This window comes from Dictyobacter aurantiacus (assembly GCF_003967515.1).
Lineage (GTDB): Bacteria > Chloroflexota > Ktedonobacteria > Ktedonobacterales > Ktedonobacteraceae > Dictyobacter > Dictyobacter aurantiacus.
The window spans coordinates 980,418-1,441,790 of record NZ_BIFQ01000001.1; the positions used below are offsets into that span (position 1 = coordinate 980,418).

General features: G+C 52.8%; 365 protein-coding genes, 9 tRNA genes, 1 other RNA gene, 5 pseudogenes and 1 riboswitch (2 of these 381 running past the window's edge). Of the genes and pseudogenes, 178 read left to right on the top strand and 202 right to left on the bottom strand.

The genetic code is table 11. From position 1 onward, the window contains the following. The 5 genes from KTT_RS03940 to KTT_RS03960 form a co-directional block, all read right to left on the bottom strand. On the bottom strand, window positions 1-373 hold the 5' portion of the coding sequence (locus tag KTT_RS03940; RefSeq protein WP_126594743.1) for a VirB4 family type IV secretion system protein. It extends 2,369 nt beyond the left edge of the window; the window shows 373 of its 2,742 coding nt (coding positions 1-373); its start codon is at window positions 371-373; its stop codon lies off the left edge, out of view. A gap of 17 nt (window positions 374-390) precedes the next feature. Further along, entirely contained in the window at window positions 391-798 is a 408-nt protein-coding gene (locus tag KTT_RS03945; protein ID WP_126594744.1) for a PrgI family mobile element protein, read from the bottom strand. A 131-nt stretch (window positions 799-929) separates the two neighbouring features. Further along, on the bottom strand, window positions 930-1,325 hold the full coding sequence (locus KTT_RS03950; RefSeq protein WP_126594745.1) for a hypothetical protein: 396 nt from the start codon (window positions 1,323-1,325) through the stop codon (window positions 930-932). A 109-nt stretch (window positions 1,326-1,434) separates the two neighbouring features. Next, window positions 1,435-2,727, bottom strand: a complete 1,293-nt coding sequence (locus tag KTT_RS03955) for a CHAP domain-containing protein (RefSeq protein WP_126594746.1) — start codon at window positions 2,725-2,727, stop codon at window positions 1,435-1,437. An 8-nt stretch (window positions 2,728-2,735) separates the two neighbouring features. After that, window positions 2,736-4,112, bottom strand: a complete 1,377-nt coding sequence (locus tag KTT_RS03960; RefSeq protein WP_126594747.1) for a hypothetical protein — start codon at window positions 4,110-4,112, stop codon at window positions 2,736-2,738. A gap of 769 nt (window positions 4,113-4,881) precedes the next feature. Here KTT_RS03960 and KTT_RS03965 point away from each other — a divergent pair. The 13 genes from KTT_RS03965 to KTT_RS04030 all read left to right on the top strand — a co-directional run bounded on the left by KTT_RS03965 (window position 4,882) and on the right by KTT_RS04030 (window position 28,951). Then, entirely contained in the window at window positions 4,882-5,583 is a 702-nt protein-coding gene (locus KTT_RS03965) for a hypothetical protein (protein ID WP_126594748.1), read from the top strand. Between the two features lie 256 nt (window positions 5,584-5,839). Beyond that, window positions 5,840-9,262, top strand: coding sequence for an ATP-binding protein (locus KTT_RS36410; RefSeq protein WP_126594749.1), 3,423 nt, complete (start codon window positions 5,840-5,842; stop codon window positions 9,260-9,262). 256 nt (window positions 9,263-9,518) lie between these two features. Next, on the top strand, window positions 9,519-12,260 hold the full coding sequence (locus KTT_RS03975) for a coiled-coil domain-containing protein (protein WP_126594750.1): 2,742 nt from the start codon (window positions 9,519-9,521) through the stop codon (window positions 12,258-12,260). A gap of 35 nt (window positions 12,261-12,295) precedes the next feature. After that, the gene (locus tag KTT_RS36025) at window positions 12,296-13,252 is read left to right on the top strand and encodes a hypothetical protein (protein WP_160145621.1); all 957 of its coding nucleotides are present in this window, start codon (window positions 12,296-12,298) and stop codon (window positions 13,250-13,252) included. A gap of 317 nt (window positions 13,253-13,569) precedes the next feature. Next, window positions 13,570-15,960: a serine/threonine protein kinase gene (locus KTT_RS03990; protein WP_126594753.1), complete on the top strand. Its 2,391-nt coding sequence runs from the start codon at window positions 13,570-13,572 to the stop codon at window positions 15,958-15,960. A 197-nt stretch (window positions 15,961-16,157) separates the two neighbouring features. Next, window positions 16,158-17,906, top strand: a complete 1,749-nt coding sequence (locus tag KTT_RS03995; protein WP_126594754.1) for an Hsp70 family protein — start codon at window positions 16,158-16,160, stop codon at window positions 17,904-17,906. Further along, entirely contained in the window at window positions 17,903-19,495 is a 1,593-nt protein-coding gene (locus tag KTT_RS04000) for a hypothetical protein (protein ID WP_126594755.1), read from the top strand. The genes KTT_RS03995 and KTT_RS04000 overlap by 4 nt, the downstream gene beginning before the upstream one ends. 344 nt (window positions 19,496-19,839) lie before the next feature. Then, window positions 19,840-22,680 carry a tetratricopeptide repeat protein gene (locus KTT_RS04005; protein WP_126594756.1) on the top strand — a complete coding sequence of 947 codons (2,841 nt, stop codon included), beginning with the start codon at window positions 19,840-19,842 and terminating at the stop codon, window positions 22,678-22,680. Between the two features lie 39 nt (window positions 22,681-22,719). Continuing rightward, a complete protein-coding gene (locus KTT_RS04010) occupies window positions 22,720-24,216 on the top strand; it encodes a helix-turn-helix domain-containing protein (RefSeq protein ID WP_126594757.1) in 1,497 nt (498 codons plus the stop codon). 425 nt (window positions 24,217-24,641) lie between these two features. After that, a complete protein-coding gene (locus KTT_RS04015) occupies window positions 24,642-24,980 on the top strand; it encodes a helix-turn-helix domain-containing protein (RefSeq protein WP_126594758.1) in 339 nt (112 codons plus the stop codon). Between the two features lie 119 nt (window positions 24,981-25,099). Next, window positions 25,100-26,173 (top strand): serine/threonine protein kinase, encoded by a 1,074-nt coding sequence (locus tag KTT_RS04020; protein WP_160145622.1) that lies wholly within the window; start codon window positions 25,100-25,102, stop codon window positions 26,171-26,173. 18 nt (window positions 26,174-26,191) lie between these two features. After that, the gene (locus KTT_RS04025; protein WP_126594760.1) at window positions 26,192-27,163 is read left to right on the top strand and encodes a hypothetical protein; all 972 of its coding nucleotides are present in this window, start codon (window positions 26,192-26,194) and stop codon (window positions 27,161-27,163) included. Between the two features lie 60 nt (window positions 27,164-27,223). Continuing rightward, complete coding sequence (locus KTT_RS04030) at window positions 27,224-28,951, top strand: serine/threonine protein kinase (RefSeq protein WP_126594761.1); 1,728 nt, start codon at window positions 27,224-27,226, stop codon at window positions 28,949-28,951. Between the two features lie 173 nt (window positions 28,952-29,124). Here the strand turns inward: KTT_RS04030 and KTT_RS04035 are convergent, their stop codons facing one another. Next, window positions 29,125-32,064: a DUF8128 domain-containing protein gene (locus KTT_RS04035; protein ID WP_126594762.1), complete on the bottom strand. Its 2,940-nt coding sequence runs from the start codon at window positions 32,062-32,064 to the stop codon at window positions 29,125-29,127. 345 nt (window positions 32,065-32,409) lie between these two features. Next, entirely contained in the window at window positions 32,410-33,072 is a 663-nt protein-coding gene (locus tag KTT_RS04040) for a hypothetical protein (RefSeq protein ID WP_126594763.1), read from the bottom strand. 804 nt (window positions 33,073-33,876) lie between these two features. Here KTT_RS04040 and KTT_RS04045 point away from each other — a divergent pair. Beyond that, a complete protein-coding gene (locus KTT_RS04045) occupies window positions 33,877-34,617 on the top strand; it encodes a hypothetical protein (protein ID WP_126594764.1) in 741 nt (246 codons plus the stop codon). Between the two features lie 62 nt (window positions 34,618-34,679). Then, entirely contained in the window at window positions 34,680-36,215 is a 1,536-nt protein-coding gene (locus KTT_RS04050; RefSeq protein ID WP_126594765.1) for a cache domain-containing protein, read from the top strand. A 127-nt stretch (window positions 36,216-36,342) separates the two neighbouring features. Here KTT_RS04050 and KTT_RS04055 read toward each other — a convergent pair whose 3' ends face one another. From KTT_RS04055 to KTT_RS04070, 3 genes are all read right to left on the bottom strand, one after another. Continuing rightward, a complete protein-coding gene (locus tag KTT_RS04055) occupies window positions 36,343-37,329 on the bottom strand; it encodes a hypothetical protein (RefSeq protein WP_126594766.1) in 987 nt (328 codons plus the stop codon). Window positions 37,330-37,715: 386 nt separating this feature from the next. Next, on the bottom strand, window positions 37,716-38,492 hold the full coding sequence (locus KTT_RS36030) for a hypothetical protein (protein WP_160145623.1): 777 nt from the start codon (window positions 38,490-38,492) through the stop codon (window positions 37,716-37,718). Between the two features lie 13 nt (window positions 38,493-38,505). After that, a complete protein-coding gene (locus KTT_RS04070; RefSeq protein ID WP_126594769.1) occupies window positions 38,506-39,162 on the bottom strand; it encodes a hypothetical protein in 657 nt (218 codons plus the stop codon). 603 nt (window positions 39,163-39,765) lie between these two features. On the opposite strand from KTT_RS04070, the gene KTT_RS04075 reads away from it, so the two are divergent. Next, window positions 39,766-40,428: a helix-turn-helix domain-containing protein gene (locus KTT_RS04075; RefSeq protein WP_126594770.1), complete on the top strand. Its 663-nt coding sequence runs from the start codon at window positions 39,766-39,768 to the stop codon at window positions 40,426-40,428. Window positions 40,429-40,496: 68 nt separating this feature from the next. Here the strand turns inward: KTT_RS04075 and KTT_RS04080 are convergent, their stop codons facing one another. Further along, window positions 40,497-41,186, bottom strand: coding sequence for a hypothetical protein (locus KTT_RS04080; RefSeq protein ID WP_126594771.1), 690 nt, complete (start codon window positions 41,184-41,186; stop codon window positions 40,497-40,499). 572 nt (window positions 41,187-41,758) lie between these two features. On the opposite strand from KTT_RS04080, the gene KTT_RS04085 reads away from it, so the two are divergent. From KTT_RS04085 to KTT_RS04095, 3 genes are read left to right on the top strand one after another with little or no spacing between them, the layout of a single operon-like run. Continuing rightward, a complete protein-coding gene (locus KTT_RS04085; RefSeq protein ID WP_160145624.1) occupies window positions 41,759-42,538 on the top strand; it encodes a hypothetical protein in 780 nt (259 codons plus the stop codon). Between the two features lie 45 nt (window positions 42,539-42,583). Continuing rightward, window positions 42,584-43,612, top strand: coding sequence for a hypothetical protein (locus KTT_RS04090; protein ID WP_126594773.1), 1,029 nt, complete (start codon window positions 42,584-42,586; stop codon window positions 43,610-43,612). A gap of 54 nt (window positions 43,613-43,666) precedes the next feature. Further along, the gene (locus KTT_RS04095; protein ID WP_126594774.1) at window positions 43,667-44,260 is read left to right on the top strand and encodes a DUF2721 domain-containing protein; all 594 of its coding nucleotides are present in this window, start codon (window positions 43,667-43,669) and stop codon (window positions 44,258-44,260) included. Window positions 44,261-44,675: 415 nt separating this feature from the next. Here KTT_RS04095 and KTT_RS37625 read toward each other — a convergent pair whose 3' ends face one another. After that, complete coding sequence (locus KTT_RS37625) at window positions 44,676-44,801, bottom strand: transposase (RefSeq protein ID WP_371864837.1); 126 nt, start codon at window positions 44,799-44,801, stop codon at window positions 44,676-44,678. Between KTT_RS37625 and KTT_RS04110 the strand changes: the two genes are divergently transcribed. Together KTT_RS04110 and KTT_RS04115 are read left to right on the top strand one after the other, a co-directional pair. Continuing rightward, window positions 44,748-45,137 carry a hypothetical protein gene (locus KTT_RS04110; protein WP_126594775.1) on the top strand — a complete coding sequence of 130 codons (390 nt, stop codon included), beginning with the start codon at window positions 44,748-44,750 and terminating at the stop codon, window positions 45,135-45,137. The two genes, KTT_RS37625 and KTT_RS04110, sit on opposite strands and share 54 nt — an antisense overlap. Window positions 45,138-45,552: 415 nt before the next feature. Next, entirely contained in the window at window positions 45,553-46,074 is a 522-nt protein-coding gene (locus KTT_RS04115; RefSeq protein WP_126594776.1) for a hypothetical protein, read from the top strand. Between the two features lie 1,188 nt (window positions 46,075-47,262). Here KTT_RS04115 and KTT_RS04120 read toward each other — a convergent pair. Continuing rightward, entirely contained in the window at window positions 47,263-48,156 is an 894-nt protein-coding gene (locus tag KTT_RS04120) for an ISL3 family transposase (protein WP_235845827.1), read from the bottom strand. 159 nt (window positions 48,157-48,315) lie between these two features. Here KTT_RS04120 and KTT_RS36035 point away from each other — a divergent pair, with 159 nt between their 5' ends. The 4 genes from KTT_RS36035 (at window position 48,316) to KTT_RS04135 (ending at window position 50,956) form a co-directional block, all read left to right on the top strand. Next, on the top strand, window positions 48,316-48,462 hold the full coding sequence (locus KTT_RS36035) for a hypothetical protein (RefSeq protein ID WP_160145625.1): 147 nt from the start codon (window positions 48,316-48,318) through the stop codon (window positions 48,460-48,462). A gap of 157 nt (window positions 48,463-48,619) precedes the next feature. Beyond that, on the top strand, window positions 48,620-48,862 hold the full coding sequence (locus KTT_RS04125) for a hypothetical protein (protein ID WP_126594778.1): 243 nt from the start codon (window positions 48,620-48,622) through the stop codon (window positions 48,860-48,862). Beyond that, complete coding sequence (locus KTT_RS04130) at window positions 48,834-50,054, top strand: hypothetical protein (RefSeq protein ID WP_126594779.1); 1,221 nt, start codon at window positions 48,834-48,836, stop codon at window positions 50,052-50,054. The genes KTT_RS04125 and KTT_RS04130 overlap by 29 nt, the downstream gene beginning before the upstream one ends. Before the next feature lie 407 nt (window positions 50,055-50,461). Further along, window positions 50,462-50,956, top strand: coding sequence for a hypothetical protein (locus KTT_RS04135; protein ID WP_162511800.1), 495 nt, complete (start codon window positions 50,462-50,464; stop codon window positions 50,954-50,956). 615 nt (window positions 50,957-51,571) lie between these two features. Here KTT_RS04135 and KTT_RS04140 read toward each other — a convergent pair. Both KTT_RS04140 and KTT_RS04150 read right to left on the bottom strand, forming a co-directional pair. Continuing rightward, window positions 51,572-52,162 carry a hypothetical protein gene (locus KTT_RS04140; RefSeq protein ID WP_126594780.1) on the bottom strand — a complete coding sequence of 197 codons (591 nt, stop codon included), beginning with the start codon at window positions 52,160-52,162 and terminating at the stop codon, window positions 51,572-51,574. 938 nt (window positions 52,163-53,100) lie between these two features. Then, window positions 53,101-54,042: a hypothetical protein gene (locus tag KTT_RS04150; RefSeq protein ID WP_126594782.1), complete on the bottom strand. Its 942-nt coding sequence runs from the start codon at window positions 54,040-54,042 to the stop codon at window positions 53,101-53,103. Between the two features lie 396 nt (window positions 54,043-54,438). Between KTT_RS04150 and KTT_RS04155 the strand changes: the two genes are divergently transcribed. Further along, the gene (locus KTT_RS04155) at window positions 54,439-55,020 is read left to right on the top strand and encodes a hypothetical protein (RefSeq protein ID WP_126594783.1); all 582 of its coding nucleotides are present in this window, start codon (window positions 54,439-54,441) and stop codon (window positions 55,018-55,020) included. 332 nt (window positions 55,021-55,352) lie between these two features. Here KTT_RS04155 and KTT_RS04160 read toward each other — a convergent pair whose 3' ends face one another. Together KTT_RS04160 and KTT_RS04165 are read right to left on the bottom strand one after the other, a co-directional pair. Then, window positions 55,353-56,564, bottom strand: coding sequence for an IS256 family transposase (locus tag KTT_RS04160; RefSeq protein WP_126599403.1), 1,212 nt, complete (start codon window positions 56,562-56,564; stop codon window positions 55,353-55,355). Window positions 56,565-56,922: 358 nt separating this feature from the next. Further along, window positions 56,923-57,804: a tyrosine-type recombinase/integrase gene (locus KTT_RS04165; protein WP_126594784.1), complete on the bottom strand. Its 882-nt coding sequence runs from the start codon at window positions 57,802-57,804 to the stop codon at window positions 56,923-56,925. Window positions 57,805-59,305: 1,501 nt separating this feature from the next. Here KTT_RS04165 and KTT_RS04170 point away from each other — a divergent pair. From KTT_RS04170 to KTT_RS04190, 5 genes are all read left to right on the top strand, one after another. Further along, window positions 59,306-60,151 carry an alpha/beta fold hydrolase gene (locus KTT_RS04170; RefSeq protein WP_126594785.1) on the top strand — a complete coding sequence of 282 codons (846 nt, stop codon included), beginning with the start codon at window positions 59,306-59,308 and terminating at the stop codon, window positions 60,149-60,151. Between the two features lie 306 nt (window positions 60,152-60,457). Next, entirely contained in the window at window positions 60,458-61,822 is a 1,365-nt protein-coding gene (locus tag KTT_RS04175; RefSeq protein ID WP_126594786.1) for an IS701 family transposase, read from the top strand. Window positions 61,823-61,982: 160 nt separating this feature from the next. Next, a complete protein-coding gene (locus KTT_RS04180; RefSeq protein ID WP_126594787.1) occupies window positions 61,983-62,768 on the top strand; it encodes a hypothetical protein in 786 nt (261 codons plus the stop codon). 230 nt (window positions 62,769-62,998) lie between these two features. After that, window positions 62,999-63,205: a helix-turn-helix transcriptional regulator gene (locus KTT_RS04185; RefSeq protein WP_174844776.1), complete on the top strand. Its 207-nt coding sequence runs from the start codon at window positions 62,999-63,001 to the stop codon at window positions 63,203-63,205. Between the two features lie 275 nt (window positions 63,206-63,480). Further along, on the top strand, window positions 63,481-64,620 hold the full coding sequence (locus KTT_RS04190; RefSeq protein WP_160145626.1) for a tyrosine-type recombinase/integrase: 1,140 nt from the start codon (window positions 63,481-63,483) through the stop codon (window positions 64,618-64,620). A 25-nt stretch (window positions 64,621-64,645) separates the two neighbouring features. Here the strand turns inward: KTT_RS04190 and KTT_RS04195 are convergent, their stop codons facing one another. Then, a complete protein-coding gene (locus KTT_RS04195) occupies window positions 64,646-64,849 on the bottom strand; it encodes a DUF302 domain-containing protein (RefSeq protein WP_126594789.1) in 204 nt (67 codons plus the stop codon). A gap of 30 nt (window positions 64,850-64,879) precedes the next feature. Then, complete coding sequence (locus KTT_RS04200; protein WP_126594790.1) at window positions 64,880-65,167, bottom strand: SHOCT domain-containing protein; 288 nt, start codon at window positions 65,165-65,167, stop codon at window positions 64,880-64,882. 302 nt (window positions 65,168-65,469) lie between these two features. On the opposite strand from KTT_RS04200, the gene KTT_RS04205 reads away from it, so the two are divergent. Together KTT_RS04205 and KTT_RS04210 are read left to right on the top strand one after the other, a co-directional pair. Beyond that, on the top strand, window positions 65,470-68,157 hold the full coding sequence (locus tag KTT_RS04205; protein WP_126594791.1) for a heavy metal translocating P-type ATPase: 2,688 nt from the start codon (window positions 65,470-65,472) through the stop codon (window positions 68,155-68,157). Beyond that, window positions 68,154-68,552 (top strand): cupredoxin domain-containing protein, encoded by a 399-nt coding sequence (locus KTT_RS04210; RefSeq protein ID WP_218030830.1) that lies wholly within the window; start codon window positions 68,154-68,156, stop codon window positions 68,550-68,552. Before KTT_RS04205 ends, KTT_RS04210 begins: the two co-directional genes overlap by 4 nt. A 103-nt stretch (window positions 68,553-68,655) precedes the next feature. On the opposite strand, the gene KTT_RS37965 is transcribed toward KTT_RS04210, so the two are convergent. Beyond that, window positions 68,656-69,054: a hypothetical protein gene (locus tag KTT_RS37965; protein ID WP_503826470.1), complete on the bottom strand. Its 399-nt coding sequence runs from the start codon at window positions 69,052-69,054 to the stop codon at window positions 68,656-68,658. Between KTT_RS37965 and KTT_RS04220 the strand changes: the two genes are divergently transcribed. Then, window positions 68,968-69,159, top strand: coding sequence for a hypothetical protein (locus tag KTT_RS04220; RefSeq protein WP_126594792.1), 192 nt, complete (start codon window positions 68,968-68,970; stop codon window positions 69,157-69,159). The genes KTT_RS37965 and KTT_RS04220 overlap by 87 nt on opposite strands. 197 nt (window positions 69,160-69,356) lie before the next feature. Here the strand turns inward: KTT_RS04220 and KTT_RS04225 are convergent, their stop codons facing one another. After that, window positions 69,357-69,764 (bottom strand): hypothetical protein, encoded by a 408-nt coding sequence (locus KTT_RS04225; protein ID WP_160145627.1) that lies wholly within the window; start codon window positions 69,762-69,764, stop codon window positions 69,357-69,359. Window positions 69,765-69,904: 140 nt separating this feature from the next. Here KTT_RS04225 and KTT_RS36965 point away from each other — a divergent pair. Both KTT_RS36965 and KTT_RS36970 read left to right on the top strand, forming a co-directional pair. Then, window positions 69,905-70,030 (top strand): annotated as a pseudogene (locus tag KTT_RS36965) (inositol monophosphatase family protein); the annotation flags it as partial. Window positions 70,031-70,082: 52 nt separating this feature from the next. Continuing rightward, window positions 70,083-70,283: pseudogene (locus tag KTT_RS36970) on the top strand (ribonucleotide-diphosphate reductase subunit beta); the annotation flags it as partial. A gap of 268 nt (window positions 70,284-70,551) precedes the next feature. On the opposite strand, the gene tenA reads toward KTT_RS36970, so the two are convergent. The 5 genes from tenA to KTT_RS04260 form a co-directional block, all read right to left on the bottom strand. Then, window positions 70,552-71,250 carry a thiaminase II gene (gene tenA / locus KTT_RS04240; protein WP_126594794.1) on the bottom strand — a complete coding sequence of 233 codons (699 nt, stop codon included), beginning with the start codon at window positions 71,248-71,250 and terminating at the stop codon, window positions 70,552-70,554. Between the two features lie 554 nt (window positions 71,251-71,804). Then, entirely contained in the window at window positions 71,805-72,440 is a 636-nt protein-coding gene (thiE, locus tag KTT_RS04245) for a thiamine phosphate synthase (protein ID WP_126594795.1), read from the bottom strand. Continuing rightward, the gene (thiM, locus tag KTT_RS04250; protein WP_126594796.1) at window positions 72,437-73,246 is read right to left on the bottom strand and encodes a hydroxyethylthiazole kinase; all 810 of its coding nucleotides are present in this window, start codon (window positions 73,244-73,246) and stop codon (window positions 72,437-72,439) included. The genes thiE and thiM overlap by 4 nt, the downstream gene beginning before the upstream one ends. Window positions 73,247-73,313: 67 nt before the next feature. Then, on the bottom strand, window positions 73,314-74,168 hold the full coding sequence (gene thiD, locus KTT_RS04255; RefSeq protein ID WP_235845599.1) for a bifunctional hydroxymethylpyrimidine kinase/phosphomethylpyrimidine kinase: 855 nt from the start codon (window positions 74,166-74,168) through the stop codon (window positions 73,314-73,316). An 88-nt stretch (window positions 74,169-74,256) separates the two neighbouring features. Beyond that, window positions 74,257-74,652, bottom strand: a complete 396-nt coding sequence (locus KTT_RS04260) for a cytosine permease (protein ID WP_126594797.1) — start codon at window positions 74,650-74,652, stop codon at window positions 74,257-74,259. Window positions 74,653-74,747: 95 nt separating this feature from the next. Continuing rightward, window positions 74,748-74,862, bottom strand: a riboswitch (TPP riboswitch). Between the two features lie 453 nt (window positions 74,863-75,315). Here KTT_RS04260 and KTT_RS04265 point away from each other — a divergent pair. From KTT_RS04265 to KTT_RS35980, 4 genes are all read left to right on the top strand, one after another. Continuing rightward, window positions 75,316-75,804, top strand: coding sequence for a MarR family winged helix-turn-helix transcriptional regulator (locus tag KTT_RS04265; RefSeq protein WP_126594798.1), 489 nt, complete (start codon window positions 75,316-75,318; stop codon window positions 75,802-75,804). Continuing rightward, entirely contained in the window at window positions 75,789-76,286 is a 498-nt protein-coding gene (locus KTT_RS04270; RefSeq protein WP_126594799.1) for an arsinothricin resistance N-acetyltransferase ArsN1 family A, read from the top strand. The genes KTT_RS04265 and KTT_RS04270 overlap by 16 nt, the downstream gene beginning before the upstream one ends. A 96-nt stretch (window positions 76,287-76,382) precedes the next feature. Next, window positions 76,383-76,721 (top strand): NAD(P)-binding domain-containing protein, encoded by a 339-nt coding sequence (locus KTT_RS04275; RefSeq protein WP_126594800.1) that lies wholly within the window; start codon window positions 76,383-76,385, stop codon window positions 76,719-76,721. A 101-nt stretch (window positions 76,722-76,822) separates the two neighbouring features. Then, window positions 76,823-77,029, top strand: coding sequence for a hypothetical protein (locus tag KTT_RS35980; RefSeq protein WP_137296019.1), 207 nt, complete (start codon window positions 76,823-76,825; stop codon window positions 77,027-77,029). 26 nt (window positions 77,030-77,055) lie between these two features. On the opposite strand, the gene KTT_RS04280 is transcribed toward KTT_RS35980, so the two are convergent. Beyond that, entirely contained in the window at window positions 77,056-77,553 is a 498-nt protein-coding gene (locus tag KTT_RS04280) for a MarR family winged helix-turn-helix transcriptional regulator (RefSeq protein ID WP_126594801.1), read from the bottom strand. A gap of 137 nt (window positions 77,554-77,690) precedes the next feature. Between KTT_RS04280 and KTT_RS04285 the strand changes: the two genes are divergently transcribed. After that, on the top strand, window positions 77,691-78,125 hold the full coding sequence (locus tag KTT_RS04285; RefSeq protein WP_126594802.1) for a GlcG/HbpS family heme-binding protein: 435 nt from the start codon (window positions 77,691-77,693) through the stop codon (window positions 78,123-78,125). A 25-nt stretch (window positions 78,126-78,150) separates the two neighbouring features. Beyond that, window positions 78,151-79,593, top strand: a complete 1,443-nt coding sequence (locus KTT_RS04290) for an MDR family MFS transporter (RefSeq protein WP_160145628.1) — start codon at window positions 78,151-78,153, stop codon at window positions 79,591-79,593. 265 nt (window positions 79,594-79,858) lie between these two features. Here KTT_RS04290 and KTT_RS04300 read toward each other — a convergent pair whose 3' ends face one another. The 5 genes from KTT_RS04300 to KTT_RS04320 all read right to left on the bottom strand — a co-directional run bounded on the left by KTT_RS04300 (window position 79,859) and on the right by KTT_RS04320 (window position 81,779). Then, window positions 79,859-80,443, bottom strand: a complete 585-nt coding sequence (locus KTT_RS04300; protein WP_126594805.1) for an IS3 family transposase — start codon at window positions 80,441-80,443, stop codon at window positions 79,859-79,861. Window positions 80,444-80,590: 147 nt separating this feature from the next. Next, window positions 80,591-80,663 (bottom strand) — tRNA-Gly (locus KTT_RS04305). 4 nt (window positions 80,664-80,667) lie between these two features. Beyond that, window positions 80,668-80,740, bottom strand: a tRNA-Pro gene (locus tag KTT_RS04310). 94 nt (window positions 80,741-80,834) lie between these two features. Beyond that, window positions 80,835-81,284: a hypothetical protein gene (locus KTT_RS04315; RefSeq protein ID WP_126594806.1), complete on the bottom strand. Its 450-nt coding sequence runs from the start codon at window positions 81,282-81,284 to the stop codon at window positions 80,835-80,837. Window positions 81,285-81,395: 111 nt separating this feature from the next. Then, a complete protein-coding gene (locus tag KTT_RS04320; RefSeq protein ID WP_126594807.1) occupies window positions 81,396-81,779 on the bottom strand; it encodes a response regulator transcription factor in 384 nt (127 codons plus the stop codon). Between the two features lie 222 nt (window positions 81,780-82,001). On the opposite strand from KTT_RS04320, the gene KTT_RS04325 reads away from it, so the two are divergent. Beyond that, on the top strand, window positions 82,002-83,003 hold the full coding sequence (locus KTT_RS04325) for a GAF domain-containing protein (protein WP_126594808.1): 1,002 nt from the start codon (window positions 82,002-82,004) through the stop codon (window positions 83,001-83,003). A 6-nt stretch (window positions 83,004-83,009) separates the two neighbouring features. On the opposite strand, the gene KTT_RS04330 is transcribed toward KTT_RS04325, so the two are convergent. After that, the gene (locus KTT_RS04330) at window positions 83,010-84,404 is read right to left on the bottom strand and encodes a sigma-54-dependent transcriptional regulator (RefSeq protein ID WP_126594809.1); all 1,395 of its coding nucleotides are present in this window, start codon (window positions 84,402-84,404) and stop codon (window positions 83,010-83,012) included. Between the two features lie 36 nt (window positions 84,405-84,440). Then, window positions 84,441-86,864: an ATP-binding protein gene (locus KTT_RS04335; protein ID WP_235845828.1), complete on the bottom strand. Its 2,424-nt coding sequence runs from the start codon at window positions 86,862-86,864 to the stop codon at window positions 84,441-84,443. Between the two features lie 274 nt (window positions 86,865-87,138). On the opposite strand from KTT_RS04335, the gene KTT_RS04340 reads away from it, so the two are divergent. Next, on the top strand, window positions 87,139-87,822 hold the full coding sequence (locus KTT_RS04340) for a DUF1345 domain-containing protein (protein WP_126594811.1): 684 nt from the start codon (window positions 87,139-87,141) through the stop codon (window positions 87,820-87,822). Between the two features lie 29 nt (window positions 87,823-87,851). Here the strand turns inward: KTT_RS04340 and codA are convergent, their stop codons facing one another. Next, a complete protein-coding gene (gene codA / locus KTT_RS04345; protein ID WP_126594812.1) occupies window positions 87,852-89,156 on the bottom strand; it encodes a cytosine deaminase in 1,305 nt (434 codons plus the stop codon). Between the two features lie 152 nt (window positions 89,157-89,308). After that, a complete protein-coding gene (locus KTT_RS04350; protein ID WP_126594813.1) occupies window positions 89,309-90,694 on the bottom strand; it encodes a cytosine permease in 1,386 nt (461 codons plus the stop codon). Window positions 90,695-91,333: 639 nt separating this feature from the next. Between KTT_RS04350 and KTT_RS04355 the strand changes: the two genes are divergently transcribed. Then, entirely contained in the window at window positions 91,334-93,439 is a 2,106-nt protein-coding gene (locus KTT_RS04355; RefSeq protein ID WP_160145630.1) for a GAF domain-containing protein, read from the top strand. Between the two features lie 95 nt (window positions 93,440-93,534). Here the strand turns inward: KTT_RS04355 and KTT_RS04360 are convergent, their stop codons facing one another. Genes KTT_RS04360 through KTT_RS04370 form a run of 3 tightly spaced genes read right to left on the bottom strand, consistent with a single transcriptional unit; the run spans window position 93,535 to window position 95,659 of the window. Further along, entirely contained in the window at window positions 93,535-94,164 is a 630-nt protein-coding gene (locus KTT_RS04360; protein ID WP_126594815.1) for a TetR/AcrR family transcriptional regulator, read from the bottom strand. 38 nt (window positions 94,165-94,202) lie between these two features. Then, entirely contained in the window at window positions 94,203-95,216 is a 1,014-nt protein-coding gene (locus KTT_RS04365; protein WP_126594816.1) for a cation diffusion facilitator family transporter, read from the bottom strand. Then, window positions 95,216-95,659, bottom strand: a complete 444-nt coding sequence (locus KTT_RS04370) for an ArsR/SmtB family transcription factor (protein WP_160145631.1) — start codon at window positions 95,657-95,659, stop codon at window positions 95,216-95,218. Before KTT_RS04370 ends, KTT_RS04365 begins: the two co-directional genes overlap by 1 nt. Before the next feature lie 154 nt (window positions 95,660-95,813). Here KTT_RS04370 and KTT_RS04375 point away from each other — a divergent pair, with 154 nt between their 5' ends. Continuing rightward, entirely contained in the window at window positions 95,814-97,832 is a 2,019-nt protein-coding gene (locus KTT_RS04375; protein WP_126594818.1) for a sensor histidine kinase, read from the top strand. 43 nt (window positions 97,833-97,875) lie between these two features. Here KTT_RS04375 and KTT_RS04380 read toward each other — a convergent pair whose 3' ends face one another. Continuing rightward, a complete protein-coding gene (locus tag KTT_RS04380) occupies window positions 97,876-98,646 on the bottom strand; it encodes a transcriptional regulator (protein WP_126594819.1) in 771 nt (256 codons plus the stop codon). Window positions 98,647-98,699: 53 nt separating this feature from the next. Continuing rightward, entirely contained in the window at window positions 98,700-99,665 is a 966-nt protein-coding gene (locus tag KTT_RS04385) for an ROK family protein (RefSeq protein WP_126594820.1), read from the bottom strand. A 379-nt stretch (window positions 99,666-100,044) separates the two neighbouring features. Between KTT_RS04385 and KTT_RS04390 the strand changes: the two genes are divergently transcribed. Then, window positions 100,045-100,566, top strand: a complete 522-nt coding sequence (locus KTT_RS04390; protein WP_126594821.1) for a hypothetical protein — start codon at window positions 100,045-100,047, stop codon at window positions 100,564-100,566. Between the two features lie 14 nt (window positions 100,567-100,580). Next, entirely contained in the window at window positions 100,581-100,991 is a 411-nt protein-coding gene (locus KTT_RS04395; RefSeq protein ID WP_126594822.1) for a PleD family two-component system response regulator, read from the top strand. 113 nt (window positions 100,992-101,104) lie between these two features. Here the strand turns inward: KTT_RS04395 and erpA are convergent, their stop codons facing one another. Further along, a complete protein-coding gene (gene erpA / locus KTT_RS04400; protein WP_126594823.1) occupies window positions 101,105-101,506 on the bottom strand; it encodes an iron-sulfur cluster insertion protein ErpA in 402 nt (133 codons plus the stop codon). Window positions 101,507-101,829: 323 nt separating this feature from the next. Further along, window positions 101,830-103,464 (bottom strand): S8/S53 family peptidase, encoded by a 1,635-nt coding sequence (locus KTT_RS04405; protein WP_126594824.1) that lies wholly within the window; start codon window positions 103,462-103,464, stop codon window positions 101,830-101,832. 342 nt (window positions 103,465-103,806) lie between these two features. On the opposite strand from KTT_RS04405, the gene KTT_RS04410 reads away from it, so the two are divergent. Next, on the top strand, window positions 103,807-104,919 hold the full coding sequence (locus tag KTT_RS04410) for a M20/M25/M40 family metallo-hydrolase (protein WP_160145632.1): 1,113 nt from the start codon (window positions 103,807-103,809) through the stop codon (window positions 104,917-104,919). Between the two features lie 243 nt (window positions 104,920-105,162). Then, the gene (gene trxB, locus KTT_RS04415) at window positions 105,163-106,113 is read left to right on the top strand and encodes a thioredoxin-disulfide reductase (RefSeq protein WP_126594826.1); all 951 of its coding nucleotides are present in this window, start codon (window positions 105,163-105,165) and stop codon (window positions 106,111-106,113) included. Window positions 106,114-106,155: 42 nt separating this feature from the next. On the opposite strand, the gene KTT_RS04420 is transcribed toward trxB, so the two are convergent. After that, window positions 106,156-106,677 (bottom strand): hypothetical protein, encoded by a 522-nt coding sequence (locus KTT_RS04420; protein WP_126594827.1) that lies wholly within the window; start codon window positions 106,675-106,677, stop codon window positions 106,156-106,158. Between the two features lie 165 nt (window positions 106,678-106,842). Continuing rightward, entirely contained in the window at window positions 106,843-107,766 is a 924-nt protein-coding gene (locus KTT_RS04425) for a class I fructose-bisphosphate aldolase (protein WP_126594828.1), read from the bottom strand. A gap of 793 nt (window positions 107,767-108,559) precedes the next feature. On the opposite strand from KTT_RS04425, the gene KTT_RS04430 reads away from it, so the two are divergent. Then, complete coding sequence (locus KTT_RS04430; RefSeq protein WP_126594829.1) at window positions 108,560-109,078, top strand: hypothetical protein; 519 nt, start codon at window positions 108,560-108,562, stop codon at window positions 109,076-109,078. An 87-nt stretch (window positions 109,079-109,165) separates the two neighbouring features. On the opposite strand, the gene KTT_RS04435 is transcribed toward KTT_RS04430, so the two are convergent. Further along, on the bottom strand, window positions 109,166-109,867 hold the full coding sequence (locus KTT_RS04435) for a DUF4397 domain-containing protein (protein WP_126594830.1): 702 nt from the start codon (window positions 109,865-109,867) through the stop codon (window positions 109,166-109,168). A gap of 560 nt (window positions 109,868-110,427) precedes the next feature. Here KTT_RS04435 and KTT_RS04440 point away from each other — a divergent pair. Both KTT_RS04440 and KTT_RS04445 read left to right on the top strand, forming a co-directional pair. Next, window positions 110,428-111,123, top strand: a complete 696-nt coding sequence (locus KTT_RS04440) for an RNA polymerase sigma factor (protein WP_126594831.1) — start codon at window positions 110,428-110,430, stop codon at window positions 111,121-111,123. Continuing rightward, the gene (locus KTT_RS04445) at window positions 111,120-112,379 is read left to right on the top strand and encodes an LpqB family beta-propeller domain-containing protein (RefSeq protein ID WP_126594832.1); all 1,260 of its coding nucleotides are present in this window, start codon (window positions 111,120-111,122) and stop codon (window positions 112,377-112,379) included. The genes KTT_RS04440 and KTT_RS04445 overlap by 4 nt, the downstream gene beginning before the upstream one ends. Window positions 112,380-112,447: 68 nt before the next feature. On the opposite strand, the gene KTT_RS04450 is transcribed toward KTT_RS04445, so the two are convergent. Continuing rightward, window positions 112,448-113,674 (bottom strand): zinc ribbon domain-containing protein, encoded by a 1,227-nt coding sequence (locus KTT_RS04450; RefSeq protein ID WP_126594833.1) that lies wholly within the window; start codon window positions 113,672-113,674, stop codon window positions 112,448-112,450. Between the two features lie 134 nt (window positions 113,675-113,808). Continuing rightward, on the bottom strand, window positions 113,809-115,557 hold the full coding sequence (locus KTT_RS04455) for a S53 family peptidase (RefSeq protein ID WP_160145633.1): 1,749 nt from the start codon (window positions 115,555-115,557) through the stop codon (window positions 113,809-113,811). 244 nt (window positions 115,558-115,801) lie between these two features. Here KTT_RS04455 and uvrB point away from each other — a divergent pair, with 244 nt between their 5' ends. From uvrB to KTT_RS04495, 8 genes are all read left to right on the top strand, one after another. Then, window positions 115,802-117,793 carry an excinuclease ABC subunit UvrB gene (gene uvrB, locus KTT_RS04460; RefSeq protein WP_126594835.1) on the top strand — a complete coding sequence of 664 codons (1,992 nt, stop codon included), beginning with the start codon at window positions 115,802-115,804 and terminating at the stop codon, window positions 117,791-117,793. A 447-nt stretch (window positions 117,794-118,240) separates the two neighbouring features. Further along, complete coding sequence (locus KTT_RS04465; protein WP_126594836.1) at window positions 118,241-119,347, top strand: homospermidine biosynthesis protein; 1,107 nt, start codon at window positions 118,241-118,243, stop codon at window positions 119,345-119,347. 286 nt (window positions 119,348-119,633) lie between these two features. After that, the gene (locus KTT_RS04470; RefSeq protein ID WP_160145634.1) at window positions 119,634-120,068 is read left to right on the top strand and encodes an S-adenosylmethionine decarboxylase family protein; all 435 of its coding nucleotides are present in this window, start codon (window positions 119,634-119,636) and stop codon (window positions 120,066-120,068) included. 220 nt (window positions 120,069-120,288) lie between these two features. After that, entirely contained in the window at window positions 120,289-121,164 is an 876-nt protein-coding gene (gene speB, locus KTT_RS04475) for an agmatinase (protein ID WP_126594838.1), read from the top strand. Between the two features lie 734 nt (window positions 121,165-121,898). After that, window positions 121,899-123,089 (top strand): hypothetical protein, encoded by a 1,191-nt coding sequence (locus KTT_RS04480; RefSeq protein ID WP_126594839.1) that lies wholly within the window; start codon window positions 121,899-121,901, stop codon window positions 123,087-123,089. A gap of 134 nt (window positions 123,090-123,223) precedes the next feature. Beyond that, a complete protein-coding gene (locus KTT_RS04485) occupies window positions 123,224-124,168 on the top strand; it encodes a radical SAM protein (RefSeq protein WP_126594840.1) in 945 nt (314 codons plus the stop codon). Window positions 124,169-124,373: 205 nt separating this feature from the next. Beyond that, on the top strand, window positions 124,374-125,363 hold the full coding sequence (locus tag KTT_RS04490) for a polyprenyl synthetase family protein (RefSeq protein ID WP_126594841.1): 990 nt from the start codon (window positions 124,374-124,376) through the stop codon (window positions 125,361-125,363). A 14-nt stretch (window positions 125,364-125,377) separates the two neighbouring features. After that, complete coding sequence (locus KTT_RS04495; protein WP_126594842.1) at window positions 125,378-126,127, top strand: ubiquinone/menaquinone biosynthesis methyltransferase; 750 nt, start codon at window positions 125,378-125,380, stop codon at window positions 126,125-126,127. Window positions 126,128-126,226: 99 nt separating this feature from the next. On the opposite strand, the gene KTT_RS04500 is transcribed toward KTT_RS04495, so the two are convergent. The 4 genes from KTT_RS04500 to KTT_RS04515 all read right to left on the bottom strand — a co-directional run bounded on the left by KTT_RS04500 (window position 126,227) and on the right by KTT_RS04515 (window position 129,281). Beyond that, window positions 126,227-126,622, bottom strand: coding sequence for a hypothetical protein (locus KTT_RS04500; RefSeq protein ID WP_126594843.1), 396 nt, complete (start codon window positions 126,620-126,622; stop codon window positions 126,227-126,229). A gap of 451 nt (window positions 126,623-127,073) precedes the next feature. Further along, window positions 127,074-127,538 (bottom strand): NUDIX domain-containing protein, encoded by a 465-nt coding sequence (locus KTT_RS04505; protein WP_126594844.1) that lies wholly within the window; start codon window positions 127,536-127,538, stop codon window positions 127,074-127,076. Next, a complete protein-coding gene (locus KTT_RS04510; RefSeq protein ID WP_126594845.1) occupies window positions 127,522-128,427 on the bottom strand; it encodes a P-loop NTPase in 906 nt (301 codons plus the stop codon). Before KTT_RS04510 ends, KTT_RS04505 begins: the two co-directional genes overlap by 17 nt. 275 nt (window positions 128,428-128,702) lie before the next feature. Continuing rightward, window positions 128,703-129,281, bottom strand: a complete 579-nt coding sequence (locus KTT_RS04515) for a YceI family protein (protein ID WP_160145635.1) — start codon at window positions 129,279-129,281, stop codon at window positions 128,703-128,705. Between the two features lie 506 nt (window positions 129,282-129,787). On the opposite strand from KTT_RS04515, the gene KTT_RS04520 reads away from it, so the two are divergent. After that, complete coding sequence (locus tag KTT_RS04520) at window positions 129,788-130,288, top strand: redoxin domain-containing protein (RefSeq protein WP_126594847.1); 501 nt, start codon at window positions 129,788-129,790, stop codon at window positions 130,286-130,288. A 130-nt stretch (window positions 130,289-130,418) separates the two neighbouring features. After that, window positions 130,419-131,654: a trans-sulfuration enzyme family protein gene (locus KTT_RS04525; RefSeq protein WP_160145636.1), complete on the top strand. Its 1,236-nt coding sequence runs from the start codon at window positions 130,419-130,421 to the stop codon at window positions 131,652-131,654. A 171-nt stretch (window positions 131,655-131,825) separates the two neighbouring features. On the opposite strand, the gene KTT_RS36535 is transcribed toward KTT_RS04525, so the two are convergent. The 8 genes from KTT_RS36535 to KTT_RS04565 form a co-directional block, all read right to left on the bottom strand. Next, window positions 131,826-132,824: a BON domain-containing protein gene (locus KTT_RS36535; RefSeq protein WP_174844777.1), complete on the bottom strand. Its 999-nt coding sequence runs from the start codon at window positions 132,822-132,824 to the stop codon at window positions 131,826-131,828. A gap of 199 nt (window positions 132,825-133,023) precedes the next feature. Next, complete coding sequence (locus KTT_RS04535) at window positions 133,024-134,406, bottom strand: glycoside hydrolase family 1 protein (RefSeq protein WP_126594849.1); 1,383 nt, start codon at window positions 134,404-134,406, stop codon at window positions 133,024-133,026. Window positions 134,407-134,562: 156 nt separating this feature from the next. Next, complete coding sequence (locus KTT_RS04540; protein ID WP_126594850.1) at window positions 134,563-136,971, bottom strand: FAD-dependent oxidoreductase; 2,409 nt, start codon at window positions 136,969-136,971, stop codon at window positions 134,563-134,565. A 218-nt stretch (window positions 136,972-137,189) separates the two neighbouring features. Continuing rightward, a complete protein-coding gene (locus KTT_RS04545; RefSeq protein ID WP_126594851.1) occupies window positions 137,190-139,598 on the bottom strand; it encodes an FAD-dependent oxidoreductase in 2,409 nt (802 codons plus the stop codon). A gap of 218 nt (window positions 139,599-139,816) precedes the next feature. Then, window positions 139,817-142,225, bottom strand: a complete 2,409-nt coding sequence (locus KTT_RS04550; protein ID WP_126594852.1) for an FAD-dependent oxidoreductase — start codon at window positions 142,223-142,225, stop codon at window positions 139,817-139,819. A gap of 34 nt (window positions 142,226-142,259) precedes the next feature. Continuing rightward, window positions 142,260-143,588: a complex I 51 kDa subunit family protein gene (locus tag KTT_RS04555; RefSeq protein ID WP_126594853.1), complete on the bottom strand. Its 1,329-nt coding sequence runs from the start codon at window positions 143,586-143,588 to the stop codon at window positions 142,260-142,262. After that, entirely contained in the window at window positions 143,581-144,321 is a 741-nt protein-coding gene (locus tag KTT_RS04560; protein ID WP_126594854.1) for a hypothetical protein, read from the bottom strand. The genes KTT_RS04555 and KTT_RS04560 overlap by 8 nt, the downstream gene beginning before the upstream one ends. Window positions 144,322-144,324: 3 nt before the next feature. Then, window positions 144,325-144,858, bottom strand: a complete 534-nt coding sequence (locus KTT_RS04565) for an NADH-quinone oxidoreductase subunit B (RefSeq protein ID WP_126599420.1) — start codon at window positions 144,856-144,858, stop codon at window positions 144,325-144,327. A 456-nt stretch (window positions 144,859-145,314) separates the two neighbouring features. On the opposite strand from KTT_RS04565, the gene KTT_RS04570 reads away from it, so the two are divergent. Further along, window positions 145,315-146,388, top strand: coding sequence for a Gfo/Idh/MocA family protein (locus KTT_RS04570; RefSeq protein ID WP_126594855.1), 1,074 nt, complete (start codon window positions 145,315-145,317; stop codon window positions 146,386-146,388). 104 nt (window positions 146,389-146,492) lie between these two features. Continuing rightward, window positions 146,493-147,611 carry a 3-isopropylmalate dehydrogenase gene (gene leuB / locus KTT_RS04575; protein WP_126594856.1) on the top strand — a complete coding sequence of 373 codons (1,119 nt, stop codon included), beginning with the start codon at window positions 146,493-146,495 and terminating at the stop codon, window positions 147,609-147,611. 29 nt (window positions 147,612-147,640) lie between these two features. Here the strand turns inward: leuB and KTT_RS04580 are convergent, their stop codons facing one another. The 9 genes from KTT_RS04580 to KTT_RS04620 all read right to left on the bottom strand — a co-directional run bounded on the left by KTT_RS04580 (window position 147,641) and on the right by KTT_RS04620 (window position 162,004). Continuing rightward, window positions 147,641-147,883 carry a hypothetical protein gene (locus KTT_RS04580; RefSeq protein ID WP_126594857.1) on the bottom strand — a complete coding sequence of 81 codons (243 nt, stop codon included), beginning with the start codon at window positions 147,881-147,883 and terminating at the stop codon, window positions 147,641-147,643. Between the two features lie 21 nt (window positions 147,884-147,904). Next, window positions 147,905-152,488, bottom strand: coding sequence for a hybrid sensor histidine kinase/response regulator (locus KTT_RS04585; protein ID WP_126594858.1), 4,584 nt, complete (start codon window positions 152,486-152,488; stop codon window positions 147,905-147,907). A gap of 154 nt (window positions 152,489-152,642) precedes the next feature. Beyond that, a complete protein-coding gene (locus tag KTT_RS04590; protein WP_160145637.1) occupies window positions 152,643-154,643 on the bottom strand; it encodes a methyl-accepting chemotaxis protein in 2,001 nt (666 codons plus the stop codon). 75 nt (window positions 154,644-154,718) lie between these two features. Beyond that, window positions 154,719-155,324: a chemotaxis protein CheW gene (locus KTT_RS04595; protein ID WP_126594860.1), complete on the bottom strand. Its 606-nt coding sequence runs from the start codon at window positions 155,322-155,324 to the stop codon at window positions 154,719-154,721. A 117-nt stretch (window positions 155,325-155,441) separates the two neighbouring features. Further along, window positions 155,442-155,807, bottom strand: a complete 366-nt coding sequence (locus KTT_RS04600) for a response regulator transcription factor (RefSeq protein ID WP_126594861.1) — start codon at window positions 155,805-155,807, stop codon at window positions 155,442-155,444. A gap of 108 nt (window positions 155,808-155,915) precedes the next feature. Continuing rightward, on the bottom strand, window positions 155,916-156,347 hold the full coding sequence (locus KTT_RS04605) for a response regulator (RefSeq protein WP_126594862.1): 432 nt from the start codon (window positions 156,345-156,347) through the stop codon (window positions 155,916-155,918). After that, on the bottom strand, window positions 156,347-157,750 hold the full coding sequence (locus KTT_RS04610; protein WP_126594863.1) for a DUF4388 domain-containing protein: 1,404 nt from the start codon (window positions 157,748-157,750) through the stop codon (window positions 156,347-156,349). Before KTT_RS04610 ends, KTT_RS04605 begins: the two co-directional genes overlap by 1 nt. A gap of 722 nt (window positions 157,751-158,472) precedes the next feature. Next, window positions 158,473-159,195, bottom strand: a complete 723-nt coding sequence (locus KTT_RS04615) for a response regulator transcription factor (RefSeq protein WP_126594864.1) — start codon at window positions 159,193-159,195, stop codon at window positions 158,473-158,475. A gap of 115 nt (window positions 159,196-159,310) precedes the next feature. Beyond that, entirely contained in the window at window positions 159,311-162,004 is a 2,694-nt protein-coding gene (locus KTT_RS04620) for an ATP-binding protein (protein ID WP_126594865.1), read from the bottom strand. Window positions 162,005-163,384: 1,380 nt separating this feature from the next. On the opposite strand from KTT_RS04620, the gene KTT_RS04625 reads away from it, so the two are divergent. Further along, window positions 163,385-165,058 carry an alkaline phosphatase D family protein gene (locus KTT_RS04625; protein ID WP_126594866.1) on the top strand — a complete coding sequence of 558 codons (1,674 nt, stop codon included), beginning with the start codon at window positions 163,385-163,387 and terminating at the stop codon, window positions 165,056-165,058. 187 nt (window positions 165,059-165,245) lie between these two features. Here KTT_RS04625 and KTT_RS04630 read toward each other — a convergent pair whose 3' ends face one another. Continuing rightward, a complete protein-coding gene (locus KTT_RS04630; protein WP_126594867.1) occupies window positions 165,246-166,367 on the bottom strand; it encodes a lipocalin-like domain-containing protein in 1,122 nt (373 codons plus the stop codon). Beyond that, a complete protein-coding gene (locus tag KTT_RS04635; RefSeq protein ID WP_160145638.1) occupies window positions 166,364-168,694 on the bottom strand; it encodes an MMPL family transporter in 2,331 nt (776 codons plus the stop codon). The genes KTT_RS04630 and KTT_RS04635 overlap by 4 nt, the downstream gene beginning before the upstream one ends. 325 nt (window positions 168,695-169,019) lie before the next feature. Between KTT_RS04635 and smpB the strand changes: the two genes are divergently transcribed. Next, on the top strand, window positions 169,020-169,517 hold the full coding sequence (smpB, locus tag KTT_RS04640; RefSeq protein ID WP_126594869.1) for an SsrA-binding protein SmpB: 498 nt from the start codon (window positions 169,020-169,022) through the stop codon (window positions 169,515-169,517). Window positions 169,518-169,523: 6 nt separating this feature from the next. Beyond that, window positions 169,524-169,892, top strand: coding sequence for a VOC family protein (locus KTT_RS04645; protein ID WP_126594870.1), 369 nt, complete (start codon window positions 169,524-169,526; stop codon window positions 169,890-169,892). Here KTT_RS04645 and KTT_RS04650 read toward each other — a convergent pair. The 10 genes from KTT_RS04650 to KTT_RS04695 form a co-directional block, all read right to left on the bottom strand. After that, window positions 169,877-171,175 (bottom strand): MFS transporter, encoded by a 1,299-nt coding sequence (locus KTT_RS04650; protein ID WP_126594871.1) that lies wholly within the window; start codon window positions 171,173-171,175, stop codon window positions 169,877-169,879. The two genes, KTT_RS04645 and KTT_RS04650, sit on opposite strands and share 16 nt — an antisense overlap. A gap of 399 nt (window positions 171,176-171,574) precedes the next feature. Next, window positions 171,575-172,258, bottom strand: coding sequence for a GNAT family N-acetyltransferase (locus tag KTT_RS04655; protein WP_126594872.1), 684 nt, complete (start codon window positions 172,256-172,258; stop codon window positions 171,575-171,577). A 73-nt stretch (window positions 172,259-172,331) separates the two neighbouring features. Beyond that, window positions 172,332-173,312, bottom strand: coding sequence for a GNAT family N-acetyltransferase (locus tag KTT_RS04660; RefSeq protein WP_126594873.1), 981 nt, complete (start codon window positions 173,310-173,312; stop codon window positions 172,332-172,334). 88 nt (window positions 173,313-173,400) lie between these two features. Continuing rightward, window positions 173,401-174,225, bottom strand: a complete 825-nt coding sequence (locus KTT_RS04665) for an ABC transporter permease (protein ID WP_126594874.1) — start codon at window positions 174,223-174,225, stop codon at window positions 173,401-173,403. Between the two features lie 15 nt (window positions 174,226-174,240). Next, window positions 174,241-175,179: an ABC transporter ATP-binding protein gene (locus KTT_RS04670; protein WP_126599422.1), complete on the bottom strand. Its 939-nt coding sequence runs from the start codon at window positions 175,177-175,179 to the stop codon at window positions 174,241-174,243. A 318-nt stretch (window positions 175,180-175,497) separates the two neighbouring features. Further along, entirely contained in the window at window positions 175,498-175,695 is a 198-nt protein-coding gene (locus KTT_RS04675; RefSeq protein WP_126594875.1) for a hypothetical protein, read from the bottom strand. A 179-nt stretch (window positions 175,696-175,874) separates the two neighbouring features. Next, a complete protein-coding gene (locus KTT_RS04680) occupies window positions 175,875-176,234 on the bottom strand; it encodes a hypothetical protein (RefSeq protein ID WP_126594876.1) in 360 nt (119 codons plus the stop codon). 112 nt (window positions 176,235-176,346) lie between these two features. After that, complete coding sequence (locus tag KTT_RS04685; RefSeq protein ID WP_126594877.1) at window positions 176,347-178,824, bottom strand: DUF4129 domain-containing transglutaminase family protein; 2,478 nt, start codon at window positions 178,822-178,824, stop codon at window positions 176,347-176,349. A gap of 5 nt (window positions 178,825-178,829) precedes the next feature. Further along, the gene (locus tag KTT_RS04690) at window positions 178,830-180,041 is read right to left on the bottom strand and encodes a DUF58 domain-containing protein (RefSeq protein ID WP_126594878.1); all 1,212 of its coding nucleotides are present in this window, start codon (window positions 180,039-180,041) and stop codon (window positions 178,830-178,832) included. A 2-nt stretch (window positions 180,042-180,043) separates the two neighbouring features. Next, complete coding sequence (locus KTT_RS04695; RefSeq protein WP_126594879.1) at window positions 180,044-181,015, bottom strand: AAA family ATPase; 972 nt, start codon at window positions 181,013-181,015, stop codon at window positions 180,044-180,046. Window positions 181,016-181,321: 306 nt separating this feature from the next. On the opposite strand from KTT_RS04695, the gene KTT_RS04700 reads away from it, so the two are divergent. The 4 genes from KTT_RS04700 to KTT_RS04715 all read left to right on the top strand — a co-directional run bounded on the left by KTT_RS04700 (window position 181,322) and on the right by KTT_RS04715 (window position 184,478). Beyond that, window positions 181,322-181,630 carry an acylphosphatase gene (locus KTT_RS04700; protein WP_235845601.1) on the top strand — a complete coding sequence of 103 codons (309 nt, stop codon included), beginning with the start codon at window positions 181,322-181,324 and terminating at the stop codon, window positions 181,628-181,630. Window positions 181,631-181,658: 28 nt separating this feature from the next. Further along, window positions 181,659-181,949, top strand: a complete 291-nt coding sequence (gene gatC / locus KTT_RS04705; RefSeq protein WP_126594880.1) for an Asp-tRNA(Asn)/Glu-tRNA(Gln) amidotransferase subunit GatC — start codon at window positions 181,659-181,661, stop codon at window positions 181,947-181,949. 5 nt (window positions 181,950-181,954) lie between these two features. Continuing rightward, on the top strand, window positions 181,955-183,412 hold the full coding sequence (gene gatA, locus KTT_RS04710) for an Asp-tRNA(Asn)/Glu-tRNA(Gln) amidotransferase subunit GatA (RefSeq protein ID WP_126594881.1): 1,458 nt from the start codon (window positions 181,955-181,957) through the stop codon (window positions 183,410-183,412). A 91-nt stretch (window positions 183,413-183,503) separates the two neighbouring features. Then, complete coding sequence (locus KTT_RS04715) at window positions 183,504-184,478, top strand: D-alanyl-D-alanine carboxypeptidase family protein (protein WP_126594882.1); 975 nt, start codon at window positions 183,504-183,506, stop codon at window positions 184,476-184,478. 55 nt (window positions 184,479-184,533) lie between these two features. Here the strand turns inward: KTT_RS04715 and KTT_RS04720 are convergent, their stop codons facing one another. After that, complete coding sequence (locus KTT_RS04720) at window positions 184,534-185,532, bottom strand: sugar phosphate isomerase/epimerase family protein (protein WP_126594883.1); 999 nt, start codon at window positions 185,530-185,532, stop codon at window positions 184,534-184,536. A gap of 274 nt (window positions 185,533-185,806) precedes the next feature. On the opposite strand from KTT_RS04720, the gene KTT_RS04725 reads away from it, so the two are divergent. From KTT_RS04725 to mfd, 4 genes and pseudogenes are all read left to right on the top strand, one after another. Further along, on the top strand, window positions 185,807-187,063 hold the full coding sequence (locus KTT_RS04725) for a metallophosphoesterase family protein (protein ID WP_126594884.1): 1,257 nt from the start codon (window positions 185,807-185,809) through the stop codon (window positions 187,061-187,063). Window positions 187,064-187,075: 12 nt separating this feature from the next. Beyond that, window positions 187,076-187,630: pseudogene (gene pth / locus KTT_RS04730) on the top strand (aminoacyl-tRNA hydrolase); the annotation flags it as partial. 415 nt (window positions 187,631-188,045) lie between these two features. Then, on the top strand, window positions 188,046-189,017 hold the full coding sequence (locus KTT_RS04735; RefSeq protein WP_126594886.1) for a helix-turn-helix transcriptional regulator: 972 nt from the start codon (window positions 188,046-188,048) through the stop codon (window positions 189,015-189,017). A gap of 522 nt (window positions 189,018-189,539) precedes the next feature. Continuing rightward, the gene (gene mfd / locus KTT_RS04740; RefSeq protein WP_160145639.1) at window positions 189,540-193,079 is read left to right on the top strand and encodes a transcription-repair coupling factor; all 3,540 of its coding nucleotides are present in this window, start codon (window positions 189,540-189,542) and stop codon (window positions 193,077-193,079) included. A gap of 168 nt (window positions 193,080-193,247) precedes the next feature. Here mfd and KTT_RS04745 read toward each other — a convergent pair whose 3' ends face one another. From KTT_RS04745 to KTT_RS04760, 4 genes are all read right to left on the bottom strand, one after another. Continuing rightward, entirely contained in the window at window positions 193,248-194,774 is a 1,527-nt protein-coding gene (locus KTT_RS04745) for a hypothetical protein (RefSeq protein WP_126594888.1), read from the bottom strand. A 65-nt stretch (window positions 194,775-194,839) separates the two neighbouring features. Further along, a complete protein-coding gene (locus tag KTT_RS04750) occupies window positions 194,840-197,101 on the bottom strand; it encodes a DUF2079 domain-containing protein (RefSeq protein WP_126594889.1) in 2,262 nt (753 codons plus the stop codon). 204 nt (window positions 197,102-197,305) lie between these two features. Then, on the bottom strand, window positions 197,306-198,319 hold the full coding sequence (locus tag KTT_RS04755; protein ID WP_126594890.1) for a glycosyltransferase family 2 protein: 1,014 nt from the start codon (window positions 198,317-198,319) through the stop codon (window positions 197,306-197,308). Between the two features lie 211 nt (window positions 198,320-198,530). Then, window positions 198,531-199,304 (bottom strand): glycerophosphodiester phosphodiesterase, encoded by a 774-nt coding sequence (locus KTT_RS04760; RefSeq protein WP_126594891.1) that lies wholly within the window; start codon window positions 199,302-199,304, stop codon window positions 198,531-198,533. 263 nt (window positions 199,305-199,567) lie between these two features. Between KTT_RS04760 and ssrA the strand changes: the two genes are divergently transcribed. Beyond that, window positions 199,568-199,938: a transfer-messenger RNA gene (gene ssrA, locus KTT_RS04765) on the top strand. Between the two features lie 163 nt (window positions 199,939-200,101). On the opposite strand, the gene KTT_RS04770 is transcribed toward ssrA, so the two are convergent. The 7 genes from KTT_RS04770 to KTT_RS04800 form a co-directional block, all read right to left on the bottom strand. Further along, window positions 200,102-200,749 carry a hypothetical protein gene (locus KTT_RS04770; protein ID WP_126594892.1) on the bottom strand — a complete coding sequence of 216 codons (648 nt, stop codon included), beginning with the start codon at window positions 200,747-200,749 and terminating at the stop codon, window positions 200,102-200,104. 192 nt (window positions 200,750-200,941) lie between these two features. Continuing rightward, window positions 200,942-201,811: a site-specific integrase gene (locus KTT_RS04775; RefSeq protein ID WP_126594893.1), complete on the bottom strand. Its 870-nt coding sequence runs from the start codon at window positions 201,809-201,811 to the stop codon at window positions 200,942-200,944. Then, complete coding sequence (locus KTT_RS04780) at window positions 201,801-202,085, bottom strand: hypothetical protein (RefSeq protein WP_126594894.1); 285 nt, start codon at window positions 202,083-202,085, stop codon at window positions 201,801-201,803. Before KTT_RS04780 ends, KTT_RS04775 begins: the two co-directional genes overlap by 11 nt. A gap of 69 nt (window positions 202,086-202,154) precedes the next feature. Further along, the gene (locus tag KTT_RS37630; RefSeq protein WP_371864840.1) at window positions 202,155-202,325 is read right to left on the bottom strand and encodes a helix-turn-helix domain-containing protein; all 171 of its coding nucleotides are present in this window, start codon (window positions 202,323-202,325) and stop codon (window positions 202,155-202,157) included. 47 nt (window positions 202,326-202,372) lie between these two features. Continuing rightward, complete coding sequence (locus KTT_RS04790; protein WP_126594896.1) at window positions 202,373-202,672, bottom strand: hypothetical protein; 300 nt, start codon at window positions 202,670-202,672, stop codon at window positions 202,373-202,375. Continuing rightward, window positions 202,653-203,861: a hypothetical protein gene (locus tag KTT_RS04795; protein ID WP_126594897.1), complete on the bottom strand. Its 1,209-nt coding sequence runs from the start codon at window positions 203,859-203,861 to the stop codon at window positions 202,653-202,655. The genes KTT_RS04790 and KTT_RS04795 overlap by 20 nt, the downstream gene beginning before the upstream one ends. Window positions 203,862-204,321: 460 nt before the next feature. Next, window positions 204,322-204,648 carry a hypothetical protein gene (locus KTT_RS04800; RefSeq protein WP_126594898.1) on the bottom strand — a complete coding sequence of 109 codons (327 nt, stop codon included), beginning with the start codon at window positions 204,646-204,648 and terminating at the stop codon, window positions 204,322-204,324. Window positions 204,649-205,438: 790 nt separating this feature from the next. On the opposite strand from KTT_RS04800, the gene KTT_RS04805 reads away from it, so the two are divergent. Further along, window positions 205,439-206,326 carry a beta-propeller fold lactonase family protein gene (locus tag KTT_RS04805; RefSeq protein ID WP_160145640.1) on the top strand — a complete coding sequence of 296 codons (888 nt, stop codon included), beginning with the start codon at window positions 205,439-205,441 and terminating at the stop codon, window positions 206,324-206,326. A gap of 273 nt (window positions 206,327-206,599) precedes the next feature. Here the strand turns inward: KTT_RS04805 and KTT_RS04810 are convergent, their stop codons facing one another. From KTT_RS04810 to KTT_RS04825, 4 genes are all read right to left on the bottom strand, one after another. Then, window positions 206,600-206,803, bottom strand: coding sequence for a hypothetical protein (locus KTT_RS04810; RefSeq protein WP_126594900.1), 204 nt, complete (start codon window positions 206,801-206,803; stop codon window positions 206,600-206,602). A gap of 11 nt (window positions 206,804-206,814) precedes the next feature. After that, on the bottom strand, window positions 206,815-207,780 hold the full coding sequence (locus KTT_RS04815) for a TOTE conflict system archaeo-eukaryotic primase domain-containing protein (RefSeq protein ID WP_126594901.1): 966 nt from the start codon (window positions 207,778-207,780) through the stop codon (window positions 206,815-206,817). 73 nt (window positions 207,781-207,853) lie between these two features. Then, complete coding sequence (locus KTT_RS04820) at window positions 207,854-208,126, bottom strand: hypothetical protein (protein ID WP_126594902.1); 273 nt, start codon at window positions 208,124-208,126, stop codon at window positions 207,854-207,856. An 11-nt stretch (window positions 208,127-208,137) separates the two neighbouring features. Next, on the bottom strand, window positions 208,138-208,401 hold the full coding sequence (locus KTT_RS04825; RefSeq protein ID WP_126594903.1) for a hypothetical protein: 264 nt from the start codon (window positions 208,399-208,401) through the stop codon (window positions 208,138-208,140). Between the two features lie 116 nt (window positions 208,402-208,517). Between KTT_RS04825 and KTT_RS04830 the strand changes: the two genes are divergently transcribed. The 7 genes from KTT_RS04830 to KTT_RS04860 all read left to right on the top strand — a co-directional run bounded on the left by KTT_RS04830 (window position 208,518) and on the right by KTT_RS04860 (window position 216,085). Further along, window positions 208,518-208,721 carry a hypothetical protein gene (locus KTT_RS04830; protein WP_126594904.1) on the top strand — a complete coding sequence of 68 codons (204 nt, stop codon included), beginning with the start codon at window positions 208,518-208,520 and terminating at the stop codon, window positions 208,719-208,721. Between the two features lie 934 nt (window positions 208,722-209,655). Beyond that, entirely contained in the window at window positions 209,656-210,144 is a 489-nt protein-coding gene (locus tag KTT_RS04835) for a hypothetical protein (protein WP_126594905.1), read from the top strand. Between the two features lie 341 nt (window positions 210,145-210,485). Then, window positions 210,486-211,406, top strand: a complete 921-nt coding sequence (locus KTT_RS04840; RefSeq protein ID WP_126594906.1) for a Vgb family protein — start codon at window positions 210,486-210,488, stop codon at window positions 211,404-211,406. 175 nt (window positions 211,407-211,581) lie between these two features. Then, on the top strand, window positions 211,582-213,153 hold the full coding sequence (locus KTT_RS04845; protein ID WP_126594907.1) for an MFS transporter: 1,572 nt from the start codon (window positions 211,582-211,584) through the stop codon (window positions 213,151-213,153). 684 nt (window positions 213,154-213,837) lie between these two features. Continuing rightward, window positions 213,838-214,041, top strand: coding sequence for a hypothetical protein (locus KTT_RS04850; protein WP_126594908.1), 204 nt, complete (start codon window positions 213,838-213,840; stop codon window positions 214,039-214,041). Window positions 214,042-214,312: 271 nt separating this feature from the next. Beyond that, on the top strand, window positions 214,313-215,476 hold the full coding sequence (locus KTT_RS04855; RefSeq protein ID WP_126594909.1) for an AI-2E family transporter: 1,164 nt from the start codon (window positions 214,313-214,315) through the stop codon (window positions 215,474-215,476). A 162-nt stretch (window positions 215,477-215,638) separates the two neighbouring features. Beyond that, the gene (locus tag KTT_RS04860; protein WP_126594910.1) at window positions 215,639-216,085 is read left to right on the top strand and encodes a hypothetical protein; all 447 of its coding nucleotides are present in this window, start codon (window positions 215,639-215,641) and stop codon (window positions 216,083-216,085) included. Window positions 216,086-216,373: 288 nt separating this feature from the next. Here KTT_RS04860 and KTT_RS04865 read toward each other — a convergent pair whose 3' ends face one another. The 3 genes from KTT_RS04865 to lexA all read right to left on the bottom strand — a co-directional run bounded on the left by KTT_RS04865 (window position 216,374) and on the right by lexA (window position 219,387). Beyond that, window positions 216,374-217,228, bottom strand: coding sequence for a DedA family protein (locus tag KTT_RS04865; RefSeq protein WP_235845602.1), 855 nt, complete (start codon window positions 217,226-217,228; stop codon window positions 216,374-216,376). Between the two features lie 98 nt (window positions 217,229-217,326). Continuing rightward, window positions 217,327-218,409, bottom strand: a complete 1,083-nt coding sequence (locus KTT_RS04870) for a hypothetical protein (RefSeq protein ID WP_126594911.1) — start codon at window positions 218,407-218,409, stop codon at window positions 217,327-217,329. Between the two features lie 336 nt (window positions 218,410-218,745). Further along, window positions 218,746-219,387: a transcriptional repressor LexA gene (lexA, locus tag KTT_RS04875; RefSeq protein WP_126594912.1), complete on the bottom strand. Its 642-nt coding sequence runs from the start codon at window positions 219,385-219,387 to the stop codon at window positions 218,746-218,748. A gap of 322 nt (window positions 219,388-219,709) precedes the next feature. Between lexA and KTT_RS04880 the strand changes: the two genes are divergently transcribed. Further along, on the top strand, window positions 219,710-220,246 hold the full coding sequence (locus tag KTT_RS04880; protein WP_126594913.1) for a bifunctional nuclease family protein: 537 nt from the start codon (window positions 219,710-219,712) through the stop codon (window positions 220,244-220,246). 738 nt (window positions 220,247-220,984) lie between these two features. On the opposite strand, the gene lysA is transcribed toward KTT_RS04880, so the two are convergent. Further along, window positions 220,985-222,313: a diaminopimelate decarboxylase gene (gene lysA / locus KTT_RS04885; RefSeq protein WP_126594914.1), complete on the bottom strand. Its 1,329-nt coding sequence runs from the start codon at window positions 222,311-222,313 to the stop codon at window positions 220,985-220,987. A gap of 140 nt (window positions 222,314-222,453) precedes the next feature. Between lysA and gltX the strand changes: the two genes are divergently transcribed. From gltX to KTT_RS04930, 9 genes are all read left to right on the top strand, one after another. Then, on the top strand, window positions 222,454-223,986 hold the full coding sequence (gene gltX / locus KTT_RS04890; RefSeq protein ID WP_218030833.1) for a glutamate--tRNA ligase: 1,533 nt from the start codon (window positions 222,454-222,456) through the stop codon (window positions 223,984-223,986). Window positions 223,987-224,289: 303 nt separating this feature from the next. Further along, complete coding sequence (locus KTT_RS04895; protein WP_126594915.1) at window positions 224,290-224,943, top strand: DUF6483 family protein; 654 nt, start codon at window positions 224,290-224,292, stop codon at window positions 224,941-224,943. A 172-nt stretch (window positions 224,944-225,115) separates the two neighbouring features. Then, a complete protein-coding gene (locus KTT_RS04900; protein WP_160145641.1) occupies window positions 225,116-225,751 on the top strand; it encodes a CPBP family intramembrane glutamic endopeptidase in 636 nt (211 codons plus the stop codon). A 357-nt stretch (window positions 225,752-226,108) separates the two neighbouring features. Next, window positions 226,109-227,059 (top strand): UDP-glucuronic acid decarboxylase family protein, encoded by a 951-nt coding sequence (locus tag KTT_RS04905; protein ID WP_126594917.1) that lies wholly within the window; start codon window positions 226,109-226,111, stop codon window positions 227,057-227,059. A gap of 501 nt (window positions 227,060-227,560) precedes the next feature. Beyond that, window positions 227,561-228,736, top strand: a complete 1,176-nt coding sequence (locus KTT_RS04910) for a lysylphosphatidylglycerol synthase transmembrane domain-containing protein (protein ID WP_126594918.1) — start codon at window positions 227,561-227,563, stop codon at window positions 228,734-228,736. 129 nt (window positions 228,737-228,865) lie between these two features. Further along, window positions 228,866-229,048 (top strand): 30S ribosomal protein S21, encoded by a 183-nt coding sequence (rpsU, locus tag KTT_RS04915; RefSeq protein ID WP_126594919.1) that lies wholly within the window; start codon window positions 228,866-228,868, stop codon window positions 229,046-229,048. Window positions 229,049-229,244: 196 nt separating this feature from the next. Next, entirely contained in the window at window positions 229,245-229,817 is a 573-nt protein-coding gene (ybeY, locus tag KTT_RS04920; RefSeq protein ID WP_126594920.1) for an rRNA maturation RNase YbeY, read from the top strand. Further along, window positions 229,814-230,242: a diacylglycerol kinase family protein gene (locus KTT_RS04925; RefSeq protein WP_126594921.1), complete on the top strand. Its 429-nt coding sequence runs from the start codon at window positions 229,814-229,816 to the stop codon at window positions 230,240-230,242. The genes ybeY and KTT_RS04925 overlap by 4 nt, the downstream gene beginning before the upstream one ends. 79 nt (window positions 230,243-230,321) lie before the next feature. Next, window positions 230,322-230,552 (top strand): hypothetical protein, encoded by a 231-nt coding sequence (locus tag KTT_RS04930; protein WP_126594922.1) that lies wholly within the window; start codon window positions 230,322-230,324, stop codon window positions 230,550-230,552. Between the two features lie 127 nt (window positions 230,553-230,679). Here the strand turns inward: KTT_RS04930 and efp (KTT_RS04935) are convergent, their stop codons facing one another. The 3 genes from efp (KTT_RS04935) to KTT_RS04945 form a co-directional block, all read right to left on the bottom strand. Then, complete coding sequence (efp, locus tag KTT_RS04935) at window positions 230,680-231,246, bottom strand: elongation factor P (RefSeq protein ID WP_126594923.1); 567 nt, start codon at window positions 231,244-231,246, stop codon at window positions 230,680-230,682. A gap of 98 nt (window positions 231,247-231,344) precedes the next feature. Then, window positions 231,345-232,397: a THUMP domain-containing class I SAM-dependent methyltransferase gene (locus KTT_RS04940; RefSeq protein WP_160145642.1), complete on the bottom strand. Its 1,053-nt coding sequence runs from the start codon at window positions 232,395-232,397 to the stop codon at window positions 231,345-231,347. Window positions 232,398-232,580: 183 nt separating this feature from the next. Beyond that, window positions 232,581-233,378, bottom strand: coding sequence for a hypothetical protein (locus tag KTT_RS04945; protein WP_126594925.1), 798 nt, complete (start codon window positions 233,376-233,378; stop codon window positions 232,581-232,583). A 424-nt stretch (window positions 233,379-233,802) separates the two neighbouring features. Between KTT_RS04945 and KTT_RS04950 the strand changes: the two genes are divergently transcribed. From KTT_RS04950 to KTT_RS04960, 3 genes are all read left to right on the top strand, one after another. Next, complete coding sequence (locus tag KTT_RS04950) at window positions 233,803-234,282, top strand: MerR family transcriptional regulator (protein WP_126594926.1); 480 nt, start codon at window positions 233,803-233,805, stop codon at window positions 234,280-234,282. Window positions 234,283-234,371: 89 nt separating this feature from the next. Beyond that, window positions 234,372-235,157, top strand: a complete 786-nt coding sequence (locus KTT_RS04955; RefSeq protein ID WP_126594927.1) for a lipoyl protein ligase domain-containing protein — start codon at window positions 234,372-234,374, stop codon at window positions 235,155-235,157. Window positions 235,158-235,181: 24 nt separating this feature from the next. Continuing rightward, window positions 235,182-236,024: a PIG-L deacetylase family protein gene (locus KTT_RS04960; RefSeq protein ID WP_126594928.1), complete on the top strand. Its 843-nt coding sequence runs from the start codon at window positions 235,182-235,184 to the stop codon at window positions 236,022-236,024. Window positions 236,025-236,103: 79 nt separating this feature from the next. On the opposite strand, the gene KTT_RS04965 is transcribed toward KTT_RS04960, so the two are convergent. Further along, entirely contained in the window at window positions 236,104-237,039 is a 936-nt protein-coding gene (locus KTT_RS04965) for a C39 family peptidase (RefSeq protein ID WP_160145643.1), read from the bottom strand. An 823-nt stretch (window positions 237,040-237,862) separates the two neighbouring features. Between KTT_RS04965 and KTT_RS04970 the strand changes: the two genes are divergently transcribed. Together KTT_RS04970 and KTT_RS04975 are read left to right on the top strand one after the other, a co-directional pair. Further along, the gene (locus tag KTT_RS04970; protein ID WP_126594930.1) at window positions 237,863-238,135 is read left to right on the top strand and encodes a hypothetical protein; all 273 of its coding nucleotides are present in this window, start codon (window positions 237,863-237,865) and stop codon (window positions 238,133-238,135) included. A 15-nt stretch (window positions 238,136-238,150) separates the two neighbouring features. Continuing rightward, window positions 238,151-239,749, top strand: a complete 1,599-nt coding sequence (locus tag KTT_RS04975) for an asparagine synthetase B family protein (protein WP_126594931.1) — start codon at window positions 238,151-238,153, stop codon at window positions 239,747-239,749. 64 nt (window positions 239,750-239,813) lie between these two features. Here KTT_RS04975 and KTT_RS04980 read toward each other — a convergent pair whose 3' ends face one another. Together KTT_RS04980 and folP are read right to left on the bottom strand one after the other, a co-directional pair. After that, on the bottom strand, window positions 239,814-241,232 hold the full coding sequence (locus KTT_RS04980; RefSeq protein WP_160145644.1) for a bifunctional folylpolyglutamate synthase/dihydrofolate synthase: 1,419 nt from the start codon (window positions 241,230-241,232) through the stop codon (window positions 239,814-239,816). Between the two features lie 16 nt (window positions 241,233-241,248). Then, window positions 241,249-242,127: a dihydropteroate synthase gene (gene folP / locus KTT_RS04985; RefSeq protein ID WP_174844778.1), complete on the bottom strand. Its 879-nt coding sequence runs from the start codon at window positions 242,125-242,127 to the stop codon at window positions 241,249-241,251. A 299-nt stretch (window positions 242,128-242,426) separates the two neighbouring features. Between folP and KTT_RS04990 the strand changes: the two genes are divergently transcribed. After that, a complete protein-coding gene (locus KTT_RS04990) occupies window positions 242,427-242,921 on the top strand; it encodes a hypothetical protein (RefSeq protein WP_126594933.1) in 495 nt (164 codons plus the stop codon). A 119-nt stretch (window positions 242,922-243,040) separates the two neighbouring features. After that, a complete protein-coding gene (locus KTT_RS04995) occupies window positions 243,041-244,132 on the top strand; it encodes a polyprenyl synthetase family protein (RefSeq protein WP_160145645.1) in 1,092 nt (363 codons plus the stop codon). Window positions 244,133-244,197: 65 nt separating this feature from the next. On the opposite strand, the gene KTT_RS05000 is transcribed toward KTT_RS04995, so the two are convergent. Beyond that, window positions 244,198-245,733 carry a WD40 domain-containing protein gene (locus KTT_RS05000; RefSeq protein ID WP_126594935.1) on the bottom strand — a complete coding sequence of 512 codons (1,536 nt, stop codon included), beginning with the start codon at window positions 245,731-245,733 and terminating at the stop codon, window positions 244,198-244,200. 214 nt (window positions 245,734-245,947) lie between these two features. On the opposite strand from KTT_RS05000, the gene KTT_RS05005 reads away from it, so the two are divergent. The 7 genes and pseudogenes from KTT_RS05005 (at window position 245,948) to ligA (ending at window position 256,641) form a co-directional block, all read left to right on the top strand. Further along, entirely contained in the window at window positions 245,948-247,759 is a 1,812-nt protein-coding gene (locus KTT_RS05005; protein WP_160145646.1) for a M28 family peptidase, read from the top strand. Between the two features lie 132 nt (window positions 247,760-247,891). Then, window positions 247,892-249,544 carry a putative manganese-dependent inorganic diphosphatase gene (locus KTT_RS05010; RefSeq protein WP_126594937.1) on the top strand — a complete coding sequence of 551 codons (1,653 nt, stop codon included), beginning with the start codon at window positions 247,892-247,894 and terminating at the stop codon, window positions 249,542-249,544. 250 nt (window positions 249,545-249,794) lie between these two features. Further along, a complete protein-coding gene (locus KTT_RS05015) occupies window positions 249,795-252,053 on the top strand; it encodes a sodium-translocating pyrophosphatase (protein WP_126594938.1) in 2,259 nt (752 codons plus the stop codon). Between the two features lie 152 nt (window positions 252,054-252,205). Continuing rightward, window positions 252,206-253,291, top strand: a complete 1,086-nt coding sequence (locus tag KTT_RS05020; protein ID WP_126594939.1) for a phospholipase D-like domain-containing protein — start codon at window positions 252,206-252,208, stop codon at window positions 253,289-253,291. 210 nt (window positions 253,292-253,501) lie between these two features. After that, window positions 253,502-254,175, top strand: a pseudogene (locus tag KTT_RS05025) (RNA-guided endonuclease InsQ/TnpB family protein); the annotation flags it as partial. 35 nt (window positions 254,176-254,210) lie between these two features. After that, on the top strand, window positions 254,211-254,498 hold the full coding sequence (locus tag KTT_RS05030; RefSeq protein WP_126594940.1) for a putative quinol monooxygenase: 288 nt from the start codon (window positions 254,211-254,213) through the stop codon (window positions 254,496-254,498). Window positions 254,499-254,553: 55 nt separating this feature from the next. Continuing rightward, window positions 254,554-256,641 carry an NAD-dependent DNA ligase LigA gene (gene ligA / locus KTT_RS05035; protein ID WP_160145647.1) on the top strand — a complete coding sequence of 696 codons (2,088 nt, stop codon included), beginning with the start codon at window positions 254,554-254,556 and terminating at the stop codon, window positions 256,639-256,641. A gap of 67 nt (window positions 256,642-256,708) precedes the next feature. Here the strand turns inward: ligA and KTT_RS05040 are convergent, their stop codons facing one another. Further along, complete coding sequence (locus KTT_RS05040) at window positions 256,709-258,535, bottom strand: serine/threonine-protein kinase (RefSeq protein ID WP_126594942.1); 1,827 nt, start codon at window positions 258,533-258,535, stop codon at window positions 256,709-256,711. Window positions 258,536-258,876: 341 nt separating this feature from the next. Further along, window positions 258,877-260,172 (bottom strand): serine hydroxymethyltransferase, encoded by a 1,296-nt coding sequence (glyA, locus tag KTT_RS05045; protein ID WP_126594943.1) that lies wholly within the window; start codon window positions 260,170-260,172, stop codon window positions 258,877-258,879. A 476-nt stretch (window positions 260,173-260,648) separates the two neighbouring features. Here glyA and fusA point away from each other — a divergent pair, with 476 nt between their 5' ends. Then, window positions 260,649-262,709 carry an elongation factor G gene (fusA, locus tag KTT_RS05050; protein WP_126594944.1) on the top strand — a complete coding sequence of 687 codons (2,061 nt, stop codon included), beginning with the start codon at window positions 260,649-260,651 and terminating at the stop codon, window positions 262,707-262,709. A gap of 72 nt (window positions 262,710-262,781) precedes the next feature. Here fusA and KTT_RS05055 read toward each other — a convergent pair whose 3' ends face one another. After that, the gene (locus KTT_RS05055; protein WP_235845603.1) at window positions 262,782-264,029 is read right to left on the bottom strand and encodes an MFS transporter; all 1,248 of its coding nucleotides are present in this window, start codon (window positions 264,027-264,029) and stop codon (window positions 262,782-262,784) included. A gap of 250 nt (window positions 264,030-264,279) precedes the next feature. Between KTT_RS05055 and KTT_RS05060 the strand changes: the two genes are divergently transcribed. Then, window positions 264,280-265,686: a hypothetical protein gene (locus KTT_RS05060; RefSeq protein ID WP_126594945.1), complete on the top strand. Its 1,407-nt coding sequence runs from the start codon at window positions 264,280-264,282 to the stop codon at window positions 265,684-265,686. Between the two features lie 380 nt (window positions 265,687-266,066). Here the strand turns inward: KTT_RS05060 and KTT_RS05065 are convergent, their stop codons facing one another. The 6 genes from KTT_RS05065 to KTT_RS05090 form a co-directional block, all read right to left on the bottom strand. Further along, the gene (locus tag KTT_RS05065; protein WP_126594946.1) at window positions 266,067-268,061 is read right to left on the bottom strand and encodes an aldo/keto reductase; all 1,995 of its coding nucleotides are present in this window, start codon (window positions 268,059-268,061) and stop codon (window positions 266,067-266,069) included. Between the two features lie 284 nt (window positions 268,062-268,345). Then, complete coding sequence (locus KTT_RS05070) at window positions 268,346-268,711, bottom strand: hypothetical protein (protein WP_126594947.1); 366 nt, start codon at window positions 268,709-268,711, stop codon at window positions 268,346-268,348. A gap of 100 nt (window positions 268,712-268,811) precedes the next feature. After that, a complete protein-coding gene (locus KTT_RS05075; RefSeq protein ID WP_126594948.1) occupies window positions 268,812-269,465 on the bottom strand; it encodes an LON peptidase substrate-binding domain-containing protein in 654 nt (217 codons plus the stop codon). A gap of 419 nt (window positions 269,466-269,884) precedes the next feature. After that, window positions 269,885-270,364 carry a GatB/YqeY domain-containing protein gene (locus KTT_RS05080; RefSeq protein WP_126594949.1) on the bottom strand — a complete coding sequence of 160 codons (480 nt, stop codon included), beginning with the start codon at window positions 270,362-270,364 and terminating at the stop codon, window positions 269,885-269,887. A gap of 163 nt (window positions 270,365-270,527) precedes the next feature. Then, a complete protein-coding gene (locus KTT_RS05085) occupies window positions 270,528-270,812 on the bottom strand; it encodes a hypothetical protein (RefSeq protein ID WP_126594950.1) in 285 nt (94 codons plus the stop codon). 22 nt (window positions 270,813-270,834) lie between these two features. Then, entirely contained in the window at window positions 270,835-272,487 is a 1,653-nt protein-coding gene (locus KTT_RS05090) for a sodium:solute symporter family protein (RefSeq protein WP_126594951.1), read from the bottom strand. A gap of 459 nt (window positions 272,488-272,946) precedes the next feature. Between KTT_RS05090 and KTT_RS05095 the strand changes: the two genes are divergently transcribed. The 3 genes from KTT_RS05095 to KTT_RS05105 all read left to right on the top strand — a co-directional run bounded on the left by KTT_RS05095 (window position 272,947) and on the right by KTT_RS05105 (window position 277,146). Next, complete coding sequence (locus KTT_RS05095; protein WP_126594952.1) at window positions 272,947-274,452, top strand: thioredoxin-like domain-containing protein; 1,506 nt, start codon at window positions 272,947-272,949, stop codon at window positions 274,450-274,452. A gap of 164 nt (window positions 274,453-274,616) precedes the next feature. After that, window positions 274,617-276,194 (top strand): L-glutamate gamma-semialdehyde dehydrogenase, encoded by a 1,578-nt coding sequence (gene pruA, locus KTT_RS05100; protein ID WP_126594953.1) that lies wholly within the window; start codon window positions 274,617-274,619, stop codon window positions 276,192-276,194. A 16-nt stretch (window positions 276,195-276,210) separates the two neighbouring features. Beyond that, window positions 276,211-277,146, top strand: coding sequence for an MBL fold metallo-hydrolase (locus tag KTT_RS05105; RefSeq protein ID WP_160145648.1), 936 nt, complete (start codon window positions 276,211-276,213; stop codon window positions 277,144-277,146). A 107-nt stretch (window positions 277,147-277,253) separates the two neighbouring features. Here KTT_RS05105 and KTT_RS37365 read toward each other — a convergent pair whose 3' ends face one another. The 9 genes from KTT_RS37365 to KTT_RS05150 form a co-directional block, all read right to left on the bottom strand. After that, window positions 277,254-277,850 carry an acyltransferase gene (locus KTT_RS37365; protein ID WP_126594955.1) on the bottom strand — a complete coding sequence of 199 codons (597 nt, stop codon included), beginning with the start codon at window positions 277,848-277,850 and terminating at the stop codon, window positions 277,254-277,256. Then, window positions 277,850-278,911 carry a polysaccharide deacetylase family protein gene (locus KTT_RS05115; protein ID WP_126594956.1) on the bottom strand — a complete coding sequence of 354 codons (1,062 nt, stop codon included), beginning with the start codon at window positions 278,909-278,911 and terminating at the stop codon, window positions 277,850-277,852. Before KTT_RS05115 ends, KTT_RS37365 begins: the two co-directional genes overlap by 1 nt. A 96-nt stretch (window positions 278,912-279,007) precedes the next feature. Then, window positions 279,008-280,234, bottom strand: coding sequence for an NAD(P)-binding domain-containing protein (locus KTT_RS05120; protein ID WP_126594957.1), 1,227 nt, complete (start codon window positions 280,232-280,234; stop codon window positions 279,008-279,010). 19 nt (window positions 280,235-280,253) lie between these two features. Further along, on the bottom strand, window positions 280,254-281,552 hold the full coding sequence (locus KTT_RS05125) for a carboxylate--amine ligase (RefSeq protein WP_126594958.1): 1,299 nt from the start codon (window positions 281,550-281,552) through the stop codon (window positions 280,254-280,256). Continuing rightward, window positions 281,530-282,582, bottom strand: a complete 1,053-nt coding sequence (locus KTT_RS05130) for a polysaccharide deacetylase family protein (RefSeq protein ID WP_126594959.1) — start codon at window positions 282,580-282,582, stop codon at window positions 281,530-281,532. Before KTT_RS05130 ends, KTT_RS05125 begins: the two co-directional genes overlap by 23 nt. Before the next feature lie 57 nt (window positions 282,583-282,639). Next, the gene (locus KTT_RS05135; RefSeq protein ID WP_126594960.1) at window positions 282,640-283,878 is read right to left on the bottom strand and encodes an NAD(P)-binding domain-containing protein; all 1,239 of its coding nucleotides are present in this window, start codon (window positions 283,876-283,878) and stop codon (window positions 282,640-282,642) included. After that, the gene (locus KTT_RS05140; protein WP_126594961.1) at window positions 283,875-285,191 is read right to left on the bottom strand and encodes a carboxylate--amine ligase; all 1,317 of its coding nucleotides are present in this window, start codon (window positions 285,189-285,191) and stop codon (window positions 283,875-283,877) included. Before KTT_RS05140 ends, KTT_RS05135 begins: the two co-directional genes overlap by 4 nt. Before the next feature lie 37 nt (window positions 285,192-285,228). Continuing rightward, complete coding sequence (locus KTT_RS05145) at window positions 285,229-286,272, bottom strand: polysaccharide deacetylase family protein (RefSeq protein ID WP_126594962.1); 1,044 nt, start codon at window positions 286,270-286,272, stop codon at window positions 285,229-285,231. Between the two features lie 105 nt (window positions 286,273-286,377). Continuing rightward, entirely contained in the window at window positions 286,378-288,039 is a 1,662-nt protein-coding gene (locus tag KTT_RS05150) for a N,N-dimethylformamidase beta subunit family domain-containing protein (protein ID WP_126594963.1), read from the bottom strand. 742 nt (window positions 288,040-288,781) lie between these two features. Between KTT_RS05150 and KTT_RS05155 the strand changes: the two genes are divergently transcribed. The 10 genes from KTT_RS05155 (at window position 288,782) to KTT_RS05200 (ending at window position 305,021) form a co-directional block, all read left to right on the top strand. Continuing rightward, complete coding sequence (locus tag KTT_RS05155) at window positions 288,782-290,218, top strand: tyrosine-protein kinase domain-containing protein (RefSeq protein WP_126594964.1); 1,437 nt, start codon at window positions 288,782-288,784, stop codon at window positions 290,216-290,218. Window positions 290,219-290,415: 197 nt separating this feature from the next. Beyond that, the gene (locus KTT_RS05160) at window positions 290,416-291,717 is read left to right on the top strand and encodes a nucleotide sugar dehydrogenase (protein ID WP_126594965.1); all 1,302 of its coding nucleotides are present in this window, start codon (window positions 290,416-290,418) and stop codon (window positions 291,715-291,717) included. A 35-nt stretch (window positions 291,718-291,752) separates the two neighbouring features. Continuing rightward, window positions 291,753-294,689 carry a lipid II flippase MurJ gene (locus tag KTT_RS05165; protein WP_126594966.1) on the top strand — a complete coding sequence of 979 codons (2,937 nt, stop codon included), beginning with the start codon at window positions 291,753-291,755 and terminating at the stop codon, window positions 294,687-294,689. A gap of 47 nt (window positions 294,690-294,736) precedes the next feature. After that, window positions 294,737-296,080 carry a glycosyltransferase family 4 protein gene (locus KTT_RS05170; protein WP_126594967.1) on the top strand — a complete coding sequence of 448 codons (1,344 nt, stop codon included), beginning with the start codon at window positions 294,737-294,739 and terminating at the stop codon, window positions 296,078-296,080. Window positions 296,081-296,082: 2 nt separating this feature from the next. Next, window positions 296,083-297,408, top strand: coding sequence for a glycosyltransferase family 4 protein (locus KTT_RS05175; protein ID WP_126594968.1), 1,326 nt, complete (start codon window positions 296,083-296,085; stop codon window positions 297,406-297,408). Between the two features lie 24 nt (window positions 297,409-297,432). After that, window positions 297,433-299,376, top strand: coding sequence for an asparagine synthase (glutamine-hydrolyzing) (asnB, locus tag KTT_RS05180; protein ID WP_126594969.1), 1,944 nt, complete (start codon window positions 297,433-297,435; stop codon window positions 299,374-299,376). A 26-nt stretch (window positions 299,377-299,402) separates the two neighbouring features. Beyond that, a complete protein-coding gene (asnB, locus tag KTT_RS05185) occupies window positions 299,403-301,343 on the top strand; it encodes an asparagine synthase (glutamine-hydrolyzing) (RefSeq protein ID WP_126594970.1) in 1,941 nt (646 codons plus the stop codon). A gap of 41 nt (window positions 301,344-301,384) precedes the next feature. Beyond that, window positions 301,385-302,464 (top strand): glycosyltransferase, encoded by a 1,080-nt coding sequence (locus KTT_RS05190; RefSeq protein ID WP_160145650.1) that lies wholly within the window; start codon window positions 301,385-301,387, stop codon window positions 302,462-302,464. Beyond that, a complete protein-coding gene (locus tag KTT_RS05195) occupies window positions 302,451-303,758 on the top strand; it encodes a glycosyltransferase family 4 protein (RefSeq protein WP_126594972.1) in 1,308 nt (435 codons plus the stop codon). The genes KTT_RS05190 and KTT_RS05195 overlap by 14 nt, the downstream gene beginning before the upstream one ends. Window positions 303,759-304,064: 306 nt before the next feature. Beyond that, a complete protein-coding gene (locus KTT_RS05200) occupies window positions 304,065-305,021 on the top strand; it encodes an SDR family oxidoreductase (protein WP_126594973.1) in 957 nt (318 codons plus the stop codon). 82 nt (window positions 305,022-305,103) lie between these two features. On the opposite strand, the gene KTT_RS05205 is transcribed toward KTT_RS05200, so the two are convergent. Beyond that, entirely contained in the window at window positions 305,104-306,111 is a 1,008-nt protein-coding gene (locus KTT_RS05205) for a Gfo/Idh/MocA family protein (protein WP_126594974.1), read from the bottom strand. Between the two features lie 151 nt (window positions 306,112-306,262). After that, the gene (locus tag KTT_RS05210) at window positions 306,263-307,393 is read right to left on the bottom strand and encodes a DegT/DnrJ/EryC1/StrS family aminotransferase (protein ID WP_235845606.1); all 1,131 of its coding nucleotides are present in this window, start codon (window positions 307,391-307,393) and stop codon (window positions 306,263-306,265) included. A 478-nt stretch (window positions 307,394-307,871) separates the two neighbouring features. Between KTT_RS05210 and KTT_RS05215 the strand changes: the two genes are divergently transcribed. Then, window positions 307,872-308,546 carry a sugar transferase gene (locus KTT_RS05215; protein WP_126594976.1) on the top strand — a complete coding sequence of 225 codons (675 nt, stop codon included), beginning with the start codon at window positions 307,872-307,874 and terminating at the stop codon, window positions 308,544-308,546. A gap of 474 nt (window positions 308,547-309,020) precedes the next feature. Here the strand turns inward: KTT_RS05215 and KTT_RS05220 are convergent, their stop codons facing one another. From KTT_RS05220 to KTT_RS37370, 10 genes are all read right to left on the bottom strand, one after another. Further along, the gene (locus KTT_RS05220; protein ID WP_126594977.1) at window positions 309,021-309,749 is read right to left on the bottom strand and encodes a response regulator transcription factor; all 729 of its coding nucleotides are present in this window, start codon (window positions 309,747-309,749) and stop codon (window positions 309,021-309,023) included. 709 nt (window positions 309,750-310,458) lie between these two features. Further along, window positions 310,459-310,908, bottom strand: coding sequence for a divergent PAP2 family protein (locus tag KTT_RS05225; RefSeq protein WP_126594978.1), 450 nt, complete (start codon window positions 310,906-310,908; stop codon window positions 310,459-310,461). Between the two features lie 20 nt (window positions 310,909-310,928). After that, window positions 310,929-311,153, bottom strand: coding sequence for an exodeoxyribonuclease VII small subunit (gene xseB / locus KTT_RS05230; protein WP_126594979.1), 225 nt, complete (start codon window positions 311,151-311,153; stop codon window positions 310,929-310,931). A gap of 11 nt (window positions 311,154-311,164) precedes the next feature. Further along, entirely contained in the window at window positions 311,165-312,400 is a 1,236-nt protein-coding gene (xseA, locus tag KTT_RS05235; RefSeq protein ID WP_126594980.1) for an exodeoxyribonuclease VII large subunit, read from the bottom strand. Between the two features lie 5 nt (window positions 312,401-312,405). Beyond that, the gene (locus KTT_RS05240; protein WP_126594981.1) at window positions 312,406-312,921 is read right to left on the bottom strand and encodes an acetyl-CoA carboxylase biotin carboxyl carrier protein; all 516 of its coding nucleotides are present in this window, start codon (window positions 312,919-312,921) and stop codon (window positions 312,406-312,408) included. Window positions 312,922-313,024: 103 nt separating this feature from the next. After that, window positions 313,025-313,582: an elongation factor P gene (efp, locus tag KTT_RS05245; RefSeq protein ID WP_126594982.1), complete on the bottom strand. Its 558-nt coding sequence runs from the start codon at window positions 313,580-313,582 to the stop codon at window positions 313,025-313,027. Between the two features lie 15 nt (window positions 313,583-313,597). After that, window positions 313,598-314,698 carry a M24 family metallopeptidase gene (locus KTT_RS05250; protein ID WP_160145651.1) on the bottom strand — a complete coding sequence of 367 codons (1,101 nt, stop codon included), beginning with the start codon at window positions 314,696-314,698 and terminating at the stop codon, window positions 313,598-313,600. A 15-nt stretch (window positions 314,699-314,713) separates the two neighbouring features. Then, a complete protein-coding gene (gene aroQ / locus KTT_RS05255) occupies window positions 314,714-315,151 on the bottom strand; it encodes a type II 3-dehydroquinate dehydratase (RefSeq protein WP_126594984.1) in 438 nt (145 codons plus the stop codon). Between the two features lie 6 nt (window positions 315,152-315,157). Then, window positions 315,158-316,822: a 3-dehydroquinate synthase gene (gene aroB, locus KTT_RS05260; protein ID WP_126594985.1), complete on the bottom strand. Its 1,665-nt coding sequence runs from the start codon at window positions 316,820-316,822 to the stop codon at window positions 315,158-315,160. A 29-nt stretch (window positions 316,823-316,851) separates the two neighbouring features. Further along, on the bottom strand, window positions 316,852-319,353 hold the full coding sequence (locus KTT_RS37370; protein ID WP_160145652.1) for a CHAP domain-containing protein: 2,502 nt from the start codon (window positions 319,351-319,353) through the stop codon (window positions 316,852-316,854). A gap of 617 nt (window positions 319,354-319,970) precedes the next feature. Between KTT_RS37370 and KTT_RS05270 the strand changes: the two genes are divergently transcribed. Next, window positions 319,971-320,044 (top strand) — tRNA-Val (locus tag KTT_RS05270). A 40-nt stretch (window positions 320,045-320,084) separates the two neighbouring features. Continuing rightward, window positions 320,085-320,161: transfer RNA gene (locus tag KTT_RS05275), tRNA-Val, on the top strand. Window positions 320,162-320,273: 112 nt separating this feature from the next. Here KTT_RS05275 and KTT_RS05280 read toward each other — a convergent pair. From KTT_RS05280 to rpsB, 10 genes and pseudogenes are all read right to left on the bottom strand, one after another. Further along, on the bottom strand, window positions 320,274-321,686 hold the full coding sequence (locus tag KTT_RS05280) for a S53 family peptidase (RefSeq protein ID WP_126594987.1): 1,413 nt from the start codon (window positions 321,684-321,686) through the stop codon (window positions 320,274-320,276). Window positions 321,687-322,346: 660 nt separating this feature from the next. Further along, window positions 322,347-323,585 (bottom strand): flavodoxin-dependent (E)-4-hydroxy-3-methylbut-2-enyl-diphosphate synthase, encoded by a 1,239-nt coding sequence (gene ispG, locus KTT_RS05285; protein ID WP_126594988.1) that lies wholly within the window; start codon window positions 323,583-323,585, stop codon window positions 322,347-322,349. A 19-nt stretch (window positions 323,586-323,604) separates the two neighbouring features. Beyond that, window positions 323,605-324,804 carry a M50 family metallopeptidase gene (locus KTT_RS05290; protein WP_126594989.1) on the bottom strand — a complete coding sequence of 400 codons (1,200 nt, stop codon included), beginning with the start codon at window positions 324,802-324,804 and terminating at the stop codon, window positions 323,605-323,607. Window positions 324,805-324,886: 82 nt separating this feature from the next. Next, the gene (locus KTT_RS05295) at window positions 324,887-326,074 is read right to left on the bottom strand and encodes a 1-deoxy-D-xylulose-5-phosphate reductoisomerase (RefSeq protein WP_126594990.1); all 1,188 of its coding nucleotides are present in this window, start codon (window positions 326,072-326,074) and stop codon (window positions 324,887-324,889) included. Between the two features lie 448 nt (window positions 326,075-326,522). Then, complete coding sequence (locus KTT_RS05300) at window positions 326,523-327,428, bottom strand: phosphatidate cytidylyltransferase (protein ID WP_126594991.1); 906 nt, start codon at window positions 327,426-327,428, stop codon at window positions 326,523-326,525. A gap of 243 nt (window positions 327,429-327,671) precedes the next feature. Then, window positions 327,672-328,460: a polyprenyl diphosphate synthase gene (uppS, locus tag KTT_RS05305; protein WP_126594992.1), complete on the bottom strand. Its 789-nt coding sequence runs from the start codon at window positions 328,458-328,460 to the stop codon at window positions 327,672-327,674. A 2-nt stretch (window positions 328,461-328,462) separates the two neighbouring features. Further along, window positions 328,463-329,020: a ribosome recycling factor gene (gene frr, locus KTT_RS05310; protein WP_126594993.1), complete on the bottom strand. Its 558-nt coding sequence runs from the start codon at window positions 329,018-329,020 to the stop codon at window positions 328,463-328,465. Window positions 329,021-329,137: 117 nt separating this feature from the next. Then, window positions 329,138-329,872 carry a UMP kinase gene (gene pyrH / locus KTT_RS05315; RefSeq protein ID WP_126594994.1) on the bottom strand — a complete coding sequence of 245 codons (735 nt, stop codon included), beginning with the start codon at window positions 329,870-329,872 and terminating at the stop codon, window positions 329,138-329,140. Window positions 329,873-330,020: 148 nt separating this feature from the next. Beyond that, complete coding sequence (tsf, locus tag KTT_RS05320) at window positions 330,021-330,617, bottom strand: elongation factor Ts (protein ID WP_126594995.1); 597 nt, start codon at window positions 330,615-330,617, stop codon at window positions 330,021-330,023. Between the two features lie 394 nt (window positions 330,618-331,011). Then, a pseudogene (gene rpsB / locus KTT_RS05325) lies at window positions 331,012-331,713 on the bottom strand (30S ribosomal protein S2); the annotation flags it as partial. A 646-nt stretch (window positions 331,714-332,359) separates the two neighbouring features. Here rpsB and KTT_RS05330 point away from each other — a divergent pair. From KTT_RS05330 to KTT_RS05340, 3 genes are all read left to right on the top strand, one after another. Further along, a complete protein-coding gene (locus KTT_RS05330) occupies window positions 332,360-333,091 on the top strand; it encodes a response regulator (RefSeq protein WP_126594996.1) in 732 nt (243 codons plus the stop codon). 81 nt (window positions 333,092-333,172) lie between these two features. Beyond that, window positions 333,173-333,940, top strand: coding sequence for a Crp/Fnr family transcriptional regulator (locus KTT_RS05335; protein ID WP_160145653.1), 768 nt, complete (start codon window positions 333,173-333,175; stop codon window positions 333,938-333,940). Further along, a complete protein-coding gene (locus KTT_RS05340; RefSeq protein ID WP_126594998.1) occupies window positions 333,940-334,605 on the top strand; it encodes an ABC transporter ATP-binding protein in 666 nt (221 codons plus the stop codon). The genes KTT_RS05335 and KTT_RS05340 overlap by 1 nt, the downstream gene beginning before the upstream one ends. Before the next feature lie 67 nt (window positions 334,606-334,672). On the opposite strand, the gene dxs is transcribed toward KTT_RS05340, so the two are convergent. Then, window positions 334,673-336,610 (bottom strand): 1-deoxy-D-xylulose-5-phosphate synthase, encoded by a 1,938-nt coding sequence (gene dxs, locus KTT_RS05345; RefSeq protein ID WP_126594999.1) that lies wholly within the window; start codon window positions 336,608-336,610, stop codon window positions 334,673-334,675. Window positions 336,611-337,035: 425 nt separating this feature from the next. Here dxs and KTT_RS36040 point away from each other — a divergent pair, with 425 nt between their 5' ends. Then, the gene (locus KTT_RS36040) at window positions 337,036-337,539 is read left to right on the top strand and encodes a hypothetical protein (RefSeq protein ID WP_160145654.1); all 504 of its coding nucleotides are present in this window, start codon (window positions 337,036-337,038) and stop codon (window positions 337,537-337,539) included. Between the two features lie 86 nt (window positions 337,540-337,625). On the opposite strand, the gene KTT_RS05350 is transcribed toward KTT_RS36040, so the two are convergent. Both KTT_RS05350 and gatB read right to left on the bottom strand, forming a co-directional pair. Further along, complete coding sequence (locus KTT_RS05350) at window positions 337,626-338,873, bottom strand: Glu/Leu/Phe/Val family dehydrogenase (protein WP_126595000.1); 1,248 nt, start codon at window positions 338,871-338,873, stop codon at window positions 337,626-337,628. 81 nt (window positions 338,874-338,954) lie between these two features. Continuing rightward, on the bottom strand, window positions 338,955-340,442 hold the full coding sequence (gene gatB / locus KTT_RS05355) for an Asp-tRNA(Asn)/Glu-tRNA(Gln) amidotransferase subunit GatB (RefSeq protein WP_174844779.1): 1,488 nt from the start codon (window positions 340,440-340,442) through the stop codon (window positions 338,955-338,957). Window positions 340,443-340,987: 545 nt separating this feature from the next. On the opposite strand from gatB, the gene KTT_RS05360 reads away from it, so the two are divergent. Both KTT_RS05360 and KTT_RS05365 read left to right on the top strand, forming a co-directional pair. Continuing rightward, window positions 340,988-341,572, top strand: a complete 585-nt coding sequence (locus KTT_RS05360) for a GTP-binding protein (RefSeq protein WP_126595001.1) — start codon at window positions 340,988-340,990, stop codon at window positions 341,570-341,572. 597 nt (window positions 341,573-342,169) lie between these two features. Next, window positions 342,170-342,859: a LuxR C-terminal-related transcriptional regulator gene (locus KTT_RS05365; protein ID WP_126595002.1), complete on the top strand. Its 690-nt coding sequence runs from the start codon at window positions 342,170-342,172 to the stop codon at window positions 342,857-342,859. Window positions 342,860-343,008: 149 nt separating this feature from the next. Here KTT_RS05365 and KTT_RS05370 read toward each other — a convergent pair whose 3' ends face one another. Continuing rightward, a complete protein-coding gene (locus KTT_RS05370; RefSeq protein WP_126595003.1) occupies window positions 343,009-343,530 on the bottom strand; it encodes a hypothetical protein in 522 nt (173 codons plus the stop codon). A 224-nt stretch (window positions 343,531-343,754) separates the two neighbouring features. Between KTT_RS05370 and glgP the strand changes: the two genes are divergently transcribed. After that, entirely contained in the window at window positions 343,755-346,274 is a 2,520-nt protein-coding gene (glgP, locus tag KTT_RS05375; RefSeq protein ID WP_162511801.1) for an alpha-glucan family phosphorylase, read from the top strand. A gap of 343 nt (window positions 346,275-346,617) precedes the next feature. Here glgP and KTT_RS05380 read toward each other — a convergent pair whose 3' ends face one another. The 3 genes from KTT_RS05380 to KTT_RS05390 form a co-directional block, all read right to left on the bottom strand. After that, window positions 346,618-347,832, bottom strand: coding sequence for an IS110 family RNA-guided transposase (locus KTT_RS05380; protein ID WP_126594464.1), 1,215 nt, complete (start codon window positions 347,830-347,832; stop codon window positions 346,618-346,620). Window positions 347,833-348,146: 314 nt separating this feature from the next. Then, entirely contained in the window at window positions 348,147-348,812 is a 666-nt protein-coding gene (locus KTT_RS05385; RefSeq protein WP_160145655.1) for a GtrA family protein, read from the bottom strand. An 863-nt stretch (window positions 348,813-349,675) separates the two neighbouring features. Continuing rightward, window positions 349,676-350,131 carry a VOC family protein gene (locus tag KTT_RS05390; RefSeq protein ID WP_160145656.1) on the bottom strand — a complete coding sequence of 152 codons (456 nt, stop codon included), beginning with the start codon at window positions 350,129-350,131 and terminating at the stop codon, window positions 349,676-349,678. A gap of 389 nt (window positions 350,132-350,520) precedes the next feature. Between KTT_RS05390 and KTT_RS05395 the strand changes: the two genes are divergently transcribed. The 5 genes from KTT_RS05395 (at window position 350,521) to KTT_RS05410 (ending at window position 355,009) form a co-directional block, all read left to right on the top strand. Further along, window positions 350,521-351,180 carry an HAD family hydrolase gene (locus KTT_RS05395; RefSeq protein ID WP_160145657.1) on the top strand — a complete coding sequence of 220 codons (660 nt, stop codon included), beginning with the start codon at window positions 350,521-350,523 and terminating at the stop codon, window positions 351,178-351,180. 186 nt (window positions 351,181-351,366) lie between these two features. Beyond that, on the top strand, window positions 351,367-352,311 hold the full coding sequence (locus tag KTT_RS05400; RefSeq protein ID WP_126595008.1) for a quinone oxidoreductase family protein: 945 nt from the start codon (window positions 351,367-351,369) through the stop codon (window positions 352,309-352,311). A 120-nt stretch (window positions 352,312-352,431) separates the two neighbouring features. After that, entirely contained in the window at window positions 352,432-353,544 is a 1,113-nt protein-coding gene (locus KTT_RS05405; protein ID WP_126595009.1) for an aminotransferase-like domain-containing protein, read from the top strand. A gap of 150 nt (window positions 353,545-353,694) precedes the next feature. Then, a complete protein-coding gene (locus KTT_RS37375; protein WP_268904495.1) occupies window positions 353,695-353,829 on the top strand; it encodes a hypothetical protein in 135 nt (44 codons plus the stop codon). Between the two features lie 121 nt (window positions 353,830-353,950). Next, window positions 353,951-355,009, top strand: a complete 1,059-nt coding sequence (locus tag KTT_RS05410) for a phosphotransferase family protein (RefSeq protein WP_160145658.1) — start codon at window positions 353,951-353,953, stop codon at window positions 355,007-355,009. Window positions 355,010-355,080: 71 nt separating this feature from the next. Here the strand turns inward: KTT_RS05410 and KTT_RS05415 are convergent, their stop codons facing one another. The 3 genes from KTT_RS05415 to KTT_RS05425 all read right to left on the bottom strand — a co-directional run bounded on the left by KTT_RS05415 (window position 355,081) and on the right by KTT_RS05425 (window position 362,093). After that, complete coding sequence (locus KTT_RS05415) at window positions 355,081-357,606, bottom strand: flippase activity-associated protein Agl23 (protein ID WP_160145659.1); 2,526 nt, start codon at window positions 357,604-357,606, stop codon at window positions 355,081-355,083. Between the two features lie 13 nt (window positions 357,607-357,619). Continuing rightward, entirely contained in the window at window positions 357,620-359,863 is a 2,244-nt protein-coding gene (locus tag KTT_RS05420; protein ID WP_126595012.1) for a flippase activity-associated protein Agl23, read from the bottom strand. Between the two features lie 427 nt (window positions 359,864-360,290). Further along, window positions 360,291-362,093: a glycosyltransferase family 39 protein gene (locus KTT_RS05425; RefSeq protein ID WP_160145660.1), complete on the bottom strand. Its 1,803-nt coding sequence runs from the start codon at window positions 362,091-362,093 to the stop codon at window positions 360,291-360,293. Between the two features lie 270 nt (window positions 362,094-362,363). On the opposite strand from KTT_RS05425, the gene KTT_RS05430 reads away from it, so the two are divergent. Continuing rightward, entirely contained in the window at window positions 362,364-362,849 is a 486-nt protein-coding gene (locus KTT_RS05430) for a BsuBI/PstI family type II restriction endonuclease (RefSeq protein WP_126595014.1), read from the top strand. Window positions 362,850-362,887: 38 nt separating this feature from the next. On the opposite strand, the gene KTT_RS05435 is transcribed toward KTT_RS05430, so the two are convergent. The 6 genes from KTT_RS05435 to KTT_RS05460 all read right to left on the bottom strand — a co-directional run bounded on the left by KTT_RS05435 (window position 362,888) and on the right by KTT_RS05460 (window position 371,672). Beyond that, on the bottom strand, window positions 362,888-365,389 hold the full coding sequence (locus KTT_RS05435; protein ID WP_126595015.1) for an ATP-dependent Clp protease ATP-binding subunit: 2,502 nt from the start codon (window positions 365,387-365,389) through the stop codon (window positions 362,888-362,890). 220 nt (window positions 365,390-365,609) lie between these two features. Beyond that, window positions 365,610-365,685: transfer RNA gene (locus KTT_RS05440), tRNA-Arg, on the bottom strand. Window positions 365,686-365,814: 129 nt separating this feature from the next. Continuing rightward, window positions 365,815-365,890 (bottom strand) — tRNA-Arg (locus KTT_RS05445). 496 nt (window positions 365,891-366,386) lie between these two features. Continuing rightward, the gene (locus KTT_RS05450) at window positions 366,387-366,806 is read right to left on the bottom strand and encodes an ArsR/SmtB family transcription factor (RefSeq protein ID WP_218030836.1); all 420 of its coding nucleotides are present in this window, start codon (window positions 366,804-366,806) and stop codon (window positions 366,387-366,389) included. Window positions 366,807-367,242: 436 nt separating this feature from the next. Then, on the bottom strand, window positions 367,243-369,033 hold the full coding sequence (gene aspS, locus KTT_RS05455) for an aspartate--tRNA ligase (RefSeq protein WP_126595016.1): 1,791 nt from the start codon (window positions 369,031-369,033) through the stop codon (window positions 367,243-367,245). A gap of 206 nt (window positions 369,034-369,239) precedes the next feature. Next, window positions 369,240-371,672: a Stp1/IreP family PP2C-type Ser/Thr phosphatase gene (locus tag KTT_RS05460; RefSeq protein ID WP_126595017.1), complete on the bottom strand. Its 2,433-nt coding sequence runs from the start codon at window positions 371,670-371,672 to the stop codon at window positions 369,240-369,242. Window positions 371,673-371,924: 252 nt separating this feature from the next. Between KTT_RS05460 and KTT_RS05465 the strand changes: the two genes are divergently transcribed. The 5 genes from KTT_RS05465 to KTT_RS05485 all read left to right on the top strand — a co-directional run bounded on the left by KTT_RS05465 (window position 371,925) and on the right by KTT_RS05485 (window position 378,685). Beyond that, window positions 371,925-373,235 carry a zinc-binding metallopeptidase family protein gene (locus KTT_RS05465; protein WP_126595018.1) on the top strand — a complete coding sequence of 437 codons (1,311 nt, stop codon included), beginning with the start codon at window positions 371,925-371,927 and terminating at the stop codon, window positions 373,233-373,235. A 373-nt stretch (window positions 373,236-373,608) separates the two neighbouring features. Further along, window positions 373,609-374,787, top strand: a complete 1,179-nt coding sequence (locus KTT_RS05470; RefSeq protein WP_126595019.1) for a glycosyltransferase family 4 protein — start codon at window positions 373,609-373,611, stop codon at window positions 374,785-374,787. Window positions 374,788-374,876: 89 nt separating this feature from the next. Next, window positions 374,877-376,424, top strand: a complete 1,548-nt coding sequence (locus KTT_RS05475; protein WP_160145661.1) for a sugar transferase — start codon at window positions 374,877-374,879, stop codon at window positions 376,422-376,424. A gap of 1 nt (window position 376,425) precedes the next feature. Beyond that, window positions 376,426-377,553: a glycosyltransferase gene (locus KTT_RS05480; protein ID WP_126595021.1), complete on the top strand. Its 1,128-nt coding sequence runs from the start codon at window positions 376,426-376,428 to the stop codon at window positions 377,551-377,553. Window positions 377,554-377,944: 391 nt separating this feature from the next. Beyond that, window positions 377,945-378,685: a hypothetical protein gene (locus KTT_RS05485; protein WP_126595022.1), complete on the top strand. Its 741-nt coding sequence runs from the start codon at window positions 377,945-377,947 to the stop codon at window positions 378,683-378,685. Between the two features lie 176 nt (window positions 378,686-378,861). On the opposite strand, the gene KTT_RS05490 is transcribed toward KTT_RS05485, so the two are convergent. Further along, window positions 378,862-380,073 carry an acyl-CoA dehydrogenase family protein gene (locus KTT_RS05490; RefSeq protein WP_126595023.1) on the bottom strand — a complete coding sequence of 404 codons (1,212 nt, stop codon included), beginning with the start codon at window positions 380,071-380,073 and terminating at the stop codon, window positions 378,862-378,864. A gap of 521 nt (window positions 380,074-380,594) precedes the next feature. On the opposite strand from KTT_RS05490, the gene KTT_RS05495 reads away from it, so the two are divergent. Further along, on the top strand, window positions 380,595-381,242 hold the full coding sequence (locus KTT_RS05495) for a glucosaminidase domain-containing protein (RefSeq protein WP_126595024.1): 648 nt from the start codon (window positions 380,595-380,597) through the stop codon (window positions 381,240-381,242). A 77-nt stretch (window positions 381,243-381,319) separates the two neighbouring features. Here KTT_RS05495 and KTT_RS05500 read toward each other — a convergent pair whose 3' ends face one another. Continuing rightward, a complete protein-coding gene (locus KTT_RS05500; RefSeq protein ID WP_126595025.1) occupies window positions 381,320-382,195 on the bottom strand; it encodes a CHRD domain-containing protein in 876 nt (291 codons plus the stop codon). A gap of 223 nt (window positions 382,196-382,418) precedes the next feature. On the opposite strand from KTT_RS05500, the gene KTT_RS05505 reads away from it, so the two are divergent. Continuing rightward, window positions 382,419-383,630 (top strand): tRNA dihydrouridine synthase, encoded by a 1,212-nt coding sequence (locus KTT_RS05505; RefSeq protein ID WP_126595026.1) that lies wholly within the window; start codon window positions 382,419-382,421, stop codon window positions 383,628-383,630. Window positions 383,631-384,065: 435 nt separating this feature from the next. Here the strand turns inward: KTT_RS05505 and KTT_RS05510 are convergent, their stop codons facing one another. Next, window positions 384,066-384,266 (bottom strand): hypothetical protein, encoded by a 201-nt coding sequence (locus KTT_RS05510; protein ID WP_126549160.1) that lies wholly within the window; start codon window positions 384,264-384,266, stop codon window positions 384,066-384,068. Window positions 384,267-384,990: 724 nt separating this feature from the next. Between KTT_RS05510 and KTT_RS05515 the strand changes: the two genes are divergently transcribed. Beyond that, complete coding sequence (locus tag KTT_RS05515) at window positions 384,991-385,707, top strand: SRPBCC family protein (RefSeq protein ID WP_126595027.1); 717 nt, start codon at window positions 384,991-384,993, stop codon at window positions 385,705-385,707. A 169-nt stretch (window positions 385,708-385,876) separates the two neighbouring features. Next, the gene (locus KTT_RS05520; RefSeq protein ID WP_126595028.1) at window positions 385,877-386,479 is read left to right on the top strand and encodes a DUF1003 domain-containing protein; all 603 of its coding nucleotides are present in this window, start codon (window positions 385,877-385,879) and stop codon (window positions 386,477-386,479) included. A 603-nt stretch (window positions 386,480-387,082) separates the two neighbouring features. Here KTT_RS05520 and lepA read toward each other — a convergent pair. Both lepA and mnmA read right to left on the bottom strand, forming a co-directional pair. Further along, on the bottom strand, window positions 387,083-388,891 hold the full coding sequence (gene lepA, locus KTT_RS05525; protein WP_126595029.1) for a translation elongation factor 4: 1,809 nt from the start codon (window positions 388,889-388,891) through the stop codon (window positions 387,083-387,085). Next, window positions 388,888-390,069: a tRNA 2-thiouridine(34) synthase MnmA gene (gene mnmA / locus KTT_RS05530; RefSeq protein WP_126595030.1), complete on the bottom strand. Its 1,182-nt coding sequence runs from the start codon at window positions 390,067-390,069 to the stop codon at window positions 388,888-388,890. Before mnmA ends, lepA begins: the two co-directional genes overlap by 4 nt. A gap of 584 nt (window positions 390,070-390,653) precedes the next feature. On the opposite strand from mnmA, the gene KTT_RS05535 reads away from it, so the two are divergent. Then, on the top strand, window positions 390,654-391,070 hold the full coding sequence (locus KTT_RS05535; protein WP_126595031.1) for a hypothetical protein: 417 nt from the start codon (window positions 390,654-390,656) through the stop codon (window positions 391,068-391,070). 156 nt (window positions 391,071-391,226) lie between these two features. Here KTT_RS05535 and KTT_RS05540 read toward each other — a convergent pair whose 3' ends face one another. The 5 genes from KTT_RS05540 to KTT_RS05560 all read right to left on the bottom strand — a co-directional run bounded on the left by KTT_RS05540 (window position 391,227) and on the right by KTT_RS05560 (window position 397,788). Then, complete coding sequence (locus tag KTT_RS05540; RefSeq protein WP_126595032.1) at window positions 391,227-391,508, bottom strand: hypothetical protein; 282 nt, start codon at window positions 391,506-391,508, stop codon at window positions 391,227-391,229. Window positions 391,509-392,617: 1,109 nt separating this feature from the next. Then, the gene (locus KTT_RS05545) at window positions 392,618-393,841 is read right to left on the bottom strand and encodes a glycosyltransferase (RefSeq protein ID WP_126595033.1); all 1,224 of its coding nucleotides are present in this window, start codon (window positions 393,839-393,841) and stop codon (window positions 392,618-392,620) included. Between the two features lie 178 nt (window positions 393,842-394,019). After that, entirely contained in the window at window positions 394,020-394,856 is an 837-nt protein-coding gene (locus tag KTT_RS05550) for a hypothetical protein (protein ID WP_126595034.1), read from the bottom strand. 86 nt (window positions 394,857-394,942) lie between these two features. After that, the gene (locus KTT_RS05555) at window positions 394,943-395,788 is read right to left on the bottom strand and encodes a histidine phosphatase family protein (protein WP_160145662.1); all 846 of its coding nucleotides are present in this window, start codon (window positions 395,786-395,788) and stop codon (window positions 394,943-394,945) included. 962 nt (window positions 395,789-396,750) lie between these two features. Beyond that, complete coding sequence (locus KTT_RS05560) at window positions 396,751-397,788, bottom strand: DUF929 family protein (protein ID WP_126595036.1); 1,038 nt, start codon at window positions 397,786-397,788, stop codon at window positions 396,751-396,753. Between the two features lie 286 nt (window positions 397,789-398,074). On the opposite strand from KTT_RS05560, the gene KTT_RS05565 reads away from it, so the two are divergent. From KTT_RS05565 to KTT_RS05575, 3 genes are all read left to right on the top strand, one after another. Then, window positions 398,075-398,491: a VOC family protein gene (locus KTT_RS05565; protein WP_218030837.1), complete on the top strand. Its 417-nt coding sequence runs from the start codon at window positions 398,075-398,077 to the stop codon at window positions 398,489-398,491. Between the two features lie 181 nt (window positions 398,492-398,672). Then, window positions 398,673-398,746, top strand: a tRNA-Glu gene (locus KTT_RS05570). A 113-nt stretch (window positions 398,747-398,859) separates the two neighbouring features. Then, window positions 398,860-400,086: a molybdopterin molybdotransferase MoeA gene (locus KTT_RS05575; protein ID WP_126595037.1), complete on the top strand. Its 1,227-nt coding sequence runs from the start codon at window positions 398,860-398,862 to the stop codon at window positions 400,084-400,086. Here KTT_RS05575 and KTT_RS05580 read toward each other — a convergent pair. The 4 genes from KTT_RS05580 to serS all read right to left on the bottom strand — a co-directional run bounded on the left by KTT_RS05580 (window position 400,083) and on the right by serS (window position 405,008). After that, window positions 400,083-401,147 (bottom strand): sigma-54 interaction domain-containing protein, encoded by a 1,065-nt coding sequence (locus KTT_RS05580; RefSeq protein ID WP_126595038.1) that lies wholly within the window; start codon window positions 401,145-401,147, stop codon window positions 400,083-400,085. The genes KTT_RS05575 and KTT_RS05580 overlap by 4 nt on opposite strands. Before the next feature lie 50 nt (window positions 401,148-401,197). Beyond that, window positions 401,198-402,757, bottom strand: coding sequence for a DUF4388 domain-containing protein (locus KTT_RS05585; protein ID WP_218030838.1), 1,560 nt, complete (start codon window positions 402,755-402,757; stop codon window positions 401,198-401,200). A gap of 301 nt (window positions 402,758-403,058) precedes the next feature. After that, a tRNA-Ser gene (locus KTT_RS05590) sits at window positions 403,059-403,141 on the bottom strand. A gap of 526 nt (window positions 403,142-403,667) precedes the next feature. Then, window positions 403,668-405,008 carry a serine--tRNA ligase gene (gene serS, locus KTT_RS05595; protein WP_235845608.1) on the bottom strand — a complete coding sequence of 447 codons (1,341 nt, stop codon included), beginning with the start codon at window positions 405,006-405,008 and terminating at the stop codon, window positions 403,668-403,670. Window positions 405,009-405,119: 111 nt separating this feature from the next. Here serS and KTT_RS05600 point away from each other — a divergent pair, with 111 nt between their 5' ends. The 8 genes from KTT_RS05600 to KTT_RS05635 all read left to right on the top strand — a co-directional run bounded on the left by KTT_RS05600 (window position 405,120) and on the right by KTT_RS05635 (window position 414,351). Then, window positions 405,120-405,944: a sugar phosphate isomerase/epimerase family protein gene (locus KTT_RS05600; protein WP_160145664.1), complete on the top strand. Its 825-nt coding sequence runs from the start codon at window positions 405,120-405,122 to the stop codon at window positions 405,942-405,944. Window positions 405,945-406,601: 657 nt separating this feature from the next. After that, window positions 406,602-408,245 (top strand): ribosomal protection-like ABC-F family protein, encoded by a 1,644-nt coding sequence (gene abc-f, locus KTT_RS05605; RefSeq protein WP_126595041.1) that lies wholly within the window; start codon window positions 406,602-406,604, stop codon window positions 408,243-408,245. Window positions 408,246-408,670: 425 nt separating this feature from the next. Then, on the top strand, window positions 408,671-409,366 hold the full coding sequence (locus KTT_RS05610; RefSeq protein ID WP_126595042.1) for a hypothetical protein: 696 nt from the start codon (window positions 408,671-408,673) through the stop codon (window positions 409,364-409,366). A gap of 127 nt (window positions 409,367-409,493) precedes the next feature. Beyond that, window positions 409,494-409,982 carry a ribonuclease FAU-1 family protein gene (locus KTT_RS05615; RefSeq protein WP_126595043.1) on the top strand — a complete coding sequence of 163 codons (489 nt, stop codon included), beginning with the start codon at window positions 409,494-409,496 and terminating at the stop codon, window positions 409,980-409,982. A gap of 59 nt (window positions 409,983-410,041) precedes the next feature. Beyond that, window positions 410,042-410,479, top strand: a complete 438-nt coding sequence (locus KTT_RS05620) for a HEAT repeat domain-containing protein (protein WP_126595044.1) — start codon at window positions 410,042-410,044, stop codon at window positions 410,477-410,479. A 169-nt stretch (window positions 410,480-410,648) separates the two neighbouring features. Beyond that, complete coding sequence (locus KTT_RS05625) at window positions 410,649-410,996, top strand: GlsB/YeaQ/YmgE family stress response membrane protein (RefSeq protein ID WP_126595045.1); 348 nt, start codon at window positions 410,649-410,651, stop codon at window positions 410,994-410,996. A 240-nt stretch (window positions 410,997-411,236) separates the two neighbouring features. Beyond that, window positions 411,237-411,701 (top strand): HAD family hydrolase, encoded by a 465-nt coding sequence (locus KTT_RS05630; RefSeq protein ID WP_126595046.1) that lies wholly within the window; start codon window positions 411,237-411,239, stop codon window positions 411,699-411,701. Between the two features lie 172 nt (window positions 411,702-411,873). Continuing rightward, a complete protein-coding gene (locus KTT_RS05635; RefSeq protein WP_126595047.1) occupies window positions 411,874-414,351 on the top strand; it encodes an AMP-binding protein in 2,478 nt (825 codons plus the stop codon). A gap of 57 nt (window positions 414,352-414,408) precedes the next feature. Here the strand turns inward: KTT_RS05635 and KTT_RS05640 are convergent, their stop codons facing one another. The 4 genes from KTT_RS05640 to KTT_RS05655 all read right to left on the bottom strand — a co-directional run bounded on the left by KTT_RS05640 (window position 414,409) and on the right by KTT_RS05655 (window position 416,868). Beyond that, window positions 414,409-415,281: a DUF429 domain-containing protein gene (locus KTT_RS05640; RefSeq protein WP_126595048.1), complete on the bottom strand. Its 873-nt coding sequence runs from the start codon at window positions 415,279-415,281 to the stop codon at window positions 414,409-414,411. A gap of 74 nt (window positions 415,282-415,355) precedes the next feature. Next, complete coding sequence (locus tag KTT_RS05645; RefSeq protein WP_126595049.1) at window positions 415,356-415,931, bottom strand: GTP-binding protein; 576 nt, start codon at window positions 415,929-415,931, stop codon at window positions 415,356-415,358. A gap of 15 nt (window positions 415,932-415,946) precedes the next feature. Beyond that, a complete protein-coding gene (locus tag KTT_RS05650; protein ID WP_126595050.1) occupies window positions 415,947-416,441 on the bottom strand; it encodes a roadblock/LC7 domain-containing protein in 495 nt (164 codons plus the stop codon). Window positions 416,442-416,502: 61 nt separating this feature from the next. Continuing rightward, window positions 416,503-416,868 carry a roadblock/LC7 domain-containing protein gene (locus KTT_RS05655; RefSeq protein ID WP_126595051.1) on the bottom strand — a complete coding sequence of 122 codons (366 nt, stop codon included), beginning with the start codon at window positions 416,866-416,868 and terminating at the stop codon, window positions 416,503-416,505. Window positions 416,869-417,311: 443 nt separating this feature from the next. Here KTT_RS05655 and KTT_RS05660 point away from each other — a divergent pair, with 443 nt between their 5' ends. Beyond that, on the top strand, window positions 417,312-417,836 hold the full coding sequence (locus KTT_RS05660) for an N-acetylmuramoyl-L-alanine amidase (protein ID WP_126595052.1): 525 nt from the start codon (window positions 417,312-417,314) through the stop codon (window positions 417,834-417,836). Between the two features lie 191 nt (window positions 417,837-418,027). On the opposite strand, the gene guaB is transcribed toward KTT_RS05660, so the two are convergent. Together guaB and KTT_RS05670 are read right to left on the bottom strand one after the other, a co-directional pair. Further along, the gene (gene guaB, locus KTT_RS05665) at window positions 418,028-419,530 is read right to left on the bottom strand and encodes an IMP dehydrogenase (RefSeq protein WP_126595053.1); all 1,503 of its coding nucleotides are present in this window, start codon (window positions 419,528-419,530) and stop codon (window positions 418,028-418,030) included. Between the two features lie 313 nt (window positions 419,531-419,843). Continuing rightward, on the bottom strand, window positions 419,844-420,011 hold the full coding sequence (locus KTT_RS05670) for a lmo0937 family membrane protein (protein WP_126595054.1): 168 nt from the start codon (window positions 420,009-420,011) through the stop codon (window positions 419,844-419,846). Between the two features lie 413 nt (window positions 420,012-420,424). On the opposite strand from KTT_RS05670, the gene KTT_RS05675 reads away from it, so the two are divergent. Both KTT_RS05675 and KTT_RS05680 read left to right on the top strand, forming a co-directional pair. After that, window positions 420,425-421,393, top strand: coding sequence for an ABC transporter ATP-binding protein (locus tag KTT_RS05675; protein ID WP_126595055.1), 969 nt, complete (start codon window positions 420,425-420,427; stop codon window positions 421,391-421,393). Window positions 421,394-421,397: 4 nt separating this feature from the next. After that, the gene (locus KTT_RS05680; RefSeq protein WP_126595056.1) at window positions 421,398-422,195 is read left to right on the top strand and encodes an ABC transporter permease; all 798 of its coding nucleotides are present in this window, start codon (window positions 421,398-421,400) and stop codon (window positions 422,193-422,195) included. A gap of 42 nt (window positions 422,196-422,237) precedes the next feature. Here the strand turns inward: KTT_RS05680 and KTT_RS05685 are convergent, their stop codons facing one another. From KTT_RS05685 to KTT_RS05705, 5 genes are all read right to left on the bottom strand, one after another. Beyond that, the gene (locus tag KTT_RS05685) at window positions 422,238-422,753 is read right to left on the bottom strand and encodes a vitamin K epoxide reductase family protein (RefSeq protein WP_160145665.1); all 516 of its coding nucleotides are present in this window, start codon (window positions 422,751-422,753) and stop codon (window positions 422,238-422,240) included. A 175-nt stretch (window positions 422,754-422,928) separates the two neighbouring features. Further along, window positions 422,929-423,966: an ABC transporter ATP-binding protein gene (locus tag KTT_RS05690; protein WP_126595058.1), complete on the bottom strand. Its 1,038-nt coding sequence runs from the start codon at window positions 423,964-423,966 to the stop codon at window positions 422,929-422,931. A 33-nt stretch (window positions 423,967-423,999) separates the two neighbouring features. After that, window positions 424,000-425,076, bottom strand: coding sequence for an ABC transporter ATP-binding protein (locus KTT_RS05695; RefSeq protein ID WP_307720637.1), 1,077 nt, complete (start codon window positions 425,074-425,076; stop codon window positions 424,000-424,002). 123 nt (window positions 425,077-425,199) lie between these two features. Next, entirely contained in the window at window positions 425,200-426,837 is a 1,638-nt protein-coding gene (locus tag KTT_RS05700; protein WP_126595060.1) for a RecQ family ATP-dependent DNA helicase, read from the bottom strand. 404 nt (window positions 426,838-427,241) lie between these two features. Then, a complete protein-coding gene (locus tag KTT_RS05705) occupies window positions 427,242-428,699 on the bottom strand; it encodes a response regulator (RefSeq protein ID WP_126595061.1) in 1,458 nt (485 codons plus the stop codon). Window positions 428,700-429,021: 322 nt separating this feature from the next. On the opposite strand from KTT_RS05705, the gene KTT_RS05710 reads away from it, so the two are divergent. Beyond that, entirely contained in the window at window positions 429,022-430,152 is a 1,131-nt protein-coding gene (locus KTT_RS05710; RefSeq protein WP_126595062.1) for an ABC transporter ATP-binding protein, read from the top strand. 28 nt (window positions 430,153-430,180) lie between these two features. On the opposite strand, the gene KTT_RS36045 is transcribed toward KTT_RS05710, so the two are convergent. Continuing rightward, window positions 430,181-430,348 (bottom strand): hypothetical protein, encoded by a 168-nt coding sequence (locus KTT_RS36045; protein WP_160145666.1) that lies wholly within the window; start codon window positions 430,346-430,348, stop codon window positions 430,181-430,183. 199 nt (window positions 430,349-430,547) lie between these two features. Here KTT_RS36045 and KTT_RS05715 point away from each other — a divergent pair, with 199 nt between their 5' ends. Beyond that, a complete protein-coding gene (locus tag KTT_RS05715) occupies window positions 430,548-430,898 on the top strand; it encodes a hypothetical protein (RefSeq protein ID WP_126595063.1) in 351 nt (116 codons plus the stop codon). A 124-nt stretch (window positions 430,899-431,022) separates the two neighbouring features. On the opposite strand, the gene KTT_RS05720 is transcribed toward KTT_RS05715, so the two are convergent. The 3 genes from KTT_RS05720 to KTT_RS05730 all read right to left on the bottom strand — a co-directional run bounded on the left by KTT_RS05720 (window position 431,023) and on the right by KTT_RS05730 (window position 435,233). Next, window positions 431,023-432,003 (bottom strand): HNH endonuclease, encoded by a 981-nt coding sequence (locus KTT_RS05720; protein ID WP_126595064.1) that lies wholly within the window; start codon window positions 432,001-432,003, stop codon window positions 431,023-431,025. Between the two features lie 49 nt (window positions 432,004-432,052). Beyond that, window positions 432,053-433,273 (bottom strand): restriction endonuclease, encoded by a 1,221-nt coding sequence (locus KTT_RS05725; RefSeq protein ID WP_126595065.1) that lies wholly within the window; start codon window positions 433,271-433,273, stop codon window positions 432,053-432,055. 427 nt (window positions 433,274-433,700) lie between these two features. Next, entirely contained in the window at window positions 433,701-435,233 is a 1,533-nt protein-coding gene (locus tag KTT_RS05730; protein WP_235845610.1) for a cellulose-binding protein, read from the bottom strand. A 303-nt stretch (window positions 435,234-435,536) separates the two neighbouring features. On the opposite strand from KTT_RS05730, the gene KTT_RS05735 reads away from it, so the two are divergent. The 6 genes from KTT_RS05735 (at window position 435,537) to KTT_RS05760 (ending at window position 441,760) form a co-directional block, all read left to right on the top strand. Further along, entirely contained in the window at window positions 435,537-436,124 is a 588-nt protein-coding gene (locus KTT_RS05735) for a TetR/AcrR family transcriptional regulator (protein ID WP_126595066.1), read from the top strand. Window positions 436,125-436,216: 92 nt separating this feature from the next. Beyond that, a complete protein-coding gene (locus KTT_RS05740) occupies window positions 436,217-437,254 on the top strand; it encodes an NAD(P)-dependent alcohol dehydrogenase (RefSeq protein ID WP_160145667.1) in 1,038 nt (345 codons plus the stop codon). 106 nt (window positions 437,255-437,360) lie between these two features. After that, complete coding sequence (locus tag KTT_RS05745) at window positions 437,361-437,828, top strand: helix-turn-helix domain-containing protein (RefSeq protein ID WP_160145668.1); 468 nt, start codon at window positions 437,361-437,363, stop codon at window positions 437,826-437,828. 802 nt (window positions 437,829-438,630) lie between these two features. Further along, the gene (locus KTT_RS05750; protein WP_126595069.1) at window positions 438,631-438,867 is read left to right on the top strand and encodes a hypothetical protein; all 237 of its coding nucleotides are present in this window, start codon (window positions 438,631-438,633) and stop codon (window positions 438,865-438,867) included. 8 nt (window positions 438,868-438,875) lie between these two features. Further along, window positions 438,876-440,780 (top strand): hypothetical protein, encoded by a 1,905-nt coding sequence (locus tag KTT_RS05755; RefSeq protein ID WP_126595070.1) that lies wholly within the window; start codon window positions 438,876-438,878, stop codon window positions 440,778-440,780. 11 nt (window positions 440,781-440,791) lie between these two features. After that, on the top strand, window positions 440,792-441,760 hold the full coding sequence (locus KTT_RS05760) for a tyrosine-type recombinase/integrase (protein WP_126595071.1): 969 nt from the start codon (window positions 440,792-440,794) through the stop codon (window positions 441,758-441,760). Window positions 441,761-441,897: 137 nt separating this feature from the next. Here KTT_RS05760 and KTT_RS05765 read toward each other — a convergent pair. The 3 genes from KTT_RS05765 to KTT_RS05775 form a co-directional block, all read right to left on the bottom strand. Then, window positions 441,898-441,969, bottom strand: a tRNA-Arg gene (locus tag KTT_RS05765). Between the two features lie 221 nt (window positions 441,970-442,190). Next, window positions 442,191-443,018 (bottom strand): MOSC domain-containing protein, encoded by an 828-nt coding sequence (locus KTT_RS05770; RefSeq protein WP_160145669.1) that lies wholly within the window; start codon window positions 443,016-443,018, stop codon window positions 442,191-442,193. A 103-nt stretch (window positions 443,019-443,121) separates the two neighbouring features. Further along, window positions 443,122-443,961, bottom strand: a complete 840-nt coding sequence (locus tag KTT_RS05775) for an inositol monophosphatase family protein (protein ID WP_126595073.1) — start codon at window positions 443,959-443,961, stop codon at window positions 443,122-443,124. 319 nt (window positions 443,962-444,280) lie between these two features. On the opposite strand from KTT_RS05775, the gene KTT_RS05780 reads away from it, so the two are divergent. From KTT_RS05780 to KTT_RS05795, 4 genes are all read left to right on the top strand, one after another. Next, window positions 444,281-445,066: a ComEA family DNA-binding protein gene (locus tag KTT_RS05780; RefSeq protein ID WP_126595074.1), complete on the top strand. Its 786-nt coding sequence runs from the start codon at window positions 444,281-444,283 to the stop codon at window positions 445,064-445,066. Next, complete coding sequence (locus KTT_RS05785; RefSeq protein WP_126595075.1) at window positions 445,063-445,338, top strand: hypothetical protein; 276 nt, start codon at window positions 445,063-445,065, stop codon at window positions 445,336-445,338. Before KTT_RS05780 ends, KTT_RS05785 begins: the two co-directional genes overlap by 4 nt. Before the next feature lie 85 nt (window positions 445,339-445,423). Next, a complete protein-coding gene (locus KTT_RS05790) occupies window positions 445,424-447,925 on the top strand; it encodes a ComEC/Rec2 family competence protein (protein ID WP_126595076.1) in 2,502 nt (833 codons plus the stop codon). 168 nt (window positions 447,926-448,093) lie between these two features. Continuing rightward, entirely contained in the window at window positions 448,094-448,741 is a 648-nt protein-coding gene (locus KTT_RS05795) for a zinc ribbon domain-containing protein (RefSeq protein WP_126595077.1), read from the top strand. Between the two features lie 163 nt (window positions 448,742-448,904). Here KTT_RS05795 and KTT_RS05800 read toward each other — a convergent pair whose 3' ends face one another. Beyond that, window positions 448,905-449,915, bottom strand: coding sequence for a tyrosine-type recombinase/integrase (locus tag KTT_RS05800; protein WP_126595078.1), 1,011 nt, complete (start codon window positions 449,913-449,915; stop codon window positions 448,905-448,907). Between the two features lie 327 nt (window positions 449,916-450,242). Beyond that, window positions 450,243-450,668 (bottom strand): hypothetical protein, encoded by a 426-nt coding sequence (locus KTT_RS05805; RefSeq protein ID WP_126595079.1) that lies wholly within the window; start codon window positions 450,666-450,668, stop codon window positions 450,243-450,245. Window positions 450,669-451,235: 567 nt separating this feature from the next. Here KTT_RS05805 and KTT_RS05810 point away from each other — a divergent pair. Together KTT_RS05810 and KTT_RS05815 are read left to right on the top strand one after the other, a co-directional pair. Beyond that, a complete protein-coding gene (locus tag KTT_RS05810) occupies window positions 451,236-453,179 on the top strand; it encodes a sensor histidine kinase (RefSeq protein ID WP_126595080.1) in 1,944 nt (647 codons plus the stop codon). 19 nt (window positions 453,180-453,198) lie between these two features. Further along, window positions 453,199-453,855, top strand: a complete 657-nt coding sequence (locus tag KTT_RS05815; RefSeq protein WP_160145670.1) for a response regulator — start codon at window positions 453,199-453,201, stop codon at window positions 453,853-453,855. Window positions 453,856-453,952: 97 nt separating this feature from the next. Here KTT_RS05815 and KTT_RS05820 read toward each other — a convergent pair whose 3' ends face one another. The 4 genes from KTT_RS05820 to KTT_RS05835 form a co-directional block, all read right to left on the bottom strand. After that, window positions 453,953-455,926 carry a serine/threonine protein kinase gene (locus KTT_RS05820; RefSeq protein ID WP_126595081.1) on the bottom strand — a complete coding sequence of 658 codons (1,974 nt, stop codon included), beginning with the start codon at window positions 455,924-455,926 and terminating at the stop codon, window positions 453,953-453,955. A 397-nt stretch (window positions 455,927-456,323) separates the two neighbouring features. Next, window positions 456,324-457,247 (bottom strand): hypothetical protein, encoded by a 924-nt coding sequence (locus KTT_RS05825; RefSeq protein ID WP_126595082.1) that lies wholly within the window; start codon window positions 457,245-457,247, stop codon window positions 456,324-456,326. A gap of 574 nt (window positions 457,248-457,821) precedes the next feature. After that, window positions 457,822-460,785 (bottom strand): molybdopterin-dependent oxidoreductase, encoded by a 2,964-nt coding sequence (locus KTT_RS05830; protein ID WP_126595083.1) that lies wholly within the window; start codon window positions 460,783-460,785, stop codon window positions 457,822-457,824. Further along, on the bottom strand, window positions 460,786-461,373 hold the 3' portion of the coding sequence (locus KTT_RS05835; RefSeq protein ID WP_160145671.1) for an FAD binding domain-containing protein. Its footprint extends 381 nt past the window's final position; 588 of the gene's 969 nt are visible here — the last part of the coding sequence; its start codon lies beyond the right edge, outside the window; it ends in the stop codon at window positions 460,786-460,788. It lies immediately after the preceding gene.

Here is a 461,373-nt window from a genome sequence, read left to right on the forward strand (position 1 = left end):
CGCGGCGCGAACCCAGCACACGCACAAAGTTGGCGTGGTCGCGCATAATAGGGGCCATGGTTCCTTTAACCGAATCCAGCATGTTGAGGTAATTGTCCAGATTGTGCGGACGATTGCGAATCAAGATCTGGATGGGATACGAGAGGCCATTTAAGAAGCCTTTAAAGCCTTCAATGATGGCTTCCTGCTCTTCTTCCGACATCAAGGAAAAATTAATAGAATTTATTTGAAGGATGCCTCGATACTCCATGGTCTTCTGACCGAAACCCAGACAGGCAACATCACCTTGCACATCCCATAATCTGATGAAGGTGTTTACAATATTCATGGGGCTGCTCAACATCATGCTGGGGGGTCGTGGTGCGATTGACATAGAAATTGACTCCTGCTCTATTCATCATCATCATCATCATCATCATCGTTGCTCATCCGAACTTTTTCTCGTTCTTTCCCTTCACCCTGTGTTTCGGGCAATATGCTGCTCTCTTCCGCTGGCATATAAATGAAGACTTTGGGGATGATCGAGTAGAATATCCAGGCGAGCGCCCATTCTTCCAGAGGCCGGGTCGCGATCTTGATAAAGGCGACAACGGCCGCCGCTGCAACAAGGATGGCAGCGATGATAATTTTTATGGCATCGGTAAGAATCTGGCTACCGGTAAGGGAAGGGCTGATATCCAGCCACGATAGATATCCTAGCGCCAGGCCAATCGCGAGGATCAGCAGTTCGCGACCGGTGCGGCCAAAGATGATCGCGGGTTTCTGGTTGAGAAATGTTGGGAATTCTTCTTTCTTCATCACATTCCTTGTTTTTCGTCATCATCACTTCATAGGCTTTTCCTTGTAGCAAGGAGGAAGCCCACGAAGTGACAACAGCACGATAGTGTTTCCGTCCTATCTGCCATCAGCTTTACCCGGTCAGACGTTCTCTAGCGAAACATGCCTTGGATGGCCAGGACTGCAGTATTGGCGATTAATACGATTGCCAGACCGACGATAGCACAGGCAATTGCCTGGTTCGAGATCGCGACCTTGCGTTCATTGCCAAAGGCGGTAGCTCGCATGAGTCCACCGATGATGACACCGATCACCGCAATGGTAGCGCCAATGCCAGTCAAAAGATTTTTCACGCTCGACAGAAAGCCGGTCAGCTCGGTTTGTATAGGGTCTAGACCTCCACCACCTCCTCCTAGAGGACCACCTGCTCCTAGAGGGTTTGCAGCTCCTCCCAAAGAAGGCTGAGGCAACGGAGGCAACGCCAAAAACGGAAACATGTTGGTAAAGTGATGAATGTGAATATGCAGGATTGTTCCAAGTATGAGCATTTTTTAGTTCCTTTCCTTTTTTCCGCAATCAGCAAGCGATTGCGTCAGCATGACTACACGGTAACGTAACGGGGCAGGTGTCGCAGAGACGTTTGTTCTGCTCCCAGATTCAAGCCTTCACGCCCAGGACTGCGCGAACGTAATCTCGGGTGTGATGGTCCGCCTGCTGCTGGTCAAGACAAGCCAGCCAGCCAGCGATTTTACAGGTACGTACGGCGCTGTCAACGGCTGACGGCCCCGCGTTATATGCTGCCAGCGCCATAGTATAGGCGGTGAGCGTATCTTGTCCTTGGGCAGCCTGCACGAGCGGGTTCTGGTGATAGTGTTCATACAGCATTGACATGGTATAGGCGGCAGCCGGTAAGGCTTGCGCCGGTACCGTCGGGTCGATCCCAACGCCAGCAGGCAGGCTACCGACCCGCTGATCGCAATTCTGAGCGTTTTGTATAAAATTGGTGACACAGCGCGGGATGCTCCGCGCGACACTCGCAGGCAATTGCGCGATGCCGATCCCTCCGCTGGGGCTGATCAGCGCATGCCCATGCGCGTCGCTAGCCTGAAATCCACTCTGGCAGATTTGTCGCAGAAAGTACTTCTCCGGGGTGCCATAGTGGACCGCAACCTCCATTGCCAGCGTTGCCCATTGTTGCTGTGTTGGTGTTGCCTGTTGGCGCAGGCAAGGCGCAATCTCCTGCTGGCGTATAAGTCCCTGGAAGTGATAGCCCGGCCAGACATCGATCTGTCCGTTGGCATGCCAGATCAACTGCTCAAACGCAGAAGGGGCATTGGCCTCGGCGATGGTGATCGAGCCATCGTGGCCCATTGTCGGCGCTTTCATATCCACGATGATGGCGAGATGGCCGACGCTGCCTCCGCTGGATACCAGGAGATCGCCGAGCGCCGGCGCGGTCGTCCGTATCGCGCTCGCGGCAATCTCCTGCCAGCCGTCTTTGCTCTGGTAGAGATTCCAGAAGCGATTCGCGTCACCGATATAAGGTAGTTCATCATCGATGGATGCGAACACGCCTGTCAGAAAGGTAACGCATTGCAGGTCACCGCTTTTGGCTGCCGGGCATAATGAGCCATCGGTATTTCGGCAGGTGCGTTGCCAGTAGGCGTAAGCGGCCTTCATGGTGGCCGCGTCGGCGTAGTACTCGTTGGCCTGATTGCCATAGAGATCGCGTGCCATGATGATTGCTTCCGCTGCGATATATTGGCCCTGAGAGCGAAATCCCTGCTTTTTTTGCGTATCGACCCAGGTTGGTGATGAGACCGCCTGTGGCGCTACGTTTGGTGTCGTCGTGGCCCGTTTCGCCGCTGTGGACCGGCCAGCCGCCAGGAAGAGGATGAGGGCCAGACCCACCAGCGCCAGCAATACAAGTGCTTCTTTCCGCTTCATCATAGCGCGTCCTAGCTTCCTATTCCCGGCGCGAATGGCGCTTTCTCGCGCATTATTGCCGTGCCCAGAGTCGGACCAACCTCTTTGATGATGGCGGTCGAGTTCGCGCTAAACAATGTTGGTACACGTAACAGTACAAGGAGGGTTCCGTATCTTATGAAAAGCCCACCTATGTCCCCCCCAGAGGAGGAGAAGAGCTGATTGTATGCATCCAGTATCGCCATGCCAACGAACAATGTAACAACCTGTGCGACCTGTGCGGCCAGCAAGGACAGAAAGCCCATAATCCATTGCCGTGTGAAGTTCTGACCTACCTGTCCCGGCAGGCCAGCGGCAATCACTGCCAGCGGGCTCAGAATAATGTACACATTGATGAGCAGAATCCGTGCGATGATTATCCCGGTGAGCGCCATGGAAAAGCCCAGGATGCAAAATCCAGGTGCATTTGTTACCAGAGAGACGACAGCTTGCACTACCAGGGCAGCAGCTGCTGCTGCGCCAAGATTGGTACCAAAGATTGCGAATGGCGCGGCCGCCATCGCGAGCGGGAAGGACAAGCCACAGTCCGTTAATAGTTCCAGATATCTTCCCCAGTGACCCATCGGCATGATGATATCAGTAACTTTTGTATTGAGGCCTCCCTGGCCAAGGGAGTTCGGGAAGAGCGAGCTCACCCCATTCGAAAACGTAATGAGTTCACCGGCCAGTGTCAGGCAGAGAGCAACAGCGACAACCGAGAATATCAAACGTGGTAAGGCCTCCAGCAGTTCCCCAAAATTCCAGCCTCCTGCACCACCCATCATGATCCTGATCCCAAGTATCATGATCACCAGTACGAGCATTGACTCAGCCAGTGCCTGCAATACGCCCACCAGGCTCTGTATCGTTACATTATCTGTTGTCAGGTTCAAAGGGATAGCATACAGCCAGCCTCCATCCCCTGTCAGGAGATCGTTTTGAACGTTATCACTACAGGAAACGTTGTGTGGCAGATCGCTGTTGCCTAAAAAGATGCTGACTACAGTTAAGATGGCGTTTAACACGCTGTATATAGGGCCAATATCGGGACAACCTGTAATATCACTATTAGACCCTGACGATCCTGCCGATCCATGCCATCCTGGCTGGTCTGATGGTATTGACGGTCCTTTTCCTGGACTCCCATCTGAGCACAAGCCGCGCGCAACAATTTCGGGTGAACAGCCAGGGCCACCTCCAGCAGTGTCGGGCGGTCTTCCCCCGTTGCCGTAGTCGCGCATGTAGGATTGATTTCCCGTTTTTGTATCAATTGTTGCCGAGCTAAGCCCACCTGATCTGTCATCAGGATACGCGGTCAGACCGGAGTTAACGCTGCTTTGTAGAGCTGACAGGTGAGCGGCCTGGTTCATAATCGTAGTGTATCCATGCAATGCTGGTATGCCCGTAGCGGAATTGGAGCGTGCTGTCGACCCAATCCGCAATCCTACGGCCGAGAACCCCAGCATTAGCAGGACAAGAACGCTCAGCGCAGTGCGCATGAGAGAAAACAGGCGTTTGCGCCAGGGAGCTTTGCTCGTTTTGCGCTCTCTGGTCTGCTTTTTCCTCTTGCTTAGATATGACCTGTAGCGCTTTGTAGCCTTCCGGGTATAACCCAAAAGATTGGGGTTCATCTTTGTGTCTCCTTCAAATAAACAAAAAATATCAGATTATTGTGTGCCCTCAACATGCTGCCCATCGGGCTGAACCCACTCACTACCCATCGGGCTGATCCGCCGCCGCTTCTAATTGGTCCCATCACGTTTAACTGCTTTTATAATAGAGAACAAAGATTCACGGCAGTAGAGGGACAGAGGGACAGTCTGTCACATACCCGAATTTTTAGTTCTCCCACCCAAGATCTCGCCGCCTGAAAAGAGCGAGGGTTCCAGTTCAGTTCCCCCTCAATCGCTCTCGCCTGCGGGATCATCGCGTTCCAGATCAGGCCATGCCAGCTGGCCTTCCATGGTTCGAACGGCTCTGGCGCTCATGGTACCTTTGGGCGTCCGGATTGTCCCTCCATCACCCGGTTTTTCACCATGCCATACCGTATCTTCTTTTTGAAGCGCGCTGATACACCCGCGCTTCAGCTACAGGATTTGATGGCTGAAGCACTCAGACCAAAAGGAAAGGAGGTATACTATGGTTGCTCTCATAGCAAGAGCAGGCAGGAAAAGGCTGCATTTTGAAGGGCCGCATTCTCATTATTCTGATGTGGGTGGCCCTAGCAAAAGGGAGATCGGACCCAGTTCTTTTGATGTAATGAAGAAGATGCATGATGATTACGAAAGTAAAACAATGGGAGGTAAGAACCAGATGATAAAGCAAGGGGATAAGCTTCATCAAAAGAGAAGGGAAGGGGACCATCCAGGGAGAGCTAACGATTTTAGTGGAGGAAATAGTTTCGACGTATCAAGAGATACGTTTAAAAATGGAGACAGCCCTAATAATGGCGCAAGGAATACACTCACTGACACACGCAAGCGCATGGTAGAGCAATCGCAAGAAACTGACAGCAACAGCACAGCTGGCGAATCTCCGGCAAAGAAGCGGCGCGTCCTTGGTGAAATATCGGGCAATAAAGGCGGCAAATCGACCGAGAGAAAAAGACCCTCAGCGAGCGATTACCGGGACCGATTAGAGATGAATGAGGGCACGCTTACAAAGGACCGAGAGAGTGCGGAAAAGAACGACGAAAATCGGCACAAGTGGCGAGATAGGTTATTGCTAAGAGATCCCAATTACAAAGAGAATCAAGGACAATTTCCGTTCCTGATTGAAAACGCTGTACAACAGATTGGGAGCACCCTGGAAAATGGCGTTGAGACCACTGCCAGAACCTAAGACCGGATCGCCAAAATAAATAGAACGACCCATCTGATCTCTTCCTTCCTCCGCCCCCGATGGATGGTAGGGATATTTGCATGCCATCAAACAGGCCCTTTTCCCTTCCGTCACCTCACGGTACTCGTGACCGCCGCAGGCAAGCGCATGAGTACAACAAAATTGTCCTTCCATCCGACTAGGAGCATCCTCTCATTCGGGTTAAGCTTACTATGTACCATTAAATTATGTGTGCTCAGCACGAGAGGTGACATGCATGGTTGCTCCTGGTTTCGAAGTTGAGTCTCTAAATGTACTGGGGAAATTGATCAGCAGGTTGGAGCGTTTTCAACTGGAAGACGTAGTACCACAGCCATTTTATCCTGCCGATCTGCTCGATGATAGCGAACAGACGTTTTTTCATATTCAGGGATTGGCAAATTTCTGGCGGCGTAATATGCAGGGGACGGACTTCAGTCAGTATATGACCGACCTGGTGATCGCCAGCCACAACCAGTTGCAGGCCGATCTTACGATGATCATCATCGGTCAATCGCAGCGTATCCAGGTCTATATCTCGCTCGGCGAGGAGCATATGACGCGTATGCTCCTCGAAGGAATCTTTCCCGGCATCGTCTTAGTCCCTGTTGAGATCAGCACGCTCACGAAGATGCTGCCGCCGCATTTCAGTGCCAGCGGCGTGATTACCGGCATTCCCAGTCACAAGGCCTTTGGTCCCGACAGGGGTGGTGGTGATATGGACCCGACGAATGTGCCACAGTCCGGTTCAGCTTCCATCGTGCAGAACCAGGGGACACAGAATCAGGCCCCACTCGAACGAGTGATTCGCGGCATGTATGGTGCGCAATGGGCCTATATGGTCCAGGCTCATCCGCGTCCGCGCGTCAAAGTGGTCGAAGAGCGCATGAAAACCATTGATCTGCTGACCCAGATTACCAACCGTTCAAAAGTCCAGCGCTCGTCCTCCAAACAGTCAAATCTCCAGAAGACCTTCGTCGATTCTGGTGGCATGAGCGAGTCCTATACTGCCGACATGATCAGCTATCGTGCGCAATATCTGATCCGCCAGCTGGAAAAGCAGCTTGAGCGGTTAGATCAGGGGATGGCTGCCGGGCAGTGGCTGGTGCGCACCTACTTTGGCGCGGGAAACAGAAATGATGCTCAGCGCCTGGGTTCACTGTTGCTCGGTGCACTCTCGGGCAGCGATTCGCGTCCGGAGCCGCTACGCACGACACTGGCCGAGCCCCACGGGATCTCCCTGGAATCTTTTTATACCTTTTTGACTTCTGCCGAAGTCGGCTCCCTGCTGCAGTTTCCCCGCGAAGAAGTGCCCGGCTACGCCATTCACGATTATGTCTACTTCGACACTGATTTTCGCCACTCCGATGAGGAGCAGCTCCCCCTGGGAAAAATTCTGCACAACGGCAAGGAGACCGACGAGCACTACAACATCGCCCTGGACGCACTTACCAAACACGCAGTTGTCATTGGTGTCACCGGTAGCGGCAAAACAACGACTGTGATGAATCTCCTGGACAAAGTGGTTGATGCGCAGAAACCCTTTCTGGTGATTGAGCCAGCTAAAACAGAGTATCGCGCGCTGCACAGCGCCTTCGCTGGGCGAGCAAAGATCCGCGTCTACACGCTGGGCAACGAGACGGTTGCGCCCTTCCGTCTCAATCCCTTTGAGTTTGAGACCGACGATGAGCCTGGCAGTGCCTCCCTGCTGAGCCATATTGATTTCTTGAAGGCCGTCTTCAATGCCGCCTTCCCGCTCTACGCACCGATGCCCCAGGTGCTGGAGACCGCGCTGCATGAGATCTACGAGGATCGCGGCTGGGATCTTACCAATGGTATCAACACGCGCCTGTCAGACTGGTCGCAGCGCCACTTGTACCCAATTTTCCCAACGCTGACGGATCTCTACTACAAAGTGGAGGAAGTGACAGTGCGGCTGAAGTATGACCATGAAGTGGAGAGCAACGTCAAAGCGGCACTCAAATCACGCATTGGCTCGCTGCGTATCGGCTCTAAAGGCTTGATGCTCGATACAGTACGTGGCATTCCCTTGCAGACGTTGCTCTCGGAACCGACGATTCTGGAACTGGAAAATATCGGCAACGATGATGAGAAGACCTTTCTGATGGGCCTGTTCCTGGCACGACTCTATGAGTATCGCCGGCTCCAGGCTGCGACGGGCCATATTCAGCCTGGTCTGCAACATCTGATCGTCTTCGAGGAGGCCCACCGCCTGCTGAAAAACACCTCGACACAGGTCGATAGTGAATCGGCCAATCCGCGCGCGCAGGCTATCGAGGTCTTTACCAATATGCTCTCGGAAGTGCGTGCTTATGGGCAGGGTGTGCTGGTGGCAGAGCAGATCCCCAGCAAGCTCGCGCCCGACGTACTCAAAAATACCAACATGAAAATTGTCCATCGTCTGATCGCTCAGGATGATCGCCAGAGTATCGGGCAGACGATGAATTTGAATATGGAGCAGTTGACGCATCTGGGTGTGCTTCTGCCGGGCATGGCGGCAATCTTTGCCGAAGGTGCCGATCATGCTTACCTGGTGCGCATGCAGAATTACAAACGCAACATCTCGCCGCTGACCGATAAAGCGCTCAAGAAAATGAGCCGGCAGTATATATCGCTCGCCCCCTTTCAATCGATCATCGATATCAACGAATACGGCATTCCCGGCACCGACAACGGTGGACCCGATCCGGTTATCTATCAGGCGGCGAGCAAGGTGCTGGACGGTGGGAAGAGCAAATGGATCTGGTCGAATATTCTGCTACGCCTGATCGCAAATCCTGTACTGGTTCTTGATAGCCTGCTGCATTTCTCGGAGGAAATCGAGATCGATATGGCCTATCTACCGCCCGACAAGCATGCCGCGGTGCTGATTATGGCTCTGATTCGTGGCTGTGCCGAGGTACTCCACCAGCGCGGTGCCCAGTTTGGCTGGAGCTATGCCCAGGTCGAGGAGATGCGCGCTCTTCTCACGCGAGGCCTGATCGCCTATGGTCGTGCCTCTCTCAAGATCACACCGGAGAAGGACCTCGACCTTGAGGCACGCGAGAAAGAGATGAAGATTGTAGAAGACTCTTTTTTTAATTTCTTCGAACGCTATAGTCAGGTGATGGAACGACGCCAGGGACCTTTCGCCGGTTGCAAGTATTGTCCCGCCTGCTGCCTCTACCGCACGGATACCAGAAATCTGCTGACCGAAAAAAATGCTAAATGGATACATGAGGAATTGACCGGCTCGCACGAGAGCTTGCAGCAGCGCTATCAGGCCACAGCTGACGCGGCCATCAGTATCGCACGGGTCTGGCTGGGCGATGAACCAGGCACGCGACCAACGATCTACGTACTCGGCGTGGCCTACTGTGCTTACCTGCAAACCATCACCCGCTATGACTTTAGTGAGTACGAGCAGATCCTTTTAGCCGACAATGTGAAGGACTACTTTTTTCATCCCTTGAATGACGATGATGATCCAGACGATGATGATGATGATCCAGACGATGACGATGATGATCCAGACGATGATGATGATGATCCAGACGATGATGATGATGATCCAGACGATGACGATGATGATCCAGACGATGATGATGATGATCCAGACGATGATGATGATGATCCAGATGACGAGGAGGATCGTGGTTAATCATCCTTTGCTCATCGTCGATTGTTGTCGGAAGCCCTGGAAAGAGATGGAGCGCGCACGGGAAAATCTTCCCTCTATCCCCCTAAAATAGGGGCGCGCGATATTCTATACTCTGAGAACAGAGAATGTTGTGACACACAGTCCCACACGAAGAAAAAGCACGTAGGAACCAAGCAGCTTGAGATGTCAATGGGGATATATGGCAAGAGAGTTGTCTATACATGCTTGCCCTAACGATCAAGGATGAGAAAAGCATATGCTCCGTAACACTCTTAAAAGAATAGAAACAACGGTCCGCGGAATAGAAAAAATGAGCATTAGCGGCGATGGGAACGAATACAAATACAAAAGTGATATATCCAGCAACCTGCGTAGGTTGAAAGACCTTCCTCCCTTTGCAAAAAAGGAGATTAAGCAACAACTCACCTCTATTCATAAGAATTATGGGAAGGAGTGCCAGGCCATTTATGCTCGTTTTGACAAAGATCTGGCGAAGCTACACGAATCTGGCAAATCGAGTTCCGACACATCTACGGAAGCCCAAGAATTGGTAACAAAGCGCGATAGGGAACTGGAAGAAGCTACGACAGAGTGGAAGCGTTCATATCATGAGCTTAACGCTTTAGTGCTCGGTGGGACTCAAGAGATACTAGCAGGGCTTTCATTCAAGATAGCTGACCGTCGCACTAACGATTTCCTTCGCCATAAAGTTGAAAACGCTGAGCAGAAAAATAAGCAGCTTGAGAATACGTACAAATCATCTCGCGCAGTGTTAGAGGAGAAAGATAGAAGGGCCTGGGAACTCTTTCAAAAAGTGATACTAACATTGCGAGATAATGAATCTTTGCATTCAGCATCTCAAGGGGACCATCGAGGGTCCATTGACAGAGACGATGATGGTGGCCATGAAATGGCCCACCGGAAAATAGCCTTCGGTCTCTACGCGAAAACCCTCTCCTCCGCTCGTGACAGCCGCCCGACGCAGGAGCAAGCCAAACGGGTTGGCAAGGAAACGAGCCGCGAAATCCGCGTAACGGAAGACTTCCAGCAAACGCTGCGGGATCTCAACGATCACAAACTGTCGCCTGAGGAGCGGAAGGATAGCGTAAACAGATTCATCGAAAAACACCTGCCATACCATCCGCGCCTCTCCTCTGCCGATGCATCCGCTTCTGAGCCCTCGATCATCGACAAACCCCAGGCTTTATTCGATTTGGCCCGCGAACAGCCCGGGAAACATACTGCGCAACAGGAAACGGCGCAGGGAACAACCGACCGACCGGGAAATTCAGATCACCCTATGCCGTACAGTGAAGAGGAGCGGCAAGCTCGTGAAGAGGCGTTCAAGAAGCTTGTGAAAGACTACACCAAAGACTACGCCTCGGAAAAGCATATCCATGCCACCGCCGCGCGTAATTTTAGCGAACAGGTAGCAGCCACTCTCACGAGATTGGAGGCACTGGAGAACGACCATATACAGAGACCTGATAAGCAGCGTGAGATTGCACAGGCACGCCAGGGCATATATCACGCGCTGGCTGCTATCCGTCACCTCTCGCCAGAAGTCGGCGCAGAAATTAAAGATATTTATACAAAATTCAAGATTGAGGAGTCTTCACCATCCACTCCTAACCAGCCCGTCGACGTCGACCAGCGCTTCGAGCAGGCGTATCAGGCGTTTCAAGAGGGCCGGAAAGAAGCGCCGGTCGCGCAGCTTGATCTTTCGCACATTGATCTGCCGAACATTGAAAAGCACATTAACGATAAACTCGAGGAAAAGAACCTCAAGTTCAATGATCTTGCCAACCATCCAGAAATCATTGAGGAGGTACTGGAAAAACTCGCCCCGCTCGGTGAGATAAAGGAGGGCAGTGAGCAACACGAGGAGAACAGCCAGGAGTACCAGCGCCTCGTCGCGCTTATCGAAAAAAAGTACGCTTCACAGCTCCGGGCTGATGAGAACGCCTATAAGCAGGCCAGTGGGGCATTACCCACTGACGGCACCTCGCGCAGCAGCTATATGAGCAAACTGTTTGGAGGAACGCAACCTACCAACCACAAAGATAATACCGATGGTCTGAATAAAAATGCGCCGGTCGCCGAAGGCTCCATAATAGACAGAGAGAGCCTTATGGGCGAGGCAAAAGAAAAATGGGAGCAAACGCTCGCGCAGCGAGAGGCCGAAATCGCCACCATTGACCATTTCTATAAACCCATGACGCTCGGCCGGGTAAGCACGCAACTAAAGGAGCAGCTTGACCAGCTAAAAGCCGCGGTGCAAGAAAGAGATAAAATTCTGACAAAAATGGGCGGTATTCAGGCCGAGATGTCAAAATATGAAGCATTTGCAAAGAAATACGGCACGGATCCAAGCGCAACGATCGCGGAACTGGAACAAAAACTAGAGGGGCCCAATGCCAAACTCCAGAAAGTGAATGCTAGACTCGACACCGCAAAGCTTAAACAAGCGGAAATAGAAAAAGAGAGGAACAGGTACAGAGAGCTGACCAATCACATCGAGAAAGAAGTGGATTTGCTCGGCAAGAATATCAGTATTAAACGCCATGAAGGTGCGCCGAAGGAAGAGATAGATTCCATTGAGATGGAATACAATCGTCAATATGACCTGATGCGCGTGAATCAGAACAACTTACGTATCATACAAGATGAGCATAATAAGGCGATATCTGCTGTTTTGGATGTGGAGGGTGAGAAAAATGCCATACAGGCAGAAGTGGATGCCATAGAAAAGGACCTCACCGTAGCCAGAAAGTTCGCGGATGAGATCGATCACGTCCATGATAATTTTCAATCGGATGCCAGAAAATACATAGGCAACGAACATGCTCGTTACCTTCACTTCATAGGAATGCGGGACCGAACCCGGCAGCTTGCCTTGATGGCTTTCGCTGTATCCTTTGGCGGTGGTGCGAATGATATATTACAGCAAATCGCTGTCTCAGGCTACATGCCTCTCATGGGTATGCTGCTCAGATAACAGGAAATGCTCCGCGGAAAGAGAGGAAGATGTTTATGCCAGCCATAAAATGCCCGGCCTGCGGCTGTCGCCACCTGCAAGCAGTCGCGGCCTGCCACAACTGCGGTCGCCCTCTTGGGCCTGCGCCTGCACCGGATCTGTCCGCCAGCCTGTCGGAAACGCCATCCACATCCTCATCTCTGGAGGATGTGGAGCCCTCGAAGTACTCACGCGCCGAGTCCAGGGGGCTGGCAGTACAGGATGAGGGGCTGCTACCAGCGACGCGAGAGCAACCTGCTAGCCAACCTCGCTCGACGCGAGTGCCGCCGGAGCGCCAGCTTGTCAGGGTGGGAGAGCAGCGATCAGTGGCCCAGCAGCGCGAGACCGAACTCCAGCCGTATGAGACCACACTCGATGTCACTTTACCTGACCCATTTGCTACCTCGCGCTCCTGGACGAGCGAAGATGCACTGATGGCGGCTGAAAACGGGAAGCGGGATAAGCTTCCCTGGTACTTTCCCAGAATCCGGCCTGCAATTGCCGGGGTGGTGATGCATATTGAGTCCAAGGAAGAAATCTTCAATGATCCCGATATTTTTGCCTCGTTGGCGATGTTACTCGTCGAGTTCCTCTGGATTCTGGTCAATATCCAGCAGGAGCGCGAGAACGATCGTGTGGTTGTCACGACGGTGCGTATTCAGACGTTCGATGGTCAACTCAGGGATGCACGGCTGCGCGGAAACATGCGCGGCGCCGATATGGCTCTTGGCGATCAGGTTTTGCTCTGGGGGATCAAACGCCGGGGAGTGCTCCTGGTCCGGCGCGGATTCAATCGCACATCGCAAGGGGTGATCAGCACCAATGCTGCCGGTCTGCTGCTACCAGTGCTGATCACTGCTGTGGGATTGGCGGTCCTGGTGATCCTTGTGCCATCCTGGTTCCCGGTCATCACACAGATATTTACAACCTTTTTCAATATGTACACCTTCATCTTCCAGCACCACACACACTAAGCGCGACTCTGCCTCCATGCGTTTGGCATAAGCTTTTGCGCCTTTGATGCACCATTGGTTTTTCAGGTGTGGTGCCAGTCGTGTGCGGAGCACACGACTGGCACCACACCTGAAAAACGGCGAGAGCTACGTAGGAGCGAGTCACCCGGGGGAGGCAATTTTCCCTATGCCAGGGGAGGCAAACACTTTGTCAGGGACAATTGGGCTGAGAACCGTCCCTCTATCCCTCTGTTTTCCTTTTATTGCTTGTGGTAGGCTTTTCTTGATGAATCTGTGCAGATTCTCAAGAAAAGTAGAGAGGTGGCTCGTTTTTTGTTATGGCTGCTCAAAACACGTCAAAATCGCCCATATCTATGATGTTTGCTAGCTATTCGTTGATCAGACAGCTTGGGCAAACATCCCAGAGCAATACCTACCTGGCTTCTCCCATGAGCCAACCCGAACTCGAAGTAGTGGTCAAGATCTTTGACGCTTCATGTCTGGGACCTGGCTATGAAGCCAAAAATTTCCTACAGGACGTGGCGCGCCTGCAACAACTGACGCATCCTCATCTGCTATCGGTGCTCGATGCTGATATCGAGCAGCAACAGCCGTTTGTCGTCAGCCCCTATCTCTCCTTCGGCTCGTTGCGCGATCATCTGCACACGTTCGCGCCGCCGCGCTTCTCGCTGGAACCGGTGCTGCAATTGGGCGTTGAGATCGGGCAGGCGCTCAGTTATTGCCATGACCACGATTTCCTACACGGTCATCTCTCGCCCAACGATGTACTTTTCACGGACGAGGGGACCGCACTACTTGGCGATTTTGGGCTTGCGTTGCTCACCGCTGAGTGCATTACCGACAATCCTGTCTGGCCTCACTCCGCGTTCTATCGTGCGCCCGAGTTGCGCACGGGGCTAGCAGATCAGAAAAGCGATCAGTTCTCGCTTGGCTGTCTCCTCTATGAGATGCTCACAGGCTCGCATCCTTTTGAGCAGTTAGAGCCTGCCATCGCCTTAAGCGATCCACAGACGAAACTGCCGCAGCCTCCCTCCCGACTGGCCCCGGACGTGCCGAATGCGTTGGACTCGGTCCTGCTCAAAGCCCTGGCGCGCGAACCGGGGGCTCGCTATGAGAGTGTGGCGAAATTGGTTGAAGCGCTGCAAGCAATTTCAGTGCCCACTGAGACCACATCTGCCGCTCTTTCCCAGGCTCATCCTGATAACGAGTTGCCGGATGCAAATGGAGGCGCCAAAGATGCATCGAGGAAGCCCTCACGCTCAAAGGCTCCAGCCTTTCCCTTCTCGCCAGAGGTGTCGGTGGGCTATCGTGATATCCTCTCCTCGCTTCAGTTAGAGAAGCTGAAAAGCCCCACCGTCCTCCCTACGGAGGAGCCACTAGAGCCGCCGGATCCACCAAAGATTACTCCCTCACCCTCGACGAACACATCGCAGCACACCACCGAAGATGACCTGTCGTTCTATTTGTGGGATGACCAGGACAATGATAGCCCATGGGCCATACAAGAGGACGACGACACAAAGGATCAGAGTATGCCGGCGTCGCCCGTTGCGCCAGTGCTTGATGAGCAGGTGCAGGCAGTGCCACAGTCCGGGCTGGCGGTTAGTGATGCGTTTGCGGGACCAGAGCCGGATGAGGCGGTAGCCCTTCCTGATGTGACCGCTGCTCACTCGTCGGGGACGGTTCCACATTCGTTCAGCCTGGCATCACAGGCTCAAACCCATGCGAGCCGTGGATATGTAGCGACGCCTTTGAGCCCCCAATCCCGGCCTCGCCCTGTGACCGCACGCTCCAGAGGACCATTATTGGTCCTCTTAATCCTGGCGCTACTACTGGCTGCCGTCGGCTTTTCGCAGACCTATCTCTTTATGGCCTTCGTGCCCGGTGGGAATGTAGCGCTGCTGGCGACGCCGCGGGCGAAGATAGATCCACAGTCGACAATTCAGGCGCTGGCGCCAACGCCGTTGCCTACTCGCGGGGTGCCAACACGGGTCCCGACACCAGCACCAACACGGGTCCCGACACCAACTCCAACACGGGTCCCGACACCAACTCCAACACGGGTCCCGACACCAACTCCAACGCAGGTCCCAATATCAACGCAGGCCCCTCCAGTGCCTCCAGCGCCTCCAGCTGTGCCGACGACGCCGGGCCAGATTTACGCCTGGGCTACTAGCGGCATGCCCGTAATCGATGATGCGCTGAGCGCGCAAGACGGAAATCAATGGCAGACTGGGCTTGATAGCACTGGAGATGGATGCAGCTTTACTGGTGGGGCATATCAGGCTTCGATCTTGCAAACAAGCTACTTTGTCGGCTGCATGGCGCAGAGCACAAACTTCAGTAATTTTGCCTTTCAGGTGAAGATGACCATTACCCAGGGTTCTGGCGGCGGGCTGATCTTCCGCACCACATCGTCCGCGACCTACCGTTTCCGTGTCGATGCCAGCGGCCACTACGATCTGGCCGGCCTGCCCCCAAACAAAACGATCTCTGGCACCAGCCCGGCGGTTCACCAGGGCTTCAATCAGATGAATCTCCTTACGGTCGTCGCAAGAGGGAACAACATCTATATGTATGTGAACAACCAGTTTGTGGCCTATGTCAGTGATAGTTCCTCCAGCAACGGCGAGATCGGCTTCCTGGCGGTTGATGCTGGCAGTCCAACAAAAGTGCTGTACCAGAATATGAAAGTGTGGACGCTCTAACCCGGGATCCGGACGCCAGTCGTCCACATGCTGCTAGAGGAGGAACGCCAGGAATACATTGTTGGCGAATCATGGGTGGCAGTCCTTTCCGGATCATGCTTTTGTCCTTCTATCCCTCTCGAGTGAACCGCTCATCTTTGCTACACTTTGGATTGCAAAAGCTCAGCTAAGATGAAGGAAGGTTTAGTAAAAGCGACGTGAATGATCAGAAGCATATCATCTTTGGTATTGACCTGGGCACGACATATTCCTGTATTGCCTACGTTGATGCAAACGGGAAAGCCTGCGTAATCCCCAATCAGGAGCACGAGTTGGCTACCCCCTCGGTCGTCCTGTTTGAAAAGGGGGCGTGCATCGTCGGTGACGAAGCCAAAAATAGTGCCATCGTGAGCCCAGATCACGTTGTAGAGATGGTCAAGCGCCATATGGGCGAACCTGGATGGCGCTTTCATTATCAGGGACAGGAATATACTGCCGAAGAGATTTCTGCCTATATCCTGCGCAAACTGGCACTTGATGCGGAAAAGACCCTTGGTGTGCCGGTGAAAGATGTAGTCATTACCTGCCCCGCCTATTTTGGTATTGCTCAGCGTGAAGCCACGGCGCATGCAGGCGAGATCGCAGGCCTCCAGGTGCGCGAGATTATCAATGAGCCGACCGCTGCCGCATTAGCTTATGTACTGCAAGATGGGCGCGAGCAGGTAGTGCTCGTCTACGATCTTGGCGGAGGTACCTTCGATATCGCCATCATCGCTGTCAAACAGCATGCCACCACCGTCGTTGCAGCAGGTGGTGATCATCATCTTGGTGGGCGCGATTGGGATGAGGCGATCGTGACATATCTGGCGCAACAGTGGCAGGAGCGGACAGGCGAGTCTGAAGATCCTCTCGATACGCCTGAGACGCTGCAAGATCTCTGGCTCAAGGCTGAACGGGCCAAACGAGCGCTGACTGTACGCGAGAAGACCCGCATTCCCGTTTCCCATGCTGGCACGCTCGTCAAGGTCGAACTGACCCGAACCAAATTCGCTGAACTGACGGCTCCCTTACTCGACCGCACAATCTTATTTACAAAGCTGACCATGAACGCAGCCCGCAAGCGTGGTTACCTCGAGTTTGACCAGATCCTGCTGGTTGGTGGCTCGACGCGTATGCCACAGGTCGTAGAGCGGCTGACGCAGGAATTTCATCTGCCGCTGCGCCAGTTTGATCCCGACGAGGTGGTCGCTCGCGGTGCCGCGCTGTACGGCCAACGGCTCTATCTCCGGCAGCGTATCCGTGCCAGGGTAGCGGAGATGCAGCGACAAGATGCCATGGCGAAATCCGCGTTGTCGACTGTTCCCAGAAGCATAGGACCTGCCACGGAGCCGCTCACGCTCCCTGCGATGATCGGTTCGCCGGATCTGCCAACAACCGTACTGGACCGTGCTCGTGCCGCGATCGCTCGCTCGCTCAAGATCAGCGAGAAAGTGGTCAAGAAGCTGACCGCGTTTTCGATCACCAACGTCGCCAGCCATAGCTTTGGCCTCGTCGCCACGATCGATAATGGCACGTCTCTCCGCCGCAAGGTCGTCTCGAATCTCGTGCGCGTCAACGATCCTCTGCCCACGTTGCATACAAGAACCTATGGCACGCTTGAGGCGGGACAGGAGGTAGTGGCACTCGAAATCGTCGAGAATACCGAAGAGAGCTGGATTGTGGAGCAGGACGCGTATAACAGCCAGTCTGAGATTGGGGTTGTGACCCTGACGCTCTCGCCAGGCTTGCCGGAAGGCTCGCCAATCGAGGTGACTTTCGAGCTGAATACACAGGGCCGGTTGCGTGTAACCGGGCGCCAGCCTGACAGCAATACCATCATCAAAGCTGTTTTTGCGACAAAAGACTCGCTTACACCAGGTGAGCGTCAGAATGCCCGCGAACGTTCACAACAGATTCAGATTCTATGATGCTTTCCTCTCGACCCAACTTTTTTCTGCTCCTCGATCTGGATCCTGAGGAACCGTGGAGTGACAGCACGTATCAGAAGGCGTGTCAGGACAAGATTCGCCAGTGGGACCGCGAGAGTGCGGGCATCGCCAAAAAGGCCCTGCTGGCTCAGGCCAATCGTGCCCTGTTGCCTCAGATCCACCAGGTGATGGAGTGCGCGGAGTTACGCAAGCAGGAGGCCGAGGAGGCCAGAAAAATTCTGTATCGGCGCGATCAGGAAGCTCACGCGCGCTTTGAGCGGCAACTCGCCCTACTCAATTTGAAAGATGAGGCGGACCCCAAAGAGGTCGACCTCTTCATCCAGGAATTCAAGCATATTATGCCAGAGCCGTCTATCCAGATGCGCATCACAGTCAAGGTCCGCCCGGCTGATAAGGGCGATGATAATGGAAGCAAGCCACTGGATGCTTCGCTGGCGAGCAATATCGCTGATCGTCTGGAACTTATCCAGCAGAAGACGCTATACGATTTTTTGGGCTGCTCACGGACCTGCGTGACCAGCGAATTGCTGGCCAGGGCAAGCGAACTTTATGCGCAGGAGGTTCGGTTGCATCCTACGCCTACGACGATCGCCCGTGTAGAGCTAGCTGGTTTCGCGATAACTCTCTTCAAGTCGGATGAGATGCGAGCCCGCTATGATGAGACGCTGCGCCGGGGCGCGCTGCAACAACTGCTCGATGATCTCGCTGCCAGCATGAAGCGCAGCCCAACCAGAGAACTCCATCCGCGCCAGGTGCGCTATTATCTTGAGCGTGCGGCGGCGGCCGGCTGGTCGAAAGATGAGGCTTTCACACGCTTAAAAGAGCGGAGCCGTCTTCAGCAGTGGCTACTGACACTTCCGGCAAAAGATACGGAATGGCGTGTGGAGAACATTGCCATGGGTCTCCGCGATCCCTTCGATTCGCTGTTGCCGTCCGTGGACACCGATAATGTGCGGCAGATCCAGTATCGTCTGCATCACTCGGCGATTCGACTCTACTGGCAGTGGCCGGAAGGTTGCCAGGTTATCTTTCTCTCCTATCGCACGCAGCCCGGCCCGCTTCAACATTACGCACCGGATGTGATAACGTATGATGTCACACGCGCCGAGTATGAGCGGCGGGGGTATTATACGCTCAGCATTGGGAATGGAGATCAATCCTATCACCTGCTGATCTCGGCGATTGTGGAGCAGGACGGTGTGCGGCGGCTGTCCAGTGGCGTCCAACTGCATATCCATTGCTCTCCAACCCGGCTGACATATAAGATATTCCCACCACATCTGCTCCGCCGCCAGCGGTTGCTGGCGCTACAGATGGACCCGCCTGGTCTGCTCCCGTCGCTATTATTTGTTAGCCGCTCGCAGCGACCAGCGGCACAGCGTACGGATGGCGTGTTGATGCAGCGCATTGATAAGGGCCAGACAGATTCCCGAGGTGAGCTATTGATCCCGCTACCTGCGTTACCTTCATCACCAAAGATGTTTGGCAAGCTCTTTCTGGAAGATGAGCGCCTCGCCAGCACGATCCTCATTTACCATCCCGTCCCCGGCCAGATGCGATTAAACTGAAAGAAACGAAAGGACCCCTACGAACACGGAAACCGATCGCGCACGCCGAATCATCTGCCGCTGACAGAAAGCCAGATGGTAATAAATAGAGAAACAAGATGAGGATTGAGTCCAAATAGTCCCCCTTTCCGACTGTTATGTTACCGATAGTGATGTATACTATATAAAAGGTAGTGCTGAAAGATGGCTCGTGGCATAGACCATACTTGGGGTTTGAAAGGTAACAGGGCAGCTGAGCAGGTGAAGTATCAGCGCCGTTCAGATGAGTAGTACTACAATGATACGATAAGAAACAGCAGGGCATGTTTGCCTGGATACGACGGTGAGAAGAGAGTATTGTTGAGATGAACGTGGATATCGCTACGAAGCGTCTGCAGCGCGGCTGGTCGCAAGCGATGCTTGCGGAAGCGTTAGGAACAACAGTCAGCATGATAGCGGCCTGGGAAGAAGGAACGGATCAGCCCTCTCCTTTTTTTCATCAGGCGCTTCAAGCCGTCTTTGGCCAGGATAATCGGGACGAGGGGTGGGCACGGGGCGAAAATATGGCTTTTCTGCTCCTGCCCAATACCATGCCGTTGCCGGTCGTGCGCCGCGAGCAAGAGACGGGTCCGCTACTGATTATTCCAGATCCAGTGCGGCAGACTACCTTTGATCCGTCGCTGCCCAATCCTCCACGGGGTGCTAATAGCCTGGTTGGGCGTGAGGAACTGCTACAGAAGTTGCAGTGGCAGATCTTACGCCAGCGCAATCAGGTGCTCTATGGGTTGCCGGGCGTGGGCAAGACGGCTCTGGCCGTGGCCCTGGCGCACCAGCCGGAGATCCAGGCGCATTTCCATGAAGGTATCCTGTGGGCAGGCCTGGGTGTCAATCCACACATCTCTGGCATCTTGCGGCGGTGGAGCAATATACTGGGCATCTCCCTCCCGCGCGATAAAACCACAATTCGCCAGGAGGAGTGGCGGAAGATTTTCCAGAGCAAGCTGGGGCATGCGCGGCTGCTAGTGGTGCTAGATGACGCCTGGCAATCGGACGCGGTCGAGGCGCTCCAGGTTTTTGGTACCGAGTGTACCTATGTGCTAACCACGCGTTTCGGACGGATGGCTCGATACCTGAATGCCAGCGAAGCCATGCGCATCCCCGAGCTGACTGATGATGCCGCCGTGAAACTGCTCACACGCTTCGTGCCCGAAGTGTTGCAGCAGGAAGGAGAGACCGCACGTGAACTGGTGCATGCCGTCGGCGGCTTACCGCTGGCCCTTTCGCTGATGAGCAAGTATCTGGGCAGTAGCGCGGCCATGCGCCAACCCCGGCGTTTGCAGACCGCGCTGTCACACCTGCGCAATGCCGAGCGGCGACTGCGGCTGCATGTGCCTCAGCCGATGCTGGAAGTCCTCTCCTCCGTTCCCCCCGGAGCCAAGCTGTCCATCGAATCCGTGATCGCCGTAAGCGATTATCATCTTCCCGAAGCCGCGCGCGCCGCCTTGCGCGCCCTTGCCATCTTGCCAGCGCGGCCCACACTCTTGTCGCGCGCGGCAGCCCTCTTCGTCGCCGATACCAGCGAAGACGTGCTGGCGACACTGTGCGACGCAGGCCTGCTGGAACAGTGTGGCAGCGATTATTACGCGCTGCATATATTGATCGCCGACTACGCACGCACACTGGGAGCGAACGAGGAGGCGACACTGCGCTTGATCCGTTATGGAACACATTTCATCGAAGAGCATCATAATGATAGTGCGACCCTGGAACATGAGATCACCATTCTGCTCGCCGCGCTCGACAAAGTCTGGGAGCAGCGACAGGACGCGCTTCTAATTCACTGCAGTCATCTCCTGGTACCCAGCCTGTTCAGATGGGGTTGGTATACGGCGGCGGAAGAACTTCTGTGTCGCACCCATAGCGCAGTCGAGCAAAGTGGGCAGACAGCAGATCGGATTCAGGTGCTGGAGAACTTGAGCGCTCTGGCGTACCTGCAGGGGAATTATACCCAGGCCCGGACCTATGGCGACGAAGGGCTGCTTCTGGCCCGGCAGCAGCAGAACCGGGAAAGGATCGTTGGCCTGCTCACGATCCAGGGCGACATCGCTCATGAATTAGGTGATTACACACAGGCCGAACACTTTTATCGGGAAGGACTGATGCTGGCGCGTCAGCATAATAAACAGGAGCAAATGAGCGCGCTGCTTAAAAGCCTGGGAGTGCTGGCGAAAAATCGCGGCAATTATGTCAGGGCGCGTGAGTACTACCAGCAGGGGCTGGATTTGGCGCGGCAACTCGATCAACGTGATCAGATCAGCCGCCTGCTCATCAACCTGGGCGTCATCGCCACCGAGCTAGGAGAGTATCCACAGGCGGAAGAGTACTATCAGCAAGGGCTGGCGCTGGCGCAGCAACTGGGGCATCGCGAGCATATCTGCGTCCTGCATGCCAACCTGGGCGTGCTGGCCGACGCGCGTGGAGACTATACGCGAGCTGAAAAGTTCTTGCGTGAGGGGCTGGCGCTGGCGCGAGAGATGGGCCATCGTGAGCGCATCAGCTTGCTCATGCTCAACCTGGGTGTGGTGATCAATCGACGCGGCAATGACGTACAGGCGCTGGTCTTTTTGAACGAAGGGCTGGCGCTGGCGCGAGAGATGGGCCATCGTGAGCGCATCAGCCTCTTCCTGCTCAACCTGGGAGATATCTTCATGGAGCAGGGGCACCAGGAGCAAGCACTGGCATACTACTCCGAAGGATTGGCGCTGGCGCGGGAGATGGGCCATCAGGAGCGTATCAGCGATCTCTTGCTGCACCTGGGGACGCTGGCTCGGGAGCAGGATCAACTGCCTCAGGCCGAAAAGTATCTTCAGGAGGGTTTGACCCTGGCACGCCAACTCCAGTATCCGCAGTTAATCTGTCGCTTACTGGCGGCCTGGGGCGAACTGTACTTACAGCAGGGGAACTTCACGCGTGCACAGGACTTCTTTCAAGAGATGCTGGCATACGTACCCAGCGGCAATCACATCCTCACGGCGCACGCCCAGTATGGCCTGGCCTGTATCGCGGTCAACCAGGGTGAGCTAGAAAAAGCCCGAACCCTGGCTGAACAGAGCTATCGAACCTATGAGGCTCTGGGACATCGCAAAAAGAGCCTGGTCGGAGAGCTCTTGCTTCGCCTGCTCTATCCTCCAGCTAGCTCGATGTGAATTTTATGAAGAACACGACATATTTCATGAGAAGAGTAGATGAATAGTAATTCGCTAAAAGCAGAAAGAGAGTTGCGCGGGTGGTCTCTGGCAAGGATTGCGGACGCATTAGGGATCACCACCAGGACCGTCATTCGCTGGGAGAAAGGGCAGGCGATGCCCTATCCCTACTATCGCGAGCAGTTGTGCGCCCTGTTTGGCAAAAGTGCTTATGAACTTGGTCTGGAGCCGGGTGGTGAGGAAGGAGAGAAAACTGTACGCGTGGCAAAGCACCTGGGCGATCAATCATTCTCACAATCTCCCAGACCGGCCTCCTATCTGATCGATAGCATGATCCCTGAAGCACTAGGTCGAGGAGGGAACTTGTTGGGGCGGAGCGAATTGCTGGAGCAGATAAAAGAGAGTTTGCGAGAGGGAGAGCTGCTGGCTTTGTATGGTCTGCCGGGCGTGGGCAAGACGGCCCTGGCCGCGGCGCTGGCGATCGATAAGCAGATTCAGGAGCGTTTCCCGGATGGTATTTTATGGGCAGGACTGGGAACGCAGCCGAATATCGTGGGCCAGTTGGCTCGCTGGGGCTCGTTGCTGTGTATCCCGCAGCATGAGGTTAAGGATAGTGGCAGCCGGGAAGCCTGGGCGCGCACGCTACAGGCTCGTATTGGCTCACGTGCGATGCTGCTCATCATCGACGATGCCTGGACTGCTGAGGACGCACTGGCCCTCCAGATTGGAGGGGCACACTGCGCCCATCTGTTGCTGACGCGCCTGCCACAGGTCGCGCTGGCCTTTGTCCAGGAAAACATGCTGGTCGTTCCCGAAATCTCTGAAGATGAAGGCCTGGAACTCTTTGCCCGCTATGTGCCCCGTCTCGTCGCTCGCGATGAGGAATGCGCCCGCACCCTTGTGCGAGCGGTTGGAAGTTTGCCGCTGGCATTGACATTAATGGGCAAATATCTGGCGCTTCAGGACCTCACCGGGCAGCCGCGACGAGTGCGGGCCGCGCTCACACGCCTGCACGAGGCCCAGAATCGCTTACATCTGAGCATGCCCATTACTGTTCAAGAGCGCCCGCCGCACCTGCCCCCTGGCATCCCAATCTCACTGCACGCCACCATTGCCGTGAGCAACCAGTGTTTGAGCACGCAAGCGCAGGCGATGCTGCGCCGTCTGGCCCTGTTCGCGCCCAAGCCCAATAGCTTTAGCGAAGAAGCGGCACTCGTCGTTGGCGGCGAACCGGCGGAGATACTGGATGAATTATGGGATGCCGGCCTGCTGGAATCGTGCAACGAGGAGCGCTACACGCTGCATCAGACGATCGTTGATTATGCGCGGACCGATCAGCCGCAGGATATTGCCGCCCTTCGCCGACTTGTCCAGCATATGTTCAGCTTCCTCGAAGATCACGTTCATGATCGCGAACTCCTGGAAATCGAGACAATAAACATCCTCACCGCGCTTGAAAGCGCTGCCCACCTCCAGGTACAGCCCGAAGTCATGCTGACGGAAAGCGCCTGCTCCTGGCTACAAACGCTACGGTGAACTTGTCACCTACCTGATAGTTTTTGAACTTGTACCACCTCACACTCATAGAGTATCCTTATTTCAAGAAGCAGAGCTTCTACTAAGTATCTGCTCTGGATCCATGACCACGTAGTCCAACAGACAAAATACCACTGGTTGCCCATTTTCAAAGAAAAGGATGGTTTTACATGTGGCGTTCATTAACATATGATAGTGACCTGTTTGTACTGTTCTTGCAGCACGATCGCATCCAGCAAAGCATGGAAGGCTCAACTGGAACTGGTGATGGCTAGCCTTCCCAGAAAGGCACCCTGAGTGACTGGGGCTATCCCTTCAGGGTAGCACATACGGACGTACATGTTGCATCGATATCAGGTCAACATGATGACAAACTATAGGACGTAATGGCCAGCAGGTGGCATTAACGAGAGGAGAGACGTAACATGCAGCTTTTAGAAGAGAGAGCAGTAGAAGAGAAAAAGAACACGCTCACTGCGATAAAAGATATTCGCTGGTATAATGAGCAGCATTCTATTATTATTCAAGGTAGAATCGTCAAATTGACCATGAAAGAATATCAGTTGCTTTTCCCATTAAGGCAGGGAAAGCCAATTACCTACGCGCAACTGGCGATGTCCGTGTACGGTTGCTCGCTTGATGGAAAGGTGCGTTTGATGATGGACAAACACATTGACCGGATACGTGGTAAACTGCGTGGGAGGGGACTCTATATCTACTGCGTGCTGAACTATGGCTATGTCCTGCTCCCAGAGATATGGTGACGTAGTGAGTTCCTGGTAGTTGCGAATACGGTGTGGCGGAAAACTATACTTCTTTCCCCCTATGCAAAGGGTAGGCTGCGCGTTCATAGTGTTGGTAAAGAGAAAGGAGCGTGATGCACATGGAGATATACAATGATCCCTACCTGGGGCAGATGATTCGAGGATATCGTCTGGAGGAACGGCTGGGGCAAAGCAACGTTACGAGGCTGTATCGCGCGCAAACACGTGATCCCTGGCAGACCCCCAGGCTCAGTTTTATGCTGCTCCCTCTGTCGCATACGCTAAGCGAACCTGCGCGGGAGCGCTTTCTCACGCGTTTTTTCAATGAAGCCAAGCGATGCGTCAAATTGCGCCATTCTGCTCTGTTCCCCCTTTTCGGATACGGCTTGCAAAAAGATTATTGCTATCTCATACTGCCTGACATCGTGGGAGGAACGCTGGCGTTCCATTTAAAACGACAAATACGCTGGAATCCGTCTGATATCCCTCATATTCTTACGCCTGTCGCACATGCGCTGGATTACATGCATGGACAAGGTCTGGTCTATGAATATCTCAACCCCAGCAATATTTTCTTGTCTGATAGGCAGCCGCCGTGCGTTCTTGGTGTGCGTCTGGAACATATCTTGTGCCAGGCTGGGCTAGGCGACGAACATGAGCGCGAGGATGCTCCTTTACGGAACATCGCTGGCACCCCGCTGGGCCTGGCTGAGTATCTCGCACCTGAAGTCATCAAAGGTGGGCCGATCGATGCCCGTGCCGATGTCTATACACTTGGCATTTTGCTCTTTGAACTGCTTAGCGGACGTCCTCCCTATCGCGGGAGTAGTCATACGGAAACCGCATACCTGCATTTGCAGGGGCCACTGCCGTCGCTCCACTCGATCGTGCCTGATATTCCCCCAGGGCTCGAAATCGTGGTTGATCGCGCGCTTCATTATAATCCCCAATGCCGTTTCTCCACGCCAGGCGAGTTAATACAGGCATATGAACGGGCACTGAATAAATATCAGCAGACGGAGCAGGCAGTTCGCCATGAACAAAGCGGCAAGCTGACGCCTTTGATGCCCTTTCCACCTATACCACTGGAGAGGAAGCAAGCGATCGAAACAATGGTGCAGGAGATTCATCAGAGGATCGAAAAAATTCTTGCTTCTCAGTTGGAGAAAAAAGCGTATGAGATAGATTGCTGATAGGAGGAAGCGCATAGTATGGATACATCCACAGATGATAGACAGAGTCAGGTCGGGGCTGACACTCTGAATGTCAGCAGTTCTCTGTCCAGGACTGACGCTCTGGATGTCAGCGACATCAAAGGACCGAGGAGGACAGACGCAGTCGCGTTATATACGCAGTTCTACACCTTTATCAAAGAGCTGACGCAGGTTCTGGAAGGAGATTTGCGTGTCAAACTGACGATTCCTGAGGGGAATATGGGTGTGCTGGCAGAAGTCTGTAATGCCTTAATTGAGAAACTGGTCCAGTTCTCGCGTTGGACCTTGTATAGTGCGGAACAAACGATCTCAACTTCGCATGTGCTCCTGGATCATGCCGTCACGCATGCGCAGGTCGCCGAACACCAGATTCTTCAGATCGCCAACGTCATTAGCTCTCTGGAGGGTACTGTCACTTCGGCCCAGCGTCTGAGCAGCGCGCTTTATCTCAGCGCAGCGAACGGACGCGAGCAAGAGACGCGACTCATACGAAAGAAGTTGATTATTGAAGAAGATATATCACAGGTTTCAAAAGAATCAGAATCAAATTTAGCAGAAAAATTATTAAATAAAGAAGATATAGAACAAACAGAATTTGAAATAGATGAAATAGATAAAAAAAGCGTGCAACTCTCCTCCGAAAAGAGCCAGGAGGAGAGCACGATTGATGGCGAGACCATTACCGTGTCCCGGTTGCTGATCCAATTGGTGGCAAACACACAGAAACAATTCTATACGTTGGAGGAAACATCGCGTGCCCTCTCGGAGAATGCTGGCGCCACCGAGGTCAGCATCGGCGACCTCTACACCGCCGTCCAGTCTCTGCATACCTCCACTATCCAGATATTGCAAATGACCGAGCATATCGGCGAACTGCTCAGGATCGCCGAAGATTGGAAACGTTCGATCGAGGGATTACGTCTGCCTGAAGAAGAGCAGAAAGAAGCCGAGACAGGATGGCTGTTGTGAGAGGGGTAGGGGTATACAGAGAAAATGAGAGATACGGGGCGTGCTAGAAGGATAGAATAAATGTTGATCTGTCGTATTTGCGACAAAGAAAATGAGGAGGATTCGCGTTTTTGCCGCTGGTGTGGCGCGCCTCTTCAGACCAGTGCAAGCACTGGCCTGCTGCCACCTCAGTCGCTGCTTCAGCATGGGCGCTATCAAATCATCAAGCGTCTGGGGCAAGGAGGTATGGGAGCCGTCTATCAGGCGTGTGATCTCCAGCAGCAGCGCGTCGTCGCGGTGAAAGAGATGAGCCAGAACGGGCTCAGCGACGAAGAACTGCGTGAGGCCATTGCCGCCTTTACGCGCGAGGCTGAGTTGCTGGCCCGTCTCGATCATCACAGCCTGCCGCGCATCTATGAACAATTTGAGGATCAGGACCGGCGCTACCTGGTGATGGAATTTATTGAGGGTGTTACGCTGGAGCAGTATCTGGGAGAACGGCAGCAAAAGCAGAAAAGCCTGGAAACTGCCCTGGTGCTGGATATCGGCATGCAACTCTGTGTCGTGCTGGACTACCTGCATACGCGGCAGCCGCCGATCATCTTTCGCGATCTCAAGCCAGCCAATATCATGTTAACCCCACAAGGGCAGGTTTACCTGATCGATTTTGGCATCGCGCGCCTCTTCAGAGCGAACCAGACGAAAGACACCGTGGCACTAGGATCACCGGGCTACGCGTCCCCGGAGCAGTATCGCCAGGCTACCTCGCCGAGCTCCGACCTCTACAGTCTGGGCGTTGTATTGCATCAACTGTTGACCGGTGACGATCCTATACAGAATCCCTTTCACTTCAAGCCGTTCTCTCTCAATATGCCGAAGCTGGAAAAACTGGTCATGCAGATGGTCGAAGCCGAGGAAACTAAACGCCCTGCCGGCATGAAACATGTGCTGCGGGCGCTGGATGCTATAAAGCGCGGAGGGACAGGCAAGGATGGGCGCCGTGTGCAACCAGGCCGAAGAGACCAATGGGTACCTGGAGAACGTACTGGCAGTGCTGGTTTCAAGCTATTCCGCGTCTCGCTCTTGATTTCGGCGGCAACGCGAGATCGGCTGATCGGGGACGCGCTGCGGGACTATCTGGCGATGCTGCTCAATGCCATTCCAGGTGTCTCTATTCAGCGCAATGGAAGCCATGCTGACCTCACCATCCTGCTGCTCAGCGACGGTTTTCTGGGTTCATCCACCTGCCTGGCAAACGCCGAAGACGCGCTGGCGCGGGCCGCCACGGGTGATGGCAAAGTCCTGGCATATCTTGTATGCCCTTGTGCCTGGCAAACAAGTAAACTTGGATCGATCGCACTGGCCCTGCCCGAAACAATTGCACACCCAAGCCTCTACGCGCAGGAGCAACGCATCGTCGCGGTAGCCAGGAGCATTCGTCTTCAGCTTGTCGCCCAGATGTTGCAGGGGACGCAGGCCGGGCCGATGAATCTGCTGCTCTGGTTGCTGTGGCAGTTCTATAGTAACGGGGGAAATGTCTGCCCCTATTTTGTGGTCGGAGGTTATGCGATTAAATATATGCGAGCCTCGCAATTTACCGGCATCCTTTTCTCTGTTTCTGATCTTCAGAGCGGACAGGAAATCATGAGTTATACATTGGATGTGCATAACAGTACGCGCCTCAGCGACCTGCTGGCGCTCGTTGCTCCACAATGCGCATCGCCCGTCGAGGTCCTGGGTATCGCGATGAGTGCGCTGCCGCAGTTGACCGAAATACAAGAGATTACCTTGCTCCCATCACCCTGGTAGTTCTTGCGCTCACTCGCGTCCGCTGAGCGGCCAGGCAGTTATTGTATGTTGGAGCATCGGGTGCGCGGATGCGCACCCGATGCTCCAACATACAATAAGCCTTTGAAAGACTTGCCCACGAAGGTGCTCTGGAAACTTCTCAATGGCCTTTGATACATGTATATTCTTTAACATTAGTGCTGGCGTGTTTTTCTATTATGCTTCTGTTGTTGTATCAGATCCTCACGCTCACCCTCTCGTTGCATCAGATCCTCACGCTCGCCCTCTATTTCATCGCGGATCACCATCTCCAGCAGCTCGTTTTCTTCTTGCTCCTCCTTTGTAAGATCAGGAACGAGCACGGAGGACTCCTTCGTATCCGGCGCCGGCCCTCCCATGCGCGGGAACGTTTCTCGCTTCTTTCGCACGTCTTCCGCGCCTTCGTATTGGGCCTCACCCTCCTGAATAACCCTTTCCCGGTGCCTCTCGCGTGGTTTCTCTGACAGTGTGGGACGTGGCAGAGGTGGTGCAGGAGACTCCGAGGACGGTTCAGGCTCGGAGACCGGGGCCAGGCGAATGTTGCGCAACATAGCCTCGCTCAGGCGTTGATCAATCTCGGGGATGGGGTTGGTGTAGCGGACGCGACAGCGGGTACGAATGCTCTCGGCCTGTATGCCATCAACGTGCGCTGGCGGGAGGAGCTTCAAGGAAAAGGTCGGCTGGCGGCGGCCTCCCGCCAGGACAGAGACATAGCAGGTGTTGATATCAAGATGGAGGATATCTTCCCGATCCACACCCAGTTCTGGTGCAAGGAATTCCGCGTCAGGTGCGGATAGATTGAAGGCCACAATTTGTCGAACATTCGCTTGCAGCGCTGGCCACACATAGGGACTGATCCTCTGCAAATAGTCAACCGACTGCGTAGCCATAAAGAAGCTCGCACCATATTTGTGCAGCTCTGACAGGGTGCGATAGTCCGCGCCCGCCACGCGCTGAAACTCGTTGATGATGATTGGCAAGCGCGGCGCCTCTCGATATCCCAGATATCCTTGATCCTCCAGGATATTCTGAATCAGTCCCAGTAGCGTCGCGCCAATCATTGATGCCACATCGTTACCAACAACGCCTCTGGCTAGCTTGAACAGAATAATCTTGCGCTCTTTGATCATCTGCGGGATATGCAGTGTGGAGATACCCTGGCCCAGAATGCGCCGCGCTGCCTGATTCTCGAATTTTGCCACTTTGGCCGCGATCGGATTGATGATGTCGCGCTGCTGCGCGGGGGATAAGGGCTCGTAGTATTCCCGCCACCAGCGATGCAGATAGTCGTCCTCTACCTCTTGCAAGAGGGCATGGCAGAAATTCGCTCTGGTGAGCAAGGGCAGGATATCGAGCAGCGTATATTGCAGCATTGGCCCGTTTTGAGGATCACGCGCGACCAGCGCTTTGTTGGCCTCGAAAAGTGTGCGCAGGCTGATCTCGAAGGCGTTTTCCATGCGCGCATTCCAGCTCGCGGCCCAGATCTGTGCCAGCATCTTGAGCAGATCAGCAATAAACTGGTCGCGCCGATAGCCCAGCGTGACATCCAGTGGATTCAGGCCGATCGAGGCAAGCTTGTCTGAAAGATCGATGAAGACAACATCCTCAGCTCGCGCGGCTGGTACATGTTGCAGCACATTCTCACAGAGATCTCCAAAGGGATCGATCAGCACCATGCCGCCGAGTTCCATAGCCTTCTGCGCGATATGCTCAATAAAGGTGCTCTTCCCCTCTCCCGACTTGCCGACGATCAGGCTATGAAAGGTAAAAAATTCTGGCGTAAACGCGAAGGGGAGCCGATATCCGGCGTGCTCGGAATAGCCAATAGGCGGCAACCCCTGGCACTGACGCGTTACAGCCGGCGGGATCAGCAGGGTGCGCGAGCGGCGATGCTCAACCAGGGCGAGTTCCGGCAGGGCCTGTGGGTTAGGCATATGCCAGAGCGAGGCCAGCGCGTCCACACCAATCATATGACGCGATAATCTCAGCCCTTTCTGCCACTCCGCCTTTCCAGCCCAACGATTGATCAGCAGGCGTCGGGCAGCTCGCGCAGAGATCCGGCGCGGCACAAAAAACGCACCATCGGCCATATGAAATTGCCGGTAGGCGGCGACCATGCGAATCAAGAGCGTCTTGCGTATCTGGGCCTGCGCCTTTTTGCTCATGGGATCATTCGCCGTCATCTCTGGTCCCATCACATACAGGCGCAGACGCGCACGATAGGCCATGCGCGACGTTTTCTGTGCCACAACCCGCGGATTGTACATTGAACGGCGTTTCCACCACGAGTCGACAACCATGCTGAGCACAATGATCAGCCCTTCCACCAGCAGTGCTCCGCAAACCCAGAGTATAATCTGGCCTTGCTGCGAGGCTGGCACCTGGGAGCCACGCCCGATGCAGATCTGGACAATCGATTTCAAGAACCAGGGCGGCATGGCTGGGCGCAGCAGTAGAAATAGGCCGATGAAGATGACAAGATGAATGAATAGGATGTTGCTGAAGCCTTCGCCCAGGATCGCAGTCAGCAATGTGCGCTCTTTGTTCCGGCGCTCCTGTGCCAGAGGACTTTCCAGGGCGCGGCGCATATTCCAGCGCGACCAGTTGGTGACGGCCGGCGTCAACGCGATCTGGGCGACGGCCCGTGTGTGCTCTGGCAGGTGACCCAACGCGGCTAGCAGACCAAGCAGCGGATCAGTGCCCTCTTTCTGCTCCTCCTGCCAACTGCGCAGCGGCAGATACGACGCGCTCCCGGCCTCCAGCTCAACAGCGGAAACAGCCTCTCCCGGATCCAACCGGAAAGGATCGTCATGGCTGCGCAACGGGCGTATTTCGCTCTGAGGATACTGGGCGCGCAGGAGCGCTTCGACATGATCCAGTGCGCTTTGAGAGGTCGCACGCACGATAAAACTGCGCCACTCCTGGGTGCCAGCCAGTTCCAGCGTGATCGGATGCTGCCGATCGAGCACCAGGCTCTGCATCGTGGCTTCGAGCGCGATAGCATGCTCTTTGTTTGAATGGAGCGGAGGAATAATGTGCAATGCAAATATGGATACGGGGTTCTGCCCATTCTCAAAATTCATCTCTTGTTTCATGACTATCCATTTGAGCGGCGCGCTCGTCTACACGTAGATCGCGCTGCTCCTCCTTTCCTCATCCGCATAGGTCCCCTCTCGTCCTATTCGTCCATGTAAAACGCGATAGCCAGGTCATACTGACATTCCCAGAGTGGATACAGCCAGGCAGGTTCACCAAAGCCGTAATTGTCCATTCATACAACACGAACGTGGTCATGACACCATTTCTATGATAACAGCGCTCAAGGGGAACGAGCAGAGGGATATGGGGACAGTTTCATCATGCAACGGAGTTGCGCTTACCTTTCAGGATAGGGTGTAGCTGGTAACTATTCAGATGGGTAGCATAGAGGAGGCCAGATTTCACGAGCCTGGCTCCTTTTGCTCATGCAAGTGCGGCAAGTTTTGCTTAACATAATCCAGGTAGTTGGAAGCCGCCTCTGCAAACTTTGTAGGCTCCACACTACCTATGACATCATCGCAGTCCCAGATAGCAAATTGACGATGCACGACCTTTGTCAGCCTGGAAAGTTTTTCCTGCTGGCGCTCGTTGAGAATATTGAAGCTGCATACAAGCTCATGACGAACCTGTGCACCAACAAAATTCAATCGATTCTTTAAAGTCTCTATAGAACTTTTAGTAGCAGAGTCTGGTGAGTCTTTTATATGGCTTGACAGTTTTATCCCATCTTCTAGTATCGCTATATATGCATTCTTTTCTACAGGTGACATTTTTTCCAGAGCTGCACGGTTATATTCCGGCCTCGAATCTGGGAAGAAATCAGCAAATTTTAGCAAGAACTCCCTAGAAGCCTGTCTGGCTTTCTCGGGATTTGTGCCGTAGTGCATAGAAACGACATCCCGATGGTAGCTCTTCCATTCCTTCGAAATTTGTTCAATGCACTTAGTTATCTCCTTGTTACGACGGGAATTGGGCTCACCGCCAAGCTCTTTCTTAGCCTGGCTGATAATCTCATCTACTGTCTTCTTCAACTCACCCATGACTCTTTCAGATGATGGATACATCGATAGTTGCCTCTTCTTAGTTGACCATTTATGGTATCTGATCTCTCGCGTGCGCGTCCAGATTGAACTTCGCTTGAAGCCTGAACAATTTCAGATCCGGTTGAGACGTGATCTCCCGATCCTGACCGAGCTTCTATTTTGTAAAGCCGTCTCCCGGTTGGTCGAGCTTCCCCTGAGTCACTTTTCTTTCCCATTCCAAATAATCGAGCCCATCTGCCTCCTTTTCTAGGTTGGCTATTGGAGGTTTCTGTTGGCTGATTGCTCCACGCTAATACATTAGAAGATGAAAATCGCTGGCTCGAATCATTCACGGGTTCCATGCGTTTCTGTTTCGTGACTTCTCGTGGTCCTGGCATATATTTACCCCTTTCCCATATCATATATCGTATCTATCGGCGTGCTCGTAGAGGAACGCCAATGAACAAAAGCTAGCTTCTCATCGCACGAGAATGTGCTGTGCCAACCTCTTCTGATCGGAAAATTGATCATGAGGTTCTTCTGCCGCTTTAGTCTAAAATAGGCCATGCGTTTTCCCCTTTCAAGGGAATAATAGGGACACTCTCTCGATCCTCTCTCCAGCTTGAGTAACAGAGGCATCGACTACAGCTCGCACCATTTCATTTATACTTACGAGTCATATAATAGAGGAGAATTACCAAAAACTGTCCCTACTTTCAACTCGCATAGAACCACTGTTCCGGTTAGACTAATAGAGATGAACAATAGCAGGTTGGTGCAAACTTTGCATCTCATCCCATTGGCAGCTCGTAAAGGATATCATTTTTGCTCAGGGAGAGCGTATACATGTATACTTTTAGCCTTGGAACATTACTCTACGTTGCAAGAATTCGCCAATTAAAGGGCACATTCCGTTCAGCAGTTTTTTATGGTTGTGGTGATTTTCATGACCCCTGTGTTGCAATTGTTACTGTACAATCGGGCGTTATGCTCTCTTGCAATATATATAACCGTTTTTCACAAATTATAGATATTACAGAGGGTATAATAGATCTACTGTATCATACTATAGTAGAATGGTTCTTTGATGATGCAACCGATGAGCATATTCCATCCTTTAATTCTCCATCAACTCCATCTTCACCAGATTTGAGCCAATCTTCACCAATTCCTGGTTCGCAGATGGGGAATCCACAGCAGCCAAGAACATCACCACTCAAAGATATAGGGAATCCACAGCAGCCAAACCATTTTCCATCTGGCACATTTTCTTATTCGCCAGCCACGAAAAATCCATCCGGATCATTCGCGTTCCCGGTAGAACCTCATTCCTCTGTTCCACCGCACAACAATAGGTCGCAGTCGGATGGTTTTCATAATCTGATCCCACATCGCATAAAAGCTGTTCCGCGGTCTGAAATTCTTCAATGGAAAGAAAATGTCAAAAGCATCTATATGCGCATCAATGGGATCAATACTATTGCTCAAATAGCCAGTATGCTCTCTCTTCCAGTTTGGGATGATGTACGACACATACTGCTACAGCTAGAGAAAGATGGCCTGATAGTGTTGAAGAGGCCAGTATAACAGAAAGAATCCACATTCTTCCTTCATCAAAATCACTCGTGTATTTTTAGGAGTTCGTACTTATGGCAACCACACACAAAAAGTTTCGCTGGTCATCAACTTCGATCGTGATTACCCTCGCTTTTGTTCTCGCAATCATTGTTCCATTCATTGCTATACTCAGCTATACTTATGCCTACTCACGGCCTGCTTTAATCAATGATTCGGAACAGCGCTTACAGAATGATGCGCAAACTCGTGTTCAATTAATTGATACGTATATTAATGAGCGGATACTCGACATTGAGACACTGGCTCAGGTTTCCAGTGTACAAACTTTTGTTATTGAGCCTCCACAGCCAACTGCCGCTTACAAAGATGATGCAACACATGCTGAATATGCGCTGATCGCTGGTATTTTTCGTGATAAAGATTATCAGACCTGGACATTATTCAATACGAAAGGGAATATGCTACTCTCCTACCCTGTGGCACCTGCTAAGCGTGGCAATACCTTTATCCCCACCGAGGTACAGAGCGTCATGCGTGGTCAAACAATAATCTCGCCTGTTTATTATAACCCGCAGTTAAACGAGGCAACAATTGATCTGTACTCCCCCATCACTGCCCCAACCGCTCAACCGGGTAAGCCAGGGCCAATCATTGGTTGCATTCGCGCAACACTAAGCTTAAATCATATTTGGAACGATATTATTCAGCCCGATAAAGGTAGTAATGGTTCAGGCAGTACCGCCTTTATATTAGATGCAAATGGTGTGCGTATCGCAGATGCCAGTAAACAGAATATATTTACAACCGTTCAGCCTCTAAACAGTACGCTCGTGAATACTATTGCGCACGAGCGGCGTTATGGCACAAGCAGTTTGCCAAAGGTACAGGCGAACGCTGATATTGCTCATGTGCTCAATACTGTTACCAAGACCTCATCGGTAATGCTACAAACACAACCCACGGGCACAAATGAGCCGTATCAGGTGGTTGCACTGGAAACAAAAAACCCGTTTCTGCACTGGTATTATTTCGTACTCAGTCCCGTCAGTACCCTGACCAGCGTGGCTAATCAGCAATTGCTCGCTACTCTTGGCATTGCACTGTTAGAGGCGCTTGTTGTTGGTATTATTGCCCTCTTCGCTCGTCAGAGTCTCGTTCGTCCGATTCTTAACGCCGTTGATCATCTCAGAAGTAACAGCTCTATGCTGGGTTTGCTCGCGCAAAAACAGCAACAGGCAGCTGAAGAACAGATGTTTGTCATTGGCTCTTCACAAGAGAGACTTCAATCAGTTCAATATTACACTGATGCAACAAAAATAGCTATTCAACGTTTAAATACTATCTCAACACAATTATCTGCGAAATGGGAACAGCATGATGAGCGAACAGTAGAAAATGCCATTCAGCAACTGTATGCAATTATCCACTACCTGGAAAATGCATCAAAATATCAGGATAATAGCAATCGAAAGCTGTCAGATGTACTCAATTCCGCGACCTTGACCAACGAGATATTGCATTCAGGTTCTATCTCTGCATCAGAGGCTGCGGAACAGGCTCAGATGATTGTGATGCAGTTGCTCTCGATTATTGGTAAGGCGAATTGATGCCTTTGGCTCAGGGGTAAGATCGGCCCGATTAGGAAGATTATTCGGATGTTCTGGTGTAGTGCCAGTCGTGTGCGCCGCGTACGGCTGGCACCACACCAGAACATCCAATGGTGCACGGGACGATTCAGGGTCCCTCCAGGACGCAACCTTGTCTTTGATTATCCCACTCCTCCTGGATCAGATAGAGATTTCCATGCCAGGTGACGTTCCCAGCGATTTGTAGATCGATAGTTGCGGGTGGCAAGGGACATTTATCAGCCATCTCATTCCCATTCTGGTCGGACCAGCCAATGAGATAGGGATCGGATACCGCTTCCATCAGTTCATGAGATGCTATTCCCATGGCGATATCGGAGATATGGTCATGGTTGGGTGATTGTGGTGCATCCACGCACTGCTCCTGGCCGTTAGCATAGGGATAGTAGACATCGGCAATGGGAGAACCATGCTGGAGATTCTGTTCGTCGGACCGGTCCCCGAGATATCCGTGCGCACCACAACCGTTACTCACGATAGGAAATAGGAAGAAGAGGTTGTGAGCAGTATGGTAATCCCAGCCATTGCTGGTGGCGACCTTGATGATTTCCTTATGAAGATATGCGCCCCAATCAGAACCGATTGACGTGCGGAAGGCGTCTGGAAATGGAGTCGTCCGGTCCGTTTTGATGCCTGAAAGGTGAACGCCCGTTGGGGCGCGTCCTTGAGCATCGGTGTATTGCAGCATATTCGCGTACAGAGGACTGCTGCCAACGTCCTGGAAGAATCTGGTCAGAAGATAGATGTATTGCGGGGTTGGTTCCTGATACTGAGGATCGATCCAGAAAATGAGGTAGACGTTGGCGATGTTATCAATCACGGGACCACCATGATAGATCAAGTTCGTATTGTGATGAGCATCGATGGCGGAATCGACGCGAGGCGGCGGGTTGTAGGTTGGCCAGTCCGCTTTTGTTATAGTGGTGGTGTGTGTTGGACTGATTGTTGACCCTCCTGGTGTCGTCTGACTGCCAGTTGTGAAGGTTATATTCGTACGACAGAAGACACAGGTTGAAAGCGCAAGGACAAGCAATACGATACTACCTGATATTGAGCAGGACAGGATTTTTTTCATCCCTGGCATTCCTCTCTAAGCTGATATGTATATAGTGTGTATTGTGCTAGTTGCTCAGATACATGTTGCGGTCTCCGAAGTATGTCATAGAGAGGTGACCGATAAGATCGGTGTATATCATATCCAACGATCTATCGCTTCTCAAGGAGAATAGGGGAACAATGCTCAGTTCTCTCTCAACAAGATACTCGCTAAACGCATTATGCCCGGTAGCGCACGTTTCTTCCTCGACTCTACGAAAACGAGGGGAGTCCATTATCTGGTCGCGCATCCCGTGGGATTGGGGACCATTTGGCTCCCTCTTTGCTTATCGACAACAACAGGCGCACTCCTGACCCTATCTCTGAGTCATTTCCAATCTCATAGCCTGTAATTGGTTCTCATGTCTAGTATGGTTCCAACGCGCGATTCACGAATCGCGCGAATCTGTTTGTCCCGGTTGGATGTTGACCTCCCAAGCGCTCTTGAAATTCCCATACCTGTGCTTGTGCTTTATCCATTTCTGCTCTTAATGAATTTGTATCTGGTTTCTTTAATTCTTCTCTTAATTTATCCAGTTCTGCTCTTAATTCCCTTATATCTTTTTTGTTTGCAACTCGTCTATCATCGAATTTACGACCGACATAACGTGCGAATTTTCCAATGTTAGTTCCAGCTTCCTCGACAGACTCTTTAGCAGATCTGTAGATCTCCTTTAAACCTTTCCATGTGGATCTTCCAGCATCTCGAAAATGTCGACCTGCGCTCTGTCGCTTATCGCCTGATTCTTCTTTTTCCTTACCCTGATCATTAGATGCTTCTGATGATTCTGCTTTCTTCTTTTCTGCGTCTGCTAGCATAAAATTTGCTTTTTGACCCTCAGAAAATCCCGCATATCGAGGATCGCCCAAGTGACTATCGCCCGATTTTTCTTTTTCCTTACCCCGATCATTAGACGCTTCTGATGGTTCTCCACCATTCTCTGCTGGGTTTGTTGGCTTAAGAAATTTTTGTAGCTCCGGAGAAGATCCAAAAACTTCGTTTACGTTTTTATCCTCAAACTCAAATGTAAGCTTAAGAAAATCAGTATTTTTATGAGCATCCTTCGCTTCTCCTGATGGGTTAAGATGTTCTGTTGATGACCCAAGATGTTCTGTAAACCTGGATTTCACTTCTTTGACCATAGTACAGACTCCTTTAATTACTTATTGTATTGCTGGAGCTTTTACTTAAAAAAGTGTCCTCTAAAGTTTCTACATAGTCCTGCTTGACTAACAGACTGGTTTGCTGTGTCTCCAGGTAAGAAATTTCTATTTCGTCATAAGCTTCCATGGATTGCTTATATCTCTCTCTAGTTTCTATATAAGACATCCATGCTTGTTGATATGTTTCATTCAATCTGGTATACACTTCTTTAGCTTTTTGGTAAGCTATTTGTGCCTCACCTCTGGCAATGTCTGAATGTTGTAAGGAACTGGGAGCCTCTGTATGACTAATCAGGATTTGGATGTAAGCATCACTTGCCTGTTCGTAGATATTTTTCGCCTCACGATAGACCTGTAAAATATCTCTGTAGGTGTTTTCTGCCTCCAAGAAAGCCTGTCGGTCTTCAAGAAGAGTATGTTCTAACGCAAGAAAGGTTTCCTCTGCTTTTTCAAGAGAGCTTTGCATTTTCTGGTAGAATTTGCTAAGGCGTGGCGTGGCCTGCTTACGAACCTTTTGTGGAGATGGAGACGAAGCTGGCTTGACAAGATTACGAGAAAGCTGGTGTCTGAAATCTGTTTTAGCTGTAGTTTCGGAACGATTGCTTTGAAATATGTTACGTTGCATATATGGATGTTGTTCTTTTCCCATTGAGGAACCTCTCTTTACAAAAGTATAGAATGAACAATATCTCTCGGCCCGTAGCGTTTCCCACATTCCCTGATTGTCAGATGTTACAGTGTGTTCAGGTGCTTTTCTTCTTAGCATACTTCCTCCCCTGGTTGCCAACAAGTCCCACACAGGGACAATCCATCCTTTCGTTGTTTTGGTCACATCTCTGAGAAAGCATGGAGAGGCAAGAGAGACGGCGCAAAAAACTGGCCGTCCCCCGGCAGTTGGCTAAGTGTTCCGAGAAAGCAAGCCTGTTGGCTTGTGTCTGCCTACCACAAAAGAGAGAGGCACGTACCAGACAAGAGCGTAAACGGTGGAATCCTGAGCATATGGGTAGACAACGTAAACGGGCTCCCGATATACTTAGTATATCGTGCTTTTATAAGCTCTGCTGTATGTTTGCATCTCTCTTTTTCTGACGAGCATCTCTGAGCTTTTTTGCAATAATTCATTGGTTTCTTGCTAAGGCATGGTTCAAAATAAGCTTGAACCACTGTGACATTTGACGAAATTGTTGACAAAAATAATCCCTGAAAGATACGGTGAAATAGTCAAAACAATCACCATCTTCAGGGAGGAAACATGATCCATTGTAGCACAGTTGAGGAACGCGTACGTATAATCAGCCAGATGTTGGCCACGCCCACCCATGGGCTGATTAGCCAATTGAGCCGTTCGCACCACGTCTCTCGTCAGACATTGTACCGATGGGTCAGCAAGGGGAAGCAGGCCTTGGAAGAGGCGTTGAGAACCCCTCTGGTGCCACATCAGCCCCAGGATGCGCAGGCGTTGTTGGTCCTGACCCTCTTGCTGGAAACCCATGCGAGTTATCGGGAGGTTCAAACCTGTCTGCGAGACCTGCATGGGATGGATCTGAGTTTGGGGAAGATCGCTGGGATTGTCAAAGAAGCCGGAGTGCGTGCCCAAGGCTGGTTGAAGCAGCAACAGGCCCCAACGGCTCGCACGCTGACCTTGGATGAGCAATACAGCAGTCAATGGGGCAAAGCCTACCTCAATGTCGTTGATGCCCACAGTGGACAGGTGTGGGCGACGGTTCCTCCAGTGCCGGTAGATGGAGAAAGTTGGATGCTGCTGTTGGGGTGCAACAAGGTTTTTTGCGTGAGGCTGAGCCGAGAAGAAAGCGCTGTTTCATCGCTTGTCCCTGACGGTACACCAGGAGCGACAAGCGATGAAACATGGGAAACCCTGGAGATCGCTTGTGCTCCTGTGATAAGGGGCATGTGAGCAGGAGTGGGAGAGCGTTGCGCCCCTGTTGTTCCACGCAAACCTGTGTTCCCCGTGTGTTCCCAAGCTTACCAACGTACTCCTGGGATGCCTTTGTCACCAAAGCGTGCCATATTCTCCCGGGTGGTTGCCTTTCCCGCCTCCCGTGCGCTCTGTGTACGTCGATAAGCCAGGTATGATGAACAAAGATTCGTGATCCGGCTATAGTGGCTTGTATAGCCATCAGCGTAGTATAGCCCTCCATATGTGTTCACTTGATAGAGTGGTCGGATCTGTCGATGCAATGCTGTCATTTCCTCTTTCGACAAGCCGCCAGCAGCACGAATCCTGCGTGCCATAGTTTCATCCCAGTAGTCCTTGGTCGCCAGGCCCGCTCGTAATTGCTCAGGGGAATAGCCATGATGGGACGTCTCCTGGGGGCGGGTGTCTGCAGGGCCTGTCCGCGTGTCTGTCAGGTCTATCGGAGGCTGAGTGCGCTCAGAGGCGCGAGAGGCGTCGGAGGGCTGCTGTGCGTTGAATGGCTGCTGATCCCTGCCGGAGGGAGCATGGTCAAGGTAGGGCCGGAGGTCGGGAGGCGTCGACCCATCAGCGTAAAGTTCACGTAAGACGTCGGAGCGCTTCTGTGACGTGAGCAGGAGATCTCGTTTGATCTGTTTGGGCATATCGTGGGGAAATTGCCCCTCAGGATAGCGCGTATAGTACTGTGAGGAGGTACCAAAGCTGCGATTAACATCATAGACGATTTGATCTGCTTTCATGGAATATTGTTCCTCCCTATCTTCGGTAGCGAACTCGGCAGGGGTGTGTGATCGTGATCGTGGACGATCCATCGTGCTCCATCCTTTTTAGTGAGAAAGATAGAGCCGCAGGCAGGCACAAGCAAGAGGGAAAGAGGCCCAATCTCCTGGAGAGGGCCTTCCCGCAAAAAAGCCTGCTGCACCCGTTGGCCACTCAAATCTGTTACGATAAAAAAAACAATCGTAACGGATCGCGGCAGCTGGCCGGGGGGTGCGGCAAGTTTTTTTGCACCGATCCCTTTGGGCCTCTTTCCCTCTTGCTTGTGCCTGCCTGCGGCTCTATCCTGTTTGCGAAACAGGACGGATGACCATGGCTTATCTTGCACACCCACAATGCACGTCATGGCACACCCACAAGACAGGAGAACCGGATGCCATTCGAAAAAACGCCCTCTCATCGCGAACACTCAGCAACGATCGATCCCCAAGACCTTCATCGGCCAACGGGTGATGGTGGGTTTGGTTGGTATATGCCGACAGCTAACACAACAGCTAGGACAGATATCATCAGGACAACAACTGGGGAGCGATCGTTGCTGCAACAGCAGCAGGAAAGTCCTCATGTTCCGCATGATATCTATCGACGTTACCAGGAACAGCAGGAAAGGGAAATGCAGCCCTTCGACACACACGGCGCCCCTGAGCAGCCCATTCTCTCTGAACTACTGGCTGAGCAGGCCATCCAGGGCAACCCGGAGGCTCTCAGGAGCCTCTTCGCCCGTGAGTCGCCCTCCGGTGTGGAAACTGCCGCTCAGGACCCTTCCCGCCGACGCTTAACAAGCCCGGGGGGGAGCAGCTATGAACTGGCTACATATCCTAACCAGGCCGCTTTTGTGGAAGGCCCCGGCACGTATCAGCACTATAAAACGGAAAACCAGACCCTACGACCTGAGACGGAGCAATTAAAGAGTAAAGCGCAAGTGTCTGATCTTCTCACTGGAAAATACAAACAAGGCAAAGGTTGGGTCGCGACAGATGGACGGCCTGTCTATCAACCCGCAGCGGACCGCAATGAGGCGGCCAGGAAAGCCAAGGAGACACCGGGCGTCGAGGGACGCAGTGCGGCGACCAGGAAAGGCAAGGAGACGCTGGGCCCCGAGGGACGCAGTGCGGCGGCCAGGAAAGCCAAGGAGACGCTGGGCCCCGAGGGACGCAGTGCGGCGACCAGGAAAGCCAAGGAGACGCTGGGCCCCGAGGGACGCAGTGCGGCGACCAGGAAAGCCAAGGAGACGCTGGGCCCCGAGGGACGCAGTGCGGCGACCAGGAAAGCCAAGGAGACGAGAAGACGGAGAGCTGCAGCCCAGGAAGATTGATCGTTGGTGAGCGAGTGGCAACACGTATCGTGCTATGGGGGATCGATGCGACAGCACCTTCCCCTGCCCCCCTTTCATCCTTCATCGGTCCCGGCTTCAGCTCGGCGCAAAAAAGCTTGCCGCACCCTGCTGTTGTGGGATCTGCAAGAGCAAGGTCTTGAGGTCAAAGGGACAGTGAGTGATGGCGGTCGGGCCATTGCCGAAACCGTGAAGCAGGTGTATGGGCCCGCTCATCACCAACGCGATATCTGGCATCTCTTGCATCTGGCCTCTCAAGTGCAAGCACGGCTCGATCGAGCCGTCATCATGGAACACGCTCGTTTGCCTGCTATTGAGCGCAACGCTACGCGTACTGCCGCAGGCAAACGGGCCAAAGGCAGGCCATCGGGAGTGACCCTGCAAGAGCAGCAAGCTCGCATTTCCCAGATGCAGTATGTCGCCCAAAGTGTTGCCTATCTCTGTGAGTACTTGCACCAGATGGTGGAGGTCGTCGTCCTGCACAGAGGTCGTCTGCTCAGCTACCAGGAGCGCCAAGGCGAGATCGAAGTGGTGATGGATCTGCTCAATGAGATAGCTTCCCTGGCTACGCCAGCCCTGCAAGGACAGATCCAGATGCTTTCCACGCAACTGCGTTTGGCCTTGCCGCAAACGGTGATGTTTGCCCGGGAACTTGAAGCCAAGCACCTGCACGCGCTCCAGAGCTTGGGATGCGAGGCGGTTGCCCTGTTGGCATGGGCATGGAGACGACGGGCGGGACTTGGCCTCACCAGCACCCAGCTGCTTGAGGGGATCCCCTCGCAGTGGCGAGAGGAGGCCAATCTGCTGCTGGCAGCCTGGGATCAAGCGGTCCGCGCAAGCAGCGTTGTCGAAAACTGGCACAGTATTGTCCGGCCTCATTTGGCTGTGCATCGAACGCTTTCGGCTGGCTTTCTGGCATTGCTCGCCGTTGGGCACAATCATCGGATTGCTCCTCGTGGTCTTCATGAGGATCTTTCCCCTTTACAGCGGACAGGAACTGCCCTGTCCCATCACACTTGGCTCGCAGCTCTGGGCTATTCTGCTCTCGCTGCTTGACTGTTCAAATATGTCACATGGTTTTGAACCATGCCTAAAGGATGAAAAAACGTCATGGACATTCCGAGTCTTACTCACATTATCAGTCTTATTGTCGCCCCTGTCGTCATGATTTCGTGCTGCATTCTCTTGCTCAATGGCCAGCTTCAGCGATATGATAGCATCAGTATCCGGATGCGATCAATGACCCAGGAACGTTTTGAGCTCTTGCGTTCAACAAACATGTCCCTCGATGAAACGATCGGTACAATGGATGATTTCTGCAAAAGACGCCTCAATGAAATTGAGGCTCAACTCCCGCACCTGCTAAAGCGGCACAAACTGCTTCACGATGCTGCTCTGCTCATTGGTATGGCCATCCTCATTTTCGTCATCAGTATGTTTGTGCTGGCAATTGCGGCCATACAAAATTCTGACCAGCTGGCATTTCTCTCCTTTGTGACGTTCCTGGGAGGAGTTACAGTCGTCTGGCTCGGTGGCATGGTCATCTTGTACGAACTGAATAAATCCCATCTCTCCGTACGCTACGAGGTGATGCATTCACTCAGCCTGGATAAGAGCATGCCAGTGATAACACTTTCCCTTCCGCGAATCGCGGTTCCCCGGGAAAAATCCGGGAAAGGGTTGGCAGAGTTTCACGCTCGTTGATCCTCTGAGCATCTCCAATACGACCAACCATCAGGTTCCTGTTCCCATGCTCATTGGAGATGCGCCTTTCTCTCACTGGCAGGCGCTCTTTCTGTCATCCTCGTGGTAAATACGCTCAATGGTCGACAGAATCGACCTGAAAAATCGAACTGTGCATTCAAGGGCTGATCAAATCAGAAACCGCTCGGGGAGAACCGCTTCTGGAGCGGGAGAATCAACGCAGCGAATGAAAGCTGGTTTTACCTTTTGAGGACATGCCAGATCGTCACGAGTAACTTTCGAGCCGCAGCAACAATCACCTTTTGTTTGCCAATGCGTGCGGCCAACCGCTCAAACTGACTGGGCTTGCCAGTGGAGGTGATGTTCGACCGCTACCCAGGCTGCCTCGACCATGACGCAGATCACTGCGCCCTCCTTAGTGATCCGCCCCCGGATTGGTTTCCACCAACTGGTGAACGCTGGTTCCTAATCCGGCATAGCCTACGAGATGCTTCGCCGAGGGAAAGCGGGTAATCTCCCCAATGGCGGCCAGCAGACACAAGGCGGAGACGATCTTGATCGTAACGAGCGGGCCTTTGGGGCTGACAGTGATATGGTGCAGGCGTTGGATGCGGCGGTAGACGACTGTATTATGGAGCGTAGCGGCCTGGATGGTCTGAGCACAGACGCCCGCTTATGGCTGGAACATCCAACTATGAACGGGCCATTCTCGGAGTACTGGCAATCGGGCAGGTTTCCAGCTGATCAGGTGTTGAACGGTATGACCCATATCAGCAATATCACCATCACTGATGGAGAAGACGGCGCGATCGACATCGAGTTCGATTATGAGTCTGATGTCGATGGATATGAAGTGAGCGGACACGTGAGCGCGTGAGAGAGCCCATCACGGGAAGGAGCCGGTCATTTTTGGAGCAGCGCAACCTCGGCGGGGGCTTGTGGCCCATCAGCTGGGCTCTTGCCTCCGGCTCGTCTGGTTCTGACCCTGGTTTCCTCTTGTGTGGGGGCTCGAACCAGTCTATACTAGGCACCAAAAGGCAACAAAAGGAGTCGTTATGGAACATCACTTCAAAGCGCATGAGACCGATCGCTTGCACAATGGGAATAGGCCTGAGGAGGCCTACGATCCTTTTCAGGAGGCCCGCGACCGCAGGCAGAACAGGCAGAACCCAACCATCGAGCAGAACGCTTCCAGGATCCAAGAACGTCAAGAACGTAGGAAGATTCACCCATTGCCATCCTCCCATCACACTGACGCACCACCGCCCGACGGCACAAGGGAGTCCAATACCATGACCCAAGAGGCAAGGGGGTCAGAAAATCCGCGAGTTCAATTTGGTCTGAATCCAAATACAACTAGGCCAGGCCAGGGAGGCGTGCGCAGACCAGATCTAGGGAGGGATCAACGACGAGAAGAAACTCAGTTCAAGCACTATGCACGGGAGCGAAAAGCTATTAGGCAGGAAGAAGCTGAGAGACGACGAGAAGAAACTCAGTTCAAGCACTATGCACGGGAGCGAAAAGCTATTAGACAGGAAGAAGCTGAGCGACGACGAATAGAAGCTCAGTTCAATCGCTATACAGGGGTGGAAAAAGCTAATGCACGGGCGGAAAAAGCTGAGCGACGACGAATAGAAGCTCAGTTCAATCGCTATACAGGGGTGGAAAAAGCTAATGCACGGGCGGAAAAAGCTAATGCAGATCACGATCAGCCGCGGCCACTTGAAGCGCCAGTGCCGTTTCGACTACAACCACAGGTGGTACCGCAACGTTTGAGCCTCTTTGAAAGTAAGAGTGACGAGGTTGACAAATGACTTTTTTCTTCCTGTGCCGCAAAGTGGATAAAGCAGCATCTTACCTCCGGCCGAAAGGCATGAGGGGGACAGGAGTATGATGTGAGGAAGGCCGGATAGAAAGGGCATCCATACTATGCCGGTCAGCTCGGCCGCATATGGCAAGGGCTAAATTGCTCAAACCCCAGTTGTGCGATCTTGCGTAGGTTCCAGGTCAAGGCCGCAAGGCGGAAGGATGCTATACGACCTGTTGAGGGGTCCAGTCTGATGGCAGCTGACAGGCTGGAAGCGGCTCTCTCAAGCTACCTGTAATGAACAGGGAACCCAACGAACGGGGTGCCTACGTACGAAGACACTGGACAATGGAGAGACTTCGGGATCGCCTGTGAGCCGAGAGGCTTATGGCGACGGAGTGATCATAGTACCCAAATGCTCAGAGTAATGTCTGAGACAAGGGGAAGGGCCACAGGATTATGGAGATGTCCGCGACTGTGCGGTGGATGCCGCGAACTGTAAGGGGATAAGCAGTCAAGGCAGACTAAGCTCCAAATCTGGAGAGCCGTGTGCGCGGAAAGGGTGCGCCATGGTACGCACGAAGATAATTGCCACCAAAGGTGGCCGGAGTTCAGGGAACATGACTCCGAGGCGATCTCACTTACCTAAACTTGAAAAAGAGAGGGGACAAGAGCATATGAGAAAAGCAGGAAGCAACGGAAGACGTGTAAGTTGCCGTCCTGCAACGCCTGAGCGATATGGCTAGAGCTAGACTGCCCAAATCCGAATCTCCAGCGACGGAACCGCACGCCTTTCGGTAGCACGTCTGAACACCGATACCATCATGAAACATGGATTCGACTTTCGTCCATGCCACTCCCTGCATGATGGGCGATGACCAGCGAGGTCATTCAAGGAGATGAGTCGGGAGCCTACGTCGTTCTACACGTTTCTTCGTGACGGAACATGGGATTCTCTACCGGGGGCGCCCCCCAAGAGAACGGAGTGTTCATAGTAGTCGTGGGAGTTACGACCCACCAGGGAAGACGAGAAGGTCGTCTACAGGGCAAAGGAACACAGGTGATACTGATGAACAGAAGACCATGAGGTATGCGAATGCAAAACGCCACAACGGTACTGAACATCATTCGAGAACAAGGAAACGCGGAGTCCCGTTAGGCTCTCCGTCCTTTAGGGGGAACCGATGAGCTTTTCTCATAAGGAACCTCCGAGAAGAATGCGAAGACGCAAATTAAGAAAATTGCGATAGCCATAGGCCTGGCGCATCATCGTTTTGGTTCGATTGTTCTTGCCCTCCACAAATCCATTGGAAATACGAGTGGGCAGAAAGCGGAAAAACGCCAGGATTTCTGCTTTCCAATGGACAAAGATTGAAAGGGCTTGGCGCATCGGCTCTGGCCCTGTTTCCCGCACCTGTATGATCCAGGCATTGAGTTGCTCTTCTGCGGTCTCCATGGTCGCTTGAGCATACCAGCTCCGTAAGGCTTCTTTGAGATCCCAGGCTTGTGCGAGCGTGGGCAGATGCGTGGCAATACGAGCTCGTTCCTGCTCTTGGCCTGCGCTCAGGTCTTCTTTGGCACGCAAGAACAACTGCTGTTTGTGGTGCAAGAGAATGCGTCCTTCTTTTTTGTGAGCCCAACTGGAAACCACCTTGCGAAAGGCTTTCATCAGATGCTGCATGACATGAAAATGATCGATCACAATCTGGGCATGGGGCAACGATTTCCTGACGGCAGGAGCAAACGAAGCGCTCATATCCATGCTGACCGCTGTGACGTGTTCAGGGTGCGCCAGTCGGTTGAGCAGGCCGACCACGTCTTCAAGCTTGCGACCAAGACACACCTCCATCACCTCTCGCTGCTCCAAATCACACAACAGCGTCGCATAGCGATGTCCTTTGCGCACGGCGAACTCATCGATGCCCAGAAACGTGGGGGGCAATGGCTCTTGAGCGCGCACATCCAGTCCTCGCGCTTGCAACATGGGTTCACCCAGGTGCTGCACACACTCGCGAACAAAGCGCGGCCCTACCTCAAAGGTATCTGCTACGTGTTCCACCGGCTGGGTCATCGCATGCGTCCCAATCACTTCTCGCAATCATCTGGTTGTCCTTCTGCGACGGCCACACGCCCGATCGGGTTCCGTAAAGGGGGTGCGGAAAGATATTTTGCGTGAGGATGAGTTCAGGAAAAAGCTCTGTGCTACACTAGAGCCATTGGCACGATGAGAGAAAGAGGAGAAGCACCAATGGATGAACAAGGCTGGCAGGCAAAGAGTATCGAGATCCTGACGGAGATCAAGGCGTGGCGACAAGCGCATCCCACCGCCACCTTTGTGGACATTGAAGAGCAGGTGCATCGCCGCCTGATGGAACTGGAAGCCCACGTCTTGTAAGAGGCGGCTTCGGCCAGCGAATGTCGAGCATGGGGCCAGGCCATGGATACGCCTGCTCCCATGTGCCCCATCTGTGCGGTTCCGCTGCAGGCACGAGGCCTGCGAGAGCGCACGTTACAGGGCAATGGAGGCCAGCGCGTGACCTTGAGCCGTACCTATGGGATCTGCCCCAGATGTGGGGCCGGTCTTTTTCCCCCTCGATGAGGAACTCGCGTTGCTGCCGGGTCACCTGCCGCCTCGACAACAAGAACACCTGACGCACCTGGCCTGCTTCATGCCCTTTGCGAAAGCGGCTCAGATGCTTGAAACGCTCCTGGGCGTGCACATCACAAGGGAGACCGCTCGTTCTCTGAGCGAACGCGGGTGTCTGGATGGAAGCAGACACCCTGACCGAAGGTGAAATGCCCCCCGTCCCTGTGGCCCCCGATCAACCTGCTCCAGAACAGTGTGTAGTGAGTGCTGATGGTGCCATGATTTCGCTGATCAACACGCAGTGGGTCGAAGTCCGCACCCTGGCCATCGGCGAACCCAAGGTGGAGACGGGGACCGATGGCGAAGCAGAGATCCATGTAGGTCAGCTCTCGTATGTGTCTCGTCTCTGTGATGCCCTCACCTTTACGCACCATGCCGCCGGGGAACTCCGACGGCGTCGAGTCGGGGAGGCGAAGCAGGTCTGTAGCGTCACTGACGGAGCCGAGTGGTGCCAGAACCTCATGTCGCTCTATCGCCCGGATACGCTACAGATTCTGGATTTTGCCCATGCGGCAGAACGCCTGAGCCAGTTGCTCGAAGCCTTGAGGCACGTCGGCTTGCATGTTCCTGACCGCATGCTAGATCGCTGTTTGCATGTACTCAAACATCGAGGACCGGCGGCGTTGTTGCGCATGGCCAATCGCTTCGGGAGCGATCTCACGCAGCAGAAGGGGATCGGGCAACATCTGGAGTACCTGCGCAAACGAGCGGCCTTGATGCAGTATCCCACCTTTCGTGCTCAGGGCTGGCCCATCGGTTCGGGGATGGTGGAAAGCGCCAACAAACTGGTGGTGCAAGCCCGCCTCAAAGGCGCGGGCATGCATTGGCAACGCAGCCATGTCAATCCCATGTTAGCCCTCCGCCTGGCAGTGTGCAATGACCGTTGGCAAGAGATGTGGCACCACGCCGTGCGTCAGCAGCGTATCCGTATCGGCCACGCTCCTCCACAATCAGCGCCCACGGAGCCTGAGGATCAGGTGCTGCCGGTTGACGACCGCCACGCTCAGGTGTCGCCCTCTCCTCATGCTGTTGCGGCATTGATGCCTCACGTTCTTCCCAGTGCTCCCCAGCGACGCTCAGTGACCGCACCACATGCTCCGGTGTCAGCTTCTCCCATGCTGATGGCATGCTTCTCTCGCCAGGACCCTGGTCTTCTCTGCAGCCCATCAAAGAAGACGCCACCGCAGCAAGCAGACAGATGCTTCTGCGGGGCACCGTTGGTACGATTCAAAGGACACCGTCCCAAGGAGTACTGTTCGGATCGGTGCCGCCAACGGGCCTACCGTCAGCGACAGGCGCTCAAGCGCTGGGAACACCGGGGATCGATCGTCATAGGATGATCTGGATACGCTCGATGAAAAAAACGCCTAGCTTGATCTTGGGCTATCCATCACGACCCGGTCCGATCCAGGTCCTTTTTCCGCTTTCAATTGTAGGATTCCTGCAAGGTCCATGTTATCAGTTTCTCATACCTAGCTTGATGCTGCTCACGGAAGGAGTCATGAAAGTTATGCACAGTAGAGCGTTCTCTGGCTAAATCACTAGCGATAGCGGCCCAGCATATCTTTATTAAGATCCTTGCTATGCTCCTCTAGTCTCTCCCTATCCCATTTCTCCATCTGCCTTCGCAACAACTCAAGCCCTTTTGGCTCCCTCTGCTCTATGAGTTCCTTGCTATTCTCTCTATTTGGGGTCCCGCTACGATCCGGATTGCTCAACTCTGGATTCCCGGAGGACCATTGATGCTGTGCTAGATTGGCTCTGTACCCCGGCATGCGCCTTTGGGCCTGACTCTCCGGGGACTGCGGAAGATCCCGCACCATCGCTTGGAACTCCCGACGCTGCCACATCGTTGCTTGGGACTCCCGACGCTGCCGCATCATCGCTTGGAACTCCCGACGCTGCTGCACCATCGCTTGGGACTGCGGAAGATCCCGCACCATCGCTTGGGACTGCGGAAGATCCCGCACCATCGCTTGGGACTGCGGAAGATCCCGCACCATCGCTTGGGACTGCGGAAGATCCCGCACCATCGCTTGGGACTGCGGAAGATCCCGCACCATCGCTTGGGACTGCGGAAGATCCCGCACCATCGCTTGGGACTGCGGAAGATCCCGCACCATCGCTTGGGACTGCGGAAGCAGCTCAGGCCGTGCAATATTTGCTTGTCTTATTGCGTCGTTCTGCCAGCTCCTCCCTTGATACTCCGAACGCTGCTCAGGCCGTGCAATTTCTAAGTTAGCTGATGGATTATTGCCCTCTCGGGGCCTCGCTCCTGATGAATCACCTGCGTTCTGTCGTCTTCTTTCGGGTAGAATAGATGGCATAACTTATACTCCTAACACATCGATCGCTATTTTTATACAAAGGATAGATCTGCCGACCAGGAAAAACCAGAGGGAAAGAGGCCCACTTGCCAAGATGACTTGCCGCAAAATTTCTTGCTGCACCCTCAGCTCGGCCAACGGTGACGATTGCTCGGCCGCTTCACCCATCCATCAGCAACGCGACCACCTGGCACGTTGGGGATCTCCTCCTGGATACAGCCGAATCGTCCATATGTACGCGTGGATTTCCCCCCAAAGGATCCATCGGTGCGTGGGGAGCGCAAACGGTACCCACCGTTCTCGGGGTCAGCACATCTAAACTTGAAAACTGTACGCTAAGGTTTGGACACGCTGATCCGATACTTGATCTAAGCTTCCAGGCCTTTCAAAAAAGGCGAAGGCTAAGCAGAAAAAGAAAAAATCGGCTCGCCAAATGAAGCTCTTCCCTTAGACGATAGAGAAGGGCTAAGGTTTACGTGAAGGTAGACAGAAGATTATCGAAATAAAGTCTATTTAAGCTTGTGGTTACTCTATTTTTGCAAAGCAAGTTTTTCTCCAATTCTAAATTGAATCAAACTAAAAATGAGCGTGTTTACTACAAATATACAAACAATAAACCCAGAATTAGCAAACGTTAGTCCTTTAAGCGTTAAAAGTGTAAGTACCACTCCGAAGTTTGTCACTATCCATGGCCATGCTAGTTCTGTATCGGGATGTTTGTATGCTTTAACGAGTGTAGGGATAGCCGCTAAAACGTTAACCAAAATGCTAAATGTTATTGCTATATTTCCTACTTTCGTAATTAACCACAAAATTAAACCGAAAATTGATAGCACACCACAAATTAAATCAAATCCGGTTATCCTCCACGCAGCTTTTTTATTTGCAAATGAAGCTACAAATATAGTAAGTGGTAAAAAACCCGTACTGAATGTCATTAAAGATTCTAAGCCTACACCTTGCTTTATCTGTGCGGCAAAAGCGATAAATGGGGCAATTGACCAAAGTAAGAAAGATACTCTATTTGGCTTCACTTTTCCTCGAACTGTATCGACTAAATAAGCCAATGCACCTATAGCACCTATAAGAGTTCCAATAATTACAAAATTTTGATTTAGCATATTGAGGTTATCCTTTCTTTTAATTGCTGTATAAGGGGTCAGCGTATCGAAACCTGAAAACTGTACGCTACGTCTGAAAGATGGGGGAGCAGCTTGGAAAAAAATACGCTCGTAGCTCAACTTGATAGTTATCAGATGCTTCAAGACCCTGATGTTGGCGTCTCAGGGCCAACATCAGGGTCTATCAGAAGAGACTTGATCACGTTTCCTCTAGACCTTTCTCACTCAAATGGAGCGACGGCTTTTTGCATCATTCGCAGCTATCTTTCTACCATGCGCAAGCAGGGTCGCTCAATACTGGCTGTCATGGCTGCGGTTTTTGCTGGTGCTCCTTTCCCCATTGCATGGGCTACTGAGTAGTTACTTTCTTCTCTAGTAAAAATCCCCTTCTAAAGCCCCCAAATTCTCCTTGATCTGGCATAATAATTTCCCCTCATATGCATAGAACTTACAGGCAAGTTCTATGCATACAGCTAATACGTAAAAAGTAGGTAACATTCAACAGAGAATGCATACACTCAAAAGCCTATCTTACAAAAAGCCTTTGCTTGGGGGCAAAAGAGGGACAAGTTTCAGGACAACATGAAACTTGTCGGAGAACGCTTGTCGGAGAATAGCCATTCTCGGTCATGGCTCTCCCATCTCTACGTTCCACTTTCCAGGCAGGCGTGGGCAGAGACAGGGGAATCGCGATTGTGGTCACGTTCATCAGGCTGATATTAAACATCAATTTGAGGAAAGATAGTCTACTAGACCCCATTAGCAAGGGAGTCGGTTGACCACCGGCTCTTTTTTGTGCGCACGCACGAGGCAACTCGTGAGGTGCTGTAAAAAGTGCCAGGGGATTGGCACGTTTTGTGAGACGTTGCGGCGGTGCAACGTCCGACCAGTGGGCCCGGAGGGCTGTCTTTGGTGCTGCCAGGTGAGGATGGCTTTTCCTAGGAGTTCAGGAGATCTTGTATGCGTATGCCATGCTCGCTGCGTCTTGCGTGCCTTTCTTCTCTAGTCGTCTCTGCGGCAGTCGTCTCTGCGGCTGCATATTGCACTGGGGTCGCAACCTGCTCCTTGATCATCCTCTCGTACTCGCGTACGAGTTGGGCTTGCGCAGGATCAGCCTGCTCCAGCCGCTGCATCGCTCCTCTGCCTCCTCTCAGCTCCTGCTTATAGTGCGCATAGGCCTCATAATGTGCCGGTGTAATCTGCTTGCCCTGAATGTCTACCTTTATTCGCCTTGTCTCAGCTTTTCGTTCAGTGCGCAACCGCTTTAGCTCCGCTTTTTGCTCGTTTGTCCCATTTTGTATGACTCTGCTGAGTTGTATGAAAAGCGTATATGCGGCTGGGGCATCTCTGTTCATCCGCTCCATTCCTCCTGGGCCCTTGTACGTAGTGCTGTGAAGCGACTCGGCGTCCAGGTGGGCGCGGGTGAGCGTGATCTGGTCGCGGGGGATGTCAGCTGTCAATTTCGGTTGGCGTTCATCGCGCAGCCGCTGCAGATGCGCTTTTTGCTCTTCTGTCCCACGCTTCTTGACTCTGTTGAGTTGCTTGAAAAGCGTATATGCGGCTGGGGCAGCTGCCTTCATCCGCTCCATTCCTCCTGAGCCCTTGTACGTAGTGTTGAAAAGCGACTCGGCGTCCAGGTGGGCGCGGGTGAGCGTGATCTGGTCGTGAGGGATGTCAGCTGTCGACTTCTGGCGCTGGGGACGAAGCTCACGCGGAGCAGGAGCAGCTGTCGACAGCTCATACAGAGCATGGGCAGCTATCAACTCCCGTTGACGTAGTAGATCGTAGTGCTCACTCATCTGCTCAGTGGAGTGGCGCAGGCTGGTCTCCAGGTGGGGGTGGGTCTGCTCTTTCGGTCTGATCTCTCGGGGTTGCGGCATGGGATGAATCCTTTCGTGGGTTTTAGGAGCAGTGTAGCATAAGGGTCAAGGCGTGTGAGAGGACGCAGAGGGGCGTGTGAGCGGGAAGGGGTGAGGGAAGTGTGGGGGTGGCGGCAGAATGGCGGCTGGTGGCGATTGTGGGGTATGCAGTGCGCTGGTGAAACGTGCCAGTGTGGATGGTAATGATTGTGGAAAGAATGCAGGAAAGTGGGACGGTGCGGCGTGTGGATGAGCGAGCAGGGGAGCCGGGCAGTGATCAGGACAATCACATCTCATTTTTGGAACTGGCTTTACAAGCTGCCTCATAATAAACCAAGTTTTTAATCCCTGCGGTGTAGATGCACACCACGAGCCGCTTAAAAATTTAGATGCGATTGCCCTGGGGCAGTGATCCGGATGCTTGACAAAACGCAAAGGAGGTATACCACCTGGATCGAAGTGATCAACGGACGAGCGGAGCGAGGAGAGCAGTCAGAGCGAGAGCGGCAGTTAGAGGAGCGGGAGCGACAGCTCGCAGAGCGCGAGGAGCTGCTAAATCAACAGCTTGCGGAACGGGAGCGGCAACTAGAGGAGCGAGAGCGGGCCATGGCCGCGCCTCCTGAGCCAGAGCTACCCAAGTTCGGGACGGGACCATCTGACTACTTGGATCGTGACGAGCGGGCGTTTGGAGCAGATAGCGAGATTGTCAGCAGTCTGGAAGAGGCAGTAGCAGACTTTATCTCAGATCGGGGCGGCCTGGATGGTCTGAGTGTCGATGCAACTGAGTGGTTAGAGTCTCCAACGATCTCAGCGGTGTTTGACCAATATTGGGTGTCGGGCGGGTTCACGGCTGATCAGGTTGTTGAGGGGGTGGTGAGCATCAACAATATCAAGATCACAGAAGACGAGGACGGCTCAATTCACATTGAGTTTGATTATGAGTCCGAAGTAGATGGGGAAGACGGCGACTATGTGGTGCAAGGTCATGCGAGCACATGAGGAGGAAGAGGATAGAAATTAAGGCGCGGTGGTGTGCGGTTGGATGGACGTGAGAGCGAGAGTGAGGGCGAGTACACCGAAGCAGTGGGATAGGTCCACCAAGGTCCACGGAGGTCCACGAAAGAGCTGAGAAACGCGTTTCGTGGACCTCCGTGGACCAGATTGAGCGTCCACGAGATGTCGTGGACCTCCGTGGACGGAGAGCCGACCAGGGCACGCCACCTGGTCGACTCTTTGTATGTAGGCAGCAACCAGCGCCTGGTCAGGCAAGCTGTGGGGTTATTGCTGCTGGTTCGGCGAGTCTGTCAAGACTTTTGTGTATGTATTTTGCTCTATTGGGGAAAACGCTCCCCAAAGAGCAAAGCAAAGCAATTGAGCGCTGGCACCCAATGGTAAATGGGCATGGTCCACTTTTTGGCAATATTGAACATGGCCAGGTACACGACTTTGTAGACGGCTTCCTCGGAGGGGAACATGCGGTGGTTCCGTGTCACCTTGCGCAATGACATGTTGACTGACTCAATTGCGTTGGTGGTATAGATCACTTTGCGAATATCTTCTGGATAGGTAAACAACGGGATAACATGGCTCCAGTGGCTTCTCCATAACTTACTGATGCTCGCATATTTTGGGTCCCATTTCTCTGCAAACAGTTCTAACTGAAATTCCGCTTCCATTTCCGTGGCGGCGGCATAGATCTGCTTCAAGTCGGCGGCCACCTCCTTGCGGTGCTTGTAGGACACATATTTGAGCGAGTTGCGCACCATGTGCACCATACACAGTTGGACCTGGGTCTGCGGATAGAGCGTTTCGATGGCTTCGGGCAAGCCAGTGAGCCCATCCACACAAGCGACAAACATATCTTTGAGTCCCCGATTGTGCAACTCGGTGAACACGGAAAGCCAGAATTTGGCGCCTTCGTTGTGGCCTAACCACATTCCAAGCAATTCTTTTTGGCCCTGCATGTTGACCCCTAAAGCCAGATAGAGGGCGCGATTGATGATGCGCTGGTTCTCCCGTACTTTGACCACCAGGCAGTCCACGTAGACAATCGGGTAAAGCACCTCCAGCGGGCGATTCTGCCACTGACGCACCTCATCAAGCACGGCTTCGGTGACATTGGAGACAAACGTGGCTGAAATGTCAACACCATAGAGCTCCTGGATCTGCGCTTGAATATCACGGGTCGTCATGCCACGGGCGTAGAGCGCCAGGATCTTCTCGTCAAAGCCCTCCAGCCGTGTTTCATGCTTGGGGATCAAGACAGGCTCAAAACTGGCATCACGATCCCGTGGCATGTCAATGCTCACCACTCCTTGTGATCCTTTGAGGGTTTTGCGGCTGCGTCCATTGCGGACGTTGGTGCATTCTTCAGTGCGCTTGCCATGCTTAGGATAGCCGAGATGTTCTTCCATCTCTGCTTCCAAACAGCGTTCGATCAACGCGCCAGTGAGTTGTTTGAGAAATCCGCCTTCAGCGAGCAGCTGTTTCGGATCGCTGCATTCTTTGAGCAGTTCATCAATGAGTTCGCGTCGAATGGTCATACGTTTTTTCTCTTCTTCCATCTTCCTCATCCTATTATACGTTACGTCTTACGTATCACGTATTACGTATTATTTACACAAAATATTTTACACACTCTCTGCCGTCTCCGGGTGATCGTTGCCACCCGTTCATCTCCGTCTATCCACTGCCTGTCGTATCAATATTTCAGCTGCTCAACGTTCTCACGGAGAGTTGGTAGACGCACCAATTGCCCAGTGTGTTTGCTACTTCTTGATGATCAGGCCTCGCAGTTTGTTCCAAAGGGGCCTAGGCCTCATGATAAAACCAATCTGCACGATCGACATCACGGTTCCCAGTCATCTCACCGCCCACTAACAGAATACGAAAACACAAAGCTCATCGAAGATAGTGGTTCAACACCACATCCACGCGTTCATGGCCCAGAGCATGCGAGACCTGGTGCGTTGCCGCGATGTCGTAATCCGTTGCCTTGAGTCGCCTGCCTGCTGGAGGTAACGTGCGATCGGGGGCATGAGACAGGTAGCGTTGCTGTGCTGACGCGCGCCGATAGCTCTGGACATCCATCGCCTTCGGAATGTGCTCGAAGACGTGCTCATTCGGGTCTCTTCCCTGAACCACGGGCTTGATAGCATCTGCATAGTCGGCAAGGACCGGCACTGTTCTCGCCTTGCCGCCTTTCCCATTTCTGACAGAGACCTCGATCGCGCCGGACTCTGTGCAGTGCACCTCCTTGATGAGAAGTTCGCGCAGCTCGGCGTGCCGCAATCCGGTTGCACGTGCGAACAGGACCAGATCAGGCCAGTGCGCCGGTTGAAAGTGGGCATCCTGCCTGACCGGTCCACGCGAACGAGTGATGCTCTTTTGGGTACGTGATGGAAGCACCACCTCAGCCGCCAGGTGGTGATTGCCGAACACCTTGCGCAATGCCGATCGCTGCGTCGCCAGGGTATAGGGACTCTTCTGGGCCGCGATCTGTTCTCTCAGGTAGCAGCAGGCCAGTTCATCCAGCCGCTCATAGAGCTGCGCCAATCGCTTAATGTCGTGATTGGTTCTGGCCCAATTGACAAACGCAAAGACCTGCTGCTGATAGGTCTTGCGCGTCCCGTAGGAATAAATCTGCTCCGTCACCACTGGCCAACACAGTTCAGGCATGCGTAGGCGCAGCTCTTGCTTGGCCTGATAGCGGCTCTGGCCGATTGCCATCAAACTATCCAGGAGCAACTGCGTTTCATAGATGATGCTAGGCCGACTTCCCATCGGCTCGACCGACTTCCCATCGGCTCGACTCCTTTCACAACAATAATCAACAGACGATGCCAGGTACACGGTTTCGCACCACGAGAACAATGGTCACGGTAAGGAATTCGGCGAGGTCTTGCCATCACTCAGGTGCCGTATGCGGGTGCCCCGAAACACTTCATCTGGCAGCGAAGCTGTTTATATCCACAAAAATTGAGGACCATCACCCCTCTCCTGAGCGGTAGAGAAGCGCAGCGCGATCGAAACGACAGGATAACGCACGACAGGGAACAATCGAAAAAGGTGGGAGGTGGGACTGATCAGATGCATCCTGGCCCTCACATACAGGTATGTGAAGAGATGCATCGTGTGTCAGTACCGCAGCCTCCTGGTCCCTGTTTCTCTGCCAAAGCCAGCTCAACACACTCTTTTCTCTGCGCAGAACACAGATAAAAGCAGGAGCGAATTGCGCGCCAAGGTGGACGGGAAACTCCACATCATAGAGCTGCAGCAGTTGTACAGCTGGCTCCTATGTATGGCCTACTCCACAAGAAAAGAAGGAGTACTCAGCCAGATAGTTACACTGTGAGCGTATCAAACCCGGTGGGAGACTCCAGGGGCAGCAGGTAGGTAGAAAGGCGTAGAAAACATCTCTTCGACGTTAATCACTGCAGAAAATATGATGTCATCAGGGCACATGTTTCTCATAATAATGCTTGTCGGCCCGTTTCTCACTTCACAGCCAGGCTGTACGGGGTTGTTCGGTACATCATACGCCTTTTGCTGTACAAAGACAGGATGTCTCTGTACCCGAGCGGATTGTACACATGAAATATGTACACGTACACCATTTCCATGGACGTGTACGGCAAAAGGCTGAACATCTTTCTCCCGAGATGGTGGAGGAAGAGCTAAAATAATATCCTACACAAACTGCATCAGCTCACGCGCGGCATGATAACGTTGGGCAATCGGTGTTGGCGCCTCGTAATGCCGTGCAGCTAGCACCTGTTGCTGCACTTGAGGGACTCGATGAGCTGACGAAAAGAAGCATGAAGAAAGCGGGCAGACCAAATCAGACCATTTTGTATGATTGTACAAAGTGTTCAAAGCGCGTAAAGGAGCGTCTCAGACTATATATAAACACTGGCTATTAGCTCGACTGGTGGATACTGGCCGTAGGCCAACCGGGACAACGGCGACAGATAAAAATAACAAGGCTATTGGCATCTCCTAGAACCAACCCGGTTGATCCTGGAAGGTGCCAGGCGCTGGGCTACCAGGGATGCATCATCGACTGATCCTTTCAATCTGCGACTGTGAATGAGAGTTTAACCATGGAAGCACATCGAAAAAGAGGAGAAGGCGAGCGAGCAATGCTCTCAGCATGCTTTTTTCCTGGTGCCGATCTTCTCGGCAACGTATACTGAGGAAGTGTTTTATTGAATGATACGATCATAATACGCTGGTCTCAATCACAATCTCGCCGTCACAACATGAACGAAAAGGAAATCCTTATATGCAATGTACCGTCCGTGGCGTTCCTCTCTTCTACGAATCCTATGGAACAGGTACTCCCATTATTTTACTGCATGGGTTTTCTAGTGACCATCGCCAGATAAAAGGCAGTATGGAGCCACTGTTTACCCAACAGCAGGGATGGCAGCGGATCTATCTCGACCTGCCCGGTATGGGACAAACACCTGGCAGTGTGTCTATTCAGGGGACTGATGACATCCTCGATGTGGTCGTCGATTTTATCGATGCGCTCATCCCTGGGCAACCGTTTCTTCTGGTGGGAGATTCGTATGGTGGATATCTGAGCCAGGGGGTGCTTCACTATAAGTTTGAGCAGGTTGCCGGGATGGCGCTCATTTGCTCAGGGCTGATTATGGAACGCTCCCAACGGGATCTTCCGCCGCGGGCGGTGATGGTTGAAGATCGCGCCCTGTTGACCATGCTGGATACAGCCGATGCAGAGGAATTTACGTCGATGGCCGTTGTGCAGGATCGCGACCATTGGGAGCGTTTTCGAGACGAGGTTCTCAGTGGAGCCAAACTAGCAGATGAAGCGTTTCTTCAAAAGATCCTTCAGCGCTACAGTTGTTCATTCGACGTTGGAAAACTTCCTCGACCTTTCACCAGGCCGGTTGTGCTTCTCGCGGGAAGGCAAGACCATATCGCAGGGTACCGCGATGCCTGGCGCATTCTAGAAAACTATCCCCATGGAACGTTCGCGGTACTCGACCGCGCCGGTCATGATTTGCAGATCGAGCAACCTCACCTCTTCAATGCTCTGGTCAGCGAGTGGCTCAATCGAGTACGGGAGTCGATGCAATCATACACACTCAACGAGATGAGTTAAAGGGTGCATCATCACTATCGATACTCTCCACACACATATTATCTAAAATTACTTCATAGATATAACATATCTCTTCCCCTGACTAATTTCATGTATATCTCATGAGATGCGCATGAAATTCTAGTCCTGGTCTTGGAGAGAAACAATTAGTATTCAAATCATTCATTGCAAAAACACCTTTTTTCTCACTACAGCCGCACTTGTTAACCCAACCAGAAAAAAAGCTTCATCGCTTCACTTTCCAGATGTGACATTCTGTAAGGGCCAACTCCAAACACAGAAGAATCCATCGAAAAGGAGAGCAATATGAAGCCGTCTGACCATACCATATCACAGTCAACCAGGACTACCCTGACCGATGTCGTGCATTGGAACCGGGAATTAGAACACGTCCATAGCCGCATTGCTCCTCGTTTTGCCCGGCCCGAACCCTGGCTTCGCGTGCTTGCCTATCTGCACGGTTTGCTCAGCGAGATCCCGCGCAAAAATGGTTGGCAGATTGCTGAGCATGCCAGGGAAGCGCGCCCTGATGGGATGCAGCGTTTGCTGACCAGCACCGTTTGGGATGCCAATCTGGTGCGCGATGACCTGCGTACCTATGTCCTGGAGCGCATCGGTGACGTTCAAGCGATCCTGGCCATTGACGAGACCAGCTTTCCCAAACAAGGACGCAAGTCCGTAGGAGTCAAGCGTCAGTATTGCGGGACAGCCAAACGGCTCCAGAACTGCCAGGTCGGTGTTTTTGTCTCCTACATTGGTACACAAGGACACACCTTACTGGATCGTGAGCTCTACATTCCCAAATGCTGGTTCGAGGATTCTGAACGCTGCCGTGAAGCGGGGATTCCGGAAACGGCGCATTTCCAGACCAAATGTGAGTTAGCCAGACGGATGCTTGAGCGGGTTGACCAGGCGCAGATCCCCGTTGCCTGGGTGGTCGCGGATACCGTCTATGGAAGTAATCAAGATCTGCGCGATTGGCTCTTTCTCCATCACTCCAGCTATGTGCTGGCGGTGAGGTGCGATGAACCGGTAGAAATCATGACCCCACAGGGACGCCAGCGCATGACGGTCGCAGAAGCTCAGGCGCGCTTTCTGCACACACACGATTGGCAGCGTCTCTCGATGGGTGAAGGCACTAAAGGACCACGCTGGTTTGACTGGGCCGTTCTCCCCATGCTGTATCGATGTGAGGATGATGGACGGCACTGGTTACTCATTCGCCGCCATCCGACCGATGCCACTGACCAAAAGTATTACGTTGTCTTTAGCCCAGCGGGGACTCCCCTGTCCGTGATGGTGAACGCCATTGGAGCACGGTGGGGGATTGAGGAGGATTTTCAAACCGGCAAAGGCCTGGGGCTTGATCAGTATGAGGTACGCACCTGGACCGCCTGGTATCGACATATCACGCTCGTGATGCTTGCGCTTGCTTTTTTGACGAGTCTGTGTGTCCAGGATCAAGCGATCAAGACAGCAAGCCGAGAAGCCCCGCAACACGCGCTCTCCCCCCAGCCATTGACGAGGCCTGAGATGTGTCACCTGCTTGGTCACCTGATCTGGCCTGTCCCTCACAATGTGTCGTTTCTGCTCGCCTGGTCTTGGTGGCGAAGGTGCCATCAGCGCCGAGCGAGCTATTACCATATCAGACGTCGTCTCAAGGCAGGATAACCGTCCTGTTTTCTTGCTTACTTCCGTTCCTGGTGGGTGTGAGTCTCTCCATCCACAGTCGCTCCTGGGGAAAAATCCCCGGGAATGTTCCCCAGGATTTTTCCCGGGGATTTTTCAGGGAATCTTCCCTGTGTCGTCTTCTCGCGTGAAAGGAGAACTGATGATGACCACGTTTCCATTGTTGACGTGCTGTGAACTGCTCAGCATTGATCCGAAGACGTTACGAAACTGGCTACGACAAGCCAATATGTCACTGCAGGTGCATCCCACCGACCGGCGTGCTAAATGTCTGAGCATGGAGCAAGTGCAGCATCTGGCGGCCCTGCACCATCGGGCCCTCCCGTCAAACCGAACTGAGACGTCATCGGTGAGTGAACCCATTCCCTTGCCAGATGAGGCCACTCGGCTCAAGCAGATAGCCTATCTCGAAGCACAAATGGCCTCGTTCCACCAACAGCTTACTCAACTGTATCAACCTCCTCCAGTCATGTTGCCAACTCCTGCCCAGCAGAAACAGATCATGCTACAGGAGGATGTGCCAACGAGTGCCCAAGAGGTGAGCGGGGATGGCGCACCTGATACAGGACGTCAATACAGTTGGATTCCACTGCCTGCTGAAAGCCGCCGCCGCCGGGTCGTGCCTCTGATCGAATATGGGGCAGCAGGCACCTACGTGATCGTGTGTCCGCAGCAAGGAGAACTGCTCCTTGCTCCAGATACTCCTGCGTGGTTTGCCTGGTTAGCTTCCATCTCATCCTTTCGTTTTGTCGGGAAGGCCGGGCGTTTGGGTGCATGTCGGGGATATGATCAGGGACCAAGGCGGACCTGGTATGCCTATCGCACGATCCATCAGCGGGATTACAAGCACTATCTGGGCACCACGGATCATCTGACGATCTCATGTCTGGAACATATGGCGGCAACATTCCAATCATACGTGGAGTAGTGCTCCTTCACTGAGCCATTCTACGTTCCTACTGCTCTCTGCCTTCACACAAGTGCGGCTGTAGTGAGATGTTCTACCTACTCCTCCGCTACTCCCCCCTTCACCTGCCTGCTGCACCAGTGCTATCAGTCCCAGAGCAGTATGATCGGAGTAGATCGCGTTCCTCGATAGAGGATCAAGCATCCCGAAAGATACTGTACGATCACCATAGTTACAGAAGGATTACAGCAATGCAGCAGGAACATGAACACAATATCCAGCCACTGCTCCTCACCGTTCCACAGGCAGCTCGGAGTCTCGGCATCTCTCGTGCCAAGCTCTATGTGCTGCTCGCACAGCAGCAAGGGCCTCCGGTCATTCGTTTTGGGAGATCCGTACGCATCTCCGTCGACTCTCTTCAGAAATGGATTAAAAAACAGGAAAACGTATCTCTGTAAGTGTCCTATTTTCTGGGAGCCTGGCTTCAGGATACTGCGCAGCCACACGTGCTTCCAGAAATGGATATGCTCTATCAGCATCGGCCTGGCAACCCTGTAGAAGTAAGAGTTTATGTTTTTTTGACTATAAGAATAGACATACGTGAATGTAATTACTTATCGCTCATTTTTTCTCCAAAGGTACGCCTCTTCTTTCATGAGCAAGCTCAATATGATACGATACAGGTGTCTGCTAGTTGGATAGTCGGGCACTTGATATGAGAAGGAGTGCCCCTATGGTTGCAAAACGCGGACGAGGTGAAGGGTCCATTTACCAGAGAAAAGATGGCCGCTGGACTGCCGAGATCTCCGTTGAAGGCGGAAAGAGCAAGTTCCTCTACGGGAAAACGCGGAAGGAAGTCCAGGAAAAGTTGAAGGTCGCCCTGTACGAGCAGCAAAAAGGCATGCTCGTGACGGGTCCACAGCAAAAGGTCGGGCAGTTTCTCACCCACTGGCTAGAGGACGTGCACAAGCAGAGCATCCGCTCTCGGACGTACGAGCGATATGAGGAGATTGTACGGTTGCACCTGGTGCCAGGAATCGGACATCACCAGCTCCAAAAGCTCTCGCCGCAACATATCCAATCATTTTATAAGAAGAAACTGGAGGAGGGTCTTTCAAACACCACCGTCATTAGCTTTCACAATATCCTGCACAAAGCCCTGGAAACAGCTGTCCGCTGGAATCTGATCGGACGCAATACGTGCGACCTGGTGTCGCCACCCAGGCGAAAGCGCTTTGAGATTCAACCGCTCACGATGCAGCAGATCCACCAGTTCCTGGCCGTGGCCCACGGACACCGGCAGGAGGCGCTGTTCATTCTTGCTCTGGCGACGGGCATGCGCCGGGGAGAACTCCTTGGACTTAAGTGGCAGGATATCGACATGAACCGGGGCGTGCTGCAGGTACGCCGCATCCTTTCGAGGATCCCGAGCAAGCTTCCGGGCAAGGGATTCGAGGAGGCCGAGCCAAAGACGGAGAGGGGGCGACGGAGCATCGTCCTCCCACCCTTTACCATCGAGGTGCTGAAGCAGCACCGGATCAGACAGTTGGAGGCAAAGCTCAAGGCGGGCCTGGACTGGCAGGAACATGATTACGTGTTCTGTACGTCAATCGGGACGCATCTCAACCCGACGCGGGACGTCCTCGCGGTGCTCAAATCCTTGCTGGTTGAGGCCGGATTGCCCCATATCCGCTTCCATGATCTCCGGCACAGTTCGGCGACGATGCTGCTCGGCATGAAGGTACATCCAAAGATCGTCCAGGAGATCCTGGGGCATAGCCAGATCAGCATCACAATGGATATCTATTCGCACGTGCTCCCGACGATGCAAGAGGAGGCAATGAACAAGCTCAATGACGCGCTACAGCAGTAAACGGGGTTTCCTGTCAGCTCTCCTGTCAGGAGTCCATCAAGGAAGCAGAAGAGAATACGTAAAGCCAGCTGTAGAGCCAGTTGGGACGGATAAAAAGCACAGACAGGGTTCGAATCTCTCCTTCGGACAGGACGCCGAAGCCCGCTGTTTTGAGCGCCTCCTTGACGCGCTGAATAACCTGTTCGTACGGCCCTGCCAGCGTTGTTCCAAAGCTATACGTCTGTTCCATCGTTCTCTCCCTTTGTCTCATACTTTGCGCCTATGGCTGACGTGACGGCGCCTCATCGTCGGCGGAGGCTGCAAGATGCTCACGCATCTGCTCAAAAGTCGCGGTGTCGATCTCGCCCCGTGCGTAGCGCTGACAGAGAATCTCGAGTGCGGAGGGTCCGTTTGTCAGGGGAACAGGACCTTGTGGGCTCAGCATATTTGTTCTCCCATCAAGCCAACGGATCAGCGCCCAGGCGAGGACAACCAGCAAGGCGATCCAAAGCACCATGCTCAACGCCATCATGAGCCATCCCCAGCCAAAGCCATATCCCCACATCATAGGTCTACCCTCGCTTTCTTTCTCATACATGAGCGTAAAAACAATTACCATCAGTACACGTTCTCTCCCTTAGCCTGGCACACATTTCTGAGTCCTCTCTGAGGGAGAGCTGAATCTCCGCTGAGTCAGAGCCATGAGCGGACACGTGTTTGTTCGCTTCCAGACGTGCTGCATCTTCACCCTGTCCTCTGTACCATCCTCAGCCAGCCCTCAGTTTTCCTTCAAGCAGGCCTCAACAGGATAGCTCATACTCACCTGTAGAGAGAACCACAAGACGCGTTCATGGAGAAAGGGGTGTACACATGATACAGGGAACACCAACGCAACGGTCAGGATCGCAGGTACAGGACCCGATTTGTGGCATGGTGATAGACGCGGCACAGGCGTTTGCTACGCGCACGACAGGAGATGGAACACTGTACTTCTGTTCGGCGCGCTGCGTTCAGCACTTCGACCGTGAGCACACCGGTTCAGCCACCACCGGCGTTTCGGGGGCCGCGCAGCTTCTGCGGGTGGACCTCCCCATCCTCAACCAGGATGGCTCTCAGGGAGCAGCCCGCCTGCAAGAGCTCCTCGCGGTTGTGCCAGGTGTCATCCAGGCCACGGCCAATCCAAAGAGCCAGCTGCTCCGTGTGGCCTATGATCCGTCTGCCATTTCCCTTGACTCGATCATTGACCAGGTGCACACGGCTGGATATACCATCGGGGTCGCGACTACGCAGATCGACATCCAGGGAATGCACTGTGCCTCCTGCGTTGTCCCCATCGAGCAGGCCCTCCAGCGAACGCGGGGAGTGCTCACCGCCGCCGTCAATCCAGCGACCAGCCAGGCACAGGTGGTCTTCCTCCCTGAGATGGTTGATCGAGCAGGGCTCACACAGGCGATTAAGTCAGCAGGCTACCAGGCGCGCGGCGAAGCGGCTCCAACCGAGACGACAATGGACCGGGCCGAGCAAGATAGGGCCCGTGAATATACGATGCTGCTGCGCAAATTCTGGTTCGCGGCCATCATCTCGCTGCCCGTCATCGTGTTTTCCTATCCGCAGCTCTTCCCCGGCCTGCGTGGCTGGCTCACACCGGGCAGTGATGCGCGACGCCTCGTCTGGGCCTTGCTCGGTCTGTTGACGCTGCCAGTGCTGGCCTGGGCTGGCAGCCACTTCTTTACCGGCATGTGGCAGGCGCTCAAACACCGCCAGGCCAACATGCATACCTTGATCGCCATTGGCATCTCCGCCGCCTGGCTCTATTCTGGCGTTGCAGTTGCTATCCCGCAGATGTTCCCTTCCATGGCGCTCGCGGAAGTCTTTTATGATGTAACGGCAGTCGTCGTCGCCCTGGTCAACCTGGGGCTGGCGCTCGAGCTGCGGGCCAGGGGGCGCACCAGCGAGGCGATCAAGAAGCTGATCGGGTTACAGGCGAAAACCGCCCGCGTGGAGCGCAATGGCGTCGAGCACGACATCCCCATTGAGGAAGTGCTGGTAGGTGATACCGTTGTGGTGCGACCTGGAGAAAAGATCCCCGTCGATGGGGTCGTGCTCTCTGGAGCTTCCTCGGTTGATGAGAGCATGATTACAGGAGAGTCCATTCCAGTAGAGAAACACGTCGACGACGAGGTGATCGGCGCCACAATAAACCAGGTGGGTACGTTCCGCTTCCGCACCACCAGGGTTGGAAAAGATACCGCGCTGGCTCAGATCATTCGCCTGGTGCAGGACGCCGAGGGCTCCAAAGCCCCCATTCAACGCGTCGTCGATCAGGTCTCGCATTACTTCGTACCAACGGTAATGATGCTGGCTGTCGCAGCAGCAGTCATCTGGTTCATCTTCGGACCATCGCCCGCCATCATCTATGCGCTCATTGTCTTCGTGACCACGCTCATTATTGCCTGTCCCTGCGCGCTGGGTCTGGCGACCCCGACCAGCCTGACGGTCGGCATTGGCAAAGGAGCTGAGCAAGGCATCCTGATCCGTTCAGGGGACGCGCTTCAGACCACCATGCATGTACAGACCATCGTCCTGGATAAGACCGGTACAATTACGAAGGGCAAGCCGGAGCTCACCAATGTCATTGCTGAGATGGGATTCGACGAAGACGAGCTGCTACGCCTCGCGGCAGCGGTTGAGCGCAGTTCCGAGCACCCGCTGGCAACAGCCATTGTGGAGGGCGCGCAGAGGCACCACCTGGCACTGGCCGAGGTCACCAACTTCCAGGCCATCCCCGGTCAGGGGGTCGAAGCGAACGTCGCCGGAAAACATGTGCGGTTAGGAAATGCCACCTTGCTCACCACCGCCACTATCCCGTTGGGACGGCTAGAAGCGGAAGCCCGGCGCCTGGCCGATGACGGCAAGACGCCTATGTACATCGCCATCGACGGGAAAGCCGCCGGTATTGTCGCTGTCGCTGATACCGTCAAGGAAGAATCCATCGCTGCCATTGCCGCGCTCAAGCACCTGGGACTCGAGGTAGTTATGCTGACGGGTGACAATCGGCGCACGGCCGCTGCCATTGGTCGCCAGATAGGGATAGATCGCGTGCTCGCCGAGGTGCTTCCCCAGGACAAAGCGCACGAGGTGCAAAAGCTCCAGCTTGAAGGGAAGAACGTCGGAATGGTGGGAGATGGGATTAACGATGCGCCCGCCCTCTCGCAGGCCGATGTGGGATTCGCCATCGGCACCGGCACCGATGTGGCAATCGAGGCGGCGGACATTACGCTCATCAGCGGAAGCCTGAATGGCGTAGTGACAGCGATCGCCATCTCCAGGGCCACCATGCGCAATGTGAAGCAGAATCTCTTTGGCGCCTTCATCTACAACTCCCTGGGCATCCCGATCGCGATGGGCATCCTCTATCCCTTTATCGGCGTGCTCCTGAGTCCCCTCATCGCCGCCGCAGCGATGGCGGCCAGTTCTGTCACCGTGGTGACCAATGCCAATCGCCTGCGCGGCTGGCATCTCAAGGAAAGAAAAAGCCATGCAACGGATACGGTATGAGCAGAAAGAAGAATGTGATGAACCTGACGAATATTCTGGTCCTGTTTGGAGGACTCATCGTGGTCAGCAGCATTGCCTGGTTCTTCTGGGGGCCACGCAAGAGCGGGATACGCGCAGCCGTCACCTCAAGTGGCTACCAGGAGGCCATGATCCTGGTCAAGGGCGGCTATACCCCTGATGTGATTATCGTACAGCACGGCAAACCAGTGCGCTTGAACTTTCGTCGCGAAGAGACCGCCGCCTGCTCGGAAATGGTCGTTCTCGACCAGTTTGGCAAGAGCGCCCGGCTTCCCACCGGAGAGATAGTGCCTGTGGAATTTCTCCCAGAGCAACCCGGCGAGTACGATTTCGCCTGCCAGATGGGCATGCTCCGCGGAAAAGTCATTGTGGAATAAAACGCACCCCGGTGAAAGCGCTATAGAAGCGTTGTGCCTGAAAAGCACAGCATTAGCAATCACCGGAGGTGGTTGAGAGCTGGCAGCAGGAAACCCGGCAACGTCAGTTACTCATGGAAGAGGCCACCCAACACATGCTCGAAGCAGCAGCGCTGAAGCCAGGTGATTGTGTGCTGGATATCGCGGCAGGAACAGGTAACCAGAGTCTCCTCGCTGCCAGGATAGTGGGACCGCAGGGAACCGTTCTGACCACTGACATTTCTGAGGCTATGCTCAAAGTAGCCGAGATGGCCGCACAATAAGCGCTACCAGTAGGAGACAGGCTTTCCGGGATTGCCGCATCCCTGCGGTCTCCCTCATGATTTGCAAGCAGATAGGTCCGGATTTTGCGTACCCCACGTTGGAGAGTGTGAAGATGCACCGGCTGATAGCGCCCGGGAAAGAGGCACTGGAGCTCACGAAAGATGTCTCCACTACTGCGAGATGGATTCGCCTGGATCAAGGCAAGTATCTGCTCCCACTGCTCAGCAAATGGATCTTTGCTCGTGTGCCGCCAGTCGTCTATGGGCATGACATTCCGGGATTTCTGGCCCTCATCATCAAGTGATGGTCCTTCCTGCTGTTCTCGCCCATCAGAGACTGAAAGTTGTGTAGGCCCGCCATAAAGCGTAAATATCTGCAGAGCAGGTGCCAACATCGGTGAGCCAGCAGGGCATCGGTCCATCTCACACTGAAAGACGGCCTGCTGCAACGGTGTCACCTGATCGAAGGGGCGCAGAGGATCAAGCCCCTTGGGCATCGCGCTCAGTTCTTGCTGTTGCGCATCAGGAAGGCCAGAGAATACAGCCGTTGCAAAGGTGTCCTGGCGGCATCATACACACGGCGTACCGTTCTTCCCTCTCTGTGCTTTGCAACCAACTCCATTGACGGTTGAAAGCGGTTAACGTACACATGCAAGGCACGGTATAGCTCAGCCAGCTGCCGACACGCATGAGTACCGCTTAAAGCACCGTACCCAACCACCTGGCGGACGATGGCTCCATTCTTCTGCTCAACAAAGCATTGATCCCGTTTCTCGTAGGGACGCCCTCGCGTAACGGTGATCTGCTCACGCGCGCAATAAGAAGCCACCGCGTCATTGATAAACTCGCCACCATTGTCTGTATCGATCCCGAGAATGGAAAAAGGGAAGAGCAAGCAACCGTGCTGCAAAGTGGCTACCACCTCCTTGCCCACGGTTCAGGAGAGGCAGGCACTCAGTCCATCCCGTCGCGACATCGATCAGCGTCAGCGTATACAAGCATCCTCCCTATCAGGCGATCACTGAGGCGGATAGGGAGATATCAAGCATGATGAACGCAGAGATCCAGCGAACCTATCCGAACCATAATATCCTCGATGAAGAAGCAGGCACCTTTGATAGCGATTCTCCCTATACCTGGGTGATTAATCCTATCGATGGAACCAGTAATTTTGGGCAGGCAAGCCCACTTTATGGCTGTATGCTGGGGCTGCTCATAGGAACCGATGCGGTGGTCAGTAGGCTTAAACGCGGATTACGTCAACCAGTATGTGAAGTACCTGACCGACCGTCGTCTGGAGGAACTAGGATTCGGCGCGCACTATCACGTGAATAATCCGGCCAAGTGGATGGCGGCGGCAAACGATGTGTTACAACTCGTCAATTTCTTTGAAGCCACAAACACCAGCTATGAAGTCAACGCTGGTTGACTTTTCCAGAAAAAATAATAAGCCTGACATTTGAAATGACCCTGTGCTGCTTTCTCCAGAGCCATAAGGATACTGATGTCGTATCTACCATCGTGTATTCGGGTCATGATATGACGCAAACGGGCAAGGAAAGGCTGCCGTTGGCTTATCGGCAATGATTGTTGGGTGGTCAGACTTCACATCATTGTCGAGTGCCTGAGACTGGCGTCCAACATATTCTTTGTGTAGGCTGGACGCCTTCTGCGAGCACCTGGTCAGCAAGTTATCTTTATGGCCACTCCTCCAACTTCCAGGCCATGTCCCAGAAGAGCCATTCGTAGCGTGTACTCGTCAAGAAGATTTCATGCAGGCGTGCTTCCTCGTGATCATTGAGGAAGAAAGCTCGCTGATCGAGTCGTTCACGAATCCACGTCCCGACGGCATCAAAATCTGGTGAGGCATAGGTGAGCAGCCAGTCTTGATAGGGATGGTCGGTTGCGGGAGGCATGGTACCTATCAGATGGCGGCCAACTTCTGCATAAATCCAGGCACAAGGGAGGATTGCAGTGAGAAGTTCAGGAAGCGTTCCGAAGGCGGCAATAGTTAACAAATGACGCGTATACGCATAGGTCGTTGGAGCCATAGGGGTGGTCATCATGTCAGTGGGTGAAAGCCCAAAACGTTCGCCATAGCGATGATGCAAGTCAGCCTCGACGAGGAGGGTGTTGAGCAAAAACTTGCCAAACTGCTCCATCTCTTCGTGGTCGGTGGTCTTGGTCGTTGCGTAGGCGAACGTTTTCGTCAGTTCATCCAAAAAAAGCGCATCCTGAAGGATATAGAACTGGAAATTGGCACGAGGTAACGTACCGTTGCCCAGGGCGATCACAAAAGGATGTTCTATCTGGCGTTGCCACAGTGGCAAAATACCATCACGAAGGCGCTCGCTCAGCCTGTGCTGCGTCCTGGCTGCTGGTGGTTCAAAAGGCATTGTTGACCTCCAAAAAAGAGGCAAAGGGAACCCGATCAGGGAATCACACAAGGAAACATGAGCGTTGTGAGGCCTCGAAAGAACATGAGTGTTGTTGTCATCGATGCATTACCTCCGCTGGCATTATCCAGATCAGGTTGAGGGTCCACCACACATTCCGGTCGTGTTCTCAGCCCGGCTTCACCGAGCTCCCCTTGCCGACGATAGATTGTTTGTTGACACCAGTATAACACACATGCATCGCCTCACCAAAACACTGTACGTGCGTTTTGGTCAAAATATGTGTCCATCGACGTTTTTTTCCTGGTTTCGTAGATGCTCCTCGACTGGTACTGACCCTTCCCCTCTTTGGGCCCATGTTGGTCGCTCTCCAGGCCTCTGTGATTCGCATCTTAAGTTGGTGCAGATGGGGGTTGATTTCGATACAATCGGGGATTCGTGCCTTCGGCCGATGACTTGAACGCCAGGCCGCTTCATCATTTTATGTATGGGAGCGAAATTGGGCGTTCGGTGTCCAATTTCGCTCCCATACATAAAAAATCTCCAGCCTTTTCTTAGACGATAAGAGCGTGGGCCAGCTGGCGAGCGGCTAGCGAGATGTCTTCAGCGTTGACGACGGCGGTAATGACAGCGATTCCAGTAGCGCCTGCCCGCATGACATCTTCCGCATTTTCGGGGGTGATGCCACCAATGGCGACCAGGGGAGTGGTATAACGCTTGCGAATGTCAGCGATTAGTTCAAGACCAAGCGGCTCACCAGCATCTGCCTTGCCACGTGTGGCGTAGATGGGCCCGATCCCGAGGTAGTCCGCGCCCGCGACAATGGCGGCCACGGCCTCATCCATAGAACCAGCCGAGATGCCTAGAATGCGGTCATGGCCGAGCAGTCTACGGGCCAGATCGCCCGGCATGTCGTCCTGCCCGACATGCACCCCATCGGCATCGACAGCTAAAGCGACATCGACACGATCATTGACGATTAAGAGTGCACCACGCTGCCTGGTAAGTTGGCGCAACGCACGCCCTTCCTCGATCAGGGTACGGGTACTGGCCAGCTTATCGCGCAGCTGAATCACGGTCGCTCCGCCATCAATGGCCTGCGAGGCCACCTCAAGCATACTTCGTCCACGCGACCATTCCCGGTCGGTCAGAACATGGAAGGCAAGGTTGGGAAGCATTTGCCTGCTCATAGGAAACTCACTCTCTGGCGCTCACACAGTTGTTCATAACTGAGGGACGCCACGGCATCCAACAAATGGGAACGAAATGTACCGGGTCCACCGGCTTTGACGGCGGCAACCTCACCAGCGACTCCCATAGAGATCAGAGCCGCAAGCGCCGCTAACCAGGGATCCGGCTCAATCGCCAGATACGCTCCAATCATACTGGTAGACATACAGCCGCTGCCAGTGATAGCTGCCAGTAGCGGATGTCCATTATCGACCTCGGCCATTCTCTCGCCATCCACAACGACGTCGCGTGCCCCCGTAATCGCGACCGTACAACCAAAGTGACTCGACGCGTTACGCGCAATAATCGATGGGGGAGTATCCGTCGAAATAGATTCCACGCCCCGCGTCACACCAGCCACGCCAATCAAGGAACCGACTTCCGAGGCATTGCCCCGTAACACCGCGATACGCAATTCCGACAGAAGACGCAAGGCATTCTGGGTACGAAAGCTGGTGGCGCCCGCGCCCACCGGATCTAACACGATGGGGATGCCACGTGCGTTTGCCCGTTTGCCTGCCAGCAACATCGCTTCAATCTGCTCCGCCGTCAACGTGCCGATATTCAAGACCAGCGCGCCAGCCAGGCTGACCATCTCTTCAACCTCTTCCAGAGCATGGGCCATCACTGGCAGCGCCCCCACGGCCAGCGTTACATTAGCAGTGTCATTCATAACGACCATATTGGTAATGTGGTGGACAAGTGGTCTGCAATCACGAATACGCTTTAACAGGCTGGCGAGTTCTTGCGCCTTTTGTGTACTCATTCATTCTTATCCTTTCACTAATACTGCAAGCATGGAAATAACAGAACAATAGGTATTCAATCTTATATTAGCGCGCCTCGTCGGGCGCCGCAGGCCCCTCCAGGTCACGATCTAGCAACCAGAAGTGGTCAACCGGACCATGGCCGTGGCCGATATGCAATGTATCCGCCTGCTGAATGGCGCCGGATATGTAACGCTTGGCACGCACCACAGCCTCCTCGGTAGGCCAACCACGCGCGATAAAGGCGGTGATCGCCGCCGAAAACGTGCAGCCTGTCCCATGAGTATTTTTTGTTGACACCCGTTCGGCACGCAGTTCACGAAACTCCTGACCATCGAAGAGAATATCAACCGCCGGGCCAGTGCTGTGGCCGCCTTTAACTACCACCAGGCGTGGACCAAGAGCATGAATCGCGCGCGCCGCCTCGCGCATCGCGGCTACATCCTGGACCGGACGACCGGCCAGCACTTCGGCCTCAGGGAGATTGGGGGTTACCACCTCGGCCAGCGGCAACAGCGTCGATCTCAGGGTCTCAATAGCCCGCTCTTGTAAGAGTTGCTCACCTCCTTTCGCCACCATGACGGGATCTACCACCAGCCGCAAGCGCCAGTGGCGGACGCGCTCAGCCACCACCTGGATAATCTCTGGACTGGATAGCATCCCCGTTTTGGCCGCCCCAACTCCGATATCCTCCATCACGGCATCGATCTGAGCCGCAATCATCTCCAGGGGTACCTCAAACGCGCTACGCACAGCCAGCGTATTCTGCGCCGTCAACGCCGTGATAGCTGAGGTCCCAAATACCCCTAGAGCCGCGAACGTCTTTAAATCCGCCTGAATACCCGCCCCACCCCCTGAATCAGAACCTGCAATTGTCAGAGCCCGTGGAGTTTCACCATGGGCGCCTTGCATAGCAGACATACTGCACTCCTTTCCTTTCTACACACAGATTTACACAATGCCGAACTACAATCGCAAAAACACTACCATACCCTGGGAGGATCTTCTTTCAAGCACCGAAAGTAGCCGCGTCCAGATACGCACCGTGATGCCCATAGACGGCACGCACGAAAATCATCTGTAGCGTCCCCGTGCGCGTCCCTGTCGCGCTCACCAGGCCATGAATCAGCGCCGCCAGAGCCGCCCCAAGCACGATCGTCAGCGCGCTATCAACCAATCCCAGTTGCCCGCAGCTCACACTGACAGCCAATAGGGCGCTTATGACCAGAACTCCTGTCAACAGGGAAACATAATTAGATATCACACCCGTCCAGACCATCGCCAATTCACGCGGCGAACCATGTCTCTCCAGCACGAGAACTGGCTCCATCCCCAGACGCTCCACCTTCAAAAATTCATCAGCGGACGTCGATTGCTTATCAGTAACTTTTACCTCTTCAGACATATCGGAACACCTTTCCGCTCAGGCATAGGTCTTGCAAAGGCAAATGTGACAACAAAAAATGGCACCAGCTAGCAGCCAGAGCCATCAGAGATTGCATTTCGGCAAATGTCACTTCCTACGCTGGCATTATCCAGATCAGGTAAATCGGTCGACAACGAACTGCAGGTTGTCCTCTCAGCCTGGCTTCCCCAAGCTCCCGCACCACTATTAAAATTAACAAGAGCAACACGTTAATAGTGCTATTCTTCTTTACTATATATCATAAGCAAGATCTACCGCAAGCTCACTTGCAGCATTGCTATTTTTATCTATTTCATGGATTCTATGCGGCTCCACCGCGTGGCGATGCCAGAAAAGCTTTCATGCATTGCTTCACGAGAATCCTCCCTCATCGGTCTACCAAACCTGCTTCACCCGGTTCTTCGTTCACTGTGCAGTGAGAACTCAAGCGCGTTCGTAGTCTTTAACCAAACAGAAAACAGGTGCTCCAGTAAATGACAAGAGGACGAATCGTTATGAGGCCCAGAGAGGCGAAGCATTCTCTATACTAATTCGTTGCCCTTAGCAACGTTGCTGTTGACAATAAAATGCGCGCATCCTATACTCTCTCCCAATGGTTGCTATTAGCAACAAATAGAAGAAACAGAAAGAAGTAGGAACGTCATGGCATCATCATCGCTCTCTGCTGGTGCATTGTTGCGTGAAGTGGCACGTTTACATGTGCAGTTGCAGCGCAATTGCGTCGCCTATTGCGGTGGGACAACGACCACACAATGTACCGTGCTCACCGAATTGGGCCGCAGCGGCCCGATGACGTTAGCAGAACTCAGCCACCGCGTCGGATTTGACAAAAGTTGGGCCAGTCGCGCCGTTGAGCACCTTGCGCAGGACGGTCTGGTGGAAAAGATCACCAGTCTACATGATCGCAGAACCATCCAAATCTCCCTGTCCGCACCTGGTGAGGCACGCCTCGCAGACCTCAACACCACCCTCGATAGCCTCGCCGCACAGACATTTGAACACATTCCAGCCGATCAACATGAGATGGTGCGCTCATCTCTGGAACTACTTCAGCACGCCTTATCCACGCTGCACGGTGAGGCGGCACAGGGGGAGCAAAGCGAAGGAGGAACGACATGGATGTGCGATTAGCCACACCAGCGGACGCCTCCGCCATAACCACCATCTACAATCAAGGCATTGAAGATCGAGTGGGCACCTTTGAGACACGGCTAAGAACACCTGAAGAGATCACGCGCTGGTTCGATGGTCTCCACCCCGTTGTCGTTGTCCTCAACGGCGAGGAGATCATCGCCTTTGCCTCAACCTCCTCGTACCGTGATCGGGAGTGCTACCAGGGGATCGCCGAATTTTCTATCTACGTCGAGCGCGACTGGCGGGGACGAGGTGTAGGACACCTCGCTTTGCAAGCACTCTTGAGAGAAGCAGAACGGGCTGGATTCTGGAAAGTCCTGTCGCGCATTTTCGTGGAGAACGCAGCCAGTCGCCACCTGGTCCGCTCCGTGGGATTTCGTGAAGTTGGGGTCTACGAACGCCACGGTCAGCTCGATGGCATCTGGCGTGACGTCGTCATTGTCGAACGCTTACTGAACGATGCAGCCAACCAGCAATGAAGGAAGCCCAAGCCAGCGAAACAGCAGCATGCGTCCTTTTTGTCCGGGCACCGTCTCTCTGTATGAGAACACTTGATGAAAGAGGATGAATTACCTATGACAGTTCATACTACACACCCGATCGTGATTATCGGTGCTGGTCCTGTTGGATTAGCAGCGGCGGCCCATGCGCTGCGCAACGGCGAGACGCCGCTCGTGTTCGAAGCCGGCGCCAGTGCCGGTGCGGCCATTCAGCAGTGGGGACATGTGCGTCTCTTCTCTCCCTGGAGATATCTCGTTGATATCGAAGCGCAGACACTCTTGCGAGAAACCTCGTGGACCATGCCTGAACCGGAGGGCTATCCAACCGGTCAGCAGTTTCTGGAGGCCTATATCACTCCCCTGGCGCAGACCAGTCAGCTTGCGCCATGTATTCGCTGGAATACCCACCTATAAATAATAAAACAGATTTCCGCCGCTAAATAGGCATCGGAATTTGACACACTCGTCAACATTCGGTATCTTTCGAGAAGAAAAGAGATCATGGGGCAGAGGCAATGAGAACACAATCGGTCGATACGTCCCCTGAGTTCGAACGGATACAGATTGCTCGCATCCGTGCCTTTTCTGTTGTCAAAAAGTTCACGTCGATCCGCAGTTGGACACAATCTATGGCGTATGCCAACCTTTTGACCCAATTGTTGCCACCAAGTGAACAGATCTCCACCGTCCTACAGATAGCGTACAGCAAAAGTATAGTGTAAAACAGGGACAACTAATCCCAACATGGTCAATCGGATTGCGGTTGAGAGGATGGCTGAAGCTTTTTGAGCAACATGACAAGTATCTCTTGCTCTTCGTCGCTCAACGACTGTACCCATTGTGCACTCTGGTGATACATATCTGGCTTGTACTGTTTCATCACGGTCAAACCGTCGTCGGTCAATTCGATCAATAGCATTCTCCGATCGTATTGATGGGCGAAACGCCTCACATAGCCCCGTTCTACCAGACCATCCAGGACTTTGGTAATCGCCCCACGTGTGACAAGTAGTCGTTCACTAATAACATGGGGAGGAAGCGGCTCTCTTGCTGCATACAGAACGCTTAAGACATTTGCCTCTAAACCTGAAAGACCATGTTGTTGCGTAACAGCAATAATCCGTTCCAGAAACAGGTCTCCTATACGTACAAGATGAATGATGCACTCATTAGCTCGTGAAAGATGCTCGGGCAAGTCAATATCAAACGTTCGACCAATCTGATGTGATGGTCCTCCTGCTGGCATGATTTTTCCTCTTTCACAAAAACTCTCACTTGTTTCGCTGATTAATTATATACCTATTCAACATCATTGACAAATGTAGTTTATTAAGTATACTATTTACCTGGTGAACAAAAAAAATATGTAAGAGGAGTTTCACAATGCTCAATGGACAAATCAGTCTTGAATTAGCGCAAAAACTTATTGCAGCTGTAGTTAAGGTAGCGAAAACACAACAGGTTGCTGTGACCGCGATGGTTGTAGATTGCGGAGGGCATCCTGTTACGTTAGCACGTATGGATGGGATGGCCTATCCTTTCACGGAGGTCAGTAGGCGCAAAGCGCTCACCGGATGTAGTTTCAATACCCCGACTCATCTCCTTGTTCAATACTTCGCGCACCAGCCTGAACTCTCTCAGGGAGTGCAAGCTACCCCTGAGATTCTCATTCTGGCAGGAGGGTTTCCTATTATAGTGAACGGAGAATGTGTTGGTGGCCTGGGAATCGCAGGTGGACGGGGGACACAGGATCAGGATATTGGCGCCCATGCTCTGGCAGCACTACAAGCTGAGCTATCAAACAACGAGAGTAAGTAGTCTTATCAAAAGAAGGAACAGAGTAATGCAAACATCTCAACAACAAGCAAGAGATAAGAATACCTTCGAATACAAGTGGATTGTTACCACCGTCGTGATCTTTGGAGCATTTATGAGCGTCCTGGATCAAACGATTGTCAATGTTGCTCTTCCACGTCTCCAACACGCTTTTCATGCTGATCTAAACGGAATACAGTGGGTGCTGACTGGCTACATCTTGACACAAGGGGTTATCACCCCTATGACACCATTCGTTTCAAGTCGGTTAGGCAATAAGAATAGCTATCTCCTTGCGCTCATCCTTTTCACGCTTGGATCGGGGCTGTGTGGATTTGCATGGAGTCTTCCAGCTTTGGTTGTCTTTCGCCTTCTACAAGGAATAGGCGCGGCTTTACTGACTCCGCTTTCTCTGACGCTTCTCTATAATGAGTTTCCTGTAGAGCAACGAGGGGTGGCAACCGGACTTTTTGGTATTGCTGCCCTACTCGCTCCTGCTGTAGGACCAACACTGGGTGGGTATCTCGTTACCTATGTCTCGTGGCAATTCATCTTCTTCGTCAATGTCCCTGTTGGTCTGGTTGCCATTCTTGCCGGAAGCCGTCTCCTGAGAAACGGGCAGTTGGGGAAAAAGATTCCCTTCGATGTTGCTGGCTTCCTGCTCGCCGCTAGTAGCCTTACATGCCTCCTGTACAGTTTCTCGGTGGTGAATAGTGACGGATGGAGTTCAATAAGAGTTCTTGGCTTGCTCGTTGGAGGAGTCTTTTTACTTGCCCTGTTTCTTTATATCGAATGGAGAGCTATGAAGCGCGGAAGACAACCGCTCATTGATGTAAGTCTATTTACTAATAGACCTTTCTTATTCGGAAATATAGTGAATGTCTTTATCACCTTTGCCTTCTTTGGCGGCTTGTTCCTCTTTCCGATCTACCTCCAGACCTTACGTTCGCTCAGTGCATTTGAAGCAGGGCTCTTGCTGTTGCCACAAGCGATTGCTTCCATGATGATGGCATTGATTGGAGGCCGTCTGGTAGATCGGGTTGGTGTACGCTTCGTTGTGCTTCCTGGTGTCCTGCTACTCGCGCTCGCAACATGGCTTTTTAGTACCGTCTCACTCACGACGCCTTTCTGGTGGCTCCAAATGCTCTTTCTCCTACGTGGTATCGCAATCGGCCTAACCCTGCAACCACTCATTGTTGGAACCCTTTCGGCAATGGGTCCAGCACAGATAGCTCAGGCATCATCGGTTGTTACCGTCGTCCGTTTCATCGCCACCTCGCTCGGCATCGCTATTCTTGCAACACTGGTTCAAGTTCAGGCGAAAGCACACCTTGCTCCCATTGTTCATCAGAAAGATGCACAATTATTCGCGCTTCAGGATGCATTAAAGCTAAGCGTTATCATCGTTTTTGCAGCTCTCATTGCTCTCTTCTTTCTACGCCCTGAACAGCGCCCGCATCGAAACAGGTAAGGAACTGAATTCGAACGAGAGCAAGATGCAGTTTCCTCTGAGGCAAGAAGTACCCTTTAAGCACTCCTCGACCGGCTCGCCAGTTGAAGGCTGGCTGCGCTGGAAGAGGGACAAGATGACACTGGACATCAAGGATACGCACGCTACAACTCCTTCACTCTTTCTCACAGACCTTCCTACAGACAACAGTATCTGTGATCGCTATCCCCTCACCATAGTACGGGTGGTTATTGGAGTGAACCCATTTTACCGGATAGCAGGCAAGTCAACTTCGTGGGCGTGAGGTATACAGCGCCTCAAACTCCGCGGGAGGGAGGTATCCCAAACTGGAATGCAACCGTTTGACATTGTACACTTTCTCGATAAAAACCATCAAATTCGCTTGAGCATCGGCAAAACTCTGATAGTCCTTCAGATACACCTCTTCCTGTTTGAGGGTCTTGAAAAATGATTCGGCTTTGGCATTGTCATAAGGATTATCCACATCCGACATACTGATCACGGCGTCAATCTGTTTGAGCTGTTCCACATACGCCTGACTGGCGTATTGAACGCCCCGATCACTGTGGTGAATCAACCCAGAACCAGGATGACGAGCAAGGACAGCCTGTCTCAATGCGGCTAGAGGGAGCGAGGTGGTCATCTCATGCGAGAGATGCCAGCCCACGCAACGCCGTGAGAAGGCATCGAGAATGCACGCCAGGTACACGAATGCATTCCTCAAGCGAATGTAGGTGATATCAGCCACCCAGGCTTGATCAAGCCTCTCAAGCTGCATCCCTTTTGGAGCAGGCTGTCTCCCACAAAACGCTTCGCGACAGACGATTTTGGGGCAGGCTGTTCGCACCATGGCGGCAGGCTGTCCTCAAAAAACGCGGCAGGCTGTCGTTAGCCACATTTTTGCACAAAAAAAATCGTTTCCCTCAGGAACCCTATCACATGCACTTCTCGTGAAGTGGCTTGCCATCAGGCCTGAGAGAAACGATTCTGCTTTAAGAGCGGGAGACGAGACTCGAACTCGCGACAACCTGCTTGGAAGGCAGGGACTCTACCAACTGAGTTACTCCCGCTAAGTCGGGGTGCGCAGACTCGAACTGCGGACCTCCTGGTCCCAAACCAGGCGCGCTACCAACTGCGCCACACCCCGTCAACACTGTGTACTATAACACCCCTCTAGAGCTTTGTCAAGCACTTTTTTTCACGATTCCGAAATAGTAGGAAAATTGTTTTCCCTATTCTGATTACTGTTCATCCTTACGCCGATAACGCAATTTCAGCAATAAGAGATTTAATTGCGTCTTGATGGTATACCAGGGCCCACGTCGCAACGGGGTGATGGTAACATTGCCGTAACGCATCGATTGGGGATGTCGTCGCGGTTGTACAAAGTTTGAGACCGCCACCAGCACCACGCCGATAAACCCGGCTACGGCTAAAATGAGGGTGATGATGTTTGACCCCGCCACGTATGCATATGCTCCGGCGAACAGTGCACAAATAATCGTTCCTAGCAGGAAACGCTCCGTGGATGAAAGATTCCAGGACATAGACCTTGGCTGCTGTGGCCGCAGGTTCGGACCCGGTCTACGCCGAAACCTTTCTCCAAATTTCTGGTTTTTGCCAGGTTTGGGGTTGGTCTGTTCCAGGTTACGTAGGATTTCTTCGATCTCACGTTGATATCTATTTGGCATAGCCACTCTGCTTCCTTGAACTTGTCAGGACGCTCTTGCTTGTAATGATACCAACTTTTCGGCGTAGAGACAAGTATTTATGCTATCATTTTTAGAAGTGAGAGGATGAACTTAATGGCTATAGGATTTTAGCCCTAGAATACTCTGCACCTTCTCCGCTAACTCAAGTGGATGAAATGGCTTGGTCATGTGTTGGACCGCTCCCAGATCAATGCTGATGCGCTGGTAAATATCTTCATCGTGCGCGGTAATCATCATCACCGGTATATCACGTGTCATGGGCTCGGCTCGTAAGCTCTTACAAATGCGATAGCCATCCTCTCCTGGCATCATGACATCTAAAATGATTAAATCAGGTAGTTGAGAGAGCAGCAAGCGCTGTAGTTGCTGCCCGCTGGCCACAGCCTCTACTTGATATCCATGACGGCTCAGTACAAATGTGATAATCTCCCGGATCTCCTTATCATCGTCTACCACCACTATGCGCTTCGACATATGCTCCACCTGACTCCCTCACCTTTCTACCATCACTCTTACTATTATGATACAGATTTCCCGTGAGAAGTACAACTCGTACGCACAAATACGTTACTGAAGTACATTTTTTTCATGCATGAAAAGAAGCAATGTTGACGGACGGCACTTCCTCTGTTATCATATGCACCAGAATCAGATATCAATCTATTTAAGTATCAGTAGCAAAAGAGGCGGAAAGACATGGTCACCCCTCCTCCTTCCTGGTCAAGTGTCTTACAGGGGATTATCAAATCCGCTGGTGAACGTCAGCGTTTATCATCCGCTCTAGGTGTGACGAGCATGACGTTGTCACGCTGGGCCAGTGGCGAATCCAAACCCCAAAAGCAGCATTTAATCCATTTACTTCAAGTTGTCAATGCCAATCAAAGACCTGAGCTATTGGAGGCGCTTGAACATCAGTATCCCGACATTCAGTCGTGGTTAACGGAAGATAGCTCTGAACACATTCCCTCTGAATTTTTTGCGCAAGTACTAAATATACGTACTACAACGACGGAAAGTTTGCGCTTCTGGCGTATTAGCGAGCTGGTTCTGAAGCAGGCGCTGGCCCAGTTGGACCCCAATAAACTGGGAATGGCCGTCAAACTGGTACAGTGTATGCCACCAAGCCCGGGCGATAAGATTCGCAGCCTGCGTGAGCGTGCGGGCAAGGGTACCTTGCCCTGGATGGCCGACCTGGAACATGATGTACTCTTTCTGGGCCTGGAGTCGCTTTCGGGCTATGCGGTTGAGGTACGCCATATCGTCAGCGACGATGACTTGCGTCAGAGCAAAACCTTTCCCGCCATCCAGGATTCATTTGAGGTCAGCGCGGCCGCCCACCCTATTCGCTTTGAGGGTTGCATCGCGGGTTGTTTGCTGGCATCCAGTACCCAGCCTGGCTATTTTTCACAGCAGCGTCTCAATCTCCTTTCGACCTTTAGCGATCTCATTTCGCTGGCATTTGAAAAAGAGGATTTTTATCCTTCCCATTTGATTGAGCTCCGCGTGATGCCCAAACCCGAAGTACAACGACCCATCCTGGCGAATTTCCGGCAACGCGTCACGCATAAGTTTCAGCAGGCGATGCAGCATCAGCAGCATTTTAGCAATGCTGAAATTGAGCTGGAGGCATGGAAAGAACTGGAAGCCGAACTACTAGCTTACCATACGCCACAGTCAGATACACCCGGCTCACAGTAACCAGACCTATTCGATGTTGTGCTTTTTCATCAGGTAACGCAGTTGATCAACCTTCATACCAAGAAGCTCGGCAGCCTGCGTGCGACTATGCTTTGCCGTTTCCAGTGCCCGGCGTATCATGTGCTTTTCCAGTCGGGCGACAATATCATCTAATGCGATCGCGCTCACCGGTCGCGCATTCAACCACTGTTCCCAGGGATCATTCATGCTTATGCCGTAGGCATCAACCTGGCCCACGATCTCCTGGGGCAGGTGTACCGGCAATAATTCTTCGCTACTACTTAAGATCATCGCCCGTTCGATCACATTTTTTAGTTCTCGAATATTGCCGGGCCAGCGATAAGCGAGCAGAAGACGTTGAGCTTCAGGCGAGATGCGATGCACGTTACGACCCATGGTCTTATTGAAGTCAGCAATAAAACGGGTGGCAAACAATAAAACGTCGCCGGGCCGCTCACGCAGGGGCGGCAACGTGATAGTCAGAACCGCGAAGCGAAAATAGAGATCCGCGCGGAACGAGCCGTCAGCTTTTGCCTGCTCAAGATCCCGATTGGTGGCCGCCAGCACACGAACATTCAGGGTCACCTCTTTGTTGCCGCCCAGCCGAAAAAAAGAACGTGTCTCCAACACGCGCAGCAATTTAGCCTGCATATCCAGTGGCATCTCACCCACCTCATCCAGAAACAGGGTCCCGCCTTCGGCTAATTCAAGCAGGCCACGCTTCTGCTTCTTGGCATCGGTAAAGGCATAAGGCTCGTAGCCAAACAGCTCGCTTTCCAGTAAGTGGCTGGCAATGGCGGCGCAGTTGAGGGCATGAAAGGGACCAGCGCGGCGGGCGCTCTGCTCATGGATAGCGTGCGCCACCACTTCCTTGCCGGTACCGCTCTCGCCCATGATCAAAACCGAAGCGTCACTGCGAGAGACGCGGGCCACCAGGTCAAAGACTTCTCGCATGCGTTCGCTATGCCCCACTACATAATTGAAATGGTAATTATCGCTGCGCTCTTTGCGCAACTGCCGCAACTCACGCGACATGGCGCTGGTCTCTAATGCTCGCTGTACCACCAATAATAATTCATCCAGATCAAAACCTTTAAGCAGGTAGTCCGAGGCACCCAACTTCATGGCCGCCACCGCCGTCTGTACGTCTCCATATGCCGTTAAGATAACTACAGGAATATCAGCGTCAAATTTGCGAATGCGAGAGAGCACTTCCAGACCGCTCAGTCGGGGCAGGCGCAGATCTAATAATACCAGGTCGATGGTCTGCCGCTGCAAGGCCGCCAGTCCAGCCTCGCCGTCAGACTCGGTAAAAACTTCGTAACCATGGCGTTTAAAAAAACGGGCAAACTGATGCGGTAGATAGGGCTCATCATCAATAATGAGAATCGCTAAACTCATAGGTATACCTCTGTCGTGTCTGGATATATGAAATGCTCACATATCATTTTCGCTGGCATCCAAAGGCGAAACGTGAGGATGCTCGGCAATGACGTCGCCTGTGACATAGGGCATGCGAATAGCTATCGTGGCTCCATAACCATACTGACTCTCAATTCGTAGATATCCTCCATGATCCTCAATCAGTCTGCGTGTGATCGCCAGGCCCAGACCGATACCATGAGCTTTGGTAGTATAGAAGGGCTGGAAGATATGCTTCAACTGCTCGGTCGCAATGCCAACGCCGGTATCTCTGATCAAGATCTCCAGCCACTGGTCGACGCGAAACTCTTTCTGACTAACATGCCTGTCAATGAGCCAGGCATAGGCGTTGCCCACGATACCCGGGCTTCCCGAAGGACGCTGGGTGGGCGGGCAGTCAGAGCCAGCGGTATCGTAAATAGCCCGCTCGGTGGGGATACAGTGACAGGCCATCGTTAATACGCCACCATCAGGCATGGCCTGAATGGCATTCAGCGTGAGATTGACAATCGCCTGCTCAATCTGGCCGGTATCAACCCAGACAGGGGGGAGATCATCAAAGATGCGGTGGATCTCTATATTGGCTTCTGTGCATTGATTTTGCAGCAGTTCCAGTACCTGTTCACACAGATCAACAATATCGCAGCGGACGCGGTGAAGCTGGCGTGGCTTCGCGAAGAGCAATAAATCACGCACAATACTGTCCAGGCGCTCAACCTCTTTAAGCACCACGCCGGTAGATTCCTGAATCCAGGCCCGCTGCTCAACTGTCGGGGCGGTGATGGTGGCATCGCCCTCCTCGGCCAGGAAATCATTGTGCAACATCTGGATCGAGGTTTTAATCGAGGCCAGTGGATTACGCACCTCATGGGCCACGCTGGCGGCCATCTCCCCCAATGAGGCCAGACGGTCCAGTCGCCGTCGCTCCTCCTCCAGTTTATGCATGGTGGTAACATCGGTAAAAGTGGTCAGCAGTCCCATCTGTGTACCACCATCGTCGTACAGGGGCCGCATATCAACTTCTAACACGAGCTCGCGCTCATAACGGTCGACAGTGACAAGGGTCTCACTCTGGACTTCGCCAATGTGCATTCCAACCAGAAAAGCCTCTTGCTGCCGTTCCGAGAGTACCTGGCTCGTGGCGCTATCCTTGTGGGAGCCATGGTTGGCACGCAGATTAAGGATTTTTTGTAGAGATTGGCCCAGAACCTCATAGGGGTGATAGCCAAGGATAATGGCGGCGGCACGATTGAAGGTGTGGATACAACCAGTTTGATCGGTGGCGATCAGTCCACAGGGTACGCTTTCCAGGATGAGCGCGTGCAGGCGCTGATCCTCCAGCACCTGGCGTAACAGGCGGCGTGCTTCGTTGCGCGCCGCCACAACTTCATCTACCAGATATCTATTCTCCAGCGTCGCGCTAGCCTGGCTGGCTACCACCTGCAGCAGAGCAATTTCCGCCTGGCGCATTTTCCAGGGGCGATAATAGCCGCCAACGATACAACCAAAGATGGCAGTCGGCTGGACTATCCCATTACCATTCTCAAGATGCTCACCAGCGGAACGATCCAGAGGCTGATTGCGCAACAGAGGAATGGCAAAAAAGGTCTTGACACGCTCGGGCAGCTCTTCGAAATAGTCATGGACATAAGCGTGCCGGCCATCACCAGGACGCTCAATCACCAGGGGCGTGAGCGAACGCTGTTCCCGGAAACGCTGGAAGAGCAGGCTGCGCAAGCGAGGAGTCAGCCAGTTCGTGGCGGCGACATCCGTATCCGGCTCCAGCAGTTCACAGAGCTCAACCCCCGCGATCTCCCGTGTGCGCTGCAATACCGCGCTACGCAACCGCTCAGCCTCAAACAGAGAACCATGCATCTGGCTGCTGATGCTGTTGAGCAGAGAAAGCTCCTGGATGCGTTCCCGGTCGCGCTCTAGCAGGCGCGCGTTCTCCAACAAGAGCGCGACAACACCAGCCACAGCCTCAATGGCATCATCCATATCATTGGACCAGCCGGAGGGGTAATCTGTTTCATCCTCTTCTGGCCCGCGCAGCAATACCATGACACCAATCGCGCGCTGACGATAGAGCAGAGGCACAGCCAGCAGCGTAGGAGAGAACGCAGGACGCATGATAACCCGACGCTCGCGCCAGGCACAGGCTTCAGGCTCATTGCACTGGACATCAATAGGATTCACATGAGCCACCGCCAGCAAGGCTGCCGACCATCCTGGAAGATCATCGAACGAGCCAGAAGCCAGTTGTAATGTCTCACCAACCAGTAGATAGAGGAGCACGCACCGGCAGCGCAGCAGGGCCGACAAACGCCGGGGCAGACTATCACGCAACGTGCGATAATCAGTAACCGCGCTAAAATTATTCAACAATGTTTTTATAATAGCTGGTATATGCAATTGATCGGAATAGTGCTCCACATCCATCGTCACACCCGCCTCTCTTCCTCATCCATCATACAGTATCACAATTTATTAAACATTAGAGGCATACTTAAGTGAGGACCATCCCCTACTATACCAGAATAGCAGATTTTTTGCATTAACGCGTCATTTTTATGAACATATTGTCATATTTAGCGCATCGGCCAGCACTTCCCGCCTCTGGCGCAATGCATACGTTGTCAGCAGGTCTGCAATGATTTAAAATACATAGCAGATACGGTCCTGATTTATGGGCAAGGGAGATCAATGAAAACGTATGGCACAGATAAGGAAGCTGCCGCCAGTTGCGCCACGTCTACGGGAAGCACAGCCAGCCGAAGTGGCCCCACTCTGGGTTTCGACCATCGCCGCGCTGATCGCGGGTATCCTTTACGCTATTTTACCTGAACCTCTTACACTGGGTCCGAGCTGGCTGCCACTGGTCCTGGAGCTGGTCATTATCCTGCCTGGAACGGCTGCGGCTCTCCTCGGGCATCCATTTTCAGCGCGCACGAATCGCATCCTGGCTTTTTGTCTGCTCGGCATCACAACCGCCGCTCTCGTCATCGGTGTCGTCCTGCTGGTTACGACGCTGCCGGCGCGACACGAGGGGAGGGATGCCATCAGCCTGCTGCGTACCGGCGCGTTACTGTGGATCGCGAATGTCCTGGTATTTGGGCTCTGGTATTGGGAGATAGATGGCAGTGGACCGCACAAGCGGGCCGCCATCGGACATCAAGCCACCGACTTTTTATTTCCACAGCAGGCTGATGGCAACACGCGGAATTGGACGCCCCACTTCCTCGACTATCTCTTCCTGGGCTTCACGGGAGCAACCGCGCTCAGCCCTGCCGACACCTTTCCTTTAAGCCGCCGCGCCAAGTCCTTGATGATGGCCGAAGCCTTGATCGCCATGGTCATTCTGACGATTTTGATCGGGCGCGCCATCAATATTGTCTAGCTCACAACGCCTTTTCGGGGTGGTATAGCTTACTCGGCGGAGTGGGGACGAAATGTGATGACCAGCTCATCCTGCTGCGTGTCTCCTCCGCGCTGGAGCAGACTGCGCGCCGGCGTGGTCGAGGCAATCTGCCTCCCACCTTTGAAGACATACAGGCGCGCGGGAAGCAAGCGCAGGGCCTCAAACGCCGTTGGAGCATCCAGCAGCAGAAAATCAGCTGGCTTGCCCTCCTCGATACCATAGCGATCCTCAAGGCGCAGCGCGCGCGCTGCATTGGTCGTAATCAGGTCCAGCACAGCATCGATCTCGTCATAGCCACTCATATGGCAGAGGAAGAGGGCCAGTTGCGCCGCCGCCAGCATGTCGCCGCGCCCCATTGGGAACCAGGGATCCATGATCGAGTCATGACCCAGCGCCACATTGACTCCGCCCGCCAGCAGTTCCTTCACCCGTGTGATACCGCGCCTCTTGGGATAGGTATCAAAACGTCCCTGCAGCACCACGTTATCAAAAGGATTAGCCACCACGTTTACCCCTGCGCGCGCCAGCAAGCCGATCAGCTTGAACGCGTAGGCGTTATCATAAGAATGCATCGCGGTGCAGTGGCTGGCCGTCACCCTTCCCTGCCAGCTACGCTCAATAGTATCGGCCGCCATCACCTCGGTGAAGCGCGACAGCGGATCATCGGTCTCATCGCAGTGGCAATCGATATCGCGGTTGAACTCTTTCGCCAGCTCAAAAACGTAGTGTACATCCTCCACACCCATGTCGCGCGTCCATTCGTAGTGTGGAATACCACCGACCACGTCGCACCCCAGCTCCATAGCCTGGCGCATCAAAGTGCGTCCATTGGGAAAGGATAGAATACCATCCTGTGGAAAGGCCACCAGCTGCAGATCACAGATATCGCGGACCTCCTCGCGCACCTCCAGCAGGGCTCTCAGGGCCGTCAAATTGGGATCGCACACATCCACATGGCTACGAATATGCAGCGTTCCCTGCGCCACCTCCCATTGAATCTCTTCCAGTGCGCGCCGCTTTACATCTTCATGCGTCAGATCTGGCTTGCGTTCGCTCCAGATCTGGATGCCCTCCAGTAATGTTCCCGACGCGTTGTAGCGCGGCTGGCCCACCGTCAACACAGCATCCAGGTGAACATGGGCATCAATGAAAGGTGGGGATAGCAGACGCCCACCGGCATCGATCTCCTCTCGTGCCGTAGCAGACGCCAGATCAGGTGCGATGCGCGCAAACACTCCATCCTGGATCGCGATATCTACCAGCCCACTGCGCCGCTGCAAGCGCGCATGGCGAATCAATACATCATATGGCATAGTTTTTCCTTTCTCGTCTCGCCGTCTCAACCGGCCAGACCAACCATAAAGGGGATCCCTCACTGAAGAAGGATCCCCTTTATGGTATCTGCAAAATGGATGTATAGGCAAATTGCAGATAGAATAAAACGCTGCGATATATGCGACAGAACTTAGCGCGCGGTCTGTTTGAGCTCGATCGGACGCAGGATCAGATAGGCAATGGCGGCAAAAACCACACCTAGCTCAAAGCCAATGTCCATCCCACTTAAAGCTGTAGCTATCGGTCCGGTAAACAGTGCCTGAGACGCGCCAAGCCAGACGCCAACCAGGCCCAGGAACATGGCGACAATCGCGGCCCAGCCGACGGGTAACTTACTGCGCGTATTCCAGTCATCGAGATTATATCTTCCTTTGCGGAAAACAAAGTGCTCCAGGATCAGGATAATCGCCCATGGGCCTAGCCAGTAAGCAATCAACAGCAAGAAATTATTCAAGGTTTCGCTGAAATTAGCGGCCAGAGGAATAGCAATTAATACGTAGATTACCGCGCCAATCAGGGTCCAGACCGCGCGATTAACACGCTGGAAAGCACGTCCCAACACCTGAATGGTCAGGCCAAGACTATAGTCATTGGGAATGTTGTTGGCCACGACACTCAATGCCAGCAGGACAAGAATGATGGTTCCCAGCCCACCCAGCGGCTTTAAGACCAGGGCCAGTGTGCCACCGGTACTGGGAGCATTGTAGGCGGCAACCGTGGTTAAACCAAGGCCAAGAATTTCCAACAGGATACAGGGGATGGTCACACCCAGGAAGGTCAGCCAGAACACACGGCTAGCAGGGGTCTCTTCCGGTTGGTTCACGTTATAATCCGCGGCATACGAACTCCAGCCGGTGGCGAAACCGTAGATGGCACCGCCAAACGAGATCAGACCGGCCAGCGTACCCAGGCTAAAGGCTGGTGCGGGCACTGCCACAAAATGAGGACCGGCCAGCACCGCCATCAAGATAAAGATGACGGCCATGGGGATCCAGGCGTAGCGCTCGTATCTATGCACATATTTGTATCCATAAATACTTACGAATGTAGTCAAAATAGCAATAATCAGGATACCAACCCATGGTGGAACCGCTCCATTGCTCAGAGCGTTAACTAATTGACCACCCACGATCACGTTGACCGCGGACCAGCCGATACAGGCTGCAATATTAAAAAACGCCATGATCACGGTTCCCCACCAGCCGAAGGAGAAGCGCGTAATCGTCATCTGGCGCAAACCCAGTCTGGGGCCCAGAGTAGAAAAAAACGCAACAGGAAGCACACCTAAAATGTTAAATATAACGATGATTGCCACGCTTTGCCAGAAACCAAGCTTGAAAAGAGGGATAGCCAGGGCGCCCAGCGCAACGGTTGAGAGCACCAGGTTCGCCGATAACCACATCGTAAAATTATCAAAGATACGTACGTGGGTCCTGGCCCTGGGAGATACACGCTCAATACCGTGCGTTTCAATTCCCTTTTCGTCAATCGGGGTTTCAATCGTATCTGTAGCCAAGGATAGAGACTCCTTATGTAAAAAAAACAGGACAGAATAAAGCAACGAAGCATCAAAAAAGCCATACAGAGGCTGTACGGCGATGTACAAAATATTCTGGAGCTATGCATCAATTATAACAGCCTCAGCTTATAGGTTGTCAACTAATTGAGCAGACATAAATTTTCATACTGTAGAGAATTGTACACATTGATGGTGATAACAATAGACATATCATACAACTTATACAGCACACACGCGCGCTACCAGAAAAACTCGTTCAAATACACAGGCAGTGACAAAAATATACATCGAGACAGAAAAACACACATTAACACAACCCCGCCGGAACGTTTTTTTTATGAATTTCTAATGAAAATGTTTAAGACAAGGTTAAACTCTAGACGTAGCGAAAGAAAATGGGTACAATGGCTCATATATAGTTATGGACGGAGTATCCATATGAACCTGATCTATAGAGGGCGATCAATGGTGTAACGCTCCTACATACACCATCTGATCGCCCATCAACACATCAGGATACATACGCGCCATATGAAAGAAGGCAAAGACGCTTACTACAACAGCCACGGTTTCAACGATTGCAGCGGTGGTGACAGACGCACGCCTGTGCTATCATTTGTCAAATCAGGAGGTTGCATGTCTTTCAAGGCTAGTACAAATCATCAGCTGCCCTCCCCCACCGACTCGGAGCAGATGCTCGAACAGTTACAAAGAGATAATATCGAACTACGCAACGAGATCGAGATGCGGACACAGGAGAACTCTTTACTACATGAGGTCATTTCCACCGTCGGCTCAACGCTGAGGCTTGATGAAGTGTTACGTCACCTTGTGGACACAGTGGTCCGCGCTACTTCCTGCCAGATTGCATTCATCTATCTTTACGACAAAGACAAAGAACGCCTTGTGTTGGCAAGTACAAACGAGCAATATCGCCATCTGGTAGGAAAAATCACCATGGGAGTAGGAGAGGGGATCGCCGGTTGGGTCGCCCTGCATCGCAAACCAGTCTTCCTCACTGACGAGGCGCTTGAAGATCCGCGCTTTTGTTACTTCCCCGAGCTGGAAGAGGAAAAATTCCAGTCAATCATGACCGTGCCCATCATTACGAAGACCCGGCACCTGATCGGTGTCATCACGGTACAGGCCATCGCACCCCATGACTTTACTGAACAGCATCGTTTATTTATCAGCAATACCGCATCTCTGGTTGCCAGCGCGATTGAAAACGCGCAACTCTACGAAAATACCCAGCGCAAATTGAGCACGCTGACCACGCTATCCGTACTCAGCCAGACGATCAGCTCCGGACTCTACCTCGATGATATGCTGCGCTCCCTCGCGACGCTAACGGTGCAGCTAATGGAGGTCGACCTCTGTGTAATCATGCTGATGGACCAGGCTCGTGAACGCGATCTTGAAAGCTCGCGCCAGGCCAGGCGGCTCACGGTTCGCGCCACCTCGCCCAACCTGAATGATCGAGCCCAATTTCATACCATCGACATTGATCGCACCACATTGGAGCGTCTACGCGAGTTGAACGAGGCCAATGTTACTAAAGACACCGGGCTGGCGGCAACCGAGATGGAACTGGAAAATGAGCACACGCTCGAACGACTGAATCCACTCAAAGATAACCAGTATCGCACCTTGATATCCGCACCGTTAATCTCCGGTACCGAACAGCTCGGCCTGATCAACTGCTATTCAAATAAGACGCGTCGCTACTCCACTGACGACCAGACCCTGCTGACCACGGTTGCCAATCAAGCGGCTATCGCGATTAAAAACAGCTACCTGGTCAATCAGCTGGCACAAAAGAACCTGGTAAAGGGTTTCTTTGATGACCTGATGCAGGGGACAAACGATTCTGAAGATTCGCTGCGTCAGCGGGCGCATTTCCTGGGTTGCGATCTGACACGGCCACACGCAGCGGTCATGGTAGAGATCACCCACGTGGATGCGCGCTGGGATGAGACGACGGCCACGCAGAAACAGGGCCGGCCCGAACGCACACGCACGGGCCAGTTGGCAGCCAACAATACCGATGCCAGTCCAAGCTATAGCCAGGGAGTATCCTTGCAGGCCGCTTACAAGCGCATGGGAGGCATCGTAAGGCGTCGCATTCAGGATAACTACTCTGGCTCGGTCTTCTATGAACACGAAAATCTGATCACCTGCATCCTGCCCCTGACAAAAGATCCCAGCGGCATGCGCTTGAAAAACTGGCTCAAGGACCTGGCGAACCAGATGCGCACTGAGTATGATGTCTTCCTCTCCATTGGCATTGGCAATACCTGCCAATATATCAGTGATTACCGGCGTGGCTTCGCAGAGGCCAATGAAGCGCTGCAAATGGGACAGAATCTTCAGGAGCCGCGCGTCAATGAGGGGAAACGACCGCCGATCGTGACGCATTTCAATGACCTGGGAGTCTATCGCTATCTGTACAAAATCGCTCATATGGATGATCTGCGCGATGTCTACCAGGATCAGATCGCCCATATCGACAATTATGACCGGCGTAAAAACACCGATCTGCTGGATACCCTGGAGACGTACCTGGAGTGCGCGGGCAATCTGACCAAAACCTCTGAGAAGCTTTTTGTCCATCGCAATACGCTTATACAGCGCCTGGAACGCCTGCAATCGCTGTGCGACATCGATCTGCAGGAACGGAGCAACTGGCTCACCTTACAGGTAGCCATCAAAGTGTACAAGCTACGCAGCAGCGGCGAATAGAGCTTCTACGCGGTTTACGAAGAAGTAGGACAACGGCAGGGGTAGGTGCATCCGCACCTACCCCTGCCGTTGTCCTACTTCTTCGTAAACAACTGTCAGGACTTTGCCTGGATACCACGAAAGAAGATCTTACCGGTATGGGCCACAATATCTTCCGGCACAAATTGCCCCTCTGCCAGCAGGCGTTCATAGCTTTTCGGCGAAATAAGGCTCAGGAAGGTGCTGGTCATGATGCTGGTGGGAATCGTCGTATCAAAATCGCCCCTGGCCTTACCCTCTTCCAGTATCTGCGCGACACGTTGCGCCACACGCTCCCATAAATCACGCAGGCAGCCCCCTTTTTCAGCAAAGAGACGCTGCCTATCGGCGCTATGATAAATAGATGAGAGGAGCTGGGTGCGTTTACTGAACAGGCCCGCGTACATAAAATGGAGGAGAGCTTCGAGCCTGGCTTGAGGAGAAGTCTGACAGTCAAGACAGGCATCCATTTGACTCAGGATCTCCTGCATATCCCGCTCGAAAATCGCGATCACCAGATCATCTTTCCCGGGGAAATGAAGATAGACCGTCCCTTTGGCGATGCCGACACGGCTGGCGATCTCATCCATTGAGGTCTCATGATAGCCGCGCTCCAGAAAGACGTCTTGCGCAACCTTCAGGATCAGCTCTTCACGCTCCTGGCGTTGCTTCTCTTTCAGAGATCGATGTACTTGTGATGATGCCATGGATGTTCCTTCTTCCACCCTTTCTGTTGATAACGTTCTCAGGGGAGGCTGCTCGTAGTTGTGGTATCAATGGCCTGATGGTCGTGTTCACAATTGGAGGCGCCCACGTTGTTTACACCTAGCTGACAATACAGGCTTTCGTTCTCGCAGCAGGACGAGACATGATCCTTACATTCACATTGAATGGTTGCATGTGTGATATTGTAATCGCGTTGCAGCATGGTCTGGATATCGGCCAGCACACGCGCGTTTTCCTCTGACTGTAGATTGCAGATCGAGACATGACAGGAGAGGGCCAGCATGCCACTGGTAATACACCAGACGTGTAGATCATGGACATCATTAACGCCCTCTACCTTCTGAATATCGGCCACCAGTTGCTTGACGGGTACATCTTTCGGGGCCGCCTCCAGCAGGATATCCGTGGTCTCGCGTACGATGCCCCATGCGCCATAAGCGATAAAGAGCGCAATGCCGACAGAAAGCAAGGGGTCAACAAAGGTCCAGCCAGTCAGCAGAATAATCAAACCCGCCACGATCACCGCGACAGCGGCGCCAACATCTCCAAAGACATGCAGGGCGGCGGCACGCATGTTGAGGTTGTGTCCCTCCCGGCTCAGGCCAAATCCGATATACAGGTTGATCGCGATACCGATGGCCGCGGCACCAAACATGATCAGTGGCTGTACTGGTTCGGGATGCTGAAAGCGTTGAATAGCCTCCCAGCCAATAACGATCGCGATCACGATCAGCGAGATAGCATTTAAGAGCGCGACCAGGATGCCGACACGATGATAGCCATAGGTCTTGCGCTCATTGGGTGGCCGCTCAGCCTGTCCGGCGGCGAACCAGGCCAGTCCGAGCGCGAAGATGTCGGTCAGGGTATGCCCCGCGTCCGAAAGCAGGGCCAGCGAATGTGATAGGATACCGCCTATCAGGCCGGCCAGCAGAATAATGATTGTCAGGAAAAAAGCCAAGCGCAGGCTTCTGGTCGCCATGCCATGTGTGTGATCATGGCTGTGCCCATGGGCGTGAGTATGCCCTACACTCATTACAATACCTCGCTATCCAATTGACGTTGCGACACGTGTCCTTCCTGGATATGATCCTGGCCCATCAGCAACAATTGACGAATATGCTCATCGATCAGGCGGTAATAGACAACACGACCGACTTTGCGCATCGCCACCACTTTCTGCTGGCGCAAGACCCGCAGTTGATGAGAGATAGTGGTATCATCACGCCCCAGGCCAGCTGCCAGGTCGCACACGCATAATTCACCCGTTGGTGCGCAGAGCAATGCATGCAGTACCTGCAGGCGCGTTGGATCGCTTAACATAGAAAAAAGGGTGGCAATCTGTAGAGCACCCTGCGCGGGCAAAACGTGCCGCCGAACCTCAACAACGTGTTCCGCATGGATGACACGCTCCTGACACACCTCATCTTGCAAGGCAGTATCGCTATTGAGGGGAGAAATAGCCGCTCTCGGAGCCATTGATGCAATCCTTTCCTCGCATATCTGTACATATATGCAGCTTTCCATAGAGATAAGTATAGCATAGAACAGAAGAATTCTCAAGGTAGGCAGCCCACTCACCATGTTTATGAAGAGGCGCGCTCAAACGTCCCTTGCAACTGATGATTTGGACATGTTACACTTAAGTGTGTCTACTGTATTTTTCGCCGAACAACACATAATGCACGCCTGGTGGCAGCGGATCCGCCCCAGGCTCACCATACTTTACCTGGCTGTCGCCTTGATCTTATTAGTGATCAGTGGTGCCGGCCATCTGCGTCTGTTCAATGAGATCGGTAAGGTATTTGGTGGCTTTACCTGGACCATTGACGCCGAAAGCCCTGATAAGCCGATCATCATTATCACGACGCCCGAACAACTACCACCCTTCGCGATCCCAATTGGATCATTGACCAGCAACGCCCATATCTCGTCCGTCAACCATATGTATGGAACGACCGGCATCGAACGAGCATATCGACAGGCGCATCCCCAGGAGATCATTACATACACGGCGCAAGGAGATCACACGCCCCAGGAGACGATTACGCGTCCGGCCTATATCTTTACGTGGAACCTGTGGTGGCAGACATTTGGTCTGACGTTGCTGGCGGGCCTGAGCTGGCTTATCGTTGGCATCGTGCTACTGGCCACCGCCTCGGAATGGACAGGAGCAGTCGAGGGTCTTACCCTGCTTCCACCGGCCATACTGCTTCTCCTCTATAGCCACTGGGGCAATATCCAAACCGCTACACCACCAGACCTTGTGGTGCAGATGATCTGGATCCCGTCGTTCGCATTGCTGGGTGCGGGCTTTATCCATCTGAGTCTGACGTATCGCCCGATGGCTATGGTCAAGGGACGCAAACCAAGCTGGCTGGTGGATGGCTTGCCGTACGCACCATTGGTGCTGTTAATAGCTTACGATTGGGTCTCGTTTTTGTCTCGGGGCTACGTACCGATCCGTACCAATATAGAATTAAGCCTGGGATACGCCGTCTTCGGTGGCGTGGTCAGCCTGGGAATCGGGATCACCTCTATTTTTCAGATAGTGGGCATCTGGCCGCGCTACAAAAAAACGGCCGACGGTCCCAGTTCACCGGTCATCCCGGCTCGCATCCGCTATCACCTGGGCGATCTGCTGACGCTATGGATTGGGGGCATCGGTCTGGGTTTCTGCTTCGGCGTACTGCCGATTCTGCTGAGGGGACAGCCACTCTTGCCGCTGGCAATGTTTTACGTCCTGGCCGCCGTCTATCCCTTGATCCTGCTCTATGCGATCCGCTCGCTGCGCCTGATTGCACGTCTGCACGTCACCCTGGACCAGCGCGAGGAGGCGTTACAGGAACAGAAAAAGACGGCTCAGGAATTGCGCAAAACAAATGAAGAGCTTGAACAGGCGACCAGGCTCTTGCTACACGCGGATGCCCATCTGCGCTCCCTGTTATCACAACGCATCCACGATCAGCCGAAGCAGCAAGCGCTGCGCATTCGCTCTCTCCTTGGCTACTGGCAACATAAGTTGCGTTTAGAGATGGAGCGGAGTGTTGATGGAAGGATAACCGCGCCTCCGGTGATTGAAGCCCTCAGCAAGGTGCGCAAGATCAGCGAGGAGCTAGAGCGCGATCTGCGTGGACTGCAGTTATTGGTGGAAGATGCCTATCAACGACGCAGCCTGGGTCTCAAGCTCCACCTGGAAAAGTTGATCCGCGAAGATCTGCCTGTACTCCATACAGAATCGCTTCTTGAGATCCGCTATGATCTCTGGGCACTGGACGCGCTCAATCCTGACCTGGAGCAAAGTGAGGAGGGAGAAAAGATAGCTGAGGCGATCTCGTATACGGTGACGCAGGCATTGCTTAACATTTATAACCATGCGGGGGCCAGCTATGCTACAGTACGTACAACATTTCAGGAGAATGTGCTGTGCGTTGAAATCACCGATGATGGACATGGCTTCGATGTACAGGCCATTCCACCGGAAAAAACCAGCCTCTTCAAGGCGAACCTCAAGGTGCGGGCAGCCCATGGCGCCCTGCATATAGATTCCAAGCCGCGACCCGATCCTCAACATGGCACCACGGTGCGGCTAGAAATACCCCTGCGACCAGAAGCACGCATAGATACGCAGCCGCAGGTACAACCTGCCTGAAGCAGCTACAACGAAACTATCGGAACAGGTCAAAGGAAGGCGGCTAGCGGAACAGCGGATCCTGGCGCAGGCCCGCGTAGGCCTCATAGGCATGTGCCAGCAACACACGGCGTCCTGGATCGCTGGGTGCGCCCTCAATGGAAAAGAAATTATACAGCTCACTCACCAGGTTTTCGACCGGACCAATATTGGGTCCACCCTTTGCATTCAGAAAACCCATGCGCAGGGCGATATCATCGTTGCTCAACCCTCTGGCGATGAGAGAAGCACACTCTTCCTGCCGTGGAGTCAAGCGTTGCCCGCGTAAACGCTTGAGTAGATAGTTTAACACCTCGGGATCGATATAGGTTTCTTTGCGGAAAACGACCGAGCTGGCGATATGTTCCAGATACGCGGGCTCCATGTTGTTGAAAAGCGCGTACCCATGCAGACCAGTAGACTTCCTGGTGCGACGCGTGCGCTGTGTGCCACGGCGCGTATACTCATGGCGAAACACCTCGGCCGCCAGCGTCCAGCTGGGATCCTGGGTATAGATTACCACGCGCAAACCAGGCGCGATATCCAGAAGCATACGTCCCAGCTCAACCCCATTACTTACGCCCAGGCGCAGGTCCGACAGGACCATCCAGCCCGCTAAAGTGGGGTTCTGCTCCTGTTTCTGGCAGAGGTTCTCAACCAGCGAGATAGCACCCTGAGCGTCGCCTGATTGTCCTGCTAATTCAAGGAGGGTAGTCTCCTCTACAAATTCACATACACCACGACGCTTAACCGGCGTATCATCAATCACAATAACAGGAATCCGTGTGTTATTCATGATACTAGTATATGCCTCAAACTCGAGTATTGTCCAGCATCTATCCTATAAATTTACACGAATGCAAATGGGGCAATCGAGCCAATCAATGCAACATCACTTCCCAGGCATGCTGGTACAACTTCGATCATCTGCCATAAGGGGGATTTTGGTCGATCTTGAATCAAGGTGCGGATCTGGGATAGGAGAAGATCACCTCCATACAGCACACCACCACCTAAAATAAAGAGATTGGGCTCAAATAATCCGAGATAACGTGTGATCGCCTCCACGATCCAGCGAGCCAGCTCACGATACACACGCTGGGCCAGGCTATCACCACGCACAGCCTCCTCAGCCAGCAACTGATGGCTGAAGGTCTCATGATTTAAGAAGCGCTGTGTCAGCGTTGTCTCTTCTCCTCGACGTAGCGCCCGCTGGACCATGCGTTTAACCGCCTCAATTGAGATCAATGTATTGATGCAGCCGCATTTGCCACAGCTGCAGCGGGGCCCCGTTGAGGCAATAGGCACATGGCAGACATGCCCGACGTACTGGCGACCGGGATATTCAAGCTGCCCATCTATCACCAGAGATGCACCGACAACCGCATTGACGGTCAAGAAGAGTAGACGTTGATGAGTCTTTCCTGCGCCAAAGCGGTGCTCACCCAGGACAGCCGCATCTACGTCGGTATGCACCTGGATAGGTAAGTGATAGCGGTTCTCCAGGAGATCTCCAAGGGGAAAATTGTTGAGAGAAGGCAAAATAGGGACCTGCAGTGGGCGCCGCGCCGGTCCGTCCACTGATCCGGGGATACTGACACCGATACCAGCAACCTCTAAATTCTGGTCTCTGGCATGCTGCAGTATCGTATCAATTGCGCGTAAATACGGGTCAAGGGTTGCAACTGCTGGACGACTACGTAATGTCTTTGCCACACATCGCTCGCGTACACAGCCATCGCGATCGATGAGAGCAACCGTCGTCTGTCCACCTCCAATTTCCATCCCAACCGCAACGCCCTTTGCTACGCTCATGGGCACACGTCCTGCATGTCTCTATTCTAGCAATAAGCTAGAACACTTGTTCTTATTGTGCTACGGATCAAGCAATAGAGATGAGAACAATCTACAGTTTATATAACAGAAGTATAATCACCAATAGAACATATGTCAAGTACAGATGTTTTGAATATCTGTACTTGATGTATTGCACCATATATTAAAATCATTCAATTTATGTCACGTTGATCGTCATTCGGCGTCCTCTATCGCGCCTTCGGTTCTGATTAAAACTTGTCGGGATTGGCAGGAAGTTGTAAGCTATGTGCATACCACAATGATTAGATTGTCCGATAAGCAGATGGACTGCGTAAGCGGGGCATCTGTGGGCTTGTAGAAAACAAGGAGCTATACCGTGCCTGGTAAAAATACACCCGAACGACCTCCCCGAACCGGTAAAGCACCAATCCTGGGGCAGAGCCATGGATTAAGCGACCGGGAAGGAGAAATGATCAAGCAGATGATCCGCGAGGAGCAGCATTCCAGCCGCGAGCTGTTCATTCCCCAGCAAGACCTGTCCGACGAGGCAACAACGACGATGACCCCTCCCACGGCCAAGGTCATTGAAAGCAGCCGCATCCGCCCGATTCTGGAGATGTTTAATCGCGACTTTCTCTATGGGCAGGGGCGCTTCGACGAATATAAGAGCGGATTGATCTTTAAGTGGGGCGATGGCTATTCGCGGCGCCATATCTGGGCATCGGTAGAAGATGGCAATCTGCTGCTTGAAACCAGTCATGAAAAGAAGTGCGATAAGCCCTACTGCAACGGCACGCACCACGTGCTGACTCCTGAGCTTTATAATGACCTCAACCTCATCAATCAGGAACTGGGAGATCGCTTCCGCCGACCCGTTTATGAAAGCACCGAAGACTAGAAAGAAAAACCTTTGTGAGCATTACGCTGATTGCACTGGAAAAAGATTTGTTTTTCGCGGTCAAAATTCGCGATACGCTGCGCCATCATGATATGCAGTCCTCGGTCGTACGCACACTGGCGGCATTTGAAGAGGGACTAACGGCAACACCCGCACCGGACATAGCCGTGGTTGATATCGCCACCCGGGGGGTTGATTGGGAGGCGGCCATTCGCGCGGCACGATCCCACCATGTACCGGTGCTGGCCTTTGGCTCACATATGGACCTGGAGGCACGAGCCAAAGCTCTGCAGGCAGGGGCCCTCAAAGTCGTCGCCAACTCGAAATTCGCCAGCGACATGCCAGGTCTGCTGACGCGTCTGCTGAATACTCCGGCTGATCAAACAACCGCCGATGTGGATGCGGATAGCGAGGATGAAGAATAGATCAGAAACTGAATATAGCGCAGGGGTTGCTTTGCATATATATGCAAAGCAACCCCTGTTTATCATGAGCCCGGGGTACACTGGATACTCCAGGTTCATTATGCTATGAAAGCTTAGTGGCCGCAACCGCAGCTACGAGCCTCGCCACCGCCATCGGCGGTTTTGAAGGAGTGACCACAGCCACAGCTGGAAACGGCGTTGGGATTGTTCACGGTGAAGCCCGCGCCCATCAGGCTATCAACATAGTCAACTTCACTACCTGTGATATAACCCAGGCTCATGTCATCAACGAAAATGTTGAAATCGCCCAGAGAGACGACGGTATCGCCTTCCTGCTCTTCATCAAGGGTCATGCCGTACTGGAGACCCGAGCAACCACCACCGGCGACAAAAACGCGGAGACCCAGGGTTGGATCGTTTTCCTGCTTGAGCAGCTCGCGAACTTTATCTGCTGCGGCGGGTGTCATGGTCAGAACGCTTGTCTCGATCGCCGACTGCTGGTTCTGCTCAATCATATAAATTCACCTCTCTGAAAGGGATGCGAGGGCAACCCTTTTACTATTCCAGATAGTAAGATTGATGTGTCGCAATGGCACATCCGTGATTGCGTACGTATTATTCTCCGCCGCAACAGGTGCTGCATGCTAGAGGATAATATAGCACACATCATATTTCATGTATTATACCACAAAGTGCATCCCCCGCGAGCCTCCCGATGCAACCAACCCGGGATACACGGGATTGGGCGGGTAATGCACCTCATAGTATCATCCAAAAACTAGAACCGCTCTGCATGCACTTTTATTCCAATTAGCCACGTATTTTTGAACTCACATACTTAGAGCCTGAAGCTCTGCTGCGCATATATAACATTGGCGAGCAAGCTAGAAACATCAGCCGGGGAACCAAAGGCAATCTCGCCCTGCTGTCCCAGTCCCATGGAAAGGCGCGCAATGCTGTTCGAGGCGGACCAGCCCTGAGCCAGCAGGTGCGCCCCCAGCGCGCTGACGATAGCGGTCGAAAACGAACTGCCGCTCCAATCCGCCCAACCGGTCAGGTTAGTTTCTCCACCGGGAAATGTCGGCGAGATAAACAATCCACGCACCGCGTCCGGCAAGCCCTGTTGATTCACGACACCCGCGCTATCGCCACCAAAGGTGGCAACACCCCCGGTATCGGCCGGAATATTGGCGGCATTGGCGAATTGAGATGGATAAAAATTGCTATTTACCGATGTAACACCCAGGGTTGATCTGTAACGAGCCGGAGCGCGCGGCGGACGCGGCGGCAGTCCCTTGCGAAACGCCTGGTATGAATCGTTGCCAGCGGCGGCCACAATCAGCGCGCCGTGCGCGAAAAGACTCTCGAACAGCAGCCGCAGCCCCTCCTCAAGCGATGTTAGCACGTTCTGCGCCCCCAGTAGTTGCGAGGTCGGCCATTGGCGATCCTGAAACCATAGATATGGTAGCCGCAAAAAATCTGGCAGCACGGTCAGACTCAGGTTAATGACCAGGCGCCGAATGGTGCCGGAGATTAGCTCATGCTCCAGATCGGTCAGGACGGCAAAAAGATTATAGAGATCACACCCGCCAAAGTCATTGAGCGCGCGTACCAGACGAATGCGCGCCCGCGGCGCGAGATCACGAATGATGCCAGACACAAAAAGTCCATGATCCGGCATCAGATAGTAGCGGCTCCGCTGCGCCGCATCATGGCCGGTACGCACATCGTTGGTAACAGGATAGCGATCATACTCCACCATAAACGACCCATCCTCCTGCCGCATATCCTCGACCAGGCGCTGTAGCAACCAGTTTCGCCTCAATTCTGGACGCGTGGCGGCGCTACGGATACGGTCGGGATGCTGGGCCGTATCCACCACCACCACGGTCACATCTTCCGCGTCCCGCGCATCCAGCGCCAGCCCCTGGGTCGCGAATTGCAGGTGCCAGCCCGGCAATGCCTGAGGAGGCGCATGGACCTCCAGCACTGGCGCCGGCCGGGGAGGCGCGCCCGGACCACCCTCGCTATAGAGTAACGGCGCGGCGGTCACCAGCCAGTTTGGCATCGCAGAAACAATATGCAGGCCAAATTGCGCGAAATAGGCGATATGCGCGTGTATATAGGAGAGTGCGGATGGTAGAGGATCACCCTCACGCGTGTCAAGCGCGCGGGTATGAAAAAACAGCGCCACCAGTGGCTGCTGGCTATGCAACCCAAAGACAAAGGCCCGGCGGCGTACCGGTGGCATCGTTGGGATCTCCTCCCAGCGGCCAGCCACCCCATAGGGATCGAGGGTGAGTTGATAGCGGGCCAAAAACGTGTTTAATTGCGTACGGATCTGCTCAAACGCTATGCTGAGAGCATCATCCAGGGGGATACGTGTCAGGCGAGCGATAACAATCATTTCGCCGGGAATCCAGTGGAACAATCCCGCAGGTGTTCCCATAAATTCTGTTGCACTACGAGACATACAGGGAATCCCCTTCCACATGATATAAAAAGCAATTGTAAAGTACCGCGCATATGATCGCACGGCATGCATGCTATAAAAAAAACATGCTATGATTCCTGCAAGTAAAGGGTGGTAGTGCTTGCCTGTGAGAGCGCAGTACAAGCTGAAGCGAAGAATAGTCCCATTATAGCCCAACGAACGTAGAGAAACAATCAAATAGGCCAGATGTAAGAAAAAGCGAGGATGTGGCGTATCGTGATAAGATGCAACCCATACAGATGAAGGCCGAGCTCATCCATCTGTCATCAATAGGATTGGTTATTTCGTTGTAACAGTATGCTTGATATGGAGGAAACTGCTATGATGTTTATATATGCAGACCAGCTCTATCATACGCTGGTCGACCTCGTGCGTATTCCGAGCACTTCGGGTCAGGAGCAATATGTACGAGGCTACCTGGAACAATACCTGGCCTCTCTGGGTTTAAACACCCAGGTGGATGATCAGGGCAACCTGATCGCGACAGTGGAGGGCAAAGGAACGCCAATGCTGCTCAACGCCCATATGGACCGGGTCGCCCCCGGACTGGGTCATACTCCTATTTTGCGGGACGGTGTTCTCTATAGCGATGGCAAAACTAACCTGGGCGCCGACGACGCGGCTGGCATCGTCATCATTCTGGAAGTTCTGCGCCGCGCGCTTGAGCAACAGTTGCAGATACCGCCCCTGGTCCTGCTCTTTACGGTCCAGGAGGAATGTGGCCTCTGTGGCGCCCATGGCTTTGATGCCGCACGCTGGCAGGTCGAGGATGGTATCGTATTCGACAATGCCTTTGAGGCTGGCGTGGTCGTGTCCAAAGGCGCCTCCTATGAGACATTTGATGCCACGATTATCGGCAAGTCTGGACATCCGGGGCAGGACCTCACCGGCACGGTGAACGCCATCGATATTTTTCGCCAGGCACAATTTCCACTCGGCTCACTGGCATTGGATCAGACGCGCATCAATATTGGCAAGATCAGCGGGGGCCATGCGCGCAACGCAATTCCTGATCTGGTTAAAGTTGAAGGAGAGATGCGTAGTTTTGAATCCTCCGAGATGCGCCAGCGCTATCGGCTGCAGATTCAGGAGGCCTTTGAAGAGGCCGCGCAGCGCCTTGGTGGTCGCGTCGAGATCGACTTTAAGGTGCAGCATGAAGGCTATAGTATCAGCCCGGACGAGTCGCTGTTGACCATGTACCAGATCGCTCTGGCGCAACGCGGAGAGACGCTCAACATGAAACCTACCTTTATCGGCAGTGATACAGGCAGCTTCCGACCCGCCATCCGGGCCTTCACTGTTTCAACCGGCGTAGTCGGGGAGCATACAGTTGAGGAACACATAGCACTGGCTCCACTGGAACAGATCGTGGTCGATACCCTGCATGTACTCCACTTATGGAGCACCCAGACCGCACAGACGCAGCCAGAATAGCGAGATGAAGGCGGACATACAGCTATGCCTGACACTGGCCATTATCCATCAACACGGTCCTTTATTTGTCAGGTTGGTAAAAACATGTGTCGCGATAGACGCGAGGACGGGAATAGGTCAGTGTTATCATAAGTGGAGGGATGCTGAAGGACAGCTGCCTGCACAGTAGAACACAGGCATAAAAAAAGACTTCTACGTGTTATCATCTGTAGAAGTTAAGCACATAAGTAAGGAAATATATCAATGGCGAAAATATATGGCGTTATTATCATTGGCTCGGGCCCGGCAGGCTATACCGCGGCTATCTACGCGGCACGCTCCAATCTGTCTGTGCTGATGCTGCAAGGCTATTCAGCTGGTGGGCAGCTGATGCTGACCAGCGAGGTGGAAAATTTTCCTGGCTTTGAAACCGGCATCCTGGGTCCTGAGATGATGGAAAAATTTGAGGCGCAGGCCAGCCGCTTTGGTGCTGAACTGCTGCCCGAAGATGTAACCTCGGTCGACTTTAGCAAACGTCCCTTTACCGTTACAACCGATATGGGCCAGTACCAGGCGCGCTCAATAGTCATTGCCACAGGTGCCAGCGCCAAATGGCTGGGACTGCCGAGCGAGAAACGCCTGCAGGGACGTGGTGTGACCGCCTGTGCCACCTGTGATGGCTTCTTCTTCAAGAACCGGGATGTCATCGTCATTGGTGGCGGCGATACCGCGATGGAAGAGGCAACCTTCCTGACCCGCTACGTCAACCATGTGACGATCGTCCATCGCAGAGATAGCTTCCGGGCCAGTAAGATCATGCAGGATCGGGCCGCGAAGAATCCGAAGATCAGTTTTCTGATGGATAGCGAGGTTACCGAAGTGCTGGGCGAGGACGCGGTCACGGGCGTGCGCATCCGCAATACAAAAACCGGTGCAGAGACAACGCTGGAGACGCAAGGACTCTTCCTGGCCATCGGGCACCAGCCCAATACGGAACTGTTCAAAGGCATTATCGACCTGGATGAGGCTGGCTATATCATCCCATCCGAGTTCACAATGACCAATATACCCGGCGTCTTTGCCGCCGGAGATGTGACCGATCATCGCTATCGCCAGGCCATCACCGCGGCCGGTGATGGCTGCCGCGCCGCTATCGACCTGGAACGCTGGCTGGCGGAACAGGGCGAGGATGTCGGCGTCGAAAACTGGGATTAAAAGCCTGTAGCACATAACATACGAGCGGCCCAGAGTTTCCTATCAGACCGCTCGTATGTTGCTATATAGATCATTTTCCAGCCCTTGAAAAAAGCATTCTCTGAGCTGTTTCCAACCAAAACCGGTCACCTGCTCAAGCAGGCTCAACACATTCTGCTCATCATAGCCCCAGGGACGACGCAGCGCCCGTTCTTCAGATAAAAGCGCGCCTTCTTCTTCCACACAGATACCGTCCTGAAACAATACTTCTCTGAGTAGAGAACCATCGACAAAATACCAGAAGCCATAAATACCAGAAGCATCTTCGGCCACAAAGGCGAAAATACGCCGTCCCCGCGAGAAGGTTGCCAGCATCTGCTCACGCCAGGTAATAATACAGAGAGGGTCACACAACACGGTCCAGGCTCCCATCTGCCCGATCGCAAAGGGAACCGGTAGCATAGCCGAAAACACGTCTTCCGCCGAAAAGCGCTGTCCCGTTGGGGAGAACGAGCAAGGGAAGTCCTGAATTAACTCTTGCGGCGTCATATGCTCGACACAAAATGCTGTGATCTGCCATCCCATATTTTTCACCTCTTTTTATGCAGTAGCTCTTATCCATGCCCCATCTAGTTAAGACGACAAAAAGGCACAAAATAAGACACCTGACGCTCAATTATGGGCGGCATATAAAAATTCCTCCATACATGTTTGTATGGAGGAATTATCAAACGCATCTGCTGCCAAATCTTATTTGACGGACCCTTCGTAGATACCCATGACCTGACCCAGGAATTTGATGGCGTCATCATGACTACGCTGGAAGGAGTTGCGGCCAATAATGGAACCGAAACCACCACCATCGCGAATGGCACGAGCCTCGTTAAAGAACTGGTCGTCGGCAGCGGTCGCGCCACCAGAGAAGATGACGATGCGGCGACCATCAAACGCGCTCTGCACCACGTGCTTGACCCGCTCGGCCAGCGTGGAGGTCGGGATTTCGTACTTCTGATAGACTTTCTGCGCCTCAGCCAGCTCAACCTTCGCGCTCGGCAGCTTCACTTTGATGATATCTGCGCCCAACTGGGCAGCAATCTGCGCGGCATAGGTAACAACGTCAATAGCGGTCTCGCCCTCTTTGCTCAGTGAGCTACCGCGGGGATACGACCAGACGACCGTAGCCAATCCGGCCGACTTGGCTTCCAGCGTCAACTCACGCAACTGCTCGTACATCTGGTTGCGCTCAGAGGATCCAGGATAGATGGTGAAGCCTATGGCTACACAACCCAGGCGCAGCGCATCCTCAACACCCGATGTCACAGCGGAGATGGGGTCCCGCTCGTCATTTAATACATCGTGGTTATTGCATTTTAAAATCAATGGAATGTCACCAGCGAACTCAGCCGCGCCCGCCTCCAGGAAACCCAGGGGAGCAGCATAGGCGTTACAACCAGCCTCAATCGCAAGCTGGAAGTGGTAGCGAGGATCATAACCGGCAGGATTTGGCGCGAAGCTGCGCGCGGGGCCGTGCTCAAAACCCTGGTCTACTGGCAGAATCACCATTTTACCGGTGCCACCCAGACGACCATGGTTGAGCATACGAGCCAGATTGGTAAGAACACCAGGATTTTCGCTGCTATACCAGCTTAAAATTTCTCTGATACGGTCTTTCATTTTTCTATTCCTTAATGTATTTTGCTTCGGACCTTACCACACTCTCTATGGTAACATGTATTCCATATTGTATCACGACCAGAAGGAAAGCTGTGTGTCGTTCCATGTGCCACAGATCGCAATATCGCTATCCAGACTATGGTTAAGCCCGACCAGGCGCCACCCAGTGTAACATATACGAAAGCCGTCACAAACATGAGCACTATCCATAATCATGTCTGGAATTACGTTATTTCTGCCATGTTACCCACTGCATACCTCTCCATGTAGATACTTCATCCATATGAAATTTGTTACCTCCTTTACATTAATACGTTTCTATATCAAAGCATAGAGGACGTGAATTCTTCATTGCTCCTCGTCTATATAACTAAAGTATGTATCATGGCAAGTGTCTTACTCTTATGATTATCGCCTGCGGCCGGCATACGTTTTCGCACCTGCGGTACTCAGATACGTGTTGTGAGTTAGTGTAGCAGGGGCGCATTAGCGCCCCTGCTACACTAACTCACAACACCAATGCGGCTGCGCTCATATGCAGCCAGGGTGTGACTGGAATCAACACATGCATAGAGTGTGTCTGATGCTCATGATCATCGCCTGAGGCCGGCATGAGGTTTCGCACCTGCGGTGCCCAGAAACCAGTTGTATATTGGTGCATCGGGGCGCGACTGCGCCCCGATGCACCAATATACAAAACCAGTGCGGCCGCGCATGCGGACGCCTGTGCGGCCGCACTCACGTTCGCCAGCACAAGGAAAGTAAGACACTCTTATAAAAAAATGGAGATAGTATGGGCGGCAGTAGCTTTGATCTTATCGCACAAGAACTCTTAAATCAGCGACATATTATGGAGGAACTGGACGCGGAAAATCGTCAGTTGCGTCAGCAATTGAATGATTTGCGCGCGGGCAAGGGTATTTTTGTTGAAATTAATGGCACACGTATAGCCCTGGATACCTTACAGGCCACTTCATCCACCCCATCCGTTGATGCTCCGATTGAGATGCCTGAAGATGAGCAATCAGAAAAAGACGCATCAGTCGATACAAATACTCTCCCATCCGAGCAGCAAGCCGAGGTCACTCAGCCGGTGGCACAGCAACCTCAAATAACCACACCCTTGTACGAGGAAAACAAGGAATCCACGCAGCCAACATTTTTAGAAGAGATCATGCTAGACGAGTTTGCTGCAGCGCTCACCTCTCGTCAGGCTGTCTTGCCGCAGCCAGAAAAGAAGGCAGAGCCGTCAGAGGAAGAACAAAAAGCGAGTTTGCGCCGTGAGCTCATGGGTAGTTTTCTGCTTGAATAGCGCCTCCATCATAGATGCTATCGGGGAGAAAGATCGCCAGCGGTTATCTTCCTCCCCCATTAATGATAGCGGACTACGATCAGCTATTTAGTGTTTGCCTTCGACCGCCCTGGTGATAAATTGTAGGGCGGGTGTCTGTTTATACAGACCGATGGCGAACACGCTCACAACGGTACCGGCATTAATAGTAGCATGTACTGGCACCGTCACATTGGGCTGTAGCGCCGTTACGCTAAAGGTCTGCGGCCCGGCCGCAACAGGCAGGTAATTACTGGCGCTCTTATAGCTCAAATTTGTAATGACCTGTTTACCTCCGGCCGAAATGTTTACGGGTCCAGCATTGGGGGACAGGTGATAGACGCGTATCTTCGAGGCGCTGGCAGGTGAAGTCACCCCTTTCAAACTGTTATTATCGATGAAAGCCTGCAGGCTAAATCCGGTATCTTTTGTGCCTACGGCGGCGACAGTATAAGCATCGCCGGCGGTCACATTGGCTGACTGGATAATCACAGCCGCGCCAATACCTTTACCGGTAGGTGCAACCTTGATTGTATGGGTTCCGGCTGGCACGGGCGCGTAATTCGTTAACGTGCCATACGCAAAGTTCGTGAGTACCTTATTGTTATCCACAAAAATGTCTACATTTCCGGCCCCAGGAGCCGCGTGGATGACGCGTACCGACGCATTTGTGGCAGGTTGATCAGCGGCAAACGCACTGGCGGAAGTGAACACACATAAAATCAGCACGCCGAAAAGCAGAAGTACATGGTTTCGCAAGAGATTCTTCATTACCACTCTCACCTCTTATATTGCCCTCTGTCACCTTTTCACCTGTCTTTGCTTGCTCCGTAATCAAAGTCTGGTAAGAAAAAGAACAGCACGGCGCGATAAAGGAACGAAAGAGCTTCCCCTTCTACAATCCATCCATTTGCGCGTAAACACCGGATCTTAACAGAACACTGAAGCGTCCCGCGCTATGCTTCACAGTCTAGTGACGTCTTTCATTACTAAAAAGTATTACTCACTCGTCATTTTTTATTCCATTTCACGGCACGCCCTCCCATCATGATCAGCGGATTCCGTTTTCAAAATTCTCTTAGAAAAAGGCCATTAGACAGGTACATTGCATCTATGGGCAATAAAAATGCGTAAACTGTTCAGACAGGTCCCAATTAATACCCTGTTTGAGTATCTATCACGTCATTGCATTAAGAGAAAAGAAAAGGGACGCGTACATAAGGCATTAACGTAAATTGAAGGAAGGCCAGCCTTGATACTATCAGGAGTATAGGAGGCGTGCACACTGCCTTCAGTCGCTTTGACTGATCTGGCTGGCACGAAAAAAAATTGTGACACAACACAACTCTACACCATCCGCGCAGGGAAGCGTCGGAGGTCCCGCGCTAGCTGGCGATTATAACTCCGATGACGGAGCCTGGCAGGCTGAAATGGTGACACAATTTCTCTCGGGCAACGAATACGCATTTACACAGATCGTCGACCGCTATGGCTCTTTACTCTTGCGCACAGCTTATTTATTGGTTCACGATGAAGAAGTCGCCAGGGATATCGTGCAAGATTCATTCATTCTGGCGTGGAAAAATGCTGCTAAATTGCGAGAACGACAGCATTTACGAGCCTGGCTACTAAGGATCGTAGTCAATCAGGCCACAAGCATTAAAAGACAACTAGCCAGGCGGACAGCGCTTTTCAAAGAGCATTTTATACCTCCTGCAGTGGAACAATCTGACGAGGTAGCTGTGATACAGACAACCAGCATTGATGATAGCCTTGATATGGCACAGGCCATCAGTAAGCTTCCCCTCAATCAGCGTAGCGTCTTGATTCTTTTCTATTACCATAAAATGACAATGTCAGAGATTGCCGAAACATTGGGAGTAGCCGAGAACACGTTACGCAAACGCCTGCAGGCCGCCCATGAGAAGCTGCGTCGAATCCTGCAAACAGATGCTGCATATGCTTCAGCCAGTATATCATCCACAGCCTACCTACCAGCACCCATTAGATACAGAGGGGAAAAATGATGAATGAGCATGGCAGGGGCGACTATGAGTCAACCTATCAAGAGCAATCTGACAATGTATCTACCAACGACGCCCTGGAGGCACGCATCTCACGCTTCCTGCACAAGGAAGCAGAAAAAATACATTTCTCACCTGATTTACGCCATCGCATCATACAAAATGCATCATCACAACGACACAGGCGTCATCACTATATAACTATCGCTGTACTCGCATCCGCTGCGGCCCTGATCCTGGCGCTCAGCGGCCTGACCTATTTGATGGTCAATCCCACAACTCCCCCAGGACTTAGCTATACCGTGAGCAAAGAGATTACAGTGGCCCCTGAACTGGCAAATGGTGGACAGCTGCTTTCGCTGGACCCGACCGAGCGACATATCGTCTATCAACCCGCTGGTCAGGGCGGTGTACTCTACACAGCCGATCTGACCAATCCAGTTCAAAGCAACACGCTGGCCATGCGCTATGCCAGGGATATGGCCTGGTCCCCCGATGGATCCGCGTTGGTGGCAACAGTGGTCCCAATGAATACCACGCATCCATTACTGGCCCTGGTACCTGCAGGGCAATACATGCGTTTGCTAGGGCACAATAATGCGCTGGCAGCCAACTGGTCGCCCACCAGCGCTGATGAGGTGATGTTCGCGCAGCAGCAACATGGACAGACAGAGCTCTGGTCCACCAAAACGTCTGGCGCCCCGGCAACCCTACAGGTAACGCTATCAGAACAGTTACTGATTCAACACATGAACTGGTCGTTTGATGGCCGTTATCTAGCCCTGGTGGTAGCCCAGAGCGGAGCAGTGACAAGAGAAGCGCTTGCACAACCGGCGCGCGCTATTTATGTGATGGATTTTCAAACTCGTAAACTGACAACGCTGGTCGCGCCCGGCAACTTTACCATTGGAAACGTAGCCTGGTCTCCGGCCACCCACGAACTGGCATATGAGCAGATCACCACCAACCAGGCAAGCCACCTGATAACTATCGATATTAGCAACCCGGAGAAGCCTACCAGCATCACTCCACAACATCAGTTAGAGGGCTGGAGTTGGGCCGCTGATGGGCAGGCACTGGTCTATAGCGATGGTGGCAAGCTAATGGCTCATGTCTTTCATGGCCCCCCCATTACTATCTCTCAACCTAAGCAGCAACAGTTAATCTCCCCCTTCTGGCTGAAAGATGGACAGATCCTCTGCATGCATATTACAAACGGAAAAGGAACATTGATGCTGCTAACTCCTCACAGACAATAGCTCATGCCAATACTGTTGTACCCAATGTGTTGGGTACAACAGTATTGGCATGAGCCAGGGAAAGCGTTTTAAATGGTGAAGTTTATGGTGTCTGGATCGAAGCCGTCACCATCTTTGTTGCCCAGTACCAGGCTCATCGCGGTCGTATCCTGAGGCACCAGAAACACGGCCGACCCATCCTGCCCCTGGACATGGGAGGCAAAGCTAATAGGAACGTTGGCCTGCTGCGGTGGCATACTCTGACTTCCGGACTTAACCTGCATATAATCAAATGGGGAGCCCACAATCACCGATTGGAGAAGAGGGTTATCAATTTTAAAGGTCAGGATCAGGTAGCGCATCCCCTTCGGAGCCTGCTGACCATCCAGGCTCCATTGTGTCGTGGCCTGCGTCACCTCGTAGTTCAGGCTAAAATAGCTGGCCATTTTATTGACATCGATGCTCTTTGTCGCATACTTACCCACGTCAGCGTGTGGTCGCAAAGGAATATCCATACGCGCTTCATCAACGGTACCCAGGCGCAGCGTAATCTGGTTCGCCTGGATGCTGGTGGGGACAGCAAAGTCCAGATCGGTCGATTGGGTTTCACCTGAGGCCAGTTTGGGATTATTGGAAGCGTAGAGCAAGGGAACCTCTTTGCCACCCGGCAACACCGCATGCGCGATAGTAGAATAGATCAGCGTGGTGCTATTTTTGCTTCTATTGGTTTCCTGCACATGCACACGCACCATACCATCTGAACGGCTTTGGGGATCATCCAGGAAGTTCCTGGCCTGCTGCACATTCTGGAGCGTAATATTGACCCCCGCGTAGTCGATGGTGGTCTGGAGATCGGTGGTGGAGATGGCCGACTGGGTAGCCTTGCCGATACCCAACAAGGGCAAGATAAAATAGAGAGCAACCCCCAGGATAAGCACCAGAGCGACGATCAGCAGTAATAGACCCGGCAAACCTGGACGCCGTCTCCGCGATGGAGGCCTGCTTCTGGAAGCCGACGGTGAAAACTCATCTTCCTGCAGAGTTGAACCGCTATCGTGAGAATAGGAGGGATAACGTGCTGGCCGCGTTGCATCGCTGGCGAGAGAACGCGCTGGATAGCGCTCTTCAAACGTCGATGGAGAGGGAGATGCCGGAGAGAAACTATCCTCGCTGGCCGCCTGTGGGGTATGTTGAGAAAAGACTTGCTGCGCACGATCCGGGGGCAGTATAGATAATCCACAACGACCACAAAAGCGTTGCTCGGGATTTGTCGCTGCCCCACAGCGTGGGCAGTTCCTGGGAAATGCCTGTGCCATAGCCATGCCGCTCCTTGCTAAATTCATTGCTTGCTCTGCTTGTTTATTATTGTACAACACATGTTATCAGGCAGAAACAGCATAGTTCAATGGTCCAGCCAGCTGATGATAAGATCAGCTGGCTGGATCGGCAGCTATTGGGACAGGGTGCGATATAAATCGGCCAGGTTAGGGGTTCCCAGGCCAGTGGTGTAGTCCCAGCCCTGTGCCGCTTTATAATACAGATTATTTCCCTGCGTGATATCGTAATAGGCGCGCCCATTACGCTTTGCGGCATCATAGAATACCTGCGGCGATGCATTGAAGGATTTGCCTTGCTTGATCAAGCCCTGGTGGACCAGGGCCATGCCAGCAGCCCAGATGGGTGCCGCGGCACTGGTACCGCCGACCGAGCCCCACTGTCCTTTATAGTAGACGGCCAGTCCATAGGCAGCCGCCGATATATCCGGAACCTGGCGTTTCCCATTAGAGATGCTATTCTTGACACCAGATTGATTCTGCCAGGAGGGCACCCCAAAGACGCTGCTCAAGCCACCACCAGTTCCCCAGCGATTCTTACAGCTGCCACCACTGGCACCGTCTGACCACGCCGACTCATTGGCCCGGTTTTGCCCCTGGTCTATCTGCAAGATGGTCCCCCCCACGGCTGTCGACCAGGGATCGCTGGCTGGGAAACTAACGGAAAGATCACCGTAGCGCCCACTGGTAAAGGCGCCACAGTCACCACTGGCCACGAACACGGTCATATGCTCAATCTTGGTCAATTGCTGGATACTCTGATCAATCGCGCGCATATCCTGCTGGGACATCTCGCCTTCGGACGCGCCCAGGCTGACGCTGACGGTACCGCCCGCATTGGCGTTATTGACGTTGTCATCCAGGATCTTCTGCAACTCATCGTTGACGTTGACCCAGATATCATCTACGCTGTTGCTGCTGCCATCGGTCTGGTAGACCTTGATATTGGCTGAGCGAGCCAGACCCGCCGCCATCTGAATATCCAGGGTCGATTCGCCCAGGGTATCCTGTGGATGTCCGTCTACGTTCACGGGGGTGACACTCCCTTTAAAGCTAATGCAGGAGAGATAGTTCTGGATATCGCTCTTTAGAGAACCATCGATCTCGACCAGGTTAATCGTGGTGTTCTCACCATGCAGACCCTGGTTCCACAGTTGATCAAATCCATAGGCGTGGGCGATATCTCTGGGCAGCAGCGTCTGGTCCTGCGGCGAGCAGTCTGCCGCTGGCTTCTGCGCGCCGGTCGAGGCAGCAGGCTGGAAGGAGGCTTGATGCGTCGGCTGCACACTATAGTTATCCAGTCCCGTGACCGCATCGATATAGTTCAGCAAGAACTGCGGCACCACGGGTGGTTTTTTCGCATCAGGCGCGAAAAAGGTGCGGCCCTGGTAGCTATGGCGTACGAAATCGGTCCGCAAAACTTTAGCAAAGGTACTGGCCTTGGCCTCAATTGAAAGATGTGTGCGCATCTTACTCAAATTGAGTGAGATGCCTTGAGGATTGAAGAAATCTTTGAATTTTTGATAGGTCCCATCATCGATGCCAATCTGCCTGGCAAACTGCTCCAGATGAGATGGTTTACCGGGCTCCACCTTTTGATTCTGCATCTTTTGCATCATGGCCGGATCTATTTTAAAGGTAATGCGGACATGAAGTACGGTCGAACCGGGGAGAGGACCGGTGACGGGAGAGCTCATGGCAGAGCCAGGAATATTCAGGTTTAGCGGCACCTCTTTCAATACATTGGTAGTGGTTGGAGTTGTTGTATTACAGCTTGCCAGCGGCATCATTACCAGGCACAAGCCGATCAATGCAGCGACAAGCTGGCCTGGTCGCATACCGCGCTTACCGGAGAACCGACGCATAAACATATACCCCCAAAAAGAGATCTAGAGAATTGCTTATGATGAATAGCCCAATCAAGATTGATATATACACAAAAAGGGCTAATATCTTTTTGTATCACGGATCAGGAGCGGAAAACAGTTCAGTATAGCAGGCACTTTTGGTATATTGAAAACCGTCATTGCAGCTTGAAAAGTGATATAATAGAAGGGTAATTGGAAAAAATATTCTATAGTCAGTAGAGGATAAATAGGAAGAGTACGCATGCCTGCATTTAAAGTGGAAGCACCATTTGAACCCACGGGTGATCAACCAGAGGCGATCGCCCAACTCACTGAAGGTATTCGGGAAGGGCAGAAATATCAAACACTGCTCGGTGTGACTGGTAGTGGTAAAACGTATACGGTAGCGAAAGTTGTCGAACAGGTACAACGTCCAACCCTGGTGCTGGCGCCGAATAAGACGCTGGCCGCCCAGCTCTATAGCGAGTACAAAGAGTTCTTTCCCAACAATGCAGTGGAATACTTCGTTTCATACTACGATTACTACCAGCCAGAGGCCTATATCGCGCGTACCGATACATACGTGGAAAAAGAGAGCATGCTCAATGAGGAAATTGAGAAATTGCGCCTTTCCGCCACTCGTAGTCTGTTTGAACGGCGCGATGTGTTAATCGTAGCCTCGGTCTCCTGTATCTACGGTCTGGGCAGTCCCGAAGAGTACGGAGAGGTGGTGATGACGCTCAAAGTGGGTGAGGAACGTCGTCGCGACAAGATCTTGCGCCACCTGACCGAGATCCAGTATGAGCGCAACGATGCAAACTTTATCCGCGGTCGCTTCCGCGTACGCGGTGATGTGATGGAGATCTTCCCCGCCTATGAAGACGTCGCGGTGCGCATCGAATTCTTTGGTGACGAGATCGAGCGCATGACCGATATCGATCCTCTTACTGGTGAAATCCTGAAGCAGCGACAGCGTCTGGACATTTATCCCGCTAAACACTGGGTGACCACCCGTGAGCGCCTCAACAAGTCGATCGAGCTGATCGAGGCTGAACTGGAAGAGCGCTTGCAGGTGCTGGAGAGCGAAGAGAAACTGCTGGAGGCGGCCCGTCTGAAGCAACGCACAAACTTTGATATAGAGATGCTGCGCGAGACCGGGTTCTGCTCCGGCGTTGAGAACTATTCGCGTCACCTGGCCGGCCGTGGTCCGGGAGAACAGCCATGGACCCTGCTGGATTATATGCCGGATGATTTTCTGCTAGTGGTCGATGAGTCACACGTCGCCCTGCCCCAGGTGCGTGGCATGTTCGCGGGCGATCGCTCACGTAAACAGGTACTGGTAGACTACGGTTTCCGCCTGCCATCAGCGATGGATAACCGTCCATTGACCTTCAACGAATTTGAGGGTCAGATCGATCAGGCGCTATTCGTCTCGGCCACTCCCGGCCCCTATGAGTACGAACACAGCCAGAACATCGTGGAGCAGTTGATCCGGCCAACCGGCCTGATAGATCCAGAGATCAGCGTACGCCCCACAAAGGGACAGATCGATGATCTGCTGGATGAGATCCGCAAGCGAATCTCCAAGGAACAGCGTGTCCTGGTCACTACCTTGACTAAGAAGATGGCGGAAGATCTTGCTGACTATATGCAAGAGCTCAATATTAAGGTCCACTACCTGCACTCTGAGATCGACACCATTGAGCGCATTGAGATTCTACGCGATCTACGCCTGGGAGTCTATGATGTGGTGGTCGGCATTAACCTCTTGCGCGAAGGACTCGATCTGCCCGAGGTCTCCCTGGTGGCAATCCTCGATGCCGATAAGGAAGGCTTCCTACGTTCCGAGGGCTCGCTGATCCAGGTAATTGGACGTGCTGCTCGCCATGTCGAGGGCAGCGTCATTATGTATGCCGACAGCGTTACCAGGTCGATGCGGCGCGCCATCGATGAGACCAATCGGCGCCGTGAACTGCAGTTGACCTATAATGAAGAGCACGGCATTACCCCACGGGGCATCCATAAAGAGGTCAAAACGCTGTCCGAGCGCATCAAGGCAATGAGCGGTGCCAACGAGGAGGGTACAGGCAAGAATGCAACCCAGGTTATCACCGGAATACCGAAGGATGAGGCATTGCGCCTGATTAAAGATCTGGAATCTCAGATGCGCGCGGCCGCCAAGCAACTAGAGTTTGAGAAAGCAGGCCAGCTACGTGACCAGATCATCGAGCTGCGCCGCCTGATCGTCGAATAACACTTTGAGACTTTTTAGACAGGACAAGAGAGATGCATGATATCTGCATCCCCCTTGTCCTGTCTATTTTTTACGTTCCCTGTGTATGGCTTCTCATAAATCATCACTAGTGAGCATATGCGCCTCTAATGCACAGACAACTTGAGCTCACAGTGAGCATAATTTGAATTTTCTACTCTTACAAAAATAATCAAATCATCGACCGTTCATTATAATTTAAGTATAATATGGTCAGGTTGACGTTGCCCAACAATAATATATTATTTATAAAATATTTTCCCGTAATTACAATTCGACATTAGATAAATACGTTCTGTTTAAAACATAAAAAAAATAGGTAGTATAAAGGCAACCACATACACCAAAATGGTGTGCGTAAAAGACCAAAATCGGGTATAGTATAGTGTGTTTGCTGAACACCATTAAAGAAAGGACCATCACAATAGAATGACCCATCATCATAACTCTTCTGAGAAACATAGCAACGCATTGCTGAGTGGTGCCCAGATCTTACCGCGTCGCGTGCGTCCGAATATGACGGTGGCAGAACTGATAGATGAGCAGTTTCAGGCGTACAACGGGGCGCGTCTGAATGAGGCGGCGCGTGTCTACGCCGAGCGAATGCTGGATCCCGAGCAGGATGTGACGATCGGCCTTACTATGGCTGGAGCCCTGACACCCGCTGGGCTGGGAGGCTGCGTGCTGACCTTAATGGAGTATGGGTTCGTCGATTTTATCATCAGTACAGGAGCCAATCTCTACCACGACATGCACCACGCCCTGGCGATGTCGCTGCACCGTGGTGACTTTCGCCTGGACGATGTAAAGTTGCAGGAAGAAGGGGTAATCCGTATCTATGATATCCTCTTCGAAGACCAGGTGTTGCTCGACACGGATTCTTTTGTGCGTGAGAGCCTGCGCAGTCTGCCCAATCGCCCCATCTCGACCTCGGAACTGCACCATCACCTGGGACAGCAGTTGCTGAAGGCAGGCGTAAAGCCGGAGTATTCGGTACTGGCGCAGGCCGCCGCCTGGAACGTACCGATCTATACGTCCTCTCCCGGCGATTCGTCAATCGGCATGAACGTGGCACGCAACGCTCTGGATGGCAGTCAGCTCACGCTGGATCCACTGGCGGACGTAAATGAGACCACCGCGATTGTGCACCATGCGACCCGCAATGGTGTAATTATACTTGGTGGCGGTAGTCCAAAAAACTTCTATCTGCAGACGCAGCCCCAGTTGTGGGAGGTGCTTGGCATTCAGAAGGGCGGCCACGACTACTTTATTCAGGTGACAGCCGATGCACCTCACTGGGGCGGTCTCTCGGGCGCGACCCCTTCCGAGGCGGTGTCATGGGGCAAGATCAAGCCAGGTCAACTCAACGACGCCGTGGTCGTCTATGGGGATTCGACTATTGCTCTACCATTGCTGACCTCCTACGCGGTGAGCAAGGCGCAGCCACGCCCACGACGTGAGCTCTTCGCCAGGCGTCAGGAACTACTCAGCGAGTTAAAAGAAGCATATGAGAGCGGTAAAGAGGCGCGCCCTTAAGCACTCTTCCATCTAAACACAAGCGGAGCTTTGTATTAGGTGGAACCCTGAATGGCATTTAGGTTGACAGCTAAATGCCATTTAGGTTGATTGCTTACTGGCAATTAGGTAGAAACGCATTTCCAATTAGGTAAAAATTTTGCATTTACCTTGGCATTAGCTTGACAACCTAATGTATAATATCAACCAGTGTGCAGAATTTTGTGGCACACAGTTTATTGCAGGCGAAGCCCTTTTGATAGTCGCCATAAACCTGCACAATTGGAACATATTAGGAGGAAATGCGATGCTGGTCCATCTGATGCTGGAACTTTACAACATTGACCGAAACATCCTGAGCGATGAGGCTTTGTTGCGCCGTACTCTCAGCGAATTGCCAGAGCGTGTTGCGATGGAGAAGGTTAGCCCTGTTCATCTCTATGATATTGAAACATCGAACCCACTTGACGCTGGCATGTCCGGTTTTGTTGTAATTGCCCAGAGTCACGTTAGCCTCCATGCATGGCCTGAGTATGGAGAAGTTGATATTGACATCTGCTCCTGCAAAGAGTTCAGCCAGGAAGATGCCATCGCGTTTGCCAAGGAGATATTCCAGACAGACGATGTTGAGGCCCATTTTGTTGTGCGGGCGACGCGCTCTCTGCGTCCGGAAGAGCCAGATCCAGTCCGTTATGAGCAGGCGATGGAAGCGCGCCGCTTAGCGAAACTGGGGGTGCACTAAGGGCAATAAGAGAAAAGCGAAGTTTACCTTCGCGCTCCATTTCCCGACTGCAGAAGGGTGAGGTGCCTGCCATTTTACGAGGAAGGCACCTCACTTTTTTTATGCTTGCTTTCACTGGCAGGAGTGCTACAATGCAGGCGTTATGACCTGTGGCACGCTCCTGTCACAGGGTTACGTTATTCATTGCAATTCATATGTATAAAATAGAGGACTGTTTTCCATGGAAAATGATGGGTTGATCAGCCAGTTCGGAGCCCCCGATGCTCCATATTGTAATCCTGAAACGGCGCGCATCGCGATTATTCCGGCTCCTTTAGAATATAGCGTTTGCTATATGGAAGGGACCCATATGGGTCCACAGGCTATTTTAAATGCATCCAGCCAGATGGAGCTCTATGATGAAGAGTTGGACTGCTGTCCGATCGAGGCCGGCGTCTATACCTATCCAGTACTTGACTATACGGGAATGAGCCATGAGCAGGCTTTGCAGGTTACGGGAGACGCAGTACGGCAGGCGCTGGCTCAAGGTCAGATTCCGCTTACGCTGGGTGGGGAGCATTCTTTGTCGGCTCCGGTAATCGCCGCCGTGCATGAGCGGTATCCCGATTTAACAGTGGTGCACATCGACGCCCATGGCGATCTACGCGATGAGTATGAGGGCACGCCGCTCTCGCATGCCTCGATCGAGCGGCGCGTGGTAGATATGGGCATCCCGTTACTAGAGATCGGCATTCGTAGCTTCAGCCCTGAAGAAGCCGAGTTCATGAAGACAAAGCCCGATGTAGTGGTGGTCTGGGCCTATCAGATGGCCAGGGGACTGGCCCGCATCCCCTGGGAACGTCTGGGCAAGCACACCTACGTCACAATTGACCTGGATGCCATCGATCCCAGCGAAATGCCGGCCGTGGGAACTCCAGAGCCAGGAGGATTGAACTGGTACCAGGTACTCGATCTGTTCCAGGAGATCTGCCGACGCACTACAATTGTGGGCATGGACGTCGTTGAACTGTGCCCAATGGAAGGTCAAACGCGCGCCGACTTTCTGGCCGCCAAGCTGGTCTATAAAATGATCGGCTACCGCCTGTTTACGAAATAAGTCCTCACTAAAATCTTCGCTCTTGTAGTGCAGCCGCAGGCTGCACTACAAGAGAGGATGCTGGTTCATCGGGGCGGCTAGCCCCGATGAACCAGCATCCTCTTTTTCAGATCTTTGAAAAGACAACAACTTAGCGTGGCATTCCTGGAGAACAGCAGTACTATGAACTTCGCATCCGAGTGTTGCGGCCCGACGAGGTAGTTAACTACCAGCAGGCCATGTTTGGTAGCGCCCAGCGGCACGATACAAGTGTTCCCTTACGCATGGGACCTTACCTTCGGTGCTGGCGTAAAGAGAGGCAGGATCGAGCCAGCAGGCGGCTGCGCCTACCTACCACGACCGTCTCATTACCACCGCTAAAGTGAGCCATGGTAGAGTAGTAGAAAGATCGAAAGTTGTGGTATACTAACAGGGACGCGTCCCACAATATCTGGCAAAACGGAGCGCAGCGCGTCAACGTATTCCAAGTAGGTGCGGAACGACCGACGGGAGGAAGGTTTCAGCAATACCTTGCCGATCAGTCCACTACTTTTAGCACATCCCCAATAAGCATAACATTTAATCAGGTGAGCAAGGGCGCTAAACATAAGAAGGAAGGATGCGCTGCATCGTCTTCGATCGAAAGAAACTCGAAGGAACTCATTGACGTATACATAGGGTGCCAGATGCGCCTGGCTCGCCACGCAGGTGGCAATTCTGATTGCTTTTAACACAGCCTGACTTTGAAAGGAAACATGACCAGAGAATTCAATAACCAGAGACGAAGTGGTTCACGTCCACCATTTCGTAATTCATCCTCCAGCCGATATAATGACGAACGATCTTCACGTCCAGCTCGGCCTCGCCTCAACCGAGAAATGGTAGATCGTGCCTGGGAGAATGGTGCCAGCCGTACGCACGCGGATTACCATCCACGCAGTTCTAATGGGTCATCGCAGTCCCCCCGAAATAACTGGCGCAACAACAACAACAATAATAATCATCGTTCCGGCGACAATTCCTCCCACTATACGCAGGGCAATCGCAGACCCTACGGACAGGGCAACTTCGAGAACAGGAATGCTCAGCGCTTTGAGCGCCCCTATGACAATCAGCAGGGGCCACGCACGCGGAACTTCGCGGCCAATACCCATCGCTCCGATGCCGCTAATGATGAGAGACCTGGCTATGGTTCGCAGCGCGGATATGGCAACAACCCCTCTTTCGGTCAGCGTGGACAACAGCAGAGCAATCGAGCTCCACAATCACATGGGTACGGTGCCCGTGGTCAGCAACAGGGCAATCGAGCTCCACAGTCACGTGGATATGGCGCCCGTAGTCAGCAACAGGGAAACTTCACGCCTGGCACCCGCGGCGCAGCACGCCATGAGCGTCCTGAGCGCGATCCACGTACCAATCCACGCCGCAATTTCCAACCACGCGAGGCGGTGAAACGTCCACCCAATCCTCGCTGGCTGAGCCGTCCAGAGGTACGCCAGGCCCGTGATGAGCAGCGCCAGAAAGAGTACATGCAACAATTTGAGGGCGATTACGAACAGTTCGATGACGATGAGGCACCTCAATCCCATTCGGTCAACGAACGCGCACCACGAGGTCGTCGTCCACGTTTTGAGCAGGCAGAAGAAAAACATGTGACCCGGCTTCCCGATGGGCGCGTCTTGAAAGGTTCGCGACCGGAACAGCGACGAAACGCGCAGTTCTGGACCGAGGTTGATGAAGACACGGGTAAATTGATCGAGCAAGTCAGAACCAATGAAGATGAGCTCGATCAGGCGCCATCTTCAAAACCTGGCAGATCGACATCCGCCAACCGAACGCCACGGCGAGGGGCGGCAAGGAGCAAAAAGGGACTGAAAACAAGCAATCCACGCTCCACTGGTCCAAAGCCTTCTGAAAAGGGCTTCAAGTGGCCATCGCAGCAGTAGAGTTTACCTTTTGACGATCTTTTAGTATTCAAGGGTGTGTCCAGTTCATGAACTGGACACATTTTATGAACAATCAGTTGAGTAGAAACAGCAACGATGCGTACCCAGCTTAGGAAGGTACCGGAGTAGCTAGCATGTCTTATCCAAGCTATCTCAAACTTTATGAAACAGGGGAATTAGCCGAACGAGCCGCCGCCGCCTGGGAAGTTCTGCGCCATTGCACGATCTGCCCACAGAATTGCGGCTGCGACCGCACGGCGGGCAAAACAGGGGTCTGCCATTCGGGGACGGAAGCTATCGTCGCTTCATGGAATATCCATCGCCGCGAAGAGCCTCCTATCAGTGGCACGCGTGGGGCCGGCACGATCTTCTTTGGCTATTGCCAGGCGCGCTGCACCTATTGTCAGAACTTCTCGCTCAGCCAGGGTGGACTGGGGCATCGCGTGGGACCAGAGCGCCTGGCCGACATGATGCTCTATTTGCAGAAGAAGCGTTGCCACAACCTGGACCTGGTCACGCCAACGCACTTTGTGCCGCAGCTTCTGGCGGCGTTGGTGATCGCCTGTGAGAAGGGGCTACGCTTACCCCTCGTCTACAACTGCGCAGGCTACGAAAATCTGGAAACGTTGAAATTGTTGGATGGTGTGGTGGATATTTATCTGCCCGATGCCAAATATGCTGATAATAAGAACGCGCTACGGACCTCCAAGATGCCGCGCTATGTTGATCACAATCAGGCATCTCTACGCGAGATGTATCGCCAGGTGGGTCCGCTTGAAGTTGACGACGAAGGTATCGCGCGTCGGGGCATACTGATTCGGCACCTGGTCATGCCTGAAGATATTTCGGGAACACGCGAGGTGCTGCGCTGGATCGCAGAAGAACTGGGACCCGATACCCCGGTCAGCCTGATGGACCAGTATTTTCCAGCCTGGAAGGCCGTCAATGATCCAGTTCTCAATCGGCGCCTGTCGTGGGCGGAATACAAAACAGCCCTGGATGCCCTGGATGAATTCAACTTTACCGCGGGATTCGTCCAGGAAGATCTAATTGAGGTAGATACAACATCTGATACGTAATAAAGATAAGGGTAATGCTGGGTGGCGCTTATCAGAGCCTTCCAGAATACCCTGTCCACAATGGATCTGGCACGTTATAATCTGTAGGGAAAACTACATGCCTCATGATGAGCAAGTAGTGGAGGTCGTAAGGTTATGTACTATCCGTCGATATGCGGATAACACCTGGTGACGTGCCAGAAGACATGCAAAATGGAGAACCCTTATGAACACTACGGCCACGTTGAGCCGCATATTTGCAGGCATCCAGCCTGAACTAGATCAGGTGGATGCTCTCTTTCAAGAAAGAGCAACGTCAGGATTGGCGATCCTTAATTCTGCTTCGATGCATGCGCTTGCATCTCCCGGCAAGCGGCTGCGAACAGCATTGACCTTGCTCGCGGGAAAACTCAATCATTATGACTTCGGAAAATTGCTGAAGCTAAGCGTAGCCTTTGAGATGGTTCATCTGGCAACATTGATCCACGATGATATCATCGATGAGGCTGAGACGCGCCGTGGCAATCCGACCGTCAATGCATTGTGGGGAGATAAGATCGCGATCCTGCTGGGCGATTATTACCTGGCCAAAACATCCGGTTTGATCGCTGAGATCGAGAGTCCACGCATCGACCGTTTGTTCGCCGACACCGTGGCCACAGTCTGTGAAGGTACCATTTTGGAAATGATGACGTCTGGTCGAGCGGACCTGACAGTCGAAACCTACTTTGAAAAAATCAAAAACAAAACCGCCTGTTTGATTGCGGCCTGCTCCAAAGGCGGCGCCATCCTCAGCGAGGCGACCGATGAGCAGATTGATCTACTGCATTCTTATGGCTTAAACCTGGGCATTGCATTCCAGATCATTGATGATATCCTCGACTACACAGAAGATCAATCAACCATCGGCAAGCCAGCCGGCAATGATCTGCGTCAGGGTATGGTGACGCTACCCCTGATCTACGCTCTTCAGGGAGCATCCCAGAATGGACATCAGCAACAGGTTCAAACGTTACTCAATAGCGACAAGCATGATGAAAAAGATATTCTAGAAGTAGTAGACTGGGTTACCCATGGCTATGGAGTAGAGCAGTCTCTGCAAGAGGCCCAGAATTTTGGCAGAAAAGCGCGTGAGGCCTTGCATCATTTCCCAGCCTCACCCGATCGCGATGTGCTGGATGAGCTGATCGATTTCGTCGTCAGCCGCAAACGTTAATGGATAAGTAAAGAATGAAGACAAATTTTGCGTTAGAAGAGAAGTTCCGTGAAGTTGGGGGCAAACGCCCCTATGTACAGCGCCTGTTTGGACGTATCGCCGGTATATATGATCTCATGAACAGGCTGATGAGCCTGGGACTGGATAGCTACTGGCGCCGCCGGGCCGCACGCTATCTGGCGCTGGGTACCGGAGAGACCGGATTGGACCTGGGAGCCGGTACGGCCGATCTGGCGATCACGATCATTAAACAGGCCGGTCCGGGCACAAAAATGATTGGCATGGATATCACCCCCGAAATGCTTGATGAGGGCCGTCGTAAGCTGGTCCGTATGGGGCTGCAGGATCAGATCGAGCTGCGCGTCGGGGATGCGGAGCATATCGATCTTCCTGATAATAGTGTCGATGGCTGCTGCTCCGCCTTTATGGTGCGCAACCTGTCAGATATCCGCCAGGGATTCGCCGAGATGCTACGCGTTGTGCGTCCCGGTGGTCGCGTCGTCTGCCTGGAAATTAGCCACCCCCCCGGCAGGATCTTTGGGACGCTTTTCTATCTCTACTTCTATAAGCTGGCCCCGCTCTTCGGGACGATCATTGGCAAAGCATTTGAGGAATATAACTACCTGCCCAATTCCCTGACGACATTCCCCAAAGCCCCCGCTTTACAGGCAATTATGGAAGAGGTAGGCTGGAGTGATGTTCGCTACTACTATCTCAATGGCGGCATTGTGGCCATTCACGTGGGGACAAAGGCTGAAAAATAATCCTATGGGTGCCGATGGAGATCGCTAGCATGCTGGTCTTATATCTTTATACATAGCACCATCTTTACTGCTAGCATCTCCATTCGCTGTGAATGATCCTTAGCCCCTCCTGCGCCCGATTGAGCTCATATCCCCCATAAAACTTTCAAGCGCTTTCGCCAGATCGTGTAACTGGGCTGCCTCTGCCATTGAGATCTCGTGGCCAGCTTTAGCAACCCGATAGAGGAGTTGCACGGCCGATGGTCTGCCGGCCGCGGCCTCCGGGGTCTGCGCACCCAACAATGATGCACGCATAGCATCAACGTTGGCATTTACCTGTTCCAACTCGGAAACATCGATAAAACCTACCGGCTTCGGAATCGATCCCTGCCCCGATCCGTGGCTGGCCTCCCACAGGCGCCGCTCCCGCCTGCCGGCCGCGCAATAACAAAAACGTGGCTGCTCCGATTCAGAGTCCAATACGCCACTATCTTCACAAATTGGACAAATAGGCATCGCTGATCACTCCTTGCTCATCCCAATTCAGCTTGTTGTGTACTTCCTACTATATCATAATCGTGGCTGGCGCTGTGAATACAGGCAGGATACCTGATCGCCGCTCCAACGGGGAGTATGCGCGCCCCTTTCGGGTGTCCGCATACACAGACGCCTTTGTTTATATAGATGGTGGTGCACCACCATCTATATAAACTGTTTGGGCGCTACCCACGTTTTGTACCACCATTTCAATAAACTGTTTAGCATCGGGCACAAAGCACACTACTTATTGAGTACCAGATTTTTTAGGAGTTGGTGCCATGCGACTGGTGGGTGCGGATGCACCCACCAGTCGCATGGCACCAACTCCTAAAAAATCTGTGAGCGCCGCAGGCGCGTAGTGACAGGGGCCGGAGGCACAAATCTTCGCATTCAAAATAAGGAGCAGAAGAAAAACGCTCAGGTGCGGTCAGGAGAGAGATTGGCGGCCGCTCAAATAATCCTTAAGCATATGCTCACAATCAAAGGCCATGTGGCCCAGAACGGCCTCTGGCTCACGCCAGCAGGCCTTTCCCTCGCCCGAGTCGTGTTGGGTTCCCCCGGTGATATGACCGCGATAGGCGATTGAGACGGCACGAAAACGCGGATCGCGATCAACGGCGGAGTAAACTCCAATCAGGCCGGTAATCGCTATATCATAGCCCGTTTCTTCGCTGGCCTCGCGCCGCACACATTCTTCCAGCGTCTCTCTATAGTGCACAATCCCACCGGGAATGGTATATCCCATTCCATCACTGCGATCGACCAGCAGAATTTGACCGTCCCGCTCAATAATGACGCAAGCACTGAGTATAGGAGAGATCTGCCCCAGCGTCAAGAGCGCGATCAACCGAAAAATAATGCCAGCCAGCAGTCCCTTAAGCTTCTCTTTCATGGGAATCCTCTTCTCTATCTGGCGCTTGTTCTCTTTCACTGTCGGCGTCCTGGGCGTGGTGTAACAAAGCCATCCGCTGCACAATCTGCGCAGAAATATCTGAGAAGACCATGGCTACAGGGGAATCCGCCAGGCTTACGACGATTGGATATCCTTTATCACCATTGGTTACAGCAGCAGGATCTAAAGGTATGCGTCCAAGCAAGGGTAGGTCATCTAACTGGGCCCGGGGTTCGGGACTAGCGGGGAAGATTTCAACCATCTGGCCACAGTGAGGACAGAGCAAGCCAGCCATATTCTGAACCACCCCCAGAATCGGCACAGACATGCGCTGAAACATGGTCACCGCTTTAGCCGTATCGATGCGCGCGATATCCTGTGGGGTCGTTACCAGAACCGCACCGGACAATTCAAATTCACGGCAGAGGGTGGCCTGCGGCTCGCTGGTGCCCGGTGGGAGGTCAATAATCAGGTAGTCCAGTTCGCCCCAGTTCACAGAAAAGAGTAACTGGCGCATAAGCATGCCCAGAGCATCGGGTAAAGGTGCCACAGCCTGTTCTTCTCCAATGAAGAAACCGACCGACATCAACTTGACGCCGTAACGCAGCAGGGGCTGGATCTTTTTCTCGGCCGCCAGGTCTCTCCGCTCGGCCAGGGGCAAGATAGCCTCACTTCTGGCGTCCGCTCGCTTGCGTACCCCAACCATCATCGGAATGCTGGGCCCATACGCATCACCATCCAGCAACCCCACCCGCACCCCCAATTTGGCCAGAGAGATCGCCAGATTTACACTTACCGTCGATTTCCCAACACCACCCTTACCACTCCCCACCACCAGAACAGCGCCGATATGCTCCAGGCGCTCACGCCGTGATTGTTGACGCATCATCCCTCCCCAAAAAATAGAAAAAAACCTTGCCTGTTCAAATGTTAGTATAAGAATAATTTATGCATTTGACAAGCGTTCGCGACGAATCAAGCAGGACTCAGGTACCAGTAAACGATGTTTTACGGCACACAAAGTGTCAAACTCTCTTCGTATTGGAGCACACAAGCGCCCGCTTTCAGGCGTCCCCTACACTCGCCAGCAAGAGGAGAGGTCTGACACGCAACACAAAGATCCAGAAAAATAGAGTATTTCTGGATCTTTGTGTTGCCATACCGTTACTTCTCTTGCGCAAGGAAAGTGATTGTTACCAGGACCTTATTCTGGGCGATGGCGATATTGGCCAGGTCAGGTGGCTGAATATCAAAGTCCGTCATCAGAAGTGTGGTGGTAGCGGTACCACTAATAGTTTTATCAATCAGTTTGCCAGTAACAGCGAACGTTTCCTGATGGGTCTTTCCGTGCATGGTAAGGCTACCCGGTAGCTGGAATGATAGCGACTGCCCATCACTATAGTGAGCGGGCATCCCCTGAGCGCAGGTTGAGGTAAAATCCGCGTTTGGATATTGATTGGTCTCCAATGCCCTATTGCGCACAAAGCGATCGCGCATCGGCTCATCGGTCTGCAAGGTACTCAGGTTGACGGTCAAATGAAGGGAAGTAACCTGAGGAGCTGGAGAACTACTAATCTTAAAGCTTCCAGTCACATCCTGGGTCTTACCAACGGCATCGATACTTGGCAGATTGCGCAAGATCAAATTTTCATGCACCTTGTAGCTGGCCGTCGACTGAGCAGGGACAATGCTAAAGGAGCGCAGACCTCCAGTGCCTGGCGTAATACATTTCGTCGTAGACACGACAGTTTTCGTTGTAGATATGACAGTTTTCGTCGCAGACACGACGGGTCCGGATGGCTTCGGTGGTGCATTCACCCGACTGGCAGCGTAAAAACTATACCCTCCAATCGCTATTAGTACCGCGGTCCCAATCACCAGCATCGTAATTATAAACACACTACGTCTCATATATCATCCTCCACCCAAAATTATCCAATACGATCTGCTGCAGATATTATACCTTACGAATCAATATTCATTGAGAAAGTGCTTGAAAACCATTGGTTTCGTGTCTGCGACTGCTGACCCTACGCGCCTGCTGCGCTCACAGGTTTTTGGTAAGTGGGTGCAATGCAAGAGGTGGCGCACCTGCGCCACCTCTTGCATTGCACCCACTTACTATAGACTGCGAAGACAAGAGAATATAGATCATCTAGCTATATGAAGAGGCCAGAAGATACTATATAATAAGAAACAAGATCGACAAACTCTACCCGGTCCATTTCACTACTTTTTAAGGGAAGATAATGTCAAACACAGAACAATCGCATGGCCCCGTTCTGGAAGCGGGACAGATTATCCCTGCATTTACGCTTCCCGGCGCTGATGGCATGCCACATAGCCCCTGGGATTATAAGCAGCGCGACCACGTGGTGCTGCTCTTTGCGCCTGGTGGCGCCAGCAGTGAAGCTCACTCGCTGCTGCGCACCTACGCACAGCACTACGCCGAGTTCCGTGAGGAGCAGTGTGCTCTCCTGGCGATCACGCCAGATCCTGTCTTAAAAAATCTACAGGTACAGGAAGAACTACGCCTGCCGTTCGCATTGCTCTCTGATGCGCAAGGAAAAGTTGTCGCACGCTATACACAATGGGATGCGAGCACCCATGAACTAACACCCTGCATCGTGCTGGCTGATCGTTATAGCGCCCTCTATCAACGCTGGCTGGCCCCGACCATTGCGGGGTTACCTCCAGTACAGGAGTTGTTGGATAGCCTGCAATACCTTAATAAGCTCTGCACCCCATAAAAAAAGGCGGTCAATTTCATGGCCTTGCGCAGTCCTATCTGGTAAAGATTACTCGCTCCACGTATCTCTTTGTGGTCGGTGGGTAGATGATAGCCGGTATTTATTTTCTTCAATGCACGAAAGGATATCTATGACGCAGCAGAATACACCACAGTCTTCTGATTGGAATCTGGAAACACTCCTGGTCCATGGTGGACGCAACAAAGCTTCAAATACCGGCGAGGGGGGACAATCAACGGTACTTCCCATTTACGCCAGCACCACCTATACCCATGAAAACATCGAGGCACTGGACCAGGCATTTAGCGGCAAAACCCAGGATGGAGAACCGGCTTATGTCTATGCTCGTCAGGGAAATCCTAATGCCTACGGTTTTGAGAGCGCGATGGCGCAGATCGAGGGTGGCGTGGGAGCGATCGCCTTCGGTTCGGGGATGGCCGCCATTCATGCCGCACTCCTGTCTGCTGGCCTGACCAGCGGCACAAAAATAGTAGTCTCCAGGGACCTCTATGGTCCGACCGTGACACTTTTGCGTAAGCTATTCTCTACTGTTGGGACACAACTGGTCCTGGCTGATTTTTGCCAGCCCGCCATCTATGATCTGCTGCGTGAGGAAGAACCAGATGTCATTTATGTCGAGACCATCTCTAATCCGTTGACCAGGGTTGTGGACCTGGATGCGATCAGCGCCGTTGCCCGCGAGATCGGCGCGGTCACCATTGTTGATAGCACCTTCAGTACGCCCTACCTGACCAGGCCTATCGAACATGGCTTCGATCTGGTGCTGCATAGCGCGACCAAATACATCAGTGGACACGGCGATAGCACGGGCGGCATTGTGATCAGCGCCAAAAATACGCTGTTCAACCAGTTGCGCGACTATAGCAACCTGCTCGGCGCCATGCTCAGTCCCTTTGAGGCTCATTTGATGCTGCGCGGTCTGCGCACGCTAGCACTGCGTGTAGAGCGCCAGTGCAGCAACGCTTTACAGGTGGCGCATTTTTTACAACAGCATCCGGCTGTTGCCCACGTGCATTATCCAGGCCTCACCAGCCACCCCTCGCACGAACTGGCCAGTCGCCTGATGGATCATGAACAATTCGGCGCCCTGCTCTCATTTGAGCTCAAGGATCAGTCGCGTGACGCTGTGTTCCGCTTTATCAATAAGCTCCAACTCTGTCTCTCGGCCACCTCGCTCGGGGATGTCTTTACGCTGGTCAGCTATCCACCCATTTCATCGCACCGCACACTCCAGCCCAAAGAATTACAGGATATGGGTATCAGCGCAGGATGTATCCGTTTGTCGGTTGGCATTGAGAATGCCAACGATATTATCAAAGATCTACAGCAGGCATTGGACGCCTGATAGAGTTGTATGCAGACGCCGGTACAAAAAAAGCGAGCTGAGCTCGCTTTTTTTGTACCGGCGTCTGCATACAGCCTCGCGGCCACATACGCGAACAACCTCAGGGGCGCGGTGCACAATTTCATTATAAAGTGATAATAGCGAATTATAATGTGGGCGCCCGGATAAAACCTACTTGGTATGGCGGACATACCTGCCAGGGACGATATCCTCCCCTTCGCCACCGGCTGAAGAGGCCATAACATTTAACAGGTCGGATTTGGAATTGATGATCAAGCCGTTCTCTACCGAGCGTACACCGGGGTAACTGCGGGCGATCTGTTCGGCGGCCGCCTTCTGCTCCGCAGTACGCACAAAACCGCTCAGGCGTACCGCGCCCAGGCGTGGATACACACCGATCGGCAGATCACGCGTACGCTCATCTCGTCCCAGCGCCATGGCCAGGTCGGCGGCCAGCGTGTCGTCTCCCACCAGGTGATTCTGGATCTCCAGGAGTCCCGGGACACCAGAGGCCTGATCTTCCACCATCTCGCCACGCAGAGAGCTGGAGATATTACCATCCAGGTAGAGTACGCTATCCAGGACGCGATTTTTCATACCAGGGAAGTCGATATGAATGGGAGTCATATCATAAATGACATCCTCAACTTCGCGCTGCAGTTCCTCGTCGGTACGATACGGCGGCAGGGTCTGGAAAACTGGCTCGGGCACGTTGATCAAGATCGTTCCGGCGTCAATCTTTGTAAAGTATTGCTGCAGGATCAGCACATCCTGGCCAGCCCGCAACGAACGCACCACGATATATGCCAGTTCGCCCGTCTGAGGGTGTGCCGCGATAAGCTTCAATGTACCACGCGAATTGGAGCCGGATTCCTGCACTGTGCTGCGCGCATCCAGTAAAGAGCCGCTAGACTGTGCGGTAGAAGCGTTAAGCTCATCACGCGAAATAGAGAGCGTGATGCCGTTACCGGAAGCATCCGTTACCGCGGAAAACGGTACGTAGACGGTTTTGCCAAAGAAACGACCGGTTTTCACGCCAAGTGAAACGATCCTCTGGCTACTGGGGTCTACACCCAGGTGGGAGAGCGTTCCATCTTCGCCATCAGCGCAAAATACCTTGCCGCCAAAGTGGAACTTCTCCATTTCAGAAATGGGAGATGATTTGTCCATCTATCGATCTAACCTCAACTTGTATACTCAAAACGACCCGGCCAGACAGAAATCAGGCGCTGCCGTTGTACTAGAAAGAAGTGTAGCACTTTCTACTTGTGCATGACAAGATACCTTGTGATACGGCCGCACCTATGCCTTTGCTAGCTTCGCTGTAGCCCGCAAGATAGGGAGGTGACGCGCATCTAACGATGCGAAATCAAACAGGTAGCTGACGACCATGGGTATCGGTGGTACCAAAGATGCTCTGCACCAGTTCGGGGGCATAGCGTTCCACTATGCTCTCGGTGATGGCGTTGGCCTGGCAGATCTCACCAAACATGCTGGCGCTGCGGCGCGGTGTCCGCCGCTGGGTCACAGGATCAAGCTCGATCAGGCCAAAGCGCGCATACCAGCCATCGTTCCATTCAAAGTTATCGACCAGCGTCCAGTGAAAATAGCCACGCACGGGAATACCATCCTGAATAGCACGATGTAAAATGGCCAGATGGGCCAGCAGGGCCGCGGGACGCCGATCATCCTGATGATCATTAAAGCCATTCTCAGTGATATAGAGCGGCTTATTACCACGTGTGCGCTGATAGATGGCCTTCAGAACTCGGTAGAGTCCCCATGGATAGATCTCGCCAAAGCTATCTGAGAGACCATCGTCATTGCGCACAGAGCCCGGGCGAACGAAACGGCGTGCAAAGGCTTCGGCAGGCCTGCGAGGATCAAAACGAACCATTTCACGTGTATAATAATTCACCCCGTGATAATCCCTGGCACCGGCGGCATGGGGTATGGGAGCCAGCACCTGATTGGCAGGAAAAGTGAAGCGCCCCGTCTCGCCAGCCTGCAATGCCGACCAGGTAAACATACGCTCGTGAACCGAGGCGGCGCTACGATCAAGCGGGGATAAGGGATTGGCGGGATCAAAGAGACGATAGTGCAGGCAGTAGCCGATCTGTGCCTGCGGCTGCATGCTGCGAATGGCGTAAAACGCTTCAACATGGGCCTGCATCAGGTTGCGCAACACCTGAAACGTGCGCACCACATCCTTCTCACCGGGTGGAAAGACGCCCAGCAAGTAGCCCTGGAACGCATAGACATTTGGCTCATTGAGCGTAATCCAGAACGAGCAGATATCCTTCAGGGTCGCCACGACATGGTGGACAAAGCGGATAAAGAAACGCACATTCTCTTCATGCGCAAAACCGCCACGCTCGGTAAACCAGAGAGGATCGGTAAAGTGATGCAGAGTCACAACGGGAACCAGGTGCAGTCGGCGCAGATCTAGGAGCATGGCGCGATAGCGCTCCAGGACCGCATCATCCCATTGCCCTTCTACGGGCTCAATGCGGCTCCATTCCAGACTGAACCGTAAAGCGTTATTCTCCATCTGCTCAGCCAGCAAAAAATCATGTTCCGCATACTCCCACCAGCTCGCCGCCTGGCCACAGGTATCACCGCTGAGGATATGCCCCTCTTGCTCCCAGCGATACCACTGGTTATTGGTATTTCCCCCTTCACATTGATAGGCAGCCGAGGCGGTCCCCCATAAAAACCCCTCGGGGAAACGTAATACGTGCTGTTGGCTCATCCTTTTCTCCGTCTACATGCCCGATATCGAATGGTATCTCTATTGTAACACGAACGGCAGAAAAGTTAGGACGAGATGTATATCAGATGTAATAGAAGGATGGCTATGTTGCCCGCTGGCTGGCGGGCAACATAGCCATCCTTCTATTACATCCGATTAGTCACGAATAGAGCGGGCGGGCAGCGGACGCACCAGCGGACTCATGACTGGCAGGTCCTTCTTGCCACGGGGCAGGCGCTGGCGCACCAGGTAGTTGGGCGCGTTGGCCAGATCGTTCTTCTCCAGCGTCACATCCTCACCAAAGCGGTTGAAGAAGGAGAGCTCGAAGTTCGGTGTCTCTCCCAGCGCTCCGTGCGGGCACACCTCGACGCAATCGCCGCAGAAGATACAACGATCGAGCGCGAAGGCATAGCGCGCCAGGTTACGCTCGGCCATCATCAACGATCCAGTCGGACACACCTGCACACAGGCGCCGCAGGAGACGCAGTCCGTGTCGTGCAGGGAAACGTTGAAGGGCGTCGAGACGATGGTATCGAAGCCTTTGCCGAACATGCCATAGCAGTCCGGACCAATCACATCGTGGCAGACACGCACACACTGCGTACAGTTGATGCACTTGTTGGGATCACGCAGAATGAAGCTGTGCGACAGATCGGTCTCGTAGTCATGGTAGTCGCTGGGCTCCCCATCGTGGAAGCGGTTGTCGGCCAGACCATGCTCGATACTGTAGCGCTGCAGATCACACTGTCCGGCGGCCGGGCAGGCGCACTGCAGACAGCGGGATGCCTCGCGCTGCGCCTGCTCCTGCAGGTAACCCATCTCGATGAGGGCGAAGCTCTTCTCACGCTTGTCATAGGGCAGCATCGGCATCTTGACCTTGGGCTCGACCGGCTTGTAGGGCACGATATCGAACAGGTCGGGACGCCGCTCCTCCAACTCCAGGCGGCGCGCCACCTCATTCATATCCTCTCCCATCAGATAGGAGTGGATCGAACGAGCCCCCAGTTTACCCTGGGCCACGCACTCGATGATCGTGCTGGCCCCTAGCTGGCAGTCACCACCGGCGAAGACGCCTTCACGATCCGTCATAAAGTTGTGCGGATTGGTCTGAACGGTTTTCCACTTGCTCCACTTGATGCCAGAAGATTCATTGATAACGCTGGTGTCGACGGCCTGTCCGACCGCTGGAATGACCGTGTCGCAGGCAATAGTAAATTCGGAACCAGGAATGGGGACCGGACGACGGCGACCGCTGGCATCGGGCTCACCCTGTTTGGTGCGCTGATATTCAATGCCAACCACCTTGCCGTTCTCTTCCAGGATACGCTGCTGGGCCGAGCGCACCTGCAGATGCGTCCCTTCCGCGATGCCGTCCTCGACCTCTTCCATCGTAGCAGTCATATCAGCACGGGTACGATAGTATGTGGTATGTACAGTTGCGCCCAGGCGCAGCGAAGTGCGGGTGCAGTCAAAGGTGGTAAAGCCACCGCCGATCACCACCACCTCGTCGCCCTCTTTGACCGGCACCGGCTTTCCCTCAACCTTATCATAGAGGAACTTGATGGCGTTCACCACGCCCTCAGCATCTTCACCCGGCACACGCATCGACTTACTGGTCCAGCAACCAATAGCGATGTAAACGGCATCAAAGCCCTGAGTAAACAGATCATCAACCTCGAAGTCACGACCCAGCTTCACATTCGACTGCAGGTCCACGCCAAGCTGCCAGACATGCTCTAGCTCACGATCCATCATATCCTTGGGCAGGCGATACTCTGGGATACCATAGCGCAGCATGCCTCCCGGCTGCGGCTGCATATCAAAGATCTTACAGTAGTAGCCGCGTAAGGCCAGATAATAGGCGCAAGAAAGCCCGGCTGGACCAGCGCCAATAATAGCCACCTTCTTACCGGTCGGGGGATCCTGCACATAAGGCATGGGTGCGTCCAGCAGGCAGGTCTCGGCGGCATGGCCGTGCATGCGGCAGATGGCGATCTCTTCATCCACCAGCGTGCGGCGGCAGGCCTTCTGACAGGGAGCCGGGCAGGTCAGACCCAGGATAAACGGGAATGGCAGCACCTCTTTGACCAGGCGGGCCGCTTCTTTCATCGCACCCTGCGCGATCAGCTCCAAATAGCCAGGGATATCGATGTGGGTTGGGCAATCAACCTGGCAGGGTGGCTGACAATAGGCGTTGTGATCAGAAAGCATCATCTCCAGGTTGGTACGGCGCAGATGGAACAGTTCGTCGGAAGTGGTCGTTACGACCATGTTAGGAGAAACGGGGGTGTTACAAGAGGGCAGGGGTCGCTCGATACCTTCAATATGCACCAGGCACATGCGGCAGGCCGAGGTAGGCTCCAGCTTCTCATCATTGCACAAATTCGGGATATCCGTAATCCCATTGTCAATGGCCACGCTCAGAATCGTCTGGCCCTCATACGCCTCTAGCACCCTACCATCGATGCTGATCGTTAGACTGGGATGCCCCAGTTCATTGCGCGTCATGGGGACAATTGCTTCTGGAGGCGTGAGCGAGAACGTATCGCGTGTCACGATCGTCATAATTCTGCCTCTTTTTCGTAGTTCCTAAAACAGCAGGAAAAACTTCGTTTCAAAGCATGTAATACAACATGCCTATGCTTATGTTACCTCAGAAAGCTTAAAACATCCAAGGGTATAAGGATTTTTTCCACCAATCGCAAATACCCGTTCTATTCTGCGCAACAAAAAACCGGACCTCAAATGAGGTCCGGTTTCCTGTTTTTGAAGCTGTCGCGTAATTACTCACGAATAGAGCGAGCGGGCAGCGGACGCACCAGCGGACTCATGACTGGCAGGTCCTTCTTGCCACGGGGCAGGCGCTGGCGCACCAGGTAGTTGGGCGCGTTGGCCAGATCGTTCTTCTCCAGCGTCACATCCTCACCAAAGCGGTTGAAGAAAGAGAGCTCGAAGTTCGGTGTCTCTCCCAGCGCTCCGTGCGGGCACACCTCAACACAGTCGCCGCAGAAGATACAACGATCGAGCGCGAAGGCATAGCGCGCCAGGTTACGCTCGGCCATCATCAACGATCCAGTCGGACACACCTGCACACAGGCGCCGCAGGAGACGCAGTCCGTGTCGTGCAGGGAAACGTTGAAGGGCGTCGAGACGATGGTATCGAAGCCTTTGCCGAACATGCCATAGCAGTCCGGACCAATCACATCGTGGCAGACACGCACACACTGCGTACAGTTGATGCACTTGTTGGGATCACGCAGAATGAAGCTGTGCGACAGATCGGTCTCGTAGTCATGGTAGTCGCTGGGCTCCCCATCGTGGAAGCGGTTGTCGGCCAGACCATGCTCGATACTGTAGCGCTGCAGATCACACTGTCCGGCGGCCGGGCAGGCGCACTGCAGACAGCGGGATGCCTCGCGCTGCGCCTGCTCCTGCAGGTAACCCATCTCGATGAGGGCGAAGCTCTTCTCACGCTTGTCATAGGGCAGCATCGGCATCTTGACCTTGGGCTCGACCGGCTTGTAGGGCACGATATCGAACAGGTCGGGACGCCGCTCCTCCAACTCCAGGCGGCGCGCCACCTCATTCATATCCTCTCCCATCAGATAGGAGTGGATCGAACGAGCCCCCAGTTTACCCTGGGCCACGCACTCGATGATCGTGCTGGCCCCTAGCTGGCAGTCACCACCGGCGAAGACGCCTTCACGATCCGTCATAAAGTTGTGCGGATTGGTCTGAACGGTTTTCCACTTGCTCCACTTGATGCCAGAAGATTCATTGATAACGCTGGTGTCGACGGCCTGTCCGACCGCTGGAATGACCGTGTCGCAGGCAATAGTAAATTCGGAACCAGGAATGGGGACCGGACGACGGCGACCGCTGGCATCGGGCTCACCCTGTTTGGTGCGCTGATATTCAATGCCAACCACCTTGCCGTTCTCTTCCAGGATACGCTGCTGGGCCGAGCGCACCTGCAGATGCGTCCCTTCCGCGATGCCGTCCTCGACCTCTTCCATCGTAGCAGTCATATCAGCACGGGTACGATAGTATGTGGTATGTACAGTTGCGCCCAGGCGCAGCGAAGTGCGGGTGCAGTCAAAGGTGGTAAAGCCACCGCCGATCACCACCACCTCGTCGCCCTCTTTGACCGGCACCGGCTTTCCCTCAACCTTATCATAGAGGAACTTGATGGCGTTCACCACGCCCTCAGCATCTTCACCCGGCACACGCATCGACTTACTGGTCCAGCAACCAATAGCGATGTAAACGGCATCAAAGCCCTGAGTAAACAGATCATCAACCTCGAAGTCACGACCCAGCTTCACATTCGACTGCAGGTCCACGCCAAGCTGCCAGACATGCTCTAGCTCACGATCCATCATATCCTTGGGCAGGCGATACTCTGGGATACCATAGCGCAGCATGCCTCCCGGCTGCGGCTGCATATCAAAGATCTTACAGTAGTAGCCGCGTAAGGCCAGATAATAGGCGCAAGAAAGCCCGGCTGGACCAGCGCCAATAATAGCCACCTTCTTACCGGTCGGGGGATCCTGCACATAAGGCATGGGTGCGTCCAGCAGGCAGGTCTCGGCGGCATGGCCGTGCATGCGGCAGATGGCGATCTCTTCATCCACCAGCGTGCGGCGGCAGGCCTTCTGACAGGGAGCCGGGCAGGTCAGACCCAGGATAAACGGGAATGGCAGCACCTCTTTGACCAGGCGGGCCGCTTCTTTCATCGCACCCTGCGCGATCAGCTCCAAATAGCCAGGGATATCGATGTGGGTTGGGCAATCAACCTGGCAGGGTGGCTGACAATAGGCGTTGTGATCAGAAAGCATCATCTCCAGGTTGGTACGGCGCAGATGGAACAGTTCGTCGGAAGTGGTCGTTACGACCATGTTAGGAGAAACGGGGGTGTTACAAGAGGGCAGGGGTCGCTCGATACCTTCAATATGCACCAGGCACATGCGGCAGGCCGAGGTAGGCTCCAGCTTCTCATCATTGCACAAATTCGGGATATCCGTAATCCCATTGTCAATGGCCACGCTCAGAATCGTCTGGCCCTCATACGCCTCTAGCACCCTACCATCGATGCTGATCGTTAGACTGGGATGCCCCAGTTCATTGCGCGTCATGGGGACAATTGCTTCTGGAGGCGTGAGCGAGAACGTATCGCGTGTCACGATCGTCATAATTCTGCCTCTTTTTCGTAGTTCCTAAAACAGCAGGAAAAACTTCGTTTCAAAGCATGTAATACAACATGCCTATGCTTATGTTACCTCAGAAAGCTTAAAACATCCAAGGGTATAAGGATTTTTTCCACCAATCGCAAATACCCGTTCTATTCTGCGCAACAAAAAACCGGACCTCAAATGAGGTCCGGTTTCCTGTTTTTGAAGCTGTCGCGTAATTACTCACGAATAGAGCGAGCGGGCAGCGGACGCACCAGCGGACTCATGACTGGCAGGTCCTTCTTGCCACGGGGCAGGCGCTGGCGCACCAGGTAGTTGGGCGCGTTGGCCAGATCGTTCTTCTCCAGCGTCACATCCTCACCAAAGCGGTTGAAGAAAGAGAGCTCGAAGTTCGGTGTCTCTCCCAGCGCTCCGTGCGGGCACACCTCAACACAGTCGCCGCAGAAGATACAACGATCGAGCGCGAAGGCATAGCGCGCCAGGTTACGCTCGGCCATCATCAACGATCCAGTCGGACACACCTGCACACAGGCGCCGCAGGAGACGCAGTCCGTGTCGTGCAGGGAAACGTTGAAGGGCGTCGAGACGATGGTATCGAAGCCTTTGCCGAACATGCCATAGCAGTCCGGACCAATCACATCGTGGCAGACACGCACACACTGCGTACAGTTGATGCACTTGTTGGGATCACGCAGAATGAAGCTGTGCGACAGATCGGTCTCGTAGTCATGGTAGTCGCTGGGCTCCCCATCGTGGAAGCGGTTGTCGGCCAGACCATGCTCGATACTGTAGCGCTGCAGATCACACTGTCCGGCGGCCGGGCAGGCGCACTGCAGACAGCGGGATGCCTCGCGCTGCGCCTGCTCCTGCAGGTAACCCATCTCGATGAGGGCGAAGCTCTTCTCACGCTTGTCATAGGGCAGCATCGGCATCTTGACCTTGGGCTCGACCGGCTTGTAGGGCACGATATCGAACAGGTCGGGACGCCGCTCCTCCAACTCCAGGCGGCGCGCCACCTCATTCATATCCTCTCCCATCAAATAGGAGTGGATCGAACGGGCATTCAGCTTACCCTGCGCCACACCTTCAATAATGGTCTTAGCACCCATCTGACAGTCGCCACCGGCGAAGACGCCTTCACGATCCGTCATAAAGTTGTGCGGATTGGTCTGAATGGTCTTCCACTTGGTCCATTTGATACCGGAAGCCTCGTCGAGCACCTTGGTGTCGACGGCCTGACCAATAGCCGGGATCACAGTATCACAGTTCAGCACAAATTCGGAACCTGGAACCGGAACCGGACGACGGCGACCGCTGGCATCGGGCTCGCCCAGCTTATTGCGCTGGAACTCAACGCCGGTAACACGACCATTTTCAGAGATCACACGCGTCTGGCTGACATACAACTGCAGGTGTGTACCCTCGGCCTCACCGTCCTCAACCTCTTCAGTTGTAGCGCCCATCTCGGTGCGACCACGGCGATACATCGTATGCACCTTGGCACCAAGGCGCAGCGAGGTACGGGTACAGTCGAAAGCGGTGAAACCACCACCGATGACGATAACCTCGTCACCGTCTTTCACGGGTACCGGCTTCCCTTCAACCTTATCACCCAGGTAGCGAATAGCGTTCACCACGCCCTCGGCATCTTCACCAGGAACACGCAGATCATTACTGGTCCAACAACCGATAGCCAGGTAGACAGCATCGAAGCCCTGAGCAAACAGGTCATCGATCGTGAAATCACGACCCAGCTTCACGTTGGCCTGGAAGTCGATCCCCATATCCCACAGTTGCTGGAACTCGCGATCCATCATATCCTTGGGCAAGCGATACTCAGGGATACCATAGCGCAGCATACCGCCAGCCTGGGGCTGCATATCGAACACCTTACAATAGTGTCCGCGCAGAGATAGATAATAAGCGGCAGTCAGACCGGAAGGGCCACCACCAACCACCGCAACCTTCTTGCCGGTCGGGGGATCCTGCACATAAGGCAGGGGTGGATCGAGCAGGCAGGTCTCGGCGGCATGACCGTGCATACGACAGATGGCGATCTCCTCATCCACCAGTGTACGGCGGCAGGCCTTCTGACAGGGAGCCGGACAGGTCAGACCCAGAACGAACGGGAACGGCAGCACTTCTTTGACCAGGCGGGCCGCTTCCTTCATCGAGCCTTGCGCAATCAGCTCCAAATAGCCAGGGATATCGATGTGGGTTGGACAATCGACCTGGCAGGGTGGCTGGCAATAGGCGTTGTGATCGGAGAGCATCATCTCCAGGTTGGTACGGCGCAGATGGAACAGTTCATCAGAGTTCGTCGTGACGACCATACCTGGCTCAGCCGGTGTATTACAGGAAGGCAGAGGGCGCTCAACGCCTTCGATGTGCACCACGCACATACGGCAAGCGGAGGTCGGCTCTAGCTTCTCGTCATTGCACAAATTCGGGATATCCGCGATCCCGTTATCAATCGCCACACTCAGGATGGACTGGCCCTGGTAAGCTTGCATTGTCTTACCATCAATGGTCAACGTAAAACTGGGATGACCCACTTCATTACGAACCATTGGAGGCTGAGCTGCCTGAGTCGCTGGTGAGAAATTATCACGGATTGATATAGCCATGTACTATTCCTTTTCCAAAGGTCCTAGGATCTAACTACGGCAGAACGTGCTTGGTTACGAAACGGTGGGCACGTACCGGAACGCATGTACCGGTGGGGCAACGCAGTTCCTGAATATGCATCGTAAAATGCTCAGGCCAGTACCGCTTGGCGGTCTTTAATGGATTTGTTGCCTGAACGCCAAAGCCACAGAGCGAGCCATTGGGCACATAATCTGCAAATTCATCCAGCACATCAAGATCTCCACCCACGCCGAGATCGCTCACGATCCCTTCGAGGATACCTCCGATACGCTTGACACCCAGACGACAGGGAACACATTTACCACAGGATTCCTTGCTGAGATAGTTGCTACGCTCCATCGCCCAGGACACCATACAGGTATTGGCGGGAAGCAACTCAACAATGCCCGAACCAACGATCGCACCCGCATCTTCCAGCGGATCAAAATCGTAGGCCGTATCCAGTGAAGCGAAAGGCAGGGCGCCTCCTTCGGCTCCACCAACCACTACCGCGCGCACATCGCTTTCAACGGGATTTAAGCCGGCGTGGGCCAGGATATCACGCAATGTGGCGCCAAATGGAACCTCAACCACCTGGGGCTCGCTGACAGGCGATGCATAGATGGTCAAAACTTTTGTGCCACCTGTCATAGCGGAACCAACGCTGGCAAACGCGGCCGCCCCCTCACCAACAATATAGGGAACATTCATCAATGTCTCAACCGAATTGATGGCGGTCGGCTTGTCCCATAGGCCATACTGAGATGGAAACGGAGGACGCTGATCGGGCATGCCACGACGCCCCTTGATCAAGGCCATCTGCACGGTCTCTTCACCACCCATAAATCCCATTTCCGCGCCGAGGACGGTAATAGTACAAGAGAAGTCGGTATTGAGAATATCGCGTCCGACCAGGTTGGCCTCGGCAGCCTCCCGCACCGCCTGCTGAATAGCCTCATTGGCCGCGGCCGCGCTACTGCGGGTAAACAGGTACGCCTCGGTCGCGCCTACCGTATAGGCGGCCAGCAGGATACCCTCAATGGCCTGGTGAGGATTACGTTCAAGCAGAGTACGCACCGCCAGCGAGCGACTATCGGCATCGTATGCGTTACAAATAACATATTTCTGGTTATCCTGCGACTGCCGTACAATACGCCATTTTTCGCCGGTTAAGCGGCCAGCGCCACCGCGCCCGCGCAATTTTGCATCAATAACCTGTTGATTCACCTGCTCCGGGGTCAATCCGCGCAGGGCTTTCTCCAGGGCGGCATAACCACCATTGGCGCGATACGCCTCTAAAGAACGTACGTCAGCATCAGCTGCACGCCGCAAGACACGATAGGATTGTTCAAAATTAGGCATCTGGCTGCCTCACATGATTAATATTTCCCCAAACACCGCGCTTGCTCGCAGCCAAGCCACGTTCCGGTTGGTCATCACGTGTGATGCCTTTAACAGCGGGTGCGGGTTTAAACTTCGGACTCATAGTCGCGATACCGAAAATATCGCTCAGATCAACGCCACGGGCCTGAACGATACGCTTGGCCGCCTGTAATGGAAAGTAGCCATAGATATCCATCACTGCATCCAAAAGGCCTGGCAAGGCACCGGCCTCCTGTGACCAGGTTGCCAGCAGGGTATCGACCTTGCTCAAATCGATCTCAGGCTCCAGGTTATCTTTCACCGGCATGGCCACGCAGGGATTGACAGGCTTATTGAAGTAGTCCACTGCGTATTCAGAGATACGCGATTTATAGAAGCCTGCATGCGAAGAACCGGTGGCAGGCGCCAGTTTACGTGGCGTAAACTTTTCAGCTCCCTCACGGATATATGACTTAAACCAGGGGCGATCTTTCCACTCAAGGAGAGGCTCATACTCGATCGTAATGGCACGAGGAGGGCAAGCTTTCTCACAGAGAAGACAGGACTCACATTTAAGGTTGAACTCGGTCTTCAAGCCATCCTGTGCGATTAATTGAATCAAACCACGGCTACGTGGTGGCAGTTTTGGCTTCTCATAAGGATAGAGTCGCGTCACCTTCGGCCGGAACATATGGCTAAAGGTTAGACCCAAACCTTCCAGGATACCACGCATACACTATACCTCAATTTCCTTCTCGCCGCGCACTTTCAAACCCTGTTTGGCAATCTTCTCACGTAACTTTAGAATACCTTCGATCAATGCCTCTGGCCGAGGAGGACATCCAGGCACATACACATCTACTGGCACAATGGTGTCAACACCCTGAACGGTATAATAGCTATCGTAGAATTCACCGCCAGAGTTGGCGCATTGCCCCATGCTCAGGACCCATTTTGGCTCGGGCATCTGCTCCCAGAGAAGACGAAGGCGCGGGCCCATCTTCACCGAAACAGTTCCAGCCACAATCATCAGGTCAGCCTGACGAGGGCTGGAGCGAAAGACTTCTGAGCCGAAGCGCGAAAGGTCATACTGACCTGCAGAGGCCGAAGCCATCATTTCGATTGCGCAGCAGGCTAACCCATAGCCTAATGGCCATACCGATTTTGATCGTGCCCAGTTCTGTGCCCATTGCAACATCTCAGCTACGGTCGTAAGCTGAACTGGCAGTTCCTGGTCTCCCGGGACATACTCATGGGGTCCGGCGGCCATCGATATTGGAATTGGTTTGCGACGACCCACGGTCTTCCCATTCTCATTTATTTCGCTGCTCATATAAATTTACTCCTAGGCAATGGTTCAGCAGCACCTATTGCTTGGTTTGGATAGTTGTAGGATTCTGTATAAAGACGGGGGCGATGTATATACACTCCATCTGCGACCTATTATAGCACGTTTCCCCCAGCCGTGCTATAAACACCCTTGCCGACAAGTCTCACCGGCCCTCTTTGTACACCTGGCCTCTTGTCATACAACTAAACGCTTTGGTAAACTGTGGAGTATGACTTATTTTGAAGCGTTCCGCTGATTCTATCGCGACAGCGCGTCACTCTATAAGACGTGCGGCGCCGATACAATGGATACGCCCAGAACAAACCGGGCGCTTCAAAAGCTTCTATCAGTATCTGCCTTACAACCTGTGTAATGTAGTAGAAAGAGATAGTGAAGATGGATCTGACATCTCTGAATGTCGCGATTGTCGGCTGCGGAAATATCGCCGGAGCCTATGCAAAGACGCTGAAACCTTATCCACAGATTAAGTTACTAGGTGCAACCGATATCGACCTGGCGCGAGCCGAAGCCTATGTCGCCGCCCATGGCGGCAAGGTCTATCCCTCCCTCGAAGCCATCCTGGAAGATCCGGAGGTGGACCTGGTAATTAATCTGACTATTCACCATGCGCATGCTGAAGTCATCACAAAATGTCTTAACGCAGGCAAGGATGTATACAGCGAGAAGCCACTGGCGCTAACATCGGAAGATGCGCTACGCCTGGTGAAGCTGGCCGAGGAAAAAGGTCGCCGCCTGAGCAGCGCGCCGATCACGATTATGGGCGAAGCCCAGCAAACCGCGTGGAAGGCCATTCGTGATGGACGTCTGGGTACGGTTCGACTGGCGTATGCCGAAGTCAACTGGGGCCGCATTGAATCCTGGCATCCCTCTCCAGGTCCTTTCTACGAAGTAGGGCCGCTCTTTGATGTGGGCGTGTATCCTCTAACCATCCTTACAACGATCTTTGGACCAGCACGCCATATTACGGCATTTGGCAAGGTACTCTATCCCGATCGTGTCACGAAAGAGGGGGTAGAATTTCATATTTCAACACCCGATTTCGCGGTGGCCGCCATCGAGTTTGAAAACGGAGAGGTCGCGCGTCTGACAACCAATTTCTATGTCGGCCATCACAGTAAGCAACGCGGTATCGAGTTTCACGGAGACAAAGGCTCTCTCTACCTCAGCGATTGGCAAAACTTCCAGGCTGCGGTAGAATTCTCAGAATTCGGTGGCCACTATGAACCGGTACCATATGTAAAAGAGCCCTACCAGGGTACTGAGTGGAGTCGCGGCGTCGTAGACCTGGCCGAAGCGATTCAGCAGCACCGGCCACAACGTATTACCGGCGCGCAGGCGGCCCACGTGGTCGATATCCTGTGTGGCATTCAGACATCGTTCCGCGAAGGGAAACCGGTCTCACTGACATCGAACTTCAAGCAGCCAGAGCCGATGGATTGGGCACGCTAACTTAATATCGTCTATACAATCCTTGCTTCCCTGCCAGAAAGAACGTCGCTCCTTCTGGCAGGGATTGCATTATCGATCCTAAACTATAAGAAAGGCGAGCCAGTATGGGAAACTACACAATTGCCGTTTTACCCGGCGATGGGATCGGGCCCGAGGTTACCGATGAAGCTATTCGTGTCCTGGACGCGGTAGCCAGTCGCTTCGGACATAGCTTTACCTATCAGAAGCGTCTGGTAGGAGTTGCCGCAATCGAGGCCGAAGGAGATGCTATCTCCGATGCCTCACTGCAAGTTTGCCAGCAGAGTGATGCCATTTTATTTGGTGCCGTAGGCGGTCTCCCTAGCTACGATGGAAGCCACAAGGTAAAGCCAGAACAGGCCTTATTTAAGCTGCGTAAGGGGCTCCAGTTCTTCGCTAATCTACGCCCCGTAAAGCCGCTCAACAGCTTACTCAGCGCATCCCCTATCAAGTCGGAGGTACTGCGCGGCACCGACCTGGTAGTCGTACGCGAACTAACGGGCGGACTCTACTACGGTCACCTTGAGCCACCCGTGCCGGGAAAACCAAGCGAGATCCGTCAAACACAACAGGGAAAAAGTGCCATCGACACGCTACTCTACAGCGAGGCAGAGATCGAGCGCATCCTGCGCGTCGCCTTCGAAGCCGCTCGCGACCGCAAGAAAAAAGTTACCTCCGTTGACAAGGCCAACGTGCTCAGTTCCTCCGTCCTCTGGCGCCAGGTTGCCAATCGAGTGGCAGCTGATTATCCCGACGTCACCTTTGAACATATGCTGGTCGACGCCTGCGCCATGCACCTGATCCGCAAACCCACTAACTTTGATGTCATCGTCACTGAAAACCTCTTTGGCGATATCCTCACCGATGAGGCCTCCATGCTCGCGGGCTCCATGGGCATGCTTCCATCCGCCAGCCTCGGGACGCGCGAGACAGCTCACGGGCGTCTTGGACTCTACGAACCGATCCACGGTTCCGCGCCAGATATCGCTGGACAGGGTAAAGCTAACCCGATCGCGGCCATCCTTTCGGCGGCCATGCTTCTGCAATATTCGCTGGGCTTGAAAAGCGAGGCGACCGCGATCGCAACGGCGGTTGAACAGGTCATACAGGCAGGCTATCGCACCGAGGATCTGAGTGAAGAAGGAACAGAAGTGCTTAAGACACAGGAGATGGGACAAAAAATCGCGGCCGCCCTGGCCCAATAAATCGGGACAGCACAGCCGCGCAGAAAAGACTAGCCCATCCTAGGTTTTGGACAATGGCCCAGGGCTTTTAGCTTTTCCCGGGTCATTGCCACTTTTTGGAGCAGTTCTTCAGGAGAGCTCTCGCCACCCTCACCTGGAACGCTCACGGGCGCTGCGGCCTCACCTTCCGCCTGCGTCTGTCCTGGCTCCAACTGCGACTCTAGTTGGGCCAGTTCATACTCAAGCAGTTGACGCTGAATATACCAGCGGGTAACCGATCTCTCAACGCCCATAGTTATCTTTATCCTCTCTCATTAACGAGCAATGGCGCCATAAACCAATGAGTTAATGGTATTCAGCAACTCCTCATCCTGGTATGGTTTGACGACATACGCGCTCGCGCCCAGAGACATAGCACGCTGCTGGTGCTTGGCGGCCGCGCGAGAGGTTAGCACCACCAGCGGCAAGGTACGATACTGTTCCTGCGCTCGAACCGTTGATATCAACTCATAACCGTCCATACGCGGCATCTCGATATCGAGTAGTACGGCGGCCGGAGTCTCAAGCGAGATCATCTCAAGGGCCTCAACACCATCGCGAGCCATCTGCACCGTCCAACCATGCTGCTTGAGCATGTTACTGACGACGCGCCGCACGCTTGGACTATCATCCACCACCAGAATGTGCTTGCCACGTTCAGGAGTGGGTGCCGCGGCCGCGGGTCGTGGCGGCAGGTTTTGCTGCTTATTCGACACGTCGACGCGCTGCTTCACCTGTCCCGCAGGAGCCGAAGAATCGCGTCTGGGCAACGGTGTATTGATCTTCGCAGAGAGCAAAGAGTTCAGTTCCAGGACCAGGACCACATGTCCATTACCAAGCACCGTACCACCAGCGATGCCGTGAACCTCTCGCAGATGCGGTCCCAGGTTCTTCATCACAATATCAAATTTGCCGCGAATCTCATCGATCACCAGCGCGACACGATGGCCGCCGGCATTCACCAGCAAGAGCTGAGCCTTGTCGTCTATCGTGCCAGGACCTGGCAGTGACAGATACTGAGCCAGCATATGCAATGGATAGAGATCATTGCGTACAGAGACGGCTGGCTGACCACCAGAATTCACGCGCTTAAAATTATCAAGCCGTCCAATAGATTCGACGTGGACCGTTGGGATTGCAAACTGTTGTCCAGCAACGCGAACCATCATGGCGCTCTGAATCGCCAGGCTGGTCGGGAAGGTCATGGTAAAGGCTGTGCCCAGGCCGGGAGCAGTCTCTACCACCAGCGTACCACGTAGCCGTGAAACGCTGTCGCGCACTACGTCCAGACCAACGCCACGTCCACTCTCTTCGCTCAAAACTTCCGCGGTAGAAAAACCGGGACGGAAGATCAGGGCGACCACATCGTCCTCACTGATCTGCTGATCCGGTCGAATCAGACCACGCGCGATCGCCGTCTGGCGCACATGATCACGATCAAGACCATTGCCATCATCACGCACGGTAATCATAATCTGATTACCTTCATACGACGCCGATAGCTTGATCTGTCCCGTGGGAGACTTGCCACGCTGAATACGCACATCCGGAGTCTCGATAGCATGGTTTACCGCGTTACGCACCAGGTGCAGCAATGGACCAGCAATCTCTTCGTACACTGTACGATCAACCTCAGTCGTTTCGCCTTCCAGCACAAAGTCGATCTCCTTACCCTGTTTGAGCGCGACCGCGCGGGCGGCGCGATAGAGGCGAGGAGCCATGGTGGACAGCGGCACCAGCCGCACCTTCATCAGGCGATCCTGGAACGTCGTATTCAGGCGATTCTCACGAGCGAACACACCTTCACATTCACGGATAATGGTATCCATTTCTGAGCTCAGTGTTGCCATATCCGAGATACCTTCATTCAAACCACGCGCCAGTTGATGGAACTCCGTGTAGCGGTCGAGCTCCAGTTCATCGAATTCGGACAGATAATCCTGTGCGCCAGCGGCATTGCCGCCCTGACTGTTCTGATTTTTTGGAACAGGCAAGCCAACCGCCGTACCGGGTCCGAGCAGGAGATTGGAATTAACACGCCCAATGCTCTGGTCACCTTCACCTGGCATCACCTGTACAGATCGACCGCTGGGCAAGGTAGCCGCTTCAAAACGACTATCCAATTTCTGGCCCACATCGTTCAGGCGGTTACTACTGACAGCCACATCCGATACCAGGCGAACCAGGCGTTGGATGCGTTCTTCGAGCACACTACGGTTAACCAGCATCTCACCAAAGAGGTTGACCAGTTCATCCAGCTTTTGCAGGCGCACACGCACGCTCAAATCACCACGGGCGCGCGGGGTCAGTCCATCAGTGGTTTGCTGCTCTCCGCCAGCCACCACGTTGGAGGACTGAGGAACATCGTTACTATTGTCATCATCGTCCAGATCTTCTTCTATCATCTGGACCGAAGAGCTACGTTCACCCAGTAGCTCCACGTAACGCTTATGCAGTTCACGAACCTTGATATCCGCAATCGCAGAATCATTAGCGGTAATCAACAGTTCCAGGGCTTCAGCAGTATCTAGAATCAAGCTGACGACCGTGGGGGAAATCCCCATCGTGCCTTCCATAATCAGGTCCAGCAGATCCTCAGAAACATGGCTTAGATCGGCGATTGTTTTAAAGCCCATCATACCTGCGGCCCCTTTAAGCGTATGGGTCGCGCGGCGAATACCTTGAATGAGATCGCGATTCGAGGGATTCTTTTCAAGGGCAGCCACGTGCATACCAATAGCCTGGAGATGCTCTTCAGCCTCTAAGCGGAAAATTTCCGCCGCCTCTTCACCAAAGTCATTGGTGCTAAAAGAACTGGCCGTGGTAGTTTTGCCGGTTGATTCAGTCACAGGCATAGATACAACAGGAGATTTAGGCACTGGCAGCGATTCGGGTCCAGCCGGAGCCACATCGGACGGCGGAATGGTTGTCTTTAAGCGGTGCGTATCGTTCTCAGCATCGGCGAGATTGCCAGATCCCGTCAGGCGTGTAGCCAGCGGCAGGGCGTCATCTCCACCGGTACGCATGATCTGATTCAGGAACTCCTGGCGCACCTGAATTTCGATCTCACTCCGCAGGCGAGCTTCAAGGTCTCGCACTGACTCGGCATTTGTATCAGTCGCGCCCAACGCGCGCTCTTGCAAGCGCTGCATCTCCGCGTACTCTTCCCGCACTTCGCTCCTGATCTGTTGTTCTAGCTCGGCCCGTTCACGCGCGGAGATAGAGGCCTGAGCCTCGTATTCGCGACGCATCTCCTCCCGCAACTGTGCTTCAATTTCGGCCCGCATGGCTGCAGGATTACCCTGGCGCTCAAACGTCACACGCTCGCGCAACGCATTCGCATCCTGATCCAGCTGGACATTCCAGGGACTCCAACCATTCTCCTGCGCTGATTGCCGGGGACCATTCAACTGTTCAAAGGCCGCGCCGCAGGATTGAATAGACGCGTGCAATTGCTGAAGGGTCGAGGAAACCTGCTCATTTGAGAGCTCGACGCCACTGGTAATCTCTTGCATAAGATCCAGGACCTTTTTCAGTTTGGAGTTTGCCACCCACATAACTGAAAGAGGCAGATAGCGTCGAACCTGCTCAGGACTATTGCGCAGATTCAGGCCCATAGCCTTGCCAGCCCATTCTTCCATACGATCGAGCGCATCTTTTGAGCCATTTAAGAAGCCCTTAAATTCACTGCGCTGTTCCTCGATCACACCCATGGCATCACGCAGTTGATACACGGCGCTCCTTAACGAGGCCGCCTGGTCCTCCAGGGTTTGTGCCTCCTGCTGCATATCCTCATATACAGCGGGGACATTTTGCCCCTGGCTCTGGTCATATACAGACGGCGCATTTTGCTCCTGACCGTATAAAGCCGGCGCATTATGTTTCTGATCCTGGCCATTTCCATCCGGCATCAGATGAGCGATGGATTGTGGATCAATATGAACCGGTGCGTTGCTCGGCTGAGCGGAAGCGACGGGCGGCATCAGCCACTGATCATCCCAGAGGGGCTGATTGGTGGGCTGAACCGGTTCTGGCTCAGCGGGTGGAGGAGCAACCGGTTCCGGCTCAGGTCGACGGCGGGTCGAGGCCATCAAAGCCTCAAAAGCGCTGGTTGGCGTTGGATCCTGAAAAATACTGAAGTCGGACGGTGGCAATACAGGCGGATTGATCACATCTGGCTGCGTAGGGGTTGCAGGGATAGATGACATAGAAGAGGTGTTATCAAACCGCGTCTCCAGTTCTGGCTCCTCAGGCCAGCCAATATCTTCACCGGATGACACAGGCTGGGTGCGGAAAGATGCCAGCACCTCATCAAATGATGGCATCGACGAAGGTAATGGAGACTGCGGTGAAGGCAACTCAAAAGCTGGGATAGGCGAAAGAGAGGCAGACGAAGTAGCAGTTGGAGCTGCATACGTCGATTGCACCTCGTTGCCACCCGCTGCCGGTGAAGCAGCCGCAGCATCTACTTGAGCACGATAGCGAGCGTAGTCGGCATCATCCTCCGCAATCACAGCTTCTTCGTCAATGCCACCGCGGATACCCTCCAGCAGCTGACGCAGGCGGCCCAGGGAACGCTCCAGCAATCCACGTGAGAGATCATCTAGCGTAATCAGGCCATCTAATGCATCACCCAGGATGTCCTCCATGCCATGGGCTACATGAGCCAGGCCAGGAAAGTCCATCATGGAAGCGGAACCGCCAATGGTGTGAGTGCGGCGGTAAGTTTCTTCGAGGGCATCCATGTCGCCAGGTGACTGTGCCAGTCGCCCGAGATTCGTCTCGATTTCTGGCAAATAGCTATTCACCTCTTCGATAAACGAGTCGAGGACGGATAGTTTATCAAATGTATTCGACATGTTGCGCGTACTCACTTAACTATTCTGGTGTTATCTTTCTCAATCCCGCCGTGCAAATACAATAGGTAGGGATGTATACGAGAAAGATAACACCTCACTTCTATAAGCCTGCTCTCACTTTTTCGCTCACACGATAGCAGGCTTATATGAACAATTACTGATTCTGGTCGTGAATGCCACTTTGCCAGCGTGGGCGTGGATTATTCACCTGACCAGGCTGCTGTTGCAGTTGCTGGAATGGTGGCGGAAGCAATCCAGAATTAGGTGCCTGCTGCGCAAAGCCGGGATTCCCATTAGTCTGATTGCCATACTGCGGCATGCCAAAGCCTTGGTCCATTCCCTGCTGCTGGCTATCAAAATCGCCCAGATTGCCAAAATCGAACTGATTTCCACCAAAGAACTGCTGGTTGTTATTGACGCCAAATCCACCAGATGCAGGAACCTGTTGCGGCATGCCTGCCGGCGAAAACGCAGCAGGATTGCCAAAGTTTGGCTGCTGCCCAAAGTCTGGTTGCTGACCGAAATCCGGCTGCCCAAAGTCTGGCTGCCCATTGGCCGCAAATTGCCCTGAACGGCTGCCCAATGAGACCAATGAACCTGTGTTACCGGGTTCAGGAAGTGGTGGGAAGTTGCCCGAGAAATTCTGACTCCAACCGCTATCGGACCCGCTACCCAGCATAGCTCCAAAGGGTTGCTCACTACGCTCAGCAGGCGACTCAGTTACAGACGTCGCCATATTAGAGAACGAGCCAAGCATGTCATTTGTACGATCAGGCAGGCGGAAAGTTGAAACTGAAGCACGCAACTGCTCAGAAAGTTCAGCCAGGTAACTTACGCTCACCGCCGCTTCCTGCGTACCAGCGTCGGTCTGGCGGGTGATTTCAGAGATACGGCCCATGGCTACGGCCACCGCTTCAGAGACCGAGGTCTGTTCATTCGCGGCACGAGCAATATTTTCAATCATTTGAGCTTGTCGTTCTACTGCGCTGTAAATAGAGTTCAGCGAACGACCAGCATCATCGGCCAGCTGCGATCCTTTGACCACTTCCTGGGTGCTATCTTCCATAGCGACCACAGCTTCGTATGTATCACCCTGAATACTCTTGACCAGCGTCGCGATACGTTTGGTCGACTCGGTCGAACGTTCTGCCAGCAGGCGGATTTCGTCGGCAACAACGGCGAATCCACGACCGTGCTCACCCGCCATAGCGGACTGAATGGCCGCGTTCAACGCCAGCAAGTTCGTCTGATCGGCGATATCTTCGATGATACGTACGATTTCACCAATTTCGTTTGAACGCTCACCGAGGCGCTTAATCTTTTTCGAGGTCTCCTGCACATTCTCACGAATGAGCATCATACCCTCAATCGTCTGGCGTACAGCTTGCTGACCATTGGTAGCGCTACGCAACGCCTCTTGCGCTACGTCCACACTTAGCTGGGCGTTACGCGCCACATTTTGAATAAAGACAGCCAGCGCTTCCACAGCCTCGGTCGTCTGGGCGATCTGTTTCACCTGTGTCTCAGAGGCCTGCGCCAGTTCAGCCGAGCGATCCAGAATACGGCGGGTCGCGTTAGTAACCTGTACAGCGGTTGACTGTACGCGGCCCACAACCTTTGCCAGCTCTTCAATCATATAGTTAAATGAGTCAGCCAGCACACCCAGGGTATCCGGGGTTACTTCCGCCTGGACGCGCAGGTCGCCATCACCGACCGCGCTTACCTCTTGCAGCAGCTTCTCAATCTGCGCCTGCAGGGCAGCCGCATCGTTGCCAGAGCCTCCCATCGAAATGCTGGGGGTTGACCCCTGGTTATCCAGGATAGCATTTAAGGAGCTCGCCAGCTGCGCCAGTTCGCTGTCACCATTCACAGTCGCACGCACCGAGCGATCGCCACTCATGAAATCGCGGCAGATCTCGGCCAGGCCCAACAAACGGCTCTTCACGCTATTTTGTAGATAAATACTTGAACCAATACCAATAATAAGGGCAGCCACGGCACCAATGATAGCGATAAGACCGACCGTTGGGTTAGAACTAAAAGACAAAAAAGCAATAACAATAAACAATATAAAAGGAACAACGAAGGAGCCAAGTAACCCTATGGTAAAAGGGGCACTCAGCGCCGAACCACTTTTATTTTGATCAGGATTCATCCGCCAGACCTCCATTGATAAAAATATATCTATCTCAATTCAGGTAGCCTACAACAGGCCCCCGCACTATTATCATTAGGCCTTATAGCGCTGCATTTTTTCGGAGAAAAGAAGGCGAGCCACATCCAGGATAATGATTCCACGATTAGGCAGCACAGCCCCACCCATAGCATACGGAGCCGCCCAGGATGGAATGATAGCCTGGCGCACATTTCCATTGATAGCAGTAGCGGGAATTGGTAGCATCTCACTCACACCATCCACCGCAAGGCAGATGACCATCTCGTTCGCCTGTAGCGATAACAGGCGAGTTTGTGGTGTATAGGGCACCTGCTCTAAATCCAGAAACATTCGTAAGTCTACCACTGAGACGATAGAACCCCGCAGGTTCATCACCCCTTTAACCCAGGAAACAACATTAGGAACCGGCGTTAACTCGACCGGCCGCTCGACGCCTTGTACCAACTCAGCCTTCACAGCCAGTTCACGATCAGCGAGAGAAAACACCAGATATTGCTCCCCAACAATGGCCGGGGGTGAAGTCTCTCCATTGGGAGACCCATTCACACCAAATTGCCCCTGCGCCAGTTGCAACTGCAGGGCCGCAACCGAGGGAGACTGCGAGATTAATTGCTGAATTGCAGCAAAGGCTTCACGTTTTTTCTGATCTTCACTGGACACAAAAACTTACTCCATAGCGAGCACAAGAAGCGAGAGGCATCCCATGCGACATCTGTGGCAAGGAAAAAGGGCGCGGCATCCGTCCGCCATCAACCCTGGTCCTGCCAGTACGACTACTTAAATAAGGCGTCGCACACTAGCTACTAACTCATCACCATTAAAGGGCTTGGTAATATAGAGGTCAGCCCCCTGCCGCATCCCCCATGCCTTATCCAACGGGGTGTTCTTCGACGTCAGCAAAATGATGGGGATATGCCGGCTCACGTCCGAGCTCTTTAATTTACGACATACCTGAAATCCATTTTGCTTCGGCAACACAACATCAAGTACGATACAGTGTGGACGCTCTTTAAATACTTTTTCGACTGCCTCATCACCATCAACCGCGGTCACAACATCAAAACCGCTATTGCGCAATGGCGTAACAATCATCGTTAATTCTGTCCAACTATCGTCCACAACAAGTATTTTCTGCCCAGGCATCCGATTCTAACCTTTCCTAATGAGCCAACCTAGCAATGGGAAATTTAGCCTGCCCTCCAACCCTCCCGACCAAGGATGCTGAGCATCACAGGTACCGATATTGGAGATTTAGCCGCGATAGCGTAGGCGAGGGCGTGTCCCCTCTTGTTGAGCAGGCACGCGTTCTTGCCAGTTCGCAAGGTGTTTCTTGACTGTTTGTACAAGTTCGGCCGAGTCAAATGGTTTGGTAAGATACTCCGTTGACCCTGCTAAACGACCGCGCATCTTGTCAAACAAGCCATCCTTCCCACTGAGCATAATAATGGGAATTTGCCGAAACTGCAAGTGTTTGCGTATTATCTGGCAAATTTGGTACCCATCCATCCGCGGAAGTTGGATATCAAGCAAAATAAGGGCCGGCATCTCATCAGCAACCGAAGTCAACGCGCTCAGACCATCCCCCACCGTCACCACCTTGATGTGTTCTCTCTGGAGAGTCATCTGCACAATTTTACGTACAGTAGGACTATCGTCTACAACAAGTACCGTTGGTTCAGCCATCAAATTGACCTCCTTCTCGTATCAGGCGACCACATTTCCCCATTGTTGTCGGCGGGGTTCTGCCAATTTTGTACAATTCCAAGTGATGAGGGTTGGATAGCATCTCGACCTCGCGAGTTCTGAGTGTTGCGATGCGCCCGGTAAATCTGGTATTGCTGAACCTCGTGATCAATCTCTGATAAGAAGATTCGCCACGCGACATTCAATTGGCGCCCGATATGTGAATTTCCAACCTCGTCGCGCAAGAGTTCGGTAAACACCATGCGCAAAAAGGCGACCAGGCCTTGAACTGCTTCCCAATAAAACTCTTCTAGCTGCTCGCCCTTCACAACTTTGTTGAGCGTCAGTATATCATTACAGTCGAGTTGGCCATAGTGAAACGTCGCTGTTTCCAGAATCGGAAATTGCTGCTGTGATAAAGCCTGCAGTTGTGGCACAAAACGGCGTTCAAGATAACGAGCAATTTCCATGGAAGGAATCTTACCTCTCCCACGCAGGCTGCGCGCATATGAGCCGTGATGCACAAGGAGACCATTAATACACTCGGAGAGGGTGGTAATTAAACCCAGGAGATGTTGAGCTGGATTGGAAGCCTGGCGCTGCTGCGCCAGCAGATACTGGCATTTGATAATGATGTTTGAGAGATCGCCCTGCAATTCGGTTTCCAGGGCGGTATCTACCACTTCGATCAGATTTAATTCTAACAAGCGAGCCATAACGCGAGCAATTCTTGCCTCTGGCATCATCAAGGCCAGCGCGACCGCCTGCAGGGTGAGCTCTCCATTAGAGAGGCATAGCACTTCAATGCCTTCCTGATTGAGGCCCAGATTGCGTACATCATTGCTGACTTCTGGTTGCCAGCGAGCTACCGTGGTGCGAGTAAGGTGAGTCACTCCCTCGGTGGTAATCTCTTCCCATTCGTCAGCCTGGCGTAGAGCTTCCAGCAAGACAGAATCAACATCCAGCGCCTGCATCTTGCTCTCCATCGGGATAACCTGGCGGTGAAAGGCGAAACGACCATTTACCCAGCGTAGGGCGTGGCTAATCGACTGCGTCACCAGGAATTCCAGGCGGCGCTGCATCTCTCCCGCAGTCATCCAGCCGCGCTCAACCAGCAGCGCAAGCGACATCTGCATGTCTCCGCGTGCCAGTTCTCGAATATATTGCGCACGTGGTGGATCTAATTTATTGAGTAAACAGAGCATACCCAGCACATCAGGTGGAGGCACTCCGTCTTCATGCAATCCTACAATTTGCCCTTTACGCAAGCTGATTGAAAGTGTCTCTGGTCCCGAAGTCACAAATAACTTTCCAGTTTTTCCACTCAGGGCAAGCATTTTTAAAATGGATTGGAGACCCAGGGTCTGTAAGTCTCCATCCATAATACGGTCTTGCTGCTCCATTCTTCTCTCAGTTCCTTTATCAGACTAGCTTGCGGTATAAGTAAGATAATAAGTACGCAAGCGGTCTTGGTGCGTGTCCGCCGTAGATATATCCATCCATAGTTCCACAACGCACGCTATAAGCAAAATGCGCATGCCCATTTGTCAGATATGCGGGGCATCCACATATAATTGCTGTGTTAAAAGCGCTGCTATCCTTTACTCGTGCATTCTAATAGAGCCAGCACATACAACCACGAGCGATAGACGCGTTTTTTACCACACACATATAGCTATTTTTATTTTTCTGTATGATACAAAGGGAGACCCTTTTTTCGATTATTGTGAAGAATTTTCCCTCTTAGCGCCGTAGATAAAAGGTTGTCCTCGTCCTCCCCACACATCCTATCTTGATGTCATCCCAGGTCCCTATACCTAATATCATAGTATGATACGCGGCCCCGGTACCTGGTCCCTATGATCAACAGTTTACCGACCATAGCATACTAGAAATCCTGATTTTCCACCACCCCCCACATACATCTGTTGTCTGCCTTCATCATACATCGGATTGCGGTACAATACCAGAACTTATTATGGTATACAGTAACACAAAAAGGGATGCTTTTACCAGTTAGAACAATGATCACAGACCCAGGAATCTCATGTTAAAAGTGTACTGCTAATTCAGTCAAGTCGCTATAAAAAAAACACAAGATGGCATTAAAATTTTATTAAAGATTTTAATTTTCTCCTTGCGATCTGAAAACGTAGCCAATCCCTGGCTCGGTGACGATATATCTCGGTCGCGATGGTTGCGGCTCGACTTTGAGCCTGAGCTGGCGTACATAGACGCGTAGATAATCGGCCTCTTCGCCATACTCCGGACCCCAGACAGCACGCAAGAGCGCGCGGTGTGTCATGACTTTGCCCGCATATAACATGAGTTGCCTCAATAGTTCAAACTCTGTCGGTGTCAGACGCACCTCCTGTGAACCGGCGCGTACCTGGCGCCGTACAACATCCATGTACAGATAGTCGTCCTCACTGGTCAGTATTTCTGGCTCTCGCTCGTTAGTAGCCTCTTTCGTGCCAGCCCTTCTGAGACAGGCTCGTACACGAGCCTGGAGTTCGTCGTTGCTGAAAGGCTTGGTCAGATAGTCGTCAGCGCCATAATCAAGGGCCTTGATTTTCTGCTTTTCTTCCGCCACGGCCGAAAGCACAATGATGGGCGTCTGTGTAAACTGGCGTACCTGGACGCATACTTCAACACCATCAATACCGCCTGGCAAGCAAATATCCAGTAAGACGAGGTCTGGTTGATGAATCTTCACCATTTCAACCGCCTGCTTCCCACTTTCAGCGACCAGCACTTCGTAACCACCTACGGTTAGATTGCGGCGCAGAATGCGCTGAATTGGTGGCTCATCATCAACGACCAGTATCCGTTTCCCTTTCACCCTCATAGCGTTCCTCCATACAGGTATCCCGACCTGCAACAATGCCTTCCACCACAACATCAGTCACCCTCGGACCAGTCAGTCATCTATGCTGAACGAAAGATCCTCTTCGCAGATGCGACTAGCCACGTTCCGTTCCCTGCTCACTCCGATGATTCATCGTCTGGGGATGGATCGGCAACAGAAAGGTAAAACACGTCCCTTCACCATCTGCCGTCTCAGCCCAGATACGACCCTGATGGGCTTCGATGATCCCCTTACAGGTTGCCAGCGCCAGCCCATTGCCATAAAAAGATGCATGGCTTTGAAATGAGGTAAAGATACGCTCTCGCTCATGTTCAGGTACGCTGACCCCTTGATCAATGACACGCACCCGCAATTCTTCCCCTTCATCCTGTACCACATCGATAAGGAGGAATATTTCTTTATAGTCTGAACTGTGTCGTGTAGCATTCTCGATCAGGTTATACAATATCTGTCCCAAACGTGCATGATCTGCATAGATCAGCGGTAAGGAATCTTGAAGCCGCAGTCGTAGCTGGCGATGCCCAAGGGCACGCTGCAACTTTGCGATGGTTGCGTAGAGAATCTCTGAGACGTCGCACCATTCGAGTTTAAGCTCCATCGCCCCCATTTCTATGCGTGAAAGCTCGATCAGCGCATTGACGAGCATGGTAAGATGATCGGCCTCGCTATCAATATCGACCAGCATCTCATTGCGGTCCTCTTCATTCCACACCAGATCGGCCTGTAGAAGGCCGGTTACTGCGGCTTTGATCGTTGTCAGCGGCGTACGCAGATCATGTGAAAAGGCTGAGAGTAGCGCGGAACGATTCTTTTCTTCGCGTACCTGCTCGGTTATATCCTGCACCTGTAAAGCAATGCCCTCCAGTTGCCTTGCCTGGGTGTAGAGAGGATAACAATGCAATTGGTAGTGATGATCACTGGCCGCGTTATCCTGCTGCGCCTGGCTTGCCACCCCTTCTGAACAAGACTGCGCCATCGTATCCAGTGGCTCCTCGGCTAATATACAGCGAAACGCCTGCCGATAGATACTCTCCTGTGTAAAGTCCCTTAAGTAGGCGCGTACCTCATCGTTGTTGCGCATCCGTGGCAAAAGATGTGAAAATACCTCTTCGATCGAGGGTCTCACTGATCGGCCCTGAACGACAGGGGATACGAGCAACTGCATGTGCGGGTAGTACTCTGTGGCCATCGTTTCCAGATGCCATTCACACCATTGGCGGGCCGCTGGATTCATATACAGGCAGTATCCATCCAGGTCAACAATAAACCAGGGATCGCGTACCCAATTGGTTGCCTGGTTGAGATGACCAATCAAGCGGTTAAGCTCCCCAATCATGGCGACATGCGTCAGAGCCGATTCTGATGGCTGTGTCAGAAGAGCCGGAGGTTCAACATTGGCAGCACCGGGCTGGAATGGCGAGGACTCAAATAAGAGTGCGGAGGATGGCAAGGGCTCCGTTGGCAGTGAAGAAATCAGCGGATCATTCGTTTGCTTGCTCTCGATCGCATAACGGATGCTCTGCAGATTGCGTTCACCCTGGGTTAAGAGTTGTTCGCTGATCCAATGCATAAGCTGGCTAAAATTCAAACCATAGGTGTGCTGGGCATGAGCACGAATCTCTTTAAAGATGCGAAGCTCTTCATAGAGCTGCTCATCCGTCGTGCTCTCCTCATACACCGACTGCAATAGATCAAACTGCTCAATGGCGGCTTGAAATTGTCTGCGTTGATCCAGGGAGGTCAATAACATTCCATTGTGGATGGCGACGGTAGCCTGGTTCGCAAAAAGCGCCAGGATGTCACTTTTGAGGGGCGTGAAACCTCCCACCTCCGTAGAACATAGGGCCAGGATGCCATAAACGGCTGATCCAGTAGCCAATGGATAGCAGTAAAGCGAATGGAGCCCCAGTTCGCTGGCCAGCGGTTGATTGACTGGATAGTGCTCATCGTTGGCGATGTCCTGTGAGCCCAATGGCTGACGCCGCATGAGCGTTTGCCAGAAGATATTCTTTTCGCTGACCCTCCCTTGCTGCTGCAAGATCCGTTCCAGTGGCTTCGGATCCACCTCGGATTGAGCTTCCAGGTACAGGGTGTGTGAACGGCGGTTGAGCAAGAGCATAAACGAGGAGACACTGAGCGCATTCGAGACCCCGGCAACAATCTGCTGCAGAACGGTGGGAAGCTCCATTTTAGAGGTTAGCGCCTGGCTCACATCCTTCAACGCCTGGCGCTGACGATCCTGGATCGCCGCATTCCCACCCAGTTGCACACCCTCGATCGCGGCGGCCAGCATTTTGACGACAGCATCCACCAGCCGTTGCAGGTGCTGATCGGCATAGGTATGCAGTCCTGTGCTACCAAGCTCCAAAGTGCCCAGAACGCGATTCTCGACCATCAGCGGCGCAATCAGGGTTGAGCGCAGCTGGTGGTAGCTACTTAATACATCACCACTGGAAGAGGGGGAACCATCCAGCCCTTCGGGATAATCGTGTACCTGCAATGAAGGATTCCGCAAGACCTGCTCTAGCATGGAGTCAGTCAATGGATATTGATGCAGGCGCGCCTTCCAGGCCCGGCCTTCGTCGCGCTGGCAGACCGTTACGCGTACAGCCTGGCGGTCGTGACGGAGCAGTACCACCCCGAATACATCAAAAGGCACTGCCAGTTCCAGCTCTGCTGCCAGCACCGTATAATCAGGCTTGGCACCGCGCACGCTAAAAACGATGCGGGCTACGCGTTCAATAATTGCAGACTCTTCAAGAGCAGAGGTATGTGTTCTCGCTTCCATTGCTTCCTGTCAGATTTCGCAGACACCCTCATCATCCTCAGCGTTGATGAGATCCCTTCCCTATAAAATGAAAAGGCGAGAGGCCTATCAGGTGTACCGAATACGTTTTGCGTTGCATAGAACCTGCAGCACGCAAAGGACGCTATAAATATACATTGGCCGTCGTTTATACACTTTTTAAGAGGGCGCGAACAATCACATGCAAAATATGTTACAAGTCATTATTTGCCTACAAAATACCTGTTTGCTATTGCCACAAAGTATACCACATCCATGCCAGGGCTGGTCAATGCTCGCAGGCGAAGTTTTGGCTATTTTAATAAAAAAAGTCAATAAGCAGATTGTCTCAAGCCGCTTGATACCAGCGTTTCTCCTACCCGACCTGCTCAAATCCTCTATGATTTCTTTCTATTTACTTAATGTGTTCTTTGAGCTAATAAACGGCTCATGGATAGCTTTTCTCCGGGACTTCGCTTTTTACCTCATCATTGCGTACCCCATATGCGCCACATCAAAGATCTATCTGCGAATGCTGTCATCGTGGAGGCACGTGAGCGCCCCCGCACGGGCGGCCGCTGCGCGGCCGCGCTGGTTTTGTGTTAGTGCATCGGGTGCGCGAATGCGCACCCGATGCACTAACACAAAACTGACACGTGAGCACCACAGGGGCGAAGACTGTCCCTGGTATGTTGGTGCAACAAAGGCACGGATGCTTACCCGATGCACTAACACATAAACTGACATGTGAGCACCACAGGGGCGAAGACTGTCCCTGGTATGTTGGTGCAACAAAGGCACAGATGCTTACCCGATGCACTCTAACATAAACTGACATGTGAGCACCACAGGGGCGAAGACTGTCCCTGGTATATTGGTGCAACAGAGGCACAGATGCTTACCCGATGCACTAACACAAAACTGACACGTGAGCACCACAGGGGCGAAGACTGTCCCTGGTATGTTGGTGCAACAAAGGCACGGATGCTTACCCGATGCACTAACACATAAACTGACATGTGAGCACCACAGGGGCGAAGACTGTCCCTGGTATGTTGGTGCAACAGAGGCACAGATGCTTACCCGATGCACTAACACATAAACTGACACGTGAGCACCACAGGGGCGAAGACTGTCCCTGGTATATTGGTGCAACAGAGGCGCGGATGCGCCTCTGTTGCACCAATATACCAAATCACTGCGGCCGCGCAGCGACCGCCCGTGCGGGGGCGCTCACGTACCCCCAATAATGGGAGTAAAAACCACTCATTTTATACGAAAAACAGATGAACCTGTTTTTCGTATAAAATGAGTGAGGTATTCCCTACCTGGGCGAAGTAAAAAAATACCAGACTCCCTGGCGGGAAAGAAAAAGAGGTATCCATGACTGAAATTCTCGTCGGACCGCTCGTGCGTGCTGTCAATCCAGACAGTATCGTCATCTGGGCCGAGCTAACGGTAGCTGAGACTGTTACGCTGCTTGTTTATGCGGATGCACAAGCAGACATCCATCATACTGCTAGACAAAAAACAACAATGGTTGGCGGTCATTATTATGTTGCGCTTGAACTGCGTAACTTACAGGCCGCGACCTGGTATACATATCAGCTCATCGCGGCATCTACAGGAAAAGAGCTCACACAGACCTCCGAATTGCCGGACAGGCAGTGCTTTCGCACCCTTGCAGCATCTACACACAAGGATCCGCTGCGCATTGCCTATGGTTCCTGTCGCAAGGCGGAGGCCAGCCAGCCGGATGTCTTGAGCGCGCTGGGATACTGGTTGAGTGAGCACGCCGAGCAGCGCGAATCTGTATGGCCTCATCTACTGCTATTGATTGGCGATCAGATCTATGCTGACCAGCCTTCAGCCAGCATGCGACGGGATGTACCACAGTTGGGATCGGAAGCAACCAGGTATGAGGATTTTTGTCAGTTCTACTACTACGCATGGGGCACCGATAACGGTGTACGCCAGGCACTGGCCGTGCTTCCCACGTATATGATCTTCGATGACCACGAAATTACCAATAATTGGAATTTTATGCCCACCTGGCGCCCTTCGAGCATTCAGGCAGGCCAAGAGCAGACATTGGTCGATGGACTGGTGGCGTATTGGGTCTACCAGGGTTGGGGCAACCTGCGACAGCAAACAACACAGCATCCGTTACTGGAGGTTATGCGGCAGACCGCCGAGAGCGGTGAGGATGCCTTTGAGCAGTTGCGCGATTATGTACGCCGGGATCTTTATGGCGAGATGGGACTGCGCTGGCATTATGAAATACCATCCACTCCTCCCATATTCGTAGCTAATGCGCGCACCGAAAGAACCACCATCACAACTGGCAAGGATGAAGATATTCTGGCCCCAACGCGCATCATCAGTCGCTCCCAGATGCATGATCTTCAGACCTGGTATGCGAATAATCAGAGCCCCCTGGCGATTCTGGTCTCATCCGTACCAGTCCTGCTGCCACCAGCGATTGGCTGGCTTGAGTATTTAATGGGGCAACGTCTCTGGCTGACAGAAAAGAAACTGTTGAGCTGCCTGGGGCTACAACTGGCGCGCGTACAACAGCGCATTGCAATCCGGCTGAGCTTTGATCACTGGCCGCTCTATTCTCTATCCTGGCACGACCTGCTGCAGCTTTTTCAGCAACCAAGAGATACGCTGCTTCTCTCCGGTGATGTGCATTTTTCTTACGCACTCACAGCCAGATTAACGCATCAATCGGATAGTGATACCTATCTCTACCAGTTTGTCTCCACACCCCTGCAGAATGAACTCAGCCCGTCCGACCAGAAAAAGATAAAATTGCAGTCCAGGATCTCCAGATGGAGCTATGGAGGTCTAAAACAGAGCATCCTTCCACTAATAGCAAGCAATGACGGGGCCCACATTGATCACAATTTGCTATACGAAAACACGCTGGCCTTCATCACCCTGCAGACCGATAGTCGAGGACGTTACATCCCTCACCAGGACTACCTGGGCAACATCAATGGTCAGCTACAAAAAATCGCCACCACCATCCTACCAGCGACCAGCCATTCATAGGATGTGTCAAACACTCGTCCACTGATCCCGTTAGCACCATATGGTGCTTCACACCCCATTAAAAGTTAAGTACTATACACTGCCGGTGTGGCGCGGATGCGCCACACCGGCAGTGTATATGTATTAAGTGCGAGCACCGCAGGCGCGAAACTGTGCGGGGCTTCTCAGGCCGCGCAAGACTAACAGGCTATCTGGTATAGCCCGTTAACTCAACATACCCTTCGCCAGAGACGGGTTGGCCCTTTTGCTGTCCCTCGATGCCTACGGCACCTTCCCAATAGACGTTGCCGGTCGAATTCGTTACGACCAGTTCCTGGTTCTTCAAGAGCGGCTTGATAATCAAGGTTGACTGCAGGTGAGGGTCCTTGATATCGATGCGCCAGCCTGAAGGGTAAGTGATGCCCGTCGTTGGACTGGTCCATTTATTCAGGACGGTCGCTTTCATCGACTGCTCGGGCAGCACATACGCCTTTCCATCAGCGTCGGTATAGCCGATATACGTCGAGATGGTTTTGCCGCTGGCATCGCGAATAAAGTACAGCATGATCTCGGTTTTGTTGTTCAACTGGATACTGTACCAGTCCCAGCCGCCACCACCCAGGCTGAGGAAGTTGCCCCATTGGTGATCCATCCAGGCGGTGCCGGTAACCTTTAAGGGCTGATTGTGGTCGAGCAGCGTACCACCAACCTGCATGCGCGTACGCGAATAGTAGTAGGAAAAACCACCAAGACCATAGGTGATCAGGCCGTTGCCGTTGTGCAGCGTCGGGGCCTTAAGGCCGGTCAGATTAAGATCAATGGCGTAATTCTGCATTGAGGCTATCAGATGATCCTTGCCGTTGAGACCCTGAACGAACCAATCACCAACATGAACGTCAATGCCCGGCGCTGTCTGTCCCCCTGAAGAAGGAGAAGCCACAAACTGCGTGAGGCGCCGCTGATCATAATGGAACTCGCCACGCGTAATATCACTAATAGCGAAATGGGCGGGGTATACCGTGGGTAGGTTGCTGCGTATGGCCTGGAAAAAGACCAGTTCGAATCCATAGGTATGCGACTTGCCGGACGCATCAGTCGCCTGCATATGACCGGTGTAGTACCACCATTCTGTGAGGTCATTATGCTTTCCCTCGTCGCGAGGGAACTCAATTGGTGGCAGAACCGTTTTCGTTGGCTGCTCACTGACCTGTGGCAACGTCGCCGAGGTTGTGGTCATGCCAGGAAAGGCACAGGATGAGAGCAGCAGAGTTAGCAGCAGGCCCACAGCCGCCAGCATCCAGACCGACATGTAACGCATCCACAGCCTCATCGTTTACCTCCTATATGTATATTCCTATGTGTATTCGCCTGCTCGGGCGCCGTCTGCTCATTGTCTGTATCCACCGGTCCCAGGTACTCGGCCAGGGCGGGCGGATGGCGCTGGACGCCAGCGAAGGGCAGCCACCAGTTCCAGGTACCCAGCAGGCGCATGGTGGCGGGAACCAGCAGGCCACGCACCAGCGTTGCATCTATCACCACAGCCAGGGCCATACCCAATCCCAGCGCTTTCACCAGGATCATGTCAGCCGTAGCAAAGCAGGCGCTGACCACGATGACGATAACGGCCGCGCTGGTAATAATGCCACCGCTGCGCTGCAGGCCCAGCGCCACCGCCTGCCTGTTATCGCCCGTCTGCCAGAACGCCTCTTGAATGCGCGACAGCAAGAAAACCTCGTAGTCCATCGAGAGGCCAAAGATCGAGCAGAAAAGCAGGATGGGGCTGGACGCCTCAACAAATCCCAGCGGTGTAAAACCCAGAATCTGGTGTAAGAAGCCGTCCTGGAAAATCAGCACCAGGGCGCCATAGCTGGCCAGAATCGACAGCGTGTTCATCACGATCGCCTTCAGGGGCAGCAACAGCGAACGGAACAGCAACAGCAACACGATATAGGTGGTGATAGATATAACCAGCACGGCAACCGGAAAATCGGTATACAGGGAATTGACGTAATCGATATTGCCCGCCGTACCACCATCCACCAGCACAGAGATGCCATGGCCGGGTGCGGTATTGCGGATCGTCTGTACCAGTGCCTGAGAATGCGGATCAACCATGCCATATTTGCTGACCACCTCCACCAGCAGCGTATCCCCTGAAACGGAGGCCTTCAGAAAGGCGCCGATATACGGGTCAGCGATCAATTGTGGATGCGAGTAAAGCAACTGGTACTGATCCAGCGTGAAGCGTGGATCGGCGCTCACAATACTATCAACCCGATCCACGCGTGGATCCGCTTCGATGCGCTTGACGTAATAATACAGATTCTTGATATTTTCCGGCGTCAGGGCGTTGCCTGGCGTATGCACAGCCATCAAAATAGGCGTGGTCTCGCGTTGATTGAAGCGCTGCACTAGCAGATCATAAGCGGCACGCGAGGGCACATAGGATGGCAGAATCGAGGCATCGGGCGCCGAGAAACGGACACCTAGAAAGGGAGCTCCAAAGCTCAGCAAGAGTAGCAAGACGGGAAAGAAGACGCGCAACGGATAGCGCATCACAAAATGAGACAGGCGATACCAGAAGCCATGGTGCGGCTCCAACTCTATATCTGTTCCCACCGGATGCCGCTTGAGGCGTGGAAAACGCACGGGCAGCGCATTGACCTTTACTCCCAAAATCGAGAGGAGCGCTGGTAGCAAGGTGATGGCAGCCGTCACCGCCAGCACGACAACCAGGATACCACCCAGGCCAACGGAATGCAGCATATTAATGTGGAAGAAGGTCAAGCCAAACAGACCGATCGAAACGGTCAGGCCGGAAAACGTAACGGCACGGCCCGCCGTAGCCACAGTCACCGCCACCGCATCCTCGATGCTGCGTCCACGCAGCAATTCCTCTCTGAAACGGCTCACCATAAAGAGCGAGTAATCGACCCCTAATCCCAGGCCAAACAGCGTCGTAATATTGAGCACAAAAATAGAGAGGGGAGTAATATGACCCAGCGCGAAGATTAAAGCCAGGGATACCACCACGGCGAAACCGCCAACCAGCGCAGGCAAAGCCGAGGCAATTACTGACCGGAAAACAAACAGCAGAGCAATAAGAGCAAAAGGAAAGGCTAAAAGTTCGGCTCGCCGCAGATCATTTTCACTGACACTTTGAATATCTTCATAGAAAACGGGCCCACCACCCACGCTCGCCTTTAAGTCGGGGACCTTCTGCAACCGCCGCTCTAGCTCCGGCAAGAGCTTGGCCGCCGTGTTCGCATCCGGCTTCATCTCGATATTTACATACGCGGCATGGCGATCTTGCGAAACCTGGCGTGGATTGTCCAGGTAACTGGTGACCTGCGCCACCTCGGACCAGTTGCGGATATTGGCCAGAGCGCGCTCGGACTGCTGACTGAACTGTGGATCCTCGACCGTATAATGGGTGCTGGTAAATATAACCTGTACGATCGTTTCATTGACATGCAACTTTTGCGCCAGCGTATCAATCGCCTTCTGAGACTCTGAGTCAGGACTTTCAAAACCGCCAGATTGCAACACCTGATTCGCCCGGGGAGCGAAGGGGAGCGCGAGCACCGCGGCAAGTATCCATAACCCAACAATCAACCAGCGATGGCGGGTGGCAAATTTGCCTAAACGGTAGAACATAATGTAACCTTTCTCTAGCATAATGCAGTGGGCAACGAACCCTCTTGTTCTGTTGTATGACGACCCTCTATGCCCGGTGGGGTAATTCCCTAAAGAAGAGGCCAAGGTCGACTATAAGAGCCAGGTGTTGTATAATAAGGGCATCGCCCACTAACTGTGTATGAACACATCCCTTTTTCCTGGTACAAGGTTTCTGACGGGTACCTTTTATCATACCAGGTAGAAGAAGAACCTGCTTCGCAGTGTTCCTGCTGCTTACAAGAGATCGTAACACCATTGTAAACGATGCGGCAGATAGACGTCCTTTGTCTAAAGGAGTTTTAATATGGCTAAAGCAGCCCCGGCAAAAAAAGCAAGCACACCAACCGATCATGTGCCGATCAAGGTTATCTCGGTCAATCGGCAGGCCTATCATGATTATGAAGTCGAGCGCACCCTGGAAGTTGGCATCTCGCTCGTTGGAACCGAGATCAAGTCGATTCGCGAGGGAAAGGTCCAGTTGCGTGGCTCCTATGCCATGGCGCGCAAAGACGAGATCTGGCTGGAAAATGCCAATATCGCCGCCTATGAACACGGGAACCGCTACAATCACGATCCGATGCGCACACGTAAATTGCTGCTCCATCGGCGCGAGATCGATCAGCTCCTGACCAGGGTTGCGACCAAGGGTCTAACACTGGTCCCCTTAAAGCTCTACCTGAAGGGTGGGCGCGCGAAGATAGAACTGGGACTGTGTCGTGGTAAAAAGCTCTACGACAAACGAGCAATGATCGCCAAACGCGATGCCCAGCGCGATATAGAACGCATTGTGAAAGGAAGATAATCCAGTATGTCGATTACCGGTATTCATCACGCTCAGATCACCATTCCACGTGGAGCCGAAGAGCAGGGGCGACAGTATTATTGCCACCTGCTCGGACTGCCCGAGATCGAAAAGCCGGACTCCTTGAAAGGCCGTGGCGGCTTCTGGCTCCAGGTAGGGGATCGCCAGGTGCATGTTGGAACCGAAGACGGTGTCGAGCGCACCCGCACGAAAGCGCATCTGGCCTATCATGTAGACGATATCGCCACCTGGAAGCAGAAGCTGCAGGAGCATGGCTTTGAGGTTCTGGAAGGGGTGCCGATTCCAGGCTTTGAGCGCTTTGAGACGCGCGACCCCTTCGGCAATCGCCTTGAGTTCATTCACTCACTGACATAAATCGATTTATCATCGCTGTATCTTCCGTCTTTCTTAAACAGCCAGAAGAGGGAGAGCAGTGCCACCAGAGCCAGCAACGCGGTGAGATAGATCAGCCCATCGAAGCCAAAACGATGGGCGAACATACCTCCGAGGCCGTTCCCCAGTATCTGTCCCAGACCCAAAAAGATGGAATATAGACCCATCACCATCCCCCGATCTCTGGCGGCCTCTTCAGAAATATCCGCCAGGTAGGCCAGGGCGGCCGGGGCAAAACTGGTTTCAGCAAACACGCCGATCAATAATAGAGGTAGCCAGACATAGATCATCGTAGTGTCGCCAACGCCACGATGATTGATGCCAAACAGGGCGATACAGGCCAGGTACACACCAATAATCGAGGTAAACATCAGGCGCAGGCGTGCAATCTTCTGCAGGAAAAAAGCCCAGAACAGCAAACTCAGGCTGAAGAAGAGTACGATTCCACCCAGTACCAGGCTCAATATACGTCCCCCGCCGGGGCCACTCATGCTTCCCATCAGCAGTTGATGAGGATAGCGCACAGGTGTTGAGAGGATAAACGTCAGTTGCGAGCTCAGCCAGATGCCCACCAGAGCGCTGATGCAGAGCCAGGCTGGTAGAAAGGCCAGCAGGCGTGGCATACGCAGGATACGCAGATAGCGCCTCGCGGTCTCACCAATCTTCCTCTCACTGCTTACAGCCTGGTTGGCAACCGGCGAGAGCCACATGCACCAGATAACCAGTATATAGCTGACGGCCAGCCAAACAAAAGCCCCACGCCCAGACCAGAACCAGAGCAAGCCGCCCATAACGGTCCCCACAGCGATGCCACCGCTGGTCACCAGCTCATACAGACTCATGACGCGTACACGCCGGCTCTGATCGCGCACCGTCAGATCTGCCAGGTAGCCAAGCACAGCGGGAACGGTAATGGCTCCCGAGAGACCCGCCAAAACTTGTAGACCCAGCAAATAGGGTAGCGGCTGGTGGGCAGGAGTAAAAAAAAGCAGGCCAGCCTGCAACAGACCAAAGGCAGGCCCCGACACCAGAAATATACGCCTCCCCCAGCGATCACTCAATCCACCCATAAAAGGGGCCAGTGTTAGTTCAGAAATATAGAAAGCTACCGGCAACAGACCAACCTGCACGCTGGTAATCTTGTGGGCCGTGCTGGCCGCCATGTGTGCCAGCAAGAGGCCCAGCACAATCGTGCTGGCGCCAGAATTCGCGCGTAGGATAAGGGTTCCCACTAATAACGGTGTCACAGTGTGCCTGCGAACCATACCCCCCTCGATTCATTTATCGTTCGCCCCGAAGGCGATCAGCAGTATTCGCACGAGTCTTACGATAGCTATATAACGTTACCAGGGCAATAATAGCTCCAGCAACAATCAGACCAATCGCTACAATAAGCAGTACGAAGAGCAATATACGCATGTTATCCGTATTGGTAGCATTTATAAAAGTTAGAGCAGTCATCGTCGATACAACTGTCATGGCAATCCTATTGTTTTCCTTCCCGGTGGTAATACCTTTGTCGTTCCACGCGATAATAGAACTATGTACTAGGACTATGCAGAACCATTAAAGGTAACAACAATACAGGATAAACTCAGCATTCATAATAAAACACGCCAGGCAATGTTGCTGGCGTGTCACTATCACCATTTTATCCATTTTTCTTATCCAGTGGTGCAAGGCAGCAATACCACTGATGCCTCAGCCTGAAATCTCCTCCCAAAAGTTTTGACATACACGCTATACTTTGATGTCCTGTAGGCCTCGTCCATGCCCTGCGCCTGTGTGGCCATGCTCTGCTCATCATTAAGCGCCACCCGCAGCGTTAACAGACCATCTTCAGATGAAAGTAAAGGATCGGCAATATGCTTCAGGACGAACTGCATGCGCAAAAACTGCTGCTGTAAGCAATAACCTTCGTGCTGCATCATCTCACACAGCACACTATTTGAGCTATCCACCGTGACATGGATCTGGCAGCATCCTACCAGGTCGCGGCTCAGGTAGCGAATGCGTTCTTCCCCCAGACGAATCAACAAGGTCTCGATACCCCGGCTCTGATACTCGGGATGGATAGCGATCTTAAGGGCATAGATTGGCTCTAAGGGCTCGTGATGCTTGCGCTGTACATCAGCATAGCCAATCACCTGCTGCTGCCTCGTCACAATCATCCAGGCATCGCTCGCCATCTGAAAGTAGCAATCCTGCCAGCGCTCCTTAAGCTCTGCCTCCAACTGCTCTTCAGATGCGATGGCCGCATGTTCATCTAAGCTCAACAGATGTGCTACCTCGGCACTATCTTGTAGACGCGGGGCACGTGCAGACAGTTGGTGTAGACGTATAATCACAACAGTGCTCCATTCATTGTCAGCCAACGAGCTGGCGAGATGGAGACCCGAGATAGGTGTATCAGGGTACCAGCTACTCTGCAAGCGTCTGTATACCCGGTTCTCTACCTACCCGTAACTCCTTCTCGTATTGGGTCGCTCGTTTGACAACGTGCATTCCGGCACGTTCATATAAGCGCGTCGCGCCCGTCAGGCTCTGTGCATCGACCGACAGGTAAACCTTATGTATATCGCGACGAAAAAATTCACTAAAAGAGTGCTGTAAAAGCGCCAGGGCCAATCCCTGACGGCGCCATGGTCGACGCACACCCAGCACATGCACCCAGCCGCCATCTTCCTCATTGGCGCAGAGAGAGAGCCCGGCGATCTCATCGCCATCCATGGCCAGGAACCAGAGCGAAAGGTCAAAACGTTCACGCTGCGTGGCCCAATAACGCCATTGCTCAAAGCTCTGGCTCATAAAGCCCCAATGATCACGGAAGATCTCTTCATCGGCCTCGTAAACGGCATACAGCATATCTGGTGTCGGGTTAATGACCTGGATATGCTCAGGCCATTGGGGAACTACAGACGCCGTCGGCAGCTCAATCCCCATCACCCAAAAATTACGAATTGGCTGGAAATCATGCTGCTCCAGCAAGGACTTCCAGGCAAGATTTTTGTTGTTACAATACCCACGCAGGGTGACGCGAAGTTCAGGGGAAGCCAGCGGCATCTGCTCTCGCGTCCACTGCTCGGCCTTTTCCAGGAGCAAATCGCCAATACCATAGTCAAGGTATTGCGGATGGATACCGCAGCGTACAAAATTGCGTGCATGCTGCACATGCTCCATCACAGCATAGGCAATCGCCCGCCCCTCATGGTCCAGCACCAACCAGCCGCCACTGTTCAGATCGACATCCGGCGCGCCAAGCATCCGGCGCATGTCATCCAAGGTATTGGCAACCTGGCCCTGCCAATGAAGATCACTGGCCACGACGATCTGATGCACTTTCTCTGCATCACCTAAAGTCAACTGACGAACCGTAAAGGTGCCAGGAATTTTTGTTATCACAACTGTTCTCCATTCCTTCGGATGATGGAAGCATTGGCCCTCTGAGCACAATTGCTTCCATCAGAACAATCACATTAATAAGAAGATGCTAGCCGTTGCGCTTCAATTTGCCGGTACGCTTGGCGTAGCGCTCAGCCATCCTGAAGATCCACATGCCGACAGGAATACTCACCGCGCCCGTGATTAATAGCGGCCAGATGTTGCTCCAGACCTCGGGCGACCAGAGCTCCTTGCCCGACAATAGTCCGGCGCGCAGCCCGTTGAGCACATAGGTGGCGGGCGAGAGCCAGGATAAAGGCTGCATCCAGGCCGGCAGAACGGTCACTGGATAGTAGACGCCCGAAACCAGCAGGATCACCGCGCGCACAATAAAGGACATCTGCATGCCCTTCTCGGTATACAGTAGCGGCAGGACCGAGGTGGCGATGCCAAAACCGATAAACGAGATGCTCCCCAGCAGCAGCATAAACACAACCGTCAGATAGTTGGCGTGGCTAAGATCGAGATGGAAAAAGAGGACCACCACGATCAACTGCAGGGCTGTAAACAGCAGTCCGTGTACGATGGCGTACCAGCAGCTTCCAATCATATGCGTCAAACGCGAGATGGGAGCCATGAAGGTATATTCGATCGTCCCTTCCCAGTGCTCAATGTTGATGACATCGGTCACGCCATCAAAGGTCACGCTCAAATAGGTCCAGACTGATGTACCAATCAACAGGTACAGGATCATATAGTTGACCTGGGCCGGCTTCAGGTCGGGCGTGGCCTGCGCGATAAACGTTATGCTGAGCGCGTTCACCACATTATAAAAGAGCCAGACCACCTCCCACGCCCAGTAACGCTTGGTCAGATTCCAGTTGCGCTCAAAAAACGCAAAGCTGGCACGCGCCTGATGCAACATCGACGACATAGTAACAACTCTCCTTTAACTATTCTCTTCTTCTTCACGCCGGGCCTCGTACACCTCGAAGGCCTTCTCCCAACTACCATAGCGCTTCACATCTTCCTCTGTGATCAGATGGGCCGCGGTATAGTGCATAAACACTTCGTTCATAGAGACCAGTTCAGTCTTACCATGGAGAGCGGTCACGGCGCGCTTGAGGGCCTCTGTCTCCCCTTCAGCGACGATGCGTCCCTTGTCGATAATAGCCACTCGATCGCACAGGGCCTCGGCCTCGTCCATATCATGGGTCGTGATCAGGATGGTCGCGTCATGCACATCGCGCAACTCATTGACGAAGTTCTGTACATCGATCTTTGAGCGCGGATCAAGCCCGGTGGTGGGCTCATCCAGCAACAATACAATCGGCGAGGTCAAAAATGCGCGGGCGATAGCGACCTTCTGCTGCATACCACGGGACATATTCTCCAGCGGAGCATCGATGCGATCGGGCTTGATGCCCAGCCGCGTCAAAATCTCGCGGATGCGCTTGCGCGCCTCTGCCCCATTCATGTTATAGAGGCGGGCCGCATAGATCAGATTCTCCATCGGAGAGAGCTTCTTGAAGAACGACGCCTCTACACTCACGCGATTGATCAACCGCTGCACCGTGTATTCGTCCTTGACCACGTCGTAGCCAAAGATGCGTACCGAACCCTCATCGGGAATCAGCAGCGTAGACATCATGCGGATCAAAGTAGATTTACCAGAGCCATTAGCGCCCAAAATACCAACGATCTCACGGCGTTTGACCGTTAAACTGACATTGTCGACCGCGCGTATCTCCTTTTTCTGCTCCTTCTCCGGCGCTTTCTTCCGTGAACGACTCCATAACGAACGGGATTTTTTAAAGACTTTTGAGACACCATCAATAACGACCGCATCATCAGCCGGATCAATAGTGATATTTTTTAACAGTGGCATAGCCGCAATATCAAGGATAGACAAGAGTTTTCTCCTTTGGAATAAGCACACCTATCAGAACATTCTCAAGTCTAGATCAACGCGGCGACCTCGACATCGAACCTTCGAACAGGCTAGATCTGTCCAACCAGACAGTGACAGTTTCCATACTTCTACCATTACATTCCCAAACGCATGCCTCAAAACGACATACCATCCTCCATTCATCAGCGAAACGACAATTCAGACCTTCAGAAAAAACACAATAAAAAACCGTGGACTGGATCTGCTTCACCAGTGCCCACGGTTGGAGGGTTGCTCTTACATTTGACGCGCCTGCTAGCGTCTATCAGGCGGTCTCCTCCTGGAGATGGGCACACTGGTCCCCTGGGCCATACCGTTGGGGCGATGCGTCAGGACAACAAAGCCTGAGGCATACAAGCCTGTGGTGGCGCCGGGCACAGCATGGGTATCGTGACCAAAAATAGCGGCGCGCTCGCGCGGCACAGCATAGGGAAGTACACGATTGTTCAACATGCCAGCCATCTCCTTTCATAAAAATCGGCGAAAAAGGCAGAAAAAAATATCTCACAGTAAGTGAGAGGTATTGGGGATCACACATGTAATCCCCACTGCTTCCAAGTATACGGAATATACTTGTTCTATGTCAAGGGAATATGATAACAAGTTTTATTTTTGTAAACGCCAGGTAAGTATTACTTCTCTTTCAGATAAGACCGTAATTTCCCCTGCTGAATTACCTGCACCAGTTCGACATGGCGCTGGAGTGCTTCCTCAGGATCACTAAAGACATACTCACACAGGGGTAAACGCACCAGGGTATGATACCCACCCTGCTGGGGGTAGATGGTTGTGACATAATCACGGCCAAAGTTGCGGTCCGCAAATGTCGCCACGACATATTGCTTGTGGTCCGGGGCAATCGCGATGTGGCGCGCCAGGTCCAGCGTCTGCAGGCGCACAGGAGGCGCACCCGGGATCTCTAATTCCCGTTTTTCGGGGATCTGTAATGGAATGAGCGTTTGCTCGGAACTGACTACTTCATTTTCTGACATGGAATCCTCCTACCAAATTATTAGCTCGAAAAAGTGCAGCCCACAGTTAAGATGACAGGAGGCCGCAACCTATAGTGTACGAAAATGTACCGTGGAGGTCAAGCAGTCTATGCTAAAATTCTAGCCGCATCTTCTTGCGCTTCTGCCGCCTCGCCTGCAGGCGTTTGTACTGCCTACCGATAGCATCGGGCACGCGACGCAGGAAGCGAGGATGTCGAGCCACGTAAAAGAACAGTCGTCCCCGCAAACGCTTCCACATGGCCGGCAACTCGCTGTGTTCCCCTGATCGCCGCGGATGTTCTACGCTGTCGGGGTCAGCCCAACGCTCACGCACAAAGATATCCCCTAGCCGCTCCAGGGCCTGCGCATCTTCTTTTGAGGTCAGGACCGAACCCGCCAGGCTATGCAGGTATTCATAGGGTGTCTGCGATGACTGGCGCTCAATGCCAGCCCACTCAGCCAGCGTACAGATACGGCCATAGATCTGGGCCGCCATGCTATAGCGGCTGAACAGGCGCCGCCACCAGAACGCAAAGATCAGCGCACCCAGCAAGATTACTACCAGTATACCCCCCAGGCCGATACGCAATGGGCCCTGCAACACGTCCTGCGACTGGTTAGCACCTGATCCACCGCTTCCACTATCAGCAGGGTTATCAATATTGCGATTACGGCGCGCTTTATTTGTAGCCGAAGGCAGGGTAACACTGTTCCCACCCGGGAGAGGCGCGCTGGTGCTATATTGATCAGGCTGTGGACGCTCAAACGTTTTAAAGCTGGCCGAAGGCTCAAAGTTAATCCAGCCATAACCGGCGAAGTAGACCTGGGTCCAGCTATGGGCATCCACTCCACGAATAGTATACTGCCCATTTTCATAGGTCCCCGGTGCGTATCCGGCGACCTCACGAGTTGGAATGCCCAGCGAGCGGGCCATGAGCGTCATGGCCGTTGAAAAGTAGTTACAATAGCCATCGTGGTTCTTATTCTCAAAGAGGAACCAGAGCACAGGATCAACCCCGGCCGGGGGATGAATATTGGTATTATAGGTATAATGCTGACGCAGATATGTTTCCAGCGCCGCCGCCTTATCATACATGGTTGTGGCCTTTGCCTGCGTCACTATCTTTTGCGCCAGGTCGTGGATACGCTTATCCTTCTGGAGATAGTCAGGAACCTGGGTAAAATCTTTTACCGTCTGAGGATTAAAGTAGTCCACCGGGGGCAACTGATCGGGTGCCTGGCTCGGATTAAAATTGGGCGCATTGGCAGGCATAGGAATCTCGCGCAGCGATACGGTATCGGCCGACGAAGCCGTAGAGATCACGGTATAGTGCGTACCGGCCGCCAGAGCATTGTTGTTATCACCCAGCCAGGCGATGATACCGCCGCTGCCATCCAGCACATTAGCCGGCAGAGACATCTGTACAATATCCGATGCACCCACCAGGTACGGCTGTTGCTCACCGGGGGCCGCAACGACCTCGATGGTCTGCTTGACCGTATGGGTCTTCTGCGTGCTGTTCGACAACGTCGTATTGGCGGCAATATGATATTTCTGATTGTCATAGACTATCGACCAGCCATGGTCATAGGTATCATACGTCACCAGGGTCAGATACTGAGGTTGAACATCATCGATCTTCACTTTAAAGACGATATCCTGCGTCAGATTAGGGTTACCGCCAAGCACCAGGGTATCTTTAAAGTTGCCATGGTTGGCCGCGACGTTATCCGTGGAACCTACAGAATTAAAGATGCTAGAAAATTGTCCTAACGGACCATTGGGCGTCCAGATCTGGGCCAGGTGCGACTCCTCATAAGAACTGGGGAGGAGCCAGGAGAGCACGAGGATGCTTACGGTAATAAAAATGCCGGTCTGCATCACGTCCCAGCTCAGGTCATCTGAGTAGCGCAAACCTTTGCGCTGCCAGCCGTGGATCGCCTGGTGGAGGTTAAAGCGTAACAGCAGGACCAGAGCGGCCAGCAAGAAGATCACAAGCAGGATAATGTAGGGCGCAATGACATTGTTTAAATTGAAGACAAGCACGACGGCATTCATGATCACCATCAGCCAGGGAAGATGCCAGCGATACAGACACAGTACACTACAATACGCCAGCATAGAACAACTGAAAACGATAAAGAAGAAAAGGATAGAGCTATCGAAATTAAAATTTCCGTTGAATATCAGGCTGCATCCATGCAGTAGCGCTTGCCAGCTGGCGGAGACATTACCTTCATAGAAAAATCTGGTCATCTGCCAGTAGGAGAAGGCAAGGCTCAGTAGTGTAAACAGCGTATAGACCAGAGCAGGCGCAAACCGCTGTTGCTTGGCCGACCAGAGCCCGAGCAATAAGGCGATAAAGGTGGTAAAAGTTAGCACGCTCAGGTTATCAACCCAATCGGCGGCTTGAATACACCAGGTCACACAGTACACCATTAAAGCTATTAAGAAAAGAGAGAACCAGCCCTCTTCAAAGTAGTGTGCAATTCCTCTATTGCTGCTAACCAGCTCATTAACGTCATCCTGTCGTCTCCTGGATGGATCGGTAATCAGCTTTGAGAGACGTTCCATCGCCGCATTGCGCATTACGCTTACCTCTGTTGTAGTGCACGCACATCAGTACCCGTTTCTAAAATTTGAGTAATAGGTTCACCACGTTTGACGCGCATAACCGGGACGCCCGAACCTTCCAGCAAAGCCAGTGTATCTTCATCCGGTGGCTGCTCTATAAAAGAGGCTGCATCCAATCCTAGAACGGCGGTCTGTACTCCACGCAGTTTCAAGTGACGCAAACTCTCATGCCAGTCACGCGAATTTGATGGTGTAATCACGATGGCTACCGCGTTACGCCCAAAGTGGAAGGCATCCATAGCCAGGGCTTCTTTCAGATCTGGCCCATCACCCGCCGTAACGACAGCCAGCAATTCCAGCGCGCGCTCGATCTGTCGCTCACCTCGATCCAACGGCAACATCTCTCTACGTTCACCATTCACAATCATACCCACGGAAAAATCCTGCCGCAAAAGATAGGTAGCCAGGGTAGCGGCGATCGTTACGCCGTATTCCTCAGTCGATTCACTGCCCTCGCCGGCCTGCACAGCGGAGTGAAGATCCAAAAAGATCCAGGCATCAATGGCTGGGTCAAGGTCAAACTCTTTCACCATCAGCTTGTTATAATGCGCACTGGAACGCCAGTGAATACGATTGAGCGCATCACCGCTGGCGTATTCACGGATAGTGGTGGGAGTGGTGGTGGTCTGTAATGCACGGCGTGAGCTCCTGCCACGTCCGGGCAGACCACCGGTAAACAGTGCAAAATTGGATAAGGGATAGACGCGCGGCAAGACCAGTATTTCCTGCGCGGGCGCCAGCACGATGCGACGGCGAAACAACCCGAAGGGATCTCCACTCATAGCCATCACGGGCCCAAGCTGGAAGCGTCCGCGTCGCTGACACACACTGCGCGCGCGCCAGGTGGCCCGCTTGCGCCCTCCCATGCTGGCCACATACCCGGCCCAATGTCCGGGTAGGGTCGAGCCATCAGCGATCTGCACCCATAATTTGGGAAAGGAGCTCAGGTTATCAAGCGTCAAACGCTCATCAAAATACTCGCCTACCTGAACGCGTCCGGCCACAGAGGTGCGGCGAAATACCATCTTGAGCAGGCTGAAGCGAGTCCAGATCCAGGATAGGATGAACAGGACCAGGAGCACATACGTCAAAACGTAGAGGACCTTCCAGGCACTACTGATGGCAAAGAAAGCCAGCACGAGAATCAGTAAGAATACTTGCCATGGACGCATAGCTAGCGCCCCCTTCCACCACCAACCCACGCGTTTGGCACCGGCACCGATTGCAAGATCTCGTCAAGAATTTGCGCCGAGGTCACAGAGCGTACGCGTGCAGCAGGAGTGACAATAATACGGTGTGCCAGGGTCGGCTTGACCAGGAGCTTGATGTCATCGGGAATGACGTAGCCGCGACCACGTATAGCGGCCAGAGCCTGGGACGCACGGAACAGGGCCAGCGATCCGCGTGGGCTCACACCCAGATAAATATTCTGATGGTTGCGGGTTGCGTTGGCCAGGGCCACAATATACTCTCGAATCGATGGATCAACATGTATGCTACGCACCTGCTGCTGAATCAAGACCAATTCATCAGCAGTCATAATCTGGGCCAGGTCCTCAAGCGGATGATGGTGTTGATGACTATCCAGAATATTGATCTCGTCTTCGGCACGCGGATAACCGAGCTTAATACTCATCATGAAGCGGTCCAGTTGCGCCTCGGGCAAAGGAAAGGTACCTTCATATTCAATCGGGTTTTGCGTCGCCATCACCATGAAAGGTTGGGGCAGCTGATAGGTCACACCGTCTACCGTAATCTGAGCTTCTTCCATTGCCTCAAGCAAAGCCGACTGGGTTTTGGGAGTGGCACGATTAACCTCGTCCGCCAGTACAATCTGTGACATGATCGGTCCGGGACGAAACTCAAAATTGCCCGATTTCTGGTTATAAATAGAGACACCAGTCACATCACTGGGTAACAGATCAGGGGTAAACTGGATACGTTTAAAAGAACAACCAATCGAACGGGCGATAGCTTTAGTAAGCACGGTTTTACCTACGCCCGGCACATCTTCAATCAAAATATGACCGTGGCAAATTACCGCGATTAAGCTGAACGCAACGGGCTCGGCTTTGCCAACAATGACCCGTTCAACATTGCCGATCACACGCTGTACAGCGGCTGCAAGGTCTTGTACTGACTGCATTAATCACTCCACAAGAGGTTTTATCGAAGCTGGCGCATCGATAGTTATCTGATCCATTGAAATGCGATAGACGAAAAGCGGTGTTTATTATGGTATCACTTACTACCTCAATAACACAATGATAGTCATAAATTTGCTGTATAAAAAACAGTGCACGAACATTCCTAACTAATACGATGCGCCATATGTTTTTGTTACAGCCTTCCATATAATGATACGTCTATCCTGAATCCTATATCTCATGCATAGCAAAAGTACCCTCCTTCATTCTATGAAAGGGACTATCCTCAAAGGCGAGTCTATGCTATGATGGAGGCTATGAGCCAGAACAATCCGAACCCAAAAGAAGAACTTTACGCAGTGGTAGTCGGACTTGTGCAGGGCGTAGGCTTTCGTTATTTCGTTGTCGAAAAAGCACTTCCCCTGGGGTTACACGGGTACGTCCGCAATGATAGCAGTGGCGACGTTGAAGTAGTCGCGCAGGGGACGCGTCCCGCGCTCGAGCGTCTGCTGGCCCTGCTGCGGCAGGGTCCCTCGGCAGCACAGGTGCAGGATGTACGTGTAACCTGGAGAGAACCTACGGAACATATAAATGGCTTCCACGTCCGATGGTAGCAAGCAGGTTATATAGAAGAGGAACAGTATGATTGATCGCGAGACGGTACAAAATGTCGCCCAACTCGCCAGGTTGGGGCTAAGCGAGGAAGAGGTCGACATGTTTGGGACCCAACTTTCTGCTATTCTAGACCATATCCATATTTTGCAGGAAGCGGATGTGAGCGGTGTTTCCCCAACAGCGCATGCTTCTCGCCTCACCAATATCACACGTGAGGATCTCCCACGACCATCCTATCCACCCGAGGTGTTGCTGGCGAATGCGCCCGATCAGGATGAGAACTGCCTGAAGGTCAATGCGGTACTGGAGGAGGAATAGGATAGATGACAGAACTCTATAAGCTCAGCATTTCTGAAGCTGGCGCGCTCTTACGCCAGCGTAAAATTTCTGCAGTCGAACTGACGCAGGCCCACCTGGATCGTATCCGTGAGGTTGAGCCGAAGGTGAAGGCATTCACCCTGGTGACGGATGAGCTGGCTCTGCAGCAGGCACGTGAGGCTGATAAGCGCCTCGCCAGCGGCGAAAATATCCATCCTCTGACCGGCATTCCGCTGGCCATTAAGGACGTGATCTGCACCAAAGGGATCACTACTACCTGTGGTTCACGCATGCTGGAAAACTTCAAGCCGCCCTTCGATGCCACGGTGATGCAACGCCTGAATGCTACCGGCTTCGTTATGGTCGGTAAGACAAACATGGACGAGTTTGCCATGGGTTCGTCAACCGAACATTCGGCCTTTTTCCCAACCCATAACCCCTGGGATTTAGAGCGCGCTCCTGGTGGCAGTAGCGGTGGCTCCGCCGCAGCGGTGGCCGCCGGCATGGCGATGGGTTCATACGGTAGCGATACCGGCGGCTCAATCCGCCAGCCAGGATCGCTCTGTAATCTGGTTGGACTCAAGCCAACCTATGGGCGCGTCTCGCGCTTCGGCCTGGTCGCCTTCGCATCCTCGTTAGACCAGATTGGTCCCTTCGCGCGCAGTGCTCGTGACGCGGCGATCCTGCTGCAGGCAATCGCTGGCCATGACCAGCGCGATGGCACGAGCTCACCCGAGCCGGTACAGGACTATGAGGCCGCGCTTTCCGGAAGCATTAAGGGATTGCGCATCGGCGTACCCGAGGAATACTGGGTTGAAGGCACACAGCCCGAGGTCATTGAGACGACGAAAGCCAACATCGAACGCCTGCGCGAACTGGGTGCCGAGATCAGCCCCGTCTCCTTGCCGCATACCAGATATGGCGTCGCTGCCTACTACATTATCGCGCCAGCTGAGGCCAGCTCAAATCTTTCCCGCTACGATGGCGTGAAGTATGGCTATTCCTATCGCGATACCAGCGACATGTGGGAAGCGATGGAGAAGACGCGTGAGTATGGCTTCGGAGCCGAGGTAAAGCGCCGCATCATGCTGGGAACATACGCCCTCTCGGCCGGCTACTATGACGCCTATTATAAGCGCGCCGAAAAAGTGCGTACCCTGATCAAACAGGACTTTGACCGCGCCTTCGAGAAATTTGACGCCCTGGTCAGTCCCGCCTCACCCACTGTGGCCTTCAAGATTGGTGAGATATCCGATCCCTACCAGATGTACCTGCAAGACGTCTTCACCATACCAGCCAATCTGGCCGGCATCTGTGGCGTCTCCATCCCTGGTGGCTTCAGCGAAAATCTGCCGATCGGCCTGCAACTGCTCGGCAACGTCTTTAAAGAAGATGTGATCCTGCGCATCGCCGATGCCTTTGAGCAGGTAACCGATTATCACACCCAATGGCCCGGTTTATAAACTGCCCATTCGAGCGCTCTGCCCTTCTTCATGGGTCTATGGCAAAGGGCAGGGCGCTTCTTTTCTAGAAAAAACGAATAGGTACATTATAATGAAACGCCGTCTTCTTGCACTCTTATTGATATGTATCGCTATATTTCTTCTCATTCTGGTACCTATCCTCGCCTTTACCCCGCTTGGGACCGCACTACAGGGTGGCGCACAGTCGACAACTTCACCCACAGCGATACCCCGGCCGCGCTCTTCACCCACCCCAATCCCAACCGCTCAACCCGTTCTGACAGCCAGGGGAACAGCCCCCGCGACAGACGCGACGGCCGAGTTGCTGCTTGATGCTGATACCGGCAATGTTCTCTACGAAAAAAATGGGGAGATGCCGCTCATGATGGCCAGCACCACCAAAATCATGACGGCGCTGATCGCAATTCAGACGGCCGATCTTGAGCGTCCCATACACGTGCATCAGGACGCGATTGATCGGGTCATCCTCGATGATGGGAGCAGCGCGGGTCTACAGGTAGGGGATGTCGTGCCGCTCAAGGAGATGCTCTACGCGCTAATGCTGCCCTCGGGCAATGACGCGGCCTACGCGATTGCCGATGAACTGGGCGGAGGCGATCGAGCAGTATTCATCAATCATATGAACCTCTTCGCGCAACGCCTGTACCTGTACCAAACCCACTACAGCAGTCCAGATGGACTGACAGGAGACAGCACGACACACTATACGACGGCTTATGACCTGGCCAGGTTGAGTCGCTACGCCATGAGCATTCCATTGTTCGCCGCCATCGTACATACGCAGACGTATACCGCCCATGTTGGCGGCAGAACACTGGTCTGGACCAATACAAATAAGTTGCTAGGCAATTATGCCGGGGCGACCGGCATCAAAACCGGTCATACCTTTGCCGCCGGCTACTGCCTGGTCTTTGCCGCCACCAGCCACCAGCACCACCTGATTGGGGTCCTGCTCAATAGTCCGGAAGAGACGCAGCGCAACATCGATGCCGCCGCGCTACTGGATTGGGGCTTCCACCTGCCCATGCTACCACCCAGAGAATAACATACACGGAGGGCAACCAGATAGCTACCTGATTGCCCTCCGTCGTCGTACAGCCTTATTTTTTGCTGAAGGCGGCATCGAAGGCCACGTTGGAGGGCGCAAAGTCGGAGCGGCGCACAAAGGCCAGCGCGTCCTGCGCTCCATACTCGCGATCCATACCAGAATCTTCCCATTCGATTGAGAGGGGACCCTGATAACCAATGCGGTTCAAGGTGCGAATGATCGACTCAAAATCAACGTCACCATGTCCCGGCGAGACAAAGTCCCAACCGCGCTCAGCCTCACCGAAGTTGAGATGAGAGGCCAGAATACTGCGGCGCCCGTTGAGATGGCGCTTGGAATCTTTCACGTGCACATGATAGATGCGATCCGCGAACTCAGCCAGGAAAGCTGCCGAGTCCAGGAACTGAGGCACCAGGTGGCTGGGGTCGAAATTGATACCAAAGCCGGGGCGATTATTGATCGCATCCAGTGTCTTACGCGTGGTCACAAAATCATAGGCGATCTCGGTCGGATGGACCTCTAACGCGAATTTGACACCCTCCTGGTCGAAGACGTCGATGATTGGATTCCAGCGATCAGCGAAATCCGCATAGCCGCGCTCAATCTGAGCAAAATCATTGGGTGGGAAAGAATAGAGCATATGCCAGACGCTTGATCCGGTAAAACCGGTGACGCGGTCAACACCAAATTTAGCGGCGGCGCGCGCGATATCTTTCATGCGCTCGGCGGCACGTTTGCGCACACCTTCAGGTTCGCCATCACCCCATACCTCTTTGGGCAGAATGTTCTGGTGCCGTGGATCAATCGGATCGCAGGTCGCCTGGCCAATCAGATGAGCACCAACGGCATACACCTTCAGGTTGTATTTGTCTAAAATAGCGCGCAACGACTCGGCATAACCAGGCTCGTTGAGGATACGAACTTCGTCAAAATGCTGGCCCGAGGTCGCCAATTCCAGACCATCAAAGCCCCAGCGGCTCACTTTGGCGGCTAATTCCTCCAGGGGCAGGTCACCCCATTGACCAGTAAAAAGTGTGACAGGTCGTGCCATTACGTCCCCCTTACAAGTTTTCATTAAGCGCCCGATCGATCAGGCTGCATATACGCTCTCAAAGCGGCCGCACTGCTCACCGGGCAACTACACCATTGTTCGTACTTGAGTATACCACATGCACCTGAACACGTCTGACTGCCAGGAAGTTGTATCTACAGTGACTGGTGGCCCATTTTCAGGTCAAGATTGGTAGGCTACTAGTAAGGTTGCTATAAACATGATAAAATAACCACACTTACAAGTATCATATATTTTGAATAGAGTATGCTGCATGCGTTACGCGATCTTTACCGATATTCACGCGAACTTAGAAGCACTAGAAGCAGTGCTCGCGAAACTTGATGAATTAGCTCAAGAGGAACCCATTGATGAGCTCTGGTTTCTAGGAGACCTGGTCGGCTATGGGCCCAATCCTAATGAGTGCATCAAGAAATTGCGCGAACGCACTGACGTTATTATTGCTGGCAATCACGACTGGGCTGCAGTTGGCAAGCTGGATCTCGATGATTTCAGCGAGGCTGCACGCATCTCTGCCGAATGGACGGCTACCCAGCTTACGGAAGAGAATCGCGCGTTCCTGGCCAATCTACCGGAACGGATCCAGAAGGGTGAATGCCTGCTGGTACACGGCAGTCCTTACGGGCCACTCTGGGAATACCTGACGTCAGAAGTGCTGGCTGAAAGAAGCTTTCAGCACTTCAATAGTCGTTACTGCTTTGTGGGGCACACTCACGTGCCGGTCATTTTTCAACAACCGGATACCCTGTCCAACACCCCGACCAGCCCATTAGCAAATGGTGAGGTAATGGGGAGCCTGGCTGATGAGGAAACGGCAGCGCTGGAAGCGGTTGATGGGGCATCTCCTTCCAACATATCAGAGAAACAACGGGACAATGAGGCAACCACCGTAGGGGCTACGCGGCAACAATCCCAGACCACGCAGTCGGCCGATAAAACCGAGAGCGCCCATACCGAAACAGAGCAGATTCAAAACCTGGTCGCCGACGCGGCCGACGCCATAGCGGATCTGCAGCATCAGATTGCCGACGATGCTCCCGAAGCCAATCCAGAGACTCCTTCTGAATTAAAAGAGATCATCACCAACCAGGAAGCCAATGAGGATGCAGATGATGATGAGGCGCTGGATAGCGAAGAGGATGGAGCAGAAACAGATGACGAGTATTCCTCTGAAGAGGCTATCCAGGATGCTGAAGACCTCATTAACCAGGAAATTGAAGAGCTCTTAACCCTGCTGGGACTCAGCCAGAGCATGATTGAGGTTACGAATGAGATGCTGGTGCCTCCGGAAGGTTCGTGGCAGGCACCCGAAAACTATCGGGCCATTGTCAATCCCGGCGGCGTTGGTCAACCACGCGATGGTGATCCGCGCGCGGCCTTCATGATCTATGATACCAATGGTGGCTTCACTTTTTATCGCATATCCTATTCATTTGAGAAAACGCAAGAAAAGATTGAGAAAGCGAAACTACCGCAATACCTGGCTACACGCCTTGCTTACGGTCGCTAATCAGGAATTCCAATGAAATTAATTATTGGCCTGGGCAATCCGGGCTCTCAATATGAAAAAACACGCCACAACGTGGGCTTCCATGTTGTGGATTTGCTTGCGCATACCTATGCATTCCGCTGGGAACGACGTGGTCGGGCCGTGATCGCCAGCGGCACCATTGGGCATGAAAAGGTGGTGCTCGTAAAGCCAACCACCTATATGAACAATAGTGGAGAGGCCGTTGGTGAACTGGTACGCTGGTTTAAGATCGCGCCCGAAGATATCCTGGTCATCTATGATGAGCTCGATCTACCTATAGGCCATATCCGTCTGCGCGCCCGTGGTAGCTCTGGCGGACACAATGGGATCAATAGCTTGATCAGCCACCTGCATACCAACGAATTTCCGCGCCTGCGTGTTGGCATCGGTCGACCCGCCAATAAGCATATCGATACGATCAATCATGTACTGGGCGTTCCGGCAAGCTCCGAGCAGATCGAGCTAGAGATCGCCGAAAGCAAAGCAGCCGAGGCGGTACCTCTCTACCTGGAAAAAGGGCTGGACGCCGCCATGAATATCATCAACGTAGATCCCGAAGCGCAACGCAAGGCCGAAGAGAAACGCCGCCTCAAACAGGAGCGCCGCGAACAAGAAAAGAAGCGCAAAGAAGAAGAGTTTGCGCGGCAGGCTGGCGCCCAGGCGGGTCTCCCTCCTACAAATAATCAACCCACATCAAACTGACTGGCGCCCCTGAGGGCGTTGCCTGGGGCGCTACGCGCCCCATATTTTATTTAGGGTTCCTACAAAATAGGTGCCAAGGGCACCTATTTTGTAGGAACCCTAAATAAAATATGTTTGAGCGCTGTAGGCGCGTAGAGTCAGGGGCCAAAGGCACAAATGCCGGCGGCGCGCATGCATACATACTCTTGCACAGCATGCAAGGATGAACTACAATTGAACGGAAGTTCTTGCCGAACTCTTGCTGGTAGATGGAGAAAAAATGTATCATCCAAGCACACGCTTGCTAACCATCCTGGACCTCTTGCAGATGCATCCCTATTTAAGTGGAGAAGACCTGGCCCGGCGCCTGGAAGTTGAGCCGAGGACGGTACGGCGCTACATCGGAATGCTTCAGGATATGGGGATGCCAATAGAGGGGAGCCGGGGACCTGGTGGGGGCTATCGCTTACGTCCGGGATTTAAATTGCCGCCCCTTTTGTTTACAGAAGAAGAGGCTACCGCAGTCATGCTAGGGCTGCTGGGAACATCCTGGCTAGAAATCGATCTCTCGGCAATGGCAGTAGAAGGTGCGCTGGCCAAGGTATATCGCATACTACCGGCGAAAGGTCGTGAGCGTCTGCAAGCTATCTCAACCAATATGATGCTTTCTCCTCAACAAAAGGATACGCGCCCCGACTCCTCGCTACTGGTTCGTCTGAGCGAAGCGGCGCACGCCCATCGACGTGTAACGATAGCCTATAGCTCACACCACAATCAGGCCAGCACACGCATGATCGAACCCTATGGCATCGCGGGATGGAAAGGGCACTGGTACGTGGTGGGCTACTGCATGCTGCGTCAGGCGTATCGCATGTTTCGGCTGGATCGCATCCACCAGGTAGAGATCCATGAAGAAACATTTGTGCCCGATAAAGATTTCGATTACCAGGACTACATCCTGAAACACCTGGTTACGGTCCCCCTCAGGTGGCTGATCGAGGTAGAATTTCAGGAAGAGTTTCATCTGGTACAACATAAAATTCCTTCGGCGCATGGCAAGTTGACGCTCACCCCAACCGGAGTACTCTTTCAAACCCATCACGTCGACCTGCCATCGATGGCTCGCTACCTGATGAATCTCAACATTCCATTTGTAATCCACCAGCCGCCCGAGCTACGCACCGCCCTGCTCGAGCTGGCCCAGGAGATGGTGCGCATCGCACGTGCTGGCTTCGATACTCATGCAGAATGAGTCTGACTTTGTCACCCTGGTGGCCCGTGATAACCGCACCCGCGCGTCCACTGCGCAGACGCACTGGTTGTATATTGGTGCCTGGGGTGCGTATTCGCGCACCCCAGGCACCAATATACAATGGGCTCGTGAGCGCCGCAGGTGCGAAACCTCATACAGACTGTGGGCGATGAGCATGGGTGTCAGACACATTCGCAGAGCATATCTGACACCCATGCTCATCGCCTATGGATTGCATGCGTTTTCGCACCTGCGGTGCCCAGCGGCCGCGTAGCGGACGCGTGTGCTGGGACGCTCATGTACCCCGGTAAGGTAAAGCTCACACTCGCAACAGAGACAACTTCAAAAGCGTTTGCTGAAATTTATACTATAATGTTTGAAATCGTTCTGTGATAAGACAAAAGAGGCAAATTGTACCGCTCTGTCTAGACGAGAGCCCGGGTAGTACGGTATGATAACTAAAGTATGGAACAAGGGCACGGCAAACGACACCCCCCACGGCAGGCACGGAGGGGGTGCTGTTTGTACTGTCTAGTGCTGGAGGTCGAATTGACATTACAGGGTTTATTAACACTGCTGATACAACGGCCAGAGTTTCGCCGTTTACAAGAAAAAATACAACATGCTGAGGGGATTCCTGCGCTCACCGGCATCACCGAGGCCGCACGTCCCTATATCGCCGCCAGCCTGGCGCGTGCGTTAAAGCAGCCCATGCTGATTGTTGCCAGCGATGAGGTAGAGGCAACTCAAATGACCGAGGTACTCAAAGCCTTCGTTCCTAATCCCAGCGATGTCTTTTGCCTACCAGATCGCAATGCTCTTCCCTACGAGCGCTTGATTGGTGACGCCCTGACCACTCAGCGCCGTATGCAGGCGTTGATTGCCATGGTTGAACGGGAGCGTACCCCTGTTGTTATCTGCTCGGCGCGTGCGCTTACCCAGCCGGTGATTCCGCCCCAGGAGCTCTCGGCATCCTTGTTCCGCTTACAGACGGAACAAGAAACAGATCTCAATATGCTGATCGAGCACCTCTATAACCTTGGCTATGAACCTGTCGCAGAGGTAGAGGAAACGGGCCAGTTTAGCCATCGTGGCGGTATCATCGACCTGTTTCCACCAACGCTCCCACGACCGGTGCGCGTCGAGTTCTTTGGCGACGAAATTGAATCGATCCGTACTTTTGACCAGGAGACACAGCGCTCCCTGAATGCTATTGAGTCGTGTATTGTTGGACCTGCGCGCGAGGCGCTTCCCGGTCGAGGAGCCATAGCGGCTAAAGAACTATCCCAGTTGGATAGTCGCACACTACACAAAGATGCTGAAGAACGCTGGAAACATGACATTGAATTGCTTGCCCAGCAGCGCTCGTTTGAGGATATCGCCTTCTATCTGCCCTACCTGCATAGCCCGGCCAGTGTGCTGGATTACCTGCCATCCAATGGCCTGCTGATTATAGATAATCCGGCCAGTGTGCAAAATCATATCCAGGAACTGGATCTGCAGGCGCAGGACATAAAAGAGCAACATGAGAAAGAACACGAGAATCCAGTTCGTCTGCGCACCGCCTGCCTGGAATGGAAACAGTTGGAGCCACAGATTCAGCAGCGGCGTCAACTACGTTTTGCCGACATTCTCTCGACCGCTGAGAGTGAATTTGATATGCGCCAGCAGGGTGGAACGGAAAATTTAATTCCCCCGTGCAGCAGCGCCAATTCATATGGCGGCCGCCTGCGGGCATTTGTGCAGGACTGCCGTAAAGCGCTGGATAACCGCGATCGCGTGATCATTGTAACCATGCAGGCGCGACGCATGGCCGAGGTACTCAGCGATGAAAGCATTCTACACGATCAAACCATTGAGGTCAGCCCTGGCACCAATATCAATCAATTGCCAGAAGCCGGCACGCTAACACTGATCCAGGGACAACTTACCGAGGGCTGGCAATCACGCTCATTGGCGCTCTATATCTATACCGATACAGAGATCTTTGGCTGGTCGAAACGGCGCAATGTCCAGCGCCGCAAACCGGTCACGCCAGCCTCGTTCCTGGCTGAGGTCAATCCCGGCGACTATGTTGTTCACCAGGAACACGGTATCGGACGCTTCGAAGGACTGGTAAAGATGAATCTCACCAGCGTCGAGCGCGAGTATCTTTTAATCCATTATGCAGGAACGGACAAGCTGTACATTCCAACCGATCAACTCGACCGCATTACACGCTACATAGGGATGGGAGATGCGGTTCCCGCTTTGAGCAAGCTAGGCACCACCGAATGGACGCGTGCGAAATCCAAAGTGAAAGAGAATGTGCAGGATGTCGCCCGTGAACTGCTGCGCCTCTATAGCGTGCGCGAAGCGGCACAGGGACATGCCTTTCCACCAGATTCGGAACAGCCATGGCTACAAGAACTGGAGGACGCCTTCCCCTACCAGGAAACACCTGATCAACAGCGAGCAATCGATGAGGTCAAGGCGGATATGGAGCTGCCACGGCCCATGGATCGGCTGGTCTGCGGCGATGTAGGCTACGGCAAAACGGAGGTCGCGCTCCGAGCCGCCTTCAAGTGCGTACTCGATCAGCGCCAGGTCGCCATCCTGGTTCCTACCACAGTCCTGGCCCTACAACACTACAACAACTTTAAGGAACGCCTCAAAGCCTATCCTGTTCGCGTTGAGCTGCTCAGCCGCTTCCGGTCCGAAAAGGAGCAAAAGCAGATCCTGGAAGATCTGGCCATGGGGAAAGTAGACATTATCATCGGCACCCATCGCCTGCTGCAAAAAGACGTGGTCTTCTTGAATCTGGGCCTACTTGTCGTCGACGAAGAACAACGCTTCGGCGTCATCCATAAAGAGCGCCTGAAACAACTGCGGGCGGAGATCGACGTCCTAACAATGACTGCCACGCCTATTCCACGTACGCTGCATATGTCGCTGGTCAATCTACGTGACATGAGCATCATTGAGACGCCGCCGCAGGAGCGCCTGCCCATTCGCACGACGATTCGCGAGTATGACGATGCGCTGATACGAGAGGCCATTCTGCGCGAGATCGACCGGGGCGGCCAGGTCTTCTTCGTGCATAATCGCGTCCAGGGCATCCAGGTGCTGGCCCAGAAATTGCAACGCCTGATTCCGGAAGCTCGTATCATCGTTGGCCATGGGCAGATGAATGAAGAACAGCTTGAACGTGTCATGGTTGGCTTCTCCAATGGAGATTACGACGTACTGATCTCCACGACGATCATTGAAAATGGACTGGACATTCCAAATGCCAATACAATTATCGTCAATAATGCCGCTTTCTTCGGCCTCTCACAACTCTATCAGTTACGTGGACGCGTGGGACGTGCTACGCAACAGGCCTATGCCTACTTCTTCTATGGCAAAAATGCCAGGCTGACACCGGTACAGGAAAAACGGTTGCGCGCCATCTTCGAGGCAACCGAGTTAGGAGCCGGATTCCGCATTGCCATGAAGGACCTGGAGATCCGAGGCGCAGGCAGCTTGCTGGGCGCGGAACAATCAGGTTTTATGAATTCAGTCGGCTTTGATCTCTACTGTAAGCTGCTGTCAGATGCTGTTCAGGAACTACAGGGTAAGCAAGCGGAAATGGGAATACCCTCGACCTCAGTCGATCTCCCAGTCGATGCCTACCTACCCGACGAATACATCGGCGATCGCACGCTCAAAGTCAATTTCTATCAGCGCCTCGCCAATCTCAAAGGTCCCGAACAGGTAGAGGCCATGGCAGCGGAGATGACCGACCGCTTCGGACCCGTACCCGAACCGGTGCACAATCTGCTTGAGCTAGTCAACCTGAAAGTCGAGGCGGCACAGTTGGGATACGAGGCCATCGCCATCAAAGACAATGAACTGATATTAACGGTCAAGCGCAACGTGGTTCCTAACCGCATCATGCTCTACCGTCGCTTCCGCAACGAGGCACGTGTCCAACAAGGAGTCATCCGCATCCCTCGCCGCCTGCTAGGATCCACCTGGATGAAGCAGCTAAAAGAGCTCCTACCCATCATCACCGCCTCAGCCTCATCCACCGCATCCTGAATACAGGCGGCGACCTGCACACCGTGCCAGCGGCGCTTAAATAGTAATTATGGGATTGTGCAAAATCATGCGCACCGCGCATGATTTTGCACAATCCCATAATTACTAGAGATTGGGGGCGTAGCGCCCCCAGGTCCGGGATAAAAAAAGCGCCCGCTCCACCTTTTTTTACTGGCGGCGTGTATGCATCAGGTGGAACATAAGAGCCTGCTTGTAATCGAGCACGCTTACCAGCCCGGTCTTGATCACCTGGTTGGCCAGATTCAGCAGGGTTGAAACAACCTGCAGACGCGTCTCATCGAAGCGAGCATGTTGCCGTAACATTTCCAGCAACTGGGTAGGACTCTGATTAGAGATCTCAAGGCCAGCTGAAATCGCTTCGACCCGTAACCAGATTACAAGCTGATGGCGCATCTGCTCAAAAATCGCCAGGTCATCTTCGCCTGCCGTCATCACTTCGCGATTTCCGTGAGATGTCGCGGCCGTCAGAGGACTATTAGGGGCAACGGGGAAATTACCGGGAACAGATGCTCGCGTAGCGGCAGGCGCTGCTGGGCTTGCTGGCGGTGCAGCGGCAGGCGTTGCCGGATTTGCTGACGGTGCAGAGACTGCCGGGGCGGGCGCAGTCTCACCTAATGGTGAAGTTGGCGGATGCGTACCATTGCCAGTAGACGTTCTGGTTTGTCTGGAAACCGGCATAGTAGGCGCAGTAACAGAGGTTTGTGCCGGCTGCTGCGTGCTACGATTCACTGGAGCCGCATTTTTATTCTCCTGTGGCTGCGTGAGCGAATCCAATTTGCGCGCCCCAGGCTGGGGAACAGCCGTCTCAGCGGGTCGGCCCGTTCTGGCAGCAGGAGGTGGCATAGTAGCGGAGGCCGCAGCCGCCATCGGTTGGGCAGAGCCCACGCGACCGTCCGCGGCTGGAGCAACTGGCTGGTTCTGACGCTGCGGTGCCACTGGCTTCTTAGCTGCTGGAGCTTCAACGTCGCTTCTCACCGGCTGTTGTACCGAAGGATGACTGGTCGAACTGGGCGTAGCAGCAGGTCGACGAGCAGCCCCGTTGGTCGCATATTGATTGGGAGAACTGGCACCAACCCCGACCGGTGTAGCGACTGGCTGAGCTACAGCGGCAGCGGCCGGTGTGGCCATCGGACGAGCCTCGCCACGAATCTCCTGCATCTGTTGCTGCAATAGCATAGTCGAGCTGGCTATCTGCTCCCATGTCGGCTCAGATCGCCCACTAATACTGGGCGTACTCCATGAGACCACCGGACGCGGACTTCCAAAGGGCGGCGTACCGGGAGCGGGCTTCTGGCCTGTCAGGTGATTGCGCAGATTCTGGGCCACCTTCGCCGCGCACGAGCTAATGAGTAAACGAATATCCGACATTCTACGGCGGCCCTGGTTCCCAAAGAAATTGCGATTGCGTTGCACAAACTGGATAAACAGCCGCTCGATCTGATGCTGAAAATCCGTAGACATGAGGTCAATACGACTCCAGGCAGTAAAATCGACAGAGCTAAGATAGAGCCACACTTCCTGACGCTTCGTACGGTCAACCGGACGCATCTGTAATGACTCGGTGCGATGATCAAAAAAACGTGGATAGCAGAAATTAGCGATCAGCGTCTCAGCTAATTCAGCTTTTAAGCGTGCGACTTCCGCAGGCGGGAGTTGACCTAAATAAATGCCCATCCTACATCCTCTTTCATTTTACTGCGGGCATGCCATAGAGAATTGGTGATGCCGCTCACTATTCATTAGTCGACAATTGTTATTGGCATCAACTGCAGCGTATGTGTACCCTGGTTGGCAGTAACTGTACGCGGTGCATGCAAAACCTGCAACGGCAGCCGAGCTTGTACATCCATTATTGTACTCGATGTCTGTGCTTGTGGTAAAAGGGCAATGGACATCTGTGCTAGCCCATTTGGAATACCACTCTTTTGTAGATTAAACGTGCGAGTCGCGAGTCGCACGATTGAGCCAGCCTTCCAGCTCTGCGTGGGACACCAGGCGAGTTCAGGCATATCCATACTGGCAATATATTCCTGACCGTTGCTCCCCTTCAATAATGTGACCACCTGTAATGGTTGTTTACTCGGCTGCTCCACGCGCCAATAGGTCGTCAGCGATCCATAGCCATTGGTGCGGCTAAAAGGACTACTGGCTCCGACCTCAAAGCCAGCCAGATCCATATGTCCACCGCCGGGCTGCTTAAAATCAACCTGCAATGAATTCATCACCTCTTGAGGCGAAACATATATATTTGAACAGAAGCTCGCCGGAAGATCAAACAGCAGGGATGTCGGGTCGGATGGCTGGCTGTTACCCGAGGACGGTAAAATACGCGGCGCCGGCAGCCCACGCTTCAACAGCATATATCCGTCCTGAGCAGCCAATATACCATAATTCCCACTGGCCAGCACAGTTTTGACCTCACTCGTATATTGCTGAGCTTCAAAATAGGGATAGACATCTCCCGTTACATCTAACAAAACGTATTCAGCCAGCCGATCTGCGGGCCGGCCATTCAGATATTTAGGATCGGCGGCATACGGGAACATATAGATGCTCGTGCGGTGACTCAGGTGCGGCACCAGTTTTGTCTGCGCCGATACCGAAGCATCATCTGGAATCATATCCATAAAATGCCGGGCCAGGTCCATGTGCGGTGTGGTCTGCGGCCATTGAAAACCAATCGAGAATGGCAGCTGACCATGGAAATAATAGTCTGAACGCAAGGCGCTAAAGATAACTCCGACTACCAGCACCCAGGTCAACACGCGGGGCAAGAAACGTCCTATATCGGAGCTGGTCCGCGCCAGAGCGACCCCGCGAACTGCCAGCGCAGCCAGGGCGTGGCGCGCCAGCCAGCGCACAACCACCAGAGCCTCAATGGTAGAAAAAATGATGATCGGAACGACTTCAGCATTATAGTGAAACAAGCCGCTATATTGTTGTGGATTCGAACTCAGCAGGTTGATCGCCAGCGAAGGAACCGCCATGACCAGCACCCACGGAGCCAACATTGGAAGATAGAAGATACCGCCGCCATGCGGTCTGGGAATATAGCCAGCCGGTGCCAGAACTGCGTGAATATACGCCAGGTGATGATACTCAAAGACATACGTACGCAAAAAGGATACCGGGTGCAGAAGGACATCTTTTACCAGAGATCCACCGCCCGCGTTCCCACCATACCGCGAAATCAGCAACGGCTGGCCGGTGGGACTGAAGTGCGGCATGATCACTTTGGTAGCAACCACAAACCAGACCAGTCCAAGCAGCGCCAGGGCCAGTCCACTCTTCCAGCGACGCTGAAAGATGACCGACCAGAGGCCAAACGTCAACACGACCAGCGGGATATCCTCTTTGCAGGCCATCGCTAAAAGCGCAAAAACAAATAGCCACAGCGTCTGACGCGTATACATGAAATAGAGCATAAACAGCAACAAGGAGGCCGTCAGCGTCACCGCGTGAAAGTCTGAGGTCGTTGCCTGTAGCTGAGCCGGATAGATCAGGTAGAGCAGCGCAAAGGCCCCTGCCAGCCACTCATTGCGTAAGCGCAGGCGCGCCAGCCAGTAAGCTGGATAGGCACCCAGCGCCACGATAATCGTCTGAATAACAAAAAGGATACGCGGATCAGACCAGATGTAGTAAAACAGGGAAATAGGAAATAAGATAGGCTCAAAATGAATCGCGAAACGCACGTATCCATCCGGGGAGGCGCAATTGGTATCGTTGATAATATTGCAGATGGTATCGTGCAGCAAATTACCATGGGCAGTATTCCAGATCGACTGATCCATGATACCAAAGTCTTCAGCATTGGTTTGGAAAGCCACGTGCCGACCGCCCATATACAGGATGTAAAAGGCACTGAAGCAGATGACAGCCAGGGTTATCAGGCCCGTCACGATCCAGAATATTCGGGTACGCGGCAACGCCTCTGGAGCAGGATAGGCGCACCACTGATCGCGCAGATAGACCAGGCGCTTACGCCAGATCTCTTTACCCACAGGCGATACCTCTTTCTCTCGTTATAGATACCACCTGTCCAACTGGCAAAGCAGTTCCGCCACCAACGCTCCATATGGCTCGGTCTATCAGCGCGAACAGTTCGGCCCATTGTTTATCCGGACAAAGCACATACTGCACCACCCCAACGGGCAGCCACACCTGACATACCCGTTTGCCCAGAATCGGAAAGCGCATCCGCAGCATTAAACCAGTTCCTGCCTGATACTATATTCTTCGTCGCGCTGGAAAGCATAGTGACGGATCATCTCACTCTGTAAGCCTGCCAGAAAGAATTGCACACCAAAGATCATCAGGAGGATACCGACAAAGAGCATTGGCTGCTGGTGAATTGGCTCATGGATCCAGAAATAGCTGCGCAAAACGATAAAGAGATCGATCAGCACACCCAGCACAAAAGACCAGAAGCCGAGCGGGGCAAACAAACGCAGTGGCCGACGCAGGAAGGTGGTCAGGAACAGAATGTTCATCAGGTCAATCAGGCCCTGAGCGAAACGCTTGGCTCCAAACTTGGAGACACCAAACTGACGCGGATGATGGGTGACCTTGATCTCTGCGACCCGAAAACCACGGGACTGCGCGATGACCGGGATAAAACGGTGGAAGTCTCCATACAGCTTCAGGTGCGGATCTTCAATCACCTCACGCCGATAGGCCTTAAAGCCACAATTAATATCGTGCAGGTGAACACCGGTCAGCTGACTCACCATGCCGTTGAAGATACGCGATGGGAACGTTTTAGAGATCGGGTCCAGGCGAGGGAATTTCCAGCCCGTGACCAGGTCATAGCCCTCATCCAATTTCTCCAGATAGCGTGGAATCTCCTGTGGATCATCCTGCAGGTCGCCATCCATAGTAAACACAACATCACCGCGCGCACGCTCAAAGCCAGCAACCAGACCGGGAGTCTTCCCAAAGTTGCGGCGAAAACGCACCACGCGCACAACGCCAGGATTCTCCTCGTGGAGAGCCTTCAGAACTTCAAATGTTTTATCAGTACTACCGTCGTCTACAAAAATAATTTCATACGATTTACCGAGTTGATTAATTTGCGCCTGAATTCTCTCAAACAGGATACGAACGCTCTCCTGCTCGTTCATCAAAGGAACCACAATCGTGATATCAATATGCCTCGATGATAGTTCAGGAGTAGCCAGCTCAGACGCGTGTTCTTTTATTGCCATTTCAGATTGCTGCATAGCCTCAGATTCTCCACTCACAACCGAGATTCAACCCGCCTAATGGCTGGTATTCGGGGCTCATTATAGCATACCCTTGTGTGTGAACTATAGGATATGGTACCATTGCTCTTTCTGGTAATACAAACGGATAATAATTAAGAACAGACACACTACCGCCCCGACCCATTACTTCATGTGGATGGTATGCGCAGATGCACGTGCGCCAAAGCTAGATCTGCGCGAAAAGATCGGGGCGATCAGTCGTCAACGAATCTACCCCATAAGCCGCCAGTTGCCGCAGGTCCTTTAGGTCGTCAACCGTCCACAATCCCAGTTTAAAACCATTCTGATGCACAATGGAGAGCACTTCCGGGGTGTACAGCTCGCGATCCAGGTGAACCCAGTTACAGCCGGCCAGGGTAATCTGCTTGCATAACTTTACCAGGCCAGGATCATCGGCCATCGGCCAGACCTGCTCACTCACCAGCGCCCCGGTCACCACGCCAGGCATCAGCCGGCGCAGCCGGGACAGGGCCACCCAATCAAACGAGATAATCAGAACCCGATCCACCATCTTAGCTGCCTGCACCTCACGCGCCACCAGTTCAGCGATCCGTGGATAGCGCCCAAACTCGCCATCGCGCTCACTAAACTTGATCTCGATACAAACCTTCATCCGATTGCGCGCCAGCGCCAGCACCTCGCGCAGCGTCGGCATCTGCTCCGTCTGGGGCCAGCCACCCGGAAAATGGGCTGCCGTATTTAAAGAGCGCAGATAAGCAAAATCCAGATCCAGCAGATTCCCCTCACCATCGGTCAGACGCTCAACCGTCGCATCATGAAACACCACAATCTGCCCATCACGGCTCAACTGCACATCGAGCTCGATCATATCAACCGGCATCGTCAACGCATTGCGAAAAGCGGCCAGTGTATTTTCTGGTGCCAGGCAAGCACCGCCACGATGAGCGATGCGCACCAACGAACGTTGAAACATGGCCATAAAAACCCCGCTCACTAAACAGCTAAATAATTAGAACGCCATCATCACGCAGATTATTATACAAAGGCAGAATCCACCATGGCAACAAAGCCAGACAAAAAGACACCCAACATCCAGGCACATCGCGTCAGCAAACTAACCACGAACGAATCAAAATACAGGCGCTCAAATATTGCTATTTGTCAACCAATATGGTATACTGTGAAATACACCAATCGTGTACTGGCCTTACTTGAGCAAGTACATGATAAGGTTCTTCATCTGGGGATGTCGGGTTTCGACAGGCAGTCAGATTGAAGAATTGCAGGCCGAGGTGTCGGTATGCACCCTCGCTAAACAACCGACAAAACAATAGTTGCCAAACCAGCAACAAACAACTTCGCCATCGCTGCCTAAGAAGTAGTGACGCGACGTCTGCCCGGCTTTTTCTCGTGGGGTCGGTTCCAGGCGTCATACACACGAGATGCGATAACGGCCATCGCCTTCTAACCGTTATCAAAGACCAGAAAGCCAGCGCTCTAGTATCCAGTTGATGGGAGACCGGGGCGTACAAGCAAAACATCAACTAAGCCTGTAGTACATTCCTCGGTAGGGCTGTTTGGACGGGGAGTTCAACTCTCCCCCATCTCCACCACTAAAGCCGCTTGTGAACCCGCTTCACAGGCGGCTTTCTTTTGCTCCCTTTTGCTCCACACTTGAGGTTGACATCCATTTTGACATCCATTAAAGATTTTGACATCTGATTAACTTATTCCAGATCCACAAGTTACCATAACCTTTACTCTTTACAGAAAGAATCATCCCATCTCTCCCGGCCTTTGATCACACATAATTTCAGATCTTTGATCATACACTAATTGTATGCCTGTAAGCGCCGCTTCTAATGTCTCTAATAGAGCATCCATATACTGACAAAACGCTGGTACATGGAATATAAAATGAGGAGGAACGGAAGCCTGAGCATCTTTTTTAATGGGGTATCGAAACGTATAGGAGCCTGCATCTACAGAGTCAAATTCTTTAACGAAACGAACAAAGTCATTGAACGTGCGCATCTCTTCCGTTTCAGTTTCCCAAATATACCCCACATTATTAAAAGTTTTTCTTACGTCATCTATAAATTGCGATAACTTATGCTGTGTTAAGAGATAATTAGGAAAGGGATGATTTTCATTATCAAGGCGCTCAATCTTAAATCCTTCATACACAATAGCTTTAAGACAAAGCTCTAGAGAATGCCGATATAAAAAAACGATAGGGCAGGCATCAATATCATGGTAACCAGGAAGAGAAAACATAGCTTCAGCTAATTTTTGACCTGCATTATGAAATGCACGAGCATATACTCCAAGTTCATTCATCGCTGAGGGTTGAAAATTAAGCACTACATTCCCATATAGGGAACTTGAGTGAAAAAGCAAAGATTCTGAAGATGCATCATCCATAACGGTTTACTCCTATTATTATCTCTACTAACACTAAGTAAAAATAATATATCATGGTCATCTTATGATATTCAATCTACATTAACAACAATAAAAGCAGCCTCTATCACATTCTTTGGATAGAGGCTGTTATATAAGATAAAAGCAATCATGTCAGATCCAGACAACAAAAGAAACGCCCATTGATGCAATTTAGGGATTTTGTTTAAAAATCTCATTGAACTTATCTGCTATAAGTTGTAGCATCGAATAATTGACGTGACCATAAACACCGAGAGTCGTAGTAATGTCCTCATGGCCAGCAAGTTCTTGCACTGAAAGAGGATCGATCTGCATACCGACCAGGAGGGACAAAACGCTATGGCGCAGGTCATGTATCCTCATATGCGGCAGGCCAGTACTTTGCAATAACTTGACGAACATTTTTTGAAGATAACGAGGATTCAGATAGTTACCTTCCAGCCCACAAATCACAAGGTTCAGATCCACCCACTTACTACCAACTTTTTGCCGCTGTTCCTGCTGGCTTACCTGGTGTGCTTTGAGCATAGTAATAACAAACTTCGGAAGCAGGATATCACGGCGGCTACGTTCTGTTTTCGGTTCATTTTCAACGTAACCATAGTGTGCCAGAAAATCAACTGTTCGCCGAACATGAAGTACCCGCTTATCAAGATCGACATCAGACCAGCGGAGCGCCAGCAGTTCACCGCGACGCATACCAGTAGTAAGAGCCAGAGCAATGAACATCTCCAGGCGATCACCACGGGCTGCCAGCATCAGAGCGCGAGCCTGTTCTAAATTCACAGCTTGTTTCTCCTTTTTTCTAATGCGAGGTGGTTTCACCACGCTGGTTACATTGCGTGAAACCATGTTCCAGCGTAGAGCATTATCAAGCGCGTTATGCAAAAGACCATGAACATTCTGTATAGTTTTGGCCGACAAACCTTTTTTACCCATCTTGGTATACAAAACTTGTATATGCTGAGGCATTAACTTCTGTAGCTGATAACCACCGAGAGCAGGTACAATGTAAGTGTTAATCAGCTTTTTATATTTCATATTTCACATAGGTGCTAATGCGAACGGTAGGTTTCTGAATCTCTTCTAACCATTGTTGCAGATAAGCATCAACTTTTAAATTAGGACCAGTAGCAAGAGTCCCTTGCTCATCTTCCCGCTGAGCTTTGCGAAGCTTCGCCAATGTTTCTTGCTGGGTAGCACCATAGACGAAGTGTCGCTTTCCATCCTCAGAATAAAAAGCACCCTGCCACCGGCCATCTTTACGTTGAGTAACGGTACCTTCACCATGAGCACGACGCCCTTTTTTCTTCATAAAATACTCCTCAAAAAAACAAGCCTCGTTGCTTTGTGAAGCACGAGGCAGAACAGAACCCAGCAAAACTTAAGCAGTGCATTCCTCATGAGACTTTAGCCATTCATGTAAAGAGTCAGGATGAATACGGCGAACACCGCGCAGGAGGATAGAAGGCAACCCTTCATGGTTAAGGTACTGGTACACAGTAGTACGGCAGACCCCAAGCATAATAGCCACATCAGCAACGCTCAACAACACAGGCTGAGCCGATCGAAATCTTTTTACGACGAGCCCTAGAGCACCTCCTATGACGCTGCATCAGCGATATGATAGAGCACGCGTTTTTTGCGCACCATTTCCGTGAAGTCCTTCTGTCGTAGTCGCATATACTCTTCCGCCAGGCGGTAGTAGACCGACAGCGTATCAGAGAAATCGGCAGATATATCAGCCTCCAGGCGATCATCAGAATGAGCACGCCAGGCTTCGAAGGTAGACATGCACCCCGTCAGCTGGGCTACCATCCGTTCCATATTGACATGCCGCTTTCTCTCTCGAATATAGGGAGCCAGGTTGAACACCGCAGGATCAACGACAGGAGCCAACATATGCAGGCTGCTGTACAGCAGACTTTCTCTTTTTCCTATGCACCGGCTTGCTGTGCTCGAAAGGATGCTCTTCCAGGTAGGCATCGACCTCGGCCAGCAACTCCTCTTTCTCTCTCTCCTCTCGTTCATATTCGGACTCTTCCAGTTCAGGCACTGCGAAAGCCGATTGAATAACCTGCCAATCAGGATGCACTTCCCAGCGAGAGCGGTTGACATCCGTTTCGCTGGGAATGACATAGCGGAGCCAGCCATCCGGCAGCCCATCAGCGCCACCATCCACATGACCCACCGCATATCCCCACAGGCCAGCAAGGTAGGTTTCGAGCAAAAACGCATCCTCGATCCCGTGAAACAAAACCTCCTCTTGTTCTTCGCCATCCTTGGCGCTCCGGCCTACCTGCTTCATTTCCCGTAGGGCTGGGCGACGGTACCGGATCTCATTGCGTATCACTGGCATATCTTCCGTATACTCAAACCCCTGCACACGCGCCGACTCATGCCACAGATCAAATAGCCAGCCCTTTTCGGGAGAGTTGTATTTAATCTCATGCGTTTTGTCGTAGATCAAGGCAGAAATGGGAGCGGCACGCGCCCCAAACGGCAAGCCAGTAATGCAGCCCCAGCGACGCTTGATCCGATCTGGACCATCGACAAAACCATCATCCAGGCTCCCAGGTGCTTCTTCCGACAGCTGCGCACGCGAGATAAAGCACTCTTTGATTTCATCCGCGGAAGGCAATTGGAAATTGAGCACATCCGCGGCCAGGTCAAGCGCCGACACCTGCAGGCAGATGTTCTGCCCGAACACCTGGGTCGCAAAGAAGAACACCTCATTGACGATCGTGCTGATATCCCGCCTCTTCCAGAGGTATTCCGACGAGCAGCGCACCTGGGCGCACAAGTTCATCCTTGAGCCGCGGTTGACGCAAAAATTGATGCTCTCGTTCTTCAAGATCCGGTTGAAGCCCTCACTTCCCTTCGTCATCATCAACAGCGGACGACCATCAAAAGAAAAGCGCGTCGGAATGTTTTCCTCTTCCTCTTGCGCCAGTTCTTTCAGTTGCTGCAGTTCAAGTTTCAACTCATCAGATAACTTTTTCTTAACTATCTGAAAATTGGTATCCGTCTGATACACATTCAGATACAAGGTATCCAGAAAAGCCCCTAAGACTTTCACTCTGCTATCCATAGGCACCTCCTCTCAAAGTGTTTAAAACCTGCCACATTACTGGTAAAATGGCTTGGGTCATGACAACAAGTGACAAGGGAAAGAAAAGCGAGAAATAATCAGTTATGGACGACAAAACAAGAAGCAAGATTCTCAAGGAAGTTCGATCAACTCAAGTCATCATCTCCTACATTTCTGGGCTTGTTTCTATTTGCTATGTAAGTTATTTATTTATCCAGGCGATCGAAAATAAAATATATCTGTTAGCAGCGTGGTATGGTTTTTGTATCCTCCTAGTGCTTGGAGCGCTTATAATGTTGATATTTAGCAGAAGACTAATAGTCCGTTTAATCAATCGGTGGTACATAACACAGCAAGCCAGCCAGGAAAGCCAACAAAAAAGTAAGAAATATGAATCAGGCAACCAGTGATGTATTTTGAGCGGTCCGGTTTACTTGCTGGACCGCTCAGAGCGACCGCACTACCAATCCACCGAGCGCAGCAGGGTATCAAACTCCTGATCCCAATCGTCTTGCACCGCATCCAGGGTCACAAACACGCGAAACGCTCGATAGCAGATAGACCTATCCAGAGCACGCGCACACGCATAGGCAATCCGACAAAGGCCATAATTGCGCATAGCGTCCTCAATCGCCTGGAAGGCTGTTGCAGCTTTGATGTATCCGGCATACAGTGGCATACGGTTTTCACCAAGACCTGCAGGCCAGATCGCCACATCAAACCAACCCGAAACAGGCACACCCTCCCAAGGGCCATAGTCCTGCAGGGGCTGTCCATAATTCGACATAGCTAACCTCCTAGAAGCAAGCACCAGCTGAATGCAATATCTAATCAGAGGAAAGAAAAATTACATCCCAGAGGGGGATGCGAGAAGTGGCACCCCACGTGTTACTGGTTTCGTGGTGTGCAGCGCTATCATCAAGGTAGCGCTGCACAATGAATGAAGAGAGTATGTACCGGAACAACACAAAGCGGACAAGAACCCGAGCCAGGACGCAGGTTATCTGTGTTCGAAGAACAGTGCCGCGTGAAACAACCAGGACCTACGGAATTGCTGAAGTTACTCATCCATAAGCCACCTCAAGAACGCCCGGTAGATACCTATTCAAATACACTATTTGGCGCTTTCCATACACTAAAAAGGGAGAGCCCTTCAGAATAGAGCGTGAAGTGCATATTACAAAATAGATACCACGATCATTGCCTGCACACTCACATCATTTCCTGTTCTCCAGTTCCCGCGGTGAGCTATCTGTGCGCTGAAAAAGGGGGCCTCAGATATCGGGCCTTTCTCCATTGACCCGATCTCATCATATCTTATGAAAGGAGTCATTTCTATGGGAAGATCAGACACACGGCGCCGTGCCCGCATCCTCTTTCTTGTGCTCTGTCTACTGACCTGCCTCACCTGTGTACCCGCGCATACCTTCGCCCATGCGCACGCACCTCAAACGGGGGCCACTGCATTCCATCATCCCAGACCTCCGAGACATCACAGACCTCTGAGACATCACAGACCTCCGAGACATCACAGACCTCCAGGATCTCCTGGGCCCTGCTTTCTGAACTGCATCTACGTGTCAAACTATGGTGATAATACGGTTTCGGTCATCGATGGCACTACCGATACCGTGCTCAGCTCCCCCATCCCTGTCGGACATGTACCATTGGGCGTAGCCGTCAATCCCAACACCAACCGCATCTACGTGGTAAACTTTGGTGATAATACGGTTTCGGTCATCGATGGCACTACCGATACCGTGCTCGGCTTCCCCATCCCTGTTGGGCGTGAGCCCTATGGCGTGGCCGTCAATCCCAACACCAACCGCATCTACGTGACAAACTTTGGTGATAATACGGTCTCGGTCATCAATGGCACCACCAATACCGTGCTCGGCTCCCCCATCCCTGTCGGACATTCTCCCTATGGCGTGGCCGTCAATCCCAACACCAACCGCATCTACGTGACAAACATTAGTGATAATACGGTCTCGGTCATCGATGGCAATACCAATACCGTTCTCAGCTCCCCCATCCCTGTCGGGCGTGAGCCCTATGGTGTGGCCGTTAATCCCAACACCAACCGCATCTACGTGACAAACTTTGGTGATAATACGGTTTCGGTCATCAATGGCACCACCAATACCGTTCTCGGCTCCCCCATCCCTGTCGGACATTTTCCCTATGGCGTGGCCGTCAATCCCAACACCAACCGCATCTACGTGACAAACGAGTATGATGGCACGGTCTCAGTCATCGATGGCACCACCAATACCGTGCTCGGCTCCCCCATCCCTGTCGGACATTCTCCATGGAGCGTGGCCGTCAATCCCAACACCAACCGCATCTACGTGACAAACATTAGTGATAATACGGTTTCGGTCATCAATGGCAATACCAATACCGTGCTCGGCTCCCCCATCCCTGTCGGATTTGGTCCATGGGGTGTGGGTGTCAATCCATAAGGGGATCACCATCATGGAGACCCCCCTTCCCGGTCACAGGAACCACTCTCTCCATTATTTCCTGTGACCGGGATCGCTCACGACAACGGATACTCCACATATGGCTCTTTAAGCTTGACCCACGTTTGACACAGATGGCAAACTGCTTCCACAACACCAGTTCACCCACACCCAGCACGATCGTTCGCGCTGTCTGTGCCAGTAGGATTGAGGCTCCTCGCGATTTGTGCCATGTCGTAGGCTACGACAATACATGCTGGCATTCCATACCCCCTATGCTTGATAGACCTCGACAGGAGCCAACCAACAGCCAGCATTCAGACTATGAACGTGCAGGACACCACGCACACGACGAGCGCGATTGATCCGATGAAGAGCACCGTCAGCCATCCGAGCATAGACGCCGTTATTGCAGCCATTCACATTGGTCCACACCGCTTCATTAATGGCGCGAACACCGGCTAAACGTTCCATCATAGCGATACCTCCTAGAAATGACCACCCGCCAGAATGTGCGACCACAACTCACGAGCAGAAAGCCCATAGTAGTAGCGGAAGAAATCGAAGAGCGACCCACCTTGCTTCCAGGCGTGACAATACCAGCAGCAGAGATCGGGATAGGAAGGACGATAGACCCACAGCGAGGGATGGGCATCAACACCATCATTGTGATGCCAGCCAAAGGGACAGCAGCCCATTCCCTTCTGATCGAGCGCCACATAGCGGCCAATCATGGCAACGGGATCATGCTGTCTGCACCAGTCTCGAATCGTCAACGTGGTTTCAGATGGGACGGATGTGAAGGGAATGGTGCGCGGTGTCGTGGGCGTCGCCTGGTCAGCGACCGGGAGCGGGATCGACGCCGGAACGGGAACCCGCAGGACGGTAGAGAACCAGGCCAGCATGTCAGCCAGCGAGGCCGCCACTGGCACAAACTGCCCATGTGACCAGGCCACAAAGGGATAACATTCACCTGTCACCCGATGCACACCGAGAGGCAGCCGGACCAGGGAGCCAAGCGGCACACGCTCAGATAACGCATTCTGCTTTGGGTAGAACTCCACACCATCTGGACAGAACGGCAACAGCCAACGACACACCAGCGCAGGCGAGGCCGGATCACGGAAGAAGACGCGCAGATGCGCACCACGGCGGGACTGTTCCAGATAGGACGGCACCCCCACCCCTGCCAGCTGTGACTGGACCTGGAGGAGATCGACCAGGCCAGACGACGCATCACTATCAAAGACAGCGAATCGACACAGCCCATGCTCATCAATGAGATAGGAGCCAATCGTCTGAACGCCTTGCAGGTGACGATAGACCACATCATAGGTGAGCGGGCAGCCAGCGCGAGCATAGCGACCATCCGACCGCTGATAGGCATACTCATCACGACGGCCCACACAGCACGCTATAAAGGCGTCGAGCAGCTGTTTTGTGACCACAACCATAGACATCACCAGAAGCAGTAAACGCACGCCTGTCAGCCGTACAGAACGGCGTGCAGGCGTGCAAGAGATGGCGTTAGTTCCCGGCTGACCAGTTTGCCAGCTGACTGAAAAGCCCTCGCGTTTGAGGAGGAGCAGGAGGCATGGCGACCGGAGGGCCACCAACGTTCAGCTGTTGGGTCGTGCCAGTAAAGGGCGCATTCTGCGTGACCTGGCCGGGGATAATGGTTGGTTGATTCGGAGCAGGAAGCCCAGGAAAGGGAGGAGCTTGCGGTGCAGCCAGCGCCGGAGTGGCAGCCGCAGGGGTGATGCGTGTCACCGAGGATTGATGACGCGCCGGGAGTTGCAACGGTTCTGTTTTCAGCCCAAAGCTATAGTCGCCAAGATCCAGTTGAAACCCTCACTGCCCTTTGTCATCATCAGCAGTGGGCGGCCATCAAAAGAAAAGCGCGTCGGAATATTTTCCTCTTCCTCTTGTGCCAGTTCTTTCAGTTGCTGCAGTTCAAGTTTGAGCTCATCAGGTAGCCTTTTCTTGACCACCTGAAAATTGCTATCCGTCTGGTACACATTCAGATACAAAGTATCCAGAAAGGCACCCAAGACTCTGACTAAACTTTTTGTCATAGACACCTCACTTTCTTTGCATTCTCATAAAGCTTAGGTGAGACCACACATGTGCTATATTTTCTTCGCCAGCACGTTATAAAAGTCAGCATCTATATTGAGAGGAGTTGAGTTTTATGCCTCAATATCTGAAGAGGCGTTTGATTTTAGCAGGCATTTGCTTTATCTATGCCATAATCCTTGCATTTGCGTTATTTTTTGCGGATCAATTTTGGATACTCAAGGTAGCAGCACGTACGCTAACACTACTTGGAGCCCCCACAATAGTATTCCTTATGTTCACAGGAACAAAAGAAACAGAAAAGAACTCAGATAAATAATCACCAAGCAACCAGTAATGTATTTTGGGCGGTCCGGTTTACTTGCTGGACCGCTCAGAGCGACCGCACTACCAATCCACTGAGCGCAGCAGGGTATCAAACTCCTGATCCCAATCGTCCTGCACCCAGGGTCACGAACACCTTGAATGCTCGATGGCAGATAGACCCATCCAGAGCACGCGCACACATAGGCAATTCGACAGAGGCCATAATTGCGCATGGCGTCTTCAATCGCCTGGAAGGCTATTGTAGCAACGCTTATACAGCCACAGGAGTTAAGCTATGGCTAGCAGAATTGCTAAAGTTATTCATCTATGAAAACAGCTTAAAGGCGAGCATTTACACTGCTCGTTCTAACACCTACTTTGGAAAATATTAGAAAGAAACGTTCTTAATATATGTGAACATTGTCAATAAAAAATACTGTCTATTAAGGAGTAAATATGTATCGGTCACCCTATGATCTAATAACAGTATTAACGATAATTTTGGTATCATTTATCTGCGAAACAATATCTAATTTTATTAGGCGCAGAAGGCATGAAATCACAAACAGGAAAATAACTAGAAGAAGTAAAGGGAAAAGTAAAACACAAACCTTATTAGATAAGATAGCAAAGAATTTTATACTGCATTAAATAGAAATGCTAGCTCTCCGTACATAGAAGAACCTGACCAGGTATTTAAAGAGTAACACTCGCAGAGGATGTAAATAGACAGGCGCGTGTTCCTTGTGTGCTCCTGTCCTCAACACAGCGTCACACTTTCCTCATTGTTCGATAGCATCTCGATATAGAAAAAATCAAATCTTTGATTTGCCATAGTTCTTATACTTAAAAATGTGTTTTTACTTCTCTTGCTTTTATAGCTGAGAAGTTCTTTTCCAATACGGAAGTTCCGTCTTATTCATGCATCAATTAAGGAGAAAAAGAACGTGTTTAGTATGAACAGATCTCGTATGCTCAGCATTGCATTTATGCTCTGCCTTGTAGCTGGATTCGCGGGATTGCCCGCGCAAGCCTCTGCCCATGCAGCCTCGCCTCAACTGATGGCAATACAATCTGGTTACAGGCTTTCACATTCATATTTCCTTCAAAATTCTGTTCTTGTTTCTGACCCGGCTACACCTCCGACAGCCATGGGGCAAACTACAGCAAAGACAACTGTTTTGGGAGGACAGGGTACGATCGCAGCCAAAACGACCAACGGAGGTTACGTAGCCTGCAATGCAAACGCGCATATAGTCGGAGGAGGATATGCGCTACTAGATAAAGATGGCAAACCAACAACTATCAAGGATGTCTTTGTTTTAGCAAGTAGCCCATCCAAAGCAAAAGATGGAACAGACACCTGGGCTGTAGCGGTTAACAACGGTACAGCATCTCCTATCACTGTGGCGATTTATGCTATTTGCATAGCATAATCCCCCACCTTCGGGAGAGGATCCATGAGCGTTTCTTTTTGATCTGCATAAAGCGTTAATCGATCAGGCCTCCGACCACAAGGTCAGGAGGCCTTTATCCTGGCCGGTCTAAGCATCACATATCTCATCATCTCGTATCCTCAACGTGGAGGGCGCGCTCTTTTGTGAAGCTTGCAAAAAAAGTTATATCGGCACATTATTATGGTGCGAGCGGAAATCGGGTGATATCGTATTAAAGTACAGGTGAATAGTTTTTATTGAGATATATATACGAGAAGAAGGATATTCCCATGTTACGCCATCTACACCAACAGTCAGCTGCAATCGTGATAAGGATATTTTTGGGTAGTCTGTTGTTTGTACTGACTGCGTGTACATCGGCGAATCCAACAAGCCCTCCCCATACAGGAATCAGCCCGACTGCGACAAGAGCGCCGTCGCCCACGCCAGGTCCGACCCTCACTCCAACGGCACGTGTAGCGCCATCCCATTATACGGCGCAGATAATCCTGCAGGGAAAGGGACATCCAGACGACCTGGCGCAGGACCGGCAGGGGCATCTCCTTTTTAGCGATGATACCAACGGGACCATCGACCGCCTGAACAGCGACGGCTCGGTGACGATCCTGCTGCGCGATCCTGCCGGACCAGAAGGGCTGGTTGTGCTGGCCGATGGCACCATTATGTTCGGCGAACAGACAACGAACCGTATCATGAAGCTGGCTCCCGGCACCCATACAGCGACAGTCGTTCGCGATCTCCATGGGCACGATAGCCAGGCCACCTGCAAACATGGGATCGATGGGATCGCCCTTGATCCAGGAACCAATACCTTGATTGTGCCAGATAGCCCGATTGGGAACGTCTATCGGATGAGCCTGGATGGCAAAACATTACATCTGCTGGCGACAGGTATCAGTCGACCGGTGGGCGCCAGCGTTGATGGCAATGGCACCATCTTTATAGCCGATGAGTGCGGTGGAGCCGTCTGGAAGATCACCCCATCCGGCACGGTCAAACGCATTGGCGGCTTTGCGATGCCGGACGATATAATCCCCGATGGCTATGGCAATCTACTCATCGTCGACCTGGCTCAGGCGGTCCATGCCTTCATCCGCTTTAATCCCACCAGTGGCAAGAAAGAGATCCTGGATAGCCAGCGCTATATCGAGCCACAGGGAATCCTCAGCGACAGCAGCGGACACATCTATGTCTCAGATGATTCAGCCAATGTCATCGTCAAATATACTCCAGTCCATTGAGAAAAAGTCATGGAAAGGCAGCTCCTCTTGTATATCGGGGCAAACAACAGTGCGTCTAATAACTTCTAAACAAAGTAATATAAGCAAATTCACCACAAAAAGGGAAGACATTCGACCCTTTTTTTGTTATAACTTAGATAGAAAACGTTATCTTTTTGTTCCAGGGAGATCAGGCATGCATGATGAACATAAACAAGTATTTCATGGAGGATTTGAAACAGCATCACAGGGGGAGGTACAGGCCGTAAGGTCAGAGAAGCCGGTTGCATCGGAATCCATTACCCATTTACCAGGACAGGTGCATCCGGGGGTGAATAAGTGGGCTGTACTTATTTTAGCCGCTTCGAGCGGTTTTTTGACGACCTTGGATAGTTCGATTGTGAATATTGGCCTTCCCGCCATTTCAAACACATTCCATGTGGGAGTGAGCGGGGAAATCGAGTGGATCATTATTGGCTATCTGGTTGTGATCGCGGCCGTCTTGCTGACCTTTGGCCGCCTGGCGGATTTAATCGGGCGCAAACCTATCTTTTTAGCTGGCCTGATCGTCTTTATCAGCGGGTCCGCCCTATGTGGCATGGCGCCATCCCTGCTGATGTTGATCCTGGCGCGCATCTTTCAAGGGGTAGGTGGCGCAATGATCTTCGCGGTCAACATCGCCATGATCACCAGCACCTTCCCTAACAATGAACGGGGACTGGCGCTGGGATTAAACGCGGTTGTAGTATCACTGGGCGTCAGCGCGGGGCCAACTATTGGGGGGTTGATCACTCAATATTTGACCTGGCGTTGGATCTTCTATGTTAACGTGCCACTGGGCCTGCTGGTGTTATGCGCCGCCTTTTATGTTTATCGAGAGATTCGTCCAGCCCGCGGACAAAGCAGCCGTTTTGATCCCCTGGGCGCTACTTTGCTGGCCATTGGGCTCTCGACGCTTACCCTGGGACTCTCCTTCGGTCAGGAATGGGGCTGGTTGTCGGCCGGATTAATCATTACGCTGGTCATCAGTGTTGTCACATTGGGATCTGCGATCTACGTCGAGAGCCGTATAGCTCATCCCATTTTAGATTTAAACCTGGTCCGCAATCGTACATTCGCCTTTGCCAATATTACCTTTATGCTGTGCATGATGGCCCTGTTCGCACCAGGCTTTCTGATGCCATTCTACTTTGAGCAGTTACGGCACTTCACGACCGAGCAGACAGGGCTGATGCTCACACCTCTACCGCTGACAATGGCCATTCTGGCTCCCCTGAGCGGCGCGCTGGCTGATCGTATCGGCTCACGCTGGCTCTCGCCTATTGGACTGGCTATAGCTTGTTTTGGACTCTTCTTGCTCTCTGAGATAAGCGCGCAGAGCACGCTGTGGGATATTATCTGGCGGCTGCTGGTTATCGGTATTGGCCAGGGTATCTTTCAATCGCCCAATACCCGTACCATGATGGGGGCCGCGCCGCGTTCGGCCCAGGGCGAGGCGTCAGGCCTGCTAGCCACTGGACGCGTCATCGGCCAGGCATTAAGCGTGGCGATGATGGGCACCATCTTTGCCAGTCTGGGCGGCGCTATAGCCGGAAATCTACTCGCCAGCCAAACACGCGCACTATCGCCCGCAAGAATTTCTTCACTACAGCAGATGTTCATGGGTGGCTTCCACGCCGCATTGATGGGCTGTGCCGCCTTCGCGGCCCTGGGCATCTTTACCGCGATGGCACGCGGCAAAGGAGCGGCCGCGGAGTCGGCCCGGTAAGAGAGTAGCGCTGCTGGTTTGCTCAGGCCAGCAATGCTACTCTCTTACCGCATATAAAGCTCATGGCGATTTTGATGCCTGTAATCAACAGTTAAAAATATTGTCTTTTAGGTGAAAGTAGGCTATACTCTAATGGTCTTACAGTTGCTCTCGCGAACCGTACCCTCTTACAAAACGGCATCCTCCGCCAGTTCTTCCCATGGATGCTGTGATATTACATACAGGTATTCGCGTACGCCAAAGTGGCAAGCTGCCGCGCACTTACGGCCATCTCAGCCACCTCCAGTAGTTGCAAGCAAGCTGATCTATGGTTAGGAGACGTAGCACCATTCTAAATCGCTACGTTCACATGATTGAAGGGGATTACATTCCTTTGCATGGAAATGTCAAAGTTTGAGTACACAATGCAGGTGTCTTTTGATGATTTTCAGCATACGTTTATTTCCACCTGTCCATACACTTTTCTACGGAATGTTCGGCTGCCCCATAAACAGGGGATATGCAAGATAAACATTCCGCGTTAGCTCAATACCGCGTCCTACCACGGGCAACAACCAGGTAACCTACAAACAGCACCATTCATGTGCATGACTATATAGATGGGTGAAACCGCCTGGCAGGCGCAATATAACAAGAATAAACTACACCCTTTCGTGGGGGGGTTCTCAGTGGAGGCATTTCAAGATGAAAAATCGCTACTATGTACAACCTTTAACCGAGCAGGTCTATTTGATACGTGAACGCCTATCCGCCAGCGGCGGCCCGGGCCCTAATGATCCAATCGTGCGCTCATTTAGCGTCCGTCACGACGCTTATATGTATGTCAACAGTATAAATGCAGGAGCCGTAGAGCCACCAGTCCGTAACGATAAGCATCGTCCAGCATAGTCAGATTCATGAATGGTGCAAGGGCCGGGTGTTCACCTTGCACCATTCACACATCAAGTCGGTTCCACAGGCTGAAAAGCTCTGGTTGTTCTCTCCTCTCCTCTTTCTCGCATTGATCTTCCAATTTACATCCTCTGATTACATCTTTTGGTTGAAGCAAAACGCCGACTCGTTTGATATGTTCTCAGTATTACTGCCTGACATATCATCTTTATGCGTCCACATGTCGTCTTGAACGGATATCGTGATCCGGAGAGCGAGGGGAGATTGAATGTCCTCTTTATCTGATTACAATATGGTGCCCAGAGGCGATCAAACACCCACCGCGGCATGGACCAGGCGTTTCCTGATCGCGTTAACAATCGTCGCCTGGATGATTATCCTGATCGGTATCGGCTTTATACTCAGCAAGATCCTGGGAGCGCTCATCACCCTGGGTATTTCAGCCCTCATCGCCTACGTTATCTATCCCCTGGTCAGATTGCTGGAACGCTTTATCCCCCGGCCGCTCGCTATTCTGATCGTCTATCTGGGAGTGCTACTGCTGCTGCTGCTGCTCATCTATTTTGTCGTCCTCACGGCTATCGGTCAACTGGCAGCGCTCGTCATATCCATTCAGCAGAGCCTGCCAGACCTTCTGCAACGCCTGCAGCCATATATCAACAAGTTGAGCAACGTCAACATCTCGCCCAGCCAGATATTATCTTCTGGCGAGCAGGTGCTCAATTATGTTTTATCGGTGGTGGGCAACGTTTTTCCGGTGGTCAATAGCATTTTCTTATTAATCATTAATTTGATTATTGTTACCTCTTTGAGCGTTTATTTTCTACTGGAGGGGAACAAAACGATTAACTGGCTGCGTGAAAAGACGCCGCTACGCTCACGTGGCAAAATCAATTTCTTTCTAGATACATTGCATAACACCATGGGAGGCTTTATACGGGGGCAAATGACGCTGGCGGCGGTCATCAGTACAATCATGTGGATCGGTTACAGCATTATCGGCGTACCGTATGTCATGCTGATCGCGATCATTATTTTTGTCTTCGAGTTCATTCCTCAGATTGGCTCCTATATCTCTATTGGCATTGCTCTCCTGTTGACTTTAGCTACCAGAGGATGGCAGACGGCGCTGATCGCGCTCATCTTCTCAAGCATTGTGCAGGGGGGTCTGGATGGGCAGGTGCTGGCACCACGTATCCTGGGGCATGCCGTTGGCATCCATCCCATTATCTCTATCGGGGCCCTGCTGATTGGGGCGGACCTCTTTGGCCTGCTGGGAGCGCTGTTTGCCGCGCCGATCGCGGGTGTTCTCCAGATCTTTGTGCTGGCCTACTGGCGTTCCTGGGTCAAGCAGCATCCCGAGGAATTTCCCGAAAAGTCACCAGGCAATGTCCCGAGCACGGCAACTGGCACATCGGGGCCAGCCCCCTGATGATAAGGGATGATCACCTCCCTCGCCACCACACAGCGCGATCACAACACCTGGACAAACAGTCAAATTCTTGTATGATTTATACCAGGCACTCCCTGCTGCCTGCCTGGTATGCTAACTGCTCTGTTTTCAATAGTATGTATTGACATGGAAAGGATTATCGTGGCTTCTCATGTTGCCCAACTGGCATCAGCCCTACACGCGATCTCCGTCCTGGCGCTTCAGCAATCACCACAGCCATTGCGCGTTGCCGTGATTGGCGAACCCGCGTTCGCCCCGCTTTCACTGGTAACGTCATTGATTGCCCACCTGCCCGCCAGTTGCGTGGTGGTGGCAGGAAATACAAGCAAGGTTGAGCAGCATGCGCTGGCCAGCGCGCGCCGCTATGGCTACACTGTCGAGGAATATTCTCTTGAAAAACCCATGCAACCGGGCAACACGGCAGATGCGCTGGTACAATCGGTCTCGATCATCGTCGCGTTCTGGGATGGCATCAGTCAGGGTCTTCATAGCAATGCCACCGTCACGGCCCGCCAGGCCGGTATCCCCGTCTTTGTAATCGCGCCACACCCTCCACCCAATGCCCCCGTCCAGAATACCCTGTTCTAGCTCGCGAGAGGTTAGAGAGTGAAACTTCCCGCAAAGAGAAATCATTTTCTAAAAAAGGGAAGGGAGATCCATATTCTTCAGTCACCAGAAGGTAAAGATCACGAACCAGCAAGAAGTTAGCTTAAGCTAACACAGGAAGAGTTTGATACACTGAACCAGGCCAGCCAATAAGCACTCACCTGGCAAAAATGAGCCTGTTAAAAGCAAGACCAATGTCTTACAGAGCAGAAGGGGTACCTATCCATGTGGAATAGGTACCCCTTCTGCATAGTTTGAGAAATAAGCTGTTTATGAACGACGAGGAGGCTGGGATTGTGTTGGTCGCTGCGGCTGCTGGAACTGTGAATTTCCGGCCGACTGGCTCCAGGGCTGCTGTGGCTGCTGGAACTGGGTGTTGTTAGCCGCTTGATTCCAGGACTGTTGTGACTGCTGGAACTGCGCGTTGTTTATCGGCTGGCTGCCCTCAGTGGCGGCTGCGGCTTCGACTTCTTCATGCGCCAGGCGGGCGCGGCGGTCGTTGCGCAGATGGCGCCAGACATACAGCACGACCAGGACAAAAATGGCAGCAATGATCACATATTCAAAGCTCTTATAATATGGTTCGATGGTCGTCATATTGCCATTGAGAACCACACCGGCGTAGGCCAGCAATACGCACCAGGGGAAAGAGCCAATGAAGGAATAGATACAGAACTTGGTAAAGGACATCTTGGTGATACCAGCGGGTAGCGAGATATAGGTACGAACCACTGGCAGTAAGCGCGAGAAGAATGCGGTGGGGCTACCCCAGCGCTGGAAAAAACGGTCGGCAATATCGGCATCGTGATGTGAGATCAATACGTAGCGCCCATACTTTAACATCAAGGGACGACCACCTTTGTAGCCAATCCAGTAAGCAATGGTTGAACCGATCAGGCACCCTAACGCACCAGACAGGCCCAGCGCAACAATGCCCATCGGAGTGCTGACTCCTGGAAGAATTTTGTGCTGCGCTAATAAGAGGCCCGCCACCGGCATGACGATTTCGCTGGGCAGGGGAATACAGCAGCTCTCAATTGCCATTGCCAGAACAATACCTAACAGGCCAGTCGAGATATACAGATTGGTGATAAACGTTGTTAAGAGATCCATGAAATGGGCCACGTCTGCCTCCTTCGTAGAGCTTGCGATTTTGTCTCATACTAGCACATTTTATTGAAAGAGGCCAGAACCGTCAGTACCTCAAAAAGAGGTAGAATAGCCTACTCTTCATCGTGGCTGCTGGTCAGATTACGTGAGGAGCGGCGTGTTATCGGTGGCTCCAATTGCTGCGCCAGCTCATCCTTTAAAGGATCATCTTCATACATATATGGTGCACGTCGCTGCAGCGGCTTCTTCAGATCAGTACCCATAAAATCTGGCGGAAATACGTCGGTTTCTGGTTCCCTGTAATGGTACTTTTGGGCACTTAAATCCTCATCTTCCGAAATTGCCCGATAGGGACTATTGGGTGATGGATTGGCATCAACGATGCGTCGTCCACGCTGGGTGTAGCGATAAGAGCCATCGGTATCCTGAAGTTGCCTGGTGGTCTGACGATAGCCATGTGAACTGGGCGGCTTGCGGGTAGAGCGGTTGTTCGTCAACGAAGAGGATGGGCGACGCGAACGATATCCCTGAGAGTCGTCCTGCGCGGCATCTTCTGAACGCTGCGATGCTTCCTGTCGCGCGATGCGCAACGCCTGCGATTGAAACTGGCTGCGCGTCATCTCAGGTTGGTAACCCGGAAAAGCAGGATTGGGCAGGCGGCGTGTCGTGTGACGCCGGCTGGGGCTCTCTCCATCGCGTGGCGCTAGCTGACGAGGTGTGGGCCTGGGGCGTTGCGTTGAAGGGGGTCGATACGCCGGGTATTCATCAGAGGCCTGGTTGCGTGGAAATGGAGGAGGCAATTCTCTTCTGGTTGGAGCCGGCAGGTAACGACGCTCTTCTTCATATTCCTCATACTCGCCTTCCTCACCCCACACGCCACGATTGCGCGGCGTATACCTATCGTCTTCCTCGATCCAGATCGTTCGCGCCCGGCGCTCGGGCGCCTGTCGATAGACATACATGGCAGAGCGAGGCTCTTCTTCAAACTCTTCATCCTGCAAGCGCGCGCGTTCCTGCTCTTCATGGCGACGAGCGAGAAACGAAAAAAGCGTTAAAGAGATTGGAATACTTAGAAGTAGTGCCGCCAGGCCACCTATTAACCCACCAAGAACCCAGGAGTTGAGGGTGTTTGCATACCAGAGAACAACTGCGGCTCCTACAATAAGGACAAGTGCCGCAGCAACAGCCTTTAACAAAGGCTCGCATCCTTTCTGAGCTTTCACAAAAATTTGAGGCTCACAACAGAATAAATCCCTACTAACCTTCTAGTAGAAGTATAGCAGAATAGATCCAAGAGTACAAGAGCATAGGTCGTTCAGGAGATGCTTAACAGATAATAACAGGCGCAAGTGCATATAAAAGTGTATTCTATATCTGTTGGAAGGCAGAAAAAATAAAGACGGGAGCAAGACCATGCTACCCGGTAGCTACGAGAGGCGTACCGGTGATCTTTGATTCCCGTCTATGATGAAAAATCGCGCCGCTATGGCTGGCAAGGGGAATAATCAGTTCTACAGCTGAGCTTTCAGGGCTCAGGCAGCACTGATGCACTGGCGGAAGATGGCTACGACCTTGCCTTGAATCTGCCATTCGCGATCCCAGATGCTCCTGGGGATCAAAATGGGATCCAACTCTGAGTTCGCCGGCTGTAAGCGAACCCGGTCGTGCTCTTTTTCCTGGAAGAAACGCTTTAAAGTAGCGCTTCCGCTTACCCCTTCTTGCATATGAACCGCCACGACGATATCGCCATTCTGACAGGTCTCCTGGCGCTTAATCACCACGTAGTCTCCGTCACAAATGTGATCTTCAATCATAGAACGGCCGCGTACAACCAGAGCATATGAATTTTCGGTATCTACCATGTTATGGCCCATATCGACTGTCTCGGAAGCTCCCTCGTATATATCCAGGGGCTCTCCTGCTGCGATTGTGCCCATGACAGGGATACCTTGGCTCTGCTTGGTAAGTTTGATACCGCGACTCTTTTTCGCCTGGCGCGAGATCAAGCCCTTCTTTTCCAGCATGGTAAGATGATAATCAACGTGGCCAGTACTGGCAATGTTAAGTTCGCGACCAATCTCGCGATTTGTGGGGGGCATCCCCTCTGATTTCATGTAATTTACAATGAAATCATACATGCGGCGTTGTATTTCGCTGGCTTGCTCCAACGACATAGTATGGTCTCCTGCCTTTCTGAACACCTCAGCTAACTTCCCCACACAGCCAAAAACTAGAACGACTATTCCAGATGATAATACCACAACAGCATAGGCAATACAAGCTTTTTTTGAACGGATTTTTCAAACAGACATTCTTATCGATCCTCGGGACTTGGCAGTAGCTGCTGGTTTTGTTATACTCCTTGCAAAGGCACATTGAGATACACGAAGCTGTCCAACGACGCGTTATAATTTGCGTCCTATGCTTTACTAGGTGTACAATAGATGCATTAGGTATTCGACGGATCCACGCACGAAAGAAAGAGTCAGAAAAACTATGGTAGAGATGACAGTTGAGAGCGTGCGCATAAACCTGGCTACGCAGCAGCGAGTGGTCATCTTAAAAGCAACGAAACAAGAGCGCTATCTCTTCATCTGGATAGCGTATGCAGAGGCATATGCTATCGCCGTCGAGCTGCAAGGAACCACTTCGCCGCGACCACTGACGCATGACCTTCTTAAGAACGTCATTGAAGAGCTTAACGCGAAAATTGTAAGTATCGTAATCTCTGATTTGATCGATGAAATCTACTACGCTCGCATCATCCTTGATGTAGATGGTCGACATGTTGAGATCGACTCTCGACCCAGCGATGCTATCGCGCTCGCAGTACGGGCCAAGACTCCCATCTATGTTGAGGAAAGTGTCCTGGAACGTGCCGGCGTTGTTCCTGAACAGAATGAAGAGCCACAACCCCCGAATGTGCGATCAGAGACGAAGCAGGAAGATGAGGAGGAGGAAGAGGAAAACCTGGATGCCTATCGCGACTTCATTAATAGCCTGGACGTCCTGGACGAATTCGGTAAAGATTAGTTCGCTCTGTCTACCGTTTTCCTTACGTTGCTCCCCTGGCTATTCGCCCTATCTATGCCTATATGCGCATAAATGATCATCTTTAAGATATGGACCAGTATGCGCGAACAGAAGCCATAAAGCACGATCGCCAGGAGTGTGTAGGGCTCAATGCGAGTGAAAAAAACCTGATGCAGTGGGGGAAGTAGCATCTGCAAAGGGAGCAGCGCCATATCGCTGATCTGATAGATAGTTCCCACCCATCCACCATCCGGTGCGAGATTCCATGCTTTGCATACAAAACGCACGAGTAGCAGTATTTGTATGCCCACAAAACATAACCCAAACTCCAGGGGCAACAAACGTAGAGGAAGGGTGTTTATGCTTTGTGACAACCTCTGTCCCCATGCCATGGATACGGGCATTCCTTCTCGCCTCCCTGGCTGCGCTGGAGTGGCACCGGTTACGGGAACTGGTGGTATGGGATAAAAGGTGTGGTTCGTCGTATGCGGAACCGGAATGGTATCATAACCCGACGATGTCGGATGCGCAGACGGAGAAGACGGCGGGCCCGGAAAGATATCATGCGGCACAGGTTCTGTCGGTTGATCGTGTTCATCTATCTGTGGTGGCTTCTTCTTCAACGTCCAGATGCCCATGCGCATGCAACTCCTTAATCTCCCTGGCCCGCCGATGGTTGCATTCGTCGCTCCCCGCTCCTAAGCGCGAAGACAGGAGGGATAAAAACGGCGAAAGCCGTCAGGCCAGATATCTTCCCAATATATCTTCATACGTTTCACGTCGTTCCATGATAACTATCTCTGCTTCATCAACCATAATGACTGCCGGTCGAGGAACAAGGTTATAGTTGCTGGCCATTGGAAGGCTATAGGCGCCAGCGGTCGGCAGACAGATCAAATCACCCTCGTACAGCATAGGTAGCTCAACCTGCTCGATCAGCATATCCCCCGACTCGCAATAGCGGCCAGAAAGACTGTAGGTCTGGCTGGCTGGCTCTAAGACATGCTCAGGGGCCAGGGCTGTATAGCGAGAGCCGTAGAGAGCTGGCCGGATATTATCGCCCATGCCGCCATCAACAAAGAGATAATTCACGCCCCCCGGCGTCGCCTTCGTGGCTCCAATGCGGTAGACAGCCAGTCCCGCGCGCCCGATCAGTGAGCGACCCGGCTCCAGAATCAGGGTTGGCATGGGTGCGGGCAACGTCGGCCGCAACGCCTCAACGGTCCGTTGCAGAGCTTGAGCCAGCAGCGTAACCGGGGGCATCTGCAATACATCGACGGTCTCGATGCCCCAACCACCACCCGGACTGATCTCTTCCGGCCACCAGCGGGTTTCCTGATAGATCTCACACGCCAGGGAGAGCAGGCGCTCCACACACTCTTCATAGGGACGTGTCTCGCGCAGCAGGGTTCCGCTATGAGCATGAATGCCAGCCAGGTCCAGGCGATCATCGCGCAGGATACGCAGCAGGGCGGCTTTCGCGTCACCGGTGGCCAGCGGAAAGCCAAATTTAGCGGTCGCGTGCCCGGTCTGCAAATATTTATGCGTGTCGGTATCGATATCAGGCGCGACACGCACCAGGACCGCCGGACGAGTCGCCGTCTCCTGCGCTATGCGCGTCACGCGCTCCAGTTCACTCCAGTTATCGAGTACGATACGGCCCACGCCCAGGTCTACCGCCATACGCAGTTCCGCCTCTGACTTGTTGTTTCCATGAAAAGAGATGCGCTCCATAGGGAAAGAGGCGTGCCGGGCGACCTGCAGTTCGCCCCCTGAAACGACATCCAGCCCTAACCCCTGTTCCATACATAACCGTGCCAGCACCGGAGAAATATACGCCTTGGAGGCATACAGGATACGTACAGTCGATGCGGTATAATCAGTGGAAAAGGCCTGCCTGTAACGTGCGCACGCATTCATAATCGTCGCCCGATCAAAAATATACAGCGGAGTATCATACATACGTGCCAGGTCACTCAGCTTTCGGCCTGCGATCAATAATTCACCGTGCGGGGAAATAGTAACCGTATCAGGAAGCAGTTCGGCAGCGGGTAAGCGCGAAGACATAAACGATAACCTTTCCAGGAACCTTTGCTAAGAAAAAGGGAGACGGACATGCTGTTTTTCGCATGCTATCCAGCACAGTTATGCTATGTTACAATAGATCGGAGATGTAGTAAAGAAGTTGAAGGAGAACCATTCTTCGTATGACACAGATTGACAACCGTACGGAGGGGCGACTAAAGCCGGAGTTGACTCAGACGCCCCGGCTGCGTTTCGCACCTAGCCCCACCGGATTTCTACATATTGGTGCATTTCGGACCGCCCTCTTTAGCTGGCTGTTTGCCCGCCACAGTGGCGGCAAGTTTATCCTACGCATTGAAGACACAGACCTGGCACGCACTGTAGAAGGAGCGGTTGAAGATTTCACCAGTGGTCTGGAATGGTTGGGAATGGATGTTGATGAGGGTCCGGTCATTGGCGGCCCCTACGGTCCATATTACCAGGTGCAGAGGAAGGCTCTCTATCAACAGTATGCCAGCCAACTCATCGAGTCTGGACACGCCTATCGTTGCTACTGCACACCTGAGCGCCTGGATGAGATGCGCAAAGAGCAGATCGCTAATAAGCTACCTCCCCGCTACGATCGACGCTGCCGCTATCTGACCCCGGAGGAGCGCGCGGCACACGAGGCGGCGGGCGAAACCTGGACGGTACGCTTCGCCATGCCGTTAGAAGGCGAGACCATCGTGCATGATATGCTGCACGGCGATATGGTCTTCAAAAATAGCGACCTGGACGATACCGTTATCTTGAAGACAAACGGACTGGCCCCGTATCACCTGGCGCACCTGGTCGATGACCATCTGATGGGCATTACCCACGTTCTGCGCGGCGAGGAGTGGATCTCCAGCGCGCCACGCCATGTGCAGATCTATCAAGCTCTTGGCTGGGAACCCCCGCTGTTCTATCATGTACCAAACGTACTGGGGAAGGACAAAAAGAAGCTCAGCAAACGCCGTAATGCTCCTTCCTGGTCTGATTATAAACGCGAAGGTTATCTACCAGAGGCCGTCTTTAACTTCCTGGCCCTGCTCGGCTGGGCCTATGATGATCAGACTGAGCTCTTTACCAGAGAAGAACTGATCAAGGCCTTTACACTGGAGAAGATCGGTATCTCATCGGGCATCTACGATCCCGAAAAGCTGCTGTGGATGAACGGCGTCTATATCCGTAAGCTCAGCCTGCAGGAACTGGTGGAGCGTACACTTCCATACATGGAGCGCCCCGAGGCCGAGGGGGGATTGCCCGACAGCATCCAGCGTCCACTGGATCTTAGCTATACGACACGCGTGCTGGCACTTGAGCATGAACGCCTGAAAACGCTGGGAGAAGCTTCATACGTCGTTTCTTTCTTCTATGAGAAAGAGATCGATTATAGCCTGGACATCTTAATCCAGAAAAAAATGGATGCCGCCGGCACCCGCGACGCCCTGATACAGGCGCGCGACCTTCTGAATAGCCTGGATAGCTGGGAACATACGCTGCTGGAGGCGCAGTTACGTGAACTGGTCGCCACACTGGGTCTCAAAGCGGGTCAGCTCTTTGGCACGATCCGCACCGCCGTCAGCGGACGCACCGCCACGCCTCCACTCTTTGAGATGATGGAGGTCCTGGGCCGCGATGTCTGTATGCAACGTATCGATCAGGCCATCGCCAAACTGGAACACAACAGTTAGAGAGACGTAGTGCTAAACAATAAGGCATCCATCATGGATGCCTTATTGTTTAGCACTGTTCTCAGAGTGTGTCGTCGTGCTGGGGCGCTTGCGCGCCACTGCTGCACCAACACACCATGGACTTGTGGGCATCTGCGGTGCTCAGGGGTCATATTTGTGTATTGGTGCATGGGGTGCGCGGATGCGCACCCCATGCACCAATACACAAAACTAGCGCGGCTGCGCAGCGGACGCGCGTGCGGGGGCGCATAGGTGCCCCCGTAATAACTGAAGTCAGACGCATTCTCACAAAGTTGAGGGCATATGATTAATAAAGATTACATCCTGCGCCTGGCCGAGCAGATCGGCTACGAGCTCTCAATCTTGATCGGGCTGCGCAAGCGCAATCGCTTTCAAGATGAACTCATCGCCATCGATAACCTCCTGCTCAAATATACGGGGCTGACCTCGCGCTTCATCAACTCGCTTGCGGATGAATTACTGTTGCAGAGCCTCTCTCCCCTGGGTAAATTGAATGTCGACAGCGCCCTATGGATCGCCTCGATGCTGAAAGAAGAAGGCGCGGCCTATGAAGGACTGGCCAACAGCAACGAGAGCTATTATCGCTATACGAAATCCCTCTATCTGCTCCTCGAACTACTTTTTCAGGAGCATGTGGGCAGCGACTCGCCGCTCTACAACGAGGCGGAGGAGTTGATTCACAAGCTCGCCGACTATGCATTGCCCGCTCATATACAGCAAAAGCTGTTCCGTTACTACGAACAGCGAGGCATGTACGCTCAGGCAGAGAATTTTCTCTTCGATTTGCTAGAACAACATCCTTCGCCAGAGACGTTGCAGGCGGGTCAGGAATTTTACCAGCGCCTGCAAAAGAAGAGCACCACAGACCTCCAGTTGGGCGATTTTTCACACGAGGAAGTACAGGAAGGTCTCGATCAACTCCAGCGGTTTCGCTGACCCGCTCGGCGGGGCGTTAGCATTATCCTACTGGACAAATGGCACTCATATTGTTTACACTAACTTAACATCTATTAACAATTCCTTAAACAAAAACCCGACAAGAAAGTTAGTGTAAGTAATGGCAACAACCCGGGCAAATACCGTCTTTTTACCTCGAAGAGGAAAACGTGTGTCATCAGAAAAGTCTTCGCAGCTCGTCTATTCGACCGTCGCCAGCACATGGCGCTGGATGTGGCCGGATATTCTTATGCGCATCATCCCTATGGCTCTGGTGCCGCTGGGCTATATCGCCATTTTTCACCTGCCACTGAGCTTTCTGGGACTCACCCTGACCAATGTGCCGCTCCACCTCTTGATTGGTCTGCTGGTGGGAATCGGCATGGCGGCATTCGCGGCTACTTATCGGATGTTTATCGTCGGCCGCTGGTTCCGTAAGCCTACGGCAGCCGATCAATGCATTCAAACAAGCTTTTATCTTTTTATTAACGGACCCGTCGAGGAACTTTTCTTCCGCGGCTTTATGCTGGCCGCGATCGCTCAGTGGACCCATTCACTCTTCCTGGGCTGGCTGATCAGCACTGCCGTCTACACCCTCTATCATCGCCTGGGCAAATGGAACTGGCGCAGCGTTGGCGGCGTTGGCCTGGCTGGTCTGGTTTTTAGCCTGGTCTACCTGTTCTTACCCGGTCCCCATTCACTGCTGGCGGTAACAATCGTACATGGCTTTACGACCAGCGGCTTCCTGAGTTGGGGCGATGAGGTGCTCTACCAGAGATGGAAGCGTCATCAGGCAGAAGCAGCATAATGTGGTACTATTAATGAATAGCCTGTGACGAAATTGAGCACTAAAACGTATTGGTTGTAGGAATAAACAGTCAAAGCCAACCATTTCATCAGATGAGCTGTAGGTCGTTCAGATCGAAAAACAGCGCTCATAACGCTCATTCGTCAGTTTACACAAAACATCCCCTGAATCAACACAGGATAGACAGGGAACCATCATCGTCTATGGGGGCCTGGAACGTACACAAAAACAGGTAGCATGAGCCAGTTTAGGAGCCTAATCTATTATGCTATGCTTGTTACCAACCGGTGTACGGTTCGTCTACCCATTAGGTACAAATATCTATGAAAAGATATTATCTATGTCTGGAGGTTCTCATTGAAAATCTTAGTTACAGGTGGAGCAGGCTTTATTGGCTCCAATCTCTGTGAACGCTTACTTGATGAAGGACATACTGTTCTCTGTGTTGATAATCTCATAACCGGTTCCATTGAAAATATTCACGCATTTATTGACCATCCTCATTTCACGTTTTTGCAGCATGATGTGACCCAGCCATTTGAGAGCGATGCCGAGGTGATCTTTCACCTTGCTAGCCCGGCCAGCCCGGTTGGATATCTGGAACATCCCATCGAGACCATTCTGGTCAATAGCGTTGGCACCCATCGGATGCTAGAACTGGCGCGCAAAAACAATGCTCGCTTCCTGATCTCTTCTACATCGGAGATCTATGGTGATCCACTAGTCCATCCTCAGAGTGAGGACTACTGGGGCAATGTCAATTCGATCGGGCCACGGGCCTGCTACGATGAGAGCAAACGCCTGGGTGAAACACTGGTTATGGAATACTATCGGCAGTATCAAACCAATGTTCGCATCGTGCGTATCTTCAATACCTATGGTCCCAATAGCGCCATTGAAGACGGTCGCATGATCCCTAATTTCATCATACAGTCGCTAAAAAATGAGCCTATCACCATTTATGGAGATGGCAGCAAGACACGCAGCATCACATATGTAAGCGACCTGGTTGAAGGTTTGATGCGCGCCATGTTTAGTCCCAATACGACCGGTGAAGTGTTTAACCTGGGAAGCTCCGAGGAACATACTGTGCTGGAATACGCACAGATGATTATCCGCCTCTGCAATTCTTCCTCCGAAATTCGCTTTGAAACCAGCCGCGTCGATGATCCCGAGCGCCGTCGGGCCAATACAACCAAGGCGCACCAGGTTCTGGGCTGGGAACGCAAAGTTAGCATGGAAGAAGGTTTGCGTCAGACGATCGAATGGTTTAGCAAACGGATTGGTCAGTATTCAACTATTTCCTGAGTGCATATCCCTGCTTTGGCTGATGCAGCCGGAAGTGTGATGGCAACGAGATGTTCTTTTTCGGGATACGAACAATAGAGATAGAGGATAACGATGGTGCCAGGCAACCGTCATATCAGGTCAACACGAGATGTACTCTATTAACCATAGCCAGGGATATATCACCCCGATATTTGATCACATATCTATCTTCTTCCATTAAGAACATCAATAGGCACGCTCTCTATCCTCACCCTGTACAGGTGCCGTCACTGGCACCTGTACAGCACGCACCGCTCGTTCTCCATCGCGATGGAGAAAACACCCGATCCTATTACCGCTCAAGTCATGGAAGACAGGAGACGCAAAAGCCGTTTTTTAGACAATGGCAGTATACTGGGTAGAGGTGGCGCATAAACAACTGCTCTTCCCGTTTATGCCTTGCCTGATGCACGCTAACCTATAGGCACAGTACGATGTAGTGCGAATCTGTAATAGCCAGAAGATGTGGAGGATGTCGTCTTGGTTCGTGATGATGACGAGGCCCGGCGTATAAGCCAGGTTGCCATAGATGGTAAACAAACAGCACAATCGACACATGCAAGCGCTATAGAAAATACATCTGACGTTACGCAGTCCGAACGTGAAACGATGGGCAAGCAGCATGTAGAGGAGGTCTCCCGAGATCAGCTCGCGCTGGGCAAGCGTCTCTTGAACTGGCGGACCCTGGTGCCACTGGCATTTGTGATCGTTGCCCTGGTCATTGTGGCCCTCAAAGCAAATATCAATCCCCAGAAAACATGGGCGGCCATCAGGCACGCCAATCTCATCTTTTTTCTGTGTGCATTTTGCATTTATTATCTCTCCTTTGGTCTGCGCGCCTGGCGCTGGAAGTTTTTACTCGAAAACGTTGGCTTTAAACCTGAAAATGGCATTCATCTCCCACGCCTACCCAAATTGGTGGAGATCGTCTATATCTCGTTCTTCGCCAATGTGGTGGTGCCCGCCAAATTAGGGGATCTCTACCGCGCCTATCTGCTGCGCCAGGAGATTAATGTCTCGACAACGCGCAGCTTCGGCACGGTCCTGGCGGAGCGGCTGCTGGACTTAATCATACTGCTCCTGCTGTTTATTCCTGCCGTCCTGATCAGCCTGCACCAGAATATGCCTCCCCAGATCGCCCTGGGCATGAAGATTCTGCTGATCGCGGTGGTTATTGGTGTCATCGGTCTATTCGTCTTGCGCCAGATGCGTGAGTCGATCGCCAAACTTATACCGGGGCGCTTTCGTGAACAGTACTATCATTTTCAAGAGGGGACGCTGGGCTCGTTCCGCCGCTTACCGCAACTGACCCTGCTGACCATGGGAGTATGGAGCTGCGAGGCTCTGCGCTTCCTCTTCATCGCCCTGGCCTTGAATTTGATCGATGGCAACCTCATCCATATTCTGACCGCCTCAATCTTTATTGGGCTGGGAGAAGCTCTCCTGACGGTCATCCCGGCCACAGGCGGGGGCGTGGGACTGGTTGAAGGAGGCATGGCGGCGATGATCGCCCTGTTCTATAAGGGCGTGGACCTTGTCAATCAGACGGCCGCGGCCATCTTGCTTGATCGTATCATTACCCTGTTCAGTATCCTGGTGTTCGGCTTCATTGTGTTTATCATCGCCTTTGGCAAAAAAGCTGCCCAAAAAAGGTGATCCGGAAACCACCACACCTTGACACGAAGAAGTACCTACACTATAATTTTGGCGCAGGTCCACGAAGTAGTTACAGCATGTAAATGCAATTCATCCTACTTTAAACCAGGCCGTGAGAGGGGGGATCTGGTGACGGAAGTTAAAATCGGTAGCAACGAGATGTTTGAGACGGCGCTGAAGCGCTTCAACCGCAAAATTCAGCAGGATGGTATCCTCGCTGAAGCACGCCGCCGTGAACATTATGAGAAACCGAGCATTAAACGCAAAAGAAAAGAAGCTGCCCGACAGCGTAAGGCCGCACGCAGAGGTTAAACTGGGTGCCTCGGACTTGCGCCTGAAGTAAGGCAGTACGTTTTTGTCTGAGAGGCATATAAGATGCTGTCCCGGCTCTCTATGATGCCTCTCAGAAACGTGTCTCAGGTAAGATGTTTAGCTTCTCTTTCTACTCAAGCAGAGTATCTTCCACACCCTCAACTACAAGTGCATTCCTATTTTTGAGGATTTTTTCATGCAAGAACATCCAGCCATCGAGTTATATCTTAATCTCAGCAATGAAGCTCAGGACGCACAGGTAGAACAGGTTGTCTCTGCCATCGACCTGGATGAGGTAGTCAACTCTACATTGCAGGCAGCCGCCATTACACAACCTGTCATGCTCACCTTGCTCATTACAGATGATGCTGGCATCCAGGAGATGAACAGGAAGTATCGTGAACAGGACAAAGCAACGGATGTGCTGTCATTCCCACTTTTAGAGCAACCCATCGTTCAGGCGCCAGCTGAACAATTATGGACACACCAGGAAAGCGAAGACGGTGAGGAGCAGGTCTCCACGCCAGCATTTGTTACACCACCTGGTATGGCTACAAACCTTGGCGATATCGTCATCTCCTGGCCTACAGTGCAACGCCAGGCGCGTGAGGCTGGCCATGAAGAGACCACCGAGTTCGTCTACCTGCTTTCCCACGGTGTACTGCACCTGATCGGCTATGATGACCATACAGAGTCCGGCTACCAGGCAATGGTGGCGATTCAACAGGGGGTACTGCAAAAACTGGGGCAAAAGGCATATCGGTCATGAAACAGCCGGAACAAGCACCCAGGCCTCCACTGCATAAGCATACCTCCCGCAATGAGCTAAGCAAGTTTATCGCGGGTTTCGGCTTTGCCTTCCAGGGACTCTGGTATGCCATTCGCACGCAGCGCAATATACGCGTACACCTGACGATGGCGGTGCTGGCGATTCTGCTGGGCGTGCTTCTCCATATTTCGGCCATTGAATTTGCCCTGGTCTTTATCGCCATTAGCGGGGTCTTTATCGCGGAAATGATCAATACGGCGATAGAGCTCTGCATCGATCTGGCATCACCCAACTACCATCCCCTGGCGAAGATTGCCAAGGATGTGGCGGCCGGCGCCGTATTGGTGAACGCCATTCTATCAATTATCATTGCCCTCTTCATCTATGGGCCACATCTATGGTCTCTGCTCTTCCATACGCGCTAGTTAGCGCCCTATCCCTGTTCCATCTCGGTCACGCGTTGATGAAGTCGGACAATATATATAGAAAGATGTTACTATACCTATGTCTTTTCTTGCCAACCCTCTGATCACCACTATACTATGGGTGGTGGTTATTATCTTCTTTGTGCTCATCATTGCCATGCGTATTGTGAGAACGCCCGCAGAGAACAGGAGACAGACCACCCTGGAAACCATCCCGACCGTACTGGGCTTTATGGTACTGATGGTGCTGATCCTCTTTTTTCCAGGCATCTTTGCCTATGTGCGAGATCTAATTGTGCATAAGCATTGAGGAAGGCCTGCTTCTCAGCATGCCTCGATTCGGGGGAACGCAGTGTGCCCCCACACGCCGCCTTTACAGAATTAATGGGCACAGACGCATTCGCGCCTGTGCCCATTAATTCTGTAAAGCCCCCTCTTTACTTGACACGCTCAACGTATTGGCCGGTGCGGGTATCAATACGGATGCGGTCGCCAGGATTGACGAACAGTGGTACGTTGACCACCGCGCCGCTCTCCAAAGTGGCGGGTTTGGTGACATTGTTGGCTGTGTCACCACGTACGCCGGGCTCGGCGCTCTCAACGGTCAGTTCCAGGAAGTTCGGCAACTGCACGGCGATGATATTCTCCCCATCGACCAGCATCTCAACCACATCTTGCTCTTTCAGGAATTTGATGGCCTCGCCCAGCATCTCCTTAGGAATCGGCTGCTGATCAAAGGTTTCGGTGTTCATGAAGACATAATCATCTCCATCAACATATAGAAATTGCCAGTTTTGATGCTCGACACGTACCTCATCAACATCTTCACCGGCACGAAAACGCTGCTCAATCACGCGACCATTTTTGAGGTTTTTTAAGCGCGTGCGAACAAACGCACGCCAGTTTCCTGGACTGACATGATGGAATTCAGTAATTGTCCAGAGATCATTATTATAGCGAATAACCATGCCGTTACGAAAATCGGCAGTAGTTGCATTAGCCAAGGGAGTAGTCTCCTCTCTTTATTCCGATATTGTTTGTTCCTGCGCCAGCATTCTCCAGAAAAGAGGGGAATGCCTGACGCTAAATGGCATACGAAAAATTATGCCCGTTCCGACACAAAGATACTGGCCGGTTGACCAAGCACCACAAAGACAACTTTTTTCTGTGTCTTCCACCCATGCTCCTGAATGATGCGATCCCACAGGCGGTCCTCGCTGGTTAGCGAAACCATCAGACCGCCTGGAGCGAGCACGCGATCGAACTCACGTATTAATGCAGTATACAACGCTTCGTTATCTTCACGTGTGCCAATCTGCTTGCCAAAGGGGAGATTGGTGATGATACGCGTCACGCTAGAGGCTCCCAGAGGAAGCGCACGCGCATCCCAGGTCTTCAAGCTCACATCGACTTCAGCTGCGCGGACGTTGCGCCGTGCTATGTTGACCGCCTGTTCACGGATGTCGCCACCCAGTTCTCGCGTTACCGGACCCAGCAGGGCGCGCTCGATGAGGATCGTGCCAGCGCCACAGAGGGGATCCAAAACGATATCCTCAGGGGTGGGCTGAGAGAGCCATCCCATAGCGGCGGCGGCGGTGGGTCGCAGGGAAGCGGGCAAATGCTGATGTTTGTAAGCTCGATGACGCATCGTAGCATCACTGAGTCGCACCCCGATCAGAACATCGCCCCCGCCTAACCAGAGCCAGACCTCCAGATCCGCGTCATCTTCAACCGGGCGCATACCGTGCGGCATGCTCTTGCGCAACGCAGCGGTTACCGCCTGGCCTGCGTCGACGCGACGAAAATCGTAGGAGCCGACCATCTGGCTTACGACACGCCATGTCCTGGGACGCGCCCCATGATGTCCACGGCGCCAGCTCGCGATTGCATCAGTAAGATCGGCATTGAGGGTGGCGCTATGTAAAACGCGCAATGCATCGGGTCCGCGCCGCAGCCCCTTGATATGGGCCAGCGCCACAAAAACATCCTCAGTCGTATGCAGGTCCAACAGGTTCTCAGGGAGTTCTGGGGTCTGAAAGAGCGCGATGCCACGCATAAATTTCACCAGTGTAGACTCGGGTAGGGTGGCGCGAATCTCGCTAAAAGCCAGCGTTTCCAACCCGGGCATAGTCATTGCATAGAAAAGATCTGACATGTATCCTAATTTTCTTCCAACCATGACGCGTTCAGCGCGTCCAGGTGGGAGTTGGGGTTTTCTGCTGTTGTCTATCAGCGTGTCATGATACCATAGACGCTCTGATCTCGCAATCCCTGCCGCCCACCCGCGATACGCCATGCTCTTGCTGATTTCGCTTTCTAAACGGACCGATAAGGGGCGTTACGTGAGCAGTTCGGTCACGACGGCGATCTCTTGAGAGTATTTCGCCAGGCGCTTCTTTTTGAGATTTTCGCGTAGAATCCAATTTACATCGCTATCATTCCATAAAGCGCACTCGCGCATAAAGGCAAAGCCTTTGGCGGGCAAGGCGGCCGCGACAACGCTCAGGGTGTAGCCCAGTGTACGACGCAAGACGCGGAAATCTTCGCATTTGCGCTCTGACAGAGGTACCTGCAAGATATGCTCAAGCACCGTACGTTGTAGTTGTAAAGCACCTTCGGCAAGTTCAGTGCCATAGAGCAGGCGCGACTCAGCAATAGAGGCGATGGCGGCCCTCTGCTGCAAGAAGCTATCACTGATTGCCAAACGGGAGAGGTATGACATGGTCGTCGGAGCGTCGACACCCAGAAGATGCTGAAAAGCTGTCGCGACGGCCTCTGTGATATGCCCCGAACGGCTACAGGCGTAGTGGCTGAGCATGCCAGCGACCTGCTCGCGCCATTCGCTCTGGGCGGCCGCACAGGCTCCGGCTGCAATTACACCACAAAGGATGATAAACTCGGACGGCATATCGCTAGCGGCAAGCATCCCATCAGGACTAGAAAAGGTATAGATGAGGGAAAGAACGTTATTGCGATGTTTCGCACTGGCCGCAGCCATTAGATAGGCAAAATCATTGGCCAGTTCAAAGTTAGGCCTGGAGCCTGGTAGACGGCTATGCTCACGCAAATAAAACTCAAGCGGACGATGCTGTCCGGCAATAGCTCTCTCAACCAGAGAAGATAATGTATCATGCATCTCAATTATCCTCGCCTCGAAAAACAACCACGGCTCTGGTTTGACTATTTCAACCTGCGCTATGCAATACCTTCAGGCATATGCCTGTCCTGCACATGTTTCCAATCCCCCAACTCACTTATCTCCATCCCCTATTCAATCATAATCAGGGCATTACCACACTCATCATTTTACCATACATTGTGCAATGGCAGGCTTATTTTCCCGCACAAAACGTTGCCTTAACATTGACGTGAACGTTAATGATATGAGAGAATAAGCTGTCACCAGTTAGCGGTATAATGAAGGTTGTTCCAGGCCTTTTCGAGTACCGGTTCCATTCTATGAAATCTGATACACTGAGTTGCGCATGGTGCTCGCTTCACCAGAGGCAAGGCATGCCTATCAGGGCCCGACAGCCCTAGTATAAAGAGAGTCGATCGCGATGACACATCCAGATGATGAAGAGCCAGATCCAAACACAACAACACAGAACTATTATTCAATTGAGCAGGTAGCAACGCGCGCCCAGTTGACAAAGCGTACACTGCGTTATTATGAAGAGATGGGGCTGCTCCCCCAGGCTGAGCGTACCGAGGGTAACTATCGGCGCTACACCGAAGAAGATTTACAGCGCATCATGTACATCAAGTCGTTGCGCGAGCTGATGGGCTTTTCACTGAGTGAGATTCGCAAGTTCTTGCAGGCTGAAGATGAGCGTGAGCAGGAAAGGACGGCTTTTCGCCAGGGCGCAGATACACAGCAAAAGCTACGGCACCTGGATCGCTCCGATGAGATTATTCGCGAACAACTGGTGCTAATTGAGCAAAAGATGAATGGGCTCAAAAATATGCAGCAGCAGCTATATGAACGCCTGGAAATGCATGCACGCAAGCGGCAGACGCTACAAGAGGAGGGCTCTTAGCGCGCGACTTCATGTGACACCAGGGCACCAGCGTGATACAATGAAAAGCAAATTTTCAGAAATCAACAGAGAAAAGTACAAAAGCATTTATGAGTAACTGGCTCATCTATCCGCTAACGATTGCCGATCAGCAACAACACATTGAGCTTGGCGAGCAACTTTTGAGCAATGTTCAACCTGGTGATCCCGCCACCATTTATTGGTCACTGGCCCAGCCCACCGGATTGGTGCTCGGGTTTTCTCAAAAGGAAAATATCCTCAATCCAGCTGCTCTGGCGGCTGGATCATTTCCTATCTATCACCGGCGCGCGGGAGGAACCGCTGTACTGGTAGGTCCGAGCTTGCTTAGCCTGGATGTGGTGCTACCGGCCGATCATCCTCTCCACTTACCCGATCTGGTTGAATCGTATCGCTGGCTTGGCGAATCATGGGTGACTACGCTGGCCCAACTGGGGGTCGAGACAAGCATGGTGACGCCAGAGGAGGCCCATGCGCAGCGCGCGCTGCGCAGGCAGCCGCAGACCAGGGAATATGAGATGTTGATGAACCGCGCCTGCTATGGCTCCCTTTCTCCCTACGAGGTAGTAGTGGGTCAGCGCAAGGTGGTTGGCTTCGACATGATTCGCAGGAAGTGCGGCAGTCTACTCCAGGCGGGTGTGCTTTTACAATGGGATAGTCAGTTGCTGGCATATTTATTAGGTCACACGCCAGCAGAACAGGAACTCCTACAAAAAGGTCTGCTTGAAAGGGCTGTGGGATTAGATACCCTGCTAGGACGTGTTATTACATGTGACGAGGTGATCAATACCTTTGAGCGTGTCCTCATAAACGATGAGCGGCAACGACTGGTGATTGATCCATTATCCTCTTTTTAAATGCAATGAAAGGTTTTTTATACTATGGGAGATCGAACTGCTCAGGGCGCAGTCGAAATGTTGACTGAACCAGACTACGAGGCGATGGTAATTGGAGCACATCCAGATGATAATGACTTTGGTACGGCAGCGACCTGTGCGTTGTGGGCCAGCCAGGGCAAAAAGGTTGTCTGGGTTGTCATGACCGACGGGACAGAGGGTAGCGAAATTCCCAGCCAGAGCGATGAAGAACTGATGCTGCTACGCGAACAGGAACAGCGGGCTGCCGCTGAAGTCTACGGCATTAAAGCAGTCGAGTTCCTGCGCAATCGCGATGGACACCTGGTCAATAACGAAGATACGCGCCGCGCTGTGGTCAAATTGATCCGCAAATATCGCCCACGTGTTATCTTCACCCATGATCCAACGTCTCATATCATGGCTCCTGATCCAGATGAGAAGCCAGATGCGACCGGCTACCTCAACCATCCCGATCACCGGGCGACTGGCAACATCGTAGTGGATTCCATTTTCCCGTTCGCGGGCAACCCTCGCTCGTTCCGTGAGCTGCTGGCGGAAGGACTCCAGCCCTATCGCGTACATGAAGTCTATTTCTTTGGTAGCACCCAGACCAATACCTACGTGGATGTTACTGAGAGCATCGATAAAAAAGGCCAGGGTCTGATGTGCCATAAATCCCAGTTCAATCCTGAGGACAACGAGCGCATGGCTGAGCGCATGCGCGAGCGTGCCGCCGCGGTCGCGAAGGACGCGAAAGAGAAAAAGGGATTGGAGATGCGCTACGCGGAATCCTTCCGCCGCATGAAGCTGCATATTCCACCCGCACCTAAAGAAGAGACTGCTGTGCCAGCTGGCAGCGAAGAGTAAAATAGAATTGCACCGAATAAAAGGGAGTGGCATTGATGTCCTGCAGGACATCAATGCCACTCCCTTTTATTCGGTGCAATTATTTGCTATTCTTTGGAGTCACCACTACGGCGAAGCCGCGCCAGAGAGATAAGAATTTTGCGCGCGACATCGAGGTTTGATTGAGGATGGAAGAATCAGCCAGGTACACCTGGTCTCCATTGCCACCACGTATGACCAGGATATGACCACCAGGGACAATCGCCGAAGGCGGAAAGCTGACAATCACTGGACGCCCCTGGTTGGCGATCTTGATGACTTCGTCCAGGGAAGGATTGTTCAGGTGGGTAGCCTGAAAACCAAAGCGGTCAACCGTGGCATCGATACCGCTGGGCTGCAGCAATCCGAGATCGGGCGTGATCTGGTGAAGATTGGCCTCTACCTTTAGGATATCGGTAACGCGGAAGTGGCTCCCGTTGTAGGAGTTAATCACTTCGGTCATCGATGCGGCAGAACAGGCGGACGCGGCCCACGTATCAAACTCGCTCTGGGACTGATACTGGTCAACCGACATCTGGTTCACCCGGATCAGCGCTTTGGAAGCCCCTACGACACCCACAAATGTCGGCTGCGAGGGATTGATGGCGGGTTTGGAAACGGGTTTGGGGGCCGGGACTGGCATGTCAGAAGTGATAGTGTTCCAGAGTGAGGGGATGGTGCTGGATGGTGTGGAGAAGAGCGGCTGTAGCGCGATCATACCAGCGCCGAAAAGCGCGATCAGAATTAAGCAGATACCTAACCAGGGGGTTGCTTCACCTCGCCGAGGCTGGATCAGTTGTTTGACATTCAATAAAGCTAAAATCTGCGTCCAACCACCAGCTACAGGAGAAAGAGATTCAACTATTTCATAAGCCGCATAGTTCGTCTGCATACGTGGCTGCTGTAGACGTGCGACACGCTGGGTCCGCGCGGGCTGCGGCTTGCGCATGCCAGTATCGATCCCATATGTCTGGCTACCAGTCCCGCGGCGATTCATTCGCGCCCGCGCTGCTTCCCGGGAAGCATATGAGGAACTCGCTTGTTTCTGTGCAGCGGCATTGGCTCGCGGCGAGAGGAATAATCCTGCAACTACTAGCGTAAGAGCAATAGCCAACAGCATGAGCAGGACAATAATCATTAACAACTCCCCCGATAACGTAATGTTCTACAATTTGAAAGACATGCCCTACATCTGGCCGGACTTCAACAGCTGAAAGCGTCAGACAGCAACAAACGCCAGCATGTATAGGCACAACTGGCCGCGCTCCAGAAACATCTCAGATAGCCTTCTATGAAGAGCACATAGCACAATAGGATACATTAAATCTAATGAACATATTATCGAATAAATACTACATCCACCAATTTCAATGCATCTATTCATGCTACTCTATATGACATTTGCTTTACCTTCAACATATGTAATGAGAGGCATCTACTAACCTCAACAAGAGGCCTGGAGCCGCTTCACTCCCGGCTTTATCTATGTAAAGCTCTTTTATTATAACATACAAAACGCGTGCTTGCTATCAAATTTGCCGCCAAATGCGGCAATCTACATTAAAAAACATTAATATCCCCGCAAGATTTAGCAGGCAAAACAATGCGGCATCGGAGAACTATAGTACTACAGAATAGTGCTATAAGAAGTCGGGCCACAACGCGGCACAAAGCATAGACTTAACAGTGTTGGGAGATCATGGTATGATGGTCGCAGTGCGTTTTATGTGCTCGTGGATAGGCAAACGGGCGGCGCTCGCAAACAGTATCGAAGAATAACAGTCCAGTGCATTTGCTGATGAGAGAAATGAGGGATAACCATGTACGTGTACTATATCTTGCGCGGAACCGTAAACAAGGAACCTGTCGAATTGGAGGGTGATGTAGATGACGAGCAGTTTCCCAATGTAGACCGTACCGAAGGAGCAGATGTCATTCACGCGGTGCTGAAAAAGCTGGCCGATGAGGGGCAGCAGGGCGAATGGACCGAGTGCGATCTGACCAATGAGTACTTCGATCGTGACGATACCTACGTGTTCTTCAACAAGAAATGGATACGCCGCTCAGATGTGCCATTGACCAATACGCGCTAAAGAAAGGCTATCGCTATGCCCGTACTCGCAGGCTGGCTAACTGGCGAACAGGTGCCGCAGGAGGTCATTGAGCAGACGCTCGCGGCAATGGGCGAGGTCCTGGCACACCATGGTGGGACGCCGGCCCACTCAATCTATCCCGGCGCGGGCTTGATCGCGTTCGCTGATACGGCTTACGCGCAACAGCAGTCAAAGGAGCCGCCGGTGCTGGACTGGGTGCCCGATCGGCGCACGCTCGTCTATCGACGTCCGCTTTCGGGCATCCATCCACTTTTTTATATCGAGAACTGGCCAGCCGAAGGCAATCTGATCTTCGCCAGCGAGATGAAAGCCCTCTTCGCGGTGGGGGCCCCCAGGCGTCTGCATATGGCGGCCCTGGACGCACTCTGGCGCTACGGCTCGATCCCGGCCCCCTGGACCGCCTTTAAAGATATTCAGGTGGTCCCTGCTGGCTCGATTTTGCGCTGGCAACACACTAAAACGGTTGTCAACCCGGCCAGCGATTTCGCGCTGGAGGCCACAGCACCGTCCGCTGACACTCTGGAACAACTGGACGCCTTGCTCAATCAGGCCAGCCATGATCAACTTCCCCCACATGAACAGGTGGTGGCTTTGCTCAATGGGAGCCGGGCTTCATCGCTGGCCGCGGTCCTGAGCGCGAAACAAAAGGGACAGAAATTCGCCAGTGCGGCCCTGGGCGCCAGCAAGACGCTGACGACAAAGGGCTGGAAAGAGGTACAGGCCGTCGCGGATACGCTTGATCTGCCGCTGCTGGCCATTACCGCTGTAGATCGACCTGAGTTCTGGCAAGCGGCGATTGTGGGACTGGAAGCGCCCTGCCGCGACAGCCGTCCCCTGGCCATCCACCAGCTATTGCATACAAGCGCGGTAGAGGCTGGCGCGCGCATCGCCATCAGTGGACTGGGCGCGCAAACCCTGCTGGGAGCGACCACCGGCCAGATTGTTGCCGATGCAGCCAGAGATCCGCTGACCAGTTATCGTCAGCCATATTCACATCAGCTGATACATACCGAACAGCTCTGGTCATCCGACGTCAAACAGATGCTGCACACAGTTGAAGCCTGGGAGGATACGCTGCACGCCCGCAAGCTGCAGCGGCGCGCCCAACAATATGCAGATAGACGTCATGGGCTGTATTATTTAGATCTGCATCTACGGCTGCCGAATGAACTGGTGTATCCTTTCTATCAGCTCGCCACACAGGAACGCATGGCGATCCGCTCACCCTATCTTAATGCCCAGGTCATGGCATCCATGATTGCCAGCTCTCCCCTGCTCAATAACGATCCCATGCTTAAGACGACACTGGATAGCCTGCTGCTGCGCTATGTGTCAGAAGCATCCCGATCACCCAACGAGCAGCCCCTGACCATCCCGATTGCGTCGCTTGCTCGCGATATGCAGCCTGGACATGAACTGTTTGACCTTACCCTGGCTCCAGCCGCCATTCAGCAGCGAAACATCTTTAATCCGGAACTGATAAAAAGCCTGCAGCAGCGCGCGCTCAAAGAGAGAGCCGCCAGCCGGGCACTGATCTTTATCTTTACCACACAGCTATTTTGCCAGATCTTTGGCATCGAAGAGATAGCATAAACAGTACACAGTGATGTGGAGATACAGCGCGTAGGTAAACTGTACATGCTGTATCTCCACATCATTAATGGTCTACACCTTCGATTTCGGATGCCGCCCGGACATCGCCATGGTCGGCCGCCCAGCGCAGAGCTTCCCCGGCCAGGTACAGCGAACCGGTGGCGCAGATCAGGTCAGACGCGTCCGCCAGATCTGTGGCCAGGTCCAGCGCCCGCTGACAGGTCTCGGCCAGGTGGACCTGGACCTGGGGCGCGTATTGCTGCAATAAATTCTGCAATTCTTCCGGCCGCATGGCGCGCGGATTGTTAGCATGGGTCAGGATAATGCTGTCCACATCGGCCAGCTCCTGTAGCATGTGCGCGATGTCTTTATCTTTATTCACACCCAGTACGATCAGCAGGCGGTGAGGATCAAAGGTGGACCGCAGGGAATGCAGCAGCTTGTTCATGGAGTCGGCATTGTGCGCTCCGTCTACCACAATGGTCGGAGCGCGCCCAACGATCTGCATGCGCGCGGGCCAGTGGACGGCGGCCAGTCCGCTGCGCAGAGCCCGCTCATCCCACACAATCCCTTTTTTGCGCAGCTCTTCCAGCGTGGCGACCGCGGCCGTTGCGTTTTCTACCTGGTGCTCCCCGAGCAGTGGCGTTTCCAGATCATGATAGCCTCCGGTGGGTGTCTGGATCGCGAAGCGCTGCCCGTCTTCACGCTGCTCAAGGATCTGATAGCGGTAATCCAGCGGTGGCACCTGTCCGGCTTCTACCTCGGCCTGCGCGGGATCTTCCCCCATGGCGCCAACGCGCACGATACGCGCATTGCGCTGCCGGGCGATAGAGGTGATCGCCTCCAGCGCTTCAGGTGACTGCGCGGAGGTCACAACCAATCCATTGAGTTTGATGATGCCAGCTTTCTCAGTAGCGATTTTTGTCAGGGTATCACCAAGAATGCTCATATGGTCATAGCTGATCGAGGTGATCACCGAGACCAGGGGCTGCGTTACATTGGTAGCGTCCAGTCGCCCTCCCAGTCCTACCTCCACCACCGCATGCTGGACATGCTGGCGCGCGAAATATAGCAGGGCCAGGGCCGTGCCGATCTCGTAGGTGATGAAGGGACCATACTGCTGGCTGGCTTCCACCTTCTGCACAGCGGCCTTGATCTCAGGCACCAGATCCGCCAGTTCCTGTTCGCCGATTAAATGACCGTTGGTCTGCGAGCGCTCGCGAAAAGTATGCAGATCCGGTTGCGTATAGAGCCCCGTGCGCAGACCCGCCTCGCGCAAGACGCGCTCGATGTAGGCCGCCGTCGATCCTTTCCCCTTGGTGCCCGCGATCAGTGTGTTACTGTATTGCAGATGGGGATTGCCCAGCTGCTTTAATAGCTCGGCCTCGCGCAAAATATTCTCGTTGCGATCTCTGGTGTATTTGCCGCTGCGTTCGTAATCCGTAAAGCTATAGATATAGGCCAATGCCTCTTTATAATTCACAATTATTGTCTCCCTCTTATGCCTCCGAATGCGGAAAGGTGCCGCGAATAATGGCATCACTCATCTTTACAACCCGCATCATCTCGCGCACGTCGTGTACGCGCACGATATCGACCCCCTGCGCGATGCCCAGGGCGACCGTTGCGGCCGTTCCCTCCAGGCGTTCTTCTGGGGGCAGGCCGCCCAGCACCTTCCCGATGGTGGATTTGCGTGATGTTCCCAGCAGGATCGGTCGCCCTAAGAGGCGCAGTTCTCCCAGGCGCCGCAACAGGGTCAGATTTTCCTCGGGAGTGACGCCGAAGCCGATGCCGGGATCGATGATGATGTGCTCCCAGGGGATACTGGCAGCCAGCGCACGCTCGATGGCGGCCGATAAAAAGCGCGTCACGTCACTGACGATATCGTGCTTGTGGTAGCCGCGCATATTGGCCATCAGCACCACCGGGACGCTATACTTGTGGGCGACCTCGGCCATGGCAGGATCGTGCTTGAGTCCCCAGATGTCGTTAATCAGGCTGGCGCCAGCATCCAACGCCCTGGCAGCCACCTCGGCTTTGTAAGTATCGATTGAAATAATCACGTCCGCGGGCAGGCAAGCACGTAGTGCCCGGATCAGCGGGACGACGCGCTCGATCTCCTGCTCCGCGGTCACGGTAGCGGCGTTGGGACGCGTCGACTCACCGCCAACATCGATAAAGCGCGCGCCTTCCACCACAAAGTGCTCCGCCCTGGCTACAGCGCGCTCGATCCAATCATCACCCGTCTGCAGGCCATCACCAGAAAAAGAGTCCGGGGTAGCATTGATAATACCCATCACATAGGTCTGCTTACCCCAGACGATCATATGGTCAGCCCATTGGGTTGGAGGAAAAGATCCCCCCGTCGATAAAGACATCAGTGAAACCATCCTTTTATGTCAACATCTTACGCTGTCTTGTTATGGCAGGGCAAGACTCTATCAAGTCGCGGCTGTATACGATTATATTAAAGATAAGAGGGAGTTGCCGTGGGCACACAAAGGACAGCAATAGGTCTTTCAGGCCGGTTGACAACGAGTTCGCGACCTGATTCGTTATACCACACAGATGATCAATGCTATACTTACCTATAAGCGCACTTTGAAACATCTTATTGTACAGATCTTGATCACAGCCAGCATGTGATCGCACAATAGCGATATGGAAGAAGAAAAGCATGCCAAAAAGCAGTGAGGTCAATCAGTATCAGCGCAGCGTGAACGCGGCTCGTCGCTGTCATGAATGCAGTGAAGAGGCGCTTGGACGCTGTCCTGATTGCCATATGTGTTTCTGCCAGGAACACTTCCCAAAACAACAGCATTCGCCCTGCGCCGAAAAGCAGATGAAGCTATCGCAGATCCAGGTCTGCTATGTCTGTGGCACCCAGGTTTATCCAGATCAGTGGTCCCTGTCGAAAACCACCCACTATGTGGACCAGTCCACCTGCCGTGGCTGCGGCCGCTACATCTGCGACGATCTACATACTCAGAGCAAAGATGAAGATGTCATTATCTCACGTGAGGGGCTACGCGGTCATCGCTATCAATACATCAACCGTTACTGCGACATGTGTTCACCGCTCAGACGCGTTGGCGGCATTCGAGGTGTAACCCGCGGCCTGGTCGTGATAGGAACCATAGCCGCCGCGGTGTTCTTCTATTTGCACCCGTAAATATATATTCCCATTACAGATTCAGCAGAGGAGAGAAAGGGGACGAGGGTGCATAGCGGATACGCGCTATACCATCTCGTATCGTCAGATTCATGGTCTTATCGACAGCTTTACAATCTATGTTGCTCCGGCATCAGCATTCGATTGACACCGCGCTGCGGGCAACGCTGGATAGGGTTGCCTCGGGGTCAGAGGTATCTGCCCTGGACGCTTATTACGGACAGATGCGCTATCACCTGGGCTGGGTAGATAGCCAGTTGAACCCTACTAATAGTAATCCAGGCAAACTTTTGCGCCCAACCCTGCTCTTATTGGCATATGAGGCTGCCGGCGCCTGGGGATTGACCGATAACACGGAGGCAAGCGACACCAGCTATCTACAACGCGCGTTGCCCGCCGCGGTATCAGTTGAACTTACCCATAACTTTACGCTCATTCACGATGATATCGAAGATGGCGATACCGAACGTCGCCATCGTCCCACCATGTGGACGCTGTGGGGAGTTCCTCAGGCTATCAATACCGGCGACGGCATGTTTGGCCTGGCACGCTTCGCGCTGTGGGGCGTGCTGGAAAACGGCGTGGAGGGCGATATCGCGGCCCGCCTGGGAGCCGTCCTGGACCGCACAGTCCTTGAGATTGCAGAAGGGCAATACCTGGACATTAGCTTCGAACGGCGCGGGGATATTTCAGTCTCGATGTATATCGATATGATCGGTCGCAAAACCGCGGCCCTGATGCGTTGCTCAGCTGAGATGGGCGCGATGATCGGAACACGCGATACAGGCACAATCGAGCGTCTGGGAACCTTTGGACAGGCTATCGGGGTCGCATTCCAGGTACGCGATGATCTGCTTGGCGTATGGGCATCGGCGGAGGAATTAGGAAAAACACGGGCCGGCGATGTCTATCGCCGCAAGAAGAGCCTGCCGATTCTCCACGCTCTGGAACACGCCAATCCACGGGATCTGCAGACGCTGCAGGATATTTATCAACAAGAGGCAGAGATCAAAGAGGAGCAGGTGGAGCAGGTGCTGGCGATTTTTGAGCGCACGCGGACGCGGGCCTACTGCCAGAGCTTCTTGCAGCAACATTGTGATGCCGCCTATGAGGCGTTGAACGCTGTCCCCCATGTCAGCAGCACCGTCTCTACCCGTGCCCTCGGCGACATGCGCGCCATGGTGCAATTTATTGAAGCCGCCGCGCATTAATCACCTGGACGGAAAGGATGTCGTATACGATTTCAAAGCGAGCAAACAGGCTATTCCCCGAAATTCTATATGACATCCCATAGTACTACCAGGTTGCCGGTAGCCGTGGCCATCTGTCTACTGGTCGGTGCCCAGGTAATACTATGCACAGTGTTCGCCAGCTTCTGCTGAAAGATCTTCTTCATTTCCTGATTGACCTGGAACAATAAAAGTGTACCATCCTGGGTGCCAACCGCCAGCAGACGCGCATCGGGAGACCAGGAAACGGAGCGAATGGGAAACTTCGATAGCTGCAGGCGCTGCGGAACATCGCGGCAGATCAGTCCATTATTGCCGCACATCAACGCATTACGCCAGATGCGCACAATCCCATCGTCCCCACCCACAGCCAGCTGTACCCCATCAGGCGCGAAGGCCAGCGCACGCATCGACTTCGCGGCATCAAAATAATAACCATGGATGTCCTGCGCCAGGGTTGCGTTCCAGATGCGTACGGCGCCCCCTTGCGAAGCTGTAGCTACCGTCTTGCCATCCACGCTCCACGAGACAACCTCAATAGGAGCGGTATGTCCCACATAGGTCTGGAGTGCATTGTACTGATTGCCATCCCAGATAACGGCTCGTTTATCTTCACCTACCGAAACCACGCGCATCCCATTCTGGGTAGCCCAGGACAGCCCATTGACCATCTTCGTATGCCTGTGGGTTGAACGGGCCAGGCGCTTGCCAGTCGCGGCATCCCAGAAAGCCACCTGCGTGCTGGCTCCTGTCACCAGGCGTGTACCATCGGGAGACCAGGCCAGCGCATTGACGGCGGCGGGATGCGCAATATCGCGCTGCACATTGCCCTGCATGTCCCAGATGAAAACGTGAGTATCATCCGAGCAACTGGCCAACAGATTCTGCGTAGGTGCCCAGCTGACATTACGCACGATCTGCTGATGCCTGGTAAAAGTCAGACGTGCCTTCAGCGTTGTAGTATGAGCTGCCGGAGGTTTTGGTGATACACGTGGAGCGACATGCGTCGGCCTGGGAGTGGTATTAGCAGTAATGAGATTCTGAATAAATGGTATCTTCACCCAACCACGATATGCCGCGTAGCCTACCCCGGCACCACCCACAACACACGTGGTACCAAAGGCGGCTAGAAACACACGCCTGGATACCCCACCGGGCTTTTTGATACCTTCGGTATCTGGTCCAGAAACGGGCTGACCACGGTCAAGGGTGGGCAGGATGGTATCATCGACCAGGGTTTCAGATGAGTGTAATGCAGGATTAAACTGCGGCTTCCTCTCCGCAGGCGAAGCGATTGGGGCTATCGGCACCTGTACGCCCCCCGTAGTTGCTGAGTCCAACATCAAACGCATGCCAGGCAGAATACCAGAAGCGGTCAGCGTCTTCTCTGGTGCCAGGATACGGCCACTGGAGGCATGACGCAAGGTATAGACAAGCGGCTTTCCAAACAGGTCATATAATGGTAATTGTAAAACAACCACCAGTTTGGGAAGCAACATAGAGACAGGGACATCCATGGCCACAATTACAGGACGTACTGCTCCAAAAGTATCTTCCTCTATTAGAATCTCAGATTTTTGCATCTATATCCCCCAATCCATCTTTCTCTAAAATAGAGTGTATCATGGCAGCTTTGCATTTTTCACCCTTATAAGCAAAAAAGGCTAGTAGAAATTCAAGTGAATATAAAATACCCCAACCATAAAAAAAGTGAAGCAAACGCGCGGCAATACAGAGCGGCTTCTGTGGTATGATAAAGATACACATTTTCAAATGTATTTCATCAGGAGAGATGGCATGAGCAACCGGGTTCAACGGGTGTTTATCTGTACAATACTTTTCCTCGGCAGCGCCTTGATAGCCAGCAGTACACCAACGTATGCGCATAGCGCGACACCCAACCAGACCCATTTCGTCCGACGACCCTCAGGAAGCGAGATGATGCCAGTGGTAGAGCCAGATTATATCTATAATCAGCTCTATACCATGGCCACCAGTTTTCAACACCGTGAATCCGGCTACGATAAGCAACTATCGGTCAAAATAAATGGACACGATGAATTTGCCAGCTACTGGTCGCAGGAGATAGCGCGCGATCTTCAGGGATTTGGAACCGCCAGCTATGCCGATAATTTCCCTGTGCGCGGATGGCGCTCGCGACCCACCACGGCACCGGGCACCAACGTTGAGGTGACGGTACCGGGCGACCTGCATCCAGAACAGGTCATTATTATTGGCTGCCACTACGACGGCATGGCCACATCCACCCAATCCGCCAACGACGATGCCAGTGGCTGCGCGATAGAGCTAGGCATCGCCAGAGCCCTGGGAACGTACTGGCGGCAACAGCATGTCGTGCCACAGCGCACCCTGCGCTTTGTCCTGTTTGATACCGAAGAACAGGGTCTCTACGGCTCCTACCACTACGTTAACGCAACGGTAAATGGGGACCTGAACAATATCGTGGCTATGTTTAATGAGGAGCAAAATGGCATCGCCTATCCGCTTCGCTACCTCGGGCAGCTACAAAATGCATTGATGCCTTTCTATATTGAACTCTCACCCGTTAGCGGTCCGCGCAGCGCGCAGATCAAGCAATTCAGAGATTTGATGGCCACTGCGGTGCCGGCTGTTTTTCAGCAGATACGTCAGCAGGGCGTCCAGACGCTGAGCTATCATGACAAGAGCGGGCATAATGTAGAACAGCCAATCTTCACTCCTGATCAGCTAAACAACGTAAAGCAGGAGGATGATAAGATAGGCTCCAGCGACCAGGTTCCCTTCACCCAGGCAGGCATTCCATGTGCCACCTTTGTGGGCAACTCAACGTATTACGATTATAGTGCCCCGCAGGCGTCATACCCATATGACCAGCCTACGGACACCATCCAACTTATGAATACGTTTGCCTCGGGCAACTCGATCAGGTCCGCCGCCCTGACGCTGGCCCTGGCGCTCCCGGCCATGCTAACCACCTGGATGCTCCAGCAACCATCTCTGCTAGGACAGTCCCCCGACAACGGGCATCCCTTAATAACAATGGAAGATATCGCCAGGTTGCAGACAGGGAACAACATGACCTTTACAGCCCAGGCGGCGCAGTCGCTCAAAGCGGAGGATGCTCCAGTATATCACTGGGACTTTGGCGATGGTCAGAACGCCAGCGGCACGAGCGTTCGCCATAGCTATACCAGTGATGGTACGTACACGCTAACGTTGACAGCAACCACGAAAACAGCTGTACAGCGCATAAGCAAAGAGCTTACGGTAGGCGCGCATAATCCAACGTATCCCAACCAGTATGACCGTTTTTATTCAACGGGTATTCCTCCCACAAACAAGATCGTACAACTACCGGAACCCGATAGAACGCTCTCTGACACGGTACAGCTGGCACCACACGCGCCCTGGACCACGGCCCTGGCATCAGGGCCAACGGGCAAAGAGAAGGAGCAATTACAGCAGGCAACAACTGCCCCCTTGCCATCTCAGAAAAAAGAGTCTATGATACCTGAGCCCTTCCTCTTCTTGCTCACCGCGTTGGTGCTTTTGCTTATCCCTGGTATCATTGGTAGCGTCATCTGGCGCAAACGCAGGCAACAAGATTGAGAGGTATGGATAAAATACACAGTAAAGCTTGACGACGCTATTCATAATAGACGTAGGTTGACTCGATAGTTACACAAAAAAGACCTGAAGAAATAAGGCAAACAACTTGACCCTAAGCCGGAGATCTACTATATGACAAAACCAATTTATGTAATGGGACATAAAAATTCCGATATGGATTCTGTCGCCTCTGCCTATGCATATGCGCATCTATTGCGTGCACAGGGAGAGGACCAGGCCATTCCAGCACGTCATGGGGACCTGAAGCCAGAGATCCGCTTTGTCCTTGATCGCTTTCATGTGGAACCACCTGAGGCCCTGGAAGATGTGTATCTGCAGGTACGTGACGTTATGCGCCGCGGCATTATTTCTGTATATGTCGATCAACCGGTGTTTGAAGCTGGACAATTACTACAGGAACATAATCGAGGCTCTATGCCGGTCGTCGATAAGGATAATTATGTCAAAGGCATGATCGCGCACGATGACCTGGCAAAACTGTTCTTTAATGATCTGGATCCTATGTCCCTCAATCGCATCCCATTGATTCGCGACAACCTGGTGCGCGTGTTGAAAGGCCGCATCCTGGTTGAAGGTCGCCGTGAACTGGGCAATCGTGTCCTGGTTGGAGCGATGGAAGCCGAGACGATGGTTGACTATATCGAGCCGGGATGCCTGGTGATTATCGGTGATCGCGAAAATGCCCAGATCAGGGCCATCGAGGCGGGCGCGGCCGCGCTGGTGGTTACCGGTGACCTGCTGGTCTCCGAACGCACCCTGGCGGCTGCACGGCAACACGGAGCGATGGTAATCAGCACCGCTCACCATACCTTTACGGCGATTCGCCTGATCAATCTCAGCATTAAAACGCAAGAGATCATGAACCGCGAGTTTACGTTTTGCCACCCCGATGATCATATGAGCGATGTGCAGCCGACGCTGGCACGTTTGCGTTCAATGCCCGTAGTAGATAATCAAGGGAAACTGGTGGGCTATATCTCGCGCACAGATTTGATTAAGGCCCGTCCGAAACGTGTCTACCTGGTCGACCACAATGAGCAGTCACAGGCGGTCGATGGCATCGAAGAAGCTGAATTGTTGGGCATTATCGACCATCACCGCATCGCCGATGTGCATACAAGCAAGCCAATCCTCTTCCGTGCCGAACCGGTTGGCTGTACGGGCACCATCATCACGGGACTTTATCACGAGGCTGACGTTAAGATTCCCAAAGACGTGGCGGGCTTACTATTGGCCGGCCTGCTCTACGATACCCTGATCCTGCGCTCACCCACCTGCACCGTGCGTGACGAGCGGGTCGCCGCCGAACTTGCCGCCATCGCGGGTGAAGATATTGAAGAGTATGGGCAGGCGATCTTCGCAGCCGCCGCCCAGGATCTGGCCGAGAAACCAGCCGAGGCCCTGATCACCTCGGACTTCAAGGAATTTACCGTGCGCGAGCACAAATTCGCCGTGGGCACGGTGGAGACTGCCAGTCCGACCGGCATTGAGTCGCGCATGGATGAGCTGAAAGAAACGATGAAACATATCGCGCAGGAACGCGGCTACGTTTCATTCCTCTTTATGATCGTCGATATTATCAATATGCGCTGTCACCTGTTGATTTGTGGCGGTGAAGAGGCGGTGGCGGAAGCCTTCAATCGGCCTCTAGAGTCTGATGGTAGCTCTATTATTGTCGAAGGCCTGGTATCGCGTAAAAAGCAGGTTGTGCCACAGCTTACACGCATTGAAGCCTTACTCACGGAAACGGCTAGCGTACGGTAATTAGCTCGTAAAGCTTGTGCTCTTGCCATGTGACATTCGCTATGTTACACTATGATACGACTTGGATACTCCTTGTTAGGTAGAAGTAACTATTGCAAATTTTTAACAATTGCTCCGCAGTACGCAGTATGTCCTTTTTGTAGTTAAAATTCAATAGGTTGCTTCTACCATGGTTCGGTCACGATGTACCTGCGATCAATGTTGATACGCAAACAGCTTCTTATCTTCTCATAAGGAGGACATTTTTATCGTGAGCAACTATATCTGGGTTCCAATCGTAGTGGGAGTTCTTGCTGTAGCGTTTGCTGGCTACCTGGCCAGCTATGTATTGCGCAAAGATACCGGCACTCCTGCCATGCAAAAGGTTGCAGACGCTATTTTTAAAGGGGCAATGGCGTTCCTCAACCGACAGTATCGTACTATCGCTCTCCTTTCCATAGTGGCGGCGGTGGTGGTTGCAGGGGTACTCTATCTTCTTAGTAATGGAAGCGAAGCCGCAAAGTTTGACCTTGCCTGGCGTACGGCTATCGCCTTCCTGATCGGCGCATTATGCTCAGGAGTTGCCGGCTACATTGGCATGTATGTTGCGGTAAAGTCTAACAGTCGCACGGCCAGCGCCGCGACCCGCAGTCTGGGTGAAGCCTTGATGGTCTCGCTGCGTGGTGGCGCGGTCTCTGGTTTCCTGGTGGTGGCTCTCTCACTGCTGGGTGTCTCCCTCATCTTCCTGCTCTATAGCATCGGCAATACCATCGATAAGGTTCCGTCCCTGATCGTTGGCTTTGGATTTGGAGCCAGCTTCGTGGCGCTGTTCGCGCAGCTCGGCGGCGGCATCTATACCAAGGCAGCCGATGTGGGGGCCGACCTGGTCGGTAAGGTTGAGGCTGGCATTCCAGAGGATGACCCGCGCAATCCGGCCGTTGTCGCCGACTTGGTGGGCGATAACGTTGGTGACTGTGCCGGTCGTGGCGCCGACCTCTTCGAGTCTACCGCGGCCGAAAACATCGGCGCGATGATTCTGGGCGTCGCCCTCTATCTGGCCACCAAAAATCCCGGTTGGATCCTCTTCCCTCTGGTGGTGCGTGCCTTTGGTTTGATCGCCTCGGCCATTGGCCTGCTCTATATCAGGCCGTCGGTCGTCATCGAGCCGGACAAAGCGGCCGGTCGCGATCCAGGCGAGATCGCCATGAAACAGCTCAACATTGGTTACTATATCACCTGCGCCCTTTCGGTGATCGGAGTCTTTGTTGTCAGTTACCTGATGCTCGGTGGTGAGTCGCTGCGTAGCAACAGTCTACCCGCCTGGGTCTGGTTTGGTCTGGCTGGTACCGTTGGTATTCTTCTTAGTATTGCTTTCGTTTATATTACCCAGTATTATACAGCCGGCACCTGGCGCCCGGTACGTGAGATTGCCAGTGCGACGCTGACCGGGCCCGCCACCACCATCATTACCGGTATCGCGGTCGGCTTCGAGTGTACCGCCCTACCGGTACTGGCTATCGCTGCTGCCCTGGGCCTCTCCTTCTTCTTTGGCAGCCAGGTTACCATTCCGGTCATCGCCAGCATCAATCCTGGCGTGATCAATGTTGGTGGCATCTTCGGCACCGCGGTAGCAACGATGGGTATGCTGATGAGCTGTGCTTATATCCTGGCCATGGATACCTTCGGACCCATTACCGATAATGCCGGCGGTATTACCGAAATGAGTGGCGAGGCGGAATCCGTGCGCGATATCACTGATGCGCTGGATGGCGTTGGCAATACCACCAAGGCTCTGACCAAAGGCTATGGCATTGGTTCGGCCGCCCTGGCCGCCTTCCTGCTCTTCAGCGCGTATCTGGATGTGCTCTACTCATATAAGAGGACACCGGATGTGTATCGCGTTGACCTGGCCAATATCCTGGTGTTTATCGCGGCCCTGATCGGGTTGACCCTGATCTTCTTCTTCAGCTCCCTGGCGATCCGTGCTGTAGGAGAAGCCGCCAAGCGCATGATCGAAGAGGTGCGCCGGCAGTTCCGCGAGAATCCCAAGATTATGGCAGAACGGGTTGAAGACAGGGTCGATCCTGATTATGCCCGCTGCGTCGATATCAGTACTCGTGGCGCGCTACGAGCCATGGTCCTTCCTGGTGTCGTGGCGGTCCTCACTCCGGTCCTGGTTGGTGTCATTCTGGGGCCACAGGCGGAGGCGGGTCTGCTAATGGTTGGTACGATGGGCGGTATCGTACTGGCCCTGGTGCTCAATAACGGTGGTGGCGCCTGGGACAATGCGAAGAAATATATCGAAGCCGGCTATCTGCGCGTCAACGCGGATGGCGAGATGGTAGGTCGTACTGATACTAGTGGCGTCGTTTTAGGCAAGAAGAGTGAACCGCATAAGGCTAGCGTCGTTGGCGATACCGTCGGTGATCCTTTTAAGGATACCGCCGGCCCCTCACTGCACGTGCTGATCAAGCTTTTGAGCACCATCACCCTGGTGCTCGCGCCACTGTTCATTGCTCTACACCCATAACTATTCCATCCGTTACTGATTAGCAAAGGCGTTCTCGATCTCGGCAAGGAGATCGAGAACGCCTTTTCCATGCGCTCCACGGAATTGTTCCGCTTTCATCGCCCTCACCCGTATAACACATATGGAAGAATTTAAAACATAAAAGGGAGGGAATGATGGAACATTCATCATCACACCTTAAGACATACGTATGGGGCTGGCTTTATATGTGTCTGCTACTCTGTCTGACACTGGCGGGATGCAGCACCACTTCAAAATCAATCACGATCAGCCTCGGTAGCACGGCTACCCAGCCACCCGCGGCAGCCGATACCAACACCTCCACTACAGGAGCACAGGGGGTCAAACTCTATATTGAGCCGGACGCAGGTGAGAAGGTAATTACCAATGAGATCAATGGTGCCCAAAAATCGGTCTGGCTGGAAATATATCTGCTGACCGACAAGAAGGTCATCACTGCACTGGAAGATGCCGCCCACCGTCGCGTTGATGTGCGCGTGATGCTGGAGGTACATCCCTACGGCAGCGGTTCGGTCTCACCACAACAAACCATGGAGAAACTGCGGGCAGCAGGCATCAAGACACAGGCGACCAGTCCAGATTTCGCCTTGACCCATGAAAAAGGGATGATCATTGATGGTCAGACAGCCTATATCATGACCAGCAATTTTACTAACACGGCCCTTGGCAACAGCAAATATACGCTCAATCGTGAGTATGGCATCATCGATAACAACGCGCAGGATGTGAAAAGCGTGCGGGATATCTTCAATGCCGATTGGAACCGCCAGCCATTTAAGCTCAATAATCCACACCTGGTTGTCAGCCCGCTCAATGCGCACTCGACCTTTCTCTCACTCATCGGAAGCGCACAGAAATCAGTCTCCATCGAAGCGGAAGAGATGCAGGATAGCCGGGTAGAACAGGCTCTGACAACCGCCGCCCGCCGTGGTGTGAAGATCCAGATCGTCCTTCCTGACTCCTCTAGCGATAGCAATCGTGAGGGGATCAGCACGATCAAAAAAGGAGGGATACAGGTAAAGCTGGATAAGCGGCTGTATATGCATGCGAAGATCATCATAGTCGATCAACGCAAAGCCTTTGTGGGTTCCGAGAATATCTCAACCGCCTCGCTGGACAAGAATCGCGAACTCGGCATCATCGTGTCCGATGCCCCGGTTATCAATGCACTCAACCAGACATTCCAGGCGGACTGGCAGGTCTCTGACAAAGCATAACGCACGTCCGTGATAGACACGATCTTATAGATCGTGGTAGGATAACATCCAGCAACCAGGAGGCAGGCCCGCATAGACCTGATACACAACTTCATACACCGTTTACCTGTTGTGGGGGAGAGGAGAAAGAAGCTCCCCCACCCACCAGACAACGCGCAAAGGAGAATCAAAACAGTGTTCGGGAATAGTATGAAACGTGCTTAATTGCACTCCACGGGCGCCAATGAACGGGGAAGGTTCTATCATGTTGGTGGTTTCAAAGGAGGCCAGTGGTACAACCGCCAACTGGACACAATCCGATCCAAGCGAGATCGGTGTCAGAAGAAGTCACGTCGCTCTAAGCATCTGAGCAAGGTGTATAAGCGCGTGAGTGAGAAAAAACGTCGAAAACAACGGGATAGCTTGCATAAAGCATCCCACCTGATCGCCCACCGTCTGGTTGAAAGAACTGTGGTGGTTGGAGATCTTTCGCAACGAGACATGGTGATGAAAAAGCATCGGGAAAAGAAGAAGCGGCTCAACCGTCTGGTGTTCAATGATTGGGGACTGTATACCTTCATGACCATGCTCACCTATAAATGTCAGTTGTATGGGAAAGATCTTCAGGTGGTAGATGAACGCGATACGTCGAAAATGTGCAGCGGGTGTCGACATCTGCAAGCCATGCCGTTATGGAAACGAACGTATCGTTGCGTGGAATGTGGACGTGTCATGGATCGCGATGAGAACAGCGCGGTCAACATCATGACAGGGTTCCTTGCCCGGCTAGGGCCACACACTCCATCGAGTGCGGTGTACTGCACGAGGGTCAAAACAGCGGAGAAGTCACGCAGGCTTCCTGTCCGGCCCAAATGCAGCAATTGAATCTGTTTGAGAGTGCGTAAACACTTTTGAGTAGATTTTGAAAGGCAGTTTTAGCATGGTTACTGAAGTCGCTATTTTTATCGCCTTACCAGGCAAAGAGGAAGAGCTCGGTCAGGGAATTATTCAAGGCATCGAGTTTATCCGTCAGCATCCAGAATGTATTTCGGCCAATGCCACCCGTTGCCTGGAGAAACCGGGCCGCTATATGCTCTCCGTTGTCTGGTCTTCCCTGGAAGCCCACGTTAACGACTTCCGCAATAGCGCGTTGTTCGCGCAGTGGCGCGCGCCCATCAACGGCCTGTTTGAAGAAAAACCAGAAGTTTACCACTACCAGGCGTACTAAAAAGAATTACCTGGAAAGAGAGTACGTATACAAACTTTTGGCAGGAGAGAAAAGTATGTCCGATGTCCATGATGGGCGCACAGAGAGCGAGCAGGTAGAGAATACTGCGCACGCGCCGGAGCAGACGGGAGAAAAAGACGCGGAGGAACAGCTAGAAATCCATCTGGCTGAACTGCGGCATCAAATTGAAGAGGCAAACTATCAATATTTCGTCAATGATAACCCGATTTTGACGGATGCCGAGTATGATCAGTTGATGATTGAGCTTCTGCGTATCGAGCGTGAGCATCCTGAATTGCAGACGCCTGATTCGCCCACACAACGTGTGGGGGCGGGTCCGATCCAGGATGTTCCCCAGCATGTCCATCCGGTACCAATGCTCAGCCTGGCCAATGCGCGCAGCGAAAAGGAGCTCCTGGATTGGCATCGACGCGCGCAGAATATTTTGCCCAACGTGACCTTTAGCTATGTCTGTGAGCTAAAGATTGATGGGCTGGCGATGGCTCTGACGTATGAAGAGGGGCGCCTGGTGACTGGTGCTTCTCGTGGCGATGGCATGGTAGGCGAAGATTGGACGCCCAATGTGCGCACGATCCGAACCATTGCCCATAAACTGCGCGGCAAACATGTGCCATCTAAAGTAGAGGTGCGTGGTGAAATCTATATGCCGATCAAGAGCTTTGAGCAGCTCAATGAAGAGATGAGCGATACCCGTTTATTCGCCAATCCGCGTAATGCCGCCGCGGGTTCGCTGCGCCAGAAAGATGCGCGCATCACGGCGACCCGCAACCTGAGCTTCTTCGGCTATCAGATCGGCTACGTCGATGGGATGCGCATCAACAGCCAGTGGGAAGCGCTGGAGATGATTAAAGAATGGGGATTTCCCGTCAACCCACACATTGAGCTTGCGCCGGATCTGGATGCGGTCATGGCATACTGCAATAAATGGGAGAAAGAGCGCTTTAATCTGCCCTATGAGATTGACGGGGTGGTTATCAAGATCAATGACCTGGCCCATCAGGAAGAGCTAGGAACGGTAGCCCGCGATCCACGCTGGGCCATCGCCTTTAAGTATCCTCCTATCCAGGTTGCCACAAAGCTCCTGGACATTCGTGTCAATGTTGGTCGCACCGGCGCGCTTAATCCCTGGGCGGTGTTAGAGCCGGTTAATATTCGCGGCGTGACGGTCTCGCGGGCGACATTGCACAATGAGGGGGATATCCAGCGCAAGGACCTGCGCATCGGTGACTGGGTACTGGTCGAGCGCGCCGGAGAAGTCATCCCCCAGGTCGTTAAGCCGGTCGTGGAGCGACGCACTGGAGAGGAACAGGTCTACCATCTGCCGGACCGCTGCCCGTTCTGCGATACACCGATCGTGCGCATTCCAGACCAGGCGATGGCCTACTGCCCCAACAAAGAGTGTCCAGAACGCGTCTTGCAAAGCGTGATCCACTTTGTGTCCAAGGGAGCGATGGATATCGAGTCGATCGGCGAGAAGATGGCTGAGCAGCTTGTCAATGCCGGTTACATCAAATCACTCTCGGACTTCTATCACCTGACCGAAGAACAACTGCTGGCGTTGGAGGGTGTGAAGAAGAAGAGTGCGGACAACATGCTCAACGCTATCGAGGCCAGTAAAAAACGACCCTTCTGGCGCGTACTCTTTGGCCTCAACATTCGCTACATCGGTGAAAAATCGGCCCAGCTACTGGCCACCGCCTTTGGCAGCATCGATGCGTTAAAACAGGCCAGTGCCGAAGAGATCATTAAAGTACCTGGCGTGGGTCCTGAGATCGGCCAGAGCGTCTATAGCTGGCTACAGGATAGTGATAACCTGGCCTTGATCGAAAGGCTACGTGAAGCGGGTCTGACACTGGAAGAGGAATCCATAGAACAGACCGGTCCCCTAATAGGACAATCGTTCCTGCTCACCGGACGCCTGCATACGATGACCCGTGGGGCGGCGGAAGAGGCCATTGTCCAACTGGGAGGTAAGATTGCGACTGGCGTCAGCAAGTCGCTCAGCCACCTGGTTGTGGGTGAAGACCCAGGCTCCAAACTGGCCAAGGCGCAAAAAGCGGGCGTGCCCATCCATGATGAGGAGTGGCTGGTCAATCTGCTCAAAGAGCACACTGAAGCTTAAATACAGACCAACGATGGGATGATGGTGTTGACCATCATCCCTGCTGTTCTTTTTTGGGCTCTCGCAACTAGGCCGGCAGTACACGCGACTGGGATAATAAATGCTGCGCGCCCTGATCGATACCGACAATATAGGTCCCTTGAAAGTTCTTTATCACGGTTGCACCATTATTATCAGTTTCAGTGGCCGCGAAATTTACGCTGATCCTGTAGGTCCCGTTATCTCCCGCAGCTACATCAGTAATCGTGACATCATCATGCTGCGTGTTCGCAAAACCATTGGCGAACTGGTCATATGGGTTCTTATCCTGATAATCCTTTGCCCAGTGGTTGTAGGCGTCCCTATAATTGCGTTGATTAATGTCGTCAAAATAGCCTGTTACAAATTTACGGGCACTATCAGCGGTAACCACCGGCGTCGGGGTTGGCGTTGGCGTTGGCTGCTTCGTAGGAGTTGGTGTTGGCGTTGCTGGCCGCGTCGTAGGGGTCGGATTTTGCCTGGCCTGTCCAAATGTGCCCTCGATAATCCGGGGAGCCAGGATGACGCCAACGATACACAGCGCCACGACGATTACGACGGCCAGCAGCCAGCCCGTCCAGGCCGAGGATCTTCTACGCGGTTCTACGTATTGACTTTGATTATAGGCTTGACCTTGATTGTAGGCGGTCTCAGCCTCTTGTAGATGGTAGTTCGGCGGCAATCCCTGAGAGCTTGGGTAGGCATTGGGACCGGGATAAGAGAAACCACCATGGGGAGTCTGTGCCGAGCCCACAGGCTGGTTATAGGGGACCGGCCCCTGAGAAGCATCTAAGGGATAAGCGAGTGGCGCGTTTGGCATGCTACCATGCGGCGTGTGAGGCACATAGCCAGGGCGTGGCGCATCGATTGGATAATAGTTGGGCGCGGAGGGATGCGAGTTGGGAAGCGCATAGTTGCTTTGAACAGGCGGCCATTCAGGCGAGGAGGTCGAGCGTGAGGCATTGGCTGCCCGTTCAGTAGCCTGCAATCCCTGCGAAAGTGCGTTTGAAGCTCCGATAGCATGGCGCACAGCTTCAACCATCTCTCGCGCCGATTGATAGCGAGCGTCCGGATCTTTGGAGATGGACTTCTGCACCACAGCATTGAGAGCCAGCGGGATACCAGGATTCAACTGGAGAAGCGATGGCGGCTGATCGTTGATATGCATAGCCGCAATGAAGAGCGGCGAGCCACCCTGAAAAGGTACCTGGCCGGCCAGCATCTGAAACAGAACGATCCCTAGCTCATAGAGGTCGGCGCGATAGTCGACGCTGCGCCCCTGTACCATCTCAGGCGCCATATATTCAACCGAACCTAGAAACTGTCCTACCGCCGTTAAAGAAGGGTCAGACAGGTTGCTCACACTGCTGTCCCGCGTAATGCGCGCGATACCAAAGTCAACCAGTACCAGGCGACCGTCCGCATGGAAGAGCATGTTGGCGGGCTTAACATCGCGGTGTACGATCTTATGGTCATGGGCATATTGCAGGGCTGATCCAGCCTGTTCGATGTATTTGAAAGCCTCCTGAGGAGAGAGACGGCCTTTCTTTTCCAGCAGATTGCGCAGACTACCGCCCCTTAGATAGGGCATCACCAGGTAGGCCAGCCCATCCTGTTCCGCGTATTCATAGATGGGCAAAATATTCACGTGATCGAGCTGAGCAATAACATTGGCCTCGCGGCGGAAACGGGCCAGGAATTCCTGATGGGCATCGGAATAGATGCCCGCACCCGATCGTAAAACCTTGACCGCCACATCACGCACAGGACGCGTCTGGTGCGCGCGATAGACCACCCCCATCCCACCAGAGCCAATGACTTGCTCCAGGACACAGGTTCCGAGTTGTTTCCCGACGAGGTGATCATTACTTTCCATGAAAAAATATCCACTTCTTTAATTTTTTGTATGCTTTAGCATGCACTGAACTAAAGCACCCCCATCTACACCACCCTCATCTGCATAGACGTGATACCCATCGACTATTTGCTTGTGATTTGTCTGGCCGCGCCACGCTATCTCAAACAACGTTCATCTCTGTCTGGACACAACGCCTTCTCTCTTAATAAACGACGAGGTGTTTGCGAATGTATCAAAACAGGTACTGATCTAGCGCTCTTTGGCGATGTAGCTGCATCCATAATTTATAAAAAATAAGCCAGGCAAGTCAAATGCAGCATTGACCTGCCTGGCCCATCACGCTCTTATTTACATGAGGCTTAGATGTATTTCATCTCTACATAACGGGCACGCAGGGCATTGACCTGCGACTTCACGTTTTTGCCGCGTACGCTCTCGTGAATCAACTGCGCCAGTTCGGCCATGGAGTGCTCGTCCATACCAAAACGCGTCATCTCGGATACGCCGATGCGCAGGCCCGAAGGATTGCGCGGATCAGCATCACCAGGCAGCATGTTATAGTTCAGGATGATATCGCTCTCCTCCAGCCGCCTGGCGACCTCGACGCCTCCACCCCATTGCGCCACGTTGACGGCGATCATGTGGCTGCGGGTATAGCCGAACTCGCGCGCCTCCACCGGTGTCCCCAGTTCATCCAGGCTCCGCCCCAGCGCCTGCGCGTTGCGCACGATCTGTGCCGCGTATTCATGTCCATAACGCTGCATCTCACGCGTGGCTACCAGCAAGGCGGGTAGGGTATGCAGATGATGATTGCTCGATGAGCCGGGGAACACGCCCCGATCGGCGGGTTGCCAGTATTTTTTAATGGCGGCGGCATCCTCCAGGTTGGATAAGATGACACCACGTTGCGGCCCTGGAAAGGTTTTATGCGTGCTACCGGTCATCCAGGTCGCGCCTTCCTGTAAGGGGGATTGAAACTGTCCGCCGGCAACCAGGCCCAGCACGTGCGCCCCGTCATAGAGAACCGGGATCTCTTTGGTTTTACAGAAAGCGGCGATCTCTGAAACAGGCTCAGGAAATAAGAACAGGCTCTTTCCCAGGATCACCAGTTGTGGATTGAGCTGATCAACCAGTTCAATGGTTTTCTGGGCATCTACATGATAGCGATCTTCCGTCAAGGGCAGGTAATGAAGGTTGATCGAGTGCTCACCACCGATTTTGAGCGACTGACCGCGATTCTGAATGCGTCGACCAAACACGCCGACCGCCCCGTGGCTGATGTGCCCACCAGCATCAGTTGAATTCGCGATCACAGTATCCCCACCGCGCAAAATGCTCAGAGCCAGGGCGGTATTGGCCGCGTTCCCGCTGATCGGGCGCACATCCGCCTGCCTGGCATGGAAGAGCTTTAGCAGTTCCTGCTCAGCCATGCGCTCGATTTGATCGATATAGCGCGTCCCCTGGTAATAGCGATTCACCTGCTCACCCTCGTTGGGATGTCCTTCTGCGTAGCGACCCATAAAATCCGACGTCTGAACGCGCCGCACCGCCTCACTGGGGGTGTTCTCGCTGGCAATTAAGTTAATTGTCTGCGTCTGACGCCATGTATCCTGCTGCTGAATAATAGCTTCGATGTCATGTATGTCGATGGTCATATCTGCAAAGCTCCCTTCCGCTAACCGCGTCGAACAAATATGCTTCCAGTATAGCACAACGCTTTTGTGAGCAATGACCTGTGCCGACGGCACCACCTATCCATGGGCAGGCAGTAAACATGAGTCCTCAATGTGTCGATGATAGTGAGAATAGAACGTCGGTGCGGCACACATCGGCACGAATTTGAATGAGCGCAATTCTTCAGAAAATGATTTTTGCATTAAATAAACAAAAACGTGCAGAATAAAGAAAAAAGCGCCACCATATCGTGATTTGATGTGCAGTTGAACATGTTGCGTAATTTTGATATACTAGGTCTACACCTACGAAATGAGATGGGATAAGTGCACGACTTTTCTCAGTACCGCAAACAGCCATTCGCGTGGCCGCGCCGCACTGGTGGTCTATGGCAGACCCCTCGATACTTGTCTGATCCAGGCCATTGCTGCGTAGAAACTCAGGAGGATTGGGTTTTATGAAGGTTTATCCGGCGGAACACATTCGCAACGTAGCGCTCATTTCTCACGTTGGAGCTGGCAAAACATCCCTCATCGATGCCGCATTGTATGATAGTGGCGCAGTCACTCGCCATGGAAAAGTAGATGAGGGCACCTCGGTCGTTGACTATGATCCTGAAGAACTGAAACGACGCATGTCTTTGCAGGTTAAAGCCTTGCCAGTGGAATGGAACGACCACAAAATTAATTTTATCGATACCCCTGGCTATCCCGATTTCGTTGGAGAGGTAAAGGCGGGTCTGCGCGTTGCCGATGCGGCACTGGTGGTGGTAACTGCGGAAAAAGGGGTGGAAGTAGGGACCGAACTTACCTGGCAATATGCTGATGAACGCAACCTTCCCCGTATCGTCCTGGTCAATAAACTCGATCGCGAAAATACCTCATTTGAGCAAGCTTTGACTTCATTGCGCAACCAGTTTGGTTCCAGAATTGTTCCCCTACAGCTCCCCATTGGCGAACAGGCGAGCTTTAATGGTGTGGTCGACCTGGTAACGCAAAAAGGGTATACCTTTGAGGGCGGCAATAGCGTACAGGAGGTCTCTGTCCCCTCGCAACTTGAAGACCAGATCGCGACGTATCGCGAACAATTAATCGAGGCAGCCGTAGAGAGCGATGACACCATCATGGAAAAGTTCCTGGAGGGTGAGACGCTCAGTGATGAAGAGATCAATGCTGTCATCAAAAAAGGAACCCGGAGCGGCACGATCATTCCGGTTCTATGCGGCTCGGCCAGCAAGAATATCGGCGTGCAGACGCTCATGGATACGATTGTAAACTACCTGCCCAGTCCACTGGATGCCGTGGCTGAAGATGCCGCGGCCTTTGGCGATAATGTTTCTACCTTTATCTTTAAGACCACGAACGCGCAGGTGGGTACGATATCATCTTTCCGCGTCTTCAGTGGCACGCTCAAAGCAGATATGCATCTCACCAATGTGGGAACCAGGGCTGATGAACGCATGAGCCAGTTGATTATCCAGCATGGGAAAACGCAGGAACCCACCACAGAGATCCCCGCCGGCGATTTCGGGGCGGTTGCCAAGCTATCAAACAGCCATACCGGCGATACGCTGACGAGCAGTAAAGAGATCAGCACGCCACTCGATTCCATTAATCTGCCGCTCCCGTGCTATACCGTCGCGATTGTGCCGCATAGCCAGGCCGACCTGGACAAGATGAGCAACGCCCTGGCGCGTATCGTCGAAGAGGATCGCACCATTCGTGTCTCACGCGACCCCGAGACGGCCGAAGTGCTGCTGTCCGGCATGGGTGAGACGCATATCCAGATCCTGGTTGAAAGCATTAAGCGCAAATACTCGGTTGACCTGCAGACCCACGATCAACGCATCTCGTACCGCGAGACGATTCGCAAGAAGGTGCGCGCCAATGGACGCCATAAACGCCAGAGCGGCGGCCATGGACAGTTTGGTGATGTGTGGCTGGAGATCGAGCCATTGCCACGTGATAGTGAGCAACCCTTTGTGTTTGAGGATAAAATTGTGGGCGGCGTCGTGCCGGGTCAGTTCATCCCTGGAGTCGAAAAGGGCATCCGCGAATCGCTCAAGCGGGGCTTTATCTCTGGTCACCCCATGGTATACGTCAAGGTGGCACTGGTTGACGGCAAGTACCACCCGGTGGACTCCTCAGCGCAGTCGTTTGAGGTGGCCGCCTCACTGGGTATGCAAGAAGGCGTGCCGCAGGCCAATCCAGTGCTCCTGGAACCCATCATGAACGTGACTATTGAGGTTCCAGAGCAAAACATGGGTGATGTCATGAGCGACATTAATACCAAGCGCGGCCATGTAATGGGTATGGAGTCGCTGGAAAATGGGATGCAGCGTATCACAGCCGCGGTCCCACAGGCAGAGATGCTGCACTATGCCACCGATCTGCGCTCCATCACGCAGGGACGAGGTAGCTTCAGCATGGAATTTAGCCAGTACTCGGAAGTACCGCCAAACGTCCAGCAAGAGATTATAGCCTCGCACAAAAAACAGGAAGAAGCTGCCCATAAATAATATGGAGTGAAGAGCGGGAAGGCGACCACCCCGGCCGGGATGGTCGCCTTCCCGCTCTTCACTTACAAATGCCTATCTAGAACCCATCAGATGCCGACGCATGTTGCGGGAGTTGAGGGCATAGAACCCAAGGGCAAGCAGGATCAGCAGACAGGCCACGGCACAGACACCATTCCACCTGGCTATGCTCCAGCCAAAGGTACCCAGGATAGATCCGATGGAGCCACCCACGAAGTAGATAAACATGTAGACGGTATTCAAACGATTGCGGGCCGCGGGCTGCAGGCTATAGACGCGTGCCTGGCTGGAGATTTGGTTCGATTGCGTGCCCAGGTCGAGCAGAATAGTGCCGACGACCAGTCCGAATAGCCACTGGCCGGTCAACCACATCAACACGAAGGCGACCAGGATAATGACCAGGCCCATCCCATTGGCCAGCCTTGGGTCGCGGCGATCGGCGAACTTGCCAACAAACGAGGCCGCCAACGCGCCCGTGACGCCCACCAGGCCAAACAATCCGGCGACCTCACTACCAAAGTGATAGGGAGGGGTCTCCAGGAAGAATGAGAGCGAAACCCAGAAGACGCTAAAGGCGGCAAAAGCCAGAGCTCCGAACAGCATCGTCTCGCGTAGGACCGGCTCGTCCCGCACCAGATCCCATAGCGATCGCAGCAACTGCGGATAGCTCATGGTGTCCTTTTTCGCCCGATCACTGGGCAGCAGGAGACGCATCGCAACGGCAAGCAGGATCATCATGGCGGCCGCGATCCAGTACATGGACCGCCATCCCAGGTAATTCGCGACGATACCGCTCACGGTACGCGCCAGCAGAATACCGATCAGCAGGCCGCTCATAACGGTCCCGACCACCTGGCCACGAGCCTTCGGCGGCGCCAGGTGGGCTGAATAGGGAATAATCAGTTGCGGCACAACCGTCGTCACCCCCACCAGGAAACTGGCCACCCCGACCATCACAATTGATGAAGCGCTGGCCATCCCGATCAACGCCAGGGTAACCGCACACAACATACCCACAATCAATGTTCGCTGATTATATTTGTCTCCCAGCGGAATAATAAATAGCAGACCACAGGCATAACCGATCTGACTTAATGTAGCGATAAATCCCATTTCATTGGCCGAAACGGCAAACTCATGACCCATGTTTGCCAGTAACGGCTGTATATAATATAAATTCGCGACCGAGATAGCGCATGCAGTAGACATAATCAATACTAATCGTCTATCCACCGTGGCGATTTCGCCCCGCCGCACCTCAGCCACTTCAGGCGTTTGTTCCTCAAGCAGCTCTTTATCCAAGCAATACTTTCCTTCCTCGCTAAGCAATATCCATCAATTTGACTATAACAAAGAAGGGCCACCATTTTATTGCATGCGTATGCAATAAAATGGTGGTGTAGAACGTGCTTTGTGTGCCTACGGCGCTCATCTGAATAAGTAAAACATGAGACATCCCGAATTTTAAGGTCGGGCTTGTAAAAAGACACCTCCTGAGCGAGACTGAAGAAAGCAACCAACCATCATTCAGTCAATCCAGGAGGTGTTGTTCATGTCATCCCAGTATCTCACACGGCTTGAGGAGCCACAAGTTCCACCATATCCCCCTGCCGAGATGGCTCAGGGATTGTACACCGCTCTCGCTCGGTTTCTAGCTCCGTTGCTCATGGAAGCTGATACCCGCATGGACAAACGACTGGTGCGCACGATGTTGCACACGGTCGCAGTGATCTTGACCTTTCGTGATCGCGTCAATGGCTTGCTCCTCTCGGAAATGGGCGGCTATCTCGAAACGCCTGACAAAGCCCCGGCAGGCACCAAGCGCCTGTCTCGGCTGCTGCATTGTCGCAAATGGTCCGCTGAGCTGATCCGCTCGTATCTGTGGCATCGAGCCAGCCAGCGCCTCACAAGGTGGAAACAGATGGGAAGGGATGTGCTGGCGCTGTGGGATGAGAGCGCCTGGGAGAAACCAGAAAGTATCGCCTCCGATGATCTTGCCCCGGTGCGCTCAAGTAAAGCGGCGCGACTCACCCATATCAAAAAGGGCTACTACACCCCACCGCGTGGCCCCATTTTTGTGCCGGGCCTCCATTGGCTGGCCGTGGTCCTGGTCGGTAGCGAGCAGCAAGACGACCCGCCTGAACTAGCCAGCATGCGGTGGTGGACCAGCCGTGGGGCGCGCGCCTCCTTCAAACGCGATGAGCAAGCCAAACTGTTGCTGCAAGGCGTTCTGCTCTGGGGACGCGAGGTGATGCATGTCTTTGATCAAGGCTTCGCCAGCAGTTTCTGGCTGGGTCTGTTGCTGGCGTTCTCGTTGCGCTTTGTGCTGCGCTGGAACAAAGACTATCAGCTCGTGGATGCCCAGGGTCAGCGACGTGCAGCCTGGAAAATCACCCGCGGCAAACGAGGATGGCAAGAACGCTGGGTGTGGGATTGCCGTCGTCACCAGTGGGTCATGGGCAGCATTCTTGCCTTTCCGGTGACGCACCCCGACCATCCTGAGCAGCCCTTGTGGTTGGTCGTAGCTCGGCGCAAAGGTGGCTTGCCCTGGTATCTGCTCACCGCCGAGTCCATCACCACCGCGGAAGATGCCTGGCGGATCATGTTTGCCTATGCGCGTCGCTGGCAGATCGAACTGACCTGGAAAGAAAACAAGAGCGAATTGGGCTTCCAAAGCCCGCGGCTCTGGGAGTGGGAGCCGCGAGAAAAACTGCTGCTGTTGGCGGCGCTGGCCTACGCCTTTCTGCTGAGCCTGCTGGCGCCGTTTTACGAACTCTTACGCCGCTGGCTGTTGCGGCACTACTGTCATCGCACAGGCCGTCATGCCCGGCAAGCACACCAGCCGTTTGCACGGCTGCGCCTGGCCTTGAGTCGGTTGTGGCAACGGATCCCTGCGCGCTGGGAGGAGGTAGCTGGCCGGCCCCGGCCCCAGCCTCGCGTCCAGATCATCATGCTCTGAGGTGGTGTGGAGGTTCCCCACGTGACGAGAGACGCTCTGGTCGGCATCGGCTGACCATGTGGGCGTGTGTCCGGTGTTCATCGGGTACAACGCGTCTTGCCAACAGAGGATGCGAATGCGTGCGAAAAGAGCATACCCCTAGGCCCTGTGGAAGCCGCTGGGATGCTTTGGGAGTGGAAAGTCGATTGACCAGCTCCTTTCTCTTTTTCCGTTTTTTGGCACAGTGGTGCTTTTCAGCGAGCCAAACGGGGAAAGCACGTTGTTCTGCAAGAGAAGAGAAGCGAGCAGTTCTCCTTCAAAAATGGAGAACTGCTCGCTTCTTTCACAAGTTCATCCCTAAAATTTGGGATGTCTCATGTTTTACTTATTCAGATCTTATTTCAGTCTTCCAGATTCAGCCAGCGGACTTCTTCGGGGGTCAGTTCAACCGTCAGGGCGGGCAACGAGGTGCGCGTCTCCGACAGCTGGCGTGGTCCGATCAGAGGGAAGGTCGGGAATGGCTGATTCAGGACGTAGGCCAGAGCGATATTAATGGGAAGTACCCTGCGCTCTTTCGCCATCTGCTGCACACGCTCCAGGCGTTTGAAGTTATCTTCACTATACCAGCAGCGTACCAGTTCCGCGTCAGAATGATCATCAGGATGGGCACGACCGGTAAAGAAGCCACGAGCCTGGCTTGACCAGGGCATAATGGGCATCTGCGTCTTCTCTAACCAGGCGCGTGATTTGGGATCGGAGGCTGCGATACAGCCCGCCCAGACAGGGTCTACCATGCGTGCCAGGCTGAAGTTGTTGCTGATGGCCGAAAAACCACTCATACCATGGGCGGCCGCCCAGTCGTTGGCTTCCTGCAGACGTTCAATCGACCAGTTGGAGGCGCCAAAGACGCGCATGCGTCCGGCGTTTTTGTGTTCGTTGAGCACAGTGATAAACTCACCCACTGGAATATCGGTGTTGTCACGGTGCATCATGTAGATATCTACATAGTCGGTCTGCAGACGATCCAGACTCTGCAAGAATTGGGAAGCGAGGGCCTGGGGATTACAATGGGGTGTATGTGCACCTTTATCCAGAATTACCACCTGCTCACGCAGGCCACGACTTTTGATCCACTGACCAAGAATCTTTTCGCACAGGCCACCACCATAGATATAGGCACTGTCGAAACAGTTGCCGCCCTGCTCGATGAAATCATCGAACATGACCGATGAGTGAGGCCAGTTGACCTGGTTATCGACACCCATCACCAGACGTGAAACGGGCTTCTCAACGCCTTCAATGCGGCCATATTTCATGATGCTCTGCGGCCGTACCTTCAGAGGTCGTTTGTGCACCGGGAGATGCTGATCGGGCCCCTGTGGATGCTCAAATGGATAGGTCAAGCCGATCGCTGCGCGCCATTGATCCAATGTGCGCATATTGCCCAGTGTATCTTCCCAGCTCATGGTCGGAGATTGGCGTTCCGCCAGGTACTCGGCCACCGTATCGGCTTCCAGCCCATAAAGATCCTCGGTCTCAAAGCTGTGTTCGGCCACCTCACCATTATTACGTTTCACAATGACTTTTGTGGTCTGGCCGGCGCGAGGATTCCAGGGAGGCGGAATGGTGAGAGAGCCCTCTGATCCGTAAACGCGGATCTCGTTCTCAGCATTGACGCGCACCCCGGTTAATAACTCGGCAATGATACCACCGGGAAAGGCCAGTGAAGCCACGGTATACTCATCGACATGGCTCTCTTCACCAATATGACCTGTAGCGGTAACCTTTGTTGGATCAGCGAACGGTTTACCAGTAGCCGCGCCAGCTACCAGACGGGCCAGAGAGGTACAGTAACCACCAACATCGAGAATACCACCACCACCCAGAGTATCCTTCAGCAGGCGGCTATCTAGATTATAGCCAGCATTAAAGGCAAAGCTGGCTTGAATGACACGTACATCACCAATCGCCCCTTCACGAATCAGCTCGACCAGTTTGGCGATCTGGGGATGGCCGCGATACATATAAGCTTCCATCAGGAAAACATCATTGCGTTGCGCGGCCTCTACAATCGCCATAGCTTCGGCATGGTTGAGGGCAATTGGCTTCTCACACAAAATATGTTTGCCAGCTTCAGCAGCTTTGATCGCCCACTCGGCGTGCATTGGGTGGGGAGTAGAAATATAAACGGCCTGCACATCTTTATCAGCGAGCAGATCGCTATAGCTACTATAGCGTCGTGGTACATTCCACTTGTCGCCAAAGCGATCGGCAGCCTCCTGAGTACGGCTTCCAACCGCCAGGAGCTTCCCCGTTTTTGAACTTGCCACACCTTTCGCAAAGACACCCGCGATGTTTCCAGCCCCAAGGATACCCCAGGTTAGCGTTTGACTCATGATAATCCTCCAAACCACTGTGAAACCTGATAATCAATGTGTCAATCTCGTCATACCTGTAGCGAAAAACTATGATCAGCACATGCATATGTTACAATCTGCGCCAATGCCAGTTACACCCTAGTATGATCCAGCCAGACAGGCAAAAATGCAGGAGCAACATTGATCTATGCATTTTACTTCCCTTACCTATTCCGAACGAAGCATTCGGTTTTTGGCTTATTTTGGAGGTTATACCACGAAGTCAACCCATGCGTCAAATTATCTGTGGCAAAAAAAGCGCTTTATTTCTGGCGTGGTGAGCGAGGAAAAGATTTTTGAGGCTTACTCTTATGCTGCGCCGGGCGTTTTGATCCTCCACTTTTGGGACCATGCGCCTTCTGGGATCCTTTATGTGAGGTGGGCTCTTTTCCAAACACGGCCTGGGCCTCCTCGCTGTGGCCATGGCCAATCAACCATTCCTTTGCCCGGGGACGTAAATCTTTCAAGGTCGGGCTACCCGCGATCATCATCCACATCGCGAACTCGGGATCGGCCGGAGCCTCCTCGCTCCAATGACCCTCTGCAATTAAGAAGTCTCTGACTTTATCTACATCTAACGTACGCAATTCTGCATCCAGCCGCTGCCGGAAATTCTGGTAATTGGTCATTTTGTAAGCTACTCGCTTTCACATCGGATATACGATGGTATGTCCTGCGCCAGGCAATGTGCGCAGGCTGTCATCGCTCTGTACCTGTATGATCTCCTCTCTAGTTTAGCATAGTAAGGTCATCGTCAGGCCGTTTAAAGAGGAGCTGGCGCATAAATGGAACCTCGCGCCGCAACACCGCGATCTCTTCAGCCAGGCGCTGTTGGGTCGAGGTGAGCTCCAGGTAGTGCTGCTTCTTGGTATCCTCAATCTCCAGGAAGTAGGCAATGAAGTGTGATAGATCTTCAGCCGCTTCAGGCAGGTTGGTGTGCAGGTCATTCTCCTCAGGCGCATCGAGCAGCATGCTGAGATAGGTTTCAAACAGACCGCGAGCCTGCTGGACCATGGGGGTCAACATCTCTTCTGGCTCAGGTTCATCTTCATATACCTCAACCAGGCCTGAGAGATAAGACTTCTCATGGCTCTGACTAAGGATGCGAAAGCGCTGGATACCTACCGCCATCAAATCATAGCAGCCATCCTCCAGTGGCCGCAGATTATGGATTTCGGCCAGGGTCCCAACTTCGTAAGGCTCTTCCCGCATAAACTTGCTACCAGCTTTTACCAGTACCACACCAAAGGGTTTATTCTCTCGCTGGCAATCCACCACCATCTCTCGATAACGCGGCTCGAAGATATGCAATGGAAGAACCGTACCAGGGAAAAGTACAACATTCAATGGGAATAACGGCAATTCAGTTGCGGTTGCAGACATATCAGGAATCCTCCAGGGTGAAGAAACCGACACCTCTTGGTTTATAATATGCACAGATCATCTCTTAGCTAAAATCAGCCTCATCTTGTGTGAGATAACTTATCGTACCTTGAGACGCCACTGGTATATGTTATGGGGCAAATTATGCATGCAAATGAACTCTCATCTGAAAAAACGGCAAATCCCATCTATCGTTATCAGGATAATTAATATACTGTACATTATATTCTGGGTTTTTGACAAGAGTATTTACAGCATATTGCGCATACATCCACTTCAGGAGCCCGAAAACACAGCATATCATTCTACAGCATTATATAAGATATGGGAGTACAATTATCCAGACGCCCACAAAAAATCCGAAGAGCCTTGTCTTGCACGCGACCCTTCGGAGTACCTTTGTGATTATTCACTGGAGCCTATTGAACGAGTTCTTTGACCATCCGCTGCACACGGGCACCATCAGCACGCCCTTTGGTCTCTTTAGCGGCCTGGGGCATGACCTTGCGAAACTCTTTACCATTTGTCTCGATCAGGCGTGTAATGATCGTCCGCAATTCATCGTCGCTCAATTGCGAGGACTGCAGGTACGATTGCAAAATCTCCATCTCACGCTGCTCTTTGTCAGCCAGGTCGGTGCGCCCACCCTGCCTGTAGAGAGGAATGGCCTGGTTGCGTTTCTTCACTTCTTGCTCGAGGACCTTCAAGCAATCGGCCTCAGTCAAGGGCTGGCCATATTCCGCGTTTTTGCGATCGGTACGCGCCACCTCAAGGTTATGGATCGCGCCCAGGGCCATGCGTAATGTATCCAGGCGCACCTGGTCGCGACTGCGCTGCGCCTCACGAATGTCTGCCTTCAACTGCTGCTCAATGGGAAAATCCTGCCGTGCTTCTGCCATCTTTCATAACTCCTACATGCTACTATACTATGTATATGCGCCCCTTAGTATACTACGAAGAAGCGAAAAAAGCACCTGCGCAAGATATCCCTGCCACCGTGAGCACAATAGGACCGAGCCGGGCAAGCGCCCGGCTCGGTCCTATTGTGCTCACGGATACTGGTTATACGGCGCGGCTGCGACGGGTTGAAATGAAACTGCCCACGCTCATAATGATACCAAAGACCACCATGAGCAGTCCCCACCACAGATTGATATTGATGTTTGCGCTCTGGGCATAATTGACATTACCAACCAGGCCGTAGATGAAAAGGACCAGGCCAATGGCGCCGATGGTGGCGCCAATCGTCAGGGCAATCGACATGCGGTGCCCCTGCGCCTGCTCGTTATCGCCCCCTTCTGGGGTCTGTACCTGTTCATGCTCTATCGCGTTTTCGTGTTGACTCATAATACTAGCACCTTCTTGCTTCCTAGAAGAATAGGATATTCAGGATAACAAAGATGGCCAGGGCTGCTCCAGCCAGCACCATTGGTCGCTTATACCAGACCGTCTCAACCACCGTTGCCTTTGGCGTCATACTATAGACCAATCCTTTTAGCTCCTCATCCGGCTTCCTCTCAGTAAAAAACGAGACAATGATGGTGATGACGAAACAGACTCCCCAGGCGATCAGCGCGCGCCACATACTGGACCCCTCCGAGCTACCCAGCGAGAAGAGATGCATATACTGCTCGCCTATCCAGAGAGCAATCGAAACCAGCGTACCCACTAGCAAGCCAACAAAACCACCCCATGGTGTGGTGCGCTTCCAGAACATTCCTAGCAAGAATGTCGCCAGCAAAGGAGCGTTGAAGATGGAGAAGAGCGCCTGCACATAGTCCATAATACTGGTGAAGCTGGACGCGATATAGGCGGTACCAACACTCAGCAAGATACCAACGACGGTCACAATACGTCCCATCCACAGGTAGTGGTTGTCGCCGGCATCACGTTTGAAGTATGCACGATAGATGTCGTAGGTCCAGACTGTATTAAAGGCGGTTACGTTACCAGCCATACCCGACATAAACGAGGCCAGTAGCGCGGTCAGGCCAAGACCAAGCACCCCATTGGGGAGGTAATGAGCCATAGCGATCGGAATAGCCATGTTATACGAGTTCTGGAACGTGCCACCTTTACCCAGATTAGGCATCACCGAGAGGATAATCAGACCAGGGATGATGGCCAGGAATGGGAAAAACAACTTCGGGAACGCGGCAATCAACGGTGTACGCTCGGCCGCCGCCTTGTCCTCGGCCGCCAGCGCGCGCTGCACCACCAGGAAGTCGGTACACCAGTAGCCAAAGCTCAAGACAAAGCCTAACCCCAGTACGATACCGATAAAGTTGACACCAAAGGGATTGTTATTTGTAGCCGTGTTGGCCCACAGATGGAAGAACTGTGGATTGTTTACCTTGGCCTGCAAACCAGACCAGCCACCAACACTGATCAAACCAATAATCGTCACTGGTAAAAGTCCAGCTACAATCAAAAAGAACTGGAGCGTCTCATTGTAAATCGAAGACGTCAGTCCACCCAGGATAATATAGACCATGATGAATAAAGCGGCCAACCAGATACAGGCATTCAGCGACCAGCCCAGCAAGAGATTAAACACGAGCGCGGCCGCAAACATGTTGATGCCGCTGGTTAGCAAGGTCAAAATGGCAAATGAGATCGCGTTAAAGCCGCGGGTAGCCTCGTTATAGCGCATCTTCAAGAAGCCTGGCACCGAGTGCGCCTTACTGCCATAGTAGAATGGCATCATAAAAATCGCTACAAATAACATCGCCGGGATTGCGCCGATCCAGTAAAAGTGCGCCTGCAAGAAGCCATACTGGGCCGCGTTAGCACCCATACCCAGGATCTCTAACGCACCAAGGTTAGCACCCACAAACGCTAAACCCGTCACCCAACTGGGCAGTGAACGCCCCGAAAGAAAGAAATCTTCCGATGATTTCATCCGTCTTCTCAGCGCAAAGCCAATACCAAGCGTCACAACAAAGTAGATCGCAATGATGAGGTAATCTACCCAGTTCGCGTTAGCAATGACATTGGCCGACACCGCAGTCAAAGTAAGCATATAAGCTCTCCCTTATTCACGCATCTATAGGTAGAGATTATTTCTCTAATTTACCAAAAGGAAACCCATGCCCATAATAAAGAAATAATCTCTACCTATATTCAGGGGCTAAAAAAATTAGACAAAAGAATCTAGAGATTCGCAATATATCTCTATTTTCACGAGAATACTATCCTAATCACGAGGCAGGTCCAGAAATCGCTTCAATTGAAAATGGCGCCATATGGGAGATTGTATGGCTCAGAAATCTTTATATCTGCATGTATAGACTTCCCGCAGCCAGCCTTCGAGCGTTTCGCGAACAGCGCGCCATCATCTGCTAGCAAAAGGGAAGCCCTAAAACAGATATAATGAAATAAAAGAGCCCTTCAATAATGTTAATACCTACAGAACAGCAGTGCACAGACATATATCATCTTATGCTCAGCCACCAGGAGAAAAGGGAAAGGAGTGAGGAGGATGAATAGACCACAGTTTCGCGGTGAGGTGCGAGCGCCAGATTTCCCCACCAACCTGGATTGGATCAATAGTGATCATCCCTTACGAATGGAAGAGTTACGCGGTCAGTTAGTAATCCTTCATTTCTGGACCTTTTGTTGCATCAATTGTATGCATGCATTGGCTCAGCTGCGCACCATAGCAGCCGCTTTTCCCGATACACTGACCGTCATCAGTGTTCATTCTCCCAAATTCCCGCGTGAGCAATTCACAAATAGTGTACGAGACGCGGTCCTGCGTTATGGGATTGAGCATCCCGTAGTTAATGATCGCAGCATGTACCTCTGGCAGCAATATACCATCCGCGCCTGGCCGAGCCTGGTCTTTATCGATCCCGAGGGACGCGTCATTCAAAGGCGCGAGGGTGAGATTGATCCAGCTCAGGCGATCGCCCTTATCAAACCTATGATGGAAGAGTTCGAGACACGTGGTCTGCTCACACACCAGCCGCTACGCTTCGCCCACGAGGTCGCGACCGAGTCGCAGCTCGCGTTTCCGGGCAAAGTGGCAGTCGATAGTGCCCATGATCGCCTGCTGATCAGCGATACGGGTCATCATCGAATCATTGAAAGCGGCCTGGATGGCCACATACGCTGGATCATCGGCACTGGCGAGATGGGCAGAGCGGATGGAGGATTTGATCGCGCACAATTCAATCGACCACAAGGAATTCACCTGGTGGGCGATCAGCTCTATGTGGCCGACACCGATAATCATCTGATCCGCCGCGTTGACCTGTCTATAAGACAGGTGGTCACCATCGCTGGCACTGGCGAGCAATACGGTTTGAGCCGCACGCCGACCAGCGGTCCCGCCCACACCGTTGCCCTCAATTCGCCATGGGATCTCCAATGGAGGCACGATCCGCTTGCCCATCGAGACGATCTCTTTATCGCCATGGCTGGCAATCATCAGATCGCGGTACTCCACCTCGATAATGGCGTAATCGAACCGTTTGCTGGCCGAGGACCTGAAGGGATCGGAGATGGCACATACGAGGAGGCATTTTTCGCCCAGCCCAATAGCCTGGCCCTCTCGAAAGAGACACTCTATGTCGCCGATAGCGAGACAAGCGCGGTGCGTGCCATCGATTTAGGCACAGCACCGGAGGTGCGCACGCTGGTAGGGCAAGGGCTGTTTATCTTCGGCGATCAGGATGGGGCAGGCAACGAGGTGCGTCTACAACATGTACAGGCGCTCTGCGTCTGGCGGCAGCAACTCTACCTGGCAGACACATATAATAATCGCATTAAAATCCTCCATCCCGAGACCAGGCAGGTAATCACACTGGCTGGCACTGGCACAGGAGGACTGAAAAATGGTACATTCTTAGAGGCACAGTTTAATGAGCCTGCTGGCATCACCGCAGCTGCTGGAAAACTCTACGTAGCCGACACCAACAACTCGGCTATCCGCGTCCTGGATCTGGACACACAGACCGTGTCCACGTTACATATCCATGTGTAGTCCGGGCCACATCCTCCAGCCTCCGAGCATGATGAGAACCAGCCACATTCCTTTGACGGAGAAGAGAGATGCATACAATGCTTTCATCTCTCTCAAGCTATGAGATACAATGGAATATATGATCGTTTACCTGTCAACAGTGAAGTGTTTGTAAGGAGCTTTCTATGACAACCGTATTTGAAAATGCCACTACCCACGCGCAAAAATCATTTGTGAATGAACCCTTCACTGATTTTTCACAAGAATCCAACCGACGTGCCCAGGAAGCTGCTCTGGAGCAGGTGAAAAATGAATTAGGGCGCACCTATCCTTTAATTATCGGTGGAAAAAAAATATACAGCGAGCAGACCTTTAATTCGGTCAACCCCGGCCAGCCAGATCAAGTTGTTGGCACCTTTGTGGCCGCAACCCGTGAGCAGGCTGAGGAGGCTATTCAGGCCGCAACTACCACTTTCGAGCACTGGAAACGTGTACCCGCCAGTGAGCGTGCTGGCTATCTATTTGCGGCCGCCGACCTGATGCGTCAGCGCCGCTTTCTCATTAATGCCTGGATGGTCTACGAGGTTGGGAAAAGCTGGGTCGAGGCCGACGTTGAGGCGGCTGAAGCCATCGATTTTCTCGAGTTCTATGGTCGCGAAATACTCAGGCTAGCCGATAAGCAGCCGATCACGCCTTTTCCTGGCGAGGAGAATGAACTGGTCTACATTCCACTGGGCGTAGGCGCCGTCATTCCTCCCTGGAACTTTCCCTGCGCCATTATGGCCGGCATGACCAGCGCCGGCTTCGTATCTGGCAATACCATCGTTTTGAAGCCGGCCAGCACAGCACCAGCCATCGCCTACCAGTTCATGCAAATTCTGGAAGAGGTCGGACTACCTGCCGGTGTCGTTAACTTCCTGACCGGCTCTGGCTCTACCATTGGTGATGCCCTGGTCGACAGTCCGAAAGTCCGCTTCATCTCCTTCACCGGTTCGCGCGAGGTTGGTACGCGTATCTACGAGCGAGCTTCAAAGGTACATCCAGGACAGCTCTGGCTCAAGCGCTCGGTGCTCGAAATGGGCGGTAAAGACGCCATTATCGTCGACGAAAGCGCCGACATTGAGGATGCCGCGACCAACATTGTCTCTTCCGCCTTTGGCTTCCAGGGGCAGAAGTGTTCAGCAGGCTCGCGCGCAATTATCGTCGAGGCCGTTTATGACGACATATTACAGAGAGTAGTCGAAAAAACGAAAAAGCTAACCATGGGGGATGTCACCCAACAAGGCACATACATGGGTGCCGTTGTTGACGCCAACGCGAAGAAGAAGATCCTTGAATATATCGAGATCGGGAAAAACGAAGGCAAGCTCGTCCTGGGTGGCGGTGAACAGGGGCCAGGCTACTTTATTGAGCCGACCATCTTCGCCGATGTAGATCCCCAGGCACGCATCGCCCGGGAGGAGATCTTTGGCCCGGTGCTGGCTGTGATGAAGGCCAAAGACTTTGATCATGCGCTCGCCATCGCCAACAATACCGAGTATGGCCTGACTGGCTCTCTCTATTCGACCAATCGCGAGCACATCGCTCGCGCCAAAGAAGAGTACCATGTCGGAAACCTTTACTTTAATCGCAAATGCACGGGTGCGCTGGTAGGTGTCCATCCATTTGGCGGCTTTAATATGTCGGGGACCGACTCTAAAGCCGGAGGACGTGACTACCTGCTTCTCTTTACACAGGCCAAAGCCATTTCGGAGAAGAAATAAAACGAAGGAGCAGCTCTTGGCAACCGTTAGTAAATACAGTCCAGGTCTCTGGCATATCTCCCTGCCTTTTCAAGGAGAGTCTGAGGTCATTGGGACATATATCCTGGCCGGGCAGGATGAGGTCGCCCTCATCGATCCCGGTCCAGAAACAACGATTGAAGCTCTGCTAGCCTCTTTGAAGGAGGCCGATTTTAATCCACAGGCGATTACCCATATCCTCGTGACCCACATTCATCTGGATCATTCGGGGGGCGTGGGGACATTGCTACACCACATGCCTGATGCCAAAGTCCTTGTATACAGCAAAGGTGCACCGCATCTGCAAGATCCGGCCAAACTGATTACCAGTGCCAGCCGGGTCTATAAGGAGCGTATGCAGGAGCTCTGGGGGAAGGTAGAAGCGGTACCGGCGGAGAATATCCAGACCATCGATGGTGGAGATATATTGAATATCGCTGGTCGCCGGCTTGAGGTGCACTATACACCCGGGCACGCCAGCCACCATGTCGTTTTCTATGATGTACATACTGGAGAACTGTTCGCCGGTGATGCCGCAGGTGTACATCTGCCCGGCATTGATTATGTGCGCCCACCAACACCACCCCCCGATGTAGATATAGAAGCCTGGTCAGCAACTATCGATCTGCTCAAAAAGCTGCGACCGGATGTGCTCTACCTGGCGCATTTCGGACCGGTACGCGACACGATCCCACACCTGGAAAGGTTGCGTGCGCAACTCTTCGCCTGGGGTGATATCGTTCTGGAAGCCATGCAGGCCGGAAAAAGTGAGGATGAGATCATTCAGATCCTCATGGATAAAACGATGCCCGAGCTCAAGCGCAAAGGGGCTAATGACGAGGTTATGAAGCGCTACGACCTGGCCACTAATTATCCTATGACTGCTCAGGGGTATATCCGCTACTGGCGGAAAAAACATCCTGAAAGGTTCTAAATGGAGGGCGCAAATGCGCCCTTCAACTTTCTTTATAGATTGTGCGGCAGCAAGGGCACGCTACACGCCTTTGCTGCCGCACAACCTGTCACTATGACAAAATCCTGCTAGCTGGAGAAAACGCAGGGGGTGCCACAGGTTTCGCACCAGCCAGAAAGCTTGCCATCCTCTACCGTGTGGACATCTGCCAGGCGGCGCGCGCAACGGCATACATGGCCATGGGAGCTAGCAGGATTGCCAAAGACAAGGGTATGCGGTGGCACATCCCTGGTAACTAAAGAGCCTGCTCCGATCAATGCGAACTCCCCAATCGTGACACCACAGACGATCACCGAGCCAGCACCCAGCGAGGCTCCATATTTGACCAGCGTCGGAGTTACTTCCCAGTCATCGGCGCTCTTCAATTGACCCACGGGCGTGATCGCCCGTGGAAACATATCGTTGGTGAAGCACACGTGTGGACCGATAAAGACACCATCCTCGACGGTGACCCCCTCGAAGAGGGAGACGTGATTCTGGATTTTGACGCGCGATCCAATAGTGACATGGGACTCAACATAGACGCCCTTGCCAATATTGCATTGTTCGCCGATGCGAGCCTGAGAACGTACGTGTGCCTGACGCCAGATACGCGTGCCAGCACCAACCTGAGCCCCCTCCTCTACTTCAGCCTGCGGATGAACATAAAATGATGTAGATTGCATTATCTTCCTTTGACGCGACGAGCATTGGTAAAGTTATTACGGATAAAAGGCATCCAGCGCAGGCGGGAGATAAATCCCCACAGCCCTGCCGCCTCGGCCGCGATCACCAGCCAGTGCTGATCAATATCGACTTCAATGCGGCACAGACGATATGGATCGCTCACGGGCGTATTGATGCCATAGGTCGTGGTAACGGCCCAGTCATAGCCAGCATCCTTGACCGCCTGTACGATAGTATCACTAATGTGCTGGACCTGCCCGACAGGATAGGCAAAACTGCGTACAGGATGCCCGAGTTTCTCCTCCAGAACCCGTCGACACTCCGTCACCTCATAGCGCACCTCAGCCGGATCGGTGATATACGAAAGGATGGGATGATGCATGGTATGGGCACCGAGCGTAATCCAGCCGCTCTCGTCCATCTCCCGGGCCTGCTCCCAGGTAACCGGAAGCCGGTCTTCATCGCGGTCCTGCTTATCTGGCTTCGGCGATACATCCAGTACAGTCCTGGCCTGGGCCAAAAAGGTCTCGCGCTCGGCTACTGAGGTGGCGAAACGCACATGGTCATCAATAAATTGAGCGAGGGCGGGCCGCTCCTGCTGCACATCAAAGTGCTTATGATCCAGGGTAGCCTCGCTGACGCGCGCGCGGCGCGCTATGCTCTGACCTTCGAACCACCAGAAGCGCTGATGGCTTTCGATATAATCAGGAACAAGAAAGATAGTCAGAGGGATACAATAATCGCGCGCCATGCTCATCGCATAGGTATAATTATCTGTATAGCCATCATCCAGGCTAATAACGAGTGGTGTGCGCCGATCATTTTGATAGCGAGGATCTTTCTTTCCGGTATAAAGCTCTTCCAGCGCGGCTTCCAATGGCATGATACGATAGTGGCGGCGTAGATACAGCAGGTGCTGTAGAAAGTTGCCACCCTTTGACGTATGATATGTGAGTATCACCGCCCGCCGTCCCGCACGCTGATGGAAACGGCACGCCATAGCCACCAGACCGCTATAATAGAAAAAGCCCGCCAGCATAATTAAAATTCGTCGACCCATCCTGACTCCCTTTACACTACTCCCATCAACCACACATGAGCTATCTCCGCACTGTACAGGTGAGATAGCTCATGCCAGTATCTGGATAGGTGAGGTTTAGCGCGAACGCACAACCTGTTTAGCAATAGCGCCGGAAGCTCGGCGTGCGGCGGCATCAGCACCCACCACAAAACGGTAGAAGGGACCGAAGCTACGTGCGGACGAGAAGCCGACAAAGTAGAGGCCCGGTACGCTGGTCTCAAAGTGGCTGTTCAGCACAGGTGAGCCGCGATGGGTCTGCAACGCATCTTTGATGTTCTCATCCAGCATAGGCAACGCTTTCACGTCCGGACGATAACCGGTACCAAGAATAACATGATCATAGATCTCTTCTTTGCCATTGGCCAGGGTCAGCTTTACTTTGCCATCCACTTCCTCAATCTTTGTGATTGAGGTATTCTCGCGCAGATCAACCTGTCCAATGATGCGCGGCTTCAGCCAGTGCGATCCGGCTGGCCCATGCGTATTGTCGACGATGTTATCACGGCGAGCACGGGAAACACCGTGCAGGGAGTAAGGATACTTCTCCTGAAACAGGTTGGACCAGCCATAGCCCATGCCTGCCTTTGGCGCACGCAGGTAACGGGCCCACATGGGATATATCGAGTTATGCAAATTCAGCCAGCGCACGGTACGACGCACGAATACCGAAACCTTCGCGCCCTGCTCATTCAAGAGTGCGGCCGTCTCCAGAGAACCCTGACCACCACCAATAACCGCGACCCGCTGGCCTTTGAATTGCTCAAGCGTCGCATGCTCGGACTGGTGAGAAACCAGGTGCCTGGGCATGTGAGCGTACTCTTCAGGGCAATAGATATAGTAATGCAGTCCAGGAGCCATAGCTACCACTTTACTCGTGACCACGCGTCCATCCTCCAGCGTCACACGATAGTGGTCATCAACACGCTCGATATTGCTGATGTAGGTCTCATCGACATTGGGTACCGCATGCTTCTGGAACCAGTTAACATAATCCAGGAACGTTTCGCGTGGCATCGGATCAACGGGGGTTTTGCCCTGCGCCTCATAGTAGCGAGCAATGGCATATTTTTTCTGGGGATCTGACAGGCTGGAGGCCCACCAGAAGGAACGCAGCAGCATTCCATCGGGCATATGATTGCGCCAGAAATAATTTACCTTGCCAAAGGTCGCTATTTTGAGTCCATGGCCTAATAAGTGGGCGGAAAGTGAGAGACCATAAGGGCCGGCGCCCATCACTACGACATCATATTGGGCAGAGGGGGTAGATGATTGGTTCTTTTTAGGGTTTAAAGAGACACTCACGATAAACCTCCCAGGTAAGTTATTTACTCAATTTACGCAAGGAACGAGAAGCGAAATCTTTGGCCGCACTCCAAACGGGTTTTAGATCCTTTAAATCAACATAATCATAACCTGCAGGCATAAAGAAACTAGAACAGAATTGAAAAATAGCCCGGGCCGGTGATGGCACACCCGGTCGCCCACGCTGTGCCAGGGCCTCAGCCGTTGTCACGATATCACCTTCCAGAAAACGCATCCAGCCGCCAGTTTGATACCCTTCCACCGGTTTGATCGCCTCTCCGACAGCCCACTGGTAAAGCAGGTAGGGGAAATCGATGCCCGAGCGTACCGCTATTTCGACGGAGGCCGATAGCCTGGGGTTAATCTCCATCAGGTAGGGCTTTCCAGCTTCGTCACGCCGGAATTCGACTTCAGAGTAGCCCTCCAGTTCAATCTCGCGCACCAGCCGCTCGGACTGCTGGCCGATATCCTCAGGAATAACGATGCTCTGCCGCAAGACCGAGGTACCTCCCAGTGGTGGTTGGGTACGTTTCGCCCACTGCGCGAAACGCGCATAGACGGTGCCCTGCCCATACAACAGGCTGACCGCTTCCCGGCGACCGGTCAGAAACTGCTGGAACAGGGTACTGCCACCACCCTGGGTGAGCTTTTCAACCGCCTGGTACGCCTCATCTGGGGTGGTCACCAGTTCACAGATCAAACGCACCCCCTGCTGCTCTCCCCATAGCCAGGTTTCGATCGGCTTGACTACAGCCGGCAAGCCAATCTCACGTATAGCCTCCTTGACCTCGCTGGTGGAAGACACCGTGACACCTCTGGGAATACCCAGGCCCAGCTTTCCAGCAATCGATAGGGTCAAATCCTTATTGATCGCCGCCTCCAGGGCAGGCTCTTTGGCCAGGGCGATATGTGTATATTTTTCGATCTCATCCCGATGCTCGCGAACAACCGCCAGCGTGCCATCGGAGGAGGTCAACAATACACGCGCGCCCGTATAGGTCAGCACCTGCTGCAGATAGGCCAGATAGGAATCCGATTGCTGATCATAAGACGGTGCGACGTAGGCGTGTTCGCACCAGCGAGACGCGAACGTAGGGATAGAGCGCGCCTTCCTGGAAGACGACGACATCGTCTCCAGGGCCGCGACATGCATCCCTCGTTTTCCCAATGAACGCACCGCGACCAGCGATTGACGCAAGTTCGCATCCAATACCAATGCGTCATACGCCGCTGAGCGCACCCCGAGACCGTGCGCATCCCGTGGCTGAAGCATAGCCGCTCCATCTTCCACGCCATTATTTTTTAAAGAGTTTGGCATACTTTTTCCTAATTCGGGATACGATGCCCAACAGTCCAACAAGTTCTGCCGCCATCACCATCCAGTTCACTTCGGTATCGCCGGGCATACGGCCTAGCAAATAGGGATCTGACTCACTGGTATTGAGCGTTTCCAGCGTCGTCACCGCCCAGGTAAAGCCAGCTGCCTTCACAGCCTCGATGCCTCGTTCACCAATGTGCTGCATCTTTCCAACGGGATAGGCAAACATCCGCACCGGATGGCCCAGTTTCTCTTCAAGTATCTGACGGGAAGTCTGAACCTCGTACAAAACGTCCGCCGGATCTGCTAGATACGCCAGGATAGGATGATTGACCGTATGGGCGCCGAAAGAGACTAATCCACTGGCCTCCATTTCGCGAATCTGCTCCCAGGTCATAGGCAGATCTGTATCATTGGTAGTAATTTCGCGACATGGCAGCGCGACCTGCAAAGCCAGTTGTAGCTCCGCAAGGAATTGCTCCCGCTCGGCAATTGACCTCGTGTACCGCGCACGCCCATCGATGAGGTCAATTAATTCCTGCCGTTCATGTGGCATCGTCAGATGATAGATACGACCATCAAATGTCACCTGCTCACTTTTGAGCAGGCTGACCAGTTTGCTGGCCGCTAACCACCAGAAATAGCGGCCGCTGTCAATATAGCCAGGAATCAAAAAAATCGTTATCGGCACCTGGTAGAGCCGGGCCAGTCGGAACCCCTCGACGTAGTTATCGATATACCCATCATCAAAGGTCAGGACGAGCGGCCGGCGGTGATCACGCTTCCCGGCCACATCCTTTTTGGTCCCGCTGGCACTTTCGCCAAAAAGCTCTTCCAGAGCCTTCTCTAAATGAACGATGCGATAGTGGCGCTGCAGGTAACGCATATGAGCCGGCAGGCCATGATTCGCATTATGATAGTTCAGAATAATCACTCGTCGATCAAGTCGCTCATTGATCCGCAGAGCCAGGTACGTAATACCCAGGTAGTAAAACATTGCTGCAATCACTACACGCATGCGTTCGTACATAGCAATTCCCCTCAGCCCTCAATATTTCCGGCAGCAAATGTGTTTCACGCTGCGCACCTATTTATGTTGAGCCACGTAACGGGCGGCCCCGGCAGCGGCTCGCTTTCCAGCAGCTTTCGCACCTACCACAAAACGATACAAGGGACCAAAGGCACGTACGGAGCTGAGACCAATAAAGAACAATCCTGGAACGCTACTTTCAAACCAATGGCTCAACACAGGGATCTGCTGATCTTCTTTGATCTGTACTAGCAGGGATGGATCTATCATCGAAAGGTTCTTCATTTTAACTTCATAGCCAGTGCTCAGCAACAGATGGTCAATCTGCACTTGCTGCCCATCCGAAAGCGATACATCCAGTTTCCCGTCCCGCTCTGTGAGCTCTTTGATGGTGGTATGCTCATGGACTTTGACCTTGCCTTCGCCCAGGACCCGTTCACGTAACCAGTGAGAAGCCGCAGCCTGATAGTTCGAGCTAATAAAGCGGTCTTTGCGATCCTGGGCGAAGCGATAGAACAGGTATGGTATATATTCCAGCACCCAGTTCTCCCAGCCTGGAGCAATACCGGCCGAGGGCGCCTGGATCTTTTCCCACAGTGTACGCTCATTGTGGCGATCGCGCGGCAACCAGTTAATCGCTCGGCGCACCACCAGGTGTACATCAGCAGCCTTACCTTCCTCAAGCAGCAGCGCCGAATACTCTACCGCGCTCTGTCCGCCACCCACCACCATGATTTTTTTGCCTTCGAATCCGCTAAAGTCGCCATTATCGAAAGCGTGTGAAACCAGGTCTTTGGAAAAACCCCTGAATTCCTGCGGCCAGCGACCGAAGTAATACACTCCAATCGCCATCACCACCGACGTCGCCTGCACCACACGTCCATCTTCCAGCGTAACAATAAAGCGCTCATTCTGCCGCTTGACCGAAGTCACATAGGTCTCATCCACATTGGGTACGGCATTTCTCTGAAACCAGAGCGCGTAATCCAGGAAGAGCTGTATCGGAACCGGGTAAGGATTGTTTATATTTTTCATCTTTAAGTAACGTGCAAAGGTATACTTTTTTTGTGGATCAGAAAGGCTGGTCGCCCACCAGTGAGAACGCAGATACATACCTGGAGGCATATGTCTGGCCCATAATTCCATTGGCTTACCAAAGACCGCGACATTTAATCCTTTAGCGAGCAGATGTGCCGCCGTCGTAAGTCCATAAGGACCGGCCCCAACAACAATTACATCGTACTGCGCGACCGGCGTCAACTGTTGAGATTCCTGTAAGTCTGATACAACACTCATGAAGAACTCCTTTTAATGCGTGACAACCTTTTGGCAATAGCCCCTCCTACCCACTCGAACGTAAACTCCGTTGATGCTTTTATAGCAGGGGTCAAATCATTCCAATCGATATAGTCATAATACATAGGTTGAAAGAAAGAAAAGGTAAAGTCGCGTACCGCCTGCAACGGTGGCGTTATGCCGGGACGCCCCCGTTTCTGCAGAGCCTCAATTGTCGTCATAATATCGCCCTTAAGGTAACGCATCCATTTCCCGACGCGATAGGAACGGACTGTATCGATCTTGCCGCCATTTGCCCATTGGTAGAGCAGATGGGGAAAGTCAACGCCAGAGCGGACGGCAATTTCAACTGAAGCAGATAAACGAGGATTGATCTCCATAAGGTAGGGAATACCCGCCTGATCGCGCCGGAATTCGACTTCCGCATAGCCCTCAAGATCAATTTCACGGATCAACCGTTCAGACTGGGCACCGATATCCGACGGGACGGCGATGCTCTGGCGCAGGACCGATGTTCCACCCAATTGAGGCTCGGTACGCCTGGCCCACTGGGCAAAAATGGCATGCACCTCGCGGTTGGCATACATAATACTAATAGCCTCGCGCCGACCGGTTAAAAACTGCTGAAGCAGAATAGTACCACCCAGGTACGTCAATTCTTCCGCGGCGCGCTGCGCTTCATCTTCTGTAGTAACCAGCCGAGAAGCAAAGCGAACTCCACCTCCCTGCTGCTCATCCCATAACCAGGATTCAACCGGCTTGAGAACGGCTGGCAGGCCAATCTCTTTGAGGGCTGCCGACACTTCATCTGGCGCGTTGATCGTCACGCCACGTGGAATAGCAAGCCCCAACTGCCTGGCGACCTCCAGGGTCGCTTCCTTGTTGATTGCAATCCTCAACGCGGGATCGCGTGCCAGCGCGATTTTGACCTGCTTTTCCAGGCGCTCTCGATGCTGACGCAAGAGGGCCACCGTGCTATCAGAAGACGCGATGACGACGCGAGCCCCACTATGCTCCAGCCATTGTTCAAGGAAGGCAAGATAGTCATCGGTGCCAGCTACGCTGGGACAAACGATGCCTTGCCGGCACCAGCGCGAGGCAAAGGCCGGCACACGGTTCTCTGCCTCCAGCGCCGCCACCTTCAACCCTTGTTTTCCCAATGAGCGAATCGACACCAGGGACTGACGTAAGGCCGCATCCAGCACGACAGCGTCGTACATTTTGGGATGGCTTTCAGACCCTCGGTCAGCTCGCTGATTGAGAACAGATTGAGTAGCACCAGTGCTATCTACTTCAGATGAATGACCTAACACGCAACACCTCAAACTGAAAACAGCTAAATATATTGATTTACATATTTTCCTTATTTTTGGTAAAAGGTTTCCATAGAGGAGCAAACATACTCCAGATACCCGAGGTTTCAGCAGCGATTAAGAGCCAGTGGCGTCGCACCTCTACCAGAACACGCTCCAGACGATAGGGATCGCTCTGTGGTGTCGCTACCCCTTTGGTGGTTGTTACAGCCCAGCTATATCCCGCCTCACGCACTGTCTTGAGGGCCTCTAGTCCAATATGTTCGGTGCGGCCTATAGGATAGGCAAAAGTTCGCACCGGCCTGTTTAACCGCTCCTGCATCAAATGACGGCAGGAAGCGATCTCGTAGCGCACCTCAGTTGGATCTGATAAACAGGCCAGCACAGGATGGTTCATGGTGTGGGCGCCAAAAGAGACAAAACCACTTTCCTGCATTTCCAGCACTTCTCCCCACGATAGTGGGATATTAACATCTTTTACCGTTTCCTCACAAGTATCTGGTACTATTGCTAAATCTTGTCTCATCTGCGTTAAAAATTGTTCTCGTTCTGCTACCGAGCGAGCGCTACGCAGACGCGCGTCAATGGCCTGCGACAAAGCCTGCTGTGAAGCAGGTTGCTGTAGATAATAGACCTGTCCGTCAAGGTTGAACTCGGTAAGACCAGTCTGCTTGACCAGGCGTTCACCTTCACCCCACCAGAAGTATTCCCCGCTATCGATATAGCCCGGGATCAGAAAAATGGTAATAGGTACCTGGAACTCAACGGCCGCTTTAAAAGCGTGGGTATAGTTATCGTGATAGCCATCATCAAACGTAATAACGAGAGGTGTGGGTTGCTGACCCGACTTTCTAGCAGGTGACTGGGAGGCATAGAGTTCCTCCAGAGCATCTTCCAGGTGCAAAATCCGATAGTGGCGTTTTAAGTATTGCATATGTCGCCGGATATCGCCCAGGCTAGCACGGTGGTAATTTAAGATCAGCAAGCGCGGCCCCCGCTGGCGCATGCGCCAGCGGCTAAACCGCACCAGACCACTATAGTAAAAGAAGGCTGCGACTATCAGGCGTACTGCTTTACGCATAAAAGTTTTTTTCCTCACAGTCCATTGCAAGATAGAATGGATACCTTTCTTCCCAGCTTCACAGAAAATGCCTCTACGCCATTGTTGAAGCAGACCACCTCGCGCTTAAAAACTATTGGGATTATGCTTTACAATCAGTGCCGCCATCACATTCTTCATCAAAACCTGCATTTCTGGAACAGCAGTGCTTTTGTCGCCACATTTTGGATCGTCATGTGCCCGATAGCTGTCCAGGGTCGTCTCCCAATATATTGATCCGGTGGCAAAGACCAGGGCGCCAGAGGGCGCAATATAATACGCCGAATTACTTACATCGGGCTGCCTGGTTTCACTACTGACTGTAGGTGATGCGCTGATAATATGCAGATTCTTTGGCGTGGTATTGCTATACGATGGATTGTCTGGTGTTCCATTAGAGCTTGTATGAGCTCGATCCCATTCGTACCCGACGACGCCGCAACCATACGACTGGTTAGGCTGCAAATTGGTATCTTTAAGCAAGGGTAACGAAACTGCCTGGGGTGCGACACGCCAGGGGAATCCATTCTGATCATGGGTAAGATTGGAGAATAAAACCCCTACGACGGCATTTTCGGGCCGCCCCACCACCGGATCACGCCACATAGCGGTCACGACAGAATTATCTTTACCATACATTGGATCACGCGCCAGGTCCTGATTGTCGGTCTGAACCTTATACGAGACGATAGTTCGATTGGCAACACCGTCAGAGTCGGGCTCAAAACGCATCTGCCAGTAGATAGCATTGGCGCCCATAAAGGCTAAACCGATCCCCTTGTTGCGTGCCTTCTCTACAGTTGCGCGCATGCTCTTTGTCCAGTATTCATCGTGACCCAATGATATAAAAGCTTTATGCTTATCTAACAGATGGGGATTTGCCTGCAGATCGAGGTCGCTCGCGTACGAAACATCGTAATCGTGCTGCTCCATCCACCGTACCGTCTGCACAATAAATACCAGCACCTGGCTGGCACCATTTTCAACATCGTAGGGTTTATCGAGGGACACCTTGACGGCGCGTTTGGCCACCGCGGTGCCCTGGAACAGATCATCAGCATCATAAAGGCCAGAACCACCCCAATCGTTGTAGGCCGCGTAGGTCGTATCGGGCGTCACGGCAATGTAGGGAGAGGTTGTGGATCCCAACACGTCAAAGGGTGCGTAGGATTGCTTGCCATTGATATCGGTAAACTTTGCCAGGTAGATACCTGTGGTCCAGTCAGTCGGAATATGCAATGTATACGACGGCTTCCAGTGCGTCTCAATCAAACCGGTATCCTTCGCTATTGTGCAACTTGTGCAGTTAACGAGATGGCTACCGGTGGTGTCATAGTATCCCTGAGCCTGCCCAGATAGATTGGGGACCGAAGTCATCAGGCGTCCACCCAGACCACTGTACCATCCCAACCGAAAAATATCGATGCGATATGAGGTCTGAGCCACCTGGGTGCTGACATAGAACATCAGTGATTTCCCCGGTTTCACCGAAGTCGCGCTCACATATCCCTGAATCTGAGTAGTAGACTCGCTGCCTGTTGGAATCTTCCACGAGGTAGTACCGGTTAAAGCATTTTCACGCGTTATTGCATTATCTGATCCCGCAGAAACATTATTACTATCCTCATTGAGCACAAATGCTTGATTGCTAGCGCTAGATGATAAAGATGGTGCCAGAAAATAAAAGCTGATCAGAGCTCCTGCGATAATAAAGATAGTGATGATAGTAACGACGGACTTAAACTTCATGCAGGATCCTCCGCATTCATTGGTTTAGACATAGGTTTATTTCTTTACAAAGATACAATACAAGAGATTATTCTTCACCAGGATATAGCATCAGAAAATAATGAAGCAACGAATAATACCCTACCCCTGACAAAAATACCATGACTGGTGTGAAGAAGAGATGTTTATATCGGTAGAGAATCAGTGAAGCATCATCCAAAAGCGTAGAGAAATTCATGAGCGTTTTTCACTGAGTCGAGAACTACTAGCTATAAGAAGATTAAAGGGTAGGAATATTTTCCCTTATGGCTATATCATCTGACTAGTATCTACTATACTGTGCAATGTATGAAATTTAGGCAATAAGTAATATTGGATGGAATGAATACCATTAGACTGCGTTAATGTATATTGACGGTTGGTTCCGGTAACGTTTTTCAAGTTCAAACCTTGACCACTGGCAATAGCACAGATAACGCTATTACATCTCATCCCTAAAAATAGAAGGAGCCAAATGTAAGCCAGAAGGGTTCATTATCTCAACAAAGGTGTACTATTTTCCACGTTTTCTCAACACGGGCAACAACCTGATTCTCATCTATAAAGAGTAATCTCATAGTGAAGAAGATTAGTAAAAACAAGCTCATGTTGTTGCTATACCATAGGTAATCTTATTCCTTAGTACTGCGTAAATAAACATTTTTATGGAAGTCTGGCACCGTCATAATATGTATGACTAAAACCTGGTAAGGATGGTATTTCAATGCGGAGTACGCTCAGTCGCTATATACTACTCGCAAAACGTTGGGCATGGGTTATCATACTCGGTATGGTTATTTGTGGTGGTACGACCTATCTCGTCACCAAACTGCTGATGCAGCCCGTCTATGAGGCACAAACTCGCATCCTGATTACCCTGGCGGGTACATCACAAAACGATAGTACGCTAGCGGCTATTGCTCAGCAATCAACCTATAGTCAGCTAGTTACCAATCCCAATGTTCTCGCTCCAGTGGCCGCTAAACACAATATGGAACTGAAGCAGTTGACTGGCATGGTCAAGACACAGTCGGCCACCAACAGTCCTATTATCGACATCCTGGTCGATAGCAGTAATCCACAGCTGGCAGCCACCCTCTCCAAAGAGGTCGCGCAAAGTTTCACCTCTTACGCCACCTCGCACCTGGCTAGCCAGGCCAACTTCAACACAATTGATCCGGTTGTTCCAACGGATCCGGTTCGGCCGCGCCCTTCGCAGGACTCGCTCATTGGAGCGCTGATCGGCCTGGGCCTGGCGCTGGCAATCATCGTTATATTCGAATGGATAGACGATAGACTCACGGCGCCAGAAGAGGTCAATAAGTTGCTGGGTATCGATGCGCTGACGATCATTCCTGAGCTTTCTCGCAAGCAGCGCTCACGCAATGCAGAAGATACCCCCGAACTGGCCGAGGGGTGCCGCATTCTGTGCGCCAACCTGAACATGGCCCAGATGATGCGCCCCTTTAAACTGGTCATGGTTACCAGTCCAATGGCTGGCGAAGGAAAGAGCACGATCGCCGCCAACATGGCTTCGTTTCTGGCAATGTCGGGGAAACGAGTGCTGCTAGTTGATGCCGATCTGCGCCATCCTGTGCTGGATCAGCACTTTCAGCTGAACAACCAAAAAGGACTCTCAAACGCTTTCTTAGGAATATGGAATCAGGTCGAGACCGAACTGGACGGGCAGCCAACGGAGATCCCTTCACTGCGCGTTTTGACCGCGGGCGTGCTCCCGTCCAACCCATCTGAGCTCCTGCAGTCTCAACTCGCCAGTCAGCTCTTCAATCATTTCCGCAATTCACAGAAATTTGACTATATCATTTTTGACACACCACCCCTGCTCCCAATTGCTGATGCTCAAATTATGGCGGCGTATATGCAAGTAACGATTATGGTTGTCAATGCCTCACGCACACCACGTAAAGCAATGGTACGGGCGAAGCAAGCGCTTGCTCGCACAGGTACACGCATCCTGGGTGTAGCGCTCAATAAAAGCTACTGGCCTGAATACGGTGAGGTTCATGATTACCTGAGCAATATTCAGTCGCGCCCACGTGCTGATATTGCCATGGCGATGCCGCCCAATACTCCCGCCATCAATCACGCTATCGATGCTACCAATACCGCGATCCTCCCTTCCACGAACAATAAGCGTTAATAAACGGGAATGTTAATGAGCAGGTGAGTAGCGCAAAAGCGACAGCAGCGTCCAACCTGATGCAGTTGCTGGTCAAGCAATTGACCAGCTTACCATATCGGCCATAAAAGTAACACACAGGATATATATGTCGATCTGTTTTTGTAAGTTTCTGTGCTTTAAAAATATGTAAGCATCTAAAAAGGAAACATAAGTTTATGAAATATCAACTGCTGGAGAAGATCTCCTCTCGCTCGTTGCGCGTTGCTATTATTGGGCTTGGGTATGTGGGTCTGCCGCTGGCTGTGACGTTTGCCGAAGCTGGTTTTCAGGTTACAGGCATCGATGTTGATCAGAAAAAAGTTGACCTGGCCAATGAAGGGCAAAGCTATATTTCAGATATTGAAAGCGAAGATCTGCAGCGTCTAGTTGCGGCGGATACGCTACGCTTCACCACTGATTTTAACGCCCTTGATGAGATCGATGCCATCAGTATCTGCGTTCCCACACCACTGCGCAAAACACGAGAGCCAGATGTCTCCTATATTATTTCAGCCGCCCAGCAGGTACGCGCCCATCTCCACCAGGGGCAGTTGATTATCCTGGAAAGCACAACCTATCCCGGGACAACGGATGAGATGCTACTTCCGGAGTTGGAGAGCTCCGGCTTAAAGATCGGTGAAGACTTCTTCCTGGCTTTCTCGCCCGAGCGCATCGACCCGGGCAATCCTCAATTCGGCACCAAAAATACTCCCAAGGTGGTTGGTGGCATCACGCCCTCCTGCACCGAGCTGGCGCAGGCCTACTATGGAGCCGCGATCGAACAGATCGTGCCAGTGGCCTCGGCCCGTGTCGCGGAGATGACAAAGTTGCTTGAGAATACGTTCCGCGCCGTCAATATCGGCCTGGTCAACGAGATCGCCATCATGTGTGAGAAGCTCAAAATCAACGCATGGGAAGTCATCGATGCAGCTGCCACCAAGCCATTTGGCTTTATGCGCTTTCAGCCAGGCCCCGGTCTGGGCGGCCACTGTATCCCGGTCGATCCGCATTACCTGTCATGGAAGCTCAAAACACTGGACTACAACGCGCGCTTCATCGAGCTGGCCGCCGAGGTCAATAGTAGTATGCCACACTATGTGGTCAATAAAGTGATGTCCGCCCTCAATGAGCAGCGCCGTAGCTTCAATGGCGCAACCGTGCTGGTGCTAGGCGTGGCCTACAAACGCAATGTCAGCGATGTGCGCGAATCACCCGCCCTGGATATCATCCAGGAATTAATCTCACATAAAGCAGTTGTGCTCTACAACGATAACTATGTCCCTTCCCTGACGCTTCGGGGCCGTACTATGCATTCCCAGCCTGTAAGTAGCGGTCTTCTGCAGGCCGCGGACTGCATCGTGCTGGTAACCGATCATGACTACTATGATGTCGCCTCTATCGTTGAGGAGGCACGCTCTATCGTTGATACACGCAATATGACCAGAGGATTTCAAGACGCCAAAATATTCAGGCTTTAGACCCATGATCATCACTGATAGAATGGTTAAGAAACATGTCTCAATCTTTGGGCAACGGTAGAAATGACAGTCAGCCACTGCTGAGCACGACAAGTGCCCGGCTGGTAGCGGTTAAGATAAAATCTGCCAATAAAAATATCTTCCGGGCTCTGCTCAGCCTGGCTTCGGCCAATCTGCTGATTCGCGTTATGGGTCTCCTGAATCAGATCGTGGTCACCGCCAGGTTCGGGCAAGATCAGCACATGGATGCCTACTACGTGGCATCCCTTATTCCGATGACGCTCGCACCGATGCTGGCCAGCGCGCTGGAGGCATCGGTTATTCCCGCCTACTCTCGACTGCGTACAAAGGGTACACGAGAACAGGCATCCAAACTTTTTAGCACGCTGCTCAATCTGCTGATCGTGCTTTCTATCGTACTCACTGCCGGGCTGATCTTCTTTAAAACAGAGTTGATGACTTTCCTGGCACCTGGCACACAGTCGTCGACCCTGTTGATAGCGCAGGATCTGACTCCATTTATCTTTCCGGTACTGGCTCTGATGACGCTTAATAGTTTTATGGAGTGTCTGCTGAACGCGGAGGGTAAGTTTGGCTGGCCCGCTTACGCGGGTATGCTCACGCCTCTGGCCACGGCATCTTTTGTTATCGCTGGTGGCAACAGCTTTGGCGTCCTGACGCTCTGTATCGGTACACTGGTGGGTCAGTTGCTCCAACTGGTCGGCATTATTTACCGCGCCCATAAGATGCAGATCATCTATCGACCTGTACTTGATCTGAAACTGCCCGAGCTTAAACCAATCATGAGCGCGGCCTGGCCAGCGCTCTTTGGCGGATTGATCAGCATGGCCAGTCCATTTGTGGACACGATCTTTAGCTCGTTTCAAAGCGCCGGTACTATCGCGGCGCTCAATAACGCCCTTAAGTTAAATGGTGTGCCGACCGGCGTGTTGTTCGCCGCCGTTGGACGAGCTGCCCTACCCTACCTGGCAAATCAGGCCGCCATCAAAGATATGCGAGCCTTCAAAGGGACGCTACGCCTCTATCTCTGGATCGTGGGCATAGCGACGCTGGGCCTGACCTTTGTTATGACATTCGGAGCCCGCATCATCATCGGGATCATTTTTGAGCATGGAAATTTTACGGCGCACGATGCCGACACAACTGCCTGGATTCTGGTTGGCCTGTCGATCGGTATGTTCCCAACCGCCATCGGCTTCATTGTGTCGCGCGCCTTCAGCGCGCTGGGTAAGACACGTATCCTGATGGGTGTGAGCATCTTTAGCGTCTTCGCCAATGCCGCCTTTGATGCTTACTTCGGACGCATCTGGGGAGGGTTTGGTATCGCCTTTGGCACTTCCCTCTACTACTTCTGCACCATGATCATCCTGATCGTTACGCTGCGCATGATGATCGGGAAGTTGAATCTGTTGACCCCACCCAAAGAGCTATTGGAGATGGTTCAGAAACTGAGTAGAGGACAGGTCCCGACCACGCTCACCAGAGGGAAGGAGGGCCGTATGAGAGATTTTGGTCTGACATATGCTTTCCGCAAAAGGGTGATGCAGGTCGCCTTTGCATTGTCCGTTTTTGCAGTCGGGGCCGCCGGCGCCGCGCAGAATGCTCTCTTCACCGTACGTATAGCCTTTGGTTCGCTGGTGGTGCTGGCGCTCTTGCGCTATCAATACCTGCTCGTCCTGGCATGGGCCTGCATCAACGTATTCATCGGCTCAGCATTACCACTGTTTAACGGTAATAATCTTCTGTCGGGCTTGACGCTGCCAACGCTCTTATTGCTCTTTTACGTTCCAACAAAAGAGGCGTTCAAGCGTCTGCCGGCGCTCCCGTTCTGGTTATTCTACTTCATCTGGATCCTACTGAGCATGGGCATCTCACCGATTCCACTATCGCAGTTTATGACTATCTGGACCACCGAACTGGACTTCTTTGCGGTCTGCGTGCTGGTGGTGCTGGTCATCGATTCGCGCCAGAAGATGATCGGCTTTATCGATGCGATGATCGCGCCCTCTATTTTTATCGCCATCTACGGACTCTATGGCTTTGTGACCCAGCAGCACGGTGTGGTTGATCCCACCACAGGTTTCTTCCGTATCAGCTCGATTTTCTATGATACACCACCAACACTGGGTCTCTATCTGTCGGTACTTATTCCCATTACTATCTATCGCATCTTTACCATGCGGAACTTCCTTAAGATTTGTGGAGGGATCGCGATATTGCTCCTGCTGATGGTGGCGCTGGGTCTGACTTTTAACCGAGGAACGCTCATTGCCGTAGCGGTTGGATTGGTGGTTACTGTCCTGTTCCTGCCCTCCAACAAGATGCGTGGCATCGCCATGGGGGCAGGCACCGCGATTGTGGGGATGGTTTTTCTGGGTACCGCCCTGGCCAACATCCCTATCCTGAGCCGCTTCTCTAATAGCGATATCTCATCGCTCAATGGTCGTACCTATCTCTGGCAAGCATTAATCGACCACTTCGACCCGGCCCAGATTCTGGGATATGGCCTGAAGTCCTCGGATGTGTTGTTGACCCAATTGCAGGTCGGCTTCGGAGGCGGCGTCATCGCCACAGCTGCCCATAATATCTACCTGGAAGCAATGTTTGAGCATGGCATTATAGGTCTGACACTGATGTGCCTGGGCTTTATCGCCTTCGGCTGGTGCCTGTTAAAGAAATACTTCTCAGACAGGAGTTTTGAGCAAAAACTGCTGGTGGCGATCGCCTTTGGTACCCTGGTCAGTATCGTCATCCAGGGATACGAGTCCAATGACATCTGGAACCAGGGCGTGGGTATCTACTTCTTCATCCTGATGGCCCTGCCATTCTGTCGCTACTGGGATAAAACTCAGGGCTCAAACAAAGCGGCACAGGAAGATGTACAGGAGCAAAGCGATCAGCATGATGCAGAAAATGCTCAAAAAGAGCAAGAAGAGCTGGCCATGGCTTAAAGAAACAAGCGTCAATAGATTTTACATAGCAGCTAAGGAGAGGCTTCGTGGAAAATAGTTCGCAGGATCAGCTGCGTATCTGTATGGTAGCTTTCTTGTATGCACCTATTATCGGTGGGGCGGAAACACGCGCGGCCAGGCAGGCACACCGTTTGCTTGAGCTGGGCCATAAAGTGGTCATTGTAACGTTGCAACATGAAAAAATCTGGAAAAAATCTGAATTGGTCGATGGTGTTCCGGTTATCCGTGTTGGTGGATCATTTAATCGGCGTGGCAGATTGCGCGTCGGTCGGATGGGACATCTTCCAATCGATTTCTTAATGTTCTTGCAGTTGTGGCGCATGCGTCACCATTACGACATTTTGCATACCATCCAGCTTTCTCCTCTATCGGGCGTGGCAGCCCTGATAGGTAAATTAACAGGCAAACCGGTGATTGTCAGTATTCCCAGTACGGGACCCGGCAAAAAGCCGAAACCAGAAGAGGCCATGATGATGGTGGACACCCTGGCCGGCAAGCTGAGCGATACCAGTTTTTTGAAGGTTGACTATGCCGATGCTGTGGTAGGGGATATGCAACATATGAGAAAAACCGCCATCGGTGGCGGAATGATCCTGAATTTCTTGAAAAAATCTGATGCATTTTATCAAATTCTTAGTACACGTAGTTATGGCTATATGACATCCAATGGCTTTCGTCATGAGAAACTGGTTCATATTCCCAATGGTATCGAAATTGAAAAATTTAATCCCGCCCCCGAACTACGGCCTGATCCTAATCAACCGGAGCGCGATATCCTATGCGTGGCACGCCTGCAATATCCAAAGGGCGTGGATGTATTGCTCCATGCCTGGAAACGCATGATGCTGGATCAGCCTGCTGACTGGCGGGCGAATCTCAAACCGCGTCTGCTTATCGCGGGCAATGGACAATCTGAAGAGCAGTTGAAACGCCTGGCGAAAGAGTTACATATCGAGGAGAGCGTGGTCTTTCTGGGAGCCCGAAAAGATGTGGTAAACCTGCTGCAGCGGTGCTGGAGCTTTGTGCTACCATCGCGCTGGGAAGGGATGCCCAATGCTCTGCTGGAGGCGATGAGTTGTGAAGCGCCGTGCATCGCGACCCGCGTCAGCGGGAGCGAGGATATCGTGGTGGATGGCGTGAATGCCTTGCTGGTTGAGCCTGAACAGCCGGACGAACTGGCTCTGGCACTGCAACGCTTAATAGCTGATAGCGATCTGGCCCGGCGTCTGGGGGTGGCTGGACGCGAAACTGTTATACGTGATTATCAAATGACAAATATCGCTGATCAATTTATAGATTTCTATCGAAAAACATTGCATAAGGAGTCCCGAACCCCAGCCAAGGTTCTTGAGGGCGTGGGAGAAATATAAGCATGGAACGTAAACCACGTATATGTATTGCTATTACTACTTTTTATCCTTATATCGGTGGCGCCGAAACTCAGACCCTGGCTCAGTGTCAGCGTCTGATCGAATCGGGCTATCAAGCGCAGGTGATTACTTTTCGGCATAAACATAGCTGGCCACTGACAGACACCCTCAAAGGGGTACCCGTCAGGCGCATCGCTGGCTCGCTGCTGGGGAAACGCGATAATTTGCCGCGCATCGTCCAGCGTCTCCTCTATTTCCTGGCTATGTTTGTAATGGCCAGAACGATCTGGCGTGAACGCAACAACTTTGACGTCTTACAGGTCTGTCAGTTCAGCCTGCTGGTCCTGCCACTCGCTGTGGTATGCTATTTCGCCAAAAAGCCTATGACCATTATTGTTATCAGTGCGGGCGCTGAGAAGCCCACCAAAACCAATGAGAACGCGAAGCTGCTGGCAGGCCCCCTTGATCCCAATCTCCCCTGGCTACAAGTCGATGGAAAAACGTGGATCGATGGTGACCTGTACGGTCTGCAGGCGGCTGGTCGAGGAGCGGTCAATCTTACCCGCCATCTGCTCAAACGCATCCATGCCGTCGTTATTGTACTCAGCAGACGCTCGGAGCGCTACGTAAAAGCTAACAGGTTTGATGATTTAGAGATCCAGCTGATTCCCAATGGCGTTGATATCGCGCGCTTCCATCCCCAGCCTCAGCTTGCGGTCACGCCAGAACGTGCCAGAACGGTAGTCTGCGTCTCCAAAGCACGCTGGGAAAAAGGCCTGGATGTGCTGCTGCAGGCCTGGCACCTGGTCCATGCCCAGCAACCCGAGGCGCGCCTGGTGATCGTGGGCAGCGGTCCGGTACTGCCTCAGCTAGAGCAGCTGGCAGCAGCCCTGGGCATCGCGGAAAGCGTGGAGTTCGCCGGGCTACAGAGTGATGTGCCGGAACAGCTACAGCGAGGCCTGATCGGTATCCTCCCCTCGCGCTGGGAAGGGATGCCCAATGCCTTGCTGGAGGCGATGGGTAGCGGCCTGGCCTGCATCGCGACCCGCGTCAGCGGGAGCGAGGATGTGATTGAAAGTGGCGTCAATGGCCTGTTGGTCGAAAGCGAAGATTATACAGCGATGGCGCAGGCTCTGCTCACCCTGCTGCGCAATCCTCAACTGGCACAGCAGTATGGAGCGGCCGCCAGCGAGCTTATTCAACACTCCTACACCCTTGAACATGTGCTGAACCTCTATACATCAATTTATCAACGCCTTACTGCAACACACACGGAGCAGCCCACTGAAGATGTACGACCTTCAGAAAGCTACTCGGTAACACCATAAATACCCTGAAAGGATACACTTCCCATGTGTGGAATAGCGGGCTTCGTAAATGTGGCATGTAGACATGAGAATGCCGAACACCTTATCGATAATATGTGCAAGATTATTCGCCATCGCGGTCCCGATGATCAAGGAATCTGGGTTGGCGATGGTATAGATAATGGAATGTCCACGGCGCTGGGTATGCGCCGCCTGGCCATTATTGACCTGGCTGGCAGCCATCAGCCAATCTTCAATGAAGATCAGAGTATGTTGATCGTTTTCAATGGCGAGATCTATAACTACCGGGAGCTACAACAGGAGCTACGAGCCCGTGGTCATCAGTTCCGCACCAATGGAGATACGGAAACCATCCTGCACGCTTATGAAGAGTATGGTGACGACTGCGTCGAGCATCTGCGTGGGATGTTTACCTTTGCAATCTGGGATATCAAACGCCAGAGGCTCTTCGCGGCCCGCGATCGTTTTGGGAAGAAGCCACTCAACTACTACTGGGATGGTCAGCGGCTCATCTTTGGTTCAGAGATTAAATCGATCCTAGAGGCGGACGTTCCGCGCGAGGTCAACCCCATCGCGCTGGATGAGTACCTGGTCTATCGCTACGTCCCCTCCCCGCTGACCATGTTCAAGAATATCATGAAGGTGCCGGCGGCCCATGTGCTCATTTATGAGAATGGGAAGGTCAGTACGAAACGTTACTGGGATATCTCGTTCGCCCATACCTGTAACGACGATGAGGCGACCGCTGTCGAACGCACGCGCAGCCTGCTAGAAGAGGCCACACGCATCCGCCTGATGAGTGAGGTTCCACTGGGCGCGTTCTTAAGCGGTGGCCTGGATTCAAGCGTGGTCGTTGGCATAATGAGCGAATTGATGTCGCAGCCGGTCAAGACCTTTTCCATCGGTTTTGAGGAGGCCTCCTTCAATGAGCTTCCCCATGCGCGCAAGGTTGCGCAGCATTTCGGGACCGAGCATCACGAATTCTTTGTCAAATATGATCTGGTCAACATTCTGCCGCAGCTGGTCTGGGACTACGATGAGCCGTTCGCGGACTCGTCTATGCTGCCAACCTACTATGTCTCTAAACTGGCACGTGAGCATGTGACCGTGTCATTGAGTGGTGATGGCGGCGACGAGATCTTTGGTGGTTACGAGCAATACAGGCGCGAGTACCAGATCTATCATATCCCTCGCCTGCTGCGCGGCACCCTGTCACGCGCCTCCTACCTCCTGCCCAACAAGGTACGCGGCAAGAAACGTCTGCAGACCTGGTTGCGCGGCTATGGCACCCGCAGCATTGAAGCGAATATGCTGTTCCCCGACTATACCAGGAGCGAGCTTTATAGCAAGGATTTTTATCAGCAAGTGCAGGGACATATGCCGTTTGAACGCCACCTGGACCTCTACCACGCGGTGCAACATCTCGATCCAACCGCTCGCATGCAATATGTCGATACCCTGACCTATCTCACAGATGATATTCTCGTCAAAGTCGACAAGGCCAGCATGTTTAACTCACTGGAGACGCGTGCACCCCTCCTTGACCATCACCTGGCGGAATATGTCGCCTCCCTCAATCCTTCACTGCGCGTCAACAATGGACGCATTCATGACGGTCATGGCAAACATCTGTTGAAGAAAGTGGCCAGTGATCTGCTGCCGCCGGAGATTCTGGAGCGACCCAAACGCGGCTTCTCGGTCCCGCTCAATACCTGGTTCCGGAAGGATGTACAGAGCTATGCTCATGACGTCCTGGCTTCAAGCCAGGCCCGGAGACGCAACATCTTTAGCCAGCAGATGCTGCATAATCTGCTCAGCACCGATGGCGGTCGCCCTCTGACCAATCATAGCGAGGTCCTCTGGTCGCTGCTCTGCCTGGAATTGTGGTTCCAGACATATATCGATGAGCCGGGTATCACGACCGGAGAAACTATAACATCTACATCTTCTTATACAATCAAAAAATAATGAATGAATGAGGAAAGGGAGCGTTTATGTGCGGCATTTGTGGAATTTATAACGCGCGCAGCGGCGAACCGGCCTCCCCGCAATTAATAGATTCTATGACACGCCTGATTGCGCACCGTGGGCCAGACGATAGTGGAGCACACATCGATGGCCCGCTGGGCCTGGGCTTTGCGCGCCTGAGCATTATTGATCTCAGCGGAGGCCACCAGCCAATGTGCAACGAGACAGGTGATATATGGATCGTCTTTAATGGTGAAATATGGAATTATAAAGAGCTTCGAAAAACACTGCAAGAAAAAGGCCACATCTTCCAGACCAATAGCGATACCGAGACGATTGTGCATGCCTACGAAGAATATGGCGTCGATTGCGTTGAACGCCTGCATGGGATGTTTGGCTTCGCTATCTGGGATGGTCCCAGGCAGCGTCTGTTGCTGGCACGCGACAAAGCCGGAAAAAAACCACTTTACTACACCAATCTGAATGGTGATATCATCTTTGGCTCCGAGATCAAGGCGATCCTGGGACATCCGCAGGTCAGGCGTGAGGTGGATGTGCAGGCGATGGCCGATTTTCTCAGCGTGCGCTACGTACCAGCACCGGCTACGCTCTTCAAGAACATCTCCAAGGTCAAACCGGGACACTGGGTGCTCTTTGAAAATGAAACGATGCGCGAGCATTGCTACTGGGACTTCACCTTTAAGAAAGATCCCGAGAAGCGCTCTATCCCTGAGTACCTGGAAGGCATCAAACAACATGTGCACCGGGCCGTTGAGGAGCGTATGATGGCCGATGTGCCAGTCGGTGCTATGCTCAGCGGTGGCGTCGATTCCAGCATTATTTCTGGCATCATGAGCACACTCACCCCGCACAAGGTAAAGACCTTTTCGGTAGGCTTCGATCATCCCGAGTATAGCGAGCTTCCGTATGCACGCATGGTGGCCGATCACTTTGGCACCGATCATCATGAGCTGGTGGTCAACTCTTCAGACCTCACGCAGTACTGGCCTCTACTGACCTGGCATCGTGATGAGCCGGTCAGTGAGCCATCAGACCTGGGCGTCTACCTGGTCTCCAAACTGGCGCGCCAGCACGTCACGGTCGTCCTCTCTGGTGAGGGGGCCGATGAGCTGTTTGCCGGCTATCCTAAATACGTGGTGGACTGGATGGCACGCTACTATCACATTCTGCCGGATGTGGTACGCAATCAAGCGATCCAGCCGCTCTTAGAGCGCCTGCCCTATAGCATGCGTAAGCTCAAGACAGCGGCCCGCAACATTTCCCAACCTGCTCCACAGCGCTGGATGAACTGGTTCGGCATCTTCAACGGTCCCCTAAAAGAGCAGTTGCTGGCCGACGAGACGAAGATGGCCATTGACCTGGACGCCAGCCGCGAGTTCCAGCGCTGGCTGCAGAAAAATCCACAGCGCGACGATCTCTCTTCGATGCTCTACCTGGACACTAAAATCTGGCTCCCGGACAACCTGCTGATGAAGGGCGATAAGATGACGATGGCCGCCTCGCTGGAGTCACGCATTCCCATGCTGGACTACAAGCTGATCGAATACGCGGCCAGCATCCCATCAAGCGCGAAGATCAAGTCGCTCAAGACCAAGTATCTGCTCAAGCAGGCCTTTGCAGACTTCTTACCGGCCCCGATCCTGACGCGCAAAAAGATGGGCTTTAACGTGCCAACAGGCGTCTGGTTCCGCGAGGGCCAGCGCGACCTGATCAGCAAGCTCCTGCTCTCGGACCGCATCCGCGGCCGTGGCTACTTCAATGATGCCTATATTGAGAAGATGGTGCACGACCATCTGGCGGGGAAGACCAATTACCAGGCTCAGATCTTCACGCTGGCCAGCCTGGAGCTCTGGTTCCGCGTCTTCATCGATACACCCGATCTGAAGAAGCCCGAGGGCTCTGTTTCGGATCTGCTGGCGGAAGAGTCGCTGGCTACTATGGTCTAAATCAAAACATGCTCTTCTATCCGGAAAGGATCTATCATAGGATGCCCAGGAAAACAGTTACGCCATTTCGTGTCCTGATGGTCACTGGCATCTATCCAACGGTTGAAAAGCCGCACGCCGGTACCTTTGTAAAAAGCCAGGTTGACGCCCTGACCGAAGCAGGTCTGGAAGTTGATGTTATCCATCCCAGAGTTGGCATACCCACACCACTGCGCTATGCCTCAGCCCTATCTCAGATCTGGCGCGCCGCCCTGAGTGGACGCTATAACGTCATCAATGGTCAATATGGATTGTGGTGCTTTATCTGCCGCCTGCAATGGGGTATCCCGGTGGTGGCCGCCTTCATCGGCGACGATATTCTGGGTACCGTGACCGCGCAGGGCGGCCATAGCGCGAAAGGCAACTTTGTGGCGATGTTGAGCCGTCAGCTCTGCTACCGGGTCGATGCGGTGATCGTGAAATCGGACCAGATGAAGAGGGAGGCGCGCGGTCCCCAACAAAAGATTTATGTCATCCCTGATGGGGTCAACTTCTCGCAGTTCCAGCCCGTACCACGGGACGTCATGCGCGCCGAACTCGGCTGGGATCAGAACAAATACTATGTGCTCTTCAGCAACAATCCAAACATCCCGGTGAAGAACTTCTCTCTGGCAAAAGCAGCCGTTGATCGTGTCCGAGCTAAAGGCATCGACGTTGAACTGGTTGTGGCCACCGGCCTGCCACATGATACGGTGGTGAAGTATATGAACGCCAGCAACGCCCTGATCCTCTCTTCGCACGCCGAAGGCTCCCCCAATGTGGTAAGAGAGGCCATGGCCTGTAATGTGCCTGTCGTCAGTACTGATGTCGGAGATGTGCGCGCCGTGATCGGACGTACCGAGGGCTGCACCGTCTGTACACCCAATAGTGTCGAAGAGATGGCCGCGGGCATCGAGGTCGCTCTGGCCCATACCGAACGCACAACCGGCCGCGCCGATACCCAGCATCTCAGGGGTAGCATCATCGCCCAGCAGATCATCGATGTCTATGAAAAAGCCACCGGCCTGAAAATTCCCCGCAAAACCACCGGTGCAACGGAGAATGAAACACAGCTGAAGGAGACAACTTATGCCCAGGAATAAGAAAGTGCTTCTCCTGGTAGAAAATCTTTCGGTTCCTGCTGATCCACGTGTCTGGCGCGAGGCCCAAACATTGCGCCAGCACGGCTACCAGGTCAGCGTTATCTGCCCCCGTGGCGAGACATGTGATACCGAAAGCTATGTCTGCCTGGATGGCATCTTTATCTATCGCTACACTCTCGATATGACTATACGCAAATCAACTGATTACATACGCGAATACGCCCTGGCCATGCTCAATACGCTGCGCCTGAGCTTTCAGGTCTGGCGCCGCCACGGCTTCGACGTCATCCATGCCGCCAATCCACCGGACACCTTTTTCATTATTGGACTGTTCTATCGCCTGCTGGGAAAAAAGTTCATTTTTGACCAGCACGACCTGGCTCCCGAGATGTTTGCGATCAAGTTTCAAGGGCGCATGAAATTGATTCAGCGCTGCCTGCAGCTATGCGAGACGCTCTCATACAAGACCGCCAACCTGGTGATTACCACCAATGAGTCGCAGAAGCGCAACGCCCTCAAACGCGGGGGCTGCGCGCCCGAAAAGGTGGTGGTAGTACGCAACGGGCCGGATGATACACGTTTTACCGTCCTTACGCCCGAGCCTGAATTGAAGCGGGAACGTCCCTATCTGCTGGCCTATATCGGGGTGATGGGCTCGCAGGACGGCGTAGATTACGTCCTCTACACCCTCAATGAGTTGATCAACAAGCGCGGCCGTCAGGATATCGGACTGGTTCTGATGGGCGACGGCGATCAACTGGAGATCCTGAAAACCCTGACCCAGGATTTACAGTTGACGGATTACGTCCATTTCGCGGGCTGGGTGGGCAAGCACGATCTCTTACGCTACCTCAGCGTCGCCGACATTGGACTCTGCCCTGACCCCAGCAATCAGCTGAACGATCACAGCACCATGCTCAAAACGATGGAATATATGGCCATGGGGCTGCCGGTGGTGGCCTTCGATCTGTTGGAGACGCGCTACTCAGCGCAGGAAGCAGCGCTCTATGCCAGCGCCAATCGGGTTGAGGACTTCGCCGATAAGATCGAGCTCTTGCTGGAGGATGCCGCTCTGCGCAAAAAAATGGGCGACTATGGCCGACAACGCATCGAAGAGGAGTTGAGCTGGAGCCAGACCTCAAAGCATCTTGTAGCCGCCTATCAGCAGCTATTGGAGCGCGATGGCGCAAAGGATGCCCAACAGATCCAGGCAGATCGTCAGGGAAGTGTCGAAGCACTTGCCAGTGGAAGGGGTCCGGTTGCCGATAACGTTTCCGTACCCGCAACCGAATAGGATAGATCAGCCCTTGAGCAAGATTCTGGCCGAGTAGGCCGGTAGCGTAAAGGTGTGGCCGGATCTGTTCCCATAGGGATCGACATAGGTAGTTGTCCCACTGGTGGGAACCTGCGAACTGGATTCATACTATACCAACCGTCCATGCTACAAGATAACATCTACGCTAGCAACTAAACAGGTATTTAACCTGAATTGGGTATACTCTGATAGATTAGAGATTGTTACAGGCTCAATCTTACATGAAGAAAGGGGTTGTACACAGTTTTTCTGACAACTAGAAAGTACTGGTGTGCATAGAGTATTATGAGTTCAGCACGTTATCTGGTCACAGGTGGAGCAGGATTTATCGGTTCTCACATTACTGCGACACTCCTGAAACAGGGTGAAAATGTTCGCGTTTTAGATAATTTTGCCACTGGTCGCGAGAGCAATCTACAGGCATTCGAGGAACTACCAGGGAATGTCGAAATCGTACGCGCCGACATTCGTGACCTTGCCGCCGTCGCCCAGGCGACTCAAGGAGTAGAGGTTGTCTTTCACCAGGCCGCCCTGGCATCGGTCCCCCGCTCGATAGCCGATCCGGTCAGTTCACTGGAGGTCAATGTCAATGGCACGCAGAACGTCCTGATCGCAGCCAGGGACGCGGGTGCGCGCCGCGTAGTATTCGCCAGCTCTTCATCGGTCTATGGCAATACGCCAACCCTACCCAAACACGAGGGCATGCCTGGCTCGCCCATGTCTCCATACGCCGTCCATAAGCTGACTGGAGAGCTCCTCTGCTCGGTCTTCTATAACATCTATGGACTGGAAACGGTAACCTTACGCTATTTCAACGTCTTCGGCCCCCGGCAGGATCCCAAGTCTGAATATGCGGCCGTCATTCCCCGCTTCCTGACCTCCCTGCTCAATCAGGAGCAACCGATCGTCTTCGGTGATGGAGAGCAAACGCGCGACTTCACGTTTGTCGCCAACGTGGTCCAGGCTAATCTCAAAGCGGCGACCGCGCCCGATGCGGTGGGACAGGCTATGAACATCGGCTGCGGTGAGCGCGTCTCGCTCAACGAGGTCTTGCGCATCGCCGGTGAACTGCTGCAGACCACGCCGGATGCGTCCTATCGCGATCCACGCGCAGGGGATGTCAGAGATAGCCTGGCGGACATCAGTAAAGCGCAGCGCCTGCTCGGCTATGATCCCAGCATCAAGTTTGCCGAGGGCCTCTCTCAGACGCTGGAATCCCTGCGCGTGGGCGTATCCCGCTAATTACGGCACATCCAACACAACACGAAGGTGGGCTTTCTCGTTATTGAGAACGCCCACCTTGTTTTTAGGAAGTATGCCAGATTTATTGAACGGTCACGGCAGTATTGATAGCCTCTTGCTTCTCCAGAGCTGCCTGGGCAGCCTCTAGAACGCGTACAACAGCCAGGCCAACCTCGCCATTGGCGCGGGGCTGATTGCCGGTACGAATCGAATTGACGAAGTCTTCACATTCCAGACGCAAGGGCTCAACCCAATCGATATGAGGAATGGTAATGGCTCCGTGGCGATAGGATACAACTGGATCGGCGTGTACATCCGCGCCCTTATTGTAGACTTTGATCATCTCCGAGGGATTAGTGTCGTCATAAACGACCATTCTAGCATCACCAATGACCGTGACACGCCGGATCTTGCAGGGGTGCAGCCAGCTGACATGCACATGGGCCGTCATCTGGTCGGCAAACTCTAAATCCAGGTGCGCGATATCACAGATATGTGATTGTAGATGCGCATGCGCCTGCACCTTAACGCTCTCAGGCGCCTTCCCAAACAAATAGAGGAGGATAGATATATCGTGCGGGGCCAGATCCCAGATTACATTGATATCGCTGCGGAACAGGCCTAAATTGACGCGCTCAGCCTCAACACAATAGATTTTTCCAAGATCTCCGTTCTGCACCAACTTGCGTAGCTCATTGACAGCTGGACTGTATTCAAAGGTATGGCCAACCATGAGGATGCGGTTGCGCTGGCGCGCTATTTCTACCAATTCTTCGGCTTCCGCGACACTGGCGGTGAGCGGCTTCTCCACCAGAACGTGCTTGTCATGCAGCAACGCTTCTTTCGCCAGATAGTAGTGGGCACGCACAGGTGCCGCGATGACTACCCCATCAACATCCGAGTTGAGAATATCATGGAAGTCGGTGGTGGTTTTAATCCAGGGCTGATTCACAGCGATCGATGCCAGGCGGCTCTGATCCAGATCAGCCACCATGGTCACCGACACATTCGAAAGGCCATCCAGGTTACGAGCAATCTTTGGCCCCCAATATCCCCAACCAATTAAACCAAAACGCAGATCTGTTCTCATTGGTACATTCCTTATAAGTTTCTACTATAAGAAGCCCTACAATGAAATACGAAACGATAGATACACAAAAATCTACAAGCACCATAAAAACTCGGTAGCAATATCGCTTCCATGCGCCCTGTCTGTAACGGTGGATGTATACCTTTGGGGTTTAAGCGGAATGAGAAGCCACGAAACCAATGTATTTCTTTACGCTATCAATGACACGCTGCACTTGCTTACCGGTAAGTTCCGGATACATCGGTAAAGAAACGATCTTTGGAGCCAGAGCTTCGGTTACCGGGAACATGCCCGGCTTATAACCATATGGAACGCACGCCGGTTGCAGGTGCAAAGGAACGGGATAGTGAACATTGGTGCCGATCCCCTCTTCCTGCATGAATTGACGGAAACGATCGCGATCAGGGACCTGAATCACATAGTAGCAGTATACGTGTGTGCCCCAGGGACGTACGACTGGAACAGCATCAACGATCCCGCGCAACTGCTCGTTGTAGGCATGAGCATGAGCCTGGCGTGCCTCATTCCAACGCTCCAGATGCGGCATCTTGATCAGCAATACCGCCGCCTGTAGCTCGTCTAAACGACCGTTAGCCCCCACCACTTCATGGAGATAGCGCACTCGCGAACCATGATCCCGATACATGCGCATCTTCTCCGCCAAATCAGCATCATTGGTGGTGCAGATGCCGGCCTCGCCAAAGGCGCCAAGATTCTTGCTATAGTACAGGCTGAAGCACCCGATATCACCAAATGAACCAACTCGCTGGCCTTTATACGTAGCGCCATGGGCCTGTGAGGCATCCTCAATCACACGCAGGCCGTGGGCACGTGCGAAATCCATCACCGGCTGCATCTCTACAGCATGACCATAGAGATGAACAGGAAGAATGGCTCGTGTACGCGGGGTCAACACCTGCTCAAGCTGCTGCCAATTCATCAGGTATGTTTCGGGATCGATATCGACGAAGACAGGAATAGCTCCGACCGCGGCGATTGCTTCCACGGTCGCGATAAAGGTATTAGCAACAGTGATCACTTCGTCTCCGGCGCCGATACCGCACGCGCGCAACGCCAGTTCCAACGCATGCGTACCCGAAGCGTTACCAACACCAAATTGGCATCCACAATACATTGCAAACTCTTGCTCAAATGCCCGCTGCCGAGGCCCTATGAACAATTGCATCCCTTCGAGAACTTCTTCAAAAGCTGCCATAATTTCAGGCTTTAAGGCCAGATATTGTGCGCGTAAATCTACCAGAGGAATATTTTCTGATGACACTCTTTTTGACCACTCCTTAATCATAGTCCAAAATGCTTATCACAAAGAAGCTTATACAAATCTTACGTGTTTTTCACTTTTACCGTTATCAAATTCTATACACTTTTCTACAGTAAAGTTATAGCTTAACCCAATAGGGATCTAAGACATCTGCTATTTGAATCAGCCCGTTTGCACGTCGTCATCTCTATAAACCCTTATTATTAATGATAGCAAATAGAAGGTGGATATTGGTTAATTATAAAGGTGTAAGATAGGTTAAACTATGGCTAATCAGTAAAGAATACACAACCATAAGCAAAATATGAGAGAAAGGGGGGCTTATGTTTTTATCACCTATTTGCAAACTCTTTACCATATCTCCATAAAAATACTCACCGATTATACACCTGAGTCATATAACATTGAAATCAGAATTAACAGAGCGAGGGGAACATAAAAAGTTTTACCTCATGTCTGCACTTTTTAGGAGGCAAACATGATTGTTCAATCGGCGCCCGGCCGGACGATTAGCATCAATACGGGCTACCTGAGAGCAAAGCGTGCGCTCGATATTGCTTTTATACTTCTCGTCGCGCCTTTTGTTCTTCTAGTTGGTATTGTTGTCGCGATCTGTATTAAATTAAACTCTGAAGGCCCTATTTTTTTTCGCCAAAAACGCATCGGACAAAATGGGGTCGAATTTGAAATGCTTAAATTCAGATCTATGTATGTAAATAGTGACCAAATGGCCCATCGCGAAAAAATTATTCAATACATGAATGGTCAAAAGCTCAATGATGACTCTACAGGAAAAATGATGTACAAAGATGTTCAAGATCCACGTATTACTAAAGTTGGACGCTTTATCCGTAAAACAAGCCTGGATGAACTGCCACAATTTTGGAATGTGTTGATGGGTCAGATGTCGCTGGTTGGTCCTCGCCCTCCTCTGCCGTATGAAGTTGAACTGTATACATCCCATGAGTGGCTACGCATGGTTGGCAGACCAGGGTTAACCGGCACGTGGCAGGTCTATGGACGTTCGCGCGTGACTTTTCAAAATATGGTTGAGATGGACATCGACTACCTCGAAAAACAATCGATATGGCTTGATTTGAAACTTATCTTTCTCACAGTTCCAGTAATGCTCTTCGCACGCGGCGGTGCTTAATAAATTACAGCATATCTATTCATTTATCTATCTTTAATACAGTTTATTACTTTATGGAGTAAGAAACTGTGGTATTATGTTTTCTTCCTTTTATAGGGTGTCAGACTCCCGCCATGCAGGGTCCACTTGCGCGCCCCCTGCACGCGCGTCCGCTACGCGGCTGCACTGGTTTTGTGTGTTGGTGCAGTGCGTGCGCATCTACGCACGCACTGCACCAACACACCATGGACTCTTGAGCACCGCAGGTGCGAAAACCCATGCAGGCCGCAGGCGATGATCATGAAAGTTTGACACGTTCTTCGAATGGGTCTCACTCTCATCGTGCTGGTGATCGTGAGCGTCTCCGCTCTGGTGACCGCACCTACTCGATTGTTCGTTCAGGAATAACTGTGGTAGCTTACGCCATTGTGCAATACATACACCAAAGGGCTGCATTGCACAATGACGTAAAAAGTAAAGGGGCCTTAAAAGGGCTTATCTGGAAACCACCCGGAGTGGACGAACGTTCTCATCCTCAGCGGAGCGGCGAATCAGGGTATAACCAACACCAGGCACCGTGAGAATATAGTGCGGATGGCTTGGATCTGGCTCTACCTTCTGACGTAGATGACGGATGTGCGCCTTGATTAAACAGACATCCCCATCACCATCATATCCCCATACATGGGTGACAATCTGGTTTGCGGTACAGACATCGTTCGCATTGATAGCCAGCAGGTGCAGCATTTTACTTTCAGTAGGAGTAAGACGGCTTGTCTTGCCGTTTACGGTTACTTCGTTGTGCAGGGAATCGACACAGATAGGACCAACATGAATCAGCGATGAGGGCCTGCGTTCAAGAGTTCCGCGTGACCGACGGCTAACCGCTCGAATGCGAGCCAGCAACTGCGATGGAAAGAAAGGTTTCCGCAAATAATCATCAGCTCCCGACTCCAAACAACGCACCTCATCATGCACATCTTTCCCATCCGTCATTACCAGTATCAACGCGTCATGCTTGGTGCGCAGTTCGCGGCACAGGGCCAGCATATCTACATCTTTTAGAGCGGTATCCATAATTACCAGATCTGGCCGCTGCTCCAGCCATTCGTTCTGGGCACGCTCGGCTGTATAAGCACGATAGACCTCATAGCCTAGCGTCTTTAACCAGCTTGTCAGCATCTCTACTAGATCACGATCACTATCGATAATCAGTAATTTCATTGTCGCCTCCCAGCGCTGTGGTCGCCATCCGTCATCCGTCATCACATATACAAATTCAGAATTCACAAACCAGGTAAGGTCTTTAGATAGCAGTGGTCCTTAGATCATCATGGTAGAACCATTATTTTTCTATCATGTAAACGCCGCTTGCATGGATATTTTTAACACGCATATCGCTTATCGCTTTATCATTAGCGTACAATGCAATAATAATGTCAGGTAGTGATATGGGCGAGGAATGCACTACAAGCAGGAACAGATTAGTGGTGTTGTCAACGGAACAGACCGCTGCCCTTCTTGCTTTTCATGCCTTTTTACAACGTTACAATAACAAAAACAACTATTAATGCAGACTTAGCTTATCGTCTGACAAAGACTATACCCGATACACTTTTAAATTGCAATGCAGCAATGTGGTAATGCGTCACAACTTGTAGGAGGCATTAACATGAATAGGCATTCTCCGTACGTGACGGCCAGGCTCTTCGTACAAGCCATAACTTTTCTGCAGGCTCCAACAGCGCCAATACGATCCTGCCAGAAACCTCGGAGGAGAGCTGCCCAATGTCGATAGATGTAGGATAACAAAGAAGGAGAGGATACATCTATGCCAGAGTCAATCTTTATGCATAGTAGAACTGATGTCTTTCAGCGCTGAAAGGGGATAGAGACGCCTCTGCATAATATGTTCCGTTATCTATGCAAAATCTCAGATGGTGCATAACAGACCGATAGCGATCCCTAACAATCCACCCACGAAGACTTGAATAGGGGTATGGCCAATCAGTTCACGCAGACGTTTCTCGGTCGCTACAGGACTGCCCTGAAAAGCTTCTTCAATCATCTGGTTAAGAATGCGCGCCTGAATGCTAACAGCACGGCGGACGCCGGCGGCGTCGTACATCACGATACTGGCCAGCACAACAGCGATGGCAAACTCAGCGGATGCGATGCCCATTACGCGACCAACAGCTGTGGCCAGACCCGTGACAAGGGCTGAGTGAGAGCTGGGCATACCACCAGAGGAGACCAGTCGACTCAGAGCCAGTTTCCGTTGCTTGAATAATTCGAGAATAGTTTTGCTCACCTGGGCGATACCCCAGGCCAGAAAGGCCGCGATCAGCACCCGATTATCCAGTAGAGAGCCATGATTTAACATATATTCCACCCTTCCCTTTTCTATAAATCAAGGGGTGAAAGAGAGGGCGTATCGGTAGTTTCATCCATGCTCAGTTGCTGCACCGAGAGCTCAGCTTGTTGTAAGAGCTCATTGCAATACTGCGCCAGTTGCATACCATCCTGATACTGCCGCAGTGCCTGGTCAAGTGGCATCTTTCCTTCCTGCAAAGCTGCTATCGCAGCTTCCAGCCGTTCGAAAGCTTCTTCAAATGACAGCGTTTCCATCTTATCCCCTATCAAATCTTTTCTAGTGAATCCTGTACCTGCGCCGCGATCTGTCCATCCTGAACCTGAATGGTAATGATATCACCCGGCTGCACCTGCCGGGTGCTGGTTACAACTGCCTCGTCGCGCTGTTGTCGTACCACCGCATAGCCACGGGCAATGGTTAAGAGTGGGCTTAAAGAGTGCAATTGCAGGCTTACCCCCCGCAGTCGTTCGGCGCGCAGGGAGATACTATGCTGCATATGGGTCTGGAGGCGCTCGGTACATTCATCTATCTGCTGACGGCGCTGCGCGATAATGCTCTGCGGGCTCACGTGCTGCAGGTCACGCAATGCGTGGGCAAGCAGTGCCTGTCGATCTTCAATGTGTTCCATAATTAACTCGGTCAGCAGTTGCTGCTTCTCCTGCAGTTCGAACTGCCAATCCGCGATATCAGGCACAGCGGCCATGGCCGCAGCCGTTGGTGTAGACGCACGGAAATCCGCCACAAAATCCGCGATAGTAAAATCGGTTTCGTGACCGACACCACTGATGACCGGGATACGAGAACGAGCGATTGCGCGCGCGACAACCTCTTCATTAAATGCCCACAGTTCTTCAATCGAGCCGCCACCGCGCCCAACGATGATAACATCGGCCTCACCATGCTCATTGAGCAGATCGAGGGCCGTGGCGATCGAGGCGGGAGCATCAGCCCCCTGTACCTGGGCGGGCGCCAGAATAACCTGCGCTAAAGGATAGCGATTGCGTAGGGTACGTAGCATATCACGCAGGGCGGCCGCCTGTAGAGAGGTGACGATACCGATTATATCAGGCTGTTGTGGTAATGGGCGCTTGCGCTCACTATCAAACAGTCCCTCAGCCTCCAGCCGCGCCTTCATCTGCTCAAAACGGCGAAAAAGGGCGCCTTCGCCCAGTTGCATGACGGCATCAACATAAAACTGCAGCTTGCCGTCACGTTCATAGAACGCAACACGCCCGTTGACGGCCAGGGCCATCCCATCACGCAAAGTGGGAGCCGCCGTACGCAGACGTGCCTGCTTGAAGAAGACACAGGACAGTTGGGCATCGCCTTCTTTTAAGGTAAAATAACAATGTCCGGATGGATACGTTTTACAATTCGAGACTTCACCGTGCACCCAAATATTCTGCAAGATGTCGTTGGTGTCCAGCAACTCTTTTAGATACAGCGAGAGGGCCGAGACACTGATAGCCGACGGGGCTCCGAGAGAGTCTTGAAAGAGCATACGGCTTATGCCTCCTCCGAGCGATTGATCAGAAACAATTGCTGCCCATATTCCACCGCCTGGCCATCCTGAACCAGAATCTCGGCGATACTACCAGCGATCGTGCTCTCTACCTCGTTAATCACGTTTAATGATTGAATAGTACCGACGAGCTGACCCGGCTTGACACGATCTCCAACCGTGACTAGAGGATTGCCTTTAGGCTTGCCCCAGGAGTGGAAGATACCAACAAGTGGCGCATTGATTGTATGCCTGGGCTCTGTAGTAGCTTTTTCGGATTGGGTCTCGTCGCTTTCGTCCACGGCGGCGGCAACGGCGTAGGTTGTTACCTCACCCGTGCTCTGCGCCCTGGCTTTTCGCAACACGAGCTGCATCCCTTCGGCAGGCCGCTTGACCTCGATTTCTGAGACGTCGCTGGCGTCCAGTAACTGTACCAGGCGCTTGAGATGGTCGATGCCAACCCGAGGGGCGGCGCCTTCACGTGTGATGGTTTCGACTTCATGAGAATTATTGTGGTTCATAAAACGACTCCATGTATGCTAGCGGACATTGATAGACGTTGCGTCAATGCCCGCCAGTAGCAGAAGGGTAAACAAGCTCCCTCCTGCTTCCAGTAGTGTGCGGCTAGGCGCGCTCAACGTAGGCGCCGGTAGTAGTATTAACACGGATCAAATCATCGGTTGAGAGAAACAGCGGAACCTGCACGACCAGGCCAGTCTCAGTGGTGGCAGGCTTGGTGCCACCAGTGGCGGTATCACCTTTGAAGCCGGGCTCGGTGTAGGTAATGCGTAGCACAAGTTTCTCAGGGAGCTCTACCGAAATGGGCTCATCTTCATAACGAATAATGTCGAGCTCCAGGTTATCGATTAGATAATTTTTAGCATCGCCTAGCTGCGCCTCGGTCAGCACAATATCGTCATAGGTGCTGGTGTCCATAAAATGATATTGATCACCATCCTGATATTGATAGGTCACATGTGAGCGATCCAGGTATACGCGCTTGAATTTATCGCCAGCGTCACAGGTGCGGTCAACCGTTGCCCCTGAGCGCAAATTACGCAACTTCATACGCACAATCGCGCCGCCACGACCGATTTTGACGTGCTGCCATTCCAAAATGGAACACAGTTGCCCTTCAAACTCTATCGTGACGCCTTTTTTCAAATCACCAGTTGAAATCATGAATACTAATCTCCTTTAGCGCTGAATCACCAGTTCAGTAGGTGACTGCGTTAATACTTCAACACCATCTTCTTTAATCAACACACAATCTTCAACACGTGTACCAGTCCACCCGGGAATGTAGACACCTGGCTCAACCGTGACGACCGAACCGGCTGGTAATTTGACATCTTCGGGGGCACGTTGTGAAAGAGAGGGACTTTCATGAATCTCCAGGCCGACTCCATGGCCTGTACTGTGAATATAATATTCTGCCAGGCCAGCTTCCGCCAGAGCGTTGCGTGCCAGTGCATCGGCTTCACGTCCGGAGATACCCGCGTATAAACCCTGCTCGCAGGTCTTCATCGCGCGCAGGACGGCCTCATATATCTCTTTCATGCGCGGCTCGGCAGGTTCGCCCAGGCAGAGAGTGCGGGTCATGTCGGCACAATAACCCTTATAGCGGGCCCCCATGTCAATCGTAATTAACTCACCGGACTGAAGCTGACGCGAACTAGGAACGGCGTGCGGCATAGATCCATTGGGACCGGAAGCGACGATTGAGCTAAATGAGGGTCCATCGGCTCCCAACTCCGCCATTTTACGCGAGATCTCCCAGGAGACCTCTTTCTCGGTCATGCCTGGCTGAATCCACTGGCACAGATGCGCGAACGTGTCGTCGGTAATAGCGATCGCCCGTCGCAGTAGTTCCAACTCATGTGGCTGCTTGACGTCGCGCAGGCGATTGACGATGGTCTCTTCAAATGGATGCAGGCTGAATGTTCCTTCGCCCACCTGGCGCAGCGCATCAAAATCGGAGTAGCGCAGCACGCTGGACTCAAATCCAATCTTCTTCCAGCCATATTCTTGAGCCAGAGAGGCTATCGATTGCGTGTAGTTGCGTCCAGGGGGGATCACGACATGCCACCCAACCGCTTCACGTGTGGCAACCTCGCCGTACAGCAAATTCGTTAGCAGGATTTGCTGCTGCGCGCTCACGATGACAGAGCCAGATCCCTCCTCATCGTTTAGCCAACCGCTCAAATAAGAAGCGTTCTGCGGGTGCGTGACATAAAAGGCATCCAGACCTTGCTCAGCCATCCACGCCCGAAATTGTTGCACGCTCTCTTGACTCATAACCATCTCTTTCTATTACTCGCTTACCAGTGCCGTCAAAGCCTCTAGCGCCATGACATAGACCCGCCATCCCAGGCCGGCTATCTGTCCACGACATACAGGAGCAATCACTGAATGATGCCGGAACTCTTCGCGCGCATACACATTGCTCAGGTGAACCTCGATCGTTGGCAGCCTGGCATCGGCAATGGCATCGCGTAGCGCGATCGAATAATGGGTAAACGCACCAGGATTAATGACGATACCAGCGGCCTGCGCGCGCTGCTGCTGAATACAATCGATCAGGCCCCCCTCGTAATTGGATTGAAAACAGGTGACGCTGACACCCAGTGCTGCGGCACGCTGACGTACCGCTTCATGAATATGCTTCAGGGTCATCGTACCATAAATCTCGGGTTCTCGGGTACCCAGCATATTCAGGTTCGGCCCGCTTAAGATGAGGAAATTCTGCATCTCTCCCTACTTTTCTCCCATGAATGCCGTAACAATGCGTTCAACCAGCTCATCGGGTAAAGGCGTGATGGTAACTTCACCGATCCGCCTGGGCATAATCCAACGCACTCGCTTGCCAACGACCTTTTTATCAAGCTGCATGGCCGCCAGAATATCACGGGCATGTACCGATCCTTGATAGGTGGTCGGAAGTCCCAGGGCCGCCAGCAATTGATTTTGACGCCGCATATCCTGCTCGCCAAAGAGACCAGACTCGTGCGCCAGCCTCGCCGCTACTACCATACCCAGAGAGACGGCTTCGCCATGCAGCCATTCACCGTAGCCTGAAACATTTTCCAGCGCATGGCCAAAGGTATGGCCGTAATTCAAAATGGCGCGTCGCCCCTGCTCCCGCTCATCTTCTTCTATAATCATTACCTTCAAATCGATACAACGCGCAATGATCTGGCAGAGCAGCGCCACAGGTGATCGGGAGAAATCGCGCAATGTGCTCGCATGCGCCTCTAATAAGGCAAACAGCTCAGCGTCGAGTATGATACCATACTTTACAATTTCTGCCCATCCCTCTGTACGGGAACGTTCTGGCAGAGAGAGCAGCGTAGCCGGGTCGGCTAATACCAGGCGAGGATGATAAAAGGCCCCGATCAGATTTTTGCCGCGAGGATGGTTGATGCCGGTTTTGCCACCAATAGCGGAGTCGACCTGGGCGAGCAGCGAGGTGGGAATCTGGATTAAAGGCACGCCGCGTAGATAGGTGGCGGCCGCGTATCCTACCAGGTCGCCAACTACGCCACCGCCGAGCGCGACCAGCGCTTCGCGGCGCTCAGCATGCTGCTCTAACAGCCAGTCATAGATCGCCGAGAGCTGCTGCTGTGATTTGCTCCCCTCGCCTGCAGGTACTGTATAGACAAGCGGTTCAAAACCTGCCGCGGTCAATTGTGACTGTAACGAAGGGATATAGAGATCGTGGATATTGCTATCGGTGATGATAAATACGCGTGGTGGTAGCTGCAACTGCTTGAGGTAAAAGGCCAGCCGCTGCAATCCGCCCCACTCAACCACGGTATCATATCCCGCCCCCACATGAACGTGACGCACAATAGGAGCCACCTGCTCCTGAGAAGTGTGATCTAGATCTTCAAGCATAGCTATAATCTCCCCGGCCACCTGCTCCGCCGATTTCCCCTGGGTCAGACAGGTAAGCTCGGCCTCTTGATACCAGGCTTCACGAGCCGCCAGCATCCTTTGTAGATTGGCGAGAGGATCTGTACCAGATAAAAGAGGTCGTATCTCCAGCGTCTGACCGTGTTGTTGCTCCCTGAGATGTTGCGCCTGCAGGCGAAGCAAGGATTCTCGTGGATCAACTTGCAGAAAGACGCGCACACCATGCAGGGTCATGAGCGTACGATTCTCTGGACGTACAACAATGCCACCACCGGTTACGATGATGGCATCATCTGGTTGTTGCACTGCATGAGCCAGCATACGGGCCTCGAGTGTGCGAAAATATTCCTCACCGTGCCGGGCAAAAATTGCCGGAATGCGCTCTCCATACTCCTGTTCAATAAGCGCGTCGACATCCAGTAAGGGACGTCCCAACCGTTGCGCCAGCAGGCGCCCGACCGTACTCTTTCCGCTTCCAGACAGCCCTATCAAAAATACGTGTCGCATAGTGGCTTTATTGTACCACGATTCCGCCCTTAATAGAGCTCTTCGTTGCGAATGTTTGTGGTCAACGAGTTTACCATGCTAAAGACGGTTGTATCGACCGATTGCACGTGTTCTTGAACCGGCACGCCCGCGCGTAAGAAGGCTTGGATACGATTATCGTAGACGGTGAATTCTCGCCCAAACGAGAACACATATTGCTCAAGCTGCCCACTTTGACGGTTGAGCACCAGAATAGTGTCGTTGGTGGCGCATGACGCTTTCGGGCCGCAATTGGTTCGGTTGGTAAAGGCCCCCACGAGGATCTGCCAGCGCTGATCCCAGGTCTTGACCAGGTATTGATGGGCGATATTGAGCTTCTGATCAAAGGCGACAAAGGTGCTCTGGGCGCTCTGGGCGTCATAGAGCATAACACTCAACGTCGGGAGTCCAAAGTGACCAACGTACAGAACCTGGTGCGCTCCGACATGCGATTGGAGCTTCTGTTGCGAGAGCTGCAGATGCGCGTCAAATGCCAGCGTCTGAATGTCACCGCTGCCTGGATCATACAGGAGCAGTTGAGAACGGCCAGAGTTGATGAAGTCGCCGCTATAGACGACCCAGTTACTACCTAGATTATGCTGCTCATGATAATCAAGGACCCCTAGATGCTGGTCGAAATCCATGATGCGACCCTCGCCCATAGTGCGATCGTACAGGAAGATACCATCCTGTTGCACGTTCACGAAGCGGCCGACATAGACTTCCCAGCTGGAATGCCATAGAGTATAGCTCTGCTGCTGATGGATGCTCAGATCTGGGTTAAAATCCATCAGCTCGACGTTGGCCGAACGATTCTGCTTCTCCCAGTCCGCCAGCTGATTGCCGCTTAATTCACCACCTTTATCCGGAGGATCATCAGCCAGAATGTTGGTAGGCATCACATAGCTGTATTGCACGGTCTTCTGCGCAGCAGGAGTAGCGCTCGGTGTGGCGCTGGCCGTAGGTGTCGGTGTAGCAGCCGGTGTCGCCGCTTTGGTTGGTGTTGGTGTGGGCACCGCCGTTGGAACTGGCGTAGGTGTCGGCGTCAGCACCGCCGTTGGAACTGGCGTAGGTGTCGGCGTGGGTGCTACCGTCGGCGTCGGCGTTGTTACAGCGGCTGGCGTCGGCGTCGGCGTCGATACAGGAGTTGGCGTCACTGTAGGGTTTGGCGTTGCTGTCGCCGTTGGTGTTGATGTCACCGTTGGCTTTGGTGTTGGTGTCACCGTTGGCTTTGGCGACGCCGTCGCGGTTGGCTTTGGCGACGCCGTCGCGGTTGGCTTTGGCGTCGCGGTTGATGTAGCGCTGGCGGTCAGGGTTGCCTTCGTCGCCGGGCTCGACGGCACCGTTGGTCCAGTTGGGGTCGAGACTGGACTCGGGACAGGCGGATCAACCGGGTTAGTGGCTGAAGGGGTGGGATTATTCGGATCAGCTACGGGCAGGGTGCTTGAGAAGCGCTTATACATAAAGAGACCGCTGCTCTTGCCATTGAAGCGCCCGACCGAAATCTCCCAGCCTGGTCCAATATTGGAGAGGATCATATGTTTTTTAATGTGAAAATTGGTGTCCAGGCCCAGAAGCTGGACGGTACCCGCCACCCGATCATAGAGCAAGATCTCTGAGGCCCGGCCACCTGAGAAATTGCCTACATGGATATCCAGGGTCGATCCCCAGCTACCAGCAGGCGTGGTCGCGTCACCCAGATCCACCAGGGGCTGCGCCGCATCCGGCACGTGCAGCAATTCGTCATCCGATGAAACGTCGTATGTACGCGGCCGCACTTTCTGTGCGGGCAATCGCTGCTGGTTCAACTTATAGATCTGGATACTCCCTCGCTGCCGATTATAGAGCAGCAATGCGCTGGAGCCGTTGCCAGAGAAGTCCGCGTTGAACTCCTGATCGGAGGAGGCCGGTGACAGACCTAGCGCGATACGATCACTGGTATAGGTCGATTGTTGCTGCTGCTGTACATTGCTGGTAGAAATAATCCCATTACTGGTAACAGGGATAGAAGGATTGGTGCTCGCCGGGGCAGTCGCAGCGGCATTCGCCTCGTTGGCGGCCGCGATGGGATCTCCGAAGCTGCTTATACCAGGCAGACGGGCAAAGAGCTGACTATCAACTCTATTGGGAAAATAAATAAAGCGCAGCTGACCATTCTGGTACTGCGGCTGATTAATCTCATCTACATTATAATTATTGGCGGCATACATATATCTGACATCGCCATAATTTTGATACGTGACGCCAAAGGTCGATTTATCCGCGCTCACAGAAGTAACGAAGGCAACGTGTCCCGCCGCGCTCGACGCCCACACGCCATCCGCCACAGGGAAAACAGCGATCGAACCCACTCGTGGTGTAGTACCAACGGTGAATCCAGAACGGGCGGCGTTAATGGCCCAATCAGCGGCGTTACCCCAGTTCATCGGCAGATCGTAGCCCAGCAAATGCCACTGCTCCCAGGCCCACCAGACACAATTACCACCCAATGGATAAGGGCCGGGACAGAGCATATAAGGGTTACCGTCTGGAGAAAAATAAGAACTACTGCAATCAGCATTACTCTGAATGTGAGCCTGAGCATTCACTGATGGTGCAATGGTAAATGGAGAAAACTCTACAAGAATAATCAGGCAAAGTAGAAATAGACCAACGATCTTTACCCACTTACGGCTAGCACGGTCACCGCTTAGCCCATGCCTTATCTTCAGCATCCGTCCTTGGGCGGAAAAAAGCATACAGGACACACCTTCCTAGAGTGCAGAGACGGTACAAGGTCTTGTGATCGCTTCCCCTGAAAATGCGCATCCGGGTATATCATTGAGGATCAACACACATAAAAAAGCGGCACCCTTATAGATGCAGACTGATATACTCGACGCAACGGTAATAGACTTTTTTGTCAAGAATAAATAAATAGATGTTCTCGACACACGGAAAATTATAACATCGTATTCCTATAGAATCAACCCACTCTGCCTGATTTTTAGTACTTACGGAATTTATAAAGTTTTTTAATATGCCTTTTAGCATAGTATTTTGCATTTCCAAAGCCCATCATTCCTTGAAAAAAGCAGCTCACCAGGCGCTTGACAATCCATCGGATCGATGCTATTATTGTCTGCGTTAAGGGCGATTAGCTCAGTTGGTTAGAGCGCCACGTTGACATCGTGGAGGTCACAGATTCGAGTTCTGTATCGCCCATTTAGATTTACTGGCAACAAATCCCAGAAATTTATCCCATGGTCGATTAGCTCAGTTGGTTAGAGCGCCACGTTGACATCGTGGAGGTCACAGATTCGAGTTCTGTATCGACCACCAGCAAGAAGAGGCCCTCCTGCTTATGAATATAGCAGGAGGGCCTCTTCTTGCTGATAGAGGCACCTGAAAAGGTCTGATACCCCTAGATAGGGGTATCAGGGTTGCTACAGGCTTATCTCATGGTCGCTTTCTGGGCATCGAAATCATGGGAATGGACACCGCCAGTAAAGAGAACCAGCAATGGCACAAACTTGGAGACTACAGGTGAGCCCCAACCAGTTACAGCATCCCAGCCTTTTTTGGCATCATATCCCTGGATCGTCACCGGGTTGCCGTTGGCATCGGCGAAGGTGAAGGTATTGTTGCCCGACGTGATGTCATGGAAGGTAGCTGAATAGATGGGGTTGATGCGACCAAAGATCAGGTACAGTACAGGGTTGATGAGACCAACCTTCTTGTTGCCAAGCTGATCGGCGAGGGCAATAATGCCAGCCCACTGTGGGGAGCCAGCGCTGGTGCCGCCAAAGATGAAGACCGATCCAGCAGGAGCGCCGCTATCAGAGGTAACAGCTAAGACACCACCATTGATAGCTGCATTATAGGCCACATCCGGCACACCGCGACCCTTGCCGGGAAGGTTTGGCAATCCATACTGATAGAATGGCTTCGCATAAACGTTGCTTATGCCACCACCACCAGCAGCACCGAACTGGGGCTCGTTCCAGGCTACTTCGCTCTGATAAGCACCGGTAACCGCATCAGCCACCAGCTGGGTACCACCGACACCGGATACGAACGGATCGTTAGCGGGTGAAGAGGCCGACTTGATATAGGAGTTACCATCGCAGGTAGGCTGCGCCGCGCCCTGGTCACCAGCAGATGCGAACAGGGTGATGTTCTTTCTGGTGGCAGCTTTGAAGGCATCGTGCCATTTCTGGTTGGTTGCCGCATCCAGGCAGCTCTCAGCCTCACCAAAGCTCATCGAGACGACATCGCCCAGGTTGTGATCGATCGCGTACTGCAATGAAGCGACCAGGTCATTGTCGTCGCTGCTCTTGGCCAGAACCAGGTCAATGGTTGCGTCAGGAGCAACGGCATGAGACCACTCCACGTCCAGCGCAATCTCACCAGCCCAGCCTTCCTGCAAGGGGCTTCCATCAAATGGAGTCAGCGAACCCTGTCCAGGAATAATGTTGAGGGTAGGATCATTCAAACCAAAATTCTGATCAAAAGAATGAAGGTCATCCTTAATATGGGGAGCACTATAGGCATCCAAAATAACGATTGTACGACCTTTTCCAGTAATTCCTTTGTCTAATAGTGGTTGAATGCTATAAGCATTACGGATCTGTTTAGGACCATAACAGCGAACGGCAGCGGTGTTCGACTGACACTTAAAGGTTTTATCCTGAATCATGCCAGCATAGATATGATGGGGATTCACCACCGCCAGAGGATTGACGTGACTCGATGCATACGCGCCCGCAGTCTGCGTGGCTGCACCAGTCGCCAGAAGAGCCAGTAATAGCGCAAAAGCGAATGTTGCATAAAACATACGAGGAGCAACCATACGTCTTTGCATCATAAGATACCCTCCGATTTAAATCATAGAGCTAAATATGTCAATTAGAAAGAGTCGCTTTCTAAGTATAGGAGATAATAAATGAATTTGCTAGCTCTTTGGATATAAAAATACTGCAGAAATGTGTAATACAATAAATGTCTTTTGTAAAGAAAAGCAGAAAGGAAAAATATCACGGCGAGATAACACACTATGATACATCCTGAAGCCAAACATTAGAAAAAATCACCAGGGTAAACTGTATGAATTACACATTACGTATATCCACAAAAAGTACTATTTCCCCCTCTTATCCAACCAGGGTCACTGACAAACGTAAGGCTTTTTTTACTATATCACCTTCCTAAAGACTCTCATTATCATAGCGCGTATATGCGCCCCCACACGCGCGGCCGCGCCGATTTGTTTATGGTGGTACAGGGCGTGCGCATCTGCGCACGCCCTGTACCACCATAAAATAGACTCCTGTGCCCCTTTTGAGGGGTTGCGCGACATGAGGGACAGGTGCTTCCGTCCACTCTCTGTACCACCATAACATGAGCTACGAGCAAACAGTTTGAGGAATAGAGCGACATGAGGGGTCGCTGCAGATGCAGCGACCCCTCATGTCGCTCTATTCCTCAAAAAACAGATGAGCGCAGTAGGCGCTCGTTCATCCAGGGATTACGCCCGTGGCAGAATCGGCAGATTCATCCCTTCATCGCGGGTGCGGTGGGTACCGGCAACATCTTTAATGCCACCCTCAGGGTAGACTACCTTTGCCTCAGCCTCAGGCAGTAAGCTGGCAACCTCTTTTAAGACGGCGTCCAGGAATTGATCCTCGGGAACGGTTTTGACCACCTGGCCTTTGCGGAAGATGACGCCCTTCCCTTTACCACCAGCCAGGCCCACATCGGCGTCACGCGATTCGCCAGGACCATTAACGACGCACCCCATGACCGCCACCTGGATAGGTGTCTGTACCTTGGAGAGACGTTTCTCTACCTCGTTGGCGACGCTGATCACATCAATCTCGACACGGCCACAGGAGGGGCAGGAGACAAAGGTGACACCTCGGTTGCGCAGCTCCAGAGAGCGTAAGATCTCGAAAGCCACCGGGATCTCTTCTTCAGGCTCGGCACTCAAGCTAACGCGAATCGTGTCACCAATGCCTTCAGCCAGCAAGATACCCATACCCACTGAGGATTTTACAGCTCCCGTTACCAGGGTACCGGCTTCAGTAATACCCAGGTGGAGTGGATAGTCCGAGCGCTGCGAGAAGCGGCGATAGGCCTCAATGGCGGTTAGTACCGTCGAGGACTTCAGGGAGACATCGATGTTATGGTAATCCAACTCCTCACACCAGCCGATATACTCCAGCGCGCGAGTAACCATACGCTCGGCCAGGTGTTCGCGCTCCTGGCGGCGGGCCTCAGCGGGATCGGTGCGCTCAAGGGTGCCATCATCGCGCAGGCGTACCTGCACGCGCTGCATCTGCGCAACCTTATCCAGCGCATCGATTGAACCTGAGTTCACGCCAATACGCATGGCAACACCACGTTCTTTCGCAGCCAGCACAATCTTCTCCATCGACTTGCGCCCCTGTAACAGGTTGCCAGGATTGATGCGAACCTTATCGATGCCCTGGCGAATCGCTTCCAGTGCCAGTTCAGGATTATAGTGAATGTCGGCCACCAGTGGGATATTAATGCGCTTCTTGATCTCGCTCAAAACCACAGCGTCTTCCATCTCAGGCACGGCGACGCGCACCAGTTCGCAGCCCACATCCTGCAAGCGATGAATCTGGGCCACCGTTGACTCAACATCACGAGTATAGGTCGTGGTCATTGACTGCACAATAATGGGGGCGTCACCGCCAATTGCGATATTACCTACATGTATCTGTCGTGTTTTTTTTCGCATAATTGAAAGTAAACTCCGTTTAGCCGTTCCAATGCATAAGATCACTCACGGTGACCACAATCATAAGAACTAATAGTAAGGCAAAACCAACCAGATTAATAAGTCCCTCGCGCTCCGGTTTCAAGCGTTTTCCACCACGCAATATCTCTACCAATATCAAGAAGACGCGCCCACCATCCAGAGCGGGGAAGGGGAGAATATTAAAAATTGCTAAATTCAAACTTAAAGCAGCGGTAAGACTCAGTATGGGCCACCAGCCAACAACCGGGGTCTCTGCCGCCACGTTCTGCGTGACCTGAGCGATCCCAACCGGACCCGAGAACTGCGGCTGAATCGCGCCAACAATCATTTTGCCAATAATGGACAGGTATTGATGAATAAAGTCGACAGTATGCACAATACCTCTAAAGGGGGCTTGCCAGAGAGGATAGTGCATGGTTATAACTTTGGCTCCCACTCCCATATAGCCCTGCCCTTGCGGTGGATGGACACGCGCGTTGACGGTTACCTGCTGTGTGGTTCCCGGTTGACCCCGGCGAATCGTCAATTGAATGGGGATATGGTCATTTTTCCCCTTATCGGCATTAATAATCTGCGTCACCGCCGTCGACATGGCGGTGAAGTCCTTGACCGCCTTCCCATTCACAGCCACCACCGTATCATCAGTCTGCAAACCAGCCGCAGCCGCCGGAGAACCAGCCTGCACCGTTCCGATCACCGCCGTCGGCGTGGGCATTGGCTCACCCAGACCATAAGCAATCGTAAACAGCGCAATGCCAAGCAGAAAATTCATAAAGACGCCGGCACAGAGTACGATGATGCGCTTACCCGCCGTTTTCGAGGCAAAGCTGCCTTCATCATAGCGCCCATCCTCATCAACGGCCTCCCCATTCTCACCCACCATGCGTACATAGCCGCCAAGAGGCAGGAGGTTCAACGAATACAGCGTACGCTCAGGCGGAGTCGCTGATTCGTTGCTGGCAGTGCCAAAGGGATTCTGAATATTGCTGGTATCCACCGCCGAACGCCCTTGCCCAAACCACAACACATCCCAACCGCCACGTTCGCGCTTGCGAAAGCTTACAACGTTAGGAGGAAAGCCCAGCGCGAATTCGTCAACTCGAATGCCAGCCCACTTTGCCGCAATAAAATGTCCTAGCTCGTGTACAAACACGAGCAATCCCAACACCGGAATCACAGCGAGTATATACCAGCTCATCCCCTTTTCCTTTTCTCAATACGCATCTCTATGTGTACCATCTGCGGATGCTTCCCCCTATCAACGGCATGCAGCCTCATAACTATGACTGAACCTGGATGCGCTTCTTCCACAACTCACGCACGGTACGACGTGCCCATGCGCAAGCTTCAAGAGTCGCGGCCACATCCGGCTGCTCAATCGACTGATGGCGCTCCAGGACCGCCTCAATTAACTGGGCGATCTCCAGATACCCAATTTTGCCGGTCAGAAACAGTTCAACAGCCTCTTCATCCGCACCCACCAGGGCACAGGGATAGGTACCACCACGCTTGCCCGCTTCAACCGCCAGTCGGAAACAGGGGAAGCGCGAAAGCTCCAGTTCCTCAAAATGCAACGCTGCGACATCGGGCCAGCGCAGTTCACGAATAAAATCTGTCTCGGCAGACGCCAGGCGATCAGGATAGCCCAGGGCATTCATGATTGGTAGGTGCATGCTTGGCAGGCTGGCCTGCATTTTGATAGAGCCATCAACAAACTCAACCATTGAATGGATGACACTTTCTGGATGCACCACCACTTCCATCTTCTCATATGGTACACCAAACAGCCAATGAGACTCAATCACTTCCAGTGCCTTGTTCATCAAGGTTGCGCTATCAATGGTGATCTTGGGTCCCATGCTCCAGGTGGGATGTGCCAGTGCCTGTTTAACCGTTACCGTTTTCAGGTCCTCCAACGGAGTTTTTCGGAAGGGTCCGCCAGATGCAGTCAAGAGGAGGCGATGAATGTTTTTCTGCTCTTCCCCCCTCAGGCACTGCCAGATAGCACTATGCTCACTATCAATAGGGTAGATGGAGACCCCCACACGCTGAGCCGCCTGGGTTACAAGGTGACCCGCCATGACCAGGGTCTCTTTATTGGCCAGCGCGATCGTCTTTCCAGCTCCAATAGCCGCCAGCGTAGGCATCAAGCCCACCAGGCCGGAGGTAGCGGCGACCAGAATATCGGCATCGGCATGGGTGGCCACCGCCAGCAATCCTTGTTCACCGAGCAGAGCTCGGGGCAACAGGCGCCGGGCACTGGCCTCAACCTCCGGGGAGTCAGCGTAACAGGTCACCAGATCGGGCTGGAACTCCTGCACTTGCTGAGCCAGCAAGTCCACATTGCTGCGTGCAGCCATAGCAACCACGCGGAATTGTTCGGGAAAGCGCCGTACGACATCGAGGGTCTGTCGCCCAATTGATCCCGTGCTTCCTAGTAAAGCAATTCGTTTAGGGAACGTTGTCATGAAACTCAACCTATGATATATATTTGCTTACTTACGCCGTGTAAGTAATGTTTCAGTTTAGCCTTTCATCCAGATTATAGCATGTATGAGCCAGGATGTTCTGTTTTGATCAATCCTGGCTATTGATCAAAACGCTAAATATGTTTTGACTTCCGTCATCATAAGGGACGTGATAGCCCCCATACGCGCGGCCGCTACGCGGCCGCGCGGATTTTTATGATGGTGCAACAGGTGCGCGAATGAGCACCTGTTGCACCATCATAAAATGGGCTGCTGAGCACCTGTTGCACCATCATAAAATGGGCTGCTGAGCACCTGTTGCACCATCATAAAATGGGCTGCTGAGCACCTGTTGCACCATCATAAAATGGGCTGCTGAGCATCGCAGGTGAGAACATACAGGCAAGCCACAGGCGGTAATCATGATAGTAAGACACGCACTAATAGGCTAGCGGAAAAACAGGGAGAAGATATAGACGACAAAGACGGCGAAGAGCAGGCTATCGATGCGGTCGAGCATGCCACCATGCCCCGGCATAAACTGGCCGCTATCCTTGACGTGCATCTGGCGTTTGATTAACGACTCGGCCAGGTCCCCCAGGGTCGCCGCGGTTCCTATCAGTAATCCCAGCACAATAGCAAAATACCAGGGGACGCCCAGAGGGGCAACGGTGAAGAGCAGACTGGCGATCACCGAGACCACCAGACCACCAGCAACACCCTCCCATGTTTTCGCGGGACTGATATGAGGGGCCATTTTGTGGCGTCCGAAGTAGCGCCCCGAGAAGAAGGCCGCCCCATCAAAACCCCAGACGCCTAGCAGCGTAATTAAAAGCCACCAGACACCGCGAGGCAGGGTCACCCACCATCCCTGCATAGGATGCAGAGAGCTGACCTCGTATCCACGCAGGAGTAAGAAATAGCTCATTGACCAGCCCAGGTACAGAGGAACGGCCAGTGTCAGGGCCCAGTCAATCAGCGTGCCCTCCAGTTGCTTACGCGTAAAAAGCCAGCAAAAGGAAAGCACAATCGAAGACCCCAGCCCGATCTGCAGTATCAGGAGCTGCTGCGGCGGAAACATGGCGGAACCCAGAAAAAGCACACCCAGCACATAGCTCATCACAATCAACGGATGATAACCGGCTTTATGGAGCATCGTGTGCAGCTCAATTGTTCCCAGCACAACGACCCCCAGACACGCCGCGAAAGCCCACCAGCCGCCAAACCAGACAAAGAGGAGAACAACCGGCATCGCGATCGCCGCGGTCAACAGGCGCTGGCCAACAGACGTATTCGCTTTCTTCTCGGGCTCAGTTACACCCGCATCACTATTCTGCTTACTCGTGCCTTGCAAATAATTACTCCTCAGTCAAGCTATAGGTTATTCTAACATACACAGAAAATGCCATATTCCCAATGCGGTAGCTCTGTGTAGAATCGACCTCGGGCCGCTCCGTCCATACGAGCGCTGCTCGACCAGGATTCCCCATATACCTGCTCATAGGCATTATGCATGTCGCACCAGACAATGCCAAAAAAAGAGAATACGTAGAGCAAATTCCTGGTTGGTGGTCTCTACGTATTCTATCACCGTTCCTTACTTGGAGGGAACGTCTAAGCGACCGAAGCGACGCTTGCGCTGGTTAAAGCTCTCCAGAGCCGCCATCAAATCTTCGTGCCCAAAATCAGGCCAGAGAGTCGGGGTCGCATAGTATTCGCTGTAGGCTGATTGCCAGAGCAAGAAATTGCTCACCCGCATTTCACCCGCGGTACGTATTACCATGTCGGGATCGGGCAGATCGCGGGTATATAAATAAGAACTAATCAATTCTTCAGTAATCATCTCAGGGTCGCGACCATCGGCGATAATCTGCCTGATCGCATCCACCAGTTCAGCGCGTCCCCCATAATTGAAGCAAACATTCAGTCCAATGCGTGTATTATCCTTTGTCAATTCAATCGACTCGTGCACCGCCTGCTGAATGTCAGGAGACAGATCGTACAGCCGACCAAGATGGCGCAAACGAACCCCATCACGGTGGAGTTTTTCTAAATCCGAGCGAATGGTTTCCCAGAAGAGACGCATCAAGCCGTCAACTTCACTTTGTGGGCGTCCCCAGTTCTCGGTAGAAAAGGCATACACACTGAGCATCTCGATATTTTCGTCTGCAGCACACTCAACAACACGTCGGAGTGCGGTTACGCCCGCTTTATGTCCTGCCAGACGCGGCAAATGCCGTTTATTGGCCCAGCGCCCATTGCCATCCATGATGATGGCAATGTGGCGGACCGGCTGTTTTTGCTGCTCAGATGCGACAAGGGACGTCTGCGCTAAATTCTTCTCTTTCCCCTTTATGGATGAAAAGAGCTGTTGCATCTTGGTCAAAGTTAGACCTCCAGGATCTCCAGTTCCTTTGATTTCCCAATCTTGTCCATCTCATCGATGTAGCGATCGGTGAGCTTCTGCAGCTTATCGACGCTACGCTTCAGCTCGTCTTCGGAAACTTCTTTCTTCTTTTCGCGGTCGCGCATCTTATCCTGTACATCACGGCGAATGTTGCGGATAGCGACCTTGTGCTCATCAGATTTTTTATGTAAGGTCTTTACCAGGTCTCGACGACGCTCCTCACTCATAGGAGGAATGATCAAACGAATAACCTGCCCATCATTGTTCGGGTTAATACCCAGATCCGATTTTTGAATCGCTTTCTCGATATCAACCAGCATCTGTTTGTCCCATGGTTGAATCACCAGGAGACGAGCCTCTGGAACAGAGACAGAAGCCACCTGATTGATAGGCGTTGGTGCGCCATAATAGTCAACTGTGATGCGATCAATTAAGGCAGCGCTCGCCCGACCGGCGCGAATAGCATTGAGGTCCTGCTTTAAAGCCTCAATCGCCTTTTGCATACGTCGCTCTGCATCCCCAAGTAAATCTGCTGTCATTGCATACTCCCTTTGTCTCTAGGCACAACATGCACCTCAAAAACGGAACGTGATAAGCGATATCACCGTCTCGTAGGTGCCGGGCTTGCCCCGGCTTATACCGGCTTTGCCCCACCGTTAGACCGGTTCTTTCACGTCAGTAGAGACCAGTGTACCACACTTTTCTCCATGCATAATGGCTTCCAGTGCTCCAGGTTGATGCAAATTGAAAACCATGATCGGCATGTTATTATCTTTACATAAAGATAATGCGGTACTATCCATAACCTTTAACCCCATGTTTAATGCTTGCATGTAGCTCAGGTCGGAGAACCGGCGAGCTTGCGGGTTACGCATCGGGTCATCGTCATAGATCCCATCCACTTTGGTCGCTTTGAGCAGCACTTGCGCATTCAATTCGACAGCACGCAATGCAGCAGCAGTATCGGTGGTAAAGAACGGATTGCCACTACCAGCCGCCAGGATCACCACACGCCCCTTTTCCAGGTGGCGTACCGCGCGACGACGGATAAATGGTTCGGCCACCGGAGGCATTTCGATCGCGGTCTGAACCCGTGTAGTGATGCCGACCTTTTCCATCGCATCCTGCATGACCAGTGAGTTCATGACAGTGGCCAGCATACCTACATAGTCTGCGGTACCGCGATCAATACCGGTCGCGGCAGCATCGGCGCCACGCCACATATTTCCGCCTCCAATAACCATGGCGATCTCTACACCCAGTTCATGGACACGCTTGACCTCGCCGGCGATTCGCCGTACCGTCTCGGCATCAATTCCTGATCCCTGAGCTCCAAGCGCTTCACCACTCAACTTGAGCAGAATACGCCGATATTTTGTCTCAACTGACATCTTTACCGTTCTCCCTTGTGCGCGACCGTGAGGGACGCCTCTTCGTTTGTTATTACAATCCACATGGGATATTCCTCCTCCTTCACTGCGACGAAACAGAAGGAATATCCAATCCGGGCCTGGCCCGAAGGAGGGTAGTCAGGAAAAACTACTCACCCAGAGCAAAGCGGCTAAAGCGGCGGACAATGATGTTCTCTCCGGTCTCAGCAATCACTTTACGCACAAGGTCACCAACCGTTACTGACTCATCTTTTACCCAGGGCTGCATCATCAGAACCTGAGTGCCGAACTCTTTTTTGAGCTTGCCATTGAGGACCTCTTCGCGGCGTGCCTCGGGGACACGAGCCATGGAGGGGTCTTCGGCGAATTTCTGACGCGCGGCCTCGATCACCTCGGCCGGCACATCTTCATAATTAACGTACTGGGGAGCAACGCCCACAATCTGCAGGGCCAGGTCGTTGGCCAGATTGCGGAAACTTTCGCTGCGGGCCACGAAGTCCGTGCTACAGTTGAGCTCAATCAAGACACCAACACGATTGTTGTGGTGCACATACGAGAAGACGCCACCCTCTTTGGTCTCGCGACCAGCGGTAACCATCTTTTCAGCTTTTTTGTCGCGGCGCGCTTCCAGATATTTGACCGCGTCACCCCAGCTTTTCGCCTCGGCAAGAGCGTTTTTGCAATCCGCGAAGGTCGCGCCCGTCTCTTCACGCAACTTTTTGACGTCTGTAGCTGCGAATTCCATAACGTTGGTTTCTCCTCAATCTTTATGTATGATACTCAGATCTCGATAGCAGTACAACAACTGCTGTCCATCTTTTTTGGACTCTGAGTGCTTGACAAATGGAAAATGTAGTGATCACACGCTCAAATCGTGTGTTAAAAGGTAGAATATATTACACAAAAAGGCGGGAGTCAAAGGCGCGTATGCCCCTTTTCTCCCACCGAAACAATTCGTTTGGTTTTGACTAATGAGCCTCTTTGGAAACCAGTTCTGGCTCAGCAGCCGGGGCAGCAGCCTCGGCCTCAGCAGGTGCCTCGGCAGCCGGTGTCTCGGCAGCAGCCGGGGCTGGAGCGACCTCAGGCTCGGCGGCAACGACGGGGGCTGGCTCTGTAGCAGCCTCGACCGGTGTTTCGCTCTCACCGGGCTCGACGTCTTTCTGCTGGGCCTCAAGCTCGCGACGACCCTCGACGGCCGCGTCGGCGATTTTCGCACACAACAGGCGAACCGCGCGAATGGCGTCGTCGTTAGCCGGGATGGGATAGTCCATCTCATCGGGATCGCAGTTGGTGTCCGCCAGGGCGATGATAGGAATTTCCAGGCGGCGCGCCTCCATTACTGCGGTGCGCTCTTTGCGGGTATCGATAATAAAGATAGCGTTGGGCAAGCGGCGCATATCTTTGATGCCACCCAGGATACGCTCCAGACGCACGATCTCATCCTGCATGTGCTGGACCTCTTTTTTGGGCAGGCGCTCAAAGTCGCCACGGTCGCGGCGCTCTTCAAGACTACGCAGATAGGTAATACGAGACTGAATGGTTTTGAAGTTGGTCAGCATACCACCAAGCCAGCGCTGATTGACGTAGAACATGCCGCAGCGCTTGGCCTCTTCGGCCACGGCTTCCTGGGCCTGTTTCTTGGTGCCAACAAACAACAGGGTTCCACCATCGGCAACCAGCTGCTCAACGAACTTGTAGGCGTCATTCAGACGCGTCACCGTCTGCTGGAGATCGATGATATGAATGCCGTTGCGGTCCATGAAGATAAACTGCTGCATCTTCGGATTCCAACGGCGAGTCTGGTGACCAAAATGCACACCAGCTTCCAGCAACTGTTTCATGGAAATGATATTAGCCAAAAACGGACCTCCCTTGATCCTCCGCTCTCACTGTACGGCGTCAGGGTCCCCTAAGGTGTATTTGCTTGTTCCAAACATCAGTCGAAGTTATGGACCCCAGGGTCAGCGCTATTTCAGAGAGCGTGTGTACTTAATTGTGTGTCTGAGCAGGCGGGCAGTCCTCGCCCACTTCGACTGTGAAGTATAGCACAGAGCTTCTATGGACGCAAGAAATTTGACCACATCTCCTCGTAACGGCAAAAATAGAGTATAATGTGAAAAAATGCTTCTTACTTTGTTTTTATGTATTTTTATGCCTCTTCAGAGAATAGGGTAAAAAATGGGGGTGGATGATGCGCAGAACAATTTATTATTACCGGGTACGTTTAATTGCGGATGCCTTACCATCTTGCTCCTGCGTCTTTTTTCTTGCTCGTATGCCTACTCCAGCCCCTCCCCTCCTTTTTCACCGCATCCACGCTACTAGAGGGCTACCACGCAAAATTCTTCTCATAAAAATAGGTGAACACCGTCCGCTTCTTGAATTCGGGCGTATAGTATAAAGTGAGAGTACACATTTCTAGCTAATGGTAATGTGGCACTCGTACCATTTTCAGGGGTTGCAGATGTAGAAAGGGATTGAAAACAGATGGTAAATGTTCTTATCGTTGATGATCATTCGTTGATGCGCCGCGCGGTACGCGAAGTGATTGAAAAAGAGCCGGGGATGTGTGTGGTCGCCGAGGCCTGTAACGGGCATGAGGCCGAGGTGCAGGCAGCTGAGACACAGCCTGATGTGGTGCTGATGGATGTCGATATGCCCGATTGCACTGGATTTGAAGCAACGGAACGCGTGCTGGCCTGTTCTCCCCACTCACGAGTAGTGATTTTTACCTCCTTTCATCAGGAACAGTTACTCTTTCAGGCGATCCAAAAAGGGGCCATGGGCTATATTACCAAGGATATCGAGCCGGATGCACTGATCCACGCGATCCACTGCGCCGCGCGCAATGATCTTTGTATTCCCGGTGCGCTCGCGACCCAGATACTTACCTACCTGCGCTCTTCCTGGAAGATGCACGCTGGCTACGGCGGCATGCTCTCTTCCTCCATTTCCTATCGTACCCCACGTCGTACCGCCCATATCACCGTCAGTGGCGAATCAGGCTTGAGCGATACGACCAGCACTATGCCTCGCCCTTTGACCGATCGTGAAAAGCAGATACTTGATCTGATGCGCAAGGGTCGCAAAAATCGCGAGATCGCCCTGGAGCTATCGATTGCCGAGTCTACAGTGCATAAACACGTGCAAAATATCTTTGAGAAGTTGCACGCCCGTAATCGTACAGAGGCGATCTATCTGACCAGTGTTGAAGGCTAAGCATTATCATACGCATATGCTACAATGGATAGTGTTCATTATGAAAAAGAAGAGATGTCACTATCATACAGGACAATATACGTGCGAGAAAAACGAACGAGCCATCCCGGAATGGTACGCCTCCAGCCAGATCAGGCGGAGGAAAAAATCTCATTCCTGGCTCAGGTAGCCATTTTTCAACATTTCAGTGCACAGGACCTCAACGCAATTGAACAGAGCCTTACTTCGTTACCTTGCTCACCGGGACGCATGCTCTATCGTCCCGGTGACGTTAACAATACGCTCTTCTTCGTGAAGAGTGGACGCATCCAGCTCTATCATCTTTCTACTGATGGCAGAAAACTCATTACCGATACGCTAGAAGCGGGCGCCTGTTTTGGTGAGCAGGCGCTGTGTAGCCCCAATATCGCTACCAGCTTCGCTGAAGCGGTCAATGCCACCACCCTCTACCTGCTCAATAAAGTTGATCTCAACCACCTGCTGCAACAGCATAGCGGGGTCGCGGGGGCGCTCCTGCAGCTAATGGGACAACGCCTGACCGGTCTTGAGAACCAGCTGGTCAATACCACTTTCAAAAGTGTGACCGCTCGCCTGGCGGATCTTTTGCTCCAACTGGCGACAGAACAGGAGAGGGAGGTCAATGGGTTAGCCGTCAATGGCTTCAGCCATGAAGAGCTGGCCGATCGCCTGGGCGTATACCGGGAAACAGTTAGTACTGCACTGCGAGAGTTAAAAGATGCGCACGCCATCCAGTTAGGACGAAAACATATTGTGATCCACCAACCTGATCTGCTCGCACAGCTGGCTCAGACGAATAGCAAATCAGGATTACATAGACGAGAACATTGATGGTTATCAAAGCACAGCATGTCACAAAAATGTACCACAGTGGGCAGCTGCGGGTGAAGGCTTTAAACGATGTGTCACTGGAGATAGCACAGGGCGAGATGGTCGCGATCATGGGGCCCAGCGGCTGTGGAAAAACAACCCTGCTCAACTGCCTGTCAGGATTGGATACGATCGATGGGGGCGATATCTATATTCGGGGCGATAACCTGCGCGACCTCAGCGAACGGGAACGCACGACCTATCGCGCGCAGCATATGGGCTTTATTTTTCAGGACTTTAATCTGTTGCCGGTACTCTCAGCCGTAGAAAATGTGGAGTTACCACTGCTGGTTACGCGCGTTCCCAGCCAGAAAGCCAGGCGACGCGCGCTGGAGATGCTTGATATCGTCGGCCTGAGCGAACGAGCACGCCATCGGCCTGCTGAGCTCTCCGGCGGCCAGCGCCAGCGCGTCACCATCGCGCGCGCCCTGGTCAACAATCCCGCCCTGGTCTGGGCTGACGAGCCTACGGGAAATCTGGATAGCTCAACCGCTGGCGACATTATGCATCTGCTGCTCCAGCTCAACCGCGAACATCAGCAGACCTTCGTCATCGTTACCCACGACCCAAACATCGGCGAACAGGCCCATCGTATCATCTCCATGCGCGACGGCCAGGTCGTCTAACCAGAAACAGAGAAGATGATGCCCCCATGCGCGACCGCGCATGGGGGCATCATCTTTACTGACGGCGTTATTTGGCCAGGGTGCGATTCGTGGTGCTCAGCTGGGCACGCACAACATCTTTAATGTGCGCCGAGGAGAGACCATACAGCTCTTTCAGGATGGTCAGAGCGCCATGCTCGACAAATTTGTCTGGCAGGCCAATAACCCGTACATCCACTTCGCTGAGTCCTTCACGCTCCAACAGCTCCAGGACGGCGCTGCCGAAGCCAGCGGACACCACATGATCTTCGATCGTGACCAGACGACCGGTCGCCTTCGCCAGGCGCACAATCATCTCTTCATCCAGAGGTTTGGCCCAGCGCGCGTTGACGACGGCGACATGGATGCCCTCGTCAGCCAGTTCTTTGGCCGCCAGTTCAGCCTGCGCCACGGTCGCGCCGTAGGCCAGCAGCACCGTCTGCTGGTGCTCCGCCGCCTCCACGGTCTCGGGGCTCAACAATTCAGCCTTGCCGACTTCCAGCTTATGAAATTCTTTGCTCATAGGCACGCCCAGAGCCTTGCCACGGGGATAGCGCAGGGCCACCGGGCCATCCAGGTAGATAGCGGTATAGAGCATGTGCCGGAGCTCTTCTTCGTCTTTGGGCGCCATCACTTTCATGCCAGGGATCATACGCGAGAAGGCAATGTCAAACACGCCGTGCTGCGTCTGCCCATCTTCACCCACCAGTCCAGCACGGTCCATGGCAAAGACGACATGCAGATTCTGTACCGCGATATCATGGATAATCTGGTCGATGGCACGCTGCATGAAGGTCGAATAAATGGCGGCAACGGGAATCATACCACCAACAGCCAGACCACCGGCAAAGGTGACTGCGTGCTGCTCGGCGATACCAACATCAAAGTAGCGCTCGGGGAAGCGCTGGTGCAGCTTCTTCAGCCCGGTACCCTCTTCCATTGCCGCCGTAATACCAACCACTTTGGGGTCTTTCTCGGCGATGGCGACCAGGGCATTGGCGAACACTTCGGTATACGATGGGGGATCACCCGCGTTCTTCTTGATGACGCCGGTCGTATAATCATAGGCACCAGGGCCATGCCACTTGGTGGAATCGCCCTCGGCGACTTCCCAGCCCTTACCCTTCTTGGTCACCATCTGCACAATAATGGGACCTTCTACCTTTTTCACATTCTCGAATACATCCAGCATCGTTTCCAGATCATGACCGTCAAAGGGGCCAAAGAACTTGAAACCCAGCTCTTCGAAGATGGCGCCACTCTTACTATGCATCATAAAATGTTTAAAACTGGTTTCAGCACGTCCGGCGGCCTCACGAGCCTTATCACCTACAACCGGCAGGCGCTCGATCGATCCTTTGGCCATCTCACGCAAGCGTTGATAGCTGGGCGAGGTCTGCATGCGACGCACATTTCCAAGATATTGCGAGATTGCTCCAACATTATCAGAGATGGACTTATCATTGTCATTGAGCACAATAATGAGATTTTTCTTCAGGCTACCAGCATTATTAATAGCCTCTAATGCCATACCACCCGTCAGCGATCCATCCCCAATGATCGCCACTACTTTATGCGTCCCACCCTGTAGATCACGCGCCGCCGCGATACCAAGAGCAGCGGAGATCGATGTACTTGCATGGCTCGCGCCAAAGACATCGAAATCACTCTCATCTCGACGGAGATAGCCAGAAAGCCCTCCAAATTGACGAATAGTATGGAAGCGATCACGACGGCCCGTCAAAAGCTTATGCACATACGCCTGATGGCCAATATCCCAGACGAGCTGATCATTGGGAGTATCGAAGACATAGTGAAGCGCCATCGTTAGTTCAACAACGCCCAGATTTGGAGCCAGGTGACCACCTCGTACCGATACCTTCTCGATGATCTCGCGCCGAATCTCCTTCGCCAAAAGCTCCATCTGCGGAACCGACAGGGCACGCAGCTGCTCTGGGCCATTAATCGTCTCTAGAATGCTTGTCAATGGTTTCCTCCAACTTACTAGACACCGGCTCCCCCATTGTATACGTCGGCAACAAGCGACCAGTAAATATTCCTATCGAAGTGGTTAGATACCACTATCATGAAGATGCATAAAAGTGAGTTAAAGGGTGTATTCTCAAGTACCTTTCACAATATTATAGATATGTTCGCTGGCAGTAGCAAACGCTTCAGCCCTGAAAATTCATGCACGTAAGGTCTTGACAAGGCTTGGACCAGCCTCTGGGGCCGTTTTATACCCTATAAAGTGCACCTTGACAGTATTCTTCTTTCTTTTTATTATGAACCCATATGGTACCACTCACAATTTGGAAGCGGCATTTCCAGACTGAGTGACGTCTTGAAAACACAAAGGAAGGCAGGAGCGGTCCCTCATTCTTAAAAATGGGGAGAGGAACCGCGCATCTTATGACAAGAAAAGATAGCGAAAAAGATTCGGAAAGGCCACATTACTATTCCCAGTTCTGGCTTGATGTAGCTGCGGGCCGCCACGTGATTGGTGCCCCCAAACCTGAAGATGGTGAAGCAGCCGAAGAGGCCCCTGAGCCAACTCCACAGCGGCGGGGTCGCTTTACCGACGCCAGCGATGGGCAGGTTGTCCATCCCGTCGCCGAGCCAGTACGCTCCTCACAGTCATTCGCCGAACCTGAGGCGGAAGAGGATACCCTGGAAGCCAGCGACCAGGATGAGGAGTTTGACTATCAGGATGATCAGGTTGAGGAGGCCGACGTCCCCGATATGGATCTGGACTCTGAGGCAGACGAAGAGGAGGAATTCTTCGAGGACGAAGAGGAGGATGAAGAGGACGACGATATGAATTGGGGCCGTGGCCGCAAGAAGCCAAAGCCCTCGCGCGCATCCAAATTGCCGCCAAAAAAACCTGGCAAGCGGGATACGCGCCGCTCATATTAAGCCCCGTAGTCTCGTTTAAAAGTCTGACAGCGACTGCAAAAAACTTTGCAGTCGCTTTTTTGTTGCAGTCCACTCTCCCGAAAGATTTAAGGATAGATGCCCCGTACCAGGGTAGCCTCAGCCACCCGCGAGATGGCCAGCATGTTCGCCCCCAGGCGTAAATCGCAGTGATACTCTTCCGCTTTGTTGGCAACGGCGTCAAAGGCTTTATTCATGATGACTTCCAGGCGGTGGGTAATGTCTGCATCATCCCAGAACAGGCTCTGCAGATCCTGTACCCATTCAAAGTAGCTGACTGTGACGCCTCCAGCATTGGCCAGAATATCGGGAATAACCAGGCAGCCTTTGTTAAAGAGGATCGCGTCGGCCTCTGGAGTGGTGGGGCCGTTAGCGGCTTCCGCCAAGATACGCGCCTGGATCTTCTCCGCGTTATGCTCGGTAATCTGGCCTTCGGTGGCCGCGGGGATCAGGATATCACAGGGCACTTCAAGAACATCGGTGGAACTGATGCTCTGCCCGTGGGGATACGTTGCTACGGTGCCGTGCTCTAGTTTGTGGCGCTGAACCAGCGCTGGGTCCAGGCCCTCCTCGTTATACAGGCCACCGCTGGTATCGCTGAAGGCGACGATCTTACAGCCCTCGCTGTGGAACAGGCGCGCGGCCACGCTGCCCGCGTTGCCAAATCCCTGGATACTAACACGCGCTCCGCGCAGGGGCATCCCGATGCGCCGGGCGGCGCGACGCGTGACAAAGAGAACACCGGTCGCGGTGGCGTCGTTGCGGCCCTCGCTACCGCCGATAGAGAGAGGTTTGCCGGTAACGACGGCAGGAACAGAAAAACCTTCGTGCATGGAATAAGTATCCATCATCCAGGCCATAACCTGAGAATTCGTATTGATATCTGGAGCTGGAATATCGCTATGAGGACCAATGATGATAGAAATTTCAGTGGTGAAACGGCGCGTCATGCGCTCTAGCTCACCGGCGGTCATATTTCTGGGATCACAGATGACGCCGCCTTTGGCGCCTCCATAGGGAATCCCAACTACTGCGCACTTCCAGGTCATCCACATGGCCAGGGCCTTTACCTCGTCCAGCGTGACATCCGGGCCATAGCGAATGCCGCCTTTGGCGGGACCGCGATTGACGTTGTGTTGGACGCGATAACCGGTGAGGGTTTTGATGCGGCCGCTATCGAGCCGTAACGGAAAATTGACAACCAACTCGCGTTTTGGCTTGCGCAAAATCTCGCGCATATCTTCCGAGAGTCCTAGCTTATCGGCGGCCCGCTCAAATTGCTGAACTGCCATCTCATAAGGGTTAAACTGCTGCATGATATCTCCTTTGATGCAAAACGTCATTGTCCTGGCTTCAATGGCATGCGTCCCTGACCATGTTGGATGGCGCAGGGGATATTACCCCTGCGGTTCTTCTAGTTTCTTTTGTAAGAGAGGCCTTACAACATCGATTTTTGCCTGGCCACGTGTCTGTTTCATCACCTGGCCAATCAAGCTTTGAATGGCGTTCACTTTACCGTTACGATAGTCGGCTACAGGCTTTGGATTGTTCGCAATGACTTCATCGATAATACGTTCCAGCGTTCCAAGATCACTGATCGGAGGCTTGATCCCCTTACGCTCGACGATGGCGTCGGGCATCTCTCCGGTGGCAAAAGCTTCATCCAGAATATCTTTCGCCTGTTTACCAGTAATACGTTCCTGGTCAAGCAAATCTAACAGATTCGCCACAGCAGCTGGTGTTAAGCGTGTATCCTGCACGGAGATAGAACTGGCCTTCAGCAGACGAACAACCTCACTCAGAACCCAGTTGCTGGCAACTTTAGCCCGGGCCTGGCGGTTTTTCGCCGGGGAGGCGGAGACGACCTGCTCGAAGTAGTCGCCGAGCGCTTTGTCCTCGGTCAAGACGTTGGCATCTTGCGCCGAGATACCATATTCTTTGACGTAGCGGGCACGGCGCTCATCAGGCAGTTCGGAGAGCTGACCGCGAATCTCTTCTACTACAGAGCGACTGATAATCAATGGCGGCAGATCGGGCTCTGGAAAGTAGCGATAGTCGTCGGCCTTCTCTTTGACGCGCTGCGTCACGGTGATCCCTTTGGTCTCGATCCATCCTCGGGTCTCCTGGCGAATGGTACCTCCGTTGCGGATCACTTCGATCTGGCGCTTCGCCTCATATTCCAGGGCGCGCTCAACCGAGCGAAAGCTGTTCATGTTTTTGATCTCGGTCTTCACGCCCAGCTTTTGCTCGCCACGAGGACGCACCGAAACGTTGGCATCGCAGCGCAGACTCCCCTCTTCCATACGACCGGATGATACGCCAATGTAGATCAGGATTTCACGCAACTTCTGCATATAGAGACGCGCTTCCTCTGGAGAACGCATGTCTGGCTCGCTCACGATCTCCATCAATGGGGTGCCAGCGCGGTTAATATCGATCAGCGTATACCCCTGCCGGTGTAGCGAGCGGGCCGTATCCTCTTCCAGGTGCACACGGGTAATGCCAATGCGGCGCTCCTGCCCATTGTGCTCAATCGTTAGATAACCATTGCTGCTGAGCGGAATATCATATTGCGAAATCTGATAGCCCTTCATCAGGTCAGGATAATGGTAACTTTTGCGGTCAAACTTTGAATATTCGGGGATTGAACAATTCAAAGCCAGCGCGGTCATAATGGTGTACTGGACCGCCTTCTGATTGATGACCGGCAACACACCGGGCATTCCCATACACACCGGGCACACATGGGTATTAGGGGCCGCGTTCGCATAGTTGGTACTGCAAGAGCAGAACATCTTGCTCTTCGTCAGCAGCTGCGAATGCACCTCAAGTCCGATAACGACCTCAAAATCTGTATCGATCGGAGTATATGCAGTTGTCGTCATGTGCGTATTCTCACTTTATTTCTATCGTATAACTATGTCTAAAGCAGAGCAGCCTCAATTTGTCGTAAGTCTAGTCCTTTATCCTTCTCTCGTCAATGGCAAAGCACGGCTACTGCTACCGCGTTCAAAAAACCAGAGGTATCGTCATTTATTTTAGCACAGTGCTCATACACCTTACGAAATGCGGATATCATGGCGAAAGGTAGGAGATATTGGCTAATTTAACAGGACTAATTTGCTGATTTCATACGTTTGCTGATAATAATAAACATTCGCCTTCTTGTAACGGCTCACAACGAAACCGATGGATTTTTGTTTATTAGCATCCAGAGAATCTATGTGGCCAGAAAAAAATGGAAGAGCCAGATTAAGGGGCGGTGGCAGCCTGATAAGACCAGGTTAATGGGGATGATGCAGCACAAAACGCTGTTGCAGCTACCTTGAGAATAATGTATACTGTCCCAGGAAAGAAGTGGCATAGTTTAAATTTTACAGGCGTGCAGGTAGACGCGCATATATAGAGAGCGGGCAGGAGAGCGTTACGTATGTCTCTAATCAATATGGCGAAACGCGAGATTAATTGTAAAATTGTCTATTATGGAATTGGTCTTTGCGGCAAAACGACAAATTTACATTATATACACCAGGCAGTGAATCCACATGACGTTGGAGAGATGGTTTCAATCGATACCGAAACAGAGCGTACATTATACTTCGATCTGCTGCCACTAGAACTGGGAAAGATTCACGGCTTTAACATTCGCTTTCAACTCTATACCGTTCCTGGACAGATCCTTTACCAGCAGACACGTATTTCAGTGCTCAAGGGAGCCGATTGCGTTATTTTCGTCGCCGATTCACAGGCCAGCAAGCTGCAAGAGAATATAGAATGCTGGAATGAGCTCCAGGAGCAGCTACGCCGCATGAATAAAGATACGGCCAATTTCCCCCTGGTTATGCAATGGAACAAGCGCGACCTGCAGGATACGCTACCGGTATCGGTCTTAGAAAAATACCTGAATCCCTATCGTGTACCCAGCTTTGAAGCGGTCGCGGTAACCGGTAAAGGGGTTATCGAGAGCTTGCGAGTGGGTATTAATTCGACGCTACGCAAACTTGAACGCATCTAGATTTATTCATTTCAGTACAGAGGAGCGCTCCTGGTGGAGCGCTTTTTTTATCTGCCGGCATGGGGGCGTCACGCCCCCTATCTTTTTTTTAATTTATGGAGTGTGCAAAACATGCGCGAAAGCGCATGTTTTGCACACTCCATAAATTTGCCGTGGCTCTCCTCAGCCGATACTTAACCTCTATAAATTTCGGGCGGCCGCGTGCGGTCGCCCGAAAGAAAACCCCTCCCTTCTCATCATCATGGGAAACATCCCCACCAAAAAACAGTAGCCATGCTGCTTAACTACACTATCACTTGAAATACAAGATAAGCGGGACTTGACACAACCTAATACAATCAGGGTGTACCTGAAAGTACTAAAAGAAGGCCAGCGCTACGGGGTAGAAACTCCTAGAAAGGTCCATAAAATGGCCTGCCATCTTATAGACGCTCACAACATTAGTGTGTATAATGGGGCAAAGTCACAAGGTCTACCGACCCTTGATATTGCAAGGGGCGTCCACTTCTTATCTTGGGAGTTCAATTAGACAGAAAAGAGTGCAGGCAGTGCTGCATGGGCCTTTGCGCTGTCCGTTCTCTTCTATGAAGGGAATACATGGAAACGATACGTGTCATCATTATTGATGAGCAGCCACTCTTCCGTGAGGGTATCCGCGCTACTCTGCAGAAAATGGGGGACTGCGAAATTGTTGGAGAGTCGACGGATGCAGCTGACGTACTCGAAATAGCTCGTACGTGCAACCCCGATGTAGCCCTCATCGACGCTGGACTGACGGCCTCCGATCCATTGGAGATTGCCCGGCAGATGCGACATTCATCACCACGCCTGGCAATCATCGTTCTCACTCCATCAGAAGATGAAGAGCGCTTATTTCAGTCTATTAAGGTCGGTGCCGCCGCCTATACGACACGCAATATTACCGCCGACGAGTTAATGGATACCGTTCGCAAGGTAAGCCATGGCGAGTATCTGATTCGCGATGATGTGCTTGCCAAGCCACAACTGGCCAGCCGCGTCCTCAAGTCTTTCCGCGAATTAACAGTGGAGGAGGAAGAGAGCGAGCAGAAAGATCTCTATTCCCCACTTTCCAGTCGCGAGGTCGAGATTCTCGACTATATCGCACGCGGCAATAGCAATAAAGAGATTGCCAAGTCTCTGAAAATCAGTGATCAGACGGTGAAGAACCACATCACCTCGATCCTGAAAAAACTATCTGTCAATGACCGTACCGCTGCGGTTGTGCATGCTCTGCGCCATGGGTGGATTAAAATGCATGAAGAATAGCCATGGCGTTTCCACCCGGGAACGGTATCACTATCTCTCATGCATAAGCCAGACCACATAAACAGGCGCCGGCGCGTTCACCTTCACAGTCCAAAAAACTGGCACACCAATACCACATCGATAATTACATATAGGTGGTGCCAGCTTTTTTATGCCCATACGGCCAGGGCGAGCTGCCCGGTCTGGGCATTGATAAAAAGATAGAGATCTTGCGGCGGCTGGGTGGTCAGGGCAACATTGGTGGAAGGCTGGGGCACTTGCTGATACCAGATAAGCCAGGTGGGCAGGTTGGTGAGAGAGGAGTGATTCTGATGGTTGGCTGCGGCTGGATACGTCAGCAAGACATAATAGGCGTCGATTTTTTTAGCGCTCGCGGCCGCGGCCGGTTCGGCCTGCGCAGCCAGTTGGAGCGCCTGCAGCTGGCTGATCGGTGGGGTATCATTGGGCGTGTTCAGCGTGACGCCCGCGCTCATAAGCGGCGCTGATTGCAAGAGCGAAGCCGGCACGGGCGTAGTAGCCGCGTCCACCATGGACCAGCGGGAAATCACCGGCACGGACACGGGATGGAATAAGAAAAGCCAGAGTAGCCAGAACAGGCCAACGCCAAGAAGCAAGCCGCCAATAAAACGACCTCGTCCTTCCAGGCGTACAAGAACAGGCTTCCTTACCACGGCATTCCTCTCCTTCTCACTGACTCCAGTCTTTCTCAGTATATGCCAAATACTGGCGAAAAACAACTGAGCGACGTTGCCCGAGCTTCTGAAAAAAGATATACTGATACCAGGAATTGAGACCTTAAAGCAAGCAATCTAAATCAGTAACATAAACAAAGAGAAGCTACGAAAGGAAATGAAAACGAGTGAAAGTTTACGGTCGCATAACGGTTTTTCCAATTATGCCCGCTCGTATAAACCGTTTATATGAACTAGCATATAATGTCTGGTGGAGCTGGCATCCCGAGGCGCGCGCGCTCTATAGCTCGCTCGATCCAGCGCTGTGGGAACAGGTAAGCCACAATCCGGTGCACTTCCTCAGCCAGCTACAGCCGCAGACGCTGGAACGGGCTGCGCAGGATAGTGAATACCTGGAGCGTTATGATAGCGTCATTCGAGATTTCGACCACTATATCCATCCCCAACCCAGTGAAACGTGGTTCTCGACTACCTATCCTGAGCTGACGAACAAAACCATCGCTTATTTTTCGGCTGAATTCGGGCTCCACGAGTCCTTACCCATCTATTCAGGTGGCCTGGGAATCCTGTCCGGTGACCACTGCAAAGAGGCCAGCGATCTCGGCCTGCCGTTTGTGGGTGTTGGATTTCTGTACCCACAGGGATATTTTACGCAACAGGTCAATCGTTCGGGCATCCAGGAAGCCTCATACGATAAGCTTCATTTCTCAGAGGTACCAGCCGTTCCGGCCATTGGACCCGATGGCAATGAGGTCGTTATTAGCGTGGAACTGCCCGGTCGCCGCATTTATGCCAAAGTGTGGAAGCTGATGGTTGGTCGGGTGCCACTCTATCTGATGGATACCGACATTCAACCTAATGCACCGGCCGATCGTGAGCTGTCGGCTCGCCTGTATGGTGGTGATAATGAGATGCGCATCTCACAGGAGATTGTGCTTGGCATTGGCGGTGTTCGTGCCCTGCGTGCCCTGGGCATCAATCCATCCGCCTGGCATCTCAATGAAGGACACGCGGCCTTCCTCAGCCTTGAGCGCTGCCGCGAACTGGTTGCCGCCGGCCTGAGTTTCAACGAGGCGCGTGAAGTCATCAAAACGAACTCGCTCTTTACCACCCACACGCCAGTTCCCGCTGGTAACGATGCCTTTAGCTTTGACCTCATCGATAAATACTTTAATACTTACTGGGGGCAGCTCGGTCTGTCTCGTGAGCAGTTCCTGGATATCGCGCGCGAGGACAAGAGCTGGGGGCCCAGCTTTGGCATGACGGTCCTGGCTCTGAAGTTGACGGGCCACCACAATGGCGTAAGCGCGCTACATGGAGACGTCTCACGCAAGATGTGGCAGTTCCTCTGGCCGGGCCTGGACAAATCAGAGGTTCCCATCGGCTCTATTACCAATGGCATCCATACCTTCTCCTGGATCGCCCCGGAGCTCAATGAGCTCTATGGCCGCTTCCTGGATCCCGATTGGGGCAAGTATGTTGATGACCAGGCGTTCTGGGATAGCCATATTCAAAATATTCCCGACCGGGAGTTATGGAAGGCCCATCATCAACGCAAGCTAGCGCTGGCCGAGTATACAACCAGGCGTCTGCAACAGCAGCATCTGCGCCTGGGAGAAGGCGACCGTCAGCTGGCAGAATTTGAGGGGATGCTCAATCCCAATGCCTTGATTCTGGGCTTCGCGCGCCGCTTCGCGACCTATAAACGCGCTACCCTGATCTTCCGTAACCTGGACAGGCTGCGCCGCATCCTGAACGATCCTGAACGCCCGGTTCAGATTGTATTCGCCGGTAAGGCACACCCGGCCGATGAGCCTGGCAAAGCCCTGATCGAGTACATTTATAAGATGTCACGCAGCGAGGAGTTCAAGGGTAAGATCATTTTCCTGGAAAATTACGATATCGATATGGCTCGCTACCTGGTCTCGGGCACCGATGTCTGGCTGAATAATCCCATTCGGCCATACGAAGCCAGCGGTACCAGTGGACAGAAGGCCGCCCTCAATGGACAGCCCAACTGTAGTATCCTGGATGGCTGGTGGGCCGAGGGCTATAATGGCAAGAATGGCTGGGCCATTGGCGAAGAACGCGATTATCATGATCAGGAAGCGCAGGCGGAGGACGACAGCAACTCGCTCTACCAGATTCTCGAGAATGAGATTATCCCAACCTTCTTTGAGCAGGATAGCAATGGCGTTCCTCACCAGTGGATGAGCTATATGAAGGAAGCAATCCGCACCTGCGCGCCACAGTTCAGCATGCGTCGTATGGTTAAAGACTATACGAATACCTACTATGTGCCTGAGATCCGCCATAACATCCAGATTGAAGAAAACCACTATGAGCAGGAACGCCAGCTGGCTGATTGGAAGGAGCGGGTCAGTCGCGCCTGGAGCAGCCTGGAGCTTTATGTGGATGGACGCCGTGAGGGCCAGCTTAGTCTGGGTGAGAGCCTGGATGTGCACGCCTGGGTGCGGGTCAATGAACTGGATCCCAACGATCTGCGCGTCGAACTGGTCTACGGTGAAACGCAGGAGGAAGTGGCGATCCCGACCCACGCACTCCCTATGCAGTACGTCAAAAGTGAAAACGATGGTTCCTACCGCTATGATATCCAGCTCAAACCTGATGAGAGCGGTAGCATTGCCTATAATATCCGCGTCATCCCCTCTCATCCTTCATTAACCGATAAATATGAGATGGGGTTGATCCGCTGGGCCTAACAACGCCTTCTCTCACTTAATTGGGGTAGGTGCAACATAACAGGTGGGTGCCGACGCACCCACCTGTTATGTTGCACCTACCCCAATCCATCATTCTTTAGGCGCTAGAAAAAAGATCCTCTATGTCAAGTCTAAAAAGCGCATCAAGAAAAGCTGAAAGGGGGAAATGAAACTGGGGAAACAAGGACTGCCTTCAACTGAGCATGAAGGAGCATATCATGCCGCAGCGCGGTGTCAAGCCGCTTCACTTTCCTTGACACCGCGCTGCTTGCATGATCAGAAGAAGACATGCTCAGCTGAAGGCAAAAAAACAGGCGGTTTTGCCTTTCAAAGATGGCCCTTTCTATGCGGCTCTGGGAGCATGAGCCAGCTTCGCGGACTGAAAGATGGCAGCGTCATAGCACTCGTGCTTGCTCCAGAGCGCAAAGAGGATTCTCACCCACAGATTAGAAAGGGCACGAACGGCTTCCGTATGGCTTTTCCCTTCACTTCGTTTACGCAGATAGTAATCCCTCGCCCAGGGTTCTTGTTGGGTACTTTGCCACGCAAACTGGTGCAAGGCATTGCGCAGAGGTTTACTACAGGCATAACGGCGGTGGGCTTTCGCGTAGGTTCCACTCTGAAAGATGACGGGCGAGGTTCCAGCCAACGCCTGCAAATTGCTCGCTCGCAGGTAGCGGCTTCTCTCATCCCCAATCTCCGCCAACAGTCGAGGGGCGAGCCGTTTTCCAGCACGGGGCAAACTGCTGAAAATCGGACTGTCAGCGTGGGTCAAAAAAAGGTCTTCAATCACCTTATCATATTCGGCGATCTCTTCCACCAGCGGCAGCAGTTGCTTGACTTGGACCAACATCAGGCGGGACTTGGTCCGCGTTGTAATCGCATCAGCGGTCAAATGGGATTGATGCAGCCTCTGGAAGATCAAGGGCGCTGCCTTTGTCGGATTGGTATGCCTTCCCTGGCGCAATGTGACCTCAATCTCTTGTACCGAGGCCCCCATAGCCGCTTGCGGAGTCGGATAGGTTTGCAAAAACATCAGCGTCGAATGCTGCTGAAGCTTGGCAAACAACTGCAAAGCCACTGGATAGTATGCTTTGAGGCAAGCTGTCAACTGGTTTACCAGTCGGGTCTGGCTCTGAATCAAGCTATCTTGATCGCGGGTCAATGCTTTCAATTCAGCAATGATGTCGCTATCAGGTTTCAAGCGCCGCAAGTCCACCAGTTCAGCCCGTCCATGTTTCGCCAACAGGTAGGCATCAAGCGCGTCCGTCTTTACCCCAGAAGCTGGCCGCCGACGATCAACCGTTTTGGGATGAACTGGATACACGTGCCAACCTGCTTCCAGCAGCGCAGTGATCAGCAGCCCACGAGATGTTTCGATGATGCAAGCCATCTGGTCTCGATCATCTGGGCCAGTAATATCTTCCAAGAAGGCATTCAGGTGATGCAAGCCTTCAGGCGTATGGTTGACGCGCAACGATCCAACTTGGCGGCCAGCATCGTCAATGACCAACACATCGTGGTGAGCGTTCGCCCAATCAATACCAGCATACCACATAGCAAACTCCCTTCTCGAAGAGAACTGTTCCTGGGTCAGCGTGTTCTTATACTGCGGTGCTCAATGAAGGCACGATCCTCTAATGGACGCTCCATCCAGGAACAGCAGGAGGCGAAGCGCGATCTTTTCTAATTGGTCGAGCCAGGTGAAAGAGGTAGACTTTCGCCTCCTGCGTTCGACTCGTTTCTGGAGCAAGTGTACCGCTTGCTCCGTCCCTCTCTCGAGAGGGCTTGTAAACATATTACTGTATAAGAAAGAGGAGCCAGCCGGCTCCCCTTTTCTTGAAACATTGTCATAATATATATAGTTTTTAGTTAGAGGTTGTGCAACGGCCCGGAAACAACAACTGTTTCTGGAGCGGCGCCAGTCACTTTTTCCGCTGTCGTCTTGTGGCGATAGGTAAAGAGATGATGAAAAGAGAAGTTATAGAACAGTACCAGAATCAACGCGATCGCCTGTGCAAGCATCGGCATGATGTGCACGACATGGCTGAAAAATTGCTGGATTAAAATGGTCAATAGACTTCCAACCAACGAAGTAAGATGGAAACGACCACAGCGAGTCAGCCATGAACGCTGGCGTCCGGGCATGTGGCGGAACGTGAAAAAATCGTTGGGAATGAAATTGGCGACCAGTGAGACTTCACATGCCACTGCCCCGGCGACCAGGGTGCGCCAGAAATCACTCATTGAGGAAGGCAAGATGTAGAGCATACCCGCGAACATTGCCAGATTCACCACGGCGGCTGCACCACCAAAGAAGATGTAACTGACAAATCGCACTACCCAGTCAGCTTTCCCCCCGGTTACTTCGTCAACAAGGTCCAATACACGATTGACAGCCTTCCAGCGCGTGGGATGATAGCTCGGGCTACGTTTCGCCGGAGTCACCTGCTCTACAATCTCTTCTACAAGTTCTTCTAAATCATTAGATGGCTCAAGAATCTCTTCTAAATTTCCTTGTACTAAAGACTGATCCATGTATCTTTTTGTGTCTCCGTTTTTTTTCATAACTAATGGCGGTCAACCAACCGCCTATATTTGCCAGACGAGTTGTGTTAAGAAAATGTAACAGAGAATCGCCTAAAAGGCTAAAAGTATCAGCAATTCTAATGATCTAAGCATTTTCTCAGCATGTATTTCTCTGCATACTTCTTGTGTCTGTTAACCACTTCTTAAATATATTTTAGCACTACACCTGTAATAGGAGATACGAAAATATCTCTATTAAAGATAACAAGAAAATCGGGTACTCCGATACACTTCTATGCGAAAGTACTATTGAGTGTCAGACACACTTTTTACTGACGTGCATAGACGCCTCTGTGCGGGCGGCCGCTGCGCGGCCGCCCGAGTTTTTTTGGTGGTGCATCGGGTGTGCATTCGCGCACCCGATGCACCACTAGATGGAAGGGGAAGTACCGTAGGCGGCATGAGAGAGCTCAGGAGCCAGATCGTAGGTGCGCCCCTTGCGGGCGCTTGCCGCAAAGCGGCATCGGAAACGAGGATCGTAGGTGCGCCCCTTGCGGGCAATACTTTCAACTTAAGCGAAAAGAAGGCGTACAATCTGACGCTTTTAAGCTCACATTGGCATGATAAGCCGTGCTTTTGGTCCCTTAAGTTGAAGGTATTGCCCCTTGCGGGTGCTTGCCGCAAAGCGGCCCCGTGCCCAAGGCGCGCACGTTCCATCAACGATACCATTTTCCCTCTCAAAGGGAGTGCCAGGGGCACAGTCCCTGAAAAACCTATATTTGTCAGGAGTCGAGAGAGCGCCAGGCTGCCAGCTATGCGAAGATAACTGGCAGCCTGGCGGTAGGGGAGAGAAGGGAACAGACGAGGTGGTATCAGGCGGCCGTTCCCATGAGTATATTTTTAAAGATGGCACGGATGCTCTGGCTGGTTTCCAGCAGTGAGAAGGCGTTTCCATAGGGATCTAGAAATACGGCCTCGACTCCGTAGAGTTGTTTGTCAGGGGTGCTGATAAATGTTACACCGCGCTCAGAGAGCCGGGCATATTCCTGCTGGCAATTGTCGGTGACAAAGATGGAGGCCAGTTTGCGCCCCTGATGGCCGCGCAGTTCATTGATATATGCCTCCCCGTAGAGGGGGACATCGGGTTTGGCCAGCGCCAGTTCTGGTTTCTGCTGTCCCTCTGGGGCCACCGTCAGCAGGCGTAAATTCGGCCCAAAGGATATATCATTGCGTTTTTCTAGTCCGAGCATATCAATATAAAAGCGGAGCGCTTCATCCTGATCATTGACCAGGATTGAGATAATGGTGTGTGGTGAAATGAGCTTCATGATTACCTGCATGTTCTGTGCTGGATGCGACAACTACAAACCCTGGCTATCGTCCTGTTGTTTGGTATACCCTATTATATAAAACATTTGTTCTAAAAGCAAGCCGCTGAGCATACAGTCAGGTACTTTTCTCGTGCGTTAGTGCTTTTTTATGGGCTATGCCCTGTGAATCGCCGGCGTGAGAAGATGTGATACGATAAAAAGGTATACACTCCTTCCAGGAGACAGCAGGTATTTTTTCATCGATGCACATGCTTGCGCATATAGACCTATTCTTTTTCACTGCGTTAAAACAGGTTGAATGTGGTGGTGCAACGGCGCCGCGGATGCGGCGCCGTTGCACCACCACATTCAACCTGGGACAGCATAGTTTTTCTCGTGGAGTTGGCATGAAATTAGCAGGCTTTTTATTCGATCTGGATGGAACACTGGCAAACACAGTCCCCTTGTGCATTAAAGTTTATCGGCAGACCTTTAAATATTTTACTGGACGCGACTATTCTGATGCGGAGATTACAGCCCATTTCGGTTTGACTGAGGGTGGTATCTGTCAGCAGGTTGTGCCTGATCGCTGGCAGGAGGCATTGGACTATTACCACGATGCCTACGAACGGGCACACGATGAGTGTAACGAGCCTTTTCCAGGTATTCCCACAGTATTAGATCTGCTCAAGGCAAAGGGCTTAAAAATGGCTGTGGTGACGGGAAAAGGGATACACACAGCGACCCTGACTCTGCATCGTCTGGGGATCGCCGATTACTTTGAGTTTGTGGAGGCTGGCCGCGAAGATGCGGTAGTCAAGGCAAGCGCAATGCGGCGTATTCTGCAGGCATGGCAGATCGAGCCGGAGCGGGCAGCCTATATCGGTGATTCCGCCTCCGATGTTGAGCAATCCTCCCAGGCCGGAGTGCTTCCCCTGGCGGCGGAGTGGTCGGTCACAGCAACCATCGACCAGTTGGAAGATATCCATCCCTACGCCAGCTTCACGTCAGTTGAGGATTTTATCGATTGGATTGAACGTAACGTGGAATCCCTAACCACAGTTTGACTGAGACTTACACATGAATGATCTGCAATGAGATAAGCTGTATCTGCCCTCAGGGGTGCAGATTGGCTCCTTATAGAGCAGCAAAAATCTAACGATTGGCATTTTGCAATCATCAGGTGCAAGGCTTACAATAAACGCGAACAGGTAACATCAGTTATTGCTTAGTAATAGAGAACGGGGGTATTCATGAAAGCTGTTCAAGTTTCCCAGTTTGGAGGTCCAGAGGTTCTGCAGATACAGGAGGTAGCAGATCCGAGTCCGGCTCCCAATGAAGTCCTTATAGAGGTAAAGGCGACCACCGTCAATCGCCTGGATCTTTTCCAGCGCGACGGTAGCCGGCCGGTCAAGCTTCCATTTACGCCCGGTCTGGAAGCCGCGGGAGTGGTGTTGCAGGAGGGCAATGGCTTTCGCGCCGGTGAGCGCGTCCTGACGACGCGCGCCAGCCAGGCCCGTGGCGGTGGCGGCTATGCCAGCAGGTTGGCGGTCCCAGCAGCGGACCTGGCGCGCATTCCGGAAGGCGTAAGCTTTGAGCAGGCTGTGGCCGCAGGACTGGCATCCTCCACAGCCTGGGGGAGCCTCTTCGACCTGGGACACCTGCAGAGCGGCGAGCGGGTCTTGATCTGGGCAGGCTCCAGCGGTGTGGGCTCGATCGCCATTCAGTTGGCCAGACATGCCGGTGCCAGAGTCATAACCACGGCCAGTTCGGAGGAGCGCGCCAACGCACTGCGACAGCTGGGAGCCGAGGAGGTGATCAACCATCGTCAGCAGAACGTAGGCAAGGTACTGCAAGAAACGGGAGGGGTTCAGCTGGTCATCGAACTGGTGAGCGCAACCCTGCAGGAAAGCATTGAGGCCGCTGCAGCCGATGGCCGCATTATTTTGATCGGCAACCTTGGTGGGAAAGAGGCCACAGTCGATACACAGGCGTGGCGCCTCAAACGCGTCAGCGTCATCGGTGGCGGTCAGCTCCATACCTCGATAGCCAATGAAGAAAAAGTGCTACAACTGATCGCCGAGAAGGCCATCCAGCCTCTGATCGCTCACGTGCTGCCCGTTGAGCAGGCGGCCAAGGCTCATCGCCTGCTTGAATCTGGTGAACCCCAGGGGAAGATCGTGCTCACCTTTGCCTGAGCTCTATCTATCGGGGTGTATATCTGACCTGGCGGATCAAGACTTGCCGCCCGAGCTAGACATACACCCACTCTAAAAGGTAAACTTGTCTCAAAAATGGGACATGCAAGGAGATATAAGATGCCAAGTCAAGTTAGTAGCGAGCAGATTCTCTTTACGCGTGGTGTACCGGCGGTTGAAGCGCTGCCTAACAAACTGTTGAGTGAGTGCATGCAGGCCGCTTTAGAGGGGCCAGACGGCAAAACCATCCTCCAATACGGACACAACGGCGGATACTTACCACTGCGCCAGTTGATTGCTGAACAATATCAGGTGTCGCCAGATCAGGTACTGGTCGGCAATGGCTCTCTCCATCTGCAAGATATTTTCGCGGGCTTCCTCCTGAAACCTGGTGATGTGGTTTTCGTGGAGCAACCGAGCTATGATCGTGCCATCAAAACCTTCCGTCGCCGTGGTGCGAAGGTGATTGGTATCCCCCTTGACCTGGATGGCGTGAATCTGGGTGCCCTGGAACAGGCGATAGTGCAGTACAAGCCAGTCTTTATGTATGTTATTCCAGACTTTCAGAATCCGGCGGGCGTGACCACTTCGGCAGCCAAGCGTCAGGCTCTGGTAGAACTGGCCGAGCGCTATAATTTCTGGCTGGTTGAAGACGTTCCATATCGAACCCTGCGCTACGCGGGAGAGTCGCTGCCGCTGCTGCGTGACCTGAACGCCGAACGGGTAATCACCGTGAGCTCGTATAGCAAATTGATCAGCCCCGCCTTGCGCGTCGGTTACCTGGTTGGTCCCCTGCCACTGGTCAAACAGCTGACGAAACTGGCCGAAGAGACCATCCTGGCGCCCGTGCTGCCTACAGAGGCCGCGGTGGTTGAGTTCCATCGCCGTGGTTACTTTGCCTCCAATCTGGAAAATCTCAAGCAGCTCTACGCGCCACGCCTGCGCGCAGTCGTCCAGGCCATCAAGACCTATCTGCCAGACGTACCCTTCGCCGAGCCGGAGGGAGGATTCTTTGTCAGCATCATGCTGCCGCCCCACTTCAACAGCGCCAATCTGCTGGAGCGGGCCAAGCAGGCGGGACTCATGCTCACCGATGGGCGCGACTTCTTCGCCGATCCCTACTCTGATAGCGAAGATCCTCGCCAGGGTGAGCGCTTTGTGCGCCTGCCATTCTGCGCCCTGACTCCTGAGCAGATCGAAGAGGGCGTCAAACGCCTGGCCTCTCTGCTCTAACCCTGGTAGGTGTCAGTCGTCTGGCGACTCAAGCCAGGGCAAATCTGGCACCTACGCACCGCACCTACGAAGGCATTGACAACAGGGCATTCAATGCTGTATATGTATTATATTGGTTTTTAGAATGAAAAATTCGGCAGGAGGACTACGATGGATTATTTGCACTATCTGTTTACAGATTCTCGCATCTTCGTACGCCGTAGCCTGCCAACCATGACCTCCTCCAAAACAGCGCCACGCTCCTCTGACGCGGCGATCAGCAATGCGCAAATAGCGGAAGCGTAAGTTTCGCTACTCCACTATCTTTAAGCAGCACCACTTCTAGCAGAAAAGCTCTCTAAGGGTATTTCTGTGGCGGATGCTGTCTTGCTCTATTATTCCCTTTAATACCATCAGGAGCTTTTTTATGTCCCAACATTACTATGGTCAACGCCTGGGTATGCTTGACGATCAGCAATTTCAAGCTGCTCTAGATCGTTTTGGATTGGGCGCCTTGGTGCGTACAGAGCCCATTACCTCAGGGAACTTTGGGCAGAATGTATTCGTGACCACGAGTCTGGGCGAATTTGTCTTGCGCGGCAGTTCGCATTTTGAATGGCAGTTTCCGACCGAGCAGTTTTTCGCGGACTTGCTCCACAAGAGAAGCCAGCTACCCATACCCTGGCCCTACCTGTTGGATGAACAGGAAGACATCTTTGGATGGAGTTATGCATTGATGCCACGCCTGCCAGGCCAACAAACCACTGATCCGCAGTTCTATAATCCACTACCAGAGCAGGATAAACGACACATAGCGCAGGCTATGGGCACAGCACTGGCAGAATTACACCGCATTACCTGGCCCGTCTGTGGACGTTACGATCCTCTCACCCAGACAATTCAGCCATTGCAGTTACAGCAGGAGCTAGCCTGGCCCTTTCCTGCCAAACCATCATTCCAACAGACTCCACAGCTACCATTTAGTCAGATGGTAGTTAGCATTGTACGTTATCATCTGGAAAAGCAAGCCAGCGCGAACTCCATCACCAGTCAGGAATTTGACTGGGGGGCACAGATCATTGAGCAGGCAGCACAAGCAGCAGACGACGATTTTCAGCCAGCGCTGGTGCATGCCGACTACAGCAAGCATAATCTGGTTGTTGAGCGCCTGCATGGGCAATGGCGCGTCAGTGGCGTTTTTGATCTGATGGGCCTCTTCTTCGGCAACAGCGAAATGGATCTGGCGCGCCCGGTAGCAACCCTCCTGGAGGAGGATAAGTCGCGCGCGGAGCTCTTTCTGCAAGCTTATCACCAGGCACATCAGATACGGTCTGGCTTTGCCAGCCGCTTTGCCATGTACATGCTGATGGATCGCCTGGTCATCTGGGCCTTCGCAAAGTCGAGCCAGAAACGCTGGTGGGATGAGAGCCTGACGTTCCAACAATGGGCGGAACCCTTCGTCTCCTTTGCATCTCAGTATGTATAACGAGGCATAAAATGGATCACCCCGGATTTTCAAAATCCCGGGGTGATCCATGGGAGATGTTCCAACTGAGCCTATGGCTTGATACCGGTCTGGCTACTGACATCGTTGCGGATGAAGAGCCCCATGTCATAGGAACCGTCGATGCTCCCAAAAGCCTTGCGTTGCCACCACCAGTTCCAGATGTTGTTAACCGCGCGCCCCAGGTCAAATTTGGCGTTTGGCGGCGGATTATCGCCATAGCTTAGCCAGAGCCAGGGTCCAACACCTGTATACGTCTGAGGATCGGTACAGGGATGACCGGGGGTCGCCTTACACGGCGGCGGCATATATCCTTGATCCCACTGCGTACGCATATGATACTGGTGGAATTGGTAGGTATCGCGATACTGATACTGCATACTCGGCATTTGATCACCACTGGTAATGATAACCGGTATGTTTTGCGCCGTAGATGTACAGCCATTGGGATAGTTGAAGCAGACGTTGGTATAGTCACGCACGTACCAGGCGAATGGCCATGTGGCGTCCTCAACCAGGCCAATAGGAATTTTATGCTGCCCGCCATAGAGCTTCTTATCGAGGGCCGCGATCTTGTCCATCATGGTATTGACGTCAGTCGTGGTCTGCACATAGATCATCATTTCATGCGGCGCATCGGCATAGTGTACAAAGCTCAATTGGAACATGTTCTGCAGTGTGGGAACCAGCAGCAGCAGAGCCAGCACCACGGTCGCGACCGAACCACCCAGCGCCAGAGGCTTGCGCACGCGCGGCGGGATAAACGCAACGGGAGATTTGAGCTCACCGGCCAGAGGAGTGGTCTTTTCCTCAGCGATACCTACCGTCTGCGTAGAACGTCCCACGCGCTCCTTGACAACCTGAATGACTTTAAGCACTGCTGGCTCAAGGGCGATCGCAGCCAGCAACATCATAGGCATGGTCATGTGAATCGTCAGCCAGGGCATCTTCTCACCGGCCCAGGTATAGATAAATACGTTGCCGATAAACCAGTAGACCAGGAATAGGCGGAAGCGCGTCGGACGAACCAGGCAACGAATCACTCCAACCAGGCCAAAGACCACCCCGATCTGCTCATAGAGGGGAATCAGCAAGAAGTAGTAGTACCAGGGCTGCCCACCACGCGCGACCTGCTGCTGCTGCAACCAGTAATAGAGACCCTGCCAGATGCCGTCTCCAATACCGCCGGGCAGGTTGGTGAACAGGACGCTAAACAGGACGATAAAGACGAACCAGCTACAGACGACGGCGAAGAACCAGTGCGTCCAGGGCATTGTGACGATGGTATCCAGAACCGGCTGCCAGCGCCGCTCAACCCGGCGCGCCAGGCCACGCCGCTCTGTCGTTATCGTTCCCCTGACTTCACGTATCAGCAGGATCGCGATCACCACCGCCAGTAACATACCTAGCCACGGCAGAAGCGCGACTGTATTGGCCTTCAAACGCGCCACATAAGCATCCGCGATCGCTGTATTGGCCTTGTTCGCGGTAATATAGATTGATAACTCTTTCAACTTGCCGAAAAAGAGCTTGGCGACAATACCAAGAATAGCAAAGTAACCCAGCGTAAACCACGGAGCGGCCGTTGTTGGGATGAACTGGTCCCAGAATGGGCGCCCTTCCCTGGTATTGACGTTACGCAGCTTTAAACGTACACCCAGTTCCCATACAATCAGGGCACCCAGGAAGCTGCCAAAGACCGCGATGGTCAGGAAAGTCGCCTCTTTGGTGGCATAGGACAGGGTAAAGGCCAGGGCAGACAACAGGAGCCAGCCACCCTTGCGGTCACGCACATAGCGAGCAATCGCCACCACGGTAAGCAAGGTGAAGAAGGCCATGTAGATATCTTCGCGGGCAAAGCGGGAGTAGTAGACCATGCTGGGTGAGATGGCCAGCAAGAAACAGGCCAGCCAGGCCCCAACTTTACTGATATAATCACGCAAGAAATACGGCAGACCAACCAGGGCAGAGCCGAGAGTGGCGGCCGCGATACGCACAGTGGTCGTATTTACACCATGATCGGGCGCCCCTAGAAGCTGACTGATTTTATAGACAAATGCAATGATATGAAATTGAAATGGACCGTGCGTCAACGGATCATAACGATAGCAGGAACTGGCAGCCGTCTGCGCGCAGGTCAGCCAGTTCTCCATGTTGTTATGCATCAAAATCAGCGAAAAATAGGCATGCAGGCTTTCGTCGTGGTGTAGTGGCTTATCGCCCAGTCCCCAGAAGCGCAGGATCACCCCCAGTAGAACTACGCCCCAAAAAGCAATACCAGTCCAGAGCTGCTCCCTCGTTGGTGGCCAGAAAGATTTACGGGCCGCTGGTTCTTCATCTGCGTCTTCCCGGTCAGACTCGCTCGGAATATCGACCTCCTCATACTCTGGCCAGGTCTGTGTATCGACCTCCGCGCCGGTATCGGGCTCACTGGCGGTCGCGGTAGGTTCTGTCGCGGGCGCAGAAGCATAATCGGTGGTAGCATCCTCGGGGATGCCACCACTATTTACATTTTCTTCAGAAACCAGACCATCAGGAGCGGTAATCTCTTCTTTTGGTTTGTTTTCAAAGCTTTTCAAAGCGTCTCTCTCCCTATGGATTTATTCCCATATCGCTGCGAATAAAAAGTCCCATATCAGTTGATCCAGTAGTACTTCCAATGGGTTTGCGTGTCCACCACCAATCCCATATATTTTTAAATGCCAGAGCGGGGTTAAAAAACGCGCCATCTGGAGGAGTATCACCATAACTCAACCAGAGCCATGGACCGACGCCACCCCACGTGGGCTGCCCCTGGCAAGAATCGGTTACAGAAGGAATACACGGTCTGGGCTTATACCCTTCATCCCACCAGGTACGTAGCTGATAATGATGAAATAGATAAGCCGCTGTGCGGCCCCGAGCATCACCGGTGCTATATTGTGCCTGCGCCTTACTTAAATCGCCACCGGCAATAATAGCACCCGGCTTCGCGTCCGAGCAACCTGCAGGGAAACCATAACAGACGTTGGGGTAATCACGCAAGTACCAATAAAATGGCCAGTTTGCCTCAGGCATGACTCCAATACTTAGCTTATGACGCCCATGATACAGTTTCTCGTCCAACTGGTCAATTTTTTTCATGACCGCGTTAACATCGGTGGTCGTCTGTACATAAATCATCATTTCATGTGGAGCATCGGCATAATGCACAAATGATACCTGCCACATATTCTGTAACGTCAGTATCAATAAGAAAATCGTAGCCAGGGCACCTGCTATGGTGCCAATCGATGATGCAATAACCCTCTTTGATTGTACCCTATTTTGCCCTTTTTGCGTAAGGTTTTGCCCACTTTTTACTAATACACTTAAACGATTGAACAGAGGCTCCAGTCCGATTGCGGCCAACAGCAGCATGGGCATGATCATGTGAATCGTCAGCCAGGGCATCTTCTCACCGGCCCAGGTATAGATAAACAGGTTGCCGATAAACCAGTAGACCAGGAATAGGCGGAAACGCGTCGGACGAACCAGGCAACGAATCACTCCAACCAGGCCAAAGAGCACCCCGATCTGCTCATAAAGAGGAATCAGCAAGAAATAATAATACCACGGTTGACTGCCACGCGCGACCTGCTGCTGCTGCAACCAGTAATAGAGACCCTGCCAGATACCATCTCCAATGCCGTTGGCCAGGTAGGTAAAAAAGACAGAGAACAACAGGACAAAGATCAGAGCACCTACAACCAGGGCGCTGGACCAGTATTGCCAGGGCAGGGTTATCAACGCGTCCAGGGTGGGCTGCTTCAGCGGATCTATACGTGCCGCCAACCCCTTACGGACCGGAGCAGACTTCTTTTGCAGCCGATCTCTCCCCCAGCATAGCAACACATACAGGGAGATCAACAGACCCAGCCATGGGAGCACGACTACCGTCTGCTGTTTGATATTATTGATGATTTCATCAGAGGCGGCCGTATAGGTATTGATATACGCCGAGGTATCTTTCATCCATCCAAAGCACCACATCGCCAGTGGCGCACAACACAGTAGCAATACCACTACGCACAGCGGGGCCGCCGTCCTGGGCCCGTACCTTCCCAGAAAGGAATCTGGTCGAAAGCGGGAACGCACAGAAACCCTACAGCCACCCTCCCAGGCCAGTAAAACAAGCAAGAAACTGCCGAAAATGGCGATGCTGAGAAACGTTGCCTCCTTTGTTGCGTACGAAAGCACAAAAGCGACCGTGCCTGTGATAAACCAGCCTTTACGCCGATCGCGCATATACCGTCCCGCCGCAACAACCAGCAGCAGGGTAAAGAAGGCCATGTAGATGTCTTCGCGGGCAAAGCGGGAGTAATAGACCATGCCGGGTGAGACAGCTAGCAAAAGACAGGCCAGCCACGCCCCCATCTTCCCCAGGTAATCGCGCAAGAAATAGGGCAGAACGACCAACACCGTTCCCAGGGTGGCGGCCGCGATACGCACAGTGGTCGTGTTTACGCCATGATCGGGCAGACCCAGCCACTGACAACACTGGTAGACAAAGGCAATAATATGAAATTGAAATGGTCCATGAAGAAGAGGATCATAATGATAGCAGGCCATCGTCTGATCAAAACAGCTTTTCCAGTTCTCCAGATTATGCAGCAGTTGCAATGAGTAATAGGCATGCAGACTCTCATCGTGGTGCAGCGGCTTTATCCCAAGCTGCCAGAAGCGTAGCGCAGCCCCCAGCAAAAAAACCAGTAGAAAGGGCAGCAGGTGTTTGCGTTGTTCACCCCCCAGCCAGTCGGGCCACCGCATCTCCTTCTGCTCCATCGGAGTCGAAGCTAATTGCTTCTCAACATCCACTACCGATTGCCTTTGTTTACTTTTGTATATTGGCACTTTCTTCCCTCCAATCTCGCCAACCACAACACGTCAAAAACAACACTGAACGCTACCTACGCGTTACGACCGGGACATAGTAGCTGATAGCGACAGCCTGCTCAGAAACAACTTATCAGGTATATGATACACCTTGCGAAAAATATGATATTTTAGTCGGAAATTGTCTTTTCTATGCGCAAGAAAAATAAGGATACCTATTTCTAGTGCTTCAACACCATAGATATGTAGCCATAGAGCGAGCGTATAACGAAATAGCTGGTAAAATATAGGTGGGTAAAGGCTTATAAAAGAGGGCCAGCACTGGTAATATCTGAAGCACTTAAAAAACAATGATCGTAGCCCATCAGTGGATTGAATAGCATCAAAGGATAAAAGTACTGCTTTTCGATTATTTATCAGGTAGTCTCAAGCCCGAGGTGAGCTTTGCTAGCAATTGTTGAGGTGTGTAGGGATAGTGAGGATCCCGCACAAAGATACGGGCTGTGGGATGATCAAAGACCGAATAACTTTCGTCGGCGTTGCTATCATCTAGCGTGATACCAAACAGGTGAGGATGGTTCTCGAACTGCGCAGCCAGGTGAAAACCCAGTTGTCCGCTAAAGAGCAACTGATAATAACGGATGGTCAGTGGATAGCGTCCGGGAGAACGGGGGATTGACTTGTCCAGCCGATCCGTTGGCATCGTAATCGCCTCAACGGTGGGCAATAGGTTCGCCAGTTGTTGTGCCTTGGCTTGCGTGTCATCTCCATACAGATCCAGTCCCGTTGTCGGCTGACCGTTCACATCCGTATAGGTCGCCTGCTTATATTCGTCGGGAGTATGTTTGCCAACAGGAAAAGGCAGGGCATCGTCCCACTGCTCATAGGTAAGAACGCTGCCAGGTGCGATATGCTGATAGATCCAATTAGAGGCTTGAATGCGAGTATTAGGTTCGCTATACACATTCAACAAGGCCAATCCCTGAAACATTGTGCCACCCAGCACGAACAGAAGGATAATAACCTGCAAACAGGGCTTGAGCCATGACATACGCTCCAGAGCAGGCCACTTCCACCAGCGTATCCGCTGCGACAGAACGATCACGAAGGCGGACGCGATCACAATCAAAAAGGGATAGACGGGCAACAGGTAGCGCATGAATTTCACAAAAAAACTGCCTACGATAATACTATAGACCAGCACCCAGAGCAGCACGATCAACCAGCTGCTTTGCCAGTTGCGCCACAACAACCAGGCCAGCCAACCACAACCGATCAGGGCACTGGTGCCAGCACCAATCCCCATGCCCCACAGGAGCAGGTTCTGTCCCTGATAGATAAAAGGCAGGGTACCAGCGAATTGTCGTACATATGGCAGATCTAGCGTGCCACGAGCAAGATTTCCTTGATCCGACACCTGCTTGATAAACGCAGGCATATCCAGCAATGCATATGGCTGGGTACCGAAAAAAGCCACCATCATTAAGATGGCGGCCCCAAATAGAGCCAGGGCCAGATCGAAAAAGCGGCGGTAGCGTTGCCAGCGCAACCAGGCCGCGCACAAAAGTGGCAACACCAGCGGAGCAGCGCTAAATTTGGTAGCCATGGCCAGGCCATAGGATACCCCGGCCAGCAATGCCCACAAGAATGGACGTGGACTATCTACCCAAAGAACACAGAAAAAGACGGTCAGAACGACAAAGAAAGCCAGCAGGGTATCGACCGCATAAAAATGGGAGAGCTGCAGGTGCAGGGGTGTAAAGGCCAGTAATGCGGCCGCTAGCAAGGCCACCGACCAGGCTTGCGATTGCAACTGCTTCGTTTTGCGCGCCAGCACACCCGCCAGGCAGGCCGTCACCAATATCGTCCCGCTATCAAAGATAGCCGAGACCACACGCCCGACCAGCGTCAGAGGAAAGAAATTTGTCGCATCATGCAGATTATACCCCAGCACACGACCAATGACAGCCAGCAGGTAGATAGGAAAAGATCCATAGGCAAAAAACTGTGGATTGAGGGGAGAGAGCGCGGGATTCACAAACTCGGCCCAGCTTGTCGGCCAGCCTAGCGAGGTCACATGGAACAGGATCTGCCGTTCATCAGGATGGAAGCTATCGCCAGCATCCCAGTTCAGCCCGTACAGGCGTAAGCCACAACCCAGCAATACCAGGACTATCAGCAGCCAGAACTGCCAGCGTGCAATCAGCTTCACATCATCCCTTTCTCTTGCAGTTCCTGACCCGCTAACCAACGATGATAGCCAGGTATGCATCACTCTTCGATCTCAAGTATATTGATTATGCCATCTGTGGTCAAGAGGTCATATCAGCTCAATCTTCACCTGCTGCCAGTTGATGTCATATCGCGCTCTTCTTTTCGCTGGTTGCATAAAGATTTCCGCTTTCCACCACAATCAAAGGCATCTTATTTATAAGGAAGATAAAGAAACCTGCCGTTCATTCGTTTACAGACAGGAGTGAATATGCAACAGACGCACAATACGACCCTGAAGATGCTAAATGGAGCCGCCTTCTTCTTTGCCTCACCCGGTCCAGACCGGCATAATTCATTGCTGGTCGATACGATCGAGCTTTTTGCGCCTCGCTATACTCCTGGCGCTTATATCCTGCGCCTGCAAGATCCAACCAACACGATCGATATTCTGGAACGGAACCAGCTTCAACAGTTCAGTCTGGGCACCATTCCTTCACCTGATCTGCCAGATATCCTGCTCTATCAAGCCAGCAAACGGGTACTATTCTGCGTCGATGTGCTTACGATGCATGGCTTTGTCTCCTTACAGCGCAAGCAAACCCTTGAGCAGGCCATGATCAGTTGTCCTCTGCGCCGCGTCTACATTAGCTCATGTTACGATTTTTATGACTATAAGCAATTCGCCGATCGCATCGCCTGGGGCACCTATGTCTGGCTCGCGCATGCACCCGAACATACCATTTTCCGCTGGTAGCCAGCCGGGGCACTGATACTAATCCTTCACCGCACTATTTATGCGGCCGCGTGTTCCTGCCCATTGATACTGGTGATCAGGGTAGCGGCATTGTATGGTTGTACTGTGAGCATAATCTCTCCGTGAACTACATCGGCCAGGATGGTGTCGCCAGCGCAAAAGGAGCCGCGCAGAAGCTCTTCCGCCAGCGTATCATCTAGCAGACGTTGTACGGTACGGCGCAGGGGACGCGCGCCATATTCAGCATCATAACCACGCTCAACCAGGAAGGCGCGTGCCCTATCTGTAACCTGCAGTTCGATATCGATGGCCGCCATCCTTTGCCGGGTCTGCGTTATCATTAAATCAACGATTTCGCGCAGGTGGGTAGGTTCAAGAGGATGAAAGACAATCGTCTCATCAAGGCGATTGAGCAGTTCAGGTCTGAACACCTCTTTCAATCCTTGAAAGATCTGCTCTCGCATACACCGGTACTCCTCATGGCGCGCTTCCCGCTCATGGCGCTGACTGCTAAAGGTCATTTTCCCCGGCCGCGCATGGGCAGTGCCAATGTTTGAGGTCAAAATGATGATGGTATGCCGAAAATCGACACGCACGCCATGTGCATCGGTCAAATAACCGTCCTCTAATATCTGTAGAAGAAGGTCAAGCACCTTTGGATGAGCTTTTTCAATCTCGTCGAACAGCACGACGCTATAGGGTCGACGCCGTACCGTTTCGGTCAACTGTCCCGCCTGGTCATAACCAACATAGCCGGGAGGAGCGCTGACCAGGCGTGAGGTATGATGGCTCTCCATAAACTCCGACATATCCAGCTTTAACATGGCATCTTCATTGCCAAAGAGGGTAGCCGCCAGAGCGCGCGCCAGTTCAGTCTTGCCAACACCGGTCGGGCCAACAAAGACAAACGAGCCGATCGGGCGACGACAATCGCGCACGTTCGCCCGCGAGCGTCGAATGGCCCTGGACACGGCCAGTACCGCCTCATGCTGTCCAATGACGCGTCTATGCAGGCTCTCCTCAAGATTGAGCAGGTGGAAGCGCTCTTCTCCGGCTATCTGCACTACCGGGATACCGGTCCACATCGCGACTACGTCGGCGATATCCTCCCCCGTTACCACCATACCATGTTCCTGATTAAAAGCATACCAGTCGTGTTCAGCCTTCCATAACGTCTGGCGTAGCTGACGCTCCTGGCACAAGAGATGGGCGGCCCGTGGAAAGTCGCGTCTGGCAATGGCGCAATCCTTTTCATGGTGAACCGCGCTAAGGGCACCACGCAATTGCAATACCTGGTCGGGAAAGAACGAGCGCTGCACGCAGACGCGCGCGGCCGCTTCATCCAGGACATCCAGGGCTTTGTCAGGCTGAAAACGGTTCTGGATATAGCGTGTGGACATTTTGACCGCCGCCTGTAAGGCATCGTCTGTGAGCGTGAGACCATGAAATTCCTCATAGCGCGCGCGCAGGCCCTGCAAGATCTTCAGGGTCTCCTGCTCCGTGGTTTCAGCGACCATCACAGGTTGAAAGCGCCGTTCCAGGGCAGCGTCGGCCTCGATATTTTTTCGATACTCATCTAGAGTAGTAGCGCCAATACACTGAAACTCACCACGGGCCAGCATGGGCTTAAACAGATTGGCCACATCTAATGAGCCCTCGGCCACACCGGCCTGGGCCAGTGTGTGCAATTCATCAATGACGAGGATAATCCCCGGTGTCGTCGCAATCTCATGCAAGATGTGCTTCAGACGCTCCTCCAGGTCGCCACGAAATTTGGTGCCGATCGCCAGCGAGCCCACATCCAGGGCTACGATGCGATGCTTTAACAAACCATCCGGCACCCGCCCCTGAACGATGCGCAGGGCCAGCCCTTCAGCGATCGCGGTCTTTCCGACGCCCGCCGGACCGATTAAGACAGGATTGTTCTTGGTGCGGCGCAATAAGATTTGCATGGTGCGCTCAAGCTCAGCCTCGCGTCCAATTAAGGGATCTAAGAGATTCTCCAGCGCGGCCAGCGTCAGATCCCGGCTGACCTGGTTGAGGACTGGCGTGGCCTCGTAACGGGTGTGATAATGCGTTGAGAGCAGCAGACGTTCGTAGCCGCCATTCATTAAAGCGGCAAACTGATTACGAGCTACATCCAGATGGATTCCAAAGCTTTCTAGCACCCCTAGCGCCACGCTATTCTGCTCCTCCAGAATAGCTAGAAACAAATGCTCTAAACCCACCAACCCCTCCTCACCTTCACTGGCGACCTCTTCCGCGCGCGCCAGGGTCGCCCGGGCAGCTACATTGAGGGATGGCTCGCTTAAAATAGCCTTATTGCCGCGTCCAATCACAAAATCTAACGCCTGTGTAATGCTCGCGGTACTCACATGTAGAGACGCAAATAAGCCCTCGATCAGCGTGTCTTGCAATCTCAATATGCCAAGCAGCAGATGCTCAGAGCCGATCAGGCGATGACGCAGGCGCTGAGCCTCTTCACGAGCAAAGGCGATGACTTGCCGCACGTCCGGGCAATATTTGTCGTATCTCCCCATCTTTATCTCCTTGTGAGGTCACTATCTGTCGCAGTGTCTTATGAATACATATCGGGACCATGCGTTTTTTTAACAGAGCTATGAGTCGAGGATTCGTAAATCAGGGGAAAAAGTCCTACCAGGCTATAGATCCACAATTGATGCATGATAGAACGCAACAGGCAATAAGCTACGGGAGAAAGCACAAAAAAAGGACCGGCTTTGCAACCAGTCCTATGTGTGGCGTACCCGATAGGAGTCGAACCTACGACCTACAGATCCGCAATCTGTTGCTCTATCCACTGAGCTACGGGTACACATACTGCCTTTCGACATCTGTCAGAGAGTATAGCAGACCCTCATAGAAACGTCAAGGTTTGAACAGAGACCTTTACACATAAAAAAACTTTGCGCTATGAATGAGACATAGAGCAAAGCACTATGTGTGGCGTACCCGATAGGAGTCGAACCTACGACCTACAGATCCGCAATCTGTTGCTCTATCCACTGAGCTACGGGTACTTATCATCAGTATGCTTGATGGACAGGTAAGCGAGGGGATTACCAGAAGCCCTTGTTACTGTCTCTCACTGACGGAAATAATAATATCAGAGCCACAGGCATTTGTCAATACATTTTCAGCCAGAGCATAAATTTGCCTGTCTGTATCAATTAGCGCCTTCCCTGCCATATCGTCATGCGGCAAAAAGGGTTCCAGATCGCTGGAACCCTCAATAGACATTCAGAATGAGAGACCATGTATAGCCATAACATCAGGTGGCGAAAAATATCCTGGAAAACGCCCTGGTTCATCCTTGACACATATGTTAAGTAAAGAGACGAGGTCGGATCATAACAGTGAACGGAAAAACAATTGCAATCCTGCTCGCCTGTAACCTGACCGACGTGTTGCCATGCCATAATTCAGCTATAGCAAATACCCTTATGCTTGCAAAACATACTGCTATTCACACGTTCAAATAGCATAGATGTCACGCATTGCTATACTGGCACTCGGTTATGCAAGCCCGTCAATCACATCGCGCGCCCGACTGAGGGCCTCGCGACGCACATAGTAATACGCCCATAAACCCTTCTTGCGGCAATCCACCAGACCAGCATCTCTTAAGATACGCAAGTGATGAGAGATGGTCGGCTGCTCCAGCGTAAAGCTCTCCACGATTTCAAAGACACACACCTCTCCCTCATGACGGCTCAACAAACTCAGGATACGTAAACGCGTTGGATCGGCCAGCGCTTTTAATAAGCGTGCCTGTACAACAGCATCTTCTTCTGTCAATGTCGGTACAAACTTCGGAGTAATAACACTGGGGTTGTTCAAAGGGGCGGTCTGTCTGTTGAGCATCCCGACAGTGTTTGTCACACCATTTGGAACTGAGGTTGTGCGATTCGGATTACCCTGATTCATCGATGTCATTTTCTTCTCCTTCCATCCTCCCAACCGGATGTGAAACCTCTAATAGATTTGTGGCTTATGGTATGTGCATACCTACAATTATTATAGAACTCTATCCAAATTGTTAGCAGCAAATATGCATCTTTTCGTTTTTATAGTTTTTAAAGCATCTTGTTAAGCTTTTCCAAAAACAGCAAAAGACAAATAAATATTCATTAATGCTAATACAATAATGAAGAAAAACATAGAAAAGGGTGGTGATCCTGGCATTGTAGGGCCAGGGTCACCACCCTTTTCTATCGATGTGGTTACAATTTTTGCAGAAGCCGGGGATTTGTGCCTTCGGCCATGACACTACGTGCCTACGGCACTCACAGGAGTATAAAACATTGGTGCCAGCAGCGCGTAATGCGCTGCTGGCACCAATGTTTTATACTCCTGTGGGAAAAGAATCCGCTTAGCGTTTTTCGTCGGGACGCAGGGACAGGTGTAGCTCTTTGAGCTGTTTGTCTTCGACTGGCGCGGGAGCACCCATGAGAAGATCCATGGCGCTCTGGGTCTTGGGAAAAGCGATCACGTCACGGATGCTATCGGCATCGGCGAACAGCATGATCAGGCGGTCAACACCCAGGGCGATGCCTCCGTGAGGCGGAGCTCCATATTCAAAGGCTTCCAGCATATGGCCAAATTGCTCTTTAATCTGCTCATCGGTCATATTCATCAGTGAGAAGACTTTGTGCTGAAGGTCAGCGACATTGATACGAACGCTACCACCACCAATCTCGAAACCATTGCAGATGATGTCATACTGCCTGGCGCGAACGTCGAGCGGATCAGTATCCAGATGGCTGATATCGGCTTCATCCATGCCCGAGAAGGGATTATGCTCGGCATCGTAGCGCTTGAGCTCTTCATCGTAGTGGAAGAGCGGGAAATCAACAACCCAGCAGAGGGCGAGCTCATTGGGATCGATCAGGTTCAGGCGCTCGGCAAGCTTGCTGCGCAGACGGAACAGTACGTCGTTGCTAACCTTGGCGCTATCGGCCACGAAGAGCAGCAGATCTCCAGCTTTGCCCTCCAGGCGATCGATAATAGCCTGCACCTCTTCCGCCGTCATAAATTTGGTTAACGGTGACTTGATATCGCCGCTGGCGTTAATGGCCAGCGAGACCAGTCCTTTTGCTCCCAGCGTGCGTGCAAATTCCGTCAGTTCGTCTACTTCTTTACGGCTATAGCCGCCCGCACCCGGCACGCGAATACCCTTCACGATGCCATTGGCCGCCAGGGCACTCTTAAAGACGCCAAAATTGCCCGCGCTAGCCAGGTCGGAGATCTCTACCAGCGGCAATTCAAAGCGCAGATCTGGATGATCCGATCCATAACGGCCCATCGCCTCTTTATAGCTCAGGCGAGGAAACGGGCGCTGCTTGATACGCTTTTTGGTGGTGGTCTCGATCAAGCGGATCAACAGATCCTCAATCAAAGACATGACATCTTCTTCAGAGACAAACGACATCTCCAGGTCAAGCTGCGTAAATTCCGGCTGGCGATCGGCACGTTGATCTTCATCGCGGAAACAACGCGCTATCTGGAAATAGCGATCCAGCCCACCAACCATCAACAACTGCTTTAACTGCTGGGGCGATTGGGGCAGCGCATAAAACTCCCCGGAATAGAGACGACTGGGGACCAGGTAGTCGCGAGCGCCTTCAGGGGTACTCTTCATCAAAATGGGCGTCTCAACCTCGACAAATCCGCGCTCATCCAGATAATCGCGCATCTCTTTCACAACACGGTGCCGCAGAACGATATTCTCGCGCATGCGGGGACGGCGCAGATCCAGATAGCGATATTTCATCCGCAGCATCTCATCAGCCTGGACAGTATCACTGATAGGGAAAGGAGTCGTGCGAGCAGGATTCAGAATCTGTATATGCTCCGCGGCAATCTCAATCTCACCTGTGCTTAGCTGTGGATTTTCGGTTCCAGGCAGGCGCCGTACAACTTTACCGCTTACCTGTACAACATATTCAGAGCGCAGCTCGGTCGCTACTTTATGGGCCTCGGCTGACTTCTCGGGATCGCAGACAACCTGAGTCATCCCATAGCGGTCACGAATATCTAAGAAAATGAGTCCGCCATGGTCGCGGCGTCGGTTGACCCAACCCGCCAACTTGACTTCCTGGCCGACTGAAGACGCAGTTAATTCGCCGCACGTATGCGTACGGTATTGCACCTCAAAACCCACGTGAGTATCACTCCTTTAACATGTTACAGAAGCAAGGCACAGCACGCACCGCATAAAGCGGCTTACGCGCTCACTCGTAAGGAGGGGGATTAATCAATACCCACACCAGCCGCCACGTACTTCTGACTAAAAATCACTGCTGCACCCGTAAGTTAACAGCAGTGAAAAGATTGCTTTCTCTCTATTGTGGCACAGTCGTCAATCCTTTACGGATTTGGACGGCAGGCTGTGGTTGAAGAGACATCTATGGCAATCTGATTGGTCGCCGCGGAATTGGGAGCGGCCGCCAGCAGATTGATATGATTGGCGCGTGCATCAAACGCGGTTCCTTTGACATCAGAGACAAGCGTTGACGATACGTATTGCTGCTCTAAACTGGCGCTCGGCAGGTTACTATCCGGCGCGATTACCCCACCACCCCTACTATTAGCGGTAGCGGAGGCCGTGGGGGTGGCTGCGGCCACCACACTATTGGGCGCTTTGACCACAAAGTTTAATACACGATGATTTGTGTTATCCACCACAAAGAGATGTGCCGTATTATTAACCATGCCGACCGAGAGCAGCGACTGCCGTGTCTGCGCTGTTGGCGGTGGAATGCTCAGGAATTTGCTGATCGGCGCCGTCGGGGTCGCCACCGGAGTGGCAACATTAAAGCTCTGCGCATCCTGGAACCAGGGCGTATTCACCGTTTGCTGAACCAGCACTCCCGCCTCCAAAGCTTTGGGGCTATTAGCCTGCAGGCTGGCGATTTTCCCATCGCTATGTAAGAAAAAGAGTTGTCCATTTGGTAGGGCAGCCGCGCTCACCAGTCCGGCAGAAATAGAGATCTGTGTTGTAGCCGGGTCTTTATCGAGCTTATCCACGTTATAGTTCAAAAGCGTGGCCTGATTTTGATTAGCCTGGCTGGACGCCAGAATAACATACACCTCACCGGCCCAGGCCGTCAAAAGCAGTGGCGTCTGATTGGTAATCATCTCGGGCTTGATGGCGGTGCCATTATTCACTTTCTCGGTCAGCTTGTTATTCTGCCATTTGTAGGCGTGCAAGTGATAATTGGCGCTCGGCTGGGCGGAGGTCAGGGTGTAAAGATACTGATTATCACTGGTCAGCAGGATAATCTTGTCGTTGCCCAATGACACTTTTTGCAGGGTATGCTGGTCATTGACCTGGTAGACAGCGCCATCCAGACCCAGAACATAATTTATCGTATGATCTTTATCGGTCTGCAAGGTAGCCAGAGAACTCGTCTGTATGTCTGCTCCACTCGCATTTAGCGTCACCGGAGCCTGATTGACACACGGCAAACCCACCGCCAGGGACCGCTGATTATAATTCGTCAGAGCCGTCTTAAACTCAGAAGTCAAGTTATTTTGCAGAGATGTCAGTTGATCACTTTGTTGTGGATTGAGCGAGGCGCCCTTCAGGCTGCGTAACTCTTGCTGGGCCTGCGTGAGGTTGGATAGGGCCTGGTCTGGCTGCGAAGATATTTTCGACTTTGCCTGTGAAATTAAGGCGTCGGCATTATTTAACGTAGTCTGAACCGCCGAGGGCTTTAAGAAATACCACGCACCCGCTCCCGCCAGGGCCACTAACAAGAGGACCGCGACCACGATCGTTGGCAGTAATAGCCGATTGCGCTTGCGCCTGGGCACATTCACTGCGGCATGAGGCGCAGTGTACCCTTTTGAAGAAATAAATGCAGGTTCAACAGGCGGCGGCAAAGGGCGGCTGTTGATACGGCCATCTTCAACTCGTGGCGGTGTAGAAACCCCAAGCGACGATGAAGGCACCCGGCCCAGTACGGCGGTACTTTCGTCCGCGACATGGTTACCACCACCCACATGGACAGGATGCTGGAGAGCAGCAGGCACATCGTCACCCGCCTCCATGACTCGTACGACGATGGCGGTAATATTATCAGCTCCACCATTCTCATTGGCCCGCTCAACCAGGTGGTACACGCTCTCTTGCGGCATATATTGATTGACAATCGCCCGCAGATCTTCTTCACCGACTGGACCCGAAAGCCCGTCGGAACAAAGAACAAAGGTATCGCCATCCTCCAGAAGCTCTGTGAAGACATCCACCTCAACCTCAGCCTGCGTGCCCAGGGCACGTGTGATCACATTGCGCTGCGCATGCGAACGAGCCTGATCCTTCGTCAGTAAGCCCGCACGTACCTGTTCTTCTACCCAGGAATGGTCCTGCGAGATCTGTTTCGCCTGACCATGGCGTACCATATATGCACGACTATCCCCCACATTCGCGATATAAGCTACCCCCCCGCGTAGCACGGCGGCTACACAGGTGGTTCCCATACCACTACGCATCATATTTTCTGCTGCCCGTTGATGAATTAACGCATTTGCTCTTTTAATCGCATTCATCAATGAGAGAGGGATATCATCAGCCTCATCTTGGTAATAGACGTTGCTCACTGTGTCTACAGCGATTTCGCTCGCCACTTCCCCTGCTGCATGTCCCCCCATGCCATCAGCTACAATAAAAAGCGCACCTTTTTTGGCCATAACCTGGCTGTCTCTTGGAATGACATAGGCCATATTATCTTCGTTATGGGGACGTTTACGGCCAACGTCTGTTAGCTGTGCGACATCGAGCCGGAGTTGTTTGGACAACGCGCTTCTCTCCCGTACTTCAGTAGCTCTCGATTTGTGCGCACTGCCCACTAGGCAGTTGCTGGAACTTTAGGCTATAATACACCGATACCGAGAAAAACGCAACGTAATACACATTCTTTGGCTGCGATCTTCTCACTCACCTACTACTTATACCGCTCACTGCACATGAGTATACTCTTTCAGACCGCGGCATGCAAGATATATACACGGCGGTACTAGCAGCGCCATACCAGGAGGGCAAAAGGAGCTATGCCATTGTCGTCAAGCAAGCAGATCCTTTTACAGGCGCTTGATGAGCAGTTCCCTTTGTACCTGCATGATTGGCAATCTATCTCTACTCAAATTTATACTTCACCAGCGCTAAAGATACAAGATATCTGGCTATCACTTTTACGTCATCATGGTTTTTTCGTACAATACCTTGACCCACGTCAGCAAACTCTATATGGCGAGTATATGGTTGAGGCACCACAAACCCTGCTTTTTTATATAAAATACACACCATCAATGGCGATGCAGCAGGTTGCGTTTCCTTTACTCACACATCTGGCGGCTATCCGCGCCTATACCAGTGAACGCGGACCATTTCCCCTCAACATCAAATGGCTGATCGACGGCCAGGACGACGTATCCACCATCACTCTTGCGCAATTGTTCACGCGACATCGTTCCCTGTTACAGGCAGATAACTGTATCCTGTATACCACAAAACATGAAACAGGCAAAGAGGTTATACAATCTGAATTGCTGCTGGGCGTAAAAGGACATTTACAGGCGGAGGTCTCGCTGCGAACCGCGGCCCATTCCATCCCCACAGCCTATGGCGCCATCGCACCAGATGCCGCCTGGCAACTCATCTGGTCCCTGGGCGCGCTTAAGGATGCACGTGAAGATATTTTACTGGAAGGTTTTTATGATGACTTACAGGCGCCGGAAGATGAGGTCATCGCATCCATCGCGCAGTTACCAGATACCAGTACAGAGCTTAAACAGGCCTGGGGCACCGAACATCTACTTATGGATATACAGGGGGTCAGGCAACACTACGCCTACTGGCTCACACCTACCTGCACCATTACGCTGCTCACCAGTCCATCAGACCCACAGATCGCTGTAACCGGTGACCGCGATCTCCTGCCAGCACAGGCCCATGCCAGGTTGGATTTCCAGCTCGTACCCGCGCAAGATCCTTATAAAATCTTTACACACCTTCAACACCATTTTGCTACCCATACGTCCTATCCCGTTCAGTGCCGCCTGCTGTCGGCCAGCCGACCTATCACTATCTCGGCCAGAGAACCACTGGTACAGCGATGGCAGCAGGCGATCGACGGCGCCGCGCCGCAGCCCTCATTACTGCTGCCACTGGCGAGCGACCTGTATGGCTACGCCTTGATCAGCGATCAACTGGCGTGTCCCACCATGGGGATCGCCCTCCCTATATTATCTGACGCGGCTCTTGAGGAACAACTACGTGTACAGATGAAACAGCATGTACTTTTTCTCACCAGTTATGATAAGCCAACACCTGACCAGTCCAACCGGAGATCAAGCCATTAGTTCCATTTACTAGGCCATTTGTGGATAGCAGAGTATACTGAGATATGTGCATGTTGCTCACAATCAACATGTTACCTGCGCATTTTTTCTATAGAAAATGCATACGCTGCAAGCGCAACAGGGTGATACCTACCTTTCCTATTTATTTCCACCCTGCATGCTTGTGAGAGGCGCAATGTAGACCATACTTCTAATGCAGATAATAAAGTGGAGGATCAGAGGTCAAAACAGCAGGTATTGTGACCACGTAAAAATCAAAGACGTTATAAAGCAGTAACATCTAGCGGAAAATGTCATCACTTATATAACATCTTTGCCAATCTTCTGTAATATTCACTGGCGTTAGAAGTCTGATGAGGAGAACACAACGAGAATGCACATTGGCATCAATGCACAGTTGTTATCCTACGGTCAGAGCTATCGCAATGGTGGTGTCAGCCGGTATATCCGCTATTTGCTGACACAAATTGCCAGGCAGCCGGGGAATCACACCTATACGATATTTGTAAACGGACAGGATGTCATTGAGCAGTTGGAACACCATCCGCAGATTACCTTTCTGGCTGCTCCGTGGCCCGAGTCCAGGCCCGCAGCCCGTATCGCCTGGGAACAATTAACGCTGCCCAGGCTGGTGCGCCAGCATCAGATCGATGTGCTCCATTCTCCTGTCAATGTACGGCCTGAGCTCTTACCAGCTCGTTGCGCGAGCGTCGTTACGCTGCACGACCTGGCATTTCTGCGCTTCCCACATGTGCTCACACCGGCCAAACGCCTGTATCACCAGACATTTACGTTGCGAAGCTTAAAGCGCGCCACGCTCCTGATTACAGTATCCGAGAGCACAAAACGAGATGTTCATGAGCTGGTAGGGATTTCATATGAGCGTATCCAGGCTATCTATCCGTGTATCGACGAGCGTTTTTCGAACGTTTCTATAGAAGATAAATTAGATACATTCCGCGAAAAATATGGTGTTGCGGAGGGTTTTATCTTATACCTGGGTACTTTAGAACCCCGTAAGAATATCACTACCCTACTTGATGCCTATGCGCAATTGCGGCAGCAACACCATATTCGTGAGAAACTGGTGCTGGCAGGGGGCAAAGGCTGGCTCTACGATACCATCTTCGCCAGGGTCCGTCAGCTTGGCCTGGAGCAAGATGTTTTGTTCCCCGGCTTTGTCCCCGACGATGAGCAGGCGTTGTGGTATAAAAGCGCTTCCGTCTTCGCTTACCCTTCGTTGTATGAGGGGTTCGGCATTCCGGTGGCGGAAGCTCTGGCCTGCGGGACGCCGGTGGTCACCTCGAATGTATCAAGCTTACCAGAGGCCGGGGCGGGGCTGGCTCTGTGTGTTGATCCACAGGATGTAACCGCGTTGAGCGCCGCGCTCTACCAGGCATTAACCGATCAAACCTTGCGTGAACGTTGTCAGTGTCAGGCGACCATGGTCGCTCAACAATTTTCAGCCCGGACCATGGCGAAAAAGACGATCGCAGCATATGAACTGGCTGCCAAAATACATCATTCACAACGTATAACGTTTGTTCAATAGTATGAGATAGTATAAAATATATGGCTCGAATTATACAGAACAACGAATCAGCGCCAGCCGCGAGGACCACAACCGAGGTAACACATGAAATGGGCGGAGCAACAGGACCAATCACGAAGGTTATCTCTGAACGCAGGTCTATACGCCGCCATTGGCGTATCGCCGAAACCATCTTTATGGTCGTGCTCGATATACTGCTGACCCTTTTGGCCTGTTACGGTGCCTATCGCCTGCGCTTTAAAACACTTTTGCATAACCCGATGCTGGAGGGGTTAAAATTCCAGATCTTTGGCTATTATACTGGCGCGGCTCCTGATAATAACCAGCAATTCTCCTCATATATGCCACTGTGGGCAGGCGTGATCGCGGGATTAATCATCATCTTTGCGGTGCGCCGCCTGTATCATATCCGCCTCACGGGTAACTCGTTCCGCCAGGCCTGGTTAATTATTACTTCGACCACCATCGGGATGGCCTTTTTAATCACGTACTTTTTCTTTTTCCAAAACAACAATCAGTATGATCCCGATACCCTGATACCCAATTCACGTCTGTTGATTCCGTTTATCTGGTTTACGACGATCATTGTGCTGATCGCCGGTCGCCTGGCGGTCGCGGGTGTGATGGGTCTGCTCTACCGCATGGGACTGGGAGAGACGCGCGTGCTGGTCGTGGGCTCGGGCCGCCTTGGCAAAATGGTGATGCAGTGCCTGGCCGCCAGCCCCAATCTGGGCTTTTCCGTGGTTGGCTTCCTGCACGATATGACCGAGCCGCCTGGAGACTTTGGTCGCTTTAAAATGCTGGGCACCATCGATGACATCGGAATGGTTATTCGTTCAATGCAGGTGGATGAGGTAATTATCGCGCTCCCGTCACATCTCAATAATCATGCCATCCGCAGCGTGCGGCTCTGTGAGCGCCTGGGCGCCTCCTTTAAGCTGATCCCCGATCTCTATGAGCTCAATCTCTCCCGCATTGATATGGAAAGCATCGAGGGCATCCCGCTGCTGGGTATTCGGCAGGCTTCGCTCAATACGCCACAGCGTGTTATCACGCGCACTATCGACATCGTCCTCTCAACTCTGGGATTGATCATTGGCTCACCGCTCTATCTCTGTATCGCGCTGGCCATCGCGTTTACATCACCTGGCCCCATTATCTACAGGCAGGAACGGGTAGGATTAAACGGCACACCTTTTAAGATGTTCAAATTCCGCTCGATGTATAAAGACGCCGATCAACGCCTGGCTCAACTCCTCAGTCAGAATGAGGCCCAGGGACCCATCTTTAAGATGCGCGAAGATCCACGCGTCACGTCGGTGGGCCGCTTTCTTCGCCGCACCAGTCTGGATGAAATTCCTCAACTATTGAACGTGCTCCGAGGCGAGATGAGTCTGGTCGGACCACGACCACCTCTGCCACGCGAGGTGGCTCAATATGAGGAGTGGCAGAAGGGGCGCCTGGCGATCAAACCCGGCTGCAGCGGTCTCTGGCAGGTACGCGGTCGCAGCAATATCAGCTTCGATGAAGGCGTGCTGATGGATATCTACTATATCGAAAACTGGTCCCTGCGCCTGTACATACAGATCCTTCTGCGCACCATTCCAGCCATCTTATTCAGCCGAGGAGCATATTAACGTGAAAGTAGCATTAGTGCATGACTACCTCAATCAAATGGGGGGGGCCGAGCGTGTGGTGCTGGCGTTTCATGAGATTTTTCCAGAGGCGCCTCTTTATACCTCAATCTATGATCCTAAACGTGTCGATCCTGCATTCCAGAAGATGGATATTCGCACGTCCTTTATGCAGAAATTACCCCTGGTAACCAGGCATCATCAACCCTACCTGCCGCTGTATCCATTCGCGATGGAGAATCTGGATCTACGCGGCTATGACCTGGTGTTGAGCAGTTCGAGCGCCTTCGGTAAAGGGGTGATTACACGGCCAGAAACAATGCACATCTGCTATTGCCACACTCCTATGCGCTGGTGCTGGAATTACCAGGAATACGTTGAGCGTGAGCAGCTGGGAAAAGTGGCCCGTGGCGTGCTGCCGTTTTTAATTACCGGCCTGCGCGTATGGGACCAGACTAGCGCTCAGCGGGTAGATCATTTTATCGCCAATTCGCCCGCGATTGCCGAGCGGATCCGCAAATATTATCGGCGCGAGGCCGCCTATATTCCACCACCGGTGGATACAAAACGCTTCCCGTTCGAACCCGATATGCTGCCAGGAGACTATTTCCTGGCCGTTAGCCGCCTCATTCCATATAAAAGGCTGGACCTGGCGATCGAGGCGTGCAATCGCCTCCAATTGCCACTGGTCATCATTGGTGGGGGTCGCGATGAAGAACGCCTGAAGCGGCTGGCTGGCCCTACCATTCGCTTCATGGGGCGCCTCTCAGATGAAGAGGTCATCTACTACTTCCAGCATTGTCGCGCCTTCCTCTTCCCAGGCGAGGAAGATTTCGGTATTACGCCTCTGGAGGCTCAGGCCTGCGGTCGTCCGATTATCGCTTATGGGGCGGGAGGCGCCCTGGCATCTATCATTGATGGCGTAACAGGCGTCTTTTTCCAGGAACAGACGGTAGAGAGCCTGGCAAGCGTTCTCGCGACCTTTGATGAGCGCCACTTTGATCCACAGGTGATCCACAATCACGCGCTCGAATTCGATAACTCGCGCTTTAATCGCCGCATCCTCCAGTTTATTGAAGCCAAGATGCAAGAGAGCAAGGGGGCACCAGTATTCTCGGCCAATAAGCATTAAGAGGGCTTTCGTACCTGCGCTGCTCACGTTTTTTGTATGGGAGTGCATCGGGCCGCAGCTGCGGCCCGATGCACTCCCATACAAAAAACGTGAGCAGCCTGTGTTATCACCCCTGCAGTGCCCGGCTTACTAGCAACTAAGTACATCTGGTTGACAGTGGAAATTAGAGCCTTTATAGTAAAACAGGTTTATTGGATTGCGGAGTAAACTAAAAAAAGATAGATGTACTCTGCTATTTCCATATGTAAAGTATGCAGTGCGGCTTGAGCACTCTAATATAAAAATATTTCATGGCCAGCCAGACAGTGCTTGCATCCGCAATGCGATATTGCCAGCCCACTGGCCCCCTGGCACATCAGAACAAAACTTGCGACATATGAGGAGGAAACGCATGCAAGAACGAGAGAATCAGGAGAGTGGGTCGTTTAAAAAACCATCAACTCAGGGCCTTCCCTCTCTCAATGGCACAAATAAACAGCGCACCGTCTTACGCAATCCCGATGAGGGCACCAGTAAGCATCAGGCCATTCAAAAGGTGATCTCGCAAAAAACCAGTGAGCATCGCGCTATACCCAGGCGCCCGGCAGGTATGGCACGGGTAGATACACCTCCTGAAACAACTCGTGTGCCACGCCCTATCCATGAGGAGCCAGCTCCTCAGAAGCTGCGCAAACGTATTGTAATGTTTGGGGGAATCTTTCTTATTTTAGCCATAGTAGCTGGACTGGTCGGTTATTTTCTAGCCACAGGCATATTCGCCAGCGCGCCCGCCAGCACAACCGCAGCCGATTTCTTGGACGCTCTAAACACAAAAAATTATGACCAGGCGTACAAAGATCTCGGGCCCGCGATTACGATTCGGACATCACAGGACCAGTTCACCAGGCAGGCGCAAATTCTTGATACCTGCTATGGACCGGTGCAAGACTACAGCGAAGTCCCAAATAGCGCTCAGGTAACCGATAACAGCCAGGTCTACACCTACACCGTTAAGCGCATCAAGAATAAAACTACGGTCCCCTACAAGCTGCAGATTACGCTGCAGAAAGATCTTGATGACGGTACCTGGAAAGTTACCGACTATAGCAACAATATGGGTCCCGGCCAACCCGTACCGGCCTGTAGTAAGTAGGGATGTCAGGCACACTTTTTCCGGGTGCGAGTGAGCGTTCCCACGAGTTCTATTGGTGCATGGGCGCATCCGCGCCCCCATGCACCAATAGAAAAACACCCTTTCTCAATGCTGAAGGGGATGCAGCGCTGAATACGCTGCATCCCCTTCAGCATTTTTTGTTGCCATCTGGTGACTCAGGAAAAAGCGCTCTCTCCAGTGATAGCCTGACCGATGATCAAAGTATGGATGTCATCGGTGCCTTCATAGGTGAAGACTGATTCCAGGTTGTTCATGTGGCGGATAATAGGATACTCAAGCGTAATACCATTGGCACCCAGGATCGAGCGGGCCTCGCGCGCGGCATGCAGCGCTTCACGCACATTATTGCGCTTGGCGATAGAGATCTGCACAGGATGCAGCAGTCCCTGGTCCTTGAGGCGTCCCAGTTGTAAGACCAGTAACTGACCCTTAACAAGTTCGGTCGCCATTGTCACCAGTTTCTGCTGAACCAGTTGGAAGCGGGCAATGGGCTGCTGAAACTGTTCGCGGGTCTTGGCGTAATCCAGAGCCGTCTCATAACAGGCCCTCGCCGCTCCAACCGCTCCCCAGGCGATACCAAACCGCGCTTCATTTAAGCAGGATAGCGGTCCACGCATCCCTCGGATGTTGGGCAGCATATTCTCAACCGGAACACGACAGTCCTCAAAATGCAACTCAGAAGTCACAGAGGCCCGGAGTGAAAGCTTGCGGTGAATATTACTGGTGGTAAAACCAGGGGTGCCACGCTCGACCAGGAAGCCACGAACACCATCTTCTGTGCGCGCCCACACCACTGCCACATCAGCAATACCGCCATTGGTAATCCACATTTTGTTGCCGTTAAGAACGTAAGAGGAGCCATCACGACGCGCGGTGGTGCGCATATTGCCCGCGTCGCTACCGATATCTGGCTCTGTCAGTCCAAAGCAGCCGATGACCTCACCTTTAGCCATCGCCGGTAACCAGCGCTGCTTCTGCTCCTCTGAACCGAAGGCAAAAATAGGGAACATGGCCAGCGAGCCCTGTACTGAAACAAATGAGCGGATACCGCTATCGCCCGCCTCCAGTTCCTGGCAGGCCAGGCCATAGCAGACCGCGCTCAGGCCTGCGCAGCCATAGCCATCTAAATGCATTCCCAGCAGACCCAGGTCGGCCAGTTCGGGAATCAGTTCACGTGGGAAAGTGCCAGCCTCAAAGTGCTCTCCAATTACTGGCATGACGCGCTCACGCACGAATTTGCGCACGGTATCGCGTACCATACGCTCTTCATCGGATAAGAGCGTGTCGAGCGCGTATAAATCGGTTGCCGCAGGCAGCGGCGCCTGTGCAGTTCCATGGGGGTTGGCTACGGGGGGCCGTTCAGTCATAAAATCGTTCCTCTCCAGACAATGCCTGTCCATGTGTATACAGCGAGCTATTCAACAGTAAATATCTCGTCAGCCCTTTTATTATAGCGTATATTCACCGTTATATGCTGACCAGTAACGCATAACTACGTGTATGTTGGCACCTGCAGTGCTCAGAATGAGTCTGACTCCCGTCACCCTGAGGCACGAGCGCCAGCACATAATCAGAAGTTGTATAGATTGGGACAGCCGGAGGCGCTGCGCCCCTACAGGTATAGGTTTTTTGGAGCGGGGTCCAGGGGCGGCAGCCCATGGTGGGGTTTCAGGGGTGTCCTCTGATTTTCCCTCTCCTTGTGCCGCCGTCAGGCGGCACAAGCGGGTTCAAGGGGCAAGGTCCTTGAAAACCTCTACTTGAAAGGGCGCAGCGCCCCCGGCTGTCCCAATCTATACAACTTCTCCCACACTCCTACCGTAATAGGGATATATGCATTAAAATATAGACATACAATATATCATTACTATAACGTCCAGGAAGGATTAACATGCCCAAGGTTAAAAGAAGGGTCTATCGCGCAACCTATCGCAAGAAACGACCACGTATGACTTTTTCTTCTGCCTTTCGATTTTCCGTGGTCGTCGTGGCCTGTGTAGCAATCGGCATCGGCATCATTAGCATGCTCGTCTCTACTTTGACTCCCCGCCTTGCATCCCGGCTCAATGGATCCGCCGGCCCCTATAACGTCATGGGAAAACCGACGATCAGCGCTGACTTCATCAATGAGGTGCTTGCTCACTATCATTCACCCGCTCAGAATAAAGGTCAGGCACTTTACGATGAAGGCGTCAAATATAATATCGATCCCGCTTATGCCCTGGCTTTCTTCATGCAGGAGAGTCAGTTAGGGACTCAAGGGGTTGCCAGCGTCACCCATTCGCTTGGCAATATCCGAGCTACCCCAGGCCATCCTAGCTATGATGGATATCGCAAATATGATAGCTGGGAAGAAGGCTTTGAAGATTGGTATCAGCTCATCTCAAAACAATACATCCAGAACTGGGGGCTAACTACCGTCGATCAAATTATCCCCGTCTATGCTCCCAATAGCGATAATAACAATGAGCAACAGTACATCAACTCTGTTGAATATATGGTTGATCGCTGGCGCAATGGCTCGATAGAGATTTCCTGAGCATATAGAAAGGGGGCCAGAGCACTGACCGGTGCTCTGACTCCCTTTGAGATAACGGTAAGTAGAGTACGTATGACTTAGTGGAGCGAAGTGATATCTCCACAGGCAAATGGATCGTTGTCTGTTTGTGACTTGACGCTTGTCGCGCCCTGGTGAATATTGATGTACCAGCCATTGCGCGGAATGGTGCTAATATTGGGAATGATGGTGGTAGAGATTCCATCACCGGCCGCATTGGCAACCACGGGTTTCAGAGTATACTTGATCGCGCCCTGGCTCGCGCAACTCCCGATATGAATATGAGCCATGTGCTTCGAATTTGGTGCTAATCCCTTCAAGTTGAGCGCGACTGTGAGCGAGTTGTTGTTCACAGTCAACTGTGCATCACCACTGGCGGACTGGTTGGGCGCGAAAGCATTGGCCATCGTCGCCTGGACGTTCTGTGAGAGTTTGGTTGAAACAGTTGGATTAAAGACATTAGAGCAGGTAATCGGCATCGCCTGAGCGCTGCTATCCATAGAAGGTCCGTTACTTACATCGATATACCAGCCAGTCTCAGGAATCCCACCCGTCACATCTTTCACGCGCGTAATCACATCGGCGAAACCGATCTGCGTAGCTTTGACGGATGACAGATTATACACGAGCTTGCCGCCATTTTTACAGCTGCCCGTATTGATATGTGCCGGGTGGGTACTTTTGGGTGTCAGTCCAGTTAAAGCCATATGAACGGTCAACACATGAGACGTATGATCCCACATCAGCTCAACTGTACCAGAGGGGGTGTGCCTCACAATGGCGCTGGCCGAGTTGACGGTCGCACTGGTCGGCGTTGCGGCAGCAGACCCATTGGGGTTATTTCCTGAGTCACATGCCGAGAGCAGCACGAGAACGGCTCCCAGCAACAGGGCAAAATGGATAAATTTTTGCTTAACAAGTTTTTTTGTAAGCATTTTGTCTCCTTTCCCATATTTATGTTCCTGCGCCCATATTATAGCTTTTCACCATTATAATGGCAAATTTAACGTTTTAAATGCAGACGAAGGGTGAAAAGATTGACCATTGGGCAGGAAAACATGTATCATAGAAGGACGAATAGTCATTAGGAACTGATAGTGAAGAGGGTGGCGCACATTTCTTACTTTCGGCGTTGCACCAACAAAGTAGACAAAAATTATGAAGCAAACATCTTTCTGGAATACATTAACACAACCGATCATTGGGTTGGCCCCCATGGATGGTGTAACCGATGCTCCATGCAGAACTATGCATGGTCTGCACGGGCGCCCGGATATTGTGATGACCGAATTCACCAACGTGGAGGGGCTCTGGCGTGGAAGTGAACGCATCTTCCGCGACTTCCTGTATACACCCGCCGAGCGGCCCGTGGTGGCGCAGATCTTTGGCTGTCGCCCGGAATACTTCTATAAAGCGGCCCACGTGGTCTGCGAGCTGGGCTTCGACGGCGTTGATATCAATATGGGCTGCCCCGCCAGCTCCATCGCTAATAAGGGCGGAGGCGCTGCCCTGATCCGCCTGCCTGAGACCGCGAAGGCGATTATCCGCGCGACCCAGCAGGGGGTGCGCGATTGGGCCAACGGGCAGACATTGGAAGATCTGGAGATGGACCCGGCGCGTATCCGCAGCATTCGTCAAATGAACGAGGATCGCGCGCGTCTATGGGGTGAGCCACTCGTATATGAACGCCGCCTGCTACCGGTCTCGGTAAAAACCCGCCTGGGCTACGATTCGATCGTGGTCAAGGATTGGATGCAGGAACTGCTGGAGTTGGAGCCTGCGGTCATCTCGCTGCATGGGCGCACTCTGATACAGCACTACAAAGGCGAGGCGAACTGGGATGCTATCGCCAGCGCCGCCGAGGTCGTACGCAAAACCGATACGCTCATTCTCGGGAATGGAGATATCCATAGCCTCTACCAGGCGGCTGAACGCATTCGCACCACGGGCGTCAATGGGGTGCTCATCGGACGCGCAACCTTCGGGAACCCGTGGCTGTTCAAAAACAAAGAGCTGCTCAAGAAGCTGCTGCACGAGGGCATCAAGCCGACACCGGAAAATCTGCCCGATGTCATACCCACACGCGAAGAGCGCCTGCTGATGGCCCTTGAGCATGCTCGAACGCACGCCAGGATGAAGGGACAGGACCACTATGTCGAGATGCGTAAACATATGGGCTGGTATCTGGGGCACTTTCCCGGAGCCAAACGCGTGCGCAACGAACTGGTACGCATCAACAATCTGGCCCAGGTAGAGGAGATTATCCAACGCGCCCTTGATCAGCCAGAGGAGATCGACGACCCGGAGATCGCGGCGGCCCCACCCATCGAAGTCCACGACACCTCACTGGACCTCAGCTGCACCGCCTGAGCTTTCGCACCCACGGTGCTCAGGGTTATGTATATATGGATGCATCGGGCGTGCAGATACGCGTCCGATGCATCCATATATACAGCAAGTGCATTTGCGCTGCGAACGGCCATGCGGAGACACATAGGTGCTCCTGCGCCGAAGGCGTGAAATTCTCCAACCACCCAAACATATCCCCCAAAAAGGAAGAGAAGAGCGTTCATTTAATAAATGAACGCTCTTCTCTTCCTTTTGCTCAGGCTTTTCTTCATAAGACACAGTTTCTGGATAGATCACAAAGGATAACGTGCTCACAACCACCCTGGGTGACACGGCCTTACCGGTATAAAACAAACATTGGGACATATCCCATAGGATGCGCCAACTTTGGAGACGGGATATGTATACGTAGAGATCGCTGTGGCTGTGTATTGAATAAAAACCGCCTGAACACAGTTAGACGAGAACACCCTCGATCTCGCCAACCAGTTTCTGGATTTCGCGCAAGCGCTGTTCGGCAATTTCAACGTTCTCCAAAGCCTGCGCCAAAATACGTGCTTCGAGCGATGGATACGTTTCGACAATCTCGGGATCAATAGAGCCGCCCAGCAGCTCTAGAGCGCGGCTCAAATTGTTTTCCAAGGTTCCAATTGACATGCGTGTTACCTCTCCAAAGCATAGAATTCAGATACTACCAATGGGACAATCTATATAAACAGTGTCTCACCAGGAACAAACGCGCTCTCCATACTACCTTTTACTACGTAAGCACATGCTCAATAGTTACACCGATGAGCACGTGGTTGTGCTTGACTCTATGTTTATATTACACGAGACGCCAACAGAGTTTTGAATCCCCCCCTACCTCTTCCTGGTGATACACAGCACTGTGGTATTACAGAATTACTTTACTTCTCGATAAACCTTTATTCATCTGGGTCATGTCCGGATCTACGTAGTGTGATGATTCGATTACCCTATCTGAGTAATGTTTGGATCTACGTAGGGCGATGGTTCGATTCTTTTTCTTGCAAATTATATGTTCCGTCAGCATAATACCAGGGTTTTTCAGACAATACAACAAACAGGTACCTCTGTGCTTAGATTCTTGCTAAAAGTTGTGTTTCTTAACCAGCAGCATCCTGCTGTTATGATCATATGTGCTGGCGCAATACCCTTTAGTCCATCCACTCCTGACCACCATACCCTGGCGTTACAGCAAAGGTGAATATATAACTATACAGCGTGGAATATTTTGAAGCTATCCACAAACCAGTTTCGTATAAAAAGGGATGTCAATAGATTGGTAACACACGATTAGCATGAATTGCATGTTTTACTCCCTGCATATGTGCAGGTGTTCAGTGAAAGAAGGATATATATGGCTAAGAATTATTCAACCCACAGTGCAGAAGTTACGGTCAACGCCCCTGTTCACCAGGTGTATGCGTTGTTTAGCCACTTCAATGACTTCCCTAAATTCATGAGCTTTGTCAAAGAGGTTACCTATCATGATGACCAATCGAGCCATTGGGTAGCTGATGTTGTTGGACAACACGAGTGGGATGCGGTCAACGAGGAGTGGATACCCGATCAGCAGATTGGCTGGCGCTCAACCAATGGTCTGGAGAATTTTGGTAAAGTGACCTTTACGCCAGTCTCTAGCGATCAGACGCGGGTCAATGTCAACATCAATTATGATCCCCCCGCAGGCGTGCTGGGTGACGCGGGCGAAAAGTTGGGTGCTGGCAACCGCTTCCAGCAGGCATTAGAACACGACCTGGCCCACTTTGGTGAGATGGTCAATCAGGCCCCCGCAGGCGCCCTGGATCCTACGTCCTCCAACTACCTGTTTCATGAGGATAGCGCCGCCAGCAAGGGACGCACCACCGGCCGACAGAATGAGACCATGCAGGAAGATGCGAACTACAATCGCACCTCCACCGGTATGCCCACCATGGATCGGGATATTACAGGCACCACCAACGATCGCCTGGCCGCCAACGATATCGACACTGGCGCCATTCCAGTCGAGCCGAACGCCATTACCCCCGATCAAAGCACGCGCATCGAAAGAGATCGCGGCACCAACTACTAATCCATCGGCTCGCTTTCTACGTTCCCAGGAGCAGATACGTCCAGGCGTATCTGCTCCTTCTTTACACTTCTTCCCATTACCCCAGGAAGATATAATAAGGGCTACATAGAAACATTCGCAATGACAATAACTTCCATCAACCAGTAGAAAGAGGGCTCGTTTATACCTTATGAGCAAAAGAAAGCAACAACCACAGCAACCACAGGATATAGAGCAGGAAGAGAAAAATCTTACGAAACTGCTAGATATCGTTGAAAAAGATATCGATAACCTGGTGGCCATCCGCCTCTCAGCGGAACGCGAAGCAGATAGACACCAGCATTTAATTGAGAGGGTCACCTTTAATCTTCTCGGTCGACCATATACCCTCTATGCCATTATGCTTATTGTGCTCTGCTGGATCATCTATAACATTATATGTCCGATTTTCGGACTACAACGACTGGACCCACCTCCGTTTTCGGATCTGCAGGGGATGGTGAGCTTTATCGCCTTACTGACAACGACAGCGGTTCTCATCACGCAGAATCGACAGGGGAGATTGAATGATCAGCGCTCTCATCTGGATCTTGAGATGTCCCTGCTGGTCGAACGTAAGGTCAGTAAAGTCATCGAGTTGCTTGAAGAACTACGCCAGGATATTCCACAGGTAAAAGACCGCCGTGATCCCCAGGCGGAAGTGATGAAAGAAAGCGCGGATCCGGCCGAGGTTCTCTCTACCTTTCAACAAAATTATGAAGAGGTGGTAAACGAGGGGCAATCTCTTTTTTGAGCTGCAAAAACCATGCAGATTGGCCCCATCGCCACTGACTATGCAGCATATAAATAAGAAAGTGCTCATAAATTCCATGGAAAAACCCTTGACTTCTACGAAATGAGATGGTAATGTTTAACTATTCCAAATGATTAAGGAATACACCAGGGAATAAAAAGACCTTGGCATAAGGCTTGGTCCTTACATAAGTAACCCGAAAGGAGATCTTATGATGTCCATCGATCTTATAAGAACCACGAAGAAACCAATTCGCGTGTTTGGAGTTGTATTTCAAATTGACTAGGAGCGCCCGTAAATGCGGGCTTTTCCGGCACCTCCAGGCGTTTACCTTCCCGTCTTGACAGGTCTTGCTGACCTGATCACGCCATGACGCGCTCTATACGTCGTCGGGTAAGGGTAAAGGTATCTGGAGGTATATCGCTACTACTTTTTTAGCGATACTCCGTTCGGATTAGTCAGTTGATTTAAACACGGGAGTTGTGAAGAACAAAAAAGAGACACGATGAGCTAGATAACCGTGATTATCTAGCTCTCTTTTTTATATCAGTAAAGACATGGAGCGCGGCCCGCGGGCCGCGCTCCATGTCTTTACTGATATTTTTATTCTTTACCGAGGGAGAGGACGGCCATGAAAGCTTCCTGGGGAATCTCTACACTGCCAACCATCTTCATGCGCTTCTTGCCCTCTTTTTGTTTTTCAAGCAGCTTACGCTTGCGGGAGATGTCGCCGCCATAACATTTGGCCAGCACGTCTTTACGCATGGCTTTCACGGATTCACGGGCGATGACCCGTGATCCGATCGCGGCCTGGATGGGTACCTCGAATAGCTGGCGCGGAATAAGGCCGCGCAGCTTTTCTACCAGGGCTCGCCCCTGATAGTAGGCGCTTTCACGATGTAAGATCAATGAGAGCGCGTCCACCGGAACACCGTTGACCAGAATATCCATCTTGACCAGGTCTGAAGCTCGATAGGAGCCAAAGTTGTAGTCGAGCGAAGCGTAACCCTGGGTGCGCGATTTTAACTGATCATAGAAGTCGACGATCAATTCCGCCAGTGGAATATCATAGGTCATCAGCACGCGCTCGGCCTCGATATACTTCAGGTCTTTGTAGATACCACGCTTGGAAGTGACGAGCTCCATGATGGTGCCGATATAGCGCGATGGTGTAAAGATGGAGATATCCATGTAGGGCTCCTCGATCTGCTCAATCTCCCCGAAATTGGGCATCTCGGATGGATTATGGACCTCAACCACTTCTCCGCCAACTCTGGTGACGTGATATTCCACACTGGGAGCCGTCGCCAGCATATCCAGGTTGTATTCACGCTCTAGCCGCTCCTGAATGATCTCCATGTGCAACAGTCCCAGGAAACCGCAGCGAAAGCCAAAGCCCAGAGCATTCGATGTTTCCGGCTCATAATAGAGGGCGGCATCATTGAGCTTCAAACGATCCAAAGCCTCGCGCAGTTCGGGATAGTCATTGCTATCTACCGGATACAGACCGGCGAAGACCATTGGCTTGGCGGGCTGATAACCTGGCAAGGGCTCAATGCTCCCCAGGGCGGACGGCACAGTCACAGTGTCACCAACCTGGCAGTCCTTGACATTTTTAAAGCCAGTCGCGATATACCCTACCTCGCCGGTGGTCAACGTTTTCGTCGATACCAGCCTCGGCTGGAAACAGCCAACCTCCAGAATCTCGGCTGAACTGCCGGCTGCCACCATATTCAGGCGCTCCCCTTCGTGAAGCTGACCATCCACGACACGCACATACGCGATAACCCCTTTATAGGCATCATAGTGCGAGTCAAAAACCAGGGCGCGCAGGGGAGCATCCAGGCCGCCTTTAGGCGGTGGCACCATTTTAATGATGGCCTCCAGAATATCCTGGGTGCCGATACCTTCCTTGGCGGATGCCAGGATACATTCCTCCTGTGGTAGGCCAATGATGTCCTCGACCTCTTGCTTTACCCGCTCGGGCTCAGCACTGGGAAGATCGATCTTATTGATGACGGGGATAATCGACAGATCAGCTTCCAGGGCCAGGTAGAGGTTCGCCAGCGTCTGGGCCTCGACCCCCTGTGTGGAGTCGATAACCAGCAGAGCCCCTTCACAGGCCGCGAGGCTACGTGAGACTTCATAGGTAAAGTCAACGTGTCCCGGGGTATCGATCAGATTTAATTCATATTCCTCACCATTGAGCGCGGTGTAGCGCATGCGCACAGCCTGCGACTTGATGGTGATGCCCTTCTCGCGCTCCAGTTCCATCTGGTCGAGCGTCTGCTCTAGCAATTCGCGCTTGGAGACCGTGCCGGTAAACTCTAGCAAGCGATCGGCCAGGGTTGACTTGCCGTGGTCAATATGGGCGATGATACAAAAATTTCTAATATGTGCCAGATCCGTCATTCTGCGATAATCCCTCCACACAACACCTCATCACCATCCTCGCCACCATAAAAGACGGCGGCTTGCCCTGGTGTGATAGCCCGCTGTGGATGTAACAAAGTGACACGCACCTGCTCTCCTCCATCAAGGGGAGTAACAAGTGCCGGCTGCTCAGGAGCCTTATAGCGTACACGCACCCGTGCTTCAAATGGCTCGGTTGGTGTTTCGCCACTGAGATAATGCATCTTACCAACAACAAACTCGCTCTGCTCCAGGGCACTGGCCGGTCCAACCACGAGCATGTTGTTGCTAGCATCAATTTTTAAGACGTGCAACGGATCGCGGGACGTAATGCCCAGCCCTTTGCGCTGTCCAATGGTATAGTATGCCAGGCCGCGATGTCGGCCCAGGGTGTTACCCTGCTGATCAATGATGGGCCCGGGCTTCGGTATTGAGATCAGGCCAGCACCGCGACCAGTGGCTGTGGCAGATCCAACACCCATCAGCTCGGCTTCTTCCTGGCGGCTGGCGGCATAGCGATCGATGAAGCCACGATAGTCGTTCTGAGCTACAAAACAAATTTCCTGACTTTCAGCTTTCGAGGCTACGGTCATGCCACGCTCGGCCGCCATGGCGCGTACTTCCGGCTTGGTATATCCACCTAAAGGGAAGCATGCATGCGACAGTTGCTGCTGATTGAGCACATGCAAAACGTATGACTGGTCTTTCTCGGGATCAACCGCGCGGCGCAAACGGCGCTTGCCGGTGATGGGATGATCGTCGACGCGCACATAATGTCCCGTGGCCAGGTAGTCAGCATTCAAGGCCAGCGCACGGTTGAGCAATACAGTAAAGCGAATATGACGATTGCAGTTCAGACATGGATTGGGCGTGCGCCCCGCTACATAGTCTTCATAGAAGTTGTCAACGATTTTTTCTTTAAATTCTTGTTCGACATTCACCAGGTAGAATGGGATATCAAGCATACGCGCCACACGACGAGCATCGTCAACGGACTCCAGTGAGCAGCATTTGTTCTGTACAACGCGCTCAACGCCGTCATCCTCAGCTTCAATAACACCCGGTTCTGACCAGAGACGCAGCATAATGCCGATCACCTCGTGGCCTTGTTCTTTGAGGAGCGCAGCGGCGACCGAGCTATCTACGCCGCCGCTCATTGCGACGACTATTCGTGCCATGGTAAAAGTTCCTGCTTATTTGTTACTAGTGTGTATGGTAATAATGAGTGTATGTAGAAAAAAGGACTAGCCTCTCGGGGGCTAGCCTTCTGAACCTTTGCAGTAAAATTTGGGTAATGAATGTGTTTTGCCCTTTCTTGCCAACATTAAGAGTAGCACAGCCTGAGACCCTTGTCAAATGACCACAAACAGGCGGTGTCCCTGCCCAGAAACGGCCCCATACGCGTTAACTTATGCCTCTTTCGGCGCCAGAGGGGGAGGTGCAGGAGGGCGACCAGCCCTCCTGCCGGAGTGTGGGGTGTCCCCACACCCCAGCAGGGAGAACCCTGCACCCCTTAAGTTAAAGGTCAATGGGAAACGTCAATAACATCCCATTGGGGATAAACCCTCGACGGTTCACGAGCTTTCGTGTATAATAAGCTACAATGTGCGAGTAAACGCGAGAGGTTGCAGGTGCTAGAGGCCTTGAATGGCACGAGAGCGCGTCTGAAGATGAGCCAAGCGTTACCTAGATCAAGAACCATATAGGCTCGAAGTGTTCGACTTCTTGAACCAGGCAATCGAGCAAGGGAGTAAAAGCCACTATGCCAAAGAAATCAGCAGCTGCGCGCGGTGGAGCGCAATATCAGCGACAAAAAGGGTTTGAACTGGTTCGTCCAGAGGGAGCCACAAACGTGACCTCGACGCCAGATAAAGTTGAGCCCACGGCAAAAAACGTGAAGAAAACACCCATGCCCGCTGCGGCCACTCCGGCTTCTATTCTGGAGCCAGAAACCGATCAGGCAGCGGAGATCCCTACCCCCGTGGTCGCTCCAACCAGCGCATCAGCTCGCCTGGCCGCCCGTCGCCTGGCCGCTCAGAAAGCAGCACAGCAGCGCGCGGGCAACGCGATGGTGACCACTGAGCACTTCGCCTATGTGCGCCGTGATTTAATCACGATCGCGATCCTGGCGACGATTATGGTGGCCGCAATCGTCATCCTCTATTTTGTGCTTATTTAGACTGCACGGTTGTCTGGCTACAGACAACCGGTTGTACCTGAAACAGCTTCTTGATTGACACAAAAAAGATGAGGCCCTGAGAAATAAAATACAGTGCCTCATCTTTGTTGTGAAAAACCTGGCTTCACAGATCGATATCTTTGTGCCAGTAAGAGATCAGTGTGAGAGCGGGCCCGTCCCTAAACCAGAAAGCACCCCGTGACGATGCGCCTCTGGAATGGTTACACCAAGGACGCGCTGCATAGCCATGGTATGGCAGCAATCACCCCAGTCATGGAAGAAGCGGCAGGTGCACTGCCATTCACCATCATCATATCTGGTAGTGTGGACATCATTTTCACCCTGGAATTTCGCTTCAAAACTCGTGAACTGGATGCGCTCTGGCTCTTCTGCATAGCGTTTGGCTTTGGCAATCTTGTTGATCATACTTGAGTTCATAGTTGCACACTCCTTTAAAATTAGCAACCACTCCGTAGCCACTTGCACTGTATTTATAGCTCCGGGGGGAGCATTACATACGTTTATCTCACCGATTGAGCGAAAGAAACCTCGTTGTCCTCCTTCCTTGATAAAAATAAGGATACGTACGTAACAGTGGCAATCCTCCTGGATAGCAAACATAAACCTGAATGTTGATCGATGAGTACGCAGAACCGGTGCGCTCCATGCAAAGGTCCCAATAATAAAAAAGCACCAGGAATTCTCATATTCCTAGTGCGAATTTATGGGGTGATGTTGTTGTCATCCTGTAGTTCAGTCTCCGAGGCAGTCGCAGTCAACCGTAGTAGACCGACAGTTGCTTGCATTGAGACTGTACACATAAGCATTCCACCCTCACCTGACTATTGTAATCAGGTACAAAAACCTGTAAGCCCACCCACGCTGTTAGCACATTGTGGCGTACAGGCTGAACGTCTAAATGGTGATTGTCTCTTACTCTTGCACTTGATTATACCATAGAGATAGGTGAAAGTCCACCCTTGGATAGGTTAATCTACGTCGGTCTAACATTGTATTGAAAATGTAAGGTATATTAACGCGCTTCTTCCTATTTCATCGCGACTAATTACTAACTCAATTCACATTATGCCTGAACAATCGCAGAAAAATTTATACATATACTACTATAATTGTAAGCACTTCGTTTGAAATAAATGGGCGGTTACCGCTAGCGCTTATCCTGCATATGTATATACAATAGCTTTACAGTCGTTAAAGAATGCCTTACTCTCTTTGTGTTAGCGAATGTAAGCGCCTCCTCACGGGCGTCCGCCTACGAGGGCCGCACTGTTCTTTTGTGCTGGTGCATGGCGTCCGCGGACGCCATGCACCAGCACAAAAGTGGCTCCTTCTCTCTAAGTTAGCGAATATAAACGCCCTCGCACAAGCGTGCGTAGAGGTGGCCACATTCATGTTGTATGGTGGTGCAGCAGGGGCGCGTATGACACCCTTGCTGCACCACCATACAACAGCGATTCAGGCCCGTAGGTGCGAAAGCACATGCTGGCCGCAGGCGAGGAACATGAAAGTAAAACCTATGCTCTTGCTTACAGAGCAACCAGGCATTGGCCAACACTGATCAGCTCTTCATATGTGGCGTAGATCTGGCGCGCTACACTTGACCAGGCAAACTGCTGCACTGAAGAGCGCGCGGCCGCGCTCATGCGCGCGCGCAATCGCTCGTCACGCAGCAGCAGGTCCAAACGCTCAGCGAAGAAGCCGGGACAGCGTGGGACGAGGAAGCCGGTTTCGCCGTGCCGCACTACGGTCATCAGGCCTCCAGCACGCGTGGCGACTACAGGAGTGGCGCAGGCCAGCGATTCTACGGCGGCCAGACCAAAGGTCTCATGATATGAGGGCACTACGGTAACGTCGGCCGCGCTATAGAACAGGGGCATCTCTTCCCGTGCGCGCGCTCCCATAAAGCTGACGCGATCTTCAAGCTGCAGGCTGCGCGCCAGGTCCTGTAATGCCTGCCGATCGCTGTCTCCCTCGGGCTTGCCACCAACAATAACCAGCCGGGCATCCTTCTGCATCAAGGCGCCCGCCCGCAGCAGCTGATCGGGTCCCTTAAAGGGATCCAGCCGGCCAACGAACAGAAGAATCGGCTGCTCCAGCGGCAGTCCCAGCCTCCGGCGCGCCCACTGTTTATCGTAAGGCTCGAACAGCTTGAGGTCTACACCGCAGGGGATGACGTCTACCTGGTGCGTGGTGGCGCCGCAGTAGCGCATCATATGGGAACGCTCATCTGCGGTGGCGGCAATAATACGATCGGCCCGGTGAATCAGTTGCTGTTCCATCTCCAGGCGCAACGGCGGCTCTGCCTCGGTGGGATTGGCCAGCTGTTTTAAGCGGCCCAGGGTATGAAACATGGTAATGTGTGGCACGCCCCAATGGCAGGCCAGACGCATCGCAGCGACTCCCGATAGCCAGTAATGGCTGTGGATAATGTCATAGCGGTGATGTTCACGACGGCGAAATTCTTCAATGTGACGAGCAAAGGTAGGGGTGTACTGGTAAAGATCGTTCTTATGCAGTGGGGCAACAGGGCCCGCTTTGATATGAATGATACGCACATTTGGATGCAGTTGTACAACGGTCGGCGTATCTTCCCGGGTGCGACGCGTAAATATATCAACCTGAACGTTCAGGGCGGCCAGTTCCAATGTTAATTCGCGCATATAGACGTTCATGCCTCCAGCATCCTTCGTGCGCCCTGGATTATCCAGCGGCGACGTGTGAATGCTGAGCATGGCAATAGCATACGACATGTCGTAGGGCTCCTCTATTTCTATTGTGGGCTGCAACTAAAGGTTGCAGATACGTGGCCAGCGTCCTTCGCTAGCATAAAGCTGAATTAAGGACATAGGTGCTTCCTCCTTATGTTTCATACCTGTATGAACAAGATCTACTAGAAGCTATATTCCAGAGTCAAACTGAAAAACACATTTAAGCTTCTTTTTCATGCAGCTCACTAATTGCTTCAAACATATCTTCCATATCGACACCTCCCTGCTGAGAGATCTCCTGCATGCAGGCGATCCGACGCTGCAGGGCAGGCTGAAAATCCTGAGGCTTCATACCGATCCAGCCCGCCAGATCTGCCAGCAGAACGGCATCGGCATGCTCAAACGTGTCGTCAAAAGAGTTCCAGAGGGACAGTGGAACCGGAACAATCGCTTCGGGACGGTCGGGATCAGCATGGGGCTGGACAAAATGGGTGCTAAACCAGCGCCGCCGCGCCGGATACGCCCGACCAACCAGGCCGATGTTGATAATCAATCCCAGGCGCCTTACTTCCTCCGGCCGCAGCCGCAGATCGTGTTGATACATATACATTACGTCATCAATCGTGTCGGCGTGGACACTGGTCGCCACGTGGTATCCCTGGGCAGGTAATTGTAAATAGCGCCGCGCGATGCGGCCCCACATATAAATTGGCAGGTGATCGCTGACTTCATTACAAAGCGCATAGGTAGTGGCAGGATTGATATCGGGCAGGCGTGTAAACGAAAAATTTTCATACATGCCGGACATATACGCCAGCGCCGTTCCCTCTGGCAAAAATTGGAGTAGAGCATTGAGTGTCGTGGTCTTACCAACGCCTGGCTGCGGATCAGTCGGGCCCGCGACGGTCAGCGATACCCCATGCTCCAGCAGGAGCCAGACCAGGGCTGCGGTCTCCGCATCGACACTTTGTAACGCAACAATTTGAGCAACTGACAACGGTCGGCGAGACTCGTAATGCCAGTAGTAACGCTCATAGGGATCACGGGGATCAAACATGCTCAATTTCCTTCCAGACACAAGCGGACAGTGCTTGAAACAAACGCGCTACGTAAGATCGACAGATAGAGAGATAAGAAATTTATCTATGCCTTTTGCTCACCAGCCTCTTGCGCATCGGTTGGCGCTGGCTTCTCTGGTTCGGGCGCTTTGAGCCAACCGGGATGGGGATTCCACCCAATCGCGACAACATGCGGGTGAGATTCCTCTGGCTTGTCTCTGGAAATCTCAACCAGGCTCACGGAGGCATTGTCTATCGTGAGTACGCCAGCCTGCGCTGGATTGAGGCCCGCGTAGTGAGCCAGCAGGAGCTTGACGACATCGGCGTGAGCGACAAAGACCGGGTATGCCCCGATATTCTCCTGGGCTAACCAGCGCTCTACCGCCGCCACCACGCGTTGCTGCACCTGCGGAAATGTCTCGATCCCTTCAGGGGCGACCGTCGGATCTTTAACATAGGCTTTCCAGGCAGGATCGTTTTTTGCCAATTCATCAATTACCTGGCCAGCCCAGGGACCCACATTGGTATCCATCAGGTCTGGCTCACGTATGATCTCCAGATCGCGGCCCTGGGCCAGATATTCAGCGGTATGGTAGGCACGCTCTAAAGGGCTGCTAATAATGGAGCTTAATGGCAGCACCCGCAGTGCCTCCGCCAGGCGCGTGGCCTGCTGGCGTCCCGTTTCGGTGAGCGAGACACCAGGTAGTTGGCCGGGTAAACGATGCTCTACATTCCAGGTGGTCTGCCCATGCCGGACAATTAGCAAAGTCTGTTTCATCGGCGTTTGTATACTTTCTCGTTGCTCTGGATGCAGCCAGAGGCGCATCCGCCAGGAGACATAACGCCACTCAACACTGAGGCAAAACCACCATAGACGTAACCAGCCAGACAATCCCCTTCGCCATTCCGGTTGCGTGTCTTGTTGTCCCATATCAGTATCTTTTCTATCGACGCTGGACGTGCCCGCTATCAGGTGCCTGTACTGGATAGATTGGTAAATACAAAAAAAACAGAAAACCATCTGATGGACACAACAATCCAGGAAACATGCGCGTCTCCAGTGGACTGAGCTTATAGAAGATATACAGTGGCAGCAGTGTTGATCGCAATATTCTCCAATGGTTGCTTTCTCTTATAGCTGATAGGCTTCCAGTTGAGCCAAACTAATTGTCTTTTATTGTACCAGCGTAACTATTCAAGGTGCAACTGGCGATATTGCATATCGTTGTCACTGACAACCGCATTTTTATAGAGTAGCTCCGACTTTTGTCGCCCTGAGGGCACGTGAGCGCCCCCGCACGGGCGTCCGCTGCGCGGACACACTGATTTTTGAGTTGGTGCATCGGGCGCGCTAATGCGCGCCCGATGCACCAACTCAAAAACTTATATGGGTGCGGGTGTGCGCTTTCCCATCTGCGGTACTCCACGGCCATTTTGAGTTGATGCCACAGGGGCGCTGATGCCCACTCCATCCATCAACACACAATTGATCGGGGAGCAGATGTGCGCTTTCCCATCTGCGGTATTCCATAGTCATAGTTGAGCTGATGCGCCGGGGGTGCTGATGCGTACCCAATGCACCAGATCAAAACTTATATGGGTGCGGGTGTGCGCTTTCCCATCTGCGGTACTCTATAGTCATAGTTAAGTTGATGCGCCAGGGGTGCTAATGCGCACCCGATGCACCAGCTCAAAACTTATGTGGGAGCAGGTGTGCGCTTTCCCATCTGCGGTACTCCACGGCCATTTTGAGTTGATGCCACAGGGGCGCTAATGCGCGCCCGATGCACCAGCTCAAAACTTATATGGGTGCGGGTGTGCGCTTTCCCATCTGCGGTACTCCACGGCCATTTTGAGTTGATGCCACAGGGGCGCTAATGCGCCCCTGTGGCATCAACTCAAAAATCCAGTGCGGCCGCGCATGCGGACGCCCGTGCGGGGGCGCTCACGTGCCCCGGTATTCGGCAGAACGGCATGGCTGCCGGCTGAAAGATCAGCCCTGGGCAACTTGCCCTGAATGGTGGGGATCGGATCGGCTGTGCACACATTGCCCGGCTGATTATCAGTTATTTTGCAGATCTGCGCGATGAGATAGTTTGCCGAGCCGAGTATGTTACGCGACATATCAGTAGTAGGATCCTGTATCTGGTGAAGGATATCATCATAGGTATGCCCCACTAGCGTATCAGGCGAATAATACGCGCCAACGGAGATATATCGATTGCCCACACTCACAAAAGGGAAACTACCAGCGCTCTGATCGCTGGTGTAGGGGGGCGCGTCGTACTTTTTTACCAGCGCTTCTTGCTCAGGCGTCAGCTTGTCGAGCGGCTGTGGCGACTGCTGATTGTCGTTGACTTCAACCGGTACAAAATCAATATAGCTGCTCTTATAAGCCGTCGGATGAAACGAGTAAGTGGGAACATTCGATTCGCTGGAAACAATGGCCGTCAACGGCTTCTCAAAGATCCCGAACTTACCCAGGGCGATAATCATCGGCCAGCGTTGCGCCGCACAGAACGGACAAAAATCACCGCCCATATAAAACAGTTCTGGCTTACCAGATGGTCCCTTGAGAAGGGGAGCACCTTTTACCGGCTTTAGGACCGAACTGACGGTCTTATCTAATCCACCACTCCCAACCATGGAGAATAGATCCGGCTTTACTGTGGTCAACTGCTGAAAAACACCAGGGGTAGCGGTCCTGGTGGCGGTATCCTTTTGTTGCTCTCCAAAATAGATAAACCCACCGATGATAAGAACCAGGGCCACGATAATTCCCCCCAGCAAGAGCCAGGTCTTGCGTGATGATCTACGCTTCCTACGTCTGCCACCATTGCGCGAACGTATATTGGTATTCTGCTGCGCACGCCGGAGCCGTTCCTGCTCACGCCGCTGCGCCGCTGATGCTGGATGCCTGGGTTTTGCCATCTGTCTCTACCTCTTTAACGAGTGGTTTAGATTAAGAAGAAATTCTCAATCCTTTATAGTGCAGGGGAAATAATTATGGCTAAATGACAATCTACTATTAGTTATCTACTCCGTGATATAGAGGATACGCCATCCCCATAAGGGTGTGATCGCTTGCGCCTCTTTCTTCCCCTCTATATTCCATGATAAGAAATCAAGCTAATTCTATGTATGGTATACTGGGCATATCTCATAAATGCTGGTAGAGTGTCCACAAACCAGAAAGTAACAATCCAGGAGGAAAAACATGCCATCCAGTCATGAGAACGACGGGATCAAGCTTCCCCGCCTACAACATGTCTCCCTATCGATCAAGAGCGGTTCACAAGATCAGATTCGGGCTTTCTATAGCGGCTTGCTTGGATTTCAGGAGAAGCAGGCTCCAGCCAGCCTGGCGGCCAGGGGGGTCGTCTGGTTTGCCGCAGGTGTAGGTGAGATAGAACTCCATTTTGTGCCGGATACCTATTTACAGAGATCGGAAGAGGCCCGTCACTTTTGTCTGGAGGTTAGCGATATGGAGGCATATCGCAACGCGCTCAAAGAGGCAGGCTATCAGATCATTGAAGCCGAGCCGATCCCCCATCGTCCCCGCTTCTTTACCATCGATCCCTGCGGCAACCACCTGGAGATCACCACTATCCTTGGCGATTATACCCAGGCCTGAGAAAGCGCATTGAATATTATGAGTTATCCCGGATTTTGATACCGCTGGCTAACCGAAGAGTTAGCCAGCGGTATCAAAATCCGGGATAACTCATATAAAAAAAGATAGAAATGCACGCTTGACAAAGTCTCCACAGTAAGATATAATCCTCTTCGTTGACGCAAAAGCGAAAACAAAACCAGCCTCGTTCGTCTAGCGGCCTAGGACATCGCCCTTTCAAGGCGGAGATCACGGGTTCGAATCCCGTACGAGGTATTTTTTTTGTAGCAATAGATATTGCGGTATTTAGAAGAGCCTGGCATCACAAGATTATTTACGTGGGCCAGGCTTTTCTGTATTACCGGCATTGTTTGAGGAGGACCCATTTTATGATCAGTGTTGAGGAAGCACTCGCGCGTATCCTGGCAGCAATCGCCCCGTTGCCAACGGTTCGTGTCCCACTCCCAGAAGCTCTAGGCCTCGTTCTGGCCGAAGACGTTATCGCCCGGGAAGATATCCCTCCGTTCGATAATTCCGCCATGGATGGCTTCGCTTTGCGGAGCCAGGATAGTAAGGAGCGGCAAGGTCAGCCGCCGCGCTTGAAGGTGACCGGTACGGTGGCGGCGGGCTACGTGGCCGATCACGCAATTGAGCCCGGCACAGCCATGCGTATTATGACCGGTGCCCCGGTCCCTCCAGGAGCCGATACGGTCATTCAGGTGGAGCTTACGCGCCATGGTGGACCGGAGAGCGACTGGGTGGAAATTTTACAGGAGGTCAAACCCGGCAATAATATTCGTCCGGCTGGCGAAGATATGCGCCATGGTCAGTTGATCTTGCCGCGCGGCAGCGAGATCGGGGCGTGGGAGATTGGTGTGCTGGCAACGCTCGGCTGGGCCAGTGTGCCAGTGACGCGCAGAGCGCGCGTCGCTATCCTGGGGACGGGCGATGAAGTGATTGAGATCGACCAGCCGCTACAGCCGGGCAAGATCCGCAATAGCAATAGCTACCTGCTCGAAGCAGCGGTCAGACGCGCTGGCGCCATTCCTGAGCGTTTAGGGGTTGCGCGCGATACCGTGGAGAGCCTACGCGAGAAGTTTTCGCAGGCCATCAACGCCGATCTGATCCTGACCTCCGGAGGAGTCTCGGTGGGCGATTTTGACCTGGTCAAGAATATTATGTCTGAACAGGGCGAGATACAGTTCTGGCGCATCAATATGCGGCCCGGCAAACCGGTGGCCTTCGGTCATATTGGCGCGGTCCCACTGCTTGGATTGCCGGGTAATCCTGTTTCCAGTGCGGTAACCTTCGAGCTCTTTGGGCGTCCCGTTCTGCGCAAGCTTCAGGGCCATACCCATCTGCTGAAACCTCAAATAGAGGTAAAGGTGGAAGATGGGGTCCAGGAGCGAGCCATGCGGCGCCACTATGTGCGTGCCTACGTCAGGTGGCAGGATGGAAAGTTTGTGGCCCGTACGACTGGCCACCAGGGTTCACATATCATGACCTCACTGTTACAAACAAATGCCTTGCTGATCGTTCCAGAGGGAGGCGTGGTCGTCCAGCCCGGCGATACCGTACAGGCCATTATGCTCGATTGGCCCGAAAACGCCAGCTAGTCTGTCAGCTGCCTCACTGCCTTTTCAAGCAGGCGGTAGCGCAGCTGGTCGCGCGAGAGGCTGAGGAGCTGCGCGGCGTGCACCTGATTTCCGCCACACCGTTTCAGGGCCTCTTGAATAAAGGATCGCTCGATCGTGCTCAGCAGGGCCGGCAGGTCCAGCCCATTCTCGGGGAATTGAAGCTTTGAGAGGAGTTCAATCAACTGCTGGTCGGCATACTGGGGCGTGACGGGGAGGGAGCTGAGAATATCTTTAGGCTGAATGACATTATTGTCACATAAGATATCGCCGCGCTCGATAGCATTTAGCAGTTCACGGACGTTGCCGGGCCACGAATAGCTCTCCATAAGCCGCATGGCATCCGGACTTACCGTCAGCGGCTCCCCCCGATTGGCGCTGACGCGGCGCAAAAAGTGCTCGATTAGCAATGGCAGATCTTCACGCCTTTCACGCAGTGGCGGCATGTAGATAGGGAAACCATTGAGCCGGTAGAAGAGATCCTGCCGAAACGCTTTACGCGCCACGGCCGCCTGCAAGTCCGTGTTGGTAGCTGAGATGATACGCAGGTTGACGTGTATCTCTTTCATTCCGCCAACTCTGCGGAAGCTGCGCGTCTCTAATACGCGCAATAATTTGGCCTGTAGAAACAGCGGCATCGAGCCGATCTCGTCGAGAAAGAGCGTACCCCTATGCGCCCGTGAGAGCCAGCCATCGCGCGAAACCTTGGCATCGGTATACGCGCCCGCCTCGACACCAAATAACTCGCTTTCTAATAGCGTCTCTGGAATCGCGGCGCAGTTGATGGGGATAAACAGGCTACCTGGAGAGGTGGTGGTGCGGCCCAGTTCGTGGATGGCACGAGCCAGAACATCTTTGCCGGTACCGCTCTCCCCCTGGATTAATACGGTGGCGGTCGCGTGTGAAGCTATCTTACGCGCAGCGGCGATCACTTGCTGAATCGCCGCGCTCTTCCCAATAATCATGCCCTCAATCGGATCATCTGGCTGTAGCGTCGTTACCGATTGAGCTACCAATCCTTTTTCAGATGAAAATTCATCCATCACAACCTCCTCCACATAATCATCCACACAAGGTCATAATGTTATCGGATTTAAAATCCATTTCCGGCTGGAGCGTACGTGCCGCCTGGCGCAAAGTTTAAGGGTCCACTTGATTGTAAGGGCTGCATGGATTGGGGCGTGGTGACCCAACCGCGTCCAGGTACAAAGGTCGCGCCGTTTCCACCATTGCCCCACTGCGATTCGGTCTCTATACTATTTCCAATCACCGGCCCAGCGGGCATCGAGGTGTTGCCATCGGATGCTGGAATAGCTGGCATGGAGGCCGACCAGGGTGAAGCGGCGGTCGAGGCGTAGCCCGGCGCGACATAACCGTTACCCAGTCCCGAGGCAACCAGTTCGCGTGCGACCGGCGAGGTCTCCTGCAAAGATTGCTCACCGGGTAAGGAAGCCATAATCAACCCTTCGGCGATCAACTCACCTACAATGGGACACACAATGTCGGGAGTTGATCCTAATTCCTGACAAATGACGGTCAAGGGGGTGCGGCCATCGACCCGTGTAAGTATACACCATTGATCAGGCGTTAATTGTACCTGAGGATTCTGCTCACGATAGGCCGAGAGGTCCGTGGGTAATAGTACCATGTCGGGCAACATAAATGAGGTATCGATGCGCCTGGGCGGTATCGGATTCATCACTGGCACCGGCTGTAAGGCGGGCGCGACCTTCGGATCGCTGGCCGCGTCTTCACCAAATAAAGAAGGAAATCCACTATCGGTCTGCGCCGGTGCTACGTCGGCAAACGAAGCCACGTCGGCAAACGAAGCCACGTCGGCAAATGAAGCCACGTCGGCAAATGAAGCCACGTCGGCAAACGATGGCGTCTCGGGCTCGGCCTTTTTCACTACCGGCTCTATACCCTCGGTGGCCGGAAATGAGGTAGCAACAGATGATGCGGCAAAAGAAGAGTCGTCCAGGAATTGAGACGCGCTCATCAGGGTCGGAACACGCGCTACATCTGGTGATGGGGTACGCGGAGTGGTTGCCGGCCTGGTCATCTGCGGCGTCGCTGGAGCTACCGCCGGCGACATCGGTGGTACCGGCTGCACTGGCATAACCGGTGTAGTGCCAATCGAGGTATATACCGATGGCTTGACAGAGGGAGCAGATGTGGGTAGGGCGGCCGTAGCATTGGAAAGTAAGGTAGAAATAGACATAGAGACAAGCAGCCGCTCAGTAGGAGCCGGAGCATCCTCATCAAAATAAATCTCACCCGATGTCCACATCAGTAACACCTTGAGGACTTCCGTGGTATTCTTGATCGTCCAGTTGCGCAGGTCATCGCGAGTGACGTGGCGAAGCTCCATCAAAGTGCGGGCCGTTTGAGCTTCATTCTTGCTGGCCTCGCCGAGTACGCGCGAAATCTCCTGAAAAGCAGCGGGCGAAATAATACCGTCTTGTAACAGACGTTCACCCAGCGTTGCACTTGTGCGCAGCGGACCCACGCATAAGAGGCGGCCGTCGCGGATGTAAAACTCGATCCACTGCGCTCCCTGACGAATCGTCAGTAGACCAGTCTTTTCATGTCCTTCTGTTCGTTGCAACACATTTGCTAGACTAAATTGCTCTAATGTACCTATCAGTGACACAATACTTCACCGTCCGTCCAGAAAACGACCCTCATGCAGCCTATGAATCCCGCTCTCCACCCGTTCCCCAGACTTCTTTATCATCATTCATAGACCATCATACACGAGAGCCAACTACTACTCTTCGTATTCCGTATTCTTTTGTGTGCACAGTGTAGATTCTCGTAAAGCACCTTGAGATTTGCTGGTAGCGTCGATAGCGGCCAGATGCAACAGGGAGCATTACATCCCCGCACGTGTGGAGCGAACAAAAGTTCGTAAAGACAAATCTAGAGCAGATGTATATATATCTGCTCTAGTACGGAAGGAGAGGGATTCGAACCCCCGGGGCTCTCACCCAGCTGTTTTCAAGACAGCCGCAATAGACCACTCTGCCATCCTTCCGCAGATAATATACCACAACTGTGCCACCTTGTGAAGGGGTTTTCTGTCATTTTAAGAAATGTTGTAAATATTTCTTAAAATGACTGCTCCCTTATTTGTGTTGCCGCCTGCGGCGGCGGAAAAGGGAGGGAGGAGATGAGGGGGGACACCCCCACTCCCCCGGCAGGTGGGGCTCGTCGCCCCTCCTGCACTTCCCCACCTTTGTTCGCGTGCCGCCCGCGGCGGCGGGGAAGGGGGGGCATGGCGGGGACACCCCGCTCCCCGGCAGGTGGGGCTCGTCGCCCCTCCTGCACTTCCCCACCTTTGTTCGCGTACCGCCTGCGGCGGCGGGAACATGGGTTCGGCCTTGCGGCCGATTCCTCCCTCACCTCTACGGAAATACCCTTGTTATTATATTCACGCTTTGGGAGGGCTTTTTTTGCGCTTTACCCTGTTTTACATTAAAGATAAGAATCTACCGATGGTTGGCTTTTCCTGATTTTGCAATCGATTGAAATAAATATTTGACTCTATAAGAGTACGCAGGTTATGTGAGCATAGATGCGCCCATGTAGGGACGTAGGACTTTTGGGACGACTATTGTGCCATCTGCCTGTTGATAGGTTTCTAGAATGGCGGCCATGGTGCGCCCAACAGCGAGTCCGGATGCGTTCAGGGTGTGGACATAGCCGGGCCGCGCGTGATTTTCTGGACGGTACTTGATGTTGGCTCTCCGAGCCTGAAATGCCTCGCAGTTGCTGATGGAGGAGACCTCTATGTATTCCTGAATACCCGGCATCCAGACTTCAAGGTCATAGGTTTTGGCGGCGGCAAAGGGCAGGTGCGCGCAGTTGAGAACGACGATACGATAGGGCAATTCGAGCATCTGCAGGATCGTTTCCGCATGTTGGCGTATGTGCTCAAGCCGGATGTATGAATGCTGGGGCTCGCTGTATTGAAACAATTCAATTTTATTGAATTGATGTAGCCTGAGTAGACCACGGGTATGGCGCGAAGCAGAGCCCGCTTCACGCCGATAGGCGGTTGTCCAGGCCACGTAGCGTAAAGGCAGCTGTTCTTGAGCGAGGATACTGTTGCTGTGCATGCCAACCAACGGCACTTCGGCCGTGGGATTAAGGTAGAGCGCGTCTTCGCTACAGGCGTATGCCTGGTCCTCAAATTTGGGCAGCTGGCCAGCTCCGATCATGACCGAGCGACGCGCCAGTTGGGGAGGCATGATCTCGGTATATCCGTGTTCGCGGGTATGGATATCTAGCATAAAGGAGATTAGAGCTCGTTCCAGACGCGCCCCATGGCCTTTGAGTACAATGAAGCGGTTGCCGGCAATGCGTGAGCCCATGTCAGTATCGATCAACCCCAACCGCTCGGCCAGAATCCAGTGCGGCTGCAGTTCAAAGTGCAGATGCCGAGCATTGGCCGGTTCTCCCCATGTTAAAACAATGTCATCGGGAGAGTCTGGCCGGCCGATCGGCACGCTCTGATGAGGCAGATTCGGTAAGGCAAGCAACAACATCTGCAGACGCGTATCCAGGTCCGCTTTATCCAGTTCAAGCTTGCTAATCTCCTCAGACAACGCTTTGATACTCTTATTGAGATCAGTACGCCGGTCGGTGGGCAAGGCGCGAACGGCCTCCCGCTGCTGCTTCAACCTCATATAAAGACCATCTCGCTGCGCGACCAGACTTTTATGCTGCTCAGCTAGCTGCAGTATCTCATCAATATTGCGCGTCTCAGCGCGCTTTTGTAGCGCATCCCGTACCACGTCGGAATGCTGACAAACGAAATCCAGACTCAGCATATAGTGTAGTATAGCATAGCACAAACGTTTTAGCCGCTTTTTGGTACCGCATACTGCTACATTCTCCACGACAGAGACAATCTCCCTGGTTGCGTATTGTCTCAGGTGATGCATACAATGGCAGAAAAGCCAGGTTCTCTATATTTTATGATATTTTATGAGGAGAGAAACACAATCCATATGAGCCGATCCATACAACTACTCTGTTCTACGGGAGTCTTTAGTCGCTATCCCGATCTTACTGGTTATAAAGCCATTGTGAAATATGGTCCCTTGCTGGATGCTGATGGCTTTGAAGTTATGTTTTATCCATCCTGGTATTCCCGCATTGAAGAAATCGCCGATGAACTGCGGCGCACAGGGCTGCGCTTCCCGGCCATGCATACCGAGAAAAATATCGGTACGGCCCTCGGGCAACCCGATCCCGTAGAACGCGAGCACGGGGTGCGGCTGCTGGCGGAGAATTGCCGTCTCGCCAGTCTGCTTGGCTGCCGGATACTGGTGCTCCACCTGTGGAACTGGCCCGAGTTGGATGATAACCTGGATAACAATCTATCCTTGCTGGACAGGTGCTACGATATCGCGCTGAGCAATGGGATAGAGCTGGCATTGGAAAGTATTCCAGGTCGCCACTTTGATCCTCTGACAAATCTGCACCGAGCCCTGGAACGTGATGCACGCTGCCACTTTGGTCTGGATACTGAATTTCTGGCGAACTACGATCAGCTGGAGCAGGTCTTCGAGACCCCCTGGCTCTGGCAGGATGATCGTACCCATCATGTTCATATTAAAGACTCCAATGGACAACCCTTCGTTGATGGCAAGCGCCGTTATCTTCATCCTGGTGAGGGCGATATCGATTTTGCCGGCTTCTTTAGCCGCCTCAAGCAGCGCGGCTTTACAGGCAACCTGAGCCTGGAATCGCCCGCCATCACCATCGATGGAGAGGTGCACCTGGATCAACTGCACGACAGTCTGAATTTCATTCGCCGCTACCTCTGGTAATAAGGTTTTACAGGTAGTTGGTGCAACGCAACAGGTGGAACTCATTCGCGCCCTCGGCCCCTGACTTGAGCGCCAGGGCACTCAAAACAAATTGAAGGATGTGCTGGTACAAAAAGCGTGGGCCGAGCCCACGCTTTTTGTACCAGCACATCCTTCAAAAAATATGTGCGGCCGCGCATGCGGACGCCCGTGCGGGGGCGCTCCAGTCACCCCTATAAAGCAAGCCTGGCGCTCTCCCTGCTTGACAAGCAATTTATGGATCAGGTATGCTTATTATGTTATGCAGAATGAATACATTTGCCGCACTGAGCAAGATAAGATTGCTCAGTTTCTGGCTTACCACTACCCCTATAAAGCCATTACGCATGTGCGCGCCGCATAAGCCTGGTACATCGCTTATGCGGCGGAAAGCAGTGCTGATGTCGTAGATGACGTACGGTTGCACTTCAAGTAGACCGTAGGTTCGTTTCTTCCTGTCTGTACTCCTCTCCTGCCTGATCTGTGTCCTTACGCTACCCATCATCTCATCACCTTCCTCTGCAGCTGATGGCCAGGTTCTATCCCCAATGGTAACGCTGTCTTACGTACTCTCTACCCGTATGCAGCCCACCCCCAACCTGGTTGTGCGCTGCTCAATTTCTTCAGAAGGAAGCTACGATGTTACTGGTACAATTCTCCAGGGTCAGCAAGGATTATGCTGGCAATGCCGTCTTTGATCAATTGGATTTAGAGGTTCTCACCGGAGAACGCATCGGCCTGGTGGGTGAGAATGGCTGCGGTAAATCTACGCTGCTGCGCCTGATGGCTGGCCTGGACACACCAACGGAAGGAACCATTTCGCGCAAGCGCCGCCTGACAATAGGCCATCTTTCACAGGAGATCGACCCGCGCCAGCATGCGAAGACGATCTTTGAGGTAGTGCTGGAGGTTTCGGATGAGTTCGCCGACCACATGGCCTATCAGCAGCGTCTAGAGCAGCAGATGGCCGATCCCGCCGTCTGTGCTGATCCCGATGCCCTGGAAAAGGTCCTTGAGGCTTATGGCAAGGCTCAGGAGCGCTTTGAAGCTCTGGGCGGCTATATGGTGGAGCACAAGGCCAAAGCCGTGTTGAGCGGACTGGGCTTTAAGGATTCCGATTATGCTCAACTGGTCGGGACCCTCAGTGGCGGCGAGAAGAAGCTGGTCAATCTGGCGCGCATCCTGGTGCAGACGCCAGATCTGCTGCTGCTGGATGAGCCCGATAATCACCTGGATATGCAGGTCAAGCGCTGGCTGGAGGCATACATCCAGGACTATCCCGGCGCGGTCGTGATCATCTCACACGATCGTCATCTGCTCGATCGTACCGTCAATAAGATCTTCCAGCTGGAGGATGGCGCGATCGACGTGTATATAGGAAATTACACGGCATATGTGAAGGAGCGCCAGCTGCGTCTGCAACAACGCTACGAGTACTATCTGACACAGCAGGACGAGATTAAACGTCTGGAAGCTAGCCTGGTGCAGTTGCGTGAATGGGCAAAGATGAACGATAAGTTCGCCGGGCGCATGCACAATATGGAGAAGCGCATCGCGCGCATTAAAGAAGACCTGGCAGAAAAGCCGGTGCTCGTACGCAACAAGATGAAGGTGAAGCTGGATCCTGAGCGTAGCAGTAAGAAGGTGCTGGAGGTTAAGAATCTGGAACTCTCGGTCGCCGGCCAGCTCCTGTGCAAGCCATTTGACCTGACGATCATGCACGGTGAACGGGTCGGAATCGTGGGCGAGAATGGCAGCGGCAAGTCGACGTTGGTGAAGACGTTGCTCGGTCTGCTACCAGTGCAGCAGGGTGAGGTGCGCATCGGCCCCAGCATCATTCCGGGCTACTATTCACAGGAACAGGAGACCCTGCCATTCAACAGCACGCCGATCGAGTTTGTGACGCGGCTGAAAAATATGAGTGAGGGACAGGCCATCGCCCTGCTGCACCGCCTGCTCTTCTCGTATCGGGATATGCATAATACGATCGCCAATCTCAGCGGCGGCGAGAAGAGCCGCCTGCAGATCGCCCGCCTGATGCTGACGGAGGCCAACTTTCTCTTGCTCGATGAGCCAACCAACAACCTGGATATCCCATCCGTCGAGGTGCTGGAGGCCGCCCTGCAGCAGTTCGATGGCACCCTGCTGATGATCTCACACGATCGCTACTTTCTTGATAAGCTGGCGACCAGGATCATCGCCATCGAGTCCGACCAGACCCTGCGTGTCTATCCGGGCAACTTTTCCTACTACAGCGAGAAGCAGCAGTATGCCTGGATATAGCATTGACGAGGGGAGGATAGCTTTTATCCTCCCCTCCGTTCTCTATCCCCCGGCACGGAATATCCATTTATCCCTGCTCCAAATAAATTTGTTATAGCTGTGCAGTTTACACGTCCTTTCTATTGATGAGTTCTGAGACATACATATACCTTCTGGCTCTCTATTGCCGAGAGTGTGTCTTACTCTCATGATCATCGCCTGCAACCTGCCTGAGCTTTCGCCTCTCTGGTGCTTACGAGTCCATTGTGTGTTAGTGCAACCGGGGCGCGTCCGCGTACCGGTTGCACTAACACACAAAACCAGCGCGGCCGCGCCCGCGGAGGCCCGTGCGGAGGCGCTCATGTGCCCCACAATGGCGAGAATCAAACACTGGCTGACATATTTTTATCGTCCTGTTATGTACATACAAGGAAGTAGCTACATTTATGTATTTCAGAACTAGAAATAGAAGTGGCGATATCGCTTTTCGCCTGGTCACCTATCTCTTCCTCACCCATGTGGGCAGAATTATTATGGGCTCCGCATTTTTAATCGGCGGGCTGATATACGGGTTCAACTCACACACAATTTCTTATCAGAGCATTAATCTGGTCCATTTTCAGCTCTATTCGAGCCAGCGAGATGTAAAATACTACCTGCGGGATACCAGCACTGGCCTGATCTATACGGCAAACCTGACCGACTTCTCCACCTATTTTTCTGAACAGGATATCGCGCAGTCCCAGCTCGCGCTTATCTATGATGACAGTTCTCAGAGCGTTACGATGCCCCTGGTGGATGGAAGTTCCCTCACCGGTACAGGTCACCAGATTCTTAAGTTGACGATCCTGGGTCAACAGGACAATGCCAGTAATTCATTTGAAACCTATCAGTATCAGAGCCACCCACAATCGTATTTTGAGAATCACTGGGGCGTAGCCAGCATCCTGGTCGGAATCGGCGCCTGCATTCTATTGGCAACGCTCCTTATCTATCTGATAGCACGTCAGCATAATCCCGCCGAGAATCCACAGCTTTCAACCGAGGAGGTTGAACAGGCGTATCGCAAACAGACCAGGGATGCCTGGCGTCTGGGGATGGATTCACGCGGGCCAATTGATTTCAAAAAATTGACGCGTTAAGATGGAGAATAAAGGCTGGCACGTAGTGTCTTAAAAACCCGTGCCAGACATTGAATATTAGATAGATTTAGGTTACACTATAAACTGTTTGCAACAAACGGTTGCTTATTAGATATGTGTTATTCGTATGTTGAGAGAAACCATGATTACCGTTATTAAACTCGATCCACTTGGGACCGAAAAAATTCGCTATGATGGCGATGTGATCAAACAGTCGGACGGGGAGATAGTCATTCAGGCTAGCTGGACGATGGGAGAGCGCGACCTGGGCTATACACGTTTCGAGCCGGGAGATCGCTTTATCGAGTATTATTACGCGGATCGCTGGTTCAATATCTTTGATATCTCACATAAAGATGGGCAGCGCAAAGGCTGGTACTGCAATATCGCGGAGCCGGCCCATATCCAGGAGCACACTATCAAACAGGTAGATCTGTTCCTGGATGTGTGGGTAGATGTCAGTGGTACCCCACTGCTCCTCGATGAGGATGAATTTAACGCGGCAACGATGCTCACTAGCAGTCAGCACCAGGGCGCCCTTCATGGCCTGCAGGCCCTTCTGCATATGATAGAAAATCGCCAGGAAGTCTTTTCCAGCCTGGCCGCGTATTCGTAGCGTTTCGTTGAATTATTAGCAGCAAGGGGCAGACCAATGCCCTGAAAGGACATATCTTGATGGAAAGATGGGACGCCAGGCCGCTCCAATCCGTTGAACTTACTCAAGAAGATACCGGTTGGAACGTTGTAGAGCTTGAGTCTCGTAAAAATCTTCACAGTAAGATCCACGAGTTAATCGACCTGACCATTAATAGTACCCTTTCGACCAGTGACTTCCACTATCACCTGCACCTTTGCCAGACTCAATATGGCAAACACTTTACCACACAACTGGTTCGCTCACTCCAGCGTACCGATGCCGTCGAACGAGAGGCGGTCGTCTGGCTGCTCACACAACTGCGAGACCCGGAGGCGATTCCACTATTGCGAAAACTCTCTCAACAACCACACTATTCACGAGCGATTCGCCTTTCAGCTGCTCTGACCCTGGCAGGCCTGGGCGCCACCGATGAAATGTTACAGACACCTGCCCGGCGCTTCTACGCTATTAGTTGAAAAATCTGAGTACTATATCCATCCCTCGTGCGTTGGATTGCCTGGGTGCGCAATCCAGCCTGTCGGCCCATTCCAGCTCAATTTCCAGGTCATGTGAAGCGAAAAAGCTAAACCATACGTACTACAAACAACTGGAATTATATAAACAAACCGACAAGGAGGTTCGTATATGCACTTCACGCTTGGAGACTTCATCGTCTGGTTGATTATTGCTTTAATCGGTGGCTTTATTGGTGAAATGATCGCCCGTCGGCGTGCCCCCGATGGTATCCTCGGTGCTACCGTCGTCGGTTTCATCGGAATGATCATCGTGGTTGGATTACTGGGTCTGCACTTCTCAAATGATTATTATATTGGAGGTGCCCCACTGTTCACATCACTCCTGGTAGCGGCCCTTTTCGTGGCACTCTGGAGTGGATTGGCTTATCGCCGCGTCTACCGTCCCAGCTACGAGCGCTACTATCATCGACGTGGCACCTATGCGCGTCGCCCACGCCGCCGCCGCCGCTACTTCTAATCCCCTGATCATACATTATAAAAAAGATGGAGTACCAGAAATAGTGTTCTGGCGCTCCATCTTTTTTATAATGTATACTTATAGAGAGATTAAACCTCATCCCTCCGCGCAACAACGTTGAGCGTAGTGACGGCAGCGAGGCCGACATCAAGCAACCAGGCGATTTAGCACTTGCACATAATCCTTTCAGACGTTATGCTTAGATCCTATTTTATTGATCAATGAGGGAGAAGCACAGAATTGACTATAAGAATCGAAATTCCCCAAAGAGGCGTGATTGAGCTGCAGCATGCAGTCTTTGATGTGAACGGCACCCTCGCCGTAGATGGTATACCGATTCAGGGAACGGGTGAAAAGCTTAAGAAACTCTCCGAACACCTCAGCATCCACCTGATCACGGCTGGTACCCATGGCAATCTGCCAGCTATCCGGAGTACGCTGGGCTTTCCTATTCATGAGACACTGCGCGGCGATGAGAAGATGCGCTACGTACAGAATTTAGGACCGGCCTCTGTCATTGCCTTTGGCAATGGCTCTAATGACGCCAGTATGCTACGCCTGGCGGCCATCGGGGTCGTCGTTGTAACCTCTGAAGGCATCTCGACCAAGACACTGCTGGGGGCCGATGTCGTCGCGACCGGACCTCTACAGGCGATCGATCTCCTCCTGAAACCTGAGCGCCTGATCGCTACCCTGCGCGGCTAAACAGGGCCATAGCGGTTTATTTTTCGCGGCCAGCCCGTTTTCTCTGCGCTGGTCGCTCCCTCTCTACCAGTTGTCCTCCTCATCACCCGGGATCGTGCCGATTCTTTAATATTGTAGAAGCCACTGGAATGGTTTTGATAGATGATAAAAACGTTCCACAGGAGATCCATTCATGCGCAACCTGGGTCAGTTTCTCGACACATATGCTCGCCTGCATGGTACCCATATTGCATATGAAATGAAGCGCGGCTTTAGAGCAGAAAAGTTGAGCTTCACTGATGTCTATGCCCTCGCCTTAAAAACCTCCACGTTCTTGCACTCACGCGGGCTTACAAAAGGAGACACGGTGGTTATCTGGGCTCCGAATATGCCTGAATATGCAATCCTGTATTACGCCTGCTGGCTGCTTGGTATCGTTGCGGTGCCAATCGACATTCGCACAACCACGGAGACGCGCCAGATGTTTGTGGCGGCCGCCCGCTGTAAGCTCGGATTTAAGAGTAAAGCGATCGCAGGCGACCTTTCGCCTGACGCAATACCCACCTACCACCTGGAAGATTTAATCGAGCTGGTGCGACCATTGCCCGAGCTTAAGGAGTTGCCGGACGTGGCGGCCGATGACCTGGCGGAGATCGCCTTCACGTCCGGCACAACCGGTACCCCAAAAGGGGTACGCCTGACCCATCACAACTTTCTGACCAATGTGTCCGCGCTCTGTCAGACTTTTCCGTTTAAACAAGAATATAGAACGCTGTCGCTTCTGCCGCTGTCTCATGCCTTTGAGCAGGTGGTTGACATGCTGGCGGTCTTCCAGGTTGGCAGCACAGTAACCTATCTTGAACGTATCAATCAGGTCACGATTATGAACGCACTGCGCAGACATGGGATTACCACCGCGTTCGTTGTTCCCCAATTTCTGCAGCTACTCATGACGGGCATCGAACGTGAAGTAGAGAAAAGCGGCGCGCGCAGAATATGGTCAGCGCTACAGCGCATCGCCCCATTTCTTCCTATGCGTGTGCGTCGCGCCATGTTTTATCCATTCAGGCAACGGCTGGGCACACATCTGCAATTTTTCTGCTGCGGTTCCGCGCCTTTAAATAACAAGCTGGCACGAAAATGGGAACACCTGGGCATTGCCATTTATGAAGGCTATGGCGCGACGGAGACCACAGCGGTCCTGACCCTCAATACTCCCAGTGCGAAGCACCCAGGATCAGTGGGAAAAGCGCTACCAGGGGCACGCATTGAGATCGATCCTGCCACCCATGAGATTATCGCCCAGGGTCCAAATATCTCACCCGGCTATTTTCAAGATATGCCGAAAACACAGCAGGTGTTTTCCCATGGCTGGTATAGAACCGGAGATATTGGCAGGTTGGACGCAGAGGGATACCTCTATATAACGGGCCGCGAAGTATCGAGAATCGTCTTACCGGGCGGCGAGAAAGTGTATCCAGAAGATATCGAGAAGCGGTTCAATGCACATCCCCTGGTACGCGAATCCTGCGTGATCGGTGTGAAGAGGGAGGAAGGGGAAAGGGTACACGCTGCCATCATCACCAGGTATCCTCAAAAACTGAATGAGATTGTGCGGCAGGTGAACCAGGGATTATCTTCCCATGAGCAGGTTCTGGAATGGAGCCTATGGCACCACGATGATTTTCCACGAACGCCTATCTTGAAGATTGATCGCGCTAAAGTCGCCAACGCGATCGAGAAACGAGGAGAAACGCCAGCAGCGGTCCAGCTAGCTGAAAGCGATACCCTGCGCTCGCTGATCGCCCGCAGCAAAAAAATTCCGGCGGCACAGATTAAAGAAACCGACGTCTTAACGACTGATCTAGCACTGGATTCGCTACAGCGGGTTGAATTGCTCTCTTTAATTGAGCAGGATTTAGGCGTGGCGGTGGCGGAGCCAGCGATTAGCGAGCACACCACCGTCGCGCAACTGAGGGAACTCATCCAGAACGCGGAAGCCATCCCACCCGACCTCCCCTTTCATGCCCTCAACTACGCCCCTTTCATTGTACGTCTCAGGGTCTTGCTACAGACCCTGCTGGTCTTCCCGCTCCACGCCTTGTTTGTGCCGCTGGAGGTGAGTGGCCAGGAAAATCTGGCCAGTCTGGAGTTGCCCGCGATCTTTTATTTCAATCATATGGGGATTATGGATGCCGTGTGCGCGCTGCGCGCCTTACCATTAGCTATACGCCGCAAGCTGGTCATAGCCGCCACACAGGATCTCTGGCACGAGTGGCGACGCCCTTTTGTGGAGTTCTGGGGTGGTGGTTTTCCTTTTGACACCAGGCACAACATCAAGGCGTCGCTTGAATTGACAGGTGAATTTTTGGATAATGGCTTCTCGGTATTAATCGCCCCTGAAGGCGGTATCTCTAAAGATGGCACATTACAACCATTTAAGGCCGGCACAGGCTTTATCGCGACACATATGCACGCACAGGTGGTGCCGATTAAAATTGATCCTGCCTACCGCTCGATATTCCCACCCATGAACGAGTTGATATTTGAAAACCTCCCCAAGAAAAGAAAGCGCATCTGGGTCAGAATAGGCCAGCCTATGGCCTTCTCCAATCAAACGTCTATAGAACAGGCAACGCAGAAGATCCGCCAGGCGATGATAGAACTATGAAACACGCCAGCACCTCCTGGCTATCCCATTGCTTCACATGTTCAAGTGAAGCAACCTCTACCTTTTGCCGCGGGAGGCCTTGTGCAGGTGAAGCAGGAGAGGATCCACAATCCAGCCGTCGGCTTCAAATCCTGGGGGGATGCCATAGTTCTGGCTGCGCTGCTGATAGGCCCAGGCGGCCTGGATGGCACAAAGGACGGAGTCGAGCTGGTCGGCCCTGGGATCGTCGATCAATCGTTGACGCATGTCTTCCGTTAGATCTATTCGCATACCATACTCCTCGTATAGAGCGTCCGAGCAGATGGCATCAATCAATTCTATACGGGCCTGGCGCTGCTCTAACGTCTGGCGCGCCCGCTCGTCACTCTTATAACTCCGCCTGCCTAACCAGCGCCGCGCGACAAGGGCCGGATACCCTTCTACCACCACCCTCGTATCCAGTCGCGGATAACAGGGGAGCACGCTTACGCCAGATCTCAACAGGCGCGGCGCTCCCTCAAAAAACATTTTTCCGACCGGTACCCGGTACATCATCATTGGACTGATGGCGCCGGCCAGTTTGTCCGCTAACCGCAGGTGCAACTTATCTCCGGCTGGCCTCTTTTTGCTATATGAAATCATGGCCTGGTTGAAGAGAACCTTGCCCATAGCGTGCACGGTGGCTATATAGTCGGGCCAGGCGGCTGGCCAGCCGAGATTGTTAATCAACTGCCCGGGTTGACCAAAGGGGAAATCGCAGGCCAGCAACCAGGGGCCGGGCCGCTGCAAAAATTGTTCGAACGCGTCAAATTGGGCGAAAGAGAGGCATTCCTGTATACGAAGGGTGGTCGCCCACAGCTCACATATAGCACAGGTAATGGGCTTGCGGATAGAGGGGGCACTGGTAAAATCCAGGCCAAAAATAGCCATAGATGGCAATGGGTCTTCCATAACAGGATCTAGCAGCGTAATCTCCCTCTCCCTTCCACGAAATAATAGCAGCTAAGACTTTATAGACATAAATATTACAATTGCGCCATCACGTTTTTACTGATGGCTCGCAACGTTGCGAAAACACCTCGCCCATTGGACGCGACCGCCTCAAAGCTGGGCACGTGACGGCGATTGAGATAACGCTCCAGTACGGGAACGGGTAGCGCGTTAGGCATGTCACGCTTGTTCCACTGCATCACCAGAGGGAAGGTCGCCATATTTTTGCCGATGCGACGCATGTTCATCTCAAGCTCAGCAATACTCTGCACGTTTTCCTCAAATTTTTCAGCCTGCGAGTCCGTGACAAAAACAATGCCATCGGCACCATTTAAGACAGCCAGGCGTGTGCGCTCGTAAAGAATCTGCCCCGGCACCGTGTACAGGTGGAAACGCGTACGGAAGCCATGTACCGTTCCCAGATCTAAGGGCAAGAAATCGAAGAACAGAGTGCGCTCTGTCTCCGTGGCGATAGAGAGCATCTCACCACGGGCATTGGGGTTGATGCTTCTATGCACGTGCTGCAAGTTCGTCGTCTTCCCACAGTATCCAATCCCGTAATATACAATCTTACAGTGGATCTCATGGGTAGCAATGTTGATGAGAGCCATAAAAGACAGGTTCCTCTAATCGCGGAAAAGCAGATCGATGGTATCTTCAACGGATGAGCGAAACTGAAGGTTGAGCACAGAGGATTTGGTGCGCGTGGTATCGTTACGCACACGTTCCAGAATGCGCCCAAGCTCATCAGAAGCTTTCTTCGAAAGAACTTTGACCAGGCCAATATGAGTAAGTTTGTCGAAAATAATCACCAGGAGCCATTGCTCTTCGACCATGGTGGTGTAGATGTTTTCCTGCACCCCCTGCTGAAAAATATTCCGAAAGTCCTTTTCATCCAGGAGCTTCGCAACTTCACGCGACGATGAAAAAACACCAGCCAGCAAAGCTCCAAGTGTGGTTGCGTTGCGACGTGTCCCTGTGCCTTGCACCGCAACCACCTGGCCACTTTTATCCAGCAGCATAGCCGATGTGGCGTTAGTATCATTCATCAACTTCATCAACACAGCTGAAATTGTAGCAAGTTCACGATCAGAAATGATAAGATTTGTTAATTGTTCCATGGACGCGCCGCCCTCCGTGTACACGTCTGGCATAAGGTATAATACACCATTTTATGCTGCGCTAAGCTATATCTAGGGCCTCAAGAATTTCATTGCGACTCGCTTTAACCAGATGGCGTACGCGACCAATATTCGAGGCATTGTCTGATAGTGTGACCAACAGGGCAAAATCACCCAGGGGATCAACACTCACTAACCCATTTTCGTATTCTAAGAGCAACCCCACAGTGCTTCCACGCCCTATCTCCTGCCCCAATGCTTCGGCGGCGCTAAAGCCAGTCGTTGTAATCGCGCCTACCGCCTCCATGTCGTCTTTCCCTTCACGAGTCATGCCCTCGATCATCAGGCCGTCGCGGCCAACCAGGATCGCTTGCCGCACGCCGGGAATCGCTAAGAAGCGGCTCAGCATTTGTTTTAGATCAACCATTCATTCCTCCGCACTGGTCGGTTGCCATCTTGTTCTTGGTAGTGAGTCTGAGACCCTAGTTATTCTAGCGTATGATCTATCGAGGCGCAATCATATGGGACATCTTGGCTAATGTCGATCAATCACGATCAGACGAACAACGTCTCTTCCCCATGTATTGCCCGCATAGCCCCTTTCGACCAGGGTGGCAGCTCATTTCGCGTTAAGCAACCGCATCGATATGCTACAATTATATTCTCTATGAGCCTACGGCACCATACCTTTCGCGCCTTCGGCGCTCACCTGTTTGTATAGAGTTGGTGCAATGTCACGAGGGGATGCAGTTGCATCCCCTCGTGACATTGCACCAACTCTATACAAACAATGGGGCGATCACGTATGCGGACGCCCATGTTCCAGAAACATCGTGTCGGTACATATTTGTTTAAAAGGGGAGGCAGAAAATGGATGAAGCAGGGGCTTTGTGGCTACCTTCGCCAAATTATTTTCCGGATCGGGCAGGCCATACACCTCGCTGGATCATCGTCCATGGGACCGCTGGCTTTTCCAGTGCGGAAGAGGTTGGCCGTTATTTTCAGCAGGCCGACGTGAGCACCCACTATACTATCGGGCGTGATGGGGTGATCGTCCAATCAGTGCGTGAGCACGATGGCGCCTGGGGCAACGGCGGCATCACCGCCGGACACGATCCCTGGTGGACGTGCGACATCAATCCCAACAATGTTACCATCTCGATTGAACACGTCAAACCTCATCGCGACAACTCCGACGAGCTCACGCAGCTTCAAAAGGAGGCCAGCTTTCTACTCATCCAGCATATCTGTGAGCGCCACCAGATTCCGACCCGCAAAGCCAATGCCTCCGGTGGCATCACGGGCCATCGTTCGATGGATCCTGTAATGCGCGGCTTCTGCCCCGGTCCATATCCCTGGGACGAACTCTTTGCGTTCCTGAACGCTTCCTCATAGGATACATCTCGCGCCTTCGGTACTCATAAATATATGTGTTGTCGCGCAGGGAGCTGGACGCGCCCTGCGCGACAACACATATATTTATAGCTGGCATGGGAAATGCGCGTGGACGCGCATTTCCCATGCCAGCTATAAAAAGAGAATGGAGGCGTCAGCGCCTCCACGCTGGCGATCCACTTGATCGCCTGTTAGCGATTTTTGGTGCCGTAGTTGGGCGCCTCTTTGGTGATCATGACGTCATGGGGATGGCTTTCACGCAGGCCAGCATTGGTAATACGGGTAAACTGCGCGTAGTTCTGCATGTCGCTGATGGTTGCCGATCCAGCATAACCCATGGCCTGGCGCAGACCGCCAACCAGCTGGAAGACCAGGGGTCCCAGCATACCTTTATAAGGTACACGGGCCTCGATGCCTTCAGCGATCAGTTCTGTTTCGTCTACCTCGCCCTGGAAGTAGCGGTGCTTGCTATAGCTCCTCTGCTTCATGGCGCCGATCGAACCCATGCCACGATAGTCTTTGAAGCGCTCACCGCGGGAGATGATCAGTTCACCTGGACTCTCATCAACACCAGCCAGCAGGCTACCCAGCATAACACTGTCAGAACCGGCGACGATAGCTTTGGCGATGTCACCTGAATACTGAATACCACCATCACCGATGATGGGGATATTGTAGCGGCGGGCAACGGCGGCACAATCATAGATGGCGGTAATCTGGGCCATACCAACGCCAGAGATAATACGTGTGGTACAGATGGAGCCCGCGCCGATACCTACCTTTACGGCATCGACACCGGCCTGGATCAGAGCCTCAGTAGCCTCGGCCGTGACGACATTGCCGGCCACCAGCTGGACCTTCTTGCCGAAGCGGTCGCTGATCTGGGCCACTCGTTCAATAACCATACGTGAATGTCCATGCGAGGTATCCACTACCAGCGCATCGACCCCCTCTTCCACCAGCGCGGCGCAGCGGTCCAGCGAATCAGGACCCACACCGACGGCGGCAGCCACGCGCAGACGACCATATTCGTCTTTGGCGGCGTTGGGATACAAGATCTTCTTCTGAATGTCCTTCATCGTGATCAGGCCCTTGAGCATGCCATGATCATCAACCACGGGCAATTTTTCTACCTTGCTGCGGTGGAGGATTTCGCGAGCCTGTTCCAGGGTGGTTCCAACGGGGACGGTTACGAGGTTTTCACGCGTCATCAGATCGGAGATAGGACGGTCAACATTCGTTTCAAATCTCATGTCGCGGTTCGTCAGGATGCCTACCAGTTTTCCCTCCTCAGTGATGGGAATACCAGAGATATGAAAGCGCTTCATAACCTGTAGCGCTTCATTGAGAGCAGCGTCAGGCTCCAGGGTAATTGGATCAGTGATCATACCAGACTCAGAACGCTTGACCTTATCTACCTCTTGAGCCTGGAACTCGATGGACGCATTACTATGTATTACACCAATACCACCTTCACGCGCTAGAGCAATGGCCATACGGGCTTCAGTGACTGTATCCATAGCGGCACTAACAATCGGAATATTGAGGGATATTGTACGGGTGAATCGTGTCTGGGTGGAAACTTCGCGGGGAAGAACTGAAGATGCGGCGGGAATGATCAGCACATCATCAAACGTGAGGCCTTCTTTGGCAAACTTCTGGGCAAAGGAGTCCGGGTTTTGTGCCAGAGACATGGTTTAAGACATCCTCCTTATAAAAAACACCAGCACACATTCTTAACGTGTACTGGTCCCTTGGCGGGTAAAACAGGCAAGTACCTGCACTGCTTTTAAGACAAATCTACTCGATAATTTTTGATAGTGTAACATCTAGAATTGGAGGTCGTCAAATAGATCATTTCATACCCATGGCTGACTTTAAAATATGGCCCCTTCGGCTGCGGGTAATCGGGGCGTGACACTATTCAGCACTCCCATAACGAAAAAAGCTCCCCCGTATAAAATAGGCAGGGAAGCTTTTTCTATCTGTATGGTCGCTTACTAAGAGTTATAGGGTGCGGCGACCACGTGAACCCATCACCAGGTTGTAGATGATAACGACAACGGCGATGACCAGCAGAATGTGAATCAATGCGCTGGAAACGTGCAGGACGAGAAATCCAAGCAGCCAGAGGATGAACAATACAACGGCTACTGCCCAAAGTAAACCAACCATGATGTATCTCCTTTGACAAAAAGGTTAAAACTGACAAAAATGTATTTTCCGATTATGACTTGTGGAAACATTCTTTATGTAACCACTTTATATACGATTCACGAACCAAAATAGATGTACAATCTTAACGGGACCATTTAAATGCCGCCTTCGGCGGCAGTGGGGAAGGAGGAGGAAGCGGGGACATGATCATGCCCCCGGCATGCTCGCCCGCACCCCGCAAGGGGCTAGCCGCCCCTTGAGCCCGCTAAGCGCTACTTTCAAAAAACTCTACGATCCTAAGGCTACGCTTGTCATCTGGCCAAAACTGCTGTACTTTATACAAAGGATTTCTAATTTCTGGTTGATGCGATCCTGGGCGCTGTGTTTCAGGTCGCGTCCATGAAATGGTTACATATTAAGGAGTAGCTCTTATGTCTGCTCACACGCAGACAACGACACATATGGTACAGCCGCAATCGTCAGATGGCGCGGCCATCGTCGTTGAGAATTTCAGCAAAAGCTACGGCGCGCATCGCGTCGTCGATCATTTACAATTTCAGGTTCAGCCCGGAGAGGTATTCGCTCTGCTGGGCCCTAATGGCGCGGGCAAAACGACAACGGTTGAGACCCTGGAGGGCTATCGGACTCCCGATGAGGGGACGATTCGCGTGCTGGGACTCGATCCTGTGCGCCAGGCTCAGGCGTTAAAGCCCCGCATCGGCGTCATGCTGCAGCAGGATGGCCTCTACCCCGCTCTGACGGCCCGCGAGGTGCTCAGTCTGTTCGCGGGCTACTACGCGCAACCACAGGCGGTGGATGCGCTGTTGGAACGAGTGGGACTGACTTCGGCGGCCAGAACACGCTGTCGCCGTCTTTCGGGTGGCCAGAAACGCCGCCTGGCGCTGGCAGTGGCCCTGGTCGGCAATCCTGAACTGGTCTTTCTGGACGAGCCTACGGCGGGCATGGATCCCCAGGCGCGCCAGACGACCTGGGAGATTGTGCGCGAACTGAAGCGCAGCGGCGTGACCATCCTGCTCACCACCCATCTAATGGACGAGGCGGAGCGGCTGGCCGATCGCGTCGCCATTATTGACCATGGTCAGTTGATCGCGATGGATACACCGGGCAACCTCACCGGCGGCCAGAACGCCAATATCGTGCGCTTCGTAGCGCCCGAAGGACTGGACTGCACGCGACTGGCGGCGCTACCCGCGGCGAAAAGCGCGGAAGAGGTACGTGCCGGGAGCTACGTCATTGAGTCCGATAACATTCCAACGCTCCTGGTGGAGTTAACCACCTGGCTACGAGATCAGAACATCGCTCTCTCTGAGCTACGCGTAGGCCACGGCTCACTGGAAGATCTCTTCTTACGCTTAACTGGATCAGAGGTACGAGATTAACATCATGGCCACACATTCATCATTAACAACAGATACGACACAAGCTCAGCGTAATAATGCGCCTGCCTCAACAGGACGTCAGATCCTCAAGCAGACGCAGTTCGAGCTATTGCTCACCAGCAGGCGCGGAGAAAACGTGCTGGTCACACTGATCATTCCTGTGATGCTGCTCGTTTTCTTTGCCTCACTGCGCATCATTCCTATTGGTCCAGGCGAGAACGCGGCATCGTTCCTGCTACCAGGCATCCTGGCTATCGCTATTATGGCCGCTGGCATGGTCAACCTGGGTATCGCGACCGCCTATGAACGTTACTATGGTGTGCTCAAGCGCCTGGGCAGTTCCCCACTGTCTCGCAGCGGACTCATTATCGCCAAGATCATCTCGATACTGGTTCTGGAAGTGGTGCAGGTCTTGCTGCTGGTTGGCGTGGCGATGGCGCTCTACGGCTGGCGGCCGGTCGGCTCAATGCCTTTCGCGCTGCTCTCGATCGCACTGGGCACCATCACCTTCGCGGCCCTGGGACTGGCGATGGCGGGCGCACTCCGCGCGGAGATGACGCTGGCAGGAGCGAACGCGCTGTTTTTGGTCTTCATCCTGCTGGGTGGTGGCATCCTGCCACTGGACCATCTGCCGGCGCCGCTTGCGGCTCTTGCCCAACTGCTACCAGCCTCGGCGCTCACACAGGCCCTGCAACAAACGATGTCCAGCCATGGTAGCTTCCCGCTCTATCCTATCCTGCTGCTGGCCTTCTGGGCTATCGTGATCCTGCTGGTCGCGATTCGCACCTTTAAATGGGAGTAGGTGCGTCCCTCACGGGCGCTTCCTCCTCGCACCGGCGCGTGATTAATTCGCGCGCCGACTCACCTGGGGCACTTCGGCTTCCTCTTCATCTTCATAATAGTCCTCGTCATACTCCTGTGACTGCGTCAACTGGAACACAGCAACCAGGAACATGACCAGCATGATGATGTGGAGAACCGTACACCAGGCGCAGATGTTATGCAGGTAAACCAGTTCGGCATAGACCAGGTAGAGGGCGGTCAGCACACCAGTGGCGAACCAGATCGCTTCCACGATTTTGAGCAGGCGCTCCTGCGACCAGATCTTCCAGGCGGCAAAGGCCAGGGCGCCGCTTACCAGAAACCAGAGCAAGCCAGGCACGGAGATGGGGATAGTTGTACCCGGCACGACCGAGAATGAGCTCGAAAGTACCCGTTCACAGTTGACGATGCCACTGGTGGAACAAACAACCGGCACTTTATCATAGTGGGCAATCGTCAGATAAATGGAGATAGCTACACCAACAACCGACAAAATCATATAGATAAACTGGGCACCATAGCTACGAAAATACGTCATGCAAACCTCGCTGGCCTCTATGTTGAACTTAGTATAGGATGGCATTACTCACTATGCTCTACCAGGATAGCATAAAACCGAGCACAACCACTTGTCAATGAATTCTCTACCGCTCTGATACATTTATATACGCACACGCTTCATCGCGGTAGAGAATCTCATCACGACTATCTATCTATTCCTGTACAACTTCATTTACGACAGGAGATGTTACCTGGTCGGAGAAGTGGCAGGCCGCGTAATGCTCATGACCTTCCTTGGCTTCGAATGCGGGTTCCACCTCGCGGCATATCTTCTGCGCCATAGGGCAGCGCGTATGGAAACGACAACCCGCTGGCATATGCATGGGACTTGGCAGGTCACCGGTCAGGATGATGCGCTGCCGCTTCTTCTCAATCCGTGGATCCGGAATGGGAACCGCCGAGAGCAGGGCACGCGTGTAGGGATGTTTGGGAGCTGTGTAGAGCTCATCTCGGTCCGCCAGCTCGACGATCCTGCCCAGGTACATAACAGCCACGCGGTCCGCCACGTGGCGGACAACGCTCAGGTCGTGCGAGACAAACAGATAGGTCAGGTTGAAGCGGCGCTGCAGACTCTGCAGCAGATTCAGGACCTGTGCCCGCACCGAGACATCGAGCGCTGAGACCGGCTCATCAGCGATAATAAGCTCGGGATTCAGCGCCAGGGCGCGCGCTACCGCGATGCGCTGGCGCTGGCCCCCACTAAATTCATGGGGATAGCGGTCGATATACTCAGAACGCAGACCGACCAGGCGCAATAACTCTTCCGTCCTGGTGCGAATCTCCTGCTTGCCCCCCATCTGGTAAATATGCATGGGCTCCGCGATCAACGAGCCAATCGTAAAACGGGGATTGAGAGAGGCAAAGGGGTCCTGAAAGATCATCTGGACCTGCCTGCGCATCTTCCACAGGGCCTCACTATCCATCGTTACCAGGTCCTGACCATCAAAAAGCACCTGGCCGGCGGTCGGCTTATATAAACGGATAATTGAGCGACCAATCGTGGTTTTACCGGAGCCGCTTTCACCCACCAGGCCCAGCGTTTGACCACGCTCAATGCTAAAGCTTACGTCGTCGACCGCCTGTACGTTTCCGACGGTACGCTGGAAAATAATGCCCCGGGTCACAGGAAAATACATCTTCAGGTTGCGCACATCAAGCAACACCTTGCTGCCCACTGCTGTCTCGGCCATCGTCGCGACCTCCTTTCAGCCTATAAATGACTATCATCCCTGCGAAACCTTCTCGCCAGCAGTTTGAAACACCGTCTGTAAAGCCTGGCGTCGCGCCTGTTGACGCTGACGAGCCATGCTCTGCTGTTTGGGATCGGTCACGTCAGCCCAGCAGGCTTTACGATGGGCCGGCTGGCCGGTTAACGCTTCCAACGGGGGCATTTCTCGGCAGGCCGCGCGCGCAAATGAGCAACGAGGCATAAAAGGACAGCCCGTGGGGGGTCGCAGTAGATCAGGTGGCGAACCCTCGATCGTATTAAGTTCCTGCTGTCGTGCTTCGTCCAGGCGCGGCACCGAAGAGAGCAGACCCAGGGTATAGGGATGGCGGGGATTAGCAAAGAGCTCGTCGGTCGGCCCCTCCTCCACCACTTTCCCCGCGTACATTACGACCACGCGATCGGCAATCCCCGCTACAACTCCCAGATCGTGGGTAATCAAAATAAGCGATGTGCCCAGGTCTTTACAGACCCCGCTGATCAATTCGAGGATCTGGGCCTGCACGGTAACGTCAAGGGCGGTCGTGGGCTCATCGGCGATCAACAGGCGGGGATTGCAGGCCAGAGCGATGGCGATCATCACACGCTGGCGCATGCCGCCGCTGAACTGGTGCGGAAAGGCGTCTACACGATGCTGAGGATCTGGAATACCCACCTGCTCCAGTAACTCAATAGACCGCCTGCGCGCCTCACCACTTCCCAGCTTCAGATGGATGCGTAACCCTTCGGCGATCTGCTTGCCAATCGTCATGGTGGGATTCAAGCAGGCCATGGGGTCCTGAAAAATCATGCCGATCTGTCCGCCGCGAATGCCACGCATAGCCTTCTCGGACAGATCCAGCAGGTTCTTTCCGGCGAAAAAGACCTCACCGCCCATATACTCACCCGGCGGCTGGGGCACCAGGCGCATAATAGAAAGGGCGGTCACGCTTTTGCCGCAACCACTCTCTCCTACCAGCGCTACCTTCTCACCAGGCCTGACCGCAAAACTGACGCCATCTACCGCATGCACATAGCCGGCCCTGGTTTTGAAGTGTGTCTTCAGGTCCTGTACATCTAAGAGATACTCCTTCAAATCATACGTCTCCTTGCTATCAACGATTGTCGTCCCGACACGAGTTGAGCTATCGAGAGAAAAAAACATTCCCTATCATATGAGACGTCGGACTGATAGAAAAAGTGAAAGTATATCTCAGACTCAGGATGCAGCTGCGAGAATACCACGCTCCACGACCAGATCAACAAACAGGGTTTTATAGCCCACTTCATTGAAGAGCACCACCATTTTGTCGCCTTCATAACGTAGCACTATGCCATCGCCCCAGCTTTTATGCATGACTTTGCTGTTGATCGGGAAGGGCTGCTGGGCGTTATCGGTCACCGTGATGCCCGCGTCACAGTTATCACAGTTATAGCAGGGGGGATTGTCCATGCTTTCGCCAAAGTAATTCAAAAGGAATTCGCGCCGGCAGTCGCCGACTTCGGCATAACTACGGATCATTTCGATGCGCGAACGATCGTACTCGCGCCGCGATTGGTGCGCCTCCATCGCCTCCTGCATCACCTCATCAAGATTATTGATGTGACCATTGGACATCACTTCTCCTGTGGACAGGATGGTGATTGCGTCTCCCTCTTCCAGACGCGTCAGAGCTTCAGTCAATTTTGAACGTGAAAGATGCGTCTCCTCCGAGAGCGCCTGCAGGGTTACGGGCTCGGTCTGTTCTTGCAGGACACGAGCCACCAGTTCCACCTGGTCGATATCGATGCGGCCAGCACCGGCGAAGAAACGATGGATGCGCAGATCTTCGGTGCGGTAAAACAGGATAGCCCTGGCAGGAAGACCATCACGGCCCGCTCGCCCCACCTCCTGATAGTATGAATCCAGCGAGTCGCTGATATCGTAGTGATAGACAAAGCGCACATTCGGCTTATCAATGCCCATCCCAAAGGCTACCGTGGCGACGATGACCTCGATCTCGTCATGCATAAACTGGTTCTGCACCTGCTCACGATCGACTGCACGCATTCCCGCATGGTAGAAAGCCGCTTTGACGCCTCGTTCGCAGAGTGCCCCGGCGATCTCTTCGGAGTGTTTGCGCGTCGCGGTATAGATGATGCCGGGTCGCTCGCTTTCCAGGACGCGTTCCAGCAGGGCATTCCTCTTATCCGCCTCACTCCGAAACTTCTCAACACCCAGCCAGATATTGGGTCGGTCAAATCCCTGCACGACGATTTGCGGATCATTCATCTGCAAGCGTTCGATGATCTCTTCACGTACCAGGGGCGCGGCGGTGGCGGTCAAGGCGACCACCGTTGGATGGCCGAGGGCCTGGATCACAGAGTTCAGGCGTAGATACTCAGGTCGGAAGTCATGTCCCCATTCGCTGATGCAGTGGGCCTCGTCAATAACGAAAAGCGCTGGCTGCGCGGCCTTTAGCTGCTCAAGCATATCTTCGTTATTGAACTGTTCCGGGGCCAGAAAGAGAAAGTTAAGCTCACGCTTTTTGAGCCGCCCCAGCACTTCCGCACGCTCAGCCTCTCGCATCGTTGAGTTGATCAGAGCCGCGTTCCCCACATTGAGATCCTCTATCGCTTCTACCTGGTCGCGCTGCAGGGCGATCAACGGCGACACGATAATCGCCGGACCCTTCAGCAGCAGGGCGGTCACCTGGTAAATCAAGGATTTACCCAGGCCAGTAGGTAAAATTGCGATGGTGTCTTGACCGTCTAAAATCGAACGGATCGCCGCCGCCTGGCCAGGCCGTAGCTCTTCATAACCAAATTTCTCACGCGTAATCCGCTCGAGTTGACGCGTGCTCTTTCGTCTAATCATCCCGGTCATCCATTTCATCTATTGTTTTTTGCTTCATTGCAACATTTTTTATAGTTATCGCAATAAGAGGGACGCGGGCTCATAGCACATGTGTTGCGCAATGTGTTTAGACAGTGTCTGATTCTCATGATCATCGCCTGCAGCATGCTTGAGCTTTCGCACCTCTGGTGCTCACAAATCCATGGTGTGTTGGTGCAGCAGGGGCGCTTTCGCGCCCCTGTTGCACCAACACACAAAACCAGTGCGGCCGCGTAGCGGACGCATGTGTAGGGGCGTTCATGTCCCCAGGGTGATGAGAGTCAGACACTCTCAGAGAGCCAGCGCGAATACTATATATATAAGAAACGGATGATAAAGATAAACAGATGAACTCATGCATAAAGAGAAGATAAGGCCTGAGGATTTCAGGCTAACGCGCCACTATCTCCATAGCTGATGGTCCAGATGGCGTGGGTTTGTGGGATAGAAGACGTCAGATCCTGGCGCTGCGCGTAATTGTCTTCAGAGAGAGGTAGCTTCATAAAAAGAGCGCGCCGATCGTCCGGAAAATTTTGAATCTCCATGTGTCCATTGTGCCGCTCCACTATCTTGCGCGCAATGTAAAAGCCCGCGCCCAGTGAGTGCGCACCCTGGTCGCGCAGGGTGAGAATGGCTTCTTTGCCCACCTGTTGTAACGTAATGGTGGTCGGATATTGCTGGCGGATCGAGCTCTGGGTGCTGTCGATGAGCGTGCTCAATACCTGGCGGATCTGCTTCTCATCGACTTCCACCTCCAATGGTCCGGCCAGACCCTGATGCTCGAGCTGCATATCAGTATCGGAGGTCTCTTCCTGCAAGATACTATGGCAGAGACGGGCCAGGTCACAGCGCTGTCGGCGCAGGATGAAGCGCTGCGTATCAATGCTGGATGTGTTGAGTAGTTCATGCACCAGCGCCTCGGTCCGCTCAATCGACTCCTCAATGGTACTAAAACTCCTGGTCACAATCTCGGAGAGCTCGCTGCCCTCTAATTTCTGGCGTAAAAGCTGAGTCAGGCTTTTCAGACGCGTGATCGGCTCTTTAAGCTCCTGTGATACCAGGCTGAGTACTTTATCCTTGGTGGTATGTGCCTCGGCCAGCTCTTCTGTGCGCTGCTGCACCAGCCGCTCCAGGGAGCGCGTGTAAAGCTCCAGAGCCTGCTGCTGTTCCTGTACCTGGCGGCGCAATTGGCAGGTCTGGATAGCACGCAGCAAGGCGGCCACAAAGTTATCGCGCTCAATGGGCTTCTGGATATAATCATAAGCACCCCCACGCAGAGCCTGGATCGCCAGATTGTGTTCTCCGTGACCGGTAATCAGGATGGTCGGTGTATCGGGCTGGGATTCGCGAATTTTCGACAGTAGCGTCAGCCCATCCATCTCTGGCATCTTGATATCGCTCACGATGGCATCGTAGCGCTTTTCCTTTAATAACTGTAGCGCCATGGGGGCCGATTGGGCCGTGGAAACCTCCACGTGCGGCAGACGCAGTGAAATGGTTCTGGGTAATGCATGCAGCAGTGCGGGATCATCATCCACAATTAAAATAGTGGGCGCCTGTTGCTGCTGCTGTGAAACAGCCTGCGCTACGATCTGCGGCGAAAAGCGAAAGTCGCAGGAGCGCGCCAGTAGTCCAGCGTGCAATCGTATGCCGACCTGGTCAAGCGTCACCAGGTACCAGCCGGCCGCATCTATAGCGACATGGCCTGGTATCCAGGAGCCAAAGACATAAATTTCTATATTCTCGCCGCTAGACAATTCATGCCCATCTAACAGCAGACAATTCCGCTCCTCATCAAATGCCAGCGTACCGGTCATCTCATTAGTATTTTTCTCATCCATCATTCTCAATCAATCCAAATTTCGTCAAAGTGCTAGCCTTAGATAGAGATACTAAGCATATTACAGAAAAAAACACAAGATGCTTTCTGAATACAATAACATTGTCGGCTCACGAATAGCAATCTGACGAGAAAAGTAGCCATAGTCGCCCATAAAGATATAGAACGATAGTACCCCGGCGGCACACTTCACGCCCAAAAATTACTGTGGGACGTCTCCTGATTTATAATATATTCTTGGATTATGGAATCATTCACTGGTATCGTGACTCAAGGCGAAAGACAATTTCATCAATGCATACCTGAATCAAGGGAGACCACAGGTGATGAATATGCTGGACGTGCAGGATGTCGTGAAATGCTTCGGGACAACAATAGCGCTCGACCACACAAGCTTTAGCTTGCGCAACAATGACTTTCTGGTTCTGGCGGGACCCTCTAATAGCGGCAAGACAACATTGTTTCGTTTGCTCAGCGGACTTGAGCAGCCAGATGCGGGCACGATCTGGCTCAATGGTGTCAATATCGGGATGATGAAAGGGGGAGCACGTAAAGTGGCGCTGGTGTCGCACAAATATGGGGTCGCCAATCAGCTAAGCGTTTATGATAATATCGCGCAGCCACTGCGCTTCCGGCGTCAGTCAAAGAAAATAGTCGACCAGCAGGTACAAAGCGCCCTGGAGATTCTGGAGCTCCAGCATATTCAGAAGATGCCTGTGAAGCGGCTTTCAGGAGGTGAGATACAGCGAGTCGTGATCGCCAGAGCTATGGTCAGAGATGCCGATCTCTATCTCTTCGATGAGCCGCTGGCGCAACTTGATCCGCATACCCATCATCGCGCGCAACAGGCCATACAGCTGGTACATCGCCTCAAGGGGGCGATTAGCATCTATGCAACGCAACATCCTGCCAGCGCCCTGACGATCGCGACCCGGTTGGCCCTCATTTATCAGGGCCGCATCCAGCAGATCGGGACACCAGAAGAGGTTTTGCGCCGACCAGCCAATCTCTTTGTGGCTGAATACTTACATCAACCCAGGTTAAATCAAGTTCCTGCATCCGTGCACGCCACGGATACAGGCTATCTCATTCAAGCTGATGGATTTAACTTTATCCTGCCACCAGCATGGCGAGCATCATTCGCGCAACTCGCCAATCAAACCAGCGTCATTCTCGGCATTCGCCCCAATACCATCCTCTCAACCTTGACACCTCCATCGCCAGATGCCAGTGGATACATACATATACCTGCGCAGATCACTCATATTGATCACTTAATGGGAAAATGGACCATGCAGCTCCGCGTTGGGCAGCAGACCAGCCTGGTCGCCGAGCTGAAAGATATCCATCATCCTTCGCTCCAGACCGGTACGCGCATAGAGATCGGCCTTCATCCAGTTGATATCTGCCTCTTCCATCCCACAGCCAGGACGCTGCTGCCACCTCCATCGTGGTAGTATCCGTCGTTCCACAGGTACCGGATCTTCATTCTTCCGTCTGATTAGAGAGGGTGCGAAGATACATAACAAGAGAGATAAAACCACAAATATCAATGAGTGCGCTAAATCCAAAATAACCCGTAAATAACGTGATCAGGCTAAATAGAAAACAGACAATGCCCAGAAGCGCCCATTTACGACCAGGGTTTTCCATCTCTTTGCCCCTTTGACCAGATATAAAAATGCTTTACAATATCTATTTTACGCACAGAAGATCATCATTCTACAAGAGCAGCTTTATTTTTTAGAATGTGTCTAGAAACCTTTATGGGTTTTCTTTCGTGTCATTATTTAACAGCTTCTCTCGATTAGATCCCTGTATGCCCGGATTTTAGCGAAAAGGAATATGGAATATGAGCCAACAGGATAAATCACACGAACAACAATCTGCTCCCCGACCTATCAAAGGGACCAATGATGTTGAGGTTGATGCCGATCTGGGCGATAGCATTGCGCAAGAGCTAGGCAAGCTCTCCACCAGGAAATCCCACCTGGATGCAGAAGCGGTCAAACAAGATCTCGAACGCAAGCACCAGCCGCAACCATCCGTGACCGGCAGCGAAAATATAGAGGCCGATACCGACCTGGGCGATGGAGCAATCGCCAGCGAACTTGGCCCCCTATCTGGCCGCCGGGTCAGACAAGAACAGAAGCAAGCATACGATGAAGGAAAGCCACTGAGTACCGATTTCGAAAATGATTAGCTCCGTACCGATATAATCAGGGCCAAAGAATAACTAAATAGTTCCGGCTTGCGCATATGCACATGCCGGAACTATTTAGTTATTCTTTGGCCTACTCAATGTGGTACCTCTCCCCCAACTGCTATTAACCACGAAAGATATTCTCTCGGTGGTAGTGAAGATAGTGTAGAGCAGGTTTTTTGGCCAGCGCAGGTAACAGCAATGTTGAGTACATGATACTTCCAAAATAATGTTCCGTGACCTGGTCAGAGATGATGCTTTGCTGCAGTGTCGCTGCCCGGCGGATAACATAAGTATCTTCTATGGTCAGATACCCCTGATCAAAGCCTGCATCATGTATCACACAAGCGGTCAAACCATTGCGCACATCCGTCCGTTCTACATCATTAGACTTCGCCCATGGCTTGATATGGGAAGCACGCAAGAGGCCACTATTCTTTCCCAACATACGAGGTTGAAAGCCACAAAAAACACAGGTCCCCTTGCAATTACCCAACACCGTGCTGGCAAAACGATGTTGCGCCATGCGTACTTTTCGTTCGAACATCTTCTCAGTCAAAGCGTTACTCAGTTCGTATGCGGTGGCAACTTCCTTGATTCGATGCTCCTCCGTCTTGAGCAGATAAGCATTACTCACTGGTAACTCGTCCTGACCAAGTAGCAATGTGTCGTCGCTTACCTTCTCATGAAATAGATCTAAAAAGTCAGGCAGCAGGTCCTCTCCAATTAAAAGTTCACGAGCGACACGTATCACATCTTTATATAAGGCAATATAATCATCTGGGGAGGCAGACAAGCAAGCAAAGATTCTGACTTCATCTTTACCACCATGTGCACGCGAACCATCCATATTGAGCATTTTGCTTGTTATTGAAGAAACACTACGTTTAAAAAATCTAGCTAATACATTCAATTCATCCGGTACCAGGTGGATATTGCGCCCACCAAATCGATGAGGGTCGAGGATATAAAAAAGACCATAGCACATCAATAGCTCAACGCTGTTAAAATCCTCTTGCCGCTTACCGGGTGTTGGGGTTTGCCGTTGCTTGATCTTCAGTAACTGATGAGCAATATCCTGCCTTGAAAGATCGACGACATCCATGCCAAAGCCTGCTTTCTATACACCTGCCCTATTTAATCTACAGGTAATCTTAATTTTCGCGCGAGACGTAATAGCGCATCTGCTCATCGGCGCGTTCCAGCACATCCATGACCTCGTAGTGCAGCAGTTCCCTCCACAGGTACGGCGCGATACGTACTATTCCCTGCTCCTGATCGTATTCCATAAAGTTCTTGATCAGGAAACGCTCAAGTGGATGATTCACGATCAGCCGCTTGATCTCCTGATCGCTGGCCGTCAACGGCTGAACCATTAAGGAACCGGCGCGCTCTAGAGGTTGACCAAGTTCGACGTACTGCACATAGATATTGCGAAACTCGCGTACCAGGTCTTCAAGGCTCACCTTTCCTTCGCGGTCTACCAATGAGAAAAAGGCCTTGATCATCACGGGTTTATATGATCGGGAAAGGTTGCGGCTCCTGGCAAAATCTAGAAATTCTTGCTTCCAGGCCTGGCTCGACGCCGGTCGCTGTTCCAGGTTTAGCGCTCGGCGGATAGATTCGATGTGGTCACGCCTGAAGTAATAGCTGCTGCGACCAGAGGACTGCGGCTGGACAGCATCGGGAACAACGGTCCCATCTTCCACCCAGCGTCGGAGCCGGGCCGGATCGACGCGCAGGGCATAGCCCAGCGTATTCAGCATGATCAGGTCTTCGTCCGGGTTCAGGTCGATCGGCTGGTCGCTGGCCATCTGCTGGACATGCGCCTTATACGACGCGGGCGACTCGCTGATCCGGGCCGACCATAGATTTTTCATGGCCTCAAAGGACGCAAAGTAGTCGCCATCGATATCCAGCTTCTCCGCGTTATGTGGCGATGCCCTCAATCCGAGCCGGTGCTCAATCATTAAAGAGACGATCTGCTCGCCATTCAGGGTCAGCACGCGCGGGACCGAGGTGGTCGCCTTCTGCAACGCCTGTCGAGCATAGTCGGCGGTGGTGACAAATAAGCCGTTGGAGAAGCGGCCGGACAACGCACCCACAAAGCGGTCGATATCGGGTCGCTGTACATTGTTGCGATAGCGCTTCACCTGGATGCCAAGCGGGAGCTTCCAGCTCCCGGCCACCAGCGTACCCTCGGCGTCGATACCACCATCCCCAACATAGCGGGTGACAGAGATATCCTCAAGGCCCGCATAGGGCAAAAAATTGCCGGCAAAAAACTCGAAGCTGCGCGCCGACATCGCCAGCAGCTGCATCCGCAGCTCGCGTCTAAGATCAGGCTGAATGGGGGGTTGCGGGTAAGATGACATAACCGTTTACTACATTCCTTTGCTTACTTCTTCAGATCCTTCTTTCTTCTGCCTGGTGCATAACTTACAGGCCGAAATCGCGCCACGCCTGACTTCAAGCGCACTCTCAATTATACCAGAAAAAGAGAGGGACAAGCCCTTGCCGCTGCAAATTATCCAGATGTTCCCCTAATTCTTCAGCAAAAGTTTGATCCTCAGGGTCATACGCACAAAAAACCTCCACGGTCCCTGCCCTCTCTTTCGTCATAGCCGTTACCTCTTTATCACTCAAATTACGTATATACGTCCCGGACAATATAATACTACACGTTTATCAATCACACATCTCTCTACATAAAAAACAGATTGATGGCACTGCAATAGGGCAATGCCATCAATCTGTTTGGGAACTCTAGCTATAAGTAGAGTAGCAAACAGCTACTCACAATCAGTCATCGCCGGAAAAGACGACGGTTGTAAGAGAATAGGGAGCGATCGTCTGCGCGTTGGCAGCCGCATTGCCCATAACATGGGTGACGGTGATACCGCCGCTGCTGTTAGCCCCATAGCTGTAGACGGTCGCGCCCGCGACATGCCCTGGATGCGCCTGCGACAGATCGACGCTATAGCTGTTATTCGGGTCTTTATTGATCAGCAGCACGGCGATACTGCCATCGAGCTGACGTACGGCGTGTACCGTGACAAGGCTCTGATTGGACGAGGCGGTCAACATACGATTATAGGGCTGCACGAGATGACTGACCATCTGCAACCCATAGTAGGTGGGGAATGGCGTATTGGCTGGTGGCTCGCTCACGCCACCGTCGCTGTTTCCGGCCGAAAGCATGCCGTAATCGCCATACGCTGTATCTCCAAAGAGGGTAGGACTGTTATTGCCATACGTCACGATACCATTGTGGGTATCCCACCAGTCGACGTTATTGACGCCGTTCTCCAGCCAGGTCATATAATCGTCGTCCAGGAACAGGGCGTTCACCACACTCACCGTCTGTTTGCCAGGATTATAAGGGACCGAGTTGGTTTCGGTCACATCGATCTTGACCTGGCCGGCCTTGCTGCCACAGTACTGATTGATCAACGAGTGCAGGGTTGCGACCTTGCCGGGGATGGCCGCGGTATTACCAAGCAGACCGACATCCGACTCATTGCCAGGGATAGCCGCGTAATCAGCGTACCAGTGGACGGCGGCGAAATCCATTTTAGAGCCAACGATCGAGAGCACGGTATGATTCCAGTCCTGCGTATCGCCGCTGGCAACCACTCCATCGGGCCAGTCACCCGGCATCGTCAGCACAATACCGATCTTAATGGTGGGGTCGACCGCCTTCATGGCCGAAATAAACTGCAGCGCATTGTTGGCGTAGGTGGCCGGACCCTTCTGGGCGTGCGTGTCATATTCCCAGTTCGCGCCATACGAGCCATTGCCATATATCTCGTTGCCGATCTCCCAGTACTGAACATGATAGTGTTTTGTAATATTGGCGTATTTCACCCACGCGGCCGCCTCAGCGGGTGTGCCCGATCCATAATTGGCGGTAACCATCGCCTGCGCACCGGTCTGATGGACCACGCGCATAAAGGCATCAAAGTCATTGGCGCCAGCATTGGTATTGTTTGGCTCAATCGTATTCGTCTGCCAGTGGTAGGTATCAGAGGTTGATCCACCTGGATAGCGCATCACCCTGACGCCCGCCTGTCGCAATAGCGAAGGGACCACCGCATCCTGCAGATGAGGATCCCAGACCGCATTGTTAACTCCCAGCGCTGTAGCAGGGATATGCCCAACCCCCTGCTGAGCATTTACCGTTATCTTCGCTGGTAGGGTTGCCGCGGAAGAGGCTGATGCGCTAAAGGGCACCGCCATCGCCACGGTCAGCATACCAAGCAATACAGCGGTCAAGGCAATCAATCGCCGCAACCACTGTGTAGAGAAGTAGTAAGAACTGGCCTTCCCTGACATAAAAGATCGCTCCTTTGCTTAAAGATCCCATACAACTGCCATATTTTAATGCAATAAAGCTAACGCACTGCTTTACCACACGACTTCAATGTACAGGCTTTTCAGGAGGTGAACAAGCCTTTTTTTTGTCAGTTTTTGCTCACTTTCTCGCCGGTGTACTAGAACAGGTAAAATTTATCTGAAGCAAAGAAAGCGCTATGTAAGAAACCCAAATCCGCAAATTATGAACTGCACTCTCGCAGTACCATGGTCTTGACAATGCGGAGCTAAGTGGTTATAATTCTACCAACAAGTAGGTAAAATATGACTGAGAATCCAAATAACGAAACATATACACGTATCCTTGAGGCGTCTGAAAAGTTGTTTGCGGAGCGCGGGTATGCCTCCGTCCGCTTGCGCGATATTGCCATGGCGGTCGGTATGCGGCATGCCTCACTCTACTATTATGCCCCTGAGGGCAAGCAACAACTGTTCATTGCTGTGATGGAGCGCACGTTTTCTCGCCATCGCGCCGGGCTCGAACAGGCAATCAGGCAAGCAGGGGATGATCTACGCGAGCAGCTCTTTGCGGTTGCCCGCTGGCTGCTCTCACAGCCGCCGATTGACATGGCGCGCATTCAACACGCCGATATGGTCGAGATTGGAGAACAGCAGGCACAACGCTTGCTCCAGCTTGCCTACAATTCGTTGCGTGAACCTATTCGTGTTGCTCTGCAGCAGGCAGAAGCTTCCGGCAGCATTGCCCTTGCCGAGCTTGATCTGGCTGCTATGGCTCTAGTCACGCTTATTCAGAGCGTCCATGCCATTCCAGGGTCATATACGCCGGCCACCCGCGAGAAGATCGGACAACAACTGGTTGATATGCTGCTTGTTGGCTGGTTGAAACGCTAAATTTTTTTGCGCCCTTTTTCTACCTACATGTAGGTAGAAAAAAAGGCGTTCATCGATGTACTGAGTCATATATGATGAAAGGATGGTTCATTATGGAACAGAAGATGCAGGCTATTGCTTTCCGCCGCTATGGAACCGTAGAGGTTCTCGAAACACTTGAAACTGAACGGCCCATTCCACGATCCGGGCAGGTACTTATTCGAGTCATTGCAGCTGGAGTCAATCCAGCCGACTGGGTGCTACGGAGTGGACAGCTGCGCTTTTTCGCGCGTTTGAAATTTCCCTTTATCCCAGGCAGTGATGTCGCAGGTATCGTAACCGCTATGGGACCAGGTACAGGCCGCTTTCGCCCCGGTGATGCTGTCTATGGCATGTTTCCAAGTATTAAGGGTGGAGGATATGCCCAATACGTCGCTGTCGCCGAGGATGTGCTGGCCCCTATCCCGCCACAACTCACATATGTAGAGGCGGCCGCTGTCCCACTGGCCTCCCTCACCGCTTTGCAGGCTCTCCGCGATCAGGGACAGGTTGCCCATGGCTCGTCGGTACTCATTTATGGCGCTTCTGGCGGGGTTGGCTCGTTCGCCGTGCAGATTGCTCGCAACCTGGGGGCACACGTTACGGCAGCCTGTAGCACCGGCAATATTGAGCTGGTCAAAAGCCTCGGCGCAAAAGCCGTCATAGACTACACGCGTAACGAGATCACGGCCAGTGATACCCACTACGACGTGATCTTCGATGCAGCCGGAGCCTTCCCGTTTAAGCACTGGCGCCCTATCCTCAAACCAAAAGGCCTCGTCGTCAGCATCAATCTTAACTTCGCCAATCCTCTGCAAACATTTCTGTCATGCTTTGAATCGACGGGCAAGCGTCTCAAGGGAGTTTTCGTCCGTCCTAGCGGAGACGACCTGACCAGATTAAGCGCTTGGATCAGCACTGGCAAGCTCCGTCCCGTAATTGAACAATCCTTCCCTTTGCTTCAGGCAGCCCAGGCACAACGCCGCAGCGAGAGCAGACGAGTACGTGGCAAGCTTGTGTTGGTGGTAGACGAAAAACTGGCTCAGACAACCGTCGAGGATGAACATTGTAACAACCGGGTTCGGCAATGGGAAGGCAGGGAATTGGATTAAATCTGCACAAATTCAGAAATGTTATACTACTGCTGAGGGCTTTTTCTGCTCTGTTTTTTCAGGTGAAACAGGCCATCCTACCTGGTGGCAGAGGAGAGGAACCAGTATGCAATTGCGGCAGCTCGAGTATGTTGTCGCTCTTATCCAGTGGAAAACCATGCGCAAGGCAGCGCAACATCTTTATGTGAGCGAAGCGACTATCAGTCAACAAATTCGCGAACTCGAAACTGAACTGGGGCTGAGTATCTTTCAGCGAGAGGGGAATCCACTTGAGCCTGGCCTGGATCTTCAGGTGATGACCGATACCGCGTATGTTGAGACGCAACACTCTTTTGACCAGTTTACCACTGCGGAACCTCTAGAAGCTCACCTGAAAGCGCTAAGAAAACCGCTGCTGGTGATTTTTGGGGCTGAAGACCAGATTGCAGTAGGCGCAGCCAACGACCTGTATGAGTATCACATGGTGCCAGGAGTGCAGGTAATCGTCTTGCCAGGGGTTGGTCATTCACCTCAGGTTGAAGCTCCAAACAAGACCGCTGAATTGATCGTAGCCTTCCTGAATAACCGGCCATAGTACCATACCCACTTATCTCCAACATAGGGTAGCCCACGACCTTGCGCAACGAGATTGCCATCTGCATCCGTCGGCCAAACCTGTGGTAAAGTTCACCCTGCAGGTCTGGTGACAGATGCGGAAAATGCAAAGATTTTTTTGGAGCGAATTCGTTGACACATGCATCTCGTTGCACATCCCGTGGGCAGAACTTTTTCGTTGATTGCATGCTCATCTAAAGATGGTTCATCAAAAGCACATATCCGCGTCGAATCCTGGTACGAAGTCAGATCTTTCACACCTGGGAACAAATGCTTGTAGATCCTTGTTGAGCAGCAAACTTTATGGCACGATGCGGCAAAATATTGCTCCTCAGTATATCCTCTCGCCTCGGCATGGAATGCGTAGCACATCGCGGAGTGGGTGGAGACGCTAGCCGCAAGACCATCTTGACTCATTTAGAGCTTCTGTTGCTTCGCTTCTTTATAGTTTCCCCATGCCAAGACCAAGCTCAAAAGAGATGTTATCAACATGAAAATAGCGCAAAAATAGTTGATACCACCTCCACCGTACCATATTCTTTCAAAAAAAACCCAACTACAATAGAGACATATGGGAGAGAACAGAACACTTACCACTACTGCAATCCTGTATTTCCATTGCATTTTATGATCCTCACTGATGCGCTTATTCCTACTCGTGTATACGTAACTTTCAGCTATGTTGTTGCGCATGGAGGCAAGTTGAACCCCACGAAACCAGTAACACGTGGGGTGCAAAATACCTGCTCTTGTTCTCTTTCTTCTCTTCTGGAGGTGTGCCTATGATCATATATGATGTAGCCCTCTGGCGGTTCTGGCCGTCCTCTGAGTTCCCGATAGTTGATGAGATTGAAGCCTCTTCTCCTCTGCTGGCCGCGCTCAATCTGATGCATCGTTGTCGGCTCAAACATGCTTCCTATGTGGCGGTGGCCGCGCCTGGTGGTGGCATCACCCGATGGGTCAATGGACTCTCGCTCGTGCTGGATGAGGAAACAGAAGAACAGGGGGTGTCCCAATGAACGCCGAGATGCTTCTGATATCTCCAGTTGAGTTGAAGGTGGTCAACCGCGGCCCTGATACCTTCTTTGTGAACTTTAAGTTTGTGGGATCGGATGGCCGCCCCAATGGTCAGCCGCTCCCTGACCATATCGCGAACCAGCTGGATGCCTGGCAGAAGACTGCCCGCAAAGAACACGTGCACGTACCAACCGATCTGACCTTCACCTATTGGGCGGGTGAGCAGACCTATAGCCAAACCTTGATGATGCGCGAGCATGGGTCAAGTCCCTGGTCCTGGCTACTCTACTCCGATGATATCAAGATCAACCTGTCCTATGGCACCCTCAAGGGGAACGTGTTCTGCCAGGCGCGTTTCTCCTCGCACCTGTTGCACATGATCGGGCCGGAACAGTCTATCGTGGCGGCTGAGGCCATGTTGCATGAGTTTATCGGTGAGTTGTTCCATCAGCAGGCATCGGAAGTGCACTTGTGCATAGATCTGCAGGGGTTCGACTTTTCAACGCTGTGCATCCATGATCCTGACCGCTTCCCGTTCGTCTCTCGCGTCACCAACATTAGTGACCGGCCGCTCCCTCCGACCAATGAGGAACAAGAGGGCGGACTCTCTGAGCGGGACTACGCCAGGCTGCAAGAGCAAATTGAACAGGACAAGCACGCGCTTGAACAGGAGTTGCTGCTGCAGCCCGCGCTGCGCACGACGCACCAGCGCATTGCAACCCTGGACTTTGGCTCTCATGCCTCTGACATCTCGGCCCAAATTTACAACAAGACATTAGAAATCAAGAAGCATCAAAAGCAGTGGTTTGAACCGATCTGGCTCTCGAATGGCTGGAATGGTCGCTCTGAGATCTGGCGGTTGGAGTTCCGATTTAAGCGGGCCTTCTTCAACAAATACGATCTTAATGAGGCGTTCACGGTGATCGCGATGTTTGAGACGCTCTGGAAGTATGCTACGGAAGAGTGGCTCCGCTTTGTGGATCTCGAACAGTCCAGTGACTCTAACACCTCCCGGCTTCCGACACATACCGTATGGGAACTGGTCCAGCAGGCCTACAGCGTCCAGCATGACACCTGCACCGCTGATCCTGCTGGCGAGCAGGAAAACCGTATCCGGCAGGTCATACAGGAGAAGCCGCTGCAGGTGATCAAACAGGCCGAATACATCCGCATTGATGATGAACTGCAGCACGTGTTCTGCTGGTCAGATGATGATTTGTTTCAGCTGGTACGCTCTGGTGAGAGTCCCGCGGCCTGGTCGCGCTGTCTGCTCTCGGTGGCCTTTCTCACCTACGTTGTTGAACTGCCGAGCAAGCTGCGCATGACTGAAGCGGGTAGGCAATATGCAGCCCTGGAAGAAAGTCTCCGTGATGTGTCGGTTGACGTGCTGCGCGATCTGGCCCGCTCTGCCCTGGCGGGACTCTCCCCTGATCAGCTGGTCGAACTGCTCGACCACCTTTCACCCAGGTCCTTTGAAGAAGTGCGCACGCGCCTGGTCAAGCGCGATCGGCGCATGGCAAAGCTCGATAGTCTGATTGCCCTGCTGGCCGGGACGTTTCGGTCGGCGGTCGCCCTGGCTCCGCCTGATGAGATTGGCGAAGTCAGCAGCATCACGGGCCAGCGGGTCCGGCAACCTGACCTCTATTCTGATGCCCTGTGGGTGCTGCGTAAGATTCAGGACTACGACAAGAAAAAGGAACGGGTCTACTGTGAAGAGGTCTGGAAGAAGCGCCTGGCCTATGGCTTTGTCACGGCGCTTCAGCTGGAAGAGGAGCGGAAATACTACGGCGTCGACCTGGCTCCCTCCGACTGGTCCGAGGTCAATACAATCTTCGATGAATTGCGCTCTAAAGGGCATCGATCAAAAAATGGCAATCCTGAAACTGACTCTGATAATTTTTCGGATATCGCATAGGAGCACTGCTTATGAAGATTACAGAAGCTATCAATGGGTACATCATAGACTGCCGCACACGTGGCCGTAGCAATCGCACAATCGAATGGTATCAGCAAAAGCTCACCTTCTTCGCGAACTGGCTGGCCGAGGAAGAAGGGATCGTTCGTCTCCATGAAATTACCACGACTCACCTGCGCTCATTTGTGCTGCATGTACAAGAAGCTCCTATAGGAAAGAAAGTGACAGATAATGATGAGAAGTCGCCGGTCTCTCCCCTGACTGTAAAGGGATACGTCCAGGTCATCAAGGGGTTCTGCTCCTGGTGCGTAGAAGAAGAGTTGCTGGAAAAGAATCCTGCATCGCGCCTCAAGCTTCCCTCTGTTCCCGATTACATTATCCCGACGTTCTCAGCAGAGCATATCAAGGCCATGCTGGAAGCCTGCGACACCTCAACTCCTCTAGGGTTTCGCGATTTCACTATTATCCTCGTGCTATTAGAAACTGGCATCCGTGTATCTGAGTTGTGCGGGCTGCGCCTGCAGGATGTGTATGAAGATCACATCAGGGTATTCGGAAAAGGCCGTAAAGAGCGCGAGGTTGGCATAGCACCAGGCGTGAGTAAGTTCCTCTGGAAGTATGTCCACCAGCACCGCAAACCTGCTGCAGATGCTGAAAATCTAGTTTTTGTAAACCGGCATGGGCACCCTCTTACTCGTAGTGGAATCGAGCGTTTCCTGGTTGAACTAAAAGAGAAGGCGGGGATACAGGGGGTTCGAGTATCAGCGCATACCTTCAGACATACTTTTGCTAGAATCTACCTGGAACAGGGCGGCGAAATTTATAAACTTTCCCGGCTCATGGGTCACAGTAGCGTTGAGATTACAGAGGAATATCTCAAGGATTTTGACTCCAGATCGGCCCGAAAAGAACAGCATAAGTTCTCTGCGGTGTCTGCTATGGAGCTTCTACGGAAGAAAAAACACAAGCATTCTAATTGACATAACGGGGATGTTTTGGTGCGTAGAAAGTGCCTTCTACGCACCAAGACCTGGTAAAAAAGAGGCCCAAACAGGGGGTTTTCCACTTCCTCCCGTTTGGGTCCTTTTGGCTTCTGGAGCCATTTTGTATTGCTGAGTGTTCCCGACTGGAATCGAACCAGCGCACCCGGTTCCGGAGACCGGTGCTCTATCCACTGAGCTACGGGAACTTCATCAAGGAGTATACCATATTCGTCAAGCTTTCTCAAGTCGCATCTCAAGCCAGATAGCACCGCATTAAAGTAAAACCCCTTAGAGCCTGTTTCCCTAGTATTTTCACCACGTCCTGTGCTCTCAACAGTCAATCAGGGGTGTTTTATGCTTTACGCTAAAGCAAAGCCTTAAAAAGCAACGGTACCTGCACATGCGCAAGAAAAAGCGCGGTTTTTTACTATGAGGTGGGGGCAGGCACACGAGATTGCACTACCTGTATTAGATCGCCCACACGCAAAAGACCCTTCTCTTCCGCTAGCAAATACTGGCCGAAGAGCACTTTTTGCTTAACCGTTCTAAAGCGTGCAAGCGTCCTGAGAGGTTCTTTTCCAGCCACTTCGCCGGTGCGTTGGTCAACGTTTGTAATGGCGCAGCGATCACAAGGCTTCACCAAGTGAAAAATCTGTTGATTAATACGTATCGTTTGCCAGTTGTCTTCCGCAAAGGCCGGTGCACCGGTGATCACCAGGTTGGGGCGAAAACGCTCCAATGGCACAGGTGTATCAAGAAGCTGGTTCACATGGGCTACCGAAGCTTCCCCAATCAGGTGATAGGGATAGCCGCTGGCAAAACTGACGATATCTTGATTGATGGCATAGTCAGGATTCACAGTGCGCTGAGTCGTCTCAGGCATAAAGACGAGTCGGCATGAGACATGTAAGAAATCTTGAAACCATTCGTCAATCTCTTTGCCGATAGGGAGCACTTCACAAATACTGCGCGAGATACGCACACTGAGGGGAGTTATCTGTTCCAGATGAAAAGGAACGCGCAACGACGGCATCCCTGGTGCCTGGAGGCGTAATCCATCTTCATGTATCTGTGGGACAATACAGGCCAGGCGCGGATGGCTCAATTGATCATAGTAGGTTCCTGCATCGTTCATCAGCATCCAGCGCCGATCATACCTCAAACCCCGCCTTTCCATCTGCGCTTCTTCAACCTCGATCCCAGCGCATGCTTTGATAGGATAGATACGAATACTTTTCAAGACAATCTCTGACACGATAACTCCTTCCATAACCCCGCGAGCAAGTTCTTCTCTCCATCGAAGATGAGTAGGGGCACTGCTCTGCTGTATTTCCAGGCTCATTTGAAAGTCTGCGTTTCTAACTGATGAGGGTTATCAACTCATAACCGAAATCCTGTGTCCGAGAGGCAATGACCTCCCGGGCATCGTTGTCTTCACCATCTGGAAATGTGACAAATCCGCCTGCTTCTTGAACCAATAGAAGTCCCGCAGAGTAGTCCCACACGAATTGTCCGTAAGCAACGTAAGCATCCAATCGCCCTGCGGCTACATACGCCAGGTGTAAAGCTGAGGACCCGAAGTCTCGAATCCCCTTTACATAAGGTATCAATTTCAAGGTCTTTGATAATGCTACTGCGCTTCTTTCAGGATCGGATGGAATCCCCAGTGCTACCAGGGCGGTCCGCGAATCAAATTCCTTGCTCATCGAAGCGCATAATTTTCCTGGCATATTGTTGTTTGGTTCTGCATTGAGCCACATGATTATTTCACTTGATTTTGCGTATCTTGCTCCCTGTCCTTTGAGACTAAAGAAGAACTCTTTATGATAAGGATCATATATCACTCCCATAGTTATGGCGCCATTTTCCATATATCCGATAGATACAGAAGAAAAAGCAATGCTCCGGGTGAAATTTGTTGTCCCATCTAATGGGTCTATTATCCAAATAGAAGAACAGTTTCTGCCATATAAAAAGCTTTCCTGCAACTCTTCTGAAAGTATTTTATCGTCGGGGAACGTTTGATGAATGACCTGTTCAATAATACGATTGCATGTAAAGTCAACGTCAGTAACAACATCCATCGGTGATGTTTTCTCGATGATGTCAATCTGTGTACCAAATTTTTGAACCATGTGATCCCCTGCGGAGAGAGCTGCCTCAATTGCAGCTATTAACTTAAGTCGTGAATTATGCACGCTAAAACTCCTAAAATCCGGCTAAATTGATGCCGATATAAGCATCTCTATCACAAGCCTGCTATTATTGCTGTAGAGGCATTATCTCATGCAATTCACAAGTGTTCAACGATAATAGCCTTTGCTATTTACAGAGGTGTCATTCTACTTTCTTAAACTACCCGATGGGTTAAACGATATTGCTCCCATAGTGTGTCTTTTGTATAGCAAGATAGATAATGAAAATCATCAATTTTATGTATTGATACACATGGAATTATTTGTTATGCTGTGCAGGCGATGATTAGTGTGGTGTGTGGATAGATGGGAGCTGTAGCCTATGATGCCTTTTCAACCTCTTTCAACTCCTCCTCGTACGTCGTCTTTGTATGATATTACTGAGCAGCAAACGTTGACCGATGCGGCCTCACCACGTGAGCCGGAGATCATTCCTCCTCTTATCTCTGTGGATGCAGATGGGGAGTCGGCGCTGGCTCCCGATTCTACAGTTGTTCTATTGAAAAAGCAGTACCAGTCGTGGATACTGCCTGTGGTGCTGATCGTGGCTCTGGCTGGTGGCATTTTCTGGCTCTGGCGGCCGGCGACCGCTATACCAGCATCACCTCCAGTACTGCCGACCGTCAGTGCTACGGCTGAGAATACGGGTGATGCCTCGACGGCGAGTAACGCGGATAGTGGCAATATCCAGGTCTATATTACGGGCGCGGTCGCGCATCCCGGTGTCTATACACTGGGCAATCAGGCACGCGTATATCAATTGCTGCAGGCCGCTGGCGGTCCACTGCCCGGTGCTAATCTGACCGCGTTGAACCTGGCGACACATCTGAGCGATGGACAGGAGATATATGTGCTCCATGCCAATGAGACACCAGTAACCGGTGGATCAGGCGCGACCACTGCCACGAACACGGCCGGTAGCAAGGTAAATGTGAATACGGCCAGCGCGGATGAGCTGCGCCAGGGCCTGCAGATCAGTAGTACATCGGCGCAAAAAATCATTACTTATCGGCTACAACATGGCCCATACTTATCCGTAGATACGTTATCACAGGTACTAAGTAAAACCGTCTATACAAAGATAAAGGATATGGTAACCATAGCATGACAATTACACATGGATTTATGACGTTGCTGCAGGGCGCGATCTGGGTTGTGTGTCTATTGTTGGGTATAGGCGTGGGGACATTGCTGGGACGCTGGCTGGGTGTGCTATTGGGCTGGATGGTGGCGACGTCGCTGGACCTGAATATTCTGAAGGGGGGACGACTGGGCAAGCGTCTAGGAACGTTGATTGGCCTCGGCATCGGTGCCGCTATCGCGGCTTTTTATGCCAATCAACTGGCAACTCTAATGGCACACCAGTTCACGACTCATTAAGACAACGGCGTGCCAGCTTCAGAATGCTGAACGGGCGCGGAACATCTACAAGCGCTTGAGGTGGTAGTGTGGGGAGGAGGAAGTGATGGGCGAAATACGTCCGGGGCCAGCACCTGTTCCACGGTTTGCGCTACCCGGGTTGCCTGTTGTGGTATCAGCCATCGGCTGGTTGACCGGTATCCTACTGGCTACCTGGTTTGCAGCATCCTTTCCCTTTTTACTCCTCTTCGCGGCGATAGGAGTCCTGCTGGCCCTCATCTACTACTGGCGGACACCTACACTACGCCAGCCGCTGCTGGCACTGCTATTTCTTATTCTGGGAGCCTGGCGCTATACAGGGGTCCTGCCCGGCAATGATCCACTGTCAATCGCGCATCAGATCAGTTCCAGGGCGGTAAAGGTGCAGGGTACGGTCAGTGATGAACCACGTTTGGAGGGGCGGACACGTCTCTTAAAGGTTGCGGTGGAGGGGATTGTCACGCCAGGCAGCACTGGCTGGCAGACGGTACACGGTACGATTGAGGTTCAGATCAGTGGAACCAGTATTGAAGATGTCTATGGCGCCAATTATGGAGATCAATTGATGCTCCAGGGGAAGCTTGGCGCGCCTCCTCCCCATGGTCCAGCGGACGTGCTGGCACAGATGGCGTTTCCACGGCTCACCATCACCGGTCATGGTGGAAATCCGCTCGTCGCCTGGCTCTATCACTGGCGCGTTCAATTTATGACGTTGATCGAGCAGTCCCTGCCCCAGCCATACGCGGCCTTGTTGATCGCGATCGTGCTCGGCCTGCGTACGCCACAACTCGGGTCGCTGAGCCAGGCATTTAACGTCACTGGGACCGCGCACCTCATCGTTCCATCAGGATTTAAAGTTACATTGACAGCCGGGCTGGTCGCCAGCTGTACGCGCTGGTTTTATGAGGGCTGGCTAGCGACAAAGCTGGGTGGCTCCAGGGTGCGCGGTTGGCAACGCTGGCTCGGTACCCTTATCGTGCTGCTCTGCATCGCCGCGTATACCGTCCTGAGCGGCGCTGGCTCAGCGGCCATCCGTTCAGGAGTGATGGGGGGCCTGCTGGTGCTGGCCCCCCGACTGGGTCGTACCTACAATATCTATACCGCCCTGGCCTTTACGGCCATGGGCATGAGCCTGCTCGATCCATTGGTATTGTGGGATACAGGCTTCCAGCTCTCGTTTCTGGGGACGCTGGGTATCGTGCTCTTTACACCCCATATCCAACGACCCCTGCATCCACTCACTCGTTTACCGGGGGGGCATTTCCTGGTAGAGACCTGCGCTGTGACGCTGGCGGCACAACTGGCAACACTGCCCATCTTCGCCCTTACCTTCCAGCAAATTTCGTTTATCGCGCCCATCGCCAATATGCTCACCGTACCGCTGCTGGGGATCATCATTACCCTTGGCCTGCTCCTCTGCGCGCTGGGACTGATCTCAGCGCTGGCGGCAACTATCTGTGGCTGGCTGGTCTGGCCGCTGTTGTGGTATATGAGCCAGAGCATCCTTATCTGCGCGGCCCTTCCCGGTGCCTATCTGAGTGTCACTACGCTGGATAGCCGCCTGGCCTGGCTGTATTATCTTCCTCTCTCCCTATGGCTGCTCTTCCTATTGAAACGCCAGTCCAGCTATCCAGCCAGTGAGAAACCCCACGTCCCCGGAAAATCACGCTCAAAATGGGGGCAGCGCTTACTCTATGGGGGCATAGCTATTACTATTATTGTGGCTACCGCTATCGCCAGCCTGCGCTCACAGGCCACGGGAACAACCATCATCGACTTCTTGCGCGTTGGTCCCACTGGTAAGCCCGCGCAGGGTGAGGCGATCTTTATCCGTACGGCAGACGCCAAAACGATATTGATCGATGGCGGACTGGATGTACCATCCCTTTCTCAGGCGCTGGATAGCCGCCTCCCATCCTGGCAGCGTTTCCTCGACCTGGTCATCTTAACGGTTCCACGCACTGACCATCTCCTGGGATTACAGGATGTGGTGACACGCTATCGCGTTGGCGCGGTCGTTGATGGAGGCATGCTCCATCCTTCGGCCACCTACGCCCGCTGGCGGCAGACGATTCAGGAACAACGGCTTCCCTATCAATCTCTGGCACGTGGAAACGTGCTCACAATAGGAGAATATACGTCTCTGCAGATCATGTGGCCGGGCGCGCAACTCCATCCCAGCAAGAGCATACAGGATAATACGCTGGTTATACGCCTCGTGGCTCCCGGCATCCAGCTGCTCTTGCTGGGTACGGCAGCACAAAGCCAGTATGCTCTTTCGCAATTAAGTAATCAAACGACATCAGGTGCGCTCGGTGCTGATATTGTTCAGATTGTTGGTGATGGTCAGCAACCAGTGCGCAAAGAATTGGGGCCTCTCATTCAGCAGGCTCATCCATCGCTGCTGATCGAGACCCCTCCGGCAACACAAAAGAAAGGCCATGCGACTGGTGTAACCGCCATAAAGCTACCAGAAACACTATCCCATATGCATACTGTAAATGTAGGAACAGCGGGTACAATTGAAGTTACAGGTGATGCTCAAGGATGGAAGGTAGCCCCACCATAACGGGTCCGCTGGCGCCTTGTTGCATCTACAACCTATATCTTTTGCGTACGTACAAGTAAGTAAACAAAGACATACGGCGCATGGCAACGCGGCAGGAGATACTGTCAGGGTGTGTCAGAGCCGTGAAAACCTGCGTGTCCATTGATAGTAAGAGAGACTTGGCTAACCATGTTTTGTACACGTTGCGGAAAAGAAATAGCAGAGACAACCAGGATATGCCCGGCATGTGGAAGCAGCACCGGCAATGAGCAACCACATACATCGTATGGCGCATATCCGCCACTTGAAAACGGGTCGCCCGCATCCCGGCAGCGACCAAACATTGTATCACCAGTCCAGGAGCCAGCGCCACATGGTCCAGGTCAGAACTCATATCGTCCTCCCCACACCAATGGCTATGCCGCCTCACCTCCACCTTATCAGCAACCGCCAATGTACCAGGCCTCATTTACCGCCTATGCTGCGTCTGCAGATGGAGCCAGCGCATTTACCATCACCCAGAGAGATAACACGGCCCTGATAACGGAATTTATTTTATCGCTAATCGGTATCTTTGGGGTTGGCTGGCTCATGACGCGTGAAACAACGGTTGGATCTATCTTGCTTGTATGCAGTTTCTTCCTCTATTGGCCATTAATGATCCTCGGCACCCTGTTTACGTTTGGCTTCGGACTGATCTGCCTGGGGCCGCTGGCCATCGGGGCCATTATTCTCAACGTTGTACTGCTCAACAGTACCATCAAGCGTCAAGCTACCCACTTCATCATCACACCCCAGCCGCCTCAAAGGATGACGGTACCGCCTCAACGATATTAAAGCGGGTATTTATCGGGGAGCTTGAGCGTCCCCATACAGGCGTCGCATGCGCGGCCGCACTGGTATTATATAATGGTGCAGCAGGGGCGCGAATGCGCCCCTGCTGCACCATTATATAATACCAGTGCGCACCTACGGTGCGCACAATCATGCCAGCCGCAGGCTATTTGGGGAAGGCCAGGCGGCGATACTTTTCTTTGGATTCCAGCCAGGCTTCATCGGAGAGGCCTAGCTTTTCGCGCAAGCCATCCAGCGAGATACCATCGCGCAACTGCTGTACGGCAAAGGTATCGCGCAAGAGTTGCAGGGTCACGCGCTTCTTGATATTGGCCGCGCTCACTGCCCTGGCCAGAATATAATTCAGATTGCGATCGGTACAGGGGAAGACCACATCTGTCACATGATAATTCTGCTGATAGCGGCGGAAGATGTCAGTAAACTCAGCGGGCAAGGCGATGCGGCGCTCACGATGCTGCTTGTTTGTTGAGGCGGCAAAACGAATTGAGACCAGTGGATTATGGGGATCGATCAAATCGATATGGTGAACCTTGAGTCCCATCACCTCTTCTTTTTTCAGGCCAGCTCGTAAGATAAGATACACCAGGCAGTGACAGCGGGCGTCCTCCTGGGCCGCCTCCATCAACTGCCGAACCTCATCGTCCGTAAGGAGTTCGGGGAGCGGCGGCTGTGGTCGCTCCAGTGTAAGGCTGGCGGCCGGGTTCTCGCGAATAATATGCTCGCGCTCTAGCCAGGTAAAGAAGTTCTTCAGGAATGTGACGCGACGGGCCATCGTCTTGGGAGCTGGCGTCATACCAGGTGTACCAAACTTCAGCTTCATCAGCCAATCCGTCACGTTCTCTTTCGTAATGCGGCCAACCGGGATATCAGCGCCCATGAAATCTATCAGCATCTTCAAATCCGAGAGAAAGCATGTCACAGTGTAATTAGATTTGCCGCGCAGCATCAATTCCTGACGATACGGTCCCGCGCAGGCGGCCAGGCTGGTCTGCTCGTTCAAAGCAGCCATATGCTCGGGTGGAGACGCAGGTGCTTCAGACTCATCGAATTGATCATCAAGCACAATGGGGGTTCCGAAAAGATTGTCCTGTTCAATGGGTACTTCTTCGGTTTGTACCGCGATAGGCTTTGTTTCCTGCTCAGAATCCTTCTGCATTTTAGCTCCTCGTTGCTTTATATATTTCAGTTGCACGTTCGTATGGAGTCGCAGCCGATGGTATTCCCATAATGTACCGCATTGGTACAGGAAAACGTCTCGATGCACACGTCCGTCAATGCTCTCTTATTGCCTCATGCCACATACTTATGCATTTCATTATAGCAGAAGATGAAAAGATAGCAAAGCATCTCATACTCATTCAAGACAATTCTTCGTGCACAAAAAAACACCTTCCAGATCGCAACCATCCAGAAGGTGCCGCACACAATGCGCTACAGTCACATTGATATTTATCTGTTATCTATATAAAAAAAAGGCCTGGAGCTACTCGCGCTCGGCATCCAGGTCTTCGGCATCCCACTCTTCGTCTTCGTCTTCATCCTCATAATCATCATCGAGATATTCAAGGTCTGAATATGAGTAATCAGTTAAATACGACTCTCGACGAATCTGGATGGTCGGCTGAATGACAGGAAAAGGCTTCAATCCGTTTAACGCATCCGGGCCTTCCATCTGCATTTCGGGCATAGGAGAACTTTCTCTCACCAGAACATTTTCTTCTATGGCTACCGACTCAAACCCCAGGCGCCGCAGGTCCATTACCATTCCAGGCCAGATGTCTTCAGAGTCGATAGCCCACCACTCACGACCCATGTAGCGCACCGGTCGGACGCGCAGCGGTCGGTTCCCCAGATCATTCAGAATCGCTATCTGACGGCCCGATGGTTTGTTAGCTTGTTTTGATCCCACTTAGCACCTCCATAAAGTTTTGGTGGTGACACCTGAACCTCATACCTTCGTCCTTGAAGATCTATTCCAGGATATACGTAAACTCTTACTCCTAACGGTCTTATGATACCTCGTTTTTCTCCGTAACTCAAGAGCAGATAAGGGTTTTCATTAATATTCACATCAATATGGGAGATATCTCGGTGTCAGGAATACCTATATATGATTATACGTCCATACTACATATTTCTTTTCAGGGTTCGCAAATCTGGCATTACTCCAGGGGTCATTTAAACGTCTTTTCTTGCCGCCTTCGTCGGCGCGAAAAAAAAGAAAAAAAAGAAGTCTGTGGGGACTTGATCATGCTCGCACACACCCCGTCAGGGGCTGCCGCCCCTGCACCCCGATTCCTACGGAAGGATGGAGCGCTTCCAAATTTACTGTTCACTTACTATAACACTTCGGCAGTATCCAATATTCCAGCCACGCGAGCTCATCTACATTGACTCGCCACTTAAAACAAGGCATAATTGAGAAGATCAGGGTGTATCTACAATACAGGTTCAAATCATAAAGGCGGCCGTTGCCATGATGCAAGCGAGAAATTTTTTCCGTGCACGAAACGTGCCCCGCTCAACCCTACGGCGGCTCCGTGTTATACCCAGTTACTTCTTTCTGGTCTGGCGTTGGAGTATGTGGCTCTATGCGCTTATCGTTATTATCTTCGCCCATTCTACATATATTGATAGCCAGACAATCAAATACGGGTCGATGGCAACCCTTCTGCTGATCATTACATTCATTGAGACCCTGATTGTCACCCTCTATGCTCCTGTCCTGCACATCCTGTTTCCACGCTTACTCTCAGGATCGGTGCGCTCCCCAAAGAACCAGCCGGACGCCTTACGGCATCGGCGGGAGGACGAAGAAGGAGAGGCAGGGCTCATTCCTCCCCTGGCGCAGACACGCAACCATTATTGGAATATCGCCATTTATAGTATGGATGTGGTTATCTGCGGGCTCGTTATGTATTTTAGTGCGCCATTTTTGAATCCACCTTTCGGCCTGGGCTCACCTTTCTACCGCTATGGGATGTCGACTGTTTTCGCGGCCGCAGCGGCGTTCCGCTACCAGGGTGGCCTGCTGGCCGCTCTGGGCTACGATCTGTTCGCGCTGCTGGGTCTGTTTGTACATGCACCCGGCGCTGGCAACTACACCCCCAACGCGGTCGATATCGCGGGCTCGCTGGTCGATACGCCTATTGTGGCTATCCTGGTCGCCTACCTGTCCAATCTGCTAGAAAACTATGCACGCAGCAAGCGACAAGAACGGGAGAATGCTCGCACACAGGCCGCGCTGGTCCACATTGGGGAGGCGCTGCTCCAGAGTAGCGGCGATCGCCAGCAATTATTGCAGCGCAGCCTCAAATCTATTCAGAGAGGCCGTTTTGACCGCCTGACCATCGCGCTGATCGATCTTGCACGCGGGGATGGACAGGCCGCCCGCGTGCCGCTTCACCTGGCTCCTATGTTGATCTGCCAGGAAAATACGTTTACAGCGGATCAACTGCCAGATAGCAGCACCCGACTCATCCAGAAGGTGCTGCAGACCAAACAAAAATTGCTGACATTTGAACCGATTGAGGATGAGAGCAGAGGCATCGCGCGTCTGTATCTGCCCCTGCGCAAAGATGAACATGTACAACTGGTGCTGGGGGCCGAAAGCCTGCGCATGACGCCATTCAACATGCAGCACGAGAAGTTTCTGACCATCGCCGGTACGCAGCTGCTGGTGGCGTTAGATAATATCCGTCTGGCGGAACAAACGGTTCAGCTGGCAGCTGATGCCGAACGTGGACGTATCGCTCGTGAGATTCACGATGGGATCGCGCAGTTGACGTACATGTTGAGCCTGCAGGCGGAAACATGCGAGGCTCAGGCACAGCGCATCATCGAGGCGTCGGAAGAGGATGCCGAGCTGCTCGCTCCGCTGGCGGAACGTCTGGGCAAGATGGTCATGATCTCCAAGCAGGCCCTGTGGGAGACGCGCAATTATATGTTCTCGCTCAAACCATTAATGAGTGGTACCACAACCCTGACGCAGATGCTAAGCAACCAGCTGCGCGAATTTGAGGCGATCAGCGATATCCCGACACAGTTACATCTAGAAGGATCAGACGATATATATGATGAGGCACGCCTCCGCTCGCGCCGCTATGCGCAGATGGGAACGACGTTCTTTCGCATCGTGCAAGAAGCATTGACCAACGCCTATAAGCATGCCGGGGCCAGCCAGCTCGATGTTGTAATACGCTACCAGCCAGAACAGATTGAAGTTGATATCCACGATAATGGTCGTGGTTTTCCCTTACCCGACATACAAGATATGCGGCAGACGCCTGAAGAACCACAGATTCTCTCCGGCCACGGCATAAAAGGAATGCGCGAACGTGCCATCGAGCTTGGGGGGCACTTCACCATCGTACCACAGACGGACGGTGGCACAACCGTTCGTGTCGGCATACCTTTCTAAGCAGAAAAAGGAGTTTCCCATGCCCAAAATCCGCCTCATGATAGTTGACGATCACGAAGTAGTCCGTTTAGGAATGCGTGCCGCATTTGAGCTGGAGTCCGACATCAACGTGATCGGCGAGGCCAGCAACGGGGCCGAGGCCCTGGCCAAAATCAATGTCCTCATGCCCGAAGTTATCCTGATGGACGTGCGCATGGAAAAAATGGGAGGGATCGAAGCCTGCCGGGAGATCCGCAGTCAACATCCCCAGGTAGCGGTCCTGATGATCACTTCTTATCCCGACGATGAGGCGGTCACCGCTTCAATCCTGGCGGGCGCCAGTGGCTACCTGCTCAAAAACGTGAGCCGCACAGAACTGCTCAAAGCGGTGCGCCAGGTAGCGAGTGGACAATCTCTACTTAAACCAGATACCACCAGAAAGGCCATTGCACACATGACCAGCATAGCCAGCCACGGTGGCACCACACCTGGAGACGAGCTCACCGATCGCGAACGGGAGGTACTCGCGCTGGTTGCCCGTGGCTATACCAACAAACAGATCGCCGAAGCCCTTTACCTCAGCGAGAAGACCGCCCGCAACCACGTCAGCCACATCCTGGAAAAGCTGGGTCTCTCGCGCCGCAGCGAAGCAGCCGCCTACGCCGTCGAACACAAACTCACCAATCCCCGTGGCTAAAAATCACACACAATTGAAAGTTAACGGGGTGATGCCACACGGTGCGCAGTCGCGCACCGTGTGGCATCACCCCGTTAACTTTCAATTGTGCATCCGCTCACGAAAGCGGATATACACTTACATTGCTATACACCACAGTCGTCTTCTCCCCTTGATCCCAGGCGGCAAGGAAACCGATGTCACCCCCGTTTAAGGTGGCATCCTGAATAGGGGCGGGCTGATACATCCCATTGATATAGAAGAGCAGCGTACCGTCGCGTGCAATCACCTGCAACCGGTTCTTATTGGTGCCGGTCTTAAGGTCGGGAGAGGCCGTCCAATCGCGCAAAACGGTCATGGAGCCTAAATCATAGTTCTTTGAAACAGAAATTTTATAATTCCCCTTATCATCGACCTCAAACAGATACCCCTTCAAAGGGCCGACATCCATACGAAAGAAGAGTCCGCCAGAATGCCCGCTCTGAATCGACATATCGACCTGGGCGGTAAAGTTCTGGAATTGCTTGCCCGCTTCATGGCATCCGACGAAAGTATTCAGCTGGTTGGCGGTAACGTGATAGCCATCATCATGAAATGAGCAGGTCGTCAGATTGGTGTCCCACTGCGCCGCCTGGGTGTTGGCATCATTTGGATTGCTCAGGGCGTCCGAGTAGAGTGGGTTGGCGGCGGTCGCCGTCTGGATGACGCCCGCGGTGGCACTGGCCTTCGCCTGCGCCGTCGCCGTGGCTTGCTTTTTCGCCGTCGCGGTCGCGGTCGCTTTAGCCTGCACCGTCGCCGTCGATTGGGCGACCGCGGTCGCGCTTCCATTAGCCTGCTGTACCGCCGTGGCCGTAGCCGCCTGCGCCGTCGATTGCAGGTCTGGAGTAGCCGTAGGTGGAACAGGAGTGGACACAGCCACCGGACGATTGATGGTCTTCATTACCGCGTAGGAGACCGGGATAGCGATGATCAATAAAATGATAATGGCGATCATGGTCACGATCCAGCCCTGCGTGCGAGCCGGGTGATTTTTCTGCAGGTCCGGTGGTGGATACAGCGAAGCCTGGGCCGCGTACTGTCCGGGGGACTCTCCATAATATCCATCCGCCGGCACGGCGACCGCTGGCGTTGGGCGCGGCGCAGGTGGATAGGAGGTGGGCGGGTAAGAAGCGGGCGGAGGTACAGTCTGCCGACGTGTCGAGGGGGTAAAAGCTCCGCTCGGCTGGCTTTGCACACTGGCGGCCGGTAACTTGGCCGTTGGACGAGCAGTGCTGGCACGACAGAAGGCGGTGGCCAGTTCATTGGCGCTCCCATAGCGCGCTTCCGGCTGCTTCTCCAGTGCCCGCAGCATCACATTTTCAACCGCGGGCGAAAGATTGGGCACATAAATATGCGGAGGTGGAGGCAGTTTATTGACATGCATAGCCACCACAGCAATCTGATTCTCGGCTACAAACGGCAGATGCCCGGTAACCATCTCGTAGAGCAACACGCCCAGCGAATAATAATCGCTACGCTCATCGGCCCGATAGTTCGACTCAAATAGCTCTGGAGCGATATAATCTACCGTTCCCAGCACGTTGCCCGTACTGGTCAGCTGCGTAGAATCGTTCGCGGTACGCGCAATACCAAAGTCGGCCAGGTAACAGCGCCCATCAGCATCCAGCAGCACATTGGAGGATTTAATATCTCTATGAATGATACCCTGTCCGTGCATATAATCAAGGGCATCGGCGATATCACGCAGATAGCGACAGGCCTGCTTCAGCGGAATCGGGGCGCGCCGGATGCGCGCGCGCAGCGTACCTCCATCCATAAAAGGCATGACGATATAATATACATTCATGCCATCGAGACGACAGGTTCCTGTATCATAGACCGGCATCAGATGGGGATTGTGAAGGGATGCCATCAACTGGGCTTCACGAATGAAACGTCTCAGGAGATCTTCATCCTCACGCTTAAACACTTTTACCGCCACTTCGCGCTCAAAGTGGGAATCATAGGCCAGGTAGACATCGGCCATACCGCCACGCCCTCTGAGCTGCCGTAACTCATACCGATCGAGGTTCTTTCCCTCCAGATCTGCCATACATTATACTCCAATACACCAAAAAGCAAGCAGATAGGAACTGCTACTGTTGTTTGTTGATAAACATAAGATATAAAACGATCTTAGCAGCATTTCGTTGCTGTCTTTTGCTATGTCTTATAAAAAGATACAACGAAATCCGGACGCAAAAATAAAGAAGAATCTCAGGCCGGTAATAATACGCAGCATATCCAGGCAGGTAGCACGTCTGTCATTCTGATGCGTTTCTCATGATGGTGGTGGGGAGTGAAAAGAGGTCGGCCTGCGATGCACATAATATCAAGATACATACACAGGTGAGGCATAACCTGCCTACACAAGTACATGCCTCATTATATCATAAAGCCGCCACATTCACAACGGATATGATGGATCTCACGATCCGCCTGCCGCCCGTCTACAACTTGACATAGAGCTGCGATATGGCATCATAGCGATAGACGGGATCACCGCGATGGTAGTGTAAGACGCCGTTATCATTCTCCAGCCAGACCATGATCTGTGTGCCAGCGGGAGCATGAATCGGGTAGCGCCAGTGATCCAGGGAATTGGAGCCGGTGACACCAAGCAGCCAGGCGCCGCCATCGACATTAATGGTATTGGGATTAAGGTCACTGCAGGGGACCGAGTTATCGTCGTGCGTATCGTTCACCTGAAAATCACAGGCCTGCAAGGTCTTGCCGTTCAAACTGGCTGTGGGATCGGCATAGGGATAGTTGCTAAAACCCGGGATGGATTTACGCGGCAGCATAGCCTGCGTCCAGATCCAGGCACCTGGATGCAGTGCCAGCGAGGTCTGTACATTCAGGCGTACGCTGACGTTGGAATTGATGTGCACCGTCAACAGGCAGCCATTGGAGCAGTCGGGCGTGTAGTCTTCCTTCGAGGGCACCTTGATGAGGGGCGTCGGTAGTACCTGGCGCGTGGTGGAGCCCTCGATTTTTGTCAGTACACCGCCCAGGGCCGCCAGTGGATACTGGGGAGAAAGGGTCAGAACCATCCCAGGCTGCAGGCGATGGCAGTCCTGCCCCACATCGTGGCTCAGTTGCTTCACGGTAACGGCATTGGCATCGCTAAATACTTCGCTGGCACTGTACATGTGCATGCGATACGCCAGCACCGCGTCACAGTTATCTCCCTCGCCCACCGTATATTGAACCGAGCCGACCTGGGGTAGCGTCGTCAGAAAGGCTGGCATAGGCGTGGGGGTCGGCAAGTTAGAGACATTGGACAACGTATAAAACATATTGGTGACAGAGGGAATAATACCGCTTCCGGCATGAGCCCCGTAAATAAATGTAGGGACCGCCAACAATACCATGATAGGTACTACTATTATGAATTTCCATGGTATGGAACGAAAAAAGATATGCAAGTTTTCTCTGGGCGTGCTTTTCGGGTGAAAACGACGAGCCATGGGCGACTCCAATCTAAACTAGTCTTTTCCACACGCATTATAGCAGGGAATGACCGTCAGCACTATCAATAAAAATAAGAGGACAACGCCAACGGCAAAGCAATGCCGGTCGTACTTTTCCACGTGAAAACAATGTCCGCGTTACACCTCTCATGTATCAGCATGTTCCAATGCGCACAAAATCATTCCACTCCTATCGTACTACTATCTTTTTTATATACACCATATCCACCCCTTTTATAGCCTGTAGACAGAAAAATAAGATAGCCCCTATTTGCTATATTCATGATGACATGGTGCCTTACATAGAAATATATCGACCAAAAAGAGCATTCCTTTAGTCTCCCTATTTTTGCAATTTATCGCCACTAGCTCATCCTCGGTTGAGGCAGAAGTACTGGCTCGCGCAAAGAGGAACGCTCAGCCTCTCCCCGGGGAGAGGCTGAGCGTTCCTCTTTGCGCGAGCCAGCATTTACTCTTAGCTACTCTGGCGAGCCATATAGGCGTGGATGGCGCGCAGGATGCGCTCAGGGGTGAAGGGCAATTGCCGGATGTGGATGTCGGCGGCATCCAGAATGGCGTTGGCAATCGCCGGCGCGACCCCGTAGAGAGGGATACCTGCGACCGCTTTGGCCCCGAAGAGCTCGGTGTTATCCTCCGATTCGACCAGGTAGCTCTGCAGTTCGGGCATCTCGACCGCGCTGAAGGGATGGGACTCCGACCAGCCGCCATTGAGGGGCGACCCATTCTGATCGTAGAACGTCTCTTCGCTGATGCTACGCCCCAGGGCCAGCGTGACGTCACCGGCGATCTGTGTCTCCAGCAAAGCGGGATTGATGGGGTGGCCGGCGTCAACGGCGGTAATGATCTTGACGATACGGATACCACCGGTCTCAACATCTACCTCGACCTCGACGCCCTGGGCGGCAAAGGTCATGGGGATAACCTGAGACTTCCAGGAAGAGTTGGTCATCAGCTGGCGACCCTCTTCGTACATAGCATGCGTCGCCACCTCAGCCAGGGTCAGCTGGGTACCAGACGCCCCTTTGATGATCCTATCGCTGATCTTAAGGGTCTCGGGGAGCACGTTCAGCATGCGACCCGCCACCATCAGGATCTGACGGCGGATCTGTTCGGCGGCCCGCTTCACCACGTTACCACTCATGTAAAAGGCCGTCACGTCGTTGATGTCTCGCTCAAAGGGCGCCACGCTGGTGTCAGACGCGTGTAAGAGAATGTCAGACATAGAGACACCCAGCACCTCGGCCGCGATCTGCGTCAGGAAGGTTTGCAGCTGCGTACCGTTCTCGCTGCGTCCGGCGAAAAGATCAAATGAGCCATCCTCATTGAGCTTGATCATCGCCCCGCTGGTGCCTCCCACCAGGCCGGGATCACCATAGAATGCGAGGGCCAGGCCAACACCATGGCGATAGCGGTCATGGCCGCGCCTACCACGCCGTTTCTTCCATTCCAGCTTCTCTTCCACCACACGCATACAGGCGGCCAAGCCACAGCTTTCAATGACAACACTGATGTCACGGGCACCGCTGATGGCTGAGCGTAACGGATAACGATCCCCGCTCTTGAGCCAGTTCTGTCGCCGCAAGGCCGATGCATCCATCTTGAGCTGACGCGCGACCTCATCCATGTGGCTTTCGAGCGCGAAAAATTCATGCTGCAGATCATAGGCCTGCGTCGTGCTGGCGGGCGAGTGATTAGTATACAACACCTCAGCCAGGAAGCGCATGTTAGGACAGGGATAGAGGGCCAGGGCATTCACGGTATGCGCCTGGGACGTCAAAGGATGGGTGGCATAGGCGCCAGTATCGGCCAGCACCACCATCTGGCTGGCCAGCAGAGTCCCATCCCGCTTCACACCGGTCTTCATGCGCAGAATATACTGCTGGCGAGTATGGTTACTGCGGAACTCTTCGGCGCGTGAATATTCCAGCAGGACGGGGCGCTTTGTGACCATGGTCAGAAGCGCGCACAGGTCCTCACCCTCCATATGCTGGCGCTGACCCAGGTTGCCGCCAATCTCTGGCTGCTCAACGCGAATGCGGCGCAGTGGCAGGTCTAGCAGCCGCGCCAGCGTATGGCGGATATAGTGTGGCAGTTGGGTATTGGTGCGTACAACCAGATCGTCTTCCGCATCGAAATAGGTGAGAACACTATATCGCTCCAGGGGAGCCTGCTGTACCGGTGGCACGATGTATTCGGTCTCAATCACATGGTCCGCCGAAGCAAAGCCCTGCTCAACATCGCCCACCTCATTGCGAACGCGAGCGGCAATGTTGCGCACGGCATCCGCGATCCCCTGCGACTCCCGCTCACTATGGACGCGGGGCGCACCCGCAGCCAGGGCCTGGCGCTGATCCAGTATCACCGGCTGCACCTCGTATTCAACCGAGATCAACCCCAGCGCCTGGTCCGCAACCTCCTGCGTCTCGGCCACCACGGCCGCGACACGATCACCGACGTACCGCACGACATAATCCAGGCAGTATTGATCCAGCAGCGAGCCTTCACCACTGGCGCGCTCAATACTGGAATAGGGGATGCGCGGCACATCTTTATAGGTCAATACAGCCAGCACACCGGGCAGCGCGCGGGCAGCGGAGGCGTCGATAGAGCGGATGACGGCGTGGGCATGGGGACTGGTTAAAATACGGGCATAGGCCATTCGGCGCGGCTGCACGTCGCTGGCGAACGCCGTCTTGCCGGTAATAGCTTTGACGGCATTATGGGCCGAGGCGGCTGTTCCAATGACCTGTAAGTGTGGCCGGGGGGCTGGCACGGTCGGGGCTGCCGACTGGGCCATCATCTGCGGCGTAATCACCGGAATTCTGGTCGTAACGGCGCCGCTGCTTGAGGCCACACCGCTGGTCTGCTGTGAGCCTGACCGCCTGACTATCTCCTCGGCCTGCTCCGTCGCGGGCAGATCAGCGGCAATCGTGGTCTGATTCAATGGCTCAACCTGCTCGCCACGTAAGATGGCGGCCGCGCGCAGGACGGCCTGTACAGGTTTGACATAACCGGTACAACGGCAGATATTGCCGGAGAGCGCGTCGCGCACCTCAGCTTCTGAAGGGGAGGCGTTGCGCTGCAAAAGAGCGTGGGCGGAGAGCAGCATACCAGAGGTGCAGAAGCCACAGCCAGCGGCCCCCACTTCCACAAAGGCCGATTGCAAAGGATGCAGTTTGTCGGCACTGCCCAGACTTTCTACCGTTGAGAGGGTGCAGCCACCCACCTGAGCCGCCAGCATGACGCAGCTCGCGCGTGGTACGCCATCGACCAGCACGGTACAGGCGCCACACTCACCCGTCTCGCATCCCTGCCTGACGCTGCTATATCCCTGGCGGCGCAGTAGCGAGATCAGCGGCTCGTTCGGCGCGACCTCCAAACCCTCAACGACCCCATTAATACGTAATTCGAGTTCCATCTATCCTCCTCTTTCAGATGACACCATGCCGCGCCAGCTGGCCACGTTCATTGCTTCTTCAAGCGCGCGATAGGCTAACCCCATGCCACTCACGCGTCGATAACTACTGCTGGCACGCACATCTGCAGGAGGGCGAAACATGGTCATACCTTCTTGCAACGTGGTAAGAAGCCTCTGACTGTTAAGTGGATTCATGATCGGCTGACCCTCAAGCAATTGCTCAACCCCATACAGCCGAACCGGCTCCATTGAAGCACCTCCCAGCGCCAGGCGTACCTTGCGATAAACCTTATCCTCAATTTCAACCAGGGCCGCCGCGTTAAGCAGCGCGACATCAGCCGCCGTGCGACTAACACGCATCAATGAGGTGCCACTACTCAAAGCCGGGCGAGGCACGATAACCTCAACGATCAGTTCGGCTGGGCGGCGCTCGATGGCAACTTCCTGGCACGGAATACGGCGCTCCTGCTTTCCTTTATAAACAACGCCAGACAACGCCAATCCGGGGCGATCATACGTGCCACCGCTCAGATCTATCTGAGATTTTGAGCCTGAGCGCACAACAACTTCCGCCTCCAGGGCGACCAG

Excerpts from the sequence above, each read along its gene's own strand:
- KTT_RS03945 (WP_126594744.1), bottom strand. The coding sequence starts at position 798 with ATGAAGAAAGAAGAATTCCCAACATTTCTCAACCAGAAACCCGCGATC.
- KTT_RS03950 (WP_126594745.1), bottom strand. The coding sequence starts at position 1,325 with ATGCTCATACTTGGAACAATCCTGCATATTCACATTCATCACTTTACC.
- KTT_RS03955 (WP_126594746.1), bottom strand. The coding sequence starts at position 2,727 with ATGATGAAGCGGAAAGAAGCACTTGTATTGCTGGCGCTGGTGGGTCTG.
- KTT_RS03960 (WP_126594747.1), bottom strand. The coding sequence starts at position 4,112 with ATGAACCAGGCCGCTCACCTGTCAGCTCTACAAAGCAGCGTTAACTCC.
- KTT_RS03965 (WP_126594748.1), top strand. The coding sequence starts at position 4,882 with ATGGTTGCTCTCATAGCAAGAGCAGGCAGGAAAAGGCTGCATTTTGAA.
- KTT_RS36410 (WP_126594749.1), top strand. The coding sequence starts at position 5,840 with ATGGTTGCTCCTGGTTTCGAAGTTGAGTCTCTAAATGTACTGGGGAAA.
- KTT_RS03975 (WP_126594750.1), top strand. The coding sequence starts at position 9,519 with ATGCTCCGTAACACTCTTAAAAGAATAGAAACAACGGTCCGCGGAATA.
- KTT_RS36025 (WP_160145621.1), top strand. The coding sequence starts at position 12,296 with ATGCCAGCCATAAAATGCCCGGCCTGCGGCTGTCGCCACCTGCAAGCA.
- KTT_RS03990 (WP_126594753.1), top strand. The coding sequence starts at position 13,570 with ATGGCTGCTCAAAACACGTCAAAATCGCCCATATCTATGATGTTTGCT.
- KTT_RS04000 (WP_126594755.1), top strand. The coding sequence starts at position 17,903 with ATGATGCTTTCCTCTCGACCCAACTTTTTTCTGCTCCTCGATCTGGAT.
- KTT_RS04005 (WP_126594756.1), top strand. The coding sequence starts at position 19,840 with ATGAACGTGGATATCGCTACGAAGCGTCTGCAGCGCGGCTGGTCGCAA.
- KTT_RS04010 (WP_126594757.1), top strand. The coding sequence starts at position 22,720 with ATGAATAGTAATTCGCTAAAAGCAGAAAGAGAGTTGCGCGGGTGGTCT.
- KTT_RS04015 (WP_126594758.1), top strand. The coding sequence starts at position 24,642 with ATGCAGCTTTTAGAAGAGAGAGCAGTAGAAGAGAAAAAGAACACGCTC.
- KTT_RS04020 (WP_160145622.1), top strand. The coding sequence starts at position 25,100 with ATGGAGATATACAATGATCCCTACCTGGGGCAGATGATTCGAGGATAT.
- KTT_RS04025 (WP_126594760.1), top strand. The coding sequence starts at position 26,192 with ATGGATACATCCACAGATGATAGACAGAGTCAGGTCGGGGCTGACACT.
- KTT_RS04030 (WP_126594761.1), top strand. The coding sequence starts at position 27,224 with ATGTTGATCTGTCGTATTTGCGACAAAGAAAATGAGGAGGATTCGCGT.
- KTT_RS04035 (WP_126594762.1), bottom strand. The coding sequence starts at position 32,064 with ATGAAACAAGAGATGAATTTTGAGAATGGGCAGAACCCCGTATCCATA.
- KTT_RS04040 (WP_126594763.1), bottom strand. The coding sequence starts at position 33,072 with ATGTATCCATCATCTGAAAGAGTCATGGGTGAGTTGAAGAAGACAGTA.
- KTT_RS04045 (WP_126594764.1), top strand. The coding sequence starts at position 33,877 with ATGTATACTTTTAGCCTTGGAACATTACTCTACGTTGCAAGAATTCGC.
- KTT_RS04050 (WP_126594765.1), top strand. The coding sequence starts at position 34,680 with ATGGCAACCACACACAAAAAGTTTCGCTGGTCATCAACTTCGATCGTG.
- KTT_RS04055 (WP_126594766.1), bottom strand. The coding sequence starts at position 37,329 with ATGAAAAAAATCCTGTCCTGCTCAATATCAGGTAGTATCGTATTGCTT.
- KTT_RS36030 (WP_160145623.1), bottom strand. The coding sequence starts at position 38,492 with ATGGTCAAAGAAGTGAAATCCAGGTTTACAGAACATCTTGGGTCATCA.
- KTT_RS04070 (WP_126594769.1), bottom strand. The coding sequence starts at position 39,162 with ATGGGAAAAGAACAACATCCATATATGCAACGTAACATATTTCAAAGC.
- KTT_RS04075 (WP_126594770.1), top strand. The coding sequence starts at position 39,766 with ATGATCCATTGTAGCACAGTTGAGGAACGCGTACGTATAATCAGCCAG.
- KTT_RS04080 (WP_126594771.1), bottom strand. The coding sequence starts at position 41,186 with ATGAAAGCAGATCAAATCGTCTATGATGTTAATCGCAGCTTTGGTACC.
- KTT_RS04090 (WP_126594773.1), top strand. The coding sequence starts at position 42,584 with ATGCGACAGCACCTTCCCCTGCCCCCCTTTCATCCTTCATCGGTCCCG.
- KTT_RS04095 (WP_126594774.1), top strand. The coding sequence starts at position 43,667 with ATGGACATTCCGAGTCTTACTCACATTATCAGTCTTATTGTCGCCCCT.
- KTT_RS04110 (WP_126594775.1), top strand. The coding sequence starts at position 44,748 with ATGCTTCGCCGAGGGAAAGCGGGTAATCTCCCCAATGGCGGCCAGCAG.
- KTT_RS04115 (WP_126594776.1), top strand. The coding sequence starts at position 45,553 with ATGACCCAAGAGGCAAGGGGGTCAGAAAATCCGCGAGTTCAATTTGGT.
- KTT_RS36035 (WP_160145625.1), top strand. The coding sequence starts at position 48,316 with ATGGATGAACAAGGCTGGCAGGCAAAGAGTATCGAGATCCTGACGGAG.
- KTT_RS04125 (WP_126594778.1), top strand. The coding sequence starts at position 48,620 with ATGGGATCTGCCCCAGATGTGGGGCCGGTCTTTTTCCCCCTCGATGAG.
- KTT_RS04130 (WP_126594779.1), top strand. The coding sequence starts at position 48,834 with ATGGAAGCAGACACCCTGACCGAAGGTGAAATGCCCCCCGTCCCTGTG.
- KTT_RS04140 (WP_126594780.1), bottom strand. The coding sequence starts at position 52,162 with ATGCTAAATCAAAATTTTGTAATTATTGGAACTCTTATAGGTGCTATA.
- KTT_RS04150 (WP_126594782.1), bottom strand. The coding sequence starts at position 54,042 with ATGCCGCAACCCCGAGAGATCAGACCGAAAGAGCAGACCCACCCCCAC.
- KTT_RS04155 (WP_126594783.1), top strand. The coding sequence starts at position 54,439 with ATGCTTGACAAAACGCAAAGGAGGTATACCACCTGGATCGAAGTGATC.
- KTT_RS04160 (WP_126599403.1), bottom strand. The coding sequence starts at position 56,564 with ATGACCATTCGACGCGAACTCATTGATGAACTGCTCAAAGAATGCAGC.
- KTT_RS04165 (WP_126594784.1), bottom strand. The coding sequence starts at position 57,804 with ATGGGAAGTCGGCCTAGCATCATCTATGAAACGCAGTTGCTCCTGGAT.
- KTT_RS04170 (WP_126594785.1), top strand. The coding sequence starts at position 59,306 with ATGCAATGTACCGTCCGTGGCGTTCCTCTCTTCTACGAATCCTATGGA.
- KTT_RS04175 (WP_126594786.1), top strand. The coding sequence starts at position 60,458 with ATGAAGCCGTCTGACCATACCATATCACAGTCAACCAGGACTACCCTG.
- KTT_RS04180 (WP_126594787.1), top strand. The coding sequence starts at position 61,983 with ATGATGACCACGTTTCCATTGTTGACGTGCTGTGAACTGCTCAGCATT.
- KTT_RS04185 (WP_174844776.1), top strand. The coding sequence starts at position 62,999 with ATGCAGCAGGAACATGAACACAATATCCAGCCACTGCTCCTCACCGTT.
- KTT_RS04190 (WP_160145626.1), top strand. The coding sequence starts at position 63,481 with ATGGTTGCAAAACGCGGACGAGGTGAAGGGTCCATTTACCAGAGAAAA.
- KTT_RS04195 (WP_126594789.1), bottom strand. The coding sequence starts at position 64,849 with ATGGAACAGACGTATAGCTTTGGAACAACGCTGGCAGGGCCGTACGAA.
- KTT_RS04200 (WP_126594790.1), bottom strand. The coding sequence starts at position 65,167 with ATGATGTGGGGATATGGCTTTGGCTGGGGATGGCTCATGATGGCGTTG.
- KTT_RS04205 (WP_126594791.1), top strand. The coding sequence starts at position 65,470 with ATGATACAGGGAACACCAACGCAACGGTCAGGATCGCAGGTACAGGAC.
- KTT_RS04210 (WP_218030830.1), top strand. The coding sequence starts at position 68,154 with ATGAGCAGAAAGAAGAATGTGATGAACCTGACGAATATTCTGGTCCTG.
- KTT_RS04220 (WP_126594792.1), top strand. The coding sequence starts at position 68,968 with ATGCACCGGCTGATAGCGCCCGGGAAAGAGGCACTGGAGCTCACGAAA.
- tenA (WP_126594794.1), bottom strand. The coding sequence starts at position 71,250 with ATGCCTTTTGAACCACCAGCAGCCAGGACGCAGCACAGGCTGAGCGAG.
- thiE (WP_126594795.1), bottom strand. The coding sequence starts at position 72,440 with ATGAGCAGGCAAATGCTTCCCAACCTTGCCTTCCATGTTCTGACCGAC.
- thiM (WP_126594796.1), bottom strand. The coding sequence starts at position 73,246 with ATGAGTACACAAAAGGCGCAAGAACTCGCCAGCCTGTTAAAGCGTATT.
- thiD (WP_235845599.1), bottom strand. The coding sequence starts at position 74,168 with ATGTCTGCTATGCAAGGCGCCCATGGTGAAACTCCACGGGCTCTGACA.
- KTT_RS04260 (WP_126594797.1), bottom strand. The coding sequence starts at position 74,652 with ATGTCTGAAGAGGTAAAAGTTACTGATAAGCAATCGACGTCCGCTGAT.
- KTT_RS04265 (WP_126594798.1), top strand. The coding sequence starts at position 75,316 with ATGGCATCATCATCGCTCTCTGCTGGTGCATTGTTGCGTGAAGTGGCA.
- KTT_RS04270 (WP_126594799.1), top strand. The coding sequence starts at position 75,789 with ATGGATGTGCGATTAGCCACACCAGCGGACGCCTCCGCCATAACCACC.
- KTT_RS04275 (WP_126594800.1), top strand. The coding sequence starts at position 76,383 with ATGACAGTTCATACTACACACCCGATCGTGATTATCGGTGCTGGTCCT.
- KTT_RS35980 (WP_137296019.1), top strand. The coding sequence starts at position 76,823 with ATGAGAACACAATCGGTCGATACGTCCCCTGAGTTCGAACGGATACAG.
- KTT_RS04280 (WP_126594801.1), bottom strand. The coding sequence starts at position 77,553 with ATGCCAGCAGGAGGACCATCACATCAGATTGGTCGAACGTTTGATATT.
- KTT_RS04285 (WP_126594802.1), top strand. The coding sequence starts at position 77,691 with ATGCTCAATGGACAAATCAGTCTTGAATTAGCGCAAAAACTTATTGCA.
- KTT_RS04290 (WP_160145628.1), top strand. The coding sequence starts at position 78,151 with ATGCAAACATCTCAACAACAAGCAAGAGATAAGAATACCTTCGAATAC.
- KTT_RS04300 (WP_126594805.1), bottom strand. The coding sequence starts at position 80,443 with ATGGTGCGAACAGCCTGCCCCAAAATCGTCTGTCGCGAAGCGTTTTGT.
- KTT_RS04315 (WP_126594806.1), bottom strand. The coding sequence starts at position 81,284 with ATGCCAAATAGATATCAACGTGAGATCGAAGAAATCCTACGTAACCTG.
- KTT_RS04320 (WP_126594807.1), bottom strand. The coding sequence starts at position 81,779 with ATGTCGAAGCGCATAGTGGTGGTAGACGATGATAAGGAGATCCGGGAG.
- KTT_RS04325 (WP_126594808.1), top strand. The coding sequence starts at position 82,002 with ATGGTCACCCCTCCTCCTTCCTGGTCAAGTGTCTTACAGGGGATTATC.
- KTT_RS04330 (WP_126594809.1), bottom strand. The coding sequence starts at position 84,404 with ATGAGTTTAGCGATTCTCATTATTGATGATGAGCCCTATCTACCGCAT.
- KTT_RS04335 (WP_235845828.1), bottom strand. The coding sequence starts at position 86,864 with ATGGATGTGGAGCACTATTCCGATCAATTGCATATACCAGCTATTATA.
- KTT_RS04340 (WP_126594811.1), top strand. The coding sequence starts at position 87,139 with ATGGCACAGATAAGGAAGCTGCCGCCAGTTGCGCCACGTCTACGGGAA.
- codA (WP_126594812.1), bottom strand. The coding sequence starts at position 89,156 with ATGCCATATGATGTATTGATTCGCCATGCGCGCTTGCAGCGGCGCAGT.
- KTT_RS04355 (WP_160145630.1), top strand. The coding sequence starts at position 91,334 with ATGTCTTTCAAGGCTAGTACAAATCATCAGCTGCCCTCCCCCACCGAC.
- KTT_RS04360 (WP_126594815.1), bottom strand. The coding sequence starts at position 94,164 with ATGGCATCATCACAAGTACATCGATCTCTGAAAGAGAAGCAACGCCAG.
- KTT_RS04365 (WP_126594816.1), bottom strand. The coding sequence starts at position 95,216 with ATGAGTGTAGGGCATACTCACGCCCATGGGCACAGCCATGATCACACA.
- KTT_RS04370 (WP_160145631.1), bottom strand. The coding sequence starts at position 95,659 with ATGGCTCCGAGAGCGGCTATTTCTCCCCTCAATAGCGATACTGCCTTG.
- KTT_RS04375 (WP_126594818.1), top strand. The coding sequence starts at position 95,814 with ATGTTACACTTAAGTGTGTCTACTGTATTTTTCGCCGAACAACACATA.
- KTT_RS04380 (WP_126594819.1), bottom strand. The coding sequence starts at position 98,646 with ATGAATAACACACGGATTCCTGTTATTGTGATTGATGATACGCCGGTT.
- KTT_RS04385 (WP_126594820.1), bottom strand. The coding sequence starts at position 99,665 with ATGAGCGTAGCAAAGGGCGTTGCGGTTGGGATGGAAATTGGAGGTGGA.
- erpA (WP_126594823.1), bottom strand. The coding sequence starts at position 101,506 with ATGATTGAGCAGAACCAGCAGTCGGCGATCGAGACAAGCGTTCTGACC.
- KTT_RS04405 (WP_126594824.1), bottom strand. The coding sequence starts at position 103,464 with ATGTCTCGTAGTGCAACAGAATTTATGGGAACACCTGCGGGATTGTTC.
- KTT_RS04410 (WP_160145632.1), top strand. The coding sequence starts at position 103,807 with ATGATGTTTATATATGCAGACCAGCTCTATCATACGCTGGTCGACCTC.
- trxB (WP_126594826.1), top strand. The coding sequence starts at position 105,163 with ATGGCGAAAATATATGGCGTTATTATCATTGGCTCGGGCCCGGCAGGC.
- KTT_RS04420 (WP_126594827.1), bottom strand. The coding sequence starts at position 106,677 with ATGGGATGGCAGATCACAGCATTTTGTGTCGAGCATATGACGCCGCAA.
- KTT_RS04425 (WP_126594828.1), bottom strand. The coding sequence starts at position 107,766 with ATGAAAGACCGTATCAGAGAAATTTTAAGCTGGTATAGCAGCGAAAAT.
- KTT_RS04430 (WP_126594829.1), top strand. The coding sequence starts at position 108,560 with ATGGGCGGCAGTAGCTTTGATCTTATCGCACAAGAACTCTTAAATCAG.
- KTT_RS04435 (WP_126594830.1), bottom strand. The coding sequence starts at position 109,867 with ATGAAGAATCTCTTGCGAAACCATGTACTTCTGCTTTTCGGCGTGCTG.
- KTT_RS04445 (WP_126594832.1), top strand. The coding sequence starts at position 111,120 with ATGATGAATGAGCATGGCAGGGGCGACTATGAGTCAACCTATCAAGAG.
- KTT_RS04450 (WP_126594833.1), bottom strand. The coding sequence starts at position 113,674 with ATGGCACAGGCATTTCCCAGGAACTGCCCACGCTGTGGGGCAGCGACA.
- KTT_RS04455 (WP_160145633.1), bottom strand. The coding sequence starts at position 115,557 with ATGCGTCGGTTCTCCGGTAAGCGCGGTATGCGACCAGGCCAGCTTGTC.
- uvrB (WP_126594835.1), top strand. The coding sequence starts at position 115,802 with ATGCCTGCATTTAAAGTGGAAGCACCATTTGAACCCACGGGTGATCAA.
- KTT_RS04465 (WP_126594836.1), top strand. The coding sequence starts at position 118,241 with ATGACCCATCATCATAACTCTTCTGAGAAACATAGCAACGCATTGCTG.
- KTT_RS04470 (WP_160145634.1), top strand. The coding sequence starts at position 119,634 with ATGCTGGTCCATCTGATGCTGGAACTTTACAACATTGACCGAAACATC.
- speB (WP_126594838.1), top strand. The coding sequence starts at position 120,289 with ATGGAAAATGATGGGTTGATCAGCCAGTTCGGAGCCCCCGATGCTCCA.
- KTT_RS04480 (WP_126594839.1), top strand. The coding sequence starts at position 121,899 with ATGACCAGAGAATTCAATAACCAGAGACGAAGTGGTTCACGTCCACCA.
- KTT_RS04485 (WP_126594840.1), top strand. The coding sequence starts at position 123,224 with ATGTCTTATCCAAGCTATCTCAAACTTTATGAAACAGGGGAATTAGCC.
- KTT_RS04490 (WP_126594841.1), top strand. The coding sequence starts at position 124,374 with ATGAACACTACGGCCACGTTGAGCCGCATATTTGCAGGCATCCAGCCT.
- KTT_RS04495 (WP_126594842.1), top strand. The coding sequence starts at position 125,378 with ATGAAGACAAATTTTGCGTTAGAAGAGAAGTTCCGTGAAGTTGGGGGC.
- KTT_RS04500 (WP_126594843.1), bottom strand. The coding sequence starts at position 126,622 with ATGCCTATTTGTCCAATTTGTGAAGATAGTGGCGTATTGGACTCTGAA.
- KTT_RS04505 (WP_126594844.1), bottom strand. The coding sequence starts at position 127,538 with ATGAAAGAGAAGCTTAAGGGACTGCTGGCTGGCATTATTTTTCGGTTG.
- KTT_RS04510 (WP_126594845.1), bottom strand. The coding sequence starts at position 128,427 with ATGATGCGTCAACAATCACGGCGTGAGCGCCTGGAGCATATCGGCGCT.
- KTT_RS04520 (WP_126594847.1), top strand. The coding sequence starts at position 129,788 with ATGTCAAACACAGAACAATCGCATGGCCCCGTTCTGGAAGCGGGACAG.
- KTT_RS04525 (WP_160145636.1), top strand. The coding sequence starts at position 130,419 with ATGACGCAGCAGAATACACCACAGTCTTCTGATTGGAATCTGGAAACA.
- KTT_RS36535 (WP_174844777.1), bottom strand. The coding sequence starts at position 132,824 with ATGGACAAATCATCTCCCATTTCTGAAATGGAGAAGTTCCACTTTGGC.
- KTT_RS04535 (WP_126594849.1), bottom strand. The coding sequence starts at position 134,406 with ATGAGCCAACAGCACGTATTACGTTTCCCCGAGGGGTTTTTATGGGGG.
- KTT_RS04540 (WP_126594850.1), bottom strand. The coding sequence starts at position 136,971 with ATGACGATCGTGACACGCGATACGTTCTCGCTCACGCCTCCAGAAGCA.
- KTT_RS04545 (WP_126594851.1), bottom strand. The coding sequence starts at position 139,598 with ATGACGATCGTGACACGCGATACGTTCTCGCTCACGCCTCCAGAAGCA.
- KTT_RS04550 (WP_126594852.1), bottom strand. The coding sequence starts at position 142,225 with ATGGCTATATCAATCCGTGATAATTTCTCACCAGCGACTCAGGCAGCT.
- KTT_RS04555 (WP_126594853.1), bottom strand. The coding sequence starts at position 143,588 with ATGCCTAATTTTGAACAATCCTATCGTGTCTTGCGGCGTGCAGCTGAT.
- KTT_RS04560 (WP_126594854.1), bottom strand. The coding sequence starts at position 144,321 with ATGCGTGGTATCCTGGAAGGTTTGGGTCTAACCTTTAGCCATATGTTC.
- KTT_RS04565 (WP_126599420.1), bottom strand. The coding sequence starts at position 144,858 with ATGGCCGCCGGACCCCATGAGTATGTCCCGGGAGACCAGGAACTGCCA.
- KTT_RS04570 (WP_126594855.1), top strand. The coding sequence starts at position 145,315 with ATGGATCTGACATCTCTGAATGTCGCGATTGTCGGCTGCGGAAATATC.
- leuB (WP_126594856.1), top strand. The coding sequence starts at position 146,493 with ATGGGAAACTACACAATTGCCGTTTTACCCGGCGATGGGATCGGGCCC.
- KTT_RS04580 (WP_126594857.1), bottom strand. The coding sequence starts at position 147,883 with ATGGGCGTTGAGAGATCGGTTACCCGCTGGTATATTCAGCGTCAACTG.
- KTT_RS04585 (WP_126594858.1), bottom strand. The coding sequence starts at position 152,488 with ATGTCGAATACATTTGATAAACTATCCGTCCTCGACTCGTTTATCGAA.
- KTT_RS04590 (WP_160145637.1), bottom strand. The coding sequence starts at position 154,643 with ATGAATCCTGATCAAAATAAAAGTGGTTCGGCGCTGAGTGCCCCTTTT.
- KTT_RS04600 (WP_126594861.1), bottom strand. The coding sequence starts at position 155,807 with ATGCCTGGGCAGAAAATACTTGTTGTGGACGATAGTTGGACAGAATTA.
- KTT_RS04605 (WP_126594862.1), bottom strand. The coding sequence starts at position 156,347 with ATGGCTGAACCAACGGTACTTGTTGTAGACGATAGTCCTACTGTACGT.
- KTT_RS04610 (WP_126594863.1), bottom strand. The coding sequence starts at position 157,750 with ATGGAGCAGCAAGACCGTATTATGGATGGAGACTTACAGACCCTGGGT.
- KTT_RS04615 (WP_126594864.1), bottom strand. The coding sequence starts at position 159,195 with ATGAGGGTGAAAGGGAAACGGATACTGGTCGTTGATGATGAGCCACCA.
- KTT_RS04620 (WP_126594865.1), bottom strand. The coding sequence starts at position 162,004 with ATGGAAGCGAGAACACATACCTCTGCTCTTGAAGAGTCTGCAATTATT.
- KTT_RS04625 (WP_126594866.1), top strand. The coding sequence starts at position 163,385 with ATGACTGAAATTCTCGTCGGACCGCTCGTGCGTGCTGTCAATCCAGAC.
- KTT_RS04630 (WP_126594867.1), bottom strand. The coding sequence starts at position 166,367 with ATGAGGCTGTGGATGCGTTACATGTCGGTCTGGATGCTGGCGGCTGTG.
- KTT_RS04635 (WP_160145638.1), bottom strand. The coding sequence starts at position 168,694 with ATGTTCTACCGTTTAGGCAAATTTGCCACCCGCCATCGCTGGTTGATT.
- smpB (WP_126594869.1), top strand. The coding sequence starts at position 169,020 with ATGGCTAAAGCAGCCCCGGCAAAAAAAGCAAGCACACCAACCGATCAT.
- KTT_RS04645 (WP_126594870.1), top strand. The coding sequence starts at position 169,524 with ATGTCGATTACCGGTATTCATCACGCTCAGATCACCATTCCACGTGGA.
- KTT_RS04650 (WP_126594871.1), bottom strand. The coding sequence starts at position 171,175 with ATGGTTCGCAGGCACACTGTGACACCGTTATTAGTGGGAACCCTTATC.
- KTT_RS04665 (WP_126594874.1), bottom strand. The coding sequence starts at position 174,225 with ATGTCGTCGATGTTGCATCAGGCGCGTGCCAGCTTTGCGTTTTTTGAG.
- KTT_RS04670 (WP_126599422.1), bottom strand. The coding sequence starts at position 175,179 with ATGCCACTGTTAAAAAATATCACTATTGATCCGGCTGATGATGCGGTC.
- KTT_RS04675 (WP_126594875.1), bottom strand. The coding sequence starts at position 175,695 with ATGTTGAACAATCGTGTACTTCCCTATGCTGTGCCGCGCGAGCGCGCC.
- KTT_RS04680 (WP_126594876.1), bottom strand. The coding sequence starts at position 176,234 with ATGTCAGAAAATGAAGTAGTCAGTTCCGAGCAAACGCTCATTCCATTA.
- KTT_RS04685 (WP_126594877.1), bottom strand. The coding sequence starts at position 178,824 with ATGCGCAATGCGGCGATGGAACGTCTCTCAAAGCTGATTACCGATCCA.
- KTT_RS04690 (WP_126594878.1), bottom strand. The coding sequence starts at position 180,041 with ATGCGTCCATGGCAAGTATTCTTACTGATTCTCGTGCTGGCTTTCTTT.
- KTT_RS04695 (WP_126594879.1), bottom strand. The coding sequence starts at position 181,015 with ATGCAGTCAGTACAAGACCTTGCAGCCGCTGTACAGCGTGTGATCGGC.
- KTT_RS04700 (WP_235845601.1), top strand. The coding sequence starts at position 181,322 with ATGATGGAGGCTATGAGCCAGAACAATCCGAACCCAAAAGAAGAACTT.
- gatC (WP_126594880.1), top strand. The coding sequence starts at position 181,659 with ATGATTGATCGCGAGACGGTACAAAATGTCGCCCAACTCGCCAGGTTG.
- gatA (WP_126594881.1), top strand. The coding sequence starts at position 181,955 with ATGACAGAACTCTATAAGCTCAGCATTTCTGAAGCTGGCGCGCTCTTA.
- KTT_RS04715 (WP_126594882.1), top strand. The coding sequence starts at position 183,504 with ATGAAACGCCGTCTTCTTGCACTCTTATTGATATGTATCGCTATATTT.
- KTT_RS04720 (WP_126594883.1), bottom strand. The coding sequence starts at position 185,532 with ATGGCACGACCTGTCACACTTTTTACTGGTCAATGGGGTGACCTGCCC.
- KTT_RS04725 (WP_126594884.1), top strand. The coding sequence starts at position 185,807 with ATGCGTTACGCGATCTTTACCGATATTCACGCGAACTTAGAAGCACTA.
- KTT_RS04735 (WP_126594886.1), top strand. The coding sequence starts at position 188,046 with ATGTATCATCCAAGCACACGCTTGCTAACCATCCTGGACCTCTTGCAG.
- KTT_RS04745 (WP_126594888.1), bottom strand. The coding sequence starts at position 194,774 with ATGGGCATTTATTTAGGTCAACTCCCGCCTGCGGAAGTCGCACGCTTA.
- KTT_RS04755 (WP_126594890.1), bottom strand. The coding sequence starts at position 198,319 with ATGCAGCAATCTGAAATGGCAATAAAAGAACACGCGTCTGAGCTGGCT.
- KTT_RS04760 (WP_126594891.1), bottom strand. The coding sequence starts at position 199,304 with ATGGCCATGTTTCAACGTTCGTTGGTGCGCATCGCTCATCGTGGCGGT.
- KTT_RS04770 (WP_126594892.1), bottom strand. The coding sequence starts at position 200,749 with ATGGATGATGCATCTTCAGAATCTTTGCTTTTTCACTCAAGTTCCCTA.
- KTT_RS04775 (WP_126594893.1), bottom strand. The coding sequence starts at position 201,811 with ATGAAATATAAAAAGCTGATTAACACTTACATTGTACCTGCTCTCGGT.
- KTT_RS04780 (WP_126594894.1), bottom strand. The coding sequence starts at position 202,085 with ATGAAGAAAAAAGGGCGTCGTGCTCATGGTGAAGGTACCGTTACTCAA.
- KTT_RS04790 (WP_126594896.1), bottom strand. The coding sequence starts at position 202,672 with ATGTTGGCTCCTGTCGTTGATCCTGCGGTGTTCAACCTGGCTCCCTAT.
- KTT_RS04795 (WP_126594897.1), bottom strand. The coding sequence starts at position 203,861 with ATGGATAGCAGAGTGAAAGTCTTAGGGGCTTTTCTGGATACCTTGTAT.
- KTT_RS04800 (WP_126594898.1), bottom strand. The coding sequence starts at position 204,648 with ATGTCGAATTATGGACAGCCCCTGCAGGACTATGGCCCTTGGGAGGGT.
- KTT_RS04810 (WP_126594900.1), bottom strand. The coding sequence starts at position 206,803 with ATGATGGAACGTTTAGCCGGTGTTCGCGCCATTAATGAAGCGGTGTGG.
- KTT_RS04815 (WP_126594901.1), bottom strand. The coding sequence starts at position 207,780 with ATGGTTGTGGTCACAAAACAGCTGCTCGACGCCTTTATAGCGTGCTGT.
- KTT_RS04825 (WP_126594903.1), bottom strand. The coding sequence starts at position 208,401 with ATGACAAAAAGTTTAGTCAGAGTCTTGGGTGCCTTTCTGGATACTTTG.
- KTT_RS04830 (WP_126594904.1), top strand. The coding sequence starts at position 208,518 with ATGCCTCAATATCTGAAGAGGCGTTTGATTTTAGCAGGCATTTGCTTT.
- KTT_RS04845 (WP_126594907.1), top strand. The coding sequence starts at position 211,582 with ATGCATGATGAACATAAACAAGTATTTCATGGAGGATTTGAAACAGCA.
- KTT_RS04850 (WP_126594908.1), top strand. The coding sequence starts at position 213,838 with ATGAAAAATCGCTACTATGTACAACCTTTAACCGAGCAGGTCTATTTG.
- KTT_RS04855 (WP_126594909.1), top strand. The coding sequence starts at position 214,313 with ATGTCCTCTTTATCTGATTACAATATGGTGCCCAGAGGCGATCAAACA.
- lexA (WP_126594912.1), bottom strand. The coding sequence starts at position 219,387 with ATGTCGTTGGAGCAAGCCAGCGAAATACAACGCCGCATGTATGATTTC.
- KTT_RS04880 (WP_126594913.1), top strand. The coding sequence starts at position 219,710 with ATGGTAGAGATGACAGTTGAGAGCGTGCGCATAAACCTGGCTACGCAG.
- lysA (WP_126594914.1), bottom strand. The coding sequence starts at position 222,313 with ATGTCTTCGCGCTTACCCGCTGCCGAACTGCTTCCTGATACGGTTACT.
- gltX (WP_218030833.1), top strand. The coding sequence starts at position 222,454 with ATGACACAGATTGACAACCGTACGGAGGGGCGACTAAAGCCGGAGTTG.
- KTT_RS04895 (WP_126594915.1), top strand. The coding sequence starts at position 224,290 with ATGATTAATAAAGATTACATCCTGCGCCTGGCCGAGCAGATCGGCTAC.
- ybeY (WP_126594920.1), top strand. The coding sequence starts at position 229,245 with ATGCAAGAACATCCAGCCATCGAGTTATATCTTAATCTCAGCAATGAA.
- KTT_RS04925 (WP_126594921.1), top strand. The coding sequence starts at position 229,814 with ATGAAACAGCCGGAACAAGCACCCAGGCCTCCACTGCATAAGCATACC.
- KTT_RS04930 (WP_126594922.1), top strand. The coding sequence starts at position 230,322 with ATGTCTTTTCTTGCCAACCCTCTGATCACCACTATACTATGGGTGGTG.
- KTT_RS04940 (WP_160145642.1), bottom strand. The coding sequence starts at position 232,397 with ATGTCAGATCTTTTCTATGCAATGACTATGCCCGGGTTGGAAACGCTG.
- KTT_RS04945 (WP_126594925.1), bottom strand. The coding sequence starts at position 233,378 with ATGCATGATACATTATCTTCTCTGGTTGAGAGAGCTATTGCCGGACAG.
- KTT_RS04950 (WP_126594926.1), top strand. The coding sequence starts at position 233,803 with ATGACACATCCAGATGATGAAGAGCCAGATCCAAACACAACAACACAG.
- KTT_RS04955 (WP_126594927.1), top strand. The coding sequence starts at position 234,372 with ATGAGTAACTGGCTCATCTATCCGCTAACGATTGCCGATCAGCAACAA.
- KTT_RS04960 (WP_126594928.1), top strand. The coding sequence starts at position 235,182 with ATGGGAGATCGAACTGCTCAGGGCGCAGTCGAAATGTTGACTGAACCA.
- KTT_RS04965 (WP_160145643.1), bottom strand. The coding sequence starts at position 237,039 with ATGAATCGCCGCGGGACTGGTAGCCAGACATATGGGATCGATACTGGC.
- KTT_RS04970 (WP_126594930.1), top strand. The coding sequence starts at position 237,863 with ATGTACGTGTACTATATCTTGCGCGGAACCGTAAACAAGGAACCTGTC.
- KTT_RS04975 (WP_126594931.1), top strand. The coding sequence starts at position 238,151 with ATGCCCGTACTCGCAGGCTGGCTAACTGGCGAACAGGTGCCGCAGGAG.
- folP (WP_174844778.1), bottom strand. The coding sequence starts at position 242,127 with ATGTCTTTATCGACGGGGGGATCTTTTCCTCCAACCCAATGGGCTGAC.
- KTT_RS04990 (WP_126594933.1), top strand. The coding sequence starts at position 242,427 with ATGCCAAAAAGCAGTGAGGTCAATCAGTATCAGCGCAGCGTGAACGCG.
- KTT_RS04995 (WP_160145645.1), top strand. The coding sequence starts at position 243,041 with ATGTTGCTCCGGCATCAGCATTCGATTGACACCGCGCTGCGGGCAACG.
- KTT_RS05000 (WP_126594935.1), bottom strand. The coding sequence starts at position 245,733 with ATGCAAAAATCTGAGATTCTAATAGAGGAAGATACTTTTGGAGCAGTA.
- KTT_RS05005 (WP_160145646.1), top strand. The coding sequence starts at position 245,948 with ATGAGCAACCGGGTTCAACGGGTGTTTATCTGTACAATACTTTTCCTC.
- KTT_RS05010 (WP_126594937.1), top strand. The coding sequence starts at position 247,892 with ATGACAAAACCAATTTATGTAATGGGACATAAAAATTCCGATATGGAT.
- KTT_RS05020 (WP_126594939.1), top strand. The coding sequence starts at position 252,206 with ATGATGGAACATTCATCATCACACCTTAAGACATACGTATGGGGCTGG.
- KTT_RS05030 (WP_126594940.1), top strand. The coding sequence starts at position 254,211 with ATGGTTACTGAAGTCGCTATTTTTATCGCCTTACCAGGCAAAGAGGAA.
- ligA (WP_160145647.1), top strand. The coding sequence starts at position 254,554 with ATGTCCGATGTCCATGATGGGCGCACAGAGAGCGAGCAGGTAGAGAAT.
- KTT_RS05040 (WP_126594942.1), bottom strand. The coding sequence starts at position 258,535 with ATGGAAAGTAATGATCACCTCGTCGGGAAACAACTCGGAACCTGTGTC.
- glyA (WP_126594943.1), bottom strand. The coding sequence starts at position 260,172 with ATGACCATCGACATACATGACATCGAAGCTATTATTCAGCAGCAGGAT.
- fusA (WP_126594944.1), top strand. The coding sequence starts at position 260,649 with ATGAAGGTTTATCCGGCGGAACACATTCGCAACGTAGCGCTCATTTCT.
- KTT_RS05060 (WP_126594945.1), top strand. The coding sequence starts at position 264,280 with ATGTCATCCCAGTATCTCACACGGCTTGAGGAGCCACAAGTTCCACCA.
- KTT_RS05065 (WP_126594946.1), bottom strand. The coding sequence starts at position 268,061 with ATGAGTCAAACGCTAACCTGGGGTATCCTTGGGGCTGGAAACATCGCG.
- KTT_RS05070 (WP_126594947.1), bottom strand. The coding sequence starts at position 268,711 with ATGACCAATTACCAGAATTTCCGGCAGCGGCTGGATGCAGAATTGCGT.
- KTT_RS05075 (WP_126594948.1), bottom strand. The coding sequence starts at position 269,465 with ATGTCTGCAACCGCAACTGAATTGCCGTTATTCCCATTGAATGTTGTA.
- KTT_RS05080 (WP_126594949.1), bottom strand. The coding sequence starts at position 270,364 with ATGGCAGAAGCACGGCAGGATTTTCCCATTGAGCAGCAGTTGAAGGCA.
- KTT_RS05085 (WP_126594950.1), bottom strand. The coding sequence starts at position 270,812 with ATGAGTCAACACGAAAACGCGATAGAGCATGAACAGGTACAGACCCCA.
- KTT_RS05090 (WP_126594951.1), bottom strand. The coding sequence starts at position 272,487 with ATGCTTACTTTGACTGCGGTGTCGGCCAATGTCATTGCTAACGCGAAC.
- KTT_RS05095 (WP_126594952.1), top strand. The coding sequence starts at position 272,947 with ATGAATAGACCACAGTTTCGCGGTGAGGTGCGAGCGCCAGATTTCCCC.
- pruA (WP_126594953.1), top strand. The coding sequence starts at position 274,617 with ATGACAACCGTATTTGAAAATGCCACTACCCACGCGCAAAAATCATTT.
- KTT_RS37365 (WP_126594955.1), bottom strand. The coding sequence starts at position 277,850 with ATGCAATCTACATCATTTTATGTTCATCCGCAGGCTGAAGTAGAGGAG.
- KTT_RS05115 (WP_126594956.1), bottom strand. The coding sequence starts at position 278,911 with ATGGGTCGACGAATTTTAATTATGCTGGCGGGCTTTTTCTATTATAGC.
- KTT_RS05125 (WP_126594958.1), bottom strand. The coding sequence starts at position 281,552 with ATGCCAAACTCTTTAAAAAATAATGGCGTGGAAGATGGAGCGGCTATG.
- KTT_RS05130 (WP_126594959.1), bottom strand. The coding sequence starts at position 282,582 with ATGTACGAACGCATGCGTGTAGTGATTGCAGCAATGTTTTACTACCTG.
- KTT_RS05135 (WP_126594960.1), bottom strand. The coding sequence starts at position 283,878 with ATGAGTGTTGTATCAGACTTACAGGAATCTCAACAGTTGACGCCGGTC.
- KTT_RS05145 (WP_126594962.1), bottom strand. The coding sequence starts at position 286,272 with ATGCGTAAAGCAGTACGCCTGATAGTCGCAGCCTTCTTTTACTATAGT.
- KTT_RS05150 (WP_126594963.1), bottom strand. The coding sequence starts at position 288,039 with ATGAAGTTTAAGTCCGTCGTTACTATCATCACTATCTTTATTATCGCA.
- KTT_RS05155 (WP_126594964.1), top strand. The coding sequence starts at position 288,782 with ATGCGGAGTACGCTCAGTCGCTATATACTACTCGCAAAACGTTGGGCA.
- KTT_RS05160 (WP_126594965.1), top strand. The coding sequence starts at position 290,416 with ATGAAATATCAACTGCTGGAGAAGATCTCCTCTCGCTCGTTGCGCGTT.
- KTT_RS05165 (WP_126594966.1), top strand. The coding sequence starts at position 291,753 with ATGTCTCAATCTTTGGGCAACGGTAGAAATGACAGTCAGCCACTGCTG.
- KTT_RS05175 (WP_126594968.1), top strand. The coding sequence starts at position 296,083 with ATGGAACGTAAACCACGTATATGTATTGCTATTACTACTTTTTATCCT.
- asnB (WP_126594969.1), top strand. The coding sequence starts at position 297,433 with ATGTGTGGAATAGCGGGCTTCGTAAATGTGGCATGTAGACATGAGAAT.
- asnB (WP_126594970.1), top strand. The coding sequence starts at position 299,403 with ATGTGCGGCATTTGTGGAATTTATAACGCGCGCAGCGGCGAACCGGCC.
- KTT_RS05190 (WP_160145650.1), top strand. The coding sequence starts at position 301,385 with ATGCCCAGGAAAACAGTTACGCCATTTCGTGTCCTGATGGTCACTGGC.
- KTT_RS05195 (WP_126594972.1), top strand. The coding sequence starts at position 302,451 with ATGCCCAGGAATAAGAAAGTGCTTCTCCTGGTAGAAAATCTTTCGGTT.
- KTT_RS05200 (WP_126594973.1), top strand. The coding sequence starts at position 304,065 with ATGAGTTCAGCACGTTATCTGGTCACAGGTGGAGCAGGATTTATCGGT.
- KTT_RS05205 (WP_126594974.1), bottom strand. The coding sequence starts at position 306,111 with ATGAGAACAGATCTGCGTTTTGGTTTAATTGGTTGGGGATATTGGGGG.
- KTT_RS05215 (WP_126594976.1), top strand. The coding sequence starts at position 307,872 with ATGATTGTTCAATCGGCGCCCGGCCGGACGATTAGCATCAATACGGGC.
- KTT_RS05220 (WP_126594977.1), bottom strand. The coding sequence starts at position 309,749 with ATGAAATTACTGATTATCGATAGTGATCGTGATCTAGTAGAGATGCTG.
- KTT_RS05225 (WP_126594978.1), bottom strand. The coding sequence starts at position 310,908 with ATGTTAAATCATGGCTCTCTACTGGATAATCGGGTGCTGATCGCGGCC.
- xseB (WP_126594979.1), bottom strand. The coding sequence starts at position 311,153 with ATGGAAACGCTGTCATTTGAAGAAGCTTTCGAACGGCTGGAAGCTGCG.
- xseA (WP_126594980.1), bottom strand. The coding sequence starts at position 312,400 with ATGCTCTTTCAAGACTCTCTCGGAGCCCCGTCGGCTATCAGTGTCTCG.
- KTT_RS05240 (WP_126594981.1), bottom strand. The coding sequence starts at position 312,921 with ATGAACCACAATAATTCTCATGAAGTCGAAACCATCACACGTGAAGGC.
- efp (WP_126594982.1), bottom strand. The coding sequence starts at position 313,582 with ATGATTTCAACTGGTGATTTGAAAAAAGGCGTCACGATAGAGTTTGAA.
- KTT_RS05250 (WP_160145651.1), bottom strand. The coding sequence starts at position 314,698 with ATGAGTCAAGAGAGCGTGCAACAATTTCGGGCGTGGATGGCTGAGCAA.
- aroQ (WP_126594984.1), bottom strand. The coding sequence starts at position 315,151 with ATGCAGAATTTCCTCATCTTAAGCGGGCCGAACCTGAATATGCTGGGT.
- aroB (WP_126594985.1), bottom strand. The coding sequence starts at position 316,822 with ATGCGACACGTATTTTTGATAGGGCTGTCTGGAAGCGGAAAGAGTACG.
- KTT_RS37370 (WP_160145652.1), bottom strand. The coding sequence starts at position 319,353 with ATGCTCTGTCCCGGCCCTTATCCATTGGGTGGTAATTGTGTCTGGTGG.
- KTT_RS05280 (WP_126594987.1), bottom strand. The coding sequence starts at position 321,686 with ATGATGCAAAGACGTATGGTTGCTCCTCGTATGTTTTATGCAACATTC.
- ispG (WP_126594988.1), bottom strand. The coding sequence starts at position 323,585 with ATGCGAAAAAAAACACGACAGATACATGTAGGTAATATCGCAATTGGC.
- KTT_RS05290 (WP_126594989.1), bottom strand. The coding sequence starts at position 324,804 with ATGAGCTGGTATATACTCGCTGTGATTCCGGTGTTGGGATTGCTCGTG.
- KTT_RS05295 (WP_126594990.1), bottom strand. The coding sequence starts at position 326,074 with ATGACAACGTTCCCTAAACGAATTGCTTTACTAGGAAGCACGGGATCA.
- frr (WP_126594993.1), bottom strand. The coding sequence starts at position 329,020 with ATGACAGCAGATTTACTTGGGGATGCAGAGCGACGTATGCAAAAGGCG.
- pyrH (WP_126594994.1), bottom strand. The coding sequence starts at position 329,872 with ATGTCAGTTGAGACAAAATATCGGCGTATTCTGCTCAAGTTGAGTGGT.
- tsf (WP_126594995.1), bottom strand. The coding sequence starts at position 330,617 with ATGGAATTCGCAGCTACAGACGTCAAAAAGTTGCGTGAAGAGACGGGC.
- KTT_RS05330 (WP_126594996.1), top strand. The coding sequence starts at position 332,360 with ATGGTAAATGTTCTTATCGTTGATGATCATTCGTTGATGCGCCGCGCG.
- KTT_RS05340 (WP_126594998.1), top strand. The coding sequence starts at position 333,940 with ATGGTTATCAAAGCACAGCATGTCACAAAAATGTACCACAGTGGGCAG.
- KTT_RS36040 (WP_160145654.1), top strand. The coding sequence starts at position 337,036 with ATGACAAGAAAAGATAGCGAAAAAGATTCGGAAAGGCCACATTACTAT.
- KTT_RS05350 (WP_126595000.1), bottom strand. The coding sequence starts at position 338,873 with ATGCAGCAGTTTAACCCTTATGAGATGGCAGTTCAGCAATTTGAGCGG.
- gatB (WP_174844779.1), bottom strand. The coding sequence starts at position 340,442 with ATGACGACAACTGCATATACTCCGATCGATACAGATTTTGAGGTCGTT.
- KTT_RS05360 (WP_126595001.1), top strand. The coding sequence starts at position 340,988 with ATGTCTCTAATCAATATGGCGAAACGCGAGATTAATTGTAAAATTGTC.
- KTT_RS05365 (WP_126595002.1), top strand. The coding sequence starts at position 342,170 with ATGGAAACGATACGTGTCATCATTATTGATGAGCAGCCACTCTTCCGT.
- glgP (WP_162511801.1), top strand. The coding sequence starts at position 343,755 with ATGCCCGCTCGTATAAACCGTTTATATGAACTAGCATATAATGTCTGG.
- KTT_RS05380 (WP_126594464.1), bottom strand. The coding sequence starts at position 347,832 with ATGTGGTATGCTGGTATTGATTGGGCGAACGCTCACCACGATGTGTTG.
- KTT_RS05385 (WP_160145655.1), bottom strand. The coding sequence starts at position 348,812 with ATGGATCAGTCTTTAGTACAAGGAAATTTAGAAGAGATTCTTGAGCCA.
- KTT_RS05390 (WP_160145656.1), bottom strand. The coding sequence starts at position 350,131 with ATGAAGCTCATTTCACCACACACCATTATCTCAATCCTGGTCAATGAT.
- KTT_RS05395 (WP_160145657.1), top strand. The coding sequence starts at position 350,521 with ATGAAATTAGCAGGCTTTTTATTCGATCTGGATGGAACACTGGCAAAC.
- KTT_RS05400 (WP_126595008.1), top strand. The coding sequence starts at position 351,367 with ATGAAAGCTGTTCAAGTTTCCCAGTTTGGAGGTCCAGAGGTTCTGCAG.
- KTT_RS05405 (WP_126595009.1), top strand. The coding sequence starts at position 352,432 with ATGCCAAGTCAAGTTAGTAGCGAGCAGATTCTCTTTACGCGTGGTGTA.
- KTT_RS37375 (WP_268904495.1), top strand. The coding sequence starts at position 353,695 with ATGGATTATTTGCACTATCTGTTTACAGATTCTCGCATCTTCGTACGC.
- KTT_RS05410 (WP_160145658.1), top strand. The coding sequence starts at position 353,951 with ATGTCCCAACATTACTATGGTCAACGCCTGGGTATGCTTGACGATCAG.
- KTT_RS05430 (WP_126595014.1), top strand. The coding sequence starts at position 362,364 with ATGCAACAGACGCACAATACGACCCTGAAGATGCTAAATGGAGCCGCC.
- KTT_RS05435 (WP_126595015.1), bottom strand. The coding sequence starts at position 365,389 with ATGGGGAGATACGACAAATATTGCCCGGACGTGCGGCAAGTCATCGCC.
- KTT_RS05450 (WP_218030836.1), bottom strand. The coding sequence starts at position 366,806 with ATGACATCGATGAATCAGGGTAATCCGAATCGCACAACCTCAGTTCCA.
- KTT_RS05465 (WP_126595018.1), top strand. The coding sequence starts at position 371,925 with ATGCCATTGTCGTCAAGCAAGCAGATCCTTTTACAGGCGCTTGATGAG.
- KTT_RS05470 (WP_126595019.1), top strand. The coding sequence starts at position 373,609 with ATGCACATTGGCATCAATGCACAGTTGTTATCCTACGGTCAGAGCTAT.
- KTT_RS05475 (WP_160145661.1), top strand. The coding sequence starts at position 374,877 with ATGGGCGGAGCAACAGGACCAATCACGAAGGTTATCTCTGAACGCAGG.
- KTT_RS05485 (WP_126595022.1), top strand. The coding sequence starts at position 377,945 with ATGCAAGAACGAGAGAATCAGGAGAGTGGGTCGTTTAAAAAACCATCA.
- KTT_RS05490 (WP_126595023.1), bottom strand. The coding sequence starts at position 380,073 with ATGACTGAACGGCCCCCCGTAGCCAACCCCCATGGAACTGCACAGGCG.
- KTT_RS05495 (WP_126595024.1), top strand. The coding sequence starts at position 380,595 with ATGCCCAAGGTTAAAAGAAGGGTCTATCGCGCAACCTATCGCAAGAAA.
- KTT_RS05500 (WP_126595025.1), bottom strand. The coding sequence starts at position 382,195 with ATGCTTACAAAAAAACTTGTTAAGCAAAAATTTATCCATTTTGCCCTG.
- KTT_RS05505 (WP_126595026.1), top strand. The coding sequence starts at position 382,419 with ATGAAGCAAACATCTTTCTGGAATACATTAACACAACCGATCATTGGG.
- KTT_RS05510 (WP_126549160.1), bottom strand. The coding sequence starts at position 384,266 with ATGTCAATTGGAACCTTGGAAAACAATTTGAGCCGCGCTCTAGAGCTG.
- KTT_RS05515 (WP_126595027.1), top strand. The coding sequence starts at position 384,991 with ATGGCTAAGAATTATTCAACCCACAGTGCAGAAGTTACGGTCAACGCC.
- KTT_RS05520 (WP_126595028.1), top strand. The coding sequence starts at position 385,877 with ATGAGCAAAAGAAAGCAACAACCACAGCAACCACAGGATATAGAGCAG.
- lepA (WP_126595029.1), bottom strand. The coding sequence starts at position 388,891 with ATGACGGATCTGGCACATATTAGAAATTTTTGTATCATCGCCCATATT.
- mnmA (WP_126595030.1), bottom strand. The coding sequence starts at position 390,069 with ATGGCACGAATAGTCGTCGCAATGAGCGGCGGCGTAGATAGCTCGGTC.
- KTT_RS05535 (WP_126595031.1), top strand. The coding sequence starts at position 390,654 with ATGCCAAAGAAATCAGCAGCTGCGCGCGGTGGAGCGCAATATCAGCGA.
- KTT_RS05540 (WP_126595032.1), bottom strand. The coding sequence starts at position 391,508 with ATGAACTCAAGTATGATCAACAAGATTGCCAAAGCCAAACGCTATGCA.
- KTT_RS05545 (WP_126595033.1), bottom strand. The coding sequence starts at position 393,841 with ATGTCGTATGCTATTGCCATGCTCAGCATTCACACGTCGCCGCTGGAT.
- KTT_RS05550 (WP_126595034.1), bottom strand. The coding sequence starts at position 394,856 with ATGTTTGATCCCCGTGATCCCTATGAGCGTTACTACTGGCATTACGAG.
- KTT_RS05555 (WP_160145662.1), bottom strand. The coding sequence starts at position 395,788 with ATGGGACAACAAGACACGCAACCGGAATGGCGAAGGGGATTGTCTGGC.
- KTT_RS05560 (WP_126595036.1), bottom strand. The coding sequence starts at position 397,788 with ATGGCAAAACCCAGGCATCCAGCATCAGCGGCGCAGCGGCGTGAGCAG.
- KTT_RS05565 (WP_218030837.1), top strand. The coding sequence starts at position 398,075 with ATGCCATCCAGTCATGAGAACGACGGGATCAAGCTTCCCCGCCTACAA.
- KTT_RS05575 (WP_126595037.1), top strand. The coding sequence starts at position 398,860 with ATGATCAGTGTTGAGGAAGCACTCGCGCGTATCCTGGCAGCAATCGCC.
- KTT_RS05580 (WP_126595038.1), bottom strand. The coding sequence starts at position 401,147 with ATGGATGAATTTTCATCTGAAAAAGGATTGGTAGCTCAATCGGTAACG.
- KTT_RS05600 (WP_160145664.1), top strand. The coding sequence starts at position 405,120 with ATGAGCCGATCCATACAACTACTCTGTTCTACGGGAGTCTTTAGTCGC.
- abc-f (WP_126595041.1), top strand. The coding sequence starts at position 406,602 with ATGTTACTGGTACAATTCTCCAGGGTCAGCAAGGATTATGCTGGCAAT.
- KTT_RS05610 (WP_126595042.1), top strand. The coding sequence starts at position 408,671 with ATGTATTTCAGAACTAGAAATAGAAGTGGCGATATCGCTTTTCGCCTG.
- KTT_RS05615 (WP_126595043.1), top strand. The coding sequence starts at position 409,494 with ATGTTGAGAGAAACCATGATTACCGTTATTAAACTCGATCCACTTGGG.
- KTT_RS05620 (WP_126595044.1), top strand. The coding sequence starts at position 410,042 with ATGGAAAGATGGGACGCCAGGCCGCTCCAATCCGTTGAACTTACTCAA.
- KTT_RS05625 (WP_126595045.1), top strand. The coding sequence starts at position 410,649 with ATGCACTTCACGCTTGGAGACTTCATCGTCTGGTTGATTATTGCTTTA.
- KTT_RS05635 (WP_126595047.1), top strand. The coding sequence starts at position 411,874 with ATGCGCAACCTGGGTCAGTTTCTCGACACATATGCTCGCCTGCATGGT.
- KTT_RS05640 (WP_126595048.1), bottom strand. The coding sequence starts at position 415,281 with ATGGAAGACCCATTGCCATCTATGGCTATTTTTGGCCTGGATTTTACC.
- KTT_RS05645 (WP_126595049.1), bottom strand. The coding sequence starts at position 415,931 with ATGGCTCTCATCAACATTGCTACCCATGAGATCCACTGTAAGATTGTA.
- KTT_RS05650 (WP_126595050.1), bottom strand. The coding sequence starts at position 416,441 with ATGGAACAATTAACAAATCTTATCATTTCTGATCGTGAACTTGCTACA.
- KTT_RS05655 (WP_126595051.1), bottom strand. The coding sequence starts at position 416,868 with ATGGTTGATCTAAAACAAATGCTGAGCCGCTTCTTAGCGATTCCCGGC.
- KTT_RS05660 (WP_126595052.1), top strand. The coding sequence starts at position 417,312 with ATGGATGAAGCAGGGGCTTTGTGGCTACCTTCGCCAAATTATTTTCCG.
- guaB (WP_126595053.1), bottom strand. The coding sequence starts at position 419,530 with ATGTCTCTGGCACAAAACCCGGACTCCTTTGCCCAGAAGTTTGCCAAA.
- KTT_RS05670 (WP_126595054.1), bottom strand. The coding sequence starts at position 420,011 with ATGGTTGGTTTACTTTGGGCAGTAGCCGTTGTATTGTTCATCCTCTGG.
- KTT_RS05675 (WP_126595055.1), top strand. The coding sequence starts at position 420,425 with ATGTCTGCTCACACGCAGACAACGACACATATGGTACAGCCGCAATCG.
- KTT_RS05680 (WP_126595056.1), top strand. The coding sequence starts at position 421,398 with ATGGCCACACATTCATCATTAACAACAGATACGACACAAGCTCAGCGT.
- KTT_RS05685 (WP_160145665.1), bottom strand. The coding sequence starts at position 422,753 with ATGACGTATTTTCGTAGCTATGGTGCCCAGTTTATCTATATGATTTTG.
- KTT_RS05690 (WP_126595058.1), bottom strand. The coding sequence starts at position 423,966 with ATGGCCGAGACAGCAGTGGGCAGCAAGGTGTTGCTTGATGTGCGCAAC.
- KTT_RS05700 (WP_126595060.1), bottom strand. The coding sequence starts at position 426,837 with ATGATTAGACGAAAGAGCACGCGTCAACTCGAGCGGATTACGCGTGAG.
- KTT_RS05705 (WP_126595061.1), bottom strand. The coding sequence starts at position 428,699 with ATGATGGATGAGAAAAATACTAATGAGATGACCGGTACGCTGGCATTT.
- KTT_RS05710 (WP_126595062.1), top strand. The coding sequence starts at position 429,022 with ATGAATATGCTGGACGTGCAGGATGTCGTGAAATGCTTCGGGACAACA.
- KTT_RS36045 (WP_160145666.1), bottom strand. The coding sequence starts at position 430,348 with ATGGAAAACCCTGGTCGTAAATGGGCGCTTCTGGGCATTGTCTGTTTT.
- KTT_RS05715 (WP_126595063.1), top strand. The coding sequence starts at position 430,548 with ATGAGCCAACAGGATAAATCACACGAACAACAATCTGCTCCCCGACCT.
- KTT_RS05720 (WP_126595064.1), bottom strand. The coding sequence starts at position 432,003 with ATGGATGTCGTCGATCTTTCAAGGCAGGATATTGCTCATCAGTTACTG.
- KTT_RS05725 (WP_126595065.1), bottom strand. The coding sequence starts at position 433,273 with ATGTCATCTTACCCGCAACCCCCCATTCAGCCTGATCTTAGACGCGAG.
- KTT_RS05730 (WP_235845610.1), bottom strand. The coding sequence starts at position 435,233 with ATGTCAGGGAAGGCCAGTTCTTACTACTTCTCTACACAGTGGTTGCGG.
- KTT_RS05735 (WP_126595066.1), top strand. The coding sequence starts at position 435,537 with ATGACTGAGAATCCAAATAACGAAACATATACACGTATCCTTGAGGCG.
- KTT_RS05740 (WP_160145667.1), top strand. The coding sequence starts at position 436,217 with ATGGAACAGAAGATGCAGGCTATTGCTTTCCGCCGCTATGGAACCGTA.
- KTT_RS05745 (WP_160145668.1), top strand. The coding sequence starts at position 437,361 with ATGCAATTGCGGCAGCTCGAGTATGTTGTCGCTCTTATCCAGTGGAAA.
- KTT_RS05750 (WP_126595069.1), top strand. The coding sequence starts at position 438,631 with ATGATCATATATGATGTAGCCCTCTGGCGGTTCTGGCCGTCCTCTGAG.
- KTT_RS05755 (WP_126595070.1), top strand. The coding sequence starts at position 438,876 with ATGCTTCTGATATCTCCAGTTGAGTTGAAGGTGGTCAACCGCGGCCCT.
- KTT_RS05760 (WP_126595071.1), top strand. The coding sequence starts at position 440,792 with ATGAAGATTACAGAAGCTATCAATGGGTACATCATAGACTGCCGCACA.
- KTT_RS05780 (WP_126595074.1), top strand. The coding sequence starts at position 444,281 with ATGATGCCTTTTCAACCTCTTTCAACTCCTCCTCGTACGTCGTCTTTG.
- KTT_RS05785 (WP_126595075.1), top strand. The coding sequence starts at position 445,063 with ATGACAATTACACATGGATTTATGACGTTGCTGCAGGGCGCGATCTGG.
- KTT_RS05790 (WP_126595076.1), top strand. The coding sequence starts at position 445,424 with ATGGGCGAAATACGTCCGGGGCCAGCACCTGTTCCACGGTTTGCGCTA.
- KTT_RS05795 (WP_126595077.1), top strand. The coding sequence starts at position 448,094 with ATGTTTTGTACACGTTGCGGAAAAGAAATAGCAGAGACAACCAGGATA.
- KTT_RS05800 (WP_126595078.1), bottom strand. The coding sequence starts at position 449,915 with ATGCAGAAGGATTCTGAGCAGGAAACAAAGCCTATCGCGGTACAAACC.
- KTT_RS05810 (WP_126595080.1), top strand. The coding sequence starts at position 451,236 with ATGATGCAAGCGAGAAATTTTTTCCGTGCACGAAACGTGCCCCGCTCA.
- KTT_RS05815 (WP_160145670.1), top strand. The coding sequence starts at position 453,199 with ATGCCCAAAATCCGCCTCATGATAGTTGACGATCACGAAGTAGTCCGT.
- KTT_RS05820 (WP_126595081.1), bottom strand. The coding sequence starts at position 455,926 with ATGGCAGATCTGGAGGGAAAGAACCTCGATCGGTATGAGTTACGGCAG.
- KTT_RS05825 (WP_126595082.1), bottom strand. The coding sequence starts at position 457,247 with ATGGTATTGTTGGCGGTCCCTACATTTATTTACGGGGCTCATGCCGGA.
- KTT_RS05830 (WP_126595083.1), bottom strand. The coding sequence starts at position 460,785 with ATGGAACTCGAATTACGTATTAATGGGGTCGTTGAGGGTTTGGAGGTC.